This window comes from Nonomuraea sp. CA-143628, from assembly GCF_050942315.1.
Taxonomy (GTDB): Bacteria; Actinomycetota; Actinomycetes; order Streptosporangiales; family Streptosporangiaceae; genus Nonomuraea.
The window spans coordinates 11436523-11897895 of the sequence record NZ_CP192072.1; the positions used below are offsets into that span (position 1 = coordinate 11436523).

Consider the following 461373-nt stretch of genomic DNA (forward strand, 5'->3'; position numbering starts at 1 on the left):
GCGGCGAGGAGCGCCGTGGTGACCGTGAGCGCGATCAGCAGCGCGAACGCAGGAGCAGTGAGCGCGCTCAACATCCGCCTGGTGAGCGAAGCTGCGCTGGGGGACATCGGGCCTCCTCTCCTCCTGGGTCGATCGGTCAGGGGACGACCGGGACGGTGATCCCGCCAGAGATGATCTTTTTGCGGATCTCCTCAAGACGCGGCTCGACGTCGGTGAGGCCGCCACCGCTCGTGGCGTAACCCACCCCGTCCTCCTTGAGCCCGAACTCGCGCAGCCCGGAGATCGCCTTGCCGTGCACCGCGTCCTGGATGATGCGCAGGACCGCGACGTCGAGCTTCTTGGTGGCGCTGGTGAGGATCACCTGGGAGAGCCCCTGATCGACCGTCTTGCGCTGGTCGACGTCGACCCCGATCGCCCACTTGCCCGCCGCCTTGGCCGCCTGGAACACCCCGATCCCGGAGGCGCCGGCGGCGTGGTAGACGACGTCGGCGCCGCCGTCGTACATGCCGCGAGCCGCTTCCTGGGCCTTGTCCGGCGCGGAGAATCCGCTGAAGTCGGGCGGCTGGCTCATGAACACGCTGGAGAGCTGGATCTTGGGGTTGGTCGCTCGGGCGCCGGCCGCGTACCCGGCCAGGAACTTCTGCTGAGGCGGCGTCTGCACGCCCCCGATGAAGCCGATCCGCCCGGTGCGCGACTTGAGCGCCGCGGCCACGCCGACCAGATAGCTGGCCTGCTCTTCGCGGAAGACCACGTTGGTGACGTTCGGCAGCTTCACGGTCGCGTCGTCGATGATGACGAACTGCGTGTGGGGGAAGGCGGGCGCGATCTTCGTCAGTGGCTGGGCGTAGAAGAAGCCGACGGCCAGTACGGGGTTGTGGCCCGTCTCGGCCAGCAGCCGCAGGACCTCTTCCAGGTCCGACCCGGCCGAGTTGGGGCTGAGTTCCTTCACCGACACGCCCAGCTGCGCCTTGGCCTGGTCCACGGCGGACCCGACCGAGTCGTTGAAGGACTTGTCGCCGCGTCCACCGCGGCTGTAGGCCACGCCGACCGCGACGGCCGCGCCGTTTCTGCCGGGGGCGGAGTTCACTGCGGTGCAGGCCGCCAGCGAACACAGCACGAGGCAGAGGGTGACTAATCGGGACATGCGCACCTCCGAGGGAATCCCGGCTCAGCGCCTATCGTGAATACTCATCAGACAAGTGTCAAGGGTTCTCAGATGAGTCGCGCCAGCCACTTGGCGACCCCGTCGTCGTCGTTGGACGCGGTCGTCTCGTCGGCCGACGCGAGCACCGAAGCATGGGCGTTGGCGACGGCCACCGCCGTTCCCGCCCAGGTCAGCATGGGCAGATCGTTCGGCATGTCGCCGAACGCGATGACGTCCGCGCTGCCGAATCCGAGCCGCCCCGCCATCGACTCCAGGGCGGCCGCCTTGGTGACACCGGCGCGCATCACCTCGCAGAACACGTCCGCCGAAATGGTGACTTCACACCCGGAAAGCAGCGCGCGCACGCCCTCGTAGTACTCGCGCGCGGTCCCCTCCAACTGCACCATGAGCTTGCCGACCTCGTGCCGGACCAGCGCCTCCTCCAGGCGCGGCACCCGCCGCGCGCTCCGCGCCAGCGGGGCGGGCAGTTCGAAGGCGTCCTCCAGCAGCAGCTCCATCCGGCACTCCGCGCCCAGACGCACACCGGGAAACCGGTCGCGCAACACCGACAGCGCCGTCACCAGGCGCGTCTCGGCCAGGGGGCAGTAGTCGACCACCTCCTCCCGGGCGAAGTCGAAGGTGATGGAGCCGTTGCCGCAGACCGCGATGGGCGCGCCGCCGACCGCCGCGGCCACGTGCCGGGTGTCACGGACCGGCCGGGCCGTCGCGATGACGAACACGTGTCCCGCGTCCTGTACGCGGCGCACGGCCGCCCGCGTACGTTCCGACACCAGGCCGCGGGAGTCCAGGAGGGTCCCGTCGAGGTCGCACACAATCATCCGGCGCTTCACAGTGGCTGCTCGGTCAGGTGCGGCGTCACCCATTTCGCGACCTGCGATTCGATGACGTCGAGGGCGCCCGCCGTCAGGACGCCGTCGATGGTCTCGGCCAGGTTCCGCCGTGGCGCCAGCCCCTGGAGGACCACCAGGTCGCCGTCCGCGAGGCCGGTGCCGGCCCGCCAGGACGGCTCCGGCATGGATCTGGCCACGCGCGGCAGGTCGTGCGCGGAGGTGCGCACCGTGAGCAGCGCACATGCCGCGCCCGCACCGACCGAACCCAGGAGCCGGGCGACCTTCTGGATCCTGGTCCGCCGGTCCGCGTCACGCCAGGCGGCCGGACTCGCGATGAGGTGGGGAACGCACGCGCGTAATGTGCAAATAATCCGCATATGGTGATGCGCCATTGCCGAATCAGGTCCGTCGACGTCGATGACGGCATCGGCGAGTTCGGGAATCTTGGCCTCTCCTGCGCCGAACGAATGAATCACCTCGGCCGGCAATGACCGGCTCTCGAAGAACTGCCGGGCGATTTTCGGATACTCGGTGACGACCCGGATTCCGGGCGGCAGGGCGTCGGCGCTCTCCGCCGGATGATCGCCCGGCACGGCGAGCACCATCCGCCAGGGCGGATCCGCCCCCACGACGTGCGTGAACGCCTCCACGAACTCGACCTTCGCGCCGGTCTCCTCGATCCAGTCGGTGCCGGTCAGGCCGAGGTCGAAGGCGCCGCTCTCGACGACCAGCGGTATTTCGCGCGGTTTGTAGAAGGCCACTTTCAGGCGATCGCCGTACTCGATACTCGCCCGATAACTACGGTCCGAGGTTCTGCGCACATCGAGACCGGCGGCGGTGAAAAGGCTCAGGATCGGCCGCTCAAGATACGACCCCTTGGGCAGCGCGAGCGAGATCATGCGGTCCTCCTAAGCCTGTTTCATGAGAGCTCGCAGGGCGAGGTCGATCATGCCGGTGTCGGTGGCGGCCGACGCCATGCGCCGCAATGTGGCCCGGTCCATCCAGCGGGCCTCGACGAACTTGTCCTTCTCGATCCGGGGCCGGGTCAGGTCGCCCGCGACGGTGGCGAGCACGTCGATCTCGCGTCTGCGCGCACCGTCGCCGTCGCTCCAGTCGAAGACGTCCACCACGCTGTCCACCTCGACCAGGCGCCACCTCGTCTCCTCCTCGATCTCCCTCGCGAGTGCCCCGCACAGCGTCTCCCCCTCTTCGACATGCCCTCCGACGATGTCCCAGCAGCCGGGAAAGAGCCGCACGTGGGGCGCGCGCCGCTGCATGAACACCGCACCGGCCGAGTTGACGAGAACGGCGCCCACCACGCACCGCACGCCTTCCGCGGCCGCCTCCCGCTGGACTCGCTCGAACTCCGCCGGATGCGGAGCACAGCCGCTCATACCGCCTCCTGATGTGCGTAGTAGGTCGCGTACAGGGCGGCGAACGGGCCGTCGCGCCGCAGCAGGTCGTCGAAGCGGCCCTCCTCGGCGACCTCGCCCCGGTCGAGGACCAGCACGCGATCGGCCCGCCGGATGGTCGAGAGCCGGTGGGCGATCACCAGCACCGTCCGGCCGGTGAACAGCCGGGACAACGCGTCCTGGATGCCCCGCTCGGTCAGCGGGTCGACGCTGGACGTCGGCTCGTCCAGGAGGAGGATGTCCGGTTCGCGGAGGAACATCCGGGCCAGCGCGATGAGCTGCCGCTGCCCGACCGACACCCCCCGGCCGCCGGCGCTCACGTGGTCGTCCAGGGACATCGGCATGCTCCGCGACCAGACATGGTGCCCCATGCGTTCGATGGCGCGTTCGGTGTCCGCGCGGCTCGCCCCCGGCCGGCCGTACGCGATGTTCTCCGCGAGCGTGCCCGCGAAGACGAACGGGTGCTGCGGGACGACACCCACCCGTCGCCGATACGCCCGCAGGTCGAGCGAGCGGATGTCACGGCCGTCGACCAGCAACTCGCCGTCCTGGAACTCATACGCCCTGGCGATCAGCTTGGCCAGCGTGGACTTGCCGCCGCCGGTGTGCCCGACCACGGCGACCGTCTCCCGGGCGGCGAGCCGTACCTCGAAATCCTCGAACACCGTGCTGCCCGGCCCGTAACCGAAGCGCAGGCCGCGCGCCTCGATCTCACCGGTCAGGCCGGTCACCGGCTCGTTCCCGCGCTGGACGACGGCGTGCTCGCTGTCGATCAGCGCGAAGACCCGCTCGGCGGCCGCGAGCCCCTGCTGGAAGAGGCTCCAGAAGGCCGCCGCCTGCGTGACCGGCTGCCACAGCATGCCGAGCGCCTGAAGGGCGAAGTACCACTCCCCCGGCGAGAGCCCGCCGAGCACCGCGAACCGGCCGCCCTGGTAGAGCACCACGGCCGTGGCCAGACCGGCCAGCAGCGTCAGGACCGGGAGGATGACCGCGTAGATGAGGCCCTGCCTGACATACACCTGGTACGACAGCCGGTTGACCGCGTCGAAGTCGCGATAGACCGTCTGTTCCCGGCCGAAGCTCTTGGCGACCGAAATGCCCATCATCGTCTCGTGCACGTTGGCGTTGACCCTGGCCATCACCCGGCGCGTGGCCGCCGCCGCCGTCCTGGCCACGCCGCGGAAGGCCAGGGCCGCGGCGAGCAGGATCGGCAGCGCCGCCAGGATGATCAGGCCGAGGTCGACGTCGATCCAGAACACCGCGCCGCCGAGCAGCAGCACCAGGAGCAGCTGACTGAGCAGGTTCAGGGCGAGGGTCATCACCGAGCCGAAGCCCTCGGTGTCGCCGGTGACGCGGCTCAGCACCTTCCCGACCGAGTTCTCGTCGTAGAACGCGACGTCCTTGGCGAGCGCGGCGTCGGCGGCCTCGCACTGCAGGCGGTAGACCATCCTCCCCACCAGCCGGGCGGTGATGGCCTGGCGGGCCCAGTTCATCGCCCAGGCCAGCGCCGCGGCGGCGACCACGAACACGCACAGCTGAAGGCCCAGCCCGGCTCCCCCGCCGATCTGGTCGATCATGCGGGAGATGACGATCGGCACCGAGGCGGTCAGCAGGACCGACCCCACGACGAGCACGGCCGAGCCGAGCATGGCGCCGTGCTGGGCCCGCAGGTAGCGGAGGATTCGGGCCAGCAGCCGGCGGTTGCCGTAGACGCGGTCGTACTCGTCGGCGTGCAGGCCCGCGAAAAGCTCGCTCACGTGTAGATCTCCCGGTACAGCGCACAGCGCGCGATCAGTTCGTCATGCGGCCCCTGGTCGACGACCCGCCCGCCGTCCAGCAGCAGGATGACGTCGGCGCGCCGGATCTGGCCGGGGCGGTGCGAGACCAGCACGGTGGTACGGCCGGCCGCCGCGCGCTCGATCGCCTCGGTGATGGCCGTCTCGGTCCGGGCGTCGACCGCGCTGGTCGCGTCGTCCAGGGTGAGGACGCGCGGCTCGGTCAGCAGCGCCCTGGCGATGGCCAGCCGCTGCCGCTGCCCGCCCGACAGCGTCGTCCCGCCCTCGTTGAGGATGGTGGCGTAGCCGTGCTCCATCGCCTGGACGAACTCGTCCGCGCACGCCTGCTTGGCGACGCGCAGCACGTTCTCGTACTCGGCCTCGTCCGGCGAGCCGAAGGCGATGTTGTCCAGCACGCTCTTGGCGAACAGGAAGATCTCCTGGTCCACGTGGCCGATCTGGCGGCGCAGCGCGCCCGGTTCCCACTCGCGCACGTCCCGGCCGTCGATCAGCACCTGTCCCTCGGTGGCGTCGTACATCCGGTTGACCAGCTTGACGAGCATGCTCTTGCCGCTGCCGGTGGGTCCGACGACGGCGAGGGTGCGGCCGGCGGGCAGGTGGAAGGAGACGTCGCGCAGGATGTCCTTGCCTTCGTGACGGAAGGACACGCGGTCGAAAGTGATCGAGCCGTGGATCTCCGTCACCGTGCCCCGGGTGTCCTCACGCTCGGCGGGGTCGCCCTCGATGATCTGCCGCATCCGGCCGGCGGCGACGAAGCCCTCCTGGATGACCGGAACGGCCTGCTCGGACATGGTGACCGGCTGCGCGAACAGCACCAGCCAGCCGAGATAGGTCACCACCTGGGCCAGGCCCAGCTCGCCCTGGGAGTAGAGGTAGAGGGAGTGGAGGGCGCCGATCGCCATCGCGAGCGCGAAGCTCAGCGCGGGCAGGTAGACGGCCTGCGCTCTGCCCCGCCTGACGAACGCGTCCCGGTAGGCGGCGGCGGTGTCCCTGAACGCCTGCCGTTCGAGCTCCTCCTGCGTGGACGCCTTGACGGTGGCGATGCCGGCGAGGGTGGCGGAGAAGCGTTCGTTGAGGTCGGCGAAGGTCTCGCGGGTGCGGATGACCAGCGGGTTCAGCCGCCGCAGGTGGTAGTACAGCGCGTACGCGAACACCAGGACCAGCACGCCGGGAGCCAGCAGCAGCTGGGCGTTCAAGGTGGCGATGAACAGGATCGGGACCAGCAGCGCCAGGACGCCGTTGGCGGCGGTGGCGACCCCGGGGCTGAGCATGTAGTCGACGAGCCTGGCGTCGTTGATGGCCCGCGCCAGGATGTCGCCGATGCGCTGCTGGTCGTGAAAGGACATGCGTTTGGCCAGCAGGCTGCGGTACAGCTCGTCCCGTACATCCCGTTTGACCCGCTGGGCGATGATCTCCATCGAGCCGTTGGACATCAGGTCGGCGGCGAACCGGCCGGCCGCCAGCAGGCCGGCCGTGATCGCCGCCGCCCCGACCGCGGCGAGGTCGGGGCGGGCGCCGGTGGCCTCGGCGAACGCCGCGCCGACCTGTACGGGAATGAGCGTCGAACAGAGGTTGGCCGCCACCGCCGTGATGGCGAACAGCAGCAGGAGCATCCTGTGCCGCCGGAGATGACCGGCGACCCATCCCCCTATGCTCCGGGACGCGACCGGTGGGGCATCACCGGCCGGCCGCGTCTCCTCAGCCATGTCTCACTCCGCTCACCGCGACTTCCGCCTACGCCCACGCCTGGACCGGATGCTTCAGCAGGCCGGAGCCGCTCTCCCCCGCCGCGTTCAGCTCCTCCATCGCCCGGTCGCAGAGCGCGGACGCCGCCAGGGCATCGGTGATCGACGGTGCGTCCTTGGCGTGCCCGTTCTGCTGGTGCCCGTCCCGCCTCCCGCGGCAGGCGTCGACGAAGGCCTGGAGCTCTGGTCCGAACCCGCTGCGCGCCCAGCCGTGGTCCAGGTTGCGCGTGCTGTGCAGTTCCTGGCCGTACGGCAGGCCGTCGGCCAGTTCGAGCGTCACCCGCTCCAGGGAAGGGGCGCTGTAGCGGCTGCCGTCCATGCCCTGCACCTCGACCCCCACCAGGAAACGTTTGACATGGTTGCCCATGCGCAGAGTCGAGAGTGAGCCGTCGTCGTGCCGCAGGAAGAGGTTCACCTGGAAGCGGTCGGGCGCGCCGGGGATGGCGTGCGCGTCCACCTGGACGACAGGCGAGGGCACGAACCAGCGAGCCAGGTCGAGGGCGTGCACCCCGTTGTGCCGGATCCACGCCTCCAGGGTCGTGTCCACCCCCCACTGCGGAGCGGACGGGTGGCGGCTGTAGAAATCGATGGTCACCGAGCACGGACTGGACCGGATGTCGGTGCTCAACTCGTGCAGCCGCTGGAGGGTTTCGGCGTAGCGGAAGTTGAAGCCCACCTGGACGTGCCGGTCGCTGCGGCACACCACGCGCTCCAGATCCTGGAGCGCGTCGGTGGACGGCCCGGCCGGCTTCTCGACGAAGCAGTCGACGCCGCGTTCGGCCAGCTGCCGGGTGAGCCGGTAGGAGGGCTCCGGGGGCACGGCGAGGATCGCCGCGTCCACGCTCTTGAGGTCGATCGCTTCGATGGAGTCGGCACAGACCGCGCCGCGGGCCAGGGCTTGCACCTCGGCGGCCAGCGACAGGTCAGGGTCGACGCAGGCCACGACCTGGTAGCCGCGGATGCGCTGCAGGAAGGGGAAGAGGTTCTGCTGCATCTGGCGGCCGCAGCCGACGAGTGCGAGACGCAGGAGATCAGCCACGGTCGGCTCCCGTTGTCGTGTTCCAGACTTCGAAGGCGCGGCGCGCCCGATCGTGGAAGTCGCTCCAGTCGAGGTCACGATGGGCCAGGCTCACGAAGGACGGATGTCCTTCGAGCAGGAGGATGCCGGCGCCGGTGAGAGCGCCGAGCAGCGCCTCACGCCGCTCCTTGTCGCCGAGGAGCGCTTCGTCGTGATAGACCAGCTCGAACATCCCGCCACCGAGCACCGGGCGGGCGCCGAGCAGGTCCGCCACCCCCGCCTCCTTGGCGGCCGCGGAGAGAACCGCCGCCACCTCGGTGCCGATCCGGCCGACCTCGGCCCAGCCGTCCGGCGCGTCCTGGGTGGGCTTCTCCAGAATGTCCCTGGTCGCCAGTGCGGCGTAAACAGCGATCATCTCCTTGGAGAAGGTGCCGCTGAGCCGGGCCCGCTCCGCGTGGGCGAGCAGGTCCGCGCCACCCACCAGGATGCTCAGCGGCGCCCCGTTGGCCAGCGCCTTGCCGATCACGATCAGGTCCGAGCCGATGCCGTTGTCATGGTCGTAGCCCAGCGCCGAGATCCGGCCGCCGGTCTTGGTCTCGTCGAAGACGGTGAGCAGACCGGCCTCGCGGCACATCGCGACGGCCTGCCGCAGCACGTCGGGCGTGGTGAACGAGGCCAGGTAGGCGTCGAAGACGAAGCAGCCCAACCGGCCCCTGTGCCGCTCCAGCAGCTCCGACAGAGACTCCAGGCGCAGATCGACCCAGTTCAGTACGGGCTCGGACTCGCCGATCCCGCGCATCCCGTCGGTGTACCGGAGCTTCTCGCGCAGGGGCGAGTGCAGCGGCTCGTGCCACTTCAGGGAGTTGGCGATCTGGGAGTCGTGCCAGCCGACGTAGCCGCTGCGGACGATTCCGAGCCGGCCGGTCCGCATAGCGGCCAGCCGGAAAGCCGCGGTGACGGCCTCCGAGGCGGTCTTGAAGAACGCGCCCCTGTCTCCGGGCCGCTCGCCCAGCAGTCGTTCCAGATATTCCTGGTGGAAGGTGGTGAACCCCGGCATCATGATGCCGTTGGTCAGATAGCCACCGAGAATTTCGTTGAAGAGGTCGTCCGAGTGGCCGATTATCACTGGCCCATAACCCATGACGAAGTCGATGTACGGCACGCCGTTCGCGTCCGAAACCACGCCTCTCTTGCCTTGCGAGAACAGGAGCTGTTGTCCTTCTGCCCTGAACTTTTTGGTGATCTTCGAGTGAGCGATACGCTCATATTGCAACAATGATCCTCTCCTTCCGGGCCGCGCTTAATAAGATCGAAATGCAATTCCAGCGACAATACCTTCGCCCGGCCGGACTCCGTCAAGTACTCCTTTTTCCAGGGTCAGCCGATATTCCGGATTCCCCGCACGATGAAAAGAAAAGAGATCACGCGGAGCCGATCACGCGCGGGCCAGGCGACTCGGCGGCGACATAGCAAGGTTTCGAGAGCGCCGTCAAGTGAACCTTTTTCCAGGGTTGACAAACCGGTCGCCGCATATCAAGTTGTGTGGGCCATTGTCGGCGGTGTTGTGGAGGCGACGTGGACCACGAAGCGACCCGGGGAAGCCCGGATATCATCGGGCGCAGTAAGCGTCTGTGGTTACTGCCCGGCGGGCGGTGCCTTGTGCAGATAATCCCCAGCCTGCGCAGCTTCACCTACCAGCGTGATGAAATCGTCGAGCGCACAGGACCGCTGCGGCTCGCTTTCTACGAAAGGGCCGCGGCCATGATCGAGGCCGCGGGGGTGCGGTGCGCGTTCAGGGAACGGGTCGGCGAAGACTCCTACCTCGCCGACTACTGCCCCGCGCCGCCCTTCGAAGTGATCGTGAAGAACAGGGCGACCGGGTCGACCACCCGGAAGTACCCCGGCCTGTTCGAGGACGGCGCGCCGCTGCCCCGCCCGGTCGTGAAGTTCGACTACCGGATCGACCCCGAGGACCAGCCGATCGGCGAGGACTACCTGCGGGTCCTCGGGCTGCCGGTCGAGGAGATGCGCGAACGCGCGCTCGCCGTCAACGAGGTGCTGCGATCGTGGCTGCGCCCGCTGGACGTGTGGGACTTCTGCCTCATCTTCGGGCAGGCCGAAAACGGCCAGCTGACCGTCATCTCCGAGATCTCCCAGGACTGCATCCGGCTGCGGCACGAGGACGGATCCCCCCTGGACAAGGACCTGTTCCGCGATGGCGTCGAAGGAGACGAGATCGTCAACCAGTGGAGTCGCGTCCTCGATGTCATCAAGTGACGCCCGGGTCGCGCTGGTCACCGGCACCAATCGCGGCAGCGGAAAGGCCATCGCCGAGGAACTGCGCGACCGCGGCTACCGCCTGTTCTCCCTGAACCGGTCCTTGGCGAGGGAGGACTGGCTCGGGGAGCTCCGGTGCGACCTGGCCGACCCCGCGCAGATCAGGAGCGGGGTCGGCCAGATACTCGACGCGGCGGGCCGGATCGACGTCTGCGTGTCCAACGCGGTCGAGCGGGTTCTCGACCCGATAGCCGAGTTGAGCGAGGCGGACTGGGAGCGGCTGGTCTCGATCAACCTCAGCGCCAGCTTCCACCTGGTCAAGGCCGTCCTGCCCGCGTTGCGGGCCGGCCGTGGCGTCTTCGTCGCGATGGGCAGCCACGCCGGCACCCGCTACTTCGAGGGCGGCGCCGCCTACAGCGCCACCAAGGCCGGGCTGAAGGCGCTGGTGGAGACGCTGCTGCTGGAGGAACGCCGCAACGGGGTCCGGGCCTGCCTCGTCTCTCCGGGAGCCATCGCCAACCTGGACGGCGATGACGGCGCGCACAAGATGAGCACGCGGTCGGTCGCCCGCTGCGTGGGCACCATCGTCGACTCCTGGCCGACGGACCTCGTGGTGGGCGAAATAGAAGTACGTCCGGCCGACCTCGCCGAACCGCCCATCACCGGCATCGACCGTCTTCTGCACGTGTAGTTCCCGAGGAGGAATCATGCTCTCCCTCGTACTGCCGAAGGGGTCGCTGGAGCGGCGGGCCCTGCAACTGTTCGCGGCCGCGGGGCTGCCCATCCGGCGACCCTCCGAACGGTCGTACCGTGGCGTGATCGACTACACCGGCGTAACGCACGTCGCGTTCTACAAGCCGCGCGAGATCCCCTTGGCGGTCGAGAGCGGGACGTTCGACCTCGGGCTGACCGGCGCCGACTGGATCGAGGAGACCGGGGCCAAGGTCGAGGTGGCGGAGTCCTTCGACTACTCCAGGAACACCGAGCGGCCATGGCGGCTGGTGCTCGCGGCCCCGGCCGACCACCCCGCCACCAGCGTGAGCGACCTGCCCGACGGCGTCCGCGTGGCCACCGAATACCCGAACATCGGCCGCCGCTTCTTCCAGGCCGCCGGACGGCGGGCCGAGGTGGTCGTGTCCTACGGCGCGACAGAAGCCAAGATCCCGGAGCTGGCCGATGTGATGATGGACGTCGTGGAGACGGGCCATTCGCTCCGCCAGAACAACCTGCGGATCATCGAGACCATCCGGACCTGCGGCGCGCAACTGATCGCCAACCCGGCCGCGTACGCCGAGAAGGGCAAACGCGGCGTGATCCAGAACATCGCGCTGCTGCTACGTGGCGCCTGGGTCGGCCCGTCCCACGTGCTGCTGACGGTCCGGACGCTGGCCGAAAGCCTGCCCCAGGTGGTCACCGCGATGCCCGGCCGATCGTGGCGCGCCGGGTCGGACCTGGCGGACGAGAACCTGGTCGTGCTCCAGGGAGTGCTGCTGCGCGGGGACGTCCCTGAGACGATCGACGTCCTGCTGTCGGCCGGAGCCGTCGACGTCACCGAATCGGGAATCGGCCTCCTCGCCTCGAACGTGTCGCGATGCTGATCCGTACCACGAACGACCGGCTCGTCCCCGCGGACGGAGCCGGCTGGCGCGCGTCCTCCGGCCTGCTCGAACTGCGTCTGGCCGCCCCCGCCTGCGCCGATTCCGTCGTGGCGCTCACCTGCGGCGTCCTGCTCGCCGTTGACATGGATGGCCGTTCCCACGTGCTCGACGTCGACCTCATCGGACTGCCGACCGAACTGCTGGCGCCACTGAGCCGGTACGCCGTACCTCCCCGCCCATCCACCGGCACCGGCCCCGTCGCCTTGGACCTGGACGCGGCCTGGCTGTGGATCCATGTCCAGGACGGTCATCGCGTGTCCCGCCATCGCCGGTCCGCCGACGTGCGCTTCTCCTTCGCCGGAGCCGGACTGGTGGCCATCCAGGCACGCCTGACCACAGCGACGGATGAACCAGATTAGATCGAAGGAGATACATGGACCGTCAGCCAACGCCGGACACCACGGAACCGAGGGAGAAGTCGCCGCAGCGCTCCCCATGGGTGCTGATCGCCCTCGTCTACCTCGGCGGGGTCGCCGCGGCGATGAGCCTCGGCAAGTTCGCCTCCGTCGGGCCGGCGGTGGCCGGTGAGCTCGGGCTGTCGCTGTCGGAACTGGGCTGGGTGATCTCGGCGGTCGTCGGCGTGGGCGCCGTCGTCGGCCTGCCCGCCGGATACCTGGTCCGCCGCTTCGGCACGGAGCGGTCGCTGATCACCGGGCTGGTCCTGATCGCGGCGGCGAGCGCGGCGAGCGTGTTGGCGGGCGACTTCGGCTGGCTGCTGGCCGCCAGAGGCGTCGAGGGCACCGGATACGTCCTGGTCACCATCGCCTGCCCGGCGCTGATCCTCCGCCTGGCCCGCGAACGGGACCGCGGCACCGCCCTGTCGATCTGGGCCACGTTCGTCGCCGTCGGCATCGGGCTGAGCACCCTCGGGGGCGGCGCGCTGGGCTCCGCTCTGGGCTGGCGGGGCTGGATCGGGCTGATCGCGGCGCTGACGCTGGCGATGGCCCTGGTGGTCTGGGTACGGCTGCCGCGCGGGTCCGGCCGGCAGGCGGCCGCCGGACCCGTTCCCAGGATCGGGGCCCTGAAGTGGCCGGCGGCACTAGCCCTCGCCTTCTGCCTGGGCGCGCTGGTGACCATTCCGGTGATCGTCCTGCTGCCCACGCTCCTCATCGAGGAGTACGGCCGCACGGCCACCGCCGCCGGCGCGGTGACCTCGGTGATCTCCCTGCTCAGCGCGCTCGGCGGCTTGGCCGTGGGAGTGCTGCTTCGCCGTGGCACGCCGGTCCGCGTGCTCGCGCTGGTCGGCCTCCTCACCGTCCCGGCGGCCTGGCTCATGTACGGCGGCGCGGCTTCGCTGACGGCGGCGCAGGTCGGCGCGGCGATCATCTCGATGGAGAACGGGTTCCTGGGAGCCCTCGTCTTCGCCGCGCTCCCGATGGTGCTGGACCGCCTCGACCACGCCGATGTCGGCAACGGCGTCGTCGCTCAGGCGGGCAGCCTCGGGTCGTTGCTCGGTCCGCCGATGTTCGGCCTGGTGGTCGCCGGGCCGGGCTTCCAGGCCCTCGTACCGGTCATCGCCGTCGGGATGATCGCCGCCGTCGGCGCGCTGCTGCTGGTCGGCGGGCGAGCGGCCCGGTCATCGGCTGAGCCCTTCAAAGCGCCCATGTAGCCATCGCGGACCGCCGGAGGAGGCGTAAGCATGCGTGGACAGAACCCGCTCGAAGACACCGAACAACGCCTCCTGCCCGCCCCGGCCTGGGGTCTGGTGATCGCGCTCACGCTGACCGCCGTGGCCGCCGTGTCGCTCCTGATGGTCTTCGGCTGGGGCGTACACCCGGTGCAGCGCGCGGTGGTGGTGCAGCCGGCCGCGGAGTCGACGCCCATCCAGTCGATCCTGAGGTTGTTCCTCGCCGTGGCGGTCATCGGCGGACTGGCCTCGCTCGGCGGCGTCGTGGCCCGCCGGATCGGCCAGCCCTCGGTGGTGGGACAGATAGTGGCCGGGCTGCTCCTGGGGCCGTCCGCGCTGGGCGCGCTGGCACCGGCGGCGACCGAGCTGATCATGCCCGCCGCCGCCACGCAGCACTTGAACCTGCTCGCCCAGGCCGGGCTGGCGATCTTCATCTTCACCGTGGGAACGGAGTTCGACCACACCGCCCTGGGCGGGCAACGCACCGTCGTGGGCGTCGCCGCCCTGGCGATGGTGGCCGTCCCCTTCGCTCTGGGCACGGTCGCGGCGATCCCGTTCGCCTCCGCGCTCGCCGGCCCGGCGGCGGGCAAGACGGAGTTCGTCCTGTTCATCGGGACCGCGCTGAGCGTCACCGCGTTACCCGTGCTGGCCAGGATCCTCCAGGAAGTCGGCCTGACCGGCACCCGGCTGGGCTCGCTGGCCATCCTGTGCGCCGGCATCGCCGACGTACTCGCGTGGTGTGCGCTCGCCGCGGTGATCGCGCTCGCGCACGCCCGCTCCCCCGCCGGCGCGCTGACCACGATGCTGCTCTCCGCCGTCCTGGTCCTCGTCGCGCTCCTCGTGCTCCGCCCCGCGCTCAAGACCCTGGCCGACAGGTACGCGGCGACCAGGCTGCCCGCACCCGCCAGTCTCGTGCTCGTCCTGGGCCTGATCTTCTCCCTGGCGGCGGCGACGGACGTCATCGGCGCGCACGCGATCTTCGGCGCGCTCCTGGCCGGCGTCGTGATCCCCCGTAACGCCCGCGTCCTGGGCACGGTCCCCGACCGTCTCGCCTCACTCAACCGCGCGCTGCTGCTGCCGGTGTTCTTCGCCTCGATCGGGCTGCAGGCCGACGTACGCATGGCCTTCGACGATCCGACGGTGCTGCTGGGCGGGGCGGTGCTGCTCGTGGCCGCGGTCCTCGGCAAACTCGGCACCGCCGCCGTGACCGCCTGGGCCGGCGGCATGCCGGGACGGCTCGCGCTCGGCCTCGGCGTCCTCATGAACGCGCGCGGCGTCACCGAGATCGTCGTGCTCAGCACGGGGCTCAGCATCGGCGTGATCGGTCCGGGCACGTTCACGGTGCTGGTGATGATGGCGCTGATCACCACCGTGATGACGGTACCCGCGCTTCGCCTGCTGGGGCTGTTCCATCCGGAGCGGACGCTCCCCGCCCCGATGCCGCGACCAGCCGAAAAGGAGCGCCTTCCCTGAGCGTCTATGCGGCGTCAACGAATCGTGTATGGCCGCCCGGCAGAGTCACTGCGCACAAGCTGGTCGGAGCGGAGGGCGTACATGAAGACTGAGATCCGTCACCCTGGTTCGTTCGCGGTCGCGCGCTGTCATCTGGACGGCGGGGAGACCCTGCGCGTCGAGGCGGGCGCGATGTACGCGACGAGCGCGGGGGTTCAGCTCCAGGCCAAGGTGGAGGGTGGCCTGCTGCGTGGGCTGGCGCGTTCGGCGCTGGGCGGGGAGTCGCTGTTCACCACCCGCTACACCGCTCCAGAAGGTGGCGGTTGGGTGGACGTGGCGCATCACCTGCCCGGCGATGTCCAGGCGGCCGAGGTACGCGGCGACAACGCGCTGATGCTGACCAGGGGATCGTGGATCGCCTCCAGTGACGGCGTGGAGATCGTCACCAAGTGGGGTGGCATGTCCAACCTCATCGGCAGCGAGGGCGGCTTCCTCATCAAGGCGCAGGGCGCGGGCGTCGTCGTGCTCGGCTGCTACGGCGCGATGGACGTGATCGAGCTGGCGGCCGGGCAGCGGGTCGTGGTGGACTCCGGGCACCTGGTCGCCTACGACGAGACGGTCAAGAGCGATCTGCGCCGGGCGGTCGAGGGCAAGACGATCCAGTCGCTCAAGTCCGGCGAAGGGCTGGTCTTCGAGTTCACCGGGCCGGGCCGGATCATGACGCAGACCAGGAATCCCGGGGCCTTGATCCAGCACCTGACGGAGGTGCTCCCCTTCGAGCGCGCCTGACCCGGCCTCATCTCCGGATTGACCTCGAGTCGACTCTAGGGTGCACAATCCCGCCCAACGCTCAATGTGGAGGGGATTCCCATGAGGTATCGCATGATCGGCAGCGATCCGAAGACTCGTCGTCAGGTCAGTGTGCTGAGTCTTGGCGCGATGCTGTTCGGCACCGCCATCGACGAGGCGACGTCGTTCGCCATCCTCGACCGCTTCGTCGAGGCCGGCGGCACCTTCCTCGACACGGCCAACAACTATGCCTATTGGGTCAACGGCACTCAGGGGGGTGAGAGCGAGGCGCTGCTCGGCCGCTGGAAACGCAGCCGCGACATCACGGATGAGGTCGTCATCGCCACCAAGCTCGGCGGGCGGCCGAACGTTCCCTCGTCCACCCTTAGCCATGACCTTGAGGGCTTGTCGGCCCGGGTGATCCGGGAATCCTCGGAGCGCAGCCGGGAGCGGCTTGGCGTGGACAAGCTGGATCTCCTGTACGCACACGCGTACCTCGAAGGTTCCAAGGTGCCGCTGGAGGAGACGGTCGAGGGTTTCGCCGGCCTGGTCGAGGAAGGCGCTGTTGGTCTGCTCGGGGCCAGTAATCACTGGACATGGCGACTCGAGCGGGCCCGGAACCTGGCGGCCGCGGCGGGGCTGCCCGGCTATGAGGTCGTGCAATATCACCACACGTATCTCCGTCAGCGCACCGATCTTCCGACGCTGCGCTCTCAGGACGGCAACCTCGGCGTGGTCGGCGGTGATCTGCTCAGCTATCTGCGAGCCGAGCCCGAACTCGCGCTGGTCGCCTACTCGCCCTTGCTGGGCGGCGGTTACGTACGTCACGACAAGCCGCTTGGCGTCGCCTTCGATCACGCGGGCACACCTCAGCGTCTCGCGGCGTTGCGGGAAGTGGCCCAGGAGACAGGCGCGACCGTCAACCAGGTGGTGCTCGCCTGGCTCATCGGCGGCGAGGTCCCGATGATCCCGTTGATCGGCGCTTCATCGGTCGAGCAACTGGACGAGAGTCTGGCCGCGGCGGACCTGGAGTTGACGGCGGAACAACGAGCGAAACTCGACGCCGCCTACTGACCCAACATCACCCAGCGGGCAGAACAAGCTCGCCGGGTGATGTCGCGCATCGTCAGACGACCCGGATGAACACGCGGTCGTAGCGGGTGAGGGGGAACGTGCCGTTGTCCGTGCCCTGGAGGATGATCGAAATGGTCTGGCCCGGCGTCGCGTCCGCCGGGACGGTGACGGCGGCCCGGCCGTGGCCACGGTCGGTGATGGTGGCGGTGCCGGGGTAGCTGCCTTCTTCTCTGTACTGCGACCAGCGGAGCGTCACAGAGTCCCGGTCAGGATCGGTGGTGCGGCCGGCCAGCGTGACGACGGAGCCGGGCCGGGCCCGGACGGTGTCGTCGCCGTCGATGTCGACCGTGGGCGGGTGGTCACCGTCGCGGTACTTGGGGGTCAGGGTCCACCGCATCCGGGCCGCGAAGTCGTTCTGCGCGGCTCCGGCCCATCGCAGCGTCGTGTAGTTCTTGACGTCGGCGCCGGTTTCGTCCTTCTCCGTGCCCGCCATGGTCCACAGGTTCGGCGTGGTGGTCGTCTGCGTCGCCCGGCCGCCCCAGCCGCCGAGCAGCGGGTTCTCCGGCTCCTCGATGCCGGTCTTGAGCAAGGGGTTGAAGGCCACGTTGTCGCCCTCGGAGAGGAAGTCGTACGGCGCCAGCGGCTTGCACCAGCCGCCGGCCGCACGCTCGGGGTCGCCGAAGATGTCGAGTTGGTCGCCCGGCATCGACTGGCCGTCCAGCCATGACCGGTAGAGCGAGCCCAGCGGCCCGATCTGGATGTTCTTCTTGATCCACGCGCCGCTGAAGTAGACGCGGTCAGCCGGTAGACCACGGACGTTGCCCTGCCCGCGCTCGCAGTTGTAGCCCCAGGTGGCATAGCCGGCCGCCAGGTTCTCGACGCGGATCTCCGGCCAGACGGGAGCGATGTACTGCGCGTAGGTGTCGTCCTGGAAGCCGCTGGCCAGGATCACCGCCTTCTTCGAGACCGCGGCCTTGACGCGCGGCCATTGCCTCGTGCTGCCGAAGCGGTCCTCGATCGACTTGAGGGCGCGGGCGATCGTGTTGGTGCCGCCCCACGCCTGGAGGTACAGGGGCCGGGAATCGTGGTCCAGCAGCAGGTCGCGGATGAGGTCGGAGCCCTCGGTGTCCTTGGCCATCTCGTTCTCGAACTCGATGTTGCCGATCTTGACCTTGGACTGCAGCTCGCCCGGCGTGGGGTAGCGGGGGTCATGCCTGCGCAGATTGGGGTAGACCTCGGCGTACGCGCGCAGGGCCTGGTCCTGGATGGTCCGCGTCCCGGTCCATCGCCATGACGTCTGCGGCGTGGTGTACTCCCGGCCGGGGAGGAAGAACGTCGTGCCCTTGCCATCTCCCGACCAGTGGAACCTGCCGCTGCTGTAGACGATCCCCTCGGTGTCGACCTCGTTGGTGTAGAGGAGATAGCGGATGAGCGAGGCGTAGTCGTCCTGCTCCATGTCGGTGGTGACGACCGTTCTGGGCAGGGTCCCTTCCGGGTGGAGGCTGTCGGCCTCGGCCGCCGCGGGGAGCGTGGCGACAGTCATGCCGAGAGCCGCGATCGCGCAGGTCAATGCCCGGATACGTCGCCTGCTCCGGGGGGCTTGGAGTCTGGAGGGGGGCACGGCAACTCCTTCTGCGAATACCTATTCACCGCTGAGTGGCGAATAGCATGCGCAGTATTCATGCTGCTCCTGGATGTCGTCAAGGTTGCCGACACATGACCAAGGGCACCCCATTGACACCTCTTTTCATCCTCCCGTAACTTGCTTGCATGTCTGATCGTGATCGCATAAACATTCAGCCCCACGATGAGCCGGTCTACGGGGCCGGCATCTGGCACTTCGCCACCTATGTCGACCGGTATGCGACCGACGGCTACGGCGAGCCGAAGACGGTCTTGGACTGCATCAAGCTTGCCGGGGCGGTGGGCGACCTGTCCGTCGTCGACCTGAACTGGCCGTTTCCGCCCGGCGGCATCAGCACCGCCGAGGTGCGGGCGGCGCTCGACGAGCAGAACCTGCGCGCGATCGCGGTCACGCCCGAGTTCTACACCGGCAAGTTCGCCAAGGGCGGTTTCACCAACCCCGACCCCTCCGTACGCCAGGACGCCATCGACCTGGTGGCGGCCGCGGCCGAGGTCGGGCGTGAGCTGGGTGTCGACTACATCAAGTTGTGGCCAGGGCAGGACGGTTACGACTATCCCTTCCAGGCCGACTACACCGACCTGTGGGACAAGTCGGTCGGGGCGGTCCGCGAGCTCGCGCAGGCCTTCCCCGACTTGAAGTTCGCGATCGAGTACAAGCCGCGCGAGCCGCGCAACCGGATGGTCTTCTCCTCCGTCGCGCGCACCCTGCTCGCGATCGAGGACATGGGCGTGGACAACGTCGGCGTCCTGCTCGACTTCGGCCACTCTCTGTACGGCGGCGAGACGCCGGCCGAGGCCGCCAAGATGGCGATGAGCCGCGGAAAACTCTTCGCGATCGACGTCAACGACAACTTCCGCGGCTGGGACGACGACATGGTCGTCGGCTCTGTGCACCTGCTGGAGACGTTCGAGTTCTTCTTCGCCCTGCGCGACGCCGGCTGGCAGGGCGTCTGGCAGCTCGACCAGTTCCCGTTCCGCGAGGACTCCGTCGAGGCGGCGCGGGCGGGCATCCGTACCATGCGCGCCTTCCACCACGCACTGGGCTACCTCGACCGTGACGCGCTCGCCGCCGCCCAGTCGGCGCAGGACGCCCTCGGCGCCCAGCGCATCGCGAAGCGGGCGCTCTACCGCGCACTCGCCGAGAGCGAGTCCGCATGACCGCCGTGAAGATCGCGTCCAGGCCCCTCGAACTGGACGCGCCCGTCGCCAACGCCTACGTCGAGCGGAGCGCGCGCCTGCGCGTGGCCTCGCCCGACGAGGCGGCCCCCGAACTGGCCGAAATCGCCACCCGCATCCGGCGCGACATCCTCACGACCATCCAGGCGGCCCGGATGGGGCACGTCGGTGGCGACCTGTCGGTGACGGACCTGCTGGTCACCGCCATGTGGGGGACGCTGCGGCTCGACCCGCACGACCCCGCCAACCCGCTGCGCGACCGGTTCGTGCTGAGCAAGGGCCACTGCGCCGCCGCCCTGTACTCGACGCTGGCCTCCTGCGGCTTCTTCCCCCAGGAGCGGCTCGCCGAGTACATGGCGCCGCTGTCGCCGCTGAACGGCCACCCCAATCGGGTCAAGGTGCCCGGCGTGGAGACCAACACGGGCCCGCTCGGGCACGGCTTCCCGGTCGCCACCGGCTGTGCCCTCGGCGCGAAGCTGCGCGGTGAGACCTGGCGCACCATCGTCGTCCTCGGCGACGGCGAGATGCAGGAGGGCAGCAACTGGGAGGCGGCCATGACGGCCGCCCACTACGGCCTGGCGAACCTGACGGCCGTGGTCGACCGCAACCGGCTGCAGCAGGGCGCGCGTACCGAGGACACCAAGTCGCTGGAGCCGCTCGACCAGAAGTGGGCGAGCTTCGGCTGGGAGGTGCGCGTCATCGACGGCCACGACCATCGGGCGATCAAGCAGGCGTACGCGCCGTCGTCGACGGGCAAGCCCGTCGCCGTCATCGCCAACACCGTCAAGGGCAAGGGTGTCTCATTCATGGAAGACCGGGTCGAGTGGCACCACAAGGTGCCCACCGACGAGCAGGTCCAGCTCGCGCTCGAGGAGCTGAGCCGATGACCGCTCTCGCCGAGCAGGCCCCCACGTTCGACTGCCGCGTCGACTTCGGCGAGGAACTGGCCGCCCTGGCCCGCGCCGACGAGCGGATCGTGGCGGTCTGCAATGACTCGGTCGGATCCAGCAATCTGGTCAAATTCCGCGAGGAGTTCCCCGACCGCCTGATCAACGTCGGCATCGCCGAACAGGACCTCGTCGGCGTGTCAGCCGGCCTGGCCAACGCCGGTTTCATCCCCTTCGTCTCCGCCGCGGCGCCGTTCCTCACCGGGCGCGCCCTGGAGCAGATCAAGGCGGACGTGGCCTACAGCGACCGGCACGTGGTGCTGTGCGGGCAGAGTCCGGGCATGGCGTACGGCGAGCTGGGCCCGACCCACCACTCCATCGAGGACCTGTCCTGGATGCGCGCCGTCCCCGGGCTGCGCATCGTCGTCCCGGCCGACCCGTCGCAGACCCGCGACGCCGTCCGCTGGGCCGCGGCGTCCGGTCTCCCCTCCTATATCCGGATCCCCCGCTTCAAGGTCCCCGCCGTGACACCGGCGGGCACGCCCTTCGAGGCCGGCCGGGCGACGCGCCTGGCCGAAGGCGACGACGTGACCGTGATCGCGATCGGCACGATGGTCTCGCGGGCCCTCGACGCGGCCGCACTCCTGCGCGCGGAGGGCCTCACCGCGCGGGTGGTCAACATGACCTTCGTCGAACCGCTGGACGTGGCCGAGGTCGTCGCCGCCGCGGAGCAGACCGGCGCGATCATCACCGCGGAGGAGGGTCTGCTGTCCGGCGGTCTGGGCGCCGCCGTCGCCAAGGTCGTCGCGGAGCGTCATCCGGTCCCCGTACGCATGCTGGGCGTCCCGACGTTCGCACCGACGGGAAGCACGTCCTTCCTGCTCGACCACTTCGGCCTGAACGCCGAGGGCATCGTCAAGGCCGCCCGTGAGGCTTTGGGACGGGTCTGATGGAACCGCTCGTCCTCGCCATCGATCAGGGCACCGGCTCGACCAAGGCCCTGCTGGTCGACGCCGCCGGCCAGGTCGTGGCCCGCGCCAGTGCGCCGCTGTCCCAGAGCCATCCGGCTCCGGGGCTGGCGGAGCAGGACGCCGAGGAGCTGCTCGGCAGCGTCCGCGACGCCGTCGCCGCCTGCCTGCGGCAGGCCGATCCGCGGGCCGTACGCGGGATCGGGCTGAGCACCCAGCGCGAGTCGGTGGTCCTGTGGGACGCGGCGACCGGCCGGCCGGTCGCGCCGCTGGTCGGCTGGCAGGACCAGCGCGGCGCGGACCGGGCGGCCCAGCTCCTGGACGAAGGGTACGGCGACCTGGTCCGGAGTCGTACCGGGCTCCCGCTGGACCCGATGTTCTCGGCGCTGAAGATGGGCGCCCTGCTCGACCGGCACGACCCGGCGCGCGAGCGCGGCGGGCGCGGCGAGTTGCGCCTGGGCACCGTGGACGCGTGGCTGCTCGACGCGCTCACCGGCGAGTTCGTCACCGAGGTGGGCAACGCCTCCCGCACTCAGCTGCTGAACCTGGCCACCGGTGACTGGGACGACGAACTGCTGGACATCTTCGGCGTCCCCCGCGCGGCGCTGGGCCGCGTCGTCGCCTCCACCGGCCCCTTCGGCACGGTCCGCGGCCTGGACCCGCTGCCCGCCGGGGTACCCGTGCTCGCGGTGCTGGGCGATTCGCACGCCGCGCTGTTCGCGCACGCGGGCTGGCGGCCGGGCGTGGTCAAGGTGACCTACGGGACGGGATCGTCGGTGATGACGGTCGCGGAGTCGCCTGGCGGCCTGGGCGGTCCGGTCTGCGACACGATCGCCTGGTCGACCGGGCAGCGGCCGACGTTCGCCAGGGAAGCGAACATCCGCTCCACCGGCCGGACCCTGACCTGGCTGGCGGAGTTGCTCGGCGTCTCCGCGGACCAGGTCGTCGACCTGGCGACCGGTTCCGACGCGGGCGACGTCACCCTCGTACCGGCCTTCGGCGGTCTGGGAGCGCCTTGGTGGGATCCCCGGGCGGTGCCGGTGCTGGCCGGGTTCGATCTCGGCACCGGGCGGGAGCAGCTCGCGCGGGCGGCCCTGGAGTCGGTGGCGCACCAGGTCGACGACGTCCTGACCGCCATGCCGGGCCTGCGCCGGATCGTCGCCGACGGCGGCCTGACCCGCAGCACCGCGCTCATGCGGCTGCAGGCCGGCCTCAGCGATGTCGAGGTGGCCCGCACCCGGCATCACGAGCTCTCGGCCGGCGGCGCGGCGGACCTGGCCGGTCTCGGACTGGGCCTGTGGACCACCGGCGATCTCGAACGCCGGGCCGACGGCGACGTGGAGATCTTCACCCCTGACTGGAGCGCGGAGCACCGCAGGGCAGCCGCGGCGAGATGGCACCAGCGCCTCACGGTCGCCCGCGACCTCGGCGCACGCGCGAACGGGAGTACGTCATGACAGCAGTGCAATCCACCCGGCCGGGCCGGCTCACGCTGGGCCGCGGCAGCCTGATCGCGCTCGTGCTCGTGATCATCGCGATCATCGCCAGTACGACGTACCGCTCGGACACCGCGCCACGCGCCGGCGAGCAGGCGAAGTTCGACCCGGCCCGCTACGGCGCCGCGACCTACGGGCCGAAGGTCGTACCCGCGATCAAGAGCAAGGCTGTCGACATCGTCACGCTGAGCAAGGCGATCGCCGGCGACACGGACGCGGCCGGCCAGAAGTACGGCCACCGCGCCGGCACCGGGCCGTACAGCTACGCCGTCACGCTGACCGGCACCGCCGGTTCGGCGAAGAGCGGCCTGCTGCCGGTCGAGGTGCCCGGCATCGGCAAGGCCAGGGTCCAGGTGCAGATCGGCCCGGCCATCAACGGCACGGCGCTGCGCGACGCGGTCGGTTTCATCGCGTTCGGCCAGTTCGTCAACCAGGTCGACTACGCCGACGCGGGCACCGCCCTGAACAACGAGGTCAAGGCGAAGGTGCTGTCGTCGCTCGACGTCCCGTCGCTCGACGGCAAGAAGGTCACCGTGGTCGGCGCGATGACGCCGCTGACCGCCGACGTGCTGACGATCACCCCGATCTCCGTCGAGGCGGCGTCGTGACGGCGCCGACCCCGGTGCTGCGCGCGGTCGACGTCACCAAGGTGTACGGCGGGACGCAGGCGCTCAAGGGGGTCTCGCTCGACATCGTCCCGGGGCGCGTGGTGGTGCTGTTCGGCGAGAACGGCGCCGGCAAGTCGACGCTGATGAAGATCCTCAGCGCGGTCGAGTCGCCCACCACCGGCCACGTGGAGCTCGACGGGAAGACCGTCGAGTTCGGCAGCGCTCGGGACGCGGCCGATCGCGGCATCTCGATCATCCATCAGGAACTCAGCCTGTGCTCGAACCTGAGCATCCAGGACAACCTGTTCCTCGGGCGGGAGCGGACCCGCGGCGGAGTCCTCGTCGACCGCGCGACCATGCGGTCGCTGGCGGCCGGCGTGCTCCGCCGTCTGGACGGGGCGCTGAACCCCGACCTGATGGTCGGCGACCTGCGGCTGGGCCAGCAGCAACTCGTCGAGATCGCCCGCGCGCTGCTGCAGGACGCCCGGATCCTGATCATGGACGAGCCGACGTCGGCGCTGAGCGCCCCGGAGGTGGAGGTCCTCTTCCAGGTCATCCGCGAGCTCACGGCCGAAGGCGTGGCGATCGTCTACATCTCCCACCACCTGGAAGAGGCGCTCGACATCGCCGACGATGTGGCCGTGCTCCGCGACGGCTCCATGGTCGCCACGGCCGCCGCCGCCGACGTCGACCTCGCCTGGGTCGTACGCAAGATGGTCGGCCGCGACCAGGACGACCTCTTCCCGGCCCGCGAGCCCAAGCTCGGGCCGGTGGCGCTCGAAATGGTCGAGCTGTCGGTCGCCGACCCCGCCAACCCCGATCGCCTGGCCGTCGACAGCGTCTCGCTCACCGTCCGCGCCGGGGAGACGGTCGGCATCTACGGGCTCATGGGCAGCGGCCGTACCGAACTCCTGGAGTGCCTGGCCGGCCGCCTGCACGCGGAATCGGGAGAGATCCGCCTGTACGGGAAGCCGGTCGTCGGCACCGTACGCAGCCGCATCCAGGCCGGGCTGGCCCTGGTCCCCGAGGACCGCCAGCGCGACGGGCTGGTCCAGACGATGAGCGTGGGCCAGAACCTGTCCCTGGCCGCGCTGACCGGTTTCGTACGCCGCCTCTTCGTCAACCGCACGAAGGAACGCGCCGCCGTCCAGTCGATGATCACCGATGTCACCGTCAAGACCAGCGGCCCCGACGCCCCGATCGGCTCGCTGAGCGGCGGCAACCAGCAGAAGGTCGTCATCGGCAAGGCCCTGATGACCGGCCCCCGCGTGCTGCTGCTCGACGAACCGTCCCGCGGCGTGGACGTCGCCGCCAAGGCCGACGTCTTCGAACTGATGGCGCGGCAGGCGGAGCGCGGCCTGGCGGTGCTGTTCACCACATCTGAGGCCGAAGAGGCGCTGCACATTCCCGATCGCCTGCTCGTACTGGTCCGCGGCAGGCTGATCGCCGACCTCCGAGCCGGCGAGATCACCCGCGACCAGCTGATGAGCCTGGCCGACACCACCGAAGAGGTTGGCCAATGAGCCTGGCCGACAGCGCCGACACCACCGAAGAGGTTAGCCATGGCTGACACCCTGACCAGCGACCACGCGGCCGTGTTGCGTCAACGCCGCCGGGCGGCGGCGGAGGCCCGCCGCCTGAAGACGCTCAATTCGATCTTCGAGCTACGTGCGTTCATCGCGCTCGGTGTCCTGATCATCGTCTTCGCACTGCTGTCCGACTCCTTCCTCACCGTCGACAACCTGATCACGATGATCAAGCACGTGGCCATCAACGCCGTCCTGGCGCTCGGCATGCTGCTGGTGATCCTCAAAGGCGGCATCGACCTGTCGGTCGGCTCCATCGTCGGGTTGTCGGGCGTGATCGCCGGCGAACTGCTCCAAGGCGTACATCTGAGCCTGTTCGGCGTCATCGCCTACCCGCCGGTGTGGGCGGTGGTCATCCTGTGCATCGCGGCCGGCACCGTGATGGGCAGCATCAACGGCCTGCTCATCACCAGACTGAACGTCGCGCCCTTCATCGCGACGCTGGGCATGCTGTACGTCGCGCGCGGCGCCGCGCTCCTGATCTCCGGCGGCACCACCTATCCCAAGCTCGGCGGCGACCCCAGCACCCACAACACCGGCTTCGACTGGATCGGCGGCGGCCGGCCGCTCGGCCTTCCGGTGGCGATCTGGATCATGATCATCCTTGCCGCCGTCGTCGCCGTACTCCTGCGCTCGACGCCCTTCGGCCGCTGGCTCTACGCCACGGGCGGCAACGAGCGGGCCACCGAGCTCACCGGCGTCCCCGTCCAGCGCGTCAAGGTGATCGTCTACATGATCTCCGGCGCCTGCGCCGCGATGTCCGGCCTCATCATCGCCTCCGAGCTCACCTCGGCCGCGCCGCAGGCCGGCGACAGCTTCGAGCTCAACGCCATCGCGGCCGTCGTCATCGGTGGCGCCGCCCTGTCCGGCGGACGCGGGAACGTACGCGGCACTCTGGTCGGCGCCCTGGTCATCGGCTTCCTCGCCGACGGCCTGGTCATCGTCGGCGTCTCGACGTTCTGGCAGATCTTCATCAAGGGCACCGTGATCATCGTCGCGGTCATCCTCGACCAGACCCAGCAGCGCTTCCAGCGCCGCGGCGCCGCGGCCTCGGCGGTCGCGGTGGCGGTCGCCGACGAACCGGCGACCACCGACGACGAACCGGTCAGACCCAGCGCCCCGGCCCGCTGACCTTCATCTTTTCCAGACGCCGACCCTCATCTCACCCCCCATCCCGCGTCCTCGCCGGCGCGTCTTCCAGGAGGTAAACCATGTCCCACCCCAGCCGTCGCCTGGTCGTCCAGGCCGCGGCGGCCCTGACCACAGGGCTGCTGACGCTGACCGCATGCGGATCATCCGGCGAACCCGCGGCCTCGACGTCGTCGAGCGCCTCCTCGTCGTCGAGCGCCTCCGCGCCCAAGAGCAACCTGATCGCGATCATCACCCCCTCGCCGGACAACCCGTTCTTCAAGGCCGAGGCGGACGCGGCCAAGAAGAAGGCCGAGTCGCTCGGCTACCAGACCTCGGTGGACTCCCACGACGACGACCCGAACAAGCAGAGCGAGCTGATCGACTCGGCCATCTCGCGCAAGGCCGCGGCGATCATCCTTGACAACGCCGGCGCCGACGCCTCCATCGGCCCCGTCCAGAAGGCCACGACCGCCGGGATCCCGGTCTTCCTGATCGACCGGGAGATCAACCAGACCGGCATCGCCAAGGCCCAGATCGTCTCCAACAACGCCCAGGGAGCCCAGCTCGCCGCCCAGGAGTTCGTGAAGGGTATGAAGGAGAAGGGCAACTACGTCGAGCTCACCGGCAAGGAATCCGACACCAACGCCGGCGTGCGCTCCAAGGGCTTCGGCGACGTCATCTCGCAGTACCCGGACCTGAAGCGGGTCGCCCAGCAGACCGCGAACTGGGACCAGCAGGAGGCTTTCAGCAAGATGGAGACCATCCTCCAGCGCAACCCGGACATCCAAGGCGTGATCGCCGGCAACGACACGATGGCACTCGGCGCCGTGGCGGCGTTGAAGGCCGCCAAGAAGACCGGCGTCATCGTCGTCGGCTTCGACGGCAGCCCGGACGCCATCGCGCAGATCAAGGCCGGAACCATGCTCGCCACGTCCCTGCAGCCGGCCGCGCTCGGCGCCACGACCGCGGTCGAGCAGGCCGACAAGTTCGTCAAGACCGGCGCGACCGGGCAGCCGGAGAAGCAGTCGATCGACTGCGAGATCATCACGAAGGACAACGCCGACCAGTACGGCGTCTTCGCGAAACTCTGAGGCGCCGGAGGCTAGGGGCGACGACATCGCCTCTAGCCACTCCAACGTCTAGCATGCAGACCGGACGCTCCGGGCGACGCGCTCACCGGAGCGAGGAAGGACGGGGAACTCACGTGGTGATCGCTTCGACTCCCAGCCCCGACCACATGCGGCTGCTGGTCAAGGTGGCCCGCATGTACCACGAGCGCGGGCTACGCCAGCCAGAGATCGCCGCCCATCTCAACATGTCGCAGCCGCGCGTCTCGCGCCTCCTCAAAGAGGCGGCCGACCGCGCTGTCGTACGCACTGTGGTCGTCTCCCCCGACGGCGTGCACGCCGAGCTCGAGGAAGCCCTCGTCGAGCAGTACGGGCTGCGCGACGCCGTCGTCGTCGAGACCGAGGGCGTGGGGCCCGACGTCATCCCCGCGCTCGCCGCCGCGACGGCCACCTACCTCGACGCCACGCTCAAAGGCGGCGACGTCATCGGCATCTCCTCCTGGAGCGCGACGCTCCTGGAGGCGATCAACGTCATGCGGGCCAAGACGACCCCCGTCGCCGAAGAGGTCGTTCAGATAGTCGGCGGATCGGGCAGCCCCGAAGTGCAACTGCACGCGACCCGCCTCACCAGCCGCCTCGCCGAGCTGACCGGAGCGCGGCCCGTCTTCGCGCCGTCGGCCGCGCTCGTCCACAGCCGCGAACTCCGCGACATGCTGTCGAAGGAGCCCGCCGTCGCCGAGGTCATGAAGTCGTGGTCTCGGCTCACGCTGGCACTTCTCGGCATCGGCACCCTCGAACCCTCCCCGCTGCTCCGCCGCTCCGGCAACGCCATCGCCCCCGAGGACCAGCGCCAGCTCCAGGAGCTCGGAGCCGTGGGCGACGTCTGCACCCGATACTTCGACGCCGACGGACGAGCCGTGGAAGCCGACTTCGACGACCGCATCATCGGCATCTCCCCCGACCAGCTGCGCGCGGTGGAGCGCCGCATCGGGGTCGCGGGCGGGGCGGCCAAGCTGGCCGCGATCCGGGGAGCGGTACGCGGGCGCTGGATCAACATCCTCATCACGGACGTCGACGTGGCCCGGGCCCTGCTGGGCCGCGCGTAGACCCGGGAGCACGTGTCTCCTGTCAGCCGGTAGCGCCCAGGACTTGGACCTGGGCGCTTTCGGCTGCGAAGAAGTCGGTCAGGAAGCGAACCCGAAGACCGCGGGAGAGTCAGGCAGCCCCCATTGCTGGTCGGGGTGGAGGTGGCAGTCCCAGATCACCAGCGGAGTGCCATTGGCGGTGCTGCCGTTGTTCGCCAGGCCGACACACTTGGGGGTGCTGGCGGCGAAGCTGCGGATGGAGTAGATGTTGGCGCCCAGGGCCGCGAACCTCCATTGCTGGTCCGGGTGAAGGTGGCAGTCCCAGATCACCAGCGGAGTGCCATTGGCGGTGCTCCCGTTGTTCGCCAGACCCACACACTTGCCGCTGCCGGCGAGCGTACGGATGGAGCGGTCGTTGTTGCCCTGCCAGATCTGGTCGGGGTGGAAATGACAGTCCCAGATCACCAGCGGGGTGCCGTTGGCGGTGCTGCCGTTGTTCGCCAGGCCGATGCACTTGGCGGTGCCGGCGGCGTTGCTGCGCAAGGCAGTCGAGGAAAGAGCGCTCGCCTGGGCGGCGGCCGGGAGCCCGAGGGCCATCGCGAGCATGACCAGGACGGTCAACACGCGGCGCTGGAAGCCGGTCTGGTGGCGCATGTGGTTCTCCTTTCGAACGGTGACGGTTCTCCGCTCTAAGGGCGTTCCATGGCCGTTCCACCCAGGGGCGACAGCCCAGATGATCGGACATCGGCCATAAAAGAGTCGCAACCCGGAATATCCCTTGATTTATCGCATAAGCCCCCTATCCCGCAGAAACCATGGCTATGATCTTGACTCTGCGCGGATCTCTTGACTCCGATTCGCGAAGTCAGTCATGAACTTGAGAGGGCACACGTGCGCAAAATAGCTATTGGCACCTTGATCGGCTTAGCGGCAACCCTCGGCGCGGCGCCGTCCGCCAACGCCGGCACCCCGAGCCTCGCTGACCTGGTCCAACTCAAGGACATCCGGACCCACCAGTTGGCATTCCAGACGATCGCCAACAACAACGGCGGTAACCGGGCTTCTGGCGAGGTTGGATTCGAGAAGTCAGCGAATTACGTTGTGGCCAAACTCACATTGGCCGGTTACAAACCCACGATCCAGCGCTTCGATTTTCCCTTCTATAAAGAAGTCACACCCTCGGTCTTCGCGCAGACCGCTCCGTCCCCGGCCTCATACACCCATGGCACCGACTACCGCACCCTCGACTACTCGGGCGCCGGCGACGTGACGGCCCCCGCGGTGGCCGTGGATCCCGACGCGGCCGGATTGGGCAGCGGCTGCGAGGCCGACGACTTCGCCGGTTTCACCACCGGCAGCATCGCGCTCATCCGCCGGGGCGGCTGCACCTTCGAGGTCAAGACGGACAACGCCCAGAAGGCCGGCGCGAGCGCGGTCGCCTACTACCAGCGGCCTGATGTCCCCGATGCGCCAGTTGAGGGTACGGCGCTGCGCCCGTTCACCATCCCGCTGATCGGCTTCACCAACAAACTGGGCGTCGAACTGGTTCAGGCGGCGAAGGCGGGCGACCTGAAACTCCGCATCAAGACCGACACCATCAGCGAGCAGCGCACGACGTCCAACATCGTGGCCGAGACCGCGTACGGCGACCCTGACCGCGTGGTCACCGTCGGCGCCCACCTCGACAGCGTGGCCGCGGGCCCCGGCATCAACGACAACGGCAGCGGCGCGGGGACGGTCCTCACCATCGCCCAGAAGCTCGGCGAGATCCGCGGCCGGGTCAACAACCGGGTCCGCTTCACCTTCTGGGGCGCCGAGGAAGGCGGCGACCTCGGCTCCAAGTACTACGTGGCGAACCTCAGCGCCGAAGAGAAGGCCAAGATCGCGCTCTACCTGAACCTCGACATGATCGGCTCCCCGAACGGGGTCCGCGGTGTCCTGGACGGTGACGACTCACTCGGCACCAACAGCTCCAAGCCGCCGGCCGGCTCGGCCGCGATCGAGAAGACCTTCACCGACTACTACGCCGGGCGCAAGCTCCCGCTCAAGCAGGACGCGTTCACCGGTACCTCCGACTACCAGTCGTTCATGGACGCGGGCATACCGGCGGGCGGCGTGCGGTCCGGCACCGACACCGTCAAGACGGCTGAGGAGGCCACTGTCTTCGGCGGCACGGCCGGGGTGGCCTATGACCCCTGCTACCACCAGGCCTGCGACACCTACAACAACGTCAACACGACCCTCCTCAACGAGCTCGCGGACGGCGCGGCGTACGCGACTGAGACGTTCGCCAACAGCGTGCCGACGGTGAAGCGCGACAACGTACGGACACCTACCACCCAGACGGCCGACAAGACCGGCGCGGGCCACACCCCCGCCAGCTGATGCCGGGGCAGCCCGGCGGACTTACCGCCGGGCTGCCATGGATCGTTCGCTCAGCCGCCGGCGGCCGCCTGCTTGATCAGCGCGACGACGGCCTCCGGCTGGGAGATGTAGATGGCGTGGCTGCCCTCGGCTTCGACCACGGTGGCACCCGCCCGCCCGGACATCGCCCGCTGAGCGGGCGGCGGGATCGTCTGGTCACCGGAGGCGACCAGGTACCAGGCCGGCTTGGTGCGCCAGGCGGGTTCGGTGACCGCGGCACCGGCCGCCCCGACGCCCCACGGCACCTGCGAGTCGGCCATGAACGCCGCCAGCTCCGCCGGCAGATCGCCCGCGAAGGCGCCGTGGAACTTGTCCCGTTCAAGAGCCAAGAACCCGCCCTCCAGGGGAACGATCGGCGGCGCCGGAGCACCCGGCGGCGCGTCGGCGAGCAGTGACTGCACGCTCTCGCCCTTGTCGGGCATGAACGCGGCGACGTAGACGAGCGCCGACACCCGCGGATGGGTACCGGCCTCGGTGATGACCACGCCACCGTAGGAGTGTCCGACGAGCACGGTGGGACCGTCCTGGAGGTCCAGGACCCGCCGCGTGAACTCGGTGTCCCCCTCCAGCGTCACCGTGGGGTTCTGGACGACGCTGACCCGGTAGCCGTCCTGCGTGAGCAGGTTGTAGACACCCTGCCAGCCCGACCCGTCGACGAACGCGCCGTGCACGAGCACGACGTTGACCGCAGTGGAGCTCATGACGCTTTCTCCTAGCGTAGCGGTGGGATGCAGACGTGACTGGACGTCAACCGCCACCCGTGCGCTCTGACGTCAAGCCCCGGTCGGTTGCATCGCCTCGTCACTCACGTCCGAAGCGTAGAAGTGCATACTTCCTAGTTAGTGAACGGCGAATGACCCAGCGCCCGCCGCACTGACCCGGCCGGAGGCACGCCCCGGCTTGGCGTCATGCGGAGCGGCCGTTGCCGTTGAGTGCTTCGCGGCGGTATTTGCGCCCGGTGGTCTCGTGCACCCCGAGCGTACGGGCGAGCGCGGCCCCGGTCATGTTGGGATCCTGAGCAAGCAAGGCCGCCACCCGCGCCCGCCGGTCGCTGTCCTCGGGGACGTCGCTCATCTGCGCCCGCCGGTCACTGTCCTCACGGACCTCGCCCGCCGGCACGTCTTGGCCTGCCTGTGCGGCTGCCAGTTCGGGCTCGGCGGACACTGACCGGCGCTCGCCTGTTCCCTGCGTCGGTTCGCCAGGGTCGCTCTGCGGCGTGGCGTGCACCACTGGTCCGGGCTGCGGCACCCGCGGCGCCTGGTCCGCGGGGACGCTCGGGGGCGCGGGCTCGGCGAGCGCTCGCTCGGGCTGCCCCGCGTCGTACGCGTGCTCAGGCTCCCCCGCGTCGTACGCGCGATCGGCGAGTTCGCGACCCGAGCGGACCACCCACATGATCAGCTCATAGGAGATCACCAACGCGATCGCCGGCCACGCGGCCAGCGCCGCGGCCAAGGGCCCCCGCTCGATGCCGTGCAAGATGTTCGCCGCCAGCGTCGCGGCGACTCCCAGCGCCAGCGCCCAGCGAGCCAGTGACGGCACCTTCAGGCGGTAGCGAGCACACCACAGCAGCACCATCGAGGAGGCGTAGATCATGCCGTCAACAGTCGCCGGGACCAGATGCGCCGACATCTCGTCCTCGGCACCGTACTTCTCGATCACCGCCACCGCATGCCAGTACGACACCCACGCGGCCACCGCCGCGACCGCCAACACCACGACCGTCATGGACACACGGATCAGCCGATCCCCGCCCCGAGGCACCTGCTTGACCGCATTCACACCAGAAATGGTGCCATGCCCGATGTATCACTATGTGCCCATCAGCCACTTCCGTCTCAGGCCGGGCGGCGTGCACGTCGACCGCCGCGATGATCGGTGATCATCGCGGCGGTCACGTGTGGTGAGGACCTTAGATCGGCTTGGTACGGAACTGGTCCCAGTTGCCCGCTCCGGAGTCCCAGGTCATGGCGGGGGCGTTGAAGCCGCCGCCGGCCTTGGCGGTCCAGGTCCATAGGCCGGTGCGGCCGCCGGAGTAGTCGTAGAAGGTGCTGATGTCGGTCATGTTGTCGCCGTTGAAGTCACCGGTGACGGCTTTGACGCGGGGCTGTTCGAAGTTGCCCGCGCCGGAGTCCCAGGACATGGCGGGGGCGTTGAAGCCGCCCCCGGCCTTGGCAGTCCAGATCCACAGGCCCGTGCGGCCGCCGGAGTAGTCATAGAAGGTGCTGATGTCGGTCATGTTGTCGCCGTTGAAGTCACCGACGATGGGCTTGGCGCGGGGCTGCTCGAAGTTACCCGCCCCCGAATCCCAGGACATGGCGGGGGCGTTGAAGCCGCCCCCGGCCTTGGCAGTCCAGATCCACAGGCCCGTGCGGGCGCTGGAGTAGTCGTAGAACGTACCGACGTCTGCGAGACCGTCGCCGTTGAAGTCACCCGCGATGGCCTTGGCGCGCGGCTGCTCGAAATTCCCCGCTCCCGAATCCCAGGACATGACGGGGGCGTTGAAGCCGCCACCAGCCTTGGCAGTCCAGATCCACAGACCCGTGCGGCCGCCGGAGTAGTCGTAGAAGGTGCCGATGTCGGTCATGTTGTCGCCGTTGAAGTCACCGGTGACGGCCTTGGCGCGCGGCTGCTCGAAGTTCCCCGCTCCCGAATCCCAGCTCATGACGGGGGCGTTGAAGCCACCCCCGGCCTTGGCAGTCCAGATCCACAGACCCGTACGGCCGCCGGAGTAGTCATAGAACGTACCGACGTCTGCCAGGCCGTCACCGTTGAAGTCACCCGCAATGGCCTTGGCACGCGGCTGCTCGAAATTCCCCGCGCCCGAATCCCACATGCTGACCGGCGTGTTGAAGCCACCACCAGCCTTAGCCGACCAGACGAACAGAACCGTCCGGGCCCCCGGGTAGTCGTAGAACGCGGCCACATCCTCCAGCCCGTCACCGTTGAAGTCCGATTTCACCTCCGAGGTGCCGGACGGAGGGTCCGTCGACGGTGTCGTCCCCACGTCCCACAGAGCGTCGACCAGAAGCTGGGCGTCGTGGACCTCCTTGGCGTAGGCGTCCGGGACCGCCGACACCTGCACCTTCTGGCAGATGGCGCCTATGTCCCCGCTCATCCAGGAGTTGTTCGGATATTTGCGCAGCATGGCGTTGAGGAACGCGTTGGTCGCGTACACGGGGTCGATCAACTGCGCGGGCGTGCCCCAGCCCTGGGACGGACGCTGCTGGAACAGCCCCAGGCTGTCATGATCGCCGGCCTCCGTGTAGTTGTGCAGGGTGCTCTCGGTGATGGCCGTGGTCACGGCGATCACCGCCGCTCGCTTGTCCAGCCCTCGGCCCTTGGACGTGGCCGTGATGATCCGGGCGCACGAGACGTTGTAGGCGTTCACGCTCTTCCCCATGCGGGGGCCATTCATCTGCGGCCGGACCTGGTTGGCGATCGCGGTGTCCGCGCTGGTCTCGCCGCCCGGAACGCAGGCGGTGTAGGACAGTGACGCCGCGAGCGACTCGGGCACCGGCTCGCCGGCCGGGCCGGGGACGCGGCTGGTGGTGGGGGCGGGGGTCGGCTCCTGTGCTGCCGCAGGGAGAGCACCTCCGGCGAGGAGTCCTGCGGCCAAGGCGGCCGATACGGTCAGGCGGCGGGTGAAGGGTAAACGCGGGGTTGCGATGAGACGGGTGATCTTCATGATTTTCTCCAAAAAAGGGGTGAGAAGTCCGCTGGCTGCGACTTGCGCGCCGCAGCCAGCTCGCACGATCAGACAGGCTTGGTACGGAACTGGTCCCAGTTGCCCACCCCGGAGTCCCAGGACATGACGGGGGCGTTGAAGCCGCCGCCGGCCTTGGCGGTCCAGGTCCACAGACCGGTGCGGCCGCCGGAGTAGTCATAGAAGGTGCTGATGTCGGTCATGTTGTCGCCGTTGAAGTCACCGGTGACGGCTTTGACGCGGGGCTGCTCGAAATTCCCCGCTCCCGAATCCCAGGACATGACGGGGGCGTTGAAGCCGCCCCCGGCCTTGGCGGTCCAGATCCACAGACCCGTGCGGGCGCCGGAGTAGTCGTAGAACGTACCGACGTCTGCCAGGCCGTCACCGTTGAAGTCACCCGCAATGGCCTTGGCGCGCGGCTGCTCGAAATTCCCCGCGCCCGAATCCCAGGACATGACGGGGGCGTTGAAGCCGCCCCCGGCCTTGGCGGTCCAGATCCACAGACCCGTACGGGCGCCGGAGTAGTCGTAGAACGTACCGACGTCTGCCAGACCGTCGCCGTTGAAGTCACCCGCAATGGCCTTGGCGCGCGGCTGCTCGAAATTCCCCGCGCCCGAATCCCAGGACATGACGGGGGCGTTGAAGCCGCCGCCGGATTTGGCGGTCCAGGTCCATAGGCCGGTGCGGCCGCCGGGGTAGTCATAGAACGTACCGATGTCTGCGAGACCGTCGCCGTTGAAGTCACCGGTGACGGCTTTGGCGCGCGGCTGTTCGAAGTTACCCGCTCCCGAATCCCAGGACATGACGGGCGCGTTGAAACCACCACCAGCCTTGGCGGTCCAGATCCACAGACCCGTACGGCCGCCGGAGTAGTCATAGAACGTACCGACGTCTGCCAGACCGTCACCGTTGAAGTCACCCGCAATGGCCTTGGCACGCGGCTGCTCGAAATTCCCCGCTCCCGAATCCCACATGCTGACCGGCGTGTTGAAGCCACCCCCAGCCTTGGCCGACCAGACGAACAGGACCGTCCGGGCCCCCGGGTAGTCGTAGAACGCGGCCACGTCGTCCAGCCCGTCACCGTTGAAGTCGGCCCGAACGTCACTGGTGCCGCTCGGGTCGGTGGCCGGAGTGGCGGGCGGACCGTCCTCGCCGCCCACCGGCGCGGAATAGCCGACGATGTCGATGTTCGTGCGCGAGTAGCTGTTCTCCTTGATGCGGTTACCGCTGTTGCCCTCGATGGTGTACACGGTGCTGGCGTTCGAGGACTTGACGATCCCGACATGGTCGATGTCGCCGCTCTGGTCCCAGTCGAAGACGACCGCGTCGCCGGGCTGGGGCGCGTAACCGGTGGAACGCGCGTGCCAGGTTCCGTGCTTGGTGCCGTAGTCCTTGAAAGAGCTCGCCCAGCCGGTGAGTACGCCCCCATTCGTCTCATCGACCTCGGCGTCGGGCACTCCCGCGTTCTTCCACACGTACTTGGAGAAGTCCGCGCACCAGTCGCTGTTGCGCCACTGGACTCCGTCGCTGCTGGGGCATCCGGAGGCGGGCTTCCACGGCCGGAAGTACCCGGTGTAGTAGTTGCAGCCGCTGCCCGCCGGATCCTCGTGGTTGCGCGAGGCGTTGCCGAGCTGGCTTTGAGCGACGGAGACGATGCCGGCGCGGGAGACGGCGGCCGCGGGCGCGGCGGTCAGGGCGATCAATCCCGTGCCGGCGAGGGCGGTGACGACGGCCGTGCCGCAAAGGCGGCGAAGAATGGTCATTATTGTCCTCTCGGAGCAGTGGTGCGCCTTCGTGACAAAGGCTGTAATGGGTGGCTCCAAGTTCTCTGTAAACGGGCTCCAGCGACTTCTGTAGCGGCGCGGGTTCCGTTGGAGAGGGCGCGGTGCTATCACTGCGGTACAAGGTCAAGTCCCGGGGGCCCGAGGGGGATTGATGGAGTTCCGTCTGCTCGGTCCCGTCGAAGCCTGGGACGGCGGGCGGTGCCTGCCGCTGGGCGGCCCGAAACCTCGTGCGCTCCTGACCGTTCTGCTGCTGGCCGCCGGGAAAGTGGTCTCCAGCGACCGGCTGGTGGACGTGCTGTGGGGCGAGGAGCCGCCGAAGAGCGCCCACGCGCTCGTACAGACCTATGTATACGGACTGCGCCGGACGCTGGCCGAGGGCGGCGGCGAGCCGGTGATCGAGACCCGGCCGCCCGGCTACGCCGCTCTGCTCCGGCCCGGCCAGCTCGACGTGGAGGCGTTCGAGCAGCTGGTGGCCGACGGCCGCCGGCACGCGGCGGAGGGCGGTCACGAGCGCGCGGCCGAGAGTCTGCGCGCGGCGCTGGCACTGTGGCGGGGGACGGCGCTCGGCGGGATCGGCCACGCGCTGCGCGGCGAGGCGGCGCGGCTGGAGGAGACCAGACTGCTCGTCCTGGAGGAGCGCCTCGACGTCGAGCTGACGCTGGGCAAGCACGCGGAGGTGGTCGGCGAGCTGACCGAGCTGGTCCGGACCCACCCCGCCCGCGAACGCCCGCGCGCCCAGCTCATGAAGGCCCTCTACCGGCTGGGCCGCCAGACCGACGCGATGGCCGCCTATCACGAGGCCCGGCAGGCGCTCGCCGACGAACTGGGCGTCGATCCCGGACCGGAGCTGCAGGAGCTGTACGAGGCCGTGCTACGCGCGGATCCCTCCCTGACCCCGGCACCGTCCCCTCCCCCGCAGGCCGAGCCCGAGGCGGTCCCCGCGCATCTGCCTCGCGGCATCGCGGACTTCACCGGCAGGGACAAGGAGCTCGGCGAGTTGGCCGCGCTGCTCACCGCGCCCAGCGACACGCTGACGGTGTGTGTCGTCTCCGGCAAGGGCGGGGTGGGCAAGTCGGCGCTCGCGGTGAAGGTCGCCCACCAGGTGACCCCGGCCTACCCCGACGGGCAGCTCTACGCCGACCTGCGTGGCGTCACCGGCTCGCCCGCACCCGCGCTGGAGGTGCTCGGGCGTTTCCTGCGGGCGCTCGGCGTGCCGCCGACGGCCGTCCCAGCGACCGTGCCCGAGTGCGTCGACGCCTACCGAAGTGCCCTGTCCGGCCGCCGGCTGCTCGTGGTGCTCGACGACGCGGGCACCGAGCAGCAGGTACGCCCCCTGCTGCCGGGCAGCCCCACCTGCGCCGTACTGATCACGGCCCGGCGCAGGCTCGTGGGCCTGGACGGGGTGAAGGTGAGCGACCTCGACGTCTTCGACACCGACGCGGGCGTGGACCTGCTCGCCCGTATCGCCGGTACTGAGCGAATCCATGCGGAGAACGAGGCGAGTGAGCGTATCGTCCGGCTGTGCGGCCACCTGCCGCTCGCGCTGCGCACGGCGGGCGCGCGGCTGGCGGCCCGCCCGCACTGGCCGCTCACGACACTGGCCACGCGCCTGGCCGACGAGCGCCGCCGCCTGGACGAACTCACCGCGGGCGACCTGGAGGTACGGGCGAGCGTCGGGTTGAGCTACCGAGGGCTCGACGACGCGGCGAAGCGGGCGTTCCGCCTGCTCGGGTTGCTAGGAGTGCCCGATTTCGCGTCCTGGGTTATGGGGGCGCTCCTGGACGTACCGGATAGCGAGGGCGAGGAGGTCGTCGAGCGTCTGCTGGACGCGCAACTCCTCGACCACATCGCCGTGGACGCGGCCGGCCAGAGCCGCTACCGGCTGCACGACCTGCTGCGCGTCTACGCGGCCGAGCGGGCCGAGGCGGAGGAGCCACCCGTGGAGCGCGCGGCGGCGGTGACCCGCGCCCTGGGCGGATGGCTGTGGCTGCTCACCAGCGCAGCCGCCGCGCGGCCGCCGGGCGCGCTGGCCCTGCGGCGCGACTACGCCATGGCCAGGCCGGTCGGCCCGGAGGTCACCGACGGGGCGGCCGGAGACTTCCTGACGTGGTTCAACGCGGAGAGCTCCGCCCTGGTCGTCGCCGTCGAACGGGCGGCCGCCATGGGTCTGCACGAGGTGGCCTGCGAGGTGGCCGCCGCCTTATGCTCCTCGTCGTTCTCCTTGGACACTCGTTTCGAGGAGTGGCGGCGTACCCATGAGTCGGCGCTGGCGGCGGCCCGGCGCGCGGGTGACCCGCTGGCGGAGGCCACGCTGCTGGTGGGGCTCGGTCAGCTCCGCTACCGCCAGGACCGCTACCGCGAGGCGCGGGCCTTCTTCCACCAGGCGCTTCCGCTCCTGCGCGCGGGCGGTGACACGCGCGGGCAGGCGGTGGCCGTGGCCGGCATCGGCAACGCCTGCCGGGAGCAGGGCGACCTGGTCGAGGCGCTGGTCCACCTGCGGCAGGCGGGCGAGTCCTTCCGCTCGCTCGGCGATGACGCCGGGGTGGGCGAGGTCAGCCGGCTGGCCGGGTCGGTGCTGCTCGAACAGGGCGAGTTCGAAGCGGCACGCACGATGCTCGACGATGCGCTGGCCGCCTTCCGCCGGTTGGGCAGCAGGCGCGGCGAGGGCATCACGCTGCGGAGCATCGGGCTGCTGCATCGGGCCGTCGGCGAGCTGGACCGCGCGGAGGCGCTGTGCGCGCGGGCGGTCGTCCTGCTGCGGGAGGCCGGCGACCCGCTGATGACCGCGTACGCCATGCAGGCCCTGGCCAAGACCCGGATCCGGCTCGGTGCCGACGACACCGCGATCCTGCCCGACCTCCTCGAGGCGCTGCGGGTGTGCGAACGACACGGCGACAGGTTCGGCACGGCGCTCGTCGAGCGGACCATCGGCGAACTGCATCTGGCCCGTTGCCGGTACGACCTGGCCGAAGGGCATCTCGGCCGGTCCGTCGAGATGTGGGAGCGGCTGGGCCTGCCGTTGTTCCGGGCACGCACCTTGAGGGACCTGGCCGCCGTACGCGAGGCGACCGGAGACGGGCCGGCGGCGGCGTCCATGCGGGTCGCGGCCGGCGCCGTCTTCACCGAGTTCGGCACCCGCGAGCAGGGCGAGTAACCGTCTTTAGTGCGTTCTTGGAGAGGATTTGTAGCGCCGCCACCGAACATTCTCCTTGATCTGCCCCCTCCCCTAAGGAGAACGTCGTGCCGGACATCGTGCTCATGTCGGACCCCCGCGTCGCCAAGATCCCAGTAGAGGATCGCGGCGAGCCGCTGGTGGACCTGCGAACCGTTCCCGGCCTGCGGTTGGACGAGCGCCAGGCCGACCCCGACGGCGCGTACGCCCACGTCCGCCGGGGGCATGTCGAACGCCTCCTGCGTGCTCAAGCGAACCTTCCCGACGGTCTGCGGCTGCTCATCGTGGAGGCGTACCGGCCGCCCGTTTTACAGGAGCAGTATTTCTCGTCGTATGCGGCCAGGCTCGCCGAGGCCAACCCGGACTGGCCGGAGGACCACGTCTACGTACAGGCCAGCCGTTCCCTGGCCCCGCCCCACATCGGCCCGCACGTCTGCGGCGCGGCCGTCGACCTCACCCTGTGCACCGAATCCGGCAAGGAGCTGGACATGGGGACGGAGGTGAACGCGAGCCCCGAGGAGAGCGATGACGGCTGCTACACGGCAGCGGACAACATTTCCGCTCGGGCTCGTAGGAACCGTGGCATCCTCGGTGGCGTCCTGAGCGAAGCCGGTTTCGTGAACTACCCGACGGAGTGGTGGCACTGGTCGTACGGCGACCGCTACTGGGCACTGTGCACCGGCGCTCCCGCGGCCCTGCATGACCTGATCGATTGGCCACTCCCGGCCGGTTGATTCAGCTTCGTTCAACCACGAGAGTCCTCGCACCCGCCTTCCGTGGCTCGTAGGCGAACGGAAGTCCGAATGTGGGCATGCCGAGTAGGCGAGGCGGGTGCCTACGGCCAGTTCTGGCGTTTCCACAAATCAGACGTTCCGCCGAGATTGCAACGGCGTGCCGCCGTGCGCGGCGAACAAAGGGATCCATTCCCAATCAAGATCATCCCTGCCATCGGCGCGGGGGAAGAATATTGTGAGGTAATGGATCGTCGCATCTTTGGCGTGGAGACCGAATACGGCGCCACGTGCACGTTCCGGGGTCAGCGCAGGCTGTCCCCGGACGAGGTGGCCCGGTATCTGTTCCGGGGAGTCGTGTCCTGGGGCCGGTCGAGCAACGTCTTCCTGCGCAACGGCGCCCGGCTGTATCTGGACGTGGGCAGCCATCCCGAGTACGCCACTCCCGAGTGCGACAACGTGGTCGAGCTGGTCACTCACGACAAGGCAGGCGAGCGCATCCTGGAGGGGCTGCTCGTCGACGCCGAGAAGCGGCTCCGCGAGGAGGGCATCGCCGGCGACGTCTACCTGTTCAAGAACAACACCGACTCGGCCGGCAACTCCTACGGCTGTCACGAGAACTACTGTGTGGGCCGGCACGGCGAGTTCGGACCGCTGGCCGACGTGCTGATCCCGTTCCTGGTCACCCGGCAGATCATCTGCGGCGCGGGCAAGGTGCTGCAGACCCCGCGCGGGGCGGTCTACTGCGTGTCGCAGCGCGCCGAGCACATCTGGGAGAGCGTGTCGTCGGCGACCACCCGGTCCCGGCCGATCATCAACACCCGGGACGAGCCGCACGGCGACGCCGAACGGTTCCGCCGCCTGCACGTCATCGTCGGCGACGCGAACATGAGCGAAACCACGATGCTGCTCAAGGTCGGCGCGACCGACCTGGTGCTGCGCATGGTCGAGGCCGGGATCGTGATGCGCGACATGAGCCTGGAGAACCCGATCCGGGCGATCCGCGAGGTCTCCCACGACATGACCGGGCGGCGGCGGGTCCGGCTGGCCAACGGGCGGGAGGCGTCGTCGCTGGAGATCCAGCAGGAGTACCTGGGCAAGGCCAAGGACTTCGTGGACCGGCACGGCGGCGACCCGATCACCCGCAGGGTGCTGGACCTGTGGGAGCGCACCCTGCGGGCGGTGGAGACCGGGGACCTGGACCTGGTGTCCCGCGAGATCGACTGGGTGATCAAGTACCAGCTGATCGAGCGGTACCGGAAGAAGTACGACCTGCCACTGTCCTCGCCCCGGGTGGCCCAGCTGGACCTTGCCTACCACGACGTGCACCGCAAGCGCGGGCTGTTCTACCTGCTGCAGCGGCGCGGCGCGGTGGAGCGGGTGGCCTCCGACATCAAGATCTTCGAGGCGAAGTCGGTGCCGCCGCAGACCACCCGGGCGCGACTGCGCGGCGAGTTCATCCGCAAGGCACAGGAGAAGCGGCGCGACTTCACCGTGGACTGGGTGCACCTGAAGCTGAACGACCAGGCGCAACGGACCGTGCTGTGCAAGGACCCGTTCCGCAGCGTCGACGAGCGGGTGGACAAACTCATCGCCGACATGTGACCGAGCGGAGCAACTGGTCTTCGATGTCGTTCTTTCACCGGAAGATCTCCGTGGACCGAGATACTGTGGAAATGGAGTGAAGTAGCCGGAAGACTCGGGTCATGAAGATCACAAAACCCGGGGCGCCTAATGAAGAGATCCGCCGGAGGAACCTCGGGGCGTTATTACGCCATGTCCACCTGAACGGTCCGACTTCGCGTGCTGTGCTCGGGGAGAAGCTGGGGCTGAACCGCACCACGATCATGGGGCTGACCTCCGAACTCGCCGCACTGGGCGTGGTCGAGGAAAGGCTCCCCCAAGACACCAACAGAGCGGGCAGGCCGTCCCTGGTGGTCAGCCCAAACACTGATCGCGTATTCGTGCTTGCCTTCGACGTGGCAGTGGACCGACTGCTGGCCGCGCGAGTGGGCCTGGGCGGCGTGATACTCGATCGCCGTGAGGCCGTACGCCAACGCAAGTACCCCGACCTGGACGATGTCGTTGGAACTCTCACCGAGTTCGCCCGCCAACTGCTCCGCGACGTTCCCGGCGATGCCGTGTGCGTCGGCATTGGCGCGTCGTTCTGCGGCATGATCCGGCCAGCTGACGGCACCGTCCGATTCGGGCCCAACACCGGCTGGGTGGATCAGGCATTCGGGCCGGAACTTGAGCGCCGTTTGGCCCTGGGCCTGCCTGTGCGGGTCGGCAACGAAGCTCACCTGGGCGCGGTCGCGGAGAACCAGAGGGGCGCTGGGATCGGATTCCGGAATCTCATCTATCTGCACGGCGATGTCGGCGTGGGCGGCGGCATCATCGTCGACGGCAAACGTCTGGACGGCAATGACGGCTACGCCGCCGAGGCCGGTCACATGATCGTGAACGCCCATGACGGACGGCCGTGCGGATGCGGTTCGCGCGGCTGCCTGGAAGCGGAGGCCGGGGAGGACGCGCTGCTCAGCGCGGCCAACTGGCCCCCTGGGTTGATCGGGCGGGACGCGGTGGCGTCCGTGGTACATGCCGCTGAGCGAGGCGACGAAACCGCCAGAGCGGCACTTACCCATGTGGGGGATTGGCTGGGTGTCGGGGTGGCCAATCTGATCAACCTGTTCAACCCGGGTGTGGTGGTCTTCGGCGGGATACTGCGCGATGTTTACCGAGGGGCCTCAGAACAGGTGCGGAGTCGTATCGCGGCCAATGTATTGCCGGTTTCGCGCGAACGAGTGGAACTGCGGATAGCGGCACTGGGAGATGACACTACCCTTGTGGGCGGTGCTGAGCTGGGGTTCGCTGAGCTGCTGGACAATCCGGTCGAGGTCGTCAGCAGGGGATATCGTCGCCAGGTTGACGACAGCATGAAATCACAGGCTCGAGTTTCTCCGCTCCACCCCGGACGAGAGGCACCATGAACGCAGAGCGGGTGGCTCCCGAAAAGGTTGACTCTCAGTCGTGAGTGTCCCTTTCCAGCGCTTCCCGCAGATATTCCATGTCGGTACCGAGGGCCTTCCGGGTCGTCAGCCGTAACACCGGAGCGAGCAGCGGGCTACGTAGATCCAGGTCGATCCGGTGGAGGATTCGGGTCCCATCCGGTACGCGATCAAGCCGGAACCTGAGTTCGGCCCGCCGAAACAGGCGGGACTCCAGCAGCACGAAGGCCAATTCCCGCTCGGCGTCGTACTGGGTGATGCGGAACCGCTGGCGTTTGCCCGACGGCGCGACGGTCATCGCCTCGTATCCCACGCCGACGGGCGCGGTCGACAGTGGGACCACCTCCGCGATACTGCGATCCCAGCGGGGCGCGGTCAGCGGATCACCGAGGAAGCGCCACACCTGCCGAATGTCCTGCGGGACGACGATGGACGAGTTCAGCTGCATCAGATGACTGCCTCCTTCGCAGGATGGGGCGGAGCGTGCGCCCGCTACGGCGAGAAGACCCCGCTGTCCATCGAGATGTACAACGAGCGCTACGCCGAGGACGCCATCAAGAACAACTACGACCGGGAACAAGGCAGCTTCACGTACTACACCGGCCCGGTCAAGGTCTACGGCAAGAACCTGTGCGTGAGCATCCACGTGATGCACGAGGACGCCACTGGCCCTCACGAGAGCTGCAACGGTCGTCGTAGCCTCACGGGTGTCGCCTGCCGCTAGTCGTCCTGACCCGCAGGGTAATTGACGGTCAACCCAAAGAACCCTGGGCATGCGGAGTGCTTTCTGGCCGTCCTCGCATGCCTGGGCCTGTCGCGAAGGAGTCGGTTCGACGTGAAGCTCCATAGAGCAGCGGTTGCGGTGTCCGTAGCGGCGATCTCATCGGTCGCGATGACCGCAGCACCAGCGAACGCGCAACCCTACGACGGTAAGGACCCCGGATGCGCCAACACTTTTGGAACTCCGGGCCGTGCCTGGGAAGCCCAGCCATCCGCGCTGGACGCACCGGCCGAAGGGCCGGAGCCAACCCAGGATCAGGCCTTCCGCCCGGCACGCCCACCGCGACGTCTGAACTCCCCAGCCACGACCCGCCGAGGTGAGCCGTCTCAGCACTCTGGGATCATCACGGTGACGTCGAGTGGGTCGGATATCATGCGTCGGTCGGCGTTGATCAACAACTGGATTCCCTGCCGACGCCGCCGTCGATGAGGAGGCCGTCTCATGGAACCCGTCACTGTGGTCACCGGCGGTTCGAGCGGGATCGGCGCGGCCACCGCCCGGGCGCTGCTCAAGCAGGGGCACCGCGTGGCGGTCACCGGCCGCGACGCCGAGCGGCTGGCCGCGTTCGCCGCCTCGGCCGGGGCCGGGGAGCAGCTGCTGACGATCGCCGGTGACGCCGGCGACGCCAGCGATGTCGCCGCCACCGTGCGTCAGGTCGTGGACACCTGGGGACGGCTCGACACCGTCATCGCCAACGCCGGTTTCTCCCTGCCTGGCACGCTGGAGGACCACGACCCCGAGGCCATGCGTTCCATGGTCCTGACCAACGTCCTCGGCCCGGCTCTGCTGGTGCGCGAGACACTGCCGTACTTGCGGGAGTCCAAGGGCCGGATCGTGGTCGTCGGTTCGGTCGCGGGCATCAGGAACACGCCCGGCAACATGTACTCGGTCACCAAGTGGGCCGTGCACGCGCTGGTCGAGAACGTCCGGCTGCTGGTGGCCAAGGACCACGTCGGCGTCACGCTCGTCGCCCCGGGCGTCGTGGACAGCCCGTTCTGGGACGAGCGCGGCGGAACCCCGCAGGCGGCACCGGCGCTGACCGTCGAGCAGATCGCCAACGCGATCCTGTTCGCCGTCAACCAGCCCGAGGGCGTCGACATCAGCCAACTTGTGGTGCGGCCCACCGGCCAGCTCGGCTGAGACCCTAGAGCGTGTCTTAGCTTAGAAGTCGGCTGACGGCTTGGCACCGTTGCGAGCAGCCATCCAGATGGTGACGTCTTTGGCGATGCGGCTGATGTCGCTTTGAGTGGTCAGTTCGTGTTCGCGATGACGAACATCGCGTAGCTCGACTTCGTAGCCGCCCTCGTCCAGCAGGGATACCGAGGCGAACCAGGCTGGGTCGTCGGCGTCGGGCTGGATGACGACGAACGTGTTGTCGATGTGGTTCAGCTCGCCGAACATCATGACCAGCGCGTCTTCAGACGGGTCGTCGATGCCGTCGCCGTTCTCGGCGTCCGCACGGTAGTACGAAGCGGGCATCGACTTCCCCCAAGACTCTGGCGATCCGGTTGTGACCAGCATCGCAGGTCACGACCGGGGTTCACAGCCAGTCGGCCAGGGCGGCGATGGTCAGGGTGGCAGCGAAGCGGACGGCGAGCTTGTCGTAACGCGTGGCCACGGCCCGGCGCCGCTTGAGGCGATTGATCCCGCACTCCACGGCGTGCCTCAGCTTGTAGTCCTCCCGGTCGAACACCGGCGGCCGACCGCCGGCACTGCCGCGGCGTTTCCGTCCGGCGGCTTGATCGCGGCGTTCCGGGATCGTGGCCCGGATACCCCGACGCCGCAGGTAGACCCGGTTGGCCCTCGAGCAGTAGGCCTTGTCGGCCCGCACCCGATCCGGGCGGCAGCGAGGACGACCAGCACCCGGGCAGGGCACCCGGATCGCCTCCAACACCGGCACGAACTGTGGACTGTCGCCGCGCTGCCCAGCGCTGACGGCCAGAAAAAGCAGGCGCTGCCCGTGTTCGCAAGCCAGGTGAATCTTGCTGGTCAGGCCGCCGCGGGAGCGGCCCAGGCCGTGATCGGCCGGTTCGGTCTCCACCCCACCGGGCGACTCGTTCTGGGCTGCGCCGTCGCGGCGGGCACCGGCGGCGTGCTGGTGGGCCCGGCTGATCGTGGAGTCCACCGACACGTCCCAGATGATTCGCCCAGCGGCGTCGGCCCCGGTCTGGAGCTTGGTGAGCAGCATCGCCCACACGCCCTCGCGCTGCCAGCGGCGGAACAGCCCTTACACCGTCTGCCAGGGGCCGTACTCCTCGGGCAGGTCACGCCAGGGCACCCCGGTCCGGACCCGATACCGAACCCCGTCGATCAGCCTGCGCCGGAACAACGCCGGCCTGCCTGTCGCCGCGACCGGCAACAACGGATCCAGCACCGCCCACTGCGCATCACTCAAGTCTCCTCGCACCACACCGAGATCGTCCCGGTGCGGCGCGATCAACGCGGCAGGGTTCTAAGACACGCCCTAACCCACGCCGGCGCCCCGACGAAGGAGAGAAACATCGGCGGCAGGGAAGTCCTCTGCCGCCCGTCCTTGCCTCAGAAGCGCTTCGTGTAGCGGGTGCCCCGGTAGTAGATCTTCACGCCATCGGGCTCGGAGGCACTGTGCCCGAAGGAGTACTTGCCGATGTTGCGAGAGCTGGTCTTACCGGGGGCGACCGCCACATAGCCGAAGTCGGACTGCCGGTCGCGCACGATCGAGTATTTGATCCTGCTGGCGCAGTTGTTTGCCACCCGGACCTGCCACTTGGGATCGGACCAACCGTTGTTGTTCAGCTTGGTGCGGGTGGCTTTCACACAGGAGGGCCAGGCGGCGGCCGCGCGCTGGGCACTCGAACTCGCGACTAGGGTCAGGCCTGGGGCCGAGCCGGTGGCGGCCTGCGCGGCCAGTGGGGCGGCGAAGAAAGTGGTGCCTGCCGCCAGGAGAGCAAGGACTCGCATCGGGTTCCTTCCGGAGTAGTGAGTTTCGCCGGGTGCGGCGGATGCATTTTGGATACATCCACAATCAGATCGGCTTGTCCTGGGGCTCGTCCGCGGGCCGCAGAGCCGTCGGCGACGGCCCTGGACTCGGCCTGTCGATCGTCGCCGCCACCGTCCAGGTCCACCACGGCGTCGTGGAGGTGGTCGTGACGACGTAAGCGCTGCTTTGAGGAGATGCGTTCCCGATCCGTGCCCCCGGACGGGCAGGAACGCATCTCCGGGACGAGGTCAGCGAATGTGGAAGTCGGGGTTGCGGGCCTTGAAGGTGCATTCACCCACGAACTTGACCGTCTTGCCGGGCTTGACCTTCTTCCAGCCGGTGCTGTGCTGCTGCGAACCATTGCCGATCATGTTCTTGCACCAGTACACCAAACGCGCCTGACCGGTCTTGTTGCCGTTGTTCCAGCACTTGCCCCAGACGGTGGTGTTGCCGGTGCCGGGGACGTTGCACACCACCTTCGCGCCCTTTGCCGTGAAAGCGGACGTGGTCGCGGCATAGGCGACGCCGCCGCCGAGCGACACGGCCACGGAAATCGTGCCTGCCGCGAGCGCCAGTGAGCGCATTACCTTGGACATTTCTTTTTCCCTCCGTCATCGATATCCGCGCGCCTCGAACAGGAAAAGCGTCCGTGGCGCGTGCCCCGGTCGTCATGCTGGCACGCGGCTTTCCGGCCGGCCAAGGGATCTTTGTCCAGAGGTCGTCCAAAGTGGCGCTCGCCCTGTTGGACAAATAAAACCGCAGGTCAGAGCGCACCTACTTTGGACATCGAGGAACATCGCGCGCTTGCCCGAGAACAGCATCTGACCCTCGGCGTCGGTCATCTTCCAGAAAATCCGGCAGTTTTCTGGTTTCTCCGCGGCGTTCACCCGGACCGAGACGTCCACGATGCCCGAAAGGCAATCACCACCATGCCAACGCGACCCAAGGCCATACCACCCACCATCGCCGAGGTCCTCGACGAGATCGACGTCCCGAAGTCCACCTTCACCGCTGGCTACGCACGGCCGCCGGCGTCGCCGTCGAAGAATGGCGATTCGAACGACTCAACTCACGCGATGGCGAGTCATCGAGTTTCGCGATCCGTTAGGGCTTGACAGCCCTGCCAGAATCTCTGGATGCTCCAGCCCTTCATGAAGAAATGCGAACATTGCCGGTAGTCCGGTGAATCATGGTGGGGTGTAGAGGGGTAGGTCGCGACCTGCGGTGACGGCGCCGATCATGGCCTGGAGCTCAGGTAGTTGGGGCGCCGTGGACCAGGCTTCCACCAGCGTGACAGCGCGATGGCCGGGATCAGCCGTGGCGGGCGGTTGGGTCGGTGTTTCAGGTCACCGGGATGGGCGGGTCGTCGAAGAGACTCCGGTCCCCGTCGATGCCGTGGGCCAGCGCGCCGGCCACGTCTTCGTGGGGAGCACCGAGCCTGATCGCGCTGACCTCATCCAACAACTGGTAGTGGTGTGGGTCGAGCTCGATGCCCAGGGCGTCGAGGTATCCCGTCAGGTGGGCCGGGGTGCGAGGCCCAACGATGGGGATCATCGAGGTCTGGGCCCGCGCAGCGCGCTGACGCAGCCAGGCCAGTGCGACCTGGACCGGGCCGGTACCCATCTCAGCGGCCACGGCGAGGACCGCGTCGAGCACGGCGGTGCGCTGCTCACCGCCCTCGCCGACAGTACCGTCGGCCGCGGCCCGTGCGCTGAGTCGCCCCTGCTCGCCATGACGGTACTTCGCGGTCAGTAGACCACCTGCCAACGGGGAATAGAGAACGACGCCCAGCCCATGTGCTTGGGCCATCGGGATGAGTTCCCGCTCCCCGGAGCGCTCAGCCAGGCTGTACTCGGTCTGGATGCCGACCAGCGTTCTGTCTCCGGCCAGTTCCGACCTGACAGCGGCGCCGGCGACCCGCCAGGCCGGGAAGTTCGACAGGCCGCCGTAGCGGATCTTGCCCGCCCGAATCAGGTCCTCGAAGCCGGCCAGGATCTCCGAGATCGGGGTGACGCCGTCGGGGAAGTGCGGCATGAAGACGTCAACGTAGTCGGTCTTCAACCGTCGCAGGGTCTCCTCCAGAGACCGGATCATGGTCTTGCGGCTGTTGCCTGTGGTGCCGGGGCGGACCTGGGCACTCCTGCTCCCGCTGTACTTGGTGATCACAACGTAGTCGTCGCGCTCGCGACCCAGCAGGTCGCCCAGAACGGTCTCCGCCTCACCGTCTTGGTAGATGTTGGAGACGTCGAAGGTGGTCCCACCGGCCGCCACGAATGACTCGAAGATCGCCCTGGCACCTTCCAGGCCCGCCGCGGCTGGGGCCGCGCCGAAGTTGGCCGTGCCCAGCACATACTCCGAGACCCGCAGGCCGCTGTGTCGTCCGAAGGTCTGATAGCGCACGGCAGTCTCCTCGGAGGCAGGCGGAGTTGGGGTACGGTCGATGACACTAGCACGTAAAACGAATGGTCATTCTCTTATGCCGAAGGTCAGCCAGGCCCACCTCGACTCCCGCCGTCAGCAGATCATCGACGCCGCCCGCGCCTGTTTCGCCGCTCATGGCTTCGCACGAACGTCCATGCCCGACCTCGTCGAAGCCTCCGGGCTCTCCGTAGGGGCGATCTACCGGTACTTCAAGGGCAAGGACGAGATCATCGCCGCCATCTGTGAACAAGCGAGCCAGGCGTTCCCCGCAGAGCTGACCGCCGAGTCCATCCACGACTTCCTTCAGCACATTCGCACCCTGGCGCGCGAGGAGGATCACGCCCGACTGGTCGCCCAGATCTACGCCGAGGCTGCCGTCGCTCCGAGCCTTGCCGCTCTTGTCCACCGCCAACTCGCGGAGATGCGCGAGGCAGTCGTCGCACTCTTGCCCGACCACAAGCGCGCGCACGCGGAACGGATCGCCGAGGCCTTCGTGACCCTCTGCCACGGCTACACCCAGCAACTCGCCGTACGGGGCGATCTTGACCCCGCCCCCTTCACCGCGGCCCTCATCGCGATCATCGAGTCGTAGGCGAGCACCTGCCAGCCACGACGACCACACCGGGGCCCAAGTCCTCCACCGGAAGTGCGAAGAGCCGGTCAACGACGGACAGGCCGCAGCGGCCGACCGCAGCGGCCTCTGCATCGATCGCCGGCGGAACCTCCAGCGCTGTTGGTCCACGATGCGTCCATGGAGCGGTCTCAAAGGACGCTGTCCTCAGGCGCAAGCATCCATCAGGGCTTCAAGATCGGGTACGGCGTGCGCGTCGTGCTGCTCGTGGGATGATCTTTCGGTGCAGGCTGTGGATGGGCATCCGTCGTATGACGAGCCTGCCGCCTTGGTCGTGGAGCAGGCGCGGGTCATCTGCGCTTCGCCGACAACCCCGCGATGGTGCCCCCCACCAACAACACTGGTGAAGTACCGCGCGCTTCGACCGGTCAAGACCCAGGTGAAGATCCCCGGCTGCCATCAGCCCGAGACCGGCGCCGCCGCCTGGCTGGCGGTCCGCTCCTACCTCGACTCGACCCGCGAACACAGCCTGATCGCCCTGGACTCGATCCGCCGAGCCTCCACCGGCCACCTCTGGGTGCCCCCGATCGCCTGACCGACTGACCAGCAAGCATCACAAAGCGTCACAGAGCTGATGAATGCTTAAACATCAACTGGGAGGACCGAGAGAGTTGACTGACCTGTCTGCTTTCCCACTACCCTTTCTTGCTTCCCGCACAGTATCGTTCGCGGAGCCCCGAACATTGCGGGAACTTCAGATGATGCAGTGCAGCGCCCACATTCGGGCGAAGCCCGGATGGTTTGTCAAGATGAACGACCCCGGAATCGTCGCCAAGTGGACGCGCGAATCGGTTGCCGAGGGCCTGACCGAAGCCCAGATTCGTTATGTGCTTGCCGAACTCGCGTATTACGCCGAGCTGCGGGACGAGCGAACCGGCATCGAGGTGTCCGCCGTCGATGGGGTGTGGCAGTCGGACACACTGGTCGACGAGGAGCTCAGGTCCCGGCTGCGCGAGGCGGTTCGGGTTTTGGAACAGGTCCCCGAAGCGGAGCAGGATTGGCATCCGGGATCCAATGACCAGGTACTGGATCTGGTTCATCCCTCATTATTCTGCCTCGTACGTCAGGCGAGCGGTGCACCCGAGCGGGCATGGCAGAGCCCGGCAGCCGGCAGTTCGCGATACGAATTCTCGGAGAAATTCCAGTGGCTGCCCACGGATGTCGAGGTCGGCGACGACGGCGAAGTTGTCTTCCGTTCGTACATCAACAATGTCCACCCCGTGGCTCATCGCGAACTTGCCTCCGTCCTGCCAGTCCTGTTTGCGCGCCTGCGCCCGCTGCTGGAGAACGTGCTCACCGATCTGCGCCATCCGCGGCCCCTGCGGATCGAGGCCGATCCTTACACGTGGTACGACCAGGCTCCGGACGAGGCGGTCGAACCCTCCGACGACGATGACGCCTACGAGGCAGGGGAAGAAGCCGCGGAGGAATTCGACCTGGTCGTCCCGGACGCCTCGGCCTTCATCCCGCCCGCGTCGCCCGATGACTCCGCCCGAGTCGACCTGCGCGGCCGTCGTCTCCAGGTCATCGTCAAGCTCGCCACTATTCATCTCACCCCGGACAAGCCCGAGTACCCCGGCGGTTCCTGGCATGTCGAGGGGATGATGAACGAGCGGATCGTCTCGACCGGAATTTACTACTGGGACAGCGAGAACATCACAGAAAGTCGGCTGAGTTTCCGGGCAGCAGTCGACGACCCGGACTACGAACAGAATGATGACATCGGTGTGCGTGAGGTCTATGGCCTGAACGACGAAGACCCACTTAATCAGGTGCTGGGATCGGCATCGACCCCAGCAGGCCGCTGCCTGGCGTTCCCGAACATTCTGCAACACCGCGTCGGCTCGTTTCACCTCACGGACCCCACCCGGCCGGGGTATCGCAAAATCCTGGCGTTCTTCCTAGTAGACCCGTCGGTAACGATTGTCTCGACATCCGATGTGCCTCCGCAACAGCCATGGTCTGCCACATCGACCATGACGCTGGAACAAGCCAAAAATTACCGCGAACAACTCATGCAGGAACGCAAATTCTTCGTCGACGAACACAACGAGCAGCTCTACGAGCGAGAGTTCTACCTGTGCGAGCACTGAACCATCGCCATCACTGAGGCTTTTCATCCTCTGGCGGCAGGGTGCGGCGTGATCCGGCGACCACTGAGCGCCGGATCGGGACGGACCACCGAGGGGTCCTGCACGACTGGACGCCTGTTTTCGAACAGGGCTGCCTTCGGTGTCAGTCCCGGGCGGTAGCGTGCGCACCGGATATGTCACCCACTCGATTCCGCACCGGAGCTGATATGACCGACGCCTATTCGCCCATTCCCGAACTGAACTCGCTCAAGGAGTTCTCCGACGGCCCTGGAGAGGACGCCTTCTCGGACGGGTTCGAGTTCTATGAGTACGACCGACCCAACGCCGGCTTGGTGGAGTGGCTGTGCCTAGAGGGGCGGGAAGAGGAGGCACGAGGCCACCTCGACCGGCTCACCCCCTTCGCTCAGGCCACCGGCTCGGGTTCCTTCTACGCCCTGTGGCACTGCGACGACCGCACTGACTTCGCCACACTTCCTGTCATCCGCTTCGGTGACGAAGGTGATCTCGACATCATTGAGGGCCTGCGCAACCTGTTCCGACTGCTCGCGATCGACGACGAGTGGTTCGCCCCTTGGGACGAGGAGCGCGAGGCGGACCTCGACGAGGAGCACTCCCCTGGGCATGAGGCGTACGTGGCTTGGCTGCAGGAGACGTTCGGCCTGACCCCGCCCACCGACCCGGAAGCGGATGAGATCCTCGGGTCGGGAGGCAAGAAGTACGGCGCCCGGTTCGTGGACTGGCTGGAGGAGTTCGGGTCCCAGAAGATCGACTTCGACTCTTGGCGCAAGGAGTTCGGCGGCTCAATGATGTCGGCCCGTCGCTGAAGTGGGCGTCGACCAAGATCGTCAAGGTGTCCGCGCGAGCATGCGATCAGCGCGGGGTCGGGCTTGCCGTCGGATGATCCTTGGGCGGGCAGCCCTACACCAGCCGACGCCGGCCTCGGCGACTCCGTTCTAGCCAAGCCTGGGCCGGGTGGTGAACGTGGGTGCATCAGTGAAGCTTCGCCATCATCGAACGTGCCGGCAGGAGGGACTGACCCAAACGTAACAGCCACGACCGATGACATGACAGATGATCAAGACCGCAGACTCCTGCCCGTGATCAGCGTGAGTACCCCGAGCGGGCGCCACGCCAGAGCCTCCGACCTGCATGTTCAAAGGTGACGAAGACTCAGTGGTCTTCGTCGGCGGTGGTCAGTTCACCACCGACGACGGAGGCATAGCGTTCGGCGTCGGCGATACTGAGGCCGAACAGGTCGCAGAGACGGCGGACGCCGCCGCCGGTGGCGATGGCCTCGTGGAGGATCCGGTCCTCGCGGATGGTCTGGACAGGGATCCCGATCGTCTTGTTGACGTAGACGTTGCTGACTGGCCTGGCGCGGTTGACCGTGTGGGGGTTCACGAACAGGTAGGGGTTGAGGCAACCCACGAGCGTCAACGAGAACGGGCGGGACTCCGTGAGACTGGAGGCCCGCCCGCTCGTACGCTCTTCGCCCTGGTCAGCGGCCGGAACCGCTGATCAAGATCGTGTGCCCCCTGTAGGATTCGAACCTACGCACCCGGCTCCGGAGAGGATTGCAGGTTCGCTCTCAGACACGCCTCTGACCAGGTGCGATGCAACAAGGCCGCTCGATCAATGCCAGGGGTGGTCCACACATGGTCCACGGCCACGCAGAGGAGGCCCTGCCGAGGAGTCGCCTCATGGTAGGCCGTATGCCTGTTGAGGGCCGAGCTTGCTCCTCGTCCACCTCCCGTGACGCAAGGGTGATAGTGATCAGGGCTTCTTCGTTCCTCGGTTGAGGATACGGGCGGGGATATTGTGCTGGTGGCACAGGGAGAGCAGCCCCGCGCCGTCGATGAGGTTGAGGGGTTTGCCGCTCGCGAACTTGTAGCTGTCGGGACCGTAGCCAGATGTCGTGATCATGATGCCCTTGGTGGCGCCCTCGTGCTGCATGGTTCCGTACAAGTCGCGCACGTGCGTCGGCTGGACCGTCTTGGTGTAAAGCTTGGCCTGCACGATGAACTTGCCGCCCTTGATCGGATGCGGGTCATAGGCTACGCAGTCCACGCCGCCGTCGCCGCTGGCTTGATAGAGCTTGGTGTCGAAGCCCATCTTGGCGAACAGGTTCTGGATGAACGACTCGAATTCCTTAGGGGAGAGATCGAGCAGGTTCGGGCGCTTGTCGATGTCGGAGAGGATGTCAACGGGATCGACGATGCGGGGATCAGCCATGCTGAAAGGCATGACCGGCTCGACGGGGACCAACTCGTCTGGATGCTGGGAAACGTCGGCGTGGAAATGCCGTCGGACGCACTCGACGGGCTTGAAGCGAGGCTCGCTGAGAACGAGCGCGGCGAACTGCTCCCGAGTGGCTCGCAATGTGATCAGGTACGGTTCGATCTGCTGGCCCGTAGCTGGATCCACCGTACGAACCAGCCCGTTGAACACGATTGTGGTGATCAACTGGCCGGGATCGGCGTCAAAGATCTCACGCAGCGTGCGAAGAGCGATCTGAGCGATTACCCGTTGATAGATCTGTCGGGCCTCAAGGGTGGGTCGGGGCGTCGGCTCGATGGCCTTGCGGGTCTTGACGTGCTTATAGAGCTTCTGCTCGGGAATGATCTCCGGCGGGGGCAGATACCACTCCACCGCAAGCAGCGAGGACTCCGGGACGTAGCCGGTCATGCGCTCAGTGGGGAAGCCCTCGGGGTACGGGGACGCTCGCAAGACCATATTCATGTAGTCGCTGACCGCATGACGGTCGCCGACCCGTAGCCCCGCCTCCATGGCATCAAGGCGAGCGTTGAACTCGTTGGCAGCCCGTTCGGCCTCGGCAACCTGCTGTTGATGAGCACGGCGGCGCTCGACCACCTGCTTCTGCCGCTGGGACTCCTGATGTTGATGGTCGGCTTGTGCTTGAGCGAACTCGGTCTCAGCTTGGCGCAGGGCTGACTCGTACCGCTGGGCGCCGCCGAACATCCGCTGTAGCCGTCCGGGCGGCTCAGGCGGATGCCAAACGGGGGCAGGCTTAGGAGTCGCGAATCGGCCAAGATCCAGTGGCGGAACCTCTGGCCGGCGGCGAAGCGAGGCGAGACGGACTCGCGGGTCCCGCTGTAGCGAACCCCGCAGGACGGTTTCCAGCTCCTCGATGCGCGCCTCAAGCTGACGGGTGCGACCGGCCGCCTCGGCGTCCCGTTCAGCCGCTTGAGCTTGCTGACGCTCTCGGTCCTGCGCCTTACGTTCTCGCTCCTGCTTCTGCCGGGCCTGCTCGGCGGCGCGCTCCTGCCTTCGCCGCTCAGCTTCCCAGTCTCGGTAGGACCCCGACGAACCAGAACCTCGTGCCACGCCGCACCTCGCCGATCGCGCCGAAACTACAGGTCACACGGCACGAACGTAACCCGGCCGGCTGGCGTTGGCAAAGTACCAAACAAGTTTTATGAGGTGACACATTTCTCGGCGTTCACTGGGGTCAGGTATAAGAGCCCCAGCGCGAGGGCTTCAAATCGGCGCAGCGCGATTGCTACGGAAGGTCGAACTATCTCGTGACGACCAGGGTCGCCCCCCATTCCGGCCATTCCGTGGCATCTACTTCGAGCGGCTGGCGCGCCTCCAACCCGGCCGACCGAATCTATGCGGGTTTGTGTCTATTATCGGCAAGGGTGAACCGGGGGAGTGTCGTCTGCGTACATGTTGGCGTCTGGCGTTTCAGAAGCCGGGGGTGAGCATGCTGATACGTTATGCGCCTCTCGCCGGAGGTCCTGGATCGTGCGAGGATCCGGCTGTTGTCGAGCATGCCGGAGACCCGCCATGACGACGCCTTCACCGGTTCCCCAGCCGTCTCCCGAGCAGTCACCGGTGCGCCCGCCGACACATCCGCCGGGAGATGCGCCTGGCCGCGCCGACACGACTCCGGCGCGTCCCTCGCTGACCTCGCCGGCGGTCGCGCAGCCGCCCGACTGGGGATACTCCGGAATCGACCCGAAGCTGATGGGCGACTTCGAACGCGACCTCGGCCAGGCAGAGACCACGCTCGGCAGGAACGAACCGCAGCTCCGCCGCACGCTGCAGAACCTCGACCTGGACACCTCCCGACTGGACGCGATCCGGCAACTCGGAAACTGGATCGGCGCCACCCGCCCGGACCTGCGCCGCCGCAACGACACCATCCAGGCGGTGAACACCGAATGGGGGCCCGCGACATCCGGCGGCATACTGCCCTTCGACGAGACCCTCTACAGCGGAGCCTCCGGCAACGCCGACGTCTACGCGGCCGCGGCCAAGCTGCGCGAACTCACACCCTCCAGCGAGATAGACGAGAAAACCGTCGCCCAACTGGAGAAACGAGCGGGTGACCCGGAATTCGCCACCAAGCTGATGTACGCCCTCGGCACCGAACGGTTCCGCCATCTCATGGCCGCGCTCGTCTACCAGAAAGCCACCAAGAAACAGCGCGCGCAAAAGGCACTGGGCAAGGCCCTCGGCGCCGCCAGTTCACGGCTGACCACGACATGGCGACAAGAGCTGCTCGCGAACCTGAGGGTGCCGGTGGACCAGCACGCGCTCTCGGCCCTGCTCCCCTACGGCACGTTCAACCGGGATTTCCTGGTGGCCGCGGCCAAGGCGCTGGAGGCTCTGGACCGAAAGACATCGCAGGACAACCGTGTGGGAAGCGTCCCGCAGGATCCGATGGTCGGCGTGATGAAGGCGCTGGGCAACAATCCCAAGGCCGCCCAGGACTTCTTCATCGGCGATCCCAGCGTGATGAAGCGCTACGTGACCGAACGACCGATGTACGACAACGGGGCCGCCTTCGGCCAAGCGCTGGAGGCCGCGACCATGACCTATCGAGACCACGACGGCACACCCCAGGAACCGTCGCCCGGATTCACCTCGGCCGAAATCGCCTCCGACTTCATCCACTGGGAAGCCCAGCGAATCCTGGCCGGCACTGAAGGCCCATCCTTCGCTACCACCGGCAGCACGGCCCGCATCCTGGCCGCCTACATCAACGACGTCAACTACGTCGCCAAGGCGACCAGGGTTGATAGCTCCCCGGTAATCGAGATCAACCGCACCAACGTTCCGGAAGAGGATCGGGTTTGGAGCGCCGGATTTCAGAAAGAGGATCTGCGTACCGTCATGAAAGACGCGTTCAAAAACGACCCGAAGGCCCTGGCAACGGTCACGGCGGCACAGACCGCATGGTCGAGAGAACTGCTGGACTACGCCGCCGCGCAGACCGCCAGCACCAAGGACGACAGAATCCTCGCGGTCAACGCAAGAGAAGCCGGTGCGGGCTTCGGACTGATCACGGACGCCAGCGGGCTCGCCACCATCCAGAAAGGCAAGGAACTGGACGAGGCCCAAGAGCGGAACATGAAAATACTCATGGCGGCGGTGAACACCGGACTCGCCATTCCACAGACAGCCCCATGGGCCATAACAGCCGGAGTCGTCGGCGCCTGGAGCGGCATGATCGAAGATTCGGCCCAGACCGAGAAGAATGTCAACAAGGCAACGTACGACGCCAACTCGGCCAAAGACAAGGCCGAGTTCCTACTCGCCCAGATCGCCACCGACGCCATGCTCAAGCACGGGTTGTTCGGCAGCGCCGACCCTCCCTCCGACACACACCCATGGGCCTCTCTGCCCGACCTGGAGAAGGGAGACGACCCCCGCAAATCGCGCTTCAATTTCCTGAAGGACGACGGAAAGTCACTGATGACACGCAAGGAGATGGCACCATACGACGGCGGCGACCACCCACGGCTCCAGGCCTACGAGACATGGCTCAATGACCTCCTCGTCGGAACGCAATGGGATAAAGTCGGTCGAGAATTGGACTCGGGATTCATAAAAGGAACATCGGGATACAAGTGACCATGAGGGCGCATCTCGCTTTCACCATCACGGTACTGAGCGCATTGGTGCTGCTGACCGCATGCCAGCAGGAAAAGCCTCCGGTGAACAAGACGCCACTGCCGTCGGTCGCCGCTGCACCCTACATCTGCGACTACATCCCGCTGGATGCGGTACGGCTGATGACTGGCGTGGAGAACCCCCTCGTCAAAGGGGATTTCGACCTGACCGCCGGCAAAGACTGGGGCAGTGGCGGATGCTTCGTCTACCTGCCGACTGGCGACAAGCTGAAGGCACTGGACATCACACTTTCCCCCGATGGATCGAAAGAAGAGGTCGACTTCGAGATCAGCCATGGCGCGAAACGCCTACCGGACATCATTCCCGGTGCGGTTGGTTACTACGGACAGGGCGGTAGCACGAACAACGCCCAGGCCGCCGCAGTACTCGTACGCGGCTACGACAACCTGAGCATTGAACTCGTCCGAGGCGTCAAAGGCCGGGACAACACCGCCGACGTGGTCGCCCTGATGAAGCTGGTCGCCCCGAAGCTGATCCTCACCACGACCCCCTCCCCCAAGAAGACAACGGACTGAAACCAATGGCCGCGATGGTCCGCAACCCGCTGTACGAAGCGCTCCAGCAGGCTGCCCGCACGATCGGCCCGATGCTCGACCAGATCGAGGCCGACATCGAGCGACCGTTGCGGACGTTCCGGACCGGCAAGGTCTGGACAGGGCCGACCGCCCAGCAGTTCGACGCCCAGCTCACCCAACACAGCACCCGAGCCCGCGCCTCCGTGCAAGCAATCAAGGACGAACTGCGCCAGGCACTCAGCCGCACACCTAGCGAGGTCACCGAGGAAGAAGCCACATCGATCAGGCGAAAGTACGACATCATCTGAATAGCGCCGAAGCGCCCGGCCAACGACAATCGCGACTCAATCGCTTTCGTTGGTGGGCGGATCGTCGAAGGTCAGTTCAACGTGGTCACCGCGTAGGACCTTTCGATGCTTGCGGGGCCCCGGCGCGATCTCGAAGACCGGTACGCCCGCAGGCATGCCGCCGAACTCCCGCAGCTCCCCCGGCGTAGCCAAATCCCGCCGCTCGTCCGGAGTCGGCATGCGCGCGATTACTCGGACCCCGACAGGGACTCGGTACGGCTCTCGGGTCGGCTCAGTGGCCACCATTGACCCCCGCTTGCGGACCGTGGTGATTCGCCCCTCGGCCCGCAGGTGCGCCAGCGCGTCCCGAATCGTGTCCCGGCCCACCTCGTACAGCTGCGCCAGCTGGGACTCTGAGGGCAACCACGCTCCTGGCTGGTAGCGGCCGGCGGTGATGTCGTCGCGGATCGCGCTGGCGACCTGGCGATACACCGGCACCCCGGAGCTGTAGTCGATCACAACACACAAGTGTCACGCGGCTATGTTGCCATGAGCCTTGTGGCCATGAGCCCCTAGAGTTAACGTGGGCAAACGTCAGTCGGAATGGATTTTTGGCTGACGTTCCTGCCCAACGCAACACGGGGAGATCAATCCCGCATGACTTCCATACTTGGCGTCTCGCCCCATGACCTGCGCGGCGCGTTCCGACGCTTCTACGTGTGGCGCGACCAGCTCGGCGTCTGGCGGGCGAGGCCGCTGCCCAAACTGACCGCCGATGAGATCGGCTATGGCATCAAGCTGCAACTCGAAGCCGACACGCTCCTGGAGCTCGCCTTCGCGTGCGCATGGCAGCGATGCCGCCGCAAGGTCTTCCGCTACCTGAAGGAGTACGCCGAAGAAGTGCCAAGTGGCCGTGCCGGCTCCTGACGTGCCCGTAGTGCGCTGGGAACCTTATCTGCGCCCTCGGACGGACCACATTCGGATCACTGAGACATCGTGCTGCGGCGTGTACGAGTGGGCCGGTCAGGGTGGGCAGTTCCTCGTTCTCCGAGCTGCGCCTATCGAGGGCTACGAAGAAGCCGGTAGGGGACGCTACAAGCACGCGCGTGAGATCTGGAGGCTGCTCATCGCGGAGTTTGAGAAGGAGCACGAATGCAGAGACCCGGCCGATGCTGACATCGAATCCAGGCGGCGCGGTGGCACGAGGCCGACCAAGAGGCGGAAGCCTGCACGGTCACGCACATCTGGCGTAAGCGCTGCTCCGGGGGATGCGTAGAGCGTCGCAACCCTTGTGGATCGCGCTCGGAGTCTCAACGGAGACATGTTGGCCAACCTGGCGCCACATCGCGTCCATGGCTCGATCGAGGGGAAGACTCCAAGTAGGCGTGAAACCCCGATACATCGCAGGTCCTGGCCTGTCCGCCCTACTCTAGAGACTATGTGCCTCGGCGAGGGAGCGCGATGAGCAAGGCGAAGGATGGCCCCACCTACATTCGGATAGCCGAGGATATCCGCCGTCGCATTCGCGAGGGAGATCCCCCCGCTGGCGGCATGCTGCCCTCCGAAGCGGTCCTTGCTCACACGTACGGCGTGGCACGAGGAACCGTACGCCAGGCCGTCTCCGAACTGGAGCGCACGGGACTAGTCGTCAGCGAACCAGGCCGCGGACGTTGCGTGGTAGGACAACTGCCACCCGGAGGCCGGCGCACAGCCGCGACCCAGTACGAGACGATCGCCGAAGCGATACGCAAGCGCATCGAGAGCGGCGACCTCGCGACTGGTCAACAACTACCAGGTGAAGCAGCGACCGCGGATGAGCATGGCGTCTCGAAGGGGACTGTCCGACAGGCGTTCCAGTTGCTTGCCTCTGAGCAGCTGATCGCCTCCGTCCACGGAAAGGGGTGGTTCGTCGGTGGGCCCGCTCATGCGCACACGCGCGCTGATGACGTCGCCGCTGCCCTACGGCAGGACATAGCCAGTGGTCAGTTCGCCATAGGTGCCGTGCTCCCCGGAGAGAATGCACTGGCTCAAGAGCGAGGGGTTGGCCGTATCACTGTCCGGCGAGCGTTCGCGCTGCTAGAAGCAGAGGGGATAGTCGAGAAGCGCGCCGGTAGAGGCCGCGTGGTCAAGACGCAACCAAAGGGCTCCTAGTGACAGTGTTCCAGTCAGCCGCAGTCCCGTTCACCTCTCAGGAAGCACAGGCGACCCTCCAGGAGGCCTGCAAGGCCGCCGGCCTCGCGAGCGAAGACGCGCGGCTGATCCGCCTCGGCGAGAATGCCCTCTTCGTTCTGGCGGCCGAACGGGTCGTCGTGCGCATCGCGCGGAGCTTGGACGTTCTTGACGACGCTCGCAAAGAGGTGGCCGTGTCCGCCTGGCTTCATGAGGCGGGATTGCCGGCGGCGCGAACGACCCATCACGCCCAACCTCTCGTTGTCAGGGACAAGCCCGTCACGCTGTGGCACTTCATCGACAACGGCGGCGGTGCTGCGACTTTGACCGACCTAGCCGAGGTCCTGCGGGCTCTCCATCGATTGCCAGTTCCAGAAGATCTGGCGCTGCCACAGCTCGACATCCTTGGGCGCGTCTCGGAACGCATCTCCTCGACCAATGTCCTCTCGGACGAGGAACGTCACTTCCTGTTGAGGAAGTACCAGCAGCTCCGGAAAGCCTATGAGGCCCTGCATTTCCCTCTCGCAGCCTGTGCCGTACACGGCGACGCACACTCTGACAACCTCATCAAGACCACTGCCAGCACCATCGTGCTGATTGACTTGGAGCGTTTCGCCTTCGGCCCTCCTGAGACCGATCTCGCCGTCACCGCCCTTGAACACTCCCTGGGCTGGGGTACCCGTGCCGAATATGACCAGTTCGCGGAGCGCTACGGCTTCGATGTCTTGGAGTGGGAGGGCTATCCCGTGCTCAGAGACATCAACGAGTTGAAAATGACGACATGGCTGATGCAGAACGTCGACGAAGACGAGGCCATCGCTCGGGAGTTCCGTAATCGCCTTTTCTGCCTGCAGAATCCGGACGCGCCTCGTCAGTGGCGGGCGTTCTAGCTGCCGAGGGCAGGATATTTATCGGCGATGAGGGTGTTGAACGCCCTGACCGAATCTTCGCTGTCGAAGCCCGCGAGGTCGGCTTTCAGATCTCGAACGTACCGGAGATAACGTGCGGACTTGAGGGGGCCGGCAAGGTTGACGGCTTCCAGCGCAACCAACGCGGCCTTCGCAGGCTGCCCCATGTGGACGTAACTGGCCGCCTGGACGAGGCGGTCGAAGGCGAGCGTCCGCACGTACATCGGGTCACAGAGATCGACGGCCTGACCGACGAAGTCCATGGCCTGTGAAGGGATTCTGAGGTCGCGATAGCAGTGCGCGCCTTCGCTGGCCAGCTCTGCGGCGTCGAAGTAGCGTGACCACGGAGGGTCATCCTCCACATTGCGCTTGCTGAAATACTTCTCGGCCTGGAGCAACGCGCGTGCGCACTGGGCCTCATCGCCGTTGCCTGCGTGGGCCCGCGCTTCCATGGCGTAGAACAAGGCCATGGGCGTGGCGGTGGAGACTTCCTTGCACCCTTCCTGGGCAGCCCGTGCAAGCTGTATCGACTGGTTGTAACGGCCAAGATAGTTGGCCTGATGGCTCATATCGGCGAGCAGCAGACCGCCCATCATGCGGTCACCCGACGCCTGTGCGAGGCGTAGCCCTTGGAGGAAATACCGCTGAGCGAGCCCATGTCTGCCCAGGTCGTAAGCCGTCCAGGCAACCAGCTCCGTGATTTCCGCAGCCGCCGCGTACAACGATCGTCCAACCGGCTCGGTGAATTTTCCGTTCAACATCGGGACGACTTCGCGGTTGTAATACTGAATGAGCGCAGAACGCGCGTGACCGCCGCCGAACTGAAAACCCATGTTCGCGAAGATCTCGGTTGTCGCCCGAATCGCGTGGACGTCCCACACACCCACAGATGGCCGGGCATTCTCCCTGGCTTGATGCGGCTCAGGCCGCGACAGCAGCCACGCGATCAGAGCCTCACTCCAGGCGTCCGGCACGATCACGGACTCCAACGCAACTGGATCATCCGCGAGGTCCCGCCGGGTAAGACCCAGCAGCAGGCTTCCGACATCGGATATCCCGCCACCATGGGCGAGGGTGGCTTCAAGCGTCTCGGGAGTGACAACGCTCCCCAAGCCGACGTCGTCCAACGAGAACGTCACGCCGGCCTTCTGCGAGAGGGCCTCGGTGATGAACCTTGCTGTCGCCGGCCGAGGCTTCACGCCATCAAGCCACCGCTTGACGTCCACATGGGTGCAACTCAGACTTATGCCGTCTTTCTGCGCAATTTGCCGCACTCGCGAAGCAAGTCCCGAATTTGAGCAATCCGCACGCCGCATAGCCTGCGCGAGCGCAACATTGGGCATTCGAGACACGTTCACCTCCATATATTCCGCGCCTTCGCATCATGGCGCGGACAAGGCTTCCGCGGCTCGAACTCCACAAATTTGGTCTGGATGTTTCTCCTGGTCGAGGGCCAGATCACCCCCTAAAAGCACCCCCTGTGCATTCAGTCCCGGGGGTGATCACAGTGTTGCCGCAGCGCGCGGCGAGGAACCCTTGAGTTAGCAGGAACGAGCGAGGCGAAGCCCGCAGGAAGCCGAAACGATCGGTGCCTAGGACTTGACTCTCCGTGACTGTACATGTTCTATGTCTCTTAGAACCTGCTCGCAGGTTCTCGAACCGAGAGGGCTCAACATGCTTGTCCGTCCGCGAAAGGTGCTCCCGACCGTCCTCATGATCTGCGCCGCCCTCTACGCCCTGAAGGACCCAGAAGGCGCAGCAACCATCGTCAAGGCGGCGGCGCACCTGGTCATGAGCGCGTCCGAGTCGTTCGCGCGGTTCGTCCAGACCGTCAGCAAGTAACCGCAGGAAGAGAGACCCACCAGTGGCACACAACCCCAACCGCCCGATGCACCCGGCGCGCATGTCGCTCGCCGACGTCGAAGCGACCTGGCGTGTGGACGGCGAAACGCCGCTTCCCGAATGCACCTACGACCCCGAGCTGCACACCGGCCCGCGGCTCACGATCGAGAACACCGAGGAGCGCGCCGCCCGCGAAGCCGTCGCCCGCGAGGTCTGCGGCACCTGCCCGGCCCTGCTGTGCTGCGAGCTCTACGCACTGGAGACGCGCCCGACCTCGGGCATCTGGGCTGGCCGGACGCCCGCCGAGGTTGCCGAGCACGCCGCCGAGCTGGAAGACCTGGAGGTGGCCTGATGCCAAGCCGCATCCGCGCCCGCTTCTGGGACCCGACCGGCGACCGCTACAGCATCCCCACCTACCCGTGGAAGATGGCTCCGCCGCACCTGCGCACCCTTCGCCAGCTCACCGCCGAAGGGCTGCGCCCTGGCGGTCAGGGAGTTCAGGCCCAAGTGCTGTGGTGCTCCCGCCGCTACGGTGCCCCCGGCGTCCGCGCCGCCTACCTGTACGACGTCCGGTTCGCCCTGCCCAAGCGCACCGCGACCCTTCGCCAGCGCGTCGCCTTGTCGAAGGCGAACGCCGCCCGCCGTACCTGCCCGGTGTGCCTGACGGATGTCGGGTACGTGCTGCCGCGCCACCTTGGCACCTGCCTCGACTGTGCGGAGGAGGTAGCCGCATGAACGCCTGCACCACCGCACCGCGCCCCCTCACCGAGGGCGAGCGGACAGCCGTAGCCGTCACCGCCGCCGTCACTGGGGCGCTCGGCCTGCTCGGGTTCATCAACAGCTTCGAGCGCGTCGCACACGCCGCCGGCCTCTCGTTCGGCTGGTTCGCCTGGACGGTCCCGCTCGGCATCGACCTGGGCATCGCCGTGTTCTCGGCACTCGATATCGTGCTGGCCCGCCTCGGCATGCGGTTGAGCTGGCTCCGGTTCATCCCGTGGGCGCTGACCGGTGCGACGGTCTATCTCAACGTGGCCGCCTACCTCAGCGCACCTGGTCGTACCGACTGGTTCGCGGTCGTCGCCCACGCACTACTCCCGCTGCTGTGGGTCATCGCCATCGAGGTCGGCGCTCACGTCATCCGCAAGCGCGCCGATCTGGCCAAGCCCGATCACATGGACGGGATCCGCCGTTCACGCTGGCTGCTCGCCCCGATGGCGACCGTTGCGCTCTGGCGCCGCATGGTGCTCTGGGAGGTCTGCAGCTACCCCGAGGCCCTTGGCCGCGAGCGCGAACGCATCCTGGCCAAGACAGAGCTACAGGACCGGTACGGCCTGCTCTGGCGCTGGAAGGCCACCCGCCGCGAGCGAGCTCTGTACTACCTCGGTGAGCTCACGCCCAAGAACATCCCGATGAAAGTGGAAGCCGTACGTATCGATCAGGACAACGTCCCCCCGGCCTTGCCACCCGCGCCGCGCAAGCGCCCCACCTCCAACCGCCCCCGCGCCAAGAAGGCCACGCCGCCAATGCCGAACGTGGGCGACCTCGTCCCCCTCGGACGCCGCGTCGCCGCTGACCTCAAGGCACAAGGCGAGCCCCTGACCCGTGACCGCCTTCGAGACGCCATCCGCCGCCAAGGACAAAGCATCTCGACCGACCGCGCCGGAGCGCTCCTGTCCCACCTGAAGACGGAAGGCCCCGCGGACCAGACACCGCCCGTACGCGAAGACGAGGCCGCCTGATGACCCTGACCATCACCGACACACACATGACCTCGGACGACTGCCCGAACATGGCCGAACTTCGCGGCCGCCGCTGGAACGTCACCGGCTTCCCCGGACGAACCTTCGACCGAAACCAGGCCATCACCGCCATGCTGCTGGCCGAGCTACTGGCCCAGCGCCCGTTCCCGGAAGACCGTACCGAGTTGCTGGCCGCCGCCTGGCGCTCCGAGCTCGGCATCACTGAGGCGGACGGACCGCACACTCCGACCGCCGCCGAAGAGCCCGCAGACCGACCGGACGACCAGCGGTCCGACCGTGCATCGTCCCTGACCGCCACATGGGGCGCGGCCTCATCCGCCAAGACAACGACCGCGCCCCAGGACCCCGCGACCAGCAAGTCAAACGAGGTGCCCACATCATGACCCACCAGCACGACAATCCCAACCACGACGACGGCAAGGACCCGGACCGGTCCGCCGCCCCGGACCAGGACAACGGCAAGGACGCGGACATCGTCCACCTGGACGCCGCCCGCGCGGGACGTCAGCCGCAGAATCCCGCCGACCGGTCCGAGCAGGACAACGCGGACAGCCCCGCGAGCGTGGACGGACCGGTCCTGGAAGGCGCGGTCGTCCGCGTCGACCAACCCGGTCCGACCGCCGCCGACTGGCGGACCGCATTGGAGGCGAAGGCCCGCAGCCGACAGCCGATCGTCCCGCTGTGGCTGCGCTCCCGGAGTGAGGCGGTCGAGACCGTCAAGTGGGTCGGTCTCCACTACCTGCACGTCGCCGGATACCAGGTCTGCCGCGTGCCGCTGTACGGCGGACGGCTGACCGCCCGCGCTCCCCGCGGTCTGCTTCGGCTGGTCGGCGGAAGCCTCAAGTGGACGTTCGATCTGGAGGGCGAGCCGGTACGACTGGCTGCCGTCCAGAAGGCCGACCCGGAGGCGTACCTCAAGCTCAGCAGGCAACGAGACCGGCGCGTGCGGCTGCGGGCTCTGGTCTTCGCCGCTGCGCTGGTGACGCTGCTGATCGTGGCCATCATAGTGGCCAAGCAGCCGACCACCATGCAATGGATGGCGCTCGCGGTCGCCATCGTCACGCTTGGCATCCTCGGCAAGCCCGCCGATCGCCCGCTGATCAACCGCGCGGTCGTGCCGTCCACGGTGGAGAAGCTCACCAGCGACATCGTCATCCGCTCCCTGACCGTGCTCGGCATCGCCGGCATCAACCAGGCCATCGCCAAGAACCCGAGGGACGCCATCCGGTTCGTCGCCCCGATCACTCGGGACGGTCCCGGTTGGCGGGCGGACATCGACCTGCCGTACGGCGTGACCGTGGCCGATGTGATGGACAAACGCGACCGCATGGCCTCGGCGCTACGCCGCCCGCTGGGCTGCATCTGGCCCGAGGGCGATTCGACCATCCACGAGGGACGGCTAATTCTTTGGGTGGGGGACAAGGACCTGTCCAAGACCGTCATCAAGTCCCCGCTGCTCAAGGCCAGCTCACACGATGTCTTCAAGGGCATCCCGTTCGGCTGCGATCCGCGAGGCCGCGCCATCGTCGTACCGCTCATCGAGCAGAACATCCTGATCGGCTCCCAGCCCGGCCAGGGCAAGACCGCCTCCGTGCGGGTTCTCGCCTCCGGCGCGGCCCTCGACCCGAGCGCCGAACTGTGGATCCACGAACTCAAGGGCACCGGCGACCTCGACCCGCACGAACAGAACTGCCACCGCTACGTCTCCGGCATCGAGGATGAGGCCATCGGCTACGCCGCCGACTCACTGGCGCTGCTGCGCAAGGAGGTGATGCGCCGCGCCGCCGCCCTCAAGGCCCTGCCACCCGACCTGTGCCCGGACAAGAAGGTCACCCGGCAGATCGCCGACAAACGCTCACTGGGACTGCATCCGCTGGTCGCCATATTCGACGAATGCCAGAACCTGTTCGCCCACGCCGAGTACGGCGACAAGGCGGGCGATGACGCCGAGTTCATCATCAAGCTCGGCCGCGCCCTCGGCGTGATCCTGGTGCTGGCCACCCAGCGCCCGGACAAGGACAGCTTGCCCACCGGCATCAGCGCGAACGTCACCATCCGGTTCTGCCTGCGAGTCGCCGGCCAGCTCGAAAACGACATGATCCTTGGCACCTCCGCCTACAAGAACGGCATCCGCGCCACCGTCTTCCAGCCCAAGATGGACGCCGGTATCGGCTACCTGCTCGGCGCAACCCCGATGCCCAAGGTGGTGCGCACCGCCTACCTGGACACACCCGCCACACAGCGCATCGCCGACCGCGCCCACGCGCTACGCGCCAGCACGGGAGTCTTGAGCGGGCACGCCCTCGGCGATGCACCCGAGCAGCACGCACCCACCTTCGACCTACTCGCCGACATCCTCGCCGTGGTCCCGCCGTCCGAGGCCAAGGTATGGAACGAGGCAATCGTGGATCGCCTCGCCGAGCTGCGGCCCGACATCTACGGGGCGTGGGCGCGCCTGGAGGGCGGCGCGAAGACGGCCCAGCTCACGACGGCGCTCAAGCCGTACGGCATCAAGACCATGCAGGTCTGGGGCACGCCCGAGGGCGGCGGCAAGGGCGCGAACCGCATCGGCATCACCCGAGACGACATCGTCACCGCAGTCACTCAACGTGACAAGGGCAGGGCGTCGTAACCCAGCCGATCGCCTCTAGACCTAGAGGCAGCCCCCTCTAGGTCTAGAGGCCCTCCTAGAACCCAAAACGGTACCCGACCTGCGATCTAGCACCTAGAACCTGACCTGCGGAAACCTCGGAAACGGCCCTGGAGGCCCACATGGCCACTGTCCTTACTCTTCTAGCGGCCTGCCTACCGTCAATCACTCTCAGTTACATCATCGTCTGCCTGACCTGGCCTTGGGGCCGCTGCATCCGCTGCCGCCCCGGCGGTAAGAACCGCACCTGCCGCGCCTGCGACGGCACCGGCATGCGGCCCCGCCTCGGCTGGCAGCTCTACGTCTACATCCGCCGCCTGTACCGCGACGGCACCCACTAACCCCGGCCTCAAGGAAGGAAGCCCGCCATGTCCGGCGAGACCATCATCACGATCATCGGCAACCTGACCAACGATCCCGAACTCCGCTTCACCCAGACCGGCACGGCCGTCGCCACCTTCACCATCGCCTCAAGCCCGCGGGTCTACAACAAGCAGCTTGAGCAGTGGGAAGACGGCGAAGCCCTGTTCATGCGCTGCTCGGCCTGGCGCGACCTCGGTGAGCACATTTGCGAGTCCTTCACCCGAGGCACCCGCGTCATCGCCTCCGGACAACTCCGGATGCGCACCTATGAGACCGATGAGGGCGAACACCGCACCGTCTTCGAGATGACCGTGGACGACTTCGAGATGACCGTGGACGAGATCGGCCCATCCTTGCGCTTCGCCACCGCCAAGCCCGCCCGAGCGGCCCGCAAGGCCTCTACCAGCCACAACGGCAGCACACCCGATACATGGGCCACCACCGCCTCAACGGGCGACAAGCCACCGTTCTAGCCACGCTCACGCGCCACCGGGATACGGCCTCGGCGACCAGCCGCCAAGCACAACCGCCGAGGCCACCCACCCCGATCACGAGGAAAGGCACTGCCAGCATGACACCGACCGGCATCCGTCCCCACCGCTTCACCCGAACAACCGCACCGCGCCCACACCTGGAGGACATCAACCACCTCGGCCGAGGTCAGCTCACGCTCGACGCACATGCCGCCGCCCCATTGGACGCTCCTATCCACGTCCCTGCCGACGACTGCCGCCTCCGGTTCCCTGAGGTCAAGGAGGCGTCCAATGGGATGGCCTAACCTGACCCGCGCCGCCCTCCAGGCCGCCGCTCGTGGCTGGTATGTCTTCCCGCTTACCCCGCGCGGCAAGAAGCCGTTGCGTGGCTTCACTGACTGGGAGCGGCACGCCACCACGAACGCCGACCGGATCGCCGCCTTCTGGCCGCGCCAGCCCTACAACATCGGCATCGCCTGCGGCCCGTCCCGGCTGGTCGTGATCGATCTCGACCAGCCCAAGCCCGGCGAGCACCCGCCCGCCGGCCTCGCCCAGCATCATCCCCAGAACGGAGAGCACGTCTTCCGCCTGCTGTGCGCCGAGCATGAGCAGCCGTACCCCGGCGACACTTTCACCGTCCGCACCCGGCGCGGTGGCACCCATCTCTACTTCACCCCGCCTGAGGGTCTACGGCTACGCAACAGCGCAGGCCACAAGGGCGGCCTCGGCTGGCTGATCGACACTCGCGCCTGCGGTGGCTACGTCGTCGGCCCTAGCAGCCACGTCACCCAACCGGACGGCACCGGCTCTTACGAGATCCTTCACGACCTACCGCTCGCGCCGCTCCCGCCCTGGCTCGCCGAGGCACTCGCACCCGCCGTACCGCCTTCGATGAGCGCCGCCGATCTGCTGGCCAGCCTGCCCGATCACCGGCTGACCAAGTACGGCGAGGCCGCGCTACGCGGCGAGGTCGAACGTGTAGCCGCTGCCCAACGCGGCGAGCGCAACCGCGCGCTCAACACTGCCGCCTTCAACCTCGGCCAGCTCGTCACACGCGGCGTGCTGCCCGCCGAGGTCGTCATCACCGCCCTCCAGTCCGCCGCCGAGGCCGCGAACGGCGAAGGCGATCCGAACCCGCCTCGCGAGATCGCCGCCGTCATCGCCTCGGGATTGTTCGCAGGCATGAAAGCCCAGCCACGCCGTTGCAGGGCCGCATGAACACCACGCAAGGAGCACCAGCCATGAACGACCGCACACCCACCGGCGCCGCCCTGCTCGACCGACTACGCGCCGCGCTCACCCGCTACGTCATCCTGCCGAGCCCCGAGGCCGCCGACGCCGTCACTCTCTGGATCGCCGCCACCCACGCCCAGCCCGCATGGGCGCACGCTCCCCGCCTGGTCATCCGAGGCCCGGAGAAGCGCTGCGGTAAGTCCCGGCTGCTGGACGTGGTGGAGGCCACCTGCCATGAGCCGTTCATCACCGTCAACTCATCCAGCGCCGCCGTCTACCGCTCTATCACCGAAGACCCACCAACCATGCTCGTGGACGAGGCCGACACCATCTTCGGCCCCAAGGCCGACGGCAACGAAGACCTCCGCGGCCTGCTCAACGCCGGACACCAGCGCAACCGCCCTGCCAAACGCTACGACGCCGCCACCAACCGCGTCGAAAGCATCCCGACCTTCGCCATGGCCGCACTCGCCGGCATCGGAGCCATGCCCGACACCATCGAAGACCGCGCCGTCGTCATCCGCATGCGCCGCCGCGCCCCCGGCGAGACCGCCGCCCCATACCGCCACCGCCGCGACCGCGCTCCGCTTCGCGAGTTGGCGACCGACCTGAACCAGTGGCTTCGCGCCGACCTGTCCGCTCTGGAGGAGGCTGAGCCGAGCATGCCCGTCGAAGACCGTGCGGCCGATACCTGGGAACCCTTGGTCATCGTTGCTGACCATGCTGGGGGAGGCTGGCCTGATCGGGCCCGCGCCGCCACGTTGCAGCTCACCGCCGAGGCCGATGACAACGGCCAGACCTCGGCCCGCGTACGCCTACTGACGGCTTGCCGCACCGCCTTCGGCCCCGACACCGCCCTGCCCACCGCCGTCTTGCTGGAACGACTCAAGAGCGACCCCGAGAGCGAATGGGTCGACCACGGACCCGCCGGCCTGACCGCGATGAAGCTCGGCACGATGCTGCGCGAGTACGACATCCGCTCAGGCAACATCCGCTTCCCCAACGGCCAAGCCAAGGGCTACCAGCGCGCCGACTTCGCCGACGCCTGGGCCCGCTACTGTCCCAGCCTCGGCCCCATCCCAGACGCCGATGTCGTGCCGATCGAGAGGGACTCTCGTCCCAGCCGTCCCAGCCTCGTCACTGCAGGTCAGAGCGGGACGGCTCCGATCGCTGGGACGGCATGACCCGTCCCACCTAATCAAGCCGTCCCAGGCTTGACCTGCGGAAATGACCCTGGGACGGCTGGGACGGCTTCCCCCCGCCCAACCACCCGCGAGCACCCTCGGCGACCAGCCGCCAAGCACAACCGCCGAGGCATCACCCAGCACAGATCACGATGCCCGAAAGGCAGTGACCACCATGCCTACGCGTCCCAAGACGATGCTCTCCATCGCCGAGGTCCTCAACGAGATCGACGTCCCGAAGTCCACCTTCTACCGCTGGCTGAACACCGGCCGCGGCCCGAGGTCCCTGAAACTCCCCAACGGCAAGCGCAAGGTCCGCCGCTGCGACCTGGACGCCTGGCTCACCACCTTCGAGCAGACCGCAGCCTAGGAAGGGGCGACATGCAGACTCATGACGTCGTGATCTGGAGCATCCGCAACCGAAAGGGCCGCGCCAAGCCGTACCAGCTTCGCTGGAAGGTCGGCATGGAACCGAAGTCCAAGGCATTCCTGACCAAGGCACTCGCGGATAGCTTCCGCGCCGACCTGCTCAAGGCCGCCAAGAGGGGCGAACCCTTCGACACACTCACCGGCCTGCCCGCCTCCATGACAAAGACGGAGAAGACCGCTCTGAGCTGGTACGACTTCTGCCGGAAGTATGTGCACATGAGGTGGAAGGGTGCCGCCGCCAAGACCCGCGAAGCCATCGTAGACAGTCTCACAGTCGCCACCTTCGCCCTCCTGTCCGACGAGGCTGCCAGCCTCTCCAAGAAAGAGATCAGAGCCGCGATGCAGCGGGCCCTCATACCGCGCCAGGAAGACGAGGCGCCCCCTCCCCATCTTGATCACGCCGTTCGCCTGCTCCAAAAGGGCACCATCAACGTGAGCGACCTCGCAGACCCCATCGTGGCGCGCAAGGTCTGCGAGGAACTCACGCTCACGCGCGACGGCAAGCGCGCGGCGGCCGACACGACGGCCCGCCGCCGCCGCGGCCTCAACACCGCTCTTGAATACGCGATCGACCTCGGCGAGCTGACAGAGAACCCGCTCAAGCGCGTCAAGCAGAAGAAGGTGGCAAGGGACAAAACCGTTGACCGGCGATGCGTGGTAAACCCTGCCCAGGCCCGCGAACTCTTCGTGAGCCTCTCCTACGTCGGGAGTTGGCATCGCGGGCGAGGCCGCCGCCTCGTGGCGTTCTTCGCCACGCTCTACTTCGCTGGCCTCCGCCCCGCAGAGGCGATCGGACTCCGGGAAACAGACTGCTTTCTGCCGAAGGAAGGATGGGGACTGCTCACTCTCGAAGTCACTCGCCCGAGCAGCGGTAAGCAGTGGACCGACAGCGGGGCTGTACACGACCAGCGCGGGCTCAAGCAGCGAGAGGAGCGTGAGGTCCGGCCCGTGCCGATCCCGCCCGAGCTGGTCCGCATCCTGCGAGCGCACCTCCAAGAGTTCGGCACAGCCCCGGACGGACGGCTTTTCCGCAACGAACGTGGCGGTGTCCTCGGCGCATCAACTTACTCGCGGGCCTGGGAAGAGGCCCGCCGCTTCGCCTTGACCCCGCAACAGGCCGCCTCGCCTCTTGCCGGAAAACCCTACGACCTCCGCCACGCCGCTCTGTCCACGTGGCTGAACGCAGGCGTCGACGCGACCGTGGTAGCGGAGCGCGCCGGCAACAGCGTGGAAGTCCTCCTCAAGCGGTACGCCAGATGTCTCGACGGACGCAACAGTCAGATCAACCGCCGAATTGAGGCGGCCCTTAAGACCTGAGCAAGTTAACTCGGTACGAGATTGACCATGCCTCAAGCGGTAAGGGCGACGGAGAACGGGAGGGGCCTCCATATGCGTCTGGAGGCCCGCAGATAGCGCCTGCTTGCAGAACGGCTTGATCTTCATCCGCGAATGTGAGATCTATACGGAGCCGTCCCCTACTGATCTTTCCGTCGCCGTCGTGCTGCTCGGATCTGGGCATCGGTCGTGGTGGTCCAAAAGCGCGTTCGCGTGCGGTCTGTGCGAGGGGAAGTTCGCCGAGGCATGACCTCTCGTTGCTCGCGCTTTGTGTCGGCCCTCTCCGCTATGGTGCGGTGGGCCTTGAACTTCGCCTGGTTCTCCGCGTACGCAGGAGGCCGAGGTGCGCGAAGATGGCTTCATGACGCCCCATTAGCGGACGTGCGTTGTCATGCGGGGGTACCACTACCCCAGTGGGCCGGCGCAGCCATGCACGTTGAGCGATCTGTGAGGAGCCTTGTGAGCACGCTTGGTAGTTTTATTTGGTCGATCGCCGACCAACTTCGGGGTCCCTACCGCCCCAACCAGTACGGGAACGTGATCCTCCCCTTCACGATCCTTCGGCGCCTCGACTGCATCCTGGAGCCGGACCTCGAGACCGTCCGAGACCTGGCTGCGACTTACGAGAACCCGAACCGGCTCCGGACCGAGGTCAAGAAGAAGACTGGCCGACCGTTCTACAACACCTCGAAGTACAGCTTCGCCAACCTGCTGCAAGACGCGGACGGGCTAGAGGACAATCTCGTCGACTACGTCGACCGGTTCTCCGCCGACGTCGACGTGTTCGAGTATTTCGACTTCAAAAAGCAGATCCTCGCCCTGGAGCGGGCTGGTCTCCTGCGCGAGATCGTGAAGTCCTTCGCGGCCGTCGACCTGCACCCCGATATCGTGTCTAACGCCGACATGGGGGATGCGTTCGAGTACATCATCCGCAAGTTCAACGAGGCCGCGAACGAGACCTCTGGTGACCACTACACTCCGCGCGACGCGATCCGGCTGCTGGTCGATCTGCTCTTCGCCGAAAAGGACGTCGCTCTGACCGAGGAGGGCATCGTCCGTACACTCTACGACCCCACCGCCGGCACCGGCGGCATGCTCGCCCTGGCCGAGGAGCACCTGCTCGCACAGAACCCGGACGCCCGGCTGACTCTCTACGGCCAGGAGTACAACCCGCAGTCGTACGCGATCTGCAAGTCCGACCTGCTTGCCAAGGGCCACGACGCGTCCAACATCGCCTTCGGCAACACGCTCACCAACGACGCCTTTAAGGGCCGCCAATTCGACTTCTGCATGTCCAACCCGCCGTACGGCGTCGACTGGAAGCAGTACGCCAAGGCCGTCACCAAGGAGCGAGACGAGGCCGGCCCATACGGTCGCTTCGCGCCGGGCCTGCCGACCACCTTGGACGGCCAGATGCTGTTCCTGCTGCATCTGGCGCACAAGATGCGCGCCCCCGAGGACGGCGGCGGCCGGGCCGGGATCGTCATGAACGGCTCGCCGCTCTTCAACGGGGCCGCGGAATCCGGCCCGTCGAACATCCGCAAGTGGCTGCTGGAGAACGACCTGGTCGACGCGATCGTCGCGCTGCCGACCAACATGTTCTTCAACACCGGCATCGCCACCTACATCTGGATCCTCGACAACACCAAGCATCCCGATCGCAAAGGCCTGGTCCAGCTCATCGACGGCACCTCGTTCTGGACGAAGATGCGCAAGAACCTCGGCTCCAAGGGCCGCGAGATCAGCGACACCGACCGCGCCAAGGTTCTCCGGCTGTACGCCGACTTCACCGATGCCGACCCCGATCTCTCGAAGGTGCTGCGCAACGACGAGTTCGGCTACTGGACCATCACTGTCGAGCGCCCCCTGCTGGACGAGGACGGCAAGCCTATCGTCGACCGTAAGGGGAAGTCGAAGCCCGACTCGAAGAAGCGCGACACCGAGAACGTGCCCTTTAGCTACGGCGGCTCGACCGCCGGTGCGGCGGCCAAGGTAGAAGTCATACAAGCGTACTTCGACACCGAGGTGAAGCCCCACATACCCGATGCCTGGATCGACTGGGCCAAGGTAAAGACCGGCTATGAGATCCCCTTCACCCGCCACTTCTACAAGTACGTCTCCCCTCGTCCACTCGCCGAGATCGACGCCGACCTGGAGAAGCAGGTCGCCAAGATCCTTGACCTGCTGCGGGAGGTTGAGGGATGACCGACGCGGTCCGCCTCAAGTGGTTGCTTTCGGAGTCCGACGTCCGCGCTGGAGAGGCGGCGGAGAAACTTCCGCTTCTGTCGGTTTCGATCAGTTGGGGAGTACGACGTCGGGAGGCGTCCGACACCACGACAAGAGCCGCATCCGAGGACCTGTCCAACTACAAGGTCTGTCGAGCGGGCAACCTGGTCATCAACCGGATGCGCGCATTCCAGGGTGCTCTTGGCATCGCTGGCGAGGACGGGATCGTCAGCCCGGACTATGCGGTGCTGCAGGTGGCTCCGGAGGTGGACGCTCGCTGGCTGAACTACTTCCTGACGAGCGAGGCGACCGTGGCGGCCATGTCCAGTCTGGTTCGTGGAATCGGTGGAACCGAGGCCGGGAACGTCAGGACACCTCGGCTCAACATCAGTGATCTACTGTCAATGACCGCGCCTCTCGAACCAGTAACACAGCAGCGCGCCATCGCCGACTACCTCGACCGCGAGACCGCCCGTATCGACATGCTCATCGAGGAGCAGCAGCGTCTGATCGGGATGCTCCGCGAGCGACGGTGGGCTGTGGTTGAGCGAGGGGTCGCTCTCCTCGACTGGAGCACTCCGTTTAAGGCAGTTGCTGTGTTGATTCAAACGGGACCGTTCGGCAGCCAGTTGAAGTCGGATGAGTATGAGGACGGCGGGATGCCGGTCATCAATCCATCGCACCTCGTGGCCGGTGAGATCGTGCCTGATTCACGGATTGCGATCAGCTTCGATAAGGCAAGGGAACTTGCACGGCACGCTCTTAAGGAAGGCGACTTGATCGCGGCACGGCGCGGTGAACTTGGGCGTTGTGCTGTCGTCCGTGCTTCCTCGTCAGGCTTCCTGTGCGGCACCGGCTCGGCGCTCATTCGACTCAACGTGGACGTTATTGATCCGGCCTTTGCCGCGATTGTGTTCAGCAGCAGGCGTAACCGTGATGCCCTCGCGTTGGCCTCTGTCGGATCGACGATGGACAACCTGAACTCGGACATCATCGGGTCGCTTCGCGTCCCGGTTCCAGCGCTTGATGAGCAGTGCCGACTCGTGGCGCAATTGAACGAGGCTACTGCGAAAATCGACTCGCTCATTGTTGAGACCGAGCGGTTCATCGAACTGTCACGCGAGCGTCGGTCCGCGCTGATCACCGCTGCGGTAACAGGTCAGATTGACGTACGAGAGGCCACATGATGGCTGACCACAACGAGCTCGTCTTCGAGACCGAGATCTGCGAGTACCTCGCGGCCCATGGCTGGCTGTACTCGGCGAACGACACCGGCTACGACCGTGAGCGGGCGCTGTTCCCCGAGGATCTGTTCGCCTGGCTGGAGGCGACCCAGAAGCCAGCGTACGAGAAGGCGTTGAAGGCGGCAGGGTCGCAGGCGAAGTTCCTCGACGTGCTGACCACGGCGCTCGACAAGCCGCTGGAGCATGGCGGTGGGATGCTGAGTATCCTGCGGAGCGGGGTGCAGTACATTGGCGGTGGCCGGTTGAAGATGGCCCAGTTCCGGCCCGAGACGACGCTGAACGCGACAACGAACGCCGAGTATGCGGCGATGCGCGTGCGGGTGATGCGGCAGGTGCACTTCTCGACCGCTGACCAGCGCAGCATCGACCTAGTGTTCTTCGTCAACGGGCTCCCGGTCGCGACGGTGGAGCTGAAGACCGACTTCACCCAGTCGCTGAACGAGGCGATCCAGCAGTACCAGAAAGGCCGCAAGCCGCTGACCAACGGTCGGCCGGAGCCGCTGCTGTCGTTCGGGCATCGGGCGTTGGTGCACTTCGCGGTCTCCAACGACCTGGCTGCGATGACGACCCGGCTGGAGGGCGATACGACGCACTTCCTGCCGTTCGACACCGGCTTCGACGACGGTGCCGGGAACCCGCCCGGTGCGGATGGGAGGTCGGCGACGGCGTACCTGTGGGAGCGGGTCTGGGAGAAGCATGCCTGGCTCAACATCATCGGTCGGCTGATGATCGTGGAGACCAAGGAGGAGTGGGACGTCGCGACCGGCACGTCGGTGCGTCGTACGAGCATGTTGTTCCCCCGGTTCCACCAGTGGGAGGCGGTCACGAACATCGTGGCCGCCGTGGCGGAGGAGGGTGTCGGCCGGCGTTACCTGATCGAGCACTCCGCGGGGTCGGGGAAGACGAACACGATTGCCTGGACGGCGCACCGTCTCGCTCGACTGCACGTCGATGACGAGAAGGTCTTCGACTCGGTCATCGTGGTCGTCGACCGCACGGTGCTCGACGGGCAGATTCAGGACGCGATCCGGCAGATCGACGGCAGCGGGAAGATCGTCGCGACGATCAGCCCCGAGGACGTGCGTAAGGCCGGTGCGAAGTCGAAGTCCGGCCTGCTGGCCCAGGCGCTGAAGAACGGCGAGTTGATCATCGCGGTGACGGTGCAGACCTTCCCGTACGCCCTCGATGAGATCCGGGCCGACTTCGGTCTGAAGGGCAAGCGGTTTGCCGTCATCGCCGACGAGGCGCACTCCTCGCAGTCGGGGCAGATCTCCTCGAAGCTGAGAAAGGTCCTGACCGCCGAGGAGATAAAGGAGATCGAGGACGGCGGCCCGGTCGACGTCGAGGCGGTCCTGGCGTCGGAGATGGCCGAGCGGGCCGAGTCGGAGAACATCTCCTACTTCGCCTTTACCGCAACGCCGAAGAACAAGACCCTGGAGCTGTTCGGCCGCAAGGGGCCGGACGGTAAGCCGCACGAGTTCCACCTGTACTCGATGAAGCAGGCAATCGAGGAGGGCTACATCCTCGACGTGCTCAAGGGCTATCAGTCCTACGACACCGCGTTGAAGATCGCCGGCAAGGCCGAGAGCGGCGACGGTGGCGAGGTCGAGGAGTCGGCTGCGCGCAAGGGGCTGATGCGCTGGGTGCAGCTGCACCCGACCAACATCAGCCAGAAGGTGCAGATCATCGTCGAGCACTTCCACGCCAACGTCGCCCATCTGCTGGAGGGCAAGGCGAAGGCGATGATCGTCACCGACTCGCGCAAGGCCGCGGTGAAGTACAGGAAAGCGATCGACGTCTACATCGCCAAGCGGGCTGCCGAGGACGCGTCATACAACTACCGGGCTTTAGTCGCGTTCTCTGGGTCGGTGTCGATGACCGAGAACGACGAGTGGAGCCAGGATTGGGGGCCAACGCCGTCGAAGGATGACGAGTTCACCGAGGCCAAGATGAACCCCGGAGCGGGCGCCGATCTGGCTGCTGCGTTCAAGGGCGACACGTACAAGATCATGCTGGTCGCCAACAAATTCCAGACCGGCTTCGACCAGCCGCTGCTCTCGGCGATGTACGTCGACAAGAAGCTCTCCGGGGTCACCGCCGTGCAGACGCTCTCCCGGCTCAACCGAACCCACCGCACCGCCGGCGGGGAGCAGAAGGCCAAGACGTTCATCATCGACTTCGTCAACAAGCCCGACGACATCAGGGCCGCCTTCGAGCCGTACTTCACCAACGCCACTCTGGAGACCGAGACCGACCCGTACGTCGTCGTACACCTTGCGAACAAGCTTGCCCAGGCGGGGATCTACACCGAGGAGCAGGTTCGCCAGGTCGCCGAGCTGTGGGTCACTCGCAAGGGCAACAACGCGCTCTCGGCGGCAATCAGCCCAGCCCAGCATGACTTCCGGCGTCGTTACGGGGCAGCGATCGAGGCCGAGGACAAGGTCACGCTCAACACGCTCGATCTCTTCCGCAAGGACGTCTCCACTTACGTGCGGCTCTATGACTTCATGAGCCAGATCGTCGACTACGGCGACCCGTATATGGAGATGCTCTCGATCTTCCTCCGGCTTCTGGAGAAGGTCATCGCCGAATCCTCGTGGAGCGCCGACGTCGACCTTTCAGACGTGGTACTGGTCGGCGTGAAGCACAACAAGGCAATCGCGGTCGACATCTCGCTGACCGGAGACGGCGAGCTGAAAGGGATCAGCGCAGCAGGCACCGGCACCAAGAAGGAGCCGAAGTACGTCGCGCTCCAGGTCGTCATCGACAAGATGAACGACCTCTTCGGTGCCGAGTCATTCGCCGAGTCCCAGATCCGGGAGTTCGTGCAGGGGCTCGTGCAGCGACTGCTCGCCGACCCGAACTTGGTCCAGCAAACCCGGGTGAACTCGAAGAAGCAGTTCATGGAGTCGCAGGACTTCCAATCCGCCGTCACCGAGGTTGTCGCCGACAACCAGGAGGCGCACAACACCATGGCTGACTACTTCTTCACCGACGGGCCTGCGATCAAAGGAATCATCGTGGCGCTCGCCGACGCGTTCTACGAGGCCGCGATCGAATAGGTCGGCCCTACTCAGGATCTTGAGGCATCACAGTTCCTCTCTAGTGTCTCGTAAGGACCTGCAGATGGCCACGTAGCATGATCGGCCGGGGCTGAAAGACGAAACCCGGATCGCCGATCGCCCCCAGCCCGGACGGCGCTCAACCACCACATGGCGATCGTCAGGCCCGGTATCTAGAGAAAGTCGGAGCGCAAAGCCAAGGCGCGTCAGCGATCCCTCCGCTATGTCTATCCTTGCTGGAGATTGTCTGGGACGTACGGAAGGCGAGGTTGTGAGTGAGACTGAGGCAGGAGGCTCGCGTCCTCAAGGAGAAGGCCATCTCGTCGATGGTGATCGCAACCGAGGCGTTCAACTCCCCGCACGATCGGGGGAGAACAACCAAGGTCCTTCTGTACCTTCAGCATTCGTTCGAGATGTTACTCAAGGCGGCTCTCGCCCAAAAGGGAATCAGCGTTTTCGACCCAGCCCTCGGTCGGTCGCTCGGCTTCGAGACCTGCGTGCGTAAGGTCATGGAGCACCCCGACATCAAGCTCAACGAATTCGATGCTGGCACGCTTAGGGCAATCGATGCCCTACGGGATGATGAGCAGCACTGGTTCAATGAGGTATCCGAGCAACTGCTATACGTACATGCTCGCGCCGCAGTGACGCTTTTCGACGACCTACTCCAGCGTGTGTTCAAGGAACCGCTCGGCAACCATCTGCCGCTCCGGGTCCTGCCGGTCTCCGTTGACCCGCCACGTGACCTATCGCTTCTCTTGGACGAGGAGTACACGCAGATCGCCGCCTTGCTGCAGCCCGGGCGGCGTGCGACGCACGAGGCGCGAGCCCGGATACGAACCCTGTTGGCTATGGAGGCTCACACTGAACCGGACACTCGCGTTTCCAGTAAGGACGTCGACCGGGTACAAGCAGGCATACGTGGAGGATCCCCCCGCGCCGAGGTCTTCCCCCGGCTGCAGCAGTTGGCTACCACCACGGATGGTGAGGGCCTCCTTATCAAGCTGCGCTTCGTGAAAAGCCAGGACGCTCCACCAGTGCGTTACGTCGCTGATGAGACCGTGCCCGCCGCAGCCATTAGGGAAGTGGATCTTCAAGCGAAGTACCATCGCTCAGCAACCGAACTAGCCAAGGACGTTGGCCTAAGCCGACCTAGGTGCACTGCACTGAGGCGCCACTTGGGCATCGACGCGGATCCAGCTTGTTACCACGAGTTCGTATTCAGCTCTACGCGTCTGGGCCGCTTCTCGGACAACGCCCTCAAACGCCTGCGTACGGCGCGGGACACCCTTGATGTGGAGGCCATCTGGAAAGCTCACGACCCATCCGCTCATAATCGGCCGCCCTGCACGGTTCCTGGCTGTCAGGCCCAGTGAGGTGACGGCGCGCCCTGCCCTTTGGGTTACACCATGGCGGCGGGTATTGCGTACGGCGGGCGGCCCTGAGTCCCGCCGCAGCCCGGGACCGGCACCCACGCCGCAGCTCGGGGCGGTAGGTGGGCGATGGGCTGCAGTGCTGAGCGCCGGCGCCGCGATCTCCTTCAACTGATCCAAGGCCGCCGCTTTGGATCGACATCTGGCTGATCTGCTGACTGGCGCTGACCTCAATCGCCCCTGAGCAAGCACAGGTGACATGGAGCCGCGTTGTTCGAAGCTGTAGGGAGGCTCGACCTTGGTCCACAGCTGGTCCACAGTCAGCGAGCGTCAACGAGAACGGGCAGGACTCCGTGAGACTGGAGGCCCGCCCGTTCGTACGCTGTTCGCCCTGGTCAGCGGCCAAAACCGCCGGTCAAGATCGTGTGCCCCCTGTAGGATTCGAACCTACGCACCCGGCTCCGGAGGCCGGTGCTCTATCCCCTGAGCTAAGGGGGCTCAACGAGTGATAAGGCTACCAGTATCGGGCCACCACTCCGCACCACGATAAAGGTCCAGCCACACATCCAAGGAAAACCCCACGTGACCGCGCCACTACGGGTAGCTTTGCGGCCGTGGGCGAGGTTCTTGGCAGGGTACTGGTCGTGGACGATGACGAGGTCATCCGTCAGTTGATCGCGGTGAACTTGAGCCTGGAAGGGTTCGAAGTCGCCACCGCCACCGATGGGCAGGACTGTCTCGAGCGGGTGCTCGATGTCATGCCCGATGTCATCACGCTTGACGTGATGATGCCGTTTCTTGACGGCTGGGTGACGGCGCAGAAGCTGCGTACCGATGAGGCGACCAGCCACATCAAGGTCGTGTTGATCACGGCGCGGGCGCAGGACGATGACAAGAGGCGGGGGCGGGGGATCGGCGTTGACGCCTATCTCACCAAGCCGTTCGACCCGGCGGAGCTCATTGAGGTGGTCCGCGATCTTGCGGCGGGAAGCCGGGTCTGAGCCCCGACGAGTGAGTGAGTGTTTAGATTAAGCGGCCTCGATGGTGATCGCCGTTAGTTGGTCAGGTCGCCGTCGGCCAGGTCGCTGTTAGTAGGGCCATCGGCCCTGTGCAAACGCACGGGGCCCTCGGTTCCGTGCAGGCATGCAGAGCCCTCGGGCCCGTACAAGGCGCGCGGGGCCATAGAGCTAGGGCAGCACACAGGGCCATGCGTCCCCAGCGCAGCCGCGCGAGAGCATAGGGCAGGAGCGGGCGCGCGAAGGCCGTTGGGCTCGCTCCAAGGCCGTTGGGCTACAGCAGCGCGCGCGTCCGGGCCTCCGCCGCAGCCTGCGTACGCGTAGAGACCTCCAACTTGCCCAAGATGTTGGACACGTGCACACTCACCGTCTTCTGCGCGATGAACAGCCGCTCCGCGATCTCCCGGTTCGTCAGCCCTTCCGCCACCAGCCGCAGCACCTCGGTCTCCCGCGCCGTCAGCCCCCCATCGCCATGCCCGCCGCCACCGCCGGTGGTGAAGCGGGCTCGGCGGGCGAAGTCGCTCAGTGCGGTCTCCAACGGTGTGGCGCGGAGTTTGCCGGCTGTCTCCCGAGCCAGGTCCCACTCGGCCTGGGCCTCCGCACGGGCTCCTGCTGCCAGCAACGCCTCCGCGAGGCGCCAGCGGGCGCGAGCCGCCTCATAGACGAAGCCGAAGTCGAATGCCGCCACCACGCGCCGCCACAGGTCCACGTCGAGGCGGCCGTGGACGCGGTGCCATTCGGCCTCCGCTCGCAGGGCCCATGCCTGGCCCTCTGGACCCATGGGGCCGCGGTCGCCTACTGGGCCGGATTCGACGGCGAAGTGGACGCGGTTGAGGAGGTCGTCGGCGCCCTCCACCTGGCCCAGGTCGGCTAGTGCCCACAGGCCGATGGCGGCTACGCGCAAAGTGCCTGTCTCGCCGGGTTCGAGGGTGGCCATGGCGGCCTCTACGTGTTCCAGGGCGAGGGCGGGCTCCCCGCACCAGAGGGCGTGTTCGGCGGCCATGCCTCGGGACATGTAGGCGACGAGCAGGTCGGACCAGAACGGGCGTAGCCAGTTGAGGCGGGCTTCGACGGCGGGCAGGCCGCGGGCGACCTCTACGAACAGGGCGAACGATGACAGGACCGCCTCCGGCAGTGTGCCGACGCGGGAGCCGAAGCCGGCGGCGGTGGCCTCGGCCTCGTCCCATTCGCCGGCCACGTAGTGGATCAGGAAGCGGAGGAAGCGGAGGTCGGTGCCGTAGGTGCTCCAGTTGAGGCCGGTTTCGACTGCCAGCTGGATGCCCGCGTCGGCGATCTCGGCCGCCTCTATGAGCTGGCCCTGCTCGTAGAGGATGCGGGCGTAGTGGAAGCGGGCGCGCAGGTCCATGGCCAGGTGGCCGGTGTTCGCGGCGGCGGCGGTCTGGGCGAGTGAGCGGGCCCGGGTCATGTCGCCTTCGTGCTCGGCGTGCAGGGCCAGGGTGAGCAGGGCGCCCGTTTCCGCGTCGCGGGCGCCGGCGGCTCTGGCCGTCTCGATGGCGCGGCGGGCCACGTCCTCGGCTTCGGCGTGCCAGGCGGACCAGGTGAGAGTGCGGGCATGGGTGGCCAGGGCTCGGGCGAGGGTGAGCTGGTCGGCGGCGGCCTCGACGGCGCGTTGGGCCGCGGCGATGGCGCCTACCTGGTCGTCGAGCTCGACCAGGTAATAGGCCAGCCGCTCGTTGACCTCGGAGGTCGGGGGCAGGGCGCGCAACTGCTGGACGGCGCGGTGGTTGTCGCCACTGTCGGCCGCCATCACGGCGCTGCGGAAGGCCAGGGTGGCCCGCCCCTCGCCGGCGAGTTCGGCGGCGTCGGGGACTCGGTCCCACAGGCTCAGCGCCCGGTCGTAGTGGCTGTGGGCTTCGGCGGGCGCGCCCAGGCGCTCGGCCAGCCTGCCCGCCTTCGCCGAGGCGGCCAGGGCCCCTGCCAGGTCGTGGCCGGCCAGGTGGTGGTGGGCGAGCTCCGCGGGCGAGGTGAGCAGTCGGGCGAAGTCGGCGTGCAGTCTGCTGCGCTCTCCGGGCAGCAGGTCGGTGTAGGCGGCTTCCTGGAGCAGGGCGTGCCGGAAGGCGTAACCGTAGCCGTCGACGCGGAGCAGGCCGCGCGAGACGATCTCGCGTACGGCCTCCTCGAAGTCGGCCAGCGGGAGCCCGGAGACCTCGCGCAGCAGCTCGTCCTCGACGCGGCGACCGGCTACCGCGGCGGCGCGCAGCACGCGCTGGCCGGGCTCCGACAGCACCTCGACCCGGGACATCAGCAGGCTGGCCAGCCCGTCGGGCAGGGTTTCGCCCTCGGCCACGGCGGCGAACAGCTCCTCGGCATAGAACGGGTTGCCGCCCGCGCGGGTGACGATCACGCCGAGCTCCTGAGCGTCCACATCACCCAAGGTCGCCACGTAGTCGGACATCTCGCCGGAGTCGAGCGGGCCCAGCTCCAGGTGGGTGACGCTGGGCAGGCGCTTCAGCTCGGCCAGCACCGGCCGCAGGGGGTGACGGCGGTGCAGGTCGTCGGTGCGGTAGGTGCCGACGACGCACACGCGCTCGCTCTGCACCATGCGGCTCAGGAACACCAGCAGGTCACGGGTCGAGCGGTCGGCCCAGTGCAGGTCCTCGATCACGAACAGCACCGGCTGGACCTCGGCCAGCAGCCCCAGCAGCGAGCCGAACAGCCGCTGCTGCGTGAGCCCTGCCGGAGGCGCGCTCTCCACGCCCGGCAGCAGCTGGCCGAGCAGGGGATGGGCGGCGGCCTGCTCCCGGACGGCGGGCTCGGCGCCGCGCAGGGCGTCGGCGAGCGGGAGGTAGGGCAGCGTGTCGCCCAGCTCGGCGCACTGCCCGACCAGCACGTTGAAGCCACGGGAACCGGCCTCGGCGACCAGCTCGGACACCAGCCGGGTCTTGCCGATGCCGGCGTCGCCGCCGACGAGCGCCACCTCGGCGGTGCCGAGGGCGGCGGATTCGAGCACGCGCGCGAGTCTCGCCAGTTCAGCAGCGCGCCCGACCAGGAGACCCTTCACGGCAGCAACTATGCCACGCCTGGCCGACATTCCGATTGGTCCAGGAACGGGGTACCCGATTGGCTCTCAACAGCGGGCCAAAGCCGCTTTACGCTTATATTTCATGATCCCTTGGTCCACGTACGTGCTCTTCGTGGGCGCCTCGCTCGCGCTGGTGCTCATCCCCGGCCCGAACCACCTCTACATCACCGCCAGGGGCCTCTCCCAGGGCCGGGCGGCGGGACTGGCCAGCGCGTTCGGCGTGGAGACCGGCACGCTGGTGCACATCGTGGCGGCCGCGGCCGGGCTCTCGTACCTGATCACGAGGTCCGCGACGCTGTTCGGGATCGTCAAGTGGGCGGGAGTCGCCTATCTCGTCTATCTGGGGGTACGCGCGCTCACCGGCAAGGAGCCGGCCGAGTCAGAGGTGCCGCAGCCGGCGCAGCCACTAGGCAAAGTGTTCCTTGAAGGCTTGGTGGTGAATCTGCTCAACCCCAAGGTCACGCTGTTCTTCCTGGCGTTGCTGCCGCAGTTCGTGAAGCCGTCGGCGGGGTCGCCGGCGCTGCAGATCGTGGTGTTCGGTGTCACGCTGCTCGTGCTGGGGGTGCTCTCCGATCTGGTGTACGCGTTCACCGCCGGGGCGCTCGGCGCCCGCCTCGTCAGGAGGGCCAGGGGGCTGCGGCTCTTCAGCGGTGTGGTGTACCTGGGGCTGGGCGTGATCACGGCGTTCGCCGGGAGAAAATGAGCGCATGGCGCCCAGGAAGCAGCAGGAGATCTTCGACGCGACGCTGCTGCTGGTCGCGGAGAAGGGCTATGACGGTCTGACCGTCGAGGGCGTGGCCGAGCGGTCGGGCGTCAACAAGACGACGATCTACCGGTGGTGGCCGTCCAAGGCCGCGCTGCTGGGGGCGGCGCTGGTGGAGGCGGAGGCGCTGGAGTTCGAGGCGCCGGACACGGGGAGCCTGCGCGGCGATCTCGTCGCGCTCGTGGAGGGGGTCCGGCGGCTGCTCACCCAGCCGCCGGCCAGGGACATCGCGGTGGCCGCGCTCGGCGCCGCCGTACGCCATCCCGAGCTGGACGCGCGGCGGTTCTTCGCGGACCGGTTCGCGCGGGAGCGGCAGGTTTTCGAGCGGGCGGTACGGCGGGGCGAGCTGAAGCGGTCGGTCGACCCGATGCTCGTGGTCGATCTGCTGGCCGGGGCGGTGTGGGTCAGGGCGGTGTTCCGGGGATTGCCGCTCACGGACGAATTCGCGCGTCAGGCGGTGTCCGTGGTACTCGATGGTGGTGGCATCACGTCTTAGCGGGATAAATCCGGCGCTGCCCGCCACCGCGCCGCCCGGCCCCGCCGGTCAGAGGGCCTCGGCCAGTGCGGCTGGGATGCGGTCCAGCACCGGGTACGACATCAGCCCATAGGCGTAGAAGTCCACCGCCAACGCCCCCGCCGCCTTGGCCCCCCGCGCCTTCGCGACCAGCCGATCAGCCGAGTCACTGTCGGGATAACCGGGCCGCAGCACCGCGCGTACCTCCCGATCCTTGCCCACCGACCGCAGGTAGGCGCCCACGTCGTCGGCCACCCGGGCGGCGTCGCGCGCGTAGGCGAGCACGCCGAACGCGGGCACGAGGTCGCCGAGCGCCACCAGATCCACGCCCAGCTGCCAGGCGTCGTGCGCGGCCAGGCCGGGCGAGGGCAGCCCGTCGGTGTAGCCCTTGACGGCGCCGGTGGAGTCGATGAACACCAGCTTGGAGCCCTCGTCCGCCACGGCGGAGGCCACCTCGGAGACCAGCGTGGTGACGGTCTCGGACCGGGCGCGGGCGTAGGCGACCACCTCGGGCCCCGCGTACGCCGTCAGCGCCGCCCGGGTCACCTCGCCCTGCGCGGGCGGGTCGCCGTCGAACACCCCGCCCACGATCCGGGCGCACTCCTCGCGGGCCACCTCGGCGTTGACGCCCAGGTCGGTGGCCCGGCGCATGCAGTAGTCGCAGAAGCACAGCCCGAACAGGTAGGCGTCCATCGGCCCGAGCGGCACGAACGAGCGCTGCGGCTTGAGCGGCCTGAAGTGCAGTGACTCGGCCACGACGCTGTCGACGCCGAGCCGGGCGACCGCCCTGGCCAACGCGACGGCGTACTGTCGCACATCGGGATGCGCCGGGCACAGGTCGGTGAGCGAGCCGCGATCTCCGAAACAGTCGCGCACGGTCACATCTGGATGCTGGGTGCCGATCGTGGCATTGCGCAGGAAAACCGTCCAGCCATGGAGCTTCAGCCCTCGCTCCGAACAGGCTTCGCGCAGGCCGTCGAGCGCGTTCTGGTATCCGGCCGTCGGCCTGAGCCGCAGACCGGAGAACAGGTCGGCCGGCGGGACGAAGTGGGCGCCGTCGTGGCGGAGCGTGAGTCTGGACAGTCCGTGTGGGGTGACGTCGCGGGAGGCATGGTGTACGGCGCCGACGGTCACGCCCGCCACGCCATACCCGCTGATCCTGTCGAGCACCCGCTCGACGCCCTCGCCGCGTAGATCTTCGACGAAGACGTACACCGAACTGTCCACGGACCGACCTTACGCGCTCTTGTGCGCGACGAAGTCGATCTCCACCAGGATGTCCATCAGGTCCGAGCCGACGGTCGTGCGGACCGGGTACGGCTGGCTGAAGTACGACTTGTACACCTCGTTGTAGGCGGCGAAGTCGCGCTTGAGATGCTGCAGGTGGACCGTGGCCTTGACCACGTCGTCGAAGCCGAGGCCGTGGGCGGCGAGGATGGCGCCGAGGTTGCGCATGGTCTGGTGGGTCTGGGCGGCCACGTCGTCGCCGACGACCTCACCGGTCTGCGGGTCGAGCGGCCCCGCGCCCGAGGTGTAGACGAAGTCGCCGACGACCAGACCTTGGGAGTACGCGCCGACCGGGGCCGCGCCCTCGGTGGTCCTCAATTCCTTCTTCACAACATCTCCCTAGCCAAAATGGGTGCTTATTGTGCCGACGCGGCGGTAGTCGCGGTCGACCACCGGGAGCGTGCGCCACTTGTCGAACGCGGTGCACGGGTGCGAGATGCCGAAGGCGAGCAGATCGCCCGGCTTGAGCCCGTCGGCGCGGACGACCGTGTGCTGGTCCTGCATCTTCACGATCGTGACGCCGCCGCGCCGGGGAACGGGCAGGCCCTCGTCGTACGGCGCGTCGCGCTTGCCCAGGCCGACGATCGCCAGCCCCGGCTCGGGCGTGGACAGCACGTGCGCCCACACCTCCAGCGCGGGCCGCAGCTCGCCAGGGACGCGGTTGAAGGGCGTGCGCTCGCGGTAGTAGCCGTCGTCGTGGGTGACGTACGCTCCGGCGCGCAGGACGATCCTGGCCTGGGTGGTGACGAGCTCGCGCCCGATCACGTCGAACCACTGGCTGCCGCCGACGGTCAGGATGGGGTTCTTGACGCGGATGTGCTCGGCGGCATCCTGCAACAGATACAGATATTTCCGGACCTCGGGCGCCGTCTTCAGCGCCCCTTCGTACCCGGCGACACCCGCCAGCTCCACCCCGTCGGTCCGCTGCACGTGCGCGGCCACCTCCAGCAGCTGGTCCAGCGTCCGGCAACCGGCCCGCCCGCCCTCATGCCCGAGCTCGACCAGCACGCTGAACGGCCGCGTCGAGGCATGCCGGGCCAGGATGTCCACCCCGGCCACAGAATCCACGAAGGACAGGAAGTCGAAGCCCGGGTCGGCGGCCAGCTCCGTCGCCGCCCACTCCAGCCCGGCCGGGTCCACCATCTGGTTGGCCACCATGACCCTGGCCGCGCCGAACTCGCGCACCGCCATCGCCTGCCGCGCCGTCGCCACAGTGAGCGCCCATGCGCCCGCTTCGAGCTGCATGGTGGCGATCTCTCGGGACATGTGCGTCTTGGCGTGCGGTGCCAGCTCCATGCCGTGATCGCGGGCGAAGGCGGCCATGGTCGCGATGTTGTGCTCCAGCGCCTCCTGATGCACGAGCATCAGAGGGAGGGTGGCACCGTCGAAGACGGACCGATTGTGTTCGTGGATTCCCTGCACAACACCCCCATTTGTCCGCGCCTGACCCTATCTCACTGGTGTCCCTTTTTTGTGGGCAAGCCGGGCGGGTCCCGTCCAGCGAGGAGGTGGCTGGGCGCCGATTTTTTTCGATCTTGTACGGCAAGCCCGGTGAGCCCCACCCACCACACGGGGCCGGGCCCTGTCCAGGGACACGCTCCTCCGGTGGAGGTGGCTGGGCGCCGTGACGTGCGCGTTCTGGGCCCCGTCCGTGGTTCCAGGGGGCGTCGGCCGGTTACGGGCGCAGTGCTCGTCCCGGAGTCCTGCCCGTCAAGACGCCGTTCGCCAGCACGGGCACCCCCGACACGAGGACGTCGTCCACTCCCCTCGCCGGGGTGCGCGGAGTCTCGTACGTGGCCAGGTCCGTCACCGTCGCCGGATCGATCACCACCACGTCGGCCGCGAAGCCGCGCCGGAGCAGGCCGCGGTCCGTCAGACCGAAGCGTCGCGCCGGGTGCGACGACAGGTGGACGGCGGCCTGCCCCCATGTCCAGTCGCCCAGCTCGCGCACGTGCCGTCCCAGGAAGCGGGCGAACGCGCCGAAGCCGCGCGGATGCGGGTGGCCGCCCACGTAGATGCCGTCCGAGCCGCCCGTGTGCGAAGGGTGGCGCAGCACGCGGCGTACCGACTCCTCCCCCTCCGGCCCCTCGTCGGGACGGGCCGTCACGCAGCCCGCCTCCAGGCGGGTCTCGATGAGCAGGCGGCGGCAGAACTCATGCGGCGCCAAGCCCGCCCGCTCGGCCGCCTCGACCATGCCCAGGCCCTCCGCCCACTCCAGGCCGGGGGCGTGGGAGATGGTCAGGCGCGGCCAGGTCCGCGCCAGCTCCGGCCACCAGGCGTCGAGCTCCCCGGACGACAGCATCTCCAGAGCGCGGTCCGGCTCGGCGCCCGGGACCTCGGGCGGCAGGACGACCATCGCCAGGATGGTGTTGCCGCGCAGGTAGGGGTAGGAGTCGAAGGTCACGTCCACGCCCCCGGACAGCGCCTCCTCCACCAGGGGGAGCAGGACGTCGGCGGGTCCGTGCAGGTGGGAGATGTGCACGGCCGTACCGGATCGCTGGGCTATCTCGACGACCTCCGACATGCCTACGTCGGCTCGCTCGCCGTAGGCCCGCATGTGGGTGACGTACGGCAGGCCCGCGAGGGGTGCGCACAGGGCGGCCAGTTCCGCGACGGAGGCGTAGCGGCCCGGTAGGTACTCCAGGCCGCTCGACAGTCCGACCGCGCCGTCCGCCAGGCCACGTTCGACGTGGGCGAGCAGGCGGGTCAGCTCGTCGCGTGTGGGAGCGCCTGAGGAGGGGCCCATGACGTCGTAGCGGATCGTGCCGTGCGGGATCAGGTAGGCGGTGTTGAGCGCGACCGCGCGGTCGTACCCCTGGAGCAGCTCGGCGACCGACAGCCCGCGCGCGTCATGAGGAAGAGGGCCGTTCACCGCCGCGAAGTAGCGTTCGGCGTACGCGACGGTGTCGGCGGAGCCGGGGGCGAAGGACAGGCCATCCTGTCCCAGTACGAATGTGGTCACCCCCTGGCGAAGCGTCGCCAACTGTACGGCGGGGTCGAAGACGGCCGCGTCGCCATGGGCGTGGCAGTCGATGAACCCCGGTGCGACGAACCGTCCGCTCGCGTCGATGACGGAGGCGGCCTCCGCGCCGTCGAGGCGGCCCACGGCGGCGACCCGGTCGCCGGCGATCGCCAAATCGGCTCGGTAAGGCGGCGCCCCCGTCCCGTCGAGCACGTGTCCGCCGCTGATGATCACATCGAAAGCCACTCAAGGATTAAACATGATCCAGCAGGTACCGCGCGGCTGCGGTCCTGCCCAAGAAACCCGCAGCCGACTCGAACGGCTGACAAAACAGAACATGATCACTTTTGATCAAGCTTGAGATGGTTAATGCGCTACATGGCTATTTGTCCACTATATGAGCGGGAATTACCTCAAGACGCTCGTTGCTCGAGGCGGGACACCTGGCCGTGCTCTTCGCCGGAGACGGAGAAGGTCATGATCGAAAGAGGCGCGCTCGTCGTCCTCGGATCGGCTCTTGTCGCCGCCCTCGCCCTGCATCAGGGCTTCACCGCGGCGGTCCCGGCCACCCGTACGGCGGCCCTGTCGACACGGCTGAACCCGTGCGACGGCAAGGGCCAGGGCTGCCCGAAGGGCTACTCCGACGGCTACGCCAACGGCGTACGGTGCCAGCCCTCCCACCCAGGCAAGCACCCGGCCTCGGGCCAGCTGGACTACAGACTCGGCTACAAGGTCGGCTGGGCGGTGGGCCGGAAGCACGCCGGCTGCGGCGGGGGCGGTACGTCCGGACGCGCCAAGAGCAGGCACCAGGGCAAGAGGCAGGGCGCCAAGGACGCGGCCAGGTTCCACCGGTGCGTGAAGATGCACTTCAAGGGCCGGTCGAAGACGTTCAAGCACGGTTACCGGGCCGCCAATCCGCACTGCTAGGACCACCGGCCCGTCAGTCGGAGACCCGGGGCTCCGGGCGGTCGCAGCCCGTGGTCGTGGTCGCGACCGGGCGCTTGGCGAGCAGTTCGCGGGCCTGCGACCTGGCCAGGTTCCAGCCGTTCCAGGCGTCCGGCCGGTTCAGGCCGTTGGCCTTGATCACGTCGGTCAGTACGCAGCTGCGTTGCGGCTCCGGGAGCCGGTCCAGGGCCGGTACGGCTTCCGCGCCGAGGTCGCCCAGGTAGTCCGCGTCCAGCTTGGCCGGCCCGCGTACCACCACCTGTGTCTGGGCCACCTGGAAGTCCGGGTTGACGATCGCGAACGCGCCCAGTCCGAGCCCCGTGACCAGCACGATCGTGCGGGGCAGCCAGCCAGAGCCGCGACCGGCCAGCCGGGCCGCGCCCGCCAGTATGACCAGGGCGAACAGCGCGCCCAGCCACCACACCGTGGCCTGCACCGACAGGCGCAGCCGGGACAGGCCGTACGCCTCGGTGTAGAGGTCCATGCGGTGCAGCGCGGAGGCCAGCACGACCATGGTGAGGGCGCAGAGCACGCCGAGCTGGCCGGCCAGCAGCCAGCGTTCGCGCCGCTCGGTCCGGAGCAGCCCGGCCACGACGGCGACGATGCACATCACGAACACGCTGACGACGACGAGCTGGAAGAAGCCCTGCCGGGCGTACTCGGCGTAGGTGAGACCGGCGGTCTTCAGCACCCAGGAGTCGCCGCCGAACAGCACGGTGATCTGTACGGCCACGAACGCCGCGAACAGCAGGTTCACCGCGGTCAGCGGCACCACCCACACGCTCCTGGACACGCCGAACTTGACCTCGGGCCCGACCGGATCCACCACGGGCCGCAGGGCGACCAGCACCACGGCGGCGAGCAGTACGGCCCCGACCACGAACAGGAAGATCCGCAGCGGCACCGACTCGGCCCAGTCCGGGGTCGCGGTCAGGCGCTCCAGGTAGGTGGCGAACACCGCGTCGGCCGAGGCGAACAGCAGGCCGAACACCACCAGCAACACCGCCGTGATGCCCAGCGCCGCGACCATGGGCAGGATGCGCCGCTTGGCGGTCAGCCGCTTCAGCGGCTTGGCCAGGAACCATGGCACCGGCCCCAGCGCGAGCAGCACCGACACACCGCCCCTGATCACGCCCAGCCAGCCGAACCCCGCCCCGGAGACGGCCAGCGCCAGCAGCCCGCACCCGGCCATGAACAGGATCCCGACCAGCCAGTCGGCGTCGCGTACGGCGGCCATCGCGATCAGCCAGTAGGCGGTCAGACCGAACAACACCGTCCACGGCGTGATCCGCCGCAGCACCGCGGGCAGCGCCGCGGCGCCCAGCACCATCGTGACCAGGACGATGCCCAGCCCCACCTGCGCGTCCGGCAACGCCACGGCCGTGAACACGCCGGCCCCCGCCGCCGCCGGCAGCAGCCAGCGCGGCGTCTCGGGCAGGTCGGGGCGCGGGAAGAGCGGCGGCGGGACGTACGGCGGAGGCGGTGACTGCGGCCCGTGCACCTGCGGCCCGTGCCCCTGCGGACCAGGGACCTGCGGACCAGGGACTTGCGGCCCGTGAACCTGCGGCGTGTGGACCTGCGGACCAGGCTGACCCGGCCCCTGGTACGGCTGGCCCGGCGACCGACCCTGAGCGGGCCGGTAGGGCGGGGCAGCGGGCTGGTACGGCAAGGCACCGGCAGCCCGTCGCCCGGTGCCTGCCCCCAGAGACACCCCGACGGCCCCGATGAGCGCGGTGACCAGCACGAGCGTGATGAGCGCGGCCGTGTCGCTGCCCAAGGCCACACTGACGAACACGGCCGCGAACAACCCGACCAGGAACCCGAGAAGCAGTCCGATGACTCCTCCCCCGACCATCCGCGCAAGCCGCCCGGCAGACACCGGCACCGCCGACATGGCCGCCTGCGCCGACGACGGCGAAACCCCCGACGAAATCCCCGGCGAACCCCCCGTCGAAGCCAGAGCGACCGGCTGACCCGAGACCGCCGGCTGAGCCGAGACCACCGGCTGAGCCGAGACCACCGGCTGAGCCAGCGCGACCAGGTGCGCCAACGAGTCCGACAAAGCCGATGGGACCGGCTGGGCCGACGGGACCGGTGGGGCCGACGGGACCGGTGACTCCGGCTCCTGAGCCGACGAAGCCGCGAGCACCGCCTGCCCCACCGTCTCGGTCTCCGGCGTGGCCTCCACATCCCCCGTGGCCCGCGCCTCAGACAGACCCGGCTCAACCCCACCGACCGCCGCAGCGAGAACCTCCGACTCGGCCAGAGCATCACCCGCCGCAACGGACGGCACCCCTTCGCCGGCCCCCGAAACAGGTTCTAATGGCGTATCCGCCATGATGGTCCTCCCTGGTAGATCGACGATCATGCGGCACCCCGCGCAGTCGTCGATGTGGATCGAACCGCCGTGCAGTTCGACGATCTCCTTCACGATCGCCAGCCCCAGCCCGGCACCCCCGCCGTCCGCCGTCCGCCCCGCGTCCAGCCGGGAGAAGCGCTCGAACACCCGCCCGTGAGCCGAGGCGGGGATCCCCGGCCCCTGGTCGGCGATGGCGATGCGGACCCCGTCGCCGGCGGGCGCGCCCGTCACGGTGACCGAGCCGCCGGGCGGGCTGTGGCGTACCGCGTTGTCGAGCAGGTTCGCCAGGACCTGGGCGAGCAGGTCGGGGTCGGCGCGTACGACGAGGTCGGCGGGGACCACCGGGGTGAGCCGGACGTCCTCCCGCGCCAGCGCGGCCTCGCGTACGGCCTGCTCCAGCAGCGGTGCGAGCTCGACCGCTTCCGGTTCCATGAGGCGTACGCCCGAGTCGAGCCGTGACAGGTCGAGCAGTTGCGCCACGAGCCGGCCGAGCCGTTCGGTCTGGGCGAGCGCGGTCTTCATGGTGACCGGGTCGGCCGCGGAGACACCGTCGACGACGTTCTCCAGGACGGCGCGCAGGCCGGTGATGGGGGTGCGCAGCTCGTGGCTGACGTTCGCGACGAGCTCGCGCCGTTGCCGGTCGACCTCGCCGAGGTCGGCCGCCATCGCGTTGAACGCCCTGGCCAGCTCGCCGACCTCGTCGCGCGAGGTGGCGCGGACGCGCAGCGTGTAGCGGCCCTTGGCGATGGTCTGAGCGGCCCTGGCCATCTGGCGCAGCGGCTTGGTCATGCCCATGGCGAGCACCTGCACCATGATCAGGGCGAGGATCAGCGCGACCACGATCCGGATGGGCCGGGAGAGGCCGGAGTTGATGCCGACCTCGTTGACCAGGAAGGCGGTGCCCACGGCCAGCACGATCACCAGGCCGAGCTTGACCTTGATGCGGCCGAGGAAGTCGAGCGGCTGCCTCATCGGCGGACCAGCGCGTAGCCGACGCCGTGCACCGTGCGAACGACGCCGGAGCCGAGCTTGCGGCGTAACGCGCGTACGTGGCTGTCCACGGTCCTGGTCGCGGCGGCCTCGGAGAAGCCCCACACGTCCGACAGCAGCCGGTCGCGCTCGAAGACCTGGCCGGGCCGCTCGGCCAGGCGACGCAGCAGGTCGAACTCCGTCCTGGTGAGCTGCGCCTCGGCGCCGCGGACGAACACCCGGCGGGCCGCGGTGTCGATCTCCACCTCGCCCACCCTGATCACCGTGTCCTCGGAGGCGAGCTGGACGGCCCGCTCGACCCGGCGCAGCAGCGCGTGGATCCGGGCCACCAGTTCGCGCATGCTGAACGGCTTGGCCAGGTAGTCGTCCGCGCCCACCCCGAGCCCGACCAGCACGTCGGTCTCCTCACCGAGCGCGGTCAGCATGAGCACCGGCACCGGCCGGGCCGCCTGCATCCGGCGGCACACCTCCAGCCCGTCGAGTCCCGGCAGCAGCCGGTCCAGGATCACCAGATCGGGCTCCGCCCTGCCGTACTCGGTCAGGGCCGTCTCCCCGTCCCCCGCCACCCTGACATCGAACCCCTCGGCCGCCAGCCGGTTCCGTACGGCCAGGGCGATGGTCTCGTCGTCCTCGACCAGGAGGATGCGTCGCTGCTCTGCCACGGACGAAAGCCTAGAAGGGGGCTGTGCAGACGGCACTCCCCAATCTGTGCATATCCGGTGCAGACTTGGTCGGTGAACACGGACGGATACCTGCGCCGCCTCGGGCTTCCCGACCTGCTGACCGCCCCGCCCACGGCCGAGAACCTGCGCCGGTTGCACATCGCGCACATCGAGCGGGTCCCGTACGAGGCGCTGGAGATCTGGCTCGACCGTCCCACCACGGTCGATCCCGTCGAGTCGGCCGAGCGGATCATCCGCGGCCGCGGCGGCTACTGCTACCACCTGAACGGCGCGTTCTCCCAGCTGCTCATGGAGCTCGGCTACGACGTGACCAGGCACGTGGGCGGCGTGCAGGCCCCCAACGGCGCGCCCGCCATCACCGCCAACCACCTGGTGCTCACCGTTCGAGGGCTGCCGTCCGACGACAATCCGGGCGGCGAGTGGCTGGCCGACCTCGGGCTGGGCGACGCGCTGCACGAGCCGCTCCCGCTGGTCGCGGGCGTCTACCGGCAGGGGCCTTTCTCGTACGGCCTGCGGCACTCCGAGGTCGCGCCGGGAGGCTGGCGGTTCGACCACGACCCGAGCGGCGCGTTCCCGGGCATGGACTTCGACCCCGCCCCGACCGACATGTCAGCTTTTACTGCGATGCATCATCACCTGTCGACGTCGCGGGAGTCGGGTTTCGTGCGGGTCGCGACGGTCGCCCGGCGGGACGCTTCCGGCGTGGACCTCCTCCGCGGGCTCGCCTTGTCGCGTGTGGGCAACGGCGCCCATTCCATCACCCTCCACACGGCTCGTGACTACTACTCCGCGTTGTCCGACGTGTTCGGATTGCACCTGGACGACGTTGGTCAGGAAGAGAAAGAAGCCCTGTTCGGGAAGGTTCACGACGCGCATGAGAAGTGGCTGTCGGGAACCCACGCCTAGCCCATGGCTTTGCCATAGAACGTGGCGATATCGTGCACCTCGGGATGGGAGAGACCAAGAAGCTCGCCGGTCGCTACCGGCTGCTGAACCCTTTGGGCGCGGGTTCCGTACGACTGGCATTCGACGAGGTAGAACACCGTGACGTCGCGGTCAGGGAGCTACGTGTGCCCGCCGAGTTACGCGGATCCGCGCTGCAGGACGCGCAGCGGGCCGCCGGGCTCCGGCATGCCTCCGTCGTACCGGTTCTCGACGTGGTGGTGGAGGACGGCGAGCCGTGGCTGGTGATGGAGTTCGTCTCCGGCACCTCGCTGGAGCAGACCGTTGACTCACGGCACCCCTTGCCCGTGCAGCAGGCGGCCCGGGTGGGCGTGTGCCTGCTGGCGGCCTTGCGGACCGCTCATGACACGGGGATCGTGCACGGGCGGGTCAATCCGGGCAATGTGCTGCTCACCTCGACGGGCCGGGCGGTGCTCACTGGGTTCGGGCTACCGGGGCTGGGCATGCGGCCGGCCGCCGACATGTGGTCGATGGCCGCGACGCTGCACTTCGCCGTCGAGGGCCGGCCGCCTGGGCGGGCCCCCGCGGAAGCCACCGACGCCTTCCGATGGCTGGTCAGGGCCATGCTGGAGCCCTCCGGACCGCCGCCAGTCGACGTCGTGGCCGGGATGCTCGACCGGCTCGCCGTTGAGCAGACGCTCGGGCACGTCCTCGCCACGGCCGGGCCGCTGCCGCCCGCCCGGGTGGCCGAGATCGGGCTGGCCGTACTCGACCAGCTGGCCGACCTGCACGCCCGGGGCTCGCATCACGGCGGCGTACAGCCGGGCAACGTCCTGATCGACACGGCCGGCCGGGCCACGCTGGCCACCACGCCCGTACCCGCGCCGGTCTCGCACGCGCCCGTGATGCCGGCGACGATCCCGGCCTACACGGCGCCAGAACGCGTGCCAGGACCGGCGGCGGACCTGTGGTCGCTGGGCGCCACGCTGTTCGCGGCCGTCGAGGGGCATCCGCCCGCGCCCGGCGCACCCCTGGCCAAGGCGGGCGCGCTGGCGCCGGTTCTGTTCCGCCTGCTGTCGGGGTTCCCGGCGCACCGGCCAGGGCCGGACGCGCTCCGTAAGGACCTTAAGGCGGTCGCGGACCTGTTTTGAGATACGAATTTTTTAAGATATATCGCGAATGGAACCACTGAAGCGGGCCACTCGTTGGACTCAAGACGCACAATGGGAGAGGCGGGGCGCGCGCTCCGCGTACGGAGGAAGTTGAGGATGTCACCAGTCCAGAAGTACGCCATCGGCGCAGGCGCCGCGGTTCTGCTCTCGCTGATCTTCTTGCCCGGCTGGCTCACCCTGCTGGTCGTCCTCGGCGTGGTCGCCGCCCCGGTGGTCGGTTACCTGATGCTCGACCCGTCGCAGCGCGAGCGGCTCAAGCGAGCCCGCAGACGCGGCATCGGCAGCTGAACCCGAGCTGGGCGCGGCGCGGCCTCAGGCCGCCGCCGCGGCCAGGGCCGTGTGCACCCGGCTCGTCACCCGGCGTTCGATGTAGAACGACAGGAACGGCACCGTGCCGCCGAGCATGATGCCCAGCATGTACGGCCAGCTCCAGCGCGCCTTCATCCCCAGGTTCATCACCGTGATCAGGTAGATCATGTAGAGGAAGCCGTGGATGGGCGCCACGATCTTCGACAGGCCCACGATGCCGAAGCCGTAACGCAGCACCATGGCCACACAGAGCACGAGCAGCATCACGCCGACGATGTAGGCGAGCACCCGGAAGGGCTTCAGAGCCGATTCCACCGTTAACCTTCCAGAACCATCTCAGGGGACTTGCCACTGTCCCGATCACGATCCGCTCGCACGGCATCGCGTACGAAGTGGAACCACATGAACACGGCGAACCCTGCGAAGATCCACCAGTTGGCGGCATAAGCGAGATTACGCCAAGTCAACTCCCCGCCGACGACCGGCGGCCGGACCTTCACCTGCGTCAGCGGCCCCGAGGCGGGCTGGGCGACGACATAGCCGTTGCGCACCTTCTGCCCGCTCCACAGGTTGATCAGCTCACCGGTGGACACCGTCTGCACCTGCCCCGCGGGCAGCCCCTCGGTGCGCCGCTGCACGCTGTCGGTGCCCTGCGACGGGCGCAGCCGCCCGGTCACCGCGACCTTGCCACCGGGCACGGCCAACGCCGGATCGCCGGCCTTGGCCACCCAGCCGCGGACGACCGGCACCAGCGTGCCGTCGTCGAGCCGGAGCGGCGTGAGAACCCAGTAGCCCTCGTCGCGCGAGACGTTGCCGCCGGGCGCGTCGACATCGGCCGGCCGGTCGGCCACGAGCAACTGGCGCGGCGCGTCGTAGACGCCCTCCGCCGAGACCTTGCGGCCCACGGCGGGCCCCGTCAGCTGCGCGCCCACCTGGGACAGCGTGGCGACGCCGACGGCGGCGGGATCGGTGACCGCGTGCGGCTTGCCGGAATCCTGGAACACGCCGAGCTGCCAGCGCCCGAGCAGGATGAACGCGATCAGGACCCCGATCGTCAGCAGGTGCAACCCCACCACGCGTGGGGAGAACAGGGTCCGGAGCATGCTTCAAAGCTATCCGGCCACCAGGCCGGTCCCCTAATCAGCCCATGTCCACAGATCACACCAAAACCGGCAAGCGCACCAGACGATCACGCTAAGCTGCTGGACATGTCTGACCAGCATATCGACCCTGCCGGCAACACTCAGCAGTTCCGCGCGTTCGCGCAGCGGTCCGAGCAGGAGGCGGCGCCGAGCAAGAAGTCCCCCATTCTGCCGATCGTCGCGGTGATCGCCGTCGTCGTGATCATCGGCGTCGCGGCCTTCCTGCTTCTGCGCTAGCCCCGCGCACTTCAGAGCGCCGACGGCCACCCGCTCTCGGCGCTTTTCGTGTGCCCTGGGAACAGGTAACATACCGACCAGTCGGTGTGATATGGGTCACCCTGGACGGGCCTGGACGTCTCTCATTACATTGGACAAGTCGTCTAATAATGCGGAGGAGCAGTGGACGAGCCAGGAATAGTGATCATCGGTTCGGGCTTCGCCGGGATCGGCATGGCGATCAAGCTCAAGGCCGCCGGATACCACGACTTCGTCATCCTGGAGAAGGCCGCCGACCTGGGCGGCACCTGGCGCGACAACACCTATCCCGGCTGCGCGTGCGACGTGCCGTCGCCCATGTACTCCTACTCGTTCGACCTCAATCCCGGCTGGTCGCGGATGTTCTCCCCGCAGAAGGAGATCTGGGACTACCTACGCGCGTGCGGCGAGAAGCACGGCATCACCCCGCATATCCGGTATGGCAAGCGGGTCGTCGCGCTGGAGTACGACGACCTCGACCGCCGGTGGGCGGTGACCACGGACGACGGCGAGACCCTGCGGACGAATGCCGTGGTGTCGGGCATCGGCGCCCTACACATCCCATCGTTCCCCGAAATTTCGGGACGTGAGGTTTTTGCGGGGGCGGCCTTCCACTCCGCCGAGTGGGACCACTCGGTCGATCTGACCGGCAAGCGTGTCGCGGTCATCGGCACCGGGGCCTCGGCCATCCAGTTCGTGCCGCGGATCGCGGAACGCGCGGCGCGGCTCACCGTGTTCCAGCGCACGCCACCCTGGATCCACCCCAAGCCGGACTTCGGCTTCTCACCCCGGGCACAGCGGCTCATGCGGTTGCCGGGCGCCGCCAGGACGGTCCGCAACGCCATCTACTGGCTGCTGGAGACCAGGGCGCTGGGCTTCACCCTCGACCCGAAGCTGATGAAGGCGTCCGAGCACGCGGCGCTCAAGCACCTGGAGAGGCAGATCCCCGACCCGGAGCTGCGTGAACGACTGACGCCCGACTACACGATCGGCTGCAAGCGCATCCTGCTGTCCAGCGACTACTATCCGGCGCTGACCCGGCCGAACGTCTCGCTGGTCACCGACGGGATCGCCGAGATCAGGGAGCACTCGATCGTCGACGCCGCCGGGGTCGAGCACGAGGTGGACGTGATCGTCTACGGCACCGGGTTCAAGGTGACCGAGGCGCTCCAGCGGCAGCGGATCGTGGGCCGCGACGGGCTGAAGATCCAGGACGCCTGGCAGGACGGCATCGAGACCTACTACGGCATCTCCACCGCCGGGTTCCCGAACCTGTTCTTCCTCCTCGGGCCGAACACCGGCCTCGGCCACAACTCGGTCGTCTTCATGATCGAGTCGCAGGTCCGTTACGTGATGGACTGCCTGCGGCTGCTCTCCAAGACCCAGGCCAGGGCCATAGACGTCAAGCCGGGACGGCAGCGGGCGTTCAACCGGCGGTTGCGGGAACGGCTCGACCCGCTGGTGTGGAACGCGGGTGGCTGCCGGTCCTGGTACCTGGATGAGCATGGGGTGAACCGGACGCTGTGGCCGGGCTTCACCTTCGAGTACTGGGCGCGTACCCGGAAGATGAAGCCCGGCGCGCACGAACTGATCTACTAGCCGGGACGCACCACCAGCGCGCTGCCGCCGCCCCGACGGACCGGTTCAGCGACCGCCTGCACCTTGTCCCGGCCCAGGAACTCCAGCGCGGTGGCCGCGCCGATCTCCGTGGTCAGTGCGAGCTTGTGCCCGCGCGCCTCCAGCTCGGCCCGGTACTTGTCGAGGAATGCCTGCTCGGCCAGCGTCTGCTCGGTGTTGCGCTGCGTGGCCCGGGGCGCGGCGACCGCGTCGGGCAGGCTCATGCCCAGCTCGAAACGGTTCACCAGGATCTGCAGCACGGTCGTGATGATCGTCGAGCCGCCCGGCGAACCGGCCGCCAGCACCGGCCGGCCATGGGCGAAGATCAGCGTCGGTGCCATCGACGAGCGCGGGCGCTTGCCGGGGGCCGGCAGGTTCGGGTCACCGGGCGCGGGGCCGAAGGTGAAGTCCGTGAGCTCGTTGTTGAGCAGCACGCCACGCCCCGGGACCACGATGCCGTTGCCGCCGGTGGACTCGATCGTCAGGTTGTAGGCGACCACGTTCCCCCACTTGTCGGTGATGGTCATGTGGGTGGTCTCGGGGCCTTCGTCGGTGGTCGCCGTGGCCGTGCCCGCCGGGGTGGCGCAGGCGTCATAGCTGCCGTCGGGGTTGCCGGGCGGAGCGGGGCTGGCCATCGCCTTGTCGCCGATCAGGCAGGCGCGTTCCTTGGCGAAGCCGTCGGACAGCAGCTCCTTGAGCGGCACGTTCGGGATGTCGCCGACGTACTTGTTGCGGTCGGCGAAGGCCAGGCGGGAGGCCTCCAGGTATTCGTGCAGGCCGACGCTCGGCAGGGCCTCCAGGATGTTGAGCGCCTCGCCCACGGTCGAGCCGCCGGAGGAGGGGGGCGCCATGCCGTACACCTGCATGCCGTTGTAGTCCACGCGCGTAGGGTCGCGCTGGAGCACCCGGTAGGCGCGCAGGTCGGACAGCTCCATCAGGCCCGGCCGTACGTTGCGGGTGGCGCCGGGGGTGACGGGCGGCTGCTTGACAGTGGCGACGATCTCCTTGCCGAGCTGCCCGTCGTACAGCCAGCCGATTCCGCGTTTGCCCAGCTCGCGGTAGGTGGCGGCGAGTTCGGGGTTCTTGAAGACCGAGCCGACGGGCGGCGGGGCGCCGTTCGGGAGGTAGAGCTTGGCGGTGGAGGTGATGTCCTTGAAGCGGGCGAGGTTCGCGGCGGTCTGGTCGTAGAAGGTCTGGTCGACGACGAAGCCCTTGGACGCCACCTCGATGGCGGGCTGGAGCGCCTGCTTCAGCGAGAGCGTGCCGTACTTCCGCAGGGCCACATCCCACTGCGCGAGCGTGCCGGGGATGCCGGCCGACAGGCCGCTGGTGACGCCCTCGTCGAACGGGATGCCCTCCAGCGTGGTGGCGGTCATGGCCCGCGGGGCGGTCTCGCGGCCGTCCAGTGTGACCACCCTGCGGCTGCGGGCGTCGTAGTAGACCATGAAGCCGCCGCCGGTCAGGCCCGAGGAGTAGGGCTCGGTCACGCCGAGCACCGCGCCGGCGGCGACGGCCGCGTCTATGGCGTTGCCGCCCTGCTTGAGTACGGAGATGGCGGCCTTGCTGGCGTCGAAGTCCACCGTGGCGACCGCACCGCCGTATCCCTCGGCGACGGGGGCCTTCTGCTGCGGTGTGGGAGTGGCGGTAGGCGCTGGGGTGGATGCCAGCGCGGGGGTGGACGCCAGCGAGATGAGGATTGCTGCTGCTGCGGGAACGATCACTCGGCGCATGTATCCACATTGGCCCAGGTACGCCCATCGTGGTAGGGCCCCCTGCGGCGGGAGGATGATGCGCAGGTCAAGCGGGTGGCCTAGCGTTGGGATGGTGCGAAAGAAGCCGGGAAACGACATCTACGTCGCTTTGGTCGTCGCGGTGATCCAGGTGGTGCTGTCGCAGGGGGCGGCCTGGGGGCAGCGGGGGTTCAGGGCGCCGCTGGATCCGCTGGCGTACGTGTTGCTGCTGGTAGGGCCGGTGGCGATCGTGGCCCGCCGGAAATTTCCCGTTCTTTCGACCGTCGTCACGCTTTTGGCGACATATGCGTATGTGGTGGTTGGCTATCCGTATGGGCCGGTTTTTCTGGCGCCGATCTACATGCTCGGGTCGCTCGTCCTCAGCGGGCGGCGGCTGGTCGCGTGGATCCTCTCGGGGGTCACGCTCGCCGTTTTCCTGATTTATGCCTCTTTGGGGGGAAATCAGAACCTTTGGATCTTCCACGCGCTGGCGATCACCGCGTTCATCCTGCTGTTCATGGTGATCGCCGAGCTGGTCAGGATCCGCAGCGAGCGGCGCGCCGAGCACCAGCGGGTCGTCGAGGAGGAGTCGAGGCGACAGGCCAGCGAGGAGCGGCTGACGATGGCGCAGGAGCTGCACGACGTACTGGCGCACAACATCTCGCTGATCCACGTCCAGGCGTCCACCGCCCTGCATCTCATGGACGATCAGCCCGAGCAGGCCCGTACCGCCCTGACCACCATCAAGTCCGCCTCCAAGGAGGTTCTCGGCGAGATGCGCTCAGTGCTCAACGTGCTGCGCGAAGGCGCCCCCCGCTCCCCCACGGCCGGGCTCGACCGCCTCGACGAACTCGTGGCGCGCTCCGGCCTGGACGTGACACTCAAACGCGTCGGCTCCCGGCCGCTGCCGCCGCAACTCGAACGCGCCGCGTACCGGATCGTCCAGGAAGCCCTCACGAACGTCGCCCGCCACGCGCCGGGGTCCCGGGTGACGGTCCGGCTCGAGTACGGCACAGGCACGCTGGGCATCCTGGTCACGGACACGGGCGCGACGAAACCGGCCGTACTGACGGAGGCAGGCAGCGGCAACGGCATCCCCGGCATGCGCGAACGCGCCTCAGCCCTCGGCGGCACCCTGACCGCCGGCCCGGTAGACAACGGCTTCCAGGTCGAGGCCACACTGCCCCTCCCCGAGGAGACCTCGTGATCACCCTACGTGCGGGCCGCGAGGCCCCACTCGACATGACAGCCGTCGCGGAGGAGACCGCATGATCAAGCTCCTGCTGGCCGACGACCAGGCATTGGTACGGGCAGGCTTCAAAGCCCTGCTCGACGCCCAGCCCGACATGACGGTGATCGCGGAGGCCGCGGACGGCGCCGAGGCGGTACGCCTGTCACGCGAGCACGAACCGGACGTGGTGCTCATGGACATCCGCATGCCCGGCACCGACGGCCTGGCCGCCACCCGCCAGATGCCACCGGGCCCGCGCGTCATCATCCTGACCACGTTCGAGCTGGACGAGTACGTCTTCGAAGCCCTGCGCGGCGGCGCCAGCGGCTTCCTCGTCAAGGACACGGAGCCGGCGGAGCTCATCCAGGCGGTCCGCGTGGTCGCGGCCGGCGAAGCCCTTCTGTCCCCCAGCGTCACCCGCCGCCTGATCGCCGAGTACGCCACCCGCGCCAAGGAACCCTCGGCCACCAACCACCACCTGGACCAACTGACGGACCGCGAACGCGAAGTCCTGTCACTGGTGGGCACCGGCAAGACGAACGACGAGATAGCCGCGGACCTCTTCATGTCCCCCGCCACGGCGAAGACACACGTGAGCCGAGCCATGATGAAGCTCCACGCCCGGGACCGCGCCCAACTCGTCGTCATCGCCTACGAATCCGGCCTGGTGAAACCCGGCTGGCTCTAGACAAGCACGGCCTTCGCCTGGTCGGCGCTTCGCGCAACAGGGCTCAGACTGTCGATCGAGAACAGGGGCCGCATTCGCGTGTGATCATCCCCGGTCGACGTGCTCATCCGCCGCCTGGAACACCATCACCGTCACCGACCCACCGAGATGGTTCCGACTGGCCGGACGCGAGCGGCCGGGCGATGGCAGAATGTGACCATGCGGCCACCCCGAGCGAGATTCTTCAACACCACCGGTCCCTGCGACCCGCAGCGCCACTACATCCTGCCCCCCGCGGAGCGGCTCCCGCAGGCGCGCGTGCTCATCGAGATGGACCGCTACTTCGTGCTGCACGCACCCCGGCAGACCGGGAAGACGACCGCGCTGCGCACTCTGGCGTCCGAGCTGACCGCCGAGGGTGACATCGCCGCCCTGATGCTCTCTTGCGAGCGCGCCAAGTCGGCTGGCGACGACTACGCCGCCGCGGAGTCGATCCTGCTGAAGTCCCTCCGCGAAGCCGCCGCGCGCTCGGGATGGCCAGAGCAACTGCTGCCGCCGGATCACTTGCCGCAGGACCCGGCGGGCACCCGGTTCGGTTCGGCGCTGAGCGAGTGGTGCCGCCGTAGCCCGCGCCGGGTGGTGCTGTTCCTGGACGAGATCGACGCCGTGCAGGGCAACAGCCTGGTCAGCATCCTCAGCCAGCTGCGCGACGGTCACAACGCGCGGCCAGAAGGCCATCCGTTCCCCGTCTCCGTGGCGCTGTGCGGGTTGCGCGACCTGCGTGACTACAAGGTCGCCTCGGGCGGCGAACCCGGCCGGCCCAACCCGGCCAGCCCGTTCAACATCGTCGAGTCGCTGCGCCTGGGCGACTTCACCACCGACGAGATCGCCGAGCTGTACGACCAGCACGCCCAGGCGACCGGCCAGGAGTTCACCAAGGACGCGGTGGACCGGGTCTTCGAGCTGACCCAGGGACAACCGTGGCTGGTCAACGCCCTCGCCAATGAGGTCATCATTAAGATGCAGGTGAGCGGTACCATCACCACCGCCCTGGTAGACGAGGCCAAGGAGCGGCTGATCCGAGCGCGTGCCACCCATCTGGACACGCTGGTCGCCCGGCTGCGTGAGCCCCGGGTCAAGCGGGTGATGGAGCCTGTGCTGGCCGGGACCTTCCCCGACATCGACTCCACGTACTCCGACGACCTGTCCTACGTGCGCGATCTGGGGCTGATCAAGCAGAGACCACCGCTGGAGGTGGCGAACCCGATCTATCGAGAGGTCATCCTGCGGGTGCTGGGAGGCCCGTCGGAAGACTACGTGATGGCCGATCCGCACAGTTTCGTGCTGCCGGACGGCCGCTTTGACCTGTCGCGCCTGCTGGAGGAGTTCGTCGTGTTCTGGCGCGAACACGGCGAGGTCCTCATCCGGCAGGAGGGCTACCACGAGGCCGCCTGCCAGATCATCCTCATGGCCTTCCTGCACCGCCTGGTCAACGGCGGAGGCCAACTCGACCGCGAGTACGCCGCGGGCACCAAACGCCTGGACGTACTGGTCCGCTGGCCCTACACCGGCCCCGACGGCGAACGGCAGGTGCAACGGGAAGCCATGGAGCTGAAAGTCTGGCGAGCAGGCGAAAACGACCCGAAGCCCGACGGCCTCGCCCAGCTCGACCGATACCTGGACCGCCTCACGCTCACCACCGGCATGCTAGTGATCTTCGACCGGCGCCCCGAAGCCCCGGCTTGGAAGGAACGCGGCGCTCTTGAGCAGGCGACCACCCCGACCGGCCGCCAGATCACCCTTCTGCGGGTTTGATGGGTGCAGCCATAGCTCAGGTCGCCTGGTCTATGGGTGTCTTTCAGCTGATGATGGGGGAGGCGATGACGACGGTGACGTCGGCCGCCTCAGGGCCGGTGCGGTAGATGTGCGGGGCGTCTCCCGCGAAGGCGAGCAGGTCACCGGAGTGCAGGTCAGTGGGGGCATCGACGGGTCCGGCGGTGAGGTGGCCGGAGGAGACGAGCAGGTGCTCGATGGTGCCGGTCGCGTGCGGCACTCCGTCCAGGTGCGTGCCGGGGGGCATGCGCAGCCGCCAGATCTCCAGGCTGTTGCCACTGCTGATACGGCGCAGCAGTTCGCGTCCCACTTCGCCGGCGGCCAGGTCGGTGCCCGGTACGAACACCGGCCCCGGGTCGGTGTCGCGGGCCAGGAGGTCGGTCAGCGGGATGCGCAGGGCGATCGCGAGCGCGTCGAGGGTCTCGATGGTCGGGTTGCCCCGCCCTGCCTCCAACTGCGACAGCGTCGCCTTGCTCAAACCCGCCCGGCGGGCCAGCTCGGCACTGCTTATGCCGCGCTGCTCACGACGCTGGCGGATCTGCGCCCCGACCGCGATGGCCGTGCTGCTGGCCGGCCGGCGGTCGCCGGATGAAGGTGCCATCAGCGTTCCCCGTGGGCGGCGCTGTAGGAGACGCGGATCCGGCCCTTCTTGACCTTCAGCGTGGGTAGCACGACGTCGGCGAGATCACCGAGACTGTGCACGTGGGTTCCTCCGCACGGAGCCGAGTGCAGCTCGGCCAAGTGCACGATACGGCGCCCTTCGGCGTCGTTCTCCCAGGTCACGGGCAGGTCCTGGGCGATGGCCTTCGCGACCTCCGTCCGCAGCGCCTCGGTGGCGTCCTCCCGGCCCTCCGGGGTCTCCAGGCGGGCGTCGGGCCGCGGTGCGGTGAACTCGATCCTGGCCTGGCCGGGGAAGTGGTTGCTCGCGGCCAGCACCCATCCTTGCGCCCGTCCGGCCGCCTCGATCAGGTGGCCGGCGGTGTGCAGCGCGGCATGCGCGATGCGGAGCGGAAGGTCGATGCGGACCTCGACCGGCTGCCCGACCGAGAAGGCCGGCAGCGCCGTCTCACCGGAGGCCACGGCCACGACCAGCCCGGAGTCGTGGTCCCGGAACGGGGCGATCTCACGCCCGTCTATCCACCCGCGGTCGGCGGGCTGGCCTCCGCCCTGCGGATGGAACAGACAGTGCTCGACCGCTACCCACCGGGCGCCGTCGCGCTCACCTATGGCGGTGACCTGGGTATGGGCCCGCTCTTCGTATGTGTCCGCGTAGTAGGCGGGGACTTGCATGACACCCTCACTAGGAAATATTGGCGAACTCTCCGTTCATTATAACGAACGACAACGACCGGTGCGGCAGTCAACGGCCTGGCAGGCAGCGTGCTGGGATTTCAGCTGGCCTTGATGAGCTCAGCGATCACCCATGGTGTTGGTCGTCACGTCGGGGAATCGCACTGGGTAGGCCGGCCGTCCGCTCAGGACGACCCAGGCCTCTCCGGTCCGCCCGCCGGTCAGGATGGTCTCCACCGCGTCGGCCGCCTCGTCCGGGTCGGCGAAGGCGTGTCCGGCCTCTGTGAGCGGTTCGCGGTACGGGGCAAGCAGCGGGGTGTCGACCAGACCCGGGCAGAGCGCGTTGACCTTGACGCCGTCGCGGGCCAGCAGCGTGGCCGTGGATCGTACGAGGCCGACCAGGGCATGCTTGCTCGCGGCGTAGAACGGGTCGGGAGCCTCCTTGAGGCCGGCCAGGCTGGAGGTGACGATGATCGAGCCGTGTCCGCGCAGGTGCGGCAGGCAGGCGTGGATTCCGTAGACGACGCCGTCCAGGTTGGTGGAGACGGTGGTGCGGTAGGCGGCGGGGGTGAAGTTGTGCCAGCCGCACTGGCCTGGGATGCCGGCGTTGAACACGGCCACGTCGAGTCTGCCGTAGGCCGAGATCGCCTCGGCAACAGCCGCCTTGTTGTCCTCCGGGCGGGTGACGTCGGCCGGCACGAACCGGGCGCCGATCTCGGCGGCGACCTCGTTGCCACGTGAGCGGTCTTTGTCGGCGATGACTACTTTTCGTCCCTTGCCAGCCATGCGCCGGGCTATGGCGGCGCCGATGCCGCTGGCGCCGCCGGTGATCAGCGTCACGGTCAACGTGACTCCTCGGGCAGGCCGGTTGCTTCAACTGGTAGGCGAACCAGCTCGACACCATTGAGCCGCAATCCGTGACGGCGCAGGTAGGCGCGGCCGTACAGGCGCTGGAAGGCGAGCAGGGCGGCGAGAGTGACGATGAGCAGGACGTCGTCCAGCAGCGGTACTACATCGATGGGCAGCGTGGCGGCCATGACGACGCGCAGAGCCGCATCGGCCAGCAGTGCGGCGCCCCACACTGCTGTGGCGACCCGGAGCACGTGGCGGAACGGCGGATGGTCCCTCCAGCTCGTCTCCCATTGCTGTTGTTTGTCGCGATCGGAGATCACGCGCATGGCCTCGTACAGGAACGGGCGCCGGCCGCAGAGCGTGATCAACGCCCAAAGGCCCAGCGCGCAGGTGCCCCACGCGTTGCGGATCAGCAGCACGCGCGGGCTGCCGGAGATGAACGACATGGCGACGGTGAGCACCATCGCGCCGAGCACGAACACGGTGATCCCGCTGATGCGCCGCTCGACGATCAGGTCGTGGACGGCTCGCGCCGCTGGTAGCGCGCCGGCGGCCAGCAGTGCGATCCATTGGCTCACCCCGGCCGCCCGGAGCCCGTAGAAGATCGCGAGCGGTCCGGCGAACTCCAGGGCCGCGACGGTCGCCAGGCCGCGATGCATCCCGCTCACCGCTCCTCCGAAGTCCGCTGTGCGGCCTGTTGTACGGCTCGGACGAAGGTGTCAACGACGGTGCCGCGGTAGATGTCGAAGTCGAGCGCGTGCTCGCCGCGCATCCGGGGGGCCGCCGCATCGATGGCCGCGCGGATCATCACGGCCATCGACCGGGCGTCGAAATCGCCGAACTCACCGCCGCGCTGTCCCTCCTCCAGCAGCATGACCATTCCCTGGACGCTCGGCTCCTGGTAGCCGGCGGCGGTGTACGGCTCGCCGGCCTGATCGCGCAGATGGGGTCCGATCTCGGTCAGCGCGGCCAGGTCGGTGGGGTGCTCCCGGAGGAACTCCAGGTTCGACTCCAGGTAGGCCCGCAGTCGTCCGGAGGCGGTGGTCTGGGCCTTGATCCGCTCCAGAATGAAGGCGGCTCCCGTGTGGTAGACGTCTTCGACGATCTGCCGGATGAGGTCCTGCTTGCCCGCGAAGTGGTACGAGATCATGCGGGGGCTGCTGAGGCCGGCGCGCTCGGTGATCGTGGCGAAGGTGGCCTTGTCGTAGCCGAGCTCGGCGATGGTCTCGATGGCCGCGCGGACGATCTGCGCCCGGCGACTGGCGTTGGTGATGCTGTCTCGCGACTGCTTTTTTATCTGCATAGATAAAAAATGGTACAGCTAGATAAAACGACTGTCGAGCGCGTCGAGTGCCGCGGCTGGACGGCGCGAGCCCGAATGGCCACCTCCTGGACGCGGCGCGCTGAGTCCGCGTGGCCAGGCGAACCGCTTCAGCGCGGCTCCACGGCCGCGCCCCCGAGCCGGGCGGCTACCTCCTGTGCGCGGCGCAGGTCGTACGGTGCCGACAGGCGTTCGGCCACCCGTACCGCCTGCCCCGCTGCCTTCGCCGCCGCCCGCCGTTCGCCCGCGGCGGCCAGGACGAGCGCGCGGGCCCAGCCGATGCGGGCGGCGGCTCCCGGATGGCGGGCCTGGTACTCGGCGAGGTGCCGGTGGAGCCTCCGGGCCGTCGCGGGATCCGGGCCCGGCGACATGTGGCAGAGCAGTTCGGCCAGTCCCGACCAGCACTCCAGCATGCCGCGCTGGGCCTTCGGCAGGCGGGCGGCCAGATCCAGCGCCCGGGCCAACGCCTCACTCGGGTCGTCCGCCATCGAACGAGCCTCGATCAGGCGGGCCGAGGCCGTGAGCAGGCGCAGTTCCTGGATCACCGGCATGACCGCGCCGTCCCGCAGGCCGAGGCGCTGCTCGTGGGCGCGCCGCCGCTCGGTCGAGGCGCGGGCCGCCGCCAGCACCTCGGCGACCCGATCGGGGCTGGTCCCCTCGATCCGCAGCAGGGCCTCGGCCTGGCCCGTCAGGCACCAGTGGCGGCCGATGTCGCCGCCGACCCGGCTCGCCGCCTGTTCCGCCGTGGCGGCGTACAGGTTCGCGGCCTGCTCGAAGTCGCCCCGCCAGAGCGCCGTCTCCGCGAGCATGCCCGCGCAGTTCTCGGCCACCCGGGGGTCCAGTGTCCTGGCCCGGCACTCGGCGAACGACCCCCGGGCCGCCTCGAACTCCCCCGCCGAGAGCTGGTCCAGGCCCCGGGCCAGGCGGGCGCGGCTCGCGGGCTCCGTCGGATGCGCGATGCCGGTCAGGGCCCGGTCGGCGAGCGCGCCGTAGCGATGGGCCACGCGGTGGCGGCCGGCGACGCGGGCGATGGTGGCGAAGTTCGCGTACGCCTCCGCGCGCAGGTCCGGGGCGGAGGTACGGTCGGCGGCGTTGAGCTGGCGCAACGAGACCGCCAGCATCGTCGGCACGTCCTGCTGGTGGTAGGCCAGCCGTGCCAGGAACGTCAGCGCCTGCGCCACCTCGGCCGCCCGTTCGGACCGGGGCACCGGCAGGACCCGATGGAGGACCTGGCACGCGGCGGCCGTCAGGGTGGCGGCGACCAGGCCGGGCCGGGAGGCCGGCAGCGGCCTGCCTACCGTGTCGAGTGCCGCCCTGACCAGCCGGTACGCCTCCTGCTCCCGGGCAAGCTGATGCTCGCTCACGCACGCCATCCGCAACCACCGCGCCCGCAGGCGGGGAGCCTCGGGCGTACGGGCGAGATGCAGCCGTACGACGGCCCCCGACTCCTCGTACAGCCGCAGCCGCAGGCACAACACCCAATAGTTGTCCAGGTACCCGGGCTCCCCCGACACCGCCCAGGCCAGCCGGATGTTGTCCATCTCCGCCCCCAGCACGCGGGTCACCTCCGCGTCCGAGGCATCCTGCAGGGCGGCGGCGTGCCGGTCGAGCAGGCGCGAGAAGTACGCGGCGTGCCGCTCCCGCGCCGCCCGCCGCTCGCCCGGCGACAAGTGCGCGGCGGCGAGCTGCTGGATGAGCGGGTGGATGACGTACCGTCCGGCGGGGGTCAGCTCGATCATGCTCTGGTCGACCAGCCGGACCAGCACCTGCGGCCCGGTCCTGGCCACCTCCAGCGCCGCGGGCAGCGTGCAGCCACCGCCGAACACCGCCAGCGCCGCCAGCGCCTTCTGCCCGGCCGGATCGAGGAGCCGCCAGGAGGTCTCGAACACCGTACGCATGCCGGCGTGCCGCGACCGGGCCGCCGGTCCCCCGGCCGACAGCAGGCCGGGGTCCACGCCGAGGTGGCGGCCCAGCTCGGCGGGCGGTACAGCCCGCAGCAGCCCGGCCGCCAGCTCGATGGCCAGCGGCAGACCACCTGTGGCGGCGCAGATCGCGGCCACGGCGGCGGCGTCCCGGTCGGCGTCGAACGCCGGTTGCGCCCGCGTCGCCCTGGCCGCGAACAGGGCCTCGGCCGCCGGTCCCGGCAGGCCCGCCACCTCGTACGTCACCTGACCGGGCAGGTCGAGCCGCCGCCTGCTCGTCGCCAGGGTCCGCACGCCCGGCGCCGTACTCAGGATGCGCCCGATGACCGCGTCGAAGGCAGGCAGGTGTTCGAGGTTGTCCAGCACCAGCAGGACCTCCTGCCGGGCCAGCGCCGCCAGGAGCAGGTCCAGGGCGGGGCGCTGCGGCGTGAGGTCCACGCCGAGGCGGCGGGCGAGCGTGGTGACGGCCGCCTCCGGGCGTACCCCGGCGAAGGAGACGAAACGGGCCGAGTCCGGGGCGGCGGCGATGGCCAGGCGGGTCTTGCCGACTCCGCCCGGGCCCAGCAGGGTGACCAGGCGTTCGGCGGCCAGCAGTGTACGCAGGCGCGCCAGCTCCGCCTCCCGGCCGTACAGGTCCGTGCCGGGTACCGGAAGGGGTGCGCGCCGGACGGCTGTCCGCTGGGTGAGCAGACGTCGTCTGGCCGCCGCGGTCTCCGGCGCGGGCTCGACGCCCAGGTCGTCGGCCAGCCGCAGCCGCAGGTCGTCGTAGCAGGCCAGGGCCGCCGCCCGGTTGCCCGCCGCGGCCAGGGCGGCCATCAGCAGCCGGTGCGCCTCCTCGTCGTACGGGTCCAGGCCGGCCACCAGGCGCGCCAGCCGTACGAGATCGGCCGGGGGCGCGGAGCCGGAGCGCAGCAGCAGCTCGCGCAGCCGCAGCCGGGCCCGCCCGCGCTCCGACTCCAGCCACCCGCCGAAGGCCGGGGCGTCGCAGAACCACACCCCGTCCATGAAGTCGCCCCGCCACAACCGCAGCGCCTCTGCCACGGTCGCCGTCTCGGCCAGGCGTCCGTGGTCCACGTAGCAGCCGCCGGGGCGGAACCGTACGTGGTCGCGGGTGATGTCCAGCCACCCGCCCACCTCCTTGCGCAGCTCCGACAGCGCCAGGCGCAGACTGCCGCGGGCGTTGGCGTCCGGCCGCTCGCCCCACAGCAGCGCGGCCAGCTCGGCGCGCGGGCGCGGGCCCGGCGTGGTGGCGAGGTAGCAGAGCAGGGCGCGGGTCTTGGCGGAGCGGATGCCCACCGGCCGCGCTCCGACGGCCAGCTCAGGCGGGCCCAGCAACAGCAGGGTCAGCGAGTCTCCCATAGTTGCAGCACGGTAGGCGCGTCCCCGCCGCGCGACTACGGAAAAAGGCGTGCACGGAACGTGCTCTACGCCACTGACCAGCGCTCTAACGATGTGCTCACGCTGCCTGCCCCACTCTGATGCCGCGTTTCACCACGAGACGCGATCCTCGTCAAAGGAGAAGCAGCATGCGCTCTCAGAAGCTGATCCCCGCGCTCGCCCTGGCCTTGGGACTGGCCGTCCCGGCAGTGGTAGCGGCGGCCCCGACCGCCGGCGCGACCACCTCGAGCACAACCTGCTCGGTCGAGTTCTACGACCTCGACGCGTCCGCCGTGGACGAGGTCGACGGCAAGGACGAGCTCAGGCTCGAGGTCGGATCAAGGATCTTCCCCACCAGCTGGGTCAACATGAACGCCGGCAGCGACGCCGACCCGGTGGACTTCGACTACGCGAGCGTCAACGTCAGCAGTTCCTCGTCCTTGGCCTGGAATCTGCGCGAGGTCCAGCCGCCGATCGTCAAGTCCGGATTCAACCTCGGCACGATCATCGTGTACGGCTCCGACTGCGCCGGGCTCTCCAAAGGCCAGTCCGTCATCGTCGGGGGCATCGTCTCCGGGACCCATGACAGCTACTACGAATACAACCTCAGGTTCAGGATGACCGGGCTGTAGCCCCGCCAGGACGTGAAGGCCCCGCCGTGGTCCCGAGGCGGGGCCTTCACCTTCGCATAGCAGGTCGCTCTAGGCCAAGCAGGGCCAGGCGAACATCAGCACGTCCGCATCGCGGCGCGCGTCTGTTCGGTGGACATCGGCGGGGTAGGCAAGGGCCGGGCCGCGACGGCGCGCAGGCCGTCCAATGCCAGGGCGAGGTGCCGCCGCCAGGCTCCTGGCGCCACCGCGTACGTGGCCTTGACGGTCGCCGCCACGCCCCAGAGCACGAAGGCCAGGTCGGCGAGTGTGATGTCGTCCCGCAGGTCCCCGGATCGCTGGGCGCGTTCGAGGATCTCGCGCATCAGGCCGTACCCGCGATCCCCGTCCACCGCCGCCCCCCGTGCGGCGAGGTCGTTGTAGCCGAGGTCGGCGGCCTGCAGCTCGCACACGCCGGTCAGGAACGCGACGAACCCGTCCCAGGCGTCGTCCATCGCCAGCGCCTGCTCGGCCAGCTCGGCCACGGTCGCCCTTCGATCCTCGAAGACCGCCTCCACCAGGGCACCCCGCGTGGGGAAGCGGTTGTAGAGCGTCCCGATGCTGACCTCGGCCGAGCGGGCGATCTCTTCGAGCGGCACGTCGAGCCCATGGTCCGCGAACAGCCGCCGGGCCGCCCGCAGGAGGCGCTCACGGTTTTGAACGGCGTCCTTGCGCATACCCGCAAGCCTAGCTAAGTTGAGGCCCATCTCAACTTGAGGAGGACCTCAACTTATGACCCGGACCATCGTGATCACCGGCGGCACGAACGGCATCGGCAAAGCCCTGGCCCGCCACCACACCGAACGGGGCGACCAGGTCGTGGCCGTGGGCAGCAGCGAGGATGGCGGACGCCGCCTGCGCGAGGCGGCACCGAAGGCCCGCTTCATCAGGTCTGACCTCAGCTCACTCCGCCAGACCCGAGACCTGGTAGAACGGCTCAACGCCGAGCACCCGGTGATCGACGCGCTGGTGCTCGCCGCGTTCCGGTTCAACCCGGCACGGGTGGAGACCGAGGAGGGGTTCGAGCACACCTTCGCTCTCTATGTGCTCAACCGCTGGCTCATGGCCGAAGGACTACGCGGCTCGCTGGAGAAGGCACCGACACCGATGATCATCAATCTGTGCGGCGCCGGGCAGAACGGCCGAATCCACTGGGACGATCTCCAGCTGAAGAACAGGTACCGGGCGATCACCGCGACCATGCAGGGAGCCAAGGCCAGCGAACTGCTGGGGGCGGCTTATGCCTCCGAGCGCACGAAGTACGTGCTGTACAACCCGGTGTTCGTCGCGACCGGACTGCACGAGTCCTTCAGGCAACCGCTGCGCGGCCTCGTACGGGTGGCGTCTGCGGCATTCGCCCAGCCAGTCGCCAAGGCCTTGCCGCCGATCACCGCGCTCATCGAACAGCCGCCGCGCGAGCCGCTCACGACCTGGAAGAAGGGCAAGCCCATCGATCTTGTCGTGGACCGGAACGAGGCGCGGCGATTGACGGAAACCATCCGCGCCCTGGCCCCTTGAAGGACCCGCGCGGCCCCTCTATGGTCATCCGCCGACCGAGCTGGTCGGGGCGCCGCCGGTGCCCTTGCCCGCGACCCGGGCCACCCAGGCCGTCACCCCCAGCACCACCGCCGCCACACGCCCAGCGCCACCGCGTTCGCCAGATACCCGGCTCCCGGAAACCCTCCCGCGTATACGCCCGCCACACCACCTCTCCCGCGCCAGGTCAACCACACGACGACCCCGTACGGCAGGGCGAACGAGACCAGCCCTTCTGTCTGGAGCCCGTCGAGGGTGGCGTACAGGGTGCCGGCCCGAAGCCGCACCCACTCGCCTGACGCGAACCCGCATCCGCGGCGGGCGCGTCGGCGCGGGAGGACAGAATTGCCCTCATGATGGCGACGAGTGTGACGCTGCGGGTGTTGGCGCTGCTGCATCAGGCGGGGTGCGAGGTATGGGTGGCCGGTGGATGGGGCATCGACGCCCTGGTCGGCACGGTCACCCGCGAGCACCACGACCTTGACCTGTTGCACCGTGTCGAGCAGGAGCCGCTGCTGATCGACACGCTGACGGCCGCCGGGTTCGCCGAGCAGACCGATGCCCGGCCGGGGCGGCCCGTTCGCTTCGTCATGAAGGACCGCCATGGTCACGAGCTGGACCTTCATCCGCTGCGGTTCGACCCGGACGGCTCCGCTGTCCAGCAAGCCGACGACCATGGAGGCGTCTTCGTCTATCCCGCGGACGCCTTCACCACCGGCATGATCGAGAACGTCCGGGTGGGCTGCCTCTCGGCCGCCCAGCAGGTCGCCTTTCATCAGGGATACCAGCCCCGCGACCGTGACCTCCATGACATGGCCCGGCTGCGCGAGGCATTCGGTATCGCCACCCACTTCTAGGGAGTGTGGCGTAGGAGTGGGCGGCGGCCCCAGGTGGCCCAGCGCCAAAGCCACTCAAGAGGGCCGAAGCGGTATCGGCGCAGCCAGAGAGTAGACCACACCCACTGGGTGCAGAGAATGGCAGCGGCGATCCCGACCACCATGGTCAAGGACCAGGTGTCCGGCGAGCCGCCGATTAGGCGTTGGACAGCGAGGACGAGGATCGTGGCGGTCAGGTAGTTGGTCAGTGCCATCCGGCCCAGCGGCGCGTAGATGGCCTGCAGCGCCGATCGGAGCGGCGTCCGGAGCAGGACCAGCAGGGCACATATGTAGAAACCGGCGACAAGCAGCCCACCCACCCCCATCGAGAGGCCGAAGCCGGGGTCGTCGGACCGCAGCCCGGCCTGCCACCACAGGATGGGCGCCGCCACCGCCGCCAGGGCCGAGCCCAGAACGACGGGCACCCGGGTGGAGTGCTCGATCCGGTCGATCACCCCGTACCGGGTCAGTGCCGAGCCCAGCAGGAACAGCCCGGGGACCATGCCGAAGAAGCCGCTTCCGAGGGTCGGTGAGACCACGAGGAGCGCGGCGGACAGGCCGGCTACGGCCCATCGGGGCAGCCAGGTCGAGGGCAGCAGCAACACCAGGCCAACGATGGCGTAGATGGTCAGGATGTCGCCCTGCCACAGCAGGAAATGGTGCACCAGGCCGAGCGCGAGCAGCACCAGCAGCCGGCGCAGCAGGAGCACTCGCGGGTGAGCGGTACGGCCCGCGGATGACTCCAGCAGCAGCGAGAACCCGACGCCGAACAGCAGGGAGAAGATCGGGAAGAAGCGCTGCTCGACGAGCAGCCCCATCCACACATCCCCCGCTGTCGGCGACCCATGGGACACGACCGGGCCGCCGAGGCTGGCTATCGGCTGGACGTTGGCCAGCAGGATCCCGCACAGCGCGAATCCGCGGATTACGTCGAGCGCGCCGATGCGTGGACGGCTGGCGGAGGTCATCGCTCGGCCATCGGATGGAGCCGGGCGCTCGCCCGCAAGTGATCGGCGTGCACGGCGGCCCTCGGTCGCGTCCGTGGCCTTCGACGCCGGATAAGGATCTTGATGTGGCATGAGGCTCATCCTGCGGGCCCGGTGCGGTGCCGAGCATCGGGCGAAGGCAGGGTTACGCGGTGCTTGACAGTACTTTCGGCTGGTTCGGTGCGGGGTGGTCATCTCCTAGCCTGAGCGGTGTGAAGGGTCGTGGGTGGGTCGGGTTCGCGGTCGATGCCGGGCTCGGCGTCGGGTTCGCGGCGGCGCTCGCCTTCCAGGCGTACCGGCTCGCGGGCAGTTGGGGCGGCGCCTACTGGCAGTTCGGCTGCGTGGCGGGGGCGGTGGTGTGCGGGCTGGCTCTGCTGCGCCGACGCGGGCGGTTGTGGGCGGCCATCGCGGGCCTGGCCGTCGCGGCGGTCGCGATCGTGGTCGCCCGGCTGGCCGGGCTGCCGAGTGAGCCGGGGCCCGCTATGGCGCTGGGCCTGTCGGTGCTGGTCGGCTCCGCGGTCAGAGTGCTGCCGACCTGGCGTGCGGGTGCCGTCGCGGCCGGTGGGGGCGTGGTGGTCGCCGGTGGGCTGGTGGCCGCGTTCGTCTTCTCCACCGGCTCGGTGGTGGCGGTGCTGAACGGCGCGGCGTGGCTGGCCGCGCTGGTGGCCGGACTGGGGCCGCGGCTGCTGGCCGCCCGGCGCCGGGCCATGGCCGAGCGGGTACGCCGCAACGAGCGTCTGGAGCTGGCCCGCGAGTTGCACGACGTCGTCGCCCACCACATCACCTCCATCGTGCTCCAGGCCCAGGCCGGCCAGCTCCTGGCCCGCAAGCAGCCGCACACGGCGGAAGGCTCCCTGGCCGACATCGAGGCCGCCGGATCCGACGCGCTGGCCGCGACCCGTCGCGTGGTCGGCCTGCTGCGCGACGCCACCGACAACGACAAAGCGCGCTCCGGCGAACAGCTTGGCGAGCTCGTCAAACGGTTCGACGGCCACGGCCTCGTGGTGCGTTTGAGCTTGCCTGACGGGGAGCCGGGGTGGCCGCCCGAAGTGGCCCGTACCCTCTACCGGGTCGTACAGGAGTCGCTGACCAACATCTCCCGCCACGCCCCGAACGCCCGCCACGTCACAGTCACCGTCGCCCGAGACCAGGACGCCGTCAGAGTGCAGGTCGTCGACGACGCCCCGCCGGGCATGACCCCCTACCCCCACCGGGGCGGGTACGGCCTGATCGGGATGCGCGAACGCGTCGAGGCCCTCGGCGGCACCCTGAGCGTCGGCCCACGCCGCGGAACCGGCTGGTCCGTACTCGCCACGCTGCCCGCCCCTGCGAGCGAGTGCCGATGACCATTCGGATCCTGCTGGCCGACGACCAGGCGATGATCCGCGCCAGCCTGCGCGTCATCCTGGAAGACCAGCCCGACATCAGCGTGGTCGGCGAGGCCGCCGACGGCGCCGAGGCGGTCGCCCTGGCCCGGCGGCTGCGCCCGGACGTGTGCCTGGTGGACGTCCAGATGCCCCGCCTGGACGGCATCGAGGTCACCCGCGAGCTGGCCGGCCCGCGCGTCCCCGACCCGCTGCGGGTGATCGTGGTGACCACCTTCGACCTGGACGAGTACGTCTACGGCGCGCTACGCGGCGGAGCGGCCGGATTCATCTTGAAAGACGCCGGTCCCACCCTGCTCGTCGAGGCCGTCCGTGCCGCGCACGCCGGAGACGCGTTGATCTCCCCGTCGATCACGCTGCGGCTCCTGCGCCACCTCACCGCTTCCGGAGGGCCGGCCGATGGCGGAGCCGCTTCGCCGCTGTCCCAACGAGAGACCGAGGTCGTCCGGGCCATGGCCGCGGGCCGCACCAACCAGGAGATCGCCACCGAGCTGTTCATCTCGGTGAGCACGGTCAAAGGTCACGTCACCGCCATCCAGGCCAAACTCCAGATGCGCAACCGGGTCGAGGTGGTCGCCTGGGCCTGGGAGAACCGCATCGTGGGCACCGCCTGACAGCGCCCGTCATCCACGCGTGCGGGCACATCTTCCTCTACCTGACGGAGCGCCTGCCGGAATCGACCGTCCACCGAACCACTGGAAGCCCGATGAGGTCAGAAGACGTTCTTGAGGAACGGCAGCAGGGCTTCGGCCGTGCGCTCTGGGAACTCCGACATGGGGTAGTGGCCCGCGTCGTCGATCAACACGGCCTGCCCCCGCAGCAGTGACGCCTGGGTCCGCGCCTCCGCCGCCGGGTCGGGGAAGTCAGGATCCTTGCCGCCCATGAGGACCAGGGCCGGGCAGCGGACCTGCTGGATGACCTGCTCGGCATCCGGCGCCCGGTCGAGGAGCATGCGGCGCATGGCCTTGTGCCGCTGCGGGTCGCGCAGCATGGCCACCAGCTTGGCGCGGTGCCCGTCCAGGTCGGTGGGCTTGGCGGTGGGGTGCGCCATGCCGTAGTAGACCTTCCACAACCGGGGGGAGGAGCCGATGACCCGGACGAGCGCGCGGACGGCGACGTTGAGCGGGATGGCTCTGATGAACCCGTCGATCGGGACGATGCCGGCCACCCGCTCGGGGGCCTCGGCGGCGGCGCGGACGATGCCGCCTCCGGCGTAGGAGTTGCCGAGCAGGACGGCGCCGGGCGCGTCCAGTTCCTCCAGAAGAGCCACGATGTCGCCGCCCACGGCGGACTGCGAGTAGTCGTCCCACCCCGCCGACGATTCCCCGTGGCCGCGCAGGTCCATGGTCACCACCCGGTACCCCGCTTCCACCAGCGCGGGACGCAGGAACCGGTAGACCTCCCGGATGTCTCCGAGGCCGGGTACGCACACCACCAGCGGCCCTTCGCCGGCGGAATCGTAGGCCAGCCGCCCGCCCGGCACGTCAACGAACATGTCAGCACCCTTCGCGAAAGAGGACATAGGCGGTCTCAGCTGAGGACATCGACAACGAGGCCCAGGGCGAGCAGCGCCGCCATCACGCCGCCGGAGACCATCGCGCGCCAGGTGACGGGGGCGCGCCGCCGTACCGAGCGGAAGTACAGGACGGCGCCGGCCACCAGGAGGACCCCCTCGGCGACGGCCGTGGCCCAGGGGACCTGCCAGAGGCCGAGGCCGAGCAGCGGCAGGCCGCCGGCGTTACCGGGCAGCAGCGGCAGGTCGGCGCGGTGGACCAGCAGGTCGAGCAGCCAGTGGCTGAACACCATCGCGCCCAGCACCCAACCGGTCTTGCGGCCCCACCGCCGGGCGCCGAGGCCACCGTACAGCGCCGCCAGCAGTAGGGCGCCCAGCAGCGAGTGGGTGTACTGCGCGTCGATCAGCGCCTCGCCGTAGGTTCCCGGGGCGACGGCCTGGAAGGACTCGATCCCGCCCGCCAGGTACAGGACCACGAAGACGACGTCGAGGAACTGCGTGGCGAGCATGAGCGACCACAGCGGGACGCGCGGCTCACCGGCCTTGACCGCGGCGGCCAGGCCGAAGTGTCCGATGAACATCTAACGTCCTTCCTTGGTGGCGCGGGTGGCCCAGTTGTCGAGCCACCCGCACAGCACGATGAACAAGAACAGAAAGATCAGGAGGTCCACATGCTTCTCCTTGCGTCTGCGCGCGGATCGCGCTTGCGGTACGACGCTAGGGATCGGAGGCGTCCGGCCGGTATCGGACGATTGTCGGGTGATTCGACTGATGCCCGTCCGGCAAGGGGCGGTACATTCTGATCGTGCTGCGGGGGCGGGAACGAGAACTGGCGGAGATCGAGGCGCTGCTCGCACGGGCCAGAGACGGCCGGAGCGCGAGCCTGATACTCCGGGGCGAGCCCGGCATCGGCAAGTCCGCGCTCCTCGACCACGCGGCCCAGTCGCCGGAGGGCCTGCGGCCGCTGCGCGGCACCGGCATCGAAACCGAGGCCGAGCTGCCCTTCGCGGCGCTCCACCTGCTGCTCCGCCCGGCCCTCGACCGGATCGGCCGGCTGCCGGCGCCGCAGGCCCGGGCGCTGGAGGGCGCGTTCGGCTTGGCCACCGCTCACGGAAACGCCCCTGAGGACCGCTTCCTCATCGGCCTGGCCGCCCTGTCACTGCTCACCGAACTGGCCGAGGACGGCCCGCTGCTCTGCCTGGTCGACGACGCCCAATGGATGGACCGATCGTCGGCCGAGGCCCTGCTGTTCGCGGCCCGGCGGCTGCACTCCGAGGGGATCGCCCTGCTGTTCGCCGCCAGGGACGGCTTCCATGCGCCCGGGGTCCCCGAGCTGCGGCTCGAAGGACTCGACCGGCAGGCCGCCGGCGAGTTGCTGCACGAGCGCACGCCCGGGCTGGGCCCGTCAGTGCGGGAGAGAATCCTCGCCGCGAGCGGCGGGAACCCGCTCGCTCTGATCGAGCTGCCCCGGGCCCCCGAGGCGCTGCGGCACGCGCAGGAACCGCTGCCGCTGCCGCGCCGGATCCAGGAGGCGTACGAGGCGCGCATCGCCGTCCTGCCGCCGGACACCCAGACGATGCTGCTGGTCGCGGCCCTCGACGACGCCCGGGACCTCGACGTCGTGCTGCGCGCGGCCGGCAGGCTGGGGGTCGACGGTAGTGCCCTGGGCCCAGCCGAACACGCCGGTTTCCTGTCCACCGCCGGCGGGCGGATCTCCTTCGGCCACCCGCTCATGCGCACTGCGGCGGCGCGGCGGGCGGTCTACGACGAACGCCTGGCCGTGCACCGCGCCCTCGCCGACGTGCTCGACGACGAGCAGGACGCCGACCGGCGCGCCTGGCACCTGGCCGCCGCCGCGACGGGCCGCGACGAGCCGATCGCCGCCGCGCTGGAGCAGGCGGCGGGCCGCGCCCGCGAGCGGGCCGGCCACGCCGCGGCCGCCGCGGCCCTGGAGCGGGCGGCGCGGCTCACCCCCGGCCTGGCCGAGCGGGCCCGGCGGCTGGCCCTGGCAGCCGAGGCCGCCGCGGACGCCGGCGTCCTGGAGCACGCGCAGGGCCTGGCCGACCAGGCGCGGCGGCTCGACGACGACCCGCTGACCGTCGCGCGACTGGCGGCGCTGCGCGGCCGGATCGCCTTCGACCGGGGAGCCGTCCACGACGCCCATCGAATCCTGCTCGACGGCGCCGCCTCCATCTCCGTCCTGGATCGCAAGGCCGCGGCGCTGATCCTGCTCGACGCCGTGCGCAACGCGTGGTACCTCAGCGATCCGGCGGCCGTCGCCGAGTCCGCGGCGCGGCTCGCCGAGCTGCCGTTGTCGCCGGAGGACGGGCTGGACGGCTTCGTCCGGGCGGCCCGCGCCATGGCCGACTTCCTGGCCGGCGACCTGGACCGGGCGCTACCGCCGTTCCGCGAGCTCATCGCCGTGGCCGTGGCGATCCCCGCCGGCATGACGGCCCTGAGGATCAGCATCTGCTCGCTGGCCGGGATCTCGGGGGACTTCGACAATGGGGCGGCCATCGCCCAGTCGGCGATCGAGGAATGCCGGGCCGTCGGCCTGATCGGGCTGCTGCCGCTCGCCCAGGCCGTGCTGGCGATCCACCAGATGTACCTCGGGCGCTTCCGCGACGCCGTCACGACCGCGACCGAGGGCCGTCGGCTCGCCGTCGACATCGGCCACACGCACCGCGTCGCGCACTTCGAGAGCGTCATGGCCATGGCGAGCGCCGTCCAGGGCCGCGAACAGGAGTGCCGTGAGCTCGCCGAGCGGACGATCGCGCACGTCGCCGCCCATCCGGTGGCGACCATCGTCGGCTGGGCCGAATGGGCGCTCGGCCTGCTGGACCTCGGCCAGGGCCGCTTCGAGGCGGCGCTGGAACGCTTCGACGCCGCCGCCCGCGGGCCGCTCCGACACCAGATCATGCCGATCTTCTTCGCTCCCGACCAGATCGAGGCCGCCGTGCGGCTGGGCCTGCCCGCCCGCGCGGAGCAACCGCTCGCTCGCTTCGCCACCTGGGCCGCGGCCGCCGGTCATCCGTGGGCGGAGGCCGTGCTGCACCGCTGCCGGGCCCTCCTCGCCCACGACGACCGCGACGCGGAACGGCAGTGGGAGCAGGCCGCGCGCTCGCACGCCGAGGCGAACCGGCCCTTCGAACGGGCCCGCACCGACCTGCTCCACGGCGAGTGGCTGCGCCGTAACCGCCGCAGGCACGAGTCCCGGGCCCGCCTGCGCGCGGCGCTGGAGACCTTCGAGCGCGTCGGCGCCCGTCCCTGGGCTGAGCGGGCCCGCGCCGAGCTGCGCGCGGCGGGTGAGAACGTGGCCCAGGGCAGCCCCGACCTGGCCGCCCTGCTCTCACCTCAGGAGCAGCAGGTGGTACGCCTCGCCGCCACGGGGATCACCAACCGGGAGATAGCCGCCCAGCTCTTCCTCAGCCCGAAAACCGTCAGCCATCACCTGTACCGCGCCTTCCCCAAGCTCGGCGTCACCACCCGCACCGAACTCGCCCACCTCGACCTGAGCTGAACGACCCAAATTGCCTGATCCGCGACCTGGCTGAGGCCTGGCGACGGGTCTCCCCGTCACCAGGCCTCAGACAGGTCAGCGCACGGCGTACGCGCGGGTGATGGTCTGGGTCACCGCGCTGCCCCAACATGTCGGTCGCGACTGCTCGGAGGGAGACGAACCCGGTGGTACTCGAGTTCGGCACCGCCGCCGTCCAACCCGACCCCGTACGGGCCACCGGAACCGCCCGCCAGTGAGCCCCGTCATCGGCGGACATCTCCAGCCGGAGCGACCGTATCGCCGCCTGCTCCGAGCCGGGGTCGCGCTCGATCCACAACGGCAGCCGGGTCACGCTCCCGGCGGCGGCGCGGTTGGCGTCGTCCAGGCCCTCGGGCCGGAAACGGACCGCCATCAGCGGCAACGCCTGTTCCTTCGCGGTGGTCCCGGAGCGGAACGTCCACACCGACTCAGCCGCCGTGGACAGCGCCGACGACGACCGCCGCAGCGACGCGGTGAGCGTGTACGCGCCCGTCCCGGCGGGCAAGGCGGCCCGCAGCTCACACCGTCCCGGATCGAAGACGTCACAGGTGGACAGCTCCGCCTTAGCCAGCTCCCGGCCGTCCTTGGTCAGCGTGGCGGTGCCGGTGGCGGCGGTGTCCGAGCCCGTCCTGCGCTCGGCCCCGTCGGCGAACATTCCCGTCCCCGCGAAGACCAGCTCGTCGCCGGTACGCGTACCGGCCGGCAGCAGGAACTACGGCCCCACGACCGCGGTGTTCCAGACCTCGCCGCGGCTCTCACCGCGCTTGGCCTCCCTGCTTCCGCCGAACATCAACGCGTCGCCGACCTGGAGCCCACTCTCGTACGTCACCCCGGGCGTCAGGTACTGGACCAGCGTCCCCGGCAGCGGGATCTCGCCGACCGGACTTCTGAGGTTCGAGCCGGGCGAGAAACGGGAGCTCTCCCCTAGCTTAGGCGTGCCCGATTCCCTCGGACCCCGATAGGTCGCGGTCACCTTGGCCAGGTCCCGCTGCTTGAAGGCGCGCGAAGGATCCTCGGGAAGACCGCCGGTACGCCGGTCGACGAGATCGTAGACGTACGGGCTGGGCTTCTGGTCCTTGCTGAGCCAAGTGGTCGTCAGCGAGTACGTCAGCCCGGCCTGGGAACTCGGGACAACGAAGAGCTGGCTGTTGGCATCTATCCTGCCGATCGAGCCTCCGGTGCTCCAGGCGCCGTTGACCAGCTCATAGTCGAACCCGTCTTGAAGCTGCGCGCTCGGATCGTCGATGGTGATCCTGGTCGGCCTGCCCTGGCGCGTGTCCACCGTGACCTGCCGATCGGCGCTGACCGTCACCGGAGTGTCGGCCAGGTTCAGGTAGCGCTTTCCGTCGACAGTCAGCGATAACTCCATGCGGCCGTCGAGCCACAGCTTGGTCTTGCCGGCCGCCAGCGTGCGGGCTTGGGTGAGGTCGCGCCAGGTCTTGGCGGCGTTCGCCTTGGGCAGGCGGGCCGCGCTCATCCCGAGGGCGGCCAGCCGCCGTACCTGACCCTGGGAGCTGAATCCTTGCGAGATGACGGGGATGTCGGGGGTGTCGGCGTCACCGTAGTGCCACTCCAGCAGCTGGGTGACATCGAACAGTCGCCGGTCCAGTACGTCCTGGGCGATCAGCGGCAGGGCGTCGGACGGGATCACGTACAGATGGCCGTCGCGCATCTGGCGTGAGAAGAGCACTTCACGGCCGGGGCCGGGCTGCACGCGATACCCCTGGCCGGTGACCGTGACGCGGTCACCGGTGATCAGGGTCACGCTGCCCGGCTGCTTCGTAGGCTGCTGGGTGGGCTGCTGGGTGGACTGCTGGGTGGACTGCTTCGCGGGTTGCTGAGTGGTGGCCGGCGTCGCGGCCGTGGTCGCCGCCGTCACCAGGACGGCGGCGAGTAAGGCCTTGCCTCTGGTCACGGGCGGTCCTTCGGCGTCGCGGGGAGCTCGTCCGTCCAATCGGTGGTCACGGCGATGTCCCCATCGGACGACCCCGAGCTTCCGTCAGCGGTAAGGAGGAGGTTGGCGCGGACGACCCGGGCGGTCTCGGGGTCGACGACCATCTTGATCTCCTCGCCCAGGCCGTCAGGGTCGGGCATCCGCAGGGCTTGGCCGCCTTCGACCGCGCCCGTGTTCTCGACTCCCGGCGTCGCGGCGAGTGCCCGGAACGCCGCGGAACGGACATCCGCGGGCGTGGGCAGCTCCGTGATCAGCGTGAGCAGGGTGAGTGTGGGGTCGCCCTGGATCTCGGAGGTGGACATGTCGTCCGGGTTGCCCTTGCGCTGGACGATCCACGCCTTCAGCGCCTCCGGATCCGTCGGCAGCTTCTCCAGGTCGTCGAAGCTCACGTCGGCGCCCTTGAGCCTGAGCGAGATCGAGGCTGGTACGACGGTGTCCGAAGTGTCACCTGGCTCGTTCCTCGTCCAGCGCTTGCCGTCGCGCGAGGTCCAGCTCTCCATGGGGGGAATCTCGCTGTCCAACCACGTGGCGGTGACGTGCCAGTAGGTCCCGGAGCTTTGCGGCGTACGTTCCGCGCTGACGGCCGCCATGAGCAGGACTTCCTTGCCCGAGACCGGAGCCGGTGCGCCCGCGTTCGTGACCGCCCCCGTAGCGATCACGACCGCGGCGGCCGCTCCGGCGGCGACCAGCGCCACACCTGGCACGAACCACCTGACGCGCCCCGGGCTCCGCATCCTGTGGCCCAGCGTCCTGTGGCCCCGCGCTCCGTGGCCCAGCGCCCTGTGCTGGAGCCTGCTCCGGCTACGCGCCACCACTTCCTCGGACGGCTCCGGCTTGGCCAGCAAGCCGGCCACCTCTTCCAGGTCATTCATCGGGTCTCCTTGCCTTTGAGCGTGCTGTCAATGAGGGTGCTGTCGATCCGGGCGTGGATCTTGGCGCGGGCCCGGCTGAGCCGCGAACCCACCGTGCCGATGGAGATGCCGAGCGCCTGGGCGATCTCGTCGTAGCTCAGCTCTCCCAGCGCCAGGAGCAGCAGCACGTCGCGCTCGCCGGCGTTCAGCGAGGCGAGCGCCATGGCCAGTTGCGGCTGCATGCGCTGGGCGGATACCGAGGTGAGGACCCGGTTCTCGTGCCCTTCCACGACCGGCGCGGGGTCCAGCCGGGCCAGCGCCTTGTAATGGCGGGCCTCCTTACGGCGATGCCTGGCCACCAGGTTCGTGGCGAACCCGAACAGCCAAGGCCGTAATCCCCCCTGCTCCGGATCGAAACGATCGCGCCGATCGAACGCCAGTAGGAACGTCTCCGCCGCGATGTCCTCGGCCACCTGCGTGTCCAGGCGGCCGGCAACGTACAGGTAGATGTCGCGGAAATAGCGGTCATGCACGGCGGTGAACAGCTCGGGATCCCGCCGGTAACCGGCGACGAGGTCGGCGTCGGTCACCTGCTCGCCCACGTCGGCGGTCACGTGCCCGTCTCCGTCATGAGTGTGCCTTCCGGATGGTGATCGTTGCTTTCACCCACCCTTCGCCGTACGCCCACTTCTTCTTCCCATCACCCCCGTACGCCCCTCCCAGCACCTGGCGACCCACCGCCCCCACCTGCCCCACCGCACGTCGGCGGGCTTTCGGGCCGCTGGTTGGGGTGGGGATCAGGGAAGCGCCGGAGTGTGGTCAGTCATTGGGCTACTGGCCTGTGGGGCTTCACCCCGAAGTGTCAGCGCGAACGCACTGTAAGTGAAACGCTTCCCCTCTATGATGATCTACCAATGAGGGGATTAATTGCGATATTTGCGTTCCTGCTACTGACGGGGTGTTCGACGGAGGAGCCGAAGGACTGGCTGCTCAAGGATCCGAGCCGCTGGCCACTGGCGGCGTTGCCGGGTTCAGCATCCAAGTCGGGGATGCCAGACGGGGCGGAAAAGGTGCTGGCACGAATCCAGGTCGCTAAGTACGACATGGTCTCCTGGATCCACAGCAAGGGCGTGTGCGGGCTCGCCGACCAGGGGTCCTCCGACGCCACCTTCAACATGAGCCAAGTCCTGACGGAGTCCGAGGGGAACATCGCCACAACGGAGGAGGGCTTCGCGGGGCCCAAGGAACTCATGGCCGGATCCAGCTGGGAGAGCGCGGTGACGTTGTGGTGCACCCCTACCCGGATGTTCGTCACCGTCAAAGCCAAGGATCTCGGAAAGGTACGGATCGCCGGAAACGCGGCGGCCAAGAAGACCAATGGGAAGCTGACGGTCGTGATAGGCACGCCAGAGGCGGTCAAGCAGTCACTCCCCGACGCGACCATGATCGGTCGCTAGAGCCGTACTGTCCGCGGCCGCGTCAAACGGCTGCGCCGACAACTCTTGTTGCGGCTCCGCCGCTCGCACCGGGCCAGGCTCGGCGGCGGAGCCGCCCCCCAACGTCCACTTCCAAGAGACAGGCCTGGATGGACGGAGCCTGTCTCTCTTTTCTCCGCCTTTCAGCGGCAGGACCATGGGGGCGCGTGACCAGCCACAGGGGGGCCGTTGAACGGCGCTCGGCTGGTCACGGGCTTGTGGTCAGTGATCAAGGGGGCGTGCGGGAGTCGGGCTGCGCCACCAGTTTGTCGCCCAACTCCTCCAGGTTGGCGGCAAGGAGCACATGAACCATGCCGCTCGCCGCCTCCGCTGGCGTCAACCTTGGTTGTCTACGGGAGGCCGCAACCCCGATCATAAGAAATACGTGGATCTCCCATTTGTCGCCGAACCGCTCTTCGAGGCCTTCCTTGATCATCCCGTCTCCCCTTCTCGGCTTGAAGCAGTCGGGTACGGCAAGTCGGCCCAGACCACACGGCGTTCGCCGCTCAGGTATGTGCCCCAGGCGCTAGAAAGCGTCTTCACGATGTGCAAACCTCGTCCTGATTCCGCCAGGACCTTCAGCCCCTCGCGCGTCTTCGGATCTGGGGTTGGCGGTTGCCGCACGACGTGCGGTCCGTCCCCATCGAGGGAGCCCGGGTCGATGACCTCAACGCGAAGAGAGCCGCTGCCACGAATTACCCGCAGCACCACCCAGTCGCGCCCCTCGCCGCCCTCGACATGTGTGACGGCATTCGCGATCAACTCGGTCACGACCTGCTGCGCATCCAGCAGGAGCGGATCATCTTGCCCAAGCCAAACGCACAAGGCCATTCGCGCCTCTCGCGGCGCCTTGTTGCTGCGCCATAGGCTCGCAGCCGAGATCAGGGTCGCACCGCCCTGCGGATGTGTGCTGGTCGTGGTGGGTGTTCCGTGCTGATGGGCCAATGACACCGGCTGCCTCCATCGCCGTCATGGGGTCCGGGCTCGCGATGTGCCTCACCTCGCGAGACGCCTATGCTCTCGCAGCCCGTTTCCATGGAACCAGCACGGGTATTCCTCAGAGGTATAAGCAACTATTGAGCCAATACCTCTCCGCTATAAGCTCAGCTGGTGGACGTACGGACTCTCCCCGAAGCGCTTAAAGCGATCATGGAAGAACGGAATTGGACACAGATCCAGCTCGCCCAAGAGTTGGGAGTTTCTCAAGCATGGATATCGCGCGTCTGCCGCGGCGTCGCCGATACGAGCTTGACCAGGGCAAGACAGCTGCTTGTGCGCGTCGGCTGGGAGATGCGCTTTTCACCTTCTGTGGAGGAACCTGTGGAACGCAGGGAATTCCTGGCAGCCGCCGCATCCGTGATGTTCGTGCCATCCGCTGTCAGCTCGAATCCCTATCTCGACCCGGACTATGTGCGCGCTCTCGCCGATAGCCTGGCACGCGGCCGCTACGAGCTCGGAGGAGTGCCGATTGCGGCCCGCGCTCTAGGGCATGTGAAGCAAATTACCCACATCGCGATGAAAACAGTCGGAATCGAGCTACAAGGGGCCGCTTCCGATCTGATGTATCAGGCCAGCATCGCCCTGTACGACGCCGGGAGGCTCGCTCAAGCCGAGCACGCCGGCATGACCGCACTTGACCTGGCACACCACGCGCAGAACTTCCCGGCGCAAGCACGCGCCTACGACGCGTTGAGCCGCGTCAGCCTCTACCGCGATGACCCGACGCGGGCGGTGCAGTATGCCCAGCGCGGGCTCCGAATCCCAGACCTTCCCCCGAGCCGCCAATCCAGCTTGCACATGCGCCTCGGACGTGGCCTGGCCGGCATCAAGGGGAGTCAGAAGGAGGCGAGAAATGCCCTTGATCGCGCCCTGGACGCGCGCGGACTGAGCGCGTTCGCAGAGGCCACCCTCGGCGGGGATGTAGCCATCGGCCTGAGCCAACTGGGAGACTTCGGCCAAGCGGAACAACTCCTGGGCAATGCCGCCGATGCCATGGGGCAGTGGTCCCTCCTCTTCCAGGCCCAATATCTAGGTCGCCTGGCACAAACCGCGATCCGCGCCAACAGCCCCACACTCGCCGCCCACCACATACACCGTCTGACGCGAGCACTACCCTTTATCAGCTCCGCTCGGGTGAACAATCAGGCGAGAGAAATCATTCAAGGCTCGGCCAGATGGGATCGGATTCCTGACGTCCGCGTGGCTCGTGAGCGGCTATATGCGACGCTATCGCCCGAGCATCCTCCCTCTTGACGAAGGAGCGTGCGCGTGACGCTCTCACGACGCCAGTTCACCCAGTTGCTCACCGGCGGAGCACTCACCTCCCTTCTGCCCGGCCTCAGTGATCCGGATCAAGCCCAGCGTGTGGCCCGCGCGATCGAGCAACCATCGCGCATCGACGGCGAAGTCATCGACTACTTCCGGCGCGTGCTGGCCGAGCACTACGCCGCTGACAAGATGCTCGGCCCTCTCTCCCTGCTTCGCCCGGTGTTGGCGCAGATCGATGTCTTGGACGAGCTCCGCCGTGGCGCTGGCACCCGCCACGCCGCGTCACTGCTTCAGGTGCTGGCCCAGTACGCCGAGATGGCCGGCTGGCTGCACCAAGACCTCGGCGAACTCGAAAACGCCATGCACTGGACCAGGCGAGCCGCTGAATGGTCCCAGTGCGCAGGAGATTCCCAAATGTCGGCCTACCTGCTGGTACGGCAGTCCAACATCGCCTGCTTGACCGATGATCACGCCGCCGTCGTCCAACTCGCCGGCGCCGCCCGCCGCGACCCTGACGCGCTGGAGCCGAAGCTGGACGCCCTCGCCGCCCAGCAACAAGCCCGTGGACTGGCCATGCTCGGTGAGCTCGACGAGTGCTTCACCCTTCTCGACCAAGCCGCCGAAACCCTCCGCGACCATCCGCAAGTCACCCGTCAGCACGTACCGGTCTACCTGCATTCCTACGACCTCGACACGCTCCAGGAGCAAAGCGCCGTCTGCCACCGGGCCGCCGGTCGCGCCGACATCCTCCAAGCCCAGATCGGCAAACTTCCCCCCCAACCTCACCCGCGACCGCGGCCACCTCACGGCCAAACCCGCCGTAGCCGTCGCCCAATCCTCCCTCGCAGAGCCGAGCCGCGCCGTCCACCTGGGGCGCGAGGCGCTGGGCATCGCCCATCAGACAGGCTCTGCCCGCATTCGCCGCGAACTACGGACGCTGGATGGCGAGTTGCGCGAGCGCTGGCCTGACGACACCGACACACGGACGTTCCACGAAGCGCTCATCAGTCTCTGAGTCGCAGCTGAGCGACCTGCAACCACATCCGCATCGGCCTGTCGTCGGCGCGACCGGGGTGACGGTTCGCCAGACCGGGGCCGCGGGCCAGGACCGGCGCCGCCGACCGCGCCCACGTATTGCTCGCGCCGGCCGCGCGGCCCGCATTGGGCGGGCTCAAAGCGGGGTGCACGAGGCGGTGCCTGAGCGGCCGCGGCGGGCGGCACTGCGGCGGGCGTTGCCGCGCGACTCCAGGTAGATCAGTTCGTGCCCGATCATGCGCATGACCTGCGGCGACAGATGGCATTAACGCGCCACCGACCCCGTGGCATATTCAAGGCGCTTTGTCTAGACAGCCGAGCGGCCTACAACCCCATGACGTATTCGTCACCAGCGGTCACGGAGGGTCGAGGCTAGCGTTGTCGGCGTCACATCGTGTCGGGGGAAGCGATCAGGGGGTAGAGGCGTATGGACTCTGCTGCGCATGACAGGGTGAACGGTCCGCTAGCGCCGAATAGCCCGGGGTGTGGATGCCTCCTCCTCCCGTGGCCGTGCCTAGTGATCATTATCTTTGCGATCTTGACCGTTGTGGGGTTCTGGGGCTACCTCTTTGAGCGCTAGTCCCGGAAGCTCGTGTTTGGTGCCGCCTCAGCAATCCTGTCCGGACTGTTGATGTGCACACCCGCCGCGATCAATTATTGGAATCACGGTTGCGACTAAAATACTCATGGGCGCGTGGATGCTTATAGCGTGCATAAAGCGCTGGAGGTAATCACATGAACGGACACTCGAGGCGCTGCGTCATATTAGCCACAATCGCGTCAGTTATCATGATTATCCCGATTCATTGGGTTATAGGTCTCGCGACCTCTTGGTTCCTGGGAAGCGCCGGACCGTGGGCGAACCCGCCACGCCTACCTGAAGGCGCTCTGGGCTGGTTGGTGCTCTACGCAATATTGTGGATCTTCAACTTCGCTTGCGCGTTTCCACCGAGGCGTCTCAAGCGCGAGAAGCACCGAGCGCCTAGAGATCCTCGGGCGTGCGCATATTGCGGCTCCATGGGACACTCAACCTTCTATCACGCGGGTAGGTAGCGACCAAGCTTCGCCAAGTTAGCCCGGAGTCGCCTAGATTGGTGATGGAGAAATTCTGTGAGCCGCCATGAAAATAAGCGGCCCACAGGTCCGGGCGGAACACCTCCTCGTCGAGGAGGTCGGAGCCGCCCGGCGCGCTCTGCAAACCGACAGGAACACCAGTTCGGCAGCGGGAAGGCTTGTGTGGCAACCCGGACGACGGTCGACGGGCCGGACGACCGACGCTGCTCGATCCCGGCTGTAAGAAGGTCGTCGGCACCCAGGCCCCTGCGGCGCGCCCGTTCGAAGGCGCGGTCAGGGGGCGGGGGCGGTGCTCTCGCGGATCACCAGGCTGGTCGCCACCTCGACCCGCAGCGTCTCCGGCTCCTGACCGTTGATGAGCTGGATCAGCATGCGGGCGGCCATCGCCGCCATGTTGGCCAAGGGCTGGCGCACCGTGGTGAGTGTGGGGGCGATCCACTGGGCGAAGGAGAGGTCGTCGAAGCCGACCACGCTCACGTCGTCCGGCACTCGCAGGCCCAACTGCCGGGCCGCCCGGTACGTCGCCAGTGCCTGCAGGTCGTTGCCCGCGAAGACGGCCGTGGGGCGGTCCGGCAGGCTCAGCAGTTCGAGGGCGTGGTGGTAGGCGGGCTCGTGGCTGTAGTCGCCGTACCGGATCAAGGCCGGGTCGACCTCCAGGCCGGCCTGGTCGAGGGCGGCGCGGAAGCCGTCCAGTCTGGCCCGTGAGGTCAGCCGGTGGGCCGGGCCGGTGATCATCGAGATCCGGCGGTGGCCGAGCTCGATCAGGTGCCTGGTGGCGGTGAAGCCGCCGTTCCAGCTGGTCGAGCCGACCGATGGGACGTCGGGGCCCTCGTCCACGGACGGCTGCACCACCACGAACGGGATGCCCAGCCGGTTGAGCTCCTGCTCCTGGTCGGCTGACAGCTCGGAGATGACCAGGATGGCGCCCAGCGATCCGCGCGTGGCGAGGTCGTCGAGCCACTGGCGGGCCAGTTTGCTCCGCTTGTGTACGGCCGAGACGACCAAGCCCATGCCCTCGGCTTGCAACGCCTCCTCGGCGCCGCGGATCAGCTCCACCGCCCAGGGGTTGTCCAGCTCGTTGATGACGAACTCGATCAGGCCGCCGGGCTGCTCGTAGCGGCCGGGCAGCGTGTAGCCATGCTGGCCCAGCAGCCGCTGGACCTTGCCCCGGGTCTTCGCTGAGACATCCGACCTTCCGTGGAGCACCTTCGACACCGTCGAGACCGAGACTCCGGCCTGTGCGGCGATGTCCGCCATTGTGCTGCGCCGTTCCGCCGCGATGTCTTCCACGTCTTCCACTGTTTCACACCCTCCCGCCTCTTAGTCTGCCGCCTCAGGTGGGGCCCTTGACGACATCCGATGTTTCGCCTACGTTTCCGGCAGATTGGTGTTTCGCAATGTTTCGCAATCCCCCGGACAGGGACTCTAATGGCCGCGTCCCACGGGAGAGAAGAGCCGTTGATGACCCCCCTCACCCGACGCACCTTCCTGACTCTCTCCGCTGGCGCAACCGCGACCGCTGCCCTGGGACTTCCCGCTCAGGCACACGCGGACGACGCGATCCGTCTCCCGTGGACCGGCATGCTCGCCGACGACGCGTTCGAGGCGGCTCGCCTGCGGTGGACCGGCATGATCGCGGGCGGCTCGTTCGACCCGGGTGATCCCGACTTCGCCGCCAAGGTGGCCGCCGTCGACTCCGCCGCCGCCTCGCTCCGGGCCTCGCTGAATCCCACCCCGGCACGGCCGAGTCTCTGGGACGACCTGCCGCTCGACGACCCGCGTACCGGGAACTTCAGCCGGGCCTACTCGCAGGCGCGCGGCATGGCGCTGGGCTGGGCCACGCCGGGCACGCGGATGTACCGGGATCCCGCCTTCGCCGCCGACGTGGTCGGCGCGCTGGACTTCCTGTACGAGCACGCCTACAACGAACGGCTGGACCGGCAGAACAGCAACTGGTTCTGGTGGGAGATCGGCGTGCCCCGCTCGCTGACCGACGCCTGCGCCCTGCTCTACGAGGGCATCCCGGCGGGCCGGTTGGACCTGTGGTTCAAGCCGCTGCTGCGCTGGTGCCCGGACGCCGACCACCGCATCAGCAACACGACGATCATCGAGACCGGTGCCAACCGCACGAACAAGGCCATGGCGGTGGCCATGCGCGGCGTCCTCACCAAGGACGCGAGCGCGATCGAGCTGGCCAGGGACGCGATCTCCGACAAGCTGGGCGGCGGCCGGTGGAGCCTGCTCAAGCTGACCGAGGGCCCGCGCGACGGCTTCTACCGGGACGGCTCGTTCATCCAGCACGAGTTCTACCCGTACACCGGCGCGTACGGCACGGACTACCTCGACGGCGTCGCCCGGCTGATCACGCTCTACGCCGGCTCCCCGTGGGACATCGCCGACCCCGACGTGGTCAACGTCTTCGACATCGTCGATCGATCGTTCGTCCCGCTGATCTACGACGGGCTGATGATGGACACGGTCCGCGGGCGCCAGATCAGCGTGCAGGGCTGGCGCGACGCGGAAGCGGGGCAGAAGGCGCTGGAGGGCATCCTGATCCTGCTGGAGGGCGCCCCTCCCGCCTACGCGGAGCGGTGGCGGCCGATCATCAAGGGCTGGGTGACGCGCAACACCGTGCACCCGTTCCTCGCCCGCGCGGGATTGCCCGCCGTACGGCAGGCCAAGGCGATCCTGACCGACGGCAACGTCCCTGAGGGCCCGCGTACGGAGGGCACGTACGTCTTCGCCGACATGGACCGCGTCGTGCACCGGCGTGCCACCTGGGCGTACGCGATCTCGATGTGCTCGGAGCGGATAGGCGCGGCCGAGGGGATCAACCTGGAGAACCTGCACGGCTGGTACACCGGCGACGGCATGACCTACCTCTACACCGAAGACCTGTCGCACTGGAACGACGACCTCTGGCCGACCATCGACCCGTACCGGATGCCCGGCACCACGGTGGACACCCGGCAGCGCGAAAACATCCCGCACGGCAGGAACTACCTGCCGCCCGCCAAGTGGGCCGGCGGCACGGCGCTCGACGGTCTCGGCGCGGCGGGCATGGACCTGATCGCCGACGGCTCCACGTTGCGGGCCAGGAAGTCCTGGTTCCTGCTGGACGACTCGGTGATCGCGCTGGGCGCGGGCATCACCGCCACCGACGGGCGGCGGATCGAGACGGTCGTGGAGAACCGCGCCACCCAGGCCACGCCGACCGAGGGCCGCGGGTGGGCGCACCTCCAAGGGGTCGGCGGGTACGTGCAGCTCGACCGGGCCAGGGCCGAGGTGAAGAGCCAGTCGCGCACCGGAGCCTGGTGGGACATCGACCAGGGGCCGACCACCAAGGGCGACACCGTGCCACGGACCCTGCGGTACACGACGATCGTCCTCGACCATGGCACGAACCCGGCGGACGCTCACTACGCCTATTCGGTGCTGCCGGGCGCCTCGGCCGCCGCCACCTCCCGCTACGCCGCCAGGCCGCAGGTCGAGGTGCTGGCCAACACCTCGACGGCGCAGGCCGTGCGGTGCGGGCGGCTGCGTCTGCACGCGGTCAACTTCTGGCAGGCGGGATCGGTCAGGGCACCCGACGGCCCGATCACCGCGGACGGACCGTGCTCGCTGCTGATCCGCCGCGACGGCCGGACCCTGCGCATCGCGCTCTCCGATCCCTCGCGTACCGCGCAGGCCGTGTCGGTCACGCTGCCCTGGCCGGTCAAGGCCGTCGTGAGCGGCGACGACACCGTCCGGCTGGCCGGGCGGACCGTCTCCGTCGCGGTCGGCGGCACCCGCGGCCACACCCACTCCGCTGTACTCCGGCTCCCCTCCTAGGTGGCACACATGGACCATTCACTCAGCCGCCGCACTGTGCTCGGCGGTACGTTCGCCGGTCTCGCCGCCCCGTCACTATTGCCGTCTCTAAGCGGTCCCCCACGACTGAAGGTCCGCGTGGACTGGGCGTCGTTCCTCGGCGACCAGGACCTGCGCTGGGGCCAGCCGCCGCGGCACTTCTACGAGGCGCCGTTCCTCGGCAACGGCGGCCTGGGCGCCGCCGCGTACGTCACGCGCGAGGGCCGCCTGGCCTTCACCCTCGGCGACAACCGGGTCCGCGACCACCAGGCGACCGGCGGCGCGTCGGTGGGGAGCGCCCGGTTACGCGTGGGCCGCTTCGTCCTGGCCACCATCGGCGAGGTCGTGGACGTGGACCTGCGGCTGTCGCTGTTCGACGCCGAACTGAGCGGCACGGTCACCACCTCCAAGGGCACGGTCAAGATCCGCGCGTACGTCCACGCGACCACGGACCTGCTGGTCGTCGACGCGGACGCGGGCCGTGGCGAGCGGGTGGAGTGGGACTTCGTCCCGTTCAAGGCCGAGAGCACGTGGCTGATGTTCAACGCCAAGCCGTCGGGGCTCCTGGACAACCCCGATCCCGTCGTCGGGCGGGACCTGTGCGAGCAGGATCTGGCGGCGGGCGGCCGGATCACGACCGCGTGGCGAGTAGGGGGCGGCCGGCTGCTGGCCACCGTCGCGCACACGTTCCCCGACCGGACCGCCACGGACAAGGCCAGGCGGACACTCGGCCGGGATTCCGGGCTCGCCGAGCATCGGCGCTGGTGGCACGCCTACTATCCCAAGAGCTTCGTCTCGATCCCCGACGCCAGGCTGCAGAGCTTCTACTGGATCCAGCTCTACAAGATCGCCTCAGCGACGCGGCGCGGACTGCCGCCGCTCAGCACCACGGGCCCGTGGCTGGAGCCCACGCCCTGGCCGGCGATCTGGTGGAACCTCAACGTGCAGCTGGAGTACTGGCTGATCTACGCGACGGGGCATGGCGAGCTGGACTCGCTGACCTCCTCGCTGGCCGCCTACCGCGACAACCTGCCGCTCAACGTGCCCGAGGCGTACCGGGACGACTCGGCGGGGCTGAGCCGGACGAGCCAGGAGGACCTGCGCACGCCCGTGCTGGAACCCGCCGGCTCGGCCACCACCGCCAAGAGCCTGCTGGAGCTGGGCAACCTGCCGTGGACGCTGCACAATGTCTGGCTGGCCTACCGGCACACGATGGACGAGGCGCTGCTGCGTGACCTGATCTACCCGCTGCTGCGCCGGGCGATCAACTATTACCTGCACTTCCTGACCGAGGGCGCGGACGGCCGGCTGCACCTGCCGCGTACGTTCTCCCCCGAGTACGACACCACCTCCGACTGCAACTTCGACCTGGCGCTGATCACCTGGGGCTGCCGGACGCTGCTGTGGACGGTCGACCGGCTGGACGTCTCCGACGACCTGGCCCCGCGCTGGCGCGAGGTGCTCGACAAGCTGGTCACGCCCCCGCAGGGCCCCGACGGCCTGTGGATCGGCGCCGACCGGCAGCTCACCTCGGGACATCGGCACTATTCACACCTGCTGTGGTTCTATCCGCTCAACCAGCTCGACCTTGCTGATTCCCCCAACCGTGACCTGCTGGAGCGCTCGCTGCGGCACTGGGTCAGCTTCCCCTCCGGCCTGCAGGGTTACACCTTCACCGGCGCGGCGTCGATGAGCGCGATGCTGGGTGACGGGGACAGGGCACTGGGGTACCTCGACACGCTGCTCGACCGCTTCGTGAAACCCAACACGATGTACGCGGAGGCGGGCCCGGTCATCGAGACCCCGCTGTCGGGGGCGCAGTCGGTCCATGACCTGCTGATCTCATCACGCGGCTCCGAGATCCGGATTTTTCCCGCCATCCCGGCGGGCTGGGCCGATGTCGCCTTCCATAACCTGCGCGCCGAGGGCGCGTTCGAGGTGAGCGCGGTAAGGCGGGCGGGCTCGACCGCGTTCGTCCGAATCAAGAGCCTGGCGGGCGAGCCGTGCAGGATCGTCCCGAACGGCCTGCCGGGCCCGTGGGCCGTGAAGTCCATGCACGGCCGCGAGGTCGCGCACCGGCTGGTCGGCGACGTCCTGGAGATCGACCTCGCGGCCGGGCAGGAGGCCCTGATCTTCACCGAAGGGGCTCGGCCGGACCTGTCGATCGCGCCGGCGGGCGCCCCGTACGCGTGGGGCAAGCCCCGCGTCGAGCGCGGACGCAGCACCCCCATCCCGCTGACCTCCGTGCTGAACCACGACGCCGTCACCTACCTGGACGGGCGCGCCGACGGGGACCTCGGGGGCGGCTTCACCCTCCCCGCGGAGGAACTGCCACCCGCCGGGCCGTGGCGCAGCGGAGGGATCGACTGGCTCATCCCGTCGTACGAGAGCGGGCAGCTCAACAACCTCGTCCCCGGAGGGCAGCGGATCGACGTGCCCAGAGGGCGCGCGGCGAACGTACACGTCCTCGGTCTGTCCGCGGGCGGCTCCAGCAGTTGCCAGGTCACGCTGGGCTACGCCGACGGCACCAGCCAGACCGTCACCTTGGGGCTGACCGACTGGGGCCATTCGCCGGAGTTCGGCGAGGACGTGGCCATACTGCTCACCTATCGGCACACCCTGGCAGCCCCCGGCAGCCAGGGTTTCATCGTCCAGCTCTTCCACCAGACGATCCCCGCCGACTCCGCGCGGGAACTCGTCTCGCTTTCCCCGGCCGCCAACTCCCGCATGCACATATTCGCGATCAGTCTCGAGGATTAGGAGCATCCGTGGACAGAAGAACCTTCGTCACCGGCGCCGCCGCCACCGCGGGTCTGGGCCTGACCGCCTGGTCCCGTCCGGCCGCCGCCGCGGCGGCGGGCCCGATCGGCTCCGGGTGGACGGAGATCTCCCCCAGCTACACCGTCCATCAGCCGCCGGACCGGACCCGGCACACCTACGACGCCGCCACCGGCGAGCATCACTTCTGGTTGTACGACACCGACCCCAGCACCTTCCCCGGCCAGGACTCGGGCCCACGTAGCGAGCTGCGCTTCCACAACGACTACACCTCGGGACAAGCGCAGTTCGAGTGCGACATGAAGATCGGCGCCGGAACGCACCGGCTCTGCGTCATGCAGGTCTTCGGTGGCGCCACATCCGCGACGGCCTTCATGACGCTGGCCATGAACACCAACAGCATCAACTACTACGACTCCACGACGCAGATCTTCGCACCGGTGTACGACACCTACATCCGGCTCAACGTCGTCCACGACACGGCGGCCGGAAAGGTGCACGTCTTCGTCAACCGGGAGTACCGGACCAGCTTCAACGATCGCGGGGCCGCCACCCACTACTTCAAGTGCGGACTCTACGGCCGGGCGGGGATGTCGGCCCGTAGCGACAACTACCTCAAGAACATTCACATCTATCGCAAGTGACCCCGCGCGAACGCCCGCCCCGTGATCGCTCACGGGGCGGGCGCAGGTCACTTGTCGAGGATGAGCTCGATGACCGGGACGGCGACGTCCGGGGGCTCGACGGGGAGTTCGAGGGTGAGGGTGCCCTCGGGGATGTCCACCAGATGGACGTGACCGTTGTCGAAGGTCGGGTCCGGCGCCCACATGCGGAGCTCCGAGGCGTCGTTGAGCAGCTGCGCGTAACGTACCTTTCCCGCCAGTCCGGGCAGGTGCAGGTGCCGGTACGGCCAGGAGAGCACATGCACGTACAGGCGGTCGCCGCGTTGCGTGTAGCGGCAGTCCTCCGGGGACTGGTACGGGCTGGGCCCCGCGCCATAGATGGACCGGCTGTGCAGACGCATCCAGTCGCCGATGCCGCGCAGCGTCTCCAGGGCGCGGGGCTCGAACTCGCCGCGCGCGTTGGGCCCGACGTTGAGCAGCAGGTTGCCGTCCTTGGAGACGGAGTCGATCAGCATGCGGATGAGCATCCCGGGCGACTTCCAGGTGTGGTTGTCGCGGTAGTAGCCCCAGCTGCCGTTGAGGGTCTGGCACGCCTCCCAGACCGCCGCGACCGGGCCGGTCGGCTGGTACGCCTCCGGGGTGGTGAAGTCGCCCGGCAGCTCCAGGCGGTCGTTGAGGAGGATGTCCGGCTGGATGCCGCGGATCTTGGCGACGAGCTCCTCCGAGCGCCAGTCGGCCTTGCCCTTGCCTCGATAGACCGGCTTGCCAGCCCTAATCCGGTTTGAGTACGAAAAATCAAACCAAAGCGTGTCGATCTGCCCGTAGCGGGTCAGGAGCTCTTCGACCTGCCCATGCAGATAATCCGCATATTTCGCGATATCGCGCTCGTCATGTTCCTCGCCCTCCACGTACGCCGGATGGACCCCGTCCACCGGGAAGTCCGGGTGGTGCCAGTCCAGCAGCGAGTAGTAGAACCCGACCCCCATCCCCCGCTCGCGAAAGGCCGACACGAAGGGCCCGACCAGGTCCCTGCCGTGCGGCGTGCCGGTCACGCAGTAGTCAGTGAGCGCCGAGTCCCACAGGCAGAACCCGTCATGATGCTTGGCGGTCAGCACCGTGTAGCGCATCCCCGCGCCCGCCGCCGCGTCAGCCCACGCACCGGGATCGAACAGGTCGGGGTCGAAACGCTCGAAATAGCGCTGGTACTCAGCGTCGCTCAACCGCTCCCGCTGCTTGACCCACTCGTGCCGGGCCGCGAGAGCGTACAACCCCCAGTGGATGAACAGCCCGAACCGGCGCTCCCGGAATTCCTCGATCGACGACATACTGCGGCCTCGTTTCAGTCATCGCGGCACTGTGTTCAGCTGGGCTTGCGCAATGTTTCGCAAGCATCGATCCACCGGAAACGTAAGTGAAACATCGGATGTCTGTCAAGGCTGGGGTTGAACGACGGTAAGAGTTGAGGCCAGAAAGAGCTGAAGATCCGATGTCTTGGTGGTCGATCGCTCCCGCCACGGAGATGTCGATTGCTCCCGCCGCGGAGATTTCGCCGCAGAAGACCGGCTCTAGTGCTCGCGCGCGTCGTACTCTTCGCGGGCGCTGTCGATCCGGTCGATGTTCTGCTCGGCCCACTGCTTCATGACCGCCATGACGGGCAGGAGGCTCCGCCCCAGGTCGGTGAGCGCGTAGTCGACGCGGACCGGCACCGCCGGGGTGACCGTACGCGAGATCAGGCCGTCGCGTTCGAGGTGGCGCAGCGTCTCCGTGAGCATCTTCTGGCTGGCGCCCGCGATGGCCCGAGCCAGGTCGCCGAAGCGGCGCGGGCCGTCGGCCAGCTCGTTGAGCAGGACGGCCACCCACTTGTCACCGATGCGCTCGATCAGCCGGTTGGCCGGGCAGGCGGTGAAGCGGGCCTGGTAGGAGAGCCGGCTCTCGGCGCGCCGCTGGGCGGCGGTGCGAGTGGTCATGGCATCCCCTCACGTGCGTTGGTCACCTTGAAGTGCGTACTGCCGTTCGACCGTAGCACCGCCTAACTTCGCTCATGAGCAGGGCTCATCCTGCCTGATCAAGGAGTGAAGAGAGCATGACGACGATCGCCGTTCTCGGCTCGGGCGCTGTGGCCCGAGCCCTCACCGGTCGGCTGCGCGACGCGGGGCACGAGCTCATCGTGGGCTCTCGTGCCCCGCGCGAGGACGCCGTCTTTCCCGTCATCGGCCTGCGTGAGGCGGCGGGTTCGGCGGAGGTGGTGATCAATGCCATGCCCGGCCCCGTGTCGGTGGAGGTGCTCACCGGCCTCGCGGCGGAGCTGGCGGGCAAGGTGCTGGTCGACGTCGCCAACGCCACCGAATCCGACGCGCACGGCTTCGCGTCGGCACTGCTGTATCCGGGTGGCAGCCTCGCCGAGGAGATCCAGCGGGCCTTGCCAGATGTACGCGTGGTGAAGACACTCAACACCGTGCACGAATCGATCATGGCTCAACCGGCTCGGCTGTCCACCCCGCCCACTGCCTTTCTGTCCGGGAACGACGCCGACGCCAAGAAGGCCGTCGGTGGCCTGCTGGCCGACCTGGGGTGGGCGGCTGAGTGGATCATCGATCTCGGTGGGGTGGAGACGGCGCGGGTGCCGGAGGCGTTCATGCTGATGGTCGGCGACCTCGTCCGCGCGCTCGGGCCGGTGCCCTTCGGCATGGCCATCGCCCGCTGACGCCTGTAGACGCCTGTAGACGGACGCCCGCTGACGCTTGAGGCCCGTTACGCCGGTTGAGGGGTGAGCCAGGTGGTCATCGCCTCGGGCAGGCCGTCCGTGCCCGCCCAGGCCACGTAGCCGTCGGGACGGATCAGCAGGACGTCGGCGGGCGGGTCCACGCAGTGCGCGGCGACGACGTGTAGGCGGTCATCGCCGGCCAGGTTGCCCAGCGCCAAGTTGCCCAGCGCCAGGTCGTCCAGCTCCGAAAAGCCCAGGTTGAGCAGCACCCAGCGGGCCGGGCGCATGAGCTCCGCCACGCGGGTCGGCCCTTCCGTGGTGGTCAGTGCCAGGTCAGGGGCGAATCGGCCGGTCAGGGGGTGTTCCCCGCTGACCGCACACCCGCCGTTCACGTGCTCAGCGGGTGCGGTGCCGTACCGGATGTCGGAGCCCTGGAGCAGTTCGCCGAGGCGGCGCAGGGGCTGGTCGAAGGCGAACAGCTCCCCGAGGAGGTCGCGCAGAGCGGTGCCGTCCTCGCCGGTGAGGCGCTCCAGGACCGCCTGGGCGCGGGTGTGGCGCAGGGTGTGGACGGCCACCGGGCGACGTTCCGACTCGTACGTGTCGAGCAGGCCGGGCGGGGCCTGGCCGTTCAGGTGGGCGGCCAGCTTCCAGGCGAGGTTGGCGGTGTCCATCAGGCCGACGTTCAACGCCGAGCCGCCCGCGGGGAACAGGTGGGCGGCGTCACCCGCCAAGAACACCCGGCCCTCGCGGTAGCGGTCGGCGACGCGGGCCTGCGAGACGGTGCTCGACAGCCAGATGGGCTCGCCCAGCGGCAGGTCGACGCCGCTGACCCGGCGCACCGCGGCCGCGAACTCCGCCAGTGTGACGGCCGTCGCGGGCGCCGTCCCCTTCTCGCGTACGCCGACGATGTGGACGCCGGGCTGGAGCGAGGTGAGCAGCAGGCGGCCGTTCTGGGTGTGGTTCCAGCCCTGCCGCAGGCCATTGACCTGCGCTACGTCGAAGATGTTCGCCTGCGGCGCCGTGAAGTGGCCGAGCAGCATCACCTCGTCGTCCGTCGTGCCGGGGAAGCCGATGCCCGCCTGCTCGCGTACGAGACTGTGGCCGCCGTCGCAGCCGACGACATAGCGGGCCCGGAGCCGGAAATCATCACCCTCCAGCGTCACGCCTTCGTCGTCCTGGGCGAGCTTCCTCAGCCGATGGCCCGATCTGATCTCGGCGCCGAGCTCGGCCGCGCGCTCGCGCAGCAGCCGCTCCAGGCGGGGCTGCTGGATCATCAGCAGCTGTAACGGGGACTCGCCGCCCAGTTCGGCGAATTTCAGAGGCACCGAGCCGAACGGGAAGCCCGGCGCGCGTCCGGCGAACGGGCTGCCCGCGCTGAACCGTTCGAGCAGGCCCCGATGGTCGAGCAGCTGGATGATCTGCCCGCCCAGGCCGTTGGCCTTGGGGAGGTCGCCGGGCTCGGCTCTCTTCTCCAGCACGGTCGTACGGACGCCGGCCAGGCGCAGCTCGCCGGCCAGCATGAGCCCCGTGGGGCCCGCTCCTATGATCACTACTTCTTCCATGCTTGTCAGGCTAGATTGACAAACTTCGCCCTGTCAATCTAGCCTGACGACGTGGACATGGGAGAACTCTCTGAGCGCATCAAGTCGAACGACCCCGCCATGGGGCTGCGCGCGGTCGGCGCCCTGCACCGGCTGGCCGAGCAGGTCGAAGCCGTCTCCGTGGCCCTGGCCAGGGAGCAGGGGTGGACGTGGGAGCAGATCGGCGACGCGCTCGGCATGTCGCGGCAGTCGGTACACGCGAAGTACGGAAAGTGACGCGCAGCACGAAAGTGGTGCGAAGTACGGAAAGTGAGGGTTGGCATGTTCGGAACGGAGAAGAGCCCGTTCGGAGTGGTCGTGACCGCGGCGCTGGAGGAGGCCAGGCAGCGTGGCGACCGGCGGCTGGGGACCGAGCATCTGCTGCTCGGGCTGCTGCGCCAGCCGGATCTGGCCCCCGCCCGAGCGCTCGGCGTGGATCTGGAACGCGCGCGGGCGGCCCTTGAAGAGCTTGACCGGGCGTCGCTGCGGGCGCTCGGGATCGACGTCGGCGAGGTCCCCCCGGCCCGGCCGCGCAAGCATCCGGCCGTACCGCGCACGGCGCTGACGTCCAGCGCGCGGGCGGCGATCAACCAGACGATCAAGACGACCACCCGCAAGGTCAGGAACACCGCCGCACCGGCCCAGCTGCTGCTGGCCCTGCTCGCACAGGGACGGCCCGATCCGGTGGCCGAGCTGATCGACCAGCTCGGCATCGACCGCGCCGAGGTCCGCGCCCGCCTGACCGCCTAACCAACCGACCGACCGACCGACCGTCCGCCTGACCGACCGTCCGCCTGACCGCCTAACCAACCGACCGGTGACCGGCCCACCGACAACCGACCGGTGACCGGACGACTGACCGGCTGGTGACCGGCTGACTGGCTGACCGCCTGAAATTGGGTTGATCGCGTCTCACCCTCCTGGCAGCCTCGAACGATGGACCACCGCACGTTCGACGACCTAGTCGAAGAGGCCGAGTCGGTCTCCGTGGACGGCTGGGACTTCTCCTGGCTCGACGGACGGGCGACGGAGGCCCGCCCCTCCTGGGGATACGCCCGTCAGCTGGCCGGCCGAATGGCCACCGCCGAGGCCGCGCTCGACATCGAGACCGGCGGCGGCGAGATCCTGGCGGGTGTCCCGAAGCTCCCGCCGGTCACCGTCGCCACCGAGTCGTGGCCGCCCAACCTCGCCCTGGCCGCCAAGCGGCTGCGCGCCCGCGGCGCCGCGGTGGTGGCCGACGACGAGCTGCCCCGCCTGCCGTTCCGCACGGCGGCCTTCGACCTGGTCGTCAGCCGTCACCCGGTGCGCACCTGGTGGGCCGAGATCGCCCGCGTGCTCAGGCCAGGTGGCACCTACTTCTCCCAGCAGGTGGGCGCACGCAGCGTCGCCGAGCTGACCGAATTCTTCTTGGGCCCGCAGGACGGCTCCAGCCGAGACCCCGAGAAGGCCAGGGTGGCGGCCGAGCAGGCCGGGCTCACCGTGGTCGACCTGCGGGCCGAGTCGTTGCGGATGGAGTTCCGGGACATCGGCGCGGTGATCTACTTCCTGCGCAAGGTGATCTGGACGGTGCCGGGCTTCTCGGTCGACCGCTATCGCGAAGAGCTGCGCGAGCTGCACCAACGCATTCAGGAAGACGGGCCGTTCATCGCCCACTCCACCCGTTTTCTGATCGAGGCCAGGGCCTGACCCGTCGCCCGGCCGCTGCGGCCGGGCATCGACGAGGCCGGCCGACTACCCCTGCGGGCGTACGACGAAAGCGGCCGGACACTCCCCTGGGTGGAGCGCACGACGAGCCCACGGTCCGATGTGCCGGGCTCGCCCGGTGGCGACCCTGGATGTATGAACACAATGACGCATTGGGGCTGGGGCGCTGGATTCTGGCCGATCATCCCGGTTCTCTGGGGCCTGTTCTGGGTGGCCGTCGTCGCCCTGGCCGCTCGGACCTGGCAGAAGGGTCGCTGGCACCGTACCGAGGCCGGAGCGACCACGTCGGCGGAGCGGATCCTCGCGGAGCGGTACGCGCGCGGCGAGATGAGCGACGACGAGTACTTCGAGCGGATGTCAGTGCTCAAGAGCTGACCCGCCCGTCACGGTGAAAGCTAAACCGTCACTCGGGTAAAACAACTGTGACTGGCCGCATCCGGTTCGCGACGTTAAGTTGCCTCTAGGGACTGTCGAGAAGTGGGGGCACTTATGCAGTCGATCGCCCGATTCTGCGGCCAATGCAACTGCGGCTGCCCTGAGTTGTTCGTCGACCGTTCGGCGCCGGAAGAGCGTCAGGTGCTGATCACCGACGACTTCGGGCAGCGGGTGGAGATGAGCCTCGACCAGTTCGGCTCGATCGTCGAAGCGGCCAAGAGCGGAGCGCTGGACGACCTGGCGCTCCGCGGCTGATCGTGCAGGCCATCACCCTGCTCGCCAGCGGGCTCGCCGCCGGGCTGGTGGCGGGGACCGCGTCCTGCACCGTGGTGCAGGGCGGGCTGCTCGTGGGCCTCACCTCAGGCGACTGCGAGGGCCGCGAAACCTCAAGCGACTGCGATGGCGGCGAGCGGGGGCCGTCGCGCGATCCGGTGCTCGTGGGGTGGTTCCTGGCGGGCCGGCTGGTCTCCTACGCGGCCGCCGGGGCGCTGCTCGGTCTGGCGGGTTCGGCCGTCAGCCTGCCTCCGCAGGCGCGGGCGCTGCTGCTCGTGGCGGCGGGCGTCGCGGTCATTACGTACGCGATCAGGCTGCTCCGCCGGCGGCGACACGGCTGCGGGGCCCCCAGGCGGGCGCCCCGGAGCGCGCCGCTGCTGGGCGCGGCCACCATCCTCATCCCCTGCGGGGTGACACTCGGCATGGAGATGGTCGCGGTCTCCAGCGGCTCGCCGCTGGGCGGCGCGGCGGTGATGACCGGGTTCGTGCTCGGCACCGCGCCCGCCTTCGCGCTGCTCGGCTGGGTCCTGCGGCGCGTCTCGCGGACCAGGCTCGCCCGGCTGGCCGGGGTGGCGGCGCTCGCGGCGGGCCTGTGGACGGTCGGCTCGGGGATCAGCCTGGGCGGCTGGCTCACGGCTCCGGCAGGTTCGGCGGGCCTGGCAGGCTTGGCGGGGCTGGCGGGTCCGACGGGCTTGGCTGGTCCGGCGGGCTCGACAGGTTGGGCGGGTCCAGCAGGTTCGGCGGGTTCGGTGGCGTCAGGCGGGGACAGCGCCGGGCAGGGTGCCCATACGGTCACCGTCTGGGCGACCCGCGACGGCTACCGGCCGCAGATCGTGACCGCCCGTGCGGGAGTCCCCGTCGAGATCGTCTTCAAGCTGGCCGACCAGGGCTGCACGAGCACGGTCACGATCGCCGGGCGGGACGTCGCCCTTCCGGCGACGGTCCACCTGCCGCCGCAGCGTCCCGGGTCGCTTCGTTACGTATGCGGGATGGGGATGTACACCGGCTACATCAACTTCTCCTAGTCCCTCGGCGATTACTGTTCGCATTCGCGCGATTACCTGGCACCCTGTGGCCATGGCGTGGTGGCAAGAGGAGGTGGCGGCACCGGCGATTCCGGCGCCACGGGTGGGAGACGAGCCTGAGCTGCTGATGGCCGCTCGGGCCGGCGACCCGCAGGCGGCGCACCGGCTCGGCCGGCTCTGCGCCCAGCGGGGCGACCGCTCGGCGGCCAAGGAGTGGTGGGAACGGGCGGCGGCGGGCGGCAACATCGACAGTGCCTACAACCTGGGCGTCTGGCACGAGAAGCACGGCAGCCTGGAGGAGTCCGTCTCCTGGTACAAACTGGCCGCCGCCACCGGCGACGTCGAGGCCGCGGTCAACCTGGCCACGCTGCTGCTGGAGCAGCGCGGCGACGTCCCGGCCGCCCGGCGCTGGTTCGAGATCGCGGCCCGCGAGGGCTCCCGGACGGCCGCCCGGCGTCTGGCGCTGATCTGCGAGGACGCCGGCGAGGTCGCGGCGGCGCGCGAGTGGCACCGCCGAGCGGCCGCCGACGGCGACGCGGCCTCCGCGCACGATCTGGGCTTCCTGGCGTACGCGGCGGGCGAGGACGAGGAGACCCTGCACTGGTGGGAGTGCGCCGCGCGCGGCGGCCACGCCGAGTCGGCCTACTGCCTCGGCCTGCTCCTCCAGGCCAGCCGTGACCCCGAGGGCGCCGGCGCCTACTTCAGGCTGGCCGCCAAGAGCGACCACCCGGGCGCCGCCTCGCAGCTCGGCGGCAGCGCGCTGGCCCACGGAGACCTGCGTACGGCCCGTGCCTGGTTCGAGCGGGCCGCGAGCGCGGGCCGGCTGGCGGACCAGCGGATGGCCGGGTTCGTCTGCGTGGAGCTGGGCGACTCCGCCGGGGCCGGCCACTGGTTCGGCCGGGCGGCGGCCAGCGGCGACGCCGAGTCCGCCTTCCACTTCGGGTTGCTGCTCATCGCCGAGTTCAACGACCTGGCGGGCGGCCGGCACTGGTTCCGGCAGGCCGCGCTGGCCGGACATCACCAGGCGGCCATCGAGCTGGCCGGGCTGCTGTCGGCGGCCGGGGAGACGGACGAGGCCGCGCGCTGGCTGGCCGACCCGCCGCCTCCGTCGTGGGAGCGGCCGGCCGAGCCCGAGCTGGCCGCGCGGGCCGAGCTGGCGGCGGCCGCCACGGGCCGCCGGGGCGGCGTATCGCTGGCCGTACGCGAGCTGGCCGAGATCCTCGGCACCTGGGACCTGGCGACCAGGCCGCTGCACGACCACGCGGACGTGCTGGGCTGGCTGGCCCGGCGCAGCGGCCTGCACGCCAGCGCGATCGAGCACCTGGCGTCGGTGCGCGGCACGCTGCTGCGTCCGGGCAGCGCGCCCTGGCCCAGCCCCGGCGAGATCGACCACGTCCTCGCCACGGCCCGAGACCTGCGACAGCGGCTCGGCGTCCGATAGCCCGGCCGCTCGGCGTCCTGAAACCAAGCGGCTCGGCGTCCCACAGCCCAGCCGCTCGGCGTCCTAGAACCAAGCGGCTGGGCATCCGATGGCGCTGTGCTCCAACGGTGAGGTCAGGCGGCGAGGACCTCGGTCACCGGCGTGACCGGGAGTTCGAGCGCCTGCGCGACCGGGCCGTTGGTGAGCAGCCCGTTGTAGGTGTTGAGCCCGCCCGCCAGGCCCGCGTCCGCCTTGAGCGCGTCCCGCCAGCCCAGGTCGGCCAGCTTGACGGCGTACGGGAGGGTCGCGTTGGTCAGGGCGTAGGTGGAGGTGTTGGCCACCGAGCCCGGCATGTTCGCCACGCAGTAGAAGATCGACCCGTGCACGGTGTAGGTCGGCTCGGCGTGCGTGGTCGGGCGGGAGTCCTCGAAGCAGCCGCCCTGGTCGATGGCGATGTCGACGAGCACCGAGCCCTTCTTCATGCGCGAGACCAGGTCGTTCGAGACCAGCGTCGGGGCCTTGGCGCCCGGGATCAGGACCGCGCCGATGACCAGGTCGGCGTTCAGCACCTCCCGCTCGATCGCGTACGAGGTGGAGACCAGCGTCTTGAGCCGGCCCTGGTAGATGGCGTCGATGAAGCGCAGGCGGTCGACGTTCGTGTCGAGGACGGTGACCTCGGCGCCCATGCCGACAGCGATCTGGGCGGCGTTCAGCCCGGAGACGCCACCGCCGATCACGACCACCTTGGCCGGGGCCACACCGGGCACCCCGCCCGGCAGCACGCCGCGCCCGCCGTTGAAGCGCATCAGGTTGTACGCCCCCACCTGGGGAGCCAGGCGGCCCGCGACCTCCGACATCGGGGCGAGCAGCGGCAGGCTGTTGCCGACCTGCACGGTCTCGTACGCGATGCCCGTCGTCTTCGCGCCGAGCAGCGCGTCGGTGCACGGCCGGGAGGCCGCGAGGTGCAGGTAGGTGAACAGCACCAGGCCCTCGCGCAGCCGGTGGTACTCCTCCGCGATGGGCTCCTTGACCTTGAGCACCATCTCCGCCTCGCCCCACACGGCGTCGGCGCTTTCGACGATCTTCGCGCCCGCCGCCAGGTATTCCTCGTCCGGGATGTGCGAACCCAGGCCCGCGCCGCGCTGAACGGTGACGTCGTGGCCGTGGCGGACCAGCTCGTGCACGCCTGCCGGGGTTGCGGCGACTCGGTATTCGTGGTTCTTGACCTCGGCAGGCACGCCGATCTTCATGGCTGATCCTTTCGTTCCTTGAAACAGCGTTAGAGGCGAGCCCACGCTTCCGTGAGCACGTTGCGGAGGATCGACCCGATCTCGTCGAACTCCTTCGGCCCCGCGATCAGCGGCGGCGCGAGCTGGATGACGGGGTCGCCACGGTCGTCGGCGCGGCAGTAGAGCCCGGCCTCGAACAGCGCCTTCGACAGGAACCCACGCAGCAGCCGCTCCGACTCCTCGTCGGTGAAGGTCTGCTTGGTGGTCTTGTCCTTGACCAGCTCGATGCCCCAGAAGTAGCCGGAGCCCCGGACGTCGCCGACGATCGGCAGGTCCTTGAGACCGTCGAGGGTGGCCTGGAAGAGCGGCTCGTTCTTGGTGACGTGGCCGAGCAGGTCCTCGCGCTCGAAGATGTCGAGGTTGGCCAGTGCCACGGCCGCGGAGACCGGGTGCCCGCCGAAGGTGTAGCCGTGGGCGAACATCTGGTCGCCGCTCTTGAACGGCTCGAACAGCCGGTCGTGCGCGATCATGGCCCCGATGGGCGAGTAGCCGCTGGTCAGGCCCTTGGCGCAGGTGATGATGTCGGGCACGTAGTCGAACTTCTGGCCGCCGAACATCGTGCCGAGCCGGCCGAAGGCGCAGATGACCTCGTCGGAGACGAGCAGCACGTCGTACTCGTCGCAGATCTCGCGCAGCCGCTGCCAGTAGCCGGCCGGCGGCGGGAAGCAGCCGCCGGCGTTCTGCACCGGCTCGGCGAAGACGGCGGCCACCGTGTCGGGGCCCTCCATCTCGATCGCGCGGGCGACGCGGTCGGCGGCCCAGATGCCGTACTCCTCCGGGTTCATGCCCTTGATGCCGCTGATCTCGTCGGCGCGGTAGTAGTTCGTGTTCGGCACCCGCACCGAACCGGGCACGAGCGGCTCGAACATCTGCTTGAACGCCGGGATGCCGGTGATCGACAGGGCGCCCTGCGGGGTGCCGTGGTAGGCGATCTGGCGGCTGATGACCTTGTGCTTGAGCGGCTTGCCGATGAGCTTGTAGTACTGCTTGGCCAGCTTCCAGGCGGACTCGACCGCCTCGCCGCCGCCGGTGGTGAAGAAGACCCTGTTGAGATCGCCGGGGGTCAGGCTCGCGAGCCGCTGGGCCAGCTCGGCCGCCTTCGGGTGCGCGTAGGACCACAGCGGGAAGAAGGCCAGCTCCTGTGCCTGCTTGGCGGCCGCCTCGGCCAGCTCGCTCCGGCCGTGACCGGCCTGGACCACGAAGAGTCCCGCCAGGCCGTCCAGGTAGCGCTTGCCGTGGATGTCGTAGATGTAGGAGCCCTCACCGCGAACGATGGTCGGGATCTCCGCCTGCTGGTAGGCGCTGTGCCTCGTGAAGTGCAACCACAGGTGATCCTGCGCGGCCTTGAGAATCTCGTTTTCCGGCTGCGTCATGATTTATCTTCCCTCGCGTCCGATCTCCCCACAGTCTGCATGTTCCCCTCGGGTTTGCCAAGCGAATGCGTCGTAGCAGTGTGCAAGAAAACCGAGATCCGCAGGAACGGTATGTAACAGCTGCGAAATCCGCAGGTAGATGGGCGCGCGGGTCATGCCCGTTTCACGGGTTGTGAAGCCTTTGTGATGCAATGAGGCGTTAACCATTGAGAACGACTCCGGGGGACCGTCCGTGACTCCTGATCAGATTGAGAGCGCCGTCGCGGCCGCGATGCCGCAGTCCGTGGAGGACCTCAAGCGGCTCGCCGCCATCCCGTCGGTTGCCTTTCCCGGGCATCCCGAGGAGCCCGTGCTCGCCGCCGCGGCCCTGACCGAGGAGCTCCTGCGCAGCACGGGGCTGACGCGCGTGCAGCGGGTCGCGGTCGAGGGCAGCTTCCCCGCGGTGTACGGCGAGGTGGCCGCGCCGCCCGGCGCGCCCACGGTGCTGCTCTACGCGCACTACGACGTGCAGCCCGCCGGTGACCCGGCCGCCTGGCGCACCCCGCCGTTCGAGCCGACCCTGATCGACGGCCAGCTGTACGGCAGGGGCACCGCGGACGACAAGTCGGGCATCATCTCGCACGTCACCGCCCTGCGCGCGTTCCAGGGGCAGTTCCCCGTCGGGGTGAAGGTCCTCATCGAGGGCCAGGAGGAGTACGCCGGGGAGCGCCTGGAGGCGTTCGTCGAGCGCAACCCCGACCTGCTGCGGGCAGACGCCATCGTGGTGGCCGACTGCGGCAACCCGCGCGTCGGTGACCCCGCGATCACCACCTCGCTGCGCGGCATGGCCGCGTTCACCATCGAGGTCCGCACCCTGCGCGAGCCGGTGCACAGCGGCCAGTTCGGCGGCGCCGCCCCCGACGCGCTCTCGGCGCTCATGCGCATGCTGACCTCGCTGCACGACGACAACGGCGACATCCGGGTGCCGGGCCTGCCCCGCGGGACCTTCCTCGGTCAGGGACCGTCGGAGGAGGAGTTCCGCAAGACCGCCGGTGTGCTGGACGGCGTGTCGCTGGTCGGCTCCGGCTCCTTGGCGGACCGCCTGTGGGCGTCGTACGCCATCACCGTGACCGGCATCGACGCGCCCACGGTGTCGGGCGCCATCAACGCGGTCCAGCCCGCGGCGCGCGCCCGAGTCACGGTCCGCATCCCCCCGTCCGGCGACCCCAAGACGACCGTGAACGCGGTGGTCGAGTTCCTGCGGCAGGTCACGCCGTGGGGCGCGCAGGTCTCGTTCGGCGACTACACCGTGGGGTCGGGCTTCCAGGCGGACTCGGGCGGCAAGGCCCGCACCGCGCTCAACCGGGCTATGGAGCGCGCCTTCGGGCGGCCGCCGCGCGACATCGGGGCGGGCGGGTCGATTCCGCTGGTGAACACGCTGCTGAAGCAGTTCCCCGCGGCGGAGATCCTGCTGTTCGGGGCCGAGGACGACGAGGCGGCCATCCACGCGCCCAACGAGCGGGTGGACCTGGAGGAGCTGCGCCGCGTCGCCACCGCTGAGGCGCTGTTCCTGCGGGAGCTCAGCCTGCCCTCCGCGCTCGGCGTCTGATCCCCGCTACAACCTCAGCGATCCGCCGCGCTTGACGGTGCGGATGATGGGGGCGGTCTCCATGGTGGTGACCGCCTCCAGGGCGGCGAGCCGTTCGGTGAGGTAACGGCCCAGGTCCAGTGGGTCGCGGCAGTTCAGGGCCGCGACCAGATTGGTGGGGCCGGTGGTGAGGGCGGCGAAGGCGATCTCGGGATGCCGCGCCAGCGCCGCGCCGACCTCGACCGCCTTGGCCGGCGGGGCGGCGATCCACAGCCGGGCCTCGGTGCCGAATCCGAGCGCCGAAGGCGGTACGTCGAGCTGGTAGCTCAGGATTCCCTGGCCGCGCAGCGCGTACAGGCGGCGTTTCACCGTGGTCTCCGACCAGCCGGTGGCGGCGGCCAGCTCGGCGTAGGACGCGCGGCCGTCCAGATTGAGCGCCCGCAGCAGCGCCTTGTCACCCTCGTCGAGGTCGATCGGGCCGTCTCCGGCCTCGACCGGGGGTGGCCGCAGCCGGTCGGCCTGTTCGGGTGACAGCCAGGCCAGCCCCTGCCAGCCGTCCGGCAGCACGAAATTACGCAGCAGCAGGTGAGCGGAGACCGAGACGACCCGGCTGGTGCGCGGCAGTTTGTCCAGCAATAGGGCGTCCTGGTCGCGAGTGCCGCGCGTCCGTACGGTGCAGGAGATCTCGGTGCCGCCGGACATCAGGTACACGAAGGACGTGTCGTCACGGGCGGCCAGCGCCTTGGCGACCGGCACGGCCGCGTCCGGGGTGCAGCGCAGCCTGATGGTCCACTGGGTGTATCCCAGCCGGGCGCCGTTGACCAGGCCCGCCACCCGCAGCACGCCCTGGCCGCGCAGCCGCCGGTAGCGGCGGGCCACGGTGTTCTCCGAGACCCCGAGCACGTCGGCGATCGCCCTGAACGGGGCCCGGCCGTCGATCTGCAGCGCGTGAACCAGAGCCCTGTCGACGGTATCCATCCACGTATCCCTGTGCGGTGACGGTTTCCGGCGATCCTAGCCGTCTGGCTGGGGCGGTTGGACGGTCGTGCGCGACGCTCGTCACATGAACATCCTCGTCCTCGCCGCCACCGGCAACGTCGGCGGCCAGATCATCACCCAGCTGCGCGAGAGCGGCCACGCCGTACGGGCGGTCACCCGCGATCCGCGCACCGCCCGCTTCCCCGCCGAGGTCGAGGTGACGCGCGGCGACCTGTCCGCGCCGGACACCATCGCGGCCTGCCTGGACGGCGTCGACGCGGTGTTCCTGCTCTGGCCGCTGCACACCGGCGAACAGCTGCCCGCCGTGCTCGACGTGATCGCCCGGCGGGCCCGGCGGGTGGTCTTCCTGGGCACGGGCGGTGTTCCCGATCTCAGCTTCGATGAGCAGGAGAAGCTCGTCCACGGCTGCGGTATCGAGTCCACCATGATCAGGCCGAGCACCTTCGCGGTGAACACGTTGTGGTGGGCCGACCAGATCCGGGCGGGTGACGTCGTCGAAGGGGCTTACGGCGCGCTGCCGATGTCCCTGATCCATGAGGCCGACATGGCGGCCGTCGCGGTCCGTGCCCTCACCGAGCCGGGACACGACGGCGCCACCTACACGCTGACCGGCCCGGAGGTGCTCACCCAGGCCGAGCAGGTCCGCGTCATCGGCGAGGCGCTGGGCCGGCCGCTGCGCTGGCGGGAGCTCACCCGCGAGCAGGCCCGAGAGCGGCTGCTGGCCGACGAGGGCTTCCCCGACTCCTTCGTCGACGTGCTCCTCGACGGCTACGCCGCCATGCTCGCCGGGCCGCCGCCCACCTTGACGTCCACCGTCCAGGATGTCACCGGGGCCCCGGCCCGATCACTGCGCCAATGGGCCACCGACCACGCGGCCGACTTCGGCTGAGGACCTGCGCGGGCCCGGGATGGCGTCCAGCAGGTCGCGGGTGTACGGGTGCCGCGGATCCTCCAGCACCTGCTCGGCCGGGCCGGCCTCGACGATCCGTCCGTGGCGCATGACCGCGATGATGTCGCTGACGTAGCGCACCACCGCCAGGTTGTGCGAGATGAACAACATCGTCAGGTCCATCTCGCGCCGCAGGTCCCGCACGAGATTGAGCATCGCGCCCTGCACGGACACGTCGAGTGCCGAGGTGATCTCGTCGGCGATCACCACCTCGGGCCGGCCGGCCAGCGCGCGAGCGAGCGCGACGCGCTGCCGCTGGCCACCGGACAGCTGGACGGGCAGCATCGCCGCCCGCTCGGGATCGAGGCTGACCAGTTCCAGCAGGCGAGCCACCTCGCCACGCCGGTCGGCGGTGCCGCGCGGCATGGCCTCCGTGATCGACTCGCCGATGGTCATGCGGGGGTCGAGCGACGCGTACGGATCCTGGAACACCATCTGCAGGGGCCGACGGCGCCGCGAGAACCGCCGCACGTCCGTGCCGCCCACCAGGACCCGGCCAGAGCTGATGGGCGCCAGGCCCACGGCGGCTCTGGCGAGGGTGGACTTGCCCGATCCCGACTCGCCGACCAGCCCGACCACGCTGCCCGACGGCACCGCCAGGCTGACCCGGTCGACGGCCGCGGCCTTGCCATAGTGCACGCTGACATCCTCGAAGACCAGCTCACCGCTGTGTCCGACCGTTCGCTCGACACGCTCGCTCATGCGGCACCTCCTGTGGCTTTCATGACGATGTCCGCCGGGGCGCCCACCGGATACCAGCAGGCGACGCGGTGCCCCGGCCCCGCCGGGGCGAGCTCTGGGTCCACCGCGCGGCAGCGGTCGCTCGCGAACGAGCAGCGCGCCGCGAACGCGCACCCTTCGGGCATCGCATCCGGTTCCGGCGGCCGGCCGGGGATGACGGCGAGCGGCTGGTCGCGGTCCGTGTCCATGCCGGGCACGGCGGCGATCAGGGCCCGCGTGTACGGATGACGCGCGCCACCGTCGAGGTCGCCGACCGGCAGGTCCTCCACGATCCGGCCCGCGTACATGACCAGGACCCGGTCGCAGGTCTGCGCCACCACTGTGATGTCGTGGCTGATCAGCAGGATGGCCGCGGCTTCGCGCTCGCGCACCTCCGACAGCAGCCGCAGCACCTCGCGCTGCACCCGGACGTCCAGCGCGGTGGTGGGCTCGTCGGCCACCACCAGTCGCGGGTTCGCCATCAGGCCCATGCCGATCATCGCTCGCTGAAGCATCCCGCCGGAGAACTGGTGCGGGTACTGGCGGGCGCGCCGGGCCGGATCCGTCACGTGCACCGCGCGCAGGCGGTCCACAGCCCGTTCCAGCGCCGCCCGGCGGGACAGCCCCTGGTGCTGCTCCGACACCTCGGCCAGTTGCCTGCCCACGCGCCGGGTTGGATTGAACGAGGTCATCGGGTTCTGGAACACCACCGACAACGAGGTCCCCAGCACGCGGTCAGGAGTGGTGTTCAGGGGCGCGCCCATGAACTCCAGCCGGTCCGCCGTCACTACGCCGGGCGGCTCGATCAGCTTCGACACGGCCAGCGCGGTCAGGCTCTTGCCCGAGCCGGACTCCCCGACCACGCCCACCGCCTCGCCCGCCGCCACCGTGAAGCTCACCCCGCGGACCGGGGTCGCGGGCCCGAACGCCACCCGCAGGTTCTCCACCGCCAGCACGGACCCGCCACCCGAGGAGGAGGAGGAGGAGGTCGCGGCGGTGCTCGCCGGCTCGCGGCCGGGCCGGAGGGTCCGGGTACGCATGCCGACGACCGCGGCGGCGGTCTCGCCGAACAGGTTGAACGCCAACCCGACGATCACCACGGCGACGCCGGGCGCGAGGGCCGCGGCCGGATTGGTGTAGATGCGGTCGAGCCCATCGCCGAGCAGCCGCCCCCAGTCATAGTCGGGGGCCTGCACCCCGATCCCGAGGAACGACAGACCGGCGAAGGCCAGCAGCGCGTTGCCGGCGCCGATGGTGGCGTTCACCACGAGGGGCTCGCCGATGTTCGGCAGGATATGGCGGGTCATCAGCCGGAGCCGGCCGACCCCTGCCACTCTGGCGGCCGACACGAAGTCCCGCCCGGCGATCGACGCCGCGAGCGTCTGCGTAAGCCGGGCGAACGACGGCGCTCCGGCGAGCCCGATGGCCAGGACCGCGCCCCGCATCCCGACCCCGAAGATCACCGCGAGGAACAGCGCCAGCAGAAGCGCGGGGAAGGCCACGGCGATGCCGACCGCCGAGACCACCAGGCGGCCGAGCAGCCGTGGCAGGACCGACGGCGCCATGCCCAGGATCACGCCGGCCAACAGCCCGATCAGGGTGGCGCTCACGGCCAGCCCGACCGACAAGCGGGTGGCGACCAGCACCCGGAGGAAGATGTCCCGGCCCAGCGAGTCCGTGCCGAGCGGGTGCGACGCTGACGGGCCCTCCTGGATGGCACTGGTGTCGGTCGCGTCGGCGCCCTCGCCCCAAAGGATCGGGGCCAGGACCGCCAGTGCGCCCACCACGACGATGAGGACCGCCGAGCACGCCCCGACGGGGGTGCGCAGGGCCGCGAGCCACTTCCCGCCCATCAGCTCTCCCTGATCGTCGAACGCGGGTCGAGAACCGCCAGCAGCACATCGACCAGCAGGTTCACCAGCAGCACGCCGATGCCGTAGACCAGCACGACGCCCTGCACCATCGGGTAGTCCTTCTGCAGGATCGACTGGACGATCGTCGATCCCAGTCCTGGCCAGGCGAACACGTTCTCGACGAGGACCGTGCCCGCGACCATGGCCGTCAGCATCAGGCCGGCGAGCGTGAGGGTCGCGGTCAGGGCGTTGGGCAGCGCGTGGCGGGCGTACACCAGCCGGTCCGGCAGGCGCTTGGCTCGCGCGGTGCGGATGTAGTCCTCACCCAGGACCGACAGCATCTCCACGCGGACGATCCGCGCCATGACCGCCGCCGGGGCGATCGCCAGCGACAGCACCGGCAGCACGTACGAGCTCAGATCCTCCCGCCCGGCTACCGGCAGCCACGGCAGATACACCGCGAACATGTAGACCAGCCCGACCGCCAGCAGGAACTCCGGGATGGCCGCCACGAACACGCTGGCGGAGGTGAACACCAGCTCGCCGCCCCGCCGCCGGCCACCCCTGGTCAGCACCGACATCAGCACCCCCAGGGGCACGGCGACCACGAGCACCAGGACGAACGCCGGCAGTGCCAGCTTGACCGTCTCCGGCAGGCGTTCGCCGATCACCTGGGCCACCGGCAGGTTGCTCACCATCGAGGCGCCGAAGTCGCCGGTGAGGCAGCCGCGCAGGAAGCCGGCGTACTGCTGCCACAGCGGAGCGTCCAGTCCCAGGGCCTGGCGGCGGGCCTCGACCAGCTCGACGGGCGCCGTGGTGCCCAGCGCCGCCCGCACCGGGTCGCCCGGGATCAGGTGGATCATCAGGAACGACGCGGTGACGAGGACCCACAGCGAGACCAGGAACCGCCAGGACCGCCGCAGCGCGAACGAGAGCCAGGGGGCGCTCAGCGGCCGCCTGATCAGCACGCTGGTCATCAGCGCAGCACCCGGATGCTGGTCGGGATCGGCAGCTGGAGCCAGCCCTCGGTCCGCGCCTCGGCCTTGTTCAGGAAGTACGGGACCTCCGACTCCGAGACCGGCACCACGTCCGCCGACTGGAACAGCGCCTTCTCCGCGTCGTTCCACAACTTGCAGCCCGCCTCGCCGGCGGTCCGGCCGGCCTGTTCCACCAGTTTCTCGTAGGCCGCGTTCTTGATGCCGACGAAGTTCTGGCCCTGCGGTGGCATCCCGCCGGTGGCGAAAGGCACGATCTGGTGGGGCAGGTTGAGCTTGAATCCCGCCCAGTACACGTCGAAGTCGCCGGTTTCGAACATGGCCCGGTTGAGCGCGTTCAGGTCGTCTCCGGTGAGCTTGACCTCGGCGCCGAGGGCCTTCCACTTCTGCGCCACCAGCTCGGCGGCGGCGATGTTGCCTTCGCCGTCGTTGGTGCTGTAGTGCAGATCCAGCTTGAGCGGCTTGCCGTCCTTGGCGCGGGCGCCGTTCGCGCCCGCGCTCCAGCCCGCCTCCTCAAGCAGGGCGGCGGCCTGGCGGGGGTCGGTCGCGGGCAGTATCCCGGTGACGGTGTCGGCGGCGCACGGCTGGGCGTCGTTGGCGACCAGGCCGTTGGCCCGCTTGCCCTTCCCCGAGGTGGAGACCCGGGCCAGCTCGTCGAGGTCGAGCGCGGCGGTGAGAGCGCGTCGTACCTGCTGGTCGGCGCCGGGCCGGCCGTCGCGCTGGTTGAACCACAGCTCGCCGAGCGTCGCGGAGACGTCGAAGTGCGCCAGCTTGCGGGCCACGAGCCGGTCGCGGTCGGCGCCGGCGACGAGGGCCATGTTGACCTCGCCGGACAGCACGAGGTTCGCGGCGGTGGTCTCGTTGGGCACGACCTTGGCGACGATCTTCGCCGGGGTGCCGGGGACGTCGTTACGCACGCCGCCCGGTCCCCATGCGTAGCCCTCGCGCAGGGTGAAGGTGTAGTGATCACCCCGGACGATTTCACTGAGCACGAAGGGCCCGGTGCCGGCGGACGACTTCTCCAGCAGCTTGGCGTCCTCGACACCCTTGGGGCAGATGACGGGCACCCGGCCTAGCGTCTGCAGCAGAAGCGCGAACGGCGACTTCATCTTCACTCGCACGGTGCGGGCGGAGTCGTCGGCCGTGGCGGTGAAGGGGGTGGTCGGGACCAGCAGTCCGTACAGGGGCGACTGGTTCTTCGGGTCTTTGAGGTAGTCGAAGGCCTTGACCACGTGGCTCGCGGTCAGCGGGGTGCCGTCGGAGCAGGTGACACCGCTCCTGAGGGTGAACGTGGCCGTGTTCTCGTCGGCCTGCCACTTCTCGGCCAGCCCGGACACGATCTCGCCCTCAGGGGTCACGTTGATCAGTGGGTCGTAGGCGAGGCTGCCCATCTCGCCGAGGCTGGCGATGTTCCGGTACGGGTCGACGACGCCGGGATCACTCGGCAGGGTGAAGGTGAAGGTGCCGTGATCGGCGTACTCCACCGGCTTGCCGCCGACGCCGGCCTGGCCTCCCGAACAGGCGGCCAGCCCGGTCGTCAGAGTGGCGGCGATGAGAACGCTGAACCTGATGCGCATGGTTCTGTTCCAATCGAAAGGGCTCAGCTGAGCGCGTTCGCATCAGTGTTGTACGGGCCGTGGACCAGCGGTAACGACAGGAGTCGCAATCCTCGGCGCACAAACGCAGCAGATTGTCGGGATTCACGGCCCGAGGGCTCGGCGGCCGTCAGTCGTGGCGCAGGCCGAGCAGGCGGGCGATCTTCAGCCCGAGGTGGAGCGCGAGGCGGTCCTCGCCGAGGGCCAGCTGCGCCCCGGTGTACTCCTCGATGCGCTGCAACCGGTAGTAGAGGGTCGTCCGGTGGATGAAGAGCTTCTCGGCCGCCGCCTGGACGTCGCCGGCGTGCTCCAGGAACGCCTCCAGCGTGTCGGCGAGCTGCTCTCCTTTGACCCCTGCTTCCAGGAGCCGGCGCAGCCCGGGTGGCAGGGCGTACACGGTCAACTCCTCCGGCGGGATGCGGGACAGCAACCCGTACACGCCCAGCCGGTCGAAGGAGGTGACCTGCCCGAACCCGTCGCCCAGCCGTGTCACCCGCGCCGCGTGCGCGGCCTGCTGGTAGGAGCGGTAGAAGTCGCGCAGGTCGTTGACCGGCTCACCGATGCCGACGACCGGCTCGACGCCGGTCAGGTCGCGGCTGAGGCTGCCGACGAGCTCGCTGAGCAGGCTCTGCTTGGCGGCTCCGCTGACCAGCGGGTCCTTGTCCGAGACGAGCATGAGCCCGTGGTCGCGGCGGATCAGGCTGACGTGCCGCCGGTCCAGCAGCCGAGCGCCGATGCGTTCGAGCCACCCGTCCAGGACGTTGCGCTCGCCGTCGAGCAGCGCCTGCTCGCCGGGGTGCAGCGTGACGACCACGGCGACGACGGGCTCGCTGGCGACGAACAGGTCGGCGTCTATGAGCTCGGCCGCGGCGTGCTCGCGGGCGCGGGGGTCGTCGGTCGCCACGAGATCCCTCAGGAGCCCCCTGGACCGGCTCTTGTGCAGCTCATTGGCGAGCTGGTCACGCTGGATGGCGATCGCGATCGTGTCCAGCGCGGCGAGCACGGTCTCGGTCTCCAGATCGGTGAGCGGGTCGTCGCCTTCGAGGATCCAGACGAACCCCAGCAGGACGCCCTCCTGCCGGATCGGCACGCACAGCCGCTGCATGGTGGCGCCGATCTCCGGCGCGATGGGCGGGCGGAACGGGCCGTCGGCCGTCTTCGCACCCGCGCCGAACGTCCAGTCGGCGGCGCCGCTGGGCACCTCCCGCTTGAGAATCGACTGCTCGCGGAGGCGGTCGACCCCGCCGAACTCGTGGGAGGAGAAGGCCAGCTGGCGCAGCCGCCAGTCGTCAACCGTGATGTTGCGCTGCAACCGCCGGCCCAGGCCGTCGATGAGGCGCTGTAACTCAGTGGTCACGCGCGTCAGCTTACATTCCGCATATCACCCAAGTCCGCTCATAATGCCAGGATCTGGTGGAATCGGAGCAATCTTGTAGCCGGGGGGAGGTTCCACGCCCATGAGGTGGCGGACCAGGAAGTCCCATCTGCGCCGGATGACGTATGACTCGTAGCCGACGAACAGGTGCTCGGCACCCGGCACGATGAGCAGGTCGAAGTCCTTGTCGGCGGCGATCAGGCGGTCGACGAGGCGCATGGTCAGATGGGGGTGGACGTTGTCGTCCATCTCCCCGTGGATCAGCAGCAGCTTGCCTTCGAGCCGGTCGGCGATCTCCACGTTGGAGGAGCGGGCGTACCGTTCGGCGTCGTAGGGGCCGTCGTAGGTCTCTCCCCAGGCGAGCTGGTAGAAGCGCTGATCGTGGTTGCCGCACGCGGCCACGCCGACCTTGTAGAAACCGGGGTAGAGGCACATCGCGCGGACGGTCGCGTAGCCGCCGCCGGAGCCGCCGTAGACGCCGACCCGGTCAAGGTCCATCCATGGCCGCGACCCGGCCAGCTGCCGCAGCGCGGCGACGTGATCCTCCAGGGACCCCGCCGTCTCGTAGCGGCCGTAGGAGTGGTCGTGGAAGGCCCGGCTACGGCCCGGCGTGCCGCGCCCGTCCAGGGTCACGACCACGAAGCCGAGCGCGGCGATGGCTTCCGCCTCACGGTCGAAGTGCGGGAAGCCCTCGAAGGACGGGTGCAGGCGGCCGTGGTGCGGGCCGGGGTACGGACTGTCGATCACGGGATAGCGCTTGGCCGGGTCGAACCCACGCGGCAGGTAGAGGACACCGTAGATCTCGGTCTCGCCGTCGGCGGCCTTGGCCGCGAACTGCTCGGGCGGCGTCCATCCCGCCCCCAGGAGCGCGCTGACGTCGGCCCGCTCCAGCTCGACGAGCACGCTACCGTCCCAGGCCCGGACGGTGGTCACCGGAGGCGTGGCCTTCGCCGACGCCGAATCGACGAAGTACGCCCCGCTCCGCGGCAGCGTGACCTCGTGGTCCAGGTCGTCGTCCGTCAGGCGCTCGAAGCCGGTCCCGTCCAGACGGGCACGGCACACCTGGCGGCGGTAGGGGTCGGCCTCGACCAGGCCGGAGGCGAGGAAGTAGACGACGCGCTCGTCCTCGTCGACGCGCAGGATCCGCTGGACCGCCCACTCCCCCGAGGTGACCTGGCAGACCGTCCGGCCGTCATCGGTGTCGTACAGGTAGAGGTGGCCCCAACCATCGCGCTGGGAGTACCACAGCACCTCCCGGCCGGTGGCGAGCATGTGCAGGATGGTCTGGCCCATCCCCTGGCCGAGCTCGACGCGGGGCTCGCCGTGCTCCTCGACGAGCGGGCGTACCTCACCGGTGCGCGGGTCGAGGCGGTTGAGCCGCATGGTCTTCAGGTCGCGTGGCTGTTCGAGGTAGTAGACGGCGCGGCCGTCGGGTGCCCACCACACCTGCTTGAACAGCAGCGGCGAGAGCAGGGACATCAGAAGGGGCTCCGCTTTCGCCTCGACGGCGGGACCGCCGGACACGTCGAACACGAGGAGCTCGGCGCGCGGCACCGCCTCCTCGCCGGGCATGGCGTAGTGGAAGGAATGCAGCACCGGCCGGCCGCCGCCCGCGGGCACCGACTCCACCAGGTGGGACAACGGCACGCCGCTCTGGTCGAGCCGGTGGGTGACGAGCCTGCGGGAGTCCGGCGACCACGCCACGAGCGGCGGCAGCGACGGCAGACCGAGCTTGCGCATCAGCACGCCGTAGCTCAGGCTGTCGGGCTGGGCACCGTAGGTGCGGTCAGCGCGGCCGTCGGTGGTGAGCGGCCGTTCCTCGCCCGTCTCGGACGAGCGGAGCCAGAGGTCGAACCCGCGGCGAGTGACCACCCACTTCCCGTCGGGCGACGGCACGTCGAGCGGGCCCGGCCGCTCGGGCCGGTCGACCCGCTCGCACAGGTACGAGTCGAGCGAGCACCGCCAATGCGCGCCGAAGGCAGCGAACTCGACGTCCGATCCGGTCAACTCGATGGCGTCGAACGGTAGAGCCTGGACCGCGACCTCCGCGGCCTCCGCGGCCGTCCCGAGCGCCGCGGCGAGCCGCTCGTGGTCGAACGCCGGCTCACGGGTGCCCTTCGCCGGATCGACGAGCGCGAACCAGTGGCCCTCAGGCGCGTCGGCGCGGTACCAGAAGCGCGCGCCCCCGTCGATCCACCGGGGCACCACCTTGCCGCCACGCACCAGCGCCGACCTGCGGTGCGCGAGCAGGTTCTCCGCGCCCTGGTACACCGCCGGATCCAGAAACTCGTTCATAGGACGGGACGATATGTCGGCGTTTCCGGGCGACGCTTCCTTTGTGGTGTGAAGTCATGCGCTTCGTGCTTCGACACCTGTCTGACCCAGCTCGCGGCTGCGCTCGGTGCCCGCCATCACCGCCTCCAGGAAGGCCGAGCGCAGGCCGTGCCCTTCGAGCACGCGCAGCGCGGCCGCGGTGACCCCACCGGGCGAGGTGACCTCCGCGCGCAGCGCCACCGGATCGCGCCCGCTCTCCACGAACAGCGCCGCGAACCCGATGAACACCTGGCCCACCATGGCCTCGCTCACCCCGCGCGGGAGCCCCGCGAGCACGCCGGAGTCGATCAGCGCCTCCGCCACCAGCGACAGGTACGCCGGGCCACTGCCGGACAGCACGGTTACCGCGTCGAGCTGCGCCTCCGTCACCCGGGTCACGGTGCCCACGGCGCCGAGGATCTCCTCGGCCCAGACGAGATCGGCCTCGGCGGACGACGGACCGGCGGCGATGGCGGCCGCGCCCTTGCCGACGAGCGCCGCCGTGTTGGGCATGCCGCGCACGACCGCCACGCCATCCCCGAAGCCGCCGCTCAATGTGGCGAGCGAGATCCCGGCCGCGATGGACAGCACGCGCGTCGCGCCGGCCACGGCGACGAGGTCCGCGGCAGCGGCCACGTCGTAAGGTTTGACCGCGATCACGACGCCGTCGGCCCGGACCATCTCCCCGGACACCGTGACGCCGGGGAACAGGCCGCCGAGCTGCGCCGCCCGGCCGGGCAACCGCTCCACCACGGCGATGTCCGCGGGCTTCCACCCCGCGGCGAGCAGCCCGCCGACGAGGGCGGAGCCCATGTTCCCGCCACCGATGAGTGCCAGGCGATGCCTGGCCGCCTGCTTGGCCATCTGCTTGGTCATTTCCGGCACGTTACGCGGCCGGCCCGGCGCCCGGCATCAGCAGAACGTCGCAAGCGCGGCGGCCGATTCTCGGCTCCCGTCGATCGATGCGGCGGCCTGGCCGGGGTCACGATGAGCGCTGTGAAACGTACTTCTGAGCCGGCGTTCCTGGCGAGCGGTTCGACCTCGGGGCAGCCGGTCGCCTGTTTCGACGCGTCGTCCATCGCCCACGGCGCGGATTCGATGGCCGGTGTCCGCCAAGCTCTCGCCGGGGCACTCGAATGGGTGCGCGCCGAGTTCTTCAAACGCATGGACGGCGACCCGGGCGCGATCGTCGCCGTGGTGACGCGCCCGCCGGGGCCGGGCGCTGACGACGGGCTGTTGTTCGTCGCCGCCGACGGGCCCCTCGGCGGCTGCGGCGAGGCCACGATGTTCGCGTGTGCGACCCGGTCGGCCGGCGCGAGCTCAAGCGTGGTGTTCGACACCACCAGCGGCCCGATCCACGGGGTGGACAGCGGGTCGGGGTCGGTGACCCTGCGGATGCCGCCCGTACCGGGGCCGCCCGCCTCCCACTCCGTCACGATCGACGGCCGGCCGCTGGCGGTCAGGACCGTGCCGGTGGCCGGCAACACCTTCGCCGTCGTCGCCGCCGCCGACGCCGGGCTCGACCTGTCCGCGACGGGGCGGCTGACCAGGCGCGGCGACGAGCTGCTGGGGGAGATCGCCGCCGCCGTGTCCAGGAAGGCGGCCGGGAGCGAGCAGCCGCCGGACATGCTCCTGTTGACCGAGCCGGTGGCGGGAGGCGCGACGCGATCGGCCGTCATCTGGGGGAACGCGATACTCAACCAGGGCCCGTGCGGGACCGGCACCTGTGCCAGGCTCGTCGTCGCGCTCGCGGACGGCGAGATCGGCCCCGGCTCGGTGCTGCGCCACCACAGCCCGTTCGGCCCCGCGTTCGAGGCCTGGACGGACGCCGGGCATGTCATGCTGCGGGGCCAGGTGGACCCCTAGCCGTTGACCTGCTCGAAGACGCGCAGGAAGTTCTCGCCGAGTATGCCCTGGACGGACTTGTCCGCGTAGCCTCTGGCGACGAGCCCGCGGGTGATGTTGATCATGTCGCGGTAGTCGCGGAAGCCGTCCAGGGTGCGCGTCACGTTGTCGATCCCGTGCTCCGGCCGGAACCCGAACTCGCCCAGCTTGCCGGCGAAGGTCGCCTCCTGCACGTGGTACGGCAACGCCAGCGGCCAGTCCGTGCCGATCGCCACGTGCTCCCACCCGACCAGGTCGCTGAGGTAGTCGACGTGGTCGAGGAACAGCTCGATCGTGGGATTCACCGCGTCGGGCGGCGCCAGGAAGAACGGCACCACGTACACTCCGATGACGCCGCCGGTGCCGGCGATGGCGCGCAACTCCTCGTCGCTCTTCGCGCGGTCGTGCTCGAACACCGCCGCCGCGGACGTGTGCGTCGCGATGACCGGCCTGCTGGAGGCGGCGCAGGCGTCGAGCGTGGTCTGCCGGCCCGAGTGCGCGGTGTCGACGATGACGCCCACTTCGTTGCACCGCCGCACGAACTCCAGCCCGAAGTGGCTCAGCCCCGCGTCGTAGCGTTCGGTGCAGCCGGCGCCGATGTAGTTCATGGTGTTGTAGGCGCAGTCGAGGGTGTTGAGGACCCCGAGCGCGTGCGCCGCGTCGATGAGGTCCAGGTTCCCCGGGCTCAGCATGTTCGTCTGCACGAGCCCCCAGACAGCCTGCTCGCCGGCCTCGTGGGCGGCGCGGATGTCGTCCGCCCTGCGGGCCCGGCGCAGCCAGGGGAACGCCTGCAGTTCCCTGGCCAGCAGGTGGGCGGCGCCGAGCACGGCCGCCTTGTCCTTGAGAACGTAGCCGCCGGTCGCCGCCGTGGTCACGCCGGAGGCGTCGAACAGCGCCTTGTACTCGGGGAAGCGCCCGGCGATCGCCCGTTCCTTGAGGAAGAACGCCACGGTGAACAGGTCGTCGGAGCCGAGCGCGTCCACCTCGGCGACGAGCTCCTCGGTCCACACGTCGGGCGAGCACGGGCCCTGGAAGAGCAAATCGATGATCACGCTGTCGCGGTGCAGGCGGGCGGCCCGCGCCTCCTGCTCCTCGGTGAGGCCGAAGTCGAAGACCCCGTAGTGGTGCATTGGCCGTCCTTTCCTCAGACGCCGGAGCGTCCGCTTCCCCATGACACGAGGTTGTCCCGCGGTTCGATGCCGGGGGTGAGATGCGGTTCCGGGATGGGTGTGCCGGGGACGATCCGCAGCGGCAGCTCGCCCGCCCACACCGGCAGGTCGTAGTCGGCCTCCCTGTCCACGGGCGGCCCGGTACGCACCTTCGCCGAGCATTCGTCCAAGGGGACGGCGATGATCCGGGTGCTGCCCAGCTCCGCCTCGGTGAGCGGGCGCAGCTCCGGCCCCCGGCCCGGCATGAGGCGGTCCACGAGGGCCAGCATCGCCTCCAGCTTGGCGTCCCGGTCGAGGATCTCGTGCCCGGTGCCGAGGACGACGACCGAGCGGTAGTTCATCGAGTTCTGGAACACCGACCGGCCCAGCACGAGCGAGTCGACGACGGTCGCCTCCACGCAGACGGTCTCGCCCAGCATCCGGTCGAGCATGCGGTTCTGCTGCGAGCCGTGGAAGTAGAGCGTGTCGCCCTGGCGGGTGTGCAGTGTCGGAAGTACGTAGGGCACGCCGTCGTCGATGAACGCGACGCGGCACAGCAGCGCCTCGTCGAGGATCTCCCACACCAGGTCCTGGTCGTAGGATGCGCGCTCGGCGCGGCGGCGGACCCGCACCCGGTCCGTCGCTGGCCGGCTGGTGTGTGTGGTCACTGAGTCGGTTCCTCTCGCTAGTGTGCTGGTCTAGTGGCCGGCCGCGCGGCCGAGCCTGCGGGGGTCGGCGACGCCGTGCAGGACGCCGTCTTCGCTGAAGGCGATGGCCTGGCAGCTGCCCATCTCGGGCTCCCACGGAGAGACCCGGGTCACGCCAAGCCCTCTGCGCTCCACCTCGGCGATCGCCTCCTCGCCCACGGTCGCCTCGATCATGGGACGCCGGCTCGGATAATGCGACGCGCCGAACATCGGCTGATGGACCGACTCGGCCGGGCTCATCCCGCGCTGAAGGACGTTCACGCTGTTCTGGAAGACGTTCTGCAAGGCCGAGATACTCGGTGAGGCGGCCGCGAAGACCGGACGGCCGTCGCGCAGCGCCAGCAGGGAAGTGGACCAGCCGACAGGGATCGGCACGACCGGGTCGGCGCACAGGAAGATCGGGCGCGGCACGATCACCCCGTCCACCATCAGGCCGACACCGAACGGGGTAGAGGTGGCCGAATGGGTGCCGTGCGCGATCATGCCGGACTCGTCGGCCGCGACGATGGCGTTGGTGCCCATGTTCATCGCGTCGAACGGGCGCGGCGGACCCTCCACGACCTGCTTGAGCAGCTGCTCCGCCGCCTCGGGCGAGACGCGGTCGGCCATCTCCCCGGACGCGGCGAGGCGAAAGCCACTGGCGTTCCAGGTCAGGCCGTGGTGCCAGGATTCCTCGACGATGCGCATCATCCGGTAGAGCCGGTCGTCCGGCCCCGCCAGATGGGCAAGGCTCAGCATCAGCGCGTAGAGGGGGCCGCTGGTGTGCAGTTCGTAGCCGCCGGCCACCGGCAACGGCGCCAGAGGTGTGTCCACGAGTTCGGCCGCGGCCATGTCGTCGAGGGTGATCCGGCCACCCGCGGCGCGAGCGGTCTCCACATACCGGCGGGCGAACTCGCCCTCATAGAAGTAGTCCGGCCCCTGCTCGGCCAGTTGCTCGATCGTGCGCGCCAACGCCGGCTGACGCAGCACCTCCCCCACACCGAACATCCGCCCACCCGGGAACCACACCTCCCGCCCCGCCGCGTAGCGACCCGCCACCGTGCGGTACTCAAACGCCCAACCCCACAACAACTGATCAACCACAAAACCCTCACGAGCCGCCCGCAACGCATCACCGAACAACTCCGCCCACCCCAGCCGACCCCACCGCTCCCAAGCAGCATGCGCACCACGCACCCACCCAGGAGTCACCACCGTCCGACCGGACAGGCGGGCCGCCTCATCCAGATCACCGTCCTCGGCCGCCGGCTTCGTGCCCAGGTGGCTGAGGAACCGGCTCTGACCGGTGGCGGGGTCGTACACGGAGATCAGCATCGTGCCGGCCAGCGTGGTCATCGTCGGCTCGACCACGGTCTGCACGGCCGCCGCGGCGAGGTAGGCGTCCACCGCGCTGCCACCGGCCTCCAGTGCCGCCACTCCCGCCCGTGTCGCGGCCGGATGGGAGGTCGAGATCATCCCCCGGCGTCCCGTCGCCGCCACGTGCTCCGGATCCGGGCGCGACGGACGCGCCGGCACCTCACTCATGCGTTCTCCTGATCACGCTCATCAGCCTCGTACAGGCGGCGCGCCGGTCCTAACGACAGGCGTCGTAAAGCCCGGCCCGCGGACTCTGCACCTGTCGCATGACGTCAGTGACCGGCCGCGCGGCCGAGCCTGCGGGGGTCGGCGACGCCGTGCAGGACGCCGTCTTCGGTGAAGGCGATGGCCTGGCAGCTGCCCATCTCCGGCTCCCACGGAGAGACCCGGGTCACGCCAAGCCCTCTGCGCTCCACCTCGGCGATCGCCTCCTCGCCCACGGTCGCCTCGACCATGGGACGCCGACTCGGATAATGCGACGCGCCGAACATCGGCTGATGGACCGACTCAGCCGGGCTCATGCCACGCTGAAGGACGTTCACGCTGTTCTGAAAGACGTTCTGCAGAGCCGAGATACTCGGCGAGGCGGCCGCGAAGACCGGCCGGCCGTCCCGCAGCGCCAGCAGGGAGGTGGCCCAGCCTGCGGGGATCGGGACCATGGGCGTGGCGTACAGGGTGATGGGGCGCGGCATGATCACGCCCTCGGCCATCAAGCCCACGCCGAAGGCGGTGGAGCTCGCGGAGTGAGTGCCGTACGCGATCATGCCGGACTCGTCGGCCGCGACGATGGCGTTGGTGCCCATGTTCATCGCGTCGAACGGGCGCGGCGGACCCTCCACGACCTGCTTGAGCAGCTGCTCCGCCGCCTCCGGGGAGACCGCGGCGGCCGCCTCGTCCAGGTTCCTCGGGATCGAGGTCAGGCCGTACTGCCAGGATTCCTCGACGATGCGCATCATCCGGTAGAGCCGGTCGTCCGGCCCCGCCAGATGGGCAAGGCTCAGCATCAGCGCGTGAAGCGGTCCGATGGTGTGCAGCTCGTAGCCGCCGGCCACCGGCAGCGGGGTCAGGGGGAGGTCGACGGCCGAACAGGCGGCCATGTCGTCGAGCGTGATCCGACCGCCCGCGGCGCGAGCGGTCTCCACATACCGGCGCGCGAACTCGCCCTCATAGAAGTACCCCGGCCCCTGCTCCGCGAGTTGCTCGATCGTGCGCGCCAACGCCGGCTGACGCAGCACCTCCCCCACACCGAACATCCGCCCACCCGGGAACCACACCTCCCGCCCCGCCGCGTAGCGACCCGCCACCGTGCGGTACTCAAACGCCCAACCCCACAACAACTGATCAACCACAAAACCCTCACGAGCCGCCCGCAACGCATCACCGAACAACTCCGCCCACCCCAGCCGACCCCACCGCTGCCAAGCAGCATGCGCACCACGCACCCACCCAGGAGTCACCACCGTCCGACCCGACGAACGAGCCGCCTCATCCAGATCGCCGTCCTCGGCCGCCGGCGGGGCGCCGACGCCCGCCACCGCGCGGCTCTGGCCGGTCGCGGGGTCGTACACGGTGACGACCAGGCCGCCGGCCAGCGTGGTCATCGTCGGCTCGACCACGGTCTGCACGGCCGCCGCGGCGAGGTAGGCGTCCACCGCGCTGCCGCCCGCCCTGAGAGCGGCCAGCCCCGCCTGCGTCGCGGCCGGATGGGAGGTCGAGATCATCCCCCGGCGTCCTGTCGCCGCCACGTGCTCCGAATTCGGGCGCGACGGACGCGCCGGCACCTCACTCATGCGTTCTCCTCTTTTTCAGTGATGCTTGGTTCTCAGTGATGCGTGCTCGCCGGTCAGGTCCGCCATGCGGGGCATGCCGAGGAGCCGCAGCGTACGGATGGTCTCCTGGCTCAGGATGTCGAGAGTTCTGCGTACGCCCCGCTCGCCGCCGGCCATCAGGCCGTACAGGTAGGCGCGGCCCACCATGCCGGCCGACGCGCCCAGGGCGCGGGCGGCCACGAGGTCGGCGCCCGTCGAGATGCCCGTGTCGATGATCACCTCGGCGCGGTCGCCGACGGCGTCCACGACGGGCCGCAGGAGCTCGAGCGGGGTGGGCGCCCGGTCGAGCTGGCGGCCGCCGTGGTTGGACACGACGACGGCGTCGGCGCCCGCCTCGACCACGAGCTCGGCGTCCGCAACGCTCTGCACGCCTTTCACGATCAGCCTGCCCGGCCACTCCTCCCGCAGCCACGCCAGGTCGTCCGGCCCCACCCCAGGGTCGAACATCTGCTTCACGAGCTCCTCGACCGTCCCGTTCCACGACGTCATCGAGGCGAACTCCAGCGGCCCGGTCGTCAGCAGGTTGGCCCACCACGCCGGGTGCAGCGCCATGCCGGCGAGCGTGCGGGGCGACAACGTGGGTGGGATCGTCAGCCCGTTGCGCACGTCTCGCATCCTGGCGCCGCCGACCGGCGTGTCCACGGTGAGGATCAGCGCTTCGACGCCCGCCGCCAGCGCCTGCCCGACAAGCCGCTTGCCGGCCTCGCGATCGCGCCAGAGGTAGAGCTGGAACCAGACGCGGCCGCCGGGCACGGCTTTCACGAGGTCCTCGACGGAGGTGGTGCCCATGGTCGACAGCGCGTACGGGATGCCCGCCGCCGCCGCGGCCCGCGCCACGGCCGTCTCGCCCTCGTGGTGCATCAGCCGGGTGAAACCGGTCGGCGCGAGGATGAGGGGCAGGGCGCTCGGCCTGCCGAGGATGTCGACCGACGCGTCCACCGAGCTGACGTCACGCAGTACGCGCGGGTGGAACTCGATGTCGCGGTAGGCGTCCCGCGCCCGGCCGATGCCGATCTCGCTCTCGGCCGCGCCGTCGACGTAGTCGAAGACCGCGCGCGGGACCCGGCGGCGCGCCAGCTCCCGCAGGTCGGCGATGGTGTGGGCGCGGCTCAGCCGGCGCGCGACGGGGTCGGCGACGAACGGCCTGCACCGCAGTAGGGGCCGGATCTGGGACCATCGCGGCAACTGTCGCTTCGACACCTCGACCCGGCCTTCCTTGAGATAACGTCGCGCCATTGTGCCGCCGCCGCGCCGCTCCGCGGACGGGACGCTGGTCGGAAATCCGGGTATTGATCTGCGACATCTGCATATGTCGGGCGGGGCGCGGCCGTTCCTAGTCTCGGTCGCAACCAGCCGCCACCCGAGGAGGTCTCCCGCATGGACGCGCGCGCCCTGCACCAGAACGCCACCGTCGTCGACACGCACAACGACCTGATCCTCCTGGTCGACCACTACGACCAGCGCTACCGGCGGCAGCATTTCGCCGAGTACTGGCTGCCGCAGCTCCGCGCCGGTGGGGTGAACGTACAGGTTCTGCCGATCTGCATCGAGGAGCAGTTCCAGAGTGAGGGCGCCCTGCGGCGCACGCTGCTCCTGATCGAGCGGATGCACGAGCTGGCGGCGGAGAACGCGGACGACGTCGCGATCTGCCTGACCGCGGCGGACGTGGACGCGGCCCTCGCCACCGGCAGGATCGCCATGATCATCGCTCTGGAGGGCGCGCACGCGATCGGCCAGGATCCCCGCCTCATCCGGACCATGGAGCGGGTCGGCGTCCGGGTCGTGTCGATGGCACACTACGGCCGCACGTTCCTGGCCGACGGCAGCGGGTTCGACGACACCTCGCGCAGCCGCCTGACGCCCCAGGGCATCGAGGCGTTCCAGGAGATGGAGCGCCTGGGCGTCGTCTTCGACATCAGCCACCTCGGGCTGGGTGGCGTCGAGGACGTGCTGAAGCTGGCCACCCGGCCGTTCCTCGCCACCCACTCGGCCTGCCTGGCGATCACCGACATCCACCGCAACCTCGGTGACGAGCAGATGAAGGGCATCGCCGAGCTGGGCGGTGTCATCAGTGTGGCGGCCGCGATCCCCATGTTCATCGACTCGGAGAACCCCAGCGCGGAGCGGGTCGTCGACCACATCGAGCACATGGTCGCGGTCGCCGGCGTCGACCACGTCGGCATCGGGCCCGACTTCATCGAGGACTACTTCCAGAAGGCGTTCGACGGCTGGCAGCTGGTACCGGGCTTCGAGGGCGGGTTCACCCCGGCCGAGATCGAACGGCCCGCCGACCTCCCGAAGATCACCGAGGTGATGGTCAGACGCGGGTTCGCCGAGAGCGACATCAGGAAGGTGCTCGGCGGCAACGTGATGCGCGTGCTCCGCGCGGTCATGGGGGTGCCGGCGTGATGCGTCCTCGCCCGTGGGTTCCGGCACTGACCGAGCGCCTGGTTCAGGGGATATGCGAAACCCTGGACGGTCAGCCCGCCTCCGAGACGCTCAGCGAGATCGACCGGCTGGTGCGGTGGAACGACCGGATCCACAACGCCGAGTGCGTCAACCTCAATCCCGCCACGAATGTCATGAACCCCCAAGCCGAGGCGCTGATGTCGGCCGGGCTCGGCACTCGCGCCTCGCTCGGGTACGCGGGCGAGAAGTACGAGACGGGCCTGGAGGCCATCGAGCGGATCGAGATCATCGCCGCGGAGCTGGCGGCTCAGGTCTTCGGCGCGGGCTTCGCCGAGGTGCGGGTCGGGTCCGGTGCCCTGGCCAACCTCTACGCGTTCATGGCCACCTGCCGCCCCGGCGACACGATCATCGCCCCGCCCGCGAGCATCGGCGGCCATGTAACCCACCACGCCGAAGGGGCCGCGGGCCGGTACGGGCTCACCACGATCCCCGCGCCGGTCGCCGAGGACGGCTACACCGTGGACATCCCGGCCCTGGGGGAGCTGGCCGAACGGCTCCGTCCCCCGTTGATCACCATCGGCGGAAGCCTCAACCTGTTCCCCCACCCGATCGCCGCCGTCCGCGAGATCGCGGACTCGGTGGGGGCGCGGGTGCTCTGCGACGCCGCCCACATGTGCGGCATGCTCGCCGGACGCGTGTGGCCGAACCCGCTCGACGAGGGTGCGCATCTGATCACGATGAGCACGTACAAGAGCCTCGGTGGGCCGCCCGGCGGCCTGATCGTCACCAACGACGCCGAGCTGGCACAGCGTCTCGACGCCATCGCCTATCCCGGCCTGACCGCGAACTTCGACGCCGGCAGGGTCGCCGCACTCGCCGTCACGATGCTCGACTGGAAGGTCACCGGGACGGCGTACGCCCGGGCCATGGTCGCGGTAGCCACCCGGCTGGCCGCCGAACTGCGGGCGTTGGACGTGCCGGTGTTCGCCGCCGACCGGGGCGCCACCGGCTCGCACCAGTTCGCCGTGCTCGCGCACCCGTACGGAGGCGGGCAGCACGCCGCCCGCCGGCTGCGCGCCGGCAACCTGCTCGCCTGCGGCATCGGCCTGCCCGCCGCGCCCATCGCCGGGGACGCCAACGGGTTGCGCCTCGGCACCCCGGAGATCGTCCGGCTGGGCATGGGCGAGACCGACATGCCCGCGCTGGCCTCCTTCATCGCCCGTGCCCTGGACGGGGAGAACGTCGCCGCCGAGGTCACCGCCTGGCGCGGCCAGTTCGCCGGCGTGCACTTCACCGCCCGCCCGGACCAGGAGCTACGCCTCTGACTGGATCACCCGAGCACCAGGCGTATTGACACATATGTCACCAAGGCGCAGTTTTGGGTGATGGATGAGTTTCGCATGATGCGCGAATTCTCTCTCTCGACCATTGCCCGCTCGCTCAGCCCTTTTGTCATGTTGATTCCGATATCCGTGCTGGCCAGGTCCGTCCCAGGGCCCCAAATCGGCCTGGTGTTCTTGGCCGCGGTGATGGCAGTGATCGCCATTGGCGTGCGGCTGGCCAAATACCGGCAGATGGCCGCTGACACGGTCATACGCTTCTCAGCTCAAGGCGTGGAGATGGAAGACGCGTACGGATCACGCGTGCGCCTGGCATGGCGGCACATCGAGGGCATCGATGTGGTGGACAGCCGGGTACCGAGCCCTCGCACCATCACCAGGGCCGACGGAACCCACGTTCGGACCGGAACCAGGAAATGCGTCGGCGTGGTCGGCTGGGGCGAATACGAGATTTCTCCCAGCGCCCCCGGCTGGTTGATATCCCATCTGGATCGGATGCCGGTCGATCCGATCATCGGACTACCGAAACTGAGCATCCCCCTTGGCGTCGTCGACCCGCTGTGGGAACACGGTCCGATGGGCGACCGGGTCCGTCGGCACCGGCCCGACCTGCCCCGACCGGCCGGTGCTCGCGTCGAACGCGGATAACCCTTCCCTCGGGCTCCGGACATGACCTCCCGGCCGCAGCGTTCCGCGATCCGAAGTCAGGCGTCGGCGTCCTCGAGCAGCGAGCGGATGAGCGGCACGGCCAGGCGGAGGACGTCGTCGAGGTCGGCCTCGGCCAGGTCGGGCATGCGCACCAGGTGGCGGTGGACGGTGATGCCGAACATCATCGCGCCCGCCAGCGCCGCCCGCAGGCGCGCGTCGGGACCGTGGACCCCGGCCGCGATCCGGTCGATCGCCTCCGAGGTCACGTGTTCACGGAGCATCTGGGCGGCTTCCTGGCTGGTCATGCTGGTGCGCAGGAGTACGGCCATCGGGCTGTCGGGGACGGCGGCCCAGCGCTCGAGCATGGCGCGCAGGTAGTTTTCAGCGGAGCGGCCCGGGTCGTCGGTGGTCAGGGAATCGACGTCGAGGCAGAAGTCGAGGGACTCGCGGAACAGCTCCTGCTTGGTGCCGAAGTATTGGATGACCGAGGACTTGTCGACCTCCGCCTCGGCCGCGATCGCGCGGATGGTGGCGCGTTCGTAACCGACCTCGCCGAAGGTGCGGCGGGCGGCCTCCAGGATCCGGCGGCGCGTGCGCTGGCCCTTGCTCTCGTTCTCCCACGCCTGGCCGGCGATCTCATCGGTCGACATGGGCCCACCCCCTCCTGCTGGCCTCCGATGGTAACTGGCTCAGGCACCACCAGAGGCCGGGCAGGGGGTCGGATCTAGCGGACCTCCTCGATGGACGAAGGGAACTTCCCCTCCATCAGCTCGCCCATCCTGCGCTGCAGCGACTCGGAGTCGTTGAGGTGCGGGAACGGCTCATCGGGAACCTCGACGTCCAGGAACTCGCACAACGGCTCCCACCCCTGGCGCACGTCGAACACCAGGAGCCGGCTCGCGGGCAGGCTCGCCTCGACGGTGGCCTTGTGGCGCTCGAACGCCTCGATGGCGACCTTCTCCTCGGGCATGCCGCCCATGGGAGTCCAGCCCTGGCCGAAGGCGTCCTCCCCGATCGCGCTCATGACGGGCTGCATCTTCTGCATCCCCTCGAAGATCTTCGCCGCGGCGGGTGGCAGCGTCGACGGGTCCATGGACATGGTCCGGCCGGGGCCCATGGAGAAGAGATTCTGGATGCTGACGTACCAGCGAGCGGGATCGCGGACGGTCAGGATGACCTTGGCGTCGGGGTAGGCCGCCGCCTGCTCGCGCCAGAACCCGCTGGCCGGCCAGTCCTGGGCCGACTGGTAGCCGTCGAACACCTGGTCCCAGTCCACCGGCTCGCCGGAGGTGACCTTCACCCACCGGTCGGCGTGCTCGGGGTTGGTCAGGATCTCGAACATGTGGTAGCAGGGGCCGAACCCGAGCCGCTCCAGCGCGGCCTTCATCGAGCTGGTTCCGGTACGCGGGAACCCCGCGCCGATCACTTTCAGCATTGCCGTGCCTCCCGTTTCCAGCGGCTGACGCGCGCCTCTGGCTGAGAGTAAAGGACTAGCCCACAGATCTCAACGCTTGTACATTTTTTCCTACTTTGGCCGCGTCGGTACGGCTTTTGGGCGAGTCAGCGGCTGTTTTGGGCGAGTCAGCGGCTGTTTTGGGCGAGTCAGCGGCTGTTTTGGGCGAGTCAGTGCCTGCCGGCCGTCCCGTACCTGAGCAGGTCGAGCAGCCGTGCGGACTGGTCCGAGCCGGTCAGCGCTATCGCGTTGGCGAGGGTCATCAGCTCGCGGACGGTCAGATCGGGCCGGACCTCGCCCGCCTCCTGGGCCCTGGTGAGCAGGGCAGAGGCGGTGGCCAGCATCTTCTCGTGCCACTCGCCGAACAGCGCCGAGCCGTCGCGCGGGAGGGCCAGCGCCAGGTCGCGCTTGCCGGCGACGTGCGCGACGAAGGCGCCCAGCCACTCGTGCAGCGCGTCGCCCGGTGAACCGGCCGCCAGGAGGGCGTCGCCGCTCTCGCACAGCTCGGTCACCTCGTCGGCGTAGACGGCGATGATCAGGTCCTGGCGGGTGGGGAAGTGCCGGTACATCGTCGCGTTGCCGACCCCGGCCTGGCGGGCGACGTCGTCGAGCGGCGCGTCCACGCCACGCTCGGCGAACAGCTTCCTGGCCGCTGCCAGAACCGCGTCGTGGTTGCGGCGCGCGTCCGCCCGCTTGGGGCGCTCTGCCGGCATACGGCTCAGCCTAGCCGCGCCGGGACCGCCGACGCGGTCGCCCTCGCGGACGCCGTGCCGCGCCGGAAGCGCCCTTGCGGAAGGCTAGCCGTGCTGGAAACGCCAGCGGGTTTGGCTGAAGTCGCCCTTGCGGAAGCCGAACGCCTTGGCCGGGGACACGGCGAACACCAGCACCCGGTCTCCGCCCCGGTTCAGGAAGGAGTCGTCGCCCACCTCGAAGCGCCAGTCGCTGCCGTACTTGACCACGTAGGCGTCGGCGAGCCGCTTGAGCCGGCCCGCGTCGGTGACCCGCTCCGCGATGCCTTCCACGACCACGTCGAGGCCCTCCTCCAGCGAGTTGGTGCCGGTCGTGAGCGTGCAGTGCTGGTTGGACGCCAGGTTGCGGGCTTTCTGCTCGCCCGCGCCGGTGCAGAAGCAGAGCATGCCGTCGTGCCAGACGGCCAGCAGGGTCGTGACGTGCGGGCTGCCGTCAGGGCGGACAGTGGCCAGCCAGAATGTCTGGGCGCGTTCCAGGGTGTCGAGCGCCCGCGCCCACTCGGTCGCGGTGGCACCCTCGGCGCTGTATCTGGCGTCCAGTTCGGTGATCGGTTCCATGATGGCTTCTCCTCGATGGGCCTACCTGGGTACTGACCGCTCCGCAGGCGAGAACTCATCGGTGAGAGCCGGTGACTAGGCCGGCGTTCTGACGGGCAGGTCGTAGACCCGGCGCACGCTGCTGCCGAGCCTGCTCACATCGGCCCCGTACACGTGCACCGACACCCCGACCTCGTCACTCACATTGATCACCTTGTGGATGTCGCCGGGCGGCGCGAACCCGCTGGCCTCGCCCGGCAGGTTGGCGGCCTGCCCGATCTCCAGCAGGTGGTCCCCCATGTCCCGGTAGAGCGTCTCGTGTTCGATCCCGCTGATCACGCCGAACGCGCACCACGACACGTGGTCGTGGATCACCGTGTACTGGCCCGGCCGCCATACGACTGTCACGATCGAGAAGTCGTCACACGCGTACAGCGGCTGGGACACGTACGTCTCGGACGAGCCCGCCCGTTCCTCCGCCGTGAGCAGGTCGAGCCTGGACAGCCGTGGGCGGAGCAGGTCCGCCACCGCGAACGCGGTCTCCCTCGGGGCGAGACGGCGGGCGGTGATGTCGCCGATGTCCGACACGAGGGCGCCGAGCCCCGGCCGAATCAGCACCGTGTCCATATTTACCTCCTTCTCCCCTATTACGGTGCTACGTCGAGATCCATAGGTCCAACAGAAGTTTTGTGGCTCATCAATAGATATGGTTGATGAATGCTGGATGTCGTACGGCTCCGCGTCCTCGTCGCCGTCGCGCGTACGGGATCGCTGACCGCCGCCGCCAAGGAGCTGCACTACTCGCAGCCGTCGGTCAGCCACCACCTCGCCCGTCTCGAAGCCGAGACCGGGGCCAAGCTCGTGCAGCGCGTCGGACGGGGCATCCGGCTCACGGAGGCCGGCAAGCTGCTCACCACGCGGGCCGACGACATCCTCGGCCGCCTCGACGCCACCGCCGACGAGCTCGCCGCGCACGTGGGGCTGCGCTCGGGGCGAGCCCGGCTGGCCGCGTTCCCCTCGGCGCTGGGTACCTTCATCCCCAGGACGGCGACCCGGCTGGCGGGTTCGCATCCCGGGCTGCGGCTGCACCTCACGGAGACCGAGCCGCCGGAGGCGCTCCGGCTGCTGCGGAGCGGGCGGGTGGATGTGGCGGTGATGTTCCGCTACGACGACACGGCGCCGGAGGACCCGGGGATCCAGATGATCCACCTGCTCGACGACCCGAGTTACCTGGTGTCCTCCGGCGGCACGGGGGATTTGGGGGAACACGCCGGGGACCCGTGGATCGCCGGGTGTGACCGGTGTCGTAGCCATCTGCTCGACATCTGCGCCAAGGCGGGGTTCGAGCCGCGGATCTCCTTCACCAGTGACGACATCGTGGCCGTACAAGCGCTGGTGGCGGCGGGGATGGGGCTGACCGTGCTGCCCGGGCTGGCGCTCAGCGCGCACCGGCATCCGGACGTCGAGGTGGCGCCGATTCCGGGTTCCATCAGGCACGTGTACGCGGCGGTCTACGGCGACCCGCCCCACCCGCCGGCCACCGAGGCGCTGCTGTCGGCCCTGGTGGAGAGCGTCTGACCCATCGCGCGGAAATGCGATGGCCGCAGCTAGGGCGCCTGCCATCCGTCGTGACGCCGTGACGGCGCGGAATCCCGTTGACCGCGATGAGGGGCGCACGCCTACCATGGGCGACATGCCGGATTTCGCGACGCTCGCTCTCTTCTGCGCGGCCACCCTGGCCCTCCTCCTGGTGCCCGGTCCCGCGGTTCTGTTCATCGTCACCAGAAGCGTCGCGCAAGGCAGGTCGGCGGGCCTGGTCTCGGTGCTCGGCGTGCACGCGGGCTCGGTGGTGCACGTGGTCGCCGCGGCCCTGGGCATCAGCGCGCTGGTGGCCGCCTCCGCCACGGCGTTCACCGTGATCAAGTACGCGGGCGTCGCCTACCTCGTCTGGCTCGGGGTGCGCAAGCTGATGAACAGGACCTCCGCCTCGGCCGAGGAAACAGTTGAGGTGGAGACACACTCCAAGCGGCGGATGTTCTGGGAGGGCTTCGTGGTCAACGTGCTCAACCCCAAGACCGCCATCTTCTTCCTGGCTTTCCTGCCGCAGTTCACGGATCCGGCGGCGGGGCCGGTCGCGCCGCAGATCCTGGTGCTCGGGCTGCTCTGGATGGGGCTCGGGATGACCACCGACGGCACGTACGCGCTGCTCTCCTCGGCCCTGGCCGGGCGGGTCCGCCGCTCCACGCGGGCGCGGCGCCGCCTCGACATCGGCAGCGGCCTCGTCTACCTCGGCCTGGCCGCCCTCCTCACGGGCGAGAAGGCGTAGCAGCTGCCCGTCCTGGTCACGGGTGGGTAAGCATAGTAAGCGGGGCAATTTCCTGCCCGGGGGCGAGCCCGGATGGGATAGTGGTGGCACCCTCGTCGGGGGACGACACATCGGGACGTAGCGACTAGGCGGGCCCCATGGACAGGCCACCGCACCGCCTCGGGGTCGAGCGCGTCGTCGAGGTCCACTCTCTGCCGAGCCTCCTGCGGCGCGCCCGCGAACCGCTGCCGCCCGGCTGCCCTGACTGGCCGCTGCTGGTGCCGGAGCACGCCGTCGTGCCCTTTCTGGGGCGCCGCGAGGAGCTGACGACGCTGCGCGCCTGGGCCGACGACCCGGCGCCGCTGTCGATCGCGGTGCTGACGGGCCGGGGCGGCACGGGTAAGACCCGGCTGGCGGGCGAGCTGTGCACGGAGCTGGCCGAGGCCGGCTGGGACGCCGGTTTCCTCACCACCCCTTACCCTTGCGCCACCCGCCTCGACGTCTTCCGCCCCACCCTCCTCGCCGTCGACCACCCGGAACCGGGGGCGATCGGCGAACTCATCGGGCACCTGACAGGTCGGCGGCTCCGCCACCGGATCAGGATCCTGCTGCTCACCCGCGGCTTGCCCGACCTCGACGTCCTGCCGAAGGGGCTGAACAGCGTCACCGTCCGGCTTGACGACCGTCCGCTGACGCCCGCCGAGCGGATCGGGCACGCGGCGGCGGCCATGCGGGCGTTCGCGTCGCCCCGGGCCGTCCTGCCCGCTCTCGACGATCCGGGGTACGGCGATCCGCTGCGCGTCCACCTGGCCGCCCTGATGCGGCTGCGCGGGGACGACGTCGAGGGCGGGGAGTTGCTGAGCCGGTTTCTGATGTACGAGCAGCAACAGTGGATGACGGTATGGCCCGACGGGCACGAGCCGGTGGACGCCGTGACGGCCCGGCAGGCGGTGGCCCTGGTCACGCTCACCACGCCCACCCGCCAAGAGCTGCGGGAACTGCTGCCGACAGTGTCGGGATCCCAGACGTACGACCGCAGTCTGGCCTTGGGCGACTGGCTGGCCCGGCTCTTCCCAGGCCGGTCTGGTCCGCAGGGGAGACTGGCGCCTCTCGGGCCGGAGGTCGTGGCCGAGCGGTTCCTGGCCGAGACCGAGGGTCTGGACGCGCTCGTGCTGGCCGTACACGACCATCCGGCCAGATCGGCCGGGCACCTCCTGCGGATGCTGGACGTCCTGCGGCGGTCGAGCGAGCGGCCCGCCGTACGGTCGGCGCTGCTGTCGCTGCTCACGGCCCGGCTCGACGGATTGCTGGAGGAGGCGGCGGCCGAGCCGTCCGCGCGACTCGGCGACCAGGTCGAGGCAGCGCTCCGGCCGCTGCTGGGCGACCCGGATGGGGAGGTGGAACGCGGCACGCTGGTGCGCTGCCTGTGCGTCCACGCGAGGTCGCTGCTCGGGCGGCAACGGACTGTGGAGGCTCTGGCGCAGGTCGAGCGGGCCGCCGATCTCTGCGACGAGCTGGACGAGCCGGTCGGCGCGGCCATGACGTACGCGGTCCTGGGCGCGACGCTGGCCGCGCTCCACCGGCCGCACGACGCGCTGGAGGCCATCGCCTGGTCCCAGGCCGAAGCCGCCGCGCTCATGCGCCAGGGCAGGCATGCCGACGCGGTGCGGCCGCTGGGTGAGGCGGTGGCGACGCTGGAGCGCTTCCCGTCCGGCGATCCGGTCCTCATGGGCCATCTGGCCAACGGGATGCTCATGCTCGGAGAGGCCCTGATCGAGGTGGGGCGGATGCTGGAGGCCAGCGTCGTGCTGCACCGAGGCACCAGGGTGATCGAGGACGAACTGCTCCGCGCCGTGGCCCAGGCCCGGCTCGACTTCTGCCGGACCGAGCTGGGCCACCACGAGGAGGCGCGAGCCGCTGAACCCCCGGCTTACGAGCCGCCCGACTCCGCTTGCCGCCGGGCCCACCGATAGTCGGCCTTGCCCGCCGGTGACCGGACCATCTCGTCCACGAACACGTACGTACGAGGCACCTTGTACCCCGACAACCGCTGCCTGCAGTGCGCGTCCAGTTCGTCCGCCGTCACCTCGACCCCGTCGCGCGCCTCGACCACGGCCGCCACCCGGTTGCCCCACCGCTCGTCCGGTATCCCGGTCACCACCGCGTCGAAGACGGCGTCATGCCCCTTGAGCACCGCTTCCACCTCTTCGGGGAAGACCTTCTCCCCGCCGGTGTTGATGCACTGGGAGCCGCGCCCGAAGATTTTCACGGTGCCGTCGGCGTCGACGCTGGCCAGGTCGCCGGTCAGCAGCCATCGGGTGCCCTCGGCGTCGGTGACGACCGTACGGGCGGTCTTCTCCGCGTCGTTGTAGTAGCCGAACGAGATCGGCCCCGACTTGGCCACCGTGCCCAGCTCGCCCGAGCCCGGCTCGACGGGCCGCAGCTTCTCGTCGAGCACGGCGAGGCCGGACGTGGCGTTCGGCTGGTAGCGCAGGCCCGCCTCGGGTGAGGAGCCCGCCACCCCGGAGGCGGTGTAGCCGGACTCCGTGGAGCCGAAGCTGTCGAGGATCATGACGTGGGGCAGAGCCGCCTGCAGCCGGTCGCGGACGGATCCGGTGAGGATGGCCCCGGTCGAGCTGAGCGCGATGAGTGAGGACATGTCGTAGTCGCCGCTCTCCAACGCCTCCGCCAGTGGCCTGGCCATGGCGTCGCCGGTGATGCTCAGCGTGGCCACCTTTTCACGGGCGAGCGCCCGTAACACCGCGTCGGCGCTGAACTTGCGCACGTAGACCACGGTCGAGCCCATCCACCAGCTGACGAACGTGCCCATCTGCGCGGCGCCGTGCATCAGCGGCGCGGCGGCCATCATCACCATGGGCGGGTTCGCGGCCGCCGCCTGGTCGATCACCGCCTGCGGCGTCGGGAGCGGATCGCCGTAGGGGTTGCCGCCGCCGAAGGCCACGAACAGATCCTCGACGTGCCACATCGCGCCCTTGGGCATGCCGGTCGTACCGCCGGTGTAGATGATGTAGACGTCCTGCGTGGATCGCGGCTCGAAGCCGCGCGTGGGCGCGCCGCGTTCCAGCACCTCGGTGTACGGCACGGCGGTCGCGACGGACGACTGGCCGCCTACCGAGATCAGGTGCTCCAGCAGGGGCGCCTCCCCCATGACCGCCGACACCCGCGGCTCGAACTCCACGTCGTAGATCAGCGCCCGGATGTCGGAGTCGCGGTAGAGGTAGAGCAGCTCGGCCTCGACGTAGCGGTAGTTGACGTTGATCGGCACCGCCCGGATCTTCAGCGCGGCGAGCATCCCGGCGACGTATTCGATGCTGTTGTACAGGTGCAGCCCGACGTGCTGGCCGGGCTTGATCCCGAGGTCCTGGAGGTAGTGGGCGATGCGGTTCGCCTCGGCGTCCAGCTCGGCGAAGGTGCGGCGCTCGTCGTCGCAGACGACGGCCATCCGGTCGCCGACCGCGTCCACGATCCCTTCGAACAGGTCGGCGTGGTTGAACTCCATCAGGGCTTCTCCCGTCCGACGATCCACATCGCGAAGAACTGGGCTCCCCCGCCGTACGCGTGGCCGAGCGCCAGCCGGGCGCCGTCCACCTGGTGCTCCCCCGCCGTCCCGCGTACCTGGAGCGCGGCCTCGGCGAACCTGATCAGCCCCGACGCCCCGATCGGATTGCTCGACAGCACGCCGCCGGAGGCGTTCCACGGGGTGTCGCCGTCGAGGGCGGTGGCGCCCGATTCGGTGAGCTTCCAGCCCTCGCCGTCGGGCGCGAACCCCAGGTTCTCCAGCCACATCGGCTCGTACCAGGAGAAGGGGACGTACACCTCGGCCACGTCGATCTGGCGGCGCGGGTCGGTGACGCCCGCCTGCCGGTAGACGTCGGCCGCGCAGTCCTTGCCCGCCTGCGGGCTGACCGTGTCGCGGTCGGCGCGGAAGATCGGCTCGGAGCGCATGGCGGTGCCGTGCAGCCACGCGGGCGTGCCGGTGACCGCCGACTCCGACGACAGGACCATGGCGCAGGCGCCGTCGCTGGACGGGCAGGTGTCCAGGTAGCGGATCGGCTCCCACAGCATGGGCGTCGACTCGACCATCTTCAGGTCGATGCCGGGGATCTTCAGGTGGGCGTAGGGGTTCTTGAGGGCGTTCAGCCGGTCCTTGACCGCCACCAGGTGGCCGATGTGCTCGGGCGCGCCGGTCCGGCGGATGTACTCCCTGATGTGCGGCGCGAAGTAGCCGCCGGCCCCGACCACCAGCGACGCGCTGAACGGCAGGTGGGTGGACAGGGCCCAGGTGGCGTTGGACTCCGACTGCTTCTCGAAGGCCACGACCAGCACCCGGTCGTGCACCCCGCCCTGGATGAGGCTCGCGCCGACCAGCGCCGTGGAGCCGCCGACGCTGCCCGCGGTGTGCACGCGCATCATCGGCTTCCCGGCCGCGCCGAGCGCGTCGGCCAGGTACGCCTCGGGCATCATCACGCCCTCGAACAGGTCGGGCGCCTTGCCGACGACGACCGCGTCGATGTCCTTGAACGTCAGCCCGGCGTCCTCCAGGGCCCGGACGGCCGCCTCGCGGACCAGCCCGGCGATCGACACGTCCCTGCGCTTGGTCGTGTAGTGCGTCTGACCGACGCCGATCACGGCACACCTGTTGCCCATTTTCATGCCTCCAGGACGGTCACAAGGTTGTGCTGCAGGCAGGGGCCGCCGGCGGCGTGGCCGACCGTGCGGGCGGCCGTGCCGTCGTGGATGCGCCGGGCCGCCTCGCCGATGCGGATGAGGCCGGTGGCCATGACCGGATTGGCGGCGAGCGGGCCGCCGGACGGGTTGATCACCGTGCCGTCGGGCAGCTCCAGCGCCCGGCGCAGGATCGGCTCCTCGTGGGCGAACTGCGTGTGCAGCTCCGCCACATCGACGGGACCCTTGCCGACCCCCGCGGCCCGTGCGGCGTCGGCCGCGGAGACCGAGCTGGCCAGGTCGCGGGTGCCCAGATAGTGCGGCTCGATGCGGTGCGCGATGCCCTTGATGTACGCGGGTCTGGCGCACAGCTCCCTGGCCAGGTCGCCGGCCGCCAGGACGATGGCCGCCGCGCCGTCCGTGATGGGGGCGACGTCCGACTTCCTGATCGGCTCGACCGCGTACTCCTCGCCCATGTCCTCGGGCAGGTCGAGCGCGTACGGGTTGCTCCGGCCGTCGGCCCGGCTGCGCCGGACGATCTCGTCGAGCTCCTTGCGTTCGGCGCCGGCCGCGCTGGCCTGGAGGGCGGCGAAGGAGAGCTGGTCGAGGCCGAGCGGCGCCAGATAGTAGGGGTCCAGCTGGAGCGTCATGATCTCGCGCAGGTCGCCGAGTGACGACTTGCCGAAGCCGTACACGAGGGCGGAGTCGATGTCGCCGTGCTGCAGGCGTACCCACGCCTCGTACAGCGCCCAGGCCGCGTCCATCTCCACGTGGCTCTCGGAGATCGGCGGCCACGCGCCGAGCGCGTCGAGCGCGGAGACGAACGAGAACGGCGCGCCCGCGAGGTAGTCGCAGCTGCCGGAGCAGGTGAAGCCGAACCGCTTCAGCCCGGTCGACTCCTTGACCTCGTTGATGACGGGCAGGATCAGCTCGGGCTCGCTCAGGCCGCCGTCATGGTCGGTGTGGCGGGTCTGGGCGAACGCGACGACGGCTACCTCACGCATCAGAGCTCCACATCCGGCTCGCCGGTGGGGGTGAACCATCGGACGTTGCGCATGGACTTGGTCCGCTCACCCTCGGGCACCCATTCGGCCCTGACCCGCATGCCCTGCCGCACCTCGTGCGCGGGGACACCGCCGACGAGGGCGATCATGGGGATGTCCGCCCCGTCGAGCAGGATGTAGGCGGAGACGAAGGGCACTTCGGGGGCGCGCGGGTCGGGCAGGTTGTTGATGGCGTACGTGGTGATCGTGCCGGTGTCGGGCAACTCCAGCTGGTCGGCGATCGGACCACCGCATTGGGGGCAGGACGCACGGTAGGGGACGTACACCTTGTCGCAGGCCGGACACCGGCCGCCCACGAACACGCCCCGCTCGACGCCTTCCAGGAAGGTCAGCAGCGAGCCGCCCGCCTGCAGCCGGTACTCGGCCCGCACGGGGGACACGATCTTCGTGACCTCCGGTGCGAAGTAGGAGATGTCGGTGATGTGACCGGTACGCTCGCTCCGCCAGACGGGCCAGACCCGGCTGCCGATCCGCAGCGCCTTGGCGTTGCCCGCGTCGACGGCGTGCACCAGAGCGGTGTCGGCGCCGTCGAGTTTGATCGTCGCCCAGGCGAACGGCCGGTCGAGCGGGTGGCTGTCACGCGGCTCGGCCACCCATGCCCAGGCGGTCACCGTCCCCGCCGGCCCGACCTCGACGAACTCCTCCGTGACGGCCTCGCCGCTGGCGGGGTCGTACTCCAGCGGCGGCACCAGCACCTTGCCCTCGGCGGTCCGCACGCCGACGATCCGGCCGCCGCGCAGCTCGGTCAGGAAGCGTCCGATCACCGGCCCGGTCGTGCGTTCATATCCGCCGGGGAACTCCAGTACGTGCTCCGCCACCAGCGGTTCAGATGGCACGGTCGTGTCCCTCCCAGTAAGGTGCGCGGAGTTTGCGTTTGAGCAGCTTGCCGTTGGGCTCGCGGGGCATCTCTTCGATGAAGTCGATCGACCTGGGCCACTTCATCCGGGCCAGGCGGCCTTCCAGCGAGGCGAGGATCTCGGCCGCGAGCTCGGGCCCCGGCGCCGAGCCCGGCGCGGGCTCGACGATGGCCTTGATCTGCTCGCCCCACTCCTCGTCCGGGATGCCGAACACCGCCACGTCCGCGACCTTGGGGTGGATCATGATCTCGTTCTCGATCTCGGCGGGGTAGATGTTCGCCCCGCCCGAGATGATCATGTCGGCCTTGCGGTCGCACAGGTAGAGGAAGCCGTCCTCGTCGAGGTAGCCGATGTCGCCGACGGTGAAGTAGTCCTTGAGCTGGTTCTCGGCGGTCTTGGCGGGGTCGCCCTTGTACTCGAACCGGGCGCCGAGCATCTTCATGTAGATGGTTCCGGGGGTTCCGGTCGGCTGGGGTTCGCCCGCGTCGTCCACGATGAGCAGCTCGCTGATCGGCCAGGCCGAGCCGACCGTGCCCGGATGCGCCTTCCAGCCCTCCGGCGTGGCCAGGGTGCCGCCGCCCTCGGTGGCCGCGTAGTACTCGTAGACGCAGTCGCCCCACCACTCGAACATCGCCCACTTCACCGGCACCGGACAGGGGGCCGCCGCGTGGATCATCCACTTGAGCGAGGACAGGTCGTACTTGTGGCGGGTCTCCTCGGGCAGCGCCAGGAGGCGCTTGAAGTGGGTAGGCACCATGTGCGAGTTCGTGACCTGGTACTTCTCGCAGAGCCGAAGCATCTCCTCGGCGTCCCATTTGTCCATGTAGACGAGCGTGTGGCCCATGTGCAGGGCCGTGCCGCCGAACTGGGTGACGGCGGTGTGGTAGTTCGGCGAGGTGATCAGGTGCGCGTTCGGCCGGCCCCGGGTGATGCCGAACAGGCCCGGCAGGAACGACAGCATCTCGGCGGCGTCGTCGGGGTCGAGCCCGTTCAGTGGCCGCCGGACGCCCTTGGGCTTGCCGGTCGTGCCCGAGGTGTAGTGCATGGTCAGCCCGGCCGTACGGTCGGGGGGCGCGGTGTCCGGCTGCCCGTCGGTCAGCTCACTGATCCGCCGGAACCCCGGAATATCGCCATCATCTACGGCGAAGCGTCGCTCAGGCGCGATGGCCTCGGCGCCCCTTGCTCCTTCGGCGGCGTACCTGGGATGCACGAAGAACGCCTGGGCCTCGCTGTCGGCCACGATGTAGGCGATCTCGGGCCCGGTCAGGTGCCAGTTGATCGGCGTGTAGTACCAGCCGGCCTGTAACGCGGCCAGGTAGAGGACGAGCCCGTCCACGCCGTTCGGCACCAGGCCGCAGACGCCGTCTCCCGGCTTCAGCCCGAGCTCGCGCAGGCCGTGCACCAACTGGTTCGACCGGGCGAGGAGGTCGCCCGCGCGGTGCTCCGTACCGTCTGGGTCCACGCATGCGATCCAGTCCGGATCCGCCTGCGCCAGTCTCCAGAAACCGAGCGTGCCCATCGAAACTCCTCTTCAGGTGGTCCGAGGCCCCGATAAACAAGAACTTGTTCTCGTTTTGCCTGGGCAGCGTATCCCGGCGCCGGAGTCGTAGCAAGCGCTTGATCGAGGTCGTGCCGCCATCATCGTCTCGCGGGCTCGTCACAGGGTAGGATCGCTGCCTAACAAGCGCTTGATTCGTTACCTGGAGGCGTCCGTGGAGCTCCTGCCGATCACCACCCCCCACTGCCGGGTCGAACGCGACGGGCACATCGTCATCGTCACCATGAACCGGCCGGAGGCGCGCAACGCGCTCTCCTCCGACATGCTGATCGGCCTGGCCTCGGCCTGGGCGTACGTGTCGGCGGAGCCGGAGGTCAGGGCCGCCATCCTCACGGGCGCGGAGGGCACCTTCTGCGCCGGCGCCGACCTCAAGGCCATGGGGCAGCCCTCGACGGACGCCGACGTCCAGGCGCGCGCCGCCCAGATCCCCAACTTCCACTGGAAGGGCCTGCTCCGCGAGGAGCTCCCGACCAAACCGATCGTCTCGGCGGTCGAGGGCTACGCGGTGGCGGGCGGCACCGAACTGCTGGTCGGGACCGACCTGCGGGTGGTGGCCGAGTCGGCCACACTCGGCCTGTTCGAGGCCAAGCGGGCGCTGTTCCCGATGGGCGGCAGCGCGATCCGCCTTCCCCGGCAGATCCCGTACTGCCACGCCATGGACCTGCTGCTCACCGGCCGCTCCATCACCGCGGCGGAGGCCCTGTCCATGGGCCTGGTCAACCGCGTCGTACCGGACGGGCAGGCGCTGGCGGTGGCGCGGGAGATCGCGGACGACATCGCCGCCTCTGGGCCGCTCGCGGTGCAGGCGATCCTGCGCACGTACCGGGACACGCTGGGCATGCCGGAGCCGGAGGCCCTGAAGGTCTCGGACGAGATCGGCTGGCCGGTGATCGGCTCCCAGGACGCCCGCGAGGGCGCCCGGGCCTTCAAGGAGAAGCGGGCCGCGGTCTACAAGGGCCACTGAGCACGTAGCCCCGCGAGCTACACGGAGCTACACTAGGTCTCATGAAGGTCATCACCCAACGGGAGTTCCGCAACAACTCCGCCGCCGTCATGGATCAAGTGGAGTCGGGTGAGGTGTTCCACATCACCCGCAACGGCGTCGAGGTGGCAGAGCTCCGGCCGCTGCCCCGCAAGCGGCGCTTGAGCACAGCGGAACTCATGGCCAAATACCGAAGGCTTCCCCGCGTGGACTACACCGAAATGCGCAGGGAGGCTGACGAGTTCTTCGGCAGCGAGGACCGCATCGACGATGACCCCTGGGAGCGGCGACGTGCATGAGCGCCACTCTCGCGGGGTGATCGATACGTGCGTCTACATCGACCTCGATGAGCTCCCGTTGGGCGACCTGCCAGACTTTGCCGACATCACGTCAATCACGCTGGCCGAGCTTCATCAGGGCGTGGCGATGGCGAAGAACGAGGCGGTCCGGGCCGCCCGCATGGAAAGACTAGGCGCCGCCATCGTCGATTTCGAGCCGCTGCCCTTCGACGCGGACGCGGCAGCCCGCTACGGCACTCTCGTCGCATTGACGATCAACGCGAAGCGCGATCCCCGGCCACGGCGCATGGACCTGATGATCGCCGCTATCGCGTCGAGCCGGGGACTGCCGCTCTACACCCGCAACACAGATGACTTCGTGGGGCTCGAAAGCCTGGTGACCGTCGTCCCCGTCTGACGACAGATCAGTCGCCGGTGATGCGGCCCAGGCGTTCCATGGCCTCCGCGTACTCCTCCATCATCGAGTACATGACGTCACGCGTGGAGCGGACCTGGTTGGTGATGCCGATGATCTGGCCGGCCGGGAAGGTGGCCAGTTCGGCGGCGTCCGAGCGGCCGATGCGGCGCAGCGCGTCCGATACCAGCATGAACTGCAGCGGCATCGGCAGCGTCCCCGGTGACTCCTGCGACTCCCAGGCGTCCGTCCACTCGTTCTTGAGCAGGCGGGCCGGCTTGCCCGTCCAGCTGCGGGAGCGGACCGTGTCGCGGGAGGTGGCCTCCAGGATGCGCTTCTTGGCCATCTCAGGCGTGTCGGCCTCCTCGACCGTGAGCCAGAGCGAGCCGGTCCAGACGCCCTCGGCGCCCAGGGCCATGCCGGCGGCCATCTGACGGCCGTTGCCGATGCCGCCCGCCGCCAGGACCGGCACGTCCACCGCGTCCACCACCTGAGGGATCAGGACCATGGTGGAGATCTCGCCGGTGTGCCCGCCGGCCTCCGTGCCCTGCGCCACCACCACGTCCACGCCCACCTCCACCTGCTTGAGCGCGTGGCGCGGGGTGGAGGCGAGGGCGGCGACCTTGACGCCATGGGAGTGGGCGAGCTCGACCACGTCCGCGGGCGGCGGGCCGAGCGCGTTGGCCAGCAGGGCGATCGGGTGCCGCAGCGCCGTCTCCACCTGCGGGCGGGCGGTGACGTCCGTCCAGCCGAGCAGCACCTTGCCCGCGTCGGCGTCCGAGGACAGGGGCGGCACGCCGTGGGCGGCCAGGAGGTTCTCGACGAACTGCCGGTGGCCCGCCGGGACCATCGTCTGCAGGCGGCCCACCAGCTCCTCGGGCGCGAAGTCGGCGCCCTCGTAGGAGGCGGGCATGACCACGTCGACGCCGTACGGGTGGCCGTCGACGTGGTCGTCGATCCACTTGAGCTCCATTTCGAGCTCTTCTGGGGTGAAGTAGAGGGCACCGAGCACGCCCATCCCGCCGGCCCGGCTGACCGCGGCGACCACGTCGCGGCAGTGGCTGAAGGCGAAGATCGGGAGCTCGATTCCGAACATGTCCGTGACACGTGTCCGCATGGGCCGACAATACGACCGGCGGCGAAGAAACTGCAACGTGTTCTAGTACTAGAACTTTTCGTCGGTCGGACAAATGCACAGGGGGCGCCCGAGTCAGTCTCGGGCGCCCCCGTGCTGGCTGTAAGGGTTACTCGCCTTCGCGGCGGCGGCGGCCGAGGAGGACCGCGACGGCCAGCGCGAGCAGGCCGAGCACGAGCAGGACGATCGGGATCGTGGTCTTCAGCAGCGTGATCTGGTTCTTGGCGTCAGTGGCCGTGCGCACCATCTCGGTGATGGTCTGCGGGGTGAACGAGGCGGTGGCGACCAGGGCCTTGGCGCGCTCGACGCCGTCCTGGGTCTTGAGCGTCTCGTTGCGCCGCACTTCCTGCTTGACCGGGGCGCCGCTGTTGGGCTCGACCCAGTAGGTGTCGGTGCCCTCGTACCAGCGGTCGAGCTGGATGTCGCCGGTCTGGGTCACGCCGAAGAGCGAGCCGGGGGCGGTCAGCGTGGCGACCTTCGTGGCCGGGACGACCTGCTGGAACTTGTAGACCGGCAGCCCGTTGACGGTGTCCTCACCGACGAAGGTCGTGTCGAACGCCTTCTTGGCCGTCTGGTTGAAGACCTTGTACGTCTTCTTCTCGGTGCCGAACGGGAACAGGTAGATCTGCCCCTCCAGCTTCACCGGCTCCTTGTCGACGCTGACCCCGCAGCAGTTGACGGCCACCCCGGTGCGCCGGTCGAAGGCGCTGCGCCGCTCCGAGAGGCTGATCTGCGGCTTGCTGTTGGTGACGTCGTCCACCACGGTGAACTGGTCCCAGACGACTCGGTTGTCCGTGGCCTCCTTGACGTCGCCACGGGTGGTGACGAGCATGCTGAGGTCCGCGGTCAGCACCTTGCCGTCGGCGATGGAGAAGTATTGGGCTCCCGGGGCCTGCAGCTTGGTGACGCTGTATTGGGCCGCCGGAGCCGCGATGATCCGTTCCGCCGCCCAGAAACGGATCATTCCCGCCAGTACGACCAGGAACGCGCCGACGGCGACGAGAACGAGTACAGGTGTGCGTCGCATTCTGGGATCCTCCTGGCGGTCGAGGGATACGACGAAGGCCGGCTTACTTGTCCCCCCGGACATCAGATCGCGGGTGTGATTAACCCGCAACATGATCGCTACTGGAAAGTAGCATTCGATAACAGATCGCTGCAGCTACATCCGCATAACGAATCGGAACAGGTTCTACGGTGAAGCCGATCCGAGCGGGATGTTATCGCGTCCCTCCCGCAGCGGTATCGCCTCCGCCAGAGCTTCGTTCTATTGTGGGAGCCCGTCAAGCACCCGGGAGCCGCGAGTATGCGCGCCGATCTGGCCAGATCCATCCGCCTCTTCCGCGCGTTCAGGTCCGAGCAGACCACGCCGAGCGACTACTACACCACGCTCGCCGCCGACACCGCCGCGCAGCTGCGGCATTACGTCACGTTGAGCGGCAGGACGGTGCTCGACGTGGGAGGCGGTCCTGGATACTTCGCCGACGCCTTCAGACGCGACGGCGCCCGCTGCCTGTGCGTGGACGTCGACGCCGGCGAGCTGGCCGGACAGGGCGCGCCCAGCGGCGGTGTGCTCGGCAGCGCGCTCGACCTGCCGATCGCCGACGCCTCCTTCGACGTCTGCTTCTCGTCCAACGTCCTGGAACACGTTCCAGACCCATGGCGGATGGCGGCCGAGATGACGCGGGTCACCCGGCCCGGCGGCCTGATCTTCCTCGCGTACACGAACTGGCTCTCCCCCTGGGGCGGCCACGAGACCTCGCCCTGGCACTATCTGGGGGGCGACCGGGCCGCCCGGAAATATGAGGAAAAAAACGGGAAGCCGCCTAAAAATCGTTACGGCCAGAGCCTCTATCCGGTCTCGGTGGCCGACGGGCTGCGCTGGGCGCGGACCCGTACGGACGCCGACCTGGTCGACGTGCTGCCCCGCTACCTGCCCTGGTGGTGGCGGCCGATGCTGAAGGTGCCGATCGTCAGGGAGTTCGCCACGTGGAATCTGGTCCTCGTGCTCAGGAAGCGCCCATGAGTGCATCTCAAACGCCCACAAGCCCTTCCCAAGCGCCCGTGAGTCCGCCGGAAGCGCCCGTGAAGGACCCGCTGGCGCCCGTGACGGACCCACCGGCGGGCAGGGACGCCGCGCTCGACGGCATCCGCGCCCTGGCCGCGCTCGGCGTCTGGGTGCTGCACGTCGGTGGCAACACCGGGATCATGTACCGCGAGGGCATGTTCGCCTGGATGACCACCCGGCTGGGCATCGCCGTGCCGATCTTCTTCCTGCTGTCGGGCCTGCTGCTCTACCGCCCGTGGGCCCGCGCGGTCATAGAGGACACGCCCCGCCCCCGGCCGGGACGCTACCTGTGGCGCCGCGTGGTCCGCGTCATGCCCGCCTACTGGCTGGTCACGGCGCTGGCCCTGTGGGCGTGGAGCTCGCTCGACTGGACCGGCTGGCTGAAGTGGCTGTTCCTGCTGCAGAACTACACCGAGCAGAACCGCGCCCCCGACGGCCTCTACCAGATGTGGACGATGCCGATCGAGATGGCGTTCTACCTGGTGCTGCCGGTGCTCGCCTGGGCCCTGCACGCCTGGGCGCGCGGCGGTAACCGGCCGGTCAGGCTGCTCGCGGGCATCGCCGTGCTGCCAGTGGTCTCGCTGGCCAGTGTGGTCGTCTCGCACGTCTTCGACCAGCCGCAGCTGGCGCTCTGGCTGCCGCATCACCTGATCTACTTCGCCGCCGGGATGGCCATGGCCGTCCTGTCGGTGTGGATCAAGCAGAGCCAGGTCGTGGACGCGCTCGCGCCCCAGCTGCTGGTGCTGGCGCTGCTGCTGTACGCGGTGCTGAGCACCGAGCTGGCCGGGCCGCGCACGCTCACCCTGCCCACGCTGTCGCAGTCGCTGTGGCGGATGATCCTGGAGACGTCGGTGGCCGTCCTGGTGGTCGCGCCGTTCGCGCTCGCCTCCAGGCACGACTCATTGAGGCATCGCGTGCTGGGCAACCCGGTCACGGCGTACCTGGGGCGCATCTCCTACAGCTTCTTCCTGTGGCACGCCCCGGTGATCACCCTGTACTACAAGATCACCGGCGACCAGCCGTTCACCGGTGACTTCGTCAAGGTCGCGATCCTGACCTTCATCGCCTCGCTGCTGATCAGCGCCACCAGCTACCACCTGATCGAGGAGAGCGCGCTCAGGCTGGCCGGGCGCCGGCCAGCTCCTGCTCCTCCACCGCCGCCGGCTCCGGATCGGCAGCCGGTGGTTCCGGCTCCGTGACCAGCTGCCCGAAGAGCACGCCCATGGCCGCGCAGGCGATGAGCTGCGGCACCTGGTCCATCAGCAGCCCGACGTCCATCCCGTAGTCGCGCAGCGCCATGGCCGCCGCCAGCGCCGCCGTGGCCCCGCCGAACAGCCAACCGGCCACCCAGTGCACGGCCACCGCCCGCCGTACGCGTAGCAGCAGCACCGCCACGACGGCGGCCAGGACCGCGAGCATGCCGGGCCAGTCCGCCACCCAGCCGCCGAACGCCAGCCCCAGCACGATCACGTACGGCACCCGCCAGCGCGACAACCGCGAGTCGGCGGCGGCGGCGGTCGCCATGACGTGTTCGGGGCGCGGTCCGCGCAGTGCCAGGGCGAGCAGCGTGAGCAGGGCGATCCCGGCCAGCCCCACGGCGAGCGCGAGCCAGTAGGGCCGGTCGGGCAGGTACTCCATGCGCACGGTCCCCGCCGTGCCGGCGGGCAGCTCCCAGGCCTGCTTCCAGCCGTCGATCCGGACCGGTCGCAGCGCCTTGCCGTCGAGCTCGGCGCGCCAGCCCGCGTTGTAGTTCTCGTTGACGACGAGGAAGGCGTCCTTCGGCGCCGTCACCCGCGCCTCGCGCACCGACGACGACCACGTGCTCGGGACCGCCGCGCCCTCCACGGCCGGGGGCCCGGCGGGGATCGCGCCGATCACCAGGTTCTCCACCGCGAAGGGGTCCCAGCCGGCGGCCCTGACCCGGTTGTCGCCGGCCGCCAGCGCGGCCTTGGAACAACCGGCGAACTTCACCGGTCGCTGTTCGAGCAGGTCGGCGAAGGTGCCGCTCACCTTGGTCTCCACGGTCGCGCCGTTGACCTGCAAACGCGGTCCCTGCCCGCAGGGCAGGCGGAACGGCACACCCTCCGGCCGGCTGGCCGGCGCGACGCCGGGGATCACCAGCTCGGTGACCTGCAGCCGCTTGGAGGCGGGATAGAAGCGCAGCTTGAGCCGGGTCGTGGTGAGGGGCTTGAACGTCAGGTAGCCGTTGGCGTCCGCCCGGCCGCTACGGACGGCGCCCTTGTCACCGGTCACGGCCACGTCGAGCGGCTGCTTGTCGCCGCCGGGCCGGGCGATCTGGATCCGCGACAGGACGCGCTTGGCCCGCCAGCCGAGCGTGAGCGTGGGTTCGGGGTCGTCGGCGGCCGGGAGCCAGGTGGTGGCCGCGTCGGCGTCGAACGCCGACCGGGGCGCGACCACCGCGTCCTTGGTCGCCTGCGACGAGCCGGTCACCGTGGTCAGGTCCCCGCCCAGCCGGGTGAAGCGGTCGACGAGCTTGGCGTCGCGCAGGACGGCGGAGCCGCGCACCGCGGCCTTCCGCCCCGCCTCGATGGTGAAAGTACGGTCGAATCCGGCGCCTTCTTCGCCCGGCCTGGCCAGCAGCGGGTTGCAGATCCAGCGGCTCTGGTTCCGCATGCACCAGGGGCGGGAGTCGAGCCCCCGGTCCATGACGAAGGCGTCGCCGCCCTCGCCGGGCAGCCGGATCGTCCGGCCCGGCAGGATGCCGGGGATCGTCAGCTCGGTGATGCCCACCCGCTGCACGAAGCTCCAGTTCCGGTTGTACGTGGCCAGGATCTTGACGCGCAGCCAGCTCGTCGCGCCGGGCGGGACGCGTAGCCACTGGGGGCTGTTGGTCTGCAGGACATCCTGCTCGATCCGGCCGCCCTCGGTCTCCACGGCCACGCGCTTGACCGACTGCCCGAGCAGCACGTTGTTGGTGAACGTGGCCTGGAAGCGCGGGATCACCCGCGGGTTGGGCAGGTCCACGCGCAGCCATTCGCCCTGGGGCCGGTGCCAGCCGCCGCTCTCCCAGCCGGTCTCGTAGTCGCCGTCCATGGCGGCCCACGGGCTGCGGCCCGTGGCGCTGAGGCCGGGCACCGCCTCGGCGTCGGCCACCGAGGAGGAGGCGGTGATGCTGGAGATGCCGTCGTACTCGGCGGTGGCGGTGTCGCTGAGCCAGCCCTTTTCGAGCAGGTCGAGCGTCTTGACCCCGGAGAAGTCCTCGCGTCTGTCGGCCGTCAGTGTGGGTGTCCAGTTCGACCGGATCTCACCGAACTGCCGCTCGCGCAGCCGCAGCGCGTCGCTCGTCACGACCGGCGCCTCGCGCTTGCCCGCGTCGTCGTTCACCAGCACGGGGCCGTCGCCGAGCAGCCCGAGATCGCCCATCGCGAGCAGGGAGTCGGGGCCGCCGCGCACGTGTACGGCGTCGCCGGCCGACTGCACGCTGAGCAGGTCGGAGCTGCCCGACACCTCGTAGATCTCCAGCGCGGGGAACGGCCAGTCCACCGACTCGATCACGTCGTCCGTGGCGGTGTCGCCGACCTCCCCGCCCAACGAGCGCACCTTCGTGATGCCCGGCGACTCGCGCAGCGCCTGGTAGACCCTGGACGGCCAGGCACCCTGGAGGTTCGCCCGCATCAGGTCGTTCCTGACGACGAGGTAACGCACGCCCATCCTGCGCAGCACGTCGGTCAGCCCCACCGAGCCGTAGCCGGCCGTGAGCCGCTGGTCGATGACGTCGAGCAGCCGGGTCAGGCCCACCGAGCCGGCCGCCGCGACCTGCCGGGTGGTCCAGCGGGCGGTGAACAGCGGCTGCATGGGATCGTCCATCGGCCGGCCCCAGAGGTATTCGCCGAACTTGGCGCCGGGTACGACCAGCACGCCGTCGTCTCCGGCGTTCTCGTTCACCCAGGCCGCCGCCTGCTTCCAGTAGAGCGGCACCTCCTTGAAGTCGCCGGGAGCGCTCAACCCCTGGTTGAAGACGGGGAGCACGAGTCCGGCCATGGCCACCAGGGCCACCGAGCGCAGCCGCAGCCGGGCCCCGGCCAGCAGGTGCGCCAGGCCGAACGCGAGCGGCAGCCGTACGAGCGGATCGAACTTCCGCAGGTTGCGCAGCGGCGCGAGCGGCCCGTCCAGCAGCCAGCGCACGGGCTCGGCGACCACCGGCTCCAGCGCGCTCACGTGCCCGGCGACCAGCGCGGCCACGCCCACGACGAACAGCACGAGCAGGAAGCCCTTCGCGGGCAGGTCGCGCCGGGCCAGCCCGGCCAGGCCGAGCGCGGCCAGCAGGCCGGTGATCGCGACCAGCACGGCCGAGGTGGCGATCGCGTAGCCGGCGGGCTGGTCGGTGACGCCGCCGACGGTCAGGTAGCGCACCCAGTCGGAGGCGCCGCGCAGCACGTTCGTCAGCGAGGTGACCTGCGTGGTCGTCGAGGCCGTCTCGGTGTAGGGCAGGAAGGAGAAGGCGTAGCGGCCCACGAGCAGCAGCGGCAGCCACCAGAACAGGGTGGCCACGGCGACCGCGCCGGTCCACCAGCCGAGCATCCGCCAGCGGGGCACCGGGCTGGGCCGGGTCAGGATGTAGAGCACAGGGGCGACGAGCACGGCCAGCACCGCGACCGCGTTCACGCCGCCGCACAGCGCCACGGCCAGCCCCGACCTGACCGCCGCCCTGGCCCGCTGGCCCGTCTCCGAGGCGGTGAGCAGCGGGATCAGGATCCACGGCAGCAGCGCGGCGGGCAGCCACTCGATCGAGATCTCGCCGATGATCGACAGCGTGCGCGGCGCCAGCGCGTACGCCAGCGCGGCGACGATCCGGGTGCCCGGCGTGCCGACGCCGAGCTGCCTGCCCAGCCGCTCCACGCCGAGGAACGCCACGCACAGCAGCACCGTCAGCCAGAGCCGCTGGGTCACCCAGGGCGCCAGGTTGACCAGGTCGCCGAGGGCGAAGAACGGGCCCATCGGGAACAGGTAGCCGGCCACCTGGTTCTGCAGTTGGCCGAAGTGCTGCAGGTCCCACAGGTGGGCGGCGCGCTCCAGCCAGCCGATCGGGTTGAGCGCCAGGTCGAGCTTGGTGTCGGAGATGACACTGCCCGGCTTGGTGGTGAACGTCAGCACGGCGAAGCCCAGGCAGCACAGCGCCAGCCAGAGCCTGTGCCGGACCCTGTCGATCACGGCTCCTCCCAGCCGGGTCCCGGCGTACGGCCACGCACCAGCGCGGCCAGCCGTTCCGCGCTCCGGTCCCAGCAAAACTTCCCCGCCCATTCCCGACATTTCGTGCGATAGGTGTCGTTGAGTTCGTCGAGGGCCGCGGCGATGCCCTTGGCCAGGCCGGTGCTGCCGACGCCCTCGGGCACCAGCCAGCCCGTCTCGCCGTGGCGTACCGCGTCCCTGAGGCCGTCCACGTCGTACGCGACGGTCGGCACGCCCAGCGCGGCGGCCTCCAGCACGCACAGCCCCCAGCCCTCGCCCTGCGAGGCGTTGACCTGCAGCCAGGCGGCGGCGATCAGCCGCTCCTTCTCGGCCTCGGGCAGGTAGCCGTGCATGGTGACGCCCTCCGGGAGCCGGGCGCGCAGCCGCGCCTCCTCCGGGCCCCTGCCGATCACGTCCACGGTGAGGTCCGGCCACCGCTTCCTGAGCTGCCCCACCGCGTCGAGCAGCAGGTCGACGCGCTTGTGCGCGACCAGCCTGCCGACGCAGACCAGCCGCGGCGTCCGGCTTCTGGGGAAGTCTCCGTCCGTGGAGACGTTCACCCCGTTGGGCACGATGTGGATGGGGCCGACCCAGCCGAGCCGCTCGCGCATGGCGCTCACGGTCGAGGGCGAGACGGCCACGCTGTCGCGCCCCTTGTACGTCCACCGCGACGCGGGCCCCTCCAGGAAGCGCCCGAACACCGCCAGCCACCGGGGCAGGTGCACGTCGAACTGCCGGTCGTGCACGTGATGGACGACGCACATGACCTTGGTACGGCGCGGCAGCACCAGCGGCGTGAAGAACGGGATGCCGTTCTGGCAGTCGAGCACCGCGTCGAACACGCCCCGGCGCAGCACCAGCCAGACCAGGACCAGGGGGTAGACGGTGAACGGCCCGCCCATGCGGGCCAGCCGTACCCCCTCGACGGTCTCCTTCCTGAGCTGGCCCGGCGCCCGCGCCGTGACGAAGCACACCTGGTCGCCGGCCCGCGCGAAGCGGCGGGCCATCTCCCAGGCGTACGTCTCGGCGCCACCGGCGGCCGGGTGCCACGGATCACGCCAGTTGACGACGGCGACGTTCACGGAGATCCGACGGGGTCGAGCGGCTGCTCCCACCTCGGAGTGACGCCGGGGCTCGGCACAGCGCGCAGCCTGAGCCAGATCCGGCCCAGCTCCAGCAGGATGCCGACGCTGTGCCTGGCCGGGGAGAAGCGGGAGCCGGGCATGTCCCGCCAGTTGACGGGGATCTCCAGCACCGTCGCGCCGAACGCGACGCAGCGGGCCAGCAGCTCGACGTCGAAGGCGAAGCCGTAGGTACGCAGCCCGGCGACGGCCTCGCGGACCAGCGCGCCGTCGAAGAACTTGAAGCCGCACTGCGTGTCGCTCACCCCGCGCACCAGTACGCGGGCCAGCGCGCGGAAGCCGACGGCGCCCAGCTCGCGCACCCGGCTGTGCCGGTTCTCGACGTCGGAGAAGGCGTGCGCCCGCGAGCCCACGACCACGCGCTCACCGGAGAGCAGCAGGCCGAACGCGACATCGATGGCGGCCAGGTCGGTGGCCATGTCGGCGTCGCAGAACCCCACGAAGGGAGCGGTTGTGCCGAGCAACCCCGCGCGGACGGCGGCACCCTTGCCGGGAGTCGCGCACTCGACGAGCCGAACCGGAACCGGTCCCCGCGGCCAGGTTCTGACGATCTCAGCGGTGCTGTCCGTGCTGTTGTTGTCGACGACGATGACGGCGGTCGGGAACGGCATGCGGGCAAGCTTCGCGCACAGCTGCAGGAGCCCCCCCGGGAGTCGAAGTTCCTCGTTGAAGGCGGGAACCACGATCTCGAGCAGTGGTGGTCGGCTCGTCCTCTCGTCCCCTTGGGGGGAGGGCGGCATAACGGCTCGGACTACCGGTCGCCGTAGTTGTAGAGCGGGCGGTTGACGGGCGTCGCGGTGGCCCCGGTGAAGGACACGGTGGTGACCGTCGCGACGAGCGCGGCGACGGCGACACCGATGATCGCTGCTAAGAGGATCTTGATCACGGGGGGTTCCTCCTCGAGCGGCTAATGAGCGGGCGTCCCAAACTTAGAACCAATTCTTGCTACTCGGAAGTAGCTCTACGAAATCTTAATAAATACGCTGATCAGCGGACCTGGTGTTGTAAAAAAGGTACAAACCGGCGGTCGGTTCGGTACAGTTTCAGGTCATCTGTGGCAACTAGCAGGCTCGCTCCGCTGAGCCAGCCCGCGAACCGCTGCCGCTCCTCCGGGGTTCCCGCGTCGACGACGACGTAGCGGAAACCCGCTGCGGCCAGGTCTGGCGACGGTCCTACTAGTACGCGTTCTAGCTCGCGTACCCTCTTGTCCTCGGCCTGGACGACCATGCTACCGACGCGTACCGAGTCGTTGGCGACCACCTCCCGGCCTGGCACGGCGAAGTAGCGCTGCGCCGGATCGAGCACCGCCCGGTCCCCGTTCCACGGGAACCTCCGGTAGGACTCGAACGGCAGCACCAGCACGTCGCCCGGCTCCGGATCGCGCCGCATCACCTCGCGGGCCTGGCTCCAGCTCTCCGGATAGCTCACGGCCCGCAGCGCCCCCGCGCCGCCCCAGGCCAGGGTCGGCAGCACGGCCACAGGCACGAGCACCATGAGGACCGCCCACCGTCCGGTCTTCCCCGCCTCTTTTGTCAGCGCCTCTCCTTTCAGCGCCTCCCGTGTCAGGGCTTCTCTCGTCAGGGCGCCCAGTCCGACGGCGGCCAGCAGGGCCAGCGGCGCCACGAACTGCTGGGCGTCCCTGAACACCGCGAACCCGCCCCACACCCCGACCAGCCACCTGAACACCGCGCGCCCCGGCTCGGTCACCCCCAGGCAGGCGATCCCGAGCCCGATGGCCGCCGCCGCGCCCAGCCCTCTCGGCCGGTCCCTCATCAGGACGAACCCCACGATCCCCGCCACGACCAGCGCCAGCCGGGCCACCGAGCCCACCGCGCTCTCGTACCCGGCCGGGACGGCATGGGCGTTCCAGATCCCGCCCAGCGACAGCAGGCTGCCGACCGCCCCGAACGGCCCGTCCGCCCTGGCCGCGAACGCGTCCACGCCCACCGGATCACCGCTCAGCCCGCCCGGCCGCAGCAGCCCGAGCAGCAGCCACGGCAGGCTGACGGCCAGCAGCACCGCGCCCACCCGGACCCGCCGCCCGGCGACGGGCAGCGCCGTGAGTGCCGTGACGGTCATGGCCGCGAACCCCCCGACGGCGGCGGGCAGCACGGCGAGCAGCAGTCCGCGCCGGGCGAGGACCGCGCGCACCACCCACGGCAGCCCCGCGTACCCCAGCAGCAGGGCCCACTGGCCCATCAGCAGCCGCTCGGCCACGTACGGGTTCCACACGTAGTACGCCCCGGCCACCAGCCGAGCCCCGAGAAGGCCCGAGGGCACGAGCAGCGCGGCACCCGAGCAGCCCAGCACGAAGATCCCCAGCAGGATCGCCTTCTGCACCAGCTCGGCCGGGACGACGGTGGCCAGCGCGGTGACCACGGCGTCACTGGGCACCACCCGTGGCGCCCCGCCGGCCAGCCCGAACGTGAAGCGCGAGAAAGCCGGGTCCGGCACGAAGACCATGTCCTGCACCAGGACGAAACCCCAGCCCAGAGCGGGTCCGAGGGCGAGGCAGCCGAGGACGAGCCCGAGCACGGCCGACAGCGGTCCGGCTCGGGTCGTGTGCGGCATCCCGCTATGACATCACAACCGAACAACGGCCATTCCCCGCAAATCACCCAATGACTACGCTTCCCGCTGGAGGCTTGAGGGGGCCTGGAGGGGGCGGGGTGGCGACGAGCGAGACGACGGTGGGGGCCCGTCACTGGCTGCGCGGCGGGGACGCCGTGATGGCCACCGCCCTGGCGATGATCGCCGTCCAGCTCGTCTGGAAGTCCGGCCTCGTCCGGCGTACGTACTTCCGCCAGGACGACTTCACCTTCATCGCCCGCGGCCTGGAGCACGACCTGACGTGGGACTACCTCATGCGGGTCGACTACGGCCACCTGGTCCCCGGCCCGTTCGCGATCCAGTGGGCGATGGGCCGCCTGGGCGTCTACAACGACGTCCTCGCGCACGTCGTGACGGTCACCCTGTTAGGCGCGGCGGGCCTGGCCCTGCTGCGGCTGCTGCGCCTGCTGTTCGGGGCGCGGCCGGCCATCCTGGTACCGCTGGGGTTCTACCTGCTGACGCCGATGACGATCTCCTCGCTGTCGTGGTGGGCGGTGGTGATCGAGACGCTGCCGTTCCAGATCGCGCTGCCGATGGCGCTGTGCTCGCACGTCCTCTACACCAGGACGGGCCGCTTCAGGCACGCGCTGGCCGCGGCGGGCTGGACGCTGTTCGCGATGGCGTTCTTCGTCAAGGCGCCGTTCATCCTGCTGCTGGCCGTCGCGCTGAGCGTGGGCTGGCTCGGCTGGAGCTGGCGGAGGCAGTGGCCGGCCCTGCTGCTGTACGCGGGCCTGCTCGCCGGCTACGCGGCCGTCTTCTTCCGCCAGCTGCTCACCTCCGTGCAGCTCACCAACGACACGATCCAGCCCAGCCTGCCCGACGCGGGCCTCGCCGCGAAGTTCGCCTGGACGCTGCTGTCCAGCTCACTGGTGCCGACGTCGCTGGGCGGGCCCTGGCAGTGGCGCCCGATCGGCGAGGACTACGCGACCGCGGGGACGCCGCCCGAGCTGGTATGGGCAGGGCTCGGCGTCGCGGCGGTCGTACTGGCGGTTTCGGTGTTCTTCCGGCGGCGGGCCTGGCTGGCGTGGCTGATGCTGCTCGCCTACTTCGCGCTGGCCGACGTGGTGCCTGTCATGATCGGCCGGATCCAGCAGCTCGGACCGGACCTGAGCGGGGCCGAGCTGCGCTACGTGTCGTCCACGGCCACGGTCGTGGCGATCGCCATCGGCCTGGCGTTCATCCCGCTCGGCGGTGAGGAACGCCCCTGGCTGCGGGCCTGGCCGCGCCTCAGGTTCGCCTGGCTGCCGCTGGCCGCCGCGGTCGCGATCGGCTCGGTCTGGTCGGTCGCGGCCTACGCCCGGCTGCCGCTCGGCGCGGACGTCAAGAGCTACGTCGAGACCGGCAGGCTGGCGCTCAAGCGCGCCCCGGAGCACGCGGTCGTACTCGACACGCATGTGCCCGCCAAGGTCGTCTATCCGATCTTCTTCTACGACTACGCACTGGCCTCCAAGGTGCTCGGCCCGATCGCGCCGCACCCGGTGACCTGGACCAGACGCCTCAGCGGCCCGGTACGCAACCCGCTGACCTTCGACCCGCAGGGCCGCCTGCGCCCAGTGAGCATCGACGGGCTGACGATCCCCCAGCCCGCCGGCTGCAAGCCGGTCGGCGCGCGCGAGGTCCGCTTCCGGCTGCCGGCGCGGCTGCCCGAGGGCGAGTGGACGGTCCAGGTCGGCTACCTCAACCCGGCCGCCACCCGGTTGTCGGTACGGCTCGGCACCGGGCGGGACGAGGTGGTCGCGGAGAAGGGGTTCGGGTGGACGTTCGCCGCGGTCAAGGGCGGCGGGAGCGAGCTCGTCATCCGTACGGCGAACGGCCCGGACGCCTGCCTCGGCGAGATCAAGATCGGCATCCCGAGACCGTGGGCCGACGGGACGCCGAGCCCGCTCCAGCCGGTCACCCCCTGAGCTCCCTCAAGGGTTCGGTGCCCGTGGAGGGCCGGGCCCCCGAGCCCGGCCCCCGCCGTCATTTACCCGGCTCAGGGTCCCTCGGCAGGCCGAGCATGCGCTCCCCGATGATGTTCAGCTGCACCTCGGTGGTGCCGCCGTAGATGGTCATCGCCCGGGTGGCGAGCACCGCCCGGTTCCAGTAGCCGGCGTCGCCGAGCTTCATGTCGGCGGCCACCACGGCCGCGGACCCAAGCAGCTCCACCGCCGACTCCGAGACGTGCTGGGCGTGCGCGGTGGACAGCAGCTTGCGTACGGAGGCGTCCGCTCCGGGCTCGGCCCCCGCCAGCTGCTTGAGCGTCACCCGCAGCGACAGCGCGTTGATCGAGTGCCCCTCGCAGATCACCTGCGCGACCTGGTACGCCTCGACCGGCGACAGCTCCCGCCCGAGCCGGCCCGCCAGCCCGAGCAGGTCCGGCACGGACGCGCCGGTGCCGCCCGACCCGGACGAGAGCGAGACCCGCTCGTTCGACAGCGTGTTGCGGGCGACCTTCCAGCCCTGCCCGACCTCGCCCACGACCAGCTCGTCCGGCACGAACACGTCGTCCAGGAAGACCTCGTTGAACAGGTTCTCGCCGGTCATCTCGGTCAGCGGCCGGACCGTGACCCCCGGCGCCTTCATGTCGACCAGGAAGTAGGTGATGCCCTCGTGCTTGGAGCCCTCAGAGGAGTTGCGGGCGATGCAGATGCCCCACTCGGCGACGTGCGCGACCGAGGTCCAGACCTTCTGCCCGTTGAGCTTCCAGCCGCCCTCGACCTTGTCCGCCTTCATCTGCAGCGAGGCCAGGTCGGATCCGGCGCCGGGCTCGGAGAAGAGCTGGCACCAGATCATCTCGCCGCCGAGCGTCTTGAGCAGGAAGCGTTCCTGCTGCTCGGGGGTGCCGTACGAGACGATCGACGGCACCACCCACGCACCGATGATCATCGCGGGCAGCTTCACCCGCGCGGCCTTGAGCTCCTGGGCGATCAGCACCTGCTCCAGCGGCTTGGCGCCGCGGCCCCACGGCTTGGGCAGGTGCGGCATGACCAGGCCGCGCGCGGCCAGCGCCCGCTTCTGCTCCGTGCCCTCCAGCTCCTTCAGCGACGCGATCTCCGCGCGGATCGACTCGCGCAGCTCTTCGGCGTCCTCGGGCAGGTCGAGCTCCATCTCGCGCGTCACGCCCTGCAGCGCGAGCGCGGTGACGGTGGCCGCCCACTCGGCCGACGAGCCGAGCAGCGCGCGGATCGTGAGGGCGCGGCGGTAGTAGAGGTGGACGTCGTGCTCGTAGGTGTAGCCGATGCCGCCGAAGGTCTGGATGGCGTCCTTGGCGCACTGCACGGCCGCGTCGGGCGCCATCACGGCGGCGATGGCGGCGGCGTAGTCCAGCTCCTTGCCGTCGGCGCGGGTGGCGTCCCAGACGGTGGCGCGCGCCTGCTCCAGCGCCACGAGCATGCGGGACAGCTTGTGCTTGATGCCCTGGAACTGGCCGATCGGGCGGCCGAACTGGACGCGGACCTTCGCGTAGTCGGCGGCGGCCGTCACGCACCAGGAGGCCAGGCCCGCGGCCTCGGCGCCGAGCAGGATCGCGGCGAGATTGCGTACGTCGGAGCTCTGGACGCCGCCCAGGATGCCCAGGTCGGGCACCAGCACCTCCGACAGCTCCACCTTGGCCACCGGCCTGGTCAGGTCGAGGGACTTGATCTCCGTGACGGTGGCGGACGAGGCGTCGATGATGACCCATTCCTCGCCCTCGTCCGCGGCGACCGGCAGCACCAGCGCGTCGGCCAACGAGGCGCCGAGCACGGCCTCGGCCGTGCCGGAGACGATCAGGCCACCGTCCTCGGTGAGGGTTCCGGTCAGCGTGCCGGTCAGCGCGACCGCGGCGGTGAGTGAGCCGTCGGCGAACGACTCCAGGTGCTCGGGCCGCTTGGAGGCGTTGATCACCGCGCTGGCCAGCACCGTCGGCACGTACGACCCCGGCGCCATCCGCTCGGCCAGCGCCTCGACGGCGACCGCGGCCTCCAGCAGCCCGTAGCCGGAGCCGCCGAACTCCTCGGGCAGGTGCAGGCCGAGCAGGCCCTGCTCGGCGAGCCCCGACCAGAACGCGGGACGCCCGTCGGTCCCGGAGCGCAGCAGCTCGGCGGGGATGTTCCGCGCCGCCCAGCCGCTCACCGACTCGCGGAGCGCCTCGTGTTCCTCGCTCAACCCGATCGCCATCGCACATCCTCCAGCCAGGCCCCGTTATATGCCAGAACCATATTCTAGAGCATGCTTCTGGCCTATAGGGTCCGTATGTTCTGCGCGATCGTGTTCAGGTCACGGTAGTGCGACTTGCCGCTCTGGGGGATCGAGGCGAACAGCATCGCCGGCTTGGTCTTCCCCACGTCGTGGATCGAGATGATGGCCTGCGAGGTCTTCTGCTTGCCCGAGACCGTGTAGGTCACCTTGTAGCCGACCATCCAGCCCTTGCCCACCGGCACCTTCTGCGATCCGGTCCAGGCGATCGTGGCGCCCGCCGGATACTGCGTGCGCAGCGTCCAGTTGACGGCCCTGACGGCGAGGTCGCGGTAGTCGGCGTTCTTGGCCGGCTTGGGCTTGGGGGTGGCGCCGGGGAGCATCGCCGAGCCGATCACCGTGTGCGGGATGGCGACCTTGCCGACGCGCTGGGCGATGGCGAACGGCGCGAACGACTTGGCCGTCCACGGCAGGCCCAGGCGCGGGTAGCTGATCCCGGTGGCCAGGTCGGAGATGGTGCCGATGGTGACGGTCGCCGTACCGGCCTGGTCGGGGTACGCGAGGCTCTTCGGCACCTCGGGAAGCAGGATCCCGGCCGCCGACGGCTTGGGCGAGGCGGAGCCACCCGGCACCGGAGAGACCGGGACCACCTGCCGCGGGGGCTGCTGCGTGTCCTTCGGCACGTCACCGGAGAAGATCACGAACACCAGCAGCACGGCCAGCACGGTCGCGATGATGGCGCCGAACAGGTAGATGACCTTGATCGGGATGTCGCCGACCCGGGCGAGCAGCCCACCCTTGAGAGGTGCTGGTGGCGGTGGGATCGGCGGCAACGGCTGGATCGGCTGACCTTGGCCCGGCTGACCTAGGCCCGGATGGACCGACGGGCCCTGGCCGTGCTGGACCTGGCCGTGCTGGACCTGGCCGTGCTGGACCTGGCCGTGCTGGACCGGCTGGCCCGACTGGCCGGGCTGAGCCGGCTGGATCGGTGAATGGTCGGGCGGCTGTGGCCGATCTAACGGCCGGGGGACCACGACCGTCTCGTCGGCGGGCAGGACGATCTTCCTGAACGGGGTGGTGGGAGAGTCCGAGGTGGGGATCTGGTCGCCGACGTCCGCCATGGCTTTCAGGTTACGTTACGAATGAGCGGGATAATTCTGCTATTCGCCCGCCAGAATCTAGTTCTGTATGGTCGCGAGCATGAGGGGTTTCTACGAGATAGCCGCCGCCGACGCCGAGCGTCCCGCCCTGCTGGGCTCGGACGGCGCGACGTACGGGGAGTTGCTCGCCCGCGCCAACCAGGTCTCCCACGGCCTGACCGCGCGCGGAGTGGCGCCGGGCGACTCGGTGGTGACCGTGCTCAGGAACGGGCTGGACGCCCTGACCATGATGCTCGCGACCTACCAGATCGGCGCCTACCTCGTACCGGTCAACTGGCATTTCACCGACGAGGAGATCGCCTACATCGTGGCCGACTGCGGCGCGAAGGTCGTGGTCTCCCCCGCCGCGCTCAGCGTCGGCGAGCTGGTGGCCGGTCAGCCGGACACCGCGCCGGAGCATCGGCGGGCCGGGTCGATGATGCTCTACACCTCCGGCACGACTGGGCGGCCCAAGGGCGTGCGCCGGCGGCTGCTGCCCCTGACGCCGGAGGAGCTGTACCCGATCCTCATGCGTAAGAGCTGGCGGCATTTCGGGCTGCCGGTCGGCGGGGTGCATCTGGTGTGCTCGCAGCTGTACCACTCGGCGCCGTACGGCCAGGCGATGATGGCGCTGCAGCTCGGGCACTCGATCGTGGCTCCGGAGCGGTTCGACGCCGCCGAGACCCTGCGGCTGGTGGAGCGGCATCGGGTGACGAACGCGTTCATGGTGCCCACGATGTTCCATCGGCTGCTGGCCGTACCGGATCGGGAGGAGTACGACCTCTCATCGCTGACGCACCTCTACCACGGTGCGGCGCCGTGCCCGCCCGCGACCAAGCAGGCCATGATCGACTGGCTCGGGCCGGTGCTGTGGGAGTACTACGGCTCCACGGAGGCGGCCGTGGCCACCATGGTGTCGTCGCGGGAGTGGCTGGCCAGGCCGGGCACGGTCGGCAGGGCGCTCGACGGCATGACGTTCACGATCGTCGGCGACGGCGGCGAGGAGGTGGCACCCGGAGAGCCGGGCCTGGTCTACATCGGCGGCGTGAACCGCTTCGAGTACCACGGCGACCCCGGCAAGACGGCCGCCGCCATGCGCGGGCCCGCCTACACCCCCGGCGACATCGGTTACCTGGACGAGGAGGGCTACCTGTTCCTGCTCGACCGCAGGACTGACCTGATCATCTCTGGCGGCGTCAACATCTATCCCGCCGAGATCGAGGCGGTGCTGCTCGAACATCCCTCCGTGACCGATGTCGCGGTGATCGGCGTGCCCGACCCCGAGTGGGGTCAGCGGGTCGTCGCGCTCGTCCAGCCCGCCGAGGGAGCCGACACCGGCGATCTCACCGCCGAGCTGATGCGGCACTGCGCGCCGCGGCTGGCCAAACTCAAGCATCCACGCGTCATCGAGTTCCGCGACGCGCTGCCGCGTACGCCAACCGGCAAGTTGAGCAGACGAAACGTCCGCGAGGCGTATCTTTCCAGTTGACGGGGGCAGTAGCTCTGCATGGGCAAGGTCGTTGCCGCGATCGCCGCCGCCATGCTGCTGGTCGCCTGCTCAGGACCGCCGAACACCACCGCGGCCCGCTCGACGACGCCCCCCACTTGGCCACCGTCCCAGACGCCCGCCGCCCAGGAGTCCATGGTGCCGTTGGAAGTGTCCTTCGAACGCACCATCAAGCAGGTGCTCCCGTCGATCGTGCAGATCACCACCGAGGACGGGCTCGGCTCGGGCATCGTGTACGACTCGGCGGGACACATCCTGACCAACGCGCACGTCGTGGGTAAGGCGAAGCAGATGGACGTGAGGCTGGCCACGGGCAGCAAGCCGCACAACGCCAGGCTCGTCAAGAGCTTCGGCGGCGGCGACCTGGCGGTCATCAAGGTGGACGACCCGAAAGGGCTGAAGCCGGCCAGGTTCGGCGACTCGTCGAAGCTCCGGGTCGGCCAGATGGTGCTCGCCATGGGCAACCCGCTGGGGCTGTCGGGCAGCGTCACTCAGGGGATCATCTCGGCGCTGGGGCGTACCGTGACCGAGCCGCAGGATCCCGAATCGCCCGGCGCGACGATCACCGGCGCCATCCAGACGTCGGCCGCGATCAACCCCGGCAACAGCGGCGGCGGCCTCGTCGACCTGTCCGGGCAGGTCATCGGCATCCCGACGCTCGCCGCGATCGACCAGGACCTCGGCGGCGGGGCCGCGCCGGGCATCGGGTTCGCGATCCCGAGCAACACCGCCACGGACATAGCCGCTCAGATCATCCGCAGCGGCAAGGTCACCAACAGCCACCGGGCGGCGCTCGGCGTCAGGGGCAGTACGGTCATCGGCGACGACGGCCAGGCCGCCGGGGTCGCCGTGGCCAAGGTCGACAAGGGCAGCGCGGCCGCCAACGCGGGCATCAAGCCGGGGGACGTGATCACCTCCATCAACGGCCGGGAGACGCTGACGATGGCCGCGCTGGCCGAGGCGCTGACCACGTTCCGGCCGGGGCAGCAGGCCAAGGTGGGGGTCGTCAGGCTCAATGGCTCGACCACGACGATCACCGTGACCTTGGGCGTCCTGCCGGGCGACTGACCTCTCCTCGCCCTTTTCGCTCTTTTCGCCAACGCTAGTCTTTGCGTCCGGAGGTGGGACGGATGGCTCATCTGGAGTGCACGCCCGAGGATCTGGCGAAGGTCAGGTTCGGTCTGTCGCCCATGAGCCAGGTCGTCGGCGCGCTCAACGTGCTGAGCGGCCAGAACGTGCCGCCCGGCCTGCCCATCTGGACGACCCGCGTACGCGAGCGCTACCAGCGGCTGCTGGCGGGCAGCCCGGTGCTGCGCGCGCTGATCCGGCTGCACCGGGTGACCGACTACGCCCCCGACTTCTACTGCGTGCCGCCCGACGGCGTGGACACCACGTTCGAGCGGGAGGTGGCCGCCGTCCGGGGCATGCCCGCCGACCGGGTCGCCGCCGACTTCCGGCTCAGCCATCGGGAGCGGCCGGTCGATCCGGCGCTCGACGTTCCCGACGCCGGCGAGCGGGTCGCCGACGCCCTCGAAGCGCTCTGGACCGAGCTGCTCGCCCCCGACTGGCCCCGGCTGCGCGCCCTGCTGGAGCGCGACATCGTGCAGCGGGCCGGGCGGCTCGCGGTGTACGGCTGGATGGAGGTGTTCGGCCGCCTCGGCATCGACATGGAGCTGAAGGAGGAGCGCATCCTGCTCGGCAAGGTCCGCGGCGCCTCCCACCGGCTCGGCGGGGTGGGCGTGGTGCTGATGCCGAACGCGTTCGGCGCCAGGTACGTCTACCTCGATCCACCGCGCGCGTACGGCCTGACCTACCCCGCGCACGGCGTCGCCGCGCTCTGGGAACGGGGCTCACCCGCCGCCGACGGCCTGGTCGCGCTGCTCGGGCGGGGGCGGGCGGCGGTGCTGACGGCGCTCGACAGCCCGGCCAGCACCAGCCAGTTGGTCGCCCAGCTGTCGATGACGCTTGGCGGGGTAGGCGGGCATCTGGCCGTGTTGCGCCGGGCTGGACTGGTCTCGCGTACGCGCAGCGGCCGGTCGGTCCTCTACAGCCGCACCCCGATGGGCGACGGTCTGGCCCAGCTCACCACCTGAGCTCAGCCGGGTTCAGATGACCGACCTCAACCATCAAATGTCGAAGTTTGTGGTGCGTGAAGCCGAACGCACCGGTCGTGGTGTCGCCCTGGAGGATCTGCAGGGTATCCGCGGGCGGGTAAGGGCTCATCGGTTCCAGCGGCGTACCCTGCACAGCTGGGCGTTCGCCCAGCAGATCGCGTTCACCCGCTACAAGGCCGCGCGGGCCGGGGTTGCCTTCGTACTGGTCGACCCCGCGTATACCTCGCAGGCGTGTCCGGAGTGCGGGTGTGTGTCCAGGGCGAATCGGCCGGCGCGGGACCGGTTCGTCTGCAAAGGGTGCGGCCTCGCTGGGCACGCCGACCACATCGCGGCCCGCAACATCGCCGTACGCGGCGTAGCGGGCTGGGCTGCCATCAACTAGCCACACGCTACCGGCCTCCTCTCAGCCAGACGGGACCGCGAGAGCAAACCACCAGCTTCAACCGGTGGTAGTTGATTGCTTGGCGTTGAAGATGAGCTCCACGCGGCGGTTCTTCGCCCGGTTCTGGGCGACGGGCTTGCCGTCGACGATGTTCGGCACCTTCGGGCGGCTCTCGCCGTACCCCTTCGCCTGGAGGTCGGCGTTTCGGCCGGTCAGCATGGCGCGCATGGCCTGCTGTACGGCCCGCGCCCGGCGCTGCGACAGCGTGACGTTGTAGGCGTCGGATCCCTGGTCGTCGGTGTGCCCCTCGACCTTCACGACGCCCCCGGCGCCCTCCGCGTCGATCTTGCGCGCCACTTCCCTGAGCCGCTGTTTCGCCTTGGCGGTCAGCACCCACTTGTCCACCGCGAACAGCACGTCGCTGGTGAGCGCGACCGTGACCTGCTCACCCTGCTTGGTCTCGCTCTCGGTGCCGTCGAGCGACTCGACCTCGCCGATGATGTCCTCGACGGGAAGCACCAGATCCTCGACCGGGCCGGTGGCGTCGGCGGGCGGAGCGGGGGTCGGTGACAAGAATGCTGGGGACAGGACCGCTGGGGACAGGAACAGGGCCAGTGCGAGGCTAAGAGATCGGAACATCGGTGAACACGCCCATCATCGGCATCTCGACATTGATCTTCGTGACGTCCGGAGGCGGGGCGGCGAACACCGCGTAGAGCGTGGAGGCGTCGCCACTGTCCAGGAACTGCCCCTGAGTGCCCGAGCAGACGCACTTCGCGTCTTCGCCCGTGCCGTTGCGGGCGACGCGGTAGCGCTTGGCGTTGACCGGATCGATCAGGGAGACGGCCGACACCGTGAAGTCGAGCGTGCCGCCGCCCATGCCGTTGTGCAGGTTGACCTTGCCTTCGGTGGCGGTGACGGTCCAGTTGAGGCTGATCGTCCTGCCCTGCCGCTTGAGCGCGGTGATGTCGACGCGAGCCTTGCCGTACTGACCGCCCGCCCCGACCTTGACCTCCCGGCTCGCGATCACCTTGGTCTCCTGCGCGGGCGCGGTCGGCTGGGCTTCGGCCGGTGCGCTCCCCGTGGTGGCGGCCCGCTCGGGCTGCGCGGCCTGCGCGGTCTGCCCCGTCTGCTCCTCGCCGCCGCCGCCCTGCTGGCCAGGGAGCATCCCGCAGCCGGTCAACGCGACGGCCGCGACAGCCAGCGCGATCGTCTTCCGCATGTTCTGATCACCTTCGCCGGTAGGGGTGGAACTCGTGGCCCCGAAGGTAGCCGGGCGACCTTCAGGATCCGCATAGTGGGCTAAATCCCCAGGCCACGACGCCTGTCCAGCTCTTGCGCCAGAAGCTCGACCTCGGTACTCGGTGGCTCACCGAAGCTGTCAGACTCTCCCATAACACGCGCAAGCCCATCAACCGCAGCATCGACCTCATCAAGGTCCAGGTGCGCTTTTATAAGGACAATCAGGGCTCTTGATGCGTTTCTCCGGTCACCGTGAGCCGTGAACATCACCTCGGCCTGGCTCGCCAGCCCGGCCGCCACCTCCGGGTCTCCCTCGGCACTGGCGATGTCGGCCAGCACGAGCAGCCCGGCCGCCTCCGGCAGCCGGTCACCCAGGCGCCGGTTGATCCTTATCCGCCGCTCGGCGCAGTCGCGGGCCCGCGCGTAGCGATGGGCGCCGAGGTGCAGCCGGGCCAGGTCGAGCAGGGCTTCGGCGGCGCCGCGCGGGTCGCCCAATTCCTCGTACGCCTCCAGGCTGCGATCCACCAACCCAAGGTCTCCGCGTACGACGCCCAACGCCCGGAGCGCGTCGGCCGTGCCGCGCCGGTCACCGGCCTCCTCGAACACGTGCAGGCACCTGGCCAGCGCGCGTTCCGCCTCGGCCGGCCGCCGCTCCACCAAGCCGAGCCGCAGCATGATCCGAGCCAGCTCCAGGCCCTCGACCAGCGGCTGAGCGGCCCTCAGCGCGGCGGCGGCCGACTCGGGGCGACCTTCCACCCGATGCAGATCGGCCAGAGCACGCAGCAGCAGCGCCTCACCCTCCCGATGCCCGGCCGCCCGCGCCGCGTCGAGGCCGGTGGCAGTGGTGACGTGCCAGTCGTCGTGATGCGCGCCCAACTCGAACAGCGGAGTCAGATAGAAGGCCAGCCGCCAGGCCGCCTCGTACAGACCGGCCCGGAAGAAGTCGCCCACGGTCGCCACAAGGAACCGACGTTCGGCACTCAGCCACCGAGCATCGGCCCGCAACCGCCCAGTCTCCAGCGCCCACCCACCAGTCACCCCAGGACCCGGCTCCCCCGCCCAGCCCGGACCGACGTCAAGCTCCTTCTCCCCCGCCCAGCCCAAACCGGGCCCAGGCACCTGCTCTCCCGGCCAGCCTGGACCGGCCGTCTGCGCTTGGTGGTCGGTGTGGGCCAAGGTGCGGCCCGAGCCGGGTTCGGCGGGGAGGAGGGCTGTCCTCGCGTGGCGGGTCCGGTCGAGGACCTCGCCCGCGATCCCGGCGAGGACCGCTGCGGGGCCTCCGTCTTCGGCGGTCAGGCGTTCGGCGGCGTACAGCCGGGTCAGGTCGTGCCAGCCGTACCGCTCACCGCCGGACTCGTCCAAGCCGAGCGACTGGAGCAGCCCGGCCTCGGCCAGCGGCTCCAGGTCGGCACCGAGCGCCCAGGACGCGAAGTCGGGCGCGGACAGCGCGCCCAGCCTGCGCAGCAGCCGCCGTTCGGAGTCGGCAAGCCCGTGGTAGCCGAGCGCCAGGCTGCCACGTACGGCCAGGTCGCCCGCGCTCAGCTCGTCCAGTCGGCGCCGTTCGTCGCCCAGCCGTCCGGCCAGGTGGTCGAGGGTCCAGCCCGGCTTCCTGGCCAGGCGGGATCCGGCGATGCGCAGGGCCAGCGGCAGACCACCACAGAGCCGCACAATCCGGTCTGCTGCCTCAGGCTCGGCGCCGACCCGTTCGCGCCCCACCACCTCGGCGAGCATGGCCACGGCCTCGTCGGGTTCGAACACCCCCAGCTCGTACGCCCTGGCCGCCTCCAGCCCCGCCAACGGCGAACGGCTGGTCACCAGCGTCAGGCTGCCCGGACCGGTGGGGAGCAGCGGGCGTACCTGGGCCTCGTCCGTGGCGTCGTCGAGCACCACGAGCAGGCTGCGGGTCGCCGTCATGCCGCGATATAGCCGCACACGCTCCTCGAACGCGGCAGGCACGGCCCCGTCTGGACACCCCAGGGACCGCAGCAGGTCCTCCAGCACGGCGCCGGGCGGCCGATCGCGGAGTGACGCGTAGAGACGACCGTCCGGGAGGTCGATCATGGTCGCGGCGCGCACAGCCACGGCGGACTTACCGCACCCCGGCGGCCCATGTAGGACGAGGTGCACGGGCGCACCGCCCGCAAGCACCCCACCACCTGGCGCAGGCGCACTGCCTCCCGGCGCAGGCACCCGGGCGACGATCCAGTCGAGGACCGCCTGGCGCCCTGTGAAGTCCGAAATATCCGGCGGTGCTTCGCTCTTCACCGGCACACGCTGCTGCGGTCCCTCGCTCGACAGCGCGCGTCGGTGCGCCTCGACCAGCTCGGTGCCCGGTTCCAAGCCGAGCTCGTCCACCAGCACCCGGCGCGCCTCCTGGTAAGCCGCCAGCGCCTCCGCCCGCCGTCCGGCCTGGCGCAGCGCGTCGAGCAGGCGCGCCCAGGCCCGCTCGCGCAGCGGGTACGCGCCGACGAGCGCCCGCAGCTCGCCGACCACCTCACCGCCCCTGCCCAGCCGCAGGTCCAGCTCCACACGCTCTTCGAGCGCGGTCAGGCGGAGCTCTTCCAGGGGTACGGCGTGCGTTCTGCGCAGGTACGAGGACTCGATATCGGCCATGGCGTCCCCTCGCCACAGCGCCAGCGCCGCCCGGAACCCCTCGGCCGCCGCTTCGACCCTGCCCGCCCCCCTCGCCCGCCTGGCCTCGCCGACCAGCCGCTCGAACCGGTGACAGTCGACCGCATCCGGTTCCACCTCGATCAGGTAGCCACCGGGCACGGTCCTGATGCCGTCGACGAGCTTGCGCAGCGCGCTGATGTACACCCTGAGCACCGACTCCGCCGAGGCCGGCGGCCGATCGTCCCAGACCACGACCATCAGCCGCTCGATCGGCACCACCCGCCCGGCGGAGACCAGCAGCGCGGCCAACACCGCCCGATGCTTCGCCGGCCCCGGCCCTGCCACAGAGCCCGGGCCCGAACCCGGGCCCACCACAGAGCCCAGGCCCGAGCCCGGCCCCACCGCAGAGCCCGGCCCCACCGCAGAGCCCGGCCCCACCGCAGAGCCCGGCCCCACCGCAGAGCCCGGGCCCGACTGCGGCCCAAAACCCGGAGTAGACAGTGGCCCTGGCGGCTGCCCAGAGCCCCACCCAGGCAGCGACCCCGACTGCGGCCCTGCGCTCGCCCCGGACAGTGACTCCGGCTCCGGCCCAGAGCCCGGCTGCGGCTGCGGCTCAGCGCCCGGTACAGACAGTGGTCCCGGCTGTGGCCCTGACTCCGGGTCCAGGTCCGGGTCGCTTTCGAGGCGCAGTGGTCCCAGCAGCCGGAACCGGAGGGGACCGCGCCCCTCCTCGCCGGGCAGCGCCGGGAATTTCGGCATTTGTGGGGCTTAGTCCTTCGTGCGGTCGATGGCGAACGACTCGAAGCGTACGCGCAGCGCCTCCCCGGCGTCCGGAGCCACCTGGACCCCGGCCTCCCCAGGGCCGAGCGGATCGCTCGCATCGGACGCCTCGGCGACGAGTTTCTCGTTCACCCACATCCGCAGCCTCACCCCGTCGCCACCAGGGTCGGTGCCGCTGGGACCGGCACACTCGGCGACGATCCGGCCGCCCCCGGCCGCCGCCGCACCGCCCAGGGCCGCCGGACCGTACAGAGTCGTGCCCTTCTGCCCGCTACGGCGCTTGACGATCGTGACCCGCCCTGAGTCGCTCACCCCGAACTCGTAGCGATCCCCCGAGTTCGCCGACCCGTGGCACCACACGCCGTACTCACCGGACCCCTGCTCAAGCCGCGCCTTCGCGCTCACCACCACCCCACCGGACGGCTCTGGCACGGGCGCGGACTTCCACAGCCGCCAGCCCGGCTTGGCGGTCAGCACGTAGTCGCTCCCGGCGACCCGCGCGTCCCCGCCATCGGACGCCCCGGTGGCCCAGGAGTCACCGAACCCCGCCGTGTACGGCCACGACGGCGACCACACCCGAGGCGCCACCACGACCCCCGCCACCACGGCGGCCACAACGGCGAGCGCCCCCGCCACCCAGGGCCACCGACGCCCCGCCACTCCCCCACGTCCACCACGGGCGAGGCTCACACCGGAAGCAGCCTCAACGGATGCCTCTTCGACCGCTGCGGCGAAGCCGCGACCCTCAACTGCTGCGCTCAAGCCGCGATCTTCGACCGCCCCGGCACGCTCCCAGGCGCGACCTTCGACCGCTCCGCCGCGCTCCCCGCCGCGGGCGCCGAACGCCGCCGGCTGCTCCGCGGCCAAGCCGCGAGGGCCGGTCCAGGTACGTTCGACGACCTGAGTGGCCGTGGCCGGGCTCAGTTGCCGGCCACCCGTCAGCGACTCCAGCAGATGCCGGGCCGTGGGGCGAAGGCGTGGATCCCTGGCCATCGCCCGCTCCACCACGTCCCGCATGCCCGCGTCGAGCCCGTCCAGCCGCGGCCCCTCGTTGACGATCCGGTACAGCACCTCCGCCGGCGACCCGCCACCGAACGGCAGCCGCCCGGTCCCCGCGAAGGCGATCACCCCGCCCCACGCGTACACATCGGCCGCCGGCCCGAGCGGTTCCCCGCGCACCTGCTCGGGTGCCATGAACGCGGGCGTCCCCAGGATCGCCTGGCTGGTCTGGCTGGTCTGGCTGTCGGCCTCGGCGAGCTGTGCGATGCCGAAGTCGATCACGCGCGGCCCGAGCGGCGAGAGCAGCACGTTCGACGGCTTGAGGTCCCGGTGGACGACCCCGGCCCCATGAATCGCGCCGAGTGCGGTCGCGATGCCCACCGCCAGCGCTTCCAGGTCAGACCCGGACAAGGGCCCCTGTTCCCGTACGGCCTTCGCCAGATCCGGCCCTTTTACGTATTCGGTGACGAGATAGGCGACATCCCCATCCATCCCGGCATCAAGCACCGGAGCCGTACAGAATCTGGCCACTCGGCGAGCCGCGGCCACCTCGCGTTCGAACCGCCGCCGGAACGCGGGATCGCGGGCCAGCTCGGGATGGATCACCTTGATCGCGGCCAGGCCACCGGCGGGCGTGCTGGCGAGATGTACCTCACCCATGCCACCCCGGCCGAGCACCCGCCGCAGCGTGTACCCGCCTATGACCCGCTCGCCACTCATCGCAGACACACTAGCCAGGGTCAGCACGCGTTCCCGAGGTCGCCCACCTCCAGGGCCGGCTCAGTCCGGGCCCGCGACCATGAGGAACGTCGTCAACGCGGTGAGTATGAGGAACACCACGCCGACCAGCACCACGCCGACGGCCAGCAGCCGTTTCGGCGGGTCAGGCCGTTCCCCCGAACGTTCCGAATCCCATTCCACGGCCGACAAACTAACACCTGACAGCGAAGGTGACAAACAATGTCAGGCGGCTCGGGCGGCCAAACCAAGAACGGCGAGTTTCTTTACAGCACTCAGCTTTCTTTAAAGCACCCAGCCCAAAAGAATGAGTAATTCGGAATGACAGCCGACCTAGTCCTGGGCGCTGCGACCTTCCGTGCGGGCGATGGCGATCGAGCCGGTCGAGCCGCGCAGGCCGAAGCCGTACCGATACTGCTATCGGTTGCGACGGTTGGTAATCGTGCGGTAATTTACTGTCACAGCCGGGTGCCTGACTGGCGCTCGGTCCCCGTCCCCGTTGGTGTCCGCATCAACGGGATAGCGTCCGGCGGGGCGGTGGCCCAAGAGGTGCACTTCCTCCAGGAGTGCGCAGTCAGGCCCTGACAACGCGGTTCTCAACCCACGGTCCGCCCGGCTTGCCGGACGAACGCGGCTTCGGCTTCCACCAGATCACTGCCCGGCCTCGGCCGGGTGCGACGAGACTACGCCGATGTCCGCTTTACTCAGGTAAACACAGGGAACCGAAGACGCTGTCCTCCGGCTGCCCGGTGTTCGCGAACGTGCCCGCCGTCAGCACGCTGACGGCGGCACCGGCGGGTGGCAGGCCGCTCTCCCCGGCGACCAGGCCGAAGAACGGCGCCGATCCGGTCCCGGTGAACCGGCCGCCCCCGGCCCTGATCGCGGGCATGGCCTCGTTGTTGTTCGGCTGGAAGGTGGCGTACTGCTGGGAGGTGTCCTTGCCGAACTGGTCGGCGACATCGAGGTGCGAGAACGTCGCGAGGTCGAACGGCCCGTTGTTGGGCTGTCCGCCGGCCGAGCCGCTGAGCCAGTGCGGCACGAGCAGCACCGCGGCCGTCACGGCCGACGCCGTGAGCACGGCGGCCACCGCGATCACCGCCCCTCGCGGACGTTTCCGGGATGATCCGGGATGTACGGCCCTGCCCGACGGCGAGGTCGGCCCGTGATCCGGGTCCCCAGGAAACATCAAAGGACCCGCCTGCGCGGCCGGTCCGACAGCCGCCGGTCCGACAGCCGCCGGTCCGACAGCCGCCGGTCCGACAGCTGGCGGTTCGACAGCGGGCGGTTCGAAAGCCGCCGGTTCGACGAGCGTGTGCCCGTTCGCCGGCGCCGCCGAATGTCGCCCGCGAGCCGGTGAGCCTGCGTTCTCGCCGGTGAGGTCGCTCAGCAGCCGGGCGGCGGCCGGGCGGGCCGACGGATCCTTGGCCAGGCACGCGATCACCAGCGGCCGGAGCGGAGCGGGTACGCCCGTCACGTCGGGCCGGCCGGACATGATGCCGTGCAGGACCGCCGGGACGGCCTGCCCGGGAAAGGCCAGCCGCCCGGTCGCGGCGAAGACCATCGTGCCGGCCCAGGAGAACATGTCGGAGGCCGGAGTGAGCGGCTGGTCGCCCAGCTGCTCCGGCGACATGTAGGCGGGAGTGCCGGTCAGCTGCGTGTTGCTCGTCATGTGGTCGAGGGCGCGGGCGATGCCGAAGTCGATCACCACCGGCCCTTCCGGCCCGAGGATCACGTTGCCCGGTTTGAAGTCACGGTGCACGATCCCGGCCCGGTGGATCGAGGCCAGCGCGGTCAGCGTACTGACCGCCAGCCGCTCCAGCCCACTGCCGGTGCGCGGCCCGTCGTTCTTGACCAGCGCGTCGAGCGAGGGCCCCGGTACGTACTCGCTGATGATGTACGGCCGTTCGTCCACCATCCCCGTGCCGATGACCCGGGCCGTACAGAAGGCGGCGACGCTCGCCGCCACCTCCGCCTCGCGCAGGAACCGGCGCCGGATCTCGGGATCGGCCGCCAGCCGGGAGTGCAGCACCTTGATGGCCACCGGCGCCTGCCCCGGTGACTGCCCGAGATAGACCGTGCCCTGGCCACCCTCACCCAGCACCGCCGAGATCCGATGGTCACCGATGCGTTCCGGCCCCCTGAAACCCAGCGCACGAGGAACCGTCACCGTCCACCCCGCTAAGATCGGATGATCCCCCAAAACCGCGCCCAGGGTAACGTCCGCCCTCACACCAGCGCCGGAGAACACCGACTTTTCCCGCTTAAAATCGGTTTTCCGCTTATGGCCGTTTCAGTACACTCGCCCGGAAACGTGGCGCGCATTGACGAGTGAAGGGAGCCGACCGTGCACAGCACCAGCAACCGCACCACTTCGGTCATCCCCTCGTCTCGCTACGAGGTGATCCTGGTGTCTTCGTCCGCCCGGCGTCGGCTGCGCGGCCGGCACTGGACGTCTCTGACGAACACCTGATCAGCCCTTTCCTTTCGGAATCGAACAAACGTCGGGCGGTGTTCGTCCGGGAATCGCGCTGTCCAATCAGAAGCGTCCCGAAGGGCCATGAGGCCGTGCGTACCGAACTGCACCGTCATCACACCGACTCACTGAAAGCCGACTCGCTGAAAGCCGTCCGCAACCTGGGCATCCTCGCCCACGTCGACGCCGGCAAGACCACCATCACCGAGCGGATCCTGTACCTCACCGGCGCCACCTACAAGCGCGGCGAGGTACACGACGGCACGACCATCACCGACTTCGACTCCCAGGAGCGCGACCGTGGCATCACCATCTTCGCCGCGGCCGTGAGCTGCTCCTGGGACGGCCATCGGATCAATCTGATCGACACCCCGGGACACGTCGACTTCTCCGACGAGGTGGAACGCTCGCTGCGGGTGCTCGACGGCGCGATCGCGGTGTTCGACGGCGTCGCGGGCGTCGAACCGCAGAGCGAGTCCGTATGGCGGCAGGCCGACCGGTACGGGGTGCCGCGCATCGCCTTCGTCAACAAGCTGGACCGCGCCGGTGCCGATCTCGACACGGCGGTCGAGTCGATCCGCGAGCGATTGCGCGTGGTCCCGCTGGTGGTCCACCTGCCGATCGGGCGGGAGGACGGCTTCACCGGGGTGGTCGATCTGCCGCGCATGCGGATGCTGGCCTGGCCTGACAGTGGCGACCCGGTCGAGGAGGGCCCGATTCCGGACGGCCTGCGGGAAGAGGCGCGACGGCGCCGCCGGCTGCTTGAGGAGGCGGTGGCCGAGCTGCACCCGTTCGCGTTGGAGGAGTTCTGCGCGGAGTCGGCGATCTCCGAACGGACTCTCGCCGCCGCGCTGCGCGACCTGACCCGTACCGGTGAGGGCGTGGTGGTGTTGTGCGGATCGGCGTACCGCAACCGCGGCATCGAACCGCTCCTGGACGCCGCCGTGGCCTACCTGCCCTCACCGCTGGACGTGCCGCCGGTACGCGGCACGCATGACGGCGCGGAGCAGGAGCGTGCCGCCGACCCGGCGGCGCCGTTCGCCGCGCTGGTGTTCAAGGTGCAGTCGACCGCCACCGGGCGGCTGACGTACCTGCGGGTGTATTCGGGAACGATGCGGAGAGGAGACGCGGTGCTGGACACCGGCGCGCGGCGCACCGAGCGGATCGGCCGGATCCTGCGGGTGCAGGCCGACCGGCACACCGAGGTGGACCGGGCGGCGGCCGGGGACATCGTCGCGGTGGTCGGGCTGAAGACGGCCCGCACCGGCGCCACACTGTGCGCGCCCGAGGCTCCGCTGCTCCTCGAACCGCCGACCATGGCCGATCCGGTGGTCTCCGTGGCGGTCGAGGCCCGCAGGAGCACCGAGACCGACCGGTTGACGTCGGCGCTGGCCCGGCTGGTGGAGGAGGATCCTTCGCTGGTGGTACGCACCGACGCCGAGACCGGTCAGACGGTGCTGTCGGGGCTGGGCGAGCTGCATCTGGAGGTCGCGGCGGAGAAGATCCGGCGCGCCCACGGGCTGGAGGTCGCCATCGGCCGGCCTCAGGTGGCCCACCGGGAGACGGTCGAGCGCGGGGTCTCCGGATTCCTGTACCGGCACGTCAAGCAGGACGGCGGGGCGGGGCAGTTCGCGCACGTCGTCCTCGATGTGGATCCGCTGGACGTCGCCGACGGCGTGGTGTTCCACTCGACCGTCGTCGGCGGACGGGTGCCGCGCGAGTACGTCCGGGCGGTGGAGGCCGGCTGCCGGGACGCCCTGGCCGACGGGCCCCTCGGCGGCCACCCGGTGACCGGCCTGCGGATCACCCTGGCCGACGGAGCCACCCATCCCAAGGACTCCTCGGAGATGGCGTTCCGTACGGCCGGCCAGCTCGGGCTGCGCGAGGCACTGCGCGCCAGCCTCCTGGTGCTGCTGGAGCCGGTGGTCGAGGTCACGGCCACGGTGCCGGACGACGCGGCCGGCGGGGTGCTCGGCGACCTGGCGGCCCGGCGCGGCCGGATCTCGGGCTCGACCGCGCGGGCGGGCACCGTGGTGATCACCGCGACCGTGCCGCTGGCCGAGGTGTTCGGGTACGCGACCCGGCTGCGCAGCCGGACCCAGGGCCGGGGCACCTTCACCACCCGGGCCGCCGGTTACGCCCCGGCCCCGAGGCCGTCCCGGTAAATGACGGCCGCTGGTGACTTCGAGGCCATCCCTTTAGACGGATGGCCTCGAAGGGGCCATCCGTACCTACGTTCCCGGGCGGAAACGGCGCGGCGGGGTGTGGATGTCGAAGCTCAGCCGCGCCTGAGCCAGGATCGAGTGCGGCACGGCGTCCGGCGTGATCAGTCCGAGCCGTTCGAAGACCGGAAAGCGAGCGGAGCCGGCGACGAGATACCGGGGACGCATCGGCGGATGCCAGATGCTGTAGACACCCACCCGCCCGTCTCGCCGCCGGTACCAGCCCTGGGTCGGATGGGTGAGCCGTTCCAGCCAGTCCGGTTCGTCCGTGAACCCGGCCAGCTGAGTGAGCGGCTCGGCCAGCTCGACCGCCTCGCAGTGGGCGTCCCCGGCCGCCAGCCGCCACCGGGCCGGGTCGGCGTCCCAGTCCGCCTCGATGTGGATGCGATCGCGGCGCCACGGCATGCCCCACAGATGCTGCGGGATCGCGACGACCGGGTGATCCAGGCTGGTGCCGAAGAACCAGACGCCCGCCCTGCCGTACGCGGTGACGTAGGCACGGTAGTTGATCTGCCCGCAGTCGATCCCCACTGATGGGAGGAACCGGAAGTGGAAGTCCCGGTCCCGGAAGGCGACAGCGGAGACCAGCGCTCCGGGACCGTCGTCCATCTTCATCGGGACGAACCCCTCGGGCAGGTGCCGGGCGAGCGCGTCGGCGTCCACCCGGTAGCTGACGATCGCGAAATCCTCCAGCTCCGTCCGCGCGTGGAACCAACGCGGACGCGGCCGGGGCGTACCGACGAAGCTCATGCCCAAAACCATCCCACTAGTCGCGCGCGCCGATCAGCTCGACCGGCCGCCGACCGAGGACCAGGCGGCCGGGCAGCGCAGTGGCCAGAAGAGCGAGGCCGGCCGCGGCGGCGACCACAGCGAGGTAGGTGAGCGGTGGGACGTGCGGCATCAGAGAACCGGTCATCCCCATGCTGAACGCCGACAGGGTGACCAGCGCGATCACCGTCCCGATGGTCACCGCGACGACGACCGCCGCCAGGGTCTCCAGCCGCAGCATCCGCAGCACCTGCCGTCGTGTGGTGCCGACCAGGCGGAGCAGGGCGAGCTCCCGCGACCTCGACGACGTGGACATGGCGATGGTGTTGACCACGGCGATCGCCGTGAACGCGATGATCAGCCCCATCGCCACATAGTTCACCTCGCCGTTGGCCCCGCCGGCCGAGGACGAGGCGGCCCGGTCCAGTACGCCGACCCCCGGCACGGCCCGTTCCAGGTCCGCCCGCGTCACCGAGGGGGCCGCGACCAGCACGGTCCCGAGCGGGTCGTCCACGTGCCCGGCCACCAGCGCGTGGGAGAGCGTGAGGTCGCCGAATCCCAGCCCGCGCACGTAGATCGCGACGACGCGCAGCTCGGCCGGGGTGCCGTCACCCAGTGTCAGGCTGATCTTCGCGCCCGCCGAGACACCCAGCCGCTCGGCCGCCGTCCGGCTGACCGCGACGGAGTCGTCATCGAGGTCATCGAGCGAACCGGAGACCACGCCCAGGTCCATGGTCCGGCCGAGCCCGTCGGCGGTCACGGCCTGCGCGCCGTACTTGTCCAGGCCCACCCGTACGGAAGTACGCAGCACTTCGGTGGCCGCCTCGACGCCCGGAAGCCGCCGGACGGCCGCCGCCGCGCCGGAGGGTACGTGCGGGCCGAGGACGTGCTCCGCCCTGGTGCCCGCCGTCGCCTGCTCCTGGGCCGCGTACCCCATGGTCGTCTGTACGAACAGGATCGTGCAGGTCATCGCCACCATCAGGCTGAGCGGCGTGACGACCGAGCTCAGCCGCTTGGACGTGGCCCGCAGGCCGGCGGCGGCCAGGTAGCCGCTCGTCCGGGCCGCGCGCAGCGGCACCCCGAGCAGGGCGGTCGCCACCCGCGCGAGCACCGGGCCGAGCAGAGCCACGGCGACCGTCCACACCAGCGCGGTGAGCAGGGTGACCGGGCCGGAGGCCGCCTCGCTCGACAGGGCCGACAGCACCAGCGTCAGCGTGACGCCACCGGCGGCGCACAGCAGCCCGGCGACCATCCTGCCCAAGGGGATGCGCGCCGTCGGTAGGTCCGCCTCGCCGAGTGCCTCCACCGGGCGGATCCGTACGGCACGCCGAGCCGAGAGGTAGGCCGCCGCCCAGGCCGCCACCACGGCCGCGCTCAACGCGGCGAGCAGCGGAAACGGACTGACCACCAGCCGCAGGTTGTCCGGCATCGCGCCCAGCGCGACGAACCTGGACCGCAACCAGAATCCCAGCCCGACCCCGGCCGCCGAGCCGAGTGTCCCGGCCACCAGGCCGACCAGCAGCGCCTCGCCACCGAGCATCCCGCGCACCTGGCGGGGAGTGGCGGCGACGGCCCTGAGCAGGGCGATCTCCCGCTGGCGCTGCTGGATGGACAGCGCGAACGTGCCGACCACGACGAGGATCGCCACCAGCAGCGAGGTCCCGCCGAGCGCGCCGCCCAGGCTGATCAGCCTCACCCGCGACTGCTCGGCGTCCAGGAACTCCACGGCACCGCGTTCGTCCCCGGTGTAGGCGAGCGCGCCCTTGACCGCCTCGGACCCGGTGTGGGCGAGCGCGCCCCCGGACACGTCCACCTGGGGAAAGACGCCGATCGCGGCCACCTGCCCCGGCCGTCCCGCCAGGCGCCGCGCCTCGGCGGTGGCGAAGAACAGCGTGTCCTGACTCGGCAGGTCCTGGGCGGTGACACCGGTGACCAGATAGGTCCTGTCCCCGGCCGCCGTCCGCACCGGCAAGCGCGCCCCCACCGCGAGCCCTGACCCGGCCTCCACGACCACCTCTCCCGCCGCCCTGGGCTCACGTCCCAAGCGCAACGTGTACGGGGTGAGCGCCGCCGACTCCCAGCCGTGTCCCTGGAACCGGCGGCCCGCGACGTAGGCGGGGAAGGTCACCTCGGCGACCACCCGCGACACGCCGGGGATCCGGCGCAACCGGTCGGTCAGGGACGCGGGCACCCAGGCCCGCTCGGACAGCTGCTTGGCCTTGGTCTTGGTCTTCGTCTCGGACGTGCGAACCGTCTGGCGGGCGTACTGGTCCCCGCTGACGATCACGGGGGCGCCCGCGTAACGTTCGGGCGCCACGCTGCCGCGCAGTCCCGTCTCCAGCAGCATGCCGCAGGCGCAGACCAGCGCGGCGGCGCAGAACAGGGCGACGAACGCCCCGGCGAAGGCGGCCTTGCGGTGCCGGAGCGTCTTCAGGGCCACGGAGATCATGGAGGTCAACGCACCCACGCTCCCAGCCTGGTCATCCGCTCGGCGACCCGCTCCGAGGTGGGCGCCGCCACGGAGTCCACGATCCTGCCGTCGGCCAGGAACAGCACCGCGTCGGCGTACGAGGCGGCCACCGGGTCGTGGGTGACCATCACCACCGTCTGTCCTGTCCCGTCCACGATCTCCCGCAGCAGCGTCAGCACGTCACGGGCGGTCATCGTGTCCAGCGCGCCGGTCGGCTCGTCACCGAACACGACTTCGGGCCGGGTGACCAGCGCCCTGGCGATGGCCACCCGCTGCTGCTGGCCGCCGGACAGCTGCGCGGGCCGGTGGCCCGTCCGCCCCGTCAGGCCCACCTTGGACACGACCTTGTCGAGCCATGCCCGGTCCACCCGTACGCCCGCCAGGCGCAGCGGCAGGGTGATGTTCTCGATCACGGTGAGCGCCGAGACCAGGTTGAACGCCTGGAACACGAAGCCGATCCGCTGCCTGCGCAGCTCGGTCAGCGCGGTCTCGTCCATCCCGGCCAGTTCGGTGCCGCCGAGCCGTACCGAACCCGAGGACGGCACGTCCAACCCCGCGGCGCAGTGCAGGAACGTGCTCTTGCCCGAGCCCGAAGGGCCCATGACCGCGGTGAAACTCCCGCGCGGAATGCCTACCGACACCTCGCGCAGGGCCGCGACCGCGCCCTGCCCCTTGCCGTACACCTTGCTCACCGCGTCCAAGCGCAGCACGTCTGTCATGGCTCTCAGCCTGCTGACCAGGTACGGCGTGGACCAGAGACGCGATCACGACTGGACCATGACTTCATCATGATCCGGACACTGGTAGACATATCCCTGTGATTCACGTGCTTCTGGCTGAGGACCAGCACGTCATCAGGGGCGCCCTGGTCGCCCTGCTCAGCCTCGAACCGGACCTGGAGATCGTGGCGGCGGTCGAGTCGGGCGACGCCGCCGTACCCTCGGCCCTGGTCCACCGGCCGGATGTCGCGGTGCTCGACATCGACATGCCCGGCACGCTCGACGGCCTGGCCGCCGCGGCCGAGATACGCGCGAAGCTGCCGTCGTGCCGCACGCTCATGCTGACCGGGCACGGCAAGCCGGGGCACCTGCGGCGGGCGCTCGGGGCGCAGGTGGACGGGTTCCTGCTGAAGACCGCGCCGCCCGAGGACCTGGTCGCGGCGATCCGCGACGTCGCGGCGGGCAAGCGGGTGCTCGACCCCTCGCTGGCGGTCACCGCCTGGGACCTGGCCGACAACCCGCTGACTCCGCGAGAGGCCGACGTGCTGCGGCTGGCGGCGGGCGGCGCCGACGCGGCCGAGATAGCCACCCGGCTCTTTCTCGGCGCGGGGACGGTGCGCAACTACCTGACCGCCATCGTCGCCAAGCTCAATGCCCGCAACCGCACGGACGCCGTCCGCATCGCCACCGAGGCGGGCTGGATCTAACCGACCATGTGCATGGAGGTCGGCGCCTGGGCGGTCAGCTCGAACCAGCCGTCCTCGCGAGCCGTGCCGAGCCGCCCGTTCAAGGCCGCCAGGCGGGTGGTCAGGTTGCCGATCCCGGCCGAGCCGGGTCGTCCCTCCGACGAGCGCACGCCGTCGTTGCGTACGCGGAGCCGTACCACCCCGTCCTCCACCACCGTCGTGATCGCACAATGCCGGGCCGAGCTGTGCCTGAGGACGTTGGTCGCCGCTTCCCGGAGTACGGCGCCCAGGACGTTCTCCACTTCGGCGGCCAGCTCCGTGTGCGCGAGGCCGAGCTCCACCTGGATGCCCGCGGCGGCCAGCACCGACCGTGCCGACTCGGCCTCGGCGGCCAGGGACATCGCCGGCCGCTCGCCGGAGATGACCCGCAGATCCCCCTCCGCCTTCTCGGCCATCGCCAGTACGTCCGCCAGTTCGGCCTGTGCCCGCGCGGGGTCCAGGCGTCTGGCCAGCTCGCACTTGAGCAGGATCGCGGCCAGGCTGTGGCCGAGCAGGTCGTGCAGGTCGCGCGCGGCCCGAAGGCGCTCCTCGACCACGGCGGCGCGGGCCAGCGCCTGCCTGGCCTCCTGCAGCTCCCGTACCAGCTGAGCCAGCTTGAGCAGCCCGTACACGACCAGGCCGGTCACCAGCGTGCTCGCGGTGAAGTTGACCGTCAGCGGGACCGGCAGGCCGAGCAGCACCGCACTCACCGCCACGCTCGCCATCACGCACCCGACCAGCGGCCAGGCCACGCCCCACGAAAACGCGAGCAGGATCGGACCGGCGAGGAACCCGGCCGCGCCCAGCCAGGCCCGCCCGAACACCGGAATCGGCAGGTAGACCAGCAGCGCCAGCAACGCGAGCGCGAGCATGTGACGCCCGTTGATCGAACGCAGCTGCATGACGACGATCACGGCGAGACAGGCCGCGGCGGGCAAGATCAGGCTCGCGGGGACGAACAGCAGCGCCTTGATCGAGAACCCGACCAGCACCGCGCCGAGCAGCGCGACCGACAACCGGTAGGCGCCCGGGTCCACGGCCGCCTCCGGCGGCCCCTCGGGCAGCACGGCGTCCACGGTCAGCCGGCCCTCATCGGACAGGCCCGTGGTCAGGCCGCCGCCCGCCGCTCCCAGCTGCCGGGCCAGGTCGGCCAAACCCTCGTCCTCGGCCGTGCGGGCGCCGTCGTGGGTGACGCGCAGGCGTACCGTCCCATCGGCGGTGGTGGTCTCGATGACGCACGTCGTGGCCGTGTTCTGGCGTACGGCCTCGGTCACCACCTCGCGCAGCACCGCCGCGAGCAGCGCGCCCGCGGGGCCGAGCGGCTCGGAGTGGCCGACCCGCGTCTCGGTCTCGATCGCCGCGGACGTCAGCATGGCGCGGGCGGTCGTCATCTCGGGCGCGAGTGACGTGGCCCGGTAGCCCGCGGCGGCGTTCCTGGCGTCGGCCAGGGAGCGGCGCGCGGTGGCGACGACCTCGCCGAGCGTCTCCGCGACGCGTTCGGGCTGATCCAGGGCGGACCGTACGCCTGCGGCGATGGCCGCGAGCCCTCTGCCGAGGCCGTCACTCAGCCCGGTGGCGATGCGCAGCCGCTCCTCGGCCGCCGCCGCGAGGGCCAGTGCGAGCCGGGCGGCGTACATCTCGTCCACCCGATCGGTGAGCCGGGTGAGGCCGTAGATCACCAGGGCGATCAGCACCATGCTGATCGCCGGGTCTGCCGGACCGACGACGGCGGCGCTGACCGCCACCAGCGGGGCCAGCGGCCAGGCCGGGGTCAGCAGCAGCGATCCGCCCAGAAAGCCGAGGATCCCGACGGAGGTGCCGAAGCCGAGCGTGGCCGCGTAACCGACCACCGCCTGTACGACCAGCAGCCACGGCCCCCTGAACCGCCGCAGAGAGCGCAGTACGTAGACGAGCTGCAGCCCGAGCGCCACGATCGCGAGCGGTGACCCCGCCAACACATAGACGGACGCGAACCCGGCGAGCACCACGACCACGATCCCCCGCGCCAGGCGCGGCACCGGAACCTGCGACAACTCACTCCCCCGTGTCAGATCGGGGGCAAGCCTACGGGTTGTCCGTTTTATGAGGAGGTCATGGGTCTTCGGTGACGCGGTCTCTGGTTCGGAGATCCGCGGCTCGGCAGAGTCGTTGACGCAAGCCGAACGATCAGTGAATTCGGCGACGCACCCGAACGACCACTGAATTCGGTGACGCACCCGAACGACCACTGAATTCGGTGACGCACCCGAACGACCACTGAAGAGGACCCCTGATGCGAAACCTCGCGAGACTGTCCGCCGCCGGAGCGGCCACCGTCATCCTTGCCACCGCCCTCGTGACCCCCGCGCAGGCGGCGGCCGTCTCGTGGAGCGCCTGCCCCGCCGCACCCGGTGTCGACGCGCGACAGGAATGCGCCACTTCGACAAGTGCATCACGGTCAATCCCAAGACCAATGGCAAGAAGAAGATCGGATACAGCATGCCCAACAAGGTGACGCTACCCAAGAGCTGCTAGGCGGCCCAGTGCGCGCCGTCGCCCTTCTCAGGGGCGGCGGCGCGCCGACATGACCAAGGCCACCAGCAGGAACACCCCGAACACCGCACCCAGCAAAAGCAGCCCGAACCCGATCAACAGATTCCAGTTCCCGAACTCACCGAGCACCGGGAAGTCGGGATCCACGTAGTACATGACGATCCACAGGATGCCGACGATCCATGCGGCGGACATCGCCACGGCCCAGCGTCGCACCCAGCGTGCGGACCGCCGCGGCGGGGCGGGCGTTCCTTCACGGGGATAGGGCTCAGACACCGATTTCGCTCCTACCGTCAGCCGGGAATCGCGCCGACGACGCTATCGAAGAAGGGGCGGCCGATAAACCCCTTCGCCACCACGCGCACGGCGCGTCATCCGCTCTTGACAGCGCGTGTAGGGTTCCGTAAGTGCTTGATCAGCCTTCGCGACAAAGGTGATTCGCATGTCATATCCCTCCCATGACCGCCATGATCGCCACTCGGGGTCGGCCCGGCCGAGAGTCAATCCGGCGCGAGTGTGGGGAGGCGGCGTGGCCGCCGCCGTGGTGGCCGCACTGATCGTGGTCGTCGGAGCTATGATCAGCAACCGGCTCCTGGGCATCCGCGCGCTGACTCCGTACGGGAACTCCGCTTACGGCAGCACGGCGATCACGGGATACGCGATCTCGGCCGCCACGGCCGCGCTCGTCGCGACGCTGCTGCTCTATGTGCTCATGCTGTCGACGCCGGAGCCGACCAAGTTCTTCGGCTGGATCGCCGGGCTCTTCACCGTGATCATCACGATCCTGCCGTTCATGTACTCCGTGGACCTCATCAGGCAGGTCGCCACGGCCGCCATCAACCTCGTCGTCGGCATCGCCATCTTCTCGCTCCTGGCCTCGATCGGCCGCACGGCCATAGATTTCGAGCACGTATCGGACCCCGAGCCGTACCCGTACGAGCAGCCTCGCGGGTATGAGCAGCACGGATACGAGCCACGCGGATATGACCCGCGGGGATACGACCAGCGGGGCCATGAGCCCCGAGGCCACGAGCCCAGGGGACACGAGCAGCGCAGGTACGAGCGCACCCGCGAGTACGAACAGCGCGAATACGAGCAGCGCCGAAGCCGCGACCCGTACAACTGATCGGCTTCTGCCGGCCCGTACTCTTTTCCGGTGATGTGGCATCACCTCTCGGGGCTGACCGGGCATGCTTAAGGGCAGACGCGAGGACCAGGCGGTCGTCGACGGACTGCTGGAGAACGCGCGGGCGGGGCGCAGCGGCGCTCTCGTGATCTACGGTGATCCGGGCATCGGCAAGAGCGCCCTGCTGGGAAGCGCCGCCGAACGGGCCACCGACCTGCGCGTGCTCCGCAGCGTCGGGGTGGAGACCGAGGCCGAGCTCCCGTTCGCGGCGCTGCACCAGTTGCTGCGGCCAGAGCTGGCTCGCGTGGAGGCGCTGCCCGAGCGCCAGGCGCTCGCGCTGAAAGGCGCGCTCGGCCTCGGTGCGGCCGCGGGCGAGGACCGTTTCCTCATCGGGCTCGGGACGCTGTCGCTGTTGTCCGAGATCGCCGAGGACGGCCCGCTGCTCTGCCTGGTGGACGACGCGCACTGGCTGGACCGGGCCTCCGCGGACGCGCTGGTCTTCGCGTCCAGGCGGCTCGACGCCGAGGGAGTCGTCCTGCTCTTCGCCGCACGTGACGGTTTCAACGCGCAGGGCCTGCCGGAGCGCCGGCTCGGCCCGCTCGACGCGGAGTCGGCGGCCGAACTGCTGACCGAACGCGACCCGCATCTGGCGGAGGGCCTCAGAAGCCGGGTCCTGACCGAGAGCTGCGGCAACCCACTCGCGTTGATCGAGCTGCCGCGCACCGCCGACCCGTTCGCTCCGATGCCGCTGCCGCGCCGGATCCAGGAGGCGTACGCGACCCGCATCGCGCGACTGCCGGACGGAGCCCAGCTGATGATCCTTCTCGCCGCCGTCGAGGACACGGGCGACCTGGGCACCGTACTTCGGGCGGCAGAACGGCTCGGGATCGGCGCCGAGTCTCTCGGTACGGCCGAGCGGGCCGGCTTCCTCACGGCCGGCGGCGGCCGCACCTTCGCCGACGGTGGCGGCGTCGCTTTCGCGCACCCGCTCATGCGGGCCGCCGCCGTCCATTCGGCCGCCTTCGACCAGCGGCTGGTCGCGCACCGGGCGCTGGCCGACGTACTGGACGACCAGGACGACAGGCGGGCCTGGCACCTGGCCGCGGTCGCTCTGGGGCCCGACGAGCAGGTGGCCGGCGCGCTGGAACGCGCCGCTGAACGGGCCAGGACACGGCACGGCCACGCGGCGGCGGCGGCCGCGCTCGAACGCGCCGCAGAACTCACCACCGACCCGGGATCGCTGGCCAGACGGCTGACGGAGGCGGCCGTGGCCGCCGCGGACGCGGGGTTGCCCGACCGGGCCCAGGCACTGGCGGAAAGGGCCGCCCGCCTCGTCGAAGACCCGCGCTCTATCGCCAGGCTCGCCGGGCTCCGCGCCAGGGTCGCCTTCGAACGCGGCTCCGTCCACACCGCCCACGACATTCTGCTCGCCGGCGCGAGCCGGGTCGCCGAGCTGGACCCGGTCGCCGCCGGTCTCATGCTCATCGACGCGGGACGCAACGCCTGGCAGCTCAGCGACCCGTGGCGGGTCGAGGAGGCCGCCGTACGGCTGCGCCGCCTGCCGCTGCGCGAGGAGGACGGTCTGGACTCCGCCGTGGACGCGGTCGAGGCGGCCGCCGAGTCACTCGGCCACGGTCCGGCCAGAGCGCTGCCCGGCATGCGCCCGCTGGTGCTCGACGCGCGCGGCATCGAGCGCGGCTCCTACGGCCTTCGGGTCAACGGCGCGTTCGTGGCTGGGCTGGTGGGCGAGTTCGAGGCGCAGCGGGAGATCTCGGCTGCGCTGGTCGAGGAGTGCGGTGCGCTCGGCATGACCGGCTGGCTGCCGATCGCGCACGTGACGCTGGCCGCGTCCGCGGTCTATCTCGGCCGGTTCACCGACGCCAAGGCCGATGCCGCGGAGGGGCTGAGGATCGCCAGGGACTTCGGCCAGCCGCACCGGACCGGCTACCTGGAGGGCATGCTGGCCTGGATCGCCGCCCTCGAGGGCGACGACGCCAGGTGCGCGGAGCTGGCCGCGCGCTGTGCCGAGCATTTCGCCGTGACCGGCATCGCCAACGGCGTGGCCTGGTCGGAGTGGGCCCAGGCGATGCTCGATCTGAGCCGTGGCCGCCACGCGCAGGCGCTGGACCGGCTGGAGTCCGCCCTCGCGGGGCCGGTACGCCACCAGATCCAGGCCGTCTACTTCGCTGCCGACCAGGTCGAGGCGGCCGTACGCGCGGGACTGCCGGACCGGGCGAAGGAGCCGCTCGAACGGCTGGCGGAATGGGCCGGCGCGGCCCGGCTCGACTGGGCCGACGCGGTGCTGGCCCGCTGCCGCGCGCTCGTCGAGCCGGGCGACGAGCTCTTCTCCGCCGCGCTGAAGCCACACGGCCGGCCCTTGGAACACGCCAGGACCGAATTGGTGTACGGCGAATGGCTCCGCCGCGAGCGGCGCAAGCGCGACGCGCGTACCAAACTGCGTGCCGCGCTGGAGACCTTCCAGCGGCTCGGCGCCGCCCCGTGGGCCGAGCGGGCCGCGGCCGAACTCCGCGCTGCCGGGGAGATCGTCGCCGCTCCCGCCGCCTTCGACAAGCTGGCCGACCTGTCGCCGCAGGAGTTGCAGATCGTCCGGCTGGCCATGACGGGCCTGACGAACCGGGAGATCGGCGCCCGGCTCTTCGTCAGCCCCAAGACCGTCAGCTACCACCTTTACCGGGCCTTCCCCAAGCTCGGCGTCTCCTCCCGGGTGGAGCTGGCCAGGCTGGACCTAGGCGCGGCGTAGCACGGGCGCCACGGCGGCGGCGACCGCGAGCACCACGCATCCGGCGATCACCGCGCCGACCGCCGGCCAGGGCACACTGATCGTGATCGGCCCGGCGATCCGCACCAGCGAGCTCCAGAGGCCGCCCAGGCTGATCACCGCGACGGCGGCGGCCAGCAGCACGCCGATGGCCACGACCAGGAGCGCCTCGCCGGCGACGTACCTCACCACCTGACCGCGGGTCGCGCCGAGCAGTCGCAGCGACGCCCGCTCCGCCGTCCGATCGGAAGCCGCCATCAGCAGGATGTTGACCAGCGAGATCGCGGTGTAGGCGAGGATGATGCCGAGCACCACCAGGAGCCCGAGGCGGCTGGCGGAGCCGCGCCGGTCGCCCGTCTCGCTCACCCAGGCGTCCTTGGTGAGCACCCGCGCGTTGTGCCCCTGCGTGGACCGCCGCAGAGCGGACTCCACGTCCCGCGCCGAGGCTCCCGGCCGCAGCTTCACATAGGCCGTGGTCACCGGCGCGGAGAAGGCGTGTGCCGTGGTGACGTAGGAGTCGGACGGCGCGTTCGGGGCGAGCAGCGCGACCACCTTGAGCGAGATCTCGCTGCCGTCGGCCCGCCACAGCTTCGCGCTCTCGCCGAGTTCGAGTTCCCACGTCTCCGAGACCGCGATGGTCCGGTCGTCCAGCTGAGCCAGGGAGCCCTTGGTCACCGGGATGTCGAGCATGCTCCCGAACCGGGCCGGGTCCACGGCCTCGGTAGGCCGCTGGATCAGCGCGGTCTTGCCCTCAAGGGTGTACATACTGGTCGGAGCCGTGGTCGCGATCTCCACCTCGCGGATGGCCCGTAGCCGCTCGACGAGTTGCCGATCCAGTCCCACGGATCCTTCGGGGAGCACCAGGTAGTCGGCCCGTACGGGTGCCGCCTGCATCGCGGTCTTGGCCGCGTCGGTCATCGCGGCCGCGCCGAGCAGCGCCGCGGCCAGTCCCACCGCCACCAGGACCGGCGCCGCCGTCGCCGCGGTCCGCCTGACGGAGGTGGCCGCGGCGGCGGGCACCAAGGTGGCGCCCGCGCCACGAAGGCGGCTCAGCGGTACGGCGAGCAGCCTGGCGACCGGTCGCACGACGACCGGGGCGAGCAGGCCGACGCCCGCCACGAGCAGCATCAAGATCGGCATGAACGACTTGTTGTTGGTGGCGCCCTGCGGATCGCTCACGGCGTTCACCGCCATGCTGATCAGCGCGGCGGCGCACAGCCCCACGCCGACGAGCAGGCGCCCCCAGGTCATCACCCGAGGCTCGATCGCGGCCTCGCGCATGGCCTCCGCCGGGTGCACCCGACCGGCCCGCCTGGCCGCGACGCTCACGCCTGCCAGCGCGACCACCACGCTCACGGCGAAGGCCGTGACCGCCGGCCAGGTCTGCCTGCTCGGCACCAGCCAGGCAGGCGCCATCCCGAGGCCGACCAGCCAATCCAGAATCGGCCCCGCGGCGTACGGCCCGGCCAGCGCCCCCAGCGCGGAGGCGGCCACAGCGACGAATCCGGCCTCTCCGTACACCATGCGCCGCACCTGGCGGCGGGTCGCGCCGACGGTCCGCAACAACGCGAACTCGCGCCGCCGCTGCGCCACCGCGAACGCGAACGTCGACGACACCACGAAGACGGCGATGAACACGGCGAATCCGGCGGCGATGCCGACGATCGTGTTGGCGTTGTTACGGGCTCGCTCGTCGCCCTCGCGGTCGGGGTCCATCAGCGCCCGCTGCTGTCCGGTGAGCACGGGTACGCCGCTCGGCCTCGTCCACAGGGCGAGCGCGTCGATACGCGAAGACAGCCTGGCGGCCTGATCGTCGGTGAAGAACACGGTGGGCGGGCCGTCCGTCACTCCCACCACGGTGTACGGCTTCGTCCCCGACCGCGTGATCACGCGCACCTTGTCGCCCACCCGGGCTCCCGCGCTCACCACGATTTCCCGCGCGGTCCGCGGCGCCCGGCCTTCGACCAGCCGCTGCGGCGCCGTACGGGACGCCGACCAGGGCCGGCCCACCGCATCCTGTCCCTGGCCGTCCGCGACCTGCGCGGGGAAGATCCGGTCGACGACCGCGCCGGGAAAGCGGGCGGCCAGCTCGGCGGTCAGGCCATGCCTCTCCGCCAGCGGCCGGCTCTGCTCTCCCTGCCAGGTCTCCACGCGCAGCCGCTCGTCGGGCACGACCACGTACGGCGCGGCGGCGTAACGCTGCGGGGCGCGGTCGGGAGAGTCCACAGTGGTGGCCAGCACCTGACCCATCGCGGCGATCAGGGCGGTGCCGAGCGCGAGTGCGAGGAATGTGCCGGCGAAGGAGACCAGGCGAGTGCGCAGGGTGTGCCACGCGATGTTCAGCACGACTCCTCCAGCATCAGCATGCGGCCCGAGACGGCCTCGGCCGTGGGATCGAGCAGCTGACCGCAGATCCGGCCGTCCGCGAGGAACAGGACCCGGTCCGCGTACGCCGCCGCGGCGGGGTCGTGGGTGACCATCACGACCGTCTGCGCGTGCCGGTCCACCAGCGAGCGAAGCAGCCTCAGCACGTCTCGGCTGGTGTTGGTGTCCAGCGCGCCGGTCGGCTCGTCGCCGAAGAGCACGGCGGGCCTGGCGACCAGCGCCCTGGCGATGGCCACGCGCTGCTGCTGGCCACCGGACAGCTCGGCGGGACGGTGCCCGGCCCGCTCCGCGAGACCGACCGCGTCCAGGCTCTGTCGCACCAGCTCACGGTCCACCCTGCGGCCCGCCAGCTTCAGCGGCAGCGCCACGTTCTGCGCCGCGGTCAGGGAGGGCAGCAGGTTGAACGACTGGAACACGAATCCGATGCGGTCGCGGCGCAGCAAGGTCAGCTTCCGCTCCGTCAGCTGGGTCAGGTCCCTGCCGTCCACCGTGATCCGCCCCGACGTGGGCTTGTCCAGGCCGGCCGCACACTGCAGCAACGTGGACTTGCCCGATCCGGACGGCCCCATCACGGCGGTGAAGGTGCCCCGGCCGAACCCGACGGTCACGTTGTCGAGCGCGGTGACGCCGTGCGCGTAGTGCTTCGTGACCGCCGTCAACTCGACCGCGGAGTCCAAGGCTTCGATGAGTTTCACGATCAGAACGCTAGGGACGCCGACCCGCCCGCGGTATCGGACAAGTGACTAGGACCAGACCTCCGCCGCATTGCTCCTCGCCACGAGTAGGTGCTTGGCGACCGAGCCGGTGCGACCCATGCGTTCATTTTGATCACACATGAGTTCTTCTGGAGCCAGCGGAGGGCACCAAACCGGGACGGAAAGGATGTTCAATGACAAAAGCGATCATTCTCATCATGTCCGCCCTTGCGATTGCTGTGATTCCTCCCGCGGCCGCCGGCGTGCGCACGCCCCTGGACGTGAACGAACAGGACCGGACCTTCCTCCGCCAGGCCCACCAAGGCAACCTGGCCGAGATCCAGGCCGGACAGGCCGCTCAGGACATGGGCGCCAGCGAGGCGGTCCGGAAGCTGGGCGCCAAACTGGTCAGCGATCACACCAAGATGGACGACGACGTTAGCCGGGTCGCCAAGCAGGTAGGGGTGGACCTGCCCGACAAGCCGAGCGCCGTCCAGCGCCGCCAACTCGGGGAGTTGGCCGCCAAGAGCGGCGAAGCATTCGACCGGGCATGGCTGGCCGCGCAGATCGCCGGACACCGCCAGAGTCTCGCCAACGGCGCCAAGGAACTGCGGAAGGGATCCTCGCCGGAGGTGAAGCAGCTCGCCACCGATGCCAAGCCCATCGTCCAGACACACCTGGACCTGCTGATGGCCGCCAAGGGCTGAGGTCCGTTCGGGGAGCGCGTCAAAGGTCCAGGATGACGTCCTCACGTGGCCGGGAGCAGCAGATGAGCGCGTCGCCTTCGGCGGGCGCGTCGAGCGGCTCGGGCGAGTAGTCGACGCTTCCGGCCAGCAGGCCGCTCTCACAGTTGTGGCAGACGCCGGTGCGGCACGACCAGCGAGTGGGCACGTCACAGGCTTCGGCGAGCTCCAGCAGGCTCGTGTACGCGGTGCTCCAGCTCACCGTCAGCCCGCTGCGCGCGAAGGAGACCGCGGGTCCGTCGCCCGGCGGACCCGCGGGCGGGTGTACGGGAGTCATCGAGCCGCCGGTGACACCGGGGGTCAGGGACGGGCCGGCGCCGAAGATCTCCGTACGGACATGGGAGGGAGCGAGCGCGGAGGCGGCGAGCGCGACCGGGAGGTCCCGCATGAGCGCGGGAGGGCCGCACACGTACGTGTCGGCGCCGCGTGGCAGGCCAAGGCCGCAGAGCAGGTCGAGGGAGAGCCGGCCCTTGGAGTGGTAGTCGACGCCCTGCCGGTCGCCGGGGGCCGGGCGGCTGTAGCAGACGTGCCGGTGCGCGTTCGCCAGCCGGCCGAGCAGGTCGCGGCTCTCGTCGGCGAAGGGGTGCTCGGTGCCATCTCGGGCGCCGTACAGCCACCACACCTCACGAGGGGATCGCTCGGCGGCGAGCGTGTGCAGCATGGCCATGACGGGGGTGGCGCCGATGCCCGCCGAGATCAGGACAATGGGACCGTCACCGGCCACGAGTGTGAAGGCACCTCGCGGGGCCGCGCACTCGAGAACGTCTCCGGTACGCAGATGGGCACGCAGGTATCCGCTGGCCGCCCCGTGCGGCTCCTGCTTGATGCTGAGGCGATACTCGGCGCCGCCCGGCGGGCCGGACAGCGAGTAACTGCGGATGAGCGACGGCCCGCCGCCCTCGGATGGCACCCGAACGGTGAGGAACTGGCCCGGCAACGCGGCAGGAAGTGGATCACCGCCGGGCGCGCCGGAACGCGGGTCACCGTCGGAGGCGGCAGGGAGCGGCGCCCTGTCGGAGGCGGCAGGACGCGGGTCACCGCCGAGCACGGCAGGACGCGGGTCACCGTCGAGCCCGGCCAGCGTCACGGAGAACACGCTGGCGCTCTCCGCCTCGATCCGCTTCACCCGGAGCGGCCGGAACCCCGGCCAGGCCGGCGGCGGAGAGACGGCGGGGGCCAGCCCCGCGTTGCCGCTCGCCTTGCCGGAAGCGCCGTCGGCCTGGTCGAGCAGCGCCTGCAACGACGTCCTCCAGCCGGGGCTGAGAGCGGGAATGCGCAGCGCCCGCGCGAGCTGCCTACGGGAGTGGCCCGGCAGGTACAGCAGCGCGTCGATGTCGGCGACCGTCACCTCCTCGGGACCGGAGGCGACCTTGACGAACTCCTGCCCCGCCTCCACCAGGCCCTCGACGAGGACTTTCAGGTAGAACCCCGGACGCCGGTGGGACACCAGCAGCGCGGCCATCCGGGGCTCGCCCATCCGCAACCCCACCCGGTAGCAGGTGACCCGCGGCTGGGTGACCTCGAACAGCGCCTCGCCCACCTGGAACCGATCTCCGATGCACACCTCGTCGTCCGGCAGCCCGTCGACGGTGAAGTTCTCCCCGAACTGCCCGTAGGCGAAGTCGTCGCGGCCCAGGTACTCCTGCCAGTGGCGATAGGAGTCGAGCTGGTAGACCAGGACGGCACGGTACTCACCGCCGTGCCCGGCCAGATCCCCCTGGCCGTCCCCGTCGAGGTTGAGCCGCCGCACCATCCGAGGGCCGGTGACGGCGTACTTCCACACGCCGGTACGCACCGTCTTGCCCTGCCAGGCGACGTCCTGCGGAAGACCCACGTTGACCGATACCAGCCGCGCCATGCGTCCCTCCTCGCGCCAGAGTCCGTGTACGAGGCTGGACTACCGAACATACAGAACGAATAGCAACAAAACGGTCAGCTGCCGTTCGCCGGCAGTGCATTGCCTACCCTTAAATTATTAGTTAACTTTCCTGTATGAAGTCGCGCCCCCTAGCCGCGCTCACATTGGCCGCGGCCACCCTCATCACCGCATTCAGTTTCGCCTCGCCCGCACAAGCCGAAATACCCGGCTATGTCAAGCAGGGCACCTACGGCTGGCCCGACCAATGCGCCGGGATCGGCTACGACGGTCAGATCAACCACACCTGGCGCCAGTACTACTGCGAAACCGTCATCCCGACCAACTGGAATGCTCCCGGCCTTTACTACCTTTGGGTGCAGTACTAAACAGCACGTTCAGGCGCCCTCAGCGAAGTGCGCCAGAACCATCTCGACCAGTGCGGCCACGTCGGCGTCGACCATCGGCTCACCGGTCATGCCCATCCGGTGGAGCAAGGCCCCGACGACGACGTCGATGAAGAACAGGACCCGGCTCTCCGGCTCGCCCAGCGCTTCCTGGAGCGCGAGCCGGTACGGGTCCTGCAACCGCGCGGACAGCAGCTCGCGTACGGCCGGATCACTGACGGCATCGCTGAACACGCCCGCGAACGCGTCACCCACCCCGGGCTCGCCGATCTTCGCCGCGATCCAGTGGATGGCCGAGGACATGAGCTCGGCCCGACCGGCGCCCTCCAGCGGCACCGGTCCGAAGGCGTCCAGGAGGCAGTCCACGATCAGCGCGCCCTTCGACGGCCAGCGCCGGTAGATCGTCGTCTTCGCGACGCCGGCCGCGGCGGCGATGCGGTCGACGGTGGCACTCGCGTACCCGAGTTCGTGCACCGTGCTCAGCGTCGCGGCGAAGACCACGTCGTTGACGCCGGCTCGCGGGCGACCGGGTGGCCTGGCGGAGGTGGTCGTTCGGGCCATGCTCACACGATAGCCCCTTGCGCTACTATCGGTATCGATACTTGCCGTAGCGAAACCAGGGGGACAGATGAGCGACGTCACCGGTACGGAGCGGCCGCCGCTGGGCATCCGGTTGATGCATGCCCTGCAGAAGGAGCCGGACTGGTCGGCGATGACGGCCGAGGAACTGGCCACCCTCCGCGACACGGTGAACCGCAAGCGGGCCTCCCGTCTGGCGCGGCTGATCACCGGGTTCCCTGACCGCGGCGCCACGATCCAGTGGCAAGAGGTGGCGCTGCCCGCCCGCCGACTCCGGGTCCGGGTGTACCGGCCCTCGCCAGGGCACGGCGGTGAAGGCCTGCCACTCGTGCTTCACGTGCACGGAGGGGGGTTCGTGGGTACGGCCGTGCAGAGCGACTGGGTGAACAGCCGCCTCGCCGCCCAGCTGCCCGTGGTCGTCGTCTCGGTCGAGCACCGCCTCCTCGACCCGGATACTCCGCTGTCGGCGGCCGTCGACGACGGCTGGGACGTACTCCGGCACGTCGTACAGCACGCCGCGCAGTGGGGCATCGACCCGGCGCGGACCGCCGTCTTCGGTGAGAGCACCGGCTCGATGGTCACCGCGCTGGCCGCGATCCGGGCCAGGGAGTCCGGCCTGCCCCTGCGGGCTCAGGTGCTGGCCAACACCCCTGTCGACCTGACCTCGGCGGGATTCGACCACGCCTCGATGCGCCGGTACGCCAACGGCCCGGCCCTCACCCTGACGCAGATGCGGTTCTTCCAGCAGCTCGCCGTTCCGCCGGGAACGGATCCTCGCGCGTTGTCACCGCTGTACGCCGACGACCTGGGCGGGCTGGCCCCAGCGCTCGTGGTGGTGCCGACCATCGACCCGGTGGCCGATCACGGCCGGCGCTACGCCGAACGGCTGCGGGCGGCCGGGACGCCCGCGCGGCTCACCGAATATCCGGGTGCGACGCACGCGTTCCTCAGCATGCCGGGCGTGGTGCCGCAGGCCAAGGCCGCGCGGGCGGAGATCGTCGAGTTCCTCCGCGAGGCCTTCGCCGGGTGACGGGCTCGGCTGAGACGGGCAGCAGCCGCCCGTGCACCTCCTCGGCCCGCGCCCGGCCGCGCCGTCGCCGCCGTCGCCGCCGCAAAGAACGCAAGCGCGGCGCCTCTCGGCAAAACGCATATAGGCGCCTTTCGGCTAATTGCCAGAGGTTCGTCTTCAGGACCGCCCAGCACGCAGGTAAATTTATAGTCAAGTTTTTGAGACGAGCGACAACGCTCTGACCTGCATATATATCGCCCGTAGGCTGGATGTGGCGTCTGCCCTTGGTCAATTCTTTGCCATTACGCGTGGGCGCGCCGAGGGAGCTACTACCGTTATGCGCGGGCATTAAAAAGGGCCCAGCCCCCTCTCGCGAAGGGGGCCGGACCCTCGATGCCCAGCCGGGCCTGAGCCCATCACCAGGTACCTGTTTTCTCTGGTTCCAGCGTACCGACTGATGGGGCTGGAGACTTCCCTCCCTCAGGTTCCGGCGTCATCCATTCGATCGGTTTTGGAGGCGCTGGTGAGCAACTTCTCCCTGTTTGTGCAGGTCCCTGGGGAATGGGGCAAGCATGTGGGGGTTCTCGTGTTCATGATCGTGATCATCATCGCGGTGACGCTCGGCGCAGACGCGGCCGACCTGCCGTTCCGGGTCTAAGCCACAGCTGGGAAGCTCGATGCCCCCGCGCCCGCCATGGGTGCGGGGGCGTCCGCGAAGCGGTCGATACCATGGCGCTTCAGCCGCAGGCGTACGTGCGAACGACCTGGAAAGGCGTGATCGAGATGCGGGTGCTCGTCTCGGTGGACATGGAGGGAATCGCCGGGGTGGTCGATGGCGATGATGTCATTCCCGGCCACAGCGAATACGAGCGCAACCGCAAGCTGCTCACGGCGGAGGCCAGCGCGGCCGTCCGCGGCGTCCACGCCTACGAGGCAGGCGCCCAGGTGCTGGTCACCGAGGCCCACGCGCGTTTCCGCAATCTTCTCCCCGAACTGCTGGACCGGCGTGCCGAGTTACTGCGTGGCGCGCCGAAACCCGACGGAATGATGGCCGGACTGGCGGACGGTATCGACGCGGTGCTGTTCATCGGTTATCACGGCAAGGCGGGCACGCCCCGCTCGGTCATCGCTCACACCGTCTCTGGCGGAGTGATCGCCGACGTGCGCTGCAATGGCCGTTCCCTCGGCGAGATCGGCTTGAACACCGCGCTCGCGGCGCACAGCGGCGTACCGCCGGTGCTGGTGAGCGGCGATGACACCGTGGCGGCAGAGGCGGCCGAGGTCGCCCCGGGCATCCGCTCAGTGGTGGTCAAACACGCGCTGGGCGCTCGCGCCGCCGCGCTGCTGCACCCCGACGAGGCATGCGACAGGATCGAACAGGCGATACCCGAGGCATTGGCCGGCCGCGGGGCCGTCCGTCCGCTGCGTTTCGACGGCCCGGTGCGGTTGGAAGTACGGGTGCACCGGCCGCGGATGACCGAGTACGCGCTGCTGGTGCCGGGAATGGAGCTCGAAGACGGCTGCACGCTGCGCTACGCGGCACCGGACTTCCCGACCGCGTACCAGGTCATTGAACTCATCGCCACGCTCGGCGCCGTCTGATCCCGATCCGAGCCGATGAATGTTCGCCGGCGGACGTCACTGGTCACGGAGTGATCGGAGCTCGCTGATCACATCCGCGCCGGAGGGCGCGTGATCCGGGTCCACCAGCCACTGCAGCATCAGACCGGTCAGCAACGCGAGCGGCACGGAACCGCCGAGCCCTTCTCGTCCCTGGCGTTGACCTTTGGCGAGGTGTTCACGTACCTCTGGTGATCGCTCGGCCTGCACCACGGCCTCGAGTTGGGCCACCCACAACGCCCGATGAGTGGTGAAGCTGTCGATCAGCGTCTGCCAGCGCTCTTCCGGCTCGTCGGACGGGGTGCGACGGTCGAGCTCGGCGCCGAGCTCGTCAACCGCCTCCACCAGGGCCTGGGTGAGCAGGGCATCTTTGGAGCCGAAGTGGTAGCCGATGGCGGCGTGACTCACTCCGGCGGCCGAGGCGATGTCCCGGACGGTGGTGCGAGCCCAGCCGCGTTCGATCAGGCATCGCTTGGCTCCGGCCAGCAGATCCTCTCGGTTTCCCATACAGCGCAGCATACCGAAGTCCTTGCCCAAACGGTCTATCCATTTGGTTTGACCAAATGGGCAAGACGCGATTACGGTCATCCCCATGACCAAGACGACGGTTCTGATCTCGGGTGCCAGCGTGGCCGGGCCCGCACTCGCCTACTTCCTGCACCGCGACGGGTACGAGGTGACCGTGATCGAGCGCGCCCCGCACCTGCGCGACAGCGGCTACGCGGTGGACTTCCGCGGCCAGGCACTCGGCGTACTGGAGGAGATGGGCATCCTCGCCGAGGTCCGGGCGCACGACACGAAGATGCGCGGCACCACGCTGGTGGACGAGACCGGCGCCGAGATCGGGCAGCTGCCCGCGGAGGCGTTCGCCGGCGAACTGGAGGTGCCCAAGCGGGAACTGACCCGGATCCTGCACCGCATCACCGCGGACAACGTGGCGTACGTGTTCGACGACTCCATCAGCGCGCTGACTCAGCACGAGTCCGGCGTCACGGTCGAGTTCGAGCGCGGCGCCACCCGCGACTTCGACCTCGTGATCGGCGCCGACGGCGTCTACTCCAAGGTCCGACGACTGACCTTCGGCCCGCACGCCGACGCGCTGCGGCACCTGGGCCTTTCCGGAGCCGGGTTCAGCACCCCCAACTACCTCGGGCTCGACCGCACCGGACTGCTCCAGCAGACCCCGAACGCGGCGATCTACCTGTTCGGCCTCGACCCGGCGGCCCCTCTCACGGTCAGTCTTTCCTTCGCCACCACCTCCCCCGCGCTGGACCGCCGCGACCGGGAGGAGCAGGAACAGGCCATTCGGGCCGCCTTCGCCGAGCACGACTGGGAGGCGCCCCGGCTGCTGAAGGCGATGAGCGAAGCCGACGACTTCTACTTCGGCTCCTCCTGTCAGGTCCACCTGGACCGCTGGTCCCACGGCCGGGTCACGCTGATCGGCGACGCGGGCTACTGCGCCGCGCCCACCAGCGGCATGGGCACCTCGCAGGCACTGATCGGAGCATGGACGCTGGCCCGCAGCCTGGCCGAGGCGGACGGCGACCACACGACCGCCTTCGCCGCGTACGAGGCGGAACTGCGGCCTTACGTCACGGAGAACCAGGTGAAAGGCCGGCAAGCCGCGGCAATGTTCGGAGGGCACGCCACCCCTGCGGGCTCCGAACCGCACACAACTTAAACCGCCCCTGTCTGCCGACGACTCAAACTCTGACCAGCGGCGGCGTCGCCCACATCAGGGTCAGCCAGGGCGAACTCACGAACGCCGCTACCACGACGGTTTCACCGTCCCTGGGCCACCAGGGACGCTACGCTGGGTGTCGGCTCGATCACGAAGAAGATGTTCGGCCGGAACAGGATCCGCTGGTGACGCACCCTCGCCTGCCCTCTGGTCGAATTCGGGGAGTGCGAAGATGGTCATCATGAGCATGAAGCGGCAGGGCGAACTGGCCATGGCGATCCGCGACATGCGAATTCCAGACGCGCCGCACATCCAGGAGGCTTCGGTTGAGCCGTACCTTGATGCCGATGGCGAGGCAGCACTCCGAGCTGTGATCATTATGGACACGCCCGACGAGAACGGGTGGCCGGCCGAATTCACCCATGCGTTGCGTAGAGAGGTGAACAAGCTTGCCGCTCAACGCCAGATCGATGAGCACGTCTACGTCAAGCTGTTCACCCCGGAAGAATTCCAAGCCCGGGAAGACGTCGACGAGCAGCTGGAAGACAACAGCACAGGCGTTATTGATCAGGCCCTGACCAGGGACCAGCAGGACTGGCAGTGAGGCGAGACTTCAAGGCAGACAACTACCTCCATCTGGCCGACACCCTCGCAGGCCGTACCGCCGGGCGCGGCCGTCCCCGGACCGCCTACCTGAGGCGTGCTACATCAACGGCCTACTATGCGCTCTTCCATGAGCTCGTACAGCATGGCGCGAGACGCGCGGCCAGGAATGGGCCGGTCGAGCATCAGCAAGCCATCGGCCGCTGGTATGCCCATGGCAACTTCAAGAAGGTCGCCCGATGGGTGGAGGACATCGCGGCCGGCCGTACGCCGCCGAGCCCGTTTCGGCTTCTTCTGGTTGATTCCGCTTCCTGGCGCGTTCCGGTGGATCTGGAAGTGCTGGCCAGCGCGTTCAACGAGCTTCTGGAAGCCAGACATGGCGCGGACTACGACCCTGCCTTCGATGCGACCCGCCTGGATACACTCGGTCACATCAACACGGCTCGCTCCGCCATCGAGGCCATCAAGCGTTTGGACAAGGCCGACCTTCATCAGTTCGACATGTTCTGCCTGTTCGCCCTCGGTGGCGACCGCATGATCGGGAACAGCTGAGTGAACGAGATCGGATGCCCTAGTTGACCTGCGGCGCGTCGAGTCGTGGGCCGGCTGCGCCTTTGCCCATGGCATGCACCGCGACCGGTCTGCTCGCCGTCCACCACCGGCAGCGCCGCGCGGTGGACCGGGACGCCTTGTCGTGATCGCTCACGCTCGATGTCCCGGTCCGCTCCTACCAGGGCTCGCGGACAACCCTCGAGCTCACCCTGGGAGGCCGGTCCAGAGGTGCTCCTTCTGGGTTCCGCCGGCGAGCAGGCCGGTGCCGTCGCACTCGACGATCGGCACCGGGCCGCGGATCACCGCCAGGCTGGCGTGGTATCCGGGGGGCGGGTTGAGGGACAGCAGCGTCGCCTCCCCCTGTTCCGTCATGACGCGCACCGGCTCTCCCGTGCCGAGAACGTCCACCTGGTCAGGGGCGTGGTCGAGGCCGACTCCCAGGGCTTTCAGGACCGCCTCCTTCCTGGTCCAGAGCCGCAGGAACGCCGACGCCCGGCTGGGCGGGTCGAGCGCGTCCAGGGCCCGGGTCTCCCGCTCGGTGAGGGCGACGCCGACGAGTTCGCCTATGTCGAGGGTGTGGTCGATCGCCTCGACGTCCACGCCGACCGCCTCTACCCCGACACCGACGGCCACGACCAGGCTGTCCCCGGCGTGCGAGACCGACAGGACGGGAGCCGAGGCCCAGGAGGTTGACGGGGCGCCGGTCCCGGCAGGCAGGCGGGGCCGACCGTGCGGGCGCCCACACCGGTCACACGACCGGTCCAGGGGCACCAGTTCGGGGGCCACGTCGAGCATCCGGCCCACGACCAGGCGTAGCAGCGCGGCGGCGGTGAGGAACCTCGCGCGGTCGGCGGGGCGGCGGTACTCCTCGTACCTGGCCCGTTCGGCGGGGTCGAGCAGCGCGGCGAGGCTGTCCCTGGCGTCCGCGACGCGTGCCCACCACACGCTCACGACGGGCGCACCGGGCCGCACGGACCTCGTCCCGGCGGGCACGGACAGGGCAGCCCGCGTCCCGGCGGGCACGGACAGGGCAGCCCGCGTCCCGTCGGGCACGGACAGGGCAGCCCGCGTCCCGGCGGGTAGGGACAGGGCAGTCTCAGCGAGTACCGACAGGGCGGCCTGCTTTTCGGCAGGTACGGACGACGCGGCCTGCGCCCTGGAGGGCAGGACCCCCGGGATGTCCTCCGCCGGTGCGGCGCTCATGAGTGTTCTCGGGTGAGGAACGCGGCGGGCAGGTCGCGGGTCACCTCGACGCCGCGATCCGCCAGCCACATGGGCGCGTACAGCGTCTGCGTGTAGTTGCCGCCGGAGTCGGGGCAGACGCAGACCGGGGAGGTGATCTCCGGGTGTTCGGCCAGGTACCGGGTGCAGGCGGCGAGTACGGCCCCGCTGGAGCCGCCGAGCCTGATCCCGGTCGTTCCGGCCAGGGCGTGGCAGTGGGAGACGGCATCGGCGTCGTCCACGATGACGACGTCGTCCCAGTCCCCCGGCCGCAGGAACGCCGACGGCCGCGACGCCCCGATACCGGTCAGCAGCCGGGTACCCGCCGGATCGGCGAACACCCGCGACCCCGGCACGTCCACCGCGATCACCCGCGCCTTCGGCCGCCGCTGGCGCAGGTACCGGCCGAGCCCGGCCAGGGTGCCGCCTGTGGACACGGCCACGAACACCGCGTCCATCGACCCGGGCGCCTGCTTGTGCAGCTCCGGGCCGGTGCCCTGGTAGTGGGCCAGCGGGTTGGCCGGGTTGTGGTACTGGTCGGTCCAGACCAGGGCGGGGTCGGCGGCCAGCAGCGCGGCGACCCGGTCCAGGCGGGCCGACAGGTAGCCGCCCTGGGCGTCGCGCAGCCTGACCTCGGACAGTACGGCGCCCAGGCCGGTCATCCGTTCGGCCAGCACGGGCGACAGGCTGGGGTCCACCACGGCGGTGAACGAGATCCCGAGCGCGCGGGCCGCGGACGCCAGGGCGACGCCGAGGTTCCCGGATGTGGACTCGACCAGGGCGGCGCCCGGCACATCGAGCCGGTCGGCAACCGAACGCAGGAGGCTGAGAGCGGTGCGATCCTTGATGGAGCCCCAGGTGCCGGCTCCTTCGAGCTTCAGCCGTACGATCACCTGGCGGCCTTTCACTTCGGCGCCGACGCAGACGAGCGGGGTGGGCGGCGTACCGGCCCCGAGGCGCCGCAGCTCCTCCCGCACGCTCCCGCCCCGGCCCCCGAGGGCCGCCCTCCTGGTGGAAGGGGTCGCGGTGGAGGGGGTCACGGCGGTCGCGGTGGAGGCGGTCGCGGCCATGGTGGAGGCGGTCGCGGACGCGGTGGTCACGGTCGCGGTGGTCACGGTCGCGGCGGTCACGGTCGCGGCGGGCAGGGCGGAGGCGGACAGGGCGGACAGCGCGCTCATCGGGCCTCCCCCGCTCGGCCGGTCCGGTGCGCCCGCTCCATCGGCTCCGTCTGATCCATCGGCTCCGTCTGATCCGTCCGCTCCGGCTGATCCGCTCGGTCAAGCCAGCGCGCGATGTGGGCGGCCAGTTCGTCCACGTGCGGCGGGGCCATCACGTCCAAGTGGCCGTGACGGAACCGGCCGACCGGCACGTCCCCGCCGCGTAGCCGGCGCCATTCGCGCAGGTACGCCTCGTGTGTGAGGCCGCCCTTGGCGTCGTGCCCGTCGCCCATCAGGTCGTCGGTGAGCATGATCTCGACGGGCACTTCGGCGGGCCGAGGCCGGTCGAGCTGGGCGGCCTCGGCCATGCCGCGCCAGAGCCGCAGCCGGGGCGCCCAGTCCTCGTGCAGATCCTCCTCGGTGATCGGTCGCCCGTCGTTGTCGTCCACGACTGCCGCCAGCACCTCGGCCAGCTCGGCCCGCAACCTGCCATCGTCACGGGCGGCCAGCTCAGCCGCCCGCGTCTTGCCGTCGCCGCTGGCGGTCAGGGCCGCGAGGAGTGCTTCGCCACGTCTGAGCAGCCGCAGGTGCAGCGGCTCGTCGATGGCGGGCAGGCACGGGTCGAGCAGCAGCAGCTCGACCTCCTCGCCCAGGTCGCGCAGCCGGGCCGCCATCTCCCACACGGCCCCGGTCCCGCCGCACCACCCGAACAGCCGGTACGGCCCCGCGGGCTGCGCGGCCCGCACCTCGGTCAGGTACGCTTCCGCGAGCCGCCGGACGGGGGTGGCGGCGGCGTCCTCGTCCACGAGCCCGGGATGCTGAAGCGCCACGAACGGGCGGTCCCCCGGCAACCGGAGGGACAGCTCGCGGTACCAGTGCACGCTGCCGCCGCCCGGATGCACGGCGAACAGCGGCGCCCGCTCCCCCGACGCCCGGAACCACACTGCCGCCCGGCCCAGCCCTTCCCGCACCACGACCGCACCGCCCGTCGAAGGCGCCGCGTCCGGGCTGCCGGTCGAAGGTGCCACGCCACCGCCACCGATCGAGAGCGTCACGCCCGCACCAGCGGTCGACAGCGCCTCGTCCACGCCACCGATCGAGGGCGTCACGCCCGCAGCACCGGTCGACAGCGTCACGCCACCGCCACCGCCACCGGTCGAGGGCGCCGCGCCCGCGCCGACGCTCGCCCCGGCCAAGGCCAGCGGAACGGTGTCCGTGCCGGTTGGAGCGGGCGAGATGGCCGTCGTCCTGGGAAGAGCCGCCGTCCCAGGAACAGCCGCCGTACCGGGAAAGGACGTCGTACCGGGAAGGGAGGTGAGAGCCGCCGCGAGGGCGGCGACCGTGCGGTGGAGCATGATGTCGCGGGCCGTCACTCGGACGCCCGCGCCCGCCTCAAGCCGCGCCGCCGCCCGCATGGCCGCCAGCGAGTGCCCGCCAAGCTGCAGGAAGTCGTCCTCCCTGCCGATCGCGTCCACCCCCAGCACGGCCGCGAACGCCTCGGCCGCCGCGCGTTCCAACCCATCCCTGGGCGGCGCGGACGCGGTGCCCAGGTCGGGACGGTGCCCTCCGGGAGTGGGCAGGGCGGCGCGGTCCACCTTGCCGCTCGCCGTCATCGGGAACGCGTCGAGCGCCACCAGGTGGTCGGGCACGAGGTGCGCCGGCAGCAGCCCGCCGAGGTGGACGCGCAGCTGTGACACGTCGATGGTGCCGGGCATGACGTACCCGACCAGCCGCCGGTCGCCCGGGGTGATCTCGCGGGCGGCCACCGCGGCCATTCGGACGTCCGGATACCGGTTCATGGCCGCCTCGACCTCGCCCGGCTCGATGCGGTGACCGCGGATCTTGAGCTGGTCGTCCATCCGCCCCAGGAAATCGAACCCGCCGTCCGGCCGCAGCCGGGCCAGGTCGCCGGTGCGGTAGAGCCGCGCGCCGGGTTCGGGACCGAAGGGGTCGGGGACGAACCGGTCGGCGGTGAGCGCCGGTCGGCCGAGGTAGCCGCGGGCCACACCGGGGCCGCCGATGTGCAACTCGCCCGGTACGCCCAGTGGGACTGGCCGACCGAAGTGGTCGAGGACGTACGCGGTGGTGTGGGCGATGGCCGGGCCGATGGGGACGGGCCCGGTGACCGGTCGGCCGGGATCGAGGGGGTGGCAGGTGGCGTACGTGGTGGTTTCGGTGGGTCCGTACGCGTTCACCAGGCGGGTGGCCGGAAGGGCGCGGCGGGCGCGTTCGAGATGTTCGGCGGAGACGGCCTCGCCGCCGGTGATGAGGGTGCGCAGGCCGCGCAGGCCAGTCAGGTCCCCGTCCATCATCAGCTTGAACAGTCCGTGCGTGACGAACGTGCAGGTCACTCCGTGCCGGGTGATCACCTCGCGCAGCTCGCGGGCGTCCAGCAGGCCGGGCGGAGCGACGACCAGCCGGCCGCCGTGCAGCAGCGCGCCCCAGATCTCGTACGTGGCGGCGTCGAACGTGATCGGCGAGTGCAGCAGCTGCACCTCCCCGGGACCGAACTCGGCGTAGGTCTGGCCGGTGACCAGCCGGACCACTCCCCGGTGCGGGACCGCCACGGCCTTGGGCCGGCCGGTCGAGCCCGAGGTGTAGATGAGATACGCCAGGTCGTCAGGCGTGACCGGCGCGTGCGGCGGTGCGGCCGGACCGCCGCCGGTGGCCTCGGCCGCTTGGGTCGTCTCGGTCGTCTCGGTCCTCTCCCTGGTCTCAGTCGTCTCGGTCGCCTCGGTCGCCTCGGTCGCCTCGCCGAGGAGGATCGTGTTCGGGTGCCCGATGGCGCTCGCGAGGTCGGCGGAGGTGATCACGAGCCGGGGCGCCGCGTCGGCCAGCAGTTCGGCGAGCCGGACAGGCGGGTCGGTCGCGTCCAGGGCGAGGTACGCGCCACCCGCCTTGAGCGCGGCCAGGACGGCCACGATGAGGTGGGGCGAGCGGTCCAGACAGATCCCGACGACGTCTCCAGGCCGCACGCCACGGCCGGCGAGCCGGTGCGCCAGGCGGTTCGCGGCGGCGTCGAGCTCCGCGTAGGTCAGCCGCTCCGGTTCGCCTCCGCCTGCCATGAACGAGCGCACTGTAGATGACCCCGCCGCAGACGAGCCCGTCGTAGACGAGCGCACTGTAGATGACCCCGCCGCAGACGACCCCGCCGTGGACGAGGCGCCCGTGCGGCCGACGAGTGGCGGGCTTGAGACCGGCGAGGACGCGACCGCGAACTCCACCGCGATCGCGTCCGGCGTCCGGGCCGCCTGCGCGGCAAAGAGCTCGTGGATCGACAGCCCTGGCCAGGGTGGCGCGGTGTTCCCGGCGGCCGGGGCCAGGCGGTGTTCGGGTGACGGGAGCAGGTCAGCCCGAGCGGCCCCGCCGACCAGGGCGACGGGGTGTTCCGCCGGCGAGAGCAGGTCGGCCTGCGCGTCCCCGTCCGGGTCGGCCGCCATCGCGGCGAGCACCGACGCGTACAGCGCGGCCAGCCGCTCCCCCCACGCCGGCCGGACGGCGCGCGGCGAGGCGGACAACACCACCGCGCCGGGCTCCGTGGACACCACCAGCGCGAAGTCGGTGGCGCTGCGGTCGTCGGTCTCGGTCAGGTCGAGCGCGTCCCGGTCCAGCACGTGGAAGTCGAGATAGTTGAACAGCACGTCGATCAGCGGCTCGTCCGGGCTCCACCGCCGCTGCGTCTCCGGCGCGGGGAAGCGGCGATGCGGCCACAGCGCCGTCTCCTCCGCGAACACCTCCCGCACCAGCCCGCGCCAGGTGGCCGCGCCGGTGCCGGTCGCGAACGGGACGACGTTCAGGAACATGCCGCGCGCCCGATCCCCACCGGCCACCTCGGGCCGCCCGTTCACTCCGAGCCCGGTACGGAACGCCCGCTGCGTGGTCACCATGCTCATGACGCGCACGTGCGCGGCCAGGAACACGCTCTTGAGCGGCGCCCCGGCGGCCTTCGCCAGCGCGCGCAGCCCCGGCATCAGCTCCCCGACCGGCACCCGCAGGTCGTAGGGGAACGGATCATCGGCGAAAGCCTCCGGGCCGGGGATGTCCGCGGTCCGCGCGTCGGGAGGACGCTCGAAGGCGATGTCCGTGGTCCACGCCTCGGGAAGCCGGAGACGTTCGAAGCCGCGCACCCGGCTCTCCCAGAAGTCGCGTTGCTCGGCCGAGGCGAGCGCGGCCCGTTCCAGCCCGACGGCGTCGGCGAACCGGACGGGACACGGCGCCGGCTCGGGCACCGGCCGGCCGTCGCGGACCGCCCGGTACACCTCCAGCAGCTCGGTCAGCAGCGAGTTGTGGCTCCAGCCGTCGAGGATCGGGTGGCATTCCACCCAGCCGAGTCGCCATCGCCGCTCGTCGAGCCGCTGCGCGTACAACCGCCACAGGGGAGCGCGCCCCAGGTCGAACGGCTGCCGTCGCTCCCGGTCGAGCGCGGCGTCCGCGGCGGCCCGCTGTTCGGCGGGGGGCAGCGCGGTGAGGTCCTCGACGGTGATGTGCGTGCGAGCTTCGGGGTGTACGAGCTGCATCGGCTCGGAGTACGCCGCCAGGTCGAAGGAGGTACGCAGAACGTCGTGCCGGGTGGCCAGCGTCTCGGCGGCCTTGGTCAGGGCCCCGAGCGAGAACGGCCCATCGTCGCGTACCAGGTAGGAAGTGACGTTGTGGTACGGGCTCAGCTCGCCATCGGCGGCCAGCTCGACCAGCATGCCGGCCTGCACCTGGGTGAGCGGGTACGCGTCGACCACCGAAGGTGGCAACAGCGCCCGGTCGGCGGGACGGACGTGGGCGAACGGCACAGAGGGGACGTGTCCGGCGGACGTTCCGGGGGTCATGACGGTGGCCAGGGCAGCGGGGGTCTGGTGCCGGAACACGTCCTGCACGCCCGCCTCCCAACCGGCCTCGCGCAGCAGCCCGATGGCCCGCAGCGCCCGGATGGAGTCGCCGCCCAGCTCGAAGAAGTTCCCGTGAACGCCGACGACGGGCAGGTCCAGCGCGGTGGCCCAGGCGTCGGCGGCGGCCCGCTCGGCCGGGTCGCGGGGCGCCACGAACGCGTCGTCCGCCTCGGCGGCCCGGGGCGCCGGAAGGGCGTCGCGGTCGAGCTTGCCGTGCGCGGAGACGGGCAGCGCGTCCAGCGTCACCACGAACGCCGGCACGAGGTAGGCGGGCAACCTCCCGACCAGCCACCCGCGCACCTCCCTGCCGTCCAGCCCGCCACCACCGGCCCCCGCCACACGAGAGCCGTCCGCACAAGCACTGTCCTCACAGGAGCCGTCCGTACGAGAGCCGTCCGCACAGGCCGTGCCGACCACGTACGCCACAAGCCGGTCGTCGCGCACGATCACGGCCGCCGCCCCCACCCCCGGATGCTCCAGCAGCACCGACTCGACCTCCCCCGGCTCGATCCGGTGCCCCCGGATCTTCACCTGGTGGTCCCGCCGCCCCAGGTAGTCGAGCGTCCCGTCGGCCCGCCGCCGCACGACGTCCCCGGTCCGGTAGAGGCGCCCCGTTCCGTACGGGTTCGGCACGAATCGCTCGGCCGTCAGCCCCGGCCGCCCCAGGTACCCCCGCGCCAGCCCGACCCCGCCGATGTGCAGCTCCCCCGGCACACCGACCGGAGCGGGCTGCATCGCCTCGTCCAGGACGTGCACGGCGATGTTGTCGATGGGCCCGCCGATGGGCACCCGCGCCTCGGCCCACCCAGGCCGGCACGCCCAGGCGGTGACGTCCACGGCCGCCTCGGTGGGCCCGTACAGGTTGTGCAGGCGGGCACCGAGCAGGTCGTGGAAGCGGCCGGCCAGGTCGGCGGGCAGCGCCTCGCCGCTGCACATGACGTCTCGCAGCGAGGTGCACGCCCCGACGCCGGGCACGTCCAGGAAGGACCGCAGCATGGACGGTACGAAGTGGCAGACGGTCACCTGTTCGCCGACGATCACGTCGCGCAGGTACTCCCCGTCGCGGTGCCCGCCGGGCGCGGCGACGACCAGCCGGGCGCCTTCGGCCAGCGGCCAGAAGAACTCCCACACCGACACGTCGAACCCGAACGGCGTCTTCTGCAGCACCGCGTCGTCCGGGGTCAGCCGGTAGGCGTCCTGCATCCAGTCGAGCCGGTTGGCGATGGCCCGGTGGGAGACGACGACGCCCTTAGGCCGCCCGGTCGAGCCGGAGGTGTAGATGACGTAAGCGGCGCCGTCGGGGTCGCGCGGCACCGGCGGCGGTGTCGCCGGGAACGCCGCCAGGTCGAGCCCGTCGAGGACGACGGCGTCCGGCGGGCACAGGTGAGCGTGCGCGGCGCTGGTCAGCACCACGTGGGCGGCCGAGTCGGCGACGAGGTAGGCGATCCGGTCGCGCGGGTACTCGGGGTCGATCGGCACGTACGCGGCCCCCGCCTTGACGGTGGCGAGCAGCGCGGTCACCAGGTCGGCCGAGCGGTCGAGGCAGACGGCCACCCGGCTCTCGGGTCCGGCGCCGCGCGAGCGCAGCAGCCAGGCGAGCCGGTTGGCGGCGGCGTCGAGCTCGCCATACGTCATGGTCCCGGCAGAGGCATCGAGCTCGCCATACGTCATGGTCCCGGCGGCGGCGTCGAGTTTGCCGTACGGCCCCGCAGGGGTGACGAGGGCGACGGCGTTGGGGTCGCGGGCGGCGCGGGCGGCGAACCTGTCGGGCAGGCAGTGCGGAGGCCGGTCCACGGTGGTGGCGTTCCAGCCGGTCAGCAGGCGTTCGCGTTCAGCCGTGGAGGTGAGGGCGATCTCGCGTACGGACACGCCGGGGGTGCGGCCGGCCCGGCGCAGGAACGTGACCAGGTGCCCGGCCAGCCCTTCTGCGGTGGCCCGGGTGAACAGCGCCGTCGGATAGACGAGCGCGCCGCGCAGCGACCCGTCGGGCCGCAGGGTGAGGTCGAGGGCGATGTCCACGCGGGCGGGCGACCAGCCGACCGGCTCCTCGGCGACGGCCAGCGTCCCGGCGGCGCGGGCGGCCGCCGTGTCCTCGCGGTAGGTGAGCAGGGCCTGGAACAGCGGGTTGACGGCCAGGTCGCGGCCGGGGCGCAGCTCCTCGACGATCCGCTCGAAGGGCACGTCCTGGTGGTCGTACGCCTCGGTGACGGCGGTCAGCGCCCGGCCGACCAGGTCGCCGAACGAGGGCTCGCCGGACAGGTCGCCGCGCAGCACGAGCGTGTTGGCGAAGTAGCCGGGCAGCCGCTCGAACTCCACCCTGCTCCGACCGGCGACGGGGGTGCCGACGGCGATGTCGTCCGTGCCCGCGTACCTGCCGAGGACCGCCCAGAAGGCGGCGAGCAGCGTCATGAACGGCGTGGCCGAGCGCCGCGCCCCCTCGGCCAGCGCGGCGGCGGCCTCGGCGGCGGGCACGTCGAAGGTGACGACGTCGCCCGCGGCGTCCCACTCGGCGGGGCGGGTGCGGTCGGCGGGCAGCTCCAGCGGGGTGACGCCGGCCAGCCGCCGCGTCCAGTAGCCGAGCTGGCGGGCGGCGGCCGGGCCGGCCAGGAACGCCCGCTGCCAGTCGGTGTAGTCGGCGTACTGCAGGGCGGGCGCGGCCGGGACGCCGCCGGCGTACTCCGCGCACAGCTCGTCGACCAGCACGTCCATGGTGACGCCGTCCACGGCGATGTGGTGGCCGGTCAGCAGCAGTACGTGCTCGCCGCCGGGCAGCGCGAACAGCGTGGCGCGCAGCGGCCACTCGGCGGCCAGGTCGAAGGGCCGTTCGCCCTCCTGCGCGAGCAGCGCGTCCAAGGCGGGGCGCGGGCGGCGGGTGCCGGCGGCGACGATGCCGCGCACCCGCAGGTCCCGCTCCGCCGACAGGTCCACGCTGGTCAGCGGCACCTGGCCGGGCGGGTCGACGAGCTGGTACGGCTCGCCGCCGGATTCCGCGTACCGGGTGCGCAGGATCTCGTGGCGGGCGGCCAGGCCGTCGAGCGCGGCGCGCAGCCGGGCGGTGTCCAGCGGGCCGCGCAGCCGCAGCGCCACCGGGACCAGGTACTCGGTGCCGCCGGGGCGGATCCGGTCGAGCAGCCAGAGGCGGCGCTGGCCGGCCGACAGTGGCGGCGGGCGGTCTCGGTCGGTGCGGGCGGTGATGAGTGTGGGCTTGGAGCGCCGGCTCCGGTCGAGGTAGCGGCGCACCAAGAGCCCGGCGTCCGGCGGCGTCGTGGTCGTCATGCTTGGTCTCCTTCGGAGAGCAGGGACATCGTCTGCTCCCGCGTCCAGTGGGAGATCTCCTCCGTGATGGCGTGCTCCAAGAGCTCGCCGAGCGCGACGACGGTGCGCGCCTCGAAGATCTGACGCAGGGACAGGGGCAGGTCGAACGCCTCACGCAGGCGCAGCAGCACCCGCGAGGCGAGCAGCGAGTTGCCGCCCAGGACGAAGAAGTCGTCGTCGCGGCCGACCCGTTCCAGGCCGAGGACCGCGGCCCAGACGTCGGCGACGTACTCCTCCATCTCGGTACGTGGCGGTGTGTAGCGGTTCGCGGGCTGGGGGCGGCTCCAGTCGGGGTCGGGCAGGGCCTTTCTGTCGGTCTTGCCGTTCGGGGTGTGCGGCAGGGCGGGCAGCTCCACCCAGGCGGCGGGCACCATGTAGTCGGGCAGCCGTTCGCGCAGGTGGGCGGCCAGGTCGGTGGGGGTGACGCCGGGTTCGGCGACGACGTAGCCGACGAGTCGCAGGTCGCCGAGCGGGGAGCGTCTGGCCTCCACGACGCCGGTACGCAGCCCTGGGCAGGTGGCCAGGACGGCCTCGATCTCGCCGGGCTCGACCCGGAAGCCGCGGATCTTGATCTGCCGGTCCGCGCGGCCGACGAACTCGATGATCCCGTCGGCGCGGCGGCGGACCAGGTCGCCGGAGGCGTACATGCGGGCGCCGGGCAGTGGCGCGTACGGGTCGGGCAGGAAGCGGGCGGCGGTCAGGGCGGGCGCGCGGTGGTAGCCGCGGGCGACCCGGCTGCCGCCGACGTACAGCTCGCCGACGACGCCGTGCGGGACGGCCGACAGGTTCGTGTCCAGGACGTACGCGCCGGTGCCGGGCAGCGGGCGGCCGAGCGGGACAAGCGTGTCGGGGGGTTCGCCGAGGTCGGTGACGGTGTGAGCGGTGGCGGCGATGGTGGCCTCGGTGGGCCCGTAGCCGGTGTGGAAGCCGGCGGGCAGGCCGGTCGCGGCCCACATCGCCGCGTCGGCGTAGGTCACGGCGTCGCCGCCCACGCTCATCAGCCGCAGCCCGGCCAGCCGGCCGTCGCCGGGGCGCAGCGCGCCGACCAGCTCGCGGTAGTAGGCGGGGGTGACGTCGAGTACGGTGACGCCGCTGCGGGTGAGCTGGTCGGCCAGGTCACCGGGCAGGGTGGCGCGGGGGTCGGCGACCACGACGGTCGCGCCGGCCATCAGGGTGGCGGCGATCTGGTCCAGCGAGGCGTCGAACGTCACGGACGCCATGAGGGCGAAGGCGTCCCCGGGTTCGAGGCCGTAGGCGCGGGCCTGGACGACGCAGTGCTGGGCGTACGAGCCGTGCTCGACCTGCACGCCCTTGGGACGGCCGGTGGAGCCCGAGGTGAAGATCATGTACGCCAGGTCGCCGGGGTCTGGCTCGGGCAGGGGCACGTCGGGCGGCGCGCCCTCCGCCACGACCGGCACGGACGGGCCGGTCACTCCCAGGTCCGTCACGACGGCGACAGGGGCGATGTCGGCCAGCAGCGCGGCGAGCCGTTCCGGCGGCGAGTCGGCGTCCACCGGCACGTACACGCCCCCGGCCCGCAGGATGCCGAGCAGCGACACCGCCACCAGCGACCCGCGCGGCAGGCACGACGCCACGCACTCCCCCGGCCGCACCCCCGCCGCCACCAGCCGCGCGGCCAGGTGCCCCGACAGCCGGTCCAGCTCGGCGTAGGTGTAGGTCCCGGTCCCGCCGTCGCCGCCCGCCTCCGTGAGGGCGACCGCGCCGGGCGTACGGCGGGCCCACTCGGCGACCGCGGCGGCCACCAGCGGAGTGGCGAACGGCTCGTCCGGCTCGTCCACGTCCACCAGCCGCACGTCCGACGGCCGGGCGGCGGGGTCCGCGGCGCACGCACCGAGCAGCAGCAGGAAGTGCTCGGCGAGTTGGGCCACGGTGCCGGGCTCGAACAGCGCGGCCGCGTACTCGAACTCCGCCGTCCACTCCCCGTCGCGCCCCTCGCCGAGGGTCAGCGTCAGGTCGCACATCGCCGCCCGCCGCGTCACCGGGAACGGCCCGACAGCCAGCCCGTCCAGCCGGTACGGCGTCAGCGCCGTGTCCTCGACGGCCAGCATCGCGTCGAGCAGCGGCACCCGGGACAGGTCGCGTTCGACGCCGAGCGCGTCCACGAGGTCCTCCAGCGGCACGTCGCGGTGGTCGAGGCCGGCCAGCACGCCTTCGCGAGCCCGGTCCACGAGGGTGCCGAAGTCCGGCTCGCCGGACAGGTCGGCGCGGGTGAGCATGGTGTTGACGAAGCAGCCGACGAGGTTCTCGACGGTGCGCAGGTCCCGCCCGGCGACGGGCGCGCCGACCAGGAACGACGTGCGGCCGGTGTAGCGGCCGAGCAGCGCCTGGAAGGCCGCCAGCCAGGTCATGAACGGGGTGGCGGCCCGTTCGCGGCCCAGTTCGAGGACGGGGCGGGCGACGCCGGCCGGGATCCGGAAGGTGTGCACGGCGCCGCGCGGGTCGCGCACCGGCGGCCGGGGCCGGTCCAGCGGCAGGTCGAGCGCGGGCACGCCGGCCAGCTCCGCCCGCCAGCGGGCCAGCCGCCGGCGGCGGGCCTGTCCGGCTTCGGGACCGTTCTCCCAGATGGCGTAGTCGGTGTACTGGACGGGCAGCGGCTCGGGGGCCGGCCGCTCGCCGGCGCGCAGCGCGTTGTAGGCGTCGCCGAGCTCGCGGGCGATGACGTCGAGGGAGCGGCCGTCGCAGGCGATGTGATGGGTGAGCAGCAGCAGTACGTGGTCGTCGGTGCCGACCCTGGCCAGCGCCACCCGCAGCGGGGCCTCCGCCGCCAGGTCGAACGGGCGGGCGACCCACCGCTCGACCAGCTCCGCGGCCTGCCGCTCGGGGTCCGGGCGGCCGGACAGGTCCACCCGGTACGGCTTGAGCGGGGTTGGCGGGTCGACGACCTGGCGGGTCTCGCCGTCCGCGGCCTCGTACCGGGTGCGCAGGATGGCGTGCCGGTCGCGTACGGACTCGACGGCGGCCAGCAGGGCGGCCTCGTCGAGCGTGCCGCGAAGGCGCAGCGCGATCGGGGCCAGGTACTCGGTGCCGGCGGGGTCCATCGCGTACATCAGCCACATGCGGCGCTGCGCGGCGGACAGGGGCACGTGCTCCCCGGCGGCGCCTGGAGCGGATCCGGCGGTCGCGTCCGAGGCGATCTCCACGGAGCCTGTGGGAGCGGTGCCGATTTCCATGGAGCCGGTGGGAGCCGTGCCGGTGCGAGCGGTGCCGGTGGGAGCGATACCAGGGGCGCCGGCGGGCGGTCGGGCGGCGGCGGGGACCGGGCCGGACGGCTCGGGCTGGGCGGGCTGGGCGGCCGACAGCCGCCTGGCCAGCTCGGCCACCGTCCGCGCGTCCAGCAGCGCCCCCATCGTCACCGGCACCGTGAACGTCTCCCGCAGCCGCGACACCGCCCGCATGGCGAGCATCGAGTTGCCCCCGGCGGCGAAGAAGCTGTCGTGCACACCGACCCGCTCCAGCCCGAGCACGTCGGCGAACACCGAGGCGATGACCTCCTCGGCCGGGTCGCGCGGCGCCACGTACTCTCCGCCGCGCGGGACGAACAGCGCGGCGTCCGGCGCGGGCAACGCCGCCCGGTCCAGCTTGCCGCTCGGCGTGTACGGGAAGCGGTCCAGAACCACGACGGCATCGGGCACCATCGGCTCGGGCAGCCGTTCCGACAGGTACAGCCGGAGCTTGTCCACGGACAGGTCGGGCCGGCTGGCCGGCAGCACGTACGCGATGAGGCGGGTGTCGCCGTGCGGGTCGGCCCCGGCGGCGACGGCCGCGGCGGTCACGTCGGGGTGGGCGGCCAGGACGGCCTCGACCTCGCCCGGCTCGACGCGCACGCCGCGTACCTTGACCTGGTGGTCGAGGCGGCCGAGGAAGTCGATCGCGCCGTCGGCCCGCCAGCGGGCCAGGTCGCCGGTCCGGTACACGCGGCCGCCCGGCGGGCCGTACGGGTCGGGCACGAACCGGGCGGCCGTCTGGGCCGGGTTGTGCAGGTAGCCGCGCGCCAGGCCGTCCCCGGCGACGCACAGCTCGCCGGGCACGCCGACCGGCACCGGGCGGGACTCCGCGTCGAGGACGCGGATCGCCGTGTTGTCGATCGGGCCGCCGATGGGCACGGTCCCCTTGCCGGACAGGTGGCCGCCGGTGGTGACGCCCGGCCGGTACGGCCAGGCGGTCACGTCGATGGAGCACTCGGTCGGCCCGTACGTGTTGTGCAGCTCCGCGGGCACCCGGGCGGCGAGCCGCGCGCACAGGTCGGCGGTCAGCGGCTCACCGGCGGAGAACACCAGGCGCAGGGCCGCGCAGTCGGACAGGCCGGGCTCCTCGGCCAGCAGGCCGAGCATCGACGGGACGGCCTGGAGCACGGTCACGCCGTGGGTGGCGGCGTCGGCGACGATCAGGGCGGGGTCGCGTTCGGCGCCCGGGGAGGCGAGCACGACGGCGCCGCCGACGGCCAGCGGGGCGAAGATCTCCCAACCGGCCGCGTCGAACGCGATCGTGGTCTTCTGCAGGACCCGGTCGGCCGCGGTCAGGGCGTGCCGGCGGACGGTCCACAGGACGCGGTTGACGATGCCGCGGTGGGTGATGACCACACCCTTGGGCGTGCCGGTGGACCCGGACGTGAAGATCGCGTACGCGGGCGCATCCAAATCGACCCGCGACGCGCCCGCCGGGGCGGGTGAAGCGCCAGGAGTAGGTGCGGGGTCGAGAGCGGGCGGGGTCGGCGGTGGGATGACCAGCGGCGGCCGGGTGGCGAGCCGCGCGGCGAGGTCGCCGTCCGTGACGATCGCCGCCGCCCGCGACTCGCGCAGCACCGCGGTCAGCCGTTCCGCCGGGTGCCCGGGGTCCAGCGGCACGTACGCCGCCCCCGCCTTCAGCACGCCCAGCAGCGTCACCACCAGCGCCGTCCCACGCGGCAACGCGACCGCGACGAGGTCTTCAGCCCCGATCCCGACGGCCCGCAGCCACCCGGCCAGGGCACCGGCCGCGGCGTCCAGCTCGGCGTAGGTGACCGTGCGCGTTCCGTCGACCAAGGCGGTCGCGCCGGGTGTGGCCGCCGCCTGCCGCTCGAACAGGGCGTGCAGCGGCAGGCCGGGACGGTCGGCGGCGGTGGCGTTCCAGCCGGTGATCAGGTCGTGGCGTTCGGCCTGGGTGAGGAGGTCGACGGTGTCCAGCGGCCGATCGGAGTCGTCGAGGACCTGACCGAGCACGGACACGTACCGCTCGGCGAACGCCTCCATGGTGCCCCGGTCGAACAGCCCTGTCGCGTACTCCAAGCTCGCGGTCAGGCTCCCGTCGCGGCCCTCGGCGACCTCCAGGGTCAGGTCGAACTTCGCGGTCCGCGGCGCGACGGGCACCTCGGAGACCTCCAGGGCGCCGAGCCGCGGACTGGCGGCGCGGGCGTTCTGGTAGGAGAACATCACCTGGAAGAGCGGGTTGCGCGAGGCGTCGCGTTCGGGGGCGAGCTCCTGCGCCAGCCGCTCGAACGGCAGCGCCTGATAGGCGAACGCGCCGAGCACGTCGTCGCGGACCCGGTCGAGCAGCTCACCGAACACCCGGGCGCCGGCCAGGTCGCCGCGCAGCACCACCGTATCGACGAAGAACCCGATCATGGTCTCCTCGTCGGGCGTGTCGCGCCGGGCGACGGGCGTGCCGACGACGGTGTCGTCCTGCCCGGAGTAGCGGCCCAGCAGCAGGTGGAACGCGGCCAGCAGCACCATGTACGGGGTGGCGCCGCGCTCGCGGGCCAGCGCCCTGACCCGGGCGGCCAGGTCGCCGGGGAGGCGGAAACCGAGGGTGCGGCCGCGCCGATCGCGCACCGGCGGGCGGGGCCGGTCGGCGGGCATGGCGAGGTCGCGCAGTCCGGCCAGCCGGTCGCGCCAGTACCGCAGCGCCTCGGCGTCGTCGGGCTGCCCGCGCTGGCCGACGGCGTGGTCGGCGTACTGGGCGGGCAGCGGCGGCAGGTCCGGCGCGCTCCCGGCGGCGGCGGCCCGGTAGCGGGTGTCCAGCTCGTCGGTGAGCAGGGTGAGCGACCAGGCGTCGCAGGCGATGTGGTGGACGGTGAGCAGCAGCACGTGGTCGTCGGGGCCGAGCCGCACCAGCGTGGCGCGCAGCGGCCACTCCCTGGCCAGATCGAACCCCCGCGCGGCCTCTTCGGCGAGCAACGCCTCCAGCCGCCGGCCACTGGCCGGGTCGTGGGGGGCGGTGTCGCCGGAAGCCTGGCCTTGGCGAACCAGGTCGTGGCGGGCCAGAGGCAGTGCCGTCGCCGGGTCGACCACCTGGCGCGGCTCGCCGTCGCGCAGCTCGTACCGGGTGCGGAGCACGTCGTGCCGGGCGACCAGCCCGTCGAGGGCCTGGCGTAGCGCGGGGGGGTCGAGCCGGCCGCGCAGTCGCCACGCGATCGGGGCGACGTAGTCGGCGCCGCCGGGAAATATCCGGTCGAGCAGCCACAGCCGTTCCTGCGCATAGGACAGAGGGGCGTCCTGACGCCGGACGAGGGGACCCTCGGATGCGGGCGGCGGTTCGGCCTCGGTCCCTCGCGCGGTCAGCGCCTCGAACATCCGGGCCCCGAGGAGTTCGGCGAACCCGGCCACGGTCGGCGCCGCGAACAGGTCCCGCACCCCCACGGTGACGGGCAACCGGGCACGGATCTTGGCGACGGCCTGGGCGGCGGTGAGTGAGTTGCCGTCCAGGTCGAAGAAGGAGTCCTCGGCGCAGCACCCGGTCAGCCCGAGCACGGCCGCGAACACCTCCGCGACCAGCTCCTCGATCGGCGTGCGCGGCGGCGTTCCGGTCCGGGCGGGCGCGAGGGCGCCGTCGCCGGGCTCGGGCAGCGCGGCGCGGTCCACCTTGCCGTGTGGCGTGACGGGCAGCTCGGGCATCGGTACGTACCCGGCCGGGATCATGTGCTCGGGCAGCCGTTCGGCGAGGTAGGCGCGCAGTAGTGCGGCGTCGGGCGCGGCCCGACCGGGGACGGGCACCAGGTACCCGGCCAGCCGGCCGGCCGCGTCGAGGCGGGCGGCGGCCTGGGCGACGTCCGGGTGGCCGGACAGTACGGCCTCGATCTCGCCCAGCTCGACGCGGTGGCCACGGATCTTCACCTGTCCGTCGACGCGGCCGAGGAACTGCAGCCGCCCGCCGGAGTCGAGCCGGGCGTGGTCGCCGGTACGGTAGGCGCGGGCGCCGGGCGGCCCGGACGGGTCGGGTACGAACCGCGCGGCGGTCAGCGCGGGCCGCCCGTGGTAGCCCTGGGCGACGCCGGGGCCCCCGATGACGATCTCACCGGCCGCGCCGAGAGGCACCGGGGAGCCGCTGTCGTCCCACAGGTGGACGCGGTAGCCGGCCGGGGGCGCGCCGATGGGCAGCGCGGCCCGGCCCTCCGGCACCTGACCGGTGGCGGTGTCGAAGTAGCTGCCCCAGGATGCCTCGGTGGGGCCGTACTCGTTGATCAGCGTCAGGCCGGGGGCGCGGCGGGCCAGGTCGTCGAGCAGCGCGACCGGGCAGGACTCGCCGCCGGTGACGACCGTGGAGATCGCGGCGAGGGCGGCGGAGTCGTGTTCGAGCAGCGCTCTGACCAGGTGCGGGCCGCAGACCACGTGGCTGGGGCGGTGCTCACGCGCCAGGCGGGCCAGCTCGTCCAGGTCGGCGCGGGGACCGGGCGGCGGCAGCAGCAGCTCGCCGCCGGAGCAGAGTGTCCAGGCCGCGAAGGACAGGAACACGTCGAACGTCGGCGACACCGGCAGCATCAGCCGGCGCGGCGGCTCGGTGTAGGCGCGGCGGCCGGTGACGGCGCTGAGCACGTTGGCGTGGGTGAGGACGACACCCTTGGGCGTGCCGGTGGAGCCGGAGGTGTAGACGAGGGCGAGCGGATCGGCGGGCGTCACGGACACGGCCGGACGACCGGCGGGCCGGGCGGCGATGGCACCGGCCTCGTCATCCAGCCGCACCACCCGCACACCGTCCACCCGCACACCGTCCAGCCGCACGCCGTTCATCGACCCTGCGGTGACGAGCAGGCGGGGGCGGGCGTCGGCGAGCATCGCGGTGACCCGCTCGCGCGGGTGGTCCGGGTCCACGGCCAGGTAGTGGCCGCCGGCCTTGGCCACGGCCAGCATCGACACCAGCAGCGGCACGCCGCGAGGCAGCCGCACCGCGACCAGGTCGCCGGGCGCCGCGCCGGCCGCGACGAGGTGGTGGGCCATCCGGTCACTCGCCGCGGCCAGCTCGCCGTACGTCATCCGCTCGTCCCCACAGCTGACGGCGAGGTCGCCGGGTGGGCGGGCGTCCACCAGGTCCGTCAGGGTGCCGGGGGCGGGCACGCCGGCCGGCCCCTCGACGGCGGCGGCGCCGTCGAACACCGGCAGCTCGGCCACGGGCGCCGACGGGTCGGCGACGGCGGAGGCGAGCAGGGTGCGGTAGTGGGCGGCCAGCCGGGCGGCGGTCGCCTCGTCGAACAACGCGGTGCTGTACTCCAGGTAGCCGGACCAGCCGCCGTCCGCGCCGTCGCTGACCGAGAGCGTCAGGTCGAACGTGGTGGAGCCGCCCGCGGGCCGTGGCTCGCGGCGCGCCCGCAGGCCGCCGCCCCAGTCGGGGTCGTCGCAATCAGGGCCCTGGAAGGCGAACATCACCTGGAACAGCGGGTTGCGGGACGGGTCGCGGCGGGGTTCGAGCTCCTGGACGAGGCGCTCGAACGGCAGGTCCTGGTGCTCGTACGCGTGCAGCAGGTCACGCCGGGTGCCGGCGAGCAGGTCGGCGAACGGCGGGCGGCCGGACAGGTCGGCCCGCATCACCACGGTGTTCACGAACAGGCCGACGACCTCGTCGAACTCCGGTCCGGACCGCCCGGCGAGCACCGTGCCCACGGCGACGTCGCCGGTGCCTGCGTACCGGCCGAGGAGCACCTGGAAGGCGGCCAGCAGCGCCATGAACGGGGTGGCGCCGTGCCGGGAGGCCAGCTCGGTGACGGCGGCGCGCAGCGGGGCGGCCACCTCGAACCGCAGCGCGGCGCCCGCCGGGGACCACACGGGCGGGCGGGGCCGGTCGGCGGGCAGGTCGAGCGGCGCCAGCCCGGCCAGCCGGTCGCGCCAGTACGCCAGGTGGACGTCGTCACCGGTCCGGTCGCGCTGCCGGGCCACGTGGTCGGCGTAGCGGGCGGCCGGGCCGGCGGGGGCGGGTTCGGCGCCCGCCGACAGGGCTCTGTAGAGGTCGGCCAGGTCCTTCTGGAGCACGTCCAGCGACCAGCCGTCGATCGCGATGTGATGGGCGACCAGGGCGAGCAGGTGCTCGTCCGGGGCGAGTTGGAGCAGACCGGCGCGGCAGGGGGCGGCGTGTTCGAGGTCGAAGCCGGCGCTCACCAACCGCCGTAGCCACGCGCGGGTCTCGGTCTCGGCGTCGCGGCCGGCGGGGAGGCGGGCGACCGTGACGGTGACGGCCTCGGCCGGCATGACCTCCTGTACGGGCTCGCCGCCGTCCCAGGCGTAGCGGGAACGCAGCGACTCGTGGCGTTCGGCGAGCCGGTGTACGGCGGCCAGCAGCGCGTCGTGGTCGAGGCGACCGGTCAGGCGGAGCACCAGCGGCACGTGGTAGGCGTCGCCGCCGTCGCCCATCTGATCCAGCAGCCACAGCCGGAGCTGCGCGGACGACAGCGGCGCCCGCTCCCCGGCCGGCACGGGCGCCCACTGCCCGGCGACCCGCCCCTCGGCAACCTCGCCGCCGGACTCCGGGACCGCGGCGGCGGCCGGAGCGAGCGCGGCGGCGGCCACGGCCTCGTCGAGCCAGGCGGCGAACGCGCGCACCGTGCCTGCCTCGAACAGGGCGCGCAGCGGCACCCGTACCCCCGTGTGCCGGGAGGCGCGGAAGATCGCCTTGGCGGCGGCCAGCGAGTCCCCGCCGCGCGCCAGGAACCCGTCGTCCCGGCCCACCCGCTCGACCCCGAGGACGTCCTGCCAGCTGGCGGCGACCAGCTGCTCGGTCGCGGTGACCGGCGGAGCGTACGGCGGCGCGCCCAGGTCGGCGCTGGGCACGGGCAGGGCGGTCCGGTCCACCTTCCCGCTGGCCGACACGGGCAGCTCGGGCAGCGCGACGAACGCGGCCGGGATCAGGTACGCGGGCAGCGTCGTCGCCAGGTGCGCCCGCAGCTCGTCGGCCGACGGAGCTTGCCCGACCCGACCCACCTCGTCGGCCGCCGGAGCCTGCCCGGCCCGACCCACCTCGTCGGCCGCCGGAGCCTGCCCGGCCCGACCCACCACGTACGCGGCCAGCCGGGGCGGCGTCCCGAACGGGTGGACAACGCACGCCCGGACCCCGGGGTGGGTCCGCAGGGCGGCCTCGATCTCGCCCGGCTCGATCCGGTGCCCGCGGATCTTCACCTGGTGGTCGGTCCGGCCGAGGATCTCCAGCCGGCCGTCGGCGGTGCGCCGCGCCACGTCGCCCGACCGGTACATTCGCGCGCCGGGCACGTGCGGGTCGGGCACGAACCGGTCCGCGGTCAGCGCGGGCCGCCCGAGGTAACCGCGGGCCAGCCCGGCGCCACCAATGTACAGCTCGCCCTCGTCGGCCGGCTCCAGGTCGTCGTCCAGCACGTGCAGGCTCGTCGCGGCGAAGGCGGTGAAGCCCGTGAAGCCGGCGGAGTCCGAGGAGTCCGAGGAGTCGGTGGACTCGATGGAGTCCGTGGAGGCCAGGGAGTCGGCTGAGTCGTGTGCCGGGTCCGCAGAACCGCCGGTCATGCGGCCGCCCGCCGACCAGACGGTGGTCTCCGTGGGGCCGTACAGGTTCCAGACGACCGCGCACGATTCCCGCAGCCGGTCGGCCAGGTCGGCCTCCAGCTTCTCGCCGCCGGACCAGGCGGTGAACCCGGGCGGCGGCCGCCAGCCGGAGTCCAGCAGCATCCGCCAGCTCGTCGGCGTGGCCTGGAGGTGGGTGGCCCCGGAGGCGTCCAGCAGCTCGCCGAGCAGCCGCGGGTCGCGGGCCTGCTCGGCGCTGCCGATCACCACCCGCGCGCCCGCGACGAGCGGCAGGAACAGCTCGGCCACGGAGATGTCGAAGCCCGCGGTGGTGACGGCGGGCAGCACGTCGGAGGCGGTCAGTCCGGGCCAGGTCAGCATCGAGGCCATGAGGTTGGCGACGGCGCCGTGCGTGACCAGGACGCCCTTGGGCGCGCCCGTGGAGCCGGAGGTGTAGATCAGGTAGGCGATGTCCTGCGGGTCGAGCGCCACCGCCGCCGCGTCGTGGTCCTGCGGGTCGAGCGCGACCGCCGCCGCGTCGTCGGGGGCGGCCTCAGCCACAGGGTCGTCGGTGTAGAGGGACGGCAGCCCCAGGCTCTCGTGCGCGCGGGTGGTCACCAGCAGCCGCAATCCCGCGTCGGCGGCGATCCGGCTGATCCGGGCCGGCGGGTGCGACGGGTCGAGCGGCAGGTACGCCGCCCCGGCCCGGTGCACCGCCAGCAGTGCCACGAGCAGGCCGGCGTCCCGTTCCAGCAGGACCCCGACGAAGTCGCCGCGCCCGACCCCGGCGGCGCGCAACCGGGCGGTCATGCGGGAGACTCGCAGGTCCAGGGTGGCGTAGTCGAGCAGCGTGCCCTCATGCTGCACGGCGATCGCGTCGGGCGTGCGCCGTGCCTGCGCCCGCACCAGGTCGGGCAGGGCGGCGAAAGGTCGGGATGGCATATGTCTTACCTCTCGAGGTCACCGCTCGGCTGCAGCGAGCGGTCGGGAACGGGTTCCGGGCCAGATTCCGGGCCGGCGTCCAGTTCGGGGGCCCGGCGGATGGCGGGGGTGAGGGTGACGACGGCCGCGACGACGGCCATGACACCCGCGAGGGTGAGCGCGGCGCCGGTGACGCCGATGCCGTCGAGCAGCCATCCGGCCAGCAGTGACCCCAGGGGCAGCACGCCGAAGGCGAGCGTCCCGATGGCGCTGCCGACCCGGCCGAGCAGGTGCTCCGGCGTGATCCGCAGCTGGTACGCGGCGACGGCGACGTTCCACACGGGCCCGACGAAGCACAGCACGCCGAACGTCAGCCCGAGCGCGAGCGGTCCGTCGACGACGGCGATGAGCGGCATGAGGGCGGCCCACAGCCAGTTCGCGCCGATGACGACGGTCTTCATGGACAACAGACGGGTGATCTTGGGGGCGGCGAGCGACCCGGCGACGCCACCGGCACCCGCGCCCAGGAACAGCAGCCCGATGGCGCCGGGTGAGGCCCCGTCGCCGGTGGCGGCCACGATGACGATCAGGTTGAGGCTCTGGAACAGCAGGTTGCTGGCGGCGATGGCGAGCACGGCCGAGCGCAGGAACGGCTGCCGCCACAGCCAGGCGATCCCGGCGCGCAGCTCGGCCAGCGGGTTCGGCGCGGGCTCCCCCGCTGCCGGGGCAGCGCGGAAGGTGCCGCGCAACGCCAGCGACGTCACGATCGAGACCAGGTACGTGACCAGGTCGAACGCGAACGGCAGCCATCGCGCGAACCCGAACAGCGCGCCCCCGACGGGCTGGCCGAGCAGCAGTGCGCCACGGATCCGGGCCTCGTTGGCCGACAGTGCCTCGGGCAGCTGTTCCTGGGACACGACGTGCCGGATGGCGGCCTGCTCGGCGAGCTGGTGGCCGACGGTGAGCACACCTTCGACGAACGCGACCACGACGAGCTGGGCCAGCGGCGGCCGGCCGGCGGTGAGCGCGACCACGATGCTGCCCAGCGCCAAGAACCGGCCCACGTCGCAGAAGACCATCACGGCCCGCCGGTCGAGCCGGTCCACCAGGACGCCGGCGGGCAGCTGCGCCAGCAGGTACGGCAGTCCGGCGGCGAACCCGACGACGCCCGCCTCGGTGGCGGAACCGCCGAGGGCCAGCACGAGCATCGGCATGGCGATGGCCGAGGCGTGCGAGCCGAGCGCGGAGGCGGCGCCGCCGACCCAGAGCAGCCGGTAGGAGCGGTTGCCGCGCAGCGGGGCGGCACTCACCGGGTTGCCGCGCGGCGGGGCGGCGCTCACCGGTCCGGTCCCAGCAGGCACCATTCGAGCACCGCCAGCGCGCCGGCCAGCTTCCCCTCGGCCTGCTCGAACGCGATGCTGTCGGACCCGTCGAGCACCTCGGCGTCGACCTCCTCGCCACGGTGGGCGGGCAGGTCGTGCATGAAGATCCCCTGCGGGTGGGCGGCCATCACCTCGGCCGTCACCCGGAACGGCGCGAACACACTGCGCCAGTCAGGGTCGGGCTTGGTCGTGCCGGTCGTCTGCCAACGGGTGGTGTAGACGATGTCGCACGGCTTCATCGGCGTGGTCATGTCGTGCTCGACGGCGAGGAAGCCGCCGCGCGCCTCGATGCCGCGCCGGGCCACCGCCAGCACCTCGGGGTCCAGGCCGTAGCCGGGCGGGGTGCGCAGGTGCAGCTCGATGCTGCCGTAGTGGGCGAGCGCGAGGACGAGCGCGGCGGCGGTGTTGTTGCCCTCGCCGATGTACGTCAGCCGCAGCCCGTCCACGCTGCCGAAGCGGCGGTGGATGGTGGCCAGGTCGGCGAGCGCCTGGGTGGGGTGCTCGCCGGCGCTCATGGCGTTGATCACGGCCATCCGGTCCTGGGCGGCGAACGCGCGCATCTCCGCGTCGCTGCCGGCGGTCCTGGCCACCAGGGCGTCGAGCATGCCGGACAGCACGCGGGTGGTGTCGGCCACCGACTCGCCGGTGTTCTCCTGGAGGTCGGCGGGGCCGTAGGCGATGATGTCGGCGCCGAGCAGCTGCGCGGCGCGGGAGAAGGCGGTGCGGGTCCTGGTGGAGGTGCGGCGGAAGTAGACGCCGACCGTGCGGCCGGACAGCGGGCGGTCGCAGCGGTGGTGCCCGGAGCCGTACCACGCGGCGCGCTCGACGATCCGGCGTACGTCGCCGGAGTCGAGGCCGGCCATGGAGATCAGGTGTCTGACGGACATGGCGACGGCCTCCTCACGCGATCGGGTCGCCGGCGGTAGCGGCAGTGGCGGCCATGCGCTCGCGCAGGCTCTTGGGGCGCATGTCCGTCCACACCTGGCCGATGTGGGACAGGCAGGCGTCGCGGGTGCCCTCGACGCCCTCGGCGTACCAGCCGGCGGGCAGCTCCTTGCCGGCGGGCCAGATCGAGTACTGCTCCTCGTCGTTCAGCACGACGCGGTAGGTGCGGCCGTCGTCGGTCTCGTCGTTGCTCATGATCGTGCTCCCATCGGTTCTGTCGGGTTGGGGATGGTTCATCGGGGCAGCGGGATGCCGCGGCCCTCGCGCATCGCGATCCGGTACACCTCGGTGGCCAGCGCGATGTCCTCGATCGCCAGGCCGAAGGGGTTGACCAGGATGACGTCGTCGGGGTGGTAGCGGCCCGGGTGCCGACCGGCGAACACCTCGCCCAGCTCGGCGTCCACACGGCGGACGCCGGCGCCCGCGTGCTCGCCGGGGCCGGCCACGCGCCCGGCCCGATGCATGCGGCCGAGCAGCCGGTGCTCGTCGTCGCGGACCAGGGCCCAGTCGTCGACCAGCAGGGTGCCCGCCTCGACCACCACGTCGGGCAGGACGTCGTCGAGGGAGACGTTCACCACGACGCAGCCCTTGCTGAGCCAGTCGTAGGCGATGTAGCCCTGGGTGGTCGTGGTGGCGGGGATGACCAGGTCGGCGCCGAGCACGGCCTCACGGGCCGTGTCGGCCAGGGAGATGCGGATGCCGTACGCGCGCAGCAGGGCTTCCACCCCGTCCGCGAGGGCGGCGGCCCGGCCCGGATCCTGGTCGTGCAGCACGATGGCGGCGGTGCCGGGCAGGCATCGGGCCAGCAGTTCGATGTGCGTGCGGGCGATGGCGCCGGCGCCGATGACGCCGACGGTGATGACCTTCTGCGGCAGCAGCGCCTGGGCGCTGGCCACGGTCACGCCCGCGGTCCTGAGGGCGCTGATGTGGGCGGAGGCCATGACGCAGCGGATGCGCGCGGTCTGGCGGTCGAAGAGCATGGTCAGGCCGCTGGCGCGGGGCAGGCCGCGTTCGGGGTTGTCCAGGCAGCCATTGATGATCTTCGTGCCGGCCATCTCGAAAGGGCCCCCGACGTAGCCGGGCATGTTCAAGCTGCGGGCGGCCGCGCCGGAGGGGCTGGTCCAGCCGAGGTAGGCCTCGGCAGGCAAGGTGGTCTTCCCCTCGGTGTGCAGGACGAGGGCCTCGCGCACGATCTTGACCGGGTCGAGGCGCTGGCAGGCCCACCTGGTCTCTTCCTCGGTGAGGTACCAGAGTGCGGTGGCGTCGTTGTTCACGCCGGTAAGTCTGTGAAGGCCGCCTATCGGGCGGGCTTCGCGCCGCTAAGCGGGCGGACTTAGCGAGCGCTTAGTGCGAAGAAAGCCCGTGCCGATTGAGTATGGGGCAGAGCAGATCTTCGAGACCACGAAAGCAGGCGTCATGCTCAAGCGGCTGATCACCCTCGCCATCATCGCTGCCTCCCTCGCGCTGCCGGCCGTCGCGCTCGCCGCCGGGACGGACACCGCGCCGGCCGGCCACGTGATCGCCGGCGGCACCGACCCCGGCGGCGACGTCAACACCCACTGGGGCTGGGACCCGACCCACTCCTGACGCCCTCGCTCGTCCCCCCGTACCTCGTCACTCATCGGAGCCGACATGTCCGTGCGACTCGACGACGGGCCGGAACTGACCTCCCCGATCGTCCGTCCGCGATCACTGCGGATGATCGCTGTCTACCTGGCGCTGGTCGTGGTACCCGTCGCCCTCATCTGGTTCACCCTCCGGCACGGCCTCTCCGCTCCGGGGCGGCCGGCCGGCGGGCCGGCCGCCCCCAGCGTCCCCGACGTCTTCCCCAGGCTGCTGATCGCCGTGCCGGTGATCCTGGCCGCCTGCCACCTGTGCGGCCGCCTGTTCCGGCGGCTCGCGCAGCCCCCCGTCATCGGCGAGATCATCGCCGGCGTGCTGCTCGGCCCGTCCGTGCTGGGCGCCCTGTGGCCCGCCGGGTACGCCACCCTGTTCCCGCCCGGCCTGGTCTCGACGCTGTCCACGCTGTCGCAGGTCGGCCTGATCTTCTTCATGTTCCTCGTCGGCTACGAGCTCGACCTCGACCTGGTCCGGCAGCGCAGCTACACCGCCGCGGTGATCAGCCACGTCAGCATCGTGGTGCCGTTCCTGTGCGGGGTGCTGCTGGCGCTCGCGCTGTACCCGGCGCTCGGCTCCGGCGGGGTCGGGCAGCTGGCGTTCACGCTGTTCTTCGGCATCTCGATGAGCATCACCGCGTTCCCGGTGCTGGCCAGGATCCTGTCCGACCGGGGCATGAGCCGCACACCGGTCGGCGTGATGTCGCTGACCTGCGCGGCCGTGGACGACGTCACGGCCTGGTGCGTGCTGGCCGCCGTGGTGGCGGTCACCCGCAGCGCCGCCGCGGACGTCGCACTGGTCACGGCGGGGATGTCGGTGGGCTTCTTCGCGGTGATGGCGTTCGGGGTCCGGCCGCTGCTGCGGCGGCTGCTCGGTCCCGACGGCCTGCTGCCCGAGGCGGCCGTGCTGCCGGTGGCGCTGGCCGGCGTGATGCTGTCGGCGCTGGCCACGGACGCGATCGGGATCCACTCGATCTTCGGCGCCTTCCTGTTCGGCGCGATCATGCCGCGTGGGTCCCTGCCGGTGCGGCGGGCCGCCGGGCAGTTGCACGGCCTCACGGTGACGCTGCTGCTACCGCTGTTCTTCGTCTACACCGGCCTGCACACCGAGTTCGGGCTGCTCGGCGCCGACGGGCGGCTGTGGGCGTGGTGCCTGCTCATCACCGCGGTCGCGGTGCTGGCCAAGGCCGGCGGCTCGACGACGGCCGCCCGCGTCTCGGGCATCGGCTGGCGTGACTCGCTGTCGCTGGGCGTACTGATGAACTGCCGGGGGCTGACCGAGCTGGTGGTGCTGAACATCGGGATGTCCATGGGCGTGATCAGCCCGACCGTGTTCACCATGCTGGTCTTCATGACGCTGGTCTCCACCGTGATGACGGCCCCCTGCCTCGACCTGCTCCGGCGCCTCAAGCGCGACTCCTGACCGGCTGGCGTAACGCCAGCCGGTCGCGCAGGCCGCCGGCCTCGACCGAGTCCAGGCCGGCCAGCAGCGCCCAGGCGGCGCGAGCGGCGTCCTCCGCCGCGTGCGCCCCCTCCGCCGAGGCCAGCCCATCGCTCGCCTCGGCCAGCCCGACCAGCGCCCGGGCCTCGAACGGCGGCAGGCCCAGGCTGCGGAAGACCTCCACCGCCTCGCCCAGCCGCCCGGCCGCCTCCCCGAACCTGCCGCGGGCCAGCGCCAGCTCGCCCAGCTCGTGCCGGACCCGGCCCTCGACCAGCCGCTCCCCCACCCGCACGGCCAGGGCCAGCGACTGCTCCAGGGTCATGTGCGCCTGGTCGTGGCGGCCCTCGCGGACGTAGACCTGGCCGAGCCCGTACAGCATGTACGCCTCGCCGATGTGGTCGGCGCCGTCCCTGACGATGCGCAGCGCCAGCGTGAACGACCGGCCGGCCCGGTCGATCTGGCCCTGCCGCAGGGCGCTCTCGCCCAGCCGGTAGAGCACCTGCGCCTCCGAGCGGCGGCTGCCCACGTCCCTGGCGATCTTCAAGGCCCGCTCCAGGTACGTCTCCGCCTCGGCGTACTCGCCGCCGTCGAGCAGGGATCGCGCCAGGTTGCTCAGCACGTGGGCCTCGCTGGTGCGGTCTCCGACCAGCTTGAAGACCTCAAGCGCCTCGCCGTACCGGCGGATGGCCTGCTCGGTGTCGCCGCGCAGCGAGTCGACGTAGGCGAGGTTGCGCAGCACCAGCGCCCACCCGTGCGGCTCGTTCTGCTCCTTGAACAGCCGCAGCGCGGGTTCGAGCGCCTCCAGGGCGGCGTCCGGCTCAAGCTGGAAGATGCGCAGGCTGCCCAGGGAGTACAGCATGGCGGCCACGCCGCGCGGGTTGGCCTTCCTGCGCACCACGCCGAGCGCCAGCTCGGTGGTGGAGCGCCAGTCGTCGAAGTAGCTCCTGGCCTCGAACAGCGTCTCGGCGGCCAGCGCCAGGTCCCAGCAGAGCTCGTCGAACCCGAGCTGCGCGGCCTGCCGGACGCCCGCGACCAGGGCGGCGCGCTCGCCGTCCAGCCAGTTCATCGGGTGCGGCGAGAGCCGTTCGAGCAGCGCGGGCGGCGGCGACCAGCGGGCCTCGCCGCTGTGCAGGATGGTGTAGTCGCCGCCGTACTCGCGGCGGTGCGCCTCCTTGGCCAGCGCGAGCCAGGCCGACAGGGCGCGGCGCAGGCTCGCGGTGCGATCCGCCGCGCTGTCCTCGGCCAGTGCCCGGTCGCGGGCGAACGTCCTGATGAGGTCGTGGAAGCGGTAGCGGGGCGCGCTCTTGGCCGGGCCGGCGCCGGCGTCCACGAGCTGGGCGTCGACCAGCGCCTCCAGCAGATCCTCGGCCTCGGCCGGATCCTCGTCGAGCAGGCAGGCGCCCACCCAGCCGGGGAAGTCCGGAGTCTCCAGCAGCGACAGCAGGCGCAGCAGCCGCTTGGCCGGGCCCGGCAGGCCCTGGTAGCTGACCTCGATGCTGGCCCGGATGCCGAGGTCCCCGTGCTCCAGCTCGTCGAGCCGGCGGTTCTCGTCGCGCAGCCGGTCGGCGAGCCGGCCCAGCTGCCAGTGCGGACGGGAGGCGAGTTTGGCCCCGGCGATGCGGACGGCCAGCGGCAGGTGCCCGCACAGCTCGGCGAGGGCGGCGGCCTGCTCGGGCTCGTCCCGGACCCGCTGCTCGCCGAGGATGCGTTCCAGCAGGGTGACGGCCCGGCCGCTCTCCAGGACGCCCAGCTCGATGCGGCGGGCGCCGGGCAGGCCGGTCAGCCGGGTGCGGCTGGTGACCACCACGGCGCAGCCGGAGCTGCCCGGCAGCAGCGGCGTCACCTGCGACTCGCTCATCACGTTGTCGAGCAGCACCAGCATGCGCCGCTCGCCGAGCCGGCTGCGGTATATCTCGGCCCGCTCGTCAAGGGTGTCGGGGATGGCGGAGCCGTCCACGCCCAGGCCGCGCAGGAAGCGTTCCAGAATCTCCAGCGCGGACGCGGGCCGGCCACTGCCGCCGCGCAGGTCGGCGAACAGCTGCCCGTCGGGGAAGTGCTCGCGCACGTCGTGGGCCACCTGCACGGCCAGGGTGGTCTTGCCGACGCCGCCCCGGCCGCTGATGACGATGGTCGGCACCGTACCCGACGCCTCGCCGCCCTCCGGGCCGGTCAGGGCGTCCACGATGTCGGCGAACGCGCCGGTGCGCCCGGTGAAGTCGCCGATCGCGGCGGGCAGCTGGCGCGGGATGACCTGGACGGCCGCCATGGGCGTGTCGCGGGGCGCGGCGGGCGGCTGCTCGGCGACCGCCTCGTCGCCGATGTCGCCGTCGCCGCGCAGGATGGCCTGCTCCAGCCGGCGTAGTTCGTCGCCGGGCTCGATGCCCAGCTCCTCGACCAGCGTCGCGCGAGCCATGCGGTACGTCTCCAGCGCCTCGGCCTGCCGTCCGGACCGGTAGAGGGCGACCATGAGGTGGGCGTAGAGGCGTTCCCTGAGCGGGTGGTCGCGGACCAGGACGGTGAGGTCGCCGATGATGTTGGCGTGGCGGCCGAGCGACAGCTCCAGGCGCAGCCACTCCTCGACGGCGGCCAGGCGGCGCTCCTGGAGCTGCAGCGCGCCGCCGCGGATGATCCGGCCCTGGAGGCCGTCGAGCGCGGTGCCGTACCAGAGGCCGAGCGCCGACTGCAGCTCGGTCACCGCCTCCTGGGGTTTTCCGGCCTCGACCAGGGAATACGACTTCGTGATGAATTCTTCGAACTGATGGGCGTCAATATTCTCCACAGGAATATTCAAGATATAGCCCGGCGGTCTGGTGCTGATGACGTCGGTCAATCCCAATGCGGAAAATGTCCGGCGGAGCCCCGAGACGCAAATGTGGATCTGCACCCTGGCCGTGCTCGGCGGCTCATCGTCCCAGATGGCGTCCAGCAGGCGGTCCATGGAGATGACCCGGTTCGGTTCCAGGGCGAGCATCGCCAGAATGACCTGCGGACGTGCTCCAGTGAGTGGTATTCGGCGACCCTCTGCCAGTACCTCTAATGGCCCCAGGATCCGAATGTGCATGGGCACCCCTATACCCTGTTATTGGATGCTCTCTCGTATATATCCCATTTTCGTCGGCATGTCTGCGCATATGGGACTGCCGAAACGGCGGCGGTCCGGACGGGAGGCAGCGGGCCTCCCGCCCGGACCGGGCGGCGATAGGACGATCAGTCGAGGTAGACGGCGTCGGTGGTCTCGTAGGTCTTCTCGGTCAGCAGGTCGGAGACGCCGGAGTAGGTGAGGTTCACGATCGAGCGGGTGATGCCGTCCGTCTGGATGGGCATCGTGCGGTGCAGCGTGGTGTCGGTCTTGAAGAAGTACGACTCACCGCTTTCGTGGTGGTAGGTACGGATCGGGCCCCGCGTCAGGCACCGGTTCACGGCCGGGTCCTGCTTGTTCCACGGCGTGTGCGGCACGCACTGGAGCAGGCCGCCGTGCTCGGGTGCGGGCGCCTCGGAGATGAAGATCCAGGCGAACTCGTGGTCGCCCCAGTGCCAGCCGTGCGTGTCGCCCACCTGGGTCTGGTGGGTGCCAGTGATCTGCTCGTCCGGGTAGGTGCAGTCGAACACCGGGGCCCCGGCGATGTCGCCGAGCAGCCCGCGGAACGCCGGCACGTGGTAGAGCGCGGTGAACAGCGTGCTGTGGGAGGCGAACAGCGAGTTCGGCAGGCTGCCCAGCCGGCGCGGCGTGTTGCCGGTCACGGCCACGCGGATGTCGATGCGGCGGGTGTTGGCCGCCGTCAGCATGGTCGTCTCCTCCTGGAGGCGGCGTACCATCTCGTCGGGCAGCAGCCCGGTCATCCGCGCGTAGTGCTCGCGTGAATACTGCACCGCGGCCTTCTCCACCGCGTCCGCGCGGGTGGCCAGGTGCTTGGACAGCAGCGTGTCCAGCTCCTCGACCACGTCGTCCCGTACGGTCGCGGGCGGCCGGTTGCCGGCCTCGAGCAGGGTGGTCGCGGCGCCCTCGGGGGTCAGGGTCTGCATGGTCTCTCCTTGTCGTCGCGGCGAACGCTGATGCGCTTTCGGCGGTGGCGTCAGGTTCTGAGCTCGGACCGAGCCTCGCCCGACCGGCTATCACCGCCCTTTCGCCACGGCATCGCGCCGATAAGGCAGGCGGGATCCGCGGAATCCGGGTTCGTTCCATGTGGGGTTTGGCCAAAATGGGTGATGCCCGCAGCACGCAGAGTCGCCGTGGCGGAAGCGCTTGAGGAATGGAGGCTGGGTCATGGCTTTGCGCCCAGGTCAGCGCGGCGAGCACAGCCGGCCTATGGAGGCCGAGATCAGGATCAGCGGCGGGGACACGGTGGGTGAGCTGGCGTCGCTGACAGGCTGGCTCCAAGGCCAGCGCGCGCTGGCTGGGTGTGTACGCCTGGTCAGATCCGCGCCGGGTGACGAACAGCTCGGCGGGGTGATCGAGCTGCTGAGTGTGGCCGCCGGGTCGGGCGGAGCCGGAGTGGCGCTGGTGCAGGCCTTGAAGGCATGGCTGGCCAACCGCCACTCGGATGTGAGCATCACTGTCACCACCGAGGCCGGCACCGTGACGGTCGAGGCCAAGCGGGTGGACCAGGCGCTCCCACTGCTACGGCAGGTGCTGGCGCACCAGATTGACGAGAGCTCCCGTCGCGATGGTGCCTGAGGCAGCCGGCTGGGCGGCCTCTCGGGCGATCCTCATCGGCGTATCCACATACAAGAACCGCATGTATCCCGGCATTCCCGCCGCCGCCAACAGCCTCAACGGCGTGCACCAAGTGCTGACCGATCCGCGATTGTGCGGCTGGCCCGCCGATCGGGTCACCGTACTGGCCGACCCGTACGACAGCCGTACGGTGGCCACACTCATCCGCCGCTTGGCAGGCCAGACCAGCGAGGTGTTGCTGCTGTACTACGTCGGGCACGGCGTGGTGACCGACAGCGGCGAGCTGTGCCTCACCCTGATCGACACCGACCCTGACGATCCGGACCTGACCGGCCTGGAATACCGGCACATCCGCGCCGCCTTCAACCACAGCCCCGCCCGCGTCAAAGTCGTCATCCTGGACTGCTGCTACTCCGGCCGGGCCATTGAGGCCCTCTCCGCCCGAGACACCCTGGTCGCCGACCACACGGACATCCGGGGCGTCTACACCCTCACCGCAGCCGACCTGGAAGCCCACACCCCACCCCCCGATGCGCAGAAGGACGCCTGTACCTCCTTCACCGGCGAACTGCTGGAACTGATCCGCACCGGCGTCCCCGGACAGGAAGACCCGCTCACTCTGGGCACTCTCTACCTGCATCTGCGCCACCGCCTGTACACGCGGGGTCTGCCCGCTCCCAACCAGCGCGGCACCGACACCGCCCACAGCTTCGGTTTCACCCGTAACGCCGCGCGCTTCGAGGTCTCACCCACCCCCGTCCGGCGGCCCGAGCTGCCCGGCAGACCGTCGATCCCGTCCCGCGATCCCATCGGCGCTGTCGCTGCCGACCAGCGGCACACCAGGCGACAGGCGCTGCTCCTCGCATCCGCCGTGACCGTGTCTGTGGGGGGCGCCCTGGCATTCAGCTCCCTGATCGACGGACACCGCGACCAGCCCCATCAGCCCGATCCAGGCACCGCGAAACCCACCACCCCCGAACCAACCGAACATCGGCAAAACACCGGCAAAACTCTCATCGGCCGCATCGGCCCGGCCTCGGGGCTGGCGGTGGGCACCCTGGACGGCAAGACCATCGCCGTCACGACCAGCACCGACGGTGCGGTACGGGTATGGGATCTCGCCACCCTCAAACAGCTTGGAAAACCTTTCAACGCTTCGGCCCTGGAGGTGGCGATGGACACGGTGAACGGCAAGACCATCGCCCTCACCAGCACCACCGACGACACGGTGCGGGTATGGGATCTGGCCACCCGCGAACAGCTTTGCCAACCCCTCGCCGGCCACAGCGATACGGTCACGGGGATGGCGGTGGGCACCCTGGACGGCAAGACCGTCGCCGTCACCGGCGGCGCCGACAAGACGGTGCGGATCTGGGACCTCGCGGCGGGCAAGCAGCTCGGCCAACCCCTCACCGGCCACACCGGCGAGGTGTGGGATGTGGCGCTGACCACTCTTGATGGCGAGACCATCGCCGTCACCGGCAGCAATGACACAACGGTGCGAGTCTGGGACCTTGCGGCGGGCAAGCAGCTCGGCCAGCCCCTCACCGGCCACACCGGTCCGGGCACGGGAGTATCGGTCGCGGCGGGCACATTGAACGGCAAGACCGTCGCCGTCACCGGCGGCGCCGACAAGACGGTGCGGATCTGGGACCTCGCGGCGGGCAAGCAGCTCGGCCAACCCCTTACCGGTCACACCCGTCCAGTCTTGGAGGTGGCGATGGGCACTCTGGATGGCAAGACCATCGCCGTCACCTGCGGAAGCGACAAGACGGTGCGAGTGTGGGACCTCGCGGCGGGCAGGCAGCTCGGCCAGCCCCTCACCGGCCACACGGACACGGTCTGGGAGGTCGCGGTGGGCACTTTGGACAACAAGGCCATCGCCGTCACCGGCAGCATGGACTACGCCGTGAAGGTGTGGGACCTGAGCACGTTGTAGCCGCATCATCGCTCAGCCGTAGGACAAGCCCAAGCTGCCCCTAGAGACTCGGGCTCGCGACCAGGGCGCCGGTGACAGCCACCCTCTGACGTTCATGATTCCCCTCTGGTCGTCACTCGGGCAGGTCATGCCCGGACGAGAACGGCGTGGTGACCCCCTGGTACGCGAGGTGCATGATCATGCCGTTCGCGCCGTGTTGGAAGATGTGGCAGTGGTCCAGCCAGATGCCCGGATTGTCGGCGATGAACTCGATCTCGTAGATCTCGCCGCTGCCGACGTTGAGCGTGTCGGTCCACCAAGGGCTGCCGGACGCGGGTTCGCCGTTGCGGGAGACCACGCGTACGCGGTGACCGTGCAGGTGGAACGGGTGGTTGATGATGCTGCGGCTGGCGATTCGAACCCGGACCGTGTCGCCGCGAGCGACCTCGAGGGACGGCACCGCTGGATAGAGGCGGCCGTTGATCGAACTGCTGACCCACGAAAGGCTTCCCTGGCTGAACCCGGTCGTCCAGTCGCAGGTCGAAGATCCGCTGGTAGGAACCAGCGGCGGGCGGTGAGCCGGATCCGTAGGTCAGCGGATCGAACTGCTCGCCGACCCGGTTCTATCGTCCGACGCATGTCTTTTGTCCCCTGCCGGGGGGATACGGTGGGAGAACGTTCTGGCGTACGTATGAACCTCGCGCATCGACTCGGCGAGTGGGGGGTTCACTACGATTTCTTGAATGCGGACATTTCCCGGCAAATATCCGTGTCTGCTCGGCAGGCGTCACGAGCAGCGACGCAGCGACGAACCGATCGACGCCGCCCGTTCCGGGCGCGGCGAGGCGGCTGGTGCCCAAGGGCGGGTGACGGGGCCAGGCAGCTCAGCCCGGCCCCGTCACCCGCCGCGCGAGTGTTCCGGCGAGCCGAGCGGAACGGCCATCAGGAGCGCGACACCAGGATGACCTTGCCGGCCACCGTGCGGGACTCGGCCAGCGCGACCGCTTCGGCGGCCTGCCGCAGTGGGAAGGTCGCCGCCACCTGTGGGGTGAGCACGCCGTCGGCGAGCAGCTTGAAGACCTCGGTGAGGTCTTGGCGCAGCCGCTCGCGGAACGTCGCCAACTGGCGGTGGCCGGTCCAGAAGTTGTAGAAGACCGCCTGCCTGCCGTTGGGCGAGCTGTTCCACATGAAAAGCTGGGAGAAGAGCTTCATGTACTCCAGCTGCGCGGAGCCGGTGTCGTTCTTCGACGCCGCGGTGCCGTACGAGACCAGCGTCCCGCCTTTGTGGACCAGGTGCCACGACTTCTTCAGGCTCTCGCCGCCGACGTGGTCGAAGACCGCGTCCACCCCGTCCGGTGCCAGCTTGGCGATGCGGCGGAAGCACTTCGGGTCCTGGTAGTCGACCGGCGTGGCGCCGAGCTGCTCCAGCAAGGGGTGGTGCCGCTCGGACGCTGTGCCGATCACCGAGATGCCGTGGTGCCGGGCCAGCTGGAGCAGGGTGGATCCGACGCCGCCGTTGGCGCCGTGCACGACGATCGTCTGCCCGGCGCGGACCTTGGCCACCCGGAACAGCATCTGCCACGCGGTGATGCCGTTGACCACCACGGTCTCGGCCGCTGTGGGGCTCACGGCGTCCGGCACGGCCACCAGGTCGGCCGCGTCGACCAGGATGTCGCTGGCCCAGCCGCCGACCTTGGTGACCACGGCGAACCGCCGCCCGACCAGCGCGGGATCCGCGCCCGGCCCGACCTGGGTCACGATGCCTACCGCGTCATAGCCGGGCACGAACGGAAACGGCGGCTGGCCGACTCCGACTGGTCATGATCTCCCCGGTGGAGATCATCAGATCGATATCTGGGATGAGCTTCGACATGGCTCAATCGGTCAACGGGGAACGCGCGGGCGAAGCCCGCGCCCCAAAGACAAACGTCCGGAGCGAAGCGGAGGCCCTAATGAGAGCTAACGGATCTGTCCGGTTCAATGGGGCAGAGTTCGGGTTGGTAGCCGCTGGCAGGTGAGCACTTCGAGGCCCTGGACCTTGAGTCCTGCCTGAAGACCGTGCCCCTGCTAGTAGCCGGGAGAGTGATCGCTGCTGGGATGTCGTGCCCGCCCGTGTGGCGTGAGCACTGTGTTCATTAGGTCGCTGATGGTTCTCTCCTGACCGGCTGCCGCAGAATCGAGGCTCGAGACCGAGGGAGAAGCGGGTGCTGTTCGTCGGGGATGACTGGGCTGAGGACCACCACGATGTGGAGGTGATGGACCAGAGCGGCAAGCGGCTGGCCAAGGCGCGGCTACCGGAAGGGGTAGCCGGGATGGCCCGGCTGCACGCGATGATCGGCGAGCAACTGGGCGAGCCGGCGCCAGAGCAGGATGAGGATGAGGCGGCCGCGCAGGTGCTGATCGGTATCGAGACCGATCGGGGGCCGTGGGTGCAGGCGCTGATCGCCTCCGGGTACACCGTGTACGCGGTCAACCCGCTGCAAGCCTCGGAGTATCGCAAGCGGCACAGCGTGTCGGGCGCCAAGAGCGACGCCGGTGACGCGCACGTGCTGGCCGACATGGTCCGCACCGACGCCCACCAGCTGCGCACCGTGGCCGGAGACAGCGACCAGGCCGCCGCCGTCAAGGTGGTGGCCCGCGTGCACAAGACGCTGATCTGGGAACGCACCCGGCACACCCAGCGGCTGCGACACGCGCTGCGGGAGTACTTCCCCGCCGCGCTGGACGCCTTTGACGACCTGGATGCCGCCGACAGCCTGACGTTGCTGATGCGCGCGCCCGACCCGGCCTCTGCCGCGCGGCTGACGATCACGCAGATCAGCACAGCGCTCAAACACGCCCACCGACACGACATCCCGGCCAAGGCCGCCGCCATCCAGGCCGCCCTGCGCAACCGACAGCTGGGCCAAAGCGAGCCGGTCAGCGCCGCCTACGCCGCCGGCGTGCAGGCCATCGCCGCCGTCCTTGCCACCCTGAACGAGCAGATCAAGAATCTCCAAGGCGAGGTGGAGACACATTTTGGCGAGCACCCGGACGCTGAGATCATCACCTCCCAGCCCGGCCTGGGAACGATCCTCGGCGCCCGGGTGCTGGCCGAATTCGGCGACGACCCCACCCGCTACACCAACGCCAAAGCACGCAAGAACTACGCCGGCACCAGCCCCATCACCCGCGCCTCCGGCAAGAAGAAAACCGTGCTCGCCCGCTACGTCCACAACGACCGGCTCCGCGACGCCCTGAGCAGCCAAGCCTTCACCGCGCTCAACACCTCACCCGGCGCCCGCGCCTACTACGACAAACAACGCGCCCGCGACCTCAGCCACCAAGCCGCACTCCGCCAACTCGCCAACCGACTCGTCGGCATCCTGCACGGCTGCCTCAAAACCCGAACCCCCTACAACGAAACCACCGCCTGGTCACACCACACCCAAAACCCCGCGGCTTGACACCTAAGCTCCTGGGATGTCTTCAGGGGGCGCGGCTCCGGCGCGACTGGGAGCAACGTCTAAGGCCCTCAAGCGCGCACCGCCCCTGTGAAGCCCTTTGAAGCGAAAAGGCGGCACCCGTAGCAGGTGCCGCCGTATCACGATCAACAGTGGAGGTGGCGGGAATCGAACCCGCGTCCTTCAACCCCAAGACAGGGCTTCTCCGGGCGCAGCCTGCTGTGCTTTTCTCAGCCCCGGCAATCACGCAGGCGTGTCGCCGACGGGCTCAGCCACTGTTTGATTTCCCGCTCTCCCCCGTGGCCGGGTTGAGCGGTTGAGCCTTCTAGCGATGCCAGGTCCCGGGCCGAAGGCACTCCCGGGCTGACAGTGGTTACGCTACTTAGGCAGCGAGGGCCAGGGAACCCTGGCCGACCACAGTGCTCTTAGAATTGGCACTTGTTGTTTGCGGTCACAGTGTTAACGAGGTTATGTCCGCAGTCCTCGGCCCGCTTCACCTGACTTGCAAAGTCGAAGTCGAAGCCAGTCACCCCCATGTGCAGTTGTCAACACGGCCCCGAAGAGCCGAGCAACATGACCTTACATCCACCAACACCTGCGGCGTCAACTTGATTCCCCTCGCGCCGAAACCCCCGGAAACGCGTAGGCGTTCCCGGGGGCCGACCGGCAGGGTCGAGCCGGTCCGGACGGCAGGACTTCCCCCGAGATGAAGTCCTGAACTCATCACGGCGACTGCACCCGCAACCCCCCGAGCGGGGCAGTCATTGAGTAAGACGCAGCCGGCCACCCGAACGGTTGCCTAGAGTGACAAGAAATCACTTAGCGTCGCGCAGGCCGGAGAAGAAGTCGCCCGCGACCGCCGCGGGGTCGTAGTTCTTGGCCATGACGGCTATCGCCACGTCGCCCTGCCAGCCCACGAACCAGCCCATCCGCTTCTCCTGGTCGCCCGCGGCCGTCACGCCGTAGACCTGGCCGCGGCCGGCCTGGGCGGGCGAGCCGGTGGCGCCGGCCTGCATCATGGCGGTCAGTGCCGTGCGCACCTTGGGGTCGACGGCTACAGGCTCCGGCGGCTTGACCGCGACCGTCTCCGTCGAGGGGTCGGGCGTCTTGGGGTCGGTCACCAGCACCGGCGGGTGCCAGGTGCCCGAGGCGATCGCCCCCGCGACGAGGGCCATGCTGAGCGGGCTGACCTCGACGTTCTGGCCCGCGATGGCCCTGGCCTTGTCGGCGTCGCTGGTCAGCTCGGGCAGCGAGCCGCTGAACGACTTGAGCGGCAGCCGCCAGTCCTTGCCGATTCCGAGCGCCTCGGCACTCTTTTTCAGGGCCGTGGCGTCGACGCGCCGGGCGAGCGAGGCCAGGGCGGTGACGCAGCCCTTGGCGAAGTTGTCCTTGAACGTCGGGGAGGCGCCGACGACCTGACTCGCCGTCACGAAGTGCGCGCCGCCCACCGTGCGCTCGGCCGGGCAGGCGAGCTTCTGCTTGGTCTTCATCCCGGTTTTGAGCAGCGCGTCGGCGGCCACGATCGAGAAGGCGGTGCCGGCCGGGAACTTGCCGGCGAGGGCGTCCTTCTCCTGGTTGAGGCCCTTCGTGCCCACCGCAAGGATCTCGCCGGTCGACCGGTCGACCGCTACCAGTGCGCTGGTCTCCGTCTGCGCCACGGCGCCTTCGGCGGCGTGCTGCTTGGCGCTGTCGATCGTGGTGTGTACGGGTACGTTCTTGCGGCCGGGCCACTCCTGCAGCTGCGCGACCTCGTCGTCGGTCTTGAGGTCGAGGGTGATCACCCGGGTCTGTGTGGAACCGGTGAGGTAGTCCTGATAGGCCCGCTGGAGCCCGCTCTGTCCGTAGGAGTCGCCCGCCCGCTGCGGGCCGCCGAGTTTCTGCTCGGTCTCCGGGGTCAGCGCGCTCACCTTGCCGACGATGTCCTTGGGCGCGTCGGGTGCGACAGGCTGCTTTTGCGGCTGGGTTATGAGCTGCGGGATCTTTTCGAGCTTGTCCTTCAGCTCGCTATAGCGTTGGGCGCCGAAGTTGGCGAGCTGGACGAACTGCTTCGGCGGCGACGACCTGATGCGGCTCAGCAGCCGGTCCTGGGCGAACCCGGTGATCCCCGCGAGCTGCTCGACGACCTCCTCCGCCTGGTCACCGAGCTGCGAGGGGGTGACTCCGACCACGTAGAGGAACTGGGGGTTCTGAAGCGGGTTGTTGTTTCTGTCGACGACCGACTGGCGGGGGTTCGGGTCGGTGGAGACGGCGAACCGCTGGCCGTCCTTCAGCTGCGGGTGCAGCACGGAGGGCGACCAGCGTACCTTCCACTGGCCGTTCACAAGGTGCAGCGGGAGCACGCCGTCGTAGGCCCAGAGGGGGTTGTTCTCCCCCAGGTCGACCTCGGCGCGGAAGTCGGCCCGCGACTGGTCGCCGGCCAGACTGATGCTTTTGATCTTGAATCGGAACGAAGCCGCATCGAGCTCTATCTTCGCGTCCGACAGCGCCTTGCGTACGGTCGCCCGGTCACCGTCGGTACGGCCGGCGGCCAGGTCGTAATCGTCGGACTGCCAGCCCACCAGGAAGTCCCGCACGGCATCGTGCGGGGACGACTCCTCGAAGCAGGCGGTCAGCGACATGCTCGCGACGGCCAGCGTGACGGTCGCGGCCAGGCCGCGGCGTACGCGGCCCAGGCGTACGGGACGGTTCATCGGTTGCGATGCCGCACTGCCCGGGCCATCTCGCGCTTGGCCTGCTGCTCCGCCAGCGTCTGCCGCTTGTCCCAGTCCTTCTTACCGCGGGCGATGCCGATCTCGATCTTGGCCCGGCCGTCCTTGAAGTAGAGCGACAACGGCACGATCGTCAGCCCGCCCTCCTTGGTCTTGGCGGCGAGCTTGTCGATCTCCTTGCGGTGGAGCAGGAGCTTGCGCTTGCGACGGGCGGCGTGGTTCGTCCACGTCCCCTGGGTGTATTCGGGGATGTGGACGTTCAGCAACCACGCTTCGCCATCGTCGATGGAGGCGTAGCCGTCGGTGAGGGACGCTCGTCCCTCGCGCAACGACTTCACCTCGGTGCCCTGCAGCACGAGCCCCGCCTCGAAGGTGTCCTCGACGTGGTAGTCGTGCCGGGCACGTTTGTTCTGGGCGACGACCTTCCGCCCGGTCTCACGTGGCATGCTCCGACCTTACCGGCGATTCGTCAGACCCTGAGGTAGCGGCGAAGCGTGACGAACGACGCCAGCACACAGATGAACACACCGATCACCATGGTCAGCGTGATCACCGAGGCCACCGAGTCCCAGCCGAGCTGACTGCCGAACGCGAAATAACGCGCGATCTCCTCGAACAGGAAGACCTTCGCGACGATCAGCATCACGGCGGCGATCACCCCGCCCATCAGCCCGGAGATCACGCCCTCCATGACGAAGGGCAGCTGGATATAGAGGTTGGACGCCCCGACCAGCCGCATGATCCCGGTTTCTCGACGGCGGTTGAAGGCCGACAGCCGCACGGTGTTGCCGATCAGCAACGCCGCGGCCAGCACAAGGACGATGGCCACCGCCAGCGCGCCGGATCTGAGCTTGTCGAGCAGCCCGAAGAACTGGTTGACCAGGTCCTTCTGGTTCGTCACCTGCGACACGCCGGCCTTGCCCGTGAGCGCCTGCACTATCGGTTGATAGTTGTTGGGATCCTTCAGCTTGACGCGGAAGGACGTGGGCATGTCGTCAACCTTGGTCGCTTCGACGAGCAGCTTGTTGGCGGCATAGGACTTCTGGAAGTTGGCGTAGGCGTCGGCCTGGTTCTCGTAGATGACCTGTTCGACGCCGGCCATGCCCTGGATCTCGCCCTGGAGTTCCTTGGTCTGCTGGGCGCTGATCGGCTTGCCCTTGCAGCTGGGCATGGTGGGGTTCTTGCCGCACAAGAAGACCGAAACCTCGACCTTGTCGTACCAGAAGCCCTGCATCATCGTGACCTGGGCGTTGATCATCAGGCCGATGCCCAGCATCGCCATGCCGACGGCCACGGTGATGACCACCGCGATCGTCATGGTGAGGTTGCGACGGAGGCCGATCCAGACCTCGGAGAAGATGAAGTTCGCCCGCATGTTCTGTCTACTGCTCCCTGTCAGTACGCCTGGCCGTACACGCCACGCGACTGGTCGCGGACGATCTTGCCGTCCTCCAGCTCCACGACACGCTTGCGCATGGAGTCGACGATGGCCGCGTCGTGCGTGGCCATGACGACCGTAGTGCCAGTCCTGTTGATCCGGTCGAGCACCTTCATGATGCCGATGCTCGTCGCGGGGTCGATGTTGCCCGTCGGCTCGTCGGCCAGCAGGATCATGGGCCGGTTGACGAAGGCGCGGGCCATGGCGACGCGCTGCTGCTCGCCGCCGGACAGCTCGTCGGGCATCCGGTGGGCCTTGCCTTCCAGGCCGACCAGCTCGATGACCTCGGGCACCACCTTGCGGATGAACCGCCGCGGCTTTCCGATGACCTCGAGCGCGAACGCCACGTTCTCGTAGACGTTCTTGTTCGGGAGCAGCCTGAAGTCCTGGAACACGCAGCCGATGCGGCGGCGCAGGTGCGGCACCTTGAAGTTGGACAGGCGGGCCAGATCCTTGCCGGCGACGTGAATCGCCCCGGAGTTGGGCCGCTCCTCCTTCAGAACCAGACGCAGGAAGGTGGACTTGCCTGATCCCGAAGGACCGACGAGGAACACGAACTCGCCCTTGTCCACGTCAACGGAGACATGGTCGAGAGCGGGCCGGTTCTGGTTCGTGTAGACCTTGGTGACATTATCGAAATGGATCACGAGAGCATCACGGCATGCCAGTCTAGGGGTCAGGACGGAAGCGAGGGTGGCACATGCCCACTTCCCGCCACACACCTATCGGGGACGGCTTTCTTTACTGATGATCGACGTTCCGATTGGCCAGAGCACAGTCTAGGGGGAAGACTGGCATGGAACGTCCATAACGGAAACAAAACGATTGTGCGGCTAGACTTGGGGCTGACATGAGTTGCCAACACCTCGTATGCGCGCAGTGCGCCCACCCCGTGATCGAGGGCCGCTGCCCCCTCTGTCGTGCCAACCGCGAGCGGATGCACAACCACGGCTTCGCCGGGCTGTCACCCGCCCTTATCCTGCTGCTGCTGGTCGTGCTGCTCTTCCTGGCCCTGGTGCTCAAGCACCTAAGCGGGCTCTGATTCCTGCCGGCGCATCCAGCGGATCTCCGACTCGATGAACTCATCGATGTCGCCGTCGAGAACGGCGGTCGGGTTGCCCGCCTCCGTGCCCGTGCGCAGATCCTTCACGATCTGGTAGGGGTGCAGCACATAGTTGCGGATCTGCGTGCCCCATGACGTGGTCGAGGCGCCCCGCAGCTCGGACATGCGCTCAGCCTCCTCCTGCCGCTTGCGCTCCAGCAGCTTGGCCTGCAGCACGTTCATCGCCGAGGCGCGGTTCTGGAGCTGTGAGCGCTCGTTCTGGCAGGAGACCACGATGCCCGTCGGCAGGTGGGTGATGCGGACCGCCGAGTCGGTCGTGTTGACGCCCTGGCCGCCGGGTCCCGACGAGCGGTAGACGTCGATGCGGAGCTCGTCCTCGTTGATGTCGATGTGGTCGGTCTGCTCGACAACCGGCACGATGTCGACCCCGGCGAACGAGGTCTGGCGGCGGCCCTGGTTGTCGAACGGGCTGATGCGGACCAGACGGTGGGTGCCGTGCTCGCCACGGAGCGTGCCGTAGGCGTAGGGCGACTTGATCGTGAAGGTGGCCGACTTGATGCCGGCCTCTTCCGCGTAGGAGGTGTCGTAGACCTCGGTCGGGAAGCCCTTGCGCTCGGCCCACCGCAAGTACATCCGCAGCAGCATCTCCGCCCAGTCGGCGGCGTCGACGCCACCGGCCTGCGAGTTGATGGTGAGCAGCGCCTCGCGCGCGTCGTAGGGGCCGGACAGGAGGGTGCGGACCTCCAGCGCGCCGATGTCGGACCGGAGCGCGGCCAGCTCCTTGTCGGCCTCGGCCCTGGTGTCCTCGTCACCCTCCTCGGCGGCCAGCTCGTAGAGGACGCTGAGGTCGTCGAGGCGGCGCACCAGCCCTTCGACGCGGTTGAGCTCACCCTGCATGTGTGAGAGCTTGCTGGTGACCTTCTGGGCCTGCTCAGGGTCATCCCACAGGTCGGGCGCGGCTACCTGCCCCTCCAGCTCCTCGATCTGCTTGCGCATGGCGCCGAGGTCGAGCACGTCCTGGATGCTCCGCAGGGTGCCCGCGAGCTCGTTGATCTCTTCTGCTGGATCGATACCTGCCACGTTTCCTTAGGGTACGCGACCCTCGCGGGCCCGAATAACATGGCCACGTGCGTAGTTACGGTCGGCGGAAGGTGCTGGCGCTCGCCGCCGGCCTGCTGGCCGCGGCGGTCGGCTGCTCGGCCGCGCCACAACCCGAGCCCAGTCAGGTGGCGGCGACCACGGCGAAGTCCGTGACCCCGACGCCCTCGGCGGAGACCCCGCTGATCACGCCGGCCGACGCGGCCAAGGCGTTCGCCACGTTCACCGCCACCGACGACCTGCTGCGGGCCGGAGGCGACCTACGGCTGGCGATGCAGCTGACCCGCGACGCGGAGGCGCAGCTCACCTCGGCCGCGTTCCTGTCGACCGGCAACCGGCCCTCTCGCTACACGTGGGGCGCGCCGACGCTGATCGTGCCGCGGTTCAAGCAGAGTGAGGCGGCGCCCTGGTTCACGGTGCTGGCCACGCGCAACGGCCATCCGACGCTGCTGACGTTCGCCAGGGACGACGACTGGCGGCTCAGCGCGGCGACGCAGCTGCTGCCGGGGCAGGACCCGCCCCACATCCAGTTCGACGCGGACGGCTATGCGACGGTGCTGGCGCCCGATGACAAGAGCATCACCATCAGTCCGCAGTTCATGGGCCCGCTGCACGCCACGGTGGCGGAGGCGGGCGAGACGGGCGTGGCGGCCGGCCTGCTCGAACGGGGCCCCTACACCACGGACGTGGCGGAGCAGATCACCACCGACCGGGAACGCGCCAAGATCGGCGGGTTCAGCTACGACTCGATCTTCAGTGCCGGCGACTACCCGGTTTACGCGCTGCGCATGGTGGGCGGCGGGGCGCTGATCCAATACGCGATGACGCGCACGACGACGACCACGGTGGAGACGGACAAGGCGGATTTCGTCCCGGTGCCTGAGTCGGCCCGCTGGCTCTATCACAACGACAGGGCGCGCCGCTTCCTGAAGACGACGGAGATAAACCAGTACGCGACGGTCGTCCCACCGTCCGGCACCCCTACTCCGGCCGCCATCATCGCCCACACCGGCGCCCTCACCAAGGCGATCGGCGGCGATCCCTAAACCCCCCTTTCTTCTTTTACGGCAGGCACGGTGGGCCCCACCCACCGCACGGGGCTGGGGCCTGTCCAGGGGCACGCTCCTCCGGTGAAGGTGGCTTGGCGCCGTTACGTGCGCATTCTTGGCCCCGGCCTTGGTCGTCCCTGACCCACCGCACAGAGCCGGGACACGCTGCCCCCGTGGAGGTGGCTTGGCGCCGTTACGTGCGTCTTCTTCGCCTCGGCCCTGGTCGTCCTGGCCCGCCGCACACGCCGAGCCCGTCCAGGGACATGCTCCTCCGGTGATGCGCGGCCGACCGCCGTACGTGCGTGCTCTGGGCCGTGGCCGGTCGAGCCCTGCCTATGCCCAGGTCTCCCGCAGGCGCCTGAGGGCCTCGTGGGAGGGCGTGCCGGGAGCGGCTGTGTAGAGGACCAGGCGTTGGTCCGCGCCGGCTATGGGGAGGAAGTCGCAGTCGAGTTCCATAGGGCCGACAACGGGGTGTGTCATGTGTTTCGTCAGGGTTCGCTGGATTTCGATGTCGCGAGCCGCCCACAACGTGGCGAACAGGGGGCTGGTCTCCTTCAGGTCGTCGACCAGAGCGCTGATGGCGGCATCAGCCGGATAGCGGCCGGTGGCTCGGAGATCGGCCACGCACTTGCGGGCGAGTTGGAGCTTGTCGGCCGGCGTGGCCTGATTGCCGAAGAGCCAGCGCAGTGTGTTGCGTTCTCGGGATGGCGTATCTGACAGGTCGCCGATCAGGGCGACCAGCATGCGGTTCCAGGCGAGTACGTCGTAGCCGGCGTTGATCACCATGGCCGGGACGTCAGTGAGGCGGTCCAGCAAGCGCCGTACGTTGGCGGGCACCTCGCGTGCGGGCTCGGCGCGGGCCGGGGAGTGGTCGGCCAACCGGAGCAGGTAGTCGCGCTCGTCGGCCGTCAGCCGCAGTGTCCGGCCGAGCGCGGTGAGGACCTGGTCCGACGGGTGCGGGCCGCGGCCCTGTTCCAGCCTGATGTAGTAGTCGACGGAGATGCCCGCCAGCAGCGCGACCTCCTCGCGGCGCAGCCCGGGGGTCTGCCGGCGCGGGCCGGGCGCCAGCCCCACCTCCGCGGGCTGGATCCGGCTCCTCCGGCTACGCAGAAAGCCGCCGAGTTCCTCCCTGTTCATCCCAACCATGATGACCCAGCCCATTCGGGCCTGGTACCGCGAGTCCCAGCCCTGGTGGTGCCTACCCGCCCGGTACGCCCCCGGACCAGCATGTCCGCATGACGATCCTGGTAACCGGGGCCCGTGGACACGTGGCCCGGAGTCTCATACGGCAACTCCTGGCGGCCGGCGAGCAGGTCCGCGCCGCCAGCAAGGATCCCGCCGCCACCCACCTGCCCACCGGCGTGGACGTGGTCGACGCGGGCAGTGCGGCACTCGCGCTGGACGGCGTCGACCGGATGTTCCTCTATGCCGACCGGCAAGGGCTGGACGCCTTCCTGGCGAAGGCCCGCGGGGCCGGAGTGCGCCACGTCGTCCTCCTGTCGGCCGCTCTGGCGGATCCTGCGGCCACGGACGCGATCGCCCGCATGCACGGCGTGGCGGAAGCGTCGGTGACCGCCTCAGGGCTCTCCTGGACCGCCCTGCGCCCTGGCGCCTTCGCCACCAACACTCTCGGATGGGCGCCGGAGATCATCGCGGCAGGCAGGGTCACCAGTCCGTTCCCTGACACCCACTCGGCTCCCATCCACGAAGCCGACATAGCCGAAATCGCACTGAAAGCGCTGACAGAAGATGGCCACGAGAATGCCGTCTACAAGTTGACCGGCCCCGATTCCCTCACCCAACGCGACCAGATGAACACGATAGCGCGAGTGATCGGCAAGCCGATCGAGTGGCACTTACAGGACTTGGAAGCCCACCGCCAGGCTTTGTCCCGCTGGGGCTCACCGGAAATCGTGGAGTCACTCCTCCAAAACTCCATAGCGGCAACGAACACCCCAGAAACGCCATCAACCACATTCGCCGACCTAACCGGCAAACCCCCAAGAACATTCGCCCAATGGTCAGAAGACCACAAGCACGCCTTCACAGCCACAAACTAGCCAGAGGTGGTCGAGGGCCAACACACAACCGCGGCCGGGACCAAGAACGCACACGTAACGGCGCCAAGCCACCTCCACGGGAGCAGCGTGTCCCGGCTCTGTGCGGCGGGTCAGGGACGACCAAGGCCGGGGCCAAGAATGCGCACGTAACGGCGCCAAGCCACCTCCACCGGAGGAGCGTGCCCCTGGACAGGCCCCAGCGCCGTATGGCGACTGGGGCCCACCGGGCTTGCCGTAAAAGAAAGAAAAGGATCTTAAAGCGATCAGCCCTCCGTGTGGGGAAGGCTGCTTGAGGCGACGAGTGTACGGATCGCGCGGAGGGCCACGGACAGCGTCGCCAGGTCGAAGTTGTCGCTTTCCCAGATCTCCGAGAGCGTCTGACGGGCCCTGTGGACCGCCGCCGAGTTCGCCTCCGTCCAGCGGGCCAGGCGCTCCTCCGGAGACAGCCCAGGCGTGCTGTGGGCCAGCACATCGCGGGTCAGCGAGGCGTGGGCCGCGTACAGGTCGTCCCTGAGTGCCGCCCGCGCCATCGAGTTCCAGCGGTTGTCACGCGGCAGCGCGATCACCCGCTCCCTGAGGAGGGCCAGCTGGAGGCGGTCGGCGAGGTCGAAGTACACCTCCGCCGCCTCGTTGACCGGACGTCCCGTGAGCGACGAGATCTCCACCAGGTCGAACGTCGAATAGGCGGGCACCATGGCCGCCACCCGCTCCGCCAGCTCCAGCGGCACGCCGCGGGCCGCGAAGGAGTCGCGGCGCTCCTCGAAGGCCGCCAGGTCGGGCCCGGCGAGCAGCTTCGGGATGTGGGCGAGCAGGCCGTTCACGCCCTTGACGAAGAAGCTCACCGACCCGGCCAGGTCGAGCGGCGGGCGGCGGTTGCCGAGCAGCCAGCGCGTGCCGCGCTCGGCCAGTTTCCTGGCCTCCAGCAGCATCGCGATCTGGATCGACGTGTCGGCCTTGTTGTCCAGCGCTTCCACCGCGCGGTGGAAGCTGGCCAGGTCGAACACCTCGCGGGCGACGAGGTAGGCGCGGACGATGTCGGGCGTCGAGGCGCCGGTCTCCTCGCTGAAGCGGAACATGAACGTGGTGCCCATCGAGTTGACCAGCTCGTTCACCACCGTGGTGGTGATGATCTCGCGGCGCAGCGGGTGGGCGTCCATGTACGGCCGGAACCGCTCGCGCAGCGCCGACGGGAAGTACGACACCAGCCACGAGGCCAGGTAGGGGTCGTCGGGCAGGTCGGAGGCGAGCAGTTCGGCGTCGGCCACCAGCTTGGTGTAGGCCAGCAGCACCGAGAACTCGGGCGCCGTCAGACCCAGCCGGGCCTGGCGGCGTTCGGCCAGGATCTTGTCGGAGGGCAGGAACTCCAGCTCCCGGTTGACCAGCCCGTCACGCTCCAGGCGCCGCAGGTAGCGGGAGTGGATGTGGAGCATCTCGGGGGCCTGGGCGCGGGTCGCGGCCAGCACCACGTTCTGGGCGTAGTTGTCGCGCAGCACCAGGTCGGCGACCTCGTCGGTCATCGAGGTGAAGACCTGGTTGCGCTGCTTGTCGGTCAGCTCGCCGTCGCGGACGACCTGGTCGAGCAGGATCTTGATGTTCACCTCGTGGTCGGAGGTGTCGACCCCGGCCGAGTTGTCGATGAAGTCGGTGTTGACCAGCCCGCCGCCGCGCGCGAACTCGATGCGGGCCAGCTGGGTGAACCCCAGGTTGCCGCCCTCGCCGATGACCTTGCAGCGCAGGTCTCCGGCGTCGACCCGGAGCGAGTCGTTGGCCTTGTCGCCCACGTCGGCGTTGGACTCGGTGCCCGCCTTGACGTAGGTGCCGATGCCGCCGTTCCACAGCAGGTCCACGGGGGCCCGGAGAATGGCGCTGATCAGGTCGTTCGGCGCCATCGAGGTGATCGCCGCGGGGATGGAGAGCGCCTCGCGGATCTGCGGCGTGATCTTGATGGACTTGGCCGTACGCGGGTAGACGCCGCCGCCCGCCGAGATCAGCTCGGTGTCGTAGTCCGCCCAGGAGCTGCGGGGCAGGTCGAAGAGCCGTTGCCGCTCGGCGAAGCTGCGGGCGGTGTCGGGATCGGGGTCGATGAAGATGTGCCGGTGATCGAAGGCGGCCACCAGCCGGATGTGCCGGGACAGCAGCATGCCGTTGCCGAACACGTCGCCCGACATGTCGCCGACGCCTGCCACGGTGAAGTCGGTGGTCTGTATGTCGGTCCCGATGGTGCGGAAGTGGTACTTGACCGACTCCCAGGCGCCGCGCGCGGTGATGCCCATCGCCTTGTGGTCGTAGCCGATCGAGCCGCCGGAGGCGAAGGCGTCGCCGAGCCAGAAGCCGTACTCCTTGGCCACGCCGTTGGCGATGTCGGAGAAGGTCGCGGTGCCCTTGTCGGCGGCGACCACCAGGTAGGGGTCGTCGCCGTCGTGCCTGACCACGTCCGGCGGGGGCACCACCTTGCCGTCGACCAGGTTGTCGGTGACGTCGAGCAGCCCGGAGATGAACATCCGGTAGCAGGCCACGCCCTCGGCGAGCTGCTCTTCGCGCCCTCCGCCCACCGGCGGACGCTTCACGACAAATCCGCCCTTGGACCCAGTGGGCACGATAACGGTATTTTTCACCATCTGGGCTTTGACCAGCCCGAGGATCTCGGTCCGGAAGTCCTCCATCCGGTCCGACCACCGCAACCCGCCTCTGGCCACCTTGCCGAAACGCAGGTGCATGCCCTCGACCCGGGCCGAGTAGACGAAGATCTCGTACTTCGGCCGCGGCAGCGGCAGCACGCTGATCGCCTGCGGGTCGAACTTCAGCGAGATGTACGGCTTGCGGCGCCCGCCGACGGTCTGGAAGTAGTTGGTACGCAGCGTCGCCTGGATCATCTCCAGGTACGCCCGCAGGATCCGGTCCTCGTCGAGCGAGGCGACCTCGTCGAGCGCGCCCAGGATCTCCTCGTTGAGCGCGTCGGCCAGGTCGGTCCGCACGTCGTCGCCGCGCCGGGGGTCGAGCCGCGCCTCGAACAACCGCACCAGCAGCCGGGCCAGCCGCACGTTGCCCGTCAGCACCCGCTCCATGTAGCGCTGGGAGAAGGCGGAGCCCGCCTGGCGCAGGTATTGGGCGTAGACGCGCAGGATCTCGACCTGTTCCCAGGTCAGTCCGGCCCGCAGGACGAGGGCGTTGAAGTTGTCGGCCTGGACCTCGCCCTTCCACAGCGCGATGAGGCCGTCCTGGAAGAGCCGCTTGAAGTCCTTCTTGTCGACCTCGTCGTTCGGCGTGTAGCGCAGGCCGAAGTCGTAGATCCAGGCGTTCTTGGTGGCGGGGTCGTTGTCCCTGTCGATCTCGTACGGCCGCTCGTCCACGACCTCGACACCGAGCCGCTGGATCAGCGGGAGCGCCCGCGACAGCGAGATGGGCGAGCCCAGCTTGTAGATCTTCAGCCGCCGCTCGCCCTCGGCCGCGTCGTACGGCTCGTAGAGGTTGAGGCCGATCTCGTTCTCGTCGGCGCCGACCAGCTCCTCCAGACGGCGCAGGTCCACCACGGCCATCTCCGGAGGGAAGTCGGCCTTGTAGCCCTCGGGGAAGGCCGACTGGTAGCGCCTGGTCAGCTTGGGGGCCTCCGCCTCGGAGGTCTGCTCCGCCAGCGCCGTGGCCAGGTCGTCCTCCCACGACCGGGTGATCGCGGCCAGCCGCGACTCCAGCTCCTGCACGTCGACGCCCGGCGACGGCAGCTGCCTGCCGCGCTCGCCGCGGATGACCACGTGCAGCCGGGCCAGCGCGGACTCGCCGATCATCGCGCTGTAGTCGAGCGACTTGCCGCCCAGCGCCTTGAGCAGCAGCTCCTGCATCCGGTAGCGCACCTGCGTGGTGTAGCGGTCGCGCGGCAGGTAGATCAGGCAGGAGATGTAGCGGCCGTAGTCGTCGCGGCGCAGGAACAGCTTGACCTGCTTGCGCTCACGCAGCCGCAGCACGCCGAGCGCGATCGGCAGCAGCTGGTCGAGCGAGGTCTGGAAGAGCTCATCACGCGGGAAGGTCTCCAGGATCTCGATCAGGTCCTTGCCGTCGTGGCTGTCGGGGGCCAGCCCGGCCTGCTCCAGCACGTCGGCGAGCTTGCGCCTGAGCACCGGGATCCTGGAGATCGACTCGCTGTAGGCCACGTGCGTGAACAGGCCGAGGAAGCGGCGCTCGCCGATCACCTCGCCCTCCGGCGAGAACAGCTTCACCCCGATGTAGTCGAGGTAGGCCGCGCGGTGCACGGTCGCCCGGGAGTTGGCCTTGGTGATGATCAGCAGCTGCTTCTCGCGCGCCTTGGCGCGTACCTCGGGGGGCAGCACGGAGAAGCTCTCCGAGCCGATCTTGTCGTCGCGCAGGATGCCCAGCGCCGCGCCGGGCAGCGCGCGCAGCGCGTCGCCCTCGTCGGTCTGCTCCAGGCGGTATTCGCGGTAGCCGAGGAAGGTGAAGTGCCCGTCGGCGAGCCAGCGCAGCAGGTCGAGACTGTCCTCGACCTCCGCGGGCTCCAGCGGCGGCGGGTTCAGCGTGAGGTCCTCGGCGGTCTGTACGGCCACCCCCCGCATCTTCCTGAAGTCCTCGACCGCCTGACGTACGTCGGACAGGACCCGCTGAAGGTCGGCCTCCAACTGCCCGAGCACCTCGGGGTCGGTCTGCCGGTCGATCTCGAAGTGCATCCAGGACTCGACCAGCATCTGGCCGGTGACGTCCTCCTGGCCCCGGCCGAGCATCTTGCCGGTCATGTCACGGCGTACCCGCATCTGCGGGTGGACCACCAGGTAGGTGTTGATGTCATGCCTGGCGAGCTCCATCGTCACCGAGTCGACCAGGAAGGACATGTCGTCGGTGACCACCTCCACCACGGAGTGTCCCGGGTCCCAGCCGTTCTCCTCGAGAGTCGGCGTGTAGACGCGGACCATGGCCCGGCCCTGGGGGCGTACCTCGGCCAGCTGCTTCTGCGACATCGCCGGGCCGTAGACGTCAATGGGGCTGCGGTCGAGCAGGTCCTCCGGCGCGATGTGCCGGTAGTAGACGCGTAGGAAGGCCAGCGCGTCCTCGGGGCTCACATGGTCGCTGCTCACCGCGCATCGTTGCGCGGCTCGCTGGAGCAGCTCATCCTTGGCCTCGTCGAGCGGCATTTCGCTCTCACTCCTTTGTGAGGGTTCGCCATGGCTTGTCATAGCCAGGCCCTTAGTTCCCACAACAGTGGGAAGTAGTGCAGGCGGGTCCTGCCTCGCAGGTAGGGGGCTCCCGTCGAGCCGCCGGTGCCCGATTTGGTGCCGATCTGCCGTTCGACCATCTGCACGTGGCGGGTCCGCCACTGGGCGGCGGTCTCGTCGTGGGTCAGCAGATCTTCGGCCAGTTGCCACAGGTCGTCGTACGACCCGCGGTCCCTCGCCACGGCCAGCAGCGTGCCCATGATCTCGTCGTCGGAGACCGGCAGCCCACGCTGGGAAAGGGCGGTGAGATAAGCATCCCACAGTGTCGGCTCGTCGAGCCGGCGGCGCAGCCTGGTGAGCTCGGCGTCGTCGGCGTCCCTGAGCCGGCCGAGGTAGCTCGGATCCTTCAGCCCCGACAGGAACTCCAGCTCGCGGAACTGCACCGACTGGAAGCCGCTCGCCGGGGCGAGCCTGGCCCGAAACTCCAGAAAGTCCTGGGGCGTCATCGTCTCCAGCACGTCGACCTGCTCGATCAGCACCCGCTCCACCGCGTGCACCCGCTGGAACACGTGCCTGGCCTGCCAGAGCTCACCCTTGAACATGGCCTCGCGGCCGGCCTCCAGCTCGTGCAGCAGCAGCTTGAACCAGAGCTCGTAGACCTGGTGGATGGTGATGAACAGCAGCTCGTCAGGCGCCTCGGACTGAGGCCGTTGCTGGTCGAGCAATTCGGGCAGGCGAAGGTAGCCACCATAGGAGAGCCGGCCGCCCTCCTCGCCGAATCGCCTGTCAGGAGGCACGGCCGCATCACCGTCGATGCCCACCGAACACCTCCCCAAGCCGCCCGGTCTACTCGACCGGGCGTATGCGCCTCGCCGTACCGATATCACCCGAAAAGGGGAAAAAGGTCAACGTGACATCGACATCGGCGGGTCGTCCTCAGCGGCTGAGGGCAGGTGTTTGAGCTCGTCGAGCCGGCTTGGAATCTCGGCCATGTCCTGGAGCTCCGCCTGGCACCTTGCGCATGTGTCGAGGTGGCGCTCGAACTCCTCTAGTTCCTCTTCGTCGAGGACACCGAGGACGTAGGCGGCCACCCCTTCATGCATTACCCGGCTACCCCCTTGTCCTGCAGAAGCACACGGAGAGCCCGGATCCCGTAGTAGAGCCTGGACTTCACCGTGCCCGGCGGAATCCCCAGAATCTCCGCCGCTTCACTTATCGTACGGTCCCGAAGGTAGGTCTGCTCAATGACTTCCCGGTGTTCGTCTGACAGGCTCCGCAGCGCGTCAGCGACCACCATGGCCGAGAGCGCCCGCTCCGAGCCGTCAGGGACCGCCAGCATGTCGACTTCCGGCGGCTCGACCTCGTGAGGCCGAACGCTCTTACGCCGGCGACCGTCGATGACGATACGGCGGGCCACTGTCAGTAGCCATGCCCAGATGAGGCTGGGCTCCCATTGCAGTCTTGCCGAGTGACGCCAGGCTCTTACGATCGTCTCTTGAACGACGTCTTCGGCCCATTGAAGATCGTTCCCGGTCGACTTGCGTACGTGGCGCAGCAGAGGGCCACCGAACTCCTGGTAGAGCACCGCGATGCGGTGTTCCGCCTCGGTGTCCGCGCTCTCTAAGCTGCCGGCGAGATGACCTAGCACGGGGCACATCTTTACACCTTCGTTATCACTCCGGTAGTCACTCCGATAACTCCAGTCATTTCTGACTATTTGGACCCCATGAGTGAACCGGTCCCCGAAGGCCCGCGTACCTCCGATCATGCACAGGCTTTTGCGCGGCGAACTGCTCATGTTCGGCGGCTTCGCAGTGGCTGCCACGGTCACGATCCTGCTGGTCCTGCCACCAGGAAGCTTCGCAGGATCCACTCAGTACACGCAGTCGGCCGCCGGTCCTCTCGGGCCGGCAGACCGCGACCTGCTAGTCAGAGTACGCCAGGCGGGCCTCTGGGAGATTCCTGTTGGCCAATGGGCCCAGACACGCGCTGAGTCAGCGAGCGTGAAGGAGACCGGGAAGCAGTTGGTCTCCGATCACACGAAGCTGGACGAGGCGACTCGCGCGCTCGCCGCGAAACTCGGCGTGCCCATCCCAGACGTCGCCAACGCCGATCAGCAGAGCTGGATGGCCCAGCTGTCCGCGGAGAAGGGTCCCGCCTTCGACAAGGACTTCGCCAACCTGTTGCGTGCCGCGCACGGCAAGGTCTTCGCCGTCGTGGCGGATGTGCGGGCGGGGACCCGCAACAGCGAGATCAGGAAGTTCGCCAACACCGCCAACACGGTGGTGCTGAAGCACATGACGCTGCTCGAAGGCACTGGCCTGGTCGACTTCGGTGAACTTCCCGACCCCCCCACGCCCTCACCGGTTCCACCCGTCGCAACGGCGGTCGAAACGAGGAGACAGTAATGAGGAGATCCAGACGCACGGCCGCGGCCGTGTCCGCCCTGGCCGTGCTGGCCAGCGGCCTGGTGTCCGCGGCCGTGATCGGCGTCGGTCCGGCGCTTGCGGACCATTGCGATCCGGCACAGCAGGGCAAGCCGTCTCAATCACCGACGCAACAGAGGCGACAGCAGCAGGACAACAACCAGGACCAGCAACAGCAGCAGGACCAGGGCCAGCAGGACAACAACCAGGACCAGCAGCAGCAGGACCAGCAGGGTCAGCAGGACCAGGGCCAGCAGCAGCAGCAGGACCAGCAGGGTCAGCAGCAGCAGGACCAGGGGCAGCAACAGCAGCAGGGTCAGCAGCAGCAGCAAGGCGGCGGAGCCCTCTTGGCCGCGCCGACCCCGGAGCCGGGAACGCAGGACACCGGTAACGGCCAGGACCAGCAGAACAACAACCAGCAGAACAACAACCAGGACCAGCAGCAGGACCAGCAGGGCCAGCAGCAGCAGGACCAGGGCCAGCAGCAGCAACAGGACCAGGGTCAGCAGCAGCAGTTCCGCCGCCGGGGCAACAACAACAACAACCAGAACCCGACGAAGAGCCCGTCCGCGTCCCCCTCCCCCACCGATGGCGACCACGACGAGGGCGAGTGCGCCGACCTCGGCCCGTTCGTCCAGGACTTCGTCGACATCCGCCAGGTCGGCCGCGGCCAGCTCGACAACTTCCAAATCGGTAGGAACGGCTCCAGGGGCACCTTCGTCTCCGCTTGTGGGACGAACGGCAACAAGCACAACAACCCCGACAACTTCATCGTCGCTCCGGGCGTGAGCAACGGAGCTCACCACCTGCACGACTACGTGGGCAACCTGACCACGGACGGGTTCTCGACGGACCAGAGTCTCGCCGCGGGAGGCACCACCTGCCGGTTCGGCGACAAGTCGACCTACTTCTGGCCGGTGCTCCGCGACCGCAAGGTGGACGTCAACACCAACGACCAGGACGGCAACGTCGGCCAGGTCCTGCGGGCCCGCCAGGTGACTCTGCAGTTCCGCGGCAACGGCTCGTCCAAGGTGGTCGCGATGCCGAGGTTCCTGAGGATCATCACCGGTGACGCCAAGGCGGCCACGAACGGCGGAGCGAACGCGAAGGCCGCGTGGACGTGTACCGGCTTCCAGAACCGCATCACTAATAACAAATATCCACTCTGCCCACGCGGCAGCCAAGTCGTCCGTATTCTAGACTTCCCAAGCTGCTGGGACGGACAGAACACCGACAGCGCCAACCACCGCACGCACATAGTGTTCCCGGGTCAGGGTGGCGCCTGCCCGCAGGGAACGAAGGCCGTCCCACAGCTGCGTATGTCCCTCACGTACTCGGTTCCACAGGGACCGTCCTTCGCCGTGGACGCGTTCCCTGAGCAGAAGCACAATCCGGTGACCGATCACGCAGACTTCGCCAACGTGATGTCTGACCAGCTCATGAGGTTCGTGGTCAACTGCATCAACAGCGGACGTCGTTGCTGACGTAGATCGGCCCTCCCGAGTCGCACCCTCAATCGACGACCATGGAGGGAATCGATGCTCCACAGAAGACTGCCCCGGCACGCTCCGAGCAAGCTGGACTCCAGGTGGGTCCGGTTCGGAGTAAGCGCCATGCTCGCCGCGTTGGTCCTGGCGGGGTTCGCCCTGACCAGGACCGACAGCGGGATCTCAGTACTCGGGCAAGGGGTGGGTTTCCTCGAGTTCTACGCGGGCGTGTTCGCCCTGGTGCTGCTGAGCGCGACGGTCGGGCTCGGCCTGCTCACCACCGAACGCGTCTTCCTGTCCCCGTCCAACAGGGTCAGGGCACAGCTGGCACACCGGGCCACAGCGATGATCGGGATGGCCTACCTGGTCACGCACATCACCCTCATGGTCAGTCTGGGGCATGTCCCACTGGCCGCGACAGTGGTCCCAATTGCCGGTATCTATGTGGGATTCGGCGCTGTAGCCTTCGACATGATGGTGATCATCGTTGTGTCGGGAATGGTCCGAGGACGGTTCGCGGTGACGGCCAAGCCATGGATTTGGCGGACGCTCCACGCCACCGCGTACCTGTCCTGGCCTGTGGCCATCATGCATGGCCTGACGGCGGGCCGCCCTCCGGCGCCCTGGGTGGCGTGGTCCTACATCGCCTGCCTCGCGGCGGTCGGTGGGGCGTTGCTCGTCCGAGTGCTCGCCACCACGCTCAGGCCGGCACTCCAGCCGGAATGGGTGAAGACGATGGAGGTCGACACCTCACCGGTCGAGCGGCCGGTGGACGTCAACGCGCCGGTTAGCCTCGACGCGGCGCGCAGGAAGTACCGGGAGGCGGGATGAGACCGCACAGGAATGCCCAGGAGGCGCCAGAGTGATCCCGCATAGAGTCCCACGCGTGTTACGCGTGGGCCCGGCCCGGCTGACCGCCGGGCTGGAGCACACCAGGCGGATCGATCTGCCGGCGCACCGGACGCTTCACGGCGAGCCGGTGTTGCGCGATATCGAGACGCTGATCGCCCAGGTGAACGAGGTCGACATGCGCGGCCGAGGCGGAGCGGCGTTCCCCGTCGGCCGCAAGCTGCGCGCCGTCGCCGACGCCGCCGGGGCACGCGAGAGTGTCGTGCTGGTCAACGGCTCGGAGGGCGAGCCGGCCAGCTTCAAGGACACCATGATGCTCATCCGCAACCCGCACCTCGTGCTCGACGGAGCGGTCCTCGCCGCCGAGGCCCTGCACGCGCGCGAGGTCGTCGTGGCGATCGGGTCCGGCGGCGAGGTGGCCGAGTCATCGGTCTCCGCGGCCGTGGCCGAGCGCCGCGCCGCCAATGTGGCGGGCGGCCAGGAGAGCCACGTGAAGATCCGGGTGGTCGGCCTGGAGGAGCGGTTCATCTCGGGCGAGGGCGGCGCGCTGGTACGCGGCGTGAACGGCGACGTGGCCATCCCCAACGGCCGCAAGAAGCGCGCCGCCGAGAGCGGCGTGGACGGCCTGCCCACGCTGCTGTCGAACACGGAGACCTTCGCCCAGCTCGCCCTGCTCGCCGAGTTCGGCCCCGAAGGGTACGCCGAGTACGGCACCGCCAAGGAACCCGGCACCGTCCTGCTCAGCGTGAGCGGCGGCGCCACCAACCCCGCCGTCGTGGAAGCGCCCACGGGCACCCCGCTGATCGACGTCCTCGACATGTGCGAGGCGGAGATCGGCGACGGCGTCCTCATGGGCGGTTACCACGGCGCCTGGATGAGCTACGAGAACGCCCTCTCCGCGGTGATCTCGCGCGAAGGCATGAAGAAGATGGGCAGCGAGCTGGGTGCCGGGATCATCGTCCCGCTCGGCGACTCGACCTGCCCGCTCGGCGAGACCACCCGGGTGGCGGCCTACCTCGCTGCCCAGTCCTCGGGCCAGTGCGGCCCCTGCCGCCTCGGGCTGCCCGACGTGGCGCGGGCACTGCTCGCGCTGGTCGAGGGCACCGGGTCCACGGACGCGGTACGCCGCACCGTACGCGCCGTCGAGCGCAGAGGCGCCTGCTTCCACCCCGACGGCACCGCCAGGTTCGTCCTCTCCTCCCTGGACGCATTCGAGAGCGACATCGCCCTTCACCTGGAGTACGGCTCCTGCGGCCGGCCGGTCCGCGGCGTGCTGCCCCTCCCGGAGCAGGAGGACCAGCCCGAGTATCGCCTGGACGTGGACTGGACCCGTTGCGAAGGCCATGGCCTGTGCGCGCACCTGCTGCCGGAATTCGTGCAACTGGACGAATACGGCTTCCCGACCTTCAAGACCGTGCCGGGCTGGATGGCGAAGGAAGCGCGTCGGGCCGTCGACATGTGCCCCGCGCTGGCCCTGCGCCTCAATGAGTCCATAGCGGTACGGGCGGGTTAATCCCCAGCGGTAGGGGTGGGCTAAGCCCCCGGTCCGTCCGCCTGAGCGCGCTCAGACGGACGGACCGGGCTCGTCCGGTACTGGCCTGGCCCCTCCGGTTATGCATTTGTGACCAACCTGGCGGCTTCCGTGGTCGTCTCACCGATCGGTTCACCACGATCACCAGGAGACGACCATGGACCGCCGCGACTTCCTCCGCGCCGCCACGCTGGCACCGGTACTGGGGCTGGTCTCCGTACCGCCCGCGCTCGCCTCCTCCGCCCCCGACTGGCCGGGGTTACGCCGCCGCCTCACCGGCAAGCTGGTCCTGCCGTCCGACGCGGGGTACGGCGCGGCGCGACGGCTGTTCAATCCCGCCTTCGACAGCATCAGGCCGGGCGGCGTCGCCTATTGCGCGACCCCGGCGGACGTCTCCGCGTGCTTGTCCTTCGTCCGCGCGAACCGCCTGCCCGTCACCGCCCGCTCGGGCGGCCACTCCTACGCGGGCTGGTCCACCGGCACCGGCCTGGTGATCGACGTCTCCCGGATGAACTCCGTCAGTTACGCGGCCGGCCGCGCCACCGTCGGCGCCGGGGCCAAGCTGGTCGACGTCTACGACAAGCTGGCCCGCCACGGCGTGAGCATCCCCGCCGGTTCGTGCCCCACGGTCGGGGTGAGCGGCCTGGCGCTGGGCGGCGGGATCGGCGTGGTCTCCAGGAAGTACGGCCTGACCTGCGACACGCTCGAGTCCGTACGGATCGTCACGGCCGACGGCCGCCTCCTGACCTGCGACGCCGACCACCACCCCGACCTCTACTGGGCGTGCAGGGGCGGTGGCGGCGGCAACTTCGGCGTGGCGGTGTCCTTCACCTTCCGCACGCACAAGACCCGCGACACCACCGTGTTCTTCCTGCACTGGCCGTGGGCCAAGGCCGAGGCGGCGGTCAAGGCCTGGCAGTCCTGGGCGCCCACCGCGCCGGACGAGCTGTGGTCCACGCTGCACCTGACGCGCAACAACGGGCTGGACGTGCAGATCGGTGGCACGTACCTGGGCGGGAAGGCGGCGCTCGACCGCCTCCTGGCGCCGCTCGTCGCCCAGATCGGCCGCCCCTCCTCCCGCTACGCCTCCACGACGTCCTACGGGCACGCCATGATGGTCATGGCGGGCTGCTCCTCGCTCTCGGTCGCGCAGTGCCACCTACCTGGCCAGACCGCCGCGGGCCGCCTCAGCAGGGACACTTTCGCCGCCAAGTCGCATCTGGCGTACCAGAAGCTGTCGGCGGCCGGTGTCAAGGCGCTGGTCGCCGGGGTGGCCCGGGCCGGGGAGCACACCGTGCAACTGGACGCGCTGGGCGGCGCGGTCGCCCGGGTCCGCCCGGACGCCACCGCCTTCCCGCACCGGGCGGCGCTGTTCGGCGTCCAGTACTACTCGAAGGGCACCGGCCGGGCCTGGCTGCGCGGCATCCACAGCGACATGCGGGCACATCTGGGCGATCACGCGTACGTGAACTACATCGACCCGGACCTGACCGACTGGCGGACCGCCTACTACGGAGCCAACGCGCCACGCTTGGCCGCCGTGAAGGCCGCCTACGATCCCGGCCGGGTCTTCCACCTGCCCCAAGGTGTGTAAATCGGTCGCCGGGCCGGGCTGTGAGCTGGGAAGATCGGTAACATGCGCAACTGGCCGCTCTTCGGGCTCTCCGTGACCACCCCGCGCCTCGAACTCCGCATGCCGTCGCTCGCCGACCTCGACGAGCTCGGCGATCGAGCGGCCGAGGGCGTCCACGAGCCGGGCTACATGCCGTTCCTGTTCCCGTGGTCCGACGCCGAGCCGCAGGAGCGGGCCAGGGCCACCGTCCGCTACCACTTCCGTACCTGGGCCGAGTTCACCCGGGAGAAGTGGACCCTGGAGTTCGCGGTGGTCTCGGAGGGACAGGTGGTCGGCGTACAGGCGCTGACGGCCGCCGACTTCCTGGTCACCCGGGAGGCCGGGACGGGCTCGTGGCTCGGCAAACGCTTCCAGGGCCGGGGCATCGGCAGGGAGATGCGCGCGGCGGTGCTCCACCTGGCCTTCGAGGGCTTGGGCGCGGAGTACGCGACGACGGAGGCGTTCCACGACAATCACGCCTCACTCGCGGTGACGCGCCGACTCGGCTACCACGAGGACGGCATCATCCTGCACAACCGCAAGGGCACAGTGGCAACGGGCCGCCGCTTCCGCCTCCCCCGGGCGGACTGGAAACCGATGGACGGCATCGAAATCCACAACCTGGACCCCTGCCTGCCCCTCTTCGGCCTCTAGCACGACGTCCACGCGACCTCCTTTCGCCCTCTCCTTCGGAGGGGGCCCACGAAGGCCCCGGCCCCGACGGACCGCCTCCGAAGGATGCGTCCCTCCCAAAGGGGCCTAGTCACCACGGACCGCCTTCTTCCTCACCACCGAAGAGGGCATCCGTCCATGGGACCTCCGCCACAACGGCCGTCTTCGTCCGCTCCTCCGGAGAGGGCATCCCCGAAAGGCCCCCAGCCGCCACGGACCATCATCTTCCTCGCCACCGAAGAGGGTGCCCGTCCACGAGGACCTCTGCCACAACGGCCGTCCTCCTTCTCTCCCCGAAGGGGCTGGCCATCCATAGGACCTCTGCCACAGCAGGCCTGCCCGTTCCCCGAAGGGGGACCTCAAAGAGCCCAGCCACCACAGACCGCCTTCTTCCCCTCCCCCGGAGGAGGTATCTCCCAAAGGACCCCAGCCACCACGGACCGTCACAGTGACCGAGACGGGTCGGAGACACCGACAAAGCCCTTTAAAGTGGCTGGTCGACCAGGGGACACCAAGCGGACGCGAGCGAGAGGCCAATCGATGACACGCCAGGCAGTGTGGGCGGTGGTGACCAACATGTACGACGCCTACGCCAGAGGCGACAGAGCCGGCATCGACCGCCTGCTGCACCCCGAGGCCACGATCTTCGACTCCGAGGCGCCCGACCTGATCACCAGCAGAACCCAGCTGGACAAGGTGCGCGACGCCCGCCCGGCCGACGGCCCCAAGGAGACAGGGGTGACACCCCACGACGAGGTCGTGGACGTGTGGGGCGACACCGCGCTGGCCCGCTACCTCCTGCGCGTCGACTACGAAACTGGCGAGCCCGAGATCGTACGAACCACGACCGTGCTGCGACGCTTCACCAGCGGCGAATGGCTCATCGTGCACGTCCATGAGAACACCCGCTGACCTGCACGTATCCTGAGATATCAGGGCAAGGTGCACAGGGCGTCCCGCCAGGCATGGGCGCCGTGCACACAGGGAGGAAAAGCGGCGGTCCTAGGGTGCGCCATATCCCAGCAGCGCCCCTCCTCCGAGGAGTACCCATGACCGCCATCGACGCCAGGACAATGCCCATCGGGGCGGCGTTCGACCGGATGCCGTTCACCCGACGGCATCTGCTCATCGCCGTGGCCCTGTTCATCGCCTTCGTCATCGAGTCGTGGGAACAGCTCGCGCTCATCTACGTCTCCGGCGACCTGGGCGACGACCTCGGCATCGGACCGGCGGGCATCGGCGTGGTCCTCTCCGCCGTGGCCTTCGGCATGATCCCCGGCTCGCTCGTCTGGGGGCCGCTCGCCGACCGCATCGGCCGCAAGCCCGCCTGCTTCTGGTCGCTGCTGGCCTACGGAGTGATCGCCCTGGCCTCGGCCTTCGCCCCGAACATGGCCACCCTCGTCACCCTCCGCGTAGCCTCGGGACTGGCCCTCGCGGGCGTCTACACCATCACCTTCCCGTACTTCCTCGAAATGCTGCCCACCAGGAGCCGGGGCAGGGCGGCGGTCTACCTGTCGATCGGCTGGCCCATCGGCATGCTCGCCGCCATCGGCGCCTCCGTGACGCTGGGCCACCTGGGCTGGCGCGCCGTGGTCCTGGCCAGCGCGGCGGCGGGGCTGTGGGCGTTCGCGATCAGGGCGTGGGTGCCCGAGTCGCCGTACTGGCTGGCCGGGCGCGGCCGCCAGGACGAGGCCCGCCAGGTGCTGCGCGCCCTGAACAGCCCCGACGCCGACGCCACCTTCACCGTCGCGACGCAGCGCATGGGCCACCCGCTCGACCTCCTGCGCGGCCGGCTGACGAAGATCACCGTAGTGATGCTGCTGCTGAACTTCGCCTTCAACTGGGGCTACTGGGGCCTGCAGACCTGGCTGCCATCACTGCTGCAGGAGAAGGGCCTCACCCTCGACGCCTCGCTCGGCTTCGCCGCGCTGAGCGCGCTGATGATGATCCCCGGCTACGTCAGCGCGTCGCTGCTGACCGGCCGGTTCGGGCGCAAGAAGGTCTTCCTCGTGTACGTCGTGGCGGCCGCGCTCGGCGGCCTGTGGTTCGCGCTCGCGGACTCCACCTTCGAGCTGTACGCGGGCAACTTCGTCCTGTCGTTCTTCAGCCTGGGCGCGTGGGGCGTCTGGAACACCTGGAACGGCGAGTTCTACCCGACCGCGCTGCGTGGCACCGGCTACTCGTGGGCGACGGCCGCGCAACTGGTGGCCACGACGATGGCGCCCTCGGCGGTGGGCGCGCTGCTGGCGAACGCGACGGGGTTCACCGCGACGATGCTGGCGATCAACGCGTTCATGGCGGTCACGGCCCTGCTCGCGGTGCCGCTGCCGGAGACAGAGGGGCACGAACTGGAATGATCCTCGGCCTCGCTCCCGGACGGCTCACGACCACCGTCGTGGCCGTCCGCGACGGCGTCCCGGTGTCCTCATGGTCCTTGCCCGGTACGGCAGACACCGCGCTCCCCGCAGCAGACGCACTGGACGCGCCCGCGGACGCCCTCCCCGGTGGCGGCCGGGCGATCCCGACGAGGAGCGGTGGGGCGATCCCGGCCGACGGCACTGGGCAGATCTCGACCAGCGGCGGGGCGATCCCGACCCGGGGCGCTGGGGGAATCTTGACCGGCGGCGGGGCTCTCGGGGCGGACCGGCCAGGGGAGATCCGCGCGGCCTGCGTAGCGATGGACCTCGACGCCGAACCGGCCGCGCCGGTGGCCGCGATCAGGGTGGGCGGGCCGTGTCCCCCGGCCCTCGCCCCACACATACCGCACCCTCAAGGGGCCGCCACGATCGTGCGCGGCGGGCACAGCCTCACCGGCCGCCCCCTGGCCGCCCTCGATGCCGCCGCCGTCCGGGCCTTCGCCGCCGGGTGCGGCCTGGTGGACTTCGCGGTGACAGCGACCGGCTCGCCCGCCCTCGCCGACCACGAGCTGGCGGTGGCCGACCTGGTGGCCGCCGAGGTGCCAGGAGCCCGTATCACGCTGTCCTACGAGTTCGGCAGACCGGGACTGCGCGAAAGGGAACGCGAGGCGATACTCAACGCGTCCCTGCGCCCCCAGGCGGAACGGGTGGCCGACCTGGTGGCCTCGTGGCTTCCCGACATCCCCGTGTACTTCGCGCGGACCGGCGATGGTCTCGTCTCGGCCCACTACTTCCGCCGCTACCCCCTGGTGTGCGCCCGAGGCGCCACCGCCGCCGCCCTCCGTAGCGGGGCCGACCGGCCATCGGAAGCGAATCGCCCCGCCTTCGCGCTCCATGGCGGGCAGCCGGAGGCGGATCGCCCCGATGCCGCGGTGGCGTTCGGTGCGACGCTGGCGGTGCCGCTGGCTGCGGTGGAACGCATCGTGCAGGCCAGAGGCAGGGCCGAGCTCGACCGGGAGTTGGGCGACGCCCGTGACGAGGCGCTGACCCGAGTGGTGAGCGCGGGCGCCGTCCCCGGCTCGGCCCGCATCGAGGAGATGACGGTCAACCCGGTGTCCTACCTGCCCGACGGCCTCTACCGGGTACGCGTCACCGCCGCCGGGACCACCCCATGACCGCCCCTGGCGAACCTCCACCCGAGCGGCACCGCCCCTCGGCCCACCGACCGATCCCCGCGTGCCAAGACGGGGTGGCCCCTGAGGCGGGCATGATCGGGCGGGCGGAGTTGACGGCGCTCGCCGCCGGGTCGAGGCTGTTCGCCACCGGGGCGGCCGAGTCCTCCTTCCACCTGACGGTCGACTGGGCCGACGCGGTCCTCGACGAGCCGGTGCGGCTCATGGCGGCCACCGACCTGCCTCCCGACACCCTGTGCGTCGCGATCACCCTGGTCGGCTCCACGACGGCCCTGGGCGAGCAGTTGCCAGGAGGCGGCGAGCCCGCGAGAGCCGTACAAGCGCTGGAACGCCGGCTCGGCACCCGCTCAGGCGCGATCGTGGCCCTGAACCTGGCCGCCGAGAACGCGCTCCTCCCCCTGATCACCGCCGCGACGCTCGGCCTGCCGCTGGTCGACGGCGATGGGACGGGCCGGGTGTTCCCACTGGTGGAACAGACGACCTACACCCTCGGCGGCATCAGCTCCGCCCCGCTGGCGCTGGCCGGTCCCGGGGAAGAGCTGGTGCTGATCGAGACGGCGCCCGACCGGGTGGAGGAGACGCTGCGGCCCGTGGTTCTGTCGTTCGGCGGGTGGGGGCTGGCCGCCTGTTACCCCATGCGGGCCGCCGACCTCGCCCGGACGCTGGTGCCCGGCACCGTGTCGATGCTGATGGCGGCGGGCCGGCCGGGCGCGCCGCGCTCGGCCGCCGCGCCGTACGGCGTGCGCCGGTTGTGCGCGGGGCGGATCGCCGCGGTCGAGGGCAGCAGCGGGCACGGCGCGGACCTGGCGATGCCGTCGGTCCCGTCGAGCATCGTGGTGGAGGAGAGCGAAGGGCTCGGCAGGCTGGTACGCCTGGAGGCACACAACGAGATCGTGCTCGCGCTGGCCGACGGGGCCGCGGTGGCGATGGCGCCCGACCAGATCTGCATGATCTCCTCGGCGGACGGGGTGGTGGTGGACGTGGACAAGGCGGAGCCGGGGATGGTGGTCGAGGTGCTGGTGCTGCCCGCCGCCCCCGCCTGGCACACCGACGAGGGCCGCGCACTGGGCGGCCTGCGCGCGTTCGGGGTCCCGCTATGACAACGGGGAGCGGTGGGCGGGGCTGGGAGGTGCCCGTCACGGTGGCCGAGCTGGTCAACGGAGGGCCGCTGGCGGGTGCGCGCATGTACGGCACCGGCGAGCGCCCGGTCCACCACGTGCGCATCGTCGACGACCTGTCGGTGTTCTCCACGGTGGCCCCGCACACGGCCGTGGTGCTGATCGGCCAGGCCGCCGGTGGCGGCTGGGCGGTGGAGATGGCGATGCGGCGGGCCTGGGAGCAGGCGGCGGCGTGCGTGATCGCGCCCGCCGAGGGGGCGGGCGCGGTCTCGGGTGGTTCGAGCGCGGTGCTGGCCGAGCGCCTGGGCATCACGTTGATCTTCGTGGACGCCGATCCGCTGGTGACGGCCGTGGAGGTGGCGTCGGCGGCGGCCCGGCCCGCGGCCGCGCGTACCCAGCTCGTCGCCCGCTGCGCGACCCGGCTGGCCGAGGCGGGCGCTTCGGCGCGGCGGATGCTTGGGGTGCTCAACGCCGAACTGCCCGGCACCTCGGTGGCCTTCGTCGATGAGTACGACCTGCTGCTGGCCGGCCGGGCGGCCGCTCTGTCGCCGGGCCGCGCGTCGGGCCATCGCACCGCCCCAAGCGCTGCTTCGGAGCCCTGGCCCGTCGAGGTGGCGGTACGCGGCCCTGACGGGCTGGTGCTGGGCAGGCTGGTAGCGGCCGGCCCGGCGAAGTCGGCCGGCTGGCCCGCGGTGGTACGGACGGTGCTCAGCCTGGCCGTCGCTCCCCTGGTGACGTGGGCGGCGGCCGAACGGCTGGCGGCATCCGGCGACTTCGCCCTCCAGTCCGCCTTGGCCGACCGCCTCCTCACCGAAGCAGCCACCGAAGTCGTTGCTGAAGTCGCCTCCCAAGCCGCCACCGAGAGCACCGCCGCAGAAGCAGGCGCCACGGGAAACAGGCGCCCAGAAACGGGCGCGCCGGAAAAGGGCGCCCCGGAAACGGGCTCTCCGGCCACGGAGACGGGCGCGCGGGCGGTGGCTCAGGGGTGGGCGGTGCGCGGGCCGGTGGCGGCGTTCATGGTCAGGCCCCAGGGACGGACACCGGATCCGGGCGACGCGGAACGCGTGCGAGCGGTGATCGTCGCCACCGTTGGACAGGTGCCGGTGATCAGCAGGGAGGACGGCTGGGCGGGCTGGTCGCCGCTGCCCCCCGACCGGCTGACCGAACGGCTCGGCACGGCCGTACGCGCGCTGCCCTGGCCATGCGCGGCGGGCGTCGGCGCACAAGTCGCCCACCTACGGGCGATGCGGGACTCGCTGCTCGGCGCCCAGGCGGCCGCGTTCCTCGCGGCGCCAGGAGGCGTCGCCCGTTCCGACCGGATGGGCCCGGCGGAGTTGCTGGCCGCCATCCCGGGGAGCGCGCTCAAGGCTCCCGCCACCGTGGTGCTCCAGCCGCTGCTGGCCATCGACCGGGACGGCACGCTGCTGGAGACGCTCGCCGCGGTGCTGGGCGAGGGCGGCGCGATCAAGGCCGCCGAACGCCTCGGCGTGCACCGCAACACCGTGACCGCCCGTCTCGAAAGGATCAGGGAGGCCGGGTACGACCTGGACGACCGCGCCACCCGGCTGGCACTTCAGCTGGCCTGCCACGTGATCAAAGGAGGCTAGCCCACACTGCCGAGCGACCATCCCCGGGCCGCGCTGCCCGGTGACCACCCCCGGCCGCGCTACCCGGTGACCACCCCTGGACCGCGCTACCCGGTGATCATCCCCTGGGTGAGGTCGTCCGCGACGGCCTCTGGAGCGCGCAGGTCCGCCTGCCCGTACCCCCCGCCACCACCCGACTCGCAGCGCAGCACGTCCCCCGTGCTGACCGGCAGCGCGTTGACCTTGAGCATCTCGCGCTGTCGCGGCGTGCCGGGGTTGAGCGTGACGCGCGGCGGCGCGCCGGCCGCGCCCCCGGCCAGGCCCCACGCGGGGGTGACCGAGCGCTCGAACCACAGCGACAGCGAGGTGTCGCCGATGAACTCGTACTCGCGGACCACGCCGTTGCCCCCGCGCCACTGTCCCTGGCCGCCGGTGTCGGGGCGGACCTCGTAGCGGGTGACGCGGACCGGGAAGAGCGTTTCGAGCACCTCGATCGGCATGTCGCGCAGCGATCCGTTCACGTTGTTGATCAGGCAGGTCTCGCCGTCGCCGCCCTCCCAGGCGCCCCAGCCGCCGACGGTGGCCTCCTGCGAGACGTACAGCTTGCCGGTACGCGGGTCGGTGCCGGTGAACTGGACGATGAGCGAGTCGCCGTAGGAGGCGGCGGCGGCTTTGCCGGGCACGACCGGGGCCAGCGCCTTGACGACGAGGTCGATGAGCAGGCCGAGGTGGGAGTAGTAGTACTGGCAGGCGGCGGGCGACTGGGCGGCCAGCATGGAGCCCGGCCTGGTGGCCACGTCGAGGGGGCGGAACGAGCCGCCGTTGAGTGGCACGTCGGCGCTGATGAGCAGCTTGTACGCGACGCGGACGGCGGCGACCGCCTGGGCCGCTCCGCAGTTGACCGGCCCGGTGGCCTGGTCGGCGCAGTCGGTGAGGTCGACGTGGACGCGCTCGCCCTCGACGGTCACGGTGACGTTGACCGGCAGCGGGGTGGCCAGGTCGATGCCGTCGTTGTCGAGGAACCCGCCGGCGGTGTAGGTGCCGTCGGGGATGGCGGCGACGGCCTGGCGTTCGAGGCGTTCGGTCTGGGCGAAGATCTCGTCACGGGCGGCCATCACGGTCGCCACGCCCCAGCGGCCGACGATCTCGGCCAGGCGGCGCTGGCCGGTCATCGCGCAGGCGACCTGGGCGCGCATGTCGCCGAGCGTGGCGTGGGGGAAGCGGACGTTGCGGGCGATGACCTCGTGCAGGTCGCGGCAGGGTGCGCCGTTCTCGTAGATCTTCATCGGGCCCATGCGCAGGCCCTCCTGGAAGATCGAGGTGGAGTCCATGGAGCCGCCGGGGTCCTTGGAGCCCATGTCGAGCCAGTGGGCGCGCGAGGCGGCGAACCCCACGAGCTCGCCGCCGACGAAGATCGGGCCGTAGACGGTGACGTCGTTGAGGTGCGTGCCGCCGATGTAGGAGTCGTTGAGCACCCAGACGTCGCCCTCCTGCCAGACCTCACGGCCGAACATCCGCTCGGTCTCGCGGGTGCACACCTCCAGGTTGCCGAGGAAGATCGGCAGGCCGCTCGACTGGCCGAGCACGTTGTGGTCGCGGTCCATGAGCGCGACGGCGCAGTCCTTGGCCTCGTAGATGACCGGCGTGTAGGAGGAGCGGATGAGGGTGGTGTTCATGTCTTCCGCCGCCTGGAGGAGCGCGCAGCGGATGATCTCTGTGGTCACTGGGTCGATCATGAGGTCACCTTGATGATCAGGAAGCCGTTGGCGTCAACGGTGGCCAGGCAGCCGGGCGGGATGACGGTCGTGGCCGTCTCCTCCACCACGATGGCGGGCCCCTCGACCTCACCGTTCAGAGGGCCGGCCAGGGCGCTTCTGCGCAGGACGGCGGTGCGGTGCACCTGCCCGTCGAAGATCACATCGCGTACGGCGGGCGGGTGCGTCTCGCGCGCCGGAGCCGCGGTGGCGGCCTTGGGGAAGGTACCGAAGCCGGTGCTGCGCAGCATGACGAACTCGACCGGCGCCTCGGGCGTAGCGTGGCCGTATCTGCTGGTGTGGGCCTCGGCGTAGCGCCGCGCGACGGCCTGGAGGAAGCCGGGCGCGGCGGGCTCCGTAGCGTCCAGGAGCGGGATCGTGAGCGTGTAGTCCTGCCCCTCGTAACGCATGTCCAGCGCGTGCTCGACCCGCCGCCGGTCGAGGGGGACGCCCTGGCTGTCGAGCGCGGCCATCGCGTCGCGTTCGAGCTCGGCCAGCCGTGCCGCCAGGTGCCCGCCGTCGAGGTCGTCCTGCGCGCGGAAGTACGGATGCGTGAGGTCGCGCCGTACGTCGGCCTCCAGCATCCCCCACGCGGAGAAGGCGCCGGGGAAGCGCGGCACGACCACCTCGCCGATGCCGAGCTCACGGGCGATGAAGACGGCGTGCATGGCGCCCGCGCCGCCGAAGGCGACCAGGGCGAACTCGCGCGGCTCCACGCCGTGCTCGACCGTGAGCGTACGGATGGCCTGGGCCATCTTGGCGTTGGCGACGTCGCAGACGCCCTCGGCCAGCTGGAGCGGATCCATGTCGAGGGTCTCGGCGAGCGTGGCGACGGCCGTCCCCGCCGCCTCGACGTCCAGCTCCATCAGACCGCCGGCGAACCAGGCGGGGTCGACGCGGCCCAGCACCACGTTGGCGTCGGTCACGGTCGGCCGGTCGCCGCCCCTGCCGTAACAGGCGGGCCCCGGCACGGCCCCCGCCGACTCGGGGCCGACGCGCAGCGCGCCCGCCTCGGCGTAGGCGATGGAGCCGCCGCCCGCCCCGATGGTGTGCAGGTTCACGATCGGCATCAGGACGGGGAAGCCCTCGATGTGCGCCTCGGCGCTGACGTCCGGGCGGCCGTTGACGACGAGGGAGACGTCGAAGGAGGTGCCGCCCATGTCCACGCAGATGGCGTTCGCGCGGCCGAGCAGGCGGGCCGCGGCGACCCCGCCCATCGTGCCGCCGACGGGGCCCGACAGCAGGGTCTGCAGGGGCCGCCGCATCGCGAAACCCGCGTTGACCAGGCCGCCGGAGGACTGCATCACGTGTACGGGCACGGCCAGGCCGCGCTCGGCGAAGCGCCGCTCGATCCGCGACAGGTAGGTGCGTACGACCGGTCCGGCGTAGGCCTCGAGAACGGCGGAGGAGGTGCGCTCATACTCGCGCCACTCCCTGGCCACCTCGTGGCTGAGCACGATCAGCACGTCGTCGCCGAGCTCCTGCCGGAGGATCTCGCCCGCGCGGAGCTCGTGGGCCGGGTTGGCGAAGGAGAACAGCAGCGTGACCGCGACGGCGTCGAAGCCCTCGGCCTTCGCGCGGTGGGCGGCCCGTCGTACGGCCTGCTCGTCGAGCGGCTGGAGCTCCGTGCCGCGCCAGTCGAGCCGGCCCGCCACCTCCATGACGTCGGCACGGGGCACCAGCGGCGTCGGTTTGCGGTAGCGCAGGTCGAACATGCGGTCGCGGTTGCCGCGGGCGATCTGGTAGACGTCGCGCGCGCCGGCGCTGGTCAGCAGCAGGACCCTGGCGCCCTTGCGTTCGAGCAGGGCGTTGAGACCCTGGGTGGTGCCGTGCACGAAGAAGGAGATCAGGGTCGGGTCGTCTACCACGCGGCCGAGCGCGGCGAAGACGCCCTCGGCGAGATCTCCGGGAGTGGTCGGCGCCTTCGAGGCCAGCACGGCACCGGTCTGCTCGTCGTAGCAGACCACGTCGGTGAAGGTACCGCCGATGTCCATGGCGACACGAAAAGTCATGGCCGCACCGTATGCGGTGCCGGCCGTCCGCAGGTGTGCCGGGTGCACTGGTTTCGCGCCCACTTCATGCGCCTCGCACTCACCTGCCGCTTTTCGAACGCTAAGGCGCAGGTGACGGGCAGACCTGGCGGCGGTATCTGCCGGGCGGGGTGCCGTACTCGCGTTTGAAGGCGTTGGCGAAGGCGAACTCGGAGGTGTAGCCGACGCGCGCGGAGATCTCGCTCAGTGAGTCCTCCGACTCGCGGAGCAGGCGGGCTGCCGTGGCCAGGCGCCACCACGTGACGTAGGTGAGCGGCGGCTGGCCGATCAGGCTGGTGAAACGGCGGGAGAAGGCCGCGCGGGAGAGCCCGGCCTTGCCGCCGAGCGCCTCGACCGTCCACGGATGCGCGGGATCGCGGTGGATCGCGTTGAGCGCCACGCTGATCGACGGGTCGGCCAGGGCGGTGGCCCAGCCGCCGACCTCGCACTGCCCGTGCTCGGTGTCGAGCCAGGCGCGCAGGATGTACAGCAGCAGCATGTCGAGCAGCGAGGTGACGACGGTGTCGGCGCCCAGGCGCGGACTGCCGATCTCGCTGCCGAGCAGGTCGACGGCCGCGCGGAGCTCGGGGTGCTGGCCGAGGCGGGCGGGGAGGTGGACCATGTCGGGCAGGTCGCGCAGGATCGGATGGGCCCGGCTGGGGTCGAGCCGGTAGCCGCCGCAGAGCAGGACCGTGGCCGCGCCGGGCCCTTCCATGGAGGCCGAGGCGAACAGGTCCCGTTCCTCCAGCGGGTCGCATTCAGGGTCGGCCAGCGGAGTGGCCGGGCTGTCGGCCATCGCGTAGCCGTGGCCGTGCGGGAAGAAGACCACGTCGCCGACGCTCAGCTGGACGGGGTCGCCGTCCGGCGGGATGAGCCACGGGGAACCTTGGATGATCATCTGGAAGCCCGCCGATCCGGGCGCCGAGGGGAACCACTGGCCCCAGGGGGCGTGCCACTCGACGAGCGCGGATCGGGGTTGTCCGGTGCGCATGATGGCGATCACGTCGCTGAGCACGTCCATGGCGGAAGTCTAGCTTGCGAGACGATCGCGTATAAAAGGGCAGATGCACAAGCATTGGCCATCTCGTTCCGGGCATCTACCGTTGTCCCTCATGAGCCCAACCATGACCGCCGCCCGCATCCACGAGTACGGCGACGCGTCCGTGATCCGCTACGACCGGATCCCGCGGCCCTCGCCGGGGCCCGGGGAGGTGCTGGTCCAGGTGGCCGCCACCTCGTTCAACCCGTCCGAGGTGGGGCTACGGGCCGGGTACCTGCGGGATCTGCTCCCGGTCACCCTGCCGTACACGCTGGGCCTGGACCTCGCCGGCACGGTCGTCGAGGTCGGCGCGGGGGTACTCGGACCCGTGCCCACCTCGACGACGGGCGCGGGCGTGCGCGGACTCGCCGTCGGCGACCGGGTCATCGGCCTCGTGGAGGGGGCAGCGGCCGAGTACACGGTGGCGGCGGCGAGTTCGCTGGTCAGGGCGCCGGAGCGGCTCCCGCCGGCCGACGCCGCCGCCATCCCGGTCGCCGGGCTGACCGCCTGGCAGGCGGTCCACGAGCACGCCCGCGTCGAGCCGGGTCAGCGGGTGCTGATCAACGGGGCAGGCGGCGGGGTGGGGTTGTTCGCCGTACAGCTGGCCAAGCTGGCGGGCGCGACCGTGATCGCGACGGCCGCTCCGCGCAGCGCGGCGGCGGTGCGGCGCTACGGTGCCGACGAGGTCGTCGACTACACCACCACCCCGTTGCCCGGCGGCATGGACGTGGTGCTCAACCTGGCGGCCATCGGCCCGGAGCAGGCGGCGACGCTGGCCACGCTGGGCGAGGTGATCGTCACCATCGCCACCCCGATCGACGCGCCCCGAGCCACCCACTTCGTGGCCCGCAACGACCCGGCGCACCTGGCCCGGCTGGTGGCGCTGATCGACAAGGGCGAGCTCGTGGTGGAGGTCGCCGAGACATACCCACTGACCGGCCTCGACGAGGTCCACCGCCGGGCCGAGGCCGGTCAGACACGCGGAAAGATCATCATTCAAGGAGAGATCAGGGCTTGAAGTGCCGCAGCACCTCCGGGTTTGCCATGGCGTCGGGGTTGGCCGCCTGCTCGACCGGGGTGCCGAGGAGGATCTTGCGTACCGGCACCTCTAGCTTCTTGCCCGACAGGGTGCGCGGGATGCCGGGCACCGCGTGGATCTCGTTGGGCACGTGCCGGGGTGACAGCTCCTGCCGCAGGGCCGTACGCAGGGCCTCGACCAGCGAGTCCGACAGCGTGACGCCTTCGGCCAGCGTGAGGTAGAGCAGCAGCCGCCCCTCTTGCCCGAGCTGGCCGGTGTCGATCACGAGGCTGTCGACGATCTCGTCGAACCGCTCGACGACCCGGTAGAACTCGCTGGTGCCCATCCGGACGCCGCCCCGGTTCAGTGTCGAGTCGGAGCGGCCGTAGATCACGCAGCTGCCGTCCTCGTTCAGCTTGATCCAGTCGCCGTGCCGCCACACGCCCGGGTAGACGTCGAAGTAGCTCTCGCGATAGCGGTCACCGTCGGGGTCGTTCCAGAACATGACCGGCATCGACGGCATCGGCTGCGTGAGCACGAGCTCGCCCACCTCCCCCACGACCGGCTCGCCCAGGGGGTTGAACGACTCCACCCGCGCCCCCAGCGACCGGCAGGGGATGATGCCCGCCCGGATCGGATGCAGCACGGTCGCGCCGACGAACCCGGTGCACACGTCGGTGCCGCCGGAGAACGACCCGAGCGGTATCCCCGGCAGCTCCTCGGCCACCCAGGCGAACCCTTCTGGCGGCAGCGGCGACCCGGTCGAGCCGATGCCGCGCAGCGCCTCCAGCCCTTCGGGCGCGATCCCGGCCTTCAGCGAGGCCATGATGTACGGCGCGCCGACCCCGAAGTAGGTCACCCCTTCCGAGGCGGCGATCCGCCACAGCACCGCCGCCGACGGGTAGGCGGCCGAGCCGTCGTACAGCACCGGGGTGGCGCCCACCAGCAGGCCGCCGATGAGGTAGTTCCACATCATCCAGCCCGTGGTGGTGTACCAGAAGAACACATCCCCCTCGCCGAGATCCTGGTGGAAGGAGAGCGACTTGAGGTGTTCGAGGATCACTCCCCCGTGCCCGTGCACGATGGGCTTGGGCAGCCCGGTCGTACCACTGGAGTAGAGGATCCACAGCGGGTGGCCGAACGGCACCCGCTCGAACTCCAGCGGCCCCTCCTCCGCGCGCAGCCCCTCCCAGCCGATCACCTCGCCGTCTGGCACGGAGTCGGTGTGCGCGGCACCGGGCTCGGCCCGCTGCGGCGGCTGCCCCTCCTCGGCCGCCGAAAGGTAGGGGATCCAGACGGTCGCGCGGAGCGTGGACAGCTCGGCGGCGATCTCGTTGACGGCCGCCGACCTGTCGTAACTCTTGCCGTTGTAGTGGTAGCCGTCGACCGCGATCAGCACCTTGGGCTCGATCTGCTTGAACCGGTCGACGATGCTCGGCACGCCGAAGTCCGGGGAGCCGGCCGACCAGATGGCGCCGAGGGACGCGGTGGCTAGGAAGGCGATCAGGGCCTGCGGGATGTTCGGCAGGTAGCCGGCCACCCGGTCGCCGCGCCCGACGCCGAGGCGGACCAGGCCCGCCCGGACCCGGGCGACCTCCTCGCGCAGCTCGGCGTAGGTCAGCTCCTGGCGGGCGCCGTCCTCCGAGACGAAGACGATCGCGGTGCCCGCACGTTCGCGCAGGGCGTTCTCGGCGTAATTGAGGGAGCTCCCGGTGAACCATTCGGCGCCCGGCATCGTCCCAGTCATGACGGGCCCGTCACCACGTTCGCCGATGACCTCGAAGTAGTCCCAGATCGACGTCCAGAACTCCGCCGGACTGTCGACCGACCAGCGCCACACCTCCTCATAGTCCGACCCCGCCCGGCCCAGCCACTCCAGATAGTGAGTCAGCCTGGCGCGCGCGATGATGTCTTCGGTCGGTTCCCAGAGAAGCGTGCCTTCAGCAACCATGTGCCCATCCTGTCGGCCGGTAAGGGCAATGTCATACCCGAACCGCCACATAACTTGCTACCGGCGTAGGTGGTCCACCGCCATACGCGCGGCCGTGCCGATCACCGCGTCGGCGCGCGGCTGGTTGAGCGCGGTGCTGACCGAGCGGGTGAACACCGCCACCGCGTACTGGCCGCCGTCGGGATATTCGACCACGCCCGCCTCGTTGCGGAGTGTCGGGAGTGTCCCGGTCTTCCCGCTGACCTCCACGTCGTCGTACGGGAAGCCGGAAGCCAGCCGGTGCGGCCAGACCTGGAGGTTCAGGACGTTGCGCATCCAGGCGCACGATTCCGCCGAGGCCGCCTGATCACGCCAGATCAGCCCGAACAGCGCGGCCGTCTCGCGCGGAGTGGCGCTGTTGGCGCGCGGGGGGTCGAGCACCCGCAGCCGCGCGATGTCCTCAGGTTCGAGGTACGGCCAGCCGTGCCCGGCGTCCTCGGCCATGCTCTCGTAGATGTCCCGGCAGCTCTGCCGCACCCGCGTCTCGCGCAGCCCGAACCCGTCGAGCATCGCGTTGATCTCCTCACGCCCGACCCTGGCCAGCAGCGCGTCGGCCGCGGTGTTGTCGCTCAGGGTGATCATCAGGTGGCCCAGGTCGCGCAGGGAGATCGTGACGTCGTCGAGCATCGCGCACAGGCCGGTGGGCCCGTTCACCCGGTCGGCGGCCCCCACGGTCACCCGGCTCGCCGGATCGACCAGCCCGGCGTCGGCCTGGCGGCAGAACTCCACCATCAACGGCACCTTGAACAGCGAGGCGGTCGGCACCGGCTCGTCGGAGCCGAGCCCGATCTCCCGGCCCGTACGCAGGTCGGTCGCGTGCAGCCACCCGGTCACGCCCGCCGCGCCGAACAGCGCGGCCAGATCCGGCTCGTTCATGCCAGCATCCCGGGCCTGCGGCTGATGTGCCGCACGGGCGCCGCGGCCTCGTCCGTCATCCCGGCGCTCTCTTTCAGCGTTCGTACGGCCACCGCCGAGAAGCCGGCGACCGCGTCCGTCTCCACTCGCCAGGCCGTGGAGACCCGGGAGCTGATCGGCGAGCCTAGCAGCGGACGCCAGACGATCCCAGGGTGGTCCATCCTGGTCCCGAACGTCACCGCCGCCCCGGCGAGCACCAGGCCGAGCCCGGCGCCCTGATGCACCTGGGCAGGCACGTAGCCGTGGCGGCGGCACTCCGCCAGCGTCACGGCGTGCAGCCCCGGCTCCCCCTCCTTGGGCGGCATCAGCAGCTCGCGGCCCGCCAGGTCGGCCAGGTGCACCTCCCCGGCCACGGCCAGGGGGTCCCCCTCGGCCAGCAGTACGCCCTGCGGCTGCACCAGCACCTGCCCGAACCGCAGGCCCGGCGCGTTGATCGGGTGGCGCACGATGCCGACGTCGATGACGCCTTCGGTCAGCGCGGCCACCTGATCGGCCGTCCAGATCTCCGCCGGCGTCAGACGTACGTCCGGATTGCTCGCGCGGAAGCCCTCGACCAGGGCGGCGATCACCGCGGCGGCCAGGTCGGGCGGGACGCCGAGCTTGAGCGCCCGGCCCTCGCCGTGGCGGACGAGCTCGCGCAGCCGGTCGGCCCTGGTCACGATCTCGCGGGCCTCGCCGACCAGCAGGCGGCCCGCCTCGGTCAGCCGGACCTGGCGGGCGGAGCGGTCGAAGAGCCGCACGCCGAGCTCCTCCTCCAGGCGCTTGATCCGCTGGCTGAGCGGCGGCTGGGCCATGCCGAGCCGGATCGCGGCATTGCCGAAGTGGAGTTCCTCCGCCACCACGGTGAAGTAGCGCAGATGCCGGACAAGGTCCATGACCAGCAACTATATCCACATTTATATCTATGTGGCACTCATATCGGTATTGGACACCACGCAGCGGGCTCTGGTGTGCTCGGCCCCATGGGGTCACCAAGGGGGACAGTTTTCGTGAATCTTCAGCCCGAGTCGCCACCCAGGCGAAAACGCCGCTGGCCGTGGGTCGCCGCCGCCGTGCTGGTCCCCGCCGTCGCGGCGGCCGGCACGATCTGGGTGCTGCGTACGAAGGGCAGTCCGGAGGAGACGGCGGACTCGTACCTGTCCGCCTGGTCTGCCCAGAACTATGCGCGGATGCGGGAGCTCGTCGCCGACCCGCCCGCCGACTTCGAGCGCTGGCACCAGCGCTTCCGCGCCGACCTCAAGCTCACCGGCGCGACCTTCGAGCGCGACACAGCCGCTGCTGACGGTGTGATCACTTTCCGCGCCGGCCTCACCGGCCCGAAGAGCTGGACGTACGACGGCAGGCTCAAGCTCGTGCGACGCGGCGGCGGGTGGCAGGTCGACTGGACCCCCGCCGCCATCAACCCCTCGCTCAAGCAGGGCAGGTCCCTGCGGCTGGTCACGGAGAAGGCCACCACGGTCCCGGTGCTGGCGGCCGACGGCAGCCGCGTCGACACCCCGGACGCGCCCGGCTCGGTGCTGCAGCTCGTCGAAGGGCTCAAGCAGACCTATCCGGACCGGCTCGCCGACGGGCAGTCCCGCAGGATCGACCTCTACCAGGGCGATCAGTTCCTCCAGACCGTGGTCAAGCCGGCGGCGCGGACGCCGTTCCACACCACGATCGACCTCAAGGTGCACCGGGCGGGCGCCGCCGCGCTCGACGGCGTACGCAAGCCGGCCTCGCTGGTCGCCGTCCGGCCCTCGACCGGCGAGATCCTGTCGGTGGTCAACAAGCCGGGCGGGTTCAACCGGGCGCTGCTCGGCAAGTACCCGCCCGGCTCGACGTTCAAGGTCGTGACGGCCTCCGCGCTGGTCGCGGACGGGGCGGAGGCGAACGAGCAGGTCGAGTGCCCGCCCGAGCAGAACATCGGCGGCTTCCCCTTCCACAACGCGGGTTTCCACGACTACGGCAGGCTCTCCTTCCGCGACGCCTTCGCCCACTCGTGCAACACCACGTTCGGCGCCATGGGGGTGGCCAAGCTCGGGAACGGCCGACTCGCCGAGGTGGCCGGCGCGTTCGGCTTCGGCTCCGCGATCACGCCGGGCGTGCCGGCGGTGAAGGCCGAGTTCCCGGCGCCGAAGGACGACACCGATCTGGCCTCCGCCTCGATCGGCCAGGGCAGGGTGCTGGCCAGCCCGCTCAACATGGCCTCGGTGGCCGCCGCCATCGCCGACGGCTCCTGGCGCCCGCCCCGGCTGGTCGCCCAGGAGCTGGTGCCGGACCGCACCCTCCGGCCGCGCCCCTTGGAGGACGGCGTGGTGCGGGCCCTGCGCGAGCTCATGCCCGCCGTCGTCACGGACGGAACCGCCCAGGCGGTGCGGTTCCCCTCCGGTACGGCCGGCAAGACCGGGACGGCGGAGTACGGCTCGGGCAAGGAGCCGCCGGCGCACTCCTGGTTCATCGGCTACCGGGGGGACCTGGCGTTCGCGGTGATCGTGGAGGGCGGCGGTGCGGGCTCCGCGGTGGCGGCCCCGATCGCGGCCCGCTTCCTCAGCGCGCTGAGCTGAGGTATGGCCTGGCTGACGTGCGGCCTGGGTGACGTGGGGCCTGGCTGATGTGCGGCCTGGTGGTCAGGTCAGGGGCTGACCGGTCTGCGGTCGACCGGTGTGGTCAGGCCCGCGACCGCGGCCACCACCTCCGAGGCGTTGGACAGGTCGGGCAGCACGAGGTCGGCCCCGGCCTCGCGCAACTCGCTGGCCATCGACCGGCCCGAGGCCACCCCGATCATCGCCGCCCCGCCGATCTTGGCGGCCTGCACGTCACGCGTCGAGTCGCCGATCACCACGGTGTTGGCCGCGGTGAACGGCATGCCGAAGCGTGCCTTGGCCCGCCCTTGGGCGACCTGGAGCAGCGTCGCCTTGGGATAGACCTCCTCGCCGTAGCCACCGAGCTCGAAGTCGACGTACTTGTCCAGCCCGAACGCCTTGAGCTTGTGCACGGCGTTGCTCTTGATCGTGCCGGTGAGCACCGACTGGACCACGCCGTCGAGCCCGGCGACGGCCTTGAGCGCCTCCTTGGCCCCCGCCATCACGTGGCCCTCGGTGGCCAGCCGCTTGCGCCGGTCGGCGAAGGCCATCGCCAGCGCGGACAGGAATCTCGGCAGGGTGTCGTCCTCGGTGACGATGCCGTTGACCGCGAGGGTCTCGAAGACGATCTCGGAGTCGGGCCGGCCGCGCGCCGGCGCCAGCTTGAGCAGCGGACGCCCCGTCACGGCGCGGAACGCCTCGGCGTAGGCGTCCCTGGTCACGATCGCGACGTCGACCAAGGTGAGGTCGATGTTCCAGAGCACAAGGCGTTTGATGGCGACCTCCTGTGGGGGATCCAGCCAGAGTACGGCTATCTGGCCGCCCAGGGCTGTCTGCTGGAGGATTCAGGCATACGTGAGTGCTTGGGCGAGGGTGTCGACGACCGGCAGCCCGGTGGCCTCCAGCTCGGCGCGCGTCGTCATGCCACCGGTATAGAGGACGGCCCTGGCGCCCACGTGCTTCGCGGCGAGCCCGTCGTCGACGCTGTCGCCGATCACCAGGATCTCGCGGGCCTCGACCTCGATGGCCTCGATGTGCGCGGTCAGGTGCGCGGCCTTCTCGCCACCGGTCACCCCCACCAGGCCGTCGACCCTGCTGAAGTGCCGGGTGATGCCGAAGGACTCGATCAGCGGCACCAGGTGGGTGTGCGGGGCCATCGAGCAGAGCGACTGGGTGCCCGTCCAGCTGGTGAGCGAGAGCTCGGCGTCGGCGGCCAGCCCGCAGGCGACGCTGAGGCGGAAATAGTGCTCGTGGAAGCCGTTGTCGAGCAGCTCCCACTCGCCGTCGTTGAGCGGGCGGCCGAGCAGTCGCTCGTAGGCGACCCAGATGGGCCGGGTGTAGACCGCGCGGAAGTCGTCAGCGGTCAGCGGCGGCAAATCGTACGACCGGAAGACCTCGTTGGTGGCCCCGACCACGGCGTCGATGTCGTGGAACAGCGTGCCGTTCCAGTCCCAGATGATGTGCTTTGTCATGTCACGATCAGTTTAACCGGGGGGTGTGACATCCCGGTGAAGGCTGGACGGCGAAGCCGCGGCCGGTCGGCCGCGGCTTCACCCGTGACCGCGGGTCAAAGCCGCTACCCGCATGCCTTCGTGGTGCTGCCGGAGCCGTTCTGGCCACCTTGGCCGCTGCCGAACACCACGCTGGCACTGCCCCAGGCGCACATGTTGTTGCCGTTCATCATGTTGCCCCAGTGACGGCCGCCGTTGCCTGCCTTGAAGGAGAACCGGTCGGACCCCTTGTCGGTGTAGACGTTGATGACGCCGTGCCCGGACGAGGCCGTCTTGATCTCGACCCAGTTGGTCTTGCACTTGCCCGACCACCAGAGCTGGATCGTGCCGACCGTGTCGACGCGGCTCTTGAGCGGCGCGGTCCGCACCACCTTGGCCGCGTTGCCACAACCGGTCTTGTAGGGGTCCTTGTGGTTGTAGCCGGCCGCCTGCGCGCTCGCGGGGGTGATCGTGAGGAGGGCCGCCGCCACCGCGCCGACCGCGATGGCCGTCACTCGAAACTTCACTGGAACCGACTCCTTGGGTTCGGGATGGGGATCCGTGAGGACGATAGCGAGAAGTTTCAAGAAATCGTCAAGGTACTGTGCGCTATTTAACGTGTACCTAACGTGTCTGTAGCAGATCGGGGATCTCCTGCGTGGCGAACCACATGAGCTCGTGCGCCTCGGCGCCGTCCACGGTGAAGCGGGCGTCGTCGTCGCCTTCGTCGGCGGCGGGGAGGGCGGCGACCGCGGCCTGGATGTCCGGGATCGCGTAGAGGTCGTCGACGTGGACCGCGGCCACCTTGCCCAGCGGAACCGGCGCCGTCACGCGTACTCGGGCCCGTTCTTCCAGGTCGGCGCCGATCGAGAGCGTGCCGTCGGGCACCTCGGCGACGACGACCACTCGCCGGGAGGACACTTCGGCGCGCTCGGCGGCCAACTGGCGCAGCGAGGCGCGGGCGGCCTCGGTGAGGGCCACGTATTCGAGCTCCTCGGTGTCACCCGAGGCGTACCACTCGGTCAGCGCGGGGGTCACCGCGTAGCCGGTCAGCGGGGCCGGGCCTAGCTCCCCCGCCTCGACCGCTCGGGCCAGCGCGGGGAGCGTGCACGGCAAATAGACGCGCATCACGAACCTTTCACAGCGTGCAAGGGCTCTATCATGCCCGTCGCAACGGAAGTTGGAGCAGAGTCTCGAGTTCGGCGATGGTCGAATCGGCGTCGCGGTGGTGGATGCCCGCCATGCCGAGGCCCCGAGCGGCCAGGATATTGACCTCGATGTCGTCGATGAACACGCACGCCTCGCCGGGCAGCCCGACCCGGCCGAGCGCGTGCTCGAAGATGCGCGGCTCCGGCTTGCGCATGCCGACCTCTCCGGAGATCACGACCGCGTCGAAGAGCTCGTCCCAGCCGTCGCGGGGATAGACGTTGGACCAGGAGTTGGACAGCAGGCACGTCTTGACGCCGTTGCTCTTGACGTCGCGCAGCATGTCGTACATCACCTCGACCCGCTCGAAGCCGGCGAACATCCGCTCCAGCAGCCCCTCGGCCTCGGGCGACACCCCGTCGACGGTCAGCAGCCGGGCGGCCAGGTCGCGCTCGAACGCGGCCCCGTCGATCTCCCCGCGCTCCAGCGCGTTCACGACGCTCTCCTGCTCACCGCCGTAGGCCTGGTCGACCAGCTCACGCATGACGGCTCGGTAGTGGCGGTCGTCGATGCGGTCCGCCTCGATCCACTTGCCGATGGAGACAGAGAGACTGGTGGTGAGCACGCCACCCCAGTCGATCAGCACCCCTGTGATCAAGGCTCCTCCTTGGAATCCCGTTCTAGGGTAGTTGAGCGTCGCACATCACCCGCAGACCCACATAAACCCCGGATAAAGGGCAGCCAAATTCCCTGGCTATCGTGAGGGTCCATTGAGCTGACCCCATGGAGGGACCGCCGTGCGGACGACGATCCTGATCGCCTCGGATGAGTTCAAAGCTCCTGGTACGGAGCTGTTCGACTTCGACCCGATACTCCCCGGCGGGCCGGAGTGGCTGACCAAGCCCACACTGCTCGCCCTGCTCTCCTCGATCATCGTCATCGCCCTGTGCTGGGGCGCCTTCGCCAAGCCGAAACTGATCCCCCGAGGTTGGCAGAACCTCGGCGAGTACGCCTACGTGTTCGTCCGCGAACAGGTGGCCAAGCCCAGTCTCGGCAAGGACGCCGACCGGTGGATGGGCCTGCTCCTCACGATCTTCCTGACCGTGCTGGTCTGGAATCTGATGGGCGTCGTCCCGTTCATCCAGTTCCCGGTCGCCGCGCACATCGACTTCCCGCTCGGGCTGGCGCTCAGCGTGTACGTCGTCAAGGTCTTCCTCGGCGTCAAGCACCACGGCGTGCGCGGCTACCTGAAGGGCGTGGTGTACCTGGAGGGCCTACCCGGCTGGGCCTACGGCATCTACGCCCCGCTGATCCTCGCCGAGACCTTCATCAACTCGCTGTTCACGCACTTCATCCGGCTGTTCGCGAACATGTTCGCCGGCCATCTTCTACTGGCCTTCTTCAGCTCGGTCGGCTTCTGGTTCCTTTTCGAGCGGCTCACCGTGCTCGGCGCGGGCATCGGCGTCCTCGGCGTGGTGATGACGATACTGATGACCGCGTTCGAGATGTTCATCCAGTTCTTGCAGGCGTTCCTGTTCGCCCTGCTCGCCGCGATGTTCATCGCCAGCGGGCTGAAGGGCTCGCACTAACGCGCGGCGCGGGCGGCCACCTTGCGGTGCTCCGTGCTGCGGAGCACCTTGGCCGCCTGCGCGGCCGACGCCACGGGCGCCTTGGGCAGCAGTCCGCGGGCCTGCTTGAGCTTGAGCAGCCGCGTCACCGACTGGTCGAGCCGCTCCTTCGAGATCTTGCCCGACTTCACCGCCGCCAGCACCGCGTTGTAGGCCACGGGCAGGTTGTTCGGCATGAGCAGTAGGTCGGCACCCGCCTGGACGGCGCGTACGGGGATCTCGGCGTCGCTGTACTTCTTGCGCACCCCTTCCATGTTGAGCGCGTCGGTGGAGATCACGCCCTGGAAGCCGAGCTTGTTACGGAGCAGCCCGGTCAGGATGGGCTTGGACAGCGTCGCGGGGTCGCGTGACGGGTCCAGCTTGGGGAAGACGATGTGCGCGCTCATCACGGCGTCGACACCGGCGGCGATCGCGGCCTTGAACGGCGGCGCGTCGATTCGCTCCCACTGCTCCTTCGTGTGCTTGATCACCGGCAGTCCGGTGTGGCTGTCGATGTTGGTGTCGCCGTGGCCGGGGAAGTGCTTGGCGGTGGCGGCGACCTTGGCGTCGTTGAAGCCCTTCACCGACGCGGCCACCATCTTGGCCACCTCGCCGGGCTGGTCGCCGAAGGCGCGCTTGCCGATGACCGGGTTCCTCGGGTCGATGTTCACGTCGGCGACGGGGGCGAAGTCCAGGTTGACGCCGACCGCGCGCAGCTCCTCGCCGGTGGCCTTGGCCACGGACCGGGCGACCGCGGTGTCCTTGGTCGCGCCAATGACCGAAGCTCCGGGGAAGTCGGTCATCAGCGCGCCCATCCTGGACACCAGGCCGTTCTCCTGGTCGGTGCCGATCAGGAGCGGCACGTCCTTCGACGCCTGCTGCAGCCCATTGGTCAGATCGACGACCTGGCCGGTGCTCTGGATGTTCGCCGGGAAAAGGATCACGCCGCCGAGGTGGTATTTGGCGACCACCTTCGCCGGGGTCTGCGCGCCGTACCTCGCCTGGTTCTCGCCCGACACGCTGCCGGGGCCCGTGCCGTACAGGACGGGCATGAACAGCTGGCCGACCTTCTCCTCCACGCTCATCTTCGACAGAACGCCCGGCAACCCGCTGCCCTGGCCGGCCGACGACGAGCTCTGCTGAACCGTGGACGGAGGCGCCACCTCCGGCCGGGTCGCCGGAGCCGCACCCGCCGGGCCGCCACCACCCCCGGCGCATGCCGCGAGAGCCATCACGAGGAGCCCAGCCGTGCCTGTCCGTCGAAACATGCTCTCAAAGGTATCCATGCCATGGGACCCCTGAGCCACACAGCCGGCAAATGTCCCCTTCCTCCCGGCCCGGCCCTCGGTCCCCGGTCCGGTCAGAGCCCCAGCTCGACCAGGCCCGGCAGGTGGGAGCGGGCCGCCGCGCGGGCGTGCGCCGCCGTAGCCGCTCCCCGCGCGGCCTGCGCGGCCAGCTGGCACTGGTCGAGTGTGTGCGCCGCCAGCCCGGTCCGTACGGCGGGCAGCGCCGCGGCCCCCATGGACAGCGTGGACACCCCGAGCCCCACGAGCACGCAGGCCATGGCCGGATCGGCGGCCGACTCCCCGCAGACGCCGCACGGTTTGCCGTTGTCGGCGGCGGCCGTAGCGGTCATGGCGACCAGGTCGAGCAGCGCGGGCTGCCACGGGTCCTGCAGCGATCCCAGCGCGGCGGATTGGCGGTCGGCGGCGAAGGCGTACTGGGCCAGGTCATTGGTCCCGATCGACAAGAAATCGACCACGGTGACCAGGCTCTCCGCCCGCAGCGCCGCGGCCGGGATCTCGATCATCACGCCCGCCTGCGGGAGCCCCTTGGCGTGGCAGGCGTCGGCGAACCAGTGGGCCTCCTGAGCCGTGGCGACCATCGGCGCCATCACGTGGAGCTCGGCCGCCGCCGCACTGGCCCGCACCGCACCCGACCGGTTCACCGCGGCCGCCACGGACAGCGCTTCCAGCTGGGCGGCCATCACCTCGGGGAACCTCTCGAACAGCCGCACGCCACGCTCGCCCAGGGCCGGGTTCGGCTCGGGCGCGGCGGACGGCAGGAAGGCCAGCGGTTTGTCGGCGCCGGCGTCCAGCGTCCGCACCACCACCTTTCCGCCGGGAAAAGCGGCCAGCGCCGCCCGGTAGGCCGCCTCCTGCTCCGCCACGGACGGCGCCTCGGTCCGCCCGAGGAACAGGAACTCGGTCCGGTACAGCCCCACACCCTCGGCCCCGGCGGCCAGCGCCGCGTCGAGATCGTCCGGGCCGCCGATGTTGGCCAGCAGTTGCACCCGGAAGTCGTCCCGGGTCCGGCCGGGGCCGCCGGTCGTCATGCGTCGCCGCCTGGCCTCGTGCGCGCTGACGTGCCGGGCGATGTCGGACTCGGTGGGCTCCAGCCGTACTTCCCCGGTGTTGCCGTCGACCAGCACCCGGGTGCCGGCCGGGATCTCCGTCGCGCCCGGACAGGCCACGACGGCGGGCACGCCCATCGCCCTGGCCAGGATCGCGGTGTGGCTGGTCGGACCGCCCGCCTCGGTCACGAACGCGGCCACGGCGTCCTTCGACAGCAACGCGGTGTCGGCGGGCGCCAGATCAACGGCGATCAGCACATAGGGCTCACCCGTGCTCGGAACGGGTGGCGGGGCCGGCAGGGGGCGGCCGGTGAGGCGGGCGATCACGCGGTCCCTGATGTCGTCCAGGTCGGCGACCCGCTCGCCGAGGTACCCACCCGCACTCACCAGCATGTCCCGATATTTCGCGAAAGCTTGGTAAACCGCCCGGGGAGCCGCGACGCCCTGGTCGATCAGGGCCTTGACCCCCACCACCAGCCCGGGGTCCTCGGCGATCAGCGCCTGGGCCCTGAGGATCTCCTTGGCCTCGCCGCCGGCCCGGTTGCCCCGGGCCTCCAGCTCCCCCGCGACCTGTCCGAGCGCCGCCACCGCGCGTTCGCGCTCCGGCTCCGGGGGGCCCTCATAGGTGGAGCCGGCGGGGGGTTCGGGGACGACCCCGGTCAGCACGTACACGGGCCCGGTCCCGATCCCCGGGCTGACCCCGGCCCCCCGCAGGTTCATGGTGTCCCGGCGATCGCCGCCAGTGCGTCGAGCACTTCGTCGGCGCCCTCGCCCTCGGCCTTGATCACGATGTCCTCGCCCTGCCGGACGTCCAGCCCCAGGATCTGCAGGATGCTCTTGCCGTTGACGGGCTGGCCGGTCACCCCCTTGCTCACGGTGATGTCCATCGGGGCCTTGACGGCGGTCTGCACGAATGTCGCCGCCGGGCGGGCGTGCAGGCCCACTTCCGCCGCCACGGTGACCTTGCGCTCGGCCATGTACTCCTCCTTGTCCAACCGGTCCGGACCACCCGGCCCCGGCATCTACCCCAAAGCTTTCTTCAGTCCCACAGGAAAAGCTCGTCGCCGGCACACACGGGCCCGCCGGCCATGGCCGTCACCGCACTGGCGGGCGCGTCGAGCGCGACCACCGGGCAGACCGGCGAGCGGCCACCGGCCTCGATCGCGGCCGGGTCCCAGGCCACCACGGGCTGGCCCGCGCGGACCCTGTCGCCCTCGGCCGCGAGCAACTCGAAGCCCTTCCCCTTCAGCTGGACCGTGTCGATGCCCAGGTGCACCAGCACGCCTTTGCCGTCATCCCCGACGATGACGTAGGCATGCGGATGCAATTTCATGATTTTCCCGGCTATTGGGGCCACGGCCTTGCCGGGTTCCCGCGCCGGATCGATCGCCGTTCCCGGCCCCACCATGCCCGCGGAGAACACCGGGTCGGGCACCGCCGACAGCCCCACGGCCACCCCCTCGACCGGGGCGAGAACAGTCGTCATGGTCTCGCCCTCTAGCCGATGATGTCCTCGATGTCGCTGGCGATCGTGTCCGCCTCGGGCCCGACGACGACCTGCACCACGTTGCCCGCGGCCATGACGCCGTGCGCCCCCGCCGCCTTGAGCGCGGCCTGGTCGACCTTGGAGACGTCACGCACCTCCGTCCGCAACCGGGTGATGCAGGGTTCGATGTCGATGATGTTGCCCGCACCGCCGAGCCCCGCGATGATCGCGCCGGCATCAGCCGCCATCCGTCCTCCTCGTAACGTTACGACCAGGCTAAACGTCAGTCGGTCTGGGTCACCTTGTTGAGCCCGCGCGGCGCGTCGGGGTCGATGCCCAGCCTCCGGGCCAGCGCCTCGGTGAGCAACTGCCCCGGCACGATGAGGCCCATGGGCGCGACCCACTCGGGCAGGTCGGGGCCGTTGAGCGCCGCCGTACCCGCCTGGGCCAGCGCCGGGCCACCGCCGATGGTGAAGGCCGCGGCTCCCGCGGCGACGACCCGCTCGGCGAGCGCGACCGTACCGGACAGCGTCGGGCTGTTCTCGGCGGCGACCAGCAGCGCGGGGGTGTCGGCGTCGACCACGGCGATCGGCCCGTGCAGCAGGTCGGCGTACGACAGGCCCATGGCGTGCAGGTAGCACGCCTCCTTGAGCTTGAGCGCGGTCTCCAGCGCGGTGGAGAAGGCCAGCCCGCGCGCGGAGACCACGGCCCCCTGCTTGTCGGCCAGGCCCTCGACGACCGCGTCGAGGTCGCCCGGCTCGGCGATCAGCCTCTCGACCGCGTCCGGGACCCGCTGCAGGTCGGCCGCGTCCACGTCGGCGCCGAGGCCGAGCGCGAGCACGGCCAGCGCGGCGAGCTGGGTGGTGTAGGTCTTCGTGGCCGGGACCGCCTTCTCCTCACCCGCCAGCGTGCACAACGCCAGGTCGGCGGCCTGGGCGAGCGGGCTGTCCGGGCCGCCGTTGGTCACGCCGACCGTACTGGCGCCGCAGTCCTTGGCCCAGGTCAGCGTCTCGACGATCTCCTCGGTCCGGCCGGACTGCGAGATGGCGACGGCCAGCACGCCGTCGAGGTCCAGCTTGCGCTTGTATGTCGTCGCTACGGACGGGGCGGCGAGCGCGGCCAGCCGCCCGGCGTGTGCTTCGACCAGGTAGCGGCCGTAGACTGCGGCATTGTCGGAGGTGCCACGCGCGATGAACAGGAGCTGGCGGGTCCGCTCGCCCAGTGCTCTCACCTCGTCGACCCTGGGGAGCAGGGAATCGAGCGTGGCCCGCAGCGCCTCAGGCTGCTCGGCGATCTCGCTGCGCATCTTGGTGGTCATCATCCCTCAAATCGTTACCGGGCAGACTTGACCCTGTTTTGCGACATGTGGTCTAGTCCGGACTAGACCAGTACGAACCATAGCCCATCGCCCAGGTCAGATCGAGGGGAGGATCCGTGGCGCACATCGATCCGGACAGCCCGGTGCCCAAGTATTTCCAGCTGCGCGAGATCCTGCTGGACCTGATCGACAGCGACGAGCTGAGCATCGGCGCCGCCATCCCGTCGGAGCGCGATCTGTGCCAGCGCTTCGGCCTTTCCAGGATGACAGTCCGGCAGGCGGTCGACCACCTGGTGTCCGAGGGCCGCCTGCACCGGGTGCCGGGCAAGGGCACGTTCGTTGCCAGACCCAAGATCGAGCTCGCGCTGCAGCTCACCTCGTTCACCGACGACATGCGGGCGCGCGGCATGGAGCCGGGCTCGCGCGACCTCGACCGGCGGGTCGTACGCGCCAGCGCCCACCTGGCCAAGGAGCTGGGCATCCAGCCGGGTGAGGAAGTGCACTTCATCGAGCGGCTGCGCACCGCCGACGGCGAACCCCTGTCCATCGAGCGCGCGCACATCCCGGTCAAGCTCGCGCCCGACCTGGCCGAGCACGACCTGTCGGGCAGGTCGCTCTACGAGCTGCTGGAGAGCCGCTACGGGCTGGTCATGGACGCCGGCGAGCTGACCATCGACGGGGGCATCGCCGATCCGAGCGACGCCGACCTGCTCAAGCTCCCCCGGGGCGGGGCCGTACTACTGTTGCAGCGCAGATCCTTCTCCGGCGGCATCTGCGCGGAGCTGGGCGTGTCCACCTATCGCGCGGACCGCTACCAGCTGCGCACCATTCTGGAAATGCCCACCAGACGGGGCTGAGGGCCCGATCCGGAGGAACGCCCGGTGAACGAGACCACCGCCGCCAGGCCTTCGCCGTTCTCACGCGTGATGAACGTGCTCCAGCGGCTGGGCCGCTCGCTCATGCTGCCCATCGCCGCCCTGCCCGCGGCCGCGCTGCTGCTCCGCTTCGGCCAGCCCGACATGCTCGGCTCCAACGGCGCCGAGCCGGGCGGCCTGGCCGACGTGGCCGGCTTCGGCTGGATGAACCAGGTCGCCGAGGTGCTGGCCGCCGCCGGTGCGGCGCTGTTCGAGAACCTGCCGCTGCTGTTCGCGGTGGGGGTGGCGATCGGGTTCGCCCGCAAGGCCGACGGCTCGACCGCGCTCGCCGCGGTGGTCGGCTACCTGGTGTTCGACCGCGTGACCAAGGTGATGTTCTTCGGCTCGGCGATCAGGGACACGGTCCTGATCAAGGCGGTCCAGCCCCAGGGCGGCATCAAAGAGATCATCAACTACGGCATGCAGAACCCCACCCAGGTGCTCGGCGGCATCATGATCGGGCTGGTCACCGCCGTGCTGTGGCAGCGCTTCCACCGGATCAAGCTGCCGTCCTGGCTGGCCTTCTTCGGCGGGCGCCGGTTCGTACCGATCATCACCTCGATCGTGGCGCTGCTCCTCGGCGTGCTCATCGGCTGGGTGTGGCCGATTCTCGGCGAGTGGATCGGCCACGCGGGCGAGGCCCTGACCACGCTCGGACCGCTGGGCACCGGCATCTACGGCCTGATCAACCGGCTGCTGATCCCGCTCGGCCTGCACCACTTCGTCAACTCGATCGTCTGGTACGTGGTGCCCCAGTGCGAGGTCGGCGGCCAGGTCCTCGGCGGCGACTGGAACTGCTACTTCGGCGGCGCCCCGCACTCCGGCCAGTTCATGGCCGGGTTCTTCCCGATCATGATGTTCGCGCTGCCGGCCGCCGCGCTGGCCATGTGGCGGGCCGCGCCCCCGCACCGGCGGGCGGCCGTGGGCGGCATCATGCTGTCGGCCGGGCTGGCGTCGTTCGTCACCGGGATCACCGAGCCGATCGAGTTCGCGTTCATCTTCGTGGCGCCGGTGCTGCTGGCCGTACACGCTGTGCTGACCGGGCTGGCGATGGCGCTCACCACACTCATCGGCGGGCAGCTCGGCTTCGGCTTCTCGGCGGGATTGCTGGACATGCTGCTGAACGCCAGCAAGTCGAACACCCACAACCTGCCGGGCATCCTCCTGCTCGGGGTGATCTATGGGGTGGTCTATTACGTGGTGTTCAGCTTCCTCATCCGCAAACTGAACATCATGACCCCGGGCCGAGAACCTGAGCCCGACGTGGATTCAGGCGAATAACCAAAACCCTTTTTTCCAGCTTTACGGCAGGCCCGGTGGGCCCCACCCGCCTTACGGGGCTGGGCTCTGTCCAGGGACACGCTCCTCCGGCGGAGGTGGCTTGGCGCCGTGACGCGCGTCCTCTTGGCCATGGCCTACCACACAGCGCCGCAAAGGGATTTTGGGCCACACTACCCGAATCAACATCGCTGACTCCGACCATAGAGGCCGACCGAATTCGTTAGAGACAACCTATTAAGGGCTAGCATAAGACCGAAATCCAAATCGCGCCGCCCGGCACCACTCCAACTTCCGGTGATCTTTCTCGCCAATCACCTCGAATCGGTGGGCTGAGCGGGAAAGTTGGTGGGCGATGTATTCGGGGGCCGGGCCGAAAACTCCTTGTACTGTCCCTCTCCCCCTATGACATCGGAGACCCCATGTCATCCCTTTCGCACGCCGCCATTTCCGACCCGCTCGTGTGGGGACCGCCGGAAGCCAGTCCCGACGAGCGCAAACTGCGGCTGCTCGGGCAGGCACTGGCCGAGGTGCTCTCGGGGCGGCGGCCGCCCGAGAGCGTCGCCGACCGGCTCACCGACCGGGCCTACCGCGACCTGGTCAAGGCGGGGCGGATGATCGAGACGAAACGGGCGCCGTTCGTGGGGAGCCCGCACGTGAAGGAGCCCAAGGACGGCGCGGTCGAAATGTGCCTCCTCGTCCACTGCGGCGAACGCAGCCACGTACTCGCCGTACGGCTGGAGCGGCGCGGCGTCCAATGGCTGTGCACGGACTTCGAAACCGCCTGACAACCGGGAGAAGGCCCCCGCCGACAGGCGAGGGCCTTCTCCAGAAACGGACCGGTGCGTTATGCCTGGGCGTTCTTGGGGTCGCCGTGGCAGCGCTTGTACTTCTTGCCCGAACCGCAGGGGCAGGGCGCGTTGCGCTCGACGTTGCCGTAGGCGGCGCGCTCGGCCGAAGTGCTGCGGACCCGGGTGTGCTCGACCTCGCCCGCCTCACCCGGCGCGGAGTATTCGAGCTCGGCGGGCCGCTCGGGCCCACGCAGGCCGCGCGCGATGATCGAGCGGGTCTCCGCCATCATCGCGTCCTCTTCCTCGACGATCGGGTTTTCCTGAACCTCGACCTCGATGTTGAACAGGAAGCCGACCGAGTCCTCCTTGATGCCCTCGAGCATCGCGGCGAACATCTCGAAGCCCTCGCGCTGGTATTCGATCTGCGGGTCCTTCTGCGCGTAGGCCCGCATGCCGATGCCCTCGCGCAGGTAGTCCATCTCGTAGAGGTGCTCGCGCCACTTGCGGTCGAGGACCGACAGGATGACGCGGCGCTCGAACTCGCGGGTGGCGTCGGCGCCGAGCTCCTCCTCACGCCTGGCGTAGGCCTCCAGCGCGTCCTTCTTGATCTTCGTGCTGATGAGCTCGGCGCTGAGCTCCTCCCGGCCGCCGGCCTCCTCGACCACGTTGTCGATGGTGACCGTGACGGGGTAGAGCTCGCCGAACGCCTTCCACAGCTTGTCGAGGTCCCACTCCTCGGCGAAGCCCTCGGCCGTGGCGCCCGTGACGTAGCCCTCGATCACCTCGCCGATGAAGCCCTGCACCTGCTCGTGCAGGTCGGCACCCTCCAGCACGCGGTGGCGCTCGGCGTAGATCACCTTGCGCTGCCGGTTCATGACCTCGTCGTACTTGAGAACTTCCTTGCGGATCTCGAAGTTCTGCTGCTCGACCTGGTGCTGGGCGGAGGCGATGGCCTTGGAGACGATGCCGGACTCGATCGGCTGCTCGTCGGGGATGTTGAGCCTGGTCATGATCATCTCGACCCTGGCCGAGTTGAACAGGCGCATCAGGTCGTCGCCGAGCGAGAGGTAGAAGCGCGACTCGCCCGGGTCGCCCTGGCGGCCGGAACGACCGCGGAGCTGGTTGTCGATGCGGCGCGACTCGTGCCGCTCGGTGCCGAGGACGTAGAGGCCGCCGAGCACGGTGACCTCGTCGTGCTCGGCCTTGACGGCCGCCTTGGCCTTCTCGAGCGCCTCGGGCCACGCCTTCTCGTATTCTTCGGGCGTTTCGAGCGGGTCGAGGCCGCGCTGGCGCAGCTCTAGGTCGGCGCGGAACTCGGAGTTGCCGCCGAGCATGATGTCGGTGCCTCGACCGGCCATGTTGGTGGCGACGGTGACGGCGCCCTTGCGGCCCGCCTCGGCGACGATCGCGGCCTCACGCGCGTGGTTCTTCGCGTTGAGCACCTCGTGCTGGACGCCGCGGCGCTTGAGCGCCTTGGACAGCCGCTCGGACTTCTCGACCGAGGTGGTGCCGACCAGGACCGGCTGGCCGAGGTCGTAGCGCTCCTTGATGTCCTCGACGACCGCGGCGAACTTGGCGTCCTCGGTCTTGTAGACGACGTCGGCCTGGTCCTTGCGGATCATCGGACGGTTCGTCGGGATCGGGACCACGCCGAGCTTGTACGTCTGGTGGAACTCGTTCGCCTCGGTGACGGCGGTGCCGGTCATGCCGGACAGCTTCTTGTAGAGGCGGAAGTAGTTCTGCAGGGTGACCGTGGCGAGAGTCTGGTTCTCGTCCTTGATCTTCACGCCCTCTTTGGCCTCGATGGCCTGGTGCATGCCCTCGTTGTAGCGGCGGCCGTGCAGGATGCGGCCGGTGAACTCGTCGACGATGAGCACCTCACCCTCGGCGACGATGTAGTCCTTGTCCTTCTTGAACAGCTCCTTGGCCTTCAGAGCGTTGTTCAGGAAGCCGACCAGGTGGGTGTGCTCGGCCTTGTAGAGGTTGTCGATGCCCAGCCAGTCTTCAACCTTGGCGACACCGGACTCCAGCACGCCGACCGTGCGCTTCTTCTCGTCGACGATGTAGTCGCCGGTGCTCTCCTCGTCGGGCGACTTGGCCTCGACGCCCTTGCGCAGCCGCGGCACGATCTTGGCGAACTCGGTGTACCACTTGCCCGACTGCTCCCCCGGACCGGAGATGATCAGCGGGGTGCGCGCCTCGTCGATGAGGATGGAGTCGACCTCGTCGACGATCGCGAAGTGGTGGCCGCGCTGCACGCACTCGTCCAGCGACCACGCCATGTTGTCGCGCAGGTAGTCGAAGCCGAACTCGTTGTTGGTGCCGTAGGTGATGTCCGCCTCGTACTGCTTGCGCCGCTCTTCCGGGACCTGCCCGGCCAGGATCATGCCGACCTCGAGACCGAGGAATCGGTAGACGCGGCCCATGTTCTCGGCGCCGACCTTGACCAGGTAGTCGTTGACCGTGATGACGTGGACGCCGTTGCCGGCGAGCGCGTTGAGGTAGGCAGGGAGAGTGCAGGTGAGGGTCTTGCCCTCGCCCGTCTTCATCTCCGAGATGTTGCCCATGTGAAGGCTCGCGCCGCCCATGATCTGCACGTCGAAGTGACGCTGGCCGAGCACGCGGCGGGCCGCCTCGCGCACGGTCGCGAACGCTTCGGGAAGCAGATCGTCGAGGGTTTCGCCGTCCGCGAGCCGCTGCTTGAATTCGTCCGTCAGAGCGCGCAACTCCGCGTCGGACAGGCTCGTGAAGTCGTCCTCGATGGAGTTGACCTGATCGGCGATCCGCTTGAGCTTGCGCAGGGTCTTGCCTTCGCCGGCACGTAGGATCTTGTCGAGAATGGCTGCCACTTTATGTAAAGCTCCTCGCAGGTCTACCCCGGCGGCGCCGCCAGGAGGAGAGGCTGAGACAAACTTCCCCGTTGCCATCGTAGGCGGTTCAGCAACCAGACACAGCCACCGCGACGACGAGAGCGTCGGGCATGTCTGGGAGAATGGGGTCTAGGCAGAGCGTATGCCGGTAAGCCCCTGGTTTGCACCGTTAGCGGGATATCCGGCAAAGGGAAGGATTTGTGATGGTTGAGGGGCACCCAGAGAATCTCGGCAACCACGGCGGCCGCGCGTCCTCATGGCTCGCGGTGACCGTGATGCTGCTCGGCACCGTCGTCGCCGGCTACGGGATGACCGCCGCCAACTGGACGCTCATCTGGATCGGCGCCGGGGTGTTCGTCGTGGGCGGAATCCTCGCCCTCGTCTTCGACATCTTCACCGACGTCGTGATCGACGCGCCCAGGGCAGGACTCCACGCGGAAGACCACCGCTGAACCTCCGGCGAACCTCGGGGACACCCGGATCTCCGGCATCCCCACCCCTCCAGGCCGCCTGAGCCTCCGACACAGACGCGGAAGGCCGCCGCCGGCGTACGCGCTACGCGGCGGACCCCCGCTCCCATGCGTGTCCAGCTCATGTACGCGTCCTGCAACAGACCCCGGTTCCCGTGCGTGTCCCGGCTCATGTACGCGTCCTGCGACAGACCCCCGGCTCGCGTGCGCGCCTCGTGGCGGACCAGCACTCACGCACGAGCCCCAAGCCGGACCACCACCTCCTGTCCGTGCCTCGTGGCGGAGCACCCATGTGCGCGTCACGCGGCGGAAGGATCATCGCCCCTCCGGACATCACAGTGACCCTTCTCATGCGGGCGTCACACGGCGGGCCATCGCGGGTCCGGGCATCGCAGCGGACACCCGCCATGCCACGCATCAGGCGGCGGTCCACCGTCTCTCCTTTCCTCCTGTCGGTTTTCTGTCGGTGCCCGCCGCTAGCATCGCGGCATGCATAGCCGTACCAATGTGCTGATATGACGGATCTGACGGCCGACGAGGCGCGGCGGCTGATCCTGCGCGCCCAGGGCCTGCTCGGCGCGGACGCCCGCCGAGGCGGCGTGCACGGCATGCTCCGCAGGCTCGGCGCGATCCAGCTCGACACGATCTCGGTCCTGGCCCGCTCCCACGAGCTCGTCGCCTACGCGCGCCTGGGCGCGGTGGGCAGGCCCAAGGTCGAGCGGGCCTACTGGCACAATCCCGCCCAGAGCTTCGAATACTGGTGCCACGCCGCCTGCATCCTGCCGATCGAGCACTGGCCCCTCTACTCCTTCAGGCGGCGCGCCTACCGCGAGCGCCGCTACCGCTGGCACGAGGTGCCCGACCACGTAGAGAAGCTGCTGGACCAGGTACGCGCCTCGGGCCCGCTCACCACCTCCGACGTCGGCGGCGCCAAGAACGGCGGCCCCTGGTGGGACTGGTCCGACTCGAAGATCGGCCTGGAATGGCTGCTGGACATCGGCGAGCTCGTCTGCAGCCGCCGCGTCGGCTGGCGCCGGGTCTATGACCTCTCCGAGCGCGTGGTCCCCGCCGAACTCCAGGCCGAGGACCTCTCCGACGAGGAGTGCATCGTACGGCTGGCGGCCATCGCCGGTGCCTCACTGGGCGTGGCGACCCGGGGCGACCTGATCGACTTCCTGCGCCTCAAGGGGCGGTTCGCCGCCATCCTTGACGAGACGCTGCTCAGCGGGGCCACGGGGCTGGTGCCCGTGCGCGTGACCGGCTGGCCCTCTACCAGGGGGCAGACCAACGCGTGGGCCGATCCGACGGCCCTGGAGTCGGCGCCGCGCGGGCGGCACCGGACGACGCTGGTGTCGCCGTTCGACTCGCTCATCTGGCATCGCGGCCGGACCGAGCGGGTCTTCGGCTTCAACTACCAACTCGAGCTCTATGTGCCCAAGCACAAGCGGGTGCACGGCTACTTCACGATGCCGGTGCTGGCCGGTGGCCGGCTGATCGGCCGAGTGGACCCGGCCCGCGACGGCACCACGCTGGTGGCCAGACAGCTCAGCCTGGAGCCGGGCCTCACCGGCGCCAAGTGGGCCGACGCCCTGAGCGACGCGCTGTGGTCGGCCGCCGAGTGGGTGGGCTGCGACACCGTACGAGTCGAACGCGCCGACCCCGCCCTCATCGCCCACCTGGAGGCAGACCCCAGATAGGACCTCGGACCAGACACCAGGGAGGACTCCAGCCCCGGCCCTCGGGCCGGACACCAGATAGGTTTCCGGCCGGACCGGGGACGGACCTCGGATAATCGCCGCCTGGAGGCGAAGGCCGCACTGACCGCCACCTCATCGCCTACTGGGAGGCGGGTGCCGACAAAGCGTCTTCGGTTCCCTGTGTTTACCTAAGTAAAACGGACATCGGCGTAGCCTCGTCGCCTGCCGACCGAGGCCGGGAAGCGATCCGGTGGAAGCCGCGTCCGTCCGGCGAGCCGGGCGGACCATGGTTTGAGAACCGCGTTGTCGGGGCCTGACTGCGCACTCCTGGAGGAAGTGCGCCTCTTGGGCCACCGCCCCGCCGGACGCTATCCCGTTGATACGGACACCAACGGGGGCGGGGACCGAGCGCTCAGTCAGACACCCGGCTGTGACAGAGAATTACCGCACGATTACCAACCGTCGCAACCGATCACGTCAGAGAAGTCCAACTCAGTTCTCACGGTAACCACCGGCTCGCATAGCGAACGCCAGCGACAGTTCATACCCTCATCGCCTACTTGCGGCCGACGCCGACGAATCACCGCCACGCCCGCCGAGAGGACGGGTAGGTGGTCGACAGCCACCACGATCACCGCAGGGGGCATGCGGCCGGACGCGCCACGATCACCCCAGGTGCAGACGATCGGCAGCCGCAACACCCGTCAAGGGCGCAGGCCATCAGCAGCCACCACGTCCCACCGCAGCGACAGGCGGTCGGCACCCGGCACGCCCACCGCGGGCACAGGCGGTCGGTAACCGCCACGCCCACCGAGGGGGCGGGCGATCCGTAGCCGCCGCGCCCGCCCGAGGGCGATGTCAGGTGATCTCCAGCATGCGCTCGCGTACCGCGTAGACCACAGCCTCCATGCGCGAGTGGAGCTGCAGCTTGTCGAGGATGTTGCGGACGTGGTTCTTGACCGTGTTCTCGGAGATGAAGAGCTGCTTGGCGATCTCGCGGTTGTTCATCCCCTTGGCCACCAGGCGCAGCACCTCCATCTCCCGCTCGGTCAGCCGCGGCACGGGGAGCTGGGGTGGGCGTTCGCTCTCCTTCTTGCTCATGTTCGCGAACTCGTTGATGAGTTTGGCGGCCATGGCCGGATTGATGAGCGACTGGCCCTCGTGAACTCCGCGCACGGCGGCGGGGACGTCGTTGATCTGCACGTCCTTGAGCAGATAGCCGGTCGCGCCCGCCTTGATGGCCTCGAAGAGGTCTTCTTCCTCGTCGCTGACCGTCAGCATGATGATGCGGGTGCTCGGCACCGAGGCCTTGATGCCCTTCGCCGCCTCGATGCCGTCGCGCCGCGGCATGCGTACGTCCATGAGCACCACGTCGGGCATGAGGCGGTCGGCCAGTTCGACCGCCTCATGCCCGTCGCTCGCCTCACCGACCACCTCGATGTCTGGCTCGGCGGCCAGCGCCAGAGCCAGGCTCCGCCTGATCAGCTCGTGATCGTCCACGATCAGGACGCGGATCGGCTCGCCTCCTGACGGGCGCGCCTCGCCGGACTCCGTCACCAGGCCTCCTCGATCAGCCTGGAGACCGCCATCTCCGCGCTTCGCTCGCTCATGACCTGACTGAGCTCGCTCACGTCTCCTCCTCGTCGGGGGGCCAGAGCCGTTGGACCGCCAATGATGGCATGTCTCACGCGGTCCTAGGGTGGTCGAGAAGATCTTTTAGCGCTGCGTCACGGCTCTACGAGCCGAAGTACGCCATAGTTGTAGCCGCGCCGGTTGTAAACGACACACGGCTGGCCACTCTCCTTGTCACGGAACAGATAGAAGTCGTGGCCGACCAGCTCCATCTCGAGGAGGGCCTGGTCGATGGTCATGGGTTCCGCTTTGTGGTGCTTCTCTCGTACGATGAGCGGCCCGTCGCCGTCCATCTCGATGGGGACGATGTCGTCATACTGCTTGTCGTCGGGGAGCTCTTCTTCTTCGTCGAACTCCGGTACGACCTCGGCCTTGCGCGGTGGCGCCAGGTCGGCGGCGTCGGGAAGCGTCGCGGTGATCTCCGCCACGGAGGGCGGGCAGTGGTTGCCGTGGTGCACCTTGCGACGGTCGGACAGCCGTCTGAGCCGGCCTTCCAGTTTGTCCAGCGCCATGTCCAGGGCGGCGAATCGATCGTCGGCGGAAGCCTCCGCGCGAATGGCGGGTCCTCGAGAGTGAATGGTCAGCTCGACGCGCTCTCGCTGACTGGCGATGCGCGGATTGCGCTCCTTCGACACCTCCACATCAACTCGAATGAGCTTGTTGTCCAGACGTTCGATCCTGGCCAGCTTGGTCTCCACCTGGTCTCGGAACCGATCACTCACTCCTGTGTGCCGGCCCTTGACGATGATGTCCATGCAACAGCCCCCCTTCGTCTAACGACTGAGAAAGAGCGCCCGACGAGGTGCTTGCCGGGCGGGGTCTTCCGTCTGCCTCTCTGCTGTCACCGTTACCCTCTTCCGACGTTCCGTCACCGGGTTCTCGGGTGGCACCCGTCCGGCCGACCTGGTCTTCGACCCCACATCCGCCTGCTGAGGATTTCGCGGCTCTGATGCCACTACTGCCCTTCTCTCCTGACGGGGGACATCTGGACCCCCGGGAAGGCAGGACTTACCCCTAAGCCGCACCGTGATCGGTCGACAAAGAGTCGCCTTACGTGGACCGTTTTGCCTGCGGCTGGCATCGGCTAGCAGAGCCGGGACTCCCGGCCCTGCGCAACCACGGACCCGAACGGGTGCCATGTCAGAACGCTATCCGCATCGGAGGCGAATGTCAGCCTAGGGATCGGTCAAACGATCACTTTCTGTGATTTTCCTCCGATGTGACTCACGTGACGGATGCCCCTTTTTACGTACGCCGGACCACATATCCCCTCTCTTACGGAGGTCTGAGCTGCCCCACCGCTGCCCAGTGGGTAGGCACATGTGGCGGCCAGGTGAGAGCAGGAAAATGATCTCCCTTTACTCAGTGTGACCGTAATGGATTGCAAGATCTTCGGCGTGTCGCGGCCACGGTCACGGCCAGCAGGACGTCGACGCCGTCCACCCGGAGTGTCCTGGCGGCTTCGGCCAGTGTGGAGCCCGTGGTCACAATGTCGTCCACGAGCAGCACAGAGGCCGCTGGGCGGGCCTTCGCGGCGGGGGTGACCCGAAGTGAGGCGGCGAGGTTGGCGGCCCGCTGCGTGGCGCTCAGGCCCGCCTGGTCGCCAACCTGACGCGCCTGTCCGAGCGCGGGCCACAGCTCCGCCCGGTGACCGAAGGCCGCCAGCTGCCGCACGGCCAGCGCGGCCAGCCTGCCGACCGGGTCATGGCCCCTCGACCGGAGAGCTCGGGAGGAGCTGGGCACAGGGACCACGGCCAAGGCCACCGGCGTGGCGGTCCTGGCCAAGGCCACGGGCGTGGCGGGCCCGGTCAAGGCCACGGGCGTGGCGGATCGGTAGGCCAGAGCGTGGTCGGCGGTCGATGCCAGGGCGTGGCAGGCGGTGAAGGCCAGGGCCGTCGCCAGAGGATGGGCCAGCGTGGTCTGGCCGCGCTCCTTGTAGGCGACGATCGCCTCGCGCACGGCCCCCGTGTAGTCGGCGGCCGACCAGCACGCGGGGAGGCCGTCGGGGGCGGGTCTCGGCATGCGGCGGGCCGGGACGGGGTCCAGACAGGTCTCGCACAGGCGCGGCCCCTTGGTGCCGCAACCCAGGCAGCGCTGGGGAAGGGCCAGGTCAGCGAGGTCGGCGAGAGCGGCGAACACGAGGACCAGCATGCCCGCCGACCCCGACAGTTTCGGCCCAGGAATGACCCCCACACAAGTGGCGGGTCACCGTCCGGTCAGCCCCCACACGGCGGCCAGTCGCGGCCCGGCCGACTCTAGGGGAGCGTCCAGCCGACGCACGGAAGCGCCCAGCCGGTCCAGGAGGAGGCGTCCGTTCAGCCCAAGGGGAAGCGTCCGGTCAGCCCAGGGGGAACAGCGGGGTGTCGGCGTCTGCGGCGATCTTGGAGGTCCAGTTCTGCTTGTCCAGGTTGGACTCCAGGATCTCGTTCTTCTTCTTGGTCCCCGCCAGGATCCGCTCACCCTGCGCGGCCAGCGTCCGAAGCCGCGTGTCCGACGGCAGCTTGGTGACCGTGCCGTCGCCCACGTTGATCTCCTTGACGACCGCTCCGGCCGGGCTCCGCGACAGCACCACCAGGTGCTCGCCGTCGCGCCAGGCCAGGTCCTGGATCTCCTCGTCGTCGACCGTGCTCAATGTCTGGAAATTTCCGAGCATGACGGCGGCGCCGCTTCCCGTGATGGCGCCGACCCGGATCTCGTGCTTACCGATCGTCACCGCCACCCGCACACCGTCCCTGGCGATCCGCAGCCGCGTGACGTCGAACCCGTCGAGGCTGGGCGCGGCAATGCGTTCAGGCCCGCGCCCGGCGCCCGGATTGCACCGCAACACGGCGCCGTTCCGGCGGTCGTACGTCCATAGGGTGCCGTCCCGATGCCAGGAAGGCGGCGTGAGATCCGCGCTCGCCCCCTGGATCCACTGCTGCCAGCGGCCGTCCGCCGCGGCAGTGGTCACCCAGATGCCGCCCGCGCTGGACTTGGCGGCGATGAGGTCGGCGCCCTGGCCGACGGAGAAGCCGCCGACCGCCACGGCGAAGGCCGAGTACTGGTTGTTCGCCTGACCGGCGGGTCCGGCCACGGGCCGGCCGGGGCCCTCGGTGGCCATCGCGTAGACGGCGCCCTTGCTGGTGTAGTAGGCGGCGTTCGAGGAGGTGCCCAGCCAGGGGTCGCTGATGTTGGGCGGGATGGTCATCGCCTCCGAGGAGTAGAACGGCTCGCCGTCCAGTTGCACCTCGATGTACCGGCCGTTGGCCACGTTGTTGCTGGTCAGGCTCCATCTGAGCTGGGCCTGGAGTCCCCTGGTGAAGATGGCGCCCGGGTCGATGGGACCGCTGAGGTTGATCACCACGCGGTCGTCTCCGGCCCGTACCGACTCGACCCGCGTGCCGTGCGGGAAGACGTTCTCCACGGCGCCCTGCAGCGCCTTGCTCGGGCCCTTGAGCAGCCGTTCGATGATCGTCTTGGCGAAGCTCTCGGTGGGCTTGAGCCGCAGCCGCACCCGGTCGACGACGAGCATGTCCGAGTTGGCGCCGCCGCTGCCGGGCGTGCCGTTCAGGTAGTAGAGGTTCGTCGGCCGGTACGCGCGGGTGACGTCCGCCTCGGTGAGCAGGAGGCCGCCGACCAGCGACTTGACCCGATAGTCGCCCTGCTGGTCCTTGACCAGCGTGAACGGCTTGTCGACCCCCCCGGAGGTGGGCACGTAGGTGTCGTCGTTCTCGATGCGAGCGACCTGGGTGCCGGAGAGGGAGACTGTGATCTCCTTGTCACCGATCTTCCCATCCACGTCGTACTTCACCAGGTTGTCGAGCACCGTCACCGGGCCGCCGGGCTTCCACGCCTGGCGCGCCTCAGGAGTCAGGTACTTCGCCAGGATCTCCGGATCGTCGGCGTAAGCGGCCATGGCGGCCTGCAGGCCCGTCACCACCTGCTCCGGCGACCAGCCGGCCTGCGGCGGGATGGCCACCATGCGCTGGAACGGCTTGTTCATCGGGTCGCCGCCATCGGCCTCGCCGACCGGGAACGGACCTCCGACGGGGATCACCGCGCAGCCCGAGCTCCAGACGAGAGCCGCGACGACGGCGACGACAGCGCCGAGCCGCCTGAAAGGACTAGTCCTCGTCATAACCGGTCCCGTCCGCCGACGCGGGCAGCAGCACCGGCGTCATCTGCCCGCGCCACGTACGCCGCATCTCGATCTCCGGTGGCACCAGCGACAGGGGCGACCCCTTCAGATCGGTCCCGGCCACACGGGGCAGCGTCAGCCGGAACTGCGAGCCCTCCCCTTGCTGCCCCCACGCCTGCAGCCAGCCGCCGTGCAGGGAGGCGTCCTCGCGCGAGATGGCCAGGCCCAGCCCGGTGCCGCCGATGGTCCGCGCCCGTGACGGGTCGGCGCGCCAGAACCGGTCGAACACCATGGTGTCCTCGCCCGCCTTCAGGCCGATCCCGTGGTCTCGTACGGCGACCGCCACCGCGTCCCGGTCGGCGCCCACCGTCACCACGACGTCCCTGCCCTCGCCGTGCTCGATGGCGTTGAACAGCAGGTTGCGCAGGATGCGCTCGACCCGCCGGTTGTCGATCTCCGCCATGCACGGCTCGTTGGGCAGCCGCAGCTCGAAGCGGGTGGAGTGGCGCTCGGCCAGCGCCTCGGAGTCGCCGATCGCGCGCAGCACCACGTCACGTACGTCGACCGGGTCGAGGTCGAGCGTGGCGGCGCCGGCGTCGTAGCGGCTGATCTCCAGCAGGTCGGCCAGCATCGACTCGAACCGCTCCAGCTGGGCCTGCATGAGCTCGGCCGAGCGGGCGGCCATCGGGTCGAAGTCCTCGCGGGCGTCGTAGAGCAGGTCGGCGGCCATCCGCACGGTGGTCAGCGGGGTACGCAGCTCGTGGGAGACGTCGGACACGAACTGCCGCTGGACCTGGGACAGCTCCTCCAGCTGGTGGATCTTCAGCGCCAGGTTGACGGCCATCTCGTTGAACGAGGTGGCCAGGCGGGCCAGGTCGTCCTCACCGCGTACCTTGAGCCGCTCGTCGAGCTTGCCCGCCGCCAGGCGCTCGGCCGCCTCGCGGGCCAGCCGGACCGGGCTGACCACCTGACGGGCGACCAGGTAGGCGATGGCGGCCAGCAGCACCACGAGGCCCAGGCCCACCACGGCGATGGCGAGCCGGACGTTGGACAGCATCCGCTCTTCCTCGCTGATCGGGAAGAAGTGGTAGACCTCGTAGTTCTCGCCGTTGAGGAGGCTGACCACGCCGGCGATGACCAGCGTGGGCGTGGGCTGGCTGGCACCGGTGAACGTGATGGGCGCGGTGAAGCGGTACGGCTTGTCGAAGATGAACTTGCGCTCGTCGCGCCGCAGGGCCTGCTCCAGCGCCAGCGGCACGTCCTCCGGCGTGACGTTGCCCGAGGCGCGCGATCTGCCGGGGTTGGAGGTGTTGAGCACCAGCACCTCGTAGCGCTTCTTGGAGCCGTTCTCGCCGGAGCCGGTGATGGTGTCCATCACCTCGTCGAGCGGGTCGGCGGGCGCGTTGCCGCTGGTGTCGGAGGTCGACTTGGCCTGGTCGTCGGGCTTCTGGCTGAGCGCGTCGGCGATCTGCACGCGGTCGGCGAACGCCTCAGTGGCCGACGACTGCTGGCGACTCTCGATGACCGACCGGTTGATCTGGTCGGACAGGAAGACGCCGAGCACGACCACCACGGTCACGGAGATCACCAGCGTGCTGGTGACCACCTGGAGCTGGAGCGAGCGCCGCCATACGCTCCGTGCCCTGCCCGCCGCACGCCGGGTCCGCCGCCGGACCCCGCCGAGAATCTGGCGGAGAGTACGGCGACGGAGTCGTTTCTGGCTGGTCGGGGGCATGGCAGGGTTGGGCGCCGATCAGGCCGGCCCGGCTTTGTAGCCCACACCACGGACCGTGACCACGATCTCGGGGTGCTCGGGGTCCTTCTCGATCTTCGCCCGGAGCCGCTGAACGTGCACGTTGACCAGGCGCGTGTCGGCCGCGTGCCGGTAGCCCCAGACCTGCTCCAGCAGGACTTCACGGGTGAAGACCTGGCGCGGCTTGCGGGCCAGGGCGACGAGCAGGTCGAACTCGAGCGGCGTCAGGTTGATGGTCTCCTCGCCCCGCTTGACCGAGTGGCCGGCCACGTCGATGGTGATGTCGCCGATCTGCAGGATCTCCGGAGTGGGCTCGTCGGTACGGCGCAGCCGCGCCCGCACCCTGGCCACGAGCTCCTTCGGCTTGAACGGCTTGACGATGTAGTCGTCGGCTCCCGACTCCAGACCGAGCACGACGTCGATCGTGTCGCTCTTGGCGGTGAGCATGACGATGGGCACCCCCGACTCCGCCCTGATCCTGCGCGCCACGTCGATGCCGTCGGCCCCCGGCAGCATCAGGTCGAGCAACACCAGGTCCGGGCGCGTGTCCCGGAAAGCGTCGAGGGCTTTGTCCCCGTCTGAGACAAAGGATGGCTCGAAACCTTCGCCGCGCAACACGATGCCCAGCATCTCGGCGAGAGCGGCGTCGTCATCGACGACCAGCACGCGACCTTTCATGGCCCCTCATTCGTTCTACGCATTCTGGGACATACCCGCACGATCGCTGAAGGTTACCCTTAGTTGGCCCATGCGTGGGACATGAGACCCGCAAAAGACGAGTTTTAGACTTGCATCCGCGACCGCAATCTCAGTCTGCGGTAACGGAACGACTTTCGGCCATCCTTCGATGAGATCCTTGAGCCGGAACGCCCTGGAATGCGGGCAAGTCGCGCCATCGAATCGTACGCACGACACCAATGCCCCGCCCACCATGCCAGGATTGGGATATGTCAGACGGTCACGGTCCCTCGCCCGAGACGCCACCAGGCTGGGCTCCAGAACAGCCCCCTCCCTACGGCGCCCCGCAGACCTCGCCGTGGACCGCCCCCGGCTTCGAGCACCAACAGCCGCAGCAGCCGCCACCCGGCTCTGGTCCGCAACCGCCCTATCAGCAGCCGCCGCCCGGCTACGGCTACATGCCGCATCCGCCCGCACTGCGCCCGGGGATCATACCGCTACGGCCGCTGGGGCTGGGCGACATCCTCGACGGAACGATCAAACTCATCCGGTCCAACCCCAAGGCCGTGCTGGGCCTCTCGGCGGTCGCCGCCCTGCTCGGGGCCGTCCCGATCGCGATCGGGCAGGTGTTCGCCTTCGACACCATGCGCGGCGTGCTGAACGATCCGGCCTCGGAGAATCCGGCGGACGTATCCGGCCTGTACGGCGGGTTCATCGCCCAGTACGGCGGCGCGCTCGTCTCCTACGCGGTCAGCTTCGTCGTGGTGACACTGCTGACCGGCGTGCTGATGCGGATACTCGGCCGCGCCGTGTTCGGCGGCAAGATCTCCGCCGGAGAGGCGTGGCAGCTGACCAAGGGCCGCGTCCCGGCGCTGTTCGGCGTGGTGGGGCTGATGGCCGTCATCATGCTGGTCCCGCTGGTCGTCATCGCGTTGATCATCGTCGCGGTCATCGCGACCGGCACGGGCGACGACTCGCCCGCCGCGGCCGGCGGCGTGCTCGTGATCACCGGGCTGCTGCTCATCCTGTACATCGCCTATGTGCTGTACTTCCGGACCCGCTTCGCGCTCGCGGCGCCGGCCGTGGTGCTGGAGGGAAGGGGCCCCATCGACGCCCTGCGGCGCTCCTGGAACCTCGTGACCGGCGACTTCTGGCGGGTGCTCGGCATCCTGCTGCTCACCTCGCTGCTGGTCGGGCTCGTCGCGGGCATCCTGGAGGTGCCCTTCACCGTCGCCGGCACCCTGTTCGGCCTGCTCGGCAAGTCGGCGGGCGCCACGGTGCTGTCCACGGTGCTGATCACCATCGGCGGCACTCTCGGCGCGATGATCACCTATCCGTTCGAGGCGGGCGTCTCGGGCCTGCTCTACGCCGACCGGCGGATGCGCAGCGAGGCGTTCGACCTGGTGCTGCAGACGGCGGCGATCGAGCAGCAGCGCCAGGGCTGGGTGCACGCCTCGGCCGACGAGCTCTGGCACCCGTCCAACTCCGCCAGGCCGTGACGCCGATCGACAGGGGGGAGGCCGCGCGCAGGGCCGCGGATGAGCTCCTCAAGCCCGGATACGAGAAGGAATCACTGCTGGACCTGGCGTACCGGCGCTTCACCCAGTTCATCGGCGATCTCATGGACGCGGCGACGGGCAGCGGCACGACCGGCGGCATCATCTCCGCCGTCGTGATCGTACTGATCATCGTCGGGATGATCGCGCTGCTCGTATGGCAACTCCGCAAGACCTCGCGCGCGAACACGACGGCCGCGGACGGCCTGTTCGGCGAGCGGAGGATGACCGCCGCCGAGCACCGCCAGGCGGCCGAACGCCTGGCCACCCAGGGCCGCTGGGCCGAGGCGATCCAGGAACGGCTGCGCGCCATCGCCCGCGACCTGGAGGAGCGGGCCCTGGTCGACGGGCTGCCCGGACGCACGGCCGACGAACTGGCCGCCGAGGCCGGCCAGGCGCTGCCCGCCTTCGCCGCGGAACTGACGACCGCCGCCCGCTCGTTCGACGACGTGACCTACGGCGACGTGCCGGGCACCCGGGCGGCCTACACCGCCATGAGCGAGCTCGACGAGCGGCTCCGCCAGGCCAGGCCGGTCCCGCTGACCGGGAGGACCTCATGAGCGCCAGGCCGGTCCCGCTGACCGGGAGGACCTCATGAGCCTCGACATGCGCCCCCAGGAGACCGGCGAGTCCTACTCCACCTCCCCCACCGTACGCTCGACCTGGCGGGCGAGCCGGATGATCGTCCTGCTCGGCGCGCTCATCGTGCTCGCCGCGGTCCTCAGCGTGCTGCTCAGGCCGGACTCCCGCCCGGCCCGCCACCTGGATCCCGCCGACTCCTCGCTGTCGGGCTCGATGGCGCTGGCCGAGCTACTGCGCGACCGCGGTGTCACCGTCGACCGGGTCGACTCGTCGGGGGCGGCCGCCGCGAAGGCGAACGGTGCCGCGCCGGGCGACCGGCTGCTGCTGATCACCGACGCGACTTACGCCAACACCCGCGAGCTGGCCGCGATCCAGGGCGACCGGGTGATCGTCGGCAGCGTCTTCGACCTCGACGAGCTGGCCCCCGGCGTACGGCCGGAGCGGGGCAGCGCCCGCGAGCGCTCCCGCGAGCCGGAGTGCTCATTGCCCGCCGCCAAGGCCGCGGGCAGCGCGTTCATCGGTGGCAGCGCGTTCACCGGACCGTCGGGCGCCATCGGCTGCTACCCGGCGGGCGACGGATCGACGCTGGTCAGCTACCCCAACGCGGGCGGCACCACGACGGTCCTGGGCAGCGGCGAGTTCATGACCAACCAGCGCCTGGCCGAGGACGGCAACGCCGCGCTCGCCCTCAACCTGCTGGGCTCGGCCAAGGCCGTGACCTGGCTGGTGGCGCCGGAGACGCCGCCGGTGGGCGAGCTGCCGGGCGAGGCCGGTCAGTCCATCTACGAACTGATGCCCGCGGGCATCCCCTGGGCCGTGCTGATGTCGGTCATCACGGTGGCGCTGGTGGCGTTCTGGCGGGGCCGGCGGCTGGGGCCGGTCATGACCGAGCGGCTGCCCGTCGTCGTGCGGGCCGCGGAGACGGTCGAGGGGCGCGGGCGGCTCTACCGGGCCAGGCGGGCCAGGGGCAGGGCGGCCGACTCGCTCAGGGCCGGCACGATCGACCGGCTCACGCCCCGGCTCGGCCTCGGCTCCGGCTCGGGCCGGCATGAGCTGGTGGCCGCCATCGCCGTACGGACCGGCCAGGACCCGCAGGAGATCGGCGCCGCGTTGTACGGCCCGCCCCCCGCCGACGACGCCGGGCTCGTCGGCCTGGCACGCTACTTGGACGTCATCGAGAGGACCGTCAGTGAACATTGAGGAGACCGCCCACGCGCCCGGCGGTGACGCGGCCAGGGACGCGCTCAGCGCGCTGCGCGCCGAGGTGTCCAAGGCCGTGGTGGGCCAGGACGCCGTGGTGACCGGGCTGGTCATCGCGTTGCTGTGCAGGGGGCACGTGCTGCTCGAAGGCGTGCCGGGCGTGGCCAAGACGCTCATGGTCCGCACGCTGTCCGCCGCGCTCTCGCTGGACTTCAAGCGGGTGCAGTTCACGCCCGACCTGATGCCGGGCGACGTGACCGGCTCGTCGATCTACGACGCGAAGACGGCGCGGTTCGAGTTCCGCGAGGGGCCGGTGTTCACCAACCTGCTGCTGGCCGACGAGATCAACCGCACCCCGCCGAAGACCCAGGCCGCGCTGCTGGAGGCGATGGAGGAGCGGCAGGTCAGCGTGGAGGGCGACGCGCGCAAGCTGCCCGACCCGTTCGTGGTGTGCGCGACCCAGAACCCGATCGAGTACGAGGGCACCTACCAGCTGCCGGAGGCGCAGCTCGACCGGTTCCAGCTCAAGCTGACCGTGCCGCTGCCACCGCGCGACCAGGAGATCATGGTCCTCGAACGGCACGCGCGCGGCTTCGACCCGCGCGACCTGTCCGAGATCAAGCCCGTCGCCACCGCCCAGGACCTCGAAGCGGGCCGCGAGGCGGTCTCGAAGGTGCACGTGGCGCCCGAGGTGCTCGGCTACATCGTGGACGTGTCCCGGGCCACCCGGAACTCTCCGTCGCTCCAGCTCGGCGTCTCGCCGCGTGGCGCGACCGCGCTCCTGGCCGCCTCGCGGGCCTGGGCGTGGCTGTCGGGCCGTGCCTACGTCACGCCCGACGACGTCAAGGCGCTGGCCAGGCCCGCGCTGCGGCACCGGATCCAGCTGCGGCCCGAGGCCGAGCTGGAGGGCGCGACCTCCGACGGCCTGCTCGACGGCATCCTGGCCTCGGTCCCGGTCCCGCGCTGATGGCTCTGACGGGACGCGCCGGACTGGTGGCGGCGATCGGCATCGTGGTCGTGCTGCTGGCGCCCGATCCGGGACCCGCGGTCGCGGGCGTCTGCCTGCTGCTGGCCGCCGCGATCATCGTGGACCTGGTGTTCGCGGGCGCGGTCCGCCCGCTGCGCTTCCACCGCTCGGGCGACCGGCTGGTCCGGCTCGGCGGCCAGGCGACGGTCGAGCTGGTGGTGGAGAACCCGGGCGGCAGGCGCGTACGCGGTCTGCTGCGCGACGCCTGGCCGCCCTCCGCAGGCGCCTCACCGCGCTCCCAGCGGCTCGACGTGCCCGCCGGAGAGCGCCGCAAGCTCGTCGTGACGCTCACCCCGACCAGGCGCGGCGACCGCGAGTCCGTGGCGCTCACCGTGCGCTCGCTCGGGCCGCTCGGCCTGGCCGCCCGTCAGGGCACCCACCGGGCGCCGTGGTCGGTGCGCGTGCTGCCGCCGTTCCTGTCACGCAAGCACCTGCCCTCCCGGCTGGCCAGGCTCCGCGAGCTCGACGGCCAGCATCCGGCCCTGGTGCGCGGGCAGGGCACCGAGTTCGACTCGCTGCGCGAGTACGTGGTGGGCGACGATGTACGTTCGATCGACTGGCGGGCCACCGCGCGCCGCCACGACGTGGTCGTCCGCACCTGGCGCCCGGAACGCGACCGGCGGGTGCTGATCGTGCTCGACACCGGCCGCACCTCCGCCGGCCGGGTGGGCGACGCCCCGACGCCGATGGCCGGCGCCGAGGCGGGCGCCGGCGGGCTGCTGGTCCGGCCGGATCCCCGGCCGGTGCCGGGCTGGCCCCGGCTCGACTGGTCGATGGACGCCGCCCTGCTGCTCGCCGCGCTGGCCGCCAAGGCGGGCGACCAGGTGGACTTCCTCGCCTACGACCGGGCCGTACGCGCCTGGGTGGCCGGCGCCTCGCGCACCGAGCTGCTGTCGTCGCTGGTCAACGCGATGGCGCCGATCGAGGCGGAGCTGATCGAGGCCGACTCGCAGGGCATGGTCGCGGCGGTCCTGTCCCGGGCCAAGCGGCGCTGCCTGGTCGTGCTGCTCACCGACCTCAACTCGGCCGCGCTCGAAGAGGGTCTGATGCCGGTGCTGCCGCAGCTGTCCGCGCGACACCTGGTGCTGGTCGCGGGCGTCTCCGATCCGCGCGTGGCGGCGATGGCGGCCCAGAAGGACACGGCCGAGCAGGTGTACGACGCGGCGGCGGCCGAGCACACGCAGCTGGGGCGGCGGCGCATCACCGCCCGGCTGCGCCGCCACGGCGTCGAGGTGGTGGACGCGCCCCCGGAGGACATCGCCCCGGCACTGGCGGACGCGTACCTGGCGCTGAAGGCCGCGGGCCGCCTGTAGGCGGCTTTTGGCTTTTAGGCTTTTTAGGCGGCCTGGGGGCCGAGGTCAGGCGCTGGGGGCCACGTCCGGGGCGCGTTCAAGGTCGCCGGTCTCGTTCTGGCGCAGCGCCCGCCTGCCGAACACGATCACGTACGCGAGGAAGGCCCCTTCGGCGAGCACCCCGATGCCCACCCGCACCGGGGTCGGCAGCCCGGACGGCGTGACGAACGCCTCGATGAGCCCTGACACGAACAGCACCCCGACCAGCCCGAGCGCCACGCTGACCACCGCCCGGCCCTGCTCCGCCAGCGCTTCGACCCGCTTGCGCGGCCCGGGGTCGATGACCGTCCAGCCCAGCCGCATGCCGACGGCCGCCGCCAGGAAGACCGCGGTCAGCTCCAGCAGGCCGTGCGGGGTGATCAGCCCGAAGAAGATGTCCAGCTTGCCGCGGGAGGCCATCAGCCCGGCGGAGACGCCGAGGTTGGCGGAGTTCGACCAGAGCACCACGGGAATCGGCAGCCCCAGGAAGATCGAGTAGATGATGACCTGCGCCGAGACCCACGCGTTGTTGATCCACACCTGGCTGGCGAAGGAGGCGGCCGGGTTCTCGGAGTAGTAGTCGGCGAAGTCGTGCTCGACGAGCTGGGTGATCTGGTCGGGCGAGGCGATCGCGGTCTGCACCTGCGGATTGCTCGCCACCCACGCGCCGAGCACCCACGCGACGGCGACGCACGCCAGCGACGTGGCCAGCCACCACCACCGGGCCCGATAGGCGACCACCGGGAACGACACGGTGACGAACCTGACGAACTCCCGCCAGGCGGGCGTGTGCGCGCCCGTCACCGCCGAGCGCGCCTTGGCCACCAGCGCGGACAGGCGGCCGGTCAGCATCGCGTCCGCGGAGGACGAGCGGACGATCGACAGATGCGTGGACACCCGCTGGTAGAGGTCGACCAGTTCGTCGACCTCCGGCCCGGTCAGCGAGGAGCGGCGTTTGATCAGGTGCTCCAGTCTGTCCCAAGCCGGGCGATGTGCGGTGACGAACGCGTCGATGTCCACCCGACCATTGTGGCCGGTCATCCATAGGGCCAATGCCGTTAGGCTCCATGTATGTCAGAGGTTGTGACCGGTGACGCTGTCGTCCTCGAGGTGCGGGTGGCCCAGATGCCGTCCCGCGCCTTGGCGCTCATCCTGGACATGGGGATCCAGATCGGCGTCCTGATCATCGCGTACACGATGTTGGAAGCGTTCTTCCTGGTCACCGACACGGCGCTGTTCGCGGCCGTGTCGATCGCGCTGGTCGTCCTGGTGATCGTGGGCTACCCGGTGATCTTCGAGACCTTGAGCAGAGGGCGGAGTCTGGGCAAGCTGGTGCTCGGGCTGCGGGTGGTCAGCGACGACGGGAGCCCCGAACGGTTCAGGCAGGCGCTGTTCCGCGGGCTGGCCGGGCTGGTGGAGTTCTGGATGTTCTCCGGGGCGCCGGCGTTGATCTCCTCGCTGGTCTCCCAGCGGGGCAAGCGGCTGGGAGACATCTTCGCGGGCACGATCGTGATCTCGGAGCGCGATGGGCGGTTCACGACCCTCGCCGGCATGGTCACGCTCTCCGAAAGCGGGCGGTCCGCCGGGCAGCTGATCATGATGCCGCCGCCGCTGGCCGCCTGGGCCGCGGGGCTGGAGCTCTCCCAGCTGCCCGCGGAGGTGGCGACGGCCGCCAGGCAATATCTCATCCGCTGGCACGGCTTGTCGCCGCAGATCCAGCATGAGCTGGGGACGCGCATCGCGGCGCAGGTGGCGGCGTACGTCTCGCCCGCCGCGCCGTCCGGGGTGCCGCCGCACGCGTACCTGAGCGCCGTCCTGGCCGAGCGCCGCAGGCGCGACCAGGTACGGCTGGCCCAGCGCAACGGCATGGCGCCCCCCGCCCAACCTGGACCTTTCCCCCAACCGGGGCCCTTCGCGCAACCGGGGCCCTTTGCGCAGCCGGGGGCGTACCAGGCGCCTCAGCCGGGGTATCAAGCGCCCTATCAGCCGACGACGCCGCCCGCCCAGCCCTACCAGCCTCAGGCCGCTCAGCCTTACCAACCGCCGGCGCCGAGTGCGCCGGAGTCGCCGCCGCAGGCGACTCCGGGTGGGTTCGTGCCGCCCCAGTAACCGGGCGGGTCAGTAGGCGTACTGGGTCTGGGTGTTGAGGACCTTCAGCCGCTTCGTGGCGGCCGGGTCGGTCCGCTGGTCGGTGATGGTCAGCACGTCCAGGCCCTTCTGGATGTCACTGCTGTAGATGTGGCCGTTGTAGTAGTAGGCCGACCAGGAGCCGCCGAGGTTCTGGGGCTTGACCGGGCCGCGGTCGAAGTAGCCGATCTCCGCGGGCGCCGACGAGTCGGTGAAGTCCCAGATCGACACGCCGCCCTGGTACCACGCCTGGACCATGATGTCGCGGCCCGCGACCGGGATCAGCGAGCCGTTGTGCGCCACGCAGTTCTCGTCCCCGGTCTGGTTGCGCGGGATCTTGTAGTAGCTCTTGAACCCGAGCTGGCCGTCGGTGATGTCATAGACCGCGTCCGCGCCCCGCTGGGGACCGACCGTCGCGTTGCAGGCGGCCATGACGCCCCCGCCCAGCTCGTCGGTGAAGACGACCTTGGTGCCGGTGTTGTTGAACGTCGCCGAGTGCCAGAACGCGAAGTTCTCGTCGGTGACCCTGGCCGTGACCTTGGGGCGCTCCCTGTCGGAGATGTCCATGAGCACGCCGTCGCCCATGCAGGCGCCCGCGGCCAGGTCCTTGGCCGGGAACACGGTGATGTCGTGACAACCGGTGGTGGGGGCGAGCAGGTCCTCCTGCTTCTCGTTGCCGCCGTCGGGGAAGAGCACCGGGCGCGCGACGACCTTGGCGGAGGTGGGCTTGCCGAGCGGCACCTTGACGATCGAGATCCGGTCGTGCGGCGGCTTGCAGTCGGGGTACGACTTGGCGGGCCCGTACGACGAGACGTACAGGTAGACGGCCTGGCTCTTCTTGCCCGGCCGCGTCTTGTCGGGCACGAGCGTGTGCGTGTGCGACCCGCAGGCGGTCTCGATGGACTTGATGTACTTGGGCCGCTTCTTGTCGCTGATGTCGAAGATCCGGATGCCCTCCCACGCCGACTTCACGCTGGGCGTCTCGGCCTCGGCCTTGCAGGAGTCATTGGTCATCGACTCGTCCACCGACAGGAAGAGCAGGTCGCCCTGGACCGAGACGTCGTTCTGGGCGGCGGGGCAGCTGACGCGGCTGACGACCGCCGGCTTGGCCGGGTTCTTGATGTCGTAGATCGTGAAGCCGTGGTAGTTGCCCTGGTAGGCGTAGTCACCCTGGAAGGCCAGGTCGGTGTCGTAGGCTTCGGAGTCCTTGAACGGCCCCTGTTTCGGGACGTTGGCGACGAGCTTGACGTTGGCGCTGGCCTTGACGTCGTCCGACGCCTGGGCCGGTAGCACCGGCAGCACCAGCAACGCCGCTCCCGCCACGATCAAGGCGCGGCCGAATCTGGACACCACGAAGGACCTCCTGAGTTGGGTTGGCACTAGCCGCATCACTATGACAGGAAAAATCAGTAACTAGGGGGCGTCGCGGCAATGATGAAGTCGGTGGGTTCGGTGCCCGTGTTCAGGTAGCGGTGCGGCAGCGAGGAGTCGAAATAGCAGCTGTCGCCCGCCTCGAGTTCATGGGTGATGCCCGAGACCTCGACGACGAGCCGCCCCCGCAGCACCAGCACGCACTCCTCCGACGGGTGCGACCACGGCTCGCCGGCCGACGAGCCACCGGGCAGCAGGTGCCCCTCCAGAACCTCCAGCAGTCCGCGACCCGGCGACACGCGCGTGTAGGTGATCCCCTCGGACGGCGACTCGACCCCCACCCGGGCGTCGGCGCGGATCACCGCCACCAGGGCCGGATCCGACTCCTGGAACAGGCTGAACAGCGGCAGCTCCAACGCCTTGGCGATCTTTCGCAGGGTCTCCAGACTGGGGTCGTCCCGATTGCGCTCGACCTGGCTGAGCAACGCGCTCGGCACCCCCGACGCAGTCGCGAGCTGCGCCACGGTGAGATTTCGTTCGGACCGGAGCTCACGAATTCTGGTGCCAATCATCCGGCGATCCTATCGATGTAGCGTGATTGAAGGTTTATTGAATTCAAAGGAAAGCGGCTGATAGGCGGCCCGGAATGTTACATATGTTGAACGCCGCCCAATTCCGGGCGGAGTTTCCGTCGCTGGCCGACACCGTGCATCTGGCGACCTGCAGCCAGGGCGCCCTGTCCGCCCGGCTGGCGTACTCGCTGCAGGAGATCGGCTACTCGCTGCGGAACAAGGGCGCTCCCTGGGACGTGTGGATGGCCGAGGTCGAGTGGGCCCGCGAGCGGTTCGCCCGGCTCATCGGGGCCTCCCCCGGCGAGATCGCGGTGCTCTCGTGCGCGTCGGAGGCCGCCTTCCAGGTCGCCTCGTCACTCGACTGGTCGAGCCGCCCCGGCATCGTGACCAACGACCTGGAGTTCCCGTCGATCGCGCACGTCTGGCTGGCCCAGGGCGGACGCGGCGCCCAGGTGCGGGTGGCCGCGGACACGGGCGAGTACGTCGAGGCCGGAGCGTACGCGCGGGTGGTGGACGAACGCGTCAACCTGGTGTCGGTCCCGCTGATCACCTACCGCAACGGCGCCCGCCTGCCCACCGAGGACGTCGTACGGCTGGCGCACGAGCAGGGGGCACGGGTGTTCGTGGATGCCTACCAGGCCACCGGGGTCACCCCGATCGACGTGCGCGCGCTCGGCTGCGACTATCTGACCTCAGGCTCACTGAAGTACCTGCTCGGCCTGCCCGGCATCGCGTTCCTCTACGTGCGCGACGGCCTGGAGCATCAGCGCGACCCGGAGCTCACGGGCTGGTTCGGCCGGGTGAACCCGTTCGCGTTCGACACCCGGCTACTGGACTTCCCCGGGGACGCGCGGCGCTTCGAGACCGGCACACCGCCCGTGCCGTCGGCCTACGCGGCCAACGCCGGGTTCGATCTCATCGAGCGGGTGGACCCGCGGGCCGTACAGGATCATGTGTCGGCGCTGGTCGAGGAGCTGGCCGAGCGGCTGGCGGCGGCGGGCGAGCGGGTGGCGAGCCCGGCCGGCGCGCGCGGGCCGCAGGTGGCGATAGCGGACGACGACCCCCAGGGGCTGGCCGCCCGGCTGGCCGCGCGGCGCATCGTGACCGCGCCGCGCGGCGACCTGCTGCGCATGTCGTTCCACTACTACAACGACCGGTCCGACGTGGCGGCCGTCGCGGACGCCATCAGCCTCTGCCGGAAGTCCTGACACCCCTGGCGGAAGTCCCAAGACCTCCACCGGCAAAGCGGAAGTCCCGCGATCCTCCGCCCACAAAGCGGAAGTCCCGCGACTCTCCGCCCGCAAAGCGGAGGTCCTGAGACGTCCGCCGGTACAACGGAGGTCTCAGGACCTGCTCCGGTACGGCGGAGCCGGGTGGGCTCCGCCGTACCGGGTCGCCGAATCAGTGCCACGTGGCCGGATTCAGCGCCAGATGGCGGGATCAGTCGTCGTAGCCCCAGCCCCACTCGCGGTAGGACTGCTGGGTCTGAACGTTCAGCTGGTTGGCGTGCACCCTGGAGGCGCCGTCGGTGAGCCGGTCATTGATCTTGATGACGTCCAGGCCTTCGTTGAAGTCGGCGGCGTAGATGTAGCCGTTGTAGTAGTACGCCGACCACACGCCACCGCCGCTGTTGTCGGCGCGGGGGCCACGCTCGAAGTAGCCGATCTCCCTCGGCGCGGCCGAGTTGGTGAAGTCCCAGATCGAGACCCCGCCCATGTACCACGCCTGGACCATGATGTCCTTGCCCTTGACCGGGATCAGCGAGCCGTTGTGGGCCACGCAGTTCTCGCTGTCGGCCTGGTAGCGCGGGATCTTGAAGTAGCTCTTGAAGACGAGCTTGCCATGCGAGATGTCATAGATCGCGTCCGCGCCCCGGTTCGGCCCGGTCGCCTCGTTGCAGGTGGCCGCGCCGCCACCGCCGAGCTCGTCGGTGAAGACGACCTTCCTGGCGTCGTTGCTGAACGTCGCCGAGTGCCAGAAGGCGAAGTTCGGGTCGGTGGTCCTGGCCGTGACCTTCGGGTTCAGCCGGTCGGAGATGTCGAACAGCACGCCGTCACCCATGCAGGCGCCCGCCGCGATGTCCTTCTCCGCGTACACGGTGATGTCGTGGCAGCCGCTGGTCGGGATGAGCAGCCCCGGCTGGGTCTCGTTGCCACCGTCGGGGAAGACGACCGGAGTGGACGCGACGGCCGCCGCGGTCGGGTTCTTCAGCGGTACCTTGACGATCGAGATCTTGTCGTGCGGCGGCTGGCAGTCGGGGAACGTCGCGTTCGGGTTGTACGACTGCACGTAGATGTAGACGTTCTTCTTCTTGTCCCAGCCCTTGCCCGGCACCAGCGTCAGCGTGTGCGAGCCGCAGTTCGTCTCGACGGACTTGATGTACTTGGGCGCGGTCTTGTCGCTGATGTCGAAGATCCGGATGCCCTCCCAAGCCTCCTTGTGATCCGCCGACAGGGCCGTGCTGTTGCAGGAGTCGTCGCTGCGCGAGGAGTCGACGGCGGTGAAGAGCAGATTGCCGTAGACGGTGACATCCATCTGGCTTCCAGGACACACGACCGAACTGACCGGCGTGGCCTTCTTCGGGTTCCGGATGTCGTAGATGGAGAAGCCGCCGTAGTTGCCCACGTAGGCGTAGTCACCCTGGAAGGCGATGTCGGTGTTGATGGTGGCGGCGATCGGCGCCGGCTTGGGGATGTTCAGCACGTGGGTCACGTTCGGGCTGGTCACCACGGTGTCTGCCGGCGGGATGTCGGCGGCCAACGCGGGCAGCGCCGTCAGTCCTAACGCGACGGCGGCTCCGGCCGCGACCAGGGTCCTGCGAAGGGTCAGCACCCTCGGGCTCCTTCCGGGTCATAAGGCACACATAAATGACAAAATTCTGACCCGGACTGTCAGCTCTCGCCTAGCAAGCACTGTGTCAAGAAATTTGCTGACTTGCCCTATTTCCTAGAAGTCGAAGAGGCGTCTATAGTGCGACGTCGCGACTCCCCGCGGTCAAGGAGGTCAGGTGCGCTACGCACTAACCGTCGGCACCTGCGCCATCCTGCTCGTCACCGGCTGCTCGGGGGGCACCTCCGCGGCCCCGCCCGCCCCGACCGCCAACGCGACGGCGCCGGTCATCGCTCCCGGACGACCCGGCGAGGAGGCCAGGACGCTGAGCCCCAGCGAGGCCGCCACCGCCGTACCACCCCAGAAGGCCAACGCGGCCGACGTCCGCTACATGCAGAACATGATCATCCACCACCGCCAGGCCCTCGACATGGCCCTGCTGGCCCCCTCGCGGTCGGCGAACGACGGTGTGAAGCGCCTGGCGTCGCGGATCAACCAGGTGCAGGGCCCGGAGATCGCCATGATGACGGACTGGCTGAAGGCCCAGGGCCAGCAGGTGCCCGAGCACCACGCCGCCCATGAGGGCATGCCGGGCATGGCCACGCCGGAGCAGATGGAGAGCCTCAAGGCGGCCAAGGGCCCGGCGTTCGACCAGCTGTTCGTCCAGCTGATGACCACTCACCACCAGGGCGCGATCACCATGTCGACCGAGGTCATCACCCAGGGCTCACACCTGCGCGTCCAGGAGATCGCCGAGGACATCTCGGTCAGCCAGGCGGCGGAGATCCGGCGGATGGGACAGCTGCTCTAAGGTCCGTTTTCGAACGGCGTGCGGAGAAGCCGACTCGCCAGGAATGCGTTCCAGAGACCGACCGCCATGAATGTGGTCTAGGAACCGACTCGCCAGGAATGCAGATATTCCTCCTGCTCACCGGTGAGCGTGTCGATCCCGATCCCGGCGGCGGCCAGCTTGAGCCTGGCCACCTCGTGGTCGATCTCCTCGGGTACGTCATAGACGCCCGGCACCAGCCGGGCCCGCTCCTCGGCCAGCCAGGCGACGGCCAGCGCCTGCGCCGAGAACGACATGTCCATCACGGCCGCCGGATGCCCCTCGGCCGCGGTCAGGTTGACCAGCCGCCCTTCGGCCAGCAACAGCAGCCGCCGCCCGTCCGCCAGCACGTACTCGTCGGTGTTGGGCCGCACCCCATGGTGGACCTCCTCAGCCAGCTCGTCCAGGGCCCGCACGTCGATCTCGATGTCGAAATGCCCGGCGTTGGCGAGTATGGCGCCATCCTTCATGAGGGCCAGATGCTCGCCCCGGATGACGTCCCGGTTCCCGGTGACGGTGATGAACAGATCCCCGGCCACGGCGGCCTCCGCCATGGGCCGCACCTCATATCCCTGGAGGGTGGCGTCCAGCGCCTTGACGGCGTCGATCTCGGTGACGAGCACCCGCGCCCCCAGCCCCTTGGCCCGCTCGGCGACCCCCCGGCCGCAGTAGCCGAACCCGGCCACCACGATGGTCCGCCCGGCCAGCATCATGTTGGTGGCCCGCATGATCCCGTCGAGCGTGGACTGCCCGGTCCCGTAGCGGTTGTCGAACATCCGCTTGGTCCGGGTGTCGTTCACGGCCACGACCGGGAACCGCAACGCGCTCTCGGCGGCCATCTGCCGCAACCGGATGATCCCGGTAGTGGTCTCCTCACAACCTCCGGAGACCCCGTCCAGGAGATCGGTCCGCTCGGTGTGCAGGATGTTGACCAGATCGCACCCGTCGTCCAGCACAAGGTCCGGCCCCAGATCGAGCGCCTGGTGGATGTGCCGGTAGTAGGTGGCCCGATCCACCCCGGCCCGCGCGTGAACGGCGATCCCATAGCCACGCAACGCCTGGGCGACGTCATCCTGCGTGGACAGGGGGTTGGAGGCGGCAAGAGCGATCTCAGCGCCTCCGGCCTTCAGGGCACCCATGAGCACAGCGGTCTCAGCGGTGACGTGCAGACAGGCAGCGATCTTCAGGCCGTCGAGCGGCCGCAAGGCAGCGAATCGCTCCCCCACGGCCGTCAGAACCGGCATGGACCGAGCGGCCCAACTGATGTGCCGCTCCCCACTCTCAGAAAGATCCACGCCCAACACCTCACACTTCCCCGAAGAAGACGGCCAAGAAGACGCACGTAACGGCGCCCAGCCCCGCATCACCGGAGGAGCGTTCCCCTGGACAGACGCCAACCCCGTGCGGGGTTGGCGCTCACCGTGCTCTGCCGTAAAGAAAGAAATCAGCACCGACAGTGGTCGGGCTTAAAAGAAATCAGTAACGATAGTGGTCGGACTTGAACGGGCCCTCGACGGGGACGCCGATGTACTCGGCCTGGACCTTGGTCAGCTCGGTGAGCTTCACGCCCAGGGAGTCCAGGTGCAGGCGGGCGACCTTCTCGTCCAGGTGCTTGGGCAGCACGTAGACGCCGATCGGGTATTCGTCCGTCTTCGCGAACAGCTCGATCTGCGCGATCACCTGGTTGGTGAACGAGTTGGACATGACGAAGCTCGGGTGCCCGGTGGCGCAGCCCAGGTTCATCAGCCGGCCCTCGGCCAGGACGATGATCGAGTGGCCGTCGGCGAACACCCACTCGTCCACCTGCGGCTTGATGTTGCGCTTCTCGACGCCGGGCAGCTTGGCCAGGCCGGCCATGTCGATCTCGTTGTCGAAGTGGCCGATGTTGGAGACGATCGCCTGGTGCTTCATCTTCGCCATGTGCGCGGCGGTGATGATGTCGAAGTTGCCCGTCGCGGTGACGAAGATGTCGGCCAGGCCGACGACCTCGTCCAGCGTGGTGACCTGGAAGCCGTCCATGGCTGCCTGGAGCGCGCAGATCGGGTCGATCTCGGTCACGATGACGCGGGCACCCTGGCCGCGCAGCGCGTCGGCGCAGCCCTTGCCCACGTCGCCGTAGCCGCAGACCACGGCCACCTTGCCGCCGATCAGCACGTCGGTGGCGCGGTTGAGGCCGTCGATCACCGAGTGGCGGCAGCCGTACTTGTTGTCGAACTTGGACTTGGTCACCGAGTCGTTGACGTTGATCGCCGGGAAGAGCAGCGAGCCGGTCTTGTGCATCTCGTAGAGGCGGTGCACGCCGGTCGTGGTCTCCTCGGTCACGCCCTTGATGCTCTCGGCGATCGCGGTCCACCGCTTGTCGTCGCCGACCGTGCGCTGGAGCAGGTCGATGATGACGTGCCACTCCTCCGGGTCGTCGTCCGTGGCGGACGGGACGGCTCCGGCCTTCTCATATTCGGCGCCCTTGTGGACGAGGAGCGTGGCGTCGCCGCCGTCGTCGAGGATCATGTTGGGGGTCTGGCCGCCCGGCCAGGTGAGCGCCTGCTCGGTGCACCACCAGTATTCCTCCAGCGTCTCGCCCTTCCAGGCGAAGACCGGGACGCCCTTGGGGTCCTCGACGGTGCCCGTGGGGCCGACGACGACCGCGGCGGCGGCGTGGTCCTGGGTGGAGAAGATGTTGCAGCTGACCCAGCGGACCTCGGCGCCGAGCGCGACCAGCGTCTCGATGAGGACGGCGGTCTGGATCGTCATGTGCAGGGAGCCCATGATCCGCGCGCCGGACAGGGGTCGCGCACCTGCGTACTCACGGCGGATGGCCATGAGGCCGGGCATCTCGTGCTCGGCGAGCCGGATCTCCTTGCGGCCGAAGTCGGCAAGTGAAAGGTCGGCGACCTTGAAGTCCATCGGGTTTTCCCCTCGCATCACGGAGTTGTCGCGATGAGTTTAGGTGCCGTTCGAGCAAGGTCGCATCTCTAGCACCCGAAAGCTGACGTAAGAATGTAAGGATGCGCATCACTGAAGCGGCCAGGCGGCTCGGCATGTCCCCGCGAATGCTCCGATACCGGGAGGCTCTTGGCCTTCTGCCGCCGGTCCGGGAGCAGGGTGCGCATCGGCGGTTCGGCGCGGACGAGCTCGCGGCCGTGGCTCAGGGGATCGAGCTGGAGAAGCGGTTCGACATCTCCCCCGCCGAGCTGGCGTTCGCGTTGCGGGTGCTCAGCGAGCCCGCCGTGGCGGGCGCCGTACGCGATCTCGGGGTGCGAATCGGGCGCATCCAGGCGCCGCGCCGCGCCCTGGACTTCGAGCAGGAGAAGGCGTTGCGCCTCCTGCGAACCTCCGCCCCCGGCCACGCGTCCAAACGGTCATGATGGAACTGCTGGTGGCCACCGTGCTCGCCCTCTCCCCGGCGCAGCTGACCGGCGAGGTCAAGGTCTACTTCTCCAAGGGAGACGGCATTCCCGGCAAGGTGGTCGCGGTGACCAGGAAGGCGCCCGATCGCGGCGTCGCCAAGTTCGCGATCGAGCAACTGATCGCGGGCCCGACCAAGGGGGAGCGCGCGAAGGGTCTGCGCTCCGAGCTGACCGGACGGCTGCGCGGGCCGTCCGACTGCGGCGCCGACTTCAAGCTGAAGATCAAGGACGGCAAGGCCACGCTGCGCTTCTGCCGGACGGTGTGGGGCAGCGGGGTGGGCGGCGACGCGCGCGCCCTGCACACGATCGCCGCCACGTTGAAGCAGTTCAAGTCGGTCAAGAAAGTGATCACGCTGGACAAGGACGGCCGCTGCCTGTTCGACCAGTCGGACGCGGGCACGTCCTGCATAACCGGCCACGAGTAAGAACGAGTAAGGGCCGCTACGCGGCGGAGGCAGGGGCGTGGAGCTGCTGGGCGAGCCACGGCAGGGCCTGCGGCAGCTCCCTGTTCCAGGTGTTGAAGTTGTGCCCGCCGCTGGGCAGGATCAGCGACGACGCCTGCATCGGCGGCTTCACCGCGGCCAGGAACTGCTGCGTCGACCGATAGTCGCTCTCGCCCTTCTTGCTGCTGGTGACCAGCACGGTGACCGGCGGCGCGGGCAGGTTGGACAGCCGCCACATGAGGTCATTGCGCTGTTCGACCGCCTTGTCCCCGCCGAACAGGTCACCGGTGGTGCCGTCGATGATCGTCTTGTAGTAGCCCGAGAGCGACACGGCCGCCGAGAACGCGTCCGGATGGGTCATCGTGAGCTTCAGCGCGCAGTAGCCGCCGGTCGAACCACCCAATATGCCCCAGTAGTCCCGCCCGCTCCCCACCCGGTACGAGGCGATCATGTCCCGCCGCACGTCGGTGGCGAAGTACGCCTGCACCTGCGGCCCGTTCGGCACGTCGACGCACTCGGTGTCGCGCGGCAGCACCACGCTCGGCCGCATCATCACCAGGATCGTCGGCTTGACCTGGTGCTTGGCGATCGCGCTCGCCATCCGCCCCGGCAGGTCGAGCCGGGTCATGAGGTTGCGCGGGTCGCCCGGGTAGCCGGTCAGCGACAGGATCGCGGGGAAGCGCGCCTGCTTGTCGGTGAAGTAGGCCGAGGGCAGGAAGATGTACGCCTCCTCGCTGAGGTGCGTAGTCGGCCCCGGCATCATCACCTGCTCGATCCGCCCGCCCCGTACGGCCCGCTGGGACAGCACCTTGATGCCCGCCCCGACGCCCGCGACCGTGATGGGCGCCGATCCCGTGTCGGTGCCGAGCACGTCGTCCCACGAGCCGTAGAAGCCGAAGTACGAGTTCCCGATTAAGGCGAGCGCCACCAGCGTGAGCAGCTGGTTCCCCGCGAGCACACCCACCCTGCCCAGCACGGCCGGCCAGCCGCGCCCGCTCAGCCGGGGCCACAGCCACACGGTCGCGACCAGCGCCCCTACCGCGAGCACCAGCACGAGAAATTGAAGTTTCACCGAGGTCAGTCCCATATCGCCCTCCACGATAGGCATACTCCGCGCGGCGTAAGCATCGGGTTAAGCCCCTGCGGCAAGTCTGTCGGCGGTGACCCCGGTTCGGCTCTTCGACCTGATCGCCGATTGGCCCGGTCTCGGACCGGAATCACCTGATCACCACCGGCGAGCTAACACGGCCGTTATAGAGCCTCGAATCTAATATGGAGCTGTGAAGAGGCTCGCGCGCCCATGGGTGCCGACTGTCACCGGCTACGCCTCACTGATGATCGGCCTGCTCGACATCATCAGGGCCGTGGCCCCGGGATTCGGTCGCACAAGGATGGGCCAGTGGTCCGATCTGCTGCCCGGCATCGTCACCACGCTCGCGCGGGCGACGGCCCTGATCGTCGGCATCCTGCTGGTGATGCTGGCGCACGGGCTGCGCCGCAGGAAGGCGCGGGCCTGGCGGGCGATGGTGGTGCTGCTGCCCGTGAGCGCGGCCATAGAGCTCGTCCACCTGCGTCACCTGGTCACGGCCACGCTCAGCCTGGTCGTCTTCGTGGTGCTGCTGCTGAACAAGCACGAGTTCGCCGCACTGTCCGACCCCCGCACCCGCTGGCGGGCGCTGTGGAACTTCCTCGGTCTCGGCGCCCTCGACCTCGGCCTCGGCTACCTGCTGGTCAGCGCCCATCCGAGGGTCATCGTGGGCGACCCGAGCGTGCTGGACCGGTTCCAGCATGTCGTGTACGGCCTGGTGGGCGTCGAGGGCCCGGTCACCTACACCGACGACCGCGTCTCGGACCTGGTCTACCTCTCGCTGATCGCGCTCGGCACGCTGACCGCGGTCACCTCCCTCTACCTGCTGCTGCGCCCCGAACGCCCGATCTCCGAGCTCACCGAGGACGACGAGCTGCGGCTGCGCGACCTGCTCGGCAGACACGGGCAGCGCGACTCGCTCGGCTACTTCGCGCTCCGCCGCGACAAGAGCGTGCTCTTCTCCCCCTCGGGCAAGGCCGCGATCGCCTACCGGGTCGTCTCGGGCGTCATGCTGGCCAGCGGCGACCCGATCGGCGACCGCGAGGCGTGGCCGGCCGCGATCGACGGGTTCATGGCCAAGGCCAAACGGCACGCCTGGGTGCCCGCCGTGATCGGCTGCGGCGAGGTCGGCGGCGAGGTGTGGACCCGCAGGACCGGGATGTCGGCGCTGGAGCTCGGCGACGAGGCGGTGGTCGAGGTCGCCGACTTCACGCTGGAGGGCCGCGCCATGCGCAACGTCCGCCAGATGGCCAACAGGGTCGAGCGCGGGGGCTACACCTGCCGCGTCCAACGGGTCGCCGACCTGACCGGGGACGAGAAGGAACGGATCAAGCAGGCCGCCGTCTCCTGGCGCGGCACCGAGACCGAACGCGGCTTCTCCATGGCGCTCGGCCGCTTCGGCGACCCCGCCGACGCCGACTGCGTGGTGGCCACCGCGCACAAGGACGGCGAGATCAGAGCCGTGCTGCACTTCGTTCCATGGGGGCCGCACGGCATCTCCCTCGACCTGATGCGCAGGGACCGCGACGCCGATCCCGGACTGAACGAGCTGCTGATCGTCAAGACCCTCCAGGCCTCGCCCGAGATGGCGATCAAGCAGGTCTCGCTGAACTTCGCGATGTTCCGGGCGGCACTGGCCAGGGGCGAGCGGCTCGGCGCCGGGCCGGTGCTGCGGGCGTGGCGCGGCCTGCTGGTGTTCCTGTCGCACTGGTTCCAGATCGAGTCGCTGTACCGGTTCAACGCCAAGTTCCGGCCGATCTGGGAGCCGCGGTTCGTGGTCTACCCCAACGCCCGGGATCTGCCGCGGATCGGGGTGTCGGCGTTGCAGGCCGAGGCGTTCATCACGCTGGGCCTGCCCAGCCGCGGCTGGCGCCGCGCCACCCGCCTCATCAGACGCAACGCGGCCCCACTCGCCTCATAGCCGCGCACGCGCGCCCCTGGCGACCTTCGGGGCCGACGAGCACGGGAGAGGCCCGTCAGGGCGGGCAGCGGCCAGGCGGGAGAGCGCGGGGACAGGCCCGTAAGGGCGGGCGGCGGCCAAGCGGGAGAAGGCGGGGACAGGCCCGTCAGCGCCGGTCGGCGTCGGGCGAGAGAGTGTGGGACAACCCCGTCAGGCGGTCGGGGTGTGCGAGCGGTCGAGGTCCGGCTCCAGGTAGATGACCCGGGCGATCGGTACGGCCTCACGGATCCGCCGCTCGGCCTCGTCGATGCCCCTGGCGACCTCGGAGGCCGAGTCGTCGTGCGAAACCGCGATCTTGGCCGCCACCAGCAGTTCCTCCGGCCCGAGGTGCATCGTGCGCATGTGGATCACCCGGTCGACCGCCGGCGTACCCTCCAGCGCGGTCCGGATCTGGGCCTCCATCTCCGACGAGGCCCCCTCACCGACCAGCAGCGACTTGGTCTCGATGGCCAGCACGACCGCGATCACGGCCAGCAGCACGCCGATCATCAGCGTGCCGATCCCGTCCCACACGCCGTCACCCGTGATGACCGCCATCGCCACGCCGAACAGCGCGAAGATCAGGCCGAGCAGCGCGCCGAGGTCCTCCAGCAGGATGACCGGCAGCTCGGGCGACTTGGACCGCCGGATGAACGTCACCCACGACTGACTGCCGCGCAGCGGGTTGGACTCCCTGATCGCCGTACGGAAGGAGAAACCCTCCGCGATGATCGCGAAGATCAGCACCGCGAACGCCCAGATCGGCGACTCCACATCATGCGGACTCACGATCTTGCTGACACCCTCATAGAGCGAGAACGCCGCACCGATCGTGAACAGCACCACGGCCACCACGAACGCGTAGAAATAGCGCTCGCGCCCATATCCGAAAGGATGCGCCTTGTCCCGCTCCCGCTGCGCCCGCTTGCCGCCGAGCAGCAACAGCAGCTGGTTGCCCGAGTCGGCGACGGAGTGGATGCCTTCGGCGAGCATCGAGGACGACCCGGTGAAGAACGCGGCCACGAACTTCGACACGGCGATCGCCAGGTTGGCGGTCAACGCCGCAATGATCGCTTTGCTACCGCCACTCGCGCTCACCGGAAAACTCCACTCATCATGATCATGTCGTTAAAGGCCCGAAAAGGGATCCTATTGCGAAATTCTGGCCTTAAGCTCCGTGATCGCCGGCACAGGGGTCGGATCGACGCCATATCCGAGAGCCAGATAGGTGGTCGCGTAGTCGCACAGGCCGATCAGCGAGGCGATCCGCTCCAGCGGGTGCGTGCCTTCGGCGGACAGCTCGGTGACGGGCACGCCGCGATCGTTCGCCAGGCGTACGGTCGTCTCGCGGCGCCGCGACACCCGTGGGTCCTCCTCGACGTCGCGCAGCATCACCAGCCTGAGCGTGCGGCCGGCGGCGTCGGCGAAGATGTCGCGCGCGGCCATCGGCCCGTCGAAGGCGGCCACCTGGTTGTGGCCGGCCTCGGGCAGCTCGCCGAAGATCGCCGGGTATTTGGCGTTGGTGTTGAGCTGGCAGGCCAGCCGGTAGCCGGCGACCGCGGTGACGGAGGACGAGCCCCAGATCATCGGCACGCTCTCGGCCAGCTCCATGGCCAGCGTCTTGCCCGGGTTGACGAACGACTCGCTGGACGGCCGGCACCGGTGCGCGATGTCCTCCAGTGTCCCGGCCACCCGCTCGTAGAGCTCCTCGTCGGCCTTGACCAGGCCGAGCGAGGCGGCGGACACGATCAGCGGGATCGTCAGCAGCCAGAGGTTGGCGCGGGCCTGCCCAGTCGCCTGCACCGGCACGTAGACGGCCGACGCCTGCCTGGCGATCGCCTCCAGGGGCGAGTCCGCGCTGCCGATCGCGATCAGCGAGCAACCCCGCCGCACGGCCTCCATGGCCGCCGACTGCGTCTCCTCAGTACGCCCCGAGCACGACACCGCGATGACCAGATCGGTCGCGCCCACCCAGCCGGGCAGCTGGTGGGAGCGCAGGGTCACGATGGGCATCGGGGCGCCGTTGCCGCAGACCGCGGCCAGGACGTCGCCCGCGATCGCGGAGCCGCCCATGCCCACGACCACGACCGCGCGCGGACGCACCCGAGAGGTCAGCCGGTCGACGCCCGCCTCGACCGCGGCCCGGTAGGCGATGCGGACCTGGGCGGCCGAGGCCGCCACCGCCACCAGCATGCCGCCCGGATCGCCCTCAGTGAGATGGTGCTGGTCATCGAGCCGCTCGGGCTCCCAGGTCACGGCTTCCTGGCCTCGTCGACGAGCAGGACGGGAATGTCATCCCTGACCGGGTAGATCAGGCCACATCCCGTGCAGACCAGCTCCTCGGTCTCGCTCTCCGCGCGCAGCGGTGACTTGCACGCCGGGCAGGCCAGAATCTCCAGCAGCCAGTCGTCGATCTTCACACTGACACCCCTCTAACCATGGCGAGGACCTCGTCCCGTATCGCCGTCATCTTGCTCTCGTCAGCCGCCTCGGCGTTGAGCCGCAGCAGCGGCTCGGTGTTGGAGGCGCGCAGGTTGAACCACCAGTCGGCGCCGGTCACGGTGAGCCCGTCGAGCTCGTCGACGGTGCCCCTGGAGCCGAACGCCCCTCGTACGGACTGGAGGGCCGCTTCCTGGTCGGCGACCGTGCTGTTGATCTCGCCCGAGGCGTGGTAGCGCGCGTAGGCGCCGATCAGCTCCGACAGCGGGCGGTCCTGCTCGCCGAGCGCGGCCAGCACGTGCATCGCCGCGAGCATGCCGGAGTCGGCGAACCAGAAATCGCGGAAGTAGTAGTGGGCGGAGTGCTCGCCGCCGAAGACCGCGCCCGTGCGGGCCATCTCGGCCTTGATGAAGGAGTGCCCGACGCGGGTGCGCACCGGCTCGCCGCCGTGCTCGCGGACGATCTCCGGCACCCCCGCCGACGTGATCAGGTTGTGGATGATCGTCGCGCCCGGGTATTTGCCCAGCTCGCGTACGGCCACCAGCGCCGTGACGGCGGACGGCGAGACCGACTCGCCGCGCTCGTCGATCACCCAGCACCGGTCGGCGTCGCCGTCGAAGGCCAGCCCGAGGTCGGCGCCCGTCTCGCGAACGGCTCGCTGCAGATCGCGCAGGTTGGCCGGCTCCAGCGGGTTGGCCTCGTGGTTGGGGAAGGAGCCGTCGAGCTCGAAGTAGAGCGGGATCAGCTCGATCGGCAGGCCCTCGAAGACGGCCGGAACGGTGTGACCGCCCATGCCGTTGCCCGCGTCGGCGACGACCTTCAGCGGCCGGACGCTCGACAGGTCGACCAGCTTGCGCAGGTGGTCGGCGTAGCCCTGGAGCAGGTCCTTCCCGATCAGCGACCCGGCCGGCTCGGCGGTGCTGCCAGGCGACTCGGCCGCGCTGAGGCCGCCGCCGAGTAGTTCGGCCGCGCGGTCGCGGATCTCGGTGAGGCCGCTGTCGCCGCCGATCGGCACCGCGCCCGCGCGGCACATCTTCATGCCGTTGTATCGCGCCGGGTTGTGGCTGGCGGTGAACATCACGCCGGGCAGCCCCAGGCTGCCGCTGGCGTAGTAGAGCAGATCGGTGGAGCCCAGCCCGGCGTGCACCACGTCGGCGCCGCGCGAGCGCGCCCCGCGCACGAACGCCGCGGACAGCGGCCCGGATGACTCCCGCATGTCATGCGCGACCACGACCGATCGCGCCCCTGTCACCTCGACGAAGGCCGCCCCCACGGCCTCGGCGGTCGGCTCGTCCAGCTCGTCAGGCACCACGCCGCGAACGTCGTACGCCTTGAAGATCTTGGCGAGGTCGCCCACTCTCCAGCTCCGCCCCTAGGTCGTCACGTGTACGACCGAGCCTACCGGTCGCGATGTTGCTGGGCGGACCGAAGAACGCGCAGGTGCCCCCTCCGCCCGACCTCGACCCCTTGGCCGACCGGCTCGCCGCCACCGGACGGCGCGGGCCTGGCGGCCTCCCTGACGGCGTTGGCCAGCGCCTCGAGGTCGTCGGAGCTGGGCGACGTGCCGTCCGTGGGCAGCCGCACCACTTCCCAGCCGCGGGGAGCGGTCAGCCGCTCGGCGTGTTCGGCGCACAGGTCGTAACAGTGTGGCTCGGCGTACGTCGCCAGAGGGCCGAGAACAGCGGTCGAGTCGGCGTATACGTACGTGAGCGTGAAGACTGCAGGCTGACTGCAGGCGGTGCGGGAACAGCGGCGGACGGGGCTCACGGAGGGACCGTATCTGGTAAGAGTGCGAGGCGCCACTATCTGGGCGCTCTTAACGAGCGTGTCGCCACAATTCGGACACCTGTCGCAGGCTTTCTCCCCAACTGCCCCGAAGCCGCCTCCCCGTACACTTGCCGTGTGAACCAACGGCGTGGCCCCAGACGGCGTGACCGGCACGGTCGCGGCATGCGCGGCCCCCTCGCTCCCTCCCACGTGCCGATCGCCAGATCACGCAGCGAGCGGTTCGACGACCTCGTGCTCGACGCCGTCGACCGGCTCCGGCCGCAGTGGGGCAAGCAGCTGGCGGCGGTGGAGTTCGCGGTCGAGGAGGTGCCGCCGCTGAGCGAGCTCGGCGACGGGCCCCGGCTCGGCTCGGAGCCGATCCCGTTCGGCCGCGCCGACGTCGCGCGCGGTCAGGACCCGGCCGCCGTGGTCATCTACCGGCGGCCGCTGGAGGCTCGCGCCCGTGACCGCGACACGCTGGGGGCGCTGGTGCACGACACCGTGGTCGAGCAGGTGGCCACGCTCCTCGGCCTGTCACCCGAGACCGTCGACCCGGGCTACGACGACCGCCGCTGACCGGCCTGGCCCCGCGCGGCAGCCTAAGGTTTGGCAACCCTTGTCTAGTTGCAGAGAGTAGCCATACGATTACCGTGAGTGTTCACCGAGGTGAAGGAGAGCATCCATGGGCAGGCACGAGAAGCCCGACAGCCCGAAGGCCGAGGCCCTCGATCCGAAATCCGCCGCGAGCCGGGAAGCCGGCTCCAACAAGGACCAGAACAAGACCTCCAACGGCGCGCACAGCGCCGACTCGAAGGACGGAAAGAAGTAGTGAACGACCTGGCGCAGGGGGTTCAACGCCTGATCGAGCACCTCGACGAGTTCGACGACATCGGGCCACGCGTCAAAGGGGCGATCCGCGCGGTGCCCCGCCATCTGTTCATCCCTTCGGTAGCGCTCCCCGTGCCGACCACCCCCGACAGCGCGTACATCATCGACCGCGACGCCGACCCGGACGCCTGGTGGGACGCGGTCTACTCGCCCCACTCCATCGTCACCCAGCTCGACGACGGGGCCACCGACATCAGGGCCAAGGTGGGCGGCTACTCCTCCTCGGCCTCGGCGCCGAGCACCGTCGCCGACCTGCTCCAGATCCTGGACACCGTGCCAGGCCGCCGGGTGCTGGAGATCGGCACGGGCACCGGCTGGACCGCCGCCCTGCTGTCCCATCTCGTCGGCGAGGAGAACGTGACCTCGATCGACGTCGACCCCGTGGTGGCGGAGCAGGCCGCCAAGAACCTGAGCGCGGCCGGCGTGCACCCGCACCTGATCGTCGGCGACGGCGCGGCCGGCTGCCCGGAGCGGGCGCCGTTCGATCGGGTTCACGTCACCTGCGGCATCCGCACCGTGCCCTACACGTGGGTGGAGCAGTGCCGTCCTGGCGGGGAGATCGTGCTGCCCTACTGCCCCGGGTTCGGCGACAACCACGCCCTGCGGCTCATCGTCGCCCCGGACGGCACCGCGTACGGCCGCTTCCTCGGCTTCGCCTCGTACATGATGATGCGCTCCCAGCGTCCCGTCGCGGACCGCCCGGCCCGTGGCCCAGAGGACAAACACCGCTCCACCACGCGCGTGGACCCCCGCACGATCGCCTACGCTCCGTCCGGAGCGGACCTCGCCATCTCGTCGCTAACGGGCCTGACCTCGAGCGGCAGCGCGGAACCGGACGAAGACGGAGAGCTGTACCGGATATGGGTGTCCGACCCCGACGAGGCCTACTCCTGGGCGACCGTGGCGTGGCGACCCAACGCAGAGGAGTACGAGGTCTACCAGGTAGGCCGGCGGGCTCTGTGGGAGGAGGTCACCGATGCCTACTTCCGCTGGGTGAGCTGGGGCAAGCCCGACCGCGACCGGTTCGGCATGACCGTCACTCCCGACGGCCAGCAGATCTGGCTGGACGCCACGCCCATCGGGGAAGCACGACGGATGACGTGGCCGTCAGCCGCGGGAGCGGGGTCCAGGTTCGGGCGGGTGCCAGCGGCAGTTCGGTGATCGGCGACCCGCCCTCCATACATGCGAGAAGGGGTCACACGGCAGCCCGTGTGCCCCCTTCTCCTATATATCCCTTATATCGTTAAACGGCCTCTCGCTTGATCCTTCTGCGCTCCCGCTCGGACAGCCCACCCCAGATGCCGAACCGCTCATCGTGTTCGAGTGCGTACTCAAGGCACTCCGCACGTACTTCGCACGATCGGCAGACCTTCTTGGCCTCTCGGGTGGAGCCGCCCTTCTCCGGGAAGAACGCCTCCGGATCCGTCTGAGCGCACAGCGCACGCTCCTGCCAGCCGAGTTCTTCAGCGTCAAGCTCATCCTGTGCGATGACCAGATCGGTCACTGCACACCTCCCTGCCGCCCGCCCGCAATGGAGCCCCCCATGGAACGCCTTCCTTACTACCCACCCACAGGAAGGCGTAACAACATGGTTGTAATTACACGCGTGTGCCGTACGTGGAGTCAAGCGGCATGCCGGTATCCGGGGAAAGACCAGATCTCGCCCCGGTGTGCATGGCATGTGATGTTCGCACCCTGGCCTTGTCCCTGTTTCCATGGCGTTGGCCTGGGGTGTTGCAACGTCTGGCAGTGGTCCGAACCGTACCAGGGCGGGAGAGACTTCCGCCCGTGGCCCACCTTCTCTCTAGCCGTGCTTTAACGGTCGCTTACCTGCGTGGCTCGTTGGGGCTGTAAATGGCCGTGGGGTCGATCGGGTCGTCTCCCTGCCGGGGCGCGTCGCCGCCCAGCGCGTCACCACGGAACATCGACTGGTCGAGCCGGACGGTGGACTCCGCCGGGTGGTCGCCCCATCCGGCCGCCTGGGGCTGCGACTGGTGGTGCGGCTGGTAGGGCTGGGGCTCGTACTGGGCCGGCTGGGGCTCGTACGGGGCCTGGGGCGGCTCGTAAGGGACCTGGTGGGCGGGAGGCTGCGTCGGATAGCCCGGCTGCTGTTGCTGCGGGTGCCCGAAGGGGTCGTCGTAGGGCCTGGCCTGCTGCTGGCTCGCGTAGTCGGGAACGCGCAGGTCGGAGGCGGCGCCGGCCGCCGAGTGCTGGTAGGTCTCGGCCTGCTGGTAGGCGTCCAGGAGCTGCTGGGAACGCGGGTCCACTGGCGGGTCGGGCTCCTGGTAGGCGGCCGGGGTGGCGTACTCGTGGCCCGAGAAGCCGGTGAAGGGCTGGCCCTGCGGCTGGCTCTGGGGCTGGCCCTGCGGCTGGTTCTGCGGCTGGTCGAAGGCGTTGTGCCCGAAAGGCTGCTGACCGAACAGGGGCTGCGGCTGGGCCTGGTTCTGCGCCGGGTCGGCGGGCGCCCACGGGTTCGGCTGGCTGTCGACCGTCTGGTAGGCGTTCGCCTGGCTGTCCGCAGGGGCGTAGGCGTTGGGCTTGCTGTCCGCGGGGACGTACGGAGCCGCCGGGCTCTCCGGCGTGCTGAACGGGATCAGCTGGTTGTCCGGCGTGTTGTACGGGATCGCCTGGCTGTCCGGGGTGTTGTAGGTGATCGCCTGGTTGGCCGGTGTGTTGTACGGCTGGGAGAAGGCGCTCGGCTGGCTGTCCGCGGGGACGTAGGGGGCGGGCTGGTACTCGGGCTTCGGCTGGTGACCGCCGTCGGGCGTCGGGAAGCTCGGGTTCGTCTGGCCGAAGCCGGGCTGGGGCGTGGGGAAGCTGGGATCCGTCTGGCCGAACCCGGGCTGGGGCTGAGGCGTGGAGAAGCTGGGGTCCGTCTGACCGAAGCCGGGCTGAGGCGTGGGGAAGCCCTGGTCTGGCTGGTCACGGTCGGTCGTGGCGGGGAATGCGACGGTGACCGGCTGGGGGGTCGAGGCCGGCTCCGGAGCGTAGGGGGACTGCTCGGGCTGGCCGCCGTAACTGGTCGGTTGCTGGCCATAAGCGGGCTGCTCGGGCGCGCCACCGTAACTCGGCGGCTGCTGACCATAGGCGGGCTGCTCAGGCTGGCCACCCTGACTCGGCGGCTGCTGGGCGTATCCCGGCTGCTCCGCCGGGGCTCCGAAGCCGTCCGGCTGACCGCCGAAGCTGGGCGGCTGCTGGGCATACCCGGCCTGACCGGCCTGCTCCGCCGCCGCCGGACCGCCGTAACTGGGCGGTTGCTGTCCATAACCCGGCTGCTCACCGTAGCTCGGTGGCTGCTGGCCAGGGGCGGGCTGCTCGGGCGCGCCACCGTAACTCGGCGGCTGCTGACCATAAGCGGGTTGCTCAAGCTGGCCGCCAAGGCCCGGAGGCTGCTGGGCGTAGCCGGGCTGCTCGGGCTGGCCGCCATAGCTGGGGGGTTGCTGGCCGTACGGCTGCTGCTGGCCGGGGGGCTGCTGACCATAAGGGGCGTTGGGGAACTGCTGGCCGTACCCCTGCTGGGGCTGGACGGCTGGGCGGTCGGGCAGGACCTGTGGGAGCAAGTAGACCAGCGCGATGGCCGTCAGCGCGAGCACCGGCACGCCCCTGATCACGAACTCCGCCGTCAACCGCGCGCCACTGCCCGCGAAGAGCCCGAGGATCAGCGTGATCGCGCCGAACAGGGTGGCGATGCCGAGCATGGCCGCCGCGCCGAACGCGACCGGCTTGGCCTGGGACGACGGCGCGCCGACCTTGGTGAGCAGCACCACCGAGCCGAGGAGCAGCGCCGTGGTGACGGGGCTGGTGAAGTTCCCGAAGTTGCTGAAGGCACGGTCCGCGAAGGAGAGGTCGGCGACCACGGAGCCCGAAGAGCTGACCAGGACCTTGCCGATGGACACGAGGATGTTCAGTCCGCCGCCGGCGAGCATGAGCCAGGCGGCCGGCTCCCTCAGCCGGGCGACGTCAAGTTTGCTCACAAGTACCCCCATCGGACCCTTTGGCCCGAAGGGAGTTTGCCACATCGATGACTTTGGCGGCGGATGTCCGAGCAACCTCTTACGCGCTAGACGTCCACATAAAGCATGGTTTGCTGGGTTTTTCGGAGACCGAAGCGTTGTAAAGCCGCCTCCCGAGACAGGTGTGTCGGTGGCCGGTGCGAGACTGGTCCGCATGCACATCGTGTCCCTCGCCGGCGGCATCGGCGGCGCCCGCTTCCTGCGTGGCCTGCGGGCGACGGCCCCCGACGCCCAGATCACCGTCATCGGCAACACGGGCGACGACATCACCCTGTTCGGCCTGCGGGTCTGCCCTGACCTCGACACTGTCATGTACACCCTGGGCGGCGGCATCGACGAGGAGCAGGGCTGGGGTCGCGCCAAGGAGTCCCATGCCGTCAAGGAGGAGCTGGCGGCCTACGGGGTCGAGCCGCAGTGGTTCGGGCTGGGCGACCGCGACTTCGCCACGCACATCGTCCGGTCGCAGATGCTGGAGGCCGGCTACCCGCTCTCCCAGATCACCGAGGCGCTGTGCGCGCGCTGGCAGCCGGGCGTGCGCCTGCTGCCGATGAGCGACGACCGCTGCGAGACGCACGTCGTCGTCTCCGACGAGCGCGGGCGGCGGGCGATCCACTTCCAGGAGTGGTGGGTACGCCTGCGCGCCGCCATCCCCGCCGAGTCGATCGCGCTGGTCGGGGTCGAGACCGCCAAACCGGCGCCTGGCGTGCTGGAGGCCATCGCGGAGGCCGACGTGGTGATCCTGCCGCCGTCCAACCCGGTGGTGAGCATCGGCACGATCCTTCAGGTGCCGGGCATCCGCGAGGCGCTGCTGGCCAAGACCGTAGTGGGCGTCTCCCCCATCATCGGCGGGGCGCCGGTGCGCGGCATGGCCGACGCCTGCCTGACCGCGATCGGCGTCGAGACCAGCGCCCAGGCGGTGCTGGACCTCTACGGCGCGGAGCTGATCGACGGCTGGCTGGTCGCCGAGGAGGATTCCGGCGTCGCTCTCGACGGGGTCAGGGTGGAGTCACGACCGCTGATCATGCACGACGCCGAGGCGGCGGCCGACATCGCCCGCGCCACCCTCGACCTGGCCCTGGAGCTCGCCCGATGACCCCAACGAGTCCGATCGAGCCCACGAGTCCGGCGGAGCCCGCCATCCCGGCCGAGGCCTCCATCCCGACCGAGCCCCCCGCCTCGGCCGAGCACGCCGACGCAGCGAGTCCGGTCAGTCCGGTCGGCGGTCTGGCCGGTCGTGTCGAGGTGTTCGGGGTCCCGGGCATCGGTGAGGTGCGGCCCGGCGACGACATCGCGGCCCTGCTCGGCGACGCCGACCTGCGCGACGGCGACATCCTCGTCATCACCTCCAAGATCGTGAGCAAGGCCGAGGGCCGGATCCGCCAGGCCCCCGATCGTCAGGCCGCCATCGCCGAAGAGACCGAGCGCGTGGTGGCCAGGCGCGGCGACACCGTCATCTCACAGACCCGCCACGGCTTCGTCATGGCCGCCGCCGGGGTCGACGCCTCCAACACCGCCCCCGGCACGGTCCTGCTGCTCCCCGAGGACTCCGACGCCTCCGCCCAGCGCGTCCGCGCGGCCCTGGCGGCCCGCGCGCGAGTGGGCGTGATCATCTCTGACACGTTCGGCCGCCCATGGCGCCATGGTCTGACCGACGTGGCGATCGGCGCCGCCGGCGTGACCCCGCTCGAAGACCTGCGCGGCGGCACCGACACCCACGGCAACCCGCTCAACGCCACCGTGACCGCCCTGATCGACGAGATCGCCGCAGCCGCCGAGCTGGTCAAGGGCAAGCTCGCGGGCGTGCCCGTGGCCGTCGTGCGCGGCCTGTCCCACCTGGTGACCGAGGAGGACGGGCCGGGCGTCCGGGCGCTGGTCCGGCCGGCCGACGAGGACATGTTCCGCTACGGCTCGCGTGACGTGGTGTTCGCCCGCCGTACGATCAGGGAGTTCTCCACCGAGCCCGTCGACTCCTATGCCGTACGCCGGGCGGTGGCGGCGGGCATCGCCGCGCCGGCGCCGCACCACACGACCCCGTGGCGGTTCGTGCTGGTCGAGTCGGCGCAGACGAAGGTGAAACTGCTCGACGCCATGCGTGATGCCTGGATCGCCGACCTGCGGGCCGACGGGTTCACCGAGGAGTCGATCACCAAGCGGGTCAGGCGCGGCGACGTGCTGCGCAACGCCCCCTACCTGGTCGTGCCGTGCCTGGTGATGGAGGGCTCCCACACCTACCGTGACGAGCGGCGCAACGCCTCCGAGCGCGAGATGTTCATCGTGGCGACGGGCGCCGGCGTCGAGAACTTCCTCATCCAGCTGGCCGTCGAGGGACTCGGCTCGGCGTGGGTGTCGTCCACGATGTTCTGCCGTCCGGTGGTGCGCGAGGTGCTCGACCTGCCGGAGTCGTGGGACCCGATGGGCTGCGTCGCGGTGGGCCACGCGGCGGCCCCGCCCCGGGACCGCCCGCCCCGCGATCCGCAGGACTTCATCCTGACGCGCTGACAGCCAGTCAAAAGCAGTCAAGGGCCCATTTACCGTTAATAAGGTTTCCTTTACATTCGGAGCATCCCCCCATGTAAAGGAGCACTCCATGAGAAGGATGCTCACATTACTCACCGTGGCGGTGGTCTCGATCGCCGCCATGGTCTACGTCGCCGAGCCGGCCCTGGCGCACGGCTACATCAACTCCCCGCCCAGCCGTCAGGCGTTCTGCGCGCAGGGTCAGGTGCCCAACTGCGGCGACATCATCTACGAGCCGCAGAGCGTGGAAGGGCCGAAGGGGCTGCGTAACTGCCACGGCAACAACGCCCGCTTCGCCCAGCTCAGCGACGAGTCCAAGCCCTGGCCGGTCACCTCGGTCGGCAACTCGGTGACCTTCAGGTGGACACTCACCGCCAGGCACTCCACCAGCACCTGGGAGTACTTCATCGGCAACACCCGGGTCGCCTCGTTCAACGACGGAGGAGCCCAGCCACCGGCGACGGTCACCCACACCGTGAACTTCGCCGGCTACAGCGGCCGGCAGAAGGTCCTGGCGATCTGGAACATCGCCGACACCTCCAACGCCTTCTACTCCTGCGTCGACCTGAGGTTCGGCGGAGGCGGCGGGAACCCGACCCCCACGCCCACACCGACCCCCACCCCCACCCCGACGCCCACGCCGACCCCGACAGTGACGCCGGGTGGCACCTGGGCGCCGAATGTCGCGTACGCGGTGGGCGCGCAGGTCACGTACGCCGGGCTGTCGTACAAGTGCATCCAGGCGCACACCGCACTCCCCGGATGGGAGCCGCCGAACGTACCGGCGCTATGGCAGCGCGTCTAACCCGCGGAGCTCGTGAGCGAGCGAGGGGGTGCCGGGGCTTCCCGGCACCCCCTCATCACGTGTCTTCCTTAATACGTCGTCGGCTTGCAGGTGGGGTGGCACAGGCGGCGGGCGAGCGCGGCGAGGAAGACGTCGATGATCTCGTCCGGCTGCTGGGCGATGTGCAGGGAGCCGTTCGTGACGGACGTGATGTCGGACAGGCTCGCCCGGTCCGCGTTGCCGAAGGCGATGATGACGATCTGGATGGGCTTGTTCGGGTCCCACTCCTCGCGGAGCTTGCTGATCAGCTGCGGCAGCTTGATGCCGCGGCCGTCGTCCTTGCCCGCGGTGATCACCAGGAGCGTGTTGTTCATCTCCGCGCGATACTTGCCCGCGACCTCGTGGAAGCCGCCGAGTATCGCGTCGTAGAGCGAGCTGTCATGATCGGGATGCGCGGTGATCGTGGTGGTGAGCTGGTCGAGTACGCTCCTGCGGACCAGCTGGCCGCTCTCGGGACGGTTGATCGGCCCCAGGCTGACGCGCTGCTGGTAGCCCTTGGCCTGACCGAGCCCGACGGCGAACTCCCACAGCCCCATGTACGTGGTGTCGGGGAAGAGCCGCAGCCCGATCTTGGCCGCGGCCAGCGAGACGCCCAGCCGGGTGGTGTCCTTCAGCTTCTCGGCCATGTGCTTGGAGGTGTCGGCCAGCACCAGGATGTTCGTCGGCGGTGCCAGCCTGCTCCACGCCTGCAGTGCCTCGTCGATGTCCTCGGGCGACACCGAGGGCCGGGTCTTCGGGGCACCCGTCGGGATCTCCGGCCCCGGCGAGATCGGGCCCTGCGCGCCGTCGCCCGAGTGGAAGCCGGCCCGCCGTACCAGATCCTGGGCCTCGGGGCCGCGTAGCCAGTCGGCGAAGAGCGTCGAGGCTTCGGCGACCGTGGGGTCGGTGGCGGTGACGACGTACGGATAGTCGAGATTGATCGTGCCCTCACGCGGGCGCAGCGCGACGACCGGGTCGGCCGAGGGCTGCTGGTTGTGCGTCCACACCGACTGCTCGGGCACGATGACCACCGGCCGCTGCCAGAAGGTGCGGTCGTCCACGGCGGCCAGCATCGAGCGGTAGTCGGGCGCCGAGCCCGCCTGCGCCCAGCGGACGAACGCGGTCAGCGCCTTGTCGGCCTCGGGCCCGTTGCCCACGACGTCCCTGGCGGCGGCGACCGTGGCGATCCCGGCGCCGGCCAGCGACGGGTCAGGGACGCGCACGACGTCGGGCTCGTTGGCGTTGGGCGTGAGCCGGCCCCGCACGGTGGAGGGGAAGACCATCCGCCAGTTCATCTCGGTCTTGCCGACGGAGAAGCGCTGCGCCAGCGACGACCGCGTGGCGAACACCAGCGGCGACGTCGCCACCACGCTCTCCCCCGCCGGCAGCGCGCTCGCGCCCTGCTTGCGGGCTAACCGGATCCAGGCGGAGGAGTCGGCGATCCAGCCGTCGGGCCGCTCGCGCAGCACGCCGGCCCGGTCGCCGATCAGCGTCCGTAACACGGTGGCCGGGGGCTGCTCGGTGACCTGGACGAGCACGCACCGGCCGCCGATCGAGTTCTTGGCGTCGTTGAACTTCCCGGCCGCCTCCATGGCCGCCGGAGCGACGTCCACCGCGGCGGCCACGCTGACCAGAACAGGCTCTCGTGTCGTGCACAGCGCGCCGGCTCCGCCGAAGAGCACGACCACGGTGGCAGCGACGATGGCCACCGCCCCCGCCCCCGCCAGCAGGCCGCGTTGCAGTGCCTTCCTGCGGCGCTGCTCGGCGGGCAGCGCCGCCCGGTGTCGACCCAGCCGCACGGTGCACCTCTCTTCGGGGACTGCCGATTCTTCCAGCGCCGCCCACGACTGACGCAAGACTCGGTAGAACTTGTTATAACTACGCCATCGGGAGTACCCGCCTGACGCTCTGGCAGACACCGTCGCTCGCCGCCGACACGGCCAGCCGCTCGCCGTCGGGCCGGCCGTACTCCGTCGTCCGCTGCCGCACCGGCCGGCCGGTGACCTCGACCATCGCGCGCAGCTCGCTGATCGTCTTGTACGAGCCGTTCTCCGACCCGGCCATCCGGCTGATGGTCTCCTCCATCAGCGTGCCGCCGAGGTCGTTCACCCCGCCCTGGAGCACCTGGTGGCACAGGTCGTCCTGGAGCTTGACCCAGGAGCACTGGATGTTGGAGATCGCCCCGTGCAGCAGGATCCTGGCCAGCGCGTGCACGGCCCGGTTCTCCCGCGCGGTCGGGCCCGGCCGGGCGACGCCCGCCAGGTAGATCGGCGAACTGGTGTGCACGAACGGCAGCAGCACGAACTCCGAGAACCCGCCGCTCTCCTCCTGCAGCCGCCTGATCAGCTTGATGTGCCTGACCCAGTGCACGTGAGTGTCGACGTGGCCGTACATCATCGTGGACGTCGTCGGAATGCCCACCCGGTGCGCGGTGGTGATGACGTCGATCCACTCCTTGGTGGGCAGCTTGCCCTTGGTGAGCACCCAGCGGACGTCGTCGTCGAGGATCTCCGCCGCCGTGCCCGGCAGCGAGTCGACGCCCGCCTCCTTCGCCGCGTGCAGCCAGTCCTCGATGGACAGGTTCGTCCGGCTGGCGCCGTTGATGACCTCCATCGGGGAGAAGGCGTGTACGTGCATGCCCGGCGTCCTGGCCTTGACCGCCTTGGCGAGGTCGAAGTAGGCGGTGCCCGGCAGGTCAGGGTGAATGCCGCCCTGCATGCACACCTCGGTCGCCCCGGCCCGCCACGCCTCCTCCGCCCGGTCGGCCACCTGGTCCAGGCTGAGCGTGTAGGCGTCGGCATCGGTCCTGCGCTGGGCGAAGGCGCAGAAGCGGCAGCCGGTGTAGCAGACGTTGGTGAAGTTGATGTTCCGGTTGACGACGTACGTCACCTCGTCGCCCACCGCCTGCGCGCGCAGGTCGTCGGCGATGCGGGCCAGCTCGTCAAGCGCTTCACCGTCGGCCGACAGCAACGCCACGGCTTCGGCCTCACTCAACCCGGCCGGATCCGCCTCCGCCCGCCGCAGCGCCGCCCGCACCTCGGACGGCGTATGCCCCCCAGCCGCGCCGGAGTCCAGGCGCTCGCGCAGGGCCTCCCAGTCCCCGTAGACGTTGTCGAAGTCGTCCCGCCGGTCGTTGGTCCGGCCGGTCGTGTCCACCTCGACGTGCAGATCCACCCGCCCAGAAGCGGCGAATCCCCCATCCGGCTCCTGCCACGGCCGCCCCTGGAGCACCGCGTCCTCCCGAGCCAGCCCCGTGACCGGATCCGCCAGCGCCGCCACGTGCGCGAACAGCCGAGGGTCCAGCCACGGCTCCCCCGCCAGCACATACTCCGGATAGATCGTCAGCCGCTCCCGCAGCTGGAACCCCGCCTCCCCGGTCCGCGCCGCCAGGTCGTCGATCTGTGGCCACGGCCGCTCGGGGTTGACGTGGTCGGGCGTCAGCGGCGACACCCCGCCCCAGTCGTCGATCCCGGCCCGGATCATCAGCTCGTACTCGGCGTCGACCAGGTTCGGCGGCGCCTGCAGCCGCACCCGGGGCCCCAGGACGAGCCGGGCCACCGCGATCGTGGCGGCCAGCTCCTGCAGGTCGGCGTCCGGCAGGCCGCGCATGGCGGTGTCCGGCTTGGCGCGGAAGTTCTGGACGATGACCTCCTGGACACCGCCGTACTCGCGCGCCACCCGCCGGATCGCGAAGATCGACTCGGCCCGGTCTTCGATGGTCTCGCCGATGCCGATCAGGATCCCGGTGGTGAACGGCACGTTCGAGCGGCCCGCGTCCTCCAGCACGCGCAGCCGTACCGCCGGATCCTTGTCCGGAGACCCGTAGTGGGCCGCCCCCTTCTCCTCGAACAGCCGCCGCGAGGTCGTCTCCAGCATCATGCCCATCGACGGCGCGACCGGCTTGAGCCGCTGCAGGTCGCGCCAGCTCAGGACGCCGGGGTTCAGGTGCGGCAGCAGCCCGGTCTCCTCCAGCACCCTGATCGCCATCGCGCGCACGTACGACAGCGTGTCGTCATAGCCGTGCGCGTCGAGCCACTCGCGGGCCTGGTGCCAGCGGTCCTCGGGCCGGTCCCCCAGCGTGAACAGCGCCTCCTTGCACCCCATCGCCGCCCCCTGGGCGGCGATCTCCAGCACCTCGTCAGGACTCAGAAACGGCGCGGGCAGTTTGTTCGGCGCCGTCGCGAACGTGCAGTAACCACAACGGTCCCGGCAGAGCCGGGTCAACGGGATGAACACTTTCCTGCTGTACGTGATGACGCCCTCCCTCCCGACCGCCGCCAATCCGGCATCCCGGATCCGGGAGGCGTGTTCGAGCAACGCGTCAAGGTGCTCATCGCGGGCGTGGAGCAGCACGGCCGCCTCGGTGACGTCGAGGGTCTTGCCGTCGCGGGCTCGGGCGAGAGCACGGCGGAGTGCGGAATCACTTACGAGACTCATACCGGCACACTACGACGGGCTGAGTTCACGACCCGCACCTAGGGGCGGGTCAAAAGGAGCGGTAGTCGCGCACCGACATTCTCGGTCCGCGCGCGGGCGGCCGCAGCCCGGTGAGGTAGATCAGGATCGTCGCCCGGTGCCGGTGGCCCATGTAGGGCTCCAGCAGCCGCATCATGCCGGGATCGTCGGTCTTCTCGCCGGTCAGCGTGTAGCCCACCAGCGTGGCCAGGTGGAAGTCGCCCACGCTCACGGCGTCGGGGTCGCCGAAGGCCCGCTGACGCACCTCCGCCGACGTCCACACCCCGACGCCCGGCAGGGCCCGCAGCAGCCGGTCGAGCTCCTCGCTGGTGGCGGCGGCCTCCAGCTTGGCGGCGTGCCAGGCCGCCGTGGCGATCGTCCTGGCCCGCACGGCCTCGGCACCGGCCCGATGCCAGTGCCAGGACGGCACCTCCCGCCACACGCTCGTCTCAGGCACAACCCGCATCCCGTCGGGCGCGGGTCCCGGCGCGGGCTCCCCATAGCGGTTCAGCAACCACCGCCAGGCCCGCCACGCCTCACGCCCGACGACCTTCTGCTCGAGTACGGCCGGCACCAGGGCCTCCATGACCCGGCCCGTCCTGCCGATGCGCAGCCCCGCGTGCTTCCTGGCCACGTCCTCCAGCACGGCGTGCCGCACGCTGAACCCCGAGGCGTCGTCATCGGCCCCGAGCAGGGCGGGCAGCGCCTCAAGCAGCCACCCTGCGCCCGGCCCCCACGCCTGCCCGCACACGCTCCCCGCCCGGATGCTCACCCGCAGGGTGCCGGGCCCGTCGGGGGTACGGGAGGTGCGCCACACGGCGCCGTCGTGCGTGGCGCGCCAGGTGGGATCGCCCGTGCCGCGCCGGTGCGGACCCAGCACAAGGCCCAGGTCCACCGGCGCTTCGGGCACCCACCAACGTTCCATCACCCAACCAGTCTGCCGCCCGAAACCGCCTCCGTGCGCCAGGAACCCCGTCGTGAGGCGCCGCCCGAGTCCGTCTCGGGGTGCCAGGGCCCGTCAATCCCGATCCGCCTCGGGTGCCGGTCGCCCCCTTTCAGGGGCGCGCGTGTCGGCGCCCGGCCATGTGCGGGTTCAGCGGGCGTACTCCTGGAGGCCCCCAGCCCTGTACGGCGGGTGGCGGGTGCCCACCGCTTGCCGTACAAGAAAGAAAAGGGTTTAGACGTCGCTTGAATAGCGGACAGCACGCTCAGGAAGCTCGATGCCCGGCCAAATGCGCACCCCCGCCTGGAGTTCGTTGCCCGGACCCACCACCGCGCCGTCGCCGATCACCGCGTCGCACACCACCGCGCCCGCGCACACCCGCGCCCCCCGGCCCACCACCGAGTCCGTCACGGACGCGCCCGCGTGGATCACGCAGTCGTCGGCCAGCACGCTGCCCAGCACCGAGGCGCCAGCCTCGACCACGGCGCGCGCCCCCACCGTCGAGCCGCCCTGCACCTTGGCCTCCGGCGAGACCACGGCCCCGTCGAGCGCCAGGTATTCGCCGGTCGGGCCGGGCAGCGCGGGCGAGGCCAGCCGGCCGAGCACCAGGTCGCGCGAGCCGCGGACGAACGCGGCGGGCGTGCCGACGTCGAGCCAGTAGGTCCGGTCGGCGTAGCCCAGCACGAGCTCGCCCGACTCGATGAGCCCCGGGAAGGTCTGCCGCTCGACCGACACGACCTCGCCCCTGGGGATCTGGTCGATGATCGAGCGGGTGAACACGTAGCAGCCCGCGTTGATGCGGTTGGTCACCGGGTTGGGCGTCTTCTCCAGGAAGTCGGTCACCCGCCCGTCGTCGTCGGTGGGCACGCAGCCGAACCGGGTCGGATCGTCGACCTCCGTCAAATGGAGCGTTACAGCAGCGGAACGGTCCACATGGGTGCGAATCTGGTCGCCGATGTCGTGACCGGACAGGATGTCGCCGTTGAGTATGAGCACAGGATCGTCGGGACCCGAGGTGAGCGCCTCGGCGGCGTTGCGGATCGCGCCGCCGGTGCCGAGCGGCGTCTCCTCCGTCATGTATTCGAGCGAGAGCCCGAACGCCTCCCCGTCACCGAAGACGGGCTCGAACATCGAGGCTTTGTAGGAGGTCGCGAAGACGATCCGGCGCACCCCGAATGATCGGGCACGGGCCAGTTGATGTGCCAGGAACGGCACTCCGGCGGTGGGAAGCAGCGGCTTGGGCGTGCCCAGTGTCAGCGGACGCAGGCGCGTGCCCTGCCCTCCGACCAGGAGGATCGCCTCAAGGTCTGGCAAAGAGCTCTCCATCACTCGGTGAGGTTATCCAACTATTCGATCGCGCGCTGGTAGGAGCTGAGATGCGCCTCCACGGACGCCTCCCAGGTGAACTCGCGGGCTCTGGCCAGACCGGCCTCGCGCAGTTGCAGCCGCCGCTCGGTGGAGGCGAGCAGCTGGCCCAGCTCCCTGGCGATGCTGTCGGCGTCGGGCTCGGTGTAGGCGACCGCGTCGCCGCCCACCTCGGGCAGCGAGGTGCGGTGGGTGGTGAGCACCGGCGCGCCGCAGGCCATCGCCTCCAGCACGGGCAGCCCGAACCCCTCGCCGCGCGACGGGAACGCCACCACGACCGCCCCGCCGAGGAACCCCGGCAGGTCCGGGATGCTCAGGTAGCCCGGCCGCACCACCTTGACGGTGGCCTCGACCTCCCGGCAGGCCTCGTCGACGTCGTCCTCGTGGACCCCGCCGCCGAGCACCAGCGCGGGCGGGTGGTCCAGGCTCTTGACGGCCATGGCGAAGCCGCGGATCAGGTTGGGCACGTTCTTGCGCGGGTCGAGCGCGCCGAGGAAGGCCACGTACGGCTGGCCGTGCAGGCCGCACCTGGTGACCGCGCGGAGCATCTCGGCGTCGCTCGGCGGGTGGAAGACCCGCTGGTCCACGCCGTGGTAGGCGACGTCGATGCGGGTCGGATCGGCGGCGAGCACGCGGATCAGCTCGTCCCTGGTCGCCTTGGACGGCACGATGACGCGGGTGGCGTGACGTACGGAGGTGCGGGTGGCGGACCTGAAGAACGACGCCCGGACCGCGCTGTGCTGGTCGGGCTCGGTGAACCAGGTGACGTCGTGCACGGTCACCACCGTGGGCAAACCCGCGCGGATCGGCATCGAGTAGTAGGGGGCGTGGATGACCTGCGCCCCCGCCTGGCGGGCGAGCAGCGGCACGCCGCTCTGCTCCCAGGCGAGCCTGGCGGCCCGGTTGGTGATGGCGACGGGGCCCGGCATGATCCGGGCCGAAGGCGCGAGGCGCCCATAACGGTCGGCGTCGGCGCGCTGGCAGACCACCGCGAGGTCGGCACCCGCGCGGTCGAGCCCGGCGACGAGCCCGTCCACGTATCTGATCAACGCCCCACGGTCCGCGGGGACCGCCGCGGCGTCGACGAGCACTCGAGGCATTACGAAGATCTTCTCCCCTCAAGATCAACGTGGGGCCTTTCGCCCCCCTCTACGGTTCAGCTTATGACCAGTGGGCCCCAATTCGTGGTCCAAATCACACCGAGTCGCGCCGAGCCGCGATTCCCGCCATACCCGCGCAGATCAGGTCCCCGATGACGATGACGATCCGGGATGAAAGAGCCACGGCGATGGCCGGACCGGCGGGCATCACGGGCGCCAGCACGCCCACCATGACCACTTCCCGCACACCGGCACCGGCGGGCACGACGAACGACATGATGCCCAGAGACCACGACAGGGCGAAGGCGCCGATGGCGAAGAGCAGGCCGCTCTGCGGCACGATGAAGTAGAGGTGCACGCCGTAGGAGATCCAGCCGGCCAGGGCCCAGCCGAGCGCGATGAGCATGCCGCGCCGGGTCAGCTGGCGTTCGAGGGGCTCGCGCTTGAGCTTGCGCAGCCCGAACCCGATCAGCCCGTTGATCACCTTGGGCTCCAGCAGCACCAGCAGCACGGGGACGAGGAGCAGCAGCCAGCCGAACCGGTCCCAGCCGAGCGTGACCAGCGTGACGAGCAGGCCGGTGGCCAGCTGGATCGGCATCATCAGGAAGAACACCGCCGCGCTGCGCGGGCGAGGCACGCCGAGGTCGCGGCCCATCTCCATCTGGGCCAGGACCGGCCAGACGGCGCCGGGGATGTACTTGCCGAGCTGGCCGACGAAGAACACCTTGGCGGCGGGGCGCAGCGGCAGCGGCGAGCCGAGGTCGGCCAGCAGGGTGCGCCAGGTCAGCATGGCGCACAGCAGCGCGGCCACCACCCCGACCAGAGAGGCGGCGAGCAGCGGCCAGCTCAGCCGGGCGAACCCGGCGACCACGGCGTCCCACTGCGACGCCACCGCCCACCCGCCGAACCCGAGGGCGACCAGCAGGAACCCGAACCGCACGACCTTCCGCAAGCCGGGCGCCTTGCCGGATGTGCCGGGCTTGATGGTGCTCACAGCGGGCGGACCGGCTCGGGTGGCTGCGGGAGGTCGGCGCCCGCCGGGCGCCGGGGCGTCTTGGTCGCCACCCACAGGTAGGTGGGCACGATCGGCAGGAGCAGGCGCAGCACCGCGCGCGGCGTGCGCGCCAGCACGGTTCGCACCACGCGGCCGAGCGCGCCAGGGAACAGCTCGGACCCGGCGAACCGCGTCGGCGTCGCCAGCACCGGGAAGGTGTAGTCCCACACGTGGAAGGCCCGCAGCATCCGGCGCAGCCCGCGCCGGGTTCGGTAGCGCTCGTAGTAGTGGTCGGCGCGACCGAAGGCGCGCACATAGCGGTCGGCCAGCGCGGGCGGCAGGTAGGACAGGAACGGCAGCTTGTAGTGCGGCTCCATGACGCCGAGCCGGTTGCCCAGCCCCAGATAGAGCACGCCGTCGTCGGACAGCACCCGGTGCATCTCGGCGACCACGGCGTCGGGGTCGACCACGTGCTCATAGATGTGGTTGAACACCAGCACGTCGAGCGAGCCGTCGGGGAACGGCAGCGCCGTGCCGTCGCCGCAGACGAACGCCACCCGCTCGCCGAACCGGTCGGCCGCCTTGCGCAGTCCGGGCACGTCGATGTCGATGCCCAGCGTGTGCTCGGCCCCGGCGCCGGCCAGCTCGTCGGCGATGAACCCGGCCGAGCAGCCGACGTCGCCGACGGTCAGCCCGCCGAGCGGGCCGTGGAAGTGCTCCACCACCGCGATGATCTTGGCGGCTTTGCGCCGGCGTTTCTCCTCGTCAAGCATCGCCGACTGGAACTCGGAGTACTCCAGCTGCGCGACCCGTTCCTTACCCACGCCGCCCAACAGTACCCGCGTACGAGAGGCGCCGAACGATCGAAGACCCGATCGTCTGGCTATCCGTGACCGCCCGCGGTTAGCCTTGACCAATGCTCCGCCGCCTGCTGCGCGTCGTCCTGGCGCTGGTCGCGCTCGGTTTCCTCGGCTACGGACTGGCACGGAACTGGGGTGAGACCACCGCGGCCGTGACCGCGTTGTCGCCGTGGGCGGTGCTCGGGGCGTTCGCCGCGGTGCTGGCCGGGCAGTTCTGCATGCTGCTCGCCTGGCGCGGGGTGCTGGCCGGGCTCGGGTCGCCGCTGCCGTTGCCGGTGGCCGGGCGGATCATGTTCGTGGGCCAGCTCGGCAAGTACATCCCCGGCTCGGTCTGGGCGTACGCCGCCATGATGGAGCTCGGCCGTGACCACGGCAGCCCGCCGCGCCGGACGTTCGCCTGCATCTCGCTGTCCCTGGTGATCAACCTGGGGGTCGCGCTGTCGATCGCCGCCGCGACGCTGGCGACGCAGCAGGCCGTGCGCCAGGCGTGGTATCTCCTGCTGCTGGTCCCCGTGATCATCGTGTGCCTGCATCCCAAGGTGCTCACCTGGGGTCTCAACCTGGCCCTGCGCCTGGCGCGCAAGGAGCCGCTCGAAAGCGTGCTGCCCGGCCGTACCGTGCTGGTCGCGGTGGGCTGGACCGCCCTGGGCTGGTTCGTGTACGGCCTGCACACCTGGCTGCTGTCGGGCAGGTGGGACCTCTACGTGGTGGCGACCGGGGCCTACGCGTTCGCCTGGGCCACCGGGCTGCTGACGTTCGTCGTGCCCGCCGGGGTCGGGGTTCGCGAGGGCGCCATGATCCTCGTGCTCTCGCCGCTGATCGGCACCGGCCCGGCCTACGCGGTCGCGGTGGTGTCGCGGCTGGCGTTCACCCTGGGCGACGCCGTCGCCGCGGGCATCGCCTTCCTGCTGGGCCGTCAGGCGTCGAGGAGCACCGCGGAGTACGACGACCAGAACGGCTCCGGGTCGACCGCCTTGACGCCCGACCGCAACCGCTCGGGCTCGCCCGGGGCGTAGAACCGCTTGATCGCCCCGTTGAGCGCCTCGACGTCGTCCGGCTCGACCAGCAGCCCGTCGACGCCGTCCGTGATGTGGTCGGCGAGCGCCCCGACGCGGGTGGCGATCACCGGCACGCCGTGCTCGTGCCCGAGCCAGACGTTCTGGCTGGCGGTCGCGTTGCGGTAGGGCAGGACGAGCGCGTCCGCCGCGGCGAACAGCTTCGGCACGTCCTCGGCGGCCACATAACCGGGCCGGAGCTCCACCCGGTCGGCGATGCCCAGCTCACCGATCAACGCCTGGGTCCCGTCGAGCCCGCCCCAGAACTCACCCGCCACGGTCAGCCCGACCCCCTCCGGCAGGGCTCGCAGCAGCAGGTCGAGCCCCTTGTACGGCCGGACGATGCCGAAGAACAGCAGCCGCCCGTGCACCTCGGCGGAGCGTTCACCGGTCGTGGACGGCAGATGCGGCGGCAGCCCGGCCACGCTCACCGGCTTGCCGGTCAGGGACGCCGCCAGCTCCGCCTGCTGGTCGGAGTGAGTGAGCACGGCGTCGACCCGGTTGAGCAGCGCCTTCATCAGCGGCCGGTCGTAGGGCTTGCGCTCGTGCGGCAGCACGTTGTGGCACAGGGCGACGGTCCTGGCCTTGCCGCCCAGGCCGTACAGGATGCCGAGGTAGGCCGGCACCTGCACCGGGCTCAGGACGGCCAGGATCACCAGGTCGGCCGAGCGCAGCCGGCGCCCGCAGGCCACCCAGCCGCCGGGATTGCGCCAGTCGAGCCGGCGCAGCGTCTTGGGGAAGGGAGTGCCCTCGGGCGCCGAGATCGTCTGCTGGCCCGGATAGAGGAAGGCCGGGTATTGCGCCCGCCATGACTCGATCACCACGTCGTGACCGAGCGCCGTCAGCCGGTGCGCCAGCTCGGTGGTGTGCTGCGCCCCGCCCCCTTTGTACGGATAGGTGGGGCCGACGATGGCGATGCGCACGCTATTCGCCCCGCGAGCGCACGATCAGGTCGGCCAGCAGTGCCACGGACCCGATGAGCAGCCCGGACAGGAAGATCATGACGGTGTTGGCGGGGAAGTAGAACGGGTGCTGGATCATGTCCCAGATCCCCTTCACGAACCCGATGGCCACCAGCCACAACGCGGGCGGCATGAGCACCTTGAGCGGGTTGAAGTACATGATCATCCGCAGCACCTGCAGGATGTAGCGGTAGGCGTCGGAGACGAAGCTGAACTTCGACTTGCCCGCCCGCTTGGCGTAGTCGATCGGCAGGTAGTAGACGTCATGCTGGTTCGACAGGAACGACAGCGTGATCGTCGTGACGCAGGAGAACCCGGGCGGCAGCAGCCGCAGATAGGGCTTGGCCACCGTCCTGCGGAACGCGCGCAGCCCGGAGTTGAGGTCAGGGATCTTCTGCCCGGCGAGCTGCTCCGCCACCTTGCGGATCACCCACTTGGCGGGGACGCGCAGCAGCTTGTGCGAGCCCTCCTCGGAGGTGCGGGCACCGACGACCATGTCGACGGTCGCGTCCTTCTCCAGGATCTGGACCAGCTCGGGGATGCGCTCGTTGGGGTAGGTCATGTCGGCGTCGGTCCAGACGACGATCTCGCCCCTGGCCTCCTGCGAGCCGATGCGGCGCACGGTGCCCGCCCCGCCGTTGCGGTGGAAGGCACGGATCCGCAGGTGCTCGAACCGGGGCGCGGCCTCATGCAGCCTGGCCAGCGTCTCGTCGGTGGAGCAGTCGTCGACCGCCACGAGCTCGTAGGTGTAGCCGCTCGAGTCCATCGCCTTCGTGATGCGCTCGACCTCGTCGATGACGTGATCCTGCTCGTTGTAGCACGGCAGGACGATCGTGACGTATGGCGCTTCTTCCACGGCGTATCCACTCTGGGGGGTCTCAGACGTGCTCACGTGCGTCGAGGGTACTCTGCCCAGCAGGGAGAAAAGTCCACACACAGGTCAGGCAACGGCCATCCACACGCTGATTCCGAACCCCCAGGTGCCGTTCGGCGCGTCGACGAGTGAGCGCTCGTCCTGCCGGGATCTCAGGGCCATGACCTGCGTCTTCGGGCCGTACGGGGCGACCTGGCCCTCTTCGGCCGCCAGCACGACCGGGACGCGGCCGACGGCCCGGACGCGATCGATCAGGCGGCGCACGTCTTCTTCCTTTGCCGTATTCTTCCCTACCACCACGAGCTGGGCCGTCGGGCGGTCGCACATGCCCCGGACGACCTGGGTGAACCGGTTGGCCGTCACCCGCTCGATGATCAGCACCGAGGCGTTCGGCGGGATCTTGGCGCACATCGCCTCGACGGCCGCCCGCTCGCCCCGCTCCACCGGGCTGAACGCGGTGCCGATCGAGGTGATGGCCGGTGGCACCAGGATGAGCAGAGCGCCCACGACGCCGATCCACCGGCCGTACCCGCGCATGGGCGCCCGCGTACGCACCCACTCCAGCCCCCACACCGCCAGCAGGATCATCCCGGGGATCACCACCGGGACCAGCCGGCGCGCGGCCCATGGATGGTCGGGGGTGATCTCCGGGCGCAGCAGCGTGGTCACAGTGGTCCAGCCGATGACGGCCAGCGGCAGCAGCCACTCGGCCGGGGAGCCGTTCCTGAGCAGCCGCCGCACCAGCACCGCCGCGGCGAGCGTGGCCAGGACGATCGCGGGGATGCCGACGTACCAGCTCACCCAGTGCAGGGACAGCTCCGAGTACAGCCGGGTGCCGTCGACGGGCAGGCCGTTGGCCTTCTGCGTCTGTCTGATGAACTCGGAGGTGAGCCGGTCTTCCGGCGTCGTGGCCACCCGTCGCACGGTCTGCAGCCACGGCCTCACGGCCAGCCCCGCCACGATCAGGACGACCAGCGCGGCTCCCACGTCCGGAAGCCACCTGGGCAGCCGGATGCGGGCCAGCCGGGGCGCGGCGAGCGTACCGGCCAGGGTGATCAGGAGAACGGCGGCGCAGATGGCCAGCAGCGGATTGACCGACTTGGACAGATAGGACAGATACGGCCGCGCCAGCACGTACGCCGCCAGCAGCCCCAACCCGGCACCGGTCGCGAGCCCCGCCAGGAGCGGCAACCCGAGCGCCCCCTGGGGCCTGCCGAGGCGCCGCCAGGCGATCAGCGCCCCGGCGAACGCCAGGACCGGCAGCACGTCACGCAGCCCATCGATCCTGACCAGCACGGCCAGCCCGAACACCAGCCCGCCCAGCGCCGCCGCCCAGCCCCGCGATCTGTCCTCCCGCGCCAGGGCGTCGTGGACCAGCGCCAGGCCGCCGAACAGCAGCACCAGCGAGGGGATCTCGCTGAAGGTGGTCCGCGAGGTGTAGAGGATCGGCAGGCTCACCGCGAAGGCCAGCGCCGCCACCGGTGCCCAGCGCCCACCGGCGAGCCGGCCCACCACCCCCGCCAGCGTGAGCACGGCCAGCGCCCCAAGCACGGCCGGTGTCAGCAGCATGGCGCCGAGCCCGCCGAGCCAGTCACCCGCGGCGAACAGCAGCGGCGGCCCTGGCATGAACTGCGGCACCACCGCCCCGTCCGCGGGATAGAACCCGATGCTGTCGAACCGCAGCGCCGGATCGGGCCCGCCGAACGCCTCCATCTGCGGGATGATCGGCAGCGAGCCGTGCCGGGCCAGCCAGATGGCATATTGCGCGTACGTGGCGGGGTCACGCCTGACGATCAACTGCTCGGTGTGCGTGATCGCGTTGAACACACCCGACCCCACCGCGACGGCGACGACCGCGCCGACCTGCCGCCCGGTCGCCTCGACGACCTTCAGCGGCCCGCGAACGGCGAACCGGCACAGCAGCCCGATGACCACCACCCCGAGCACCAGGGCGGGCACCGGCTGGTACCAGCCCAACAGCAGCAGAGGAAGCGCGGCGAGCAGCCAGCCGGCCACGATCAGGGCAGGCAGGATCGAGGCCACGGCGAGCACCCGGCCCGCCGATGGCCTGCGCGTCCGGTCCGGCCAGGCGATTCTCATCGGTGATCGCGAGCGTATCCAACGAGCGGGCCCCGCGACGCGGCTACGGGCCTTCGGCGCGTCAGGTGCGTCGGGTGTGTCGGGTGTGGGCGGTTATGCGCGTCCGCACACCGCGCCTGCTGTGGGCGGTTATGCGCGTCCGCACACCGCGCCCGCTGTGGGCGGTTACGCGCGACCACACCGCGCCCGCTGTGGCCGGTTACGCGAGATCGTCGGAAACGCGGGTAGCGTACGCGACGTGCCGGTGAAGCGGGAGCGGGAGAACGTACAGGTGGAGGAGGCGACGCCCGTCGGCGACCCCGCCCGGACGGCCTCCCTGGTGCGGCGGCACGGCTGGTTCCTGGCGGTCCTGACCCTGGGCACCGTGCTGCGGGTGGTCACGATGCTGGGCTACCGCCCGGCCCTGTGGTTCCCCGACTCCTACACCTACATCGTCACCGTCTTCCACCCACGCCCCGACCTGGTGCGCCCCGCCGGCTACTCGGCTTTCATGAAGGCGCTCGAACCGTTCCACTCCTTCGGCGCGGTCGCCGCCGCGCAGCACCTGCTCGGCCTGGCCACCGGCGTGCTGGTCTACTGGTGCGCGCGCCGGGCGCCCAGGTGGGCGGCGACGCTGGCCACGGTGCCGGTGCTGCTGGACGCCTACCAGATCGAGCTGGAGCACCTGCTCGTCTCCGACACGCTCTTCATGTTCCTGATCGTCGCCGCGGTCGCCCTCACCCTGGCCGACCGGTCCATGGTGATCGCCGTCGGGCTGCTGCTGGCCGCCGCCACGCTCACCAGGACCGTCGGCCAGCCGCTGATCGTCGTCGTGGCGGCCTGGTTCCTGCTGCGCAGGCGGGTGGGGCTGGCCGGGGTGGTGGTCGTGGCCGCGCTGGCGCCGATCCTCGCGTACGGGGGCTGGTTCTACGCCACCTACCACCGCGTCGGCATTGTCGGGGCGAACGGCGCGTTCCTGTACGCCCGGACGATGTCGTTCGCCGACTGCGCCAAGATGGACCCCCCACCGGACCTCAAGGTGCTCTGCGACCCCCGGCCGCCCGATCAGCGGCCGCCCTCGCAGGAGTACATCTGGGCCAAGGACTCCCCGCTCGTCGCGCTGCCCGACATCACCTTCACCCAGCAGACCGACGAGCTGGCGGCCAGGTTCGCCTCGCTGGCCATCCGCAAACAGCCGCTCGACTACGCGGCCTCCGTGCTGTCGGAGCTGGGCCGTTCGTTCGTCTGGGGCCGGCCGGTCTACCCCGACCACGAGATCTACGACTACTACGAGTTCCCCGCCATCTCGCCGCCACCGCCCGGCCGGTGGGCCGCGCAACTGGGCGTCGACCTGGGCAAGCGCTACGAGCAGGGGCCGATCGGCACCGAGGTCGTCGAGCCGTACGCGGGCTGGATGCGCGCCTACCAGGACGTGGCCCGGCTGCCGGGGACCGTGCTGCTGGCCGTCCTGCTCGTCCCCCCCGCCCTGGCGATCAGGCGGCGACTCACCAGATCCGTGAGAGGGGTTTATGAGCCGCCCGCGTGGTTGCTGCCCTGGTCGACGTCGGTATTTCTGCTGCTGATGCCCGCCGCGGTGGCCGAGTTCGACTACCGGTACGTCCTGCCGGCCGTACCCCTGGCCTGCCTGGCGGCGGCCCTGGCCACCCGCCCTGACCTGCGCAAACTCTAAGAGTTTGTCGAGGATATTCCACGAAATGTCCAGCTCTGAGTATGCTTTTGCCCGGTAACATCACGCCCGAGTCACGGTCGATTCTCTTGGTCATGGCTGCGGGCACGCCGTCGGTGACCTAGTCTCGTGGCGCAGAACGACCGAGCCGACCGGACTGGGCGAGGGGGCGCATGAGTGACCATTGGAGCGTGTCCGTGGAGGACCGCAGGGTCGCCTCAACACAGCCCGGCAGCCGGATGTCGCGCCGGGCGGCGGCGTCGAACCCTCCTCCGCCGCCACCCGAGGACCTGCCGCCCCGCGGCCACCGCGGCGGCGGTAACGGCGGTGGCAACAAGATGCGCGTGCTGGCCTGGATCAGCATCGCGACCACCTCGCTCATGGTCGCCGGCGCGCTGACCGGATACACGCTCTACCGCGACGCCTTCAGCAACATCAACCAGAGGGGCTTCAAGCAAGACATCCTCACCCCCCGGCCTCCGGACACCGGCGCGCTCAACGTGCTGCTGGTCGGCTCCGACACCCGTGCGGGCAAGGGCAACGCGAAATACGGCCAGAAGCTGGCCAGGACGGCCGACGCCGGCGGCAAGCGCACGGACACGATCATCCTGATGCACATCTCGCCCAACCGGGACCAGGCGCGGCTCATCAGCTTCCCGCGTGACTCGATGGTGCAGATCCCCAGGTGCAAGAACGAAACCACGAAGCAGGAGATGCCGGCCCAACGCGCCATGATCAACTCGGCGTACAGCTCGGGTGGGGTCGCCTGCACGATGTCCACGCTGGAGACCCTCACCGGCATCCGCATCGACCACTACGTCGAGGTCGACTTCAGCGGCTTCAAGAACATCGTCGACGCGCTCGGCGGCATCACGATCTGCCTCCAGAACGGCGTCGACGACAAGAACTCCCACCTGAAGCTGCCCCCGGGCAACAGCCTGCTGACCGGCGAGCAGGCGCTGGGCTACGTCCGGCTGCGCCACTACGGTGACGGCAGCGACATCCAGCGGATCAAGCGCCAGCAGATCTTCCTGAGCAAGGTCGTACAGAAGGCCACGAGCAGCCAGCTCCTCACCGACATCGGCAAGCTCACGAGCTTCATCAAGGCCACGGCCAAGTCGGTGACGATGGACCCGGAGCTGGCCAACGACACCGCTCAGCTCATCGACATCGCCAAGAGCGCGGCGAAGATGACGGCGGGCGGGGTCAAGTTCACCACGATCCCGTGGCAGCCGGACCCTGAGGACAAGAACCGGGTGGTCTGGAAGCAGCCCGACGCCAACGACCTGTTCAACGCCATCAAGAGCGACGTCGAGCTGCCCGAGGCCGCGGCGACGACCGGCACCGCCACCACCAAGCCCAAGATCAACGTCAAGCCGGAGCAGGTCCAGGTCCAGGTGCTCAACGGCACCACGACTCAAGGCAAGGCCCGCGAGGTCGCCGACCTGCTGAGCAAGGAGGGCTTCAAGGTCACGGGCGTGGGCAACTACCTGGCCGCCGACGGCAAGAGCCAGGCCAACACCCAGGTCCGCTACGCCAAGAAGGCGGCCGACGGCACCACCTACAGCGACGTGCTGATCAAGGCGATGCAGCCCAAGCCGACTCCGACGGCGGGCAAGCTCAAGCCGACCACCACCGACGTCTACACCGCCCCGGTGCCCGTGCCCTCGTCGACCCCGGCCACGGCGAACCCGCCCGTGATCCAGCTGATCATCGGCGAGGACTTCAAGTCGGTCAAGGTCACCAAACTCCCCGACAGCGTCACCAACAGCACGATCTCCGCAGACAAGCAGAAGAACGTCTGCACCTGACCTCCAAGTTCCCTGTGTAACCGGGTGTTCTCGCACCGCTAGTGAGACAGGAACCTCGCGGCCGGGATAATGTGTTGCGGGTCGGCGACGCGGGCTCGCCCCACGCGATCAAAAACGCGTGCCGCGTGCTTGCTGTCGCGTTCCCCCGACCCCGAGCGAAGCTGAGCGACTCCGTAGTGTCTGACACCAAGCACTCCCCACCGACCACGACTCCCCAGGGTCCCGGTGACGCCGATGAGGCCACCGGTCCCGCGAGCACAGGAGCTCAGTGGCCGCTACCGGAGGAGGCTTTCTGGAGTGAGAAGACGGATCCGCACGGCACCACCCCGCCAGAGGCGGAGGACAAGGAGCCCGAGCCGGAGCCGTCGCCCGAGCCCGAGGCGCCCAGGCGGAAGCGCGACCCTTATCTGGACAACGTCAAGTTCGTCCTGATCGCGTTCGTGATCGTCGGCCACTCGCTGGTGCCGACGCTCAACACCGACTCCGCCAGGTCGCTCTACATCTTCATCTACACCTTCCACATGCCGCTGTTCGTGCTCATCAGTGGCTACCTGTCCAGAAATTTCTGGAACTCCAACGCGAAGACCAACAAACTGGTCGACACGTTCGTCGTGCCGTACGTGATCGTGGAGGTCGGCTACGCGCTGGTCCGGCTCAGCCTGGGGCAGAAGTGGAGCCTCACGATCATCGACCCCGCGTGGATCAACTGGTATCTGCTGGCGCTGCTGTTCTGGCGACTGTCCACCCCCGTGTGGAAGCGGATGAAGCACCCGATCCCGGTGGCGATCGCGATCTACCTGTTCGCCGGGTTCTCGCAGATCTCCGGCGACTTCAGCATGGACCGGTTCTTCGGCCTGATGCCGTTCTTCGTCATCGGGCTCGTGACCCAGCCCGAGCACTTCGAGCTGCTCAACCGCCGGTGGATCAAGATCGTCTCGGTGTTCGTGGTGCTCGGCGCCGCCGCGGTGTCGATCTTCATCGCGCCCAAGGCGCCGCTCAAGCCCTTCTACTACAAGCACAGCTTCCAGGACATGGACCTGTCCTGGTGGATGGGCCTCGGCGTGCGCGCCGGGCTGCTGATCTGCGGGCTGGCCATGAGCTATGCCGTCCTGGCACTGGTGCCCAGGCGTGAGACGTGGTTCACCGATCTCGGCACCCGCACCCTCTACTGCTACCTGCTCCACGGCATCCCCGTCCTCGTCGCCAAGGAGATGGGGTGGCTGGAGCTGCCCTGGCTGCACGGCCCGCTCGGGGTGCTGGCGATCAGTGCGAGCTGTTTCGCCCTGGCCATCGTGCTGTGCCTCCCCGAGACGCGCACCGTGTTCAAGTGGGTCCTCGAACCCCGCCTAACCTGGCTATACCGCCGCCCTTCAGGAAGTTAAGCGGCAATTCCCCCTGCATTTACGCCGTTGACCGGGTGACCGCGCAGCATCGTCCGCATGCGGGTTTGCGTCGCCACCACCGTCCACCATCCCGAGGACGCCCGGATCATGCACAGGCAGATCCGGGCGCTGCTCGACGCGGGCCACGAGGTGACCTACGTCGCGCCCTTCACCTACTACAACGTGACGCCCGCGATGGGCGTCACCGCGATCGACGTGCCGCGTGACGCCGGCTACGGCCGGGCGCGGGCGGCGCTCAGGCGCGGCCTCAGGCGCGCCGACCTGCTGATGGTGCACGACCACCGGCTGCTGCACGCCCTGCCCTTCCACCACCCGCCCATTGTCTGGGATGTACGGGAGCAGGTCACCGCCAGGCAGATGGCCCGCGCCGAGAGGCGTCACCACGTGATCACCTCCGCCGTGGTGCCGGAAGCCACCCTGGTGTCGGCGGAGCCTCCACCTCCCGGTGACACCAGGGTGGTGCACATCGGGCGCCTGTCCGCCGAGCGCGGCGTCTCCGAGCTCATCGGGCTGGCCGAGCGACTCGTCCCGCACGGCATCAGGATGGACCTGATCGGCGCCAGCGACCGCGAGATCCGGCCGCTGCTGCGGGACGCGCAGCGGGTCGGGCTGCTCGACTGGTTCGGGTACGTCCCGAACCGCCATGCCCTGCGCATGGCGGAGGGCGCCCTGGCCGGCCTGGCCCTGTCGGAGGAGACGGGCCCGAGGACGCCGACCAAGATCCTCGACTACATGGGCCGGGGACTCCCGGTGATCACCACACCGCATGGCTCGATGGCCGAGCGCGTCGGGTGCGGGCTCGTGGTGCCGCTCAACGTGGACGCGCTCGTACACGCCGTACTTGATCTCAAGGAGGACCCCGCGCGGCGGACGGCGCTGGGGGCGCGCGGCCACGCGGAGGCCCGCCTGCGGCACCACTGGCCCGATCACGCGGCGGATTTCGTGGCCAGGATGGAGAGGTGGGCCGGCGTCAGCGTGCCCGCCCACTCCCTGGCCGTCTAGGGCCGTTCGAGGTCGTAGGTGACGTCCGCCAGGCGGACCGTCTGGACCAGCGGGTCCTCGATGATCTTCCGCAGCTCACCGATCGTGGCCAGCGAGTCCACATAGGCGAAGGCCAGACCGTCGCTCGCGGCCTTGCGGAGGCGGGCCAGGCTCAGATCGAAGTCGTGCAGGTTGTCGTCGTCGTAGTCCTTGAGGATGCCCACCCAGCGCCGGAAGTTCGCGAGGTCCAGCTTGATCGCCTCATCGGGCTGGATCACGTGGTCCTTCATGGTCGTCAGTTCGGGCATCGGGGCTCTGTCCCACGTCGTCATCCCGCCCCACGTGATGGGGATCGAACTGGGGCGCCGCTCAAACACGACCTTGTCGACGGAACTCTTGTATCTGGCGGTGAAGGCGCTGAGCTCATCGGCGGTAAGTGGCTTGGCGAATTCGATCACGGCCAGCGCGTTGAGCCGCTCGGGCAGCCTGGCGAGGACCTTACGGCTGTAGTCCTTGGGCTGGTTGCCAGTGCTCACGTTGGCCAGGGCTCTGCTGAGGGTGGTGTTGGCGCCGTTGCCGAGCGGTAGCCTGCCCACACGGCCGAAGAAGTCCTGGGTGATGACGTGCTCCGCGCCTCCGTAGCCGGCGACGAACCCGCCGGCGGCCCGCACCGGGTTGGCGGAAACGGTGAACGACATCGACAGCGGCGTGGTGGCGCCCCAGTCCCGGACTTCGATGTCGTAGCCAGGGTTGTAGATCTTGAAGGCGGTGCCGAGCACATCCGTCATGCGCGTTTCCCGGTCGCCGCGCCGCTGAATCAGGCTGGAGCCGACCGTCGCCATCAGGACGAGGACGACCAGCGCCGCCAGGACCATCGTGGCCGTACGCGTGAGGCCCCGCCGCACGGCCCGGCGGGTCGCCTTGCGGTCGAAGTCGGGCATGGGCAGCAGATCATCGTCAGTCATGCGGAACTCCGTAGATATCGGCGAAGGCGGCTCTGGCCCGCCACACGGCGGTCTTGATCGTGGCGTGCTTCTTGCCGGTCATCGCGGCCACCTCGACCAGCGAGAAGCCCTCGAAGTAGACCAGGGCGAGGAGCCTGCGGTGCTGCTCGGGCAGCCGCTCCAGGGCGTCGCGCACGGCCAGCGACTCGGCGTGCAGCGCGGGCACGCCGAGCTCGTCGGGGTCGGGCAGGGCCAGCTCGCGGCGGTGGCGCCGGACGTGGTCGACCAGGACGTTGCGGGCGATGGTGAGCAGCCAGGCGGCCGCGTTCTCGCCGCGCCAGCCGAGCAGCGCCCGGGTCGCCTTGACGAATGTCTCCTGGGCCAGGTCTTCTGCGAGGTGGGGGTCGCGGGTGCGGCGTAACAGGAACCCGCACACGAGCGCCCAGTGCTCTCGGTACAGCTCCTCGATGATGATGCCCTCCGCGTTCTTGCGATTGTCACAACAGAGCAGACGCGATCGGGGCAGGAATGGTCACACGGCTTTCCGGTTGATGTACTGGAGTCATGTCTTCGCATCTGATCCAGGGCCGCACGGTGAGCATGCCCGTCCAGGTGAGAGACGCCACGGTCTGCAGCGTCATGTATCCCGTACGGGCCGACGCCGCCAGGGCGGTGATCGCCTACTCGGGGCTGGACGTGGCCGAGGTGTTCCCGGGCAAGGCCATCTGCGTGCTGGTGTTCGTCGATTACCGGGAGAGCGATCTGGACGCCTACCACGAGGTCGGCGTGGCGTTCCTGGTGCGTCCGCCGGGCGTGGCGCAATCGGTCGGGCTGGGCGATCTGCGGCGGGCCGGGGTGTTCATCCACTGGCTACCGGTCGATCAGGAGTTCACCTTGGACGCGGGCCAGCGCATCTGGGGCTTTCCGAAGGAACTGGCCGACATCGACCTGCGGCTCGACTCGGCGTACAAACGCTGCGTCCTGCGCAAGGACGGACGGCTGGTGCTCGACCTGCTGCTCAGACCTGGCCTGCCCGTGCCGGGCGCGGGCGCGCTGGTGCCGCTGGACGCCTTCACGCATCGGGAGGGCGTGACGCGGCGCGTCCCGTGGTCGGTGACGGCCCGGGGCGTCCGCGTACGGCCCGGCGGCGCGCTGATCCGCCTGGGCAACCACCCGATAGCCAAGGAGCTTAGCGAGCTCGGCCTGCCGAAGCGCCCCCTGCTCACCACCACGGTCGCCCACGCCGCCATGACCTTCGGCGACGCGATGGCCGTCTAGGCCCGGGCGCTCCACCGTCCGTCGACGCGGCTGATCCGCACCGGGTGGTCGAAGCACTTGCTCACCAGGTCGGTGGTCAGCACCTCGTCCACCGGCCCCGACGCCATGCACTCGCCCTCCCGCAGCAGCAGCGCGTGGGTGGTGCTGGCGGGCAGCTCCTCCAGATGATGGGTCACCAGTACGGTGGCCAGCGCCGGGTGCTCCCGGCGCAGCACGTCGAGGCCGGCCAGCAGCTGCTCGCGGGCGGCCAGGTCCAGCCCGGTGGCGGGCTCGTCGAGCAGCAGGAGCCGCGGCCTGGGCATGAGAGCCCGCGCGATCAGCGCCCGGCCCCGCTCGCCCTGGGACAGGTAGGGCCAGCGCGCCTCGGCCTTGCGCGCCATCCCCATCATCCCGAGCAGCCGCAGGGCCTGCTCCTCCTGCTCGGCGGTGGGCTGCCAGCGAGGGACGATCTCGATGGTGTTGGTGGCCCCGGTCAGCACGAGGTCGCGCACCCGGAGGCTGGACTCCAGCGAATGGCGTGGATTGACGTGCCCCAGGAAGGAGCGGAGCTCGCGCATGTCGACCCGGCCGAGCCGATGCCCGAGGACCTCGACGACCCCTCGCGTGGGGTGCTTCACCGCCCCGAGGAGGTCGAGCAGCGTGCTCTTCCCGGCCCCGTTGGGCCCCAGCAGGGCCCAATGCTCGCCCTGCCCGACCGTCAGAGAGATCGAGCGCAACAGGGAGGTGCCGTCGCGCACCACATCGACCTCGACAGCACGCAGCACGGGCCCACCGGCAACAGGATCCATCTACGCAGGCTATCAACAGTCATCAGATGTCTGAGGACTGACCGTAACCTGGCCGGTCCTCAGACGATCGGCGGGCGGCCCAGCTTCACCATGCGCCACGCGGTGCGCCAGGCCATCGGGCGGCGCTCGCCGGCCGGCGTGCGCAACCCTTCGAAGAACCCGGTGAACCACGCCTTGATCGCCACCCCGGACCGGCGCTCCCGGATCAGCGTGAGCACCACCCAGTCGAGCAGGTAGAGCACCGCCAGCGGCCACGGCAGGTTGCGCCGCGCCAGCCACACCCGGTTGCGCGCGTTCATCCGGTAGAAATCGGCGTGCCGCGTCGGCGGGACCTGCGGGTGGTACATGACCGTCTCGGCGTCGTACTCGATCCGATAGCCCTCACCCAGCAGCCGCCAGGCCAGGTCGGTCTCCTCGTGAGCGTAGAAGAACTGCTCCGGCAGGCCGCCCACCTGGAGGAAGGCCGAGCGGCGGATCGCCGAGGCACCGCCGAGGAAGGTGGTGACCGGCGAGGATCGTTCGGGGTCGCCCGCGCGCAGGCGCGGGACGTGACGCCGTTGGCCGATGCCGCCTTCGGGGTCCATCACCCGGAAGGAGATGACCGCGAGGTCGGGCTCGGTGGCGAAGCGGTCGCGGACGTGGGAGACGACCTTCTGGTTGGCGTACCAGCCGTCGTCGTCGAGGAACAGCACGACATCACCGGAGCACTCCTCGACGCCGCGGTTGCGGCCGGCCGGGATGCCGGTGTTGCGTTCGAGCCGGACCGTCTTCACGGTCGCGGACGAGCCCACGGGTGGCGTCGCCGACACCTCGGGCACGTCGGCGCCGTTGCCCACGATCACCACCTCGACGTCGCCGTCGATCTGGTGCAGCGCGGACTCGACCGCCCGGTTCAGCTCCGCGACCCGGTTGCCCATGGTGAGGATGACGCACGATATCTTCAACGGGTCATCGTCCTGACGCGTCGAGAACACGGGCGGAGCATTCTTTCATGATCACCGAGTCTGCTGGTATGCATATTTCCTGATATTGGTGGAGCCAAGCGTATCGGAACCGAAGGTGAACCCCCGCCAAACTGCGGACGTCCGATCAATACGACGAGCGAGGGGCCCCGCCGGTTCCGATGTGTGCTCACGCAAGCCGCCTCGATGCCAGGATGCTGACCAGGTGCAGGACGGTCTGCAGGACCGCGGCCACGAAACAGGCGATGAGCAACACGCGTGAGGCGAGCAGATCGCCCGCGACGGCGTCGATCACCGCGGCCACGACCGCGAGCATGGACAGCTCGATCGGCTGCACGATCCGGTGAAACTTCGTCGCCCCCACCACCCGCCGGGCCAGCCCCAGCAGCCCGGACCGCAGCTGCCCCGCGGCCGCCTCGGTGGCGGTCGGCAGGCCCCCCTTGGCTCTCGCCACGTCCACGAGGTCGGTCTCGGCCTTGATGAGGATCGCGCCGAGCGCGGCGGCGACGCCGAGCACGGTGTACCAGTCGGGCAGCACGGCCGACGCCCGCCAGCCCAGCCCGATCAGCAGCGCGGCCTCGGTGAAGTAGGCGCCGACGCGGTCGAGGTAGACGCCGACCAGCGAGGTGCGGCCCGTCCAGCGGGCCAGCTCACCGTCGGAGCAGTCCAGCAGGAGGTAGACCTGCACGAGCAGAAGGGCGCCCACGGCGGCCCACAGCCCCGGCAGGGCCAGCACGACCCCGGCCAGGATCCCCGCCAGCGTCATCACCCAGGTGAGCTGGTTGGGCGTGATGGACGTCTTGGCCGTCAGCCACGTGACGTAGATGGACAGCCGGCGCATGTAGAGCACGCCCGCCCAGTGCTCACCGTTTCTGCGCTCAAGGTGTCCGGCGGGCTGGGCGACCCGCCGGATCTCAGCGACCGAAGGCCCGGACATAGTCCCCCACCCGATCGCGGACCTCGGACTCCGACATGCGCAGGTGCTCCAGGATCGTGTAGCGGCCGGGACGGGTGGCGGGCGCCAGCGTGACGGCCTCGGCGAACTGCTCGCCGCTCAGGCCGATGTCGGCCGGGACGACGGGCAGCTCGTGCTGTCGCAGGCAGTCGGTGACCTGCTTGAGCCGGGCGGCGTCCTCCCTGAGGAAGAAGCAGAAGGCGGCACCGATCCCGGCGAGCTCGCCGTGATTGGAGGTGCCGGGGAAGAGCTGATCCACGGCATGAAGGATCTCATGGTCTCCACCACTCGCGGGCCGAGACGACCCGGCGATGACCATCGACATGCCCGACAGAATCAGCGATTCGGCCAGAACAGTGAGGAAGGCATCGGACTCGATGGAGTCGGTCCGGCCGACCAGTGCCTCGGCCGCCATGCGGGCCATCGAGCAGGCCAGCCCGTCGATGGGCTCGCCGCGCTCCACGTTGCCGAGCTGCCAGTCGTCGATGGCCGACAGGTTGCTGACCACGTCGCCGACCCCCGAGCGGACCAGCGACTCGGGAGCGCTGTGCACGAAGTCGAGGTCGACCAGGACCGCCAGCGGCATGGGCACGCCGAATGTGCCCTTGCCGCCCTCGTACACCAGCGAGGCCGTGGGCGAGCAGATGCCGTCGTGGGAGAGGTTCGTGGCCACGGCGACCATCGGGATGCCCGCCAGCGAGGCGGCGTATTTGGTCGCGTCGATGGTCCTGCCGCCGCCGACGCCGACGACCACCTCGTAGGCGCCCTTACGCAGGTCGGCGCCGAGCGAGACGGCCGCCTCGACCGAGCCGTCGGACACCCTGAACACCTCGGCCTCATCGAGCGTGGGCGCGATCAGGCCCTCGATGTGGTCACCCTGCCCGGGGCCCACGGCGACGGCGACCCGGCCGGAGGTCGCCACCCGGGTGTCGGCCAGTAATGCGCCGAGCTCCGCCACCGCGCCCCGCCTGACCATGATGGCCAGGGGCGCGGGCAGCATCCGCGCTAGAAGCGGCATGCCCGCCTCCTCAGTAGCGAACGGCTATGGTACGAGCCTTGGCCAGGTCGTCGTGGTTGTCCACCTCGACCCAGTCGACCTCCCCGATGGGCGCGACGTGGATCCGCTCGCCGCGTGCCACCATCTCCTGGTAGCCATCCTCGTAGTAGAGCTGCGGGTCGCGCTCGAAGGTGGCCCGCAGCGCGTCGGCCAGGCGCTCGGCGGCGCCGGGGCGGATGAGCGTGGCGCCGATGTACTCGCCGTAGGCGGTGGCCGGGTCCATCAGCTTGGTGATCCGCTTGAGGTCGTCGCCGTCGAGGGTGACCTTCATCTCCTCGTCGGCCAGCCGCTTCACGTTGTCGACCGCGAGCAGGATGTCGCTGGTCTCGGGCGCCGACAGCAGCGTCTTCTCGACCGAGACGGGGTGCACGGTGTCGCCGTTGACCAGCAGCGCGCCCTGCGCGAAGTAGTCGCGCGCGCACCACAGGGAGTAGGCGTTGTTCCACTCCTCGGCCTTGTCGTTGTGCACGAGGGTGAGCTTGACGCCGTGCCGCTTCTCCAGCTCGTCCTTCCGCTCGTGTACGGCCTGCGCCGCGTAACCGACGACGATCACGACCTCGCGCAGGTCCACCTCGGCGAGGTTGCGCAGCGAGATGTCCATGATCGTGGTGTCACCGTCGACCGGCACCAATGCCTTCGGCAGCGTGTCGGTGTACGGTCGCAGGCGTCGTCCGGCTCCAGCGGCCAGCACCATTCCCAGCAACGTGCACTCCTCAGTCGAGCATCTACTCCGTAGGACCCAAAGGTTAGTTGGCTTTTGGCCCTCACCGGGTAATCGACCGTTAGTCTCGCGTTTCCGTGGCGGTCGCGGCCACCCCCGACGGAGAAGTGGCGAGCCAGCAGGTGAGGCTCTCCCACCCGAACAGGACCCACAGATATACGGCGAGCAGCACGAACCCGCCGGTCACCACGCCCACGATCGCCGCCAGCGAGATCACGATCATCCGCCCCTCCCAGCCCAGCCCGTACGTGCTCAGCCACGGCGGCGGATAGGCGCGCTGACGCAGGCGGTAGATCAGGTCGTAGTGGTGGAAGGCCAGCGCGCCGAGCAGCACGAAGATCAGCACCGGCGGCACGTCGTGGGCGAAGCCGCAGGCCGCGATGAAGGTGTATTCGATCAGCCGCAGGATCGGCGGCACCAGCCAGTCGATGCGGCCGTCATGCGGATGGGAGCTGCCCGGCCCGGCCAGCAGCAGCGTCACGGCCGGCGCGAAGACCGCCAGCCCGTCGGACCCCGCCACGCCGATCAGCAGCAGCACGCCGATCACGAACGCCCCGGCGATCAGCGGGGGCAGCGGCGGGAGCTGCCCGGACACGAGCGCGCCCATGCCGCGCGACAGCGGCCCGTCGTCGCGGTAGGCCACGACGTTGCTGCTCGGCACGGGCGTCATCTGCACCGAGGTCATCGCGCGGACCTCGCGATCCGGCCGAGGAGCAGGTAGACGGTCGCCACGCCGCCCCAGCCGAGGAGCGCGACGAAGGTGACCCGCGCGTTGTACACGCCGGCGGTGATCGCGATCAGCGCCATCCGCTCCCCGATCGGCAACACGATCGCTTTCTTCATCCACCGGAGGACCTTCTCTCGCTCCATGCGGTGTGCCAGGCGGAGGACTCCCGGCTTGGGTACGCCGTGGTGCTCTCCCTCGGCCGAGTTGAGCAGCGAGCTCACCGGCTTGGCACCCAGGGCGCCGGCCCGGTTCGCGTCGGCCACCCCGCCCGCGAAGGAGTAGTTGATCGAATGCCGTACCGTCTGCAGGATCATCGCGGCGACGGCGAGATACCAGATGCCGTCGGGGCCGCCCTTGCTCAGCGGCAGCCCGGCGGCGTAGCCGAAGGCGAGCCCCACATAGACGACGTACTCCTTCAGCCGGTCGGCCATGCTGTCGAGCCACGCGCCCAGCGGTGTGAAGGCGCGGGTGTAGCGGGCCAGCTGGCCGTCGAGGCAGTCGCAGGCGAACGACAGGTAGAGCAGCCCGGCCCCGGCGAGCTGCGCCCCGCGGTTGCCCGCCCCGAACCAGACCGCCGACAGCACGGCCAGGCCGATCGAGATGCCGGTGACGGCGTTGGGCGTGAGCTTCAGCCGGGCGGCGGGGCGGATGAGGTGGCGGGTCCAGGACGAGACGAGGTAGGTGCTGACGAAGCCGTCGTCGGCCTTGACCGAGGTGTCGAGGCGTACCTGGGACTCGTCGACGTCGGCGAGCCTGTTGACCGCGGTGTCCGCCGAGACCTGGCCGGTCACCCGGTCGCAGTGGAGCTGCCCGATCCCGGCGGCGCGTACCTTCACCCCCGATCTGACCAGGCCCACCAGCAGCAGGTCGACCGCCTCGACGGTGGTGACCGGGCCGAGCTTGCCGGTCTCGGCCAGGTCGGCCAGCTCCTCGGCGACGTCGGCCAGCGCGATCAGGTCGGCCTGACCGGCCTGGAGCACGCCGCGGAAGGTGGCGTTGGCCTCGGGCACGAGGTGGAAGGAGCTGCCGGCCGCGACGATCTTGCCGCCCTCGACCCGCACCGGCGGCCGCATCGGCGCGGCGGTGGCGTCGTAGGAGACCAGGGCGCTCGTGTCGCGCTTGGGATGCTCCAGGAGCAGCGAGAGTGCCTCGGTGTGGGTGACGAGGTCGGCGGGCAGCACGACCAGCGTCCCCGGCGCGGCGCGCGCCAGCTTGGCCACGCCGCGCAGGTCGGTGCTGAGGCCGCCGAGCCCGTCGTTCGGCGACACCACCTGGACGTCGAGGACGGACAGCTCGGCCAGCTGGCCGTTGAGCCGGTCGAGCAGCGTGCCGTCGGCACAGGACAGTCTGCAGGCGGGCGTCGTGGCGAGCAGCACCACCGAGGTGGTCGTGCTCTCGCGGGTCAGTGAATCGGTCACGGCGCAGGTCTCCTCCCGGTCGCGAGGGAGTGCGTGGACACAGCGTAGCGACAGGGCAACGCGATATCACGGAACCGGACCGTTACGCTCCCCCTATGGAATCTCGGCTGCGCTCAGTAGGGGTGGTCCTGGCAGGTGGCGTGGGTCAGCGTGTCGGGCTCGACACCCCCAAGCAGCTCATCAAGATCGCCGGTAGGACGATTCTGGAGCACACGCTCGCCCTGTTCAACGGCTCGCCGGACATCGACGAGGTCGTGGTGCTGATGACCCCCGGCTTCGCCGACACGGTCAAGGAGATCGTGGAAAGGGGCGGTTTCGACAAGGTCAGTCAGATCGTCGAGGGCGGTGCGAGCCGTCCTGAGAGCACGTGGCGCGCGCTCAAGGCCCTGGGCCCGAGGGAGTGCAACGTGCTCCTGCACGACGCTGTACGGCCCCTCCTGGAGCCCCGGATCATCACGGAGTGTGTCAGGGCCCTGCAGACGCATTCGGCCGTAGGCGTGGCGATCCCGAGCTCCGACACCATCGTGGTGGCCGCCCCCGGACCCCATGGCGAGACCATCCACGACATTCCCGACCGATCCCGGCTGCGGCGCGTCCAGACGCCGCAGTGCTTCCGCCTGTCGCTGATCCGCGAGGCGTACGAGCGGGCCTTCGCCGACCCCGAATTCGACCGGCGGCCGGCCACCGACGACTGCGGCGTGCTGCTGCGCTACCTGCCCGACGTCCCGATTTACATCGTGCCGGGCAACGAGAGCAACATGAAGATCACCCATCCGGTCGACGTGTACATCGCCGACAAGCTCCTCCAGCTGGCCGCCACCAGCGCGCCCGTCCCCGATCCGAGGGATTACCGGGAGGCGCTCGACGGCCGGACCATGGTGGTCTTCGGCGGCGGCTACGGCATCGGCGCCGACGTCGTCGAGCTGGCCACCGGCCACGGCGCCCGCGTGCACTCCTTCTCGCGCACCCAGAACGGCGTGCGGGTGGAGGACTACGACCAGGTGGCCAAGGCGCTGGCACAGGTGGGCCGGATCGACTATGTGGTCAACACCGCGGACGTGCTGCACATGGGCAAGCTCGCCGAGGTCACCGACGAGACCATCGCCGAGACGGTGGGCGTCAACTACCTGGGCCCGGTCAACGTGGCCCGCGCCGCCTACCCGTACCTGCGCGAGAGCGCGGGCCGTCTGCTGCTCTACACCTCTTCCAGTTACGCCAGGGGCCGGGCCGACTACAGCCTCTATTCCTCGGCGAAGGCCGCCGTCGTCAACCTCACGCAGGCGCTCGCCGACGAATGGGCCCCCGACGGCATCCGGGTCAACTGCGTCAACCCCGAGCGCACCGGCACGCCCACGCGCGAGCGCGCGTTCGGCGAAGAGCCGCCGCACACCCTGCTCTCACCGCGCGCGGTCGCCCAGACCTCGCTGGACGTCCTCATCTCCGACCTGACCGGGCAAGTGATAGACGTGCGCCTGAACGACGCCTGACCCGCTCAGGCCGGATTTTCCGGAGGGGCTGACCAGGTTCAGCGCGGCGGTCGGGCGAGTCTGCGCGGGCTCGTGAGGAAGCCCCAGCCCCAGGACATGTGCATGGCGGCGTACACGATCGGCAGTCTGGCCTTCACCGCCCCCGGCAGCCCGCTGCCCGTCAGGACGGATCCGGCCACGATCGCGACGGCGTAGCCGCCGGGCGCGACCAGCGCGAGGGGGAAGAACGGCGAGACGAGCAGGCCGAGCAGGATCGCCAGCACCGCGGCGGGGGGCGCCAGGTAGCGCAGGTTGATCGTGCCCTCGTGGGTGCGCGAGACCACCCGGCGCCAGCGGCCGTAGTGGAAGTACTGCTTGGCCAGCGCCTTCACGTTGGGCCGGGGGCGGTAGGAGACCCGCATGCGCGGCTGGAACCAGACCAGCCCGCCGGTCTGGCGGATGCGGTGGTTCATCTCCCAGTCCTGGGCCCGCTGGAAGTGCTCGTCGTAGCCGCCGACCCGGTCGAGCGCCGCGCGCCTGAACACCCCCAGGTAGACGGTGTCGGCGGGGCCCGCCGTGCCGCCCACGTGGAAGGCGGCCGCGCCCACGCCGATCTTGGAGGTCATCGCGCACGCGACGGCCTTCTCGAACGGGGTGATGCCCTCGGCCGCCATGACGCCGCCGACGTTGTCGGCGCCGGTCTCCCTCAGCGTCTCCACGGCGACGCGCAGGTAGTCGGAGGGCAGCATGGCGTGCCCGTCGACCCTGGCGATGATGCCGTTGCGGGAGGCACCGATGGCGGCGTTGAGCGCGTTGGGCGTGCGACCTGTGGGGTTGGGCACCACGGTCACCCGCCGGTCGGCCGCCGCGATGGCGTCGGCGACCTCTTGGGTACGGTCATGTGAGGGCCCCACGGCGAGAACGACTTCGATCTCACCTGGGTAGCTCTGGGCGAGGACCATATCTACGGCCTCGCGTAGATGCCGCTCCTCATTGAGGACCGGCATGACGACGGAGATGGGCGGCCAGCCGTGCGTCTCCGCTGGCGCGTGCGGCGAGTCGGGGAACTGCTTCATGGCGGGGCTCACGCTACTGTACGAGCAGGGGAGGACGGCAATCCCGCGGTGGCACGAGGGGGGCAGGGCATGCGCGACCCGGGCGAGGAGGACGCTGGAGTACACGTGGGCGGCGACGCCTACGGCGGCGTCAAGCTCGTGGGCAGGCGCACGCGCAGGCCGCTCAAGAGCGCCAAGGCCCGGCGCCGGAATCTGATCCTCTCGGGTGTGCTGTCCGTGGGCGTCCTGGCCGGCACCGGCGTGGTGTGGGCGGCGCCGACGCGGATCGGCACGGTCGACGCGGGCGTGACCGAGGCGGCCCCCCGCGGCGCCATGAACATCCTGCTCGTCGGCGTCGACAAGCGCGACGACCTCACCCGCAAGCAGCAGAACGAGCTCAAGCTGGGCCGCGAGTCGGGCCAGCGCACCGACACCATGATGGTGATCCACCTGTCGGAGGACCACAGCAGGGTCACCGTGGTGAGCCTGCCGCGCGACACCTGGCTGACCATCCCCGGCAAGGGCAATCACAAGATCAACTCGGCCTACCAGTTCGGCGGCCCCAAGCTCGCCCGCCAGACCGTCGAGCAGGCCACCGGGCTGCGGATCAACCGCTACATCGAGGTCAACGTCCTCGGCTTCATCAACGTGGTCGACTCCCTCGGCGGCGTCACCGTCTGCACGCCCGTGCCGATCAAGGACCCCAAGGCCGGGCTCGACCTCGCGGCCGGCACCCACGAACTGAAGGGCATCCAGGCGCTCGGCTACGCCCGCACCCGCGCCACCGCCCGCTCCGACCTCGACCGCATCGACCGGCAGCAGCAGGTCATCTCGGCGCTGCTGAACCGCGCGCTCAGCGCGAGCACGCTGGCGAACCCGGCCCGGCTCAACTCCTTCGTCAACTCCACGCTGAGCACGATCAAGGTCGACCCCGACGACGACCTGATCGGGCTGGCCACCCAGCTCAGGGACGTCTCGCTGGACAACGTGAAGTTCGCCGACGTGCCGCTGGCCAACGTGGACTTCAAGGCGCCGACCGGGGAGTCGGCGGTGCTCTGGGACAAGCAGGCGTCTCGTGACCTGTTCGCCAGGATCAAGGCCGACGAGGACCTGTCCAAGCCCAGCCCCTCTCCCAGTTCGTCCACCTCGTCCTCCCCCTCCGCCAAGCCCACCATTCCGCCGGATCGGATCGCGCTCAAGGTGCTCAACGGCACGCTCATCACCGGTCTCGGCGCCCGCACCAAGACGGCGCTGGTCGCCGCCGGGTTCCACGTGTCCGGCACGCCGGGCAACACCAAGCGCAAGGACTACAAGAAGACGGTCGTACGTTATGGGCCCGGTCGCGAGGACTCGGCCCGCACGGTCGCCGCGGCCATCCCCGGCGCCGATCTCGTCCAGATGGACGAGGACGGCATCGAGGTGATCGTCGGCAGCGACCAGCCGAAGATCAGTAAAGTGAAGACCTCGACCACACCAAGCGCCAAGCCCACAACTACGCCTGTAACTAAAACGGCGACCCAGAACATATGTAAGAAATAGGCATATCCGCCAGCCGTTCGGGCACGTGACAGCCATGGTGGTCAGGTCGTGGCGAGAGGAACCGCTCACTGTCTTGCATGCCGTCGGAGACCTCGACGTGGCCGGCGCCCCGCGCCTCCAAGCCGCGCTCGACCAGGTACTGGCCTCCGCCGACCCCCCGAAACTGGTGCTGGATCTGTCCGACGTGCCCTTCTGCGACTCCGTGGGGCTGGGTGTGCTGGTGGCCACCCACAACCACGTGCAGCACGCGCACGGCAGGCTCATCCTGGTGCTCGCCCCGGGCATGATCAGTCATCTGCTGACGATCACGAACCTCGACCGGCACTTCGAGACGTGCTCGTCGCTGCTGGAGGCGCGGGCGGCGCTCGGGGCGGCGGCCTGAAGATCGAGCAGGATGTGCTAAACGATGTTCATGACATTCTGCGCGCATCTTCCAGCGCTCTCGTAGGGAGCCATTCACGTTGTTCGATCAGTTCCCCGAGCCTGCCCGCAGTCAACTGGCCGCGGCCTTCGACGAGGGCAAGACGCGGCCGGAGTGGTGTTTCACGGAGGGCCCGGCGCGGCTGGCGTTCTGGGCGCCCTACCGCGGCGCGGACCCGGTGATCACCTGGCAGTTCGAGCCCGGCCCCGACCCCGACCGAGCCGCCGGCCTGCTGCGCCGCGGCCTGTCGGAGATGGGCCTGGACAAGATCATCCATGACATCTCCCTCAAGCCCGGCCTCACCCCGCTCGTCGACCGGGCCGTCGAACACCAGGCGCTGCTCGGCGCCGGGTTCGCGATGGAGGTCGAACGGCTCATGCTCGAATGGGCGGCCGGGAGTGACGTACCGGTCGATCCGGGCCGGCTGACCTACCGCCCCGCCCGCGGCCTCGGCGCCGCCTCCGTACTCGACCTGCTGGTACGCATCTCGGAGGGGTCGCTCGACTACGACACGCAGGTGGAGCTGGCCACGGCCGGCGCCGAGCACGAGGCCCGGTGGATGTACGACGACCTGGTCAACCGCAAGGGCAAGCCCGACTGGTTCGTCGTCGGCTACCTGGGCGATGACCCGGTGGGGCTGGTGGCGCCGGACGATCACTCCATCGCCTACATCGGCGTGGTGCCCGAGCACCGGGGCCACGGCTACGTCAACGACCTGCTGGCCAAGGGCACCGCGACGCTGGCCGAGACGGGCGTCGAACGCATCGTGGCGGCCACGGACGTGGGCAACACCCCCACGGCCAACGCGTTCCGGCGCGCGGGCTATGCGGAGGTCGGCCGACTTTTCCGCTATTACTGGAGGAGATCTTGAAACTTGGTGTCATGTTCGACCGCGCCCTGCCGCCGGAGCAGCTGATCCCCTTCGCCAAGGAGCTGGACGGCACGACGGTCGACGACCTGTGGGTGGTGGAGGACCTGGGCTGGACCGGCGCCATCTCCTCGGCCGCCACCGCCCTGGCGGCCACGTCCCGCCTGCGCGTGGGCATCGGCATCACCCCCGCTCCCCTGCGCAACCCGATGCTCCTGGCCATGGAGCTGGCCAACCTGGCCCGCCTCCACCCCGGCCGCCTGGCCGCCGGGATCGGCCACGGCGTACGCGACTGGATGCGCCAGGTGGGCGTCGCGCCCCCGTCACCTCTGGCGCTCCTGGAGGAGACGATCACCTCGGTCCGCGGCCTCCTGCGGGGCGAGACGGTGACCCTGCACGGCCGCTCCGTACACCTGGACGGCGTCTCTCTGGTCCATCCGCCCGCCGAACCGCCGCCAGTCCTGGCCGGCGTCCTCGGCCCACGCTCCCTCGCCCTGTCGGGCCGGGTGGCGCAGGGCACGATCCTCCCGGAGGGTTTCAGCCCCGAGCAGCTCCCCGCCCTCATCGGCCACATCGGCGCCCCGGCCGACCACGAGGTGGTGACCTTCATCCACCTGTACATCGGCCCCGACGCGCGGGAGGCGACCTGGGACGTCGCCGTGGGACAGGCCGGGTTCCTCCAGGTACGGCCGGAGGAGGTCGTCATGGCCAGGGGCTCCGCTTCGGAGGCCGCCGACATGGTGCGGCAGATGTGGGCGGCGGGCGCCCAGACGGTGGCGGTACGACCGTTCGGCGCGGATCCGCTGTCACATGTGACGAAGCTCTTGGCGGCTTTGTAAGGGTTTCGTCTATCAGCTGCCGCTGCCGAACTCGCCCTCCACCCGCCGCACGATCTCCGCGTTCCTGGGCAGGTAGGCGGCGTAGAAGTCCTTGCCGCACTCCAGGTCGTCGAGCGCGGCCTTGATCTCCCTGTTCAGGTATTGCCGGGCGGTCTCCACCGGGATACGCGGCTCGTAGTACTGCCCGGCGGGCAGCCCCTTATCGGGAATGTCATCGCTCAGGGCGATCTGCTGCTTCTGGGCCTCGAACTCCTGGCCACCCCGCCGGCTCATGTCCACCGGCCTGAGGGAGGCCACCTGGCGTCCCTTGCCCTTGAGACAGTCGCCCATGGCCGAGGCCAGCCCGACGAGCTTCGGGTCCGCGTTGAGGTCGCGGTCCAGCCGCTGGGCGATCAGCTCGTTCTCCTGCTTGGCCCGGTCCTCGTCGGACGTGACGACCTTGCCGGTGACCTGCTGGAGCCCCTGCGATCTGCACGCGGTCAGCGCCTTGCCGTAGGCGGCCCGCTGGGCGGGCGACAGCTGGTTCTTGATGGTGAAGTTGGGGCTGTCCGACTCGCGCCAGAGAACACGCTTCTCTTGCTGCTCGGGGTGGACGAAGCCGACGAAGACCCCGAAGCCCTGCTCCGTACGCTCCTTCTTCATCGCCTCGTAGTCGCCCAGATAAGCCTTGTCGGCATCCTCGGAGATCTTCACCTCCGGGACCCAGGCGACGTACTTGAAGCCGCGCTGCTTCATGCAGTCCGCCACGACTGTCTGGATCTGCCGGGGCTTTTCCGCCTTACCGCTGCTCACGACGACGGGGGCCACCGGCGGAGCGGCGGCGCAGCCCGCAGCGAGGCCGAGCCCCACAAGAGCCAGAGTGGATCTCTTGATCATGGCACGGCACAATACACCGTTCAACAGAGTATGTGAATACGGCAAAGGCGACCGAACGGCGGATGCCCAATCAGCCGAATGGCCGATGGCGACGCCCGGCCACCAAGCCACGATCGCCACATGAGGCGAACCACGACAACACCCAAGGCACCCCTGACCGCCTTAGCGCTGGCGGGGCTGGCCGGAGTCATCACACTGACTGGATGCTCAATAGAGCTGGACGCCAAAGAGGTGCACACCACCCAGTCCTTCCCGTACAGCGGCCCCCAGCTCACCATCAAGTCCTCGCTCGGCGGCCTCCGCATCATGCCCGGCACCGGCGCGACCGTGCGGGTGGAACGCTGGCTCCGCGGCAAGGCGACCAACGAGGGCAACGCGTCGTGGTCTCTGAGGGACGGCACCCTCCGCCTGAGCGCCAACTGCACCGTGGTCTTCGGCGACTGCGGCGCCCGCTACCACGTCAAGGTGCCGCCGGGGACGCGCCTCGTCGTCGAGGGGGACGACGACGGCATCATCCTCCAGAACCTCACCCAGGACGTGGACGTCTCGAACGGCGGCTCGATCAAGGCGTACGACACCTCCGGCAAGCTCCGCCTCCTGAGCGACGACGCCACCATCACCGGCGAACGCCTCAAATCCCCCAACGTCCGCGTCCGCTCGAACACCGGCGCCATCGACCTGTCCTTCGCCACGCCCCCGTCCAACGTGGACCTCCTGTCCAAGGACGGCTGGGTGACGGCGACCGTACCCAACGGGGCTTATCGGGTGACGACGCAGAGCCAGGACGGGCGCGAGCGGTCGGAGATCAAGAGCACGGAGAGCGACCGGACCATCGTCGCGAGGAGCGGCACGGGAGACGTACGGATCCTCGCCAAGTAGGCCCCCTCCAACCGGCGGCACTGTGGGCACGCCAGAGGCGTAAATGGATTTACACTTATTTCAGCAAGTTGATCTACGTGGTTCTCCGTAAACTGGTTTACGCTAATCCTCTGGATCACGCCCAGCAAGAGAGTCACACATGCGCAAACCAGCCGCCATCGTGGGCAGGGACCGCCAGTGGCGGGCCATGGAACGCTTCCTGTTGGGCAGCGGCCCACAGGAAGCGCAGGGCGACTCGTTGCGACTCGGTCTCGTGTCTGGCCGCCGCCGCACGGGCAAAACACAACTCCTGACGGCCGCTTGCGAGGCGGTAGGCGGTCTCTACATCGCCTGTGTACAGGACGAAGGCGACCTCTCGGCGCGGCGCCGATTCGCTTCGGCCGTCGCCGGGCACGCCGGGCTGGGCAACGTGATCCAGGCAGCACCCGAATCGTGGGAGCGGCTGCTGAGAGCCGCTCTGGAAACCGCGGCACGCCTCGCTCCAGCGGGCCGCCCTCCGCTGGTGGTCATCGACGAGTTTCCTTATGTGATGGCCAACGCGCCTCAAGTCCCCTCACTCATCCAGCACCTGTACGACGAATCCCAGCAAGGCCGCGGGCCGGGAGGGCGGCTGATCCTCTGCGGATCGGCTCTGAGCGTCATGCATACGCTCCTCTCAGGGACGAAGCCACTGCGCGGGCGCGCCATGATGGACATGCGCCTCAATGCCCTGGACTACCGCGAAGCCGCTCAGCTCTGGCGGATCCAGAACCCAGAGGTCGCGTTCAGGGTGCATGCCTGCGTGGGCGGCATTCCCGGCTATCGGCCCTTGATGACCAGCGTTCCGACAACAGCGGACGACTTCGACGGCTGGGTCACCGACAACCTACTGTCCGTCGGCATCGGCGTGTTCACCCACACCGAGGTCGACTACCTGCTCCGCGAAGATCCGCGGATCACCGCACGTTCGGCGTATTACGACATCCTGAGCGCCGTCGCACAGGGCGCCCGGACCCCGGCGAAAATCGGCGCGGCGATCGGCCGCGACAACAACGCCGTCCGCTACCCGATCAGTGTCCTGGAGACCGCCGGCTACCTCACCAAAGCACACGACCTGCTCCGCAATGGAAAGCCGACGATCTCGGTCTGTGATCCGATCATCCGCTTCGACCGTCTCATCACGACCCCACGCCTCGGCCAACTCGAACTAGGCCGTGTCGACCCCGTATGGCGAGAAGCCGCGCCCACCTTCAGATCCAACATTCTCGGCCCCCACTTCGAGGAGCTCGCTCGCGAATGGGTGCACCGCTTCGCCCCTGACGAACTCGGTCGGCCCGTCGGATTCGGCCAGGTCGGATTCGGCAGCGTTCAGTACGACCGGGGACGCGCGAAACACGACATCGATGTGCTCGCCACCGACGGCGACCGCGTCCGCCTGATCGGTGAAGCAAAGGCGACACTCGCTCGCCGTGGACTCCCCGACCTCGAACGCCTCGACGCCATCCGCCAATTGCTGACGCGGGAAGGCTGGGGCACGACCGAGACGGTCATCGCCCTGTTCTCCGCCACCGGATTCACTCCCGACCTCATTGAGGCAGCAGGTTCTCGCCCCGACGTGGTGCTTATGGATCTGAAGCGGCTGTACGGACTCCAATGACGAACATGTTCGCTACGAACATGCTCGTGATAACGTGCCCTCCATGAGCCCGAACGACAGCGCCCGGCAGCAGCCTCCCCGCAGCCGACGGGAACGCCCGGCCAAACCCGCGTTGACCAGGCAGGGGATCATCGACGCCGCGCTGACGATCATGCGCGACGAGGGCCTGCACAAGGTGACGATGCGCCGTATCGCCATCGCCCTCGACACCGGGCCCGCCTCGCTCTACGTCTACGTCCGCAACACCGAGGACCTGCACGCCCAGATCCTCGACGCCCTGCTCGGCTCGATCACGGTGCCCGCCCCCGATGCCGGGACCTGGCGCGACCGCCTCAAGGCCCTGCTGAACGGCTACCGCGACGTGCTGTTCCAATATCCGGATATCGCCAGGATGGCGCTCTCCACCCAGCCCAGCGGCCCCAACTACATGGCGCTCGTCGAGGCGGTCCTCGCCCTGCTCGGCGAAGGCGGCGTGACCGGCCGGGCGGCGGCGTGGGGCCTCGATCTCCTGCTGCTCTATCCGACCGCGGCCGCCGTCGAGCACAGCCCGAGATCGGCGGCCCAGGAGGCCGCCAACCTCTCCGCACTGGGCGAGCAGATCGCCGCCGCGGATCCGGCTCGCTACCCGCGCATCGCCGGCCTCGGCGCCGAGCTCATCTCGGGCGACGGGGCCAGCCGCTCCGACTGGGCCTTCCACGTCCTGGTCGACGGCATCCTCGCCGCCAACACCCCGCACACATAGGAGCCCAGCATGTCCGCACGTTCCATCGCGATCGTCGGCGCCGGCCTCAGCGGCCTGGTCCTGGCCCGCGTCCTGCAGATGCACGGCATCGAGTCCACCGTGTACGAGGGCGAGTCCGCCGCCGATGCCCGCGGCCAGGGCGGCTTCCTCGACATGCACGAGGAGTCCGGCCAGTACGCGCTGCGCGAAGCCGGCCTCTACGAGCAGTTCCGCCGGCTCACCCAGCCACAGGGCGAGACCCTGCGCGTCCTCGACAAAGCGGGCACGGTCTTCATCCACCACGAGCCCGAGGGCGGCTATGGCGGGCGCCCCGAAATCGACCGGGCCGCACTGCGCAACCTGCTGATCGAGTCCCTCGACCCCGGCCGTATCGCCTGGGACCACAGAGTCACCGCGGCCCGGCGGCTCGCCGACGGCCGACCCGAGCTGACCTTCGCCAACGGCGGCAGCACCACCGTCGACCTGCTGATCGGCGCGGACGGCACCTGGTCCAAGGTACGACCCTTGGTCTCGCCTGCCACCCCGCAATACTGCGGAATCTCCTATCTGGAGCTGCAACTCACCGATGTCGCGACACGCCACCCTGAGTCGGCCACCGTTGTCGGTCCCGGCAGCATGTTCGCCCTGTCCGACGACAAGGCCCTGATGGGCCACGGCGGCACCGACATCCACCTGGGCGCCTCACTACGGGTGCCGCAGGACTGGACGGCCACCTCCGGCGTCGACTGGTCCGACGCGTCCGCGGCCCGCGAAGCCCTGCTCAAGGAGTTCGCCGGCTGGAGCACCGAACTGACCGACCTCATCCGCGACTGTGACGACACGATCGTCCCGCGACTGATCTACGCCCTGCCGACCGGCCACTCCTGGCCCCGGATCCCCGGCGTGACGCTGGTGGGCGACGCCGCGCATGTGATGTCGCCGTACGCCGGCGAGGGCGCCAACCTCGCCCTGCTCGACGGTGCCGAACTGGCGCTGGCCATCGTCGCCCATGGGGACGACGTGGAGGCCGCGCTGACCCAGTACGAGACGGCCATGTTCCCCCGCGCGACCGCCTCGGCCGAAGGGTCCGCCCAGGGTCTGGACATGTGCTTCGCCCCGGACTCGCCGCGCGCCATGGTCGACTTCTTCGGCAGCGCCGGCGTACCCGTGGCGGAGCACTGAGCTGTGTCGGCGGCTACGCTCGTGCGGCGGTGCGCTGGCCGTAGACGTGGACCGTCTGCCCACGGTAGCCGGTGTCGCGCAGGTGGCGGTGGCCGATACGTTCGGCCACCGAACGGGAGCGCGCGTTGCCGGGCAGGATGAGGGAGATCACCTCATCGGCGCCCAGCTCGCCGAAACAGTAACCGAGGGAGGCGCGAGCCGCCTCGGTGGCATAGCCCTTGCCCCAGTGCTCGCGGGCCAGGCACCAGCCGACGCCCAGCCCGGGGAACCCATGCGGTCGCCACGGCCCGGCACGGCCGACGAACCGGCCCGTGGCCTTCTCGACGAGCGCCCAGTGCGAGTAGCCGCGGATCTCCCGATGTCCGATGAACGTGGCCAAACTCCTCCAGGCATCAGCCGGCGAGGTCCCCACGGTCTCCGCCAGCCCGTCGGCCACCTCGGGGTCGGCCAGCATCCTGGCGTAGTCGTCGAAGTCGTCGCCGGTCAGCGGCCGCATCACCAGTCGCTCAGTTTCGATCACGGTCATGACGAGGAGTATGTGCCTCGCGCCCCCGGAGCCTCAACCGTTCGTGTTCAAGATCGACATAAGCGTGAATGAGCGGCGTTATGCTTCCCACTGTGACGATGCCCAAGAAGGGATCACGGCTCATCACGGTCGGCGGCACCGCCTTCCGCTGGCGCGTCCGCCACAAGCCCACCCACCGCCAGGGCGACAACCGGCCTCCACTCACCTTCACTGTTGAGCGAGCCGAGGAGCCAGGGAACGTTCTCGTGGTGTCCCTTCCCTGCGCCCGGCCGGACAACTGGCATGGAGAGCGAACAATCGTCGTCCGGCCCGTCCTCGTCGCCGGCTGCGTCGAGCGAGCCCTCGAACAGGGCTGGAACTCCGGCCAACGGGGCTCGCCCTTCACCCTCACCGTTACCGAGGACGAGTTGCCCGGCCTTCTGGGTGAACCGCCGCGATACCTGATCCCCTTCCTCTGGGGCATGATCCCGGAAGGCGGCGGCATCGAAGATCTTCCCCGATGCACCCAGATCTGGAGCCGGACCGATCAGCAACCTTCTGGTCGGTAGTCAGGCGGGGGTCGTCGCCGGTGTGAGTGCCTGCGCGGGTTGGGCGACGGCCAGCTTGCGGGCCAGGCGCAGCCGGTACGCGTCCAGCACCACGGCGATCAGGATCACCAGCCCGGTGATGATCTGCCGTTCGAAGTCGGAGACCCCCATGAGCAGCAGCCCGTTGGTGAGCACGCCGAGCAGACATGCCCCGAGGAACGTGCCGACCATGGAGCCGCGCCCGCCCATCAGGCTGGCTCCGCCGATGACCACGGCGGCGATCGCGTTGAGCTCGTAGCCCTGGCCCAGGATAGGGCTGGCGATGTTGAGCCTGGCCATGTACAGGATGGCCGCGATGCCCACGGTCAACCCGGCGATCATGAAGGCGGCGATCTTGATGCGGGAGGTCTTGTGGCCGGACAGGCGGACGGCCTCCTCGTTGTTGCCGGTGGCGTAGATCAACCGCCCGAAGACGGTGCGCGACAGCACGAACCAGCCGGCCCCGGCCAGCAGCAGCGCCACCCAGAACACCGCGGGAATGCCCATCAGCGTGAGGGTGCCGAAGTCGTTGAGCGCGGCGGGCAGGTTGTAGATGGTGGCCGCGTTGGTGTACCGCTCGGCGCCGCCGCGCGCGATGTTGAGCATGGCCAGGGTGACGATGAACGACGGCACCCGCCACTGTTCGGACACGAACCCGTTGACCCAGCCGACCACGCCGCCGACGAGCACGGCCACCAGGATCCCGCCGACCAGCGTCAAGGCGGAGCCGGATCCGGCCATCATCGTGCCTGACACGACCGCGCACAGCGCCATCGCCGAACCGACCGACAGGTCGATGCCGCCGACCAGGATCACGAACGTCATGCCCACGGCGAGCACGGTGTTCAGCGTGATCTGGGTCATGATGTTGCGCAGGTTCTGCTCGGTCGCGAAGTTCGGTGCGGCGATGACGAAGAAGCCCGCGAGCACTACCAGGGCGACGCCGATGCCGGCTTCGCCGAGCACGAGCCTTTTGATCATTGTGTTTCACCGTTCTTGAGGTAGCCCGAGTAGGCCAGCGTGAGGATGTGCTCGGCGTCGAAGTCCGCTCGGGCGACCTCACCGGCGATCTTGCCGCGGGAGAAGACCAGGACGCGGTCGCAGATGCCCATCAGCTCCGGCAGGTCCGAGGAGACGACGAGCAGGGCCTTGCCCTCCGCGGCCAGGCCGAGCAGCAGCTCGTGGATCTCGTACTTGGCGCCGACGTCGATGCCGCGGGTGGGCTCGTCCACGATCAGAATGTCGGATCCGGCGTTGAGCCACTTGGCCAGCACGACCTTCTGCTGGTTGCCGCCCGACAGGGTGCGCACGTGCTGGTCGACGCCCGCGGAGCGCAGATGCAGGCGCCGCCCGAGGTTCTCGGCGAGCGAGCGTTCCTGGCCGAAGCGCACCAGGAATCCGCGCAGCTTGGCGAGCGTGATGTTGGCGCTGATCGGCAGGTCGAGGACCAGACCCTGCGACTTGCGGTCCTCGGTGAGCAGGCTGATGCCGTGCCGTACGGCGTCCTGAGGGTGCCTGATGTGCACCTTCTTGCCGTAAAGCTCGAGATTTTCGGCCAAGGCGGGGTCGGCGCCGAAGATCGCGCGCATCGCCTCGGTACGCCCGGAGCCGACCAGCCCGGCCAGGCCCACGACCTCGCCGCGCCGTACCGAGAAGGAGAGCGGCCCTTCGAAGCCCGCGACCTTGAGATCGCGCACCTTCAGCGCCACCTCGCCCAGCGCCGTCGACGGCTTGGCCGGGTACTCCTGCGCCAGGTCGCGCCCCACCATCAACCTGACCAGGTCGGGCGCGGTCACCCCGGCCATCTCCCGCGTCTCGATGCTGCGCCCGTTGCGCAACACGGTGACCCGGTCGGCCAGCTCCAGCACCTCCTGCAGGTGGTGGGAGATGTAGACGATGGCCACGCCGCGCTCGCGCAACGCGCGCAGGATGCCGAACAGGCGTCCCGACTCGCGCGAGGTGAGCGTGGCGGTCGGCTCATCCATGATCAGCAGTTTGCAGTCGGTGGAGATCGCCTTCGCGATCTCCACCAGCTGCATCTGTGCGATGCCGAGCCGCTCGACCAGGGTGTCGGGCGAGACCTCCAGACCGATCTCGGTCAACAGCCGTGCGGCGTCCGCGCGCAGCCGCTTCCGGTCGACGACGCCCGCCGTGCGCGGAAGCGCGCGCAGGAACAGGTTCTCCGCCACGGTGAGGTACGGCAGCAGCGCCAGCTCCTGGTGGACCACCGAGATCCCGGCGGCCAGACCGTCTGCCGCGTTGGCAGGGGTGTACGGCGCGCCGTCGAAGGTCATCGTGCCGCCGTCCGGCGCGTGGATCCCGGCCAGGGCCTTGACCAGCGTGGACTTGCCGGCGCCGTTCTCGCCCACGAGGGCGTGGATCTCGCCTGCGCGGATGTCGAGGTCGACCCCGTCGAGCGCCACCACACCGGGGAAGCGCTTGACAAGGCCGGTAACCGTCATCATCCGACGTTGTCCTTGGTGATGAGCTTGATCTCGGTCTTCTGCCAGCCGCCGAAGTTCTCGCCGGCGATCATCTTCATGGCGTAGTCGATGCCGTTGGAAGCCTGCTGCGCGCCGTACTGGTCGAGCGTGGACACGACGGAGCCATCCTTGACGTACTGGGCGATGGCCGGGATGTTGTCGAACGCGGCGACCTTGATCTGGCCCTTCTTGCCCTGCTCCTCGATCGCCTTCAGCGCGCCGAGCGCCATGTTGTCGTTGCCGGCCAGCACGCCCTTGATGTTCGGGTGCGCGCTGAGCATGTTGCCGAAGACGGTGTGCGCTTCGTCGGTCTCCCAATGCGCGGTCTTGGAGTCGACGAGCTTGAGCCCGCCCTCCTTGATCGCGTCCTCGAAGCCGGCCTTGCGCTGGGCGGCGTTGGCCGCGCCGGGGTTGCCCTCCAGGATGACGACCTCGGCGTCCTTGCCGACGGCCTTGACCAGCTCCATGCCCGACTGCTTGGCGCCCTCACGGTTGTCGGGGCCGACGAAGGGCACCTTGTCGCCGATGCCGGCGGCCTTCATCGCACCCTCGTCGAGCTGGACGTCGATGTTGACGACCTTCACACCCGCGTCGACGGCCCGCTTGATCGGCGCGACCAGCGCGCGCGAGTCGGCGGGGGCGATCACGACCGCCTTGGCCTGCTGGGTGACGCACTTCTCGACGGCGGCGACCTGGTTGTCGATGTCGGTCTCGTTCTGGATGCCGACGACGCTGAGCTTGAGGTCGCCGCGCTTGGCGGCGTGCTCCTCGGCGCCCTTCTGCATCTGCTGGAAGAACTCGTTGGCCAGCGACTTCATCACCAGGCAGACGCCCGGCTTCTCGCCCGGCTTGGGCGCGGCGGCGGTCTGGCCGGTGGTGGTGCCACCCTCCTTGCCGCAGGCGGTCAGCGCGAGCGCCAGACCGGCCACGACGACGATCTTCTTGTTCATTGGTGTTTCTCCTTCAGAAGGGAACGCCCGCTTGGAGGACGACGTTCGCGTACGGCGTCGCCTCGCCGGTCCGCACGACTGCGCGGGCCCGGCCGGTGAGCTGTTTGAGATGGGTGTGAGGAATGCGTTCTGTTCTTGTCAGCACACCGTCGAGGAAGCCGGGCGGCGACTCCTCGGCGACGTAGGCGGTCTCGACGACGAGCTCGCCGAGCACGGCTTCCAATACGGGCAGGAAGGCAGGCTCGCCCCGGCGCCAGACGAGGTCGACCGTCTCGACGCCGGGCGGGACGGGCAGGCCGGGGTCGGCCACCACGATGAGGTCGGTGTGTCCCGCCGCGGCCAGGATCTGCAGCAGACGGGGATGCCAGAGGCCGTCATGACGCACGGGCGAGCAGCCTTTCCACCTGGTCGCCGGTGGGCATGGCGGTCTGGGCGCCGTGGCCGGTGGTGGCCAGCGCGCCGGCCGCACACGCCCGCCGTACCGCCTGGGCGAGGGGCAGGCCGGCCGCGTGGGCGAGCGCGAGCTGCGCGCAGAAGGTGTCCCCGGCGCCGACCGCGTCCACCGCGGTCACTGGGAAGGTGGGCACCTGGCAGGCGCCGGAGGCGTCCTGGCCACGCGCCCCGCGCTCGCCCAGCGTCACCACCGCGGCGCGCGGCCCGAGTGCGAGCAGCGCGGCGGGGTCGGTGTCGCCGCACAGGGCGGCGGCCTCGCTCTCGTTGACGATCAGCAGGTCCACCTGGGTGAGCAGCTCTTCAAGACCCTGCGTGTACGGCGCGGCGTTGAGGATCACCGGCACGCCGTACGTCCTGGCCTGCCGGGCGGCGGCCAGGCAGGCGGCCACCGGGATCTCCAGCTGCAGCAGGAGCGCGTCCGCGCCGGTGAAGTCGAGGTCGAGGTCGGTGAGGCGGAGCAGGCCGTTGGCGCCCCTGGCGACAGTGATCATGTTCTCGCCGCCGTCCTCGACGACGATCATCGCCAGCCCGGTGGCGGCGGGCGCCTGCCGTACCCCTGAGACGTCCACGCCCTCGCGCCCCACGGCGGCGAGCAGCTCGCGGCCCAGCGCGTCGTCGCCGACCTGGCCCACCAGGCGAACCCGCGCGCCCAGCCGGGCGGCGGCCACCGCCTGGTTGGCGCCCTTGCCTCCGGCGGCCCGCACCGCGGCGGCACCCGCGACCGTCTCGCCCCGGCCGGGCAGGCGCGTCACCGCAACCGTGAGATCCATGTTGAGACTGCCGACGACGACCAGCTCCAGCTCACGCATTGTCGACCCCGCCGATCGGGTCAGGGCAGCCACAGGAGCCGCGCCTGATCAGCGCGGCGGACAGGACGACACGCTCGCCTGCCGATGAGTCACCGATCTGTGCCACCAGCAGTTCCACCGCGCGCCTGGCCATTCCCTCGATCGGCTGGCGCATGGTGGTGAGCGCGGGCACGGTGTAGGAGGAGGCGGCGATGCCGTCGAACGAGCACAGCGCGACGTCGCCGGGCACGCTCAGCCCCAGCTCGGCCGCGGCGCGCATGACGCCGATCGCCTGCTCGTCGCTGGTCACGAAGAGCGCGGTGGGCCGGTCCTCCCGCGACAGGAGCTGATGGCCGTCGAGATAGCCCTGCCGCCGCCCGAACGGGCCGTGGACCAGCGGCATCGAGGCCGCGTCGAGGCCGGCATCGGTCAGCGCCCGCGACCAGCCCGCGACACGCTCGACGGTCGGATGGATGTCCTTCGGCCCCGCCACGCAGCCGATACGCCGCTGCCCGTGCGCGAGCAGGTGGCCGGTCGCCTCGTACGCGCCGCCCTCGTTGTCGAGAAGCAGGTGACTTGCCGGGGTGTCGTCGAGCTCGCGGTCGAGCACGATGCACGGCACCTTGGAAGCGGCGAGCTGGGAACGCCAGGCGCGCGGGCCGTGGGTAGGAATCAGGATCAGCCCGTCCACCTGGCGGTCGATCAGGGTCCGCACGTAGATGGCCTCGCGATCGTCGTCGTCCTTCGCGTTGCCGAGCAGCACCGTCAGGTTGTGCTCGAACGCGACGTCCTCGATCTCGCGGGCCAGCTCGGCGAAGAAGGGGTTGGCGTTGTCGGGGACGACGAGCCCGATGGTGTGCGTCCGGCTGGTACGCAACGAGCGGGCGACGGCGTTCGGCCGATAGCCAAGCTCGTCGATCGCGCGCAACACCCGTTCGCGGGTGTGCGGGGCGACGTTCCTCGGCCCGTTGTTGAGCACATAGCTGACGACGGCGTCCGAGGTGCCGGCCAGCCGCGCCACTTCGCGGCGTGTGACCACTAGCAAGTCCCATCTACTCGTGTTGATGCAGTATTCGACTACGGATTCCGCAGGTGCAACACGAGTAGATGGGACGTTACGAAAATGTTATCGCAAGGTATCGGGATGATCACGCATAGCGATCAGAGGTTGTGCGCCGGCCTGCCGAGGTCGCACATCGCATCCTGTTCCGTGTGGCAGCGCACGGAATCCGCGCAGGCCAGGGGGGTTCTGAGACCTATACCGTGATCAACTTCTCGCAGTAGGTCCGACCGGTGGCGTTGCCTCGTCGTCGCGCCGGTGGGACGATCACGTGTCTTGATCATTGGGATGGCGATGTCGCTCAACGGTAGAGCTCAAAAGGATCTGGCGGCCGCGGTGAACGCGCTGACCGCCCGCTGGGCGTCGACCCGCTCCGGCGAGTCGGCCGTCATGTCCGGAGTGGGCGCCTGGCCGCTGCTGGCATATCTCGCGACAGCGGCCGACGGTCCGGGGCGGGCCGAACTGCAAGAGGCCATCGGGATGGACGCCGCCGCAGCCGCCCCGGCAGCGCGAGCCGTTCTGGCGACTCTGAACGCCTCGCCGGCGATCAAGTCGGCATTGGGATTGTGGACCAGGCATGACCTGCCGCTACGGCCGACCTGGTCCGCGGCGCTGCCCGCGGGCATGCGCGGTGAGCTGACCGGAGACCCGTCCGCGGATCAGCTCCAGCTCGACGCGTGGGCGGCTCGCCAGACCGATGGAGCGATCCCTGCCATGCCCGTCTCCGTGACCGACGAGACGCTACTCGTCCTGGCCGGCGCGCTCACCGTCCGTACCAGCTGGCTCCGCCCATTCACCGAAGGTGCCGCCTTCGTCGAGGCGGGCCCATGGGTCGATCGGGAGATCGTCGTGTTACGGCGCAGCACACGAGTCCTCGACCGTGTCCAGGTGGCCGATACACCGGCCGGTCCGCTGACCATGTTCCGCGTCATGGGAACCGACGGGATCGACGTGCACCTGCTGCTCGGCCACGATTTCCGGAAGGCCGCCGACGTGCTCACCGCCGGCATCGACGCGCTGGCCAAGCGCTACCCCAGCGTAGCTGCCGATGTCCTTCCCGCAGGAAGCCCCGGTCCCGGGATCAGCAACAGCACCGTCCCCGCCTACCAGCCTCACGACCTCCTGACGGTCACCGTGCCCCGGTTCACCGTAAGCGCCTCGCTGGACCTGCTCGCCCTGCCGGACGTGTTCGGCCTGGCCACAGTGACCGACCCCGCCCGGGGGCACTTCCCCGGGATCAGTACTGAACCACTTGCCATCTCCCAGGCCCGCCAGGACGCCACCGCCACGTTCCAAGCGCACGGCTTCGAAGCCGCCGCAGTGACCGCGATGGGTGCCATCGCAGGTGGCATGGCGCCACGGCCTCCTTACCGAGCCAAGAGAGTCGACGTCGACTTCACGCGTCCCTTTGGTTTCCTCGCCGTCGACCGTCGAAGCCGGCTCATCCTGACCGCCGGCTGGGTCGCGGAACCCGAAACCGAGCACCTGGAAGAGAGCTGAGACGCTGTGCCCGGGCGAGGACCACACCCGGCGCTTCCTTGTGATTTGACCCTATAATCGGCTCGACGACCTATGACGACACACGCCGAACCCTCACAAGACGCCTCCGCGCAGCTGGTTGACGTGTTCAAGGCGCTCGCCAACCCCGTACGGCTCCAGGTGCTCCAATGGTTGCGCGACCCCGAGCACCATTTCCCGATGGAGCAGGCGATAGCGGACCCGCACGAGGTCGGCGTGTGCGTGAGCCACATCCAGGCCAAGACCGGGCTCGCGCAGTCGACCGTCTCCGCCTACATGGCAGCGTTGCAGCGTGCCGGGCTGGTCCGCGCCACCCGTGTCGGGAAGTGGACCCACTACCGGCGCGACGAGGAACGCATCGCCCAGCTCGTCGACGTGCTCGGACGCTCGCTCTGACGACCTCACCCAACGCTCCCTGCGCTGCGACGTTTTTCATCATATCGACAATATGCGATACTTCGCTGCGTTCCTGGTCATGGACGAGGCGGTTCCGTACCGTCGGATAGCAGGAGGAGACATGGGCGCGATCGATGGAATGGATCTGGGGCGCTTCGGGGTCTGGACGTTCGACTTCGAAGACCAGCCGGCGAGCTTGATGCGAGAATCCATCCAGGAGCTCGAAGAGCTCGGCTGGCCGGCGTTCTGGATCCCGGAGCGGGACGGACGTGAGGCGATGACGCACGCCGGATTCCTGCTGTCGTGCACCGAACGCATCAGCGTCATCAACGGCATCGCGCGGATCTGGTCCCGCGAGCCGCGGTGGACCCAGGGGGCGGCATTGCTCCTGGCCGACGCCTACCCGGATCGCCACCTGCTCGGCCTCGGTTTCGGCGGCGAACGACCCGGGACCAAGCCCCTGCAGGCGATGACCGAATACCTGGACGAAATGGACGCCACGACGAGCGCGAATCCCGCGCCGCGGGCGCCGATGCGACGCCTGCTGGCGGCGTACGGTCCGAAGATGCTGGAAATGGCCCGCGATCGGGCTGAAGGCGCTCATACCTACCACGTGACGGCGAAGCACACGGCGCAGGCGCGGGAGGTGCTGGGCGGCAGCCCGTTCCTCGGCGTCGAGCAGGCGGTGCTCCTGGAGAGCGACCCGGACAAGGCGCGGGCGATCGCGCGTGAGCATCTGCACGTGTACTTCACGACGAAGTACAACATCGCCAAGTTCCTCCGCCTGGGCTACACCGAAGCCGACATCAACGGCGGCCGTGGCAGCGACCGGCTCGTCGACGACCTCGTGTACTGGGGCGACCTCGACACGATCGTCGGCAAGCTGCACCACCACCTGGACGCCGGCGCCGACCACATCGGCATCCAGGTTCTCGGCATCGAACCCGGCCAATCGGCCATGCCGCAGTGGCGGCAACTGGCCGAGGCGCTGCTGCCCAAGCGCACCGCCTAGGCGCTGCCGCCCAAGCGCGCCGCCTGGGCGGTGTGCTCCGAGCACAGGCAGCCGACCCCCTTCTCGATCCACTCCTGGCCGTCCCACTCCGGATGCCGCGCGATCATCAGGGCCGCCACCTCTTCGGCGATCGTCTCCTCGTTCATGGCCGAGTCACGGCGTACCCAGGTCTCGTCACGCAGCAACTGAAGATAGTCCCGTACGTCGGCCAGGAGCTGAGGACCACCCACGTCGCCATGGCCGGGCACCACCACCCGCGGGCTTTCGGCGGCCAGCCGATCCATCACCGCCAGCCAGCGGGTGCCCGACACATCGGTGTCATGCGGCGGGAACCAGGGGAAAATGGCGAACTGCCCGGCCTCCACCAGATCGCCGGTGAACATCACCCCCGCGTCCGGGACCGTGATCACCTGATCACCTTTGCTGTGGGCCCGGCCAGTGGCCCGCAACCGCACCACCCGACCGCCCAGATCCAGGTCGTGCTTCTGGTCGTAGACCACATCAGGAGTCGCCAACCGTACGCCCTCAAGCCGGCGCGCGACCGACTCCCCGAGCCCCTTGAACATCTCGATATAGCCGGGACCCTTCACCTTCAGGTCCTCGGCCTGCGCCCGGTTGATCAGGTACATCGCCTCCCCGGCGAACACCTGAGCGCCGAACGCGTGCTCGGGATGAAAATGCGTCGTGGTCAGGTACAGCGTGCGCCCGTTGGCGAAGTCGGCCGCGAACTTCAGCACGGTTTCGGCGTTCGCCGAGCCCATTCCGGTATCGACGACAAGGACGGAATGCGCACCGCCGATGAGACCGATGTTCGGCACCAACGGCACCCGCCGGTTCGGAATCACGATGAGATCGCGGGCAAGCTCCTGGATGTCCGTGACCTGGACAACGGGGTCGGGCAACACAAATTCGGCCATACGGACTCCTCGGAAGCGGCGGATTCGGTCTCACCACTCCATCGCGAGACGCTCGGAAGCGGCGGATTCGGTCTCCCCACCCCATCGCGAGACGCTCGAATGCGTCCAACACCGATTCCGCACGCCCGATGCCGTACGGGTATCGTCGCCGCTGATGGACCTACGCACGCTGCGCTACTTCGTGGCCGTCGCCGAAGAGCTGCACTTCGGCCGCGCCGCCGTACGCCTGCACATGACGCAGCCGCCACTGAGCAGGGCCATCAAGCAACTGGAGACCGACCTCGGCGCCGTCCTGCTGCACCGATCACCCACCGGAGTCTCGCTCACACCGGCCGGAGCAGCGCTCTACGAGGAGGCGCGCACCCTGCTGGAGCAGGCCGATCAGGCACGCGCCAGGGTCGCCGCCGCGGCCGGCACGCCCACCATGACCATCGGCACCCTCGGCGACAGCGCCGAACAGGCCGGCACCCAACTCGCCGCCGCCTTTCGGCAGCGCCATCCAGGCTTGAACGTCCGCATCCGCGAAGCCGACTTCACCGATCCGACCACCGGGCTGCGCTCCGGTCTCGTCGATGTCGCCCTCACTCGGGCACCGTTCGACGAAACCGGCATCACAACCCATGTCCTGCGCTCCGACCCGGTCGGAGTGGTCCTGCGCGCCGACGACCCGCTGGCCGGCCGTGACCGCCTGTGCCTGAACGATCTCGCCGACCGCCGCTGGTTCCAGCTACCGGAAGGTATCGACCCCGTCTGGCGGGCCTTCTGGAGCCACCCCATGGGCCTGGGCCAGGACGGTCCGGTGGTGCGAACCGTCCACGAGTGCATGCAGGCGGTTCTGTGGAACGGCACAGTGGGGCTGACCACGCTCACCCACGCCCTTCCTGAGGGGCTCGTCGCGGTTCCGCTGCTCGACATGCCGCCCAGCCGTTTGGTGGTCGCTTGGAACAGCAGCGACTCCAGCCCACTCATCCGCTCATTCCGGCAAATCGCCGCCGCTGTCTACCGCCCTGCCAGCTAGCTGGCGGCAGTTCTTGACGGAAGCTCTTACCCGCATTTCTGGGACCCGGGTTTCTGGAGCCCATATTCCGACAACAGTCGCACCGCCCGGAACATGCACCCCTGGTCGACCGCCCGATTCACTCCTGGCATCCGCGCCAGCCGACGGCGTGGGGTGCCCATGTCGGCCTTGGACCGCATCGACAGCCGATAAGACTCGGGCATGTCCGACACCTCGACGGCCGCGACGAGCGCTTTGTTGTCCGCGTAAGTCCTGACGAAGTTCCGGTACGCCGTCCTCTGGTCTTCGTACACGTACGATTCGAGCCCTGGAATCCGCTCGATGACGGCGACGATCGCCTTCTTCTCTTTGGCCGTGGCCGCCAGCTTGTTCGCCTTGCCCCGTCCATGCCGACAGGCAGGCTCATCCGAGTCCTTCATGCATAGATATACGGATATTTCCGGCGTAAACGGAGCCTCGACGCGACTCTTTCCCTGGTCGAGGGCAAGCCCTACCCCTGGCCGCCGGTTCGCCGAGAGCACGATCCAGGTTCGCTCGGTTCGGTCGTTCTCACCCGAGACCCGCACGCGGAACGACTCCGGCATGTCTTTGGCACGCACGCTCGCCAGCACCTTCTTCTGGCCGGCGAACTCCTGGCGGAAGCTCGCGTACGCCGCGGCCCGGCTCACGAAGCGCACCTCGGTCACCTCAGGCCTGCTCTTCAGGAACGTCTCGACGTCCCGCCTCTGCTTCGCCGTGGCGTACCGCTTGTGGCACCCGTCCGCGGACGGCGTACACAGGAAGACAGCGATCTCCCGGTCGTCATTGACGTTGGTCTCCGGGGTCGGCTCCGCCTGGGCCACCACGACCGGCCCGGTCATTCCTGAGAGCGCCACGACGGCCGAGACCGTCAGGCGCCATAACCAGCGCTTCACCGCACTCCTCGCTTGACTGATTAGGGGGCAAGGAAACGCAAGCCCAGCATCATCGCCTCGACCACGATCCGCCGATGGAGGGCTGTGATCATGTTAGGCGAGGTCGTCGTATCCCGCTGCTGTATATAGCTCCGCGGTCAGCCGGCCCTGCCTCAACGCCCTATTCAGTGCCTGCACCGGTCAGTAGGCAGGATCCGCACAATTCATGCTCCCCCAAGACATCTGCTCGCCTGCCCGAGCTGCCGCCGCCAAGCTCGATGTGGCAGAGGTGATCCCGGCCGCGGCGCTGCTTATCGCCGCTGCGGCCTGGGCATCGGGCCCCAAGCGGGAGCATGATCGATATCAGGATGTGGACAGTAGCGACCACGAGATCATCGGAGGGCGACGATTGACACCGCACAGCGCTCCCAACGACCAACCGCTGATCACGTCGCAGCAGCGCCTCGTGCTGATCATCGTGGCCAGCGTAGGTGCGGTCGGCATGTTGATGATCGCGTTCCTCGGTCTCGTCGAGATCGCCTGGGCCGGGGTGTGCGGCGGCAACACCTGTGCCAAGGGGTGGCACGTCAACCTCCTGAAGGCGGCACTCGTCCTGCCTCCCATCGCCGCCCTGCTCTTCGCTTATTACTGCTCGTTCTCCAGAGCGGGGATCGTCAGCAGGCTGCTCATGGCCCAGGCTCTGGCCTTCTCGGCGGCTGGGACCGTGTGGTTCGTCGCGGAGCGGATCCTCATATATGTCGAGGACCTGGCCCGCTTCGAATGACTCTCCGACCGCCCGCCCTTTGAGATCCTTTCAGCGTTGCCCGGGCACGCCGCTACCTCCATCGACATGAGCGAAGCCGAGTAGGAAACCATCGAACCGGTCATGCCCGTGGCCAGGAACGCGTGAACGATAGCCACGTGTACGGGGAAGTTGCGGTCAGTACTGCTGTCACGAGCCAATAGGAAGCTTCCAAGATCGCTCAGGTGTACGGGACCATGTCCTCATGTCAGTGACTGAGTTCGCCGGCGTGGCCAAGGACAAGGATCATGGCGTCACCTCCGACGGAGGACTGTATGAGTTCTGGACCGAGAACTCCGCCCACATCTATCTGCACGACACCGGCTTCAGGCGCCTGACCTACCAGTCCGGCAGGCCGCCGGTGCTGGAGTTGGAGTTTGTCTACCATCCGCAGTGGACTGCACCCGAGCTGTCGAACACACCTGTCGTGATCTTCCGGTTCGAGGATGTCCGCCTCGTCGAGTGGCGCGAGGATCAGGAAGGCCATAACTGCGTGACCGCTGACCTCAATGCTCCGCCCGGGCAGGTCGAACTCTTTGACTGGGACGGCGCCGACCTGTTCACCCTGCGCACCTTCACCCTGCATCTGGCCTTCCAGGCGCCGCGAGCAGAAGTGACCGTACGCGCGGAGTAGAGCAGATAACCCATCGTGACCCACCCATACGACCTCCAGGTCCCCTCTGCTTTCAAAGGCCGACCAAGATGGTGATCAGTCCAGACTGAGCCGGTCGTATATCGCCTCAAGTTGAGCTTGACGTTGCGAGTCCCCAAGCATGATCCGGATTTGCACAAGGTGTCCGTCGGCGTCGTGGTCAGCGGCAATGGGGAAGAAACCGTCCCCCCAACTGGTCATGAAGCACATCGTCCGGGTGTCATCGACCTCGATCGTTCCGGCCTCATGCTTCGCAGCTCTGACCTTGGCCATGATCTGCCAGTGATGGGAGTGCGGTCGGAAATCAACCGCGATCATCCGATCCGCAACAGCTTGTTTCCACTCCTGCAATGCGATGACACGGTCGACTGCCTCGTTGGCAGGCAGGTCCGCCCACCCGTATACCCCGTCCTCCCCAGGATTAGTTAGAAGTGAGGCGCCGAAGCTGACAGCGGCCTCCTTGACCGATCGTCCCCAGAACGCGACGTCGGCCATGCCATCGATCGGTTCCTTATGCCGCCACGAGGCCAATCCGTCGGCGTCGACGAGGCTGAGCCGACCCGCGTCCACCCCGACATGGCCCAGGAGCCTGGTCGATGCGGGCTGCGTGAAGCGCACCCTCAGCGCGATCGACTCCCATCGCACACCGATGCGCCCGTAATCCCGGGAAGTCGCTGTCACGGCGATTTCCTGATCGGTGGGTAGCTCACCGATCGCCACAATGGGAACGCCGTTCATGATGAACTCCGAACCGCCGGCCCGCACCGCGTGTTCGACACGTTCACGATGCGCCACCCGAGGTTCTTGGCGTTCCAGCCAGGCATTGAACCCATGCGCCTGGCAGTGCTCGGCGAAAACGCCGGCCAGTTGCTCAGCACCGTGTCCGGGAATGTCGTAGAGCCACGTGCCCGACTGGCGGTTGAACGACCGAGCGGCAGACTCTGCATCAGGGCCTACCACTGCCAGGTCAACCGACGCGCGAATACTCTCGCGCAACGCCGGATCGTCTACGGCGGAGAGCATGAAATCGTCTGCTATCGGTGACGCGTCCCTCGACCACAAATGCAGATAGCCAGTATCCGCAACCACCAGTCGCCCGGACGGGCACGTGATCGACCCCAGCAGTGTCGAAGCATCAGTTGTCATCCAAGGAAGTATGTCCCAAGTTCTCTTCGTGTTGATCAAAACCCTCCACGCCACCTATGCATCCACACTTACGGCGGCCAATAGTCTGGGTTTCGAGATCGTCCGCCGCTGTCCACAGGCATGGGACATGTGCCGGACCTACGACGCACCTGCGCACGAACGCCGGATCCAGCTTTTCCTGGGCTGCCGGCCCAATCAGGGTCACCCCATCGGTGTCTGCCGCAGATCCTTCACCACGGCTGAGCCGACGGTGGGATGTTCTGCACACCACTCGCCATGCAGGTCCAAACCCTCAAGCGAAGTGGCGATTGCCGCGCCCGGAACGAAGTACAAGGCGTCGAGCTCGTACGTCGCCAGCGTTCCGTCTCTTACGGGAGCCACGATCGCGCGCGGAGGGGCCAAGGGCCGCGTGCCGGCCAACTCTTGCCGATAGCCGCGCCCCTCCGTCCATACCTCGATGATCGTATGAGCGCTCAGCGCCGTCGCGGCGGCCTGGATCCACCGCCGCCGATCAAGGAGCGACCCGAGATCGTCCAGCTTGGGCACCCCTTGCTCATCTGTTTCACGAATCTGATCGTCAACGACACTGAGCCGCAGGTCGCTGATGATCTCGACGTTCGCCTTCCCGTGTTCACCGTCATGAAGATGGAGTGCGTCCATCATCAGAGCGGCCAAGATTCTGGTGGGTAAATCCGGATGCTGCTGATCAACTCCGAAGTACATTGCCGGGCGCTTTCGAACGACCTCGTCCCAGCTCAGCACCGTGATATCCGCGGCCGAGTAGCGCCGTTGCCCCATTCTGCCCACCTCCACTGACCCAGTTTCGTCCAGATCAGAGTCTTGACCTGGCCTTCCGGGACTGATCCCACCACCGTCGACCAGGGTCATCTGCGGGCTCCATCAACAGAGGCGCTAGCAATCTCGGTGCATGCGTCGCTGTCTGAGGCGCCGTACGTGGCGCTCGTACTGGCCAACTCGCGAACGCTGAGCCCGATCGATCAAGAGCGTCTGAGGCTCACAGGCCGACTCGTACAACTCAACCTCGAATGGATCCGCATCCCACTCGACGAGACGCGAGAGAGCCGCTCGATCCTGCTCAACCGTGGGCCGATAGCGAACCCCATCCCTCCACGCCTGGCCGCTCGCCTCCGCCTCATCCATGGCGCCAAGAGTACGCGGGGCAGGTGGATTTAAGTAGCTTCGCCGCTTTTGCATCCACCGCCTGGACAGATTGCGACCATCCCGGCCCTGCATTTCAGCGGTCAGCCTCAGGCCGATGCGCCAGGTGAACGCATACTCACTCGAGACCGTGTCCCTCGGTGCGACGGCGACAGTCGGCCATATATGCACGTTTGGCTTCGATAATGCTTAGCAACTCTTCCGTGTCGCTTTTGCGAACGCTTCTCAACATCATATACAAGCTCTATGAAGCCTTGCCGCCGCTCCAGCCTCTGAGAACCGAGGTCAGCGATCACTCAGATATTCTGCTCAAGTCAGGCTAATAGGCGCCCAATTTCATTCGTTCGCCCGCGGCGCCATGGAGCAGATTAGGCATCGGGAATGTCGGCCTTTGCGGCCAGGATCGTCTTCCGTGGGATGACAACCAGCCGTTCGCCGGGATCGACACTGACCCCGGGAGGGAGGCGATCTTTATACGACGCTGTAAGGTCCGACCCGATGACCGCGACATCACCATTGTCGAGCTCCCAGACATCTGGACAGCTCGAATTTCCGGACGTTTGTCCGAGTTCATGGGATGACTTTCCCATGCGCCGAAGGAAAGATGCGGCTGGATCCGCTTTCCATTTTTCGGTCATGACATTTCCCCTGAGAGATCGAGACCGCTATCACCCTTAGTGAGGGCCATGCAATCGATGTGCGACAGACAAACGTTCTCATCGTGGGTCTACATCTATAGTTACCCGGGATTCCCTTTGTATGCAAGGGGGATTGCATCACAAGCGCCCGGGCGGGATTTATGATGGCAGGCCAGCAAATGTCGGCCGTGATCACGGTCGCCTTGGCACCAAGATAGCCGAAGGATTTCGCAACGCCCTTGAGGCCGTCTTGGTGGCCTGGGATTACCCGAGTCGCGAGGATGTACATCGGTTCATCTCTAGATCAGTGGGGCACGATTTTCGCACCGAGGCGTGTTCGCGCCTCATACACGCGATCCCAGCATGCTTCTGTGTCCCACGTCTCGGTGACCCCGACCATGGTAAGCATCTGCTCCATGGCGGCTTCGGCAAAGTAGCCGCCCTCTCGTCTTCGGGACCGAACCAATCGAGGATCAGCCAGCCAGCTTCGTCCTCGGAAGCCTCCTGGACTTTCCATCCGCCGGCGCCGTCGAGGTCGTAGCCATAGGCGAGCATCGCCTCAGTTGAGGCTGTCAGGCCTTCTTCGCCGTGACGAGTGGCGTTGCCACAGTAGGAGGGCGCGACGGCCATGGCCAAGATCTTTCCGTCGAATACGGAGCCGCCGTCACCTAGATAAACGCTCATTCCCCGTCCATAAGATCATGGCCGGGGCATTTTGATTGGCGCTCAGGGGCAGGTCAAACTGCTGACCTTCCGCCCTGATAGTGGGCACTGCTTTCGAAGTCCGCGGTGATACGAGATGGCTACTGCGCGCTGATGGTGGCCTAACGCTGTCGCCAGCCCAAGAATCCGATGGCAAGGCCCAACGTAGAAGTGCTGCGGCAGCCGATCGCCCAAACCCGGTACATCGAGGACCGAAGTCAGCGATCCCCGGCCCCAACTGACCATGTGCCAGGTCAGGTAGGCGCCGTGAGACGTGCAGCTGGCGCGAAGGCATCAACTTGCCAGGTACCGCCGACGAGCGGAATTCGAGCGCGCAGATGGCCGACGATCCCGTATGGATCACGAGGATTGCGGGCCAGAGTGCCAAGCTTGGATGCCTGCTTCTTAAATGCGCCACGAGGAGTGGGCATGCGCGGCGATGTGGTCCAAGCATTGTCAGCGCGAGCAAGGATATATTCTATGTCTCTATGCTTGGGCAGATTGATGCTGCCTCTACGAAACGGCGCTATTAATACCACAGGATCATCGGTCAGGAGCTTGCTCCATAGGCCATCGTGGTGCGATGTGCTAGACCCGTGATGCGCGGCCTTGTATAGGCTTGCAGGCTTCAAAGGACTGAAGGAATGCAGGACCGCTCCCCAGCCGCACCCGATGGGCCCGGATAGTAGATCAGCACCCAGGAGCGCATTCACCTCGCCCGCGCTTACCCACAACGCAACGGATGCCTCGTTGGGGTCGAACATCGAACGGCGGGTACGTTCGCCCATCGCATGCAACTGGTTCTTGGCTAACCCTTCGAGGGCACGAGTGATTGCGTGTTCCGAGGGCGATAGGGCAGTTACAGTTGCGGCTGGCACGGCTTCGAGCGCGGGAAGATCAAGCATGATCTTATTCTCGCTGGCCCGCCGCAGCGGACGTACCCCCGTAGCCAAATCCTTCCGCTCCTGCGCGATTGCAAAAATCCGCCGGTATTCGCGATAGGACGTTGTGTTGGTGACTCCACTAATGACGTGATCCGCCTCGACAAGGGCAAGGAACTCACGGTTTATCAGGGCATGTGAGGTGACTATAGTGGCTGAGTGGCACGCTTCAACAACGTCGGCTATTCCGTCAAAATGGTCATCATGGGCGTGAGTGGCAACAACTGCAAGGACGTCGGTTGCAGGGTCAGCGCCGATCCCGCGCAGGTACTCCAAGGCAGCGACCTCGCCCGTGCGCTGGTCACGACAGGAATCGACAACGATCCAGCGACATCCGCCCAAGTGCACAACGATGGACTCGCCCCTGCCGGGTCCGAATACTGAAACTTCGAACACATCGGACGCCGGCGCCTCAGTCGAAAAGCTGCTCAAGGCGCTCCATCAAAGCGTCAGCTCTGGCATATACCGTCTGCACTTCTTCAAAAGTGATACGGCCAAGACGTCGAAGCCGCAGGCTTTCGGTACGTGTCGGACGCGTGCCAGGCGTTTTCACAGTGCGTACCGACAGGTAGAACACATCGCCAGGAACAACAGTCGCGGCATCAGAGCCGAGCAGATCCAAATCGAAGTCCGCCGTAATAGGCATTCCATCGCTGTCGATCGGGTACAGCTCGGCAGTAAACGTGCCCCCCTCGATCTCTAGTATTTTTCCTTCCCACTTATCCAACCCGGTGACGCCGAGTGAGCGAACTTGCTGCACTGAGGTATTCCAGGTCGACGGTTCCGCCACAGGCCGCCCCTCCTCAGGGGTACCCCACGTGGTGGACTCGGATGAAACCGCAGCCCTCGGAAGCGATGCGGTCAGATCCCGCGGCGGCAGGGTTTGGGTGGCGGAACTCTGATGGGAGTCCTGGTCTTGAGAAATCGTGACGGTCGCGGTTGTCATCTGCTCTTCCCTGCCGTGACCCTTAGGGATGCAACACGATCGATGATCGCCTGACTATTATTTCGAGAGGCACTGAATCCATCGGTCAAGATTTTCACAGCAACCGGCACCTTGTCGGCCGACCGCTGAGGATTGCCCTCCTCCGGATCCCCAAGGCTGTTCCGGTCGGTAGGAACCTCAGCATAAGTAAGATTGTAGTGATCGTTGATTGAAACGAACACCCCGGGACGAGCAACTTTCGAAGGCTGAATCTGAGTATTAATTGAGCCGCCGTATCCGTCGTCACGAACGCCCCGGATCGTCAAGTTCAGCATGCCGGGCAGATGCAGCAAGTCGGCCCAACTATCCTTGGGTGTCAGCGCATCACCGATAGCGTGGTATTCCTCCAAAGTCGCTTCGAAATGGACCATGCGGTTGATACCCAGCGCAGAGATCGTAGGCGCACCTTTCGACAGCAGAATCCCGGCGGCCAAGTCCCTGGCTGCCTCGACATCAATGACGGCATTGGTAGCAATCTGCAGTACGTCGGGCGTCACCCTTAGCTGGATCGAGCCGAAGCTAACAGCTGTGACTCCGGAGCTAATGATCTCAACGCTGTAAGACTCGTAGTCCTCCGCGCCAATCAGATCCGTCTTCCTGAGCCATCTCGGGGTGATCAGTAGGGGATCGAATTCGCCCGGCAGGACCACCGCCATGCCGTCACTAGCCAGATTCGGTGCGCTCACACACACTTCCTTCCCGCCAGGTTCCTACCGATTCTGAGCGATCTTGCTAGTCTCCCGCTACTACGCCACTGGGAGTAACGCAACGACAGGCGACCATCGGACACAGCCCCGACGATCTATCCAGGATCGACAGCAGGAAGGCACCAGCTAGCCTCTCCAGTGTAGTCAGGGGAATGCGTTCAGGTGCTATTACACCTGGAAGGCGTGCATGGCGGAAGATTTGACAGGGCGGTTCGAGATTTGATGCCCCTTTTGTCGTTGGGGTTGAGTGAGGCGGGGTGGTCAGGCGGCTCGCTGCCGGGTTCCGGACGTGGCTGAGCGAACAATCCTGGCTCGGTTTCGATGAGGATGCCCTTGCTGACCAGACGCTCAAGCTCGGACCGGATGTTCTCGGTGTTCTTGGCCACGATGGGGCAGGTCCAGGGCCAGACAGAGATCACGGGTCCCCCGCGTGCCGGCCGACATCGGCGAAGGCGGAGGGAATCTGCTCGTAGGCGGGATGGCCGGGCAGTTCGGGAGATTGGACTGGGCTTGGTGGCCTCGGGCTCATCGGCCAGGGACATCAGTCAGAGCTGGTGGGGCGATGATCGTAGTCGCGCTCCAGACGGCGGTGCAGCATGAGGATGCCGTTGTGGCGCTGCATGAGGTGGCTGTGGCAGTGAAAGTGGCGATGCCGGTCACGCGCTGCGCATCGGAGCCGCAGTGGACACCTCGTCAATATCTGCGGAGCGGCGGGCGCGGCTGGCCGTAGATCTTGCACGGGCGCGCATGCGCAGCGTCGGCAGGTTGATGAGGCGGTAACGCAGCCCCTCGAAGCTGAGAGCATGACGCCTGAACAGGTCCGTAATCATCAGAGCGTCCACCAGTTCAGCTCCGACCTGTTGTCGATGCAAGATCAGGCTTCAACTGAACTGCGGTAATTGGCCGAGCGGGTGAGGGGCATAGCCGGCAAGGGAATCGGCGAAGCGGGTTTGGGCTGGGGGTTTGGGGGGCCGCGCCCCCCAATGTCACGGCCTGAGCCCCGGCGAAGACGATGCTTGAAGGGCTACTTGAGCAGCTGCCGAGCCATGACCATGCGCTGGATCTGGTTGGTGCCCTCGTAGATTTGGGTGATCTTGGCGTCGCGCATCATCCGCTCCACCGGGAAATCCCGTGTGTACCCGTACCCGCCCAGCAACTGCACCGCATCCGTCGTGATCTCCATTGCCGCGTCCGACGCCGCGCACTTCGCGGCGCTAGACAAGAACGTGAGGTCCCTCTGCGGCTGGCCGTGCATGGCCAGTTCGGACTTGGCCGCCGCGTGGTACGTCAGCTGCCGGGCCGCCTCCAGTTTCATCGCCATGTCCGCGACCATGAACTGCAGCCCCTGGAAGTCCGCGATCGGCCGACCGAACTGCTTGCGTTCCTTGACGTACCCGATGGCGTAGTCCAGCGCCCCCTGCGCGATTCCCAGGGCCTGGGCGGCGATGGTGATGCGGGTGTGGTCGAGGGTCGCCAGGGCGGTCTTGAAGCCGGTGCCGGGGTCGCCGATCATGCGGGAGGCGGGGATGCGGACGTTCTCCAGGATCACCTGGCGGGTGGGCGAGCCCTTGATCCCCAGCTTCTTCTCCTTCGGCCCGAAAGAGACGCCTTCGTCGGATTTTTCCACGATAAAAGCGGAAATGCCGCGAGGGCCGGCCGTCGGGTCCGTGACCGCCATCAGCGTGTAGTACTCCGAGACGCCCGCGTTCGTGATCCACATTTTTGTGCCGTTGAGCACATAGTGGTCGCCGTCCAGCACCGCCCGGGTGCGCATGGCCGCCGCGTCCGAGCCTGCCTCCCCCTCAGAGAGCGCGTACGAGAACATCGCGTCCCCACGCGCCACCGGCGCCAGGTAACGGGCCTTGAGGTCGGCCGAGGCCGACAGCAGCAGAGGCACCGTGCCGAGTTTGTTCACCGCCGGGATGAGCGAGGACGACGCGCAGGCGCGGGCCACCTCCTCGATCACGATCACCGTGGCCAGCGCGTCCGCACCGGCGCCCCCGTACTCCTCCGGTACGTGAACGGCGTGCAGGTCAGCCGCCACGAGTGCCTTGTAGACGTCCCAGGGGAACTCCTCGGTCTCGTCCGTCTCCGCGGCTCGCGGGGCGATCTTCTCGTCGGCGAGGGCTCGAATCGTCTCCCGGAGCATGTCGTGCTCTTCGGCGGGCGCGTACAAAGGGAAGTCCATGGCGAAATACTAGGACGTCCGAGCATCTTGCTACTAGGCGGTACAGTTTGCGGAAATGCCCAGGTGGCACAGAACGAGGTAGCGCGGGCCGGTAACATGCCTGGCACTCGAAAGGAGCTCTCTCGTGCCATATCGCCTCACGGTGATCGGGACCGGATACCTGGGCATCACGCATGCGTCCTGCATGGCGGATCTCGGATTCGACGTCCTGGGCCTCGATATAGACGCCGACAAAGTTCGCCGGCTCAACAGCGGTGAGCTCCCGATCCACGAACCGGGGCTCGAACCCGTTCTCCGCCGTGGACTCGACTCCGGCCGCCTGCGCTTCACCACCTCCTACGAGGAGGCGGCGGCGTTCGGCGACGTGCACTTCGTCTGTGTGGGCACACCGCAGAAGCGCGGCGAGTACGCCGCCGACGTCTCCTACATGGACAGCGCCATCGAGTCGCTGGCCCCGCATCTCGACCGCGAGTGCCTGGTGGTGGGCAAGTCGACGGTGCCGGTGGGCACCGCGGAGCGGCTCGCCGACAAGCTGGCCCGGCTCGCCCCGGCCGGAGCCGAGGTCGAGCTCGCCTGGAACCCCGAGTTCCTGCGTGAGGGCTTTGCCGTGGAGGACACGCTCAGGCCCGACCGCATCGTGATCGGCGTGCGTTCCGAGCGGGCGGAGAAGGTGCTGCGCGACGTCTACCAACCGCTCGGGGAGATCCCGATGGTGGTCACCGACTTCGCGACGTCCGAGCTGGTCAAGACGGCCGCCAACGCGTTCCTCGCCACCAAGATCTCCTTCATCAACGCGATGGCCGAGGTCTGCGAGGCCGCCCACGCCGACGTCACCAAGCTGTCGGAGGCGCTGTCGTACGACGACCGCATCGGCGGCCGGTACCTCAACGCCGGGCTCGGGTTCGGCGGCGGCTGCCTGCCCAAGGACATCCGCGCGTTCATGGCGCGGGCGGGCGAGCTGGGGGCCGACCAGGCGCTGACGTTCCTGCGCGAGGTCGACGCGATCAACCTGCGCCGCCGCACCCGCATGGTGGACCTGGCGCGCGAGCTGGCGGGCGGCTCCTTCCACGGTTGTACGGTCGGCGTGCTCGGTGCCGCCTTCAAGCCGAACTCCGACGACATCCGCGACTCCCCCGCGCTCGACGTGGCCGTCACGATCGGCCAGCAGGGCGGCCAGGTGACCGTGTACGACCCGATCGCCCTGGACAACGCCCGAAAGGCACACCCCGAGCTGCACTACGGCGAATCGGCTCTGGAGGCCGTCCGAGGGGCACATGTGGTGCTCCTGCTCACGGAGTGGCCGGAATTCGTCGACCTGGACCCGGAGCAGCTCGGCCAGGTCGTCGCGACCCGCCGCATCGTCGACGGCCGCAACGCCCTGAACACCGAGACCTGGCGCTCAGCGGGGTGGCACTACCGCGCCCTGGGCCGCCCCTAAAGCACCAATAGCACCAATAGCCCCTGAAGCACCAATACCCCCAAAAGCCCCAATATCCGCTCGCCGGCCGAAAGGCAGCCGCCCAACGGCCGGCCAGCGAGGTGCTAGCCGCCCAGCCGAGCCGCTTCGGCGCGCAGGCGTTCGCCCTTGGCGTGGGCCTGTTCCTTCAGCTCGCCCTGGAACTCCTCCATGCGTTCCCGCAGCTCTGGGTCGGACACCCCCAAGATGCGTACGGCCAGCAGCCCCGCGTTACGCGCCCCACCCACCGCCACAGTGGCCACCGGCACCCCGGCCGGCATCTGGACGATCGATAGCAGCGAGTCCATCCCGTCCAGGTATTTCAGGGGCACCGGCACCCCGATCACCGGCAGCGGCGTCACCGAGGCCAGCATCCCCGGCAGGTGGGCCGCGCCCCCCGCGCCGGCGATGATCACCTTGACGCCGCGCGCCGCGGCCTGACGGCCGTACTCGATCATCTCGGTCGGCATCCGGTGCGCGGAGACCACGTCGGCCTCGAACGGTACGCCGAACTCCGCCACTGCCTCGGCCGCGGCCTTCATCACCGGCCAGTCGGAGTCACTGCCCATCACGATGCCGATCAGCGATCTCACGTGTACTCCCCAGTGGTCAGGTAGACGGCGGCGTGCCTGGCACGAGCGCGTACGGTCTCAAGATCGTCGCCCACGGCGGTCACATGGCCGATCTTGCGGCCGGGCCGGACCTCTTTGCCGTAGAAGTGCAGTTTGATGCCGGGGTCGTGAGCCATCACGTGCTCGTACCGCTTGAACAGGTCGGGGTCGTCACCGCCGAGCAGGTTGGCCATGACGACGACGGGCGCGCTCATCGACGGCGAGCCGAGCGGCAGGTCGAGCACGGCCCGCAGGTGCTGCTCGAACTGCGAAGTGCGGGAGCCGTCGATCGTCCAGTGGCCGCTGTTGTGCGGCCGCATGGCCAGCTCGTTGACCATCAGCCCGTCGGCCGTCTGGAACATCTCCACGGCCAGCAGCCCGGTCACGCCCAGCTCGTGCGCGATCTGCAGCGCGACCCGCTGGGCCTCGGCGGCCTCCTCCGGGTCGAGGCCGGGTGCGGGCGCGAGCACCTCGACGCAGATCCCGTCCTGCTGCACGGTCTCCACGACCGGGTAGCTGACGCCCTGTCCGTGGGGCGAGCGGGCGACGAGTACGGCCAGCTCCCGCTCGAACGGCACGAACGCCTCGGCCATCATCGGCACACCGGTGCTCAGGGCCTCCGCGACCTCGGCGGGAGTCCGGCAGACCCACACCCCGCGGCCGTCGTAGCCGCCCCTGATCGCCTTCAGCACGACCGGCCACCCGTGCTCGGCGGCGAAGGCCGAGACATCGTCGAGGCCCGACACGCGGGCCCAGGCCGGACAGGGCGCGCCGAAGGAGTTCAGCCGCTCGCGCATCACGGCCTTGTCCTGGGCGTGCACCAGCGCGTCGGCCCCGGGCCGCACCGCGTAGCCGTCGGCGGCCAGCGCCCTGATGTGCTCGGTCGGCACGTGCTCGTGGTCGAACGTGATCGCGTGACAGCCCGTGGCGAACTCGCGCAGGTCGGCCAGCTCGCGGTAGTCGCCGAGCCGCGTGTCGACGATGACCCTGGCGGCGCTCTCGTCAGAGGTGTTGGCCAGCACCCGCAACTCGACGCCCAGCGCGATGGCGGACTGCTGCGTCATCCTGGCCAGCTGGCCGGCGCCGACCATGCCGACGACCGGCCCGATTGGACTGTTTGCACTCACGCCAGCTGAGCTTACCCAACCTGCTCAGGCGGGGCCGCGCCGCACGCCCACCGTGGTCAGGCCCTCTGACGCCTTGATCACGCCGGCCAGGACGATGATCTCGGTGTCCTTCTTCAGCGGGTGGGCCAGGGCTGACGCGCCCGCCTTCGGGCGCTGCCGGTAGACGACGCGTAGCGCGTCGAAGACGAGCATGGTGTCGGCCGACAGGGGGAGCGCCATCGTGGGCTGTTCGGGCAGCTCGACGTCGATGTCGAGCCGGTCCGGCCGTACCCGCCCGGGCAGCGCGGCCAGCTCGTCCCGCAGACCACGTACCGGATCCCCTGCCGGGAAGCGTACGCCCGCCACCCCGGCCGGGTCGGTGAGGTAGGTGAGGTGACGCTGCGCCACCACGCGGGCCTGGCTGATCAGCCCCGCGTCGGGGGTGATGGTGGTCGGCGTCTCCGGCGCCGCCCCGCGCGCGGGGATGGGTCCCGCGCCGAGCCGCCAGCGTCCGCCCTCGCGCAGGAACACGAAGTACGCCGGCGACGGCTTACTGGCCAGGGCGGCGAACCAGTCGCCCTCGCCGGGCAGGAAGAAGCCGGGCTCGCTGTAGAGAGCCGGGCGGCCGTTCCGGGTGCCTTCACAGGCACGACCGCCCAGCGTCCTCTCCACCCACGTGGTCAGCTCGGCGACGGCGGCGCAGTCCCGCCGCTTCCATGCCTGGTCGAGCTGGCCGAGCAGCTGGAACGCCTGTTCGGCCGTCGCCTTGTCGACGCTGTGGGCGGCCGCCGGAGCGGAGGTCGGATCCTCGGGGGGCGCCACCGTGGCGACGCCTGTGGTGCCGCAACCGGCCGCCATGACGGTCAGGCCGACGAGCAGGACGAGCAGTCGAAGCGGCACAGGTGAACCCCGAGGGTCGTGGCCGTCTGCGACGGCGGTCCGTCTGAGCCCATCGCCGGTACGTACCGGCGATCTGCCTCCGCAGCGTAACGCCCCAGATTCGTAATTGTCGGGCATAAGGCGATATTTGTAAGCGTGTTGATAGGGGTGGGATGTCATCCGCCATGGCCCACCACCAGCCTGACGGCCGGTACGCTGAAGTGGTCATGACCTGTTTTGCGCCACGACCGGGAAGGGCCGAGTAGCAGACGTGAACTTCGCCAAGGGGCTCTACCAGCGGTTCTCGTCTCTCCTGCACGAGCTGACGAAGTTCGGCACCATTGGCGCCATCGCGTTCGTGGTCGACACCGGTCTCTACAACGTGTTCCTGGCGCTCGGCATGGGTCCGCTGACCTCCAAGGTGGCGGCCACGGTCATCTCGGCGACGTTCGCCTACCTGGGCAACCGCTTCTGGACCTTCCGGCATCGCGAGCAGAGCGGCCTGGGCCGCGAATACTTCCTGTTCTTCCTGCTCAACGGCATCGCCCTGCTGTTCGGGCTGCTGACCATCGGGTTCACCAAATACACCCTGCACCTGCACGACCTGCTCAGCCTCAACATCGCCAACTTCGTCGGCGTCGGCCTCGGCACGCTGTTCCGCTACTGGTCGTACAAGAAGTGGGTGTTCCTGGAGGCCACCGAGCCCATCCCCACGGAGCTGCCCGGGGTCAAGCAGGACCGCTGACCACGCGGGTCCTGTCGTTGTCCTCGGCGTGGCGCAGGAAGATGGCGAAGGTCGCCGGACGGCGGCGTACGAGCTCCAGACGGCCGCCGTCGGCGGCGGCCAGCGCACGGGCCAGCGTCAGCCCCAGGCCGGTGCCCCCGGCCCCGCTGACGTTGCGCTCGAAGACCTTGGGGGCGATGTCGTCGGCGATGCCGGGGCCCTCGTCGGAGACCTCGGTCACCACGTAGTTGTCGCCACTGGTCGTGGTGACGGTGACGGTGCCGCCGCCGTGGCGCAGGGAGTTCTCCAGCAGTGAGGCGATGACCTGGCCGAACCCGCCGGTGGTGGCCAGCGCCCTGAGCCCGCGTGAGCCTTCGAGCAGCAGCGAGCGGCCCTCGCCGCGGAAGACCGGCTCCCACTCGGTGACCTGCTGGACCAGGACCTCGTCGATGCCGACGGGCTTGGCCTGGGCGTGCCGCTGGCGGCGGGCGGCGGCCAGCAGCTCGTCGATCACGGCGGTGAGCCGCTCGGCCTGCACGATGGCCGCCTCCCCCTCCTCACGGACCACCTCCGGCTCCTCGCAGGCGGCGACGATCTCCTCCAGGCGCATGGTGAGGCCGGTGAGCGGGGTGCGGAGCTGGTGGGAGGCGTCGGTGGCGAACTCGCGTTCTCGGGTGAGCAGGTCGGAGATGCGGGTGGCGCTGCGGTCGAGCACCTGGGCCACCCGGTCGAGCTCGGGTATGCCGTAGCGATGTTTGCTGGGCCGGGCGTCCCCGGACCCGAGCCGGTCGGCGATCTTCGCCAGGTCCTGCAAGGGCAGCGTCAAGCGGCGTGACTGCACGATGGCCAGCCCCACCGCCACCGCCAGAGCCGCGACTGCCAGGGCCACGATCAGGAGCAGGCGTGCTCGAACATCCTGCTCCACCTGGTCCCGGTCGCGGCTCACCCGGACATAGATCCCGTTCTCGGACTGGGCGTCCGCGGTCATCTCGTGGCCGGGCGGCGGTGGGGTGCCGACGATGGTCGCCTTGGGCTGGGTGGCGCGCTCGTAGATCTGGATGTAGCGGTCCGGGTACTTCTGTTTGAGTTGCTGAGGATCGAGAGGTGTGTCCTGGATTCGGGCGTACTCGACCTCCCCCACCAGGCGCGTCGCCTCCGCCCTGAGCTCCTGGGCCGCCTCGTCGACGATCAGACGGCTGACCACGATGCCCAGGGGGACCCCCAGCAGCAGGACCGCGATGACCGCGACGAGCAGGGTGGATGTGAGCAGGCGTCGGCGCATCTCCTACTCGCGTTCGAAGCGGAAGCCGACTCCTCGGACGGTGGTGATGTAGCGAGGCTTGGCCGCGTCGTCGCCCAGCTTGCGGCGCAGCCAGGAAATGTGCATGTCCAGGGTCTTGGTGGATCCCCACCAGTTGGTGTCCCACACCTCCCGCATGATCTGCTCACGGGTGACGACCTTGCCCGCGTCACGGACGAGCACGCGCAGCAGGTCGAATTCCTTGGTCGTAAGATGCAGCTCCTTCTCTCCCATCCAGGCTCGGCGGGAGTCGGCGTCGATGCGGACGCCCTGCACCACCGGCGTCTCCGAGGTGCCCCGGCGCAGCAGCGCACGCACTCTGGCGAGCAGCTCGGCGAGCCGGAACGGCTTGGTGACGTAGTCGTCGGCGCCGGCGTCGAGGCCGACGACGGTGTCGACCTCGTCGACGCGGGCGGTGAGTATCAGGACCGGGGTTCCGTGCCCTTCGGCGCGGATCCGGCGTGCGACCTCCAGCCCGTCCATTTCTGGCAGGCCGAGGTCGAGAACGATGAGGTCGATCCCACCCGACAGGGCCCTTTCCAGGGCCTGCGGGCCGTCGGGGCTCACCTCAACCTGATAGCCCTCGCGGCGCAGCGCACGCGCGAGCGGCTCGGAAATCGAGGTGTCATCCTCGGCGAGAAGTACGCAGGTCATAAAGCGATCGTAGGACCTTAGGCGATCGTTTCCCGGTCACAGCGCGCGGTTTGACTCGTCGTTGACCTATCCATTGACCTGGGCAAACACAGATAAATGTCAGTTAGTCCCGCTTAAATTACCGCACTCGCCGGAGACAAAGGCGATTCCCGATCTTGCAGAATCGCAAAACCTTCTGTGCCGCCCGGCGTGTCGCGAAAACGCGCGCGCCCGCCGGGAGTACCGGCGGGCGTGCGAGACGGGCTCGATGGGGATTCAGTCGTCGCTGGAGGGCGGCTCGGCGTAGCGGGCGAGGTAGAGCTGCTCGCCCAGCGCCCTGATCAGGGACAGCTCGGTCTCCAGGTAGTCGATGTGGAGCTCCTCGTCCGCGAGGATGTCCTCGAAGATCCGCGCGGAGGTCGCGTCGCCCTTCTCCCGCATGAGCTGGATGCCCGGCCGCAGCCGGGTCACGACCGACAGCTCCACCTCCAGGTCGGCCCGCAGCTGCTCCTCGACCGTCTGGCCGATGTGCAGGGTGCCGAGGCGCTGGTAGTTGGGCAGTCCCTCAAGGAAAAGGATGCGATCGGTGAGACGCTCGGCGTGGCGCATCTCATCGATGGATTCGGCTCGGGTGTGCTCGGCTAGTTTGGTGTAGCCCCAGTTCTCCTGCATTTTGGCGTGCAGGAAATACTGGTTGATCGCGGTCAACTCCGCGGTGAGCTGCTCGTTGAGCAGCTCGATGATCTGGATGTCGCCCTGCATGAACGGGCTCCTCGTGCTATGCGGTTGCGAGTTCCTCAGACCGCTTCAGGATCGCACATATCTTCCTGACACAAGTCGCACAGTCGCCCCCGGCGCCCGTGGTGTCGCGGATCTGCTTGGCACTCCTCGCGCCCGCGGCGATGCAGTCGTGGACCTCGTTCTCGGTCACGGCACGACAGACACACACGTACATACGGGGACAAGCCTCTCACTACGAAGGGGACACCAAAGGTTAGGCACACCTAAGGTAACCCACTTCGGTAAGGCTTGCCTATGTTAGGTACGACACAGATCAGTGACCCCGGGCGATCCACTCCTCCAAATGCGGCGCCTCGGCCCCGATCGACGTCGAGTCACCGTGGCCGGTGTGCACGACCGTCTCACCGGGCAGCCCCAGCAGCCGCCGGGCGATCGAGTCGACGATGGTGTCGAACGACGAGTAGGACCGGCCGGTCGCGCCGGGCCCGCCCTTGAACAGCGTGTCGCCGCTGAACAGGACGCCGAGGTCGGGGGCGTACAGGCAGACCGCGCCCGGCGCGTGGCCGGGCGTGTGGAGCACCTCCAGCGCGATCCCGCCGACCTCGACCTTCTCACCGTCGGCCAGGGGCTCGTACGGCACCTCCTGGCCGTACACCTGGTCCCAGAGGACCTGGTCGGCCGGGTGCAGCCGGATCGGCGCCCCGGTCAGCTCGGCGAGCTCCTTCGCGGCGTTGATGTGGTCGTTGTGCGCGTGCGTGCAGACCACGGCCTTGACCGTCCGCGGGCCGACGCGGTCGGCGATGGCCCGCGCGTCGTGCGCCGCGTCGATGACGACCACCTCGCGGGCGTCGCCGACCAGCCAGACGTTGTTGTCGACCTCCCACGTGCCGCCGTCGAGCGAGAACGTCCCGGAGGTGATGACTCTGTCGATCATCTAGAGGACCACCACCGAGCGCAGCACCTCGCCGCGGTGCATCTTGGCGAAGGCCTCCTCGACCTCGTCCAGCGCGATGGTCTCCGACACGAACTTGTCGAGCGGGAGCCGCCCCTGCAGGAACAGGTCGATCAGCATGGGGAAGTCGCGCGAGGGCAGGCAGTCGCCGTACCAGGAGGACTTGAGCGAGCCGCCGCGCCCGAACACGTCCAGTAGCGGCAGCTCCAGCGCCATCTCGGGCGTCGGCACGCCGACGAGCACGACCGTGCCGGCCAGGTCGCGGGCGTAGAACGCCTGCTTGTACGTCTCGGGCCGGCCGACGGCCTCGATGACCACGTCGGCGCCGAAGCCGCCGGTGAGGTCGCGAATCGCCTCAACCGGGTCGTTCGCCCGCGAGTTGACCGTGTCGGTGGCGCCGAAGCCGCGGGCCCATTCGAGCTTGTTGTCGTCCACGTCGACCGCGATGATCTTCGCGGCGCCGGCGAGCGACGCGCCCAGGACCGCGGCGTCGCCCACGCCGCCGCAGCCGATGACGGCGACCGTGTCGCCCCTGGAGACGTTGCCCGTGTTGAGCGCGGCCCCGAGCCCGGCCATGACGCCGCAGCCGAGCAGCCCGGCCACCTCGGCGGGCGCGTCGGCGGAGACCTTGGTGCACTGCCCCGCGGCGACCAGCGTCTTGCCCAGGAACGCGCCGATGCCGAGCGCGGGCGAGAGCTCGGTGCCGTCGGCCAGCGTCATCTTCTGGGCGGCGTTGTGGGTGTTGAAGCAGTACCAGGGACGCCCGCGCAGGCAGGCCCGGCACTGGCCGCACACGGCCCGCCAGTTGAGGATCACGAAGTCGCCGGGCGCGACCCCGGTGACGCCCTCGCCCACCGCCTCGACCACGCCCGCGGCCTCGTGCCCGAGCAGGAACGGGAAGTCGTCGTTGATGCCGCCCTCCCGGTAGTGCAGGTCGGTATGGCAGACCCCACAGGCCTTGACGGTCACCACCGCCTCGCCTGGTCCGGGGTCGGGCACGAGCACCGTCTCGACCGATACTTCCTGGCCCTTACCTCGGGCGATGACTCCCTGCACTTCGTACGGCATGGCAGCCATCTTGTGTCAAGGGGATGATCTCCGCAAGGCGTAGGGCTGCACCATCCCGATCCCCCGCGCCGGCCTGCGCCGGATCCTGCGGAGCTCGAAGCCCGTGTCACCGTCGAGACCCTCGGCCAGTTCGGCGTCCACGACGATGGTGCCCGGCCGGGCGATGGCGGTGAGCCGGGCGGCAAGATTTACCGTCGTGCCGAAGACGTCGCCCAGCATGGGCAGGACCGGCCCGTAGGCCAGGCCGATGCGCAGGTCGCCCGGCTCCACCAGGTCGAGCGCGATCGCCGCCGCGTCGGCCGGCGTATGGGCGGTGAACAGGACCTCGTCGCCGAGCGTCTTGACCAGCCGGCCGCCGTGCGCGGCCACCACGTCGGAGGCCCGCGCCTCGAACCCCTCGACCAGCGCGGCCAGCTCCCGCTCGTCGAGTTCGCGGGAGCGCCGGGTGAAGGAGACGAGGTCGGCGAAGCCCACGGCGATCGACACGCGGGCGGGGATGTTCTCCTCGTCGAGGTCGGCGACCGACAGCAGGCGGGTGCCCGCGGCGGCCAGTTGCGCCCGCCAGACGTGGATCAGCACCTGCTCGAAGTCGGGCAGCAGCTGCCGGGCCGTGTCGAGCACCCGGCCGAGGTCGTCGTCGGACGGCCGCTCGCCGGGCGGCAGCATCGCGCCGATCATGATCTCGGCCTGCCACTGGGCCAGCCTGGCCGTGGTCTGGCCGAGCGCGCGGGCCATCCGGATGACGGTCGGCTCGTCGAGCAGGCCGTTGTCGAGCATCCCGCTCACCCGCCGCAGCGCGTCGACGTCACCGTCGGAGAAGGCCACCGCGTCGTCGGCGAGCGAGGCGAAGCCCAGCGCCCGCCAGATGCGCTCGGCCAGCGCCGGCGACACGCCGGCCTCGGCCGACACCTCCGCCTTGGTGTGACGGGCGGGCATGCCGACCAGCAGCCGGTCGATCTCCTCAGCGGTTGGCCTGTTCAATGGCCGTCGATGTCTCCGTCGGAGGCGTCCTCCAGGAGGCGGAACAGGTCGGTCCTGACGTCCTGGATGTGGGGGATGTCGCGCAGCAGGATCTGCCCCCGGTCGCCCGCCGACTCGACGGTGAGCGTGCCGCAGCCGAGGATGCGCTCGAAGAAGGTCTGGTCGGAGCTGACCGTGTTGACCTTGGCCATCGGGATCTCGTCCGTCGACTTGTTGAGCACGCCCATGCTGATCGTGAAGCGGTGGGTGGTCAGCACGTAGCCGGTGTTCTTCCACTGCAGGTACGGCACGAACGACCAGATCGTCAGCAGCAGCACGGCGATGACGCCGACGGCGATCCTGGCGTAGCTGGCGTACTCGAAGCTGCCGGGGATGAGGAAGAGCGCCACGCCCGAGGCGGCGACGATCAGCACGAGCGCGATGAAAGGCACCACGAGCCGCTTCCAGTGCGGGTGGAACGACCTGATGCGTCGCTCACCCTGCGTCAAGTGGTGGTCGGGGAGGGTCATGGGCAAATGGTGTCACCTCCGCGCCCTCGCGGCTACGAGGACGCGCGAACGTGGACGACGTCGCCCGCGCTCAATGTGTGCCGCTGGCCGTTGGCGGTCACCTGGAGGTGTCCGGCCTGGTCGATACCGGTCGCCTCGCCGGTCAGCACCTGGTCGCCGGGCAGCTCGATCCGTACCTGCCGCCCGATGGTGGCGCTCGACGCCTGGTAGGCGGCGCGCAGGCCGCACGCGTCGGCGTCGCCGCCCGCCTCGGACCAGTCGCGGTAGTGCCTCTCGACCTCCCTGAGCACGGCCCTGAGCAGCGGATCCCGGTCCACGCACGCGGCCTGCTCGATGGCCAGCGAGGTCGCCGTCTCCACGGGGAGCTCTTCGGGCTTGAGCGAGACGTTCAGGCCCATCCCGATGACCACGGCGTCCTCTGCCCGCTCGGCCAGGATCCCGGCCAGTTTGCGCTCACCGATCAGCAGGTCGTTCGGCCACTTGAGCCGTACGTCCACCTCGGCCAGCCGGCGCACGGCCGAGGCCGCCGCCACGCCGAACAGCAGCGCCAGCCATCCCTGCGCGGCTATGGGCACCTGCGGGCGGAGCAGTGCGGAGACGGTCAGTCCTGAGCGCGGCGGCGCGATCCAGGTGCGGCCCAGCCTGCCCCGGCCGGCCACCTGCGACTCGGCGACCAGGACCCGGCCCTCCTCGGCGCCCTGTCTCGCGGTCTCGGCGAGGTCGGCGTTGGTCGAGCCGGTGCTCTCGACGACGGTCACGCCGGTCCACAGGCTGCCGGGGCGTACGAGGGCGCGGTTGAGCGCCGCCTCGGACAGGGGCGGGCGGTCGAGGTCGGAGTAGCGGGAGTCCGGCATTCCTCCATCTTCGCCCAAGGTCGGCTGTCCTCTGACGCCCCACGCGGGTGAAGATGGGGAGATGAGCAGACGTCTGGATCCACGTAACTGGGCCTCGTGGCGACCGTTCGGCCTCGGGTTGCGCAAGCCGAACAACTATCTGGAACTGCTGAAGGCGTTTCGATCGGTCAAGGGCAACAGGCGTTACGCCTGGCGGATTCTCCAGCAGGGCACGTGTGACGGGTGCGCGCTGGGCACGCGGGGCATGCGCGACTGGACGATGGACGAGATCCACCTGTGCAACATCCGGCTGCGGCTGCTGCCGCTGAACACGATGCCGGCGCTCGACGTCTCGCTGCTGGGCGACGTCTCCGGGCTGGCCGGTAAGAAGAGCGCCGAGTTGCGGGAACTGGGTCGGCTTCCGTACCCCATGCTCCGGCGGTCCGGAGAGCCGGGTTTCCGGCGGATCTCGTGGGATGAGGCGCTGGGCGTGGCCGCCGGCGGGCTGCGGGAGGCGCGCTTCGGCGCCTACCTGACCAGCCGTGGCATGCCGAACGAGAACTACTACGTGGCGCAGAAGGCGGTCCGCGCGCTGGGCACCAACAGCGTGGACAACGCTGCGCGCATCTGCCACTCCCCCTCGACCGTCGCGCTCAAGCAGACGATCGGCGCGGCGGCCACCACCTGCTCCTACACCGACTGGATCGGCTCCGACCTGATCGTCTTCATCGGGTCGAACCCGTCCAACAACCAGCCTGTGGCGATGAAGTACCTCTATCACGCCAAGAAGGCCGGCACCCGCGTGGCCATGGTCAACGCCTACCGCGAGCCCGGCATGGACCGCTACTGGGTGCCGTCGAACGCCGAGTCGGCGGTGTTCGGGACGAAGATCACCGACGAGTTCTTCGGCGTGAACGTGGGCGGTGACATCGGCTTCCTCAACGGCGTGCTCAAGCACCTGATCGAGAACGACTGGGTGGACAAGGCGTTCGTCGACCAGCGGACCTCCGGCTTCGAGGAGGTACGCCAGGCGCTGGCGGGGCAGTCGTGGGAGGAGCTGGAGGCGCTGTCCGGGGCGACCCGCGACGAGATGCTCCGGCTGGCCCGGCTGCTCGGCGAGGCGAAGTCGGCGGTGCTGGTCTGGTCGATGGGCATCACGCAGCACGCCTTCGGCGAGGACAACGTCCGGTCGATCGTGAACCTGGCCCTGGCGCGCGGGTTCCTGGGCCGCGACAGCTGCGGGCTGATGCCGATCCGCGGGCACAGCGGGGTGCAGGGCGGGGCCGAGATGGGCGCGTACGCCACCGGCCTGCCAGGCGGCCTGCCGATCACCCCAGAAAACGCCGCAAGATTTACCGATATTTGGGGATTTGAGGTGCCGACGGCGCCGGGTCTGACCGCGACCGACATGATCGACGCGGCCCACTCGGGCGACCTCGACGCGCTCATCTCCTCGGGCGGCAACTTCCTGGAGGTGCTGCCCGATCCCGGCTACTGCCGGGAGGCGCTGTCCCGGCTCAAGCTCCGGGTGCACATCGACATCGTGCTGTCCTCGCAGATGCTGGTGCCGTCCGAGGGCGACGTACTGCTGCTGCCCGCCCAGACCCGCTACGAGATGACCGGCGGGGTGACCGAGACGTCCACCGAGCGCCGGATCATCTTCTCGCCCGAGATCGAGGGTCCCCGGATCGGCGAGGCATGGCCGGAGTGGAAGATCTTCGGCGAACTAGCCGCCCACACAAACCCCGAAATTTCGGCAAAAGTCCGCTTCACCGGGACCTCGCGGATCCGCGAGGAGATCGAGCAGGCGGTGCCGTTCTACCAGGGCATATCCGGCCTCAAGGCGTTCGGCGACAACGTCCAGTACGGCGGGCGCCACCTGTTCGCCGACGGCCGCTTCAACACCCCTGACGGGCGCGGCGTGTTCTCCGCCGTCGAGCCGCCCGCGCTGGAGCGCCCCGACGGCACGTTCATGGTGGCCACGCGGCGCGGCAAGCAGTTCAACAGCATGGTCCACGAGCGCCTGGACGGCTTCAACGGCGCGATGCGCGAGGCCGTGCTGATGAGCCCCTATGACGCCGACCGCCTCGGCCTGCCCGACGGCACTCCGGTCGAGCTGCGTTCGGGCGAGCGTACGTATGGGGGCAAAGTCCTCCGCGCGCCGCTGATGCCGGGCAACCTGCAGATCCACTGGCCGGAGGGCAACGTACTCCTCGACGAGACCAGACGCTCACCCCAGGCCAGGATCCCCGACTACAACGCGCTCGTCACTGTGCGGCGGCTATGACCGACCGGCTGACCCGCGTGGGTCCCACCACCCGTATCCGCGTCCGCGAGCTGTCCGGCTCCACGGTCCGCGACCGGCGCGACGACCTCGCCACCGAGGAGCCGCTGGAGATCCGCCTGACCGCGCTGGACGGGACGCGCAAGACCGTCGCCATCACCATGCGCACCCCCGGCCACGACTTCGAGCTGGCCGCCGGGTTCCTGCACGGCGAGGGCCTGGTCAAGCCCGGCGGCATCGCGGCCATCGCGTACTGCGTCGACGAGGACCTCCCGCCGGAGGCCCGCTACAACACGGTCACCGTACGCCTGCACGGCCCCATCCCCGACCTGCCCACGCTGGACCGCCACTTCCTCACCTCCAGCGCCTGCGGCGTGTGCGGCTCGGCCAGCCTCGACGACCTGCACGACCGCTGCGCGCCGCTCCCCCGCGGCACCCTCACCCTCACCCCCGAGATCCTGTACGGCCTGCCGGACGCGCTGCGGGCCGGCCAGGGCGTCTTCGGCAAGACGGGCGGGCTGCACGCGGCCGGCCTGTTCCGGCCCGACGGGACGCTGGTGGCGCTCAGGGAGGACGTGGGCCGGCACAACGCGGTGGACAAACTGGTCGGCTGGGCATCACTTGGCCAACGGCTCCCGCTGACCGAGCATGTGCTGATGGTCAGCGGCCGGGCCAGCTACGAGATCATGCAGAAGGCCCTGACCGCGGGCGTACCGGCCGTGTGCGCGGTGTCTGCCCCCTCGTCACTGGCCGTTGACCTGGCCAGGGAGTTCGGCATGACGCTCGTCGGGTTCCTGCGCGGGCAGCGGTGCAACGTGTACGCGGGTCAGGAGCGAGTATTAGTGGAATGAAGCGTTCCGTTCTGCTATTGTTGGAACAGAACAACCCGTTCCGACAAGGAGCCCCTGATGAGCGTTCACCCCTTCCGCGTCGAGATCCCCCAGGCCGACCTCGACGACCTGCGGACCCGCCTCGCCATGACCCGCTTCACCGACGAGATCGCGGACGCCGACCAGGGCGTGGGCGTGGCGCGGGTCCGCCGCCTGGTCGGCCACTGGCTTGACGGCTTCGACTGGCGGGCCCAGGAGGCCAGGCTCAACGCCTACCCGCAGTTCACCACGGAGATCGACGGGCAGAACATCCACTTCATCCACGTCCGCTCGTCTTCGGCTGACGCTCTTCCCCTGATTCTGACCCACGGCTGGCCGGGCTCGATCGTCGAATACCTCGACGCCATCGAACCGCTGTCGCGGCACTTCCACCTCGTCGTGCCCTC

At 69.6% G+C, this 461373-nt stretch carries 402 protein-coding genes, 1 tRNA gene, 1 other RNA gene and 2 pseudogenes (2 of these 406 cut by a window edge); 188 read left to right on the forward strand and 218 right to left on the reverse strand.

The features are described 5' to 3' along the window. The 9 genes from ACQP2T_RS51655 to ACQP2T_RS51695 all read right to left on the reverse strand — a co-directional run. On the reverse strand, positions 1-107 hold the beginning of the coding sequence (locus tag ACQP2T_RS51655) for an ABC transporter permease (protein ID WP_433512143.1). It extends 1030 nt beyond the left edge of the window; only the first 107 of its 1137 coding nucleotides appear in the window; it begins with the start codon at positions 105-107; the stop codon falls past the left edge of the window. A gap of 29 nt (positions 108-136) precedes the next feature. Further along, complete coding sequence (locus tag ACQP2T_RS51660; RefSeq protein WP_433512144.1) at positions 137-1144, reverse strand: BMP family lipoprotein; 1008 nt, start codon at positions 1142-1144, stop codon at positions 137-139. A gap of 68 nt (positions 1145-1212) precedes the next feature. Further along, positions 1213-1983, reverse strand: coding sequence for an HAD family hydrolase (locus ACQP2T_RS51665; RefSeq protein WP_433512145.1), 771 nt, complete (start codon positions 1981-1983; stop codon positions 1213-1215). Positions 1984-1991: 8 nt separating this feature from the next. Continuing rightward, positions 1992-2894: an ATP phosphoribosyltransferase gene (gene hisG, locus ACQP2T_RS51670; RefSeq protein WP_433512146.1), complete on the reverse strand. Its 903-nt coding sequence runs from the start codon at positions 2892-2894 to the stop codon at positions 1992-1994. A gap of 9 nt (positions 2895-2903) precedes the next feature. After that, positions 2904-3389, reverse strand: coding sequence for an NUDIX domain-containing protein (locus ACQP2T_RS51675; RefSeq protein WP_433512147.1), 486 nt, complete (start codon positions 3387-3389; stop codon positions 2904-2906). Then, positions 3386-5164, reverse strand: coding sequence for an ABC transporter ATP-binding protein (locus ACQP2T_RS51680; protein WP_433512148.1), 1779 nt, complete (start codon positions 5162-5164; stop codon positions 3386-3388). The genes ACQP2T_RS51675 and ACQP2T_RS51680 overlap by 4 nt, the downstream gene beginning before the upstream one ends. After that, on the reverse strand, positions 5161-6909 hold the full coding sequence (locus ACQP2T_RS51685; protein WP_433512149.1) for an ABC transporter ATP-binding protein: 1749 nt from the start codon (positions 6907-6909) through the stop codon (positions 5161-5163). Before ACQP2T_RS51685 ends, ACQP2T_RS51680 begins: the two co-directional genes overlap by 4 nt. Positions 6910-6937: 28 nt before the next feature. Beyond that, positions 6938-7987, reverse strand: a complete 1050-nt coding sequence (locus ACQP2T_RS51690) for a Gfo/Idh/MocA family protein (protein WP_433512150.1) — start codon at positions 7985-7987, stop codon at positions 6938-6940. After that, positions 7980-9149 carry an aminotransferase class III-fold pyridoxal phosphate-dependent enzyme gene (locus tag ACQP2T_RS51695; protein ID WP_433512151.1) on the reverse strand — a complete coding sequence of 390 codons (1170 nt, stop codon included), beginning with the start codon at positions 9147-9149 and terminating at the stop codon, positions 7980-7982. Before ACQP2T_RS51695 ends, ACQP2T_RS51690 begins: the two co-directional genes overlap by 8 nt. 476 nt (positions 9150-9625) lie before the next feature. Here ACQP2T_RS51695 and ACQP2T_RS51700 point away from each other — a divergent pair, with 476 nt between their 5' ends. The 8 genes from ACQP2T_RS51700 (at position 9626) to ACQP2T_RS51735 (ending at position 16843) form a co-directional block, all read left to right on the forward strand. After that, entirely contained in the window at positions 9626-10243 is a 618-nt protein-coding gene (locus ACQP2T_RS51700) for a phosphoribosylaminoimidazolesuccinocarboxamide synthase (RefSeq protein WP_433512152.1), read from the forward strand. After that, positions 10230-10934: an SDR family oxidoreductase gene (locus ACQP2T_RS51705; RefSeq protein ID WP_433512153.1), complete on the forward strand. Its 705-nt coding sequence runs from the start codon at positions 10230-10232 to the stop codon at positions 10932-10934. Before ACQP2T_RS51700 ends, ACQP2T_RS51705 begins: the two co-directional genes overlap by 14 nt. Positions 10935-10950: 16 nt before the next feature. Further along, entirely contained in the window at positions 10951-11841 is an 891-nt protein-coding gene (gene hisG, locus ACQP2T_RS51710) for an ATP phosphoribosyltransferase (protein WP_433512154.1), read from the forward strand. After that, positions 11835-12260, forward strand: coding sequence for a hypothetical protein (locus ACQP2T_RS51715; RefSeq protein ID WP_433512155.1), 426 nt, complete (start codon positions 11835-11837; stop codon positions 12258-12260). Before hisG (ACQP2T_RS51710) ends, ACQP2T_RS51715 begins: the two co-directional genes overlap by 7 nt. A 14-nt stretch (positions 12261-12274) precedes the next feature. Beyond that, positions 12275-13510 (forward strand): MFS transporter, encoded by a 1236-nt coding sequence (locus tag ACQP2T_RS51720; RefSeq protein ID WP_433512156.1) that lies wholly within the window; start codon positions 12275-12277, stop codon positions 13508-13510. Positions 13511-13540: 30 nt separating this feature from the next. Then, positions 13541-15001 (forward strand): cation:proton antiporter, encoded by a 1461-nt coding sequence (locus ACQP2T_RS51725; RefSeq protein WP_433512157.1) that lies wholly within the window; start codon positions 13541-13543, stop codon positions 14999-15001. Between the two features lie 81 nt (positions 15002-15082). After that, positions 15083-15769, forward strand: a complete 687-nt coding sequence (locus tag ACQP2T_RS51730) for a TIGR00266 family protein (RefSeq protein WP_433512158.1) — start codon at positions 15083-15085, stop codon at positions 15767-15769. Between the two features lie 81 nt (positions 15770-15850). Continuing rightward, the gene (locus tag ACQP2T_RS51735) at positions 15851-16843 is read left to right on the forward strand and encodes an aldo/keto reductase (protein ID WP_433512159.1); all 993 of its coding nucleotides are present in this window, start codon (positions 15851-15853) and stop codon (positions 16841-16843) included. A gap of 52 nt (positions 16844-16895) precedes the next feature. Here the strand turns inward: ACQP2T_RS51735 and ACQP2T_RS51740 are convergent, their stop codons facing one another. Continuing rightward, positions 16896-18386: a nucleoside hydrolase-like domain-containing protein gene (locus ACQP2T_RS51740; protein WP_433512160.1), complete on the reverse strand. Its 1491-nt coding sequence runs from the start codon at positions 18384-18386 to the stop codon at positions 16896-16898. Between the two features lie 227 nt (positions 18387-18613). Between ACQP2T_RS51740 and ACQP2T_RS51745 the strand changes: the two genes are divergently transcribed. The 9 genes from ACQP2T_RS51745 (at position 18614) to ACQP2T_RS51785 (ending at position 28512) form a co-directional block, all read left to right on the forward strand. Continuing rightward, positions 18614-19645: a TIM barrel protein gene (locus tag ACQP2T_RS51745; protein ID WP_433512161.1), complete on the forward strand. Its 1032-nt coding sequence runs from the start codon at positions 18614-18616 to the stop codon at positions 19643-19645. Next, entirely contained in the window at positions 19642-20550 is a 909-nt protein-coding gene (locus ACQP2T_RS51750) for a transketolase (protein WP_433512162.1), read from the forward strand. The genes ACQP2T_RS51745 and ACQP2T_RS51750 overlap by 4 nt, the downstream gene beginning before the upstream one ends. Then, positions 20547-21500, forward strand: a complete 954-nt coding sequence (locus ACQP2T_RS51755; RefSeq protein ID WP_433512163.1) for a transketolase family protein — start codon at positions 20547-20549, stop codon at positions 21498-21500. The genes ACQP2T_RS51750 and ACQP2T_RS51755 overlap by 4 nt, the downstream gene beginning before the upstream one ends. After that, entirely contained in the window at positions 21500-22975 is a 1476-nt protein-coding gene (locus tag ACQP2T_RS51760) for an FGGY-family carbohydrate kinase (RefSeq protein WP_433512164.1), read from the forward strand. Before ACQP2T_RS51755 ends, ACQP2T_RS51760 begins: the two co-directional genes overlap by 1 nt. Continuing rightward, positions 22972-23622: a DUF2291 family protein gene (locus ACQP2T_RS51765; RefSeq protein WP_433512165.1), complete on the forward strand. Its 651-nt coding sequence runs from the start codon at positions 22972-22974 to the stop codon at positions 23620-23622. The genes ACQP2T_RS51760 and ACQP2T_RS51765 overlap by 4 nt, the downstream gene beginning before the upstream one ends. Then, positions 23619-25145 carry a sugar ABC transporter ATP-binding protein gene (locus ACQP2T_RS51770; RefSeq protein ID WP_433512166.1) on the forward strand — a complete coding sequence of 509 codons (1527 nt, stop codon included), beginning with the start codon at positions 23619-23621 and terminating at the stop codon, positions 25143-25145. Before ACQP2T_RS51765 ends, ACQP2T_RS51770 begins: the two co-directional genes overlap by 4 nt. Positions 25146-25184: 39 nt before the next feature. Next, entirely contained in the window at positions 25185-26339 is a 1155-nt protein-coding gene (locus tag ACQP2T_RS51775) for an ABC transporter permease (RefSeq protein ID WP_364009698.1), read from the forward strand. A gap of 80 nt (positions 26340-26419) precedes the next feature. Then, the gene (locus ACQP2T_RS51780; protein ID WP_357941627.1) at positions 26420-27430 is read left to right on the forward strand and encodes a D-ribose ABC transporter substrate-binding protein; all 1011 of its coding nucleotides are present in this window, start codon (positions 26420-26422) and stop codon (positions 27428-27430) included. Positions 27431-27543: 113 nt separating this feature from the next. Further along, positions 27544-28512: a sugar-binding transcriptional regulator gene (locus ACQP2T_RS51785; protein ID WP_433512167.1), complete on the forward strand. Its 969-nt coding sequence runs from the start codon at positions 27544-27546 to the stop codon at positions 28510-28512. Between the two features lie 78 nt (positions 28513-28590). On the opposite strand, the gene ACQP2T_RS51790 is transcribed toward ACQP2T_RS51785, so the two are convergent. Beyond that, a complete protein-coding gene (locus ACQP2T_RS51790) occupies positions 28591-29145 on the reverse strand; it encodes an RICIN domain-containing protein (RefSeq protein ID WP_433512168.1) in 555 nt (184 codons plus the stop codon). Between the two features lie 261 nt (positions 29146-29406). Here ACQP2T_RS51790 and ACQP2T_RS51795 point away from each other — a divergent pair, with 261 nt between their 5' ends. Then, complete coding sequence (locus tag ACQP2T_RS51795) at positions 29407-30876, forward strand: M20/M25/M40 family metallo-hydrolase (protein ID WP_433512169.1); 1470 nt, start codon at positions 29407-29409, stop codon at positions 30874-30876. A gap of 50 nt (positions 30877-30926) precedes the next feature. On the opposite strand, the gene ACQP2T_RS51800 is transcribed toward ACQP2T_RS51795, so the two are convergent. The 4 genes from ACQP2T_RS51800 to ACQP2T_RS51815 all read right to left on the reverse strand — a co-directional run bounded on the left by ACQP2T_RS51800 (position 30927) and on the right by ACQP2T_RS51815 (position 36381). After that, positions 30927-31616, reverse strand: a complete 690-nt coding sequence (locus ACQP2T_RS51800; protein ID WP_433512170.1) for an alpha/beta fold hydrolase — start codon at positions 31614-31616, stop codon at positions 30927-30929. 205 nt (positions 31617-31821) lie between these two features. Then, positions 31822-32694, reverse strand: a complete 873-nt coding sequence (locus ACQP2T_RS51805; protein WP_433512171.1) for a DUF2637 domain-containing protein — start codon at positions 32692-32694, stop codon at positions 31822-31824. Between the two features lie 130 nt (positions 32695-32824). Continuing rightward, positions 32825-34600: an FG-GAP repeat domain-containing protein gene (locus tag ACQP2T_RS51810; protein ID WP_433512172.1), complete on the reverse strand. Its 1776-nt coding sequence runs from the start codon at positions 34598-34600 to the stop codon at positions 32825-32827. Between the two features lie 68 nt (positions 34601-34668). Then, complete coding sequence (locus ACQP2T_RS51815) at positions 34669-36381, reverse strand: CHAP domain-containing protein (protein WP_433512173.1); 1713 nt, start codon at positions 36379-36381, stop codon at positions 34669-34671. A 172-nt stretch (positions 36382-36553) separates the two neighbouring features. Here ACQP2T_RS51815 and ACQP2T_RS51820 point away from each other — a divergent pair, with 172 nt between their 5' ends. The 4 genes from ACQP2T_RS51820 to ACQP2T_RS51835 all read left to right on the forward strand — a co-directional run bounded on the left by ACQP2T_RS51820 (position 36554) and on the right by ACQP2T_RS51835 (position 43295). Beyond that, positions 36554-39556, forward strand: a complete 3003-nt coding sequence (locus ACQP2T_RS51820; RefSeq protein ID WP_433512174.1) for a BTAD domain-containing putative transcriptional regulator — start codon at positions 36554-36556, stop codon at positions 39554-39556. Between the two features lie 86 nt (positions 39557-39642). Continuing rightward, positions 39643-40308, forward strand: coding sequence for a M15 family metallopeptidase (locus tag ACQP2T_RS51825; protein ID WP_433512175.1), 666 nt, complete (start codon positions 39643-39645; stop codon positions 40306-40308). Positions 40309-40551: 243 nt separating this feature from the next. Further along, positions 40552-41910: a Pup--protein ligase gene (gene pafA / locus ACQP2T_RS51830; protein ID WP_433512176.1), complete on the forward strand. Its 1359-nt coding sequence runs from the start codon at positions 40552-40554 to the stop codon at positions 41908-41910. Positions 41911-42011: 101 nt separating this feature from the next. Next, on the forward strand, positions 42012-43295 hold the full coding sequence (locus ACQP2T_RS51835) for an ROK family protein (protein WP_433512177.1): 1284 nt from the start codon (positions 42012-42014) through the stop codon (positions 43293-43295). 34 nt (positions 43296-43329) lie between these two features. Here ACQP2T_RS51835 and ACQP2T_RS51840 read toward each other — a convergent pair whose 3' ends face one another. Then, positions 43330-43761 carry an SRPBCC family protein gene (locus ACQP2T_RS51840; RefSeq protein WP_433512178.1) on the reverse strand — a complete coding sequence of 144 codons (432 nt, stop codon included), beginning with the start codon at positions 43759-43761 and terminating at the stop codon, positions 43330-43332. 3 nt (positions 43762-43764) lie between these two features. On the opposite strand from ACQP2T_RS51840, the gene ACQP2T_RS51845 reads away from it, so the two are divergent. Beyond that, positions 43765-44037 carry a hypothetical protein gene (locus ACQP2T_RS51845; RefSeq protein WP_433512179.1) on the forward strand — a complete coding sequence of 91 codons (273 nt, stop codon included), beginning with the start codon at positions 43765-43767 and terminating at the stop codon, positions 44035-44037. 498 nt (positions 44038-44535) lie between these two features. Next, positions 44536-45234 carry an SDR family oxidoreductase gene (locus ACQP2T_RS51850; protein ID WP_363992123.1) on the forward strand — a complete coding sequence of 233 codons (699 nt, stop codon included), beginning with the start codon at positions 44536-44538 and terminating at the stop codon, positions 45232-45234. Between the two features lie 21 nt (positions 45235-45255). On the opposite strand, the gene ACQP2T_RS51855 is transcribed toward ACQP2T_RS51850, so the two are convergent. The 3 genes and pseudogenes from ACQP2T_RS51855 to ACQP2T_RS51865 form a co-directional block, all read right to left on the reverse strand. Further along, positions 45256-45615, reverse strand: a complete 360-nt coding sequence (locus ACQP2T_RS51855; protein WP_433512180.1) for a hypothetical protein — start codon at positions 45613-45615, stop codon at positions 45256-45258. A 19-nt stretch (positions 45616-45634) separates the two neighbouring features. Beyond that, positions 45635-46504: pseudogene (locus ACQP2T_RS51860) on the reverse strand (IS5 family transposase). A gap of 128 nt (positions 46505-46632) precedes the next feature. Further along, complete coding sequence (locus tag ACQP2T_RS51865) at positions 46633-47034, reverse strand: hypothetical protein (protein ID WP_433512181.1); 402 nt, start codon at positions 47032-47034, stop codon at positions 46633-46635. A 41-nt stretch (positions 47035-47075) separates the two neighbouring features. Here ACQP2T_RS51865 and ACQP2T_RS51870 point away from each other — a divergent pair, with 41 nt between their 5' ends. After that, the gene (locus ACQP2T_RS51870; RefSeq protein WP_433512182.1) at positions 47076-47231 is read left to right on the forward strand and encodes a hypothetical protein; all 156 of its coding nucleotides are present in this window, start codon (positions 47076-47078) and stop codon (positions 47229-47231) included. A 70-nt stretch (positions 47232-47301) separates the two neighbouring features. Here ACQP2T_RS51870 and ACQP2T_RS51875 read toward each other — a convergent pair whose 3' ends face one another. Both ACQP2T_RS51875 and ACQP2T_RS51880 read right to left on the reverse strand, forming a co-directional pair. Further along, positions 47302-47649: a hypothetical protein gene (locus tag ACQP2T_RS51875; RefSeq protein WP_433512183.1), complete on the reverse strand. Its 348-nt coding sequence runs from the start codon at positions 47647-47649 to the stop codon at positions 47302-47304. Between the two features lie 745 nt (positions 47650-48394). Continuing rightward, positions 48395-49453, reverse strand: a complete 1059-nt coding sequence (locus ACQP2T_RS51880) for an aldo/keto reductase (protein ID WP_433512184.1) — start codon at positions 49451-49453, stop codon at positions 48395-48397. A 76-nt stretch (positions 49454-49529) separates the two neighbouring features. Between ACQP2T_RS51880 and ACQP2T_RS51885 the strand changes: the two genes are divergently transcribed. The 5 genes and pseudogenes from ACQP2T_RS51885 (at position 49530) to ACQP2T_RS51905 (ending at position 53022) form a co-directional block, all read left to right on the forward strand. Further along, entirely contained in the window at positions 49530-50066 is a 537-nt protein-coding gene (locus ACQP2T_RS51885) for a TetR/AcrR family transcriptional regulator (RefSeq protein ID WP_433512185.1), read from the forward strand. A gap of 262 nt (positions 50067-50328) precedes the next feature. Further along, positions 50329-50640 (forward strand): hypothetical protein, encoded by a 312-nt coding sequence (locus ACQP2T_RS51890; RefSeq protein ID WP_433512186.1) that lies wholly within the window; start codon positions 50329-50331, stop codon positions 50638-50640. 43 nt (positions 50641-50683) lie between these two features. Continuing rightward, positions 50684-50833 (forward strand): annotated as a pseudogene (locus tag ACQP2T_RS51895) (hypothetical protein); the annotation flags it as partial. A 21-nt stretch (positions 50834-50854) separates the two neighbouring features. Beyond that, the gene (locus ACQP2T_RS51900; RefSeq protein WP_433519941.1) at positions 50855-52198 is read left to right on the forward strand and encodes a DUF4246 domain-containing protein; all 1344 of its coding nucleotides are present in this window, start codon (positions 50855-50857) and stop codon (positions 52196-52198) included. Positions 52199-52404: 206 nt separating this feature from the next. Then, positions 52405-53022, forward strand: a complete 618-nt coding sequence (locus ACQP2T_RS51905) for a hypothetical protein (protein WP_433512187.1) — start codon at positions 52405-52407, stop codon at positions 53020-53022. A gap of 346 nt (positions 53023-53368) precedes the next feature. Here the strand turns inward: ACQP2T_RS51905 and ACQP2T_RS51910 are convergent, their stop codons facing one another. Both ACQP2T_RS51910 and ACQP2T_RS51915 read right to left on the reverse strand, forming a co-directional pair. Beyond that, on the reverse strand, positions 53369-53635 hold the full coding sequence (locus ACQP2T_RS51910; protein WP_433512188.1) for a hypothetical protein: 267 nt from the start codon (positions 53633-53635) through the stop codon (positions 53369-53371). A 336-nt stretch (positions 53636-53971) separates the two neighbouring features. Further along, positions 53972-55543: a restriction endonuclease gene (locus ACQP2T_RS51915; protein WP_433512189.1), complete on the reverse strand. Its 1572-nt coding sequence runs from the start codon at positions 55541-55543 to the stop codon at positions 53972-53974. Between the two features lie 462 nt (positions 55544-56005). Here ACQP2T_RS51915 and ACQP2T_RS51920 point away from each other — a divergent pair, with 462 nt between their 5' ends. The 3 genes from ACQP2T_RS51920 to ACQP2T_RS51930 are packed head-to-tail and all read left to right on the forward strand — an operon-like array spanning position 56006 to position 58961. Further along, positions 56006-58078, forward strand: a complete 2073-nt coding sequence (locus ACQP2T_RS51920; RefSeq protein ID WP_433512190.1) for a DUF6571 family protein — start codon at positions 56006-56008, stop codon at positions 58076-58078. A 2-nt stretch (positions 58079-58080) separates the two neighbouring features. Beyond that, entirely contained in the window at positions 58081-58653 is a 573-nt protein-coding gene (locus tag ACQP2T_RS51925) for a hypothetical protein (protein ID WP_357647496.1), read from the forward strand. 5 nt (positions 58654-58658) lie between these two features. Continuing rightward, positions 58659-58961 carry a hypothetical protein gene (locus ACQP2T_RS51930; RefSeq protein ID WP_433512191.1) on the forward strand — a complete coding sequence of 101 codons (303 nt, stop codon included), beginning with the start codon at positions 58659-58661 and terminating at the stop codon, positions 58959-58961. A 36-nt stretch (positions 58962-58997) separates the two neighbouring features. Here ACQP2T_RS51930 and ACQP2T_RS51935 read toward each other — a convergent pair whose 3' ends face one another. Beyond that, positions 58998-59459: a GntR family transcriptional regulator gene (locus tag ACQP2T_RS51935; RefSeq protein ID WP_433512192.1), complete on the reverse strand. Its 462-nt coding sequence runs from the start codon at positions 59457-59459 to the stop codon at positions 58998-59000. Positions 59460-59597: 138 nt separating this feature from the next. On the opposite strand from ACQP2T_RS51935, the gene ACQP2T_RS51940 reads away from it, so the two are divergent. From ACQP2T_RS51940 to ACQP2T_RS51950, 3 genes are all read left to right on the forward strand, one after another. Further along, positions 59598-59867: a hypothetical protein gene (locus ACQP2T_RS51940; RefSeq protein ID WP_433512193.1), complete on the forward strand. Its 270-nt coding sequence runs from the start codon at positions 59598-59600 to the stop codon at positions 59865-59867. A 534-nt stretch (positions 59868-60401) separates the two neighbouring features. After that, the gene (locus tag ACQP2T_RS51945) at positions 60402-61091 is read left to right on the forward strand and encodes a GntR family transcriptional regulator (RefSeq protein WP_433512194.1); all 690 of its coding nucleotides are present in this window, start codon (positions 60402-60404) and stop codon (positions 61089-61091) included. Then, positions 61091-61999, forward strand: coding sequence for a phosphotransferase family protein (locus ACQP2T_RS51950; RefSeq protein ID WP_433512195.1), 909 nt, complete (start codon positions 61091-61093; stop codon positions 61997-61999). The genes ACQP2T_RS51945 and ACQP2T_RS51950 overlap by 1 nt, the downstream gene beginning before the upstream one ends. Here the strand turns inward: ACQP2T_RS51950 and ACQP2T_RS51955 are convergent. Next, entirely contained in the window at positions 61996-63381 is a 1386-nt protein-coding gene (locus ACQP2T_RS51955) for a hypothetical protein (protein WP_433512196.1), read from the reverse strand. The two genes, ACQP2T_RS51950 and ACQP2T_RS51955, sit on opposite strands and share 4 nt — an antisense overlap. Before the next feature lie 310 nt (positions 63382-63691). Here ACQP2T_RS51955 and ACQP2T_RS51960 point away from each other — a divergent pair, with 310 nt between their 5' ends. The 16 genes from ACQP2T_RS51960 (at position 63692) to ACQP2T_RS52035 (ending at position 81194) form a co-directional block, all read left to right on the forward strand. Continuing rightward, positions 63692-63859, forward strand: coding sequence for a hypothetical protein (locus ACQP2T_RS51960; protein WP_357647510.1), 168 nt, complete (start codon positions 63692-63694; stop codon positions 63857-63859). A gap of 22 nt (positions 63860-63881) precedes the next feature. Beyond that, positions 63882-64211 carry a WhiB family transcriptional regulator gene (locus ACQP2T_RS51965; RefSeq protein WP_433512197.1) on the forward strand — a complete coding sequence of 110 codons (330 nt, stop codon included), beginning with the start codon at positions 63882-63884 and terminating at the stop codon, positions 64209-64211. Then, complete coding sequence (locus tag ACQP2T_RS51970) at positions 64211-64594, forward strand: RRQRL motif-containing zinc-binding protein (RefSeq protein WP_433512198.1); 384 nt, start codon at positions 64211-64213, stop codon at positions 64592-64594. Before ACQP2T_RS51965 ends, ACQP2T_RS51970 begins: the two co-directional genes overlap by 1 nt. Next, a complete protein-coding gene (locus ACQP2T_RS51975; protein WP_433512199.1) occupies positions 64591-65598 on the forward strand; it encodes a DUF2637 domain-containing protein in 1008 nt (335 codons plus the stop codon). The genes ACQP2T_RS51970 and ACQP2T_RS51975 overlap by 4 nt, the downstream gene beginning before the upstream one ends. Continuing rightward, positions 65598-66002: a hypothetical protein gene (locus tag ACQP2T_RS51980; protein WP_433512200.1), complete on the forward strand. Its 405-nt coding sequence runs from the start codon at positions 65598-65600 to the stop codon at positions 66000-66002. The genes ACQP2T_RS51975 and ACQP2T_RS51980 overlap by 1 nt, the downstream gene beginning before the upstream one ends. Continuing rightward, positions 65999-68251 (forward strand): cell division protein FtsK, encoded by a 2253-nt coding sequence (locus tag ACQP2T_RS51985; RefSeq protein ID WP_433512201.1) that lies wholly within the window; start codon positions 65999-66001, stop codon positions 68249-68251. Before ACQP2T_RS51980 ends, ACQP2T_RS51985 begins: the two co-directional genes overlap by 4 nt. Positions 68252-68391: 140 nt before the next feature. Next, on the forward strand, positions 68392-68610 hold the full coding sequence (locus tag ACQP2T_RS51990; RefSeq protein WP_433512202.1) for a hypothetical protein: 219 nt from the start codon (positions 68392-68394) through the stop codon (positions 68608-68610). Between the two features lie 27 nt (positions 68611-68637). Next, complete coding sequence (ssb, locus tag ACQP2T_RS51995; protein WP_433512203.1) at positions 68638-69105, forward strand: single-stranded DNA-binding protein; 468 nt, start codon at positions 68638-68640, stop codon at positions 69103-69105. Between the two features lie 291 nt (positions 69106-69396). Then, entirely contained in the window at positions 69397-70323 is a 927-nt protein-coding gene (locus ACQP2T_RS52000; protein WP_433512204.1) for a bifunctional DNA primase/polymerase, read from the forward strand. 23 nt (positions 70324-70346) lie between these two features. Next, on the forward strand, positions 70347-71522 hold the full coding sequence (locus ACQP2T_RS52005; protein WP_433512205.1) for a DUF3631 domain-containing protein: 1176 nt from the start codon (positions 70347-70349) through the stop codon (positions 71520-71522). Between the two features lie 175 nt (positions 71523-71697). After that, positions 71698-71892 (forward strand): helix-turn-helix transcriptional regulator, encoded by a 195-nt coding sequence (locus ACQP2T_RS52010; protein WP_433512206.1) that lies wholly within the window; start codon positions 71698-71700, stop codon positions 71890-71892. A gap of 11 nt (positions 71893-71903) precedes the next feature. Further along, positions 71904-73268 carry a tyrosine-type recombinase/integrase gene (locus tag ACQP2T_RS52015; RefSeq protein WP_433512207.1) on the forward strand — a complete coding sequence of 455 codons (1365 nt, stop codon included), beginning with the start codon at positions 71904-71906 and terminating at the stop codon, positions 73266-73268. Between the two features lie 477 nt (positions 73269-73745). After that, the gene (locus ACQP2T_RS52020; RefSeq protein WP_433512208.1) at positions 73746-75491 is read left to right on the forward strand and encodes an N-6 DNA methylase; all 1746 of its coding nucleotides are present in this window, start codon (positions 73746-73748) and stop codon (positions 75489-75491) included. Next, complete coding sequence (locus tag ACQP2T_RS52025; protein ID WP_433512209.1) at positions 75488-76699, forward strand: restriction endonuclease subunit S; 1212 nt, start codon at positions 75488-75490, stop codon at positions 76697-76699. The genes ACQP2T_RS52020 and ACQP2T_RS52025 overlap by 4 nt, the downstream gene beginning before the upstream one ends. Beyond that, the gene (locus ACQP2T_RS52030) at positions 76696-79818 is read left to right on the forward strand and encodes a type I restriction endonuclease subunit R (RefSeq protein ID WP_433512210.1); all 3123 of its coding nucleotides are present in this window, start codon (positions 76696-76698) and stop codon (positions 79816-79818) included. Before ACQP2T_RS52025 ends, ACQP2T_RS52030 begins: the two co-directional genes overlap by 4 nt. 275 nt (positions 79819-80093) lie before the next feature. After that, on the forward strand, positions 80094-81194 hold the full coding sequence (locus ACQP2T_RS52035) for a DUF3644 domain-containing protein (protein ID WP_433512211.1): 1101 nt from the start codon (positions 80094-80096) through the stop codon (positions 81192-81194). 423 nt (positions 81195-81617) lie between these two features. Here the strand turns inward: ACQP2T_RS52035 and ACQP2T_RS52040 are convergent. Beyond that, positions 81618-81689, reverse strand: a tRNA-Arg gene (locus ACQP2T_RS52040). Between the two features lie 116 nt (positions 81690-81805). On the opposite strand from ACQP2T_RS52040, the gene ACQP2T_RS52045 reads away from it, so the two are divergent. Next, positions 81806-82192, forward strand: a complete 387-nt coding sequence (locus ACQP2T_RS52045) for a response regulator transcription factor (RefSeq protein ID WP_433512212.1) — start codon at positions 81806-81808, stop codon at positions 82190-82192. Positions 82193-82481: 289 nt separating this feature from the next. Here the strand turns inward: ACQP2T_RS52045 and ACQP2T_RS52050 are convergent, their stop codons facing one another. Then, positions 82482-85229, reverse strand: a complete 2748-nt coding sequence (locus ACQP2T_RS52050) for a helix-turn-helix transcriptional regulator (RefSeq protein ID WP_433512213.1) — start codon at positions 85227-85229, stop codon at positions 82482-82484. A 103-nt stretch (positions 85230-85332) separates the two neighbouring features. Here ACQP2T_RS52050 and ACQP2T_RS52055 point away from each other — a divergent pair, with 103 nt between their 5' ends. Beyond that, a complete protein-coding gene (locus tag ACQP2T_RS52055) occupies positions 85333-85953 on the forward strand; it encodes a LysE family translocator (RefSeq protein WP_433512214.1) in 621 nt (206 codons plus the stop codon). 4 nt (positions 85954-85957) lie between these two features. After that, complete coding sequence (locus tag ACQP2T_RS52060) at positions 85958-86509, forward strand: TetR/AcrR family transcriptional regulator (protein ID WP_433512215.1); 552 nt, start codon at positions 85958-85960, stop codon at positions 86507-86509. 48 nt (positions 86510-86557) lie between these two features. Here ACQP2T_RS52060 and ACQP2T_RS52065 read toward each other — a convergent pair whose 3' ends face one another. The 4 genes from ACQP2T_RS52065 to ACQP2T_RS52080 all read right to left on the reverse strand — a co-directional run bounded on the left by ACQP2T_RS52065 (position 86558) and on the right by ACQP2T_RS52080 (position 91022). Next, positions 86558-87754 (reverse strand): hypothetical protein, encoded by a 1197-nt coding sequence (locus ACQP2T_RS52065; protein ID WP_358206059.1) that lies wholly within the window; start codon positions 87752-87754, stop codon positions 86558-86560. Between the two features lie 9 nt (positions 87755-87763). Then, positions 87764-88144 (reverse strand): RidA family protein, encoded by a 381-nt coding sequence (locus tag ACQP2T_RS52070; protein ID WP_357941542.1) that lies wholly within the window; start codon positions 88142-88144, stop codon positions 87764-87766. Between the two features lie 9 nt (positions 88145-88153). Then, a complete protein-coding gene (locus ACQP2T_RS52075) occupies positions 88154-89179 on the reverse strand; it encodes an alanine racemase (protein ID WP_433512216.1) in 1026 nt (341 codons plus the stop codon). Between the two features lie 310 nt (positions 89180-89489). Continuing rightward, entirely contained in the window at positions 89490-91022 is a 1533-nt protein-coding gene (locus ACQP2T_RS52080; protein ID WP_433512217.1) for an N-acyl-D-amino-acid deacylase family protein, read from the reverse strand. Between the two features lie 231 nt (positions 91023-91253). On the opposite strand from ACQP2T_RS52080, the gene ACQP2T_RS52085 reads away from it, so the two are divergent. Beyond that, positions 91254-91703 (forward strand): hypothetical protein, encoded by a 450-nt coding sequence (locus ACQP2T_RS52085; protein ID WP_433512218.1) that lies wholly within the window; start codon positions 91254-91256, stop codon positions 91701-91703. A 13-nt stretch (positions 91704-91716) separates the two neighbouring features. On the opposite strand, the gene ACQP2T_RS52090 is transcribed toward ACQP2T_RS52085, so the two are convergent. Together ACQP2T_RS52090 and ACQP2T_RS52095 are read right to left on the reverse strand one after the other, a co-directional pair. Beyond that, positions 91717-95052, reverse strand: a complete 3336-nt coding sequence (locus ACQP2T_RS52090; protein WP_433512219.1) for a DUF4153 domain-containing protein — start codon at positions 95050-95052, stop codon at positions 91717-91719. After that, complete coding sequence (locus tag ACQP2T_RS52095; protein ID WP_364001415.1) at positions 95049-95732, reverse strand: response regulator transcription factor; 684 nt, start codon at positions 95730-95732, stop codon at positions 95049-95051. Before ACQP2T_RS52095 ends, ACQP2T_RS52090 begins: the two co-directional genes overlap by 4 nt. Before the next feature lie 72 nt (positions 95733-95804). Here ACQP2T_RS52095 and ACQP2T_RS52100 point away from each other — a divergent pair, with 72 nt between their 5' ends. From ACQP2T_RS52100 to ACQP2T_RS52110, 3 genes are all read left to right on the forward strand, one after another. After that, the gene (locus tag ACQP2T_RS52100; protein WP_433512220.1) at positions 95805-96659 is read left to right on the forward strand and encodes an arylamine N-acetyltransferase family protein; all 855 of its coding nucleotides are present in this window, start codon (positions 95805-95807) and stop codon (positions 96657-96659) included. 44 nt (positions 96660-96703) lie between these two features. Continuing rightward, the gene (locus ACQP2T_RS52105) at positions 96704-97807 is read left to right on the forward strand and encodes a protein kinase domain-containing protein (protein WP_433512221.1); all 1104 of its coding nucleotides are present in this window, start codon (positions 96704-96706) and stop codon (positions 97805-97807) included. A gap of 117 nt (positions 97808-97924) precedes the next feature. Beyond that, a complete protein-coding gene (locus ACQP2T_RS52110; protein ID WP_357941526.1) occupies positions 97925-98116 on the forward strand; it encodes a hypothetical protein in 192 nt (63 codons plus the stop codon). 24 nt (positions 98117-98140) lie between these two features. On the opposite strand, the gene ACQP2T_RS52115 is transcribed toward ACQP2T_RS52110, so the two are convergent. Beyond that, complete coding sequence (locus ACQP2T_RS52115) at positions 98141-98452, reverse strand: DUF3817 domain-containing protein (RefSeq protein WP_357941524.1); 312 nt, start codon at positions 98450-98452, stop codon at positions 98141-98143. Positions 98453-98454: 2 nt separating this feature from the next. Further along, positions 98455-99240, reverse strand: a complete 786-nt coding sequence (locus ACQP2T_RS52120) for an SURF1 family protein (RefSeq protein ID WP_433512222.1) — start codon at positions 99238-99240, stop codon at positions 98455-98457. Between the two features lie 105 nt (positions 99241-99345). Between ACQP2T_RS52120 and ACQP2T_RS52125 the strand changes: the two genes are divergently transcribed. Continuing rightward, the gene (locus ACQP2T_RS52125; protein WP_357941520.1) at positions 99346-99516 is read left to right on the forward strand and encodes a hypothetical protein; all 171 of its coding nucleotides are present in this window, start codon (positions 99346-99348) and stop codon (positions 99514-99516) included. 213 nt (positions 99517-99729) lie between these two features. Further along, positions 99730-101133: a flavin-containing monooxygenase gene (locus tag ACQP2T_RS52130; protein ID WP_433519942.1), complete on the forward strand. Its 1404-nt coding sequence runs from the start codon at positions 99730-99732 to the stop codon at positions 101131-101133. On the opposite strand, the gene ggt is transcribed toward ACQP2T_RS52130, so the two are convergent. After that, positions 101130-102881, reverse strand: coding sequence for a gamma-glutamyltransferase (gene ggt, locus ACQP2T_RS52135; protein ID WP_433512223.1), 1752 nt, complete (start codon positions 102879-102881; stop codon positions 101130-101132). The genes ACQP2T_RS52130 and ggt overlap by 4 nt on opposite strands. A gap of 91 nt (positions 102882-102972) precedes the next feature. On the opposite strand from ggt, the gene ACQP2T_RS52140 reads away from it, so the two are divergent. The 3 genes from ACQP2T_RS52140 (at position 102973) to ACQP2T_RS52150 (ending at position 106594) form a co-directional block, all read left to right on the forward strand. Continuing rightward, positions 102973-104088 carry a sensor histidine kinase gene (locus tag ACQP2T_RS52140; protein WP_433512224.1) on the forward strand — a complete coding sequence of 372 codons (1116 nt, stop codon included), beginning with the start codon at positions 102973-102975 and terminating at the stop codon, positions 104086-104088. Between the two features lie 61 nt (positions 104089-104149). Then, the gene (locus ACQP2T_RS52145) at positions 104150-104800 is read left to right on the forward strand and encodes a response regulator transcription factor (protein WP_433512225.1); all 651 of its coding nucleotides are present in this window, start codon (positions 104150-104152) and stop codon (positions 104798-104800) included. 198 nt (positions 104801-104998) lie between these two features. Further along, positions 104999-106594, forward strand: coding sequence for an AAA family ATPase (locus ACQP2T_RS52150; RefSeq protein WP_433512226.1), 1596 nt, complete (start codon positions 104999-105001; stop codon positions 106592-106594). Between the two features lie 43 nt (positions 106595-106637). On the opposite strand, the gene ACQP2T_RS52155 is transcribed toward ACQP2T_RS52150, so the two are convergent. From ACQP2T_RS52155 to ACQP2T_RS52180, 6 genes are all read right to left on the reverse strand, one after another. Next, positions 106638-107213 (reverse strand): helix-turn-helix domain-containing protein, encoded by a 576-nt coding sequence (locus ACQP2T_RS52155; protein ID WP_433512227.1) that lies wholly within the window; start codon positions 107211-107213, stop codon positions 106638-106640. Beyond that, positions 107213-107902, reverse strand: coding sequence for a hypothetical protein (locus ACQP2T_RS52160; RefSeq protein ID WP_433512228.1), 690 nt, complete (start codon positions 107900-107902; stop codon positions 107213-107215). The genes ACQP2T_RS52155 and ACQP2T_RS52160 overlap by 1 nt, the downstream gene beginning before the upstream one ends. 120 nt (positions 107903-108022) lie before the next feature. Then, the gene (locus ACQP2T_RS52165; protein WP_433519943.1) at positions 108023-108742 is read right to left on the reverse strand and encodes an SDR family NAD(P)-dependent oxidoreductase; all 720 of its coding nucleotides are present in this window, start codon (positions 108740-108742) and stop codon (positions 108023-108025) included. Between the two features lie 2 nt (positions 108743-108744). Then, positions 108745-109413, reverse strand: coding sequence for a VC0807 family protein (locus tag ACQP2T_RS52170; RefSeq protein ID WP_433519944.1), 669 nt, complete (start codon positions 109411-109413; stop codon positions 108745-108747). 5 nt (positions 109414-109418) lie between these two features. Then, positions 109419-110057 (reverse strand): TetR/AcrR family transcriptional regulator, encoded by a 639-nt coding sequence (locus ACQP2T_RS52175; protein WP_433512229.1) that lies wholly within the window; start codon positions 110055-110057, stop codon positions 109419-109421. A 128-nt stretch (positions 110058-110185) separates the two neighbouring features. After that, positions 110186-113356: an ATP-binding protein gene (locus tag ACQP2T_RS52180; RefSeq protein WP_433512230.1), complete on the reverse strand. Its 3171-nt coding sequence runs from the start codon at positions 113354-113356 to the stop codon at positions 110186-110188. A 167-nt stretch (positions 113357-113523) separates the two neighbouring features. On the opposite strand from ACQP2T_RS52180, the gene ACQP2T_RS52185 reads away from it, so the two are divergent. Beyond that, the gene (locus ACQP2T_RS52185; RefSeq protein WP_433512231.1) at positions 113524-114006 is read left to right on the forward strand and encodes a hypothetical protein; all 483 of its coding nucleotides are present in this window, start codon (positions 113524-113526) and stop codon (positions 114004-114006) included. Positions 114007-114101: 95 nt separating this feature from the next. Here ACQP2T_RS52185 and ACQP2T_RS52190 read toward each other — a convergent pair whose 3' ends face one another. Then, positions 114102-114698 carry a TetR/AcrR family transcriptional regulator gene (locus ACQP2T_RS52190; protein ID WP_433512232.1) on the reverse strand — a complete coding sequence of 199 codons (597 nt, stop codon included), beginning with the start codon at positions 114696-114698 and terminating at the stop codon, positions 114102-114104. Between the two features lie 55 nt (positions 114699-114753). Here ACQP2T_RS52190 and ACQP2T_RS52195 point away from each other — a divergent pair, with 55 nt between their 5' ends. Then, positions 114754-115539: an SDR family NAD(P)-dependent oxidoreductase gene (locus tag ACQP2T_RS52195; RefSeq protein ID WP_433512233.1), complete on the forward strand. Its 786-nt coding sequence runs from the start codon at positions 114754-114756 to the stop codon at positions 115537-115539. A gap of 92 nt (positions 115540-115631) precedes the next feature. Here ACQP2T_RS52195 and ACQP2T_RS52200 read toward each other — a convergent pair whose 3' ends face one another. Then, the gene (locus ACQP2T_RS52200) at positions 115632-115844 is read right to left on the reverse strand and encodes a hypothetical protein (protein ID WP_433512234.1); all 213 of its coding nucleotides are present in this window, start codon (positions 115842-115844) and stop codon (positions 115632-115634) included. A gap of 66 nt (positions 115845-115910) precedes the next feature. Between ACQP2T_RS52200 and ACQP2T_RS52205 the strand changes: the two genes are divergently transcribed. Further along, positions 115911-116414 carry a nucleotidyltransferase domain-containing protein gene (locus ACQP2T_RS52205; RefSeq protein WP_433512235.1) on the forward strand — a complete coding sequence of 168 codons (504 nt, stop codon included), beginning with the start codon at positions 115911-115913 and terminating at the stop codon, positions 116412-116414. On the opposite strand, the gene ACQP2T_RS52210 is transcribed toward ACQP2T_RS52205, so the two are convergent. Next, on the reverse strand, positions 116411-117400 hold the full coding sequence (locus ACQP2T_RS52210) for a DUF418 domain-containing protein (protein WP_433512236.1): 990 nt from the start codon (positions 117398-117400) through the stop codon (positions 116411-116413). The two genes, ACQP2T_RS52205 and ACQP2T_RS52210, sit on opposite strands and share 4 nt — an antisense overlap. A 230-nt stretch (positions 117401-117630) precedes the next feature. On the opposite strand from ACQP2T_RS52210, the gene ACQP2T_RS52215 reads away from it, so the two are divergent. Next, positions 117631-118764, forward strand: coding sequence for a sensor histidine kinase (locus ACQP2T_RS52215; RefSeq protein ID WP_433512237.1), 1134 nt, complete (start codon positions 117631-117633; stop codon positions 118762-118764). Then, positions 118761-119417 (forward strand): response regulator, encoded by a 657-nt coding sequence (locus ACQP2T_RS52220; RefSeq protein WP_433512238.1) that lies wholly within the window; start codon positions 118761-118763, stop codon positions 119415-119417. The genes ACQP2T_RS52215 and ACQP2T_RS52220 overlap by 4 nt, the downstream gene beginning before the upstream one ends. 98 nt (positions 119418-119515) lie before the next feature. Here ACQP2T_RS52220 and ACQP2T_RS52225 read toward each other — a convergent pair whose 3' ends face one another. Then, positions 119516-120298, reverse strand: a complete 783-nt coding sequence (locus tag ACQP2T_RS52225; RefSeq protein WP_433512239.1) for an alpha/beta fold hydrolase — start codon at positions 120296-120298, stop codon at positions 119516-119518. Positions 120299-120333: 35 nt separating this feature from the next. After that, complete coding sequence (locus ACQP2T_RS52230) at positions 120334-120897, reverse strand: permease (RefSeq protein ID WP_433512240.1); 564 nt, start codon at positions 120895-120897, stop codon at positions 120334-120336. A 224-nt stretch (positions 120898-121121) separates the two neighbouring features. Between ACQP2T_RS52230 and ACQP2T_RS52235 the strand changes: the two genes are divergently transcribed. Continuing rightward, on the forward strand, positions 121122-123836 hold the full coding sequence (locus ACQP2T_RS52235; protein WP_433512241.1) for a helix-turn-helix transcriptional regulator: 2715 nt from the start codon (positions 121122-121124) through the stop codon (positions 123834-123836). Here the strand turns inward: ACQP2T_RS52235 and ACQP2T_RS52240 are convergent. The 4 genes from ACQP2T_RS52240 to ACQP2T_RS52255 are packed head-to-tail and all read right to left on the reverse strand — an operon-like array spanning position 123796 to position 127273. Then, complete coding sequence (locus ACQP2T_RS52240) at positions 123796-124509, reverse strand: hypothetical protein (RefSeq protein WP_433512242.1); 714 nt, start codon at positions 124507-124509, stop codon at positions 123796-123798. The genes ACQP2T_RS52235 and ACQP2T_RS52240 overlap by 41 nt on opposite strands. Positions 124510-124566: 57 nt before the next feature. Then, a complete protein-coding gene (locus ACQP2T_RS52245) occupies positions 124567-125769 on the reverse strand; it encodes a hypothetical protein (RefSeq protein WP_433512243.1) in 1203 nt (400 codons plus the stop codon). Then, positions 125766-126680, reverse strand: coding sequence for a CU044_5270 family protein (locus ACQP2T_RS52250; RefSeq protein WP_433512244.1), 915 nt, complete (start codon positions 126678-126680; stop codon positions 125766-125768). Before ACQP2T_RS52250 ends, ACQP2T_RS52245 begins: the two co-directional genes overlap by 4 nt. Further along, positions 126677-127273 carry an RNA polymerase sigma factor gene (locus ACQP2T_RS52255; RefSeq protein ID WP_433512245.1) on the reverse strand — a complete coding sequence of 199 codons (597 nt, stop codon included), beginning with the start codon at positions 127271-127273 and terminating at the stop codon, positions 126677-126679. Before ACQP2T_RS52255 ends, ACQP2T_RS52250 begins: the two co-directional genes overlap by 4 nt. 300 nt (positions 127274-127573) lie before the next feature. On the opposite strand from ACQP2T_RS52255, the gene ACQP2T_RS52260 reads away from it, so the two are divergent. Further along, positions 127574-128116 carry a hypothetical protein gene (locus tag ACQP2T_RS52260; protein ID WP_433512246.1) on the forward strand — a complete coding sequence of 181 codons (543 nt, stop codon included), beginning with the start codon at positions 127574-127576 and terminating at the stop codon, positions 128114-128116. A 247-nt stretch (positions 128117-128363) separates the two neighbouring features. On the opposite strand, the gene ACQP2T_RS52265 is transcribed toward ACQP2T_RS52260, so the two are convergent. Together ACQP2T_RS52265 and ACQP2T_RS52270 are read right to left on the reverse strand one after the other, a co-directional pair. After that, a complete protein-coding gene (locus tag ACQP2T_RS52265; protein ID WP_433512247.1) occupies positions 128364-128570 on the reverse strand; it encodes a hypothetical protein in 207 nt (68 codons plus the stop codon). Then, entirely contained in the window at positions 128567-129085 is a 519-nt protein-coding gene (locus tag ACQP2T_RS52270) for an ATP-binding protein (RefSeq protein ID WP_433512248.1), read from the reverse strand. Before ACQP2T_RS52270 ends, ACQP2T_RS52265 begins: the two co-directional genes overlap by 4 nt. Positions 129086-129244: 159 nt before the next feature. On the opposite strand from ACQP2T_RS52270, the gene ACQP2T_RS52275 reads away from it, so the two are divergent. Together ACQP2T_RS52275 and ACQP2T_RS52280 are read left to right on the forward strand one after the other, a co-directional pair. Beyond that, entirely contained in the window at positions 129245-130387 is a 1143-nt protein-coding gene (locus ACQP2T_RS52275; RefSeq protein ID WP_433512249.1) for a helix-turn-helix domain-containing protein, read from the forward strand. Positions 130388-130402: 15 nt separating this feature from the next. Beyond that, positions 130403-131371 (forward strand): hypothetical protein, encoded by a 969-nt coding sequence (locus tag ACQP2T_RS52280; RefSeq protein WP_433512250.1) that lies wholly within the window; start codon positions 130403-130405, stop codon positions 131369-131371. Between the two features lie 1413 nt (positions 131372-132784). On the opposite strand, the gene ACQP2T_RS52285 is transcribed toward ACQP2T_RS52280, so the two are convergent. After that, entirely contained in the window at positions 132785-133810 is a 1026-nt protein-coding gene (locus ACQP2T_RS52285; RefSeq protein ID WP_433512251.1) for a LacI family DNA-binding transcriptional regulator, read from the reverse strand. A 162-nt stretch (positions 133811-133972) separates the two neighbouring features. On the opposite strand from ACQP2T_RS52285, the gene ACQP2T_RS52290 reads away from it, so the two are divergent. The 3 genes from ACQP2T_RS52290 to ACQP2T_RS52300 are packed head-to-tail and all read left to right on the forward strand — an operon-like array spanning position 133973 to position 139782. Beyond that, a complete protein-coding gene (locus ACQP2T_RS52290) occupies positions 133973-136342 on the forward strand; it encodes a polysaccharide lyase 8 family protein (protein ID WP_433512252.1) in 2370 nt (789 codons plus the stop codon). A 9-nt stretch (positions 136343-136351) separates the two neighbouring features. Then, complete coding sequence (locus tag ACQP2T_RS52295) at positions 136352-139120, forward strand: glycosyl hydrolase family 95 catalytic domain-containing protein (RefSeq protein WP_433512253.1); 2769 nt, start codon at positions 136352-136354, stop codon at positions 139118-139120. An 8-nt stretch (positions 139121-139128) separates the two neighbouring features. After that, on the forward strand, positions 139129-139782 hold the full coding sequence (locus ACQP2T_RS52300) for a polysaccharide lyase family 7 protein (RefSeq protein ID WP_433512254.1): 654 nt from the start codon (positions 139129-139131) through the stop codon (positions 139780-139782). 47 nt (positions 139783-139829) lie between these two features. On the opposite strand, the gene ACQP2T_RS52305 is transcribed toward ACQP2T_RS52300, so the two are convergent. Next, the gene (locus ACQP2T_RS52305; RefSeq protein WP_433512255.1) at positions 139830-141086 is read right to left on the reverse strand and encodes an alpha-L-fucosidase; all 1257 of its coding nucleotides are present in this window, start codon (positions 141084-141086) and stop codon (positions 139830-139832) included. A gap of 240 nt (positions 141087-141326) precedes the next feature. Then, on the reverse strand, positions 141327-141728 hold the full coding sequence (locus tag ACQP2T_RS52310) for a winged helix-turn-helix transcriptional regulator (RefSeq protein ID WP_433512256.1): 402 nt from the start codon (positions 141726-141728) through the stop codon (positions 141327-141329). Between the two features lie 116 nt (positions 141729-141844). Between ACQP2T_RS52310 and ACQP2T_RS52315 the strand changes: the two genes are divergently transcribed. Continuing rightward, on the forward strand, positions 141845-142465 hold the full coding sequence (locus ACQP2T_RS52315; protein ID WP_433512257.1) for an NADPH-dependent F420 reductase: 621 nt from the start codon (positions 141845-141847) through the stop codon (positions 142463-142465). Positions 142466-142512: 47 nt separating this feature from the next. Here ACQP2T_RS52315 and ACQP2T_RS52320 read toward each other — a convergent pair whose 3' ends face one another. After that, the gene (locus ACQP2T_RS52320; protein ID WP_433512258.1) at positions 142513-144027 is read right to left on the reverse strand and encodes an FAD-dependent monooxygenase; all 1515 of its coding nucleotides are present in this window, start codon (positions 144025-144027) and stop codon (positions 142513-142515) included. Positions 144028-144084: 57 nt separating this feature from the next. Here ACQP2T_RS52320 and ACQP2T_RS52325 point away from each other — a divergent pair, with 57 nt between their 5' ends. From ACQP2T_RS52325 to ACQP2T_RS52355, 7 genes are all read left to right on the forward strand, one after another. Further along, a complete protein-coding gene (locus tag ACQP2T_RS52325; RefSeq protein ID WP_214633670.1) occupies positions 144085-144282 on the forward strand; it encodes a helix-turn-helix domain-containing protein in 198 nt (65 codons plus the stop codon). 45 nt (positions 144283-144327) lie between these two features. Further along, entirely contained in the window at positions 144328-144795 is a 468-nt protein-coding gene (locus tag ACQP2T_RS52330; protein WP_433512259.1) for a Clp protease N-terminal domain-containing protein, read from the forward strand. A gap of 186 nt (positions 144796-144981) precedes the next feature. Then, a complete protein-coding gene (locus tag ACQP2T_RS52335; RefSeq protein ID WP_433512260.1) occupies positions 144982-145731 on the forward strand; it encodes a class I SAM-dependent methyltransferase in 750 nt (249 codons plus the stop codon). Between the two features lie 153 nt (positions 145732-145884). Next, entirely contained in the window at positions 145885-146124 is a 240-nt protein-coding gene (locus ACQP2T_RS52340) for an SHOCT domain-containing protein (protein ID WP_433512261.1), read from the forward strand. A gap of 114 nt (positions 146125-146238) precedes the next feature. Beyond that, positions 146239-146439: a hypothetical protein gene (locus ACQP2T_RS52345; RefSeq protein ID WP_358180002.1), complete on the forward strand. Its 201-nt coding sequence runs from the start codon at positions 146239-146241 to the stop codon at positions 146437-146439. A gap of 2 nt (positions 146440-146441) precedes the next feature. Next, entirely contained in the window at positions 146442-147482 is a 1041-nt protein-coding gene (locus ACQP2T_RS52350; protein ID WP_433512262.1) for an urease accessory protein UreH domain-containing protein, read from the forward strand. Positions 147483-147534: 52 nt separating this feature from the next. After that, positions 147535-148923, forward strand: a complete 1389-nt coding sequence (locus ACQP2T_RS52355) for a tetratricopeptide repeat protein (RefSeq protein ID WP_433512263.1) — start codon at positions 147535-147537, stop codon at positions 148921-148923. Positions 148924-149036: 113 nt separating this feature from the next. Here the strand turns inward: ACQP2T_RS52355 and ald are convergent, their stop codons facing one another. Then, complete coding sequence (ald, locus tag ACQP2T_RS52360) at positions 149037-150152, reverse strand: alanine dehydrogenase (RefSeq protein WP_433512264.1); 1116 nt, start codon at positions 150150-150152, stop codon at positions 149037-149039. A gap of 29 nt (positions 150153-150181) precedes the next feature. Next, a complete protein-coding gene (locus ACQP2T_RS52365; RefSeq protein WP_433512265.1) occupies positions 150182-151564 on the reverse strand; it encodes an aspartate aminotransferase family protein in 1383 nt (460 codons plus the stop codon). 232 nt (positions 151565-151796) lie between these two features. Here ACQP2T_RS52365 and ACQP2T_RS52370 point away from each other — a divergent pair, with 232 nt between their 5' ends. After that, entirely contained in the window at positions 151797-153152 is a 1356-nt protein-coding gene (locus ACQP2T_RS52370; RefSeq protein WP_433512266.1) for a dipeptidase, read from the forward strand. Positions 153153-153158: 6 nt separating this feature from the next. Here the strand turns inward: ACQP2T_RS52370 and ACQP2T_RS52375 are convergent, their stop codons facing one another. After that, a complete protein-coding gene (locus ACQP2T_RS52375; protein WP_433512267.1) occupies positions 153159-154109 on the reverse strand; it encodes an Lrp/AsnC family transcriptional regulator in 951 nt (316 codons plus the stop codon). Positions 154110-154194: 85 nt separating this feature from the next. On the opposite strand from ACQP2T_RS52375, the gene ACQP2T_RS52380 reads away from it, so the two are divergent. Next, on the forward strand, positions 154195-155019 hold the full coding sequence (locus tag ACQP2T_RS52380) for an NAD(P)H-binding protein (RefSeq protein WP_433512268.1): 825 nt from the start codon (positions 154195-154197) through the stop codon (positions 155017-155019). Here ACQP2T_RS52380 and ACQP2T_RS52385 read toward each other — a convergent pair. From ACQP2T_RS52385 to proC, 7 genes are all read right to left on the reverse strand, one after another. Then, entirely contained in the window at positions 154975-155781 is an 807-nt protein-coding gene (locus ACQP2T_RS52385; RefSeq protein WP_433512269.1) for an ABC transporter ATP-binding protein, read from the reverse strand. The two genes, ACQP2T_RS52380 and ACQP2T_RS52385, sit on opposite strands and share 45 nt — an antisense overlap. Next, complete coding sequence (locus ACQP2T_RS52390; protein ID WP_433512270.1) at positions 155778-157652, reverse strand: dipeptide/oligopeptide/nickel ABC transporter permease/ATP-binding protein; 1875 nt, start codon at positions 157650-157652, stop codon at positions 155778-155780. Before ACQP2T_RS52390 ends, ACQP2T_RS52385 begins: the two co-directional genes overlap by 4 nt. Next, positions 157652-158629: an ABC transporter permease gene (locus tag ACQP2T_RS52395; protein ID WP_433512271.1), complete on the reverse strand. Its 978-nt coding sequence runs from the start codon at positions 158627-158629 to the stop codon at positions 157652-157654. Before ACQP2T_RS52395 ends, ACQP2T_RS52390 begins: the two co-directional genes overlap by 1 nt. Continuing rightward, the gene (locus tag ACQP2T_RS52400) at positions 158629-160224 is read right to left on the reverse strand and encodes an ABC transporter substrate-binding protein (protein ID WP_433512272.1); all 1596 of its coding nucleotides are present in this window, start codon (positions 160222-160224) and stop codon (positions 158629-158631) included. Before ACQP2T_RS52400 ends, ACQP2T_RS52395 begins: the two co-directional genes overlap by 1 nt. 148 nt (positions 160225-160372) lie before the next feature. Next, positions 160373-161599, reverse strand: coding sequence for a PucR family transcriptional regulator (locus ACQP2T_RS52405; protein WP_433512273.1), 1227 nt, complete (start codon positions 161597-161599; stop codon positions 160373-160375). 24 nt (positions 161600-161623) lie between these two features. Next, a complete protein-coding gene (locus ACQP2T_RS52410) occupies positions 161624-163912 on the reverse strand; it encodes a DPP IV N-terminal domain-containing protein (protein ID WP_433512274.1) in 2289 nt (762 codons plus the stop codon). 54 nt (positions 163913-163966) lie between these two features. After that, on the reverse strand, positions 163967-164806 hold the full coding sequence (proC, locus tag ACQP2T_RS52415) for a pyrroline-5-carboxylate reductase (protein WP_433512275.1): 840 nt from the start codon (positions 164804-164806) through the stop codon (positions 163967-163969). Between the two features lie 120 nt (positions 164807-164926). Here proC and ACQP2T_RS52420 point away from each other — a divergent pair, with 120 nt between their 5' ends. Continuing rightward, positions 164927-165796, forward strand: coding sequence for a proline racemase family protein (locus tag ACQP2T_RS52420; RefSeq protein ID WP_433512276.1), 870 nt, complete (start codon positions 164927-164929; stop codon positions 165794-165796). Here the strand turns inward: ACQP2T_RS52420 and ACQP2T_RS52425 are convergent. The 5 genes from ACQP2T_RS52425 to ACQP2T_RS52445 all read right to left on the reverse strand — a co-directional run bounded on the left by ACQP2T_RS52425 (position 165793) and on the right by ACQP2T_RS52445 (position 172090). Beyond that, the gene (locus ACQP2T_RS52425) at positions 165793-166944 is read right to left on the reverse strand and encodes a dipeptidase (RefSeq protein ID WP_433512277.1); all 1152 of its coding nucleotides are present in this window, start codon (positions 166942-166944) and stop codon (positions 165793-165795) included. The genes ACQP2T_RS52420 and ACQP2T_RS52425 overlap by 4 nt on opposite strands. A 14-nt stretch (positions 166945-166958) precedes the next feature. Beyond that, positions 166959-167630, reverse strand: a complete 672-nt coding sequence (locus ACQP2T_RS52430; protein ID WP_433512278.1) for a pyridoxamine 5'-phosphate oxidase family protein — start codon at positions 167628-167630, stop codon at positions 166959-166961. A gap of 30 nt (positions 167631-167660) precedes the next feature. After that, positions 167661-169193 (reverse strand): gamma-glutamyltransferase, encoded by a 1533-nt coding sequence (locus tag ACQP2T_RS52435; RefSeq protein ID WP_433512279.1) that lies wholly within the window; start codon positions 169191-169193, stop codon positions 167661-167663. Positions 169194-169297: 104 nt separating this feature from the next. Further along, positions 169298-170815, reverse strand: coding sequence for a gamma-glutamyltransferase (locus ACQP2T_RS52440; protein ID WP_433512280.1), 1518 nt, complete (start codon positions 170813-170815; stop codon positions 169298-169300). Positions 170816-170830: 15 nt separating this feature from the next. Further along, positions 170831-172090: an alpha-hydroxy acid oxidase gene (locus ACQP2T_RS52445; RefSeq protein ID WP_433512281.1), complete on the reverse strand. Its 1260-nt coding sequence runs from the start codon at positions 172088-172090 to the stop codon at positions 170831-170833. Positions 172091-172231: 141 nt separating this feature from the next. Here ACQP2T_RS52445 and ACQP2T_RS52450 point away from each other — a divergent pair, with 141 nt between their 5' ends. The 3 genes from ACQP2T_RS52450 to ACQP2T_RS52460 are packed head-to-tail and all read left to right on the forward strand — an operon-like array spanning position 172232 to position 175251. Next, entirely contained in the window at positions 172232-173263 is a 1032-nt protein-coding gene (locus tag ACQP2T_RS52450; RefSeq protein WP_433512282.1) for a dipeptidase, read from the forward strand. Continuing rightward, on the forward strand, positions 173263-174588 hold the full coding sequence (gene glyA / locus ACQP2T_RS52455; protein WP_433519945.1) for a serine hydroxymethyltransferase: 1326 nt from the start codon (positions 173263-173265) through the stop codon (positions 174586-174588). Before ACQP2T_RS52450 ends, glyA begins: the two co-directional genes overlap by 1 nt. Positions 174589-174648: 60 nt before the next feature. Continuing rightward, positions 174649-175251: a hypothetical protein gene (locus tag ACQP2T_RS52460; protein ID WP_433512283.1), complete on the forward strand. Its 603-nt coding sequence runs from the start codon at positions 174649-174651 to the stop codon at positions 175249-175251. Between the two features lie 56 nt (positions 175252-175307). Here the strand turns inward: ACQP2T_RS52460 and ACQP2T_RS52465 are convergent, their stop codons facing one another. The 5 genes from ACQP2T_RS52465 to ACQP2T_RS52485 all read right to left on the reverse strand — a co-directional run bounded on the left by ACQP2T_RS52465 (position 175308) and on the right by ACQP2T_RS52485 (position 178617). After that, positions 175308-175901 carry a TetR family transcriptional regulator gene (locus ACQP2T_RS52465; RefSeq protein WP_433512284.1) on the reverse strand — a complete coding sequence of 198 codons (594 nt, stop codon included), beginning with the start codon at positions 175899-175901 and terminating at the stop codon, positions 175308-175310. A 74-nt stretch (positions 175902-175975) separates the two neighbouring features. After that, positions 175976-176686 (reverse strand): sulfotransferase family protein, encoded by a 711-nt coding sequence (locus ACQP2T_RS52470; RefSeq protein WP_433512285.1) that lies wholly within the window; start codon positions 176684-176686, stop codon positions 175976-175978. Between the two features lie 188 nt (positions 176687-176874). Further along, positions 176875-177417 carry a TetR/AcrR family transcriptional regulator gene (locus tag ACQP2T_RS52475; RefSeq protein WP_433512286.1) on the reverse strand — a complete coding sequence of 181 codons (543 nt, stop codon included), beginning with the start codon at positions 177415-177417 and terminating at the stop codon, positions 176875-176877. 84 nt (positions 177418-177501) lie between these two features. Beyond that, positions 177502-178011 carry a pyridoxamine 5'-phosphate oxidase family protein gene (locus ACQP2T_RS52480; protein ID WP_433512287.1) on the reverse strand — a complete coding sequence of 170 codons (510 nt, stop codon included), beginning with the start codon at positions 178009-178011 and terminating at the stop codon, positions 177502-177504. 75 nt (positions 178012-178086) lie between these two features. Further along, on the reverse strand, positions 178087-178617 hold the full coding sequence (locus tag ACQP2T_RS52485; protein WP_433512288.1) for a cysteine dioxygenase: 531 nt from the start codon (positions 178615-178617) through the stop codon (positions 178087-178089). Positions 178618-178707: 90 nt separating this feature from the next. Here ACQP2T_RS52485 and ACQP2T_RS52490 point away from each other — a divergent pair, with 90 nt between their 5' ends. From ACQP2T_RS52490 to ACQP2T_RS52500, 3 genes are all read left to right on the forward strand, one after another. After that, positions 178708-179568, forward strand: coding sequence for a LysR family transcriptional regulator (locus tag ACQP2T_RS52490; RefSeq protein WP_433512289.1), 861 nt, complete (start codon positions 178708-178710; stop codon positions 179566-179568). Positions 179569-179683: 115 nt separating this feature from the next. Further along, complete coding sequence (locus tag ACQP2T_RS52495; RefSeq protein ID WP_433512290.1) at positions 179684-180316, forward strand: LysE family translocator; 633 nt, start codon at positions 179684-179686, stop codon at positions 180314-180316. A gap of 137 nt (positions 180317-180453) precedes the next feature. Next, a complete protein-coding gene (locus ACQP2T_RS52500) occupies positions 180454-182268 on the forward strand; it encodes a hypothetical protein (RefSeq protein WP_433512291.1) in 1815 nt (604 codons plus the stop codon). Here ACQP2T_RS52500 and ACQP2T_RS52505 read toward each other — a convergent pair. Genes ACQP2T_RS52505 through ACQP2T_RS52525 form a run of 5 tightly spaced genes read right to left on the reverse strand, consistent with a single transcriptional unit; the run spans position 182226 to position 188421 of the window. Then, positions 182226-183815: an acyl-CoA synthetase gene (locus tag ACQP2T_RS52505; RefSeq protein ID WP_433512292.1), complete on the reverse strand. Its 1590-nt coding sequence runs from the start codon at positions 183813-183815 to the stop codon at positions 182226-182228. The genes ACQP2T_RS52500 and ACQP2T_RS52505 overlap by 43 nt on opposite strands. After that, a complete protein-coding gene (locus ACQP2T_RS52510) occupies positions 183815-184963 on the reverse strand; it encodes a thiolase domain-containing protein (RefSeq protein ID WP_433512293.1) in 1149 nt (382 codons plus the stop codon). Before ACQP2T_RS52510 ends, ACQP2T_RS52505 begins: the two co-directional genes overlap by 1 nt. A 2-nt stretch (positions 184964-184965) precedes the next feature. After that, positions 184966-185985, reverse strand: coding sequence for a thiolase domain-containing protein (locus ACQP2T_RS52515; protein WP_433512294.1), 1020 nt, complete (start codon positions 185983-185985; stop codon positions 184966-184968). Next, positions 185985-186881: a Zn-ribbon domain-containing OB-fold protein gene (locus ACQP2T_RS52520; RefSeq protein WP_433512295.1), complete on the reverse strand. Its 897-nt coding sequence runs from the start codon at positions 186879-186881 to the stop codon at positions 185985-185987. Before ACQP2T_RS52520 ends, ACQP2T_RS52515 begins: the two co-directional genes overlap by 1 nt. Then, positions 186871-188421 carry an acyl-CoA synthetase gene (locus ACQP2T_RS52525; RefSeq protein ID WP_433512296.1) on the reverse strand — a complete coding sequence of 517 codons (1551 nt, stop codon included), beginning with the start codon at positions 188419-188421 and terminating at the stop codon, positions 186871-186873. Before ACQP2T_RS52525 ends, ACQP2T_RS52520 begins: the two co-directional genes overlap by 11 nt. 193 nt (positions 188422-188614) lie before the next feature. Between ACQP2T_RS52525 and ACQP2T_RS52530 the strand changes: the two genes are divergently transcribed. Genes ACQP2T_RS52530 through ACQP2T_RS52540 form a run of 3 tightly spaced genes read left to right on the forward strand, consistent with a single transcriptional unit; the run spans position 188615 to position 190138 of the window. Further along, on the forward strand, positions 188615-189424 hold the full coding sequence (locus tag ACQP2T_RS52530; protein WP_433512297.1) for a crotonase/enoyl-CoA hydratase family protein: 810 nt from the start codon (positions 188615-188617) through the stop codon (positions 189422-189424). Between the two features lie 41 nt (positions 189425-189465). Further along, positions 189466-189741, forward strand: a complete 276-nt coding sequence (locus ACQP2T_RS52535) for a type II toxin-antitoxin system Phd/YefM family antitoxin (RefSeq protein WP_433512298.1) — start codon at positions 189466-189468, stop codon at positions 189739-189741. Beyond that, the gene (locus ACQP2T_RS52540) at positions 189734-190138 is read left to right on the forward strand and encodes a type II toxin-antitoxin system VapC family toxin (protein ID WP_433512299.1); all 405 of its coding nucleotides are present in this window, start codon (positions 189734-189736) and stop codon (positions 190136-190138) included. Before ACQP2T_RS52535 ends, ACQP2T_RS52540 begins: the two co-directional genes overlap by 8 nt. A 7-nt stretch (positions 190139-190145) precedes the next feature. On the opposite strand, the gene ACQP2T_RS52545 is transcribed toward ACQP2T_RS52540, so the two are convergent. Both ACQP2T_RS52545 and ACQP2T_RS52550 read right to left on the reverse strand, forming a co-directional pair. Continuing rightward, the gene (locus ACQP2T_RS52545; protein WP_433512300.1) at positions 190146-191252 is read right to left on the reverse strand and encodes an NAD(P)H-dependent flavin oxidoreductase; all 1107 of its coding nucleotides are present in this window, start codon (positions 191250-191252) and stop codon (positions 190146-190148) included. 127 nt (positions 191253-191379) lie between these two features. Continuing rightward, positions 191380-192297, reverse strand: a complete 918-nt coding sequence (locus ACQP2T_RS52550) for a DUF3068 domain-containing protein (RefSeq protein ID WP_433512301.1) — start codon at positions 192295-192297, stop codon at positions 191380-191382. A gap of 279 nt (positions 192298-192576) precedes the next feature. On the opposite strand from ACQP2T_RS52550, the gene ACQP2T_RS52555 reads away from it, so the two are divergent. Together ACQP2T_RS52555 and ACQP2T_RS52560 are read left to right on the forward strand one after the other, a co-directional pair. Further along, positions 192577-193296 (forward strand): class I SAM-dependent methyltransferase, encoded by a 720-nt coding sequence (locus ACQP2T_RS52555; RefSeq protein WP_433512302.1) that lies wholly within the window; start codon positions 192577-192579, stop codon positions 193294-193296. Between the two features lie 59 nt (positions 193297-193355). Next, positions 193356-194537, forward strand: coding sequence for an acyltransferase family protein (locus ACQP2T_RS52560; protein WP_433512303.1), 1182 nt, complete (start codon positions 193356-193358; stop codon positions 194535-194537). Here ACQP2T_RS52560 and ACQP2T_RS52565 read toward each other — a convergent pair. The 5 genes from ACQP2T_RS52565 to ACQP2T_RS52585 form a co-directional block, all read right to left on the reverse strand. Continuing rightward, entirely contained in the window at positions 194455-198510 is a 4056-nt protein-coding gene (locus tag ACQP2T_RS52565; RefSeq protein ID WP_433512304.1) for an alpha-(1->3)-arabinofuranosyltransferase domain-containing protein, read from the reverse strand. The two genes, ACQP2T_RS52560 and ACQP2T_RS52565, sit on opposite strands and share 83 nt — an antisense overlap. Continuing rightward, positions 198507-199610, reverse strand: coding sequence for a glycosyltransferase family 4 protein (locus tag ACQP2T_RS52570; RefSeq protein ID WP_433512305.1), 1104 nt, complete (start codon positions 199608-199610; stop codon positions 198507-198509). Before ACQP2T_RS52570 ends, ACQP2T_RS52565 begins: the two co-directional genes overlap by 4 nt. Beyond that, entirely contained in the window at positions 199607-200410 is an 804-nt protein-coding gene (locus ACQP2T_RS52575; RefSeq protein ID WP_433512306.1) for a glycosyltransferase, read from the reverse strand. The genes ACQP2T_RS52570 and ACQP2T_RS52575 overlap by 4 nt, the downstream gene beginning before the upstream one ends. A gap of 11 nt (positions 200411-200421) precedes the next feature. Beyond that, complete coding sequence (locus ACQP2T_RS52580) at positions 200422-200556, reverse strand: hypothetical protein (RefSeq protein WP_263655675.1); 135 nt, start codon at positions 200554-200556, stop codon at positions 200422-200424. A gap of 101 nt (positions 200557-200657) precedes the next feature. Beyond that, positions 200658-202241, reverse strand: coding sequence for a hypothetical protein (locus ACQP2T_RS52585; RefSeq protein ID WP_433512307.1), 1584 nt, complete (start codon positions 202239-202241; stop codon positions 200658-200660). Between the two features lie 98 nt (positions 202242-202339). On the opposite strand from ACQP2T_RS52585, the gene ACQP2T_RS52590 reads away from it, so the two are divergent. Next, on the forward strand, positions 202340-204184 hold the full coding sequence (locus tag ACQP2T_RS52590; protein ID WP_433512308.1) for a hypothetical protein: 1845 nt from the start codon (positions 202340-202342) through the stop codon (positions 204182-204184). Between the two features lie 58 nt (positions 204185-204242). Here ACQP2T_RS52590 and ACQP2T_RS52595 read toward each other — a convergent pair whose 3' ends face one another. Together ACQP2T_RS52595 and ACQP2T_RS52600 are read right to left on the reverse strand one after the other, a co-directional pair. Beyond that, positions 204243-206420, reverse strand: a complete 2178-nt coding sequence (locus tag ACQP2T_RS52595; RefSeq protein ID WP_433512309.1) for an acyl-CoA dehydrogenase — start codon at positions 206418-206420, stop codon at positions 204243-204245. A 62-nt stretch (positions 206421-206482) separates the two neighbouring features. Continuing rightward, entirely contained in the window at positions 206483-207271 is a 789-nt protein-coding gene (locus ACQP2T_RS52600; protein WP_433512310.1) for a hypothetical protein, read from the reverse strand. Between the two features lie 367 nt (positions 207272-207638). Between ACQP2T_RS52600 and ACQP2T_RS52605 the strand changes: the two genes are divergently transcribed. The 4 genes from ACQP2T_RS52605 (at position 207639) to ACQP2T_RS52620 (ending at position 211580) form a co-directional block, all read left to right on the forward strand. Beyond that, on the forward strand, positions 207639-209066 hold the full coding sequence (locus ACQP2T_RS52605) for an AMP-binding protein (RefSeq protein ID WP_433512311.1): 1428 nt from the start codon (positions 207639-207641) through the stop codon (positions 209064-209066). Between the two features lie 18 nt (positions 209067-209084). Continuing rightward, complete coding sequence (locus tag ACQP2T_RS52610; protein ID WP_433512312.1) at positions 209085-210152, forward strand: S1C family serine protease; 1068 nt, start codon at positions 209085-209087, stop codon at positions 210150-210152. A 62-nt stretch (positions 210153-210214) separates the two neighbouring features. Beyond that, entirely contained in the window at positions 210215-211177 is a 963-nt protein-coding gene (locus ACQP2T_RS52615; protein WP_433512313.1) for an ArsR/SmtB family transcription factor, read from the forward strand. A 37-nt stretch (positions 211178-211214) separates the two neighbouring features. Further along, entirely contained in the window at positions 211215-211580 is a 366-nt protein-coding gene (locus ACQP2T_RS52620) for a zinc ribbon domain-containing protein (RefSeq protein ID WP_433512314.1), read from the forward strand. 57 nt (positions 211581-211637) lie between these two features. Here the strand turns inward: ACQP2T_RS52620 and ACQP2T_RS52625 are convergent, their stop codons facing one another. The 6 genes from ACQP2T_RS52625 to ACQP2T_RS52650 form a co-directional block, all read right to left on the reverse strand. Continuing rightward, positions 211638-212153: an OmpA family protein gene (locus ACQP2T_RS52625; protein ID WP_433512315.1), complete on the reverse strand. Its 516-nt coding sequence runs from the start codon at positions 212151-212153 to the stop codon at positions 211638-211640. A 49-nt stretch (positions 212154-212202) separates the two neighbouring features. Continuing rightward, positions 212203-212802, reverse strand: a complete 600-nt coding sequence (locus tag ACQP2T_RS52630; RefSeq protein ID WP_433512316.1) for a hypothetical protein — start codon at positions 212800-212802, stop codon at positions 212203-212205. Positions 212803-212882: 80 nt separating this feature from the next. Continuing rightward, the gene (locus tag ACQP2T_RS52635) at positions 212883-215747 is read right to left on the reverse strand and encodes a BTAD domain-containing putative transcriptional regulator (RefSeq protein WP_433512317.1); all 2865 of its coding nucleotides are present in this window, start codon (positions 215745-215747) and stop codon (positions 212883-212885) included. A 456-nt stretch (positions 215748-216203) separates the two neighbouring features. Further along, the gene (locus ACQP2T_RS52640) at positions 216204-217934 is read right to left on the reverse strand and encodes a protein kinase domain-containing protein (RefSeq protein WP_433512318.1); all 1731 of its coding nucleotides are present in this window, start codon (positions 217932-217934) and stop codon (positions 216204-216206) included. A gap of 60 nt (positions 217935-217994) precedes the next feature. After that, on the reverse strand, positions 217995-218135 hold the full coding sequence (locus ACQP2T_RS52645) for a hypothetical protein (protein WP_433512319.1): 141 nt from the start codon (positions 218133-218135) through the stop codon (positions 217995-217997). Positions 218136-218652: 517 nt separating this feature from the next. After that, a complete protein-coding gene (locus ACQP2T_RS52650; protein ID WP_433512320.1) occupies positions 218653-220119 on the reverse strand; it encodes a serine/threonine protein kinase in 1467 nt (488 codons plus the stop codon). A gap of 177 nt (positions 220120-220296) precedes the next feature. Here ACQP2T_RS52650 and ACQP2T_RS52655 point away from each other — a divergent pair, with 177 nt between their 5' ends. Both ACQP2T_RS52655 and fusA read left to right on the forward strand, forming a co-directional pair. Then, a complete protein-coding gene (locus ACQP2T_RS52655; protein ID WP_433512321.1) occupies positions 220297-220422 on the forward strand; it encodes a hypothetical protein in 126 nt (41 codons plus the stop codon). Between the two features lie 95 nt (positions 220423-220517). Further along, the gene (gene fusA, locus ACQP2T_RS52660) at positions 220518-222590 is read left to right on the forward strand and encodes an elongation factor G (protein ID WP_433512322.1); all 2073 of its coding nucleotides are present in this window, start codon (positions 220518-220520) and stop codon (positions 222588-222590) included. Between the two features lie 66 nt (positions 222591-222656). Here fusA and ACQP2T_RS52665 read toward each other — a convergent pair whose 3' ends face one another. From ACQP2T_RS52665 to ACQP2T_RS52675, 3 genes are read right to left on the reverse strand one after another with little or no spacing between them, the layout of a single operon-like run. Then, a complete protein-coding gene (locus tag ACQP2T_RS52665) occupies positions 222657-223397 on the reverse strand; it encodes a DUF2071 domain-containing protein (protein WP_433512323.1) in 741 nt (246 codons plus the stop codon). Between the two features lie 16 nt (positions 223398-223413). Continuing rightward, positions 223414-225882: an FtsX-like permease family protein gene (locus ACQP2T_RS52670; protein WP_433512324.1), complete on the reverse strand. Its 2469-nt coding sequence runs from the start codon at positions 225880-225882 to the stop codon at positions 223414-223416. Next, a complete protein-coding gene (locus tag ACQP2T_RS52675; protein ID WP_433512325.1) occupies positions 225870-226604 on the reverse strand; it encodes an ABC transporter ATP-binding protein in 735 nt (244 codons plus the stop codon). The genes ACQP2T_RS52670 and ACQP2T_RS52675 overlap by 13 nt, the downstream gene beginning before the upstream one ends. Positions 226605-226702: 98 nt before the next feature. Here ACQP2T_RS52675 and ACQP2T_RS52680 point away from each other — a divergent pair, with 98 nt between their 5' ends. Next, complete coding sequence (locus ACQP2T_RS52680; protein ID WP_433512326.1) at positions 226703-227311, forward strand: response regulator transcription factor; 609 nt, start codon at positions 226703-226705, stop codon at positions 227309-227311. On the opposite strand, the gene ACQP2T_RS52685 is transcribed toward ACQP2T_RS52680, so the two are convergent. Both ACQP2T_RS52685 and ACQP2T_RS52690 read right to left on the reverse strand, forming a co-directional pair. Then, positions 227308-229362, reverse strand: a complete 2055-nt coding sequence (locus ACQP2T_RS52685; RefSeq protein ID WP_433512327.1) for a histidine kinase — start codon at positions 229360-229362, stop codon at positions 227308-227310. The genes ACQP2T_RS52680 and ACQP2T_RS52685 overlap by 4 nt on opposite strands. A 508-nt stretch (positions 229363-229870) precedes the next feature. Further along, the gene (locus ACQP2T_RS52690; RefSeq protein WP_433512328.1) at positions 229871-230137 is read right to left on the reverse strand and encodes a cell division protein CrgA; all 267 of its coding nucleotides are present in this window, start codon (positions 230135-230137) and stop codon (positions 229871-229873) included. A 253-nt stretch (positions 230138-230390) separates the two neighbouring features. Between ACQP2T_RS52690 and ACQP2T_RS52695 the strand changes: the two genes are divergently transcribed. Together ACQP2T_RS52695 and ACQP2T_RS52700 are read left to right on the forward strand one after the other, a co-directional pair. Then, positions 230391-230987, forward strand: coding sequence for a DUF6069 family protein (locus ACQP2T_RS52695; RefSeq protein WP_433512329.1), 597 nt, complete (start codon positions 230391-230393; stop codon positions 230985-230987). 64 nt (positions 230988-231051) lie between these two features. Next, positions 231052-233748, forward strand: coding sequence for a helix-turn-helix transcriptional regulator (locus tag ACQP2T_RS52700; protein WP_433512330.1), 2697 nt, complete (start codon positions 231052-231054; stop codon positions 233746-233748). On the opposite strand, the gene ACQP2T_RS52705 is transcribed toward ACQP2T_RS52700, so the two are convergent. After that, on the reverse strand, positions 233734-236112 hold the full coding sequence (locus ACQP2T_RS52705; protein ID WP_433512331.1) for an ABC transporter permease: 2379 nt from the start codon (positions 236110-236112) through the stop codon (positions 233734-233736). The two genes, ACQP2T_RS52700 and ACQP2T_RS52705, sit on opposite strands and share 15 nt — an antisense overlap. Beyond that, complete coding sequence (locus ACQP2T_RS52710) at positions 236106-236846, reverse strand: ABC transporter ATP-binding protein (RefSeq protein WP_433512332.1); 741 nt, start codon at positions 236844-236846, stop codon at positions 236106-236108. Before ACQP2T_RS52710 ends, ACQP2T_RS52705 begins: the two co-directional genes overlap by 7 nt. Before the next feature lie 218 nt (positions 236847-237064). On the opposite strand from ACQP2T_RS52710, the gene ACQP2T_RS52715 reads away from it, so the two are divergent. Continuing rightward, positions 237065-237553: a DUF4142 domain-containing protein gene (locus ACQP2T_RS52715; protein ID WP_433512333.1), complete on the forward strand. Its 489-nt coding sequence runs from the start codon at positions 237065-237067 to the stop codon at positions 237551-237553. Between the two features lie 19 nt (positions 237554-237572). Here the strand turns inward: ACQP2T_RS52715 and ACQP2T_RS52720 are convergent, their stop codons facing one another. Then, complete coding sequence (locus ACQP2T_RS52720) at positions 237573-239447, reverse strand: MOSC domain-containing protein (RefSeq protein WP_433512334.1); 1875 nt, start codon at positions 239445-239447, stop codon at positions 237573-237575. 134 nt (positions 239448-239581) lie between these two features. On the opposite strand from ACQP2T_RS52720, the gene ACQP2T_RS52725 reads away from it, so the two are divergent. After that, a complete protein-coding gene (locus tag ACQP2T_RS52725) occupies positions 239582-239833 on the forward strand; it encodes a hypothetical protein (protein ID WP_433512335.1) in 252 nt (83 codons plus the stop codon). A gap of 9 nt (positions 239834-239842) precedes the next feature. On the opposite strand, the gene ACQP2T_RS52730 is transcribed toward ACQP2T_RS52725, so the two are convergent. Beyond that, entirely contained in the window at positions 239843-240412 is a 570-nt protein-coding gene (locus ACQP2T_RS52730; protein WP_433512336.1) for a TetR/AcrR family transcriptional regulator, read from the reverse strand. A gap of 67 nt (positions 240413-240479) precedes the next feature. On the opposite strand from ACQP2T_RS52730, the gene ACQP2T_RS52735 reads away from it, so the two are divergent. From ACQP2T_RS52735 to ACQP2T_RS52745, 3 genes are all read left to right on the forward strand, one after another. Then, the gene (locus ACQP2T_RS52735) at positions 240480-241460 is read left to right on the forward strand and encodes an alpha/beta hydrolase (RefSeq protein WP_433512337.1); all 981 of its coding nucleotides are present in this window, start codon (positions 240480-240482) and stop codon (positions 241458-241460) included. 502 nt (positions 241461-241962) lie between these two features. Then, positions 241963-242097, forward strand: coding sequence for a hypothetical protein (locus ACQP2T_RS52740; protein ID WP_433512338.1), 135 nt, complete (start codon positions 241963-241965; stop codon positions 242095-242097). A 71-nt stretch (positions 242098-242168) separates the two neighbouring features. Continuing rightward, positions 242169-243041, forward strand: coding sequence for a M55 family metallopeptidase (locus tag ACQP2T_RS52745; RefSeq protein ID WP_433512339.1), 873 nt, complete (start codon positions 242169-242171; stop codon positions 243039-243041). A gap of 36 nt (positions 243042-243077) precedes the next feature. Here ACQP2T_RS52745 and ACQP2T_RS52750 read toward each other — a convergent pair whose 3' ends face one another. Continuing rightward, positions 243078-243566 (reverse strand): TetR/AcrR family transcriptional regulator, encoded by a 489-nt coding sequence (locus ACQP2T_RS52750; RefSeq protein ID WP_433512340.1) that lies wholly within the window; start codon positions 243564-243566, stop codon positions 243078-243080. Between the two features lie 85 nt (positions 243567-243651). Between ACQP2T_RS52750 and ACQP2T_RS52755 the strand changes: the two genes are divergently transcribed. The 3 genes from ACQP2T_RS52755 (at position 243652) to ACQP2T_RS52765 (ending at position 245895) form a co-directional block, all read left to right on the forward strand. Further along, positions 243652-244740: an FAD-dependent monooxygenase gene (locus ACQP2T_RS52755; protein WP_433512341.1), complete on the forward strand. Its 1089-nt coding sequence runs from the start codon at positions 243652-243654 to the stop codon at positions 244738-244740. Between the two features lie 232 nt (positions 244741-244972). Further along, complete coding sequence (locus tag ACQP2T_RS52760; RefSeq protein ID WP_433512342.1) at positions 244973-245344, forward strand: hypothetical protein; 372 nt, start codon at positions 244973-244975, stop codon at positions 245342-245344. Continuing rightward, positions 245341-245895 (forward strand): hypothetical protein, encoded by a 555-nt coding sequence (locus ACQP2T_RS52765; RefSeq protein WP_433512343.1) that lies wholly within the window; start codon positions 245341-245343, stop codon positions 245893-245895. Before ACQP2T_RS52760 ends, ACQP2T_RS52765 begins: the two co-directional genes overlap by 4 nt. Positions 245896-246099: 204 nt before the next feature. Here the strand turns inward: ACQP2T_RS52765 and ACQP2T_RS52770 are convergent, their stop codons facing one another. From ACQP2T_RS52770 to ACQP2T_RS52805, 8 genes are read right to left on the reverse strand one after another with little or no spacing between them, the layout of a single operon-like run. After that, positions 246100-247098, reverse strand: a complete 999-nt coding sequence (locus tag ACQP2T_RS52770; protein ID WP_433512344.1) for a 4'-phosphopantetheinyl transferase family protein — start codon at positions 247096-247098, stop codon at positions 246100-246102. After that, the gene (locus tag ACQP2T_RS52775; protein WP_433512345.1) at positions 247095-248294 is read right to left on the reverse strand and encodes a pyridoxal-phosphate dependent enzyme; all 1200 of its coding nucleotides are present in this window, start codon (positions 248292-248294) and stop codon (positions 247095-247097) included. Before ACQP2T_RS52775 ends, ACQP2T_RS52770 begins: the two co-directional genes overlap by 4 nt. After that, positions 248291-256429, reverse strand: a complete 8139-nt coding sequence (locus ACQP2T_RS52780; RefSeq protein WP_433512346.1) for an amino acid adenylation domain-containing protein — start codon at positions 256427-256429, stop codon at positions 248291-248293. The genes ACQP2T_RS52775 and ACQP2T_RS52780 overlap by 4 nt, the downstream gene beginning before the upstream one ends. Continuing rightward, positions 256426-268140 (reverse strand): amino acid adenylation domain-containing protein, encoded by an 11715-nt coding sequence (locus tag ACQP2T_RS52785; protein ID WP_433512347.1) that lies wholly within the window; start codon positions 268138-268140, stop codon positions 256426-256428. The genes ACQP2T_RS52780 and ACQP2T_RS52785 overlap by 4 nt, the downstream gene beginning before the upstream one ends. 5 nt (positions 268141-268145) lie before the next feature. After that, positions 268146-269459, reverse strand: coding sequence for an MFS transporter (locus tag ACQP2T_RS52790; RefSeq protein ID WP_433512348.1), 1314 nt, complete (start codon positions 269457-269459; stop codon positions 268146-268148). Then, a complete protein-coding gene (locus ACQP2T_RS52795; RefSeq protein WP_433512349.1) occupies positions 269456-270388 on the reverse strand; it encodes an ornithine carbamoyltransferase in 933 nt (310 codons plus the stop codon). Before ACQP2T_RS52795 ends, ACQP2T_RS52790 begins: the two co-directional genes overlap by 4 nt. Before the next feature lie 13 nt (positions 270389-270401). After that, positions 270402-270641 (reverse strand): MbtH family protein, encoded by a 240-nt coding sequence (locus ACQP2T_RS52800; protein WP_433512350.1) that lies wholly within the window; start codon positions 270639-270641, stop codon positions 270402-270404. Between the two features lie 38 nt (positions 270642-270679). Continuing rightward, positions 270680-271720, reverse strand: a complete 1041-nt coding sequence (locus tag ACQP2T_RS52805; protein ID WP_433512351.1) for an ornithine cyclodeaminase family protein — start codon at positions 271718-271720, stop codon at positions 270680-270682. A gap of 88 nt (positions 271721-271808) precedes the next feature. Here ACQP2T_RS52805 and ACQP2T_RS52810 point away from each other — a divergent pair, with 88 nt between their 5' ends. Both ACQP2T_RS52810 and ACQP2T_RS52815 read left to right on the forward strand, forming a co-directional pair. Beyond that, entirely contained in the window at positions 271809-272033 is a 225-nt protein-coding gene (locus ACQP2T_RS52810; protein WP_433512352.1) for a hypothetical protein, read from the forward strand. A 45-nt stretch (positions 272034-272078) separates the two neighbouring features. Continuing rightward, positions 272079-273485 (forward strand): cation:proton antiporter, encoded by a 1407-nt coding sequence (locus tag ACQP2T_RS52815; protein ID WP_433512353.1) that lies wholly within the window; start codon positions 272079-272081, stop codon positions 273483-273485. Here ACQP2T_RS52815 and ACQP2T_RS52820 read toward each other — a convergent pair. Continuing rightward, entirely contained in the window at positions 273469-276474 is a 3006-nt protein-coding gene (locus ACQP2T_RS52820; RefSeq protein WP_433512354.1) for a tetratricopeptide repeat protein, read from the reverse strand. The two genes, ACQP2T_RS52815 and ACQP2T_RS52820, sit on opposite strands and share 17 nt — an antisense overlap. Positions 276475-276710: 236 nt before the next feature. Continuing rightward, positions 276711-277526, reverse strand: coding sequence for a HalD/BesD family halogenase (locus ACQP2T_RS52825; RefSeq protein WP_433512355.1), 816 nt, complete (start codon positions 277524-277526; stop codon positions 276711-276713). 241 nt (positions 277527-277767) lie between these two features. Here ACQP2T_RS52825 and ACQP2T_RS52830 point away from each other — a divergent pair, with 241 nt between their 5' ends. Continuing rightward, positions 277768-278178 (forward strand): effector-associated constant component EACC1, encoded by a 411-nt coding sequence (locus tag ACQP2T_RS52830; RefSeq protein ID WP_433512356.1) that lies wholly within the window; start codon positions 277768-277770, stop codon positions 278176-278178. 61 nt (positions 278179-278239) lie between these two features. Further along, entirely contained in the window at positions 278240-280117 is a 1878-nt protein-coding gene (locus ACQP2T_RS52835) for a caspase, EACC1-associated type (protein WP_433512357.1), read from the forward strand. Positions 280118-280229: 112 nt separating this feature from the next. On the opposite strand, the gene ACQP2T_RS52840 is transcribed toward ACQP2T_RS52835, so the two are convergent. Further along, the gene (locus ACQP2T_RS52840; protein WP_433512358.1) at positions 280230-280556 is read right to left on the reverse strand and encodes a multicopper oxidase domain-containing protein; all 327 of its coding nucleotides are present in this window, start codon (positions 280554-280556) and stop codon (positions 280230-280232) included. Between the two features lie 482 nt (positions 280557-281038). Further along, positions 281039-281881: a zinc-binding dehydrogenase gene (locus tag ACQP2T_RS52845; protein WP_433512359.1), complete on the reverse strand. Its 843-nt coding sequence runs from the start codon at positions 281879-281881 to the stop codon at positions 281039-281041. A gap of 419 nt (positions 281882-282300) precedes the next feature. On the opposite strand from ACQP2T_RS52845, the gene ACQP2T_RS52850 reads away from it, so the two are divergent. After that, on the forward strand, positions 282301-283542 hold the full coding sequence (locus tag ACQP2T_RS52850; protein ID WP_433512360.1) for an IS110 family transposase: 1242 nt from the start codon (positions 282301-282303) through the stop codon (positions 283540-283542). A 147-nt stretch (positions 283543-283689) separates the two neighbouring features. Here ACQP2T_RS52850 and ssrA read toward each other — a convergent pair. The 5 genes from ssrA to ftsE form a co-directional block, all read right to left on the reverse strand. After that, positions 283690-284073: a transfer-messenger RNA gene (ssrA, locus tag ACQP2T_RS52855) on the reverse strand. 281 nt (positions 284074-284354) lie between these two features. Next, positions 284355-286229 carry a penicillin-binding transpeptidase domain-containing protein gene (locus tag ACQP2T_RS52860; protein WP_433512361.1) on the reverse strand — a complete coding sequence of 625 codons (1875 nt, stop codon included), beginning with the start codon at positions 286227-286229 and terminating at the stop codon, positions 284355-284357. Then, positions 286226-286693: an SsrA-binding protein SmpB gene (smpB, locus tag ACQP2T_RS52865; protein ID WP_357949212.1), complete on the reverse strand. Its 468-nt coding sequence runs from the start codon at positions 286691-286693 to the stop codon at positions 286226-286228. Before smpB ends, ACQP2T_RS52860 begins: the two co-directional genes overlap by 4 nt. Before the next feature lie 23 nt (positions 286694-286716). Next, positions 286717-287622, reverse strand: a complete 906-nt coding sequence (gene ftsX / locus ACQP2T_RS52870) for a permease-like cell division protein FtsX (protein ID WP_433512362.1) — start codon at positions 287620-287622, stop codon at positions 286717-286719. A 20-nt stretch (positions 287623-287642) separates the two neighbouring features. Then, positions 287643-288332 (reverse strand): cell division ATP-binding protein FtsE, encoded by a 690-nt coding sequence (gene ftsE / locus ACQP2T_RS52875; RefSeq protein ID WP_049564761.1) that lies wholly within the window; start codon positions 288330-288332, stop codon positions 287643-287645. A 203-nt stretch (positions 288333-288535) separates the two neighbouring features. Between ftsE and ACQP2T_RS52880 the strand changes: the two genes are divergently transcribed. Next, positions 288536-288727 (forward strand): hypothetical protein, encoded by a 192-nt coding sequence (locus ACQP2T_RS52880; protein ID WP_225295827.1) that lies wholly within the window; start codon positions 288536-288538, stop codon positions 288725-288727. Here the strand turns inward: ACQP2T_RS52880 and prfB are convergent. Further along, positions 288713-289828, reverse strand: coding sequence for a peptide chain release factor 2 (prfB, locus tag ACQP2T_RS52885; protein ID WP_433512363.1), 1116 nt, complete (start codon positions 289826-289828; stop codon positions 288713-288715). The two genes, ACQP2T_RS52880 and prfB, sit on opposite strands and share 15 nt — an antisense overlap. A 47-nt stretch (positions 289829-289875) precedes the next feature. Here prfB and ACQP2T_RS52890 point away from each other — a divergent pair, with 47 nt between their 5' ends. Beyond that, positions 289876-290892 (forward strand): hypothetical protein, encoded by a 1017-nt coding sequence (locus ACQP2T_RS52890; protein ID WP_433512364.1) that lies wholly within the window; start codon positions 289876-289878, stop codon positions 290890-290892. Positions 290893-291228: 336 nt separating this feature from the next. On the opposite strand, the gene ACQP2T_RS52895 is transcribed toward ACQP2T_RS52890, so the two are convergent. Beyond that, the gene (locus tag ACQP2T_RS52895) at positions 291229-292032 is read right to left on the reverse strand and encodes a helix-turn-helix transcriptional regulator (RefSeq protein ID WP_433512365.1); all 804 of its coding nucleotides are present in this window, start codon (positions 292030-292032) and stop codon (positions 291229-291231) included. Positions 292033-292130: 98 nt separating this feature from the next. On the opposite strand from ACQP2T_RS52895, the gene ACQP2T_RS52900 reads away from it, so the two are divergent. Further along, on the forward strand, positions 292131-292955 hold the full coding sequence (locus tag ACQP2T_RS52900) for an NAD(P)H-binding protein (RefSeq protein WP_433512366.1): 825 nt from the start codon (positions 292131-292133) through the stop codon (positions 292953-292955). Between the two features lie 263 nt (positions 292956-293218). Here ACQP2T_RS52900 and ACQP2T_RS52905 read toward each other — a convergent pair whose 3' ends face one another. From ACQP2T_RS52905 to ACQP2T_RS52920, 4 genes are all read right to left on the reverse strand, one after another. Then, positions 293219-298090: an NAD-glutamate dehydrogenase gene (locus tag ACQP2T_RS52905; protein WP_433512367.1), complete on the reverse strand. Its 4872-nt coding sequence runs from the start codon at positions 298088-298090 to the stop codon at positions 293219-293221. A 38-nt stretch (positions 298091-298128) separates the two neighbouring features. Continuing rightward, complete coding sequence (locus ACQP2T_RS52910; RefSeq protein ID WP_433512368.1) at positions 298129-298932, reverse strand: tryptophan 2,3-dioxygenase; 804 nt, start codon at positions 298930-298932, stop codon at positions 298129-298131. 84 nt (positions 298933-299016) lie between these two features. Beyond that, the gene (locus ACQP2T_RS52915; RefSeq protein ID WP_225295840.1) at positions 299017-299214 is read right to left on the reverse strand and encodes a zf-HC2 domain-containing protein; all 198 of its coding nucleotides are present in this window, start codon (positions 299212-299214) and stop codon (positions 299017-299019) included. Continuing rightward, positions 299214-299936, reverse strand: coding sequence for a sigma-70 family RNA polymerase sigma factor (locus ACQP2T_RS52920; RefSeq protein WP_433512369.1), 723 nt, complete (start codon positions 299934-299936; stop codon positions 299214-299216). Before ACQP2T_RS52920 ends, ACQP2T_RS52915 begins: the two co-directional genes overlap by 1 nt. Between ACQP2T_RS52920 and ACQP2T_RS52925 the strand changes: the two genes are divergently transcribed. The 11 genes from ACQP2T_RS52925 (at position 299908) to ACQP2T_RS52975 (ending at position 312963) form a co-directional block, all read left to right on the forward strand. Further along, complete coding sequence (locus tag ACQP2T_RS52925; RefSeq protein WP_433512370.1) at positions 299908-300519, forward strand: DUF4142 domain-containing protein; 612 nt, start codon at positions 299908-299910, stop codon at positions 300517-300519. The genes ACQP2T_RS52920 and ACQP2T_RS52925 overlap by 29 nt on opposite strands. Further along, on the forward strand, positions 300519-302021 hold the full coding sequence (locus tag ACQP2T_RS52930; RefSeq protein ID WP_433512371.1) for a DUF1996 domain-containing protein: 1503 nt from the start codon (positions 300519-300521) through the stop codon (positions 302019-302021). The genes ACQP2T_RS52925 and ACQP2T_RS52930 overlap by 1 nt, the downstream gene beginning before the upstream one ends. Positions 302022-302075: 54 nt before the next feature. After that, positions 302076-302855 (forward strand): hypothetical protein, encoded by a 780-nt coding sequence (locus ACQP2T_RS52935; protein WP_433512372.1) that lies wholly within the window; start codon positions 302076-302078, stop codon positions 302853-302855. Positions 302856-302910: 55 nt separating this feature from the next. Further along, entirely contained in the window at positions 302911-304386 is a 1476-nt protein-coding gene (locus ACQP2T_RS52940) for an NADH-ubiquinone oxidoreductase-F iron-sulfur binding region domain-containing protein (protein WP_433512373.1), read from the forward strand. Positions 304387-304561: 175 nt separating this feature from the next. Then, positions 304562-305998 carry an FAD-binding protein gene (locus ACQP2T_RS52945; RefSeq protein ID WP_433512374.1) on the forward strand — a complete coding sequence of 479 codons (1437 nt, stop codon included), beginning with the start codon at positions 304562-304564 and terminating at the stop codon, positions 305996-305998. 42 nt (positions 305999-306040) lie between these two features. Beyond that, positions 306041-306670 (forward strand): GNAT family N-acetyltransferase, encoded by a 630-nt coding sequence (locus ACQP2T_RS52950; RefSeq protein WP_433512375.1) that lies wholly within the window; start codon positions 306041-306043, stop codon positions 306668-306670. A gap of 558 nt (positions 306671-307228) precedes the next feature. Next, entirely contained in the window at positions 307229-307600 is a 372-nt protein-coding gene (locus ACQP2T_RS52955) for a YybH family protein (RefSeq protein WP_433512376.1), read from the forward strand. A 137-nt stretch (positions 307601-307737) separates the two neighbouring features. Further along, positions 307738-309045, forward strand: coding sequence for an MFS transporter (locus ACQP2T_RS52960; protein WP_433512377.1), 1308 nt, complete (start codon positions 307738-307740; stop codon positions 309043-309045). Beyond that, positions 309042-310220: a hypothetical protein gene (locus ACQP2T_RS52965; protein ID WP_433512378.1), complete on the forward strand. Its 1179-nt coding sequence runs from the start codon at positions 309042-309044 to the stop codon at positions 310218-310220. The genes ACQP2T_RS52960 and ACQP2T_RS52965 overlap by 4 nt, the downstream gene beginning before the upstream one ends. Then, the gene (locus ACQP2T_RS52970) at positions 310217-311338 is read left to right on the forward strand and encodes a DUF917 domain-containing protein (RefSeq protein WP_433512379.1); all 1122 of its coding nucleotides are present in this window, start codon (positions 310217-310219) and stop codon (positions 311336-311338) included. Before ACQP2T_RS52965 ends, ACQP2T_RS52970 begins: the two co-directional genes overlap by 4 nt. After that, positions 311335-312963 (forward strand): PucR family transcriptional regulator, encoded by a 1629-nt coding sequence (locus tag ACQP2T_RS52975; RefSeq protein WP_433512380.1) that lies wholly within the window; start codon positions 311335-311337, stop codon positions 312961-312963. Before ACQP2T_RS52970 ends, ACQP2T_RS52975 begins: the two co-directional genes overlap by 4 nt. Before the next feature lie 86 nt (positions 312964-313049). On the opposite strand, the gene ACQP2T_RS52980 is transcribed toward ACQP2T_RS52975, so the two are convergent. The 3 genes from ACQP2T_RS52980 to ACQP2T_RS52990 all read right to left on the reverse strand — a co-directional run bounded on the left by ACQP2T_RS52980 (position 313050) and on the right by ACQP2T_RS52990 (position 317747). Further along, on the reverse strand, positions 313050-314678 hold the full coding sequence (locus ACQP2T_RS52980) for a hydantoinase B/oxoprolinase family protein (RefSeq protein ID WP_433512381.1): 1629 nt from the start codon (positions 314676-314678) through the stop codon (positions 313050-313052). Continuing rightward, complete coding sequence (locus tag ACQP2T_RS52985) at positions 314675-316708, reverse strand: hydantoinase/oxoprolinase family protein (RefSeq protein WP_433512382.1); 2034 nt, start codon at positions 316706-316708, stop codon at positions 314675-314677. The genes ACQP2T_RS52980 and ACQP2T_RS52985 overlap by 4 nt, the downstream gene beginning before the upstream one ends. 100 nt (positions 316709-316808) lie before the next feature. Then, a complete protein-coding gene (locus ACQP2T_RS52990) occupies positions 316809-317747 on the reverse strand; it encodes an AraC family transcriptional regulator (RefSeq protein ID WP_433512383.1) in 939 nt (312 codons plus the stop codon). Positions 317748-317838: 91 nt separating this feature from the next. On the opposite strand from ACQP2T_RS52990, the gene ACQP2T_RS52995 reads away from it, so the two are divergent. Continuing rightward, positions 317839-318783 carry an NADP-dependent oxidoreductase gene (locus tag ACQP2T_RS52995; RefSeq protein WP_433512384.1) on the forward strand — a complete coding sequence of 315 codons (945 nt, stop codon included), beginning with the start codon at positions 317839-317841 and terminating at the stop codon, positions 318781-318783. Here the strand turns inward: ACQP2T_RS52995 and ACQP2T_RS53000 are convergent. From ACQP2T_RS53000 to ACQP2T_RS53010, 3 genes are read right to left on the reverse strand one after another with little or no spacing between them, the layout of a single operon-like run. Next, a complete protein-coding gene (locus ACQP2T_RS53000; RefSeq protein WP_433512385.1) occupies positions 318773-320734 on the reverse strand; it encodes an acetoacetate--CoA ligase in 1962 nt (653 codons plus the stop codon). The genes ACQP2T_RS52995 and ACQP2T_RS53000 overlap by 11 nt on opposite strands. A 57-nt stretch (positions 320735-320791) precedes the next feature. Continuing rightward, on the reverse strand, positions 320792-321649 hold the full coding sequence (locus tag ACQP2T_RS53005; protein WP_433512386.1) for a serine hydrolase: 858 nt from the start codon (positions 321647-321649) through the stop codon (positions 320792-320794). Beyond that, on the reverse strand, positions 321646-322563 hold the full coding sequence (locus ACQP2T_RS53010) for a LysR family transcriptional regulator (protein WP_433512387.1): 918 nt from the start codon (positions 322561-322563) through the stop codon (positions 321646-321648). The genes ACQP2T_RS53005 and ACQP2T_RS53010 overlap by 4 nt, the downstream gene beginning before the upstream one ends. Positions 322564-322677: 114 nt before the next feature. On the opposite strand from ACQP2T_RS53010, the gene ACQP2T_RS53015 reads away from it, so the two are divergent. Further along, the gene (locus ACQP2T_RS53015; RefSeq protein WP_433512388.1) at positions 322678-324234 is read left to right on the forward strand and encodes a penicillin-binding transpeptidase domain-containing protein; all 1557 of its coding nucleotides are present in this window, start codon (positions 322678-322680) and stop codon (positions 324232-324234) included. A gap of 68 nt (positions 324235-324302) precedes the next feature. Here ACQP2T_RS53015 and ACQP2T_RS53020 read toward each other — a convergent pair whose 3' ends face one another. The 5 genes from ACQP2T_RS53020 to ACQP2T_RS53040 form a co-directional block, all read right to left on the reverse strand. Then, positions 324303-325016, reverse strand: coding sequence for an HAD family hydrolase (locus ACQP2T_RS53020; protein WP_357949143.1), 714 nt, complete (start codon positions 325014-325016; stop codon positions 324303-324305). An 81-nt stretch (positions 325017-325097) separates the two neighbouring features. Beyond that, positions 325098-325724 (reverse strand): HAD family hydrolase, encoded by a 627-nt coding sequence (locus ACQP2T_RS53025; protein WP_433512389.1) that lies wholly within the window; start codon positions 325722-325724, stop codon positions 325098-325100. A 104-nt stretch (positions 325725-325828) separates the two neighbouring features. Continuing rightward, positions 325829-326269, reverse strand: a complete 441-nt coding sequence (locus ACQP2T_RS53030; protein WP_433512390.1) for a DUF2690 domain-containing protein — start codon at positions 326267-326269, stop codon at positions 325829-325831. Positions 326270-326366: 97 nt separating this feature from the next. After that, entirely contained in the window at positions 326367-326870 is a 504-nt protein-coding gene (locus tag ACQP2T_RS53035) for a DUF6912 family protein (RefSeq protein WP_433512391.1), read from the reverse strand. 31 nt (positions 326871-326901) lie between these two features. After that, complete coding sequence (locus ACQP2T_RS53040) at positions 326902-327546, reverse strand: HAD family hydrolase (RefSeq protein WP_433512392.1); 645 nt, start codon at positions 327544-327546, stop codon at positions 326902-326904. Between the two features lie 139 nt (positions 327547-327685). Here ACQP2T_RS53040 and atpB point away from each other — a divergent pair, with 139 nt between their 5' ends. Then, the gene (gene atpB / locus ACQP2T_RS53045) at positions 327686-328477 is read left to right on the forward strand and encodes a F0F1 ATP synthase subunit A (RefSeq protein ID WP_433512393.1); all 792 of its coding nucleotides are present in this window, start codon (positions 327686-327688) and stop codon (positions 328475-328477) included. On the opposite strand, the gene nagZ is transcribed toward atpB, so the two are convergent. The 6 genes from nagZ to ACQP2T_RS53075 all read right to left on the reverse strand — a co-directional run bounded on the left by nagZ (position 328474) and on the right by ACQP2T_RS53075 (position 333652). After that, positions 328474-329763 carry a beta-N-acetylhexosaminidase gene (gene nagZ, locus ACQP2T_RS53050; protein WP_433512394.1) on the reverse strand — a complete coding sequence of 430 codons (1290 nt, stop codon included), beginning with the start codon at positions 329761-329763 and terminating at the stop codon, positions 328474-328476. The genes atpB and nagZ overlap by 4 nt on opposite strands. Positions 329764-329855: 92 nt before the next feature. Further along, a complete protein-coding gene (gene ptsP / locus ACQP2T_RS53055; protein ID WP_433512395.1) occupies positions 329856-331568 on the reverse strand; it encodes a phosphoenolpyruvate--protein phosphotransferase in 1713 nt (570 codons plus the stop codon). Next, on the reverse strand, positions 331565-331825 hold the full coding sequence (locus tag ACQP2T_RS53060; protein ID WP_357949124.1) for an HPr family phosphocarrier protein: 261 nt from the start codon (positions 331823-331825) through the stop codon (positions 331565-331567). The genes ptsP and ACQP2T_RS53060 overlap by 4 nt, the downstream gene beginning before the upstream one ends. A gap of 62 nt (positions 331826-331887) precedes the next feature. Then, complete coding sequence (locus ACQP2T_RS53065) at positions 331888-332334, reverse strand: PTS sugar transporter subunit IIA (protein ID WP_433512396.1); 447 nt, start codon at positions 332332-332334, stop codon at positions 331888-331890. A gap of 11 nt (positions 332335-332345) precedes the next feature. Beyond that, the gene (locus ACQP2T_RS53070; protein WP_433512397.1) at positions 332346-332582 is read right to left on the reverse strand and encodes a glucose PTS transporter subunit EIIB; all 237 of its coding nucleotides are present in this window, start codon (positions 332580-332582) and stop codon (positions 332346-332348) included. A gap of 35 nt (positions 332583-332617) precedes the next feature. Continuing rightward, on the reverse strand, positions 332618-333652 hold the full coding sequence (locus ACQP2T_RS53075) for an SIS domain-containing protein (protein ID WP_433519946.1): 1035 nt from the start codon (positions 333650-333652) through the stop codon (positions 332618-332620). A 116-nt stretch (positions 333653-333768) separates the two neighbouring features. On the opposite strand from ACQP2T_RS53075, the gene ACQP2T_RS53080 reads away from it, so the two are divergent. The 3 genes from ACQP2T_RS53080 (at position 333769) to ACQP2T_RS53090 (ending at position 336632) form a co-directional block, all read left to right on the forward strand. After that, positions 333769-334509, forward strand: coding sequence for a GntR family transcriptional regulator (locus tag ACQP2T_RS53080; protein WP_433512398.1), 741 nt, complete (start codon positions 333769-333771; stop codon positions 334507-334509). 24 nt (positions 334510-334533) lie between these two features. After that, a complete protein-coding gene (locus ACQP2T_RS53085) occupies positions 334534-335847 on the forward strand; it encodes a PTS transporter subunit EIIC (protein ID WP_433512399.1) in 1314 nt (437 codons plus the stop codon). 419 nt (positions 335848-336266) lie between these two features. Continuing rightward, positions 336267-336632, forward strand: a complete 366-nt coding sequence (locus ACQP2T_RS53090; RefSeq protein WP_433512400.1) for an Rv3235 family protein — start codon at positions 336267-336269, stop codon at positions 336630-336632. Between the two features lie 59 nt (positions 336633-336691). On the opposite strand, the gene secA is transcribed toward ACQP2T_RS53090, so the two are convergent. Continuing rightward, positions 336692-339484 (reverse strand): preprotein translocase subunit SecA, encoded by a 2793-nt coding sequence (secA, locus tag ACQP2T_RS53095; RefSeq protein ID WP_433512401.1) that lies wholly within the window; start codon positions 339482-339484, stop codon positions 336692-336694. A gap of 224 nt (positions 339485-339708) precedes the next feature. On the opposite strand from secA, the gene ACQP2T_RS53100 reads away from it, so the two are divergent. Together ACQP2T_RS53100 and ACQP2T_RS53105 are read left to right on the forward strand one after the other, a co-directional pair. Further along, positions 339709-339957 (forward strand): HGxxPAAW family protein, encoded by a 249-nt coding sequence (locus ACQP2T_RS53100; RefSeq protein WP_433512402.1) that lies wholly within the window; start codon positions 339709-339711, stop codon positions 339955-339957. 533 nt (positions 339958-340490) lie between these two features. Then, entirely contained in the window at positions 340491-341672 is a 1182-nt protein-coding gene (locus ACQP2T_RS53105; RefSeq protein ID WP_433512403.1) for a winged helix-turn-helix domain-containing protein, read from the forward strand. Positions 341673-342530: 858 nt separating this feature from the next. Here ACQP2T_RS53105 and ACQP2T_RS53110 read toward each other — a convergent pair. From ACQP2T_RS53110 to mtrA, 6 genes are all read right to left on the reverse strand, one after another. After that, complete coding sequence (locus tag ACQP2T_RS53110) at positions 342531-343229, reverse strand: response regulator transcription factor (protein WP_357647853.1); 699 nt, start codon at positions 343227-343229, stop codon at positions 342531-342533. Positions 343230-343399: 170 nt separating this feature from the next. Further along, the gene (hpf, locus tag ACQP2T_RS53115; RefSeq protein WP_433512404.1) at positions 343400-344059 is read right to left on the reverse strand and encodes a ribosome hibernation-promoting factor, HPF/YfiA family; all 660 of its coding nucleotides are present in this window, start codon (positions 344057-344059) and stop codon (positions 343400-343402) included. Positions 344060-344666: 607 nt separating this feature from the next. After that, positions 344667-345455, reverse strand: a complete 789-nt coding sequence (locus ACQP2T_RS53120) for a ComF family protein (RefSeq protein ID WP_433512405.1) — start codon at positions 345453-345455, stop codon at positions 344667-344669. A gap of 187 nt (positions 345456-345642) precedes the next feature. Beyond that, positions 345643-347421, reverse strand: coding sequence for an LpqB family beta-propeller domain-containing protein (locus ACQP2T_RS53125; RefSeq protein ID WP_433512406.1), 1779 nt, complete (start codon positions 347419-347421; stop codon positions 345643-345645). Beyond that, a complete protein-coding gene (gene mtrB / locus ACQP2T_RS53130) occupies positions 347408-349156 on the reverse strand; it encodes an MtrAB system histidine kinase MtrB (RefSeq protein ID WP_433512407.1) in 1749 nt (582 codons plus the stop codon). The genes ACQP2T_RS53125 and mtrB overlap by 14 nt, the downstream gene beginning before the upstream one ends. Before the next feature lie 18 nt (positions 349157-349174). Beyond that, complete coding sequence (mtrA, locus tag ACQP2T_RS53135) at positions 349175-349852, reverse strand: MtrAB system response regulator MtrA (RefSeq protein ID WP_043620615.1); 678 nt, start codon at positions 349850-349852, stop codon at positions 349175-349177. Between the two features lie 269 nt (positions 349853-350121). On the opposite strand from mtrA, the gene ACQP2T_RS53140 reads away from it, so the two are divergent. From ACQP2T_RS53140 to ACQP2T_RS53160, 5 genes are read left to right on the forward strand one after another with little or no spacing between them, the layout of a single operon-like run. Then, positions 350122-351351: a glycerophosphoryl diester phosphodiesterase membrane domain-containing protein gene (locus tag ACQP2T_RS53140; protein ID WP_433512408.1), complete on the forward strand. Its 1230-nt coding sequence runs from the start codon at positions 350122-350124 to the stop codon at positions 351349-351351. Beyond that, positions 351348-351968, forward strand: a complete 621-nt coding sequence (locus tag ACQP2T_RS53145) for a DUF4129 domain-containing protein (protein ID WP_433512409.1) — start codon at positions 351348-351350, stop codon at positions 351966-351968. The genes ACQP2T_RS53140 and ACQP2T_RS53145 overlap by 4 nt, the downstream gene beginning before the upstream one ends. 34 nt (positions 351969-352002) lie before the next feature. Next, positions 352003-353190, forward strand: a complete 1188-nt coding sequence (locus tag ACQP2T_RS53150) for a DUF4350 domain-containing protein (protein ID WP_433512410.1) — start codon at positions 352003-352005, stop codon at positions 353188-353190. After that, the gene (locus tag ACQP2T_RS53155; RefSeq protein ID WP_433512411.1) at positions 353180-354157 is read left to right on the forward strand and encodes an AAA family ATPase; all 978 of its coding nucleotides are present in this window, start codon (positions 353180-353182) and stop codon (positions 354155-354157) included. Before ACQP2T_RS53150 ends, ACQP2T_RS53155 begins: the two co-directional genes overlap by 11 nt. Next, entirely contained in the window at positions 354157-355530 is a 1374-nt protein-coding gene (locus tag ACQP2T_RS53160; protein ID WP_433512412.1) for a DUF58 domain-containing protein, read from the forward strand. The genes ACQP2T_RS53155 and ACQP2T_RS53160 overlap by 1 nt, the downstream gene beginning before the upstream one ends. 45 nt (positions 355531-355575) lie before the next feature. Here ACQP2T_RS53160 and ACQP2T_RS53165 read toward each other — a convergent pair whose 3' ends face one another. Further along, entirely contained in the window at positions 355576-356568 is a 993-nt protein-coding gene (locus tag ACQP2T_RS53165) for a stage II sporulation protein M (RefSeq protein ID WP_433512413.1), read from the reverse strand. 51 nt (positions 356569-356619) lie between these two features. Between ACQP2T_RS53165 and ACQP2T_RS53170 the strand changes: the two genes are divergently transcribed. Next, positions 356620-357657: an RDD family protein gene (locus tag ACQP2T_RS53170; RefSeq protein ID WP_433512414.1), complete on the forward strand. Its 1038-nt coding sequence runs from the start codon at positions 356620-356622 to the stop codon at positions 357655-357657. Positions 357658-357666: 9 nt separating this feature from the next. Here ACQP2T_RS53170 and ACQP2T_RS53175 read toward each other — a convergent pair whose 3' ends face one another. Together ACQP2T_RS53175 and ACQP2T_RS53180 are read right to left on the reverse strand one after the other, a co-directional pair. Then, entirely contained in the window at positions 357667-359028 is a 1362-nt protein-coding gene (locus ACQP2T_RS53175) for an LVIVD repeat-containing protein (protein WP_433512415.1), read from the reverse strand. A gap of 53 nt (positions 359029-359081) precedes the next feature. Next, complete coding sequence (locus tag ACQP2T_RS53180) at positions 359082-359618, reverse strand: helix-turn-helix domain-containing protein (protein ID WP_433512416.1); 537 nt, start codon at positions 359616-359618, stop codon at positions 359082-359084. Between the two features lie 83 nt (positions 359619-359701). On the opposite strand from ACQP2T_RS53180, the gene ACQP2T_RS53185 reads away from it, so the two are divergent. Then, positions 359702-360826, forward strand: a complete 1125-nt coding sequence (locus ACQP2T_RS53185; RefSeq protein WP_433512417.1) for an aminotransferase class V-fold PLP-dependent enzyme — start codon at positions 359702-359704, stop codon at positions 360824-360826. A gap of 232 nt (positions 360827-361058) precedes the next feature. On the opposite strand, the gene ACQP2T_RS53190 is transcribed toward ACQP2T_RS53185, so the two are convergent. Then, the gene (locus ACQP2T_RS53190; protein ID WP_433512418.1) at positions 361059-362450 is read right to left on the reverse strand and encodes an LVIVD repeat-containing protein; all 1392 of its coding nucleotides are present in this window, start codon (positions 362448-362450) and stop codon (positions 361059-361061) included. 175 nt (positions 362451-362625) lie between these two features. On the opposite strand from ACQP2T_RS53190, the gene ACQP2T_RS53195 reads away from it, so the two are divergent. Further along, a complete protein-coding gene (locus tag ACQP2T_RS53195; protein ID WP_433512419.1) occupies positions 362626-363258 on the forward strand; it encodes a DUF305 domain-containing protein in 633 nt (210 codons plus the stop codon). Positions 363259-363335: 77 nt separating this feature from the next. On the opposite strand, the gene ACQP2T_RS53200 is transcribed toward ACQP2T_RS53195, so the two are convergent. Then, a complete protein-coding gene (locus tag ACQP2T_RS53200; RefSeq protein ID WP_433512420.1) occupies positions 363336-364520 on the reverse strand; it encodes an adenosylhomocysteinase in 1185 nt (394 codons plus the stop codon). 232 nt (positions 364521-364752) lie between these two features. Further along, positions 364753-366180, reverse strand: a complete 1428-nt coding sequence (gene ahcY, locus ACQP2T_RS53205) for an adenosylhomocysteinase (protein WP_433512421.1) — start codon at positions 366178-366180, stop codon at positions 364753-364755. A 101-nt stretch (positions 366181-366281) separates the two neighbouring features. Between ahcY and ACQP2T_RS53210 the strand changes: the two genes are divergently transcribed. Next, complete coding sequence (locus tag ACQP2T_RS53210; RefSeq protein ID WP_358550826.1) at positions 366282-366641, forward strand: MerR family DNA-binding transcriptional regulator; 360 nt, start codon at positions 366282-366284, stop codon at positions 366639-366641. Then, entirely contained in the window at positions 366638-367108 is a 471-nt protein-coding gene (locus ACQP2T_RS53215; protein ID WP_433512422.1) for a GerMN domain-containing protein, read from the forward strand. Before ACQP2T_RS53210 ends, ACQP2T_RS53215 begins: the two co-directional genes overlap by 4 nt. A 16-nt stretch (positions 367109-367124) precedes the next feature. Here the strand turns inward: ACQP2T_RS53215 and ACQP2T_RS53220 are convergent, their stop codons facing one another. Continuing rightward, positions 367125-368213 carry an alpha/beta hydrolase gene (locus ACQP2T_RS53220; protein WP_433512423.1) on the reverse strand — a complete coding sequence of 363 codons (1089 nt, stop codon included), beginning with the start codon at positions 368211-368213 and terminating at the stop codon, positions 367125-367127. A 193-nt stretch (positions 368214-368406) separates the two neighbouring features. On the opposite strand from ACQP2T_RS53220, the gene ACQP2T_RS53225 reads away from it, so the two are divergent. Then, on the forward strand, positions 368407-370134 hold the full coding sequence (locus ACQP2T_RS53225; RefSeq protein WP_433512424.1) for a phosphatidylglycerol lysyltransferase domain-containing protein: 1728 nt from the start codon (positions 368407-368409) through the stop codon (positions 370132-370134). Positions 370135-370323: 189 nt separating this feature from the next. On the opposite strand, the gene ACQP2T_RS53230 is transcribed toward ACQP2T_RS53225, so the two are convergent. From ACQP2T_RS53230 to ACQP2T_RS53250, 5 genes are read right to left on the reverse strand one after another with little or no spacing between them, the layout of a single operon-like run. Then, a complete protein-coding gene (locus tag ACQP2T_RS53230; RefSeq protein WP_433512425.1) occupies positions 370324-371250 on the reverse strand; it encodes a cation diffusion facilitator family transporter in 927 nt (308 codons plus the stop codon). Positions 371251-371301: 51 nt separating this feature from the next. After that, positions 371302-372408, reverse strand: coding sequence for an SIS domain-containing protein (locus tag ACQP2T_RS53235; RefSeq protein WP_433512426.1), 1107 nt, complete (start codon positions 372406-372408; stop codon positions 371302-371304). Further along, the gene (locus ACQP2T_RS53240; RefSeq protein ID WP_214633501.1) at positions 372405-372572 is read right to left on the reverse strand and encodes a Trm112 family protein; all 168 of its coding nucleotides are present in this window, start codon (positions 372570-372572) and stop codon (positions 372405-372407) included. Before ACQP2T_RS53240 ends, ACQP2T_RS53235 begins: the two co-directional genes overlap by 4 nt. After that, the gene (locus ACQP2T_RS53245; RefSeq protein ID WP_433512427.1) at positions 372569-373948 is read right to left on the reverse strand and encodes a phosphomannomutase/phosphoglucomutase; all 1380 of its coding nucleotides are present in this window, start codon (positions 373946-373948) and stop codon (positions 372569-372571) included. The genes ACQP2T_RS53240 and ACQP2T_RS53245 overlap by 4 nt, the downstream gene beginning before the upstream one ends. A 41-nt stretch (positions 373949-373989) precedes the next feature. Then, complete coding sequence (locus ACQP2T_RS53250) at positions 373990-374358, reverse strand: DUF3499 domain-containing protein (RefSeq protein WP_214633499.1); 369 nt, start codon at positions 374356-374358, stop codon at positions 373990-373992. Between the two features lie 183 nt (positions 374359-374541). On the opposite strand from ACQP2T_RS53250, the gene ACQP2T_RS53255 reads away from it, so the two are divergent. The 3 genes from ACQP2T_RS53255 to ACQP2T_RS53265 all read left to right on the forward strand — a co-directional run bounded on the left by ACQP2T_RS53255 (position 374542) and on the right by ACQP2T_RS53265 (position 376407). Beyond that, positions 374542-374934: a metallopeptidase family protein gene (locus ACQP2T_RS53255; protein WP_357647905.1), complete on the forward strand. Its 393-nt coding sequence runs from the start codon at positions 374542-374544 to the stop codon at positions 374932-374934. Positions 374935-375040: 106 nt separating this feature from the next. Further along, positions 375041-375187 carry a hypothetical protein gene (locus tag ACQP2T_RS53260; RefSeq protein WP_358550811.1) on the forward strand — a complete coding sequence of 49 codons (147 nt, stop codon included), beginning with the start codon at positions 375041-375043 and terminating at the stop codon, positions 375185-375187. Continuing rightward, entirely contained in the window at positions 375187-376407 is a 1221-nt protein-coding gene (locus ACQP2T_RS53265; RefSeq protein ID WP_433512428.1) for a methyltransferase domain-containing protein, read from the forward strand. Before ACQP2T_RS53260 ends, ACQP2T_RS53265 begins: the two co-directional genes overlap by 1 nt. Positions 376408-376489: 82 nt before the next feature. Here ACQP2T_RS53265 and ACQP2T_RS53270 read toward each other — a convergent pair whose 3' ends face one another. Further along, positions 376490-376750 (reverse strand): WhiB family transcriptional regulator, encoded by a 261-nt coding sequence (locus ACQP2T_RS53270; protein ID WP_214633495.1) that lies wholly within the window; start codon positions 376748-376750, stop codon positions 376490-376492. A gap of 322 nt (positions 376751-377072) precedes the next feature. Next, positions 377073-379220: a hypothetical protein gene (locus tag ACQP2T_RS53275; protein WP_433512429.1), complete on the reverse strand. Its 2148-nt coding sequence runs from the start codon at positions 379218-379220 to the stop codon at positions 377073-377075. A gap of 193 nt (positions 379221-379413) precedes the next feature. Here ACQP2T_RS53275 and cofD point away from each other — a divergent pair, with 193 nt between their 5' ends. From cofD to ACQP2T_RS53290, 3 genes are all read left to right on the forward strand, one after another. Further along, complete coding sequence (gene cofD / locus ACQP2T_RS53280) at positions 379414-380352, forward strand: 2-phospho-L-lactate transferase (protein ID WP_433512430.1); 939 nt, start codon at positions 379414-379416, stop codon at positions 380350-380352. Then, a complete protein-coding gene (locus tag ACQP2T_RS53285; protein ID WP_433512431.1) occupies positions 380349-381758 on the forward strand; it encodes a coenzyme F420-0:L-glutamate ligase in 1410 nt (469 codons plus the stop codon). Before cofD ends, ACQP2T_RS53285 begins: the two co-directional genes overlap by 4 nt. Before the next feature lie 88 nt (positions 381759-381846). After that, positions 381847-382581, forward strand: coding sequence for a lytic polysaccharide monooxygenase (locus ACQP2T_RS53290; protein ID WP_433512432.1), 735 nt, complete (start codon positions 381847-381849; stop codon positions 382579-382581). 68 nt (positions 382582-382649) lie between these two features. Here ACQP2T_RS53290 and ACQP2T_RS53295 read toward each other — a convergent pair whose 3' ends face one another. The 7 genes from ACQP2T_RS53295 to ACQP2T_RS53325 form a co-directional block, all read right to left on the reverse strand. Continuing rightward, the gene (locus ACQP2T_RS53295; protein ID WP_433512433.1) at positions 382650-384398 is read right to left on the reverse strand and encodes a substrate-binding and VWA domain-containing protein; all 1749 of its coding nucleotides are present in this window, start codon (positions 384396-384398) and stop codon (positions 382650-382652) included. 79 nt (positions 384399-384477) lie between these two features. Continuing rightward, positions 384478-387036: a bifunctional FO biosynthesis protein CofGH gene (locus tag ACQP2T_RS53300; protein ID WP_433512434.1), complete on the reverse strand. Its 2559-nt coding sequence runs from the start codon at positions 387034-387036 to the stop codon at positions 384478-384480. A 49-nt stretch (positions 387037-387085) separates the two neighbouring features. Beyond that, positions 387086-387979, reverse strand: coding sequence for a DNA-3-methyladenine glycosylase family protein (locus ACQP2T_RS53305; protein ID WP_433519947.1), 894 nt, complete (start codon positions 387977-387979; stop codon positions 387086-387088). A gap of 252 nt (positions 387980-388231) precedes the next feature. Beyond that, a complete protein-coding gene (locus tag ACQP2T_RS53310) occupies positions 388232-389311 on the reverse strand; it encodes a sugar phosphate nucleotidyltransferase (protein ID WP_433512435.1) in 1080 nt (359 codons plus the stop codon). Between the two features lie 32 nt (positions 389312-389343). Next, on the reverse strand, positions 389344-390462 hold the full coding sequence (locus ACQP2T_RS53315) for a glycosyltransferase family 4 protein (RefSeq protein ID WP_358550795.1): 1119 nt from the start codon (positions 390460-390462) through the stop codon (positions 389344-389346). Between the two features lie 94 nt (positions 390463-390556). Next, on the reverse strand, positions 390557-391456 hold the full coding sequence (locus tag ACQP2T_RS53320; protein ID WP_433512436.1) for a lysylphosphatidylglycerol synthase transmembrane domain-containing protein: 900 nt from the start codon (positions 391454-391456) through the stop codon (positions 390557-390559). After that, complete coding sequence (locus ACQP2T_RS53325) at positions 391453-392280, reverse strand: methyltransferase domain-containing protein (RefSeq protein ID WP_433512437.1); 828 nt, start codon at positions 392278-392280, stop codon at positions 391453-391455. Before ACQP2T_RS53325 ends, ACQP2T_RS53320 begins: the two co-directional genes overlap by 4 nt. 92 nt (positions 392281-392372) lie before the next feature. Between ACQP2T_RS53325 and ACQP2T_RS53330 the strand changes: the two genes are divergently transcribed. Beyond that, the gene (locus ACQP2T_RS53330) at positions 392373-393332 is read left to right on the forward strand and encodes a lysylphosphatidylglycerol synthase transmembrane domain-containing protein (protein WP_433512438.1); all 960 of its coding nucleotides are present in this window, start codon (positions 392373-392375) and stop codon (positions 393330-393332) included. Here the strand turns inward: ACQP2T_RS53330 and ACQP2T_RS53335 are convergent. The 3 genes from ACQP2T_RS53335 to ACQP2T_RS53345 form a co-directional block, all read right to left on the reverse strand. After that, a complete protein-coding gene (locus tag ACQP2T_RS53335) occupies positions 393233-394294 on the reverse strand; it encodes a glycosyltransferase family 4 protein (protein ID WP_433512439.1) in 1062 nt (353 codons plus the stop codon). The two genes, ACQP2T_RS53330 and ACQP2T_RS53335, sit on opposite strands and share 100 nt — an antisense overlap. Position 394295: 1 nt before the next feature. Then, on the reverse strand, positions 394296-395189 hold the full coding sequence (locus ACQP2T_RS53340) for a glycosyltransferase family 2 protein (RefSeq protein ID WP_433512440.1): 894 nt from the start codon (positions 395187-395189) through the stop codon (positions 394296-394298). 84 nt (positions 395190-395273) lie between these two features. Beyond that, positions 395274-397307, reverse strand: a complete 2034-nt coding sequence (locus ACQP2T_RS53345) for a hypothetical protein (protein ID WP_433512441.1) — start codon at positions 397305-397307, stop codon at positions 395274-395276. Between the two features lie 238 nt (positions 397308-397545). Here ACQP2T_RS53345 and ACQP2T_RS53350 point away from each other — a divergent pair, with 238 nt between their 5' ends. The 4 genes from ACQP2T_RS53350 (at position 397546) to ACQP2T_RS53365 (ending at position 403189) form a co-directional block, all read left to right on the forward strand. Continuing rightward, entirely contained in the window at positions 397546-398976 is a 1431-nt protein-coding gene (locus ACQP2T_RS53350) for a hypothetical protein (RefSeq protein ID WP_433512442.1), read from the forward strand. Positions 398977-399146: 170 nt separating this feature from the next. Beyond that, positions 399147-400784, forward strand: a complete 1638-nt coding sequence (locus ACQP2T_RS53355) for an LCP family protein (RefSeq protein WP_433512443.1) — start codon at positions 399147-399149, stop codon at positions 400782-400784. A 176-nt stretch (positions 400785-400960) separates the two neighbouring features. Beyond that, positions 400961-402166 carry an acyltransferase family protein gene (locus ACQP2T_RS53360; protein ID WP_433512444.1) on the forward strand — a complete coding sequence of 402 codons (1206 nt, stop codon included), beginning with the start codon at positions 400961-400963 and terminating at the stop codon, positions 402164-402166. Between the two features lie 57 nt (positions 402167-402223). Next, complete coding sequence (locus ACQP2T_RS53365; RefSeq protein WP_433512445.1) at positions 402224-403189, forward strand: glycosyltransferase; 966 nt, start codon at positions 402224-402226, stop codon at positions 403187-403189. Here the strand turns inward: ACQP2T_RS53365 and ACQP2T_RS53370 are convergent. Together ACQP2T_RS53370 and ACQP2T_RS53375 are read right to left on the reverse strand one after the other, a co-directional pair. Then, a complete protein-coding gene (locus ACQP2T_RS53370) occupies positions 403186-404133 on the reverse strand; it encodes a hypothetical protein (RefSeq protein ID WP_433512446.1) in 948 nt (315 codons plus the stop codon). The two genes, ACQP2T_RS53365 and ACQP2T_RS53370, sit on opposite strands and share 4 nt — an antisense overlap. Further along, positions 404126-404548 (reverse strand): RNA polymerase sigma factor, encoded by a 423-nt coding sequence (locus tag ACQP2T_RS53375; protein ID WP_433512447.1) that lies wholly within the window; start codon positions 404546-404548, stop codon positions 404126-404128. The genes ACQP2T_RS53370 and ACQP2T_RS53375 overlap by 8 nt, the downstream gene beginning before the upstream one ends. Positions 404549-404676: 128 nt before the next feature. On the opposite strand from ACQP2T_RS53375, the gene ACQP2T_RS53380 reads away from it, so the two are divergent. Beyond that, on the forward strand, positions 404677-405390 hold the full coding sequence (locus tag ACQP2T_RS53380; RefSeq protein ID WP_433512448.1) for an acetoacetate decarboxylase family protein: 714 nt from the start codon (positions 404677-404679) through the stop codon (positions 405388-405390). Here the strand turns inward: ACQP2T_RS53380 and ACQP2T_RS53385 are convergent. The 7 genes from ACQP2T_RS53385 to ACQP2T_RS53415 all read right to left on the reverse strand — a co-directional run bounded on the left by ACQP2T_RS53385 (position 405387) and on the right by ACQP2T_RS53415 (position 412018). Beyond that, entirely contained in the window at positions 405387-406178 is a 792-nt protein-coding gene (locus ACQP2T_RS53385) for an ABC transporter ATP-binding protein (RefSeq protein WP_433512449.1), read from the reverse strand. The genes ACQP2T_RS53380 and ACQP2T_RS53385 overlap by 4 nt on opposite strands. Positions 406179-406237: 59 nt before the next feature. Beyond that, a complete protein-coding gene (locus ACQP2T_RS53390) occupies positions 406238-407122 on the reverse strand; it encodes a glycosyltransferase family 2 protein (RefSeq protein ID WP_358550948.1) in 885 nt (294 codons plus the stop codon). Between the two features lie 187 nt (positions 407123-407309). Next, entirely contained in the window at positions 407310-408077 is a 768-nt protein-coding gene (locus ACQP2T_RS53395; protein WP_433512450.1) for a CDP-alcohol phosphatidyltransferase family protein, read from the reverse strand. After that, positions 408055-409095, reverse strand: coding sequence for an iron-containing alcohol dehydrogenase family protein (locus tag ACQP2T_RS53400; protein WP_433519948.1), 1041 nt, complete (start codon positions 409093-409095; stop codon positions 408055-408057). Before ACQP2T_RS53400 ends, ACQP2T_RS53395 begins: the two co-directional genes overlap by 23 nt. A 28-nt stretch (positions 409096-409123) precedes the next feature. Next, positions 409124-409855 (reverse strand): phosphocholine cytidylyltransferase family protein, encoded by a 732-nt coding sequence (locus tag ACQP2T_RS53405; RefSeq protein WP_358431821.1) that lies wholly within the window; start codon positions 409853-409855, stop codon positions 409124-409126. 79 nt (positions 409856-409934) lie between these two features. Continuing rightward, on the reverse strand, positions 409935-410558 hold the full coding sequence (locus ACQP2T_RS53410) for a DUF5941 domain-containing protein (protein ID WP_433512451.1): 624 nt from the start codon (positions 410556-410558) through the stop codon (positions 409935-409937). Next, complete coding sequence (locus ACQP2T_RS53415) at positions 410555-412018, reverse strand: CDP-alcohol phosphatidyltransferase family protein (RefSeq protein WP_433512452.1); 1464 nt, start codon at positions 412016-412018, stop codon at positions 410555-410557. Before ACQP2T_RS53415 ends, ACQP2T_RS53410 begins: the two co-directional genes overlap by 4 nt. Positions 412019-412113: 95 nt before the next feature. On the opposite strand from ACQP2T_RS53415, the gene ACQP2T_RS53420 reads away from it, so the two are divergent. Then, positions 412114-413505: an SDR family NAD(P)-dependent oxidoreductase gene (locus ACQP2T_RS53420; protein WP_433512453.1), complete on the forward strand. Its 1392-nt coding sequence runs from the start codon at positions 412114-412116 to the stop codon at positions 413503-413505. A gap of 38 nt (positions 413506-413543) precedes the next feature. Here ACQP2T_RS53420 and ACQP2T_RS53425 read toward each other — a convergent pair whose 3' ends face one another. Continuing rightward, complete coding sequence (locus ACQP2T_RS53425) at positions 413544-414560, reverse strand: glycosyltransferase family 2 protein (protein ID WP_433512454.1); 1017 nt, start codon at positions 414558-414560, stop codon at positions 413544-413546. A gap of 105 nt (positions 414561-414665) precedes the next feature. Here ACQP2T_RS53425 and ACQP2T_RS53430 point away from each other — a divergent pair, with 105 nt between their 5' ends. The 4 genes from ACQP2T_RS53430 (at position 414666) to ACQP2T_RS53445 (ending at position 418206) form a co-directional block, all read left to right on the forward strand. Next, a complete protein-coding gene (locus tag ACQP2T_RS53430; protein ID WP_433512455.1) occupies positions 414666-416078 on the forward strand; it encodes an LCP family protein in 1413 nt (470 codons plus the stop codon). A gap of 73 nt (positions 416079-416151) precedes the next feature. Further along, a complete protein-coding gene (locus ACQP2T_RS53435; protein WP_433512456.1) occupies positions 416152-416460 on the forward strand; it encodes an STAS domain-containing protein in 309 nt (102 codons plus the stop codon). Positions 416461-416539: 79 nt separating this feature from the next. Continuing rightward, positions 416540-417370: a GNAT family N-acetyltransferase gene (locus ACQP2T_RS53440; protein ID WP_433512457.1), complete on the forward strand. Its 831-nt coding sequence runs from the start codon at positions 416540-416542 to the stop codon at positions 417368-417370. Further along, entirely contained in the window at positions 417367-418206 is an 840-nt protein-coding gene (locus ACQP2T_RS53445) for an LLM class flavin-dependent oxidoreductase (RefSeq protein WP_433512458.1), read from the forward strand. The genes ACQP2T_RS53440 and ACQP2T_RS53445 overlap by 4 nt, the downstream gene beginning before the upstream one ends. Positions 418207-418218: 12 nt before the next feature. Here ACQP2T_RS53445 and ACQP2T_RS53450 read toward each other — a convergent pair whose 3' ends face one another. Beyond that, the gene (locus ACQP2T_RS53450; protein WP_433512459.1) at positions 418219-419082 is read right to left on the reverse strand and encodes a hypothetical protein; all 864 of its coding nucleotides are present in this window, start codon (positions 419080-419082) and stop codon (positions 418219-418221) included. Positions 419083-419202: 120 nt separating this feature from the next. Between ACQP2T_RS53450 and ACQP2T_RS53455 the strand changes: the two genes are divergently transcribed. The 4 genes from ACQP2T_RS53455 to ACQP2T_RS53470 all read left to right on the forward strand — a co-directional run bounded on the left by ACQP2T_RS53455 (position 419203) and on the right by ACQP2T_RS53470 (position 423500). Further along, positions 419203-419961, forward strand: coding sequence for a hypothetical protein (locus ACQP2T_RS53455; RefSeq protein WP_433512460.1), 759 nt, complete (start codon positions 419203-419205; stop codon positions 419959-419961). 187 nt (positions 419962-420148) lie between these two features. Then, the gene (locus ACQP2T_RS53460) at positions 420149-421597 is read left to right on the forward strand and encodes an ATP-binding protein (RefSeq protein WP_433512461.1); all 1449 of its coding nucleotides are present in this window, start codon (positions 420149-420151) and stop codon (positions 421595-421597) included. A 43-nt stretch (positions 421598-421640) separates the two neighbouring features. Continuing rightward, entirely contained in the window at positions 421641-422339 is a 699-nt protein-coding gene (locus tag ACQP2T_RS53465) for a TetR/AcrR family transcriptional regulator (protein WP_433512462.1), read from the forward strand. A gap of 9 nt (positions 422340-422348) precedes the next feature. After that, entirely contained in the window at positions 422349-423500 is a 1152-nt protein-coding gene (locus ACQP2T_RS53470; RefSeq protein ID WP_433512463.1) for an FAD-dependent oxidoreductase, read from the forward strand. A 13-nt stretch (positions 423501-423513) separates the two neighbouring features. Here the strand turns inward: ACQP2T_RS53470 and ACQP2T_RS53475 are convergent, their stop codons facing one another. Next, the gene (locus ACQP2T_RS53475) at positions 423514-424026 is read right to left on the reverse strand and encodes a GNAT family N-acetyltransferase (protein ID WP_433512464.1); all 513 of its coding nucleotides are present in this window, start codon (positions 424024-424026) and stop codon (positions 423514-423516) included. 92 nt (positions 424027-424118) lie between these two features. Here ACQP2T_RS53475 and ACQP2T_RS53480 point away from each other — a divergent pair, with 92 nt between their 5' ends. Then, on the forward strand, positions 424119-424574 hold the full coding sequence (locus tag ACQP2T_RS53480) for a hypothetical protein (RefSeq protein WP_433512465.1): 456 nt from the start codon (positions 424119-424121) through the stop codon (positions 424572-424574). Here ACQP2T_RS53480 and ACQP2T_RS53485 read toward each other — a convergent pair whose 3' ends face one another. From ACQP2T_RS53485 to ACQP2T_RS53510, 6 genes are read right to left on the reverse strand one after another with little or no spacing between them, the layout of a single operon-like run. After that, entirely contained in the window at positions 424575-425573 is a 999-nt protein-coding gene (locus ACQP2T_RS53485) for an ABC transporter permease (protein ID WP_433512466.1), read from the reverse strand. After that, the gene (locus ACQP2T_RS53490) at positions 425570-427057 is read right to left on the reverse strand and encodes a sugar ABC transporter ATP-binding protein (protein ID WP_433512467.1); all 1488 of its coding nucleotides are present in this window, start codon (positions 427055-427057) and stop codon (positions 425570-425572) included. Before ACQP2T_RS53490 ends, ACQP2T_RS53485 begins: the two co-directional genes overlap by 4 nt. Beyond that, positions 427054-428025: a sugar ABC transporter substrate-binding protein gene (locus ACQP2T_RS53495; protein ID WP_433512468.1), complete on the reverse strand. Its 972-nt coding sequence runs from the start codon at positions 428023-428025 to the stop codon at positions 427054-427056. Before ACQP2T_RS53495 ends, ACQP2T_RS53490 begins: the two co-directional genes overlap by 4 nt. 13 nt (positions 428026-428038) lie before the next feature. After that, entirely contained in the window at positions 428039-428410 is a 372-nt protein-coding gene (locus ACQP2T_RS53500; RefSeq protein WP_433512469.1) for an RbsD/FucU domain-containing protein, read from the reverse strand. Next, entirely contained in the window at positions 428400-429287 is an 888-nt protein-coding gene (locus tag ACQP2T_RS53505) for a ribokinase (RefSeq protein ID WP_433512470.1), read from the reverse strand. The genes ACQP2T_RS53500 and ACQP2T_RS53505 overlap by 11 nt, the downstream gene beginning before the upstream one ends. Then, a complete protein-coding gene (locus ACQP2T_RS53510; RefSeq protein WP_433512471.1) occupies positions 429280-430305 on the reverse strand; it encodes a LacI family DNA-binding transcriptional regulator in 1026 nt (341 codons plus the stop codon). Before ACQP2T_RS53510 ends, ACQP2T_RS53505 begins: the two co-directional genes overlap by 8 nt. A gap of 297 nt (positions 430306-430602) precedes the next feature. Here ACQP2T_RS53510 and ACQP2T_RS53515 point away from each other — a divergent pair, with 297 nt between their 5' ends. From ACQP2T_RS53515 to ACQP2T_RS53525, 3 genes are all read left to right on the forward strand, one after another. Next, entirely contained in the window at positions 430603-431826 is a 1224-nt protein-coding gene (locus tag ACQP2T_RS53515) for a serpin family protein (protein ID WP_433512472.1), read from the forward strand. Between the two features lie 72 nt (positions 431827-431898). Beyond that, complete coding sequence (locus ACQP2T_RS53520; protein WP_433512473.1) at positions 431899-432240, forward strand: ArsR/SmtB family transcription factor; 342 nt, start codon at positions 431899-431901, stop codon at positions 432238-432240. Between the two features lie 121 nt (positions 432241-432361). Further along, complete coding sequence (locus ACQP2T_RS53525; protein WP_433512474.1) at positions 432362-433252, forward strand: TIGR03620 family F420-dependent LLM class oxidoreductase; 891 nt, start codon at positions 432362-432364, stop codon at positions 433250-433252. Here ACQP2T_RS53525 and ACQP2T_RS53530 read toward each other — a convergent pair. After that, positions 433249-434169, reverse strand: a complete 921-nt coding sequence (locus ACQP2T_RS53530; protein ID WP_433512475.1) for an MBL fold metallo-hydrolase — start codon at positions 434167-434169, stop codon at positions 433249-433251. The two genes, ACQP2T_RS53525 and ACQP2T_RS53530, sit on opposite strands and share 4 nt — an antisense overlap. A 154-nt stretch (positions 434170-434323) precedes the next feature. Between ACQP2T_RS53530 and ACQP2T_RS53535 the strand changes: the two genes are divergently transcribed. Continuing rightward, entirely contained in the window at positions 434324-435187 is an 864-nt protein-coding gene (locus tag ACQP2T_RS53535) for a LysR family transcriptional regulator (RefSeq protein WP_433512476.1), read from the forward strand. A 26-nt stretch (positions 435188-435213) separates the two neighbouring features. Here the strand turns inward: ACQP2T_RS53535 and ACQP2T_RS53540 are convergent, their stop codons facing one another. Beyond that, on the reverse strand, positions 435214-436062 hold the full coding sequence (locus ACQP2T_RS53540; RefSeq protein ID WP_433512477.1) for a permease-like cell division protein FtsX: 849 nt from the start codon (positions 436060-436062) through the stop codon (positions 435214-435216). 244 nt (positions 436063-436306) lie between these two features. On the opposite strand from ACQP2T_RS53540, the gene ACQP2T_RS53545 reads away from it, so the two are divergent. Both ACQP2T_RS53545 and ACQP2T_RS53550 read left to right on the forward strand, forming a co-directional pair. Next, entirely contained in the window at positions 436307-436864 is a 558-nt protein-coding gene (locus ACQP2T_RS53545; RefSeq protein WP_433512478.1) for a hypothetical protein, read from the forward strand. A gap of 223 nt (positions 436865-437087) precedes the next feature. Continuing rightward, positions 437088-437516 (forward strand): hypothetical protein, encoded by a 429-nt coding sequence (locus tag ACQP2T_RS53550; protein WP_433512479.1) that lies wholly within the window; start codon positions 437088-437090, stop codon positions 437514-437516. A gap of 75 nt (positions 437517-437591) precedes the next feature. Here the strand turns inward: ACQP2T_RS53550 and ACQP2T_RS53555 are convergent, their stop codons facing one another. From ACQP2T_RS53555 to ACQP2T_RS53570, 4 genes are all read right to left on the reverse strand, one after another. Further along, on the reverse strand, positions 437592-438680 hold the full coding sequence (locus ACQP2T_RS53555) for a hypothetical protein (RefSeq protein WP_433512480.1): 1089 nt from the start codon (positions 438678-438680) through the stop codon (positions 437592-437594). 201 nt (positions 438681-438881) lie between these two features. After that, a complete protein-coding gene (locus ACQP2T_RS53560; RefSeq protein WP_433512481.1) occupies positions 438882-439568 on the reverse strand; it encodes a hypothetical protein in 687 nt (228 codons plus the stop codon). 659 nt (positions 439569-440227) lie between these two features. Continuing rightward, positions 440228-440497, reverse strand: coding sequence for a hypothetical protein (locus ACQP2T_RS53565; protein ID WP_433512482.1), 270 nt, complete (start codon positions 440495-440497; stop codon positions 440228-440230). A gap of 956 nt (positions 440498-441453) precedes the next feature. After that, positions 441454-442104, reverse strand: coding sequence for a hypothetical protein (locus ACQP2T_RS53570; protein ID WP_433512483.1), 651 nt, complete (start codon positions 442102-442104; stop codon positions 441454-441456). Between the two features lie 195 nt (positions 442105-442299). Here ACQP2T_RS53570 and ACQP2T_RS53575 point away from each other — a divergent pair, with 195 nt between their 5' ends. Then, the gene (locus ACQP2T_RS53575; protein ID WP_433512484.1) at positions 442300-442524 is read left to right on the forward strand and encodes a hypothetical protein; all 225 of its coding nucleotides are present in this window, start codon (positions 442300-442302) and stop codon (positions 442522-442524) included. 28 nt (positions 442525-442552) lie between these two features. On the opposite strand, the gene ACQP2T_RS53580 is transcribed toward ACQP2T_RS53575, so the two are convergent. The 4 genes from ACQP2T_RS53580 to ACQP2T_RS53595 all read right to left on the reverse strand — a co-directional run bounded on the left by ACQP2T_RS53580 (position 442553) and on the right by ACQP2T_RS53595 (position 446020). Next, the gene (locus tag ACQP2T_RS53580; protein ID WP_433512485.1) at positions 442553-443086 is read right to left on the reverse strand and encodes a hypothetical protein; all 534 of its coding nucleotides are present in this window, start codon (positions 443084-443086) and stop codon (positions 442553-442555) included. After that, positions 443083-443811, reverse strand: coding sequence for a hypothetical protein (locus tag ACQP2T_RS53585; RefSeq protein WP_433512486.1), 729 nt, complete (start codon positions 443809-443811; stop codon positions 443083-443085). Before ACQP2T_RS53585 ends, ACQP2T_RS53580 begins: the two co-directional genes overlap by 4 nt. A gap of 677 nt (positions 443812-444488) precedes the next feature. Next, on the reverse strand, positions 444489-444674 hold the full coding sequence (locus ACQP2T_RS53590; RefSeq protein WP_433512487.1) for a hypothetical protein: 186 nt from the start codon (positions 444672-444674) through the stop codon (positions 444489-444491). Between the two features lie 182 nt (positions 444675-444856). Next, positions 444857-446020 carry an acyl-CoA dehydrogenase family protein gene (locus ACQP2T_RS53595; protein ID WP_433512488.1) on the reverse strand — a complete coding sequence of 388 codons (1164 nt, stop codon included), beginning with the start codon at positions 446018-446020 and terminating at the stop codon, positions 444857-444859. A 124-nt stretch (positions 446021-446144) separates the two neighbouring features. Here ACQP2T_RS53595 and ACQP2T_RS53600 point away from each other — a divergent pair, with 124 nt between their 5' ends. After that, complete coding sequence (locus tag ACQP2T_RS53600) at positions 446145-447458, forward strand: UDP-glucose dehydrogenase family protein (protein WP_433512489.1); 1314 nt, start codon at positions 446145-446147, stop codon at positions 447456-447458. Between the two features lie 104 nt (positions 447459-447562). Here ACQP2T_RS53600 and purE read toward each other — a convergent pair whose 3' ends face one another. The 3 genes from purE to ACQP2T_RS53615 are packed head-to-tail and all read right to left on the reverse strand — an operon-like array spanning position 447563 to position 450093. Then, a complete protein-coding gene (gene purE / locus ACQP2T_RS53605; RefSeq protein WP_433519949.1) occupies positions 447563-448045 on the reverse strand; it encodes a 5-(carboxyamino)imidazole ribonucleotide mutase in 483 nt (160 codons plus the stop codon). A gap of 20 nt (positions 448046-448065) precedes the next feature. Beyond that, a complete protein-coding gene (locus ACQP2T_RS53610) occupies positions 448066-449178 on the reverse strand; it encodes a 5-(carboxyamino)imidazole ribonucleotide synthase (protein WP_433519950.1) in 1113 nt (370 codons plus the stop codon). A gap of 60 nt (positions 449179-449238) precedes the next feature. Next, positions 449239-450093: a hypothetical protein gene (locus ACQP2T_RS53615; RefSeq protein WP_433512490.1), complete on the reverse strand. Its 855-nt coding sequence runs from the start codon at positions 450091-450093 to the stop codon at positions 449239-449241. Positions 450094-450343: 250 nt separating this feature from the next. Between ACQP2T_RS53615 and ACQP2T_RS53620 the strand changes: the two genes are divergently transcribed. Next, positions 450344-450817, forward strand: coding sequence for a GtrA family protein (locus ACQP2T_RS53620; RefSeq protein ID WP_357948851.1), 474 nt, complete (start codon positions 450344-450346; stop codon positions 450815-450817). Here ACQP2T_RS53620 and ACQP2T_RS53625 read toward each other — a convergent pair. The 9 genes from ACQP2T_RS53625 to ACQP2T_RS53665 all read right to left on the reverse strand — a co-directional run bounded on the left by ACQP2T_RS53625 (position 450801) and on the right by ACQP2T_RS53665 (position 457834). Continuing rightward, complete coding sequence (locus ACQP2T_RS53625; protein ID WP_433512491.1) at positions 450801-452078, reverse strand: ATP-binding protein; 1278 nt, start codon at positions 452076-452078, stop codon at positions 450801-450803. The genes ACQP2T_RS53620 and ACQP2T_RS53625 overlap by 17 nt on opposite strands. A gap of 3 nt (positions 452079-452081) precedes the next feature. After that, positions 452082-452750 carry a response regulator transcription factor gene (locus ACQP2T_RS53630; protein ID WP_043620820.1) on the reverse strand — a complete coding sequence of 223 codons (669 nt, stop codon included), beginning with the start codon at positions 452748-452750 and terminating at the stop codon, positions 452082-452084. A gap of 255 nt (positions 452751-453005) precedes the next feature. Continuing rightward, positions 453006-453491, reverse strand: coding sequence for a bacterioferritin (bfr, locus tag ACQP2T_RS53635; protein ID WP_433512492.1), 486 nt, complete (start codon positions 453489-453491; stop codon positions 453006-453008). A gap of 16 nt (positions 453492-453507) precedes the next feature. Continuing rightward, positions 453508-453684 (reverse strand): (2Fe-2S)-binding protein, encoded by a 177-nt coding sequence (locus ACQP2T_RS53640; protein WP_357651140.1) that lies wholly within the window; start codon positions 453682-453684, stop codon positions 453508-453510. A 99-nt stretch (positions 453685-453783) separates the two neighbouring features. Then, complete coding sequence (locus ACQP2T_RS53645) at positions 453784-454404, reverse strand: MBL fold metallo-hydrolase (protein ID WP_433512493.1); 621 nt, start codon at positions 454402-454404, stop codon at positions 453784-453786. Next, positions 454405-455490, reverse strand: coding sequence for an S-(hydroxymethyl)mycothiol dehydrogenase (locus ACQP2T_RS53650; protein ID WP_433512494.1), 1086 nt, complete (start codon positions 455488-455490; stop codon positions 454405-454407). 15 nt (positions 455491-455505) lie between these two features. Next, positions 455506-456426, reverse strand: coding sequence for an adenylate/guanylate cyclase domain-containing protein (locus ACQP2T_RS53655; RefSeq protein ID WP_433519951.1), 921 nt, complete (start codon positions 456424-456426; stop codon positions 455506-455508). Between the two features lie 41 nt (positions 456427-456467). After that, positions 456468-456980 carry a PH domain-containing protein gene (locus tag ACQP2T_RS53660; protein ID WP_433512495.1) on the reverse strand — a complete coding sequence of 171 codons (513 nt, stop codon included), beginning with the start codon at positions 456978-456980 and terminating at the stop codon, positions 456468-456470. Between the two features lie 32 nt (positions 456981-457012). Continuing rightward, the gene (locus ACQP2T_RS53665) at positions 457013-457834 is read right to left on the reverse strand and encodes a biotin--[acetyl-CoA-carboxylase] ligase (protein WP_433512496.1); all 822 of its coding nucleotides are present in this window, start codon (positions 457832-457834) and stop codon (positions 457013-457015) included. A gap of 61 nt (positions 457835-457895) precedes the next feature. On the opposite strand from ACQP2T_RS53665, the gene ACQP2T_RS53670 reads away from it, so the two are divergent. The 3 genes in view from ACQP2T_RS53670 to ACQP2T_RS53680 are tightly spaced (at most 57 nt apart) and all read left to right on the forward strand, a layout consistent with a single transcriptional unit that may run on beyond the window. Beyond that, on the forward strand, positions 457896-460100 hold the full coding sequence (locus tag ACQP2T_RS53670; protein WP_433512497.1) for an FdhF/YdeP family oxidoreductase: 2205 nt from the start codon (positions 457896-457898) through the stop codon (positions 460098-460100). Continuing rightward, on the forward strand, positions 460097-460948 hold the full coding sequence (gene fdhD, locus ACQP2T_RS53675) for a formate dehydrogenase accessory sulfurtransferase FdhD (RefSeq protein ID WP_433512498.1): 852 nt from the start codon (positions 460097-460099) through the stop codon (positions 460946-460948). The genes ACQP2T_RS53670 and fdhD overlap by 4 nt, the downstream gene beginning before the upstream one ends. A gap of 57 nt (positions 460949-461005) precedes the next feature. Beyond that, positions 461006-461373, forward strand: the beginning of a protein-coding gene (locus ACQP2T_RS53680; protein ID WP_433512499.1) for an epoxide hydrolase family protein. 712 nt of this gene lie beyond the right edge of the window; 368 of the gene's 1080 nt are visible here — the first part of the coding sequence; its start codon is at positions 461006-461008; the stop codon falls past the right edge of the window.

Bases quoted from the DNA above. Each gene is read 5' to 3' on its own strand.
- ACQP2T_RS51990 (WP_433512202.1), top strand. From the start codon at position 68,392: ATGGCCACTGTCCTTACTCTTCTAGCGGCCTGCCTACCGTCAATCACT.
- ACQP2T_RS52550 (WP_433512301.1), bottom strand. From the start codon at position 192,297: ATGCGACGCACACCTGTACTCGTTCTCGTCGCCGTCGGCGCGTTCCTG.
- ACQP2T_RS52290 (WP_433512252.1), top strand. From the start codon at position 133,973: ATGACCCCCCTCACCCGACGCACCTTCCTGACTCTCTCCGCTGGCGCA.
- ACQP2T_RS51780 (WP_357941627.1), top strand. From the start codon at position 26,420: ATGTCCCACCCCAGCCGTCGCCTGGTCGTCCAGGCCGCGGCGGCCCTG.
- ACQP2T_RS53105 (WP_433512403.1), top strand. From the start codon at position 340,491: ATGACGGATCTGACGGCCGACGAGGCGCGGCGGCTGATCCTGCGCGCC.
- ACQP2T_RS52010 (WP_433512206.1), top strand. From the start codon at position 71,698: ATGCCTACGCGTCCCAAGACGATGCTCTCCATCGCCGAGGTCCTCAAC.
- ACQP2T_RS52310 (WP_433512256.1), bottom strand. From the start codon at position 141,728: ATGACCACTCGCACCGCCGCCCAGCGGCGCGCCGAGAGCCGGCTCTCC.
- ACQP2T_RS52880 (WP_225295827.1), top strand. From the start codon at position 288,536: ATGAGTTGCCAACACCTCGTATGCGCGCAGTGCGCCCACCCCGTGATC.
- ACQP2T_RS52465 (WP_433512284.1), bottom strand. From the start codon at position 175,901: ATGTCGACCGATGAGATCGCCGGCCAGGCGTGGGAGAACGAGAGCAAG.
- ACQP2T_RS52170 (WP_433519944.1), bottom strand. From the start codon at position 109,413: ATGCATCGCGGCCTGGCGACCGTCGCGGCCCTGGAGTTCGCCGGACCG.
- ACQP2T_RS52175 (WP_433512229.1), bottom strand. From the start codon at position 110,057: ATGCAGATAAAAAAGCAGTCGCGAGACAGCATCACCAACGCCAGTCGC.
- ACQP2T_RS52975 (WP_433512380.1), top strand. From the start codon at position 311,335: ATGACAACGGGGAGCGGTGGGCGGGGCTGGGAGGTGCCCGTCACGGTG.
- ACQP2T_RS52925 (WP_433512370.1), top strand. From the start codon at position 299,908: ATGTTCGGCGGCTTCGCAGTGGCTGCCACGGTCACGATCCTGCTGGTC.
- ACQP2T_RS51675 (WP_433512147.1), bottom strand. From the start codon at position 3,389: ATGAGCGGCTGTGCTCCGCATCCGGCGGAGTTCGAGCGAGTCCAGCGG.
- ACQP2T_RS53365 (WP_433512445.1), top strand. From the start codon at position 402,224: ATGCGGGTTTGCGTCGCCACCACCGTCCACCATCCCGAGGACGCCCGG.
- ACQP2T_RS53555 (WP_433512480.1), bottom strand. From the start codon at position 438,680: ATGACAACTGATGCTTCGACACTGCTGGGGTCGATCACGTGCCCGTCC.
- ACQP2T_RS53660 (WP_433512495.1), bottom strand. From the start codon at position 456,980: ATGACCCTCCCCGACCACCACTTGACGCAGGGTGAGCGACGCATCAGG.
- ACQP2T_RS52700 (WP_433512330.1), top strand. From the start codon at position 231,052: ATGCTTAAGGGCAGACGCGAGGACCAGGCGGTCGTCGACGGACTGCTG.
- ACQP2T_RS52505 (WP_433512292.1), bottom strand. From the start codon at position 183,815: ATGGAGTTCAACCACGCCGACCTGTTCGAAGGGATCGTGGACGCGGTC.
- ACQP2T_RS53125 (WP_433512406.1), bottom strand. From the start codon at position 347,421: ATGACGAGGACTAGTCCTTTCAGGCGGCTCGGCGCTGTCGTCGCCGTC.
- ACQP2T_RS53255 (WP_357647905.1), top strand. From the start codon at position 374,542: ATGCGCGGCCCCCTCGCTCCCTCCCACGTGCCGATCGCCAGATCACGC.
- ACQP2T_RS53075 (WP_433519946.1), bottom strand. From the start codon at position 333,652: ATGACCACCAAGATGCGCAGCGAGATCGCCGAGCAGCCTGAGGCGCTG.
- ACQP2T_RS51740 (WP_433512160.1), bottom strand. From the start codon at position 18,386: ATGACTGTCGCCACGCTCCCCGCGGCGGCCGAGGCCGACAGCCTCCAC.
- ACQP2T_RS52435 (WP_433512279.1), bottom strand. From the start codon at position 169,193: ATGAGTGAGGTGCCGGCGCGTCCGTCGCGCCCGGATCCGGAGCACGTG.
- ACQP2T_RS52475 (WP_433512286.1), bottom strand. From the start codon at position 177,417: ATGCCGGCAGAGCGCCCCAAGCGGGCGGACGCGCGCCGCAACCACGAC.
- ACQP2T_RS52720 (WP_433512334.1), bottom strand. From the start codon at position 239,447: ATGGCGCGGCTGGTATCGGTCAACGTGGGTCTTCCGCAGGACGTCGCC.
- ACQP2T_RS52440 (WP_433512280.1), bottom strand. From the start codon at position 170,815: ATGAGTGAGGTGCCGGCGCGTCCGTCGCGCCCGAATTCGGAGCACGTG.
- ACQP2T_RS53140 (WP_433512408.1), top strand. From the start codon at position 350,122: ATGTCAGACGGTCACGGTCCCTCGCCCGAGACGCCACCAGGCTGGGCT.
- ACQP2T_RS51855 (WP_433512180.1), bottom strand. From the start codon at position 45,615: ATGCTGGTCACAACCGGATCGCCAGAGTCTTGGGGGAAGTCGATGCCC.
- ACQP2T_RS53290 (WP_433512432.1), top strand. From the start codon at position 381,847: ATGAGAAGGATGCTCACATTACTCACCGTGGCGGTGGTCTCGATCGCC.
- ACQP2T_RS53570 (WP_433512483.1), bottom strand. From the start codon at position 442,104: ATGCTTGATCTTCCCGCGCTCGAAGCCGTGCCAGCCGCAACTGTAACT.
- ACQP2T_RS52365 (WP_433512265.1), bottom strand. From the start codon at position 151,564: ATGACGCAGCCGGAAAACGAGATTCTCAAGGCCGCGCAGGATCACCTG.
- ACQP2T_RS51905 (WP_433512187.1), top strand. From the start codon at position 52,405: ATGACCGACGCCTATTCGCCCATTCCCGAACTGAACTCGCTCAAGGAG.
- ACQP2T_RS53395 (WP_433512450.1), bottom strand. From the start codon at position 408,077: ATGTCCGGGCCTTCGGTCGCTGAGATCCGGCGGGTCGCCCAGCCCGCC.
- ACQP2T_RS52130 (WP_433519942.1), top strand. From the start codon at position 99,730: ATGGCGATCAAGCTCAAGGCCGCCGGATACCACGACTTCGTCATCCTG.
- ACQP2T_RS51790 (WP_433512168.1), bottom strand. From the start codon at position 29,145: ATGCGCCACCAGACCGGCTTCCAGCGCCGCGTGTTGACCGTCCTGGTC.
- mtrA (WP_043620615.1), bottom strand. From the start codon at position 349,852: ATGAAAGGTCGCGTGCTGGTCGTCGATGACGACGCCGCTCTCGCCGAG.
- ACQP2T_RS52900 (WP_433512366.1), top strand. From the start codon at position 292,131: ATGACGATCCTGGTAACCGGGGCCCGTGGACACGTGGCCCGGAGTCTC.
- ACQP2T_RS52930 (WP_433512371.1), top strand. From the start codon at position 300,519: ATGAGGAGATCCAGACGCACGGCCGCGGCCGTGTCCGCCCTGGCCGTG.
- ACQP2T_RS52745 (WP_433512339.1), top strand. From the start codon at position 242,169: ATGGCGCTTCAGCCGCAGGCGTACGTGCGAACGACCTGGAAAGGCGTG.
- ACQP2T_RS52345 (WP_358180002.1), top strand. From the start codon at position 146,239: ATGCAGTCGATCGCCCGATTCTGCGGCCAATGCAACTGCGGCTGCCCT.
- ACQP2T_RS51685 (WP_433512149.1), bottom strand. From the start codon at position 6,909: ATGGCTGAGGAGACGCGGCCGGCCGGTGATGCCCCACCGGTCGCGTCC.
- ACQP2T_RS52950 (WP_433512375.1), top strand. From the start codon at position 306,041: ATGCGCAACTGGCCGCTCTTCGGGCTCTCCGTGACCACCCCGCGCCTC.
- ACQP2T_RS53650 (WP_433512494.1), bottom strand. From the start codon at position 455,490: ATGCCGTACGAAGTGCAGGGAGTCATCGCCCGAGGTAAGGGCCAGGAA.
- ACQP2T_RS53565 (WP_433512482.1), bottom strand. From the start codon at position 440,497: ATGACCGAAAAATGGAAAGCGGATCCAGCCGCATCTTTCCTTCGGCGC.
- ACQP2T_RS52750 (WP_433512340.1), bottom strand. From the start codon at position 243,566: ATGGGAAACCGAGAGGATCTGCTGGCCGGAGCCAAGCGATGCCTGATC.
- mtrB (WP_433512407.1), bottom strand. From the start codon at position 349,156: ATGCCCCCGACCAGCCAGAAACGACTCCGTCGCCGTACTCTCCGCCAG.
- ACQP2T_RS52980 (WP_433512381.1), bottom strand. From the start codon at position 314,678: ATGATCGACCCAGTGACCACAGAGATCATCCGCTGCGCGCTCCTCCAG.
- ACQP2T_RS51730 (WP_433512158.1), top strand. From the start codon at position 15,083: ATGAAGACTGAGATCCGTCACCCTGGTTCGTTCGCGGTCGCGCGCTGT.
- ACQP2T_RS53470 (WP_433512463.1), top strand. From the start codon at position 422,349: ATGTCCGCACGTTCCATCGCGATCGTCGGCGCCGGCCTCAGCGGCCTG.
- ftsX (WP_433512362.1), bottom strand. From the start codon at position 287,622: ATGCGGGCGAACTTCATCTTCTCCGAGGTCTGGATCGGCCTCCGTCGC.
- ACQP2T_RS53560 (WP_433512481.1), bottom strand. From the start codon at position 439,568: ATGACCCTGGTCGACGGTGGTGGGATCAGTCCCGGAAGGCCAGGTCAA.
- ACQP2T_RS52250 (WP_433512244.1), bottom strand. From the start codon at position 126,680: ATGAATGACCTGGAAGAGGTGGCCGGCTTGCTGGCCAAGCCGGAGCCG.
- ACQP2T_RS53645 (WP_433512493.1), bottom strand. From the start codon at position 454,404: ATGATCGACAGAGTCATCACCTCCGGGACGTTCTCGCTCGACGGCGGC.
- ACQP2T_RS51820 (WP_433512174.1), top strand. From the start codon at position 36,554: ATGGAGTTCCGTCTGCTCGGTCCCGTCGAAGCCTGGGACGGCGGGCGG.
- ACQP2T_RS51715 (WP_433512155.1), top strand. From the start codon at position 11,835: ATGCTGATCCGTACCACGAACGACCGGCTCGTCCCCGCGGACGGAGCC.
- ACQP2T_RS53315 (WP_358550795.1), bottom strand. From the start codon at position 390,462: ATGCCTCGAGTGCTCGTCGACGCCGCGGCGGTCCCCGCGGACCGTGGG.
- ACQP2T_RS53505 (WP_433512470.1), bottom strand. From the start codon at position 429,287: ATGCGTGAGCTGGAGCTGGTCGTCGTCGGCAGTCTCAACATGGATCTC.
- hpf (WP_433512404.1), bottom strand. From the start codon at position 344,059: ATGGACATCATCGTCAAGGGCCGGCACACAGGAGTGAGTGATCGGTTC.
- ACQP2T_RS51885 (WP_433512185.1), top strand. From the start codon at position 49,530: ATGCCGAAGGTCAGCCAGGCCCACCTCGACTCCCGCCGTCAGCAGATC.
- ACQP2T_RS52425 (WP_433512277.1), bottom strand. From the start codon at position 166,944: ATGCACCACTACGGGGTCTTCGACTTCGGCCTCACCGAGGAGCAGGAG.
- ACQP2T_RS53355 (WP_433512443.1), top strand. From the start codon at position 399,147: ATGAGTGACCATTGGAGCGTGTCCGTGGAGGACCGCAGGGTCGCCTCA.
- ACQP2T_RS52675 (WP_433512325.1), bottom strand. From the start codon at position 226,604: ATGACAGACGTGCTGCGCTTGGACGCGGTGAGCAAGGTGTACGGCAAG.
- ACQP2T_RS52090 (WP_433512219.1), bottom strand. From the start codon at position 95,052: ATGAGGCAGCCGCTCGACTTCCTCGGCCGCATCAAGGTCAAGCTCGGC.
- ACQP2T_RS53200 (WP_433512420.1), bottom strand. From the start codon at position 364,520: ATGCCGGTTCTGACGGCCGTGGGGGAGCGATTCGCTGCCTTGCGGCCG.
- ACQP2T_RS52195 (WP_433512233.1), top strand. From the start codon at position 114,754: ATGACCCGGACCATCGTGATCACCGGCGGCACGAACGGCATCGGCAAA.
- nagZ (WP_433512394.1), bottom strand. From the start codon at position 329,763: ATGTTTCGACGGACAGGCACGGCTGGGCTCCTCGTGATGGCTCTCGCG.
- ACQP2T_RS53520 (WP_433512473.1), top strand. From the start codon at position 431,899: ATGACGACACACGCCGAACCCTCACAAGACGCCTCCGCGCAGCTGGTT.
- ACQP2T_RS52480 (WP_433512287.1), bottom strand. From the start codon at position 178,011: ATGGAACCGATCACCGAACTGGACGCCAGATACAGCGCCGAGGGTGCC.
- ACQP2T_RS52120 (WP_433512222.1), bottom strand. From the start codon at position 99,240: ATGCTCCGGACCCTGTTCTCCCCACGCGTGGTGGGGTTGCACCTGCTG.
- ACQP2T_RS52615 (WP_433512313.1), top strand. From the start codon at position 210,215: ATGGCTCATCTGGAGTGCACGCCCGAGGATCTGGCGAAGGTCAGGTTC.
- ACQP2T_RS53025 (WP_433512389.1), bottom strand. From the start codon at position 325,724: ATGACAAAGCACATCATCTGGGACTGGAACGGCACGCTGTTCCACGAC.
- ACQP2T_RS52085 (WP_433512218.1), top strand. From the start codon at position 91,254: ATGATCGAAAGAGGCGCGCTCGTCGTCCTCGGATCGGCTCTTGTCGCC.
- ACQP2T_RS53455 (WP_433512460.1), top strand. From the start codon at position 419,203: ATGAGGCGAACCACGACAACACCCAAGGCACCCCTGACCGCCTTAGCG.
- ACQP2T_RS52785 (WP_433512347.1), bottom strand. From the start codon at position 268,140: ATGCCATCCCGACCTTTCGCCGCCCTGCCCGACCTGGTGCGGGCGCAG.
- ACQP2T_RS52905 (WP_433512367.1), bottom strand. From the start codon at position 298,090: ATGCCGCTCGACGAGGCCAAGGATGAGCTGCTCCAGCGAGCCGCGCAA.
- ACQP2T_RS53300 (WP_433512434.1), bottom strand. From the start codon at position 387,036: ATGAGTCTCGTAAGTGATTCCGCACTCCGCCGTGCTCTCGCCCGAGCC.
- ACQP2T_RS53665 (WP_433512496.1), bottom strand. From the start codon at position 457,834: ATGCCGGACTCCCGCTACTCCGACCTCGACCGCCCGCCCCTGTCCGAG.
- ACQP2T_RS52240 (WP_433512242.1), bottom strand. From the start codon at position 124,509: ATGTTCGCCGACGGGGCCGAGCGCAGGACGGGCTCGGACACCGCCGCC.
- ACQP2T_RS52470 (WP_433512285.1), bottom strand. From the start codon at position 176,686: ATGCTGAAAGTGATCGGCGCGGGGTTCCCGCGTACCGGAACCAGCTCG.
- ACQP2T_RS53330 (WP_433512438.1), top strand. From the start codon at position 392,373: ATGCTCCGCCGCCTGCTGCGCGTCGTCCTGGCGCTGGTCGCGCTCGGT.
- ACQP2T_RS52340 (WP_433512261.1), top strand. From the start codon at position 145,885: ATGAACACAATGACGCATTGGGGCTGGGGCGCTGGATTCTGGCCGATC.
- ACQP2T_RS52320 (WP_433512258.1), bottom strand. From the start codon at position 144,027: ATGGAAGAAGTAGTGATCATAGGAGCGGGCCCCACGGGGCTCATGCTG.
- ACQP2T_RS52610 (WP_433512312.1), top strand. From the start codon at position 209,085: ATGGGCAAGGTCGTTGCCGCGATCGCCGCCGCCATGCTGCTGGTCGCC.
- ACQP2T_RS52395 (WP_433512271.1), bottom strand. From the start codon at position 158,629: ATGACCAGCGTGCTGATCAGGCGGCCGCTGAGCGCCCCCTGGCTCTCG.
- ACQP2T_RS51665 (WP_433512145.1), bottom strand. From the start codon at position 1,983: ATGATTGTGTGCGACCTCGACGGGACCCTCCTGGACTCCCGCGGCCTG.
- ACQP2T_RS52605 (WP_433512311.1), top strand. From the start codon at position 207,639: ATGAGGGGTTTCTACGAGATAGCCGCCGCCGACGCCGAGCGTCCCGCC.
- ACQP2T_RS53610 (WP_433519950.1), bottom strand. From the start codon at position 449,178: ATGGTCGGCGCCGGCCAGCTGGCCAGGATGACGCAGCAGTCCGCCATC.
- ACQP2T_RS53545 (WP_433512478.1), top strand. From the start codon at position 436,307: ATGCTCCCCCAAGACATCTGCTCGCCTGCCCGAGCTGCCGCCGCCAAG.
- ACQP2T_RS52835 (WP_433512357.1), top strand. From the start codon at position 278,240: ATGTATCCCGGCATTCCCGCCGCCGCCAACAGCCTCAACGGCGTGCAC.
- ACQP2T_RS52385 (WP_433512269.1), bottom strand. From the start codon at position 155,781: ATGAGCGAGCGTGTCGAGCGAACGGTCGGACACAGCGGTGAGCTGGTC.
- ACQP2T_RS52510 (WP_433512293.1), bottom strand. From the start codon at position 184,963: ATGGGCAACAGGTGTGCCGTGATCGGCGTCGGTCAGACGCACTACACG.
- ACQP2T_RS53100 (WP_433512402.1), top strand. From the start codon at position 339,709: ATGGTTGAGGGGCACCCAGAGAATCTCGGCAACCACGGCGGCCGCGCG.
- ACQP2T_RS51875 (WP_433512183.1), bottom strand. From the start codon at position 47,649: ATGTCCAAGGTAATGCGCTCACTGGCGCTCGCGGCAGGCACGATTTCC.
- ACQP2T_RS52595 (WP_433512309.1), bottom strand. From the start codon at position 206,420: ATGGCGATCGGGTTGAGCGAGGAACACGAGGCGCTCCGCGAGTCGGTG.
- ACQP2T_RS51985 (WP_433512201.1), top strand. From the start codon at position 65,999: ATGACCCACCAGCACGACAATCCCAACCACGACGACGGCAAGGACCCG.
- ACQP2T_RS53170 (WP_433512414.1), top strand. From the start codon at position 356,620: ATGTCAGAGGTTGTGACCGGTGACGCTGTCGTCCTCGAGGTGCGGGTG.
- ACQP2T_RS51960 (WP_357647510.1), top strand. From the start codon at position 63,692: ATGCTTGTCCGTCCGCGAAAGGTGCTCCCGACCGTCCTCATGATCTGC.
- ACQP2T_RS52545 (WP_433512300.1), bottom strand. From the start codon at position 191,252: ATGCGGACACGTGTCACGGACATGTTCGGAATCGAGCTCCCGATCTTC.
- ACQP2T_RS52450 (WP_433512282.1), top strand. From the start codon at position 172,232: ATGGACGCGCGCGCCCTGCACCAGAACGCCACCGTCGTCGACACGCAC.
- hisG (WP_433512154.1), top strand. From the start codon at position 10,951: ATGCTCTCCCTCGTACTGCCGAAGGGGTCGCTGGAGCGGCGGGCCCTG.
- ACQP2T_RS52180 (WP_433512230.1), bottom strand. From the start codon at position 113,356: ATGGGAGACTCGCTGACCCTGCTGTTGCTGGGCCCGCCTGAGCTGGCC.
- ACQP2T_RS52620 (WP_433512314.1), top strand. From the start codon at position 211,215: ATGTCGAAGTTTGTGGTGCGTGAAGCCGAACGCACCGGTCGTGGTGTC.
- ACQP2T_RS52030 (WP_433512210.1), top strand. From the start codon at position 76,696: ATGATGGCTGACCACAACGAGCTCGTCTTCGAGACCGAGATCTGCGAG.
- ACQP2T_RS53425 (WP_433512454.1), bottom strand. From the start codon at position 414,560: ATGAAGCAGTTCCCCGACTCGCCGCACGCGCCAGCGGAGACGCACGGC.
- ACQP2T_RS51865 (WP_433512181.1), bottom strand. From the start codon at position 47,034: ATGCGAGTCCTTGCTCTCCTGGCGGCAGGCACCACTTTCTTCGCCGCC.
- ACQP2T_RS53485 (WP_433512466.1), bottom strand. From the start codon at position 425,573: ATGATCAAAAGGCTCGTGCTCGGCGAAGCCGGCATCGGCGTCGCCCTG.
- ACQP2T_RS52390 (WP_433512270.1), bottom strand. From the start codon at position 157,652: ATGGGCGGGAAGTGGCTCGCGGCCCTGCGCACCCCCGTCGGGGCGTGC.
- ACQP2T_RS52155 (WP_433512227.1), bottom strand. From the start codon at position 107,213: ATGGCACCTTCATCCGGCGACCGCCGGCCGGCCAGCAGCACGGCCATC.
- ACQP2T_RS53305 (WP_433519947.1), bottom strand. From the start codon at position 387,979: ATGGAACGTTGGTGGGTGCCCGAAGCGCCGGTGGACCTGGGCCTTGTG.
- ACQP2T_RS53450 (WP_433512459.1), bottom strand. From the start codon at position 419,082: ATGATCAAGAGATCCACTCTGGCTCTTGTGGGGCTCGGCCTCGCTGCG.
- ACQP2T_RS52760 (WP_433512342.1), top strand. From the start codon at position 244,973: ATGGTCATCATGAGCATGAAGCGGCAGGGCGAACTGGCCATGGCGATC.
- ACQP2T_RS52105 (WP_433512221.1), top strand. From the start codon at position 96,704: ATGGGAGAGACCAAGAAGCTCGCCGGTCGCTACCGGCTGCTGAACCCT.
- ssb (WP_433512203.1), top strand. From the start codon at position 68,638: ATGTCCGGCGAGACCATCATCACGATCATCGGCAACCTGACCAACGAT.
- ACQP2T_RS53465 (WP_433512462.1), top strand. From the start codon at position 421,641: ATGAGCCCGAACGACAGCGCCCGGCAGCAGCCTCCCCGCAGCCGACGG.
- ACQP2T_RS53625 (WP_433512491.1), bottom strand. From the start codon at position 452,078: ATGCGCCGACGCCTGCTCACATCCACCCTGCTCGTCGCGGTCATCGCG.
- ACQP2T_RS52895 (WP_433512365.1), bottom strand. From the start codon at position 292,032: ATGAACAGGGAGGAACTCGGCGGCTTTCTGCGTAGCCGGAGGAGCCGG.
- bfr (WP_433512492.1), bottom strand. From the start codon at position 453,491: ATGCAGGGCGACATCCAGATCATCGAGCTGCTCAACGAGCAGCTCACC.
- ACQP2T_RS52445 (WP_433512281.1), bottom strand. From the start codon at position 172,090: ATGGCGCGACGTTATCTCAAGGAAGGCCGGGTCGAGGTGTCGAAGCGA.
- ACQP2T_RS52780 (WP_433512346.1), bottom strand. From the start codon at position 256,429: ATGACGACCACGACGCCGCCGGACGCCGGGCTCTTGGTGCGCCGCTAC.
- ACQP2T_RS52015 (WP_433512207.1), top strand. From the start codon at position 71,904: ATGCAGACTCATGACGTCGTGATCTGGAGCATCCGCAACCGAAAGGGC.
- ACQP2T_RS52315 (WP_433512257.1), top strand. From the start codon at position 141,845: ATGACGACGATCGCCGTTCTCGGCTCGGGCGCTGTGGCCCGAGCCCTC.
- ACQP2T_RS52185 (WP_433512231.1), top strand. From the start codon at position 113,524: ATGCGCTCTCAGAAGCTGATCCCCGCGCTCGCCCTGGCCTTGGGACTG.
- ACQP2T_RS51900 (WP_433519941.1), top strand. From the start codon at position 50,855: ATGAACGACCCCGGAATCGTCGCCAAGTGGACGCGCGAATCGGTTGCC.
- ACQP2T_RS53035 (WP_433512391.1), bottom strand. From the start codon at position 326,870: ATGCGCGTCTATTTGCCGTGCACGCTCCCCGCGCTGGCCCGAGCGGTC.
- ACQP2T_RS52555 (WP_433512302.1), top strand. From the start codon at position 192,577: ATGCGCGCCGATCTGGCCAGATCCATCCGCCTCTTCCGCGCGTTCAGG.
- ACQP2T_RS52145 (WP_433512225.1), top strand. From the start codon at position 104,150: ATGATCAAGCTCCTGCTGGCCGACGACCAGGCATTGGTACGGGCAGGC.
- ACQP2T_RS53595 (WP_433512488.1), bottom strand. From the start codon at position 446,020: ATGGACTTCCCTTTGTACGCGCCCGCCGAAGAGCACGACATGCTCCGG.
- ACQP2T_RS52725 (WP_433512335.1), top strand. From the start codon at position 239,582: ATGAAGTCGCGCCCCCTAGCCGCGCTCACATTGGCCGCGGCCACCCTC.
- ACQP2T_RS51720 (WP_433512156.1), top strand. From the start codon at position 12,275: ATGGACCGTCAGCCAACGCCGGACACCACGGAACCGAGGGAGAAGTCG.
- ACQP2T_RS52970 (WP_433512379.1), top strand. From the start codon at position 310,217: ATGACCGCCCCTGGCGAACCTCCACCCGAGCGGCACCGCCCCTCGGCC.
- ACQP2T_RS52490 (WP_433512289.1), top strand. From the start codon at position 178,708: ATGCTGGATGTCGTACGGCTCCGCGTCCTCGTCGCCGTCGCGCGTACG.
- ACQP2T_RS53550 (WP_433512479.1), top strand. From the start codon at position 437,088: ATGTCAGTGACTGAGTTCGCCGGCGTGGCCAAGGACAAGGATCATGGC.
- ACQP2T_RS52990 (WP_433512383.1), bottom strand. From the start codon at position 317,747: ATGGACGTGCTCAGCGACGTGATCGCCATCATGCGCACCGGACAACCC.
- ACQP2T_RS52770 (WP_433512344.1), bottom strand. From the start codon at position 247,098: ATGAGCGCCGCACCGGCGGAGGACATCCCGGGGGTCCTGCCCTCCAGG.
- ACQP2T_RS53460 (WP_433512461.1), top strand. From the start codon at position 420,149: ATGGAACGCTTCCTGTTGGGCAGCGGCCCACAGGAAGCGCAGGGCGAC.
- ACQP2T_RS51850 (WP_363992123.1), top strand. From the start codon at position 44,536: ATGGAACCCGTCACTGTGGTCACCGGCGGTTCGAGCGGGATCGGCGCG.
- ACQP2T_RS52205 (WP_433512235.1), top strand. From the start codon at position 115,911: ATGATGGCGACGAGTGTGACGCTGCGGGTGTTGGCGCTGCTGCATCAG.
- ACQP2T_RS52815 (WP_433512353.1), top strand. From the start codon at position 272,079: ATGTCCGTGCGACTCGACGACGGGCCGGAACTGACCTCCCCGATCGTC.
- ACQP2T_RS52055 (WP_433512214.1), top strand. From the start codon at position 85,333: ATGATCCCTTGGTCCACGTACGTGCTCTTCGTGGGCGCCTCGCTCGCG.
- ACQP2T_RS52630 (WP_433512316.1), bottom strand. From the start codon at position 212,802: ATGCGGAAGACGATCGCGCTGGCTGTCGCGGCCGTCGCGTTGACCGGC.
- ACQP2T_RS51765 (WP_433512165.1), top strand. From the start codon at position 22,972: ATGACAGCAGTGCAATCCACCCGGCCGGGCCGGCTCACGCTGGGCCGC.
- ACQP2T_RS52755 (WP_433512341.1), top strand. From the start codon at position 243,652: ATGACCAAGACGACGGTTCTGATCTCGGGTGCCAGCGTGGCCGGGCCC.
- ACQP2T_RS52000 (WP_433512204.1), top strand. From the start codon at position 69,397: ATGGGATGGCCTAACCTGACCCGCGCCGCCCTCCAGGCCGCCGCTCGT.
- ACQP2T_RS53185 (WP_433512417.1), top strand. From the start codon at position 359,702: ATGTTGAACGCCGCCCAATTCCGGGCGGAGTTTCCGTCGCTGGCCGAC.
- ACQP2T_RS52355 (WP_433512263.1), top strand. From the start codon at position 147,535: ATGGCGTGGTGGCAAGAGGAGGTGGCGGCACCGGCGATTCCGGCGCCA.
- proC (WP_433512275.1), bottom strand. From the start codon at position 164,806: ATGACCAAGCAGATGGCCAAGCAGGCGGCCAGGCATCGCCTGGCACTC.
- ACQP2T_RS53260 (WP_358550811.1), top strand. From the start codon at position 375,041: ATGGGCAGGCACGAGAAGCCCGACAGCCCGAAGGCCGAGGCCCTCGAT.
- ACQP2T_RS53400 (WP_433519948.1), bottom strand. From the start codon at position 409,095: ATGCTGCCCGCGCCCCTGGCCATCATGGTCAGGCGGGGCGCGGTGGCG.
- ACQP2T_RS52825 (WP_433512355.1), bottom strand. From the start codon at position 277,526: ATGCAGACCCTGACCCCCGAGGGCGCCGCGACCACCCTGCTCGAGGCC.
- ACQP2T_RS52220 (WP_433512238.1), top strand. From the start codon at position 118,761: ATGACCATTCGGATCCTGCTGGCCGACGACCAGGCGATGATCCGCGCC.
- ACQP2T_RS52795 (WP_433512349.1), bottom strand. From the start codon at position 270,388: ATGTCCGTCAGACACCTGATCTCCATGGCCGGCCTCGACTCCGGCGAC.
- ACQP2T_RS52160 (WP_433512228.1), bottom strand. From the start codon at position 107,902: ATGCAAGTCCCCGCCTACTACGCGGACACATACGAAGAGCGGGCCCAT.
- ACQP2T_RS52380 (WP_433512268.1), top strand. From the start codon at position 154,195: ATGAACATCCTCGTCCTCGCCGCCACCGGCAACGTCGGCGGCCAGATC.
- ACQP2T_RS53475 (WP_433512464.1), bottom strand. From the start codon at position 424,026: ATGACCGTGATCGAAACTGAGCGACTGGTGATGCGGCCGCTGACCGGC.
- ACQP2T_RS53370 (WP_433512446.1), bottom strand. From the start codon at position 404,133: ATGACTGACGATGATCTGCTGCCCATGCCCGACTTCGACCGCAAGGCG.
- ACQP2T_RS53655 (WP_433519951.1), bottom strand. From the start codon at position 456,426: ATGCCCGCCCGTCACACCAAGGCGGAGGTGTCGGCCGAGGCCGGCGTG.
- ptsP (WP_433512395.1), bottom strand. From the start codon at position 331,568: ATGAACCTGCGGGGGGCCGGGGTCAGCCCGGGGATCGGGACCGGGCCC.
- ACQP2T_RS51835 (WP_433512177.1), top strand. From the start codon at position 42,012: ATGAAGATCACAAAACCCGGGGCGCCTAATGAAGAGATCCGCCGGAGG.
- ACQP2T_RS53005 (WP_433512386.1), bottom strand. From the start codon at position 321,649: ATGAACGAGCCGGATCTGGCCGCGCTGTTCGGCGCGGCGGGCGTGACC.
- ACQP2T_RS53065 (WP_433512396.1), bottom strand. From the start codon at position 332,334: ATGACGACTGTTCTCGCCCCGGTCGAGGGGGTGGCCGTGGGGCTGTCG.
- ACQP2T_RS52800 (WP_433512350.1), bottom strand. From the start codon at position 270,641: ATGAGCAACGACGAGACCGACGACGGCCGCACCTACCGCGTCGTGCTG.
- ACQP2T_RS53385 (WP_433512449.1), bottom strand. From the start codon at position 406,178: ATGGATCCTGTTGCCGGTGGGCCCGTGCTGCGTGCTGTCGAGGTCGAT.
- ACQP2T_RS52295 (WP_433512253.1), top strand. From the start codon at position 136,352: ATGGACCATTCACTCAGCCGCCGCACTGTGCTCGGCGGTACGTTCGCC.
- ACQP2T_RS52665 (WP_433512323.1), bottom strand. From the start codon at position 223,397: ATGAGCTTCGTCGGTACGCCCCGGCCGCGTCCGCGTTGGTTCCACGCG.
- ACQP2T_RS52410 (WP_433512274.1), bottom strand. From the start codon at position 163,912: ATGAACGAGTTTCTGGATCCGGCGGTGTACCAGGGCGCGGAGAACCTG.
- ACQP2T_RS52640 (WP_433512318.1), bottom strand. From the start codon at position 217,934: ATGAGTGGCGAGCGGGTCATAGGCGGGTACACGCTGCGGCGGGTGCTC.
- ACQP2T_RS53525 (WP_433512474.1), top strand. From the start codon at position 432,362: ATGGGCGCGATCGATGGAATGGATCTGGGGCGCTTCGGGGTCTGGACG.
- ACQP2T_RS51955 (WP_433512196.1), bottom strand. From the start codon at position 63,381: ATGGAGGTGAACGTGTCTCGAATGCCCAATGTTGCGCTCGCGCAGGCT.
- cofD (WP_433512430.1), top strand. From the start codon at position 379,414: ATGCACATCGTGTCCCTCGCCGGCGGCATCGGCGGCGCCCGCTTCCTG.
- ACQP2T_RS53070 (WP_433512397.1), bottom strand. From the start codon at position 332,582: ATGGCGGCTGATGCCGGCGCGATCATCGCGGGGCTCGGCGGTGCGGGC.
- ACQP2T_RS52985 (WP_433512382.1), bottom strand. From the start codon at position 316,708: ATGACTTTTCGTGTCGCCATGGACATCGGCGGTACCTTCACCGACGTG.
- ACQP2T_RS52935 (WP_433512372.1), top strand. From the start codon at position 302,076: ATGCTCCACAGAAGACTGCCCCGGCACGCTCCGAGCAAGCTGGACTCC.
- ACQP2T_RS53150 (WP_433512410.1), top strand. From the start codon at position 352,003: ATGAGCCTCGACATGCGCCCCCAGGAGACCGGCGAGTCCTACTCCACC.
- ACQP2T_RS52775 (WP_433512345.1), bottom strand. From the start codon at position 248,294: ATGAGCGCGCTGTCCGCCCTGTCCGCCTCCGCCCTGCCCGCCGCGACC.
- ACQP2T_RS52265 (WP_433512247.1), bottom strand. From the start codon at position 128,570: ATGATCAAGGAAGGCCTCGAAGAGCGGTTCGGCGACAAATGGGAGATC.
- ACQP2T_RS51760 (WP_433512164.1), top strand. From the start codon at position 21,500: ATGGAACCGCTCGTCCTCGCCATCGATCAGGGCACCGGCTCGACCAAG.
- ACQP2T_RS53000 (WP_433512385.1), bottom strand. From the start codon at position 320,734: ATGGTTGCTGAAGGCACGCTTCTCTGGGAACCGACCGAAGACATCATC.
- ACQP2T_RS51745 (WP_433512161.1), top strand. From the start codon at position 18,614: ATGTCTGATCGTGATCGCATAAACATTCAGCCCCACGATGAGCCGGTC.
- ACQP2T_RS53670 (WP_433512497.1), top strand. From the start codon at position 457,896: ATGAGCAGACGTCTGGATCCACGTAACTGGGCCTCGTGGCGACCGTTC.
- ACQP2T_RS52735 (WP_433512337.1), top strand. From the start codon at position 240,480: ATGAGCGACGTCACCGGTACGGAGCGGCCGCCGCTGGGCATCCGGTTG.
- ACQP2T_RS52150 (WP_433512226.1), top strand. From the start codon at position 104,999: ATGCGGCCACCCCGAGCGAGATTCTTCAACACCACCGGTCCCTGCGAC.
- ACQP2T_RS51870 (WP_433512182.1), top strand. From the start codon at position 47,076: ATGCATTTTGGATACATCCACAATCAGATCGGCTTGTCCTGGGGCTCG.
- ACQP2T_RS53060 (WP_357949124.1), bottom strand. From the start codon at position 331,825: ATGGCCGAGCGCAAGGTCACCGTGGCGGCGGAAGTGGGCCTGCACGCC.
- ACQP2T_RS53180 (WP_433512416.1), bottom strand. From the start codon at position 359,618: ATGATTGGCACCAGAATTCGTGAGCTCCGGTCCGAACGAAATCTCACC.
- ACQP2T_RS53495 (WP_433512468.1), bottom strand. From the start codon at position 428,025: ATGAACAAGAAGATCGTCGTCGTGGCCGGTCTGGCGCTCGCGCTGACC.
- ACQP2T_RS52225 (WP_433512239.1), bottom strand. From the start codon at position 120,298: ATGTTCGTTGACGTGCCGGGCGGGCGGCTGGCCTACGATTCCGCCGGC.
- ACQP2T_RS53490 (WP_433512467.1), bottom strand. From the start codon at position 427,057: ATGATGACGGTTACCGGCCTTGTCAAGCGCTTCCCCGGTGTGGTGGCG.
- ACQP2T_RS53210 (WP_358550826.1), top strand. From the start codon at position 366,282: ATGCGCATCACTGAAGCGGCCAGGCGGCTCGGCATGTCCCCGCGAATG.
- ACQP2T_RS51800 (WP_433512170.1), bottom strand. From the start codon at position 31,616: ATGAGCTCCACTGCGGTCAACGTCGTGCTCGTGCACGGCGCGTTCGTC.
- ACQP2T_RS53090 (WP_433512400.1), top strand. From the start codon at position 336,267: ATGTCATCCCTTTCGCACGCCGCCATTTCCGACCCGCTCGTGTGGGGA.
- ACQP2T_RS51775 (WP_364009698.1), top strand. From the start codon at position 25,185: ATGGCTGACACCCTGACCAGCGACCACGCGGCCGTGTTGCGTCAACGC.
- ACQP2T_RS52060 (WP_433512215.1), top strand. From the start codon at position 85,958: ATGGCGCCCAGGAAGCAGCAGGAGATCTTCGACGCGACGCTGCTGCTG.
- ggt (WP_433512223.1), bottom strand. From the start codon at position 102,881: ATGCGCCGAGTGATCGTTCCCGCAGCAGCAGCAATCCTCATCTCGCTG.
- ACQP2T_RS51725 (WP_433512157.1), top strand. From the start codon at position 13,541: ATGCGTGGACAGAACCCGCTCGAAGACACCGAACAACGCCTCCTGCCC.
- ACQP2T_RS51920 (WP_433512190.1), top strand. From the start codon at position 56,006: ATGACGACGCCTTCACCGGTTCCCCAGCCGTCTCCCGAGCAGTCACCG.
- pafA (WP_433512176.1), top strand. From the start codon at position 40,552: ATGGATCGTCGCATCTTTGGCGTGGAGACCGAATACGGCGCCACGTGC.
- ACQP2T_RS52025 (WP_433512209.1), top strand. From the start codon at position 75,488: ATGACCGACGCGGTCCGCCTCAAGTGGTTGCTTTCGGAGTCCGACGTC.
- ACQP2T_RS53630 (WP_043620820.1), bottom strand. From the start codon at position 452,750: ATGACCTGCGTACTTCTCGCCGAGGATGACACCTCGATTTCCGAGCCG.
- ACQP2T_RS52575 (WP_433512306.1), bottom strand. From the start codon at position 200,410: ATGCCGCCCTCCCCCCAAGGGGACGAGAGGACGAGCCGACCACCACTG.
- ACQP2T_RS52535 (WP_433512298.1), top strand. From the start codon at position 189,466: ATGAAGGTCATCACCCAACGGGAGTTCCGCAACAACTCCGCCGCCGTC.
- ACQP2T_RS53530 (WP_433512475.1), bottom strand. From the start codon at position 434,169: ATGGCCGAATTTGTGTTGCCCGACCCCGTTGTCCAGGTCACGGACATC.
- ACQP2T_RS52860 (WP_433512361.1), bottom strand. From the start codon at position 286,229: ATGAACCGTCCCGTACGCCTGGGCCGCGTACGCCGCGGCCTGGCCGCG.
- ACQP2T_RS51970 (WP_433512198.1), top strand. From the start codon at position 64,211: ATGCCAAGCCGCATCCGCGCCCGCTTCTGGGACCCGACCGGCGACCGC.
- ACQP2T_RS51930 (WP_433512191.1), top strand. From the start codon at position 58,659: ATGGCCGCGATGGTCCGCAACCCGCTGTACGAAGCGCTCCAGCAGGCT.
- ACQP2T_RS51705 (WP_433512153.1), top strand. From the start codon at position 10,230: ATGTCATCAAGTGACGCCCGGGTCGCGCTGGTCACCGGCACCAATCGC.
- ACQP2T_RS52585 (WP_433512307.1), bottom strand. From the start codon at position 202,241: ATGCCGCACACGACCCGAGCCGGACCGCTGTCGGCCGTGCTCGGGCTC.
- ACQP2T_RS53580 (WP_433512485.1), bottom strand. From the start codon at position 443,086: ATGACAACCGCGACCGTCACGATTTCTCAAGACCAGGACTCCCATCAG.
- ACQP2T_RS51755 (WP_433512163.1), top strand. From the start codon at position 20,547: ATGACCGCTCTCGCCGAGCAGGCCCCCACGTTCGACTGCCGCGTCGAC.
- ACQP2T_RS53215 (WP_433512422.1), top strand. From the start codon at position 366,638: ATGATGGAACTGCTGGTGGCCACCGTGCTCGCCCTCTCCCCGGCGCAG.
- ACQP2T_RS53220 (WP_433512423.1), bottom strand. From the start codon at position 368,213: ATGGGACTGACCTCGGTGAAACTTCAATTTCTCGTGCTGGTGCTCGCG.
- ACQP2T_RS52110 (WP_357941526.1), top strand. From the start codon at position 97,925: ATGTCACCAGTCCAGAAGTACGCCATCGGCGCAGGCGCCGCGGTTCTG.
- purE (WP_433519949.1), bottom strand. From the start codon at position 448,045: ATGGGCAGTGACTCCGACTGGCCGGTGATGAAGGCCGCGGCCGAGGCA.
- ACQP2T_RS52730 (WP_433512336.1), bottom strand. From the start codon at position 240,412: ATGGCCCGAACGACCACCTCCGCCAGGCCACCCGGTCGCCCGCGAGCC.
- ACQP2T_RS53285 (WP_433512431.1), top strand. From the start codon at position 380,349: ATGACCCCAACGAGTCCGATCGAGCCCACGAGTCCGGCGGAGCCCGCC.
- ACQP2T_RS52960 (WP_433512377.1), top strand. From the start codon at position 307,738: ATGACCGCCATCGACGCCAGGACAATGCCCATCGGGGCGGCGTTCGAC.
- ACQP2T_RS53410 (WP_433512451.1), bottom strand. From the start codon at position 410,558: ATGACCTCGGTGCAGATGACGCCCGTGCCGAGCAGCAACGTCGTGGCC.
- ACQP2T_RS52230 (WP_433512240.1), bottom strand. From the start codon at position 120,897: ATGTTCATCGGACACTTCGGCCTGGCCGCCGCGGTCAAGGCCGGTGAG.
- ACQP2T_RS52305 (WP_433512255.1), bottom strand. From the start codon at position 141,086: ATGTCGTCGATCGAGGAATTCCGGGAGCGCCGGTTCGGGCTGTTCATC.
- ACQP2T_RS52820 (WP_433512354.1), bottom strand. From the start codon at position 276,474: ATGCTCGCCCTGGAACCGAACCGGGTCATCTCCATGGACCGCCTGCTG.
- ACQP2T_RS52995 (WP_433512384.1), top strand. From the start codon at position 317,839: ATGAGCCCAACCATGACCGCCGCCCGCATCCACGAGTACGGCGACGCG.
- ACQP2T_RS52075 (WP_433512216.1), bottom strand. From the start codon at position 89,179: ATGCTCGTGCATCAGGAGGCGCTGGAGCACAACATCGCGACCATGGCC.
- ACQP2T_RS52830 (WP_433512356.1), top strand. From the start codon at position 277,768: ATGGCTTTGCGCCCAGGTCAGCGCGGCGAGCACAGCCGGCCTATGGAG.
- ACQP2T_RS51750 (WP_433512162.1), top strand. From the start codon at position 19,642: ATGACCGCCGTGAAGATCGCGTCCAGGCCCCTCGAACTGGACGCGCCC.
- ACQP2T_RS52005 (WP_433512205.1), top strand. From the start codon at position 70,347: ATGAACGACCGCACACCCACCGGCGCCGCCCTGCTCGACCGACTACGC.
- ACQP2T_RS52460 (WP_433512283.1), top strand. From the start codon at position 174,649: ATGGATGAGTTTCGCATGATGCGCGAATTCTCTCTCTCGACCATTGCC.
- ACQP2T_RS53380 (WP_433512448.1), top strand. From the start codon at position 404,677: ATGTCTTCGCATCTGATCCAGGGCCGCACGGTGAGCATGCCCGTCCAG.
- ACQP2T_RS52260 (WP_433512246.1), top strand. From the start codon at position 127,574: ATGAGGGGATTAATTGCGATATTTGCGTTCCTGCTACTGACGGGGTGT.
- ACQP2T_RS53010 (WP_433512387.1), bottom strand. From the start codon at position 322,563: ATGGACCTTGTCCGGCATCTGCGCTACTTCACCGTGGTGGCGGAGGAA.
- ACQP2T_RS52375 (WP_433512267.1), bottom strand. From the start codon at position 154,109: ATGGATACCGTCGACAGGGCTCTGGTTCACGCGCTGCAGATCGACGGC.
- ACQP2T_RS52955 (WP_433512376.1), top strand. From the start codon at position 307,229: ATGACACGCCAGGCAGTGTGGGCGGTGGTGACCAACATGTACGACGCC.
- ACQP2T_RS53640 (WP_357651140.1), bottom strand. From the start codon at position 453,684: ATGTACGTGTGTGTCTGTCGTGCCGTGACCGAGAACGAGGTCCACGAC.
- ACQP2T_RS51840 (WP_433512178.1), bottom strand. From the start codon at position 43,761: ATGCAGCTGAACTCGTCCATCGTCGTCCCGCAGGACATTCGGCAGGTG.
- ACQP2T_RS53120 (WP_433512405.1), bottom strand. From the start codon at position 345,455: ATGCTGGTCCTCGTGTTCGCCGCTCTCGCCGACCTCGCTGACCTGGCC.
- ACQP2T_RS51975 (WP_433512199.1), top strand. From the start codon at position 64,591: ATGAACGCCTGCACCACCGCACCGCGCCCCCTCACCGAGGGCGAGCGG.
- ACQP2T_RS52330 (WP_433512259.1), top strand. From the start codon at position 144,328: ATGTTCGGAACGGAGAAGAGCCCGTTCGGAGTGGTCGTGACCGCGGCG.
- ACQP2T_RS52335 (WP_433512260.1), top strand. From the start codon at position 144,982: ATGGACCACCGCACGTTCGACGACCTAGTCGAAGAGGCCGAGTCGGTC.
- ACQP2T_RS52400 (WP_433512272.1), bottom strand. From the start codon at position 160,224: ATGCGCATCAGGTTCAGCGTTCTCATCGCCGCCACTCTGACGACCGGG.
- ACQP2T_RS51660 (WP_433512144.1), bottom strand. From the start codon at position 1,144: ATGTCCCGATTAGTCACCCTCTGCCTCGTGCTGTGTTCGCTGGCGGCC.
- ACQP2T_RS52715 (WP_433512333.1), top strand. From the start codon at position 237,065: ATGTCCGCCCTTGCGATTGCTGTGATTCCTCCCGCGGCCGCCGGCGTG.
- ACQP2T_RS52325 (WP_214633670.1), top strand. From the start codon at position 144,085: ATGGGAGAACTCTCTGAGCGCATCAAGTCGAACGACCCCGCCATGGGG.
- ACQP2T_RS52210 (WP_433512236.1), bottom strand. From the start codon at position 117,400: ATGACCTCCGCCAGCCGTCCACGCATCGGCGCGCTCGACGTAATCCGC.
- ACQP2T_RS52500 (WP_433512291.1), top strand. From the start codon at position 180,454: ATGGACAGGCCACCGCACCGCCTCGGGGTCGAGCGCGTCGTCGAGGTC.
- smpB (WP_357949212.1), bottom strand. From the start codon at position 286,693: ATGCCACGTGAGACCGGGCGGAAGGTCGTCGCCCAGAACAAACGTGCC.
- ACQP2T_RS51735 (WP_433512159.1), top strand. From the start codon at position 15,851: ATGAGGTATCGCATGATCGGCAGCGATCCGAAGACTCGTCGTCAGGTC.
- ACQP2T_RS52915 (WP_225295840.1), bottom strand. From the start codon at position 299,214: ATGCATGAAGGGGTGGCCGCCTACGTCCTCGGTGTCCTCGACGAAGAG.
- ACQP2T_RS51925 (WP_357647496.1), top strand. From the start codon at position 58,081: ATGAGGGCGCATCTCGCTTTCACCATCACGGTACTGAGCGCATTGGTG.
- glyA (WP_433519945.1), top strand. From the start codon at position 173,263: ATGCGTCCTCGCCCGTGGGTTCCGGCACTGACCGAGCGCCTGGTTCAG.
- ACQP2T_RS52140 (WP_433512224.1), top strand. From the start codon at position 102,973: ATGGTGCGAAAGAAGCCGGGAAACGACATCTACGTCGCTTTGGTCGTC.
- ACQP2T_RS53420 (WP_433512453.1), top strand. From the start codon at position 412,114: ATGGAATCTCGGCTGCGCTCAGTAGGGGTGGTCCTGGCAGGTGGCGTG.
- ACQP2T_RS52525 (WP_433512296.1), bottom strand. From the start codon at position 188,421: ATGGGCACGCTCGGTTTCTGGAGACTGGCGCAGGCGGATCCGGACTGG.
- hisG (WP_433512146.1), bottom strand. From the start codon at position 2,894: ATGATCTCGCTCGCGCTGCCCAAGGGGTCGTATCTTGAGCGGCCGATC.
- ACQP2T_RS51980 (WP_433512200.1), top strand. From the start codon at position 65,598: ATGACCCTGACCATCACCGACACACACATGACCTCGGACGACTGCCCG.
- ACQP2T_RS51940 (WP_433512193.1), top strand. From the start codon at position 59,598: ATGACTTCCATACTTGGCGTCTCGCCCCATGACCTGCGCGGCGCGTTC.
- ACQP2T_RS52945 (WP_433512374.1), top strand. From the start codon at position 304,562: ATGGACCGCCGCGACTTCCTCCGCGCCGCCACGCTGGCACCGGTACTG.
- ACQP2T_RS52495 (WP_433512290.1), top strand. From the start codon at position 179,684: ATGCCGGATTTCGCGACGCTCGCTCTCTTCTGCGCGGCCACCCTGGCC.
- ACQP2T_RS51810 (WP_433512172.1), bottom strand. From the start codon at position 34,600: ATGAAGATCACCCGTCTCATCGCAACCCCGCGTTTACCCTTCACCCGC.
- fdhD (WP_433512498.1), top strand. From the start codon at position 460,097: ATGACCGACCGGCTGACCCGCGTGGGTCCCACCACCCGTATCCGCGTC.
- ACQP2T_RS53535 (WP_433512476.1), top strand. From the start codon at position 434,324: ATGGACCTACGCACGCTGCGCTACTTCGTGGCCGTCGCCGAAGAGCTG.
- ACQP2T_RS52965 (WP_433512378.1), top strand. From the start codon at position 309,042: ATGATCCTCGGCCTCGCTCCCGGACGGCTCACGACCACCGTCGTGGCC.
- ACQP2T_RS51945 (WP_433512194.1), top strand. From the start codon at position 60,402: ATGAGCAAGGCGAAGGATGGCCCCACCTACATTCGGATAGCCGAGGAT.
- ACQP2T_RS51845 (WP_433512179.1), top strand. From the start codon at position 43,765: ATGACTGCCTCCTTCGCAGGATGGGGCGGAGCGTGCGCCCGCTACGGC.
- ACQP2T_RS52485 (WP_433512288.1), bottom strand. From the start codon at position 178,617: ATGGACACGGTGCTGATTCGGCCGGGGCTCGGCGCCCTCGTGTCGGAC.
- ACQP2T_RS52190 (WP_433512232.1), bottom strand. From the start codon at position 114,698: ATGCGCAAGGACGCCGTTCAAAACCGTGAGCGCCTCCTGCGGGCGGCC.
- ACQP2T_RS53345 (WP_433512441.1), bottom strand. From the start codon at position 397,307: ATGAGAATCGCCTGGCCGGACCGGACGCGCAGGCCATCGGCGGGCCGG.
- ACQP2T_RS53160 (WP_433512412.1), top strand. From the start codon at position 354,157: ATGGCTCTGACGGGACGCGCCGGACTGGTGGCGGCGATCGGCATCGTG.
- ACQP2T_RS52125 (WP_357941520.1), top strand. From the start codon at position 99,346: ATGTCTGACCAGCATATCGACCCTGCCGGCAACACTCAGCAGTTCCGC.
- ACQP2T_RS52515 (WP_433512294.1), bottom strand. From the start codon at position 185,985: ATGCGTGAGGTAGCCGTCGTCGCGTTCGCCCAGACCCGCCACACCGAC.
- ACQP2T_RS51815 (WP_433512173.1), bottom strand. From the start codon at position 36,381: ATGACCATTCTTCGCCGCCTTTGCGGCACGGCCGTCGTCACCGCCCTC.
- ald (WP_433512264.1), bottom strand. From the start codon at position 150,152: ATGAAGATCGGCGTGCCTGCCGAGGTCAAGAACCACGAATACCGAGTC.
- ahcY (WP_433512421.1), bottom strand. From the start codon at position 366,180: ATGGACTTCAAGGTCGCCGACCTTTCACTTGCCGACTTCGGCCGCAAG.